Origin of the sequence: Streptomyces dengpaensis, from assembly GCF_002946835.1 — a bacterium.
In the GTDB taxonomy this organism is placed as follows: Bacteria; Actinomycetota; Actinomycetes; order Streptomycetales; family Streptomycetaceae; genus Streptomyces; species Streptomyces dengpaensis.
Genome location: NZ_CP026652.1, coordinates 7810130 through 8266337, shown reverse-complemented (window position 1 = coordinate 8266337; position 456208 = coordinate 7810130). Strand labels below are relative to the sequence as shown.

Below are 456208 nucleotides of genomic sequence, written 5' to 3'. Positions count from 1 at the left end.
GTCAGGGGCTCTTGAGGGCGGCGACGAAGACCTGCCACTGTTCCCGACCGGACCTGAGCTCCGGTCCGTCGGGATCCTTGCTGTCGCGCACATGGATGGTGTGCACGCCGTCCGCCACCTCGACACAATTGCCGCCGTTTCCCATGCTGTAGCTGCTCTTGCGCCAGGGCAGTTCAGTCGGATCCACGGTCCAATTCCTCTTTCAGGTCGCGTATGAAAACGCGCGAATCGTCTCGGGAGAGTGCTCTGGACTGGATCAGATTGAAGGCCAGCTTGTGCTGCTGGAGCTGTGCGGCGTCGACGCTCGTCTGCCCGCCTATGAACGTCTCCCCGTAGAGCACGTCCGGGCCCTCCCGGAATCCCATGAGGCGGAAGGGCGTCATGCCGCCGGGGTGTTCCCGGACGTTGAACGGGATCACCTGGAGGTGGACCTTGGGCAGGTCGGCGCGATCCAGCAGATGCCCGAGCTGCTCGCTCATGACGCGACTCCCGCCGATACTGCGGCGAAGGACGCCTTCGTCGAGCGTCACCATGACCTGGGGTGGCTCGCGCCTGGTGAGTATGCGTTGCCGGTCGATGCGGGCGGCCACGAACTGTTCGATCTGCAATTCCGGGGCGACCGGCTGGGCGGCGGTGAAGATGGCGCGCGCATACGCCTCCGTCTGCAAGAGGCCGGGGATGGCAACGGACTCGAATTCCTGAATGAAGCCGGCTCGCTGTTCCAGCTCGATGACATGCCAGAACCAGTCCGGATATGCCGACCGGATGAGCGACGGCCAGAGCTTCACCATCGCACCGTCGGTGCCGAGGACCCGGTCCACCCGTTGAGCAAAGTCGTACGAGGGCATCTCCTGAGCGTTCTCGATGCGCCCGACCATCGTCTCCGTGCAGTCCGCCCGCTCGGCGAATTCCGCCTGAGTGAGTCCCGCGGTGAGCCGATACCGGTGGACTTCACGGCCGAACCGGGACAGCAGTGATGAGACGCTCTCCGTGGACGTCGCCGGAATCTCGCTGCCCTCCTCCGAGATGAACGGCTGACCGCCATGAGGCAGCCAGGCGACGGTTCCGTCCGGCCCAGGTGCGGCCCACGCAATGGGCGTACGGCGCCACGGCGGCGACGTCTCCATCGTCCCCGCGGGCATGTGGCTGAGCAGACCCCAGGCGTACACATCCGGGCCGACGGCGGCGGACAGCGCCGCCTCGATGCAGGCGCGTGCGTTGTCCTCGCTCACGCACGTACCGCACGGTCCGTGCTGGTGCCGACTGTTGGAGACGTGGTGGATGTCCCACCGGTAGAGACTTCCGCGCCGCGAGTCGAACGCACCCTGGTCCTTGTCATTCGTCGCGCTGGTCACTGGCCCTCCCTCAAGATCGCCTGCTAAGGCGGTGATTACCCGTTCACCATGCCTGCGGGAGGGAGAGCAGCGGTATACCGGCGGTAAGACCTTGCTCCAGAGACAGCGCCCGACCGGGCTCAGGTCCCTGCCCCGCGCGACCGGTACGGGACTCGCCCGCCCGCCTGGGCTCATGCCTCTACCTTTGATCTTGCGCAGTGCTCAGTCCTTCAGGGCGGAATTGAAGTGCGTCTCAGGATTGCTCTGACCGGGGCGTGAGTACGGGTCCCCCGGGGTGATCGCCGACGTGCGCCTACTGAACCGGATGGAGTTCGTGGCCGAGACCCTGCGTGCCGCGCTGGAGGCTCTTCCCGCTGCCGCACCGGACTGGCTGGAGCAGACCATGGCGGAGCGGGAGACGGACTGGCACACGCACGCCGCAGCCGTTACCGCACCGCAGCCGCCACCCTCCCCGGACACTACCTCGCCGCCACCGCCGTCAACCTCATCCGCATCGACGCCTGGCGACAAGGCCACCGCCCCGAAGCCACGCGCACCACCCACCCGTGCCGACTCCTCATCCACCCCTCGAAAATGAGAGATCAGCAACGGGGTCCTTCAGCCACAACGGGGTCGTTCAGCCAAGAGAGCACTTCAACACCACTGTGCCGCGAAGATCATCGAGGCGGTCGTGGCGGATCCCCGCCACCGTCGAGAGCGACGGTGCACCACGTGGTCTTTCCGCCGTGTGACTCCCGTCGCGAACCCCAGGCCGATGCGATGGCCTGAACCAGGAACATCCCGCGCCCCTGCTCGTCCCCGGGCCCCGACTGCCGGACCGCCGGGCGTGCCGATGAGGCGTCAGTGACCTCCAGGAGCAGTCTGTCACCGACTTGCATGAGGTTCACCGTGATCGACGCGCTGGGCCCGTGCATGACGGCGTTGCCGACCAGTTCGCTGGTGAGCAGCACGCTGTCGTCGATGACCTGGGGCGGGCAGCCCCATGAGGAGAGGGCCGCACGCACGGCCCCGCGGACTCCGCCCACCTCTGCCGACACCGGATACACGTGGAGGTGCAGGTGCCGGCCGAAGGCGAGGTTGCAGTCCGAACAGGCGAAGCTCCGTCCGCTCGCCGTGCCGGCATCGGGGTCGGCGGTTCTCCGCGGCGGCGCATCGTCGCGGTCACCGTGGACGAGGGGCGCGGTCGGCCAGTGCTCAAGGGGCTCCCGGTCGAAGGGCGCGGAGCAGGGGCGGTGGGCTGCCCGGGGGCGCGGGTCAATATCTGTCATGTCGAGTCCAAGTGCCGGGGTGGATGAGGTGCGGTCGATGGAACGTCCACGTGGTCGGCCGTCTGCTCTCGGCGGGTCGGAGGCGGCGACGGAGCGACGGCCTCATGGGAGCGGGGCAGCCGTCGGCCGCCCACGCGCTCCACGCAGGTGCGCGACCGACGCATGAGAGCGTCGGCCCGGTGCGTGTGGTCCGGAGGGCACGAGGGAGACTGCCAGCGTCGTCGGGAAGGGCGGTGCGGGTCACTACGTGCGTTTCCAGGCATGGATGGCCCTCCCCATTGAGGTGGGTGCCGCTTACCGGCAGCTTGTATCCGGGCACCTTGCAGGACGCGAGGAGAGCGGTGGTATATCGGCAGTAAGCGACCAACGGCTCGATGCTGCTGTTACCGCAGCCTCCGCCACATCTCCGAGGCGACCACCCTGCATGAGGCCCACCGGTCGAGGGCGCGGTCGGCCCATGCCCCGCGTGTCACCTTCACGAACATTGGCTGCCCCGTCATGCCCAACGTGCTGATGGGCCGACGCACGCGGTGGTCGCGTCGTGACACCCATTCATGGCCGCGGGAGTTGTCGAGCATGACCTGGATACGCCAGGGCTCATCCGGTCCGGGCCGGCACCAGATGTCGTGAACACCAACGGGCAGGACCTCCCCCGGTGCCCACGGGCGCAAGCTGCCCGGCGGATCAACCGCCCAGCCGGCCAGGATCTGCTGGGCTACGAGCTGGTCACGGCGCAGCAGGACGTCGATGTCGCCGCGGCTCCTGATGCGGTGACCCACCGCAAGCTCGATCGCGATGCCTCCGGCCACCCACCAAGTGAAGCTGTCGTCGACGGGCCGCCCTTGTGGGGGCGACGAGTTGAGGTAGCCAGCGATTCTGTCGTGCACGGCATGGTCGGAACAATCGTCCTCGTACAAAGCTGTGCGGCCGGCATGGCTGAACCATGCGGCGGGACGCCACCGGCGGCCTTTCGCATGAGCCCATACGAATGATTCACCAGCCGCCACAGGGTGAACGGTGCAAGCCGTCTCCCGCGCCGACGACAGCTGCCGGCAAGCGGCTCCTAGCGTTGCTCTTGTGTCGATGAGCCATGCCTTTGTGAACCTGAAACCCGGAGTGGGAAAGACGACCAGCGCAGTCTGGCTGGCTCACGCGCTTCACGAGTCGGGCATCCAACCGCTGCTCGTGGACAGTGACCCCGCCTCCTCCGCGCTGCGCTGGAGCGAACTGGCAGGCGGCTTCCCGTTTCCTGTGATCGCCCTTCCGGTGGGCGACGTACACCGGCGGGTGAACGACTTCCTCGGCAACCGGCAGGCTGTGGTCTTCGACGCCCCGCAACTGGAGGACCACGCCCACATCGCCCGGAGCATCATGAGATACGCGAGCGAGTGGATCGTGCCGGTCACCCCAGCCCCCATTGAGCTGGACCGCATGGCCCCCATCAACAGCGAAATGGGCGACGTGCAGTCCCTGCGCGCCCGGCCTGCCCGTGCCGCCGTCCTGCTCAACCGCACCAACCGTCCCGACGCCACGCGCACCGGTCCCGACGCCGATGCACGCGAAGCTCTCACCGAACGGGGCTTCGACGTACTGTCCACCCACATCCCCCGGCTCGACCTGTACGCCCAGTCATTCGGCAGCCCCATCGACGTCAAAGGCTCCGCATACATGGACCTCGCGGACGAACTCATCAAGCGTCAGGACACAGTGTGAATCAGCGCAGGAACACCTACCGAGCCGCACTGCAACGCGAACCGGACGCCACCGCACCCCGTCATCACTCCAAGGTCACCCAGCTGCACACCCGATACGTCCGGGTGACCATCGAGCTCGACCCCGCCCTGTCACGCGATCTGACCCGCTGGGCGGGACCGCCGCTTGCCGCGCTCCTGCGCGCCGGCGCCGCTGTCCTGCGCCCCCTCAAAGGCACCCCGCAATAAGACTGTCCTCCGGACCGCCATGATTCCGCGCGTGGCCTCTTGGGCTGCGGCAACCCGGTCCGACGAGCGGGCCCACCGTCTTTCACCCCACCGTGGCCATCGCAGTACTACGTCTGTGACCTGACTCCTGACGCCCCGGGAGAGGGCGTGGTGCCCAGTCTCACCGGATGAGCCGATCGCCTCAATCTCGATCATCCACGCGGGGTCGGCGAGTGAGGACACCTCGACGAACGACTCCGCGAGGTGAGGCTTGTCCGGGAAGTGTTCCGCGCGCAGCCTGTCGAAGACGTCCAGTTGCGCGATGTCGGTGACGAACACGGTGGCCTTCACCACGTCAGCGAGACTGGAGCCCGCGTTCGTCAGCACCGTCGACAGATTCGCGAGCGCCAGACGGCCTTGAGTCTCGAAGTCCCCAGCTCCGACCGTGGCCCCTTCGCCGTCGATCGGGGCCTGTCCCGAGGTGAAGACCAAGTTCCCGACCCGGATGCCGAGCGAGATACCGGCCGACTCGTACCAGTCGGGTTCAGCGGAGACACGCACACGCTCGACGGCAAGCTGTGAAACGGACACGCTGCTGACACTCCCTCAAAGCGGCCCATACGAAGCCGAATGACCGCGATCGCCACCCGACATGATCCATACACGACAGCCACCGGATGCCCAGATCCATTCCCAACGGCCTTGAGTCCGCTATGGGCCCGTGACGTTCAGCAAGCCGGTCGCACCGTGGCAGACCGTCGACACGATGCGACCGGTCTCGTAGAACTGGGCCATCAGGCTTGCCAGTTCTGACTCTGCGGGAAGTCGACCATGACTCCGTGGCCACCGGTCAAGTAGCTGGTGGCTCCGGGCGGTGGGTGTGCGGCGGCCGGCGTGGAGTGGGTGTGCGGCGGCTGGCCACCGCTGTCGGCTTCAGGCGGTGTCGCCGGGGGTGAAGGTGACGGGCAGTTGTTCGGGGCCGCGCAGGCCGCCCGAGCGCCATCGCAGTGCGTCGGGCGGCACGGCCAGGCTGAGGTGGGGCAGGCGGCGCAGGGCGGTTCCGATGGCGATCTGGCCCTCGAGCCGGGCCAGCGGCGCTCCCAGGCAGTAGTGGATGCCGTGTCCGAAGGCGAGGTGTGCGTTGTCCTGCCGGGTGATGTCCAGGCGGTCGGGGTCCGGGAATTGCGCCGGGTCGCGGTCGGCGATGGCGGAGGCGACCAGCACGGTCGCTCCGCGGGGGATGCTCACTCCGGCGATGGTGACGTCCTCGCGCGCGAACCGGGCGATGCCGGGGTTGACCGGTCCGTCGTAGCGCAGGAACTCCTCGATCGCAGCGGGCAGCAGGCCGGGATCATCCCGCAGCTGGTGCAGCTGGTCGGGGTGGGCGAGCAGGTGGGCGATGCCGGTGCCGATCAGGTTGACCGTGGTGATGTATCCGGCCACCAGCAGCAGGAAAGCCATGGCGATCAGCTCGTCCTCGTCCAGCCGGTGTTCCTCGTCGCGGGTGGTGATCAGCGCGCTGAGCAGGTCGTTGCCGGGGTGGGCCCGCTTGTTTTCAAGGAGTCCGGTCAGGTAGGAGCGCATCTGCTGCCACGCCCGGTCGATCCGGGCCGGGTCCGGGGGCTCGGCTCCCTGGAGGATCATGTCGTCGGTCCACCGCTGGAAGTCGTGCCGGTCGGTGGCGGGTACTCCGAGCAGTTCGCCGATGACCGTGACGGGCAGCGGGAGCGCGAAGTCCTCGATGAGATCGGCCTTGCCGGCGGGCACGACCTCATCGAGCAGCTGGTCGGTGATCTCCTGGATACGGGGGCGCAGTTCGGCAACTCTGCGGGCGGTGAACGCCTTGGAGACCAGGCGGCGCAGGCGGGTGTGGTCGGGCGGGTCGCAGCGGAGCATGGTGCGCAGCATCGACTCGCGCTCCGTGGCGGGCAGCCGCTCCAGGAGCCGGGGGTCCGAGGCGTCGCGGACGTCGCTGCTCAGCCGTGGGTCGGACAGGGCGGCGAGGCCGTCTTCGTAGCGGGTGACCAGCCATGCCTCAAGACCGCCGGCGATGACGGCCCGCCGTACCGGGCCGTCATCGCGCAAGCGCCGGTAAAACGGGAAGGGATCCGCTGCGAAGGCCGGATCGGTGTAGGGCAGAAGGACCGGGTGCTCGTTCATCGGGCCTCCAAGGGGGCGTCTCGAACCCACACGGCGAAAATGTTCGCCTTTGAGGGTATACGCCCTATTGGTTCTGGTCGTGGATGTCACTGAGGGGAAGGACTGCGATGGAGCGGACAACGTGCTGCGTGGTGGGCGGCGGCCCGGCGGGCATGGTGTTCGGCCTGCTGCTGGCGCGGGCCGGCGTGGCCGTCACGGTCCTGGAAAAGCACGGCGACTTTCTGCGGGACTTCCGCGGCGACACGGTCCATCCCTCGACCCTGGCACTGCTGGACGACCTCGGCCTGGCCGAGCGTTTCGCCCGCCTCGAGCAGCGCCGGGTGACCCGGGTCCAGCTGCCGCTCGGCACGGACGGTGCGCTGATCACCGTCTCGGACATCAGCGCGCTGCCGGGCCCGTACAACTACGTGGCGATGGTGCCGCAGTGGGACCTGCTCGACCTGCTGGCCGACGAGGCCCGCAAGGAACCGTCCTTCTCGCTGCGGATGAACACCGAAGCGACGTCCCTGCTGGTGGAGCGCGGACGGGTCACCGGGGTGCGGTACCGCATGTCCGACGGTCGCAGCGGCGAACTGCGGGCCACCCTCACAGTGGCCTGCGACGGACGGACCTCTCTGGTCCGCTCGCGGCCCGAACTGGGGCTGCGGCAGTTCACGTGCCCTATGGACGCCTGGTGGTTCCGGCTGCCGCGCCACGACAGCGACCCGCACGGGCTGGTGGGAGGCGTCGGCAACCGCTTCCTCACCGCGATGATCGACCGTGGCGAGTACTGGCAGTGCGCCGCACTGATCGCCAAAGGCAGCAACGCCGAACGCCGCGCCGCCGGCCTCGAGCAGTTCATGGCCGACTTCTCCGCCGCCGTGCCCTGGCTCGGCAACCGGGCGCATGCCCTGCGGTCGTGGGACGAGGTGAAGATGCTCGACGTACGGCTCGACCGCCTTCGGCGCTGGCACCGTCCGGGACTGCTGTGCATCGGCGACGCGGCACACGCCATGTCACCGGTCTTCGGCATCGGCATCAACCTCGCCGTCGAAGACGCGGTCGCCGCAGCCCGCCATCTGGTCGAACCACTCCGCAAGGGGGTGGTCGGCCTGCGGGACGTCCGCGCCATCCAGCGGCGCCGGTGGCCCACCACGGCATTGACGCAGGCACTGCAGCGGTTCGCGCACGCCCGGGTCATCGCGCCGGTACTGGCCGGACGCCCGCCCTTCGGCAATACGAGGCGGGCACAGCGCATGAGCAACCTGCTTACCACCTCACCGTGGCTCAAACGCGTACCGGCGTACTTCATCGGCTATGGCGCCCTGCGCGAACGCCCACCCGCCGAATCAGTACGGTGAACCGCCCGCACGGCTTTGCGAGGCGGTCCCTGGGTGGGCGGTGTGAACCTTGCGCCGGACCGCGCAGGAAGGGGGCCGTCGATATCATCACGGCGATCGAGAAAGGTCAGTGAAGATTGCCGAAGGTGCACACTTGACTCCGATCCGCTTATCTTCGGATCACGGCGATTACAGTTCTGCGGAACAGTTCATCGACCACGCCCAGCAGGTGAACATCATTCAAGGTTTCGCAGCGCCTTGGCCATCGTTCGCGAACCGCCTGGATCCTCCGAATACCCAGTGGCGCGATGTAAGCAATGGCCACCGACGCGAAGGCGTACGTGCCATTGCAACGGTTGTCACAGCAAGCCCGGCATGCCGGCGTGTCTGCTCGTGGCTTCCGCCTGGCGGTGACGGGCGGCGGGACGGGCGGTCACCCCCCTGACCGCTCGCCCGGCGCCGCCACTCCTCACCACCAGGCGTCACACCGTCAGTTGGTCAACCATGCGGCCGTCCTTCACCTGGGAGCGGAGAAGGTCTTTACGGACCTTTCCGGTGGCGTTGCGCGGCAGTTCTGTCACCAGTTCGAGCCGACTGGGCTGGTACCACTCGGTCATGCCGCGGGCTGTCAGGAACTCCCGCAGACCGGCCAGAGTGGGTGTGGCCGCACCGGGAACGACGACCGCGCAGGCGAGTTCATTGCCCCGGTCATCCAGGTAGCCGACGAGGGCGACATCATGGACATCGGAGTGCGCGAGCAGCTCCGTCTCGACGTCATTGATCGGGATCATGAAGGAGCCGCCGATACGGTCCGCGGTCCGGCCGATGATGCGCAGGCCCCCTCGACCGTCCGGAATCGCCAGGTCACCGGTGTCATACCAGCCGTCGTCCACGTCGGCCGTCACCCGCAGTCGACCGCTGTCCCGGCCGAAAGTCGCCAGGCACACACCGCCACCACGGACGAAGAGCCGGGCCGGCTGCTCGGCGGTGAGCGGGGTGTCGGTGTCGGACCGGAAGTCGAGTTCCAGTCCGGCTCCTGGTTTGCCGTCGCTCTGCGAGCCCCACAGCGGCGGATCGTCACGGCGGGTCCAGGTGTGACCGGGTACCTCGGTCATTCCCCAAAGGGTTCGCAGCGGCACCCCCCAGGTCTGCGGAACAGAGGCAACCAACTGGCCGGGAACCGTGGTGGCGCCACTGAGCACCATGCGCGGCGAGAGCGCCGACCGGGGCTCCACCTGGGCAGCGGTGACAAGCGCGGTGACGAACGGCGGTGCTCCCGCCAGGACGGTGGTCTCGCTCTCGGCGACGATGTCCAGCGCACCCTTGGGGTCCCAGACGTCGGACAGCACGGAGGCGCCACCGACCAGCAGCGGGATCATGATGTTGTACATCAACCCGAAGATATGGGTCAGTGCCTGGGTGGTGAAGAACCGGTCTCGGGTGTCCAGCCCCTCCGCGTGGGCTATCGCCGAGGCTCCGGCGTAGAGCGTGTTGAAGGTGTGCAGCACGCCCTTGGGCTCGCCGGAGGTTCCTGAGGTGAACAGGACCACGGCCACCCGGTCCGGGTCTTCGGCGGGCACCCCCGGAAGCGTCCCGGGCTGTCGCTCCCGCGGTGTGTCCTCGAAGTGGCGGCCGAAGTTCACCACGTCCTCGGAGGTATTGCCCCCGCTGATGACCACTCGGTGCCGCAGCTTCGGCAGGCGGGGCGCCATCTCGGCCACCGCGTCCGCGTACCGCACGTCACCCCACTGGTCGACCGTGACGCACACGCCGGCGTCCAGTCGCGACAGGATGCGTTCCAGCTCGCGTGGGCCGATGGACATCATGACGGGTGCGACGACCGCCCCGACTCGTGCGCAGGCCAGCAGCAGCGCGCTTACCTCCCACCAGTTGGGCAACTGCATCGCGACGACCTGCCCTGGCCCGACGTTGAGCTCATGCAGCGCCGCGGCGAACCGCTCGACGTAGTCGCCGAATTCCCGGTACGTAAGTCGGCGCACGCCCGTTCCGGCACGGTAAGCGATCACCGCGATGGCTTCCGGTGTTTCGTCTCGCCACTTCTGCAAGTCCGCCAGCGGGCCTTCGTTCCGCCAGACCCCCGCGGCGCGATATTTCCGTACCGCGTCCTCACTGGGCCTCAGTTCGGACAAGATCATCTTTACACTCCCCATCTCGCAGCCCCGCCCGCCGACGATCTAATGTGATTCCTCGGCCAATCAATTCCGGGCCGGGCTTGATGAACCTTCTATTCCGCCCTGCGGAGCTTGCCGGCGCCCGCCGCCGCTACACCAAGCAGCGCCCGTCGTAAGGCCGGTTGGAGGGCCGCCTCAGACAGGTCGGCGACCGCCTCGTAGGCATCGTCTATGGATGCCTCAAACCCCGAAACCTCCACGCCGAAGCGACCGCCTTGGTCACATCACGCCCATCCCGCACCGCTTGACATCAAGCGTCATTGCGGTCAACTGGCCATGACCTCGCGGCGGAGGGAGCCGTCGATGAGCAGCTTGGCGATCTGCTGGAACTCTTCGTCCAAGGGGCGATCCTCTTGGACGAAGGGGACGGTGCTGCGCAGGTAGGTGTGGGCACGGGCGGTGAGGGGGCCGAGCCTGTCCGCGCCGATGATGTCCGCGGCCTGGCAGAGTGCCACCAGGTGGATCGCGGTGACCTCGCTGATCAGGTGGACGGCAGTCCTGGCGTGCCGGGCGGCGATGGTGCCCATGCTGACCTTGTCCTGGTTGTGCGCCTCGGTCGACCGGGAGAAGGAGCTGACCGGCATGGTCAGATGGAGTGCTTCAGCGGTCAGAGCGGAGGACGCGATCTGCGCGCCCTTGAAGCCGTGGTGCAGTCCGGCCGCCGGATCGGCGGCCTCGACCGGGGCGATGAGGTTCGCCGGAAGCCCCAGGTTGAACTTCGGGTCCACCAGCAGCTGGACCTGTCGGTCCAGGAGGTCACCCACACTGGCAACAGTGGCGGCCAGCGCACCGGCGGCCTGGGCCACATGGCCGCCGTAGAAGTTGCCGCTGTTGTGGACGCTGAACGACTCTGCGTCGAAGAGTGGGTTGTCGTTGGAGGAGTTGATCTCGTTGGTGATCCACTGCTCGGTCCACTGCAGGGTGTCGCGCAGCACGCCGATCACGTGGGGGGCGCAACGGATGGAGTAGGGGTCCTGGATACCGCGTTCGAGTTCCAGGTAGGTGGCGCCCTCACTTATGCCGTCTCCCCGGAGATCGGCGTCCGTGCCGATCAGGGCGGATCCTTCAAGGATCTGCCGGATGTTCTCGGCACTGGTCATCTGGCCCGGATGCGGCTTGTTGATGTGCGGGAACGCGGTGAACTGGTCCCTGCTGCTCCTGCGCACCTCGGCAGCCAGTGCCGTGCACAGTTCGGCACACCAGGCGAGTTCGCGTGCCTCGGTGAACGCCAGTGTCAGATAGGCGGACATGAAAGAAGTACCGTTGACCAGGGCGAGGCCTTCCTTGGCCTGCAGTTCCACCGGCTGCAGACCAGCCGCGCGCAGGGCCTCGGCGGCCGGCATCCGCTCACCCCGATAGGTGACGGCGCCTTCGCCGGTGAGCGACGCCGCCAAGTAGCTCAGCGGGGCCAGGTCGCCGCTGGCACCCACCGAGCCCCGCTCCGGGATCTGCGGCAGGATGCCGTGGCGCAGCATGTCCAGAATGAGGCGGATAGGCTCCTGCCGGATGGCGGAGTGACCTCGGGCGGCACTGTTGGCACGTATCACCATGGTCGCGCGAATGACTTCCTCAGGTGCCACCGGCCCGGTGCCCACACGCAGGAACCGCAGCAGATTCCGCTGCAGAGCCACCGTCTTCTCGGGGCTGATCTGCCGGCTGCTGCTGTCACCGAAGCCCGTGGTGACGCCATAGATGGGTATCCCCGATGCGATGAGGTCATCCTTGACCTGAAGGGACTTCTTCATACGCAGGACCGCGTCTTCCGCCAGGTCCAGCCTCGCCCCTTCCCTCATCGTGGAAAGCCTGTAGACCTCATCCATGCCCAGATTGTGACCGTCGAGGTGGAGTTCAGGCATCTCGACCGGAGAGGCGTTGTGCATCATGGTCCTCTTTCACTGTGCAAGAAATACGGATTCCGTGTAACAGCGGGCACGACGGGAGTTTGAGCACGGGACCCTCGCGAGGGCAGGAAAGGTCCCCACTGCGGAGACTCGTCCGTCGTCGTTGGCGGTCAGCGTGGCCCACCAAACGCACCGGTGGGCTGGAGGGCCACGTACCCCTGGGTGGCACCGTCAACGGGCCTTTACGTGAGCACGATTCCAGGGGCAGTCACTCGGAAACTCCTCTTCGGCCGGCATGAATGCCCTCGCGCCGTCCACCGGAATCGACGAGCATCCATGACACCCTCTCTGCGCCCCGAGCGGGCGCAGGTTGAAGGTGCGCCTACACCGCGGTGGGCGCGGGCCACCGCACCGTGCCGCAACATGACACCTCGCTGTGCCATACATGCAGGCTGGCGGATCCAGCTTCTCCTTGGCTCGATACGATGGCGACCTGATTCGGGCTGACCCGAAGAACGACATTCCGAAAGGATTCCGCCCAGACCGCCATGGCCTACCGCATACACTTCACGGTTCAGGATCTGGCCCGGACACGTGTAGCCGAGGCGCCGATGCCGCTGCATGAGCTGGAACTTGCGGCGCGAGCCCTGCAAAGCCGCAGTCAGCCGGCCCGGCTCGACGCCTGGCGACACCGTGCTCGCACACAGCTGTCTGCCCAAGCCCGCATGGCCCTGGCCCTGATGCCGACCGTGGGATCCTCACCCAACTTCCTCAGCCCCACGAAAGCGGGCACTATCGAGGAACTCCTGGAACAGGTACGCGCCACACCTCGCGAACGCGTCAGGTCGGATGTACTTGAAACAGCACTGCATCACCCTTCCTTGCCCGCGTGGGCACGCGACCTAGCAGACGATCCATCTCTGTTTGCCGAGCTCTGCACGGGGCTCGGCCATCTCCACACCTTCCTGCTGGCCCCACATTGGACCCAATTCACGGAACACCTGGCAGTCGACCAAGCCCTGCGCCTACAGCACATACTCACCGGCGGCGTCGATCAGCTGCTGACCCAGGCCAACCCCCGGTGGATGCGATGGAATCCGCCAGTTCTGGAAGTCCGAATGGCAAACGGAGCCGAGCGTGACCTCTACCTGGAGGGGCAAGGCATCCTCCTCATTCCGTCAATATTCGGCACACGCACCATAGTCACCGACAGCCAGCCCGTGTCCGTGAGCTATCCCGCCTCCCAGGACCAGCACCCCCATGAGCTCACCGCCCCTGCTTCCGCGCCTGGCCACAGGCGCTCCCCCGGTGTGTCGACGCTTCTAGGGCGGACGCGCACTGTGGTGCTGACCACCATCGCAGAGCACCAAGGCTGCTCCACCAAGGAATTGGCCGCTCGTGCAGGTATCGCAGCCGCAAGCGCCAGCGAACACGCAACCATTCTCCGCGAAGCCGGACTGATCCGCTCCCTCCGCCACCGAAACTCCGTGCGTCACAGCCTCACCCCCCTCGGCCAGGCACTCCTCGACACACCAGGGGCAGGCTGAGACCCCAGGGAGCTCTCGCCCATAACTCCCTGGTTTGCAGGGCTGTTGGTCCATCGCAGCAGGTGGAGTTGCTCCAGCCCAAAGGACACGGGCGAGCTTGCGTTCCATGCAGCAGCGTGCGCGCGGGCAGCTGATCAAAAGCTCCTGCTGTGCGTCACGACGTGTGCGGAAGACCGTGCGGACCGATGAGCTCCGTCTCCGGGAAGGCGAAGAAGCTCTCGATCACTGCGCCGTCGAAGCAGGTGCCGGTCCGGGCGGCGGACGGGCGGATGCCCGCCTGCCTGCAGCGTTGTCCGAACAACGCGGGCTACCGCACCATCACCGTGCGCCCTGACGCCCGTACAGGAGTGGACTGGGCACGTACGTCGATCCGGACAATGAGGGGCAGGGCTTCGGTCGACTGGGCCCGCTCCGGGGACCGTCTGCGTCTCACGGTCGAGGTGCCGGTGGGCGCGAAGGCCGAAGTCCATGTGCCAGCAGCCCAGCGGCACAACACGGCCGCGCCGCACGGGGCGGAGTTCGTGCGGTCAGAGCCCGGCCAAGTTGTCTACCGCGTGCCACATGGCACGTGGGAGTTCGCCGCGATGGCCGAGTCTGGCTGACCGTACGCGGGCAGAACGCAGCCGGGACACCAGACAGTTGCTCCGGGCCGTCCGGTGCCGGTCCGCGGCACCGGACGGCCAACCCATCACTGCCTCGAAGCCCAGCACGTCATGCCGGTGCCCGGACGCGATGTTCCCCCGGTGCTTGGACGGAGCAATGTGCAGCGTCAGTTGGGTCACCGCTGGTCTTTGGCTGCAGGATCCGCTGGCGATCGCGCATCCCCCAGGGGCAAGTTCACGTAATTCCCCAGGCCCTGGCCTCCGGCGGGGGCTAGGTTGGCCAGCGTGAGCTTGCTGGGGCGGAGGTATCGATATGTGGGGCCGCCTGATCTGCGGGCCCTTGTCCGGCCGGAGGCTGAGGGCCGAAGTATCCACTCGGCGGCGGACTTCGTCGACTGGGCTTCGGCTCTGGCAGCGGTGGAGCTGGCCGAGCCTTTCACGTTCGTTGTCGACTCGGCGGGTGTGCTGCGGCTCGCGCCGCGCCGGAGCGAGCACGTGGTGTGTGCTGGTGGTGGCCCCGTTCTGGGTGCTGGGGAGATGAGTTTCCGCAAGGAGTCCGGGCAGTGGGTGGTCGGTGAGGTGAGTAACCAGTCGACGGGATACTGCCCGGACATCAGCTCGTGGTCGGCCGTCGCGGGCGCTCTGGACGCAGCCGGGATCGAGCATCCTCCCGGCTTCACCTGCGAGGTGGTGTTCCGGCGCTGTCCCGCCTGCGGTCAGCTGAACATCGTTCGGGAGGAGGACTTCATCTGCGCCCTCTGCGATGAGGCACTGCCGCGGGAATGGAACGTGGACGGGGCCGGGGCCGGGCTTTAGCGCACCGGGGATTTGGGCGGGCCCTCCGGTGCGGCCCTTGGGGCGCTTGTTCGGGCGTTGACTTGCTCCTCGCCCTGATGGGCGAGGATTCTGGCCTTCTCGATCGTTGCTGTGCCGCTACGCGGCACGGGGTTCGGTCGGGAGTCCGTGGCTTCCTGTTTCTTCGCGCTGTGCCGGGATTGCTCCTGGTCTTACCGGCGCTCCGCAGGCTGATACCGCCAGTCCGGCGGCCGTTTTCACGTTGAGTGCGGCGTTGTGGTCGCGGTCGTGGACGGTGCCGCAGGCGGTACAGGTCCATTCCCGGACGTCGAGGGGTTTGGGTCCGTCCTTGACGCCGCAGGTGGAGCAGGTCTGGGAGGTCGGCTCGAACCGGCCGATCTTGACCAGGGTGCGGCCGTACCGTTCTGCTTTGTACTCCAGCATGCTGATGAACGATGCCCATCCGGCGTCGTGCACGGACTTGGCCAGCTTCGTGCGGGCCAGTCCCGCCACCGACAGGTCCTCCACGCCGATCCCTTGGTTCTCGCAGATCAGCTTCGTGGAGAGCTGGTGGTGGAACTCGCGGCGTGCGTCGGTGGCCCTGGCGTGGGCGCGGGCGACCTTGAGGCGGGCCTTGGCCCGGTTCTTGGATCCCTTCTGCTTGCGGGACAGCTCCCGCTGGGCCTTCTTCAGCTTCTTCTCCGTGCGGCGCAGAAACCGAGGGGAGTCGATCTTCGTGCCGTCGGACAGGACCGCGAAGTGGGTCAGGCCGAGATCGATGCCGATGGTGTGCTGGGTTTCGGGCATCCGTGTCGCGTCGGCGGCGGGGTCGGTGTCGATGACGAAGGAGGCGAAGTACCGTCCGGCCGCGTCCTTGATGACGGTGACGGAGGTGGGGGTGGCGGGCAGTGTGCGGGACCACTTCACCTTGACCGCGCCGATCTTCGGCAGGTTCAGACGGCCGTTGTCGGTGATGTTCCAGCGGGCGTTGGCGGTGAAGCGGATCGACTGCCGGGCGTCCTTGCGGGACTTGAAGCGGGGTGGGCCGGTCCTGGGGCCTTTGCGGGTGCCCTTGAGGGAGGCGAAGAAGTTGCGGTATGCGGTCTCGGCGTCCCGCAGGGACTGCTGGAGCACCACCGCGGAGACCTCGCCCAGCCAGGACCGCCCGGTGGTCCGCTTGGCCTCGGTGATCAGGCGCGTGGACAGCTCCCCGGCCTTCGGGAACGGCTGCCCGGCTTTACGGGCGTCTTCACGGGCACGCACCGCGTCGTTGAACACGACACGGGCGCACCCGAACGCCTTCGCCAACGCGGTGCGTTGGCCGGGATCCGGGTACAGGCGAAAGCTGTACCTGAGCTGCATGACCGTCACCCTACATACTTGGGTTATGGGTGAGATGCAGGAGATCAGAACTGGCCGGCACTGTGCTTTCGTGATGCATGTGCACTTGGTTTTCGTGACCAAGTTCCGGCACAAGGTGTTCACTGACGCTCATCTGACACGCATGGAGGAGATCATGCAGTCGGTCTGCGGCGACTTCGAGTGCGAGCTGGTGGAGTTCAACGGCGAGGACAACCACGTCCACCTGCTGGTGAACTTCCCGCCCAAGGTCGCCGTGACCAAGCTGGTCAACTCCCTCAAGGGTGTCTCCTCCCGCCGCCTGCGCCAGGAGTTCCCCGACCTGGTGCGCCACTACTGGCGGGCCAACAAGCTCTGGTCCGGGTCTTACTTCGCCGGAACCGTCGGCGGCGCCCCGCTCTCCGTGGTCCGGCAGTACATCGAACAGCAGAACCGGCCGGTGTGAGCACTGCCCGGCTCCGCCGGGAGAAGCACTCGCGAAGCTCCGCGCCGCAGGCGAAGCACTGCGGTGTCCGGCGCTGCCGGACCTGAGTCTGCGACGCTCCGCGTCGCCACTGTCAGATTCGCTTCACCACCGGCCTGAAGGCCGATGCACTGCGAATGAATTCCGGTAGCCGTCTACTACCGGCAGCTGTGACGCCTCCCGTCTGGGGCGTGGTTCACCCTCGCACCCGCCCCAGACGGGCATAACTGCCGACAAAGCCGACTTCCAACACGGCCTAGTAGGACTCCGTTAGGTCTTCCTCTTGGTCCTGTTTGGGGGCATGTTGGAGGTGTGGATGCACATGAAGTGAACCGTGCTCGGGCGAAGTTGGCGTTATTCGTGGCTGACGTGTTCGCGTCGGTGCCTCGCAAGGATCAGCGGGCGAAGAGTGACTGCTATCTGCGGGGGCTGATGCTGGACGGGCGGCGCAAGTCCGTCCAGGCCATGGCGGAGCGGCTGCCGGACGGCAACGAGCAGAACCTGCAGCAGTTCGTGAACCAGTCGACCTGGGATCCGCTGCCGGTGCGGCGGCGGATCGCGGAGCGGATGGTGCCGCAGATCGGTCCGGATGCCTGGGCGGTCGATGATGTGTCGTTTCCCAAGGACGGGAAGATGTCGGTGGCGGTCGCGCCTCAGTACTGCGGGGCGCTGGGCAAGCAGGCCAACTGCCAGGTCGCGGTGAGCGTGCACGCGGTCTCCGACACCGCGTCCTGTCCGCTGCAGTGGCGGTTGTTCGTGCCCCAGGAGTGGGCGCACGATGCCGGACGGCGGCAGAAGACCGGGATGCCGCTGGAGGTCGGGCACCGGGAGAAGTGGCGCCTGGCCCTGGACACCTTCGACGAGCTGGCCGGGTGGGGTCTGGTGCCGCCGGTGGTGGTGGCCGATGCCGGCTACGGTCAGAATGCCGACTTCCGCGACGGCCTGAGCGAGCGGGGCATCGGATATGTCGTGGCCATCCGTTCGGACGTGACCGTCCACCCGCACGACGCGCGGCCCACCGCCCCGGCGTGTTCCGGAAACGGCCGCAGGCCGCAGCCCCGCTACCGGCACAAGCCGTCCTCGGTGTCCGCGCTGGCGATGAGCCACGGACGGCAGTCGTTCACCAAGGTCACCTGGCGTGAAGGCTCCCGCGGGCCGATGCGCTCGCGCTTTCTGGCACTGCGGGCGCGGCCGGCCGGGGTCAGGGCCCGCCGTCTGGCCCAGGCCGCCGCCACCGCCGAACACGGCCACTGGGACGGTGTCCTGCCCGAAGTGACGCTGCTGGTCGAATGGCCAGACGGCGCCGAAGCACCCACCGACTACTGGCTCGCTGATCTGCCCGTCGGCACCCCGATCGCCGAGCTGGTCCGCCTGGCGAAGATCCGCTGGCGCATCGAGCACGACTACCGGGAACTCAAGTACGGCCTCGGCCTGGACCACTTCGAGGGCCGTTCCTGGGCGGGGTGGCATCACCACGTCACCCTGGTCACCGCCGCCCACGCATTCCTCACCGAACAGCGCCTGGCCCCAAAAGCCGTTACAGCGGACTCACCCTCTACCAGACCCTCGACGCCATCCAGGACCTGCTGAACTGCTGGACCGGCACCTGCACCACCTGCCACCGCCCCCTGCCTCGAACGTCTACCACCAGCCCAATCCCAAGAACCAGAGCAACCTAACGGAGTCCTACTAGTGCTGCGCGAGTTAAGTTGATTTGCAGTGCGCTCGCGCTTCAACTACTGAGACAGCCTGGCTGGATTGTGAGGGGCGTCCAAGCCGAATTGTCGTTCACCGCAATCCTGCTGCGCCCCCGGCGGCGGATGCAACCCGCCGGCCCTCGTCACTGGCCCACCCTTCCGTCGATGCACTCGCGCAACAGGTCGGCATGCCCGCAGTGACGGGCATACTCCTCGACTCTGTGCACCATCAGCTCCCGAACTGCGATCCCGTCCTTCCCCACACGCTCGCTCAGATCCGGGTGCTCGGCCAGCGCGGCGTCGGTCGCGGCCTGCTCGCGCGCCAGATCGGAGTACGCGGCGTCGACCTCGGCCTGCTCGGCGACGGCTCCGTCGAAGTCCCCGTCATCGCCGTACAGCTTCGGCAACGGATCACCGTCGCTGATCCAGTTGCGCCAGTCCCGTTCCACCTCGGCGAGGTGCCGAAGCAGGCCGAGCAGCGACATCGTCGACGGCGGAACCGACCGACGGGCCAGTTGCTCCGCATCCAGGCCTTCGCACTTCATCCGCAGCGTCATGCGGTAGCCCGTCAGAAAGTCCAGCAGCGTCGCAAGCTCGCCGTCGGGACTGGCTCCTTCGCTGTGGCGGGGGTCGTTGTCCGGGTCAACCCACATGTCGGGGTAGACGGTTGCCTGGCTCCAACGTGCGGGTTGGTCACTCATGCGTGCCATGCTCGTCCGTGAGGCCCCATGCTCGCCAGCGCTTTTCGTTTGAAGTGTTCATTACGGATGGCGTTCTTGAGGATCTGGCGTGCACGCGCCGGTGACCTGGCCGGTGGCGATATCCAGGGCGGCGAACAGCAGCTCTCTCTTCACGCGCCGGCATCGCGCCTCGGGACAGCGGTCCGGCCCGGGTCATCAGCAGAGGCCGCCATTCGGACCACCGGCCGGACCCTTCCAGTGATAGCCGGACGACTCGCGAGCGGAGCACACGTCGCAGGGGTAGGGCGTCTCCGCAGCAGATGCCCCGGACTTGTGAGGAGAACAGCCGTGTACGCAGCCGTCAGACGATACGAAGGGGTGACCGACCCGGCCGAGGCAGGGCGTCGGGTGAACGAGAAATTCGTGCCGCTCATCCGTCAGATCCCCGGTCTCCTGGCCTACTACTGGGTCGACGCCGGGAACGGAGTCATGATCTCGACCAGCGTCTTCGAAAGCGAGGCGGGGGCCGAGGAATCGATCAAGAAAGCAGCGGTCTTTGTGCGGGACAACCTCGCTTCGCTCCTCCCCAACCCTCCGCAGGTCATGTCCGGCCAGGTCGTGGCTTCCGCCTAGGAAAGACGCTCAGGCCACCGAGCCGATACTGCGCGCCGCCGGGCCCGCCAGGGGGCGCGCCCGGCGAGCGGCGGCGGATGCAGCGGCAGCGCATCGAGGAGACGTGAACCGCCGGTGCCCTGTGCCTCGCGGGAGGATATCGGCACCCGGTACATCTTTCGAAAAGGCAGACGGGCACCCTCATATGACGCAGCTCGGCAGCTGGCAGGCGAAGCTGGCCACCACCAGTGCGCCCGCCTCGACGATCCTGATCCGCTTCTACGTCGGCGCTGTCTTCCTCTTCGAAGGCATCCAGAAATTCCTCTACCCCGACGACCTGGGCACCGGCCGGTTCGACAAGGCGGGCATCCCCGCGCCCGGCTTCTTCGCGCCCCTGGACGGGGTGTTCGAGATCGCCTGCGGGGCGCTGATCCTGGCAGGGCTCGCCGTCCGGCTCGCTGCCGTGCCGATGATCGTGAACATGATCGGCGCGCTGCTGATCACCAAGCTGCCGATCCTATGGGGCGATGCACCGCTGTTCGACGGCGAGTCCGGCTGGTGGGACTTCGTCCACGAGTCCCGCACCGACCTGGCCCAGCTGTGCGGCAGCCTGTTCCTGCTTCTTGTCGGCGCGGGCGCCTGGTCACTGGATGCGCGGCTTGCCCAGCAGCGGCAGTTGGAGGCTGCGAGCCGGTGCTGACGGAGCGTTCGTAAGTCAAACGTTCGCATGTCAGGCGTCGTCGCCGAGGATCTCGCGGGCCACGTCCCACGCCGGGCGCGTACGGCACGCTGGAACTTGGTGGGGCGGTCTTCAGGCAGCCTCAATCGCGCGCTCTTAAGCCTCAATCCACCGGGCCACCGGGCGCGGATGGAGTGTGGTGGGGTCTGCTCGGGGCCGTGCGTGTCGGGGCTGTTCCTCAGGGACAGCCCGGGCCCGTGCCGAGGCGGGTGCACCTGTCAGCTCCCGGTCGGCCGTTGCTGGTGTTGCGTCCCGCTCCGCCGTCGAGGCTGTCGTTGCCGTCGCCGCCGCCGAGGGTGTCGTCGCCCCTGCCGCCGGTGAGCTGGTCGTTGCCGGGCCCGCCGGACAGGGTGTCGTTGCCCGCACCACCGGTGAGACGGTCGTTGCCGGGCCCGCCCTCGATACGGTCATTGCCCGTACCGACCCGTAGTGCTTCGTTGCCGGTGCCTGCGCACACCAGGTCGTTCCCGCCGCTGCCTGCCACGGCGGTGCACTCCACGATGGCGGCAACATGGCCGTGCTCCAGGCTCTGATCCACGTTCAATGCCTCTCCTCATCACTCGCCAGACATCCACCGCGACAGGACCAGCGGATACGCCCCTGCCTGCGGCGAGAGGCAGTCACCAGACCCCACCGCAGCTCCCATCCCGGTAACACCACCACGGCCACCCCCGCCCCCCACGCCGCCCCAAACCCCCGACATTCCCCGACCGCCCACCCAGCCGCACCGCCGAAGCCCCTGGGCCCCCTGCCGCGCCCGAACTGACTCCCCGCCATCCCGGGCGCGCAGCGGCCGGGGCTCGTACAGCCCCGCTGCTGCCAGTTCGTCCGCCCCGGCGGCATCGGTATCCCGGGCGGCTGCCGGCCGATGACCGTGCTGCTCTGCGGGGCATCGTTTACGTGCTGTGCAAGAGCGTGACCCGGCGGGACGTTCCCGCGGAGCGGGTCGGCTGCGGTGGGGTGGGGTGACGGCTTGGCGGCGTCTGCGGGACTGGACCGAGGCCGGGGTATGGCCCCGCCTGCAAACGACTCCGCATCCGCTACGAGATACGCGCCGACCTCCACCTCGCCTTGCTCCAACTCGCCTGCAGCGTCGTCTGCTTGAGACGCCTCAAAACCTCATTCTGAAACGATCAGTTATTCGCCGCGGTCAGCTGGTGCGGCGCGATTTGGTCAGAGCCAGCCCGCCGAGGGCCGTGCCGATCAGTCCCACCAGCATGGCCACGTAGGCCCCGCCCAGCCCATTGCCGGTGCCGATACCGCCGTCGGCGGTGGCCGCGACCAGCCCACCGAGGGCCATGCTGATCAACCCCGCCACCATGGCCGCCATGGCCCCGAATGACCCGTGGGCAGTGCCCAGACGGCCGGCGGGGCGGGCCAGCGCCAGCACGGCGATGACCACGCCGGCCAGCCCCACCAGCGCGCCCGTGCTGGCCCCGAGTCGCCCGAGACTGAAGTCGTGGAAACTGGCGGCGACCGGCTGGACCGAGGCGTGCGCGGCCACCGGTGCGGCAGGCTCGATACCACCCAACAGAGCGGCGGCGGCAAGTAGACGAACGGGCATTGAGGTGCTCCTTCTCTTCCTACGACTGGACGTCGCCTGAGCATGTCCGCCGGACCCACCGCCGGTCGTCCAGCGGACGCAGGCAATGGGCGCTACCGCCGATGCCGCACCCGGCTCCTGCAGACGCGGCAGGCGCCGCGGAGATACTGCGTGCGCGGTAGTCGTCCGCTCCTCCGAGAGCGGGACTCGCCCCAGGCAGCGTCCGGCTAGTGCTGTGACCGCATAGGTTCGCCGGGTTGGTGGTCGTGGCGGTTGGATGTGCGGTGACATCCGATCTGATCGCTGGAGGCGTGGTGGCTGAGCCTGTCCGTGTGCGCAGACTGACCGACCAGGAGGGGCGGCGTCTGCAGCAGATCGTGCGCCGTGGCAGTACGAGTTCGGTGCGCTATCGGCGGGCGATGATGCTGCTGGCCTCGGCCGGCGGGAACCGTGTGCCGGTGATCGCCCAGCTGGTGCAGGCCGACGACGACACCGTGCGCGATGTGATCCACCGGTTCAACGAGATCGGCCTGGCCTGCCTGGACCCTCAATGGGCGGGAGGCCGTCCCCGCCTGCTCAGCCCTGACGACGAGAACTTCGTCATCCAGACGGCCACCACCCGCCCCGCCAAGCTCGGCCAGCCCTTCACCCGCTGGTCGCTGCGCAAACTCGTCGCCTACCTGCGCAAAGTCCACGGCCGGGTGATCCGAATCGGCCGCGAGACCTTACGCGGCCTGCTCGCCCGCCGCGGCGTGACCTTCCAGCGGACCAAGACCTGGAAGGAGTCCACCGACCCTGAGCGCGACGCCAAGCTCGACCGGATCGAGTACGTCCTGGAGAACTTCCCCGACCGCGTATTCGCTTTTGACGAGTTCGGCCCGCTGGGCATCCGCCCCACCGGGGGAGCCTGCTGGGCCGGGCAGGGCCGCCCCGACCGAGTCCCGGCGACCTACCACCGCACCCACGGCGTCACCTACTTCCACGGCTGCTACTCGATCGGCGACGACACCTTGTGGGGCGTCAACCGCCGTCGCAAGGGAGCGGCCAACAGCCTGGCCGCACTCAAGTCCGTCCGGGCCGCCCGCCCGGACGGCGCCCCGATCTACGTGATCCTGGACAACCTCTCCGCGCACAAGGGCACGAAGATCCGCCGGTGGGCGCAGAAGAACAAGGTCGAGCTGTGCTTCACCCCGACCAACGCCTCCTGGGCCAACCCGATCGAGGCGCACTTCGGGCCACTGCGGCAGTTCACCCTCGCCAACTCCCACCATCCGAACCACACAGTCCAGACCCGTGAGCTGCACGCATACCTGCGCTGGCGCAACACCAACGCCCGCCACCCCGACGTCCTGGCCGCCCAACGCAAAGAACGCGCCCGCATCCGCAGCGAGAAAGGCATCCGCTGGGGCGGACGCGCCCTCGCCGACGCGGCCTGACCCAACCGGCGAACCTATGCGGTCACAGCACTAGGGTGCGCGCATGAGAACTGGACGGATGGGTGTCCGGGCAGGTGTCAGTGACTGGGCGATCGCCCTCGGCGTGGCGGCGGCACTGCTGGTCACCGGGCTGTCCGCGCAGCACTCCCCCACGAGTCTCGACCTGCTCGGCTACGCGCTTCTGACGGCCGGGGGCCTGGGCCTTGCCGCGCGCCGCCGGGCTCCGGTTCTCGTCCTGGCCGTCACCGGGCTGTGCGCGGTGGGCTACCAGGCAGCCGGTTTCGACGTGCCTGCCGTTGCGTACCTGTTCGCGGTGTACGCAGCTGTACGGGCGGGACACCGTGCCATCACGGTGGTGGCGAGCGTGACCATGCTGGCCGCTCTCCCCCTCGCGGCCCTTGCCTCGGGCCTGCACGACACGGGCGAGGCGTTCGCGCGGGCCCGAGGCGCCCTCGAGATCGCCTGGCTGGTCGCTGCCGGCGCCGCGGGTGAGGCACTGCGGCAGGCCGAGCGGCGGGCCGACGAAGCCGAGCGCACCCGGGAGGAGACCGCGCGGCACCGCGCCGACGAGGAGAGGCTGCACATCGCGCGGGAGCTGCACGATTCGCTCACCCACCAGATCTCCATCATCAAGGTGCAGTCCGAAGTCGCCGTCCATGTGGCCCGCAAGCGTGGCGAACCGGTGCCGGAGGCCCTGCTGGCAATCCAGGAGGCCGGACGTGAGGCAACCCGGGAGCTGCGCGCGACCCTTCAGGCGCTGCGCGACGACGACACGACCCCGCCGCACGGGCTGGACCACATCCCGGAACTGGTGAAACGGGCAAGTAGGACCGGCCTGGACGCGACGCTGACGATCGAAGGACAGCGGCACGATGTACCGGCCGCGGTGGGCCGTACCGCCTACCGGATCGTTCAGGAGTCGCTGACCAACATCGCCCGTCACGCCGCCGCCACGACGGCGTCGGTCCGCATCGACTACCGGCCGGACGCCCTCGCCATACAGGTCGATGACGACGGCAAGGCCACGCCGGACACCGCCCCGGCTCCGGGCATCGGGCTGCTCGGGATGCGCGAACGAGTCGCCGCTCTCGGCGGTCGCCTGCGCGCGGAACCGCGCGGCGAGCGTGGCTTCACCGTCCAGGCCGAACTTCCCGTGGACCATACGTCATGATCCGTGTCCTGCTGGTCGACGACCAGCCGCTCATTCGCAGCGGATTCCGCGCGCTCCTCGACCTCGAAGACGACATCGAGGTGGTGGCCGAGGCCGCGGACGGGAAGGAGGGCCTGGCTCTGGCCAAGGAGTACCTGCCCGACATCGCTCTCATCGACATCCAGATGCCGTTCATCGATGGCATCGAGGCGACCCGGCGCATCGCCGCGGACCCGGCCCTGGCTCGGGTGCACGTCGTCATCCTGACCAACTACGGCATGGACGAATACGTCTTCAACGCGCTGCGCGCCGGCGCCGCCGGATTCCTCGTCAAGGACATCGTGCCGGAAGACTTCCTGCACGCCGTACGAGTGGCCGCACGCGGCGACGCCCTGCTCGCACCCTCGATCACCCGCAAGCTCATCAACCGGTACGTCAACCAGCCGCTCCACACCGGCACCGACACGGGCCTGGAAGAGCTCACCAACCGCGAACGCGAGGCCGTCGCCCTGGTCGCGCAGGGCCTGTCCAACGACCAGATCGCCGCCCGCATGGTGATCAGCCCGATGACCGCGAAAACCCACATCAACCGGGCCATGGTCAAACTCCACGCCCGTGACCGCGCTCAACTCGTAGTCCTCGCCTACGAATCCGGCCTGGTAACCCCGCGCAACTCCTGAAAGCCACGGTCCGGGCGCAGGCCTGCCCGCCGATGATCCTCTTACTGAACGCCCCCTGAATGGGATGCGGTTGACGCTGCTTGTCCCGACCATCCGCTGAGGAGCGCGGCCGCAACTGCCCCTTCTGTCAGTGCCGCCGACAGCAGCCCGAGCGCCCCGAGTACGACTGCCGGCCGACTGCCGTCCTCTACAACTCGACAGGTAGGTATCCGACCAGGTCAGGCACCGTCAGCCAGGGCGCCTGGCCGGGCACCAGGAGCGTCGGCGCGTCGACCACCGTCAGTGCGTCGTCCGGCCAGGCGGGCAGCGCCAACGTTCGCGATCAGCCGAAAACCGATGGGCGAGCACGCAGCGGCATCGCTAGCGATACCTGTCGACGGCTGGCCGGTCAGGACCACGAGATGTTGAGCGGCAGAACTCGGTGGAAGACGGCCACGCGATTCCGGGATGGCTACGGCAAGCGTCTGATCCGATGGATGTCACTCAGCGCATGTGGTCCAGCCGTCAGACAGGCAGTACGTCCGAGATCAGCCCTCTGACGCGTTGCTCGATCGCGTCGCGGGTCGGTCGGACGGCCTCGACGCCCTGTCCGGCGGGGTCGTCGAGCTGCCAGTCGAGGTAGGTCTTGCCGGGGAAGGCGGGGCAGGTGTCACCGCACCCCGTGGTGATCACCACGTCGGATGCCTGTACAGCCTCGGCGGTGAGGATCTTCGGGGTCTCGGCGGCGATGTCGATGCCGGCCACGCGGACAGGCGGGTTCCCAGCTGGCGCTCGACGGCCGCCCAGTCGATCTGCTCATTGACGCCGGTGTCGGTCGGCATGATCTGCGCCAGCGCCACGATGTGGGGACCAGCCTCAAGTTCGGACAGATCTGGGCAGTCGGACCTCCGTGCTCTCTCAGTCGACGTGGAGAATCCGAAAGCGATCGGGTTCTGCCGGATCTCGATCAACGACTTGGACTGGCGTGCCAGCCCATTGCCAAACGCTGATGCCTGGCGTGCGGGAGAACTGGATCTGCCCGCGGGTGCCTTCGACTGCAACGCGCGGCCAGGATTCGGCCAAGCGTGCCCGGTCCGCGCCGTGAGAACGCAGCACATCGGCGAGGACGGCGACCGTGTCGTAGCCCTCGAAGGCGACGAAGGAGGGCGCTTCGGCCAGCCGCTCGCGGAGGGCCGTCTCGACTCGTGCACCGAGTGGGCCGAGGCGCTCGGGCAGGTAGCGCAGGAACGGAATCGCGGCGCTGTCGTCGCCCAGCAACGTCGCCCATTCGGCGAACTCGGGTTGCCCGGCCGGAGCACCGATCATGATCTCGGCGAGGCGCTGGTCGCGGCGGACAGACTTGACGATCGACACTGCCGGCTCCGGGTGGCCGACCAGGAGAAGGAGGGCTGTCGCGCGATGGTCGACGAGTGCGTCGCACACCGCCGTGGGGTCGAGCGCGCGCATGTCGAGTTCGATGACGGTGCCGCCGCGTGGAGCGAGGTAGTCCCGCAGAATGCGGGTCCCGGATGCCCAGTAGACACTCGGCTGGGCTGCTACGGCGATTCGGCTGTGCCCCGCGCCGAGGAGGAAGTCCGCGTAGACCTGCCAGCCGCGGGACTGCGGCGGGGAGAGGCGCGCGACCCATTCCGTCGGCTGTTCGGTGAGCGCGTCGAGAACCGCTGACGAACAGAGGAACGGCAGGCCGAGGGCGTCGGCCCTGGCGGCAGCGGCGCGAGCGACGACGCTGTGATACTCCCCCGCCAAGGCAGCCACGCCCAGGCGAGCCAATTCATCTACGGCCGCCGCGGCCCTCTGCGGATCAGCCGCGGTGTCTCGGACCACCAGCTCGAGTGGTCTTCCGACGATCCCGCCGGCGTCATTGACCTCGCGAACGGCCAGCTCCAGTCCAGCGAGCAGGTGTTGGCCTGCCTCGACCCAGCCAGGCCGAGCCAGCGGAACGAGAGCGCCGATCTGGACGGATGATCCGTCAGTCCGCTCCGCTGCAGATGGCGATGGTGGCGTATCCATGCGTTGGTGTCTCCCGTGTGACCATTCGGTTGCAGTTTGCCCGGATCGCCGAGTGAACGTCCCGGTCAGCCGCCAGAGCACGTTGATGTGGGGAACAAGGGCAATCACCTCGGCAAGTCAAGATCATCCGGACGTGCAGGTTACCCACGCACAAGCCCGCGATCTAGGGCCTCGGTCCCGAGCACGATGATTAAGCCTCGATCCACCGAGTGACTCGCGTCCTGTGGATGAGTAATCAAGAAGAGGTGCCTGCTGACCTGCGATGATGGGAGTTCTGACGCTTCCAGCACGCACAATCAGCAAGGCACCTCGTAGATGCAAGTTTCCCACACTCCAGCAGCGGTCTCCGCTGTGTTCGATGACCCGAATCTGATCGCACATGCCGGGCTGGTCCCGGTGATGCGGCTGGCCGAGCGGTGCGGCCTGCCGCGACTGGTGGCTGCGAAGGTGAAGCTGACCGGAGCCAGGAACGGTGCGGGGGCTGCGGCGGAAGCCAAGGTCACCAGCATCGTGGGCGGCATGGCTGCGGGCGCGGACAGCATCGACGACCTTCACATCCTGCGGCACGGTGCGATGCCGGCCGTGTTCGCGGGTATCCGCGCCCCGTCCACGCTGGGCACCTTCCTTCGCGCGTTCACCCACGGTCACGCCCTCCAACTCCACGCCGTCCACCGCAGATTCCTGGCCGCGCTGGCCGCGCACACTCCACTGCTGCCCGGCGCCGACGCGATGGCGTTCATCGATGTCGACTCCACCCACAAACGCGTCTACGGCCGGACCAAGCAGGGCGCCGAGTACGGCCGGTTCAAAGGCATCCGCACCCTGCACCCTCTCCTCGCCACGATCTGCACCCCGCACGCGCGGCCGGTGATCGCCGGGGTCCGGATGCGACGCGGCAAAGCAGCCGACTCCCGGGGCGCCCCGAAATTCGTGAGCGAGGCCCTGGCCACCGCCGTCGAGGCCGGCTGCACCGGCATGCGCATTCTGCGGGCCGACTCGCAGTTCTACAACGCCGGGGTGATCGCCGCCTGCCACCGGGCCGGAGCCCACTTCTCGATCACCACCGGCATGAACCCCTCCATCAAACGAGCCGTCCACAGCATTCCCGACGACGCCTGGCAACACATCAGTTACCCGACCGCGGTGCCCGACCCCGAGACCGGTGAACTCATCTCGGACGCCGAAGTCGCCGAGATACCCCAATACAGCGCCTTCGCGAGCCGCAAAAGGAGCGAGCGGGTCACCGCCCGGCTGATCGTGCGCCGCGTCCGTGACCTGGCCAAACCCGCCGTCATGGGTGAACAGGGCGAGCTGTTTCCCGTCTGGCGCTACCACCCCTTCTTCACCGACCAGCCCGCCGCAACCCTGCAAGCCGAGCGGGAACACCGGCACCACGCGGTGGTCGAGCAGGTCATCGCCGACACCAAAGCCGGCGCCCTGACCCACCTGCCCTCCGGGCACTTCCACGCCAACGCCGCCTGGCTGACCCTGTGGGCGATGACCTACAACCTGCTGCGGGCCACCGGTGCACTGACCTCGCCCTTCCATACCAAGGCCACCACCGCCACCCTCCGCAGCCACCTGGTTCAGGTCCCGGCCCGGATCGCCCGCTCCGCACGACGCATCACCCTGCACCTGCCACACAACTGGCCCTGGCAGCACGCCTGGACACACCTCTTCGACACTGTCCACGACCCACCCGCACCGGCCTGATCCCCCCTGACCACCCCGCCCGCCAGGGCCCGACCGGAACCGAACCCGTGGAAAAGCTGGGCAGACCAGCAGCTACAACCTGCCCATCCACGACCACCGACCGAAACCAGCCCACAAAACGACCAAGAGATCATCTTCAGAGCGCGTCGGTGGATCGAGGTTAAGTGGGACTTGCCGGTGCCGGTGTCGCCGATGAGGCAGCGCGGCAGTCCCTTCTTGATCCATTCGCACTTGGCGAGGGTGTGAATCACGGATGGGTCGATGTTGGGGTGGGCGTCGAAGTCGAACTTCCGCAGCGACTTGTCCCGGGGGAAGCCGGCGGCCTTGAGGCGGCGTTCGGAGCGTCGGCGGGCGCGGTCGTCGCACTCGGCCAGCAGCAGTTCGGCGAGGAAGCCGAGGTTGGACATCGGCTCTCGGCTCGCGGTGTCGGCGAGTTCGGGGAACTGGGCTCGCGTGGTGGGCAGGCGGAGCATGCGGCAGGCCTGGTCGACCGCGGTGGTGGCGGCCTGCTAGGTCGGTCCGCGCTGGCGGGGGATGGTCACGGCGGTCTCCTTCACGTGGTGGTGCCGGGGCGTCGGAGGCGGAGAAGCTCGTCGTAGGGGGCCACCGAGGGCAGCGGTCGCCGGTCGGGCGGGAGCTGGGTCAGGCGGCGCGCAGTCAACGAGGTGACGGCCGGGCGGCCGTCGTCAACGGGGCTCGGGCGCGGGCAGCGGGATTGGGTCGACTTCGGCACCACCCCGGCCCCCTCGTCGCGCGCAGCGCAACCAGAGCCCCGAAGCAAGCACCGACGCGGTGGCCTGGATCCGGAGCCGACGACGACAGCGACCAGCAGCGCGGTCCCGACCGCCCTGCGGCAGTGCGCCGGCCGGTGGAGGCGCTCACGCGGTCGCTCCGGCGGCCTGCGGGGTGGTCAGGAATCCGGCGAGGCGGTCCAGGACGCCGGGCAGCGCCCAGTTGTACACCCATGTTCCGCGGCGCTCGCAGTCGAGGCACCATCGAGGCCATCCCACTCCCGGCGAGCACCGTCGACGTCGTGATCTCCAACTGCGTGATCAACCCGTCCGTCGGCAAGCCCGCCGTCTTCGCCGAGACCTACCGCGTCCTCAAGCCCGGCGGCCGCATCGGCATCTCCGACGTCGTCGCCGACGACACCCTCACCTCTCAACAGCGGGCCGAACGCGGCGACTACGTCGGCTGCGTCGCGGCGCCCGCTCCTTCACCGAGTACCGGCGCGGCCTGCAAGCCGCGGGATTCACCGACGTCGAGATCACCCCGACCCACCCGGTCGCCGACGGCATGCACTCCGCCATCGTCCGCGCCCCCAAGCCCCTCACCAGCCCACGTGTCGCCGCGCCCCACGGCGGCGGATGACTCCCGCTGCGGCGTCACCGGCTGCTGGACGCCGGCCGAGCAGGTCACGCTGCCTGGCGGGCGCGCCGGGCATCCACCGGTTTGTGGGTGGAATCACGCAGAACTCGACCGCGCCGAGTCAGCCCCCAGGGCTTGAGGATCGAGATCACGGTCATGACGACGTAGGCGGACAGAGAGACGATCGGCCCGAACAAGACGTCGTCGGCGTCGGGCAAGGGTTCGCCCGCGGCGACGGCGGCGACCGCGGAGTTCACCCCAGGGCGCAGCGCGAACACCGTGGCGGTGGTCGTCGCCAGGGTCAGCCAGAACTTCGTGTACACCCATCGGTGCCTCGCCAAGCCCCACGGAGTACCCAGGGACAGCAGCAGGCCGCTGAGGAACGTGAGGAACGCGACGGGGAGCAGGAGCCAGTCGGCGAAGAGCTTCATGGCTCGGACAGAGGCCTCCACGGTCACCGCGGACCCGGTGGTGGTCGCGGCGATCCCGAGGGCGAGCAGCCCGAGCGTGAGCCCGAGCCAGCTTGCGGAGGCGGCTACATGGACAACAAGGGAGGCCCGGCGAGCGGGGCGGCTTAGTTTCACCTGAAACACCGTGCCGGGCGGGCGCGGCGAGGACGTCTGACAGCGGGAGTATCCCCACGTACTAGCTTCGGCGTACAGGTCGAGACGGCCGTGCGGCCGACTGTGATGCTTCGTGTGGCCAACTGGCGGATTGTGACCGCGCTTTCGTGATGGCTAGGGCCTGTCCGGCGGATCATGTGACTGTTTCGGGCCGGGGTCGTTGCGCCCGTCGTGGGACGGGGAGATCCGACGAACGACGAGTGGCCGGCCCCGGCTGAAGCCACATTTGCCCAAGACGGGCCAGCGGGGCGGGCGTTGGAAGAGCCGCCGCAGGGTGATCGACGGGATCCTCTTCCGGGAGCGGACCGGAGTGCCCTGGCGGGATCCGCCTGCACGTTTCGGCAAGTGGCAGACCGTCTACGAACGACACAGACGCTGTTCGGCGAACGGCACGTGGGACAAGATCCTGCGGGCCGTCCACGCCGACGCCGACGCGGCAGGCCGCATCGACTGGTCCAAGGCGAGCGTGGATTCCACCTCCTGTCGCGCCCACCAACACGCCGCCGGAGCGCGCAAGAAGCCGCCGTCTTCACGGCACCGTCACCGTCGCCGCGATCTGGCTCTGGCTTCGTCCATGATCCGCCGGATGGAACCTGGCGGTGAGGCGCTCAAAAACCAGTGGAGCAGCGCCGCTGTGCGCCATTAGTCGCCTCCCTACGCGATCACGGCCGACCTCCCGGGGGCGCCAGCGACCACCCCCAACTCGGCTGGAACTTGCGCCTCAGTGAATTCCAATCCGCCATCCTGCGTGTCCAGCTGGCACGTCTGAAGGATCAACTGGCAGCGAAGGCCAAAGGTGCGGCGTACCTCGCTTCGGAACTGTCCAGCGTGCCCGGCTTGAGACCCGTACCCATGCCCACTGATCTCGACCCACGGGTGACCGCGCACGACCGGTTCTCCCTCGCCTTCACCTTCGGCAGCGAGGCATTCGGCAGCGAGGGTACCGGCGGCGTCTCGGTCAGCGTCTTCCGCGCCGCGCCGCGCCGCGCCGCGCTGCGGGCAGAGGGCATACCTGTCTCACGCCGCGATCTCGTCGCCTGCCCTGATGAACCGATCTACGCCGACGCCACCAGCCGTGACTACTCCAGCTCACGAACAGCCTCCGCAGCGCAGGCTCGGGCGGCCTGCGCCAGGCTGGTACTGCTCGGGCAGACGGCCGGATCAGGGTTGCTGTTCGAGGAATCGGAGGAACTCGCCGATGTCGTACGCGCCGTGGAAAAGATCCACAAGAATCTTCGCCATCTGCGCCGCGAGCAGCGTCAGCTCGGCCAGATCCGTAACTGAACCCATCAAAGTCAAGGAGCCACGATGCCCCGAGCCCCTTTTCAAGTCCTTGTCGTTCCTTTCCGCCGAGTCGGCGACCAGGTCGAATTCGCTGTACTGCGACGCGAGGACATGAATGTCTGGCAGGCCGTGGCCGGTGGCGGCGAGGCCGGCGAGACGCCGCAGCAGGCCGCCGAACGCGAGGCCGGTGAAGAACTTGGGCTCGACCGGCCAGCCCCGCTGTACCCACTGCAGACCAGGGCCAGCATCCCGGCGGGGTACTTCGCTGATCGCGACAGCTGGCCTGCCGGGACCTACGTCGTACCGGAGCACTCGTTCGCCATCGACCTGACCGACGTGGAGATCAAGATCTCCCACGAGCACACCGATGCCCAGTGGCTGGACTACAAGGCCGCTTTCGAGGCACTGCGATTCGACAGCAATCGCACCGCTCTCGGCGAACTTCACGAGCGTCTGGTGGCCGACGACCTGCCTCTGCCGGTCGAGTGATCGCCGGTGGTTGACGCAAGCCCCCGAGGACGCCGCACGGTCATACTCGGCCAGGGCTACGTGGGCCTTCCCCTGGCCATCCGGGCAGCACAGGTCGGCCACCGTGTCATCGGGTTCGATACCGACGCCGGACGCGTGAAACGGCTGAAGGCAGCTGAGCCGTTGGGGCCTGATGTGACGGCGGACGAGATCGCGGCCGTCCTGACGAACGCTGGCTACACTCCGACCACGTGCTCAGGCGACCTGGCCGGGTTCGACGTCGCGGTCATCGCGGTGCCGACCCCGCTGCGCGATGGCGCACCGGATCTCTCCGCAGTCCTGAACGCCGGCCGGATGCTCGCCCCGCACATGCGCCCCGGCTGCGTCATCATCCTCGAATCCACTACCTATCCCGGGACCACCGAGGACATCCTGCAGCCCCTATTGGAATCCGCGTCTGGGCTGGCAGGGGGTGCGGACTTCCATCTGGGCTACAGCCCAGAGCGCATCGATCCCGGGAACCGGACGTGGACTCTCCAGAACACCCCCGAGATCGTCTCTGGGATCGACGCGTCCTCCCTGGCAGCGATCAGTGACTTCTACCGTGGTTTGGTCGACACCGTCGTCGAAGTCGCCGCCGTCCGCGACGCCGAACCGGCGAAGGTCCTGGAGAACACGTTCCGCCAGGTCAACATCGCCCTTGTCAACGAACTTGCCACCCACACCAGGCAGCTCGGCACAGCACACATGAAGATCCGCCCACGCCAGCGCAGCCTTACCCCACTCTGTAGCCCGCCTTGGCCGTCCGCCTGGGGTGTGGCTCCCTTGGAGGGACAGGCTGAGCTGGGTTCGGGTGGCCGCGGTAGATGGGCGTATAGGGACCGGGGCCTTGGGGGATTCGCAGGGCGATGGCGAGCCGGTCACGTCCCAGTTCTATCCGGGAACCGCGTGCCCTGGTAGGTTCCGCTCGGCCGCATTGGGCGGCCCGTATTCAAAGGGGGCACTGTGGGGAAGCGTGGAAGCTTTCTGGCACGGTTCGCGCTCGTGATGTCCGCTCTCGTAGCGGGCGCGATCATCGCGCCAAGCTCGGCCAGCGCCGGGCCTTCGTGCAGCTATCCGCTCTGCTCAACCACCTGGAACGCATCAAGCTATTCCGCTCTCGTCTCCCACGACTGGTGTGACGGTAACAACGGCCCATGCTCCGGTTCGCAGTCGAAATGGCTGTCGCCGAACGAGTCGACGGCTGGCACCGGGGATTGGGACACCTTCCGGGTCGACGCAGGATGGTGCTACAAAGTCACCTGGTACACCCTGAACCAGAACCTGCAGTACGTCCCTTACTGGTGGAGTACCTACGACCAGGTCGGCAAGGGCAACCTGTGGAAGAAGGTCAGCAACAACGAGCTGGCGAAGATCACTTCGCAGAGCACCAGCCACTGCTAGCCACGATCTTTCGTGACGGGTCACCAGCTCCTCGCTGGTGGCCCGTTTCGGTTTCGGATGGTGTGGGGCAGGCCGGTGGTCCGGCTGTCGCGTCGGGTCGGTGCCGGCTTCCACGGTCCGGGAAAGGCTCGTCGGGACAAAAGACAACAGCCTCTTTACTGTCCCAATAGCGTTACCGTGCTCCACCCGCCCGGCAGACCAGCGCGGAAGCCCTCCTGCGAGACCGTGGGCTTCCCCGTTACCTTCTAGACGGCCCCCATCTTGGGGCTCCCTCTCGGTGCCGTACTTCTCACCGGTGCAATCGTGGGAGGCAGGCGGGTCGTAGACAAGTGGCGTAATCGCTCGACAGGGGTCGAGCGACCGCGGGAGTCACCAGTCCCGCGGAGGATGAAGCGTCGGAAGCAAGCGACAACGATCACCAGGAAGGGAACAAATACCTGAGAGGAAACTCAGCCGCGCTGAACAAGACGGCATTGCCGTAGAGCTTTCGGTGGGTGTCGAATCACTGAGCGAAGAAGAGTTCGACAACCTTTATGATCAGCTCGACGTGGAGCACCAAATGCAGGTCGATCAGTCAGTGCGCGAGTTTGCCACAACGCGGTCGGTACCGAACATTGGGACTCCGACGATTAGAACGGTGATACCTCGCGGCTGATAAAGGCTCTACTGTCGCGCTCGAAAAAAGAAAGAGCCGCCGACACGGGCTGCGAGCTTGCTCGCTTCCTCCATTACAGACGGCGCGCGATGGGGTGTGGTCGGCCGACAGCGTGCTCGCTCAATGCCAGCGCCGACGATCGACCTGCCGAGGTGTTCCGTAAGGGGATACCTCAACGGAACACCGGCCGACGGGAACGGAACCCCAGGCCAGAGTCTTCCGAATAGGTGTTCCGCGAACCCTCCCGGTGAAGGGGGGCTATACGGACCAACCCCGGCCCGGGCGCTGGTCGTCGAGTCGGTCGCCTGCCCGGCGATCCGCAAGGTACGGGCCGAGTGCCTCACGGCGTGGGCCCAGCTGATGGGGACGGTGGTGGCCGAGCGCCGCCCCGACCGGCCGGTACCGCCGATGGCCGGTACCGCCGCGATCGGGGCGGTCGTGCATCTGCCGGGCGCCGTCATCGAGGAGGGCCGGGGCCTGTCCTCGATGGCGGCATCCTGGCCGACAGCGCCTACCGTCTGTTGCCAGCCTGACGGCCCGGCCTTACTTCAGGTGCCGGCCGAAGAACCGGTGCCCGTCCTCCAGCTCGAACCACGGGGTGCCGGTGTGCCCGCCCATATTGGCGTGCAGCGTCTTCTCCTTGGTGCCGAAGGCGTCGAACAGGTCCAGGGCCCGTTGCCGGGGGTTCCCTTCGTCGTCCCACTGCAGCAGGAACAGCAGCGGAATGGTGACCTGCCGGGCCTCCTCGCGTTGGGCGTGGGGCACGTAACCCCCGGCGAAGAAACCGGCAGCCGCGATGCGCGGTTCGGCCACCGCCAGCCGAATGCCGACGGCGGTCCACCCCGAGTACCCGACCGGGCCGCCGATTTCGGGCAGCGCAAGGAGGGCGTCCAGGGTGGTCTGCCAGTCCGGGACCGCCTTTTCGACCAGCGGGCCGATGAAGGACTCGAAGATCTCGTCGACCGGCTCGCCGGCCTGCATCGCCCGGCGGAGGTCGGCGCGGGCCTGCTCGTCGGCGGCGGAACGGGGCCGGTCACCGCACCCGGTGGCGTCGATGGAGGCCACCGCGTAGCCGTACGCCGCGGTTTGCCGGGCCCGGGCCACCAGCCGGGATTGTCCCTTGGGCAGGCCGTTGTTGTGGGCCATCAGGATCAGCGGGGCCGGTGCGGGGGATTCAGGCGTCCACAGGGTGCCGGGGGTCTCGCCGAGGGTGAATTCGCGTTCGAGGACGCCGTCGTCGAGGCGCTGCTCAGAAGTGAATTGCATGGTCGTGCCTTTCGGGAGTGCTCGCGAACGGCGCTCCCGGACGATCTATCGTCCGACCGTGACCCCGGAGGGGAGCACCCATGTCGATACTGCGCTCACGGGTACCACCTCCTCGTTCTCTCGCACGGCCTCCGGAAAAGTAGCAGTGGTCGCCGTGGTCCGCCAACGGGTTTTTGCGGAGGCTCCGTGGCCGGGTGCCACGGAGCCACTCGCCCAAAGGCCAAGGCCGTGACTCTGTTGGTGATGTTGGCGGGGTGCTGACACCTGGTCCGGTGGGTGCTTGTCTGGTGGGAGCGGGGCGGTCTCGGCGGTGGGGGTGGTCGCGATGTCGCTGCGGCCGGAGAATCATCAGTGCACTCGACCGTGCAGGACGTCGAGATGACCGCCATCATCCATGACGACCTCGCCAAGCGGGAGTTACTGCCCTGCGAGCACGTCGTGGACAGCGGTTACGTCACCCCGGCGCACATCGAGCGGGCCGCCCGGGTGCACGGCATCACCCTGCTCGGCCCGGTCGTCCCCGACAACAGCCGCCAGGCCAAGGCGGGTTCGGGCTTTGCCAAGTCGGCCTTCCCTGTCGACTGGGACCGCCAGCAGGCCACCTGCCCCCAGGGCGCGGTCAGCCGGGAGTGGAGACCGCTGCGGATCAGCGGACACGCCTACATCCAGGTCAAGTTCGCCAAGGCCGACTGCCTGGCCTGTCCGGTCCGCCCGCAGTGCACCACCTCCGCCACCCGGCCAAGAGCCCTCGCCCTGCTGCCCACCCGCGAACTCCATGACATCCAGATGCACAACCGGCTCGACCAGACCACCGAAGAGTGGCAGCGCCGCTACGCGATCCGGGCCGGGATCGAGGCCACCCTCTCGCAGAACGTCCGCGCCCACGGCCTGCGCCGCTCCCGCTACCGCGGCCTGGCGAAAACCCACGTGCAGCACGTGCTCACCGCGCTGGCCTGCAACGTCGCCCGCATCGCCGACTGGATCAACACCCCATCCACAGCCCGCCGCCGATCAAGCCACTTCCGTGCTCTGTGCACCGCCGCCGCATGACCCCGCCAACATCACCAACAGAGTCCTGGTATTGAGGCTAGAGCCCGCTCGTCAGCCCCGTGCAAGGGAGCGCACGATGCATCGCGACATGGCTGGTGACCCTCCGCCTGCTCGATGAGGCCGGCACCCGCCACAGCTACGTCATAAAGGACGCCACCGACGCGTCCAACGCCCGCACCGCTGTCCGTCAGATCGCCAACACCCCGGCCGAGCAGACCGCCCGAGGCGGAACAGCGATCGACCCCGAATACGCCGACGTCCTCGAACTCACCGAACACGTCCTGAGCAACGCCCTGCGCCTCGACGGCAGGGCTCACACCTGAATCACTTCGAGCTGTGCCATCTCATGAGGTTGGTGCCACTGCCGCGATCACTGGGCGGCCGGGCCCTCCTGCTGCCCGTCGTATGAACCTCTGCGGCCATCACCGCGCCGACCCTTTGCCTGCACGAAGGCCCGCCCCTTTTGGCCCGCCTGCACCAGTCCCTGGTCGTTTGATTCATACTGCACGTTCACTGCGGCGGCGCCTCACAGCCGTCCATTGATCAGCCTGGCGCGGAAGAGTCGGCCCCGCACATATGCAATAGGTCCTCCGGAGGTCGCATGTTTCCGTCCCTTCGACGCGCTGCAGTGGTCGCTGCCGCGCTCACCGCTGTCTGCGCATCCCTGTCGGCGGCCGTGCCGTCCGCCGGGGCGAGCGGGAGCCCGGTGAGGCTGAACGAGATCCAGGCCATCGCGACGCACAACAGCTACCACCGCGAGCTCACCTTCGCGGAGAAGGACGTGCAGCGGCGCACCGACAAGAACTTCTGGAACCTCGAGTACTCGCACCCCTCGCTGACCACCCAGTTCGAGAAGCAGAAGGTGCGGGGCATCGAACTCGATGTCTTCCCCGACCCCCAGGGCGGGCTCTACGACGAGCCGCTGGTACGCCGGGACGCGGGCCTCTCCCCGTTGACCGTTGCCGAGTACCAGCGCCCCGGCTTCAAGGTGCTGCACTGGGCGGACCACGACTACGGGACCAACTGTGTTTCCCTCCGCTCGTGTCTGGAGCAGGTCGACGCATGGTCCCGGCAGAACCCGGGCCACGTCACCGTGCCCGTCCTGCTCGAACTGAAGAGGACGGACCCGGCGATCGAGGTGCGCGGCGGCGTCAAGAGCCCGGCCTGGGACGCCGCGATGTTCGCGGCGCTGGACGCGGAGATCCGGGAGATCTTCAGCGAGGACCGGCTCATCACACCGGACGACATCCGCCGCCCGGGCCGCACCCTTGAGCAGTCGGTGCTGGAGAACGGCTGGCCCACCCTGAGCGAGTCCCGGGGCAAGGTGATGTTCATGCTGGACAACCAGCGGGACGGCTACCGCGCGGGCGCGCCCAGCCTCGAGGGCAAGGTGGCGTTCACCAACTCGCGTCCCGGTAACCAGGACGCGGCGTTCGTCGGCTGGAACGACCCCATGGGGGCGAACACCGCGACGATCCGCCGCATGGTCGAGCAGGGCTACTTTGTACGCACCCGCTCGGATGTGCCGTTCACCGAGGCGGCGTCCGGCGCCACGGCGCGGCTCGAGGCCGCCCTTGCCTCCGGCGCTCAAATGATCAGCACGGACTTCCCGTCCGCCGGGCCCTCCGGCCGCTACGGCAGCGACTACACCGCCGAACTCCCCGGCGGGCTGACCGTGCGCTGCAATCCGGTCAACGGGCCGCAGTACTGCCTCGATGCCCACCTGGAGGACTGATCTCTGGTCCGCCGAGGCCGGGCTCCGGAGGGCTCCACCCTCCGGAGTCCGGCCTTTTCGTCATGGGCAACGTCCCCGCGTCGAGGCCGTCGGCGCCGGTGACCGCACCCACGCCAACATCGCCGCCACCGCCGGCAGCCGCGACGGCGCTCTGCCTTCCGGTACCCTCTCCCGTCTGCTACGGCGGCTGGTGGAGGAAAAGCGCGTCCTGGCTGTGGACGAACCGCTCTCCACCTCGGCCGGCAAGCCTGCCCTCTACCGGATCGCCGACAGCAACCTGCGCCTGTACCTCGCGGCACTGCGCTCCGCACAGGAACTGGTGCGCCGTGGCCGTCCCGAGGCCGCCTTCCGGATCGTCGAGCGCCGTTGGTCCAGTTGGCGCGGCCGCGCCGTGGAGCCGCTCAAGAAGCGGCGGGTGCCGGTCGGACAGCGAACCGCCGGCCGGGAGGACACCACCGTCCCCGGGGTATAGGGGGCGCCCACCCCGGTCGTATCTCAACTGTGTGGAACGTGGAAACCCCGACGGGGTCCGCTCAGGCGACTGAGCGGTGAGCCGACTGCGAGGAAGGCCCAGCCCCCGGGCGGGAACATGATGACCCAAGAAGCGAACGCCGGCAGCTGAAAGGCAGCGGAAAGACGGGCAACACATTCGGCCCTCCGCCGATCGCCCTGCATAACCGGCCGGATACGGGCACGTGCCCGAACTCGAAAGGGTGCCGACGTGGGTCAGGTGAGTCTGTGGAGACCAGATGCTCGAACACCCCGAACCGAGGGACAAGTTGGACGCCCCAGCTGAGGCTGCGGTGAACGGACCTGAGGACGAGATCACCGACTGGCTGGCCGTCGACTGGCAGCAGGTCGAAGACGACGTACGGCGACTTCGGCAACGCATCTTCACGGCATCGCCGGCAGGGGACCTGAAAAGGGTCCGCAATCTGCAGAAGCTGATGCTCCGCTCCCGCGCTAACACGCTGCTCAGCGTGCGCCGGGTCACGGAGATCAACGCTGGCCGCACGACCGCCGGGATCGACGGGAAGGTGGTGCTGCTGCGCCAGGGCAGCACTGAGCCCTCCTCGGGACCAGGGGCCTGTCCGGCAGGATCCGCCGGACAGGCCCTGAAGCCGTCTGTCGAAGCGCTGCCGAGTCTGGAGCGTGGGGTCATCGTCGCCAAAGCCAGTTGAGATGCTGCCCTGCGTCGGGGAAGGTTCTGTGGTCATGGAGTTCTTCTGCTACCACCGCGATCGGCCTGGCTCCGTCCCGTTGCGCAACGAGCTGCTGGAAGAGCACTGGTCGTACATGGACCAGTACGCGAAGGGGATGATTGCCCGCGGCCCGACCCTTACCGGCGACGGTGAGACGCCCACCGGAAGCGTGCATATCGTCGATGTGCCGGATCCCGCCGCCGCCCGCGCGTTCGCTCTCGAGGAGCCCGGCTACCAAGCCGGCGTGTACCGGGACGTGCTGCTGCGCCGATGGCGCAACCTGCTGGGGCGCACCATGTGGGATTACCCCGGTGGCCGGACCGGTGGCAACCGGTACCTGGTGCTCGGCCTCGGCACGGGCCATGCCGCCGACCTGGCCGTGCCGCGCGACCGGGACGAGCTGATCGCCTACGGGCCGCTGCTGTCCGACAACGGCACCGCCTGGCTGGGGACGGCGGCGCTGGTCCGAGCGCCTGACCCGGACAGCGCACGAGCCGTCCTGGCCCCGGGCCGGTACGCGGACATCGAGGTCCACAGCTGGCAGTTCGGCGGCCGGCCGTCGTGAACCAAGGAGGCACCGAGCCGACGGCATCCGTCGGTTGGCCGTCCGCCCGCACGTGCGTCGGTTCTTCTGCCGGACGTTCGTCTCCTCTCGAAAGGAAGGGCGGGGCGCCTTCGCCCCAGGAGGCGATCGCCGCCGGGCACGTACTGGAGCTGCCGCCGGGCGCGGCATCGGAGCCAGCGTGAGCGACCGGATACGCCGAACGGGCGGACCGGGCGGGGGCGAGCGCACCGATGGCAGCGATGTGTTGTGCCTGTCCGGCGCTTCGCCCCTTGAGACTTCACACTGGGCAAAGTGCCGTATCCGGACGCGCAGGACGCACGTGAAGGGAACCCGTTCGCCCATGCACATCGATCTGACAGGCCGTACCGCCCTGGTCACCGGCTCGACGCAGGGCATCGGTGCGGCCATCGCCGCCGGCTTGGCCCGCGCGGGCGCCCGCGTGGCCGTCAACGGACGCGGCGAGCAACGGGTCGCCGAGAGCATCGGCCTGCTGGCCAAGCAGGTACCCGGAGCCGACCTGGTACCGGTTGCCGCGGACGTGTCGAGTGACGAGGGCGCCGACCAGGTGACGCAGGCCCTTCCTCAGGTGGACATCCTCGTCAACAACCTCGGCGTCTTCGGCACCGCCGACCCCCTGGAGATCACCGACGAGGAATGGCGGCGCTACTTCGACATCAACGTCCTGGCCGCCGTGCGCCTGACCCGGCTGTACCTGCCGGGCATGACCGAACGCGGCTGGGGACGCATCCTCTGCATCGCCAGTGACTCGGCGATCGCCATCCCCGCGGAGATGATCCACTACGGGATGTCGAAGACCGCGCTGCTCGCGGTGAGCCGCGGATTCGCCAAGAAGGCGGCAGGCACCGGCGTGACGGTGAACTCCGTCATCGCCGGCCCCACCCACACCGGCGGAGTCGAGGACTTCGTCTACGAACTCGTCGACCGGGACCTCCCCTGGGACGAGGCCCAGCGCGTCTTCATGCGCACCTACCGCCCCCAGTCCCTGCTGCAGCGGCTGATCGAACCGGACGAGATCGCCAACATGGTCGTCTACCTCAGCTCCGACCAGGCCTCGGCCACGACGGGCGGTGCCCTGCGCGTGGACGGCGGATACGTCGACGCGATCCTGCCCTGACCGCCCTGGGCCGTTGCCGTGCGCCCGGCGACCGGCACAGCCACGGCCCCAGGGGACCCTTCGCCTGCTCAACCTGAACGCCCCACCTTGGCACGCCCCCGGCTCCGGTCAGCGCCGAACACCACTGGCCACGCCGTCAGTTGGCCATGCCACCCGGACGAGTCGAGTCCGCCGTAGCCCGGCCGCGCTGTCGCGCGAGCCCCGGCCGGACGGGGAGGAACCGGCCGGGGTCGTTCACGCGCAGGGACACGTCCTCACTCATCACGACCTCGAGCCGCGAGGACATTTCGCCCCCCTTTGCCTGAGCGTCACCTGCTGGCTGGAGAACGACCAGCGGCCCTGACGTGCCGGGTCCGCTACCGCCCCGCAGGGGCCCCATCTTCTTGGTCGCGGCCCGACAGCGTGATGCTCCCCGGGCTACGACGGCGTGGTCGGCGCCGGCGACCCGGACCAGCTCGGCATCTGGGCACCTGAACTTCACCAGGTAGCAGATCACGTGCGGGGCGAGAATCAGGGAGTGACTGTGCCACCTGAGACCTCACCCGTGTCGGGGCAGACCCTGTGCAGCAAGGACACGCGCAGTCCGCTGCGCGTCTTCCTGCAGACCGAGACCGGCAGTGCCGCGGTACTGCTGGCCGCCACGCTCGCGGCACTCGTCTGGGCCAATGCCGGGCTGCACTCCTACGACGCCTTGTGGCACACCGAGCTGTCGATCCGCGTCGGCGCGGGCGAGGTGTCCCTGAACCTGCGGGAGTGGGTGAACAGCGGGCTGATGACGTTGTTCTTCTTCGTCGTCGGCCTGGAGGCGCGCCGCGAGTTCGACATGGGCGAGCTGCGCGAACGCCGCCGGCTGGCGCTGCCGCTGCTCGCCGGGCTCAGCGGCATGGCCGTCCCCGTCGCGATCTACCTGGCCTTCAACGCGGGCCACGACTCCCTCCACGGCTGGGGCGCCGCCATGTCGACGGACACGGCTTTCGCCCTGGGCATGCTCGCCCTCTTCGGAGCACGGCTGCCCGGCAGCCTGCGGGTCTTCATCCTCACCCTCTCCGTCGTGGACGATTTCGTGGCCCTCGCCGTGATCGCCCTCGCCTACAGCGGCGCCTTGGCCCTGCCCGCACTGCTGGCGGCGGTCGGCCTCTTCGCGGTCGTCCTGCTGGTGCGGCGCACCCTCGGTGTGTGGATTCCCTCCCTGTACGGGGTGCTGGGCGTGGCGCTCTGGGTGGCTCTCCTGAAGTCGGGTGTGGATCCGGTCGTGGCCGGTCTCGCGATGGGCCTGCTGACCTACGCCCGCCCGGCGGAGCGGAGCAACCTGGAGCGCGCCAGCCATCTGTTCCGGCGCTTTCGCGAGCAGCCGACCCCGGAACTGGAGCGCACTGTACGGCGCGGGCTCGCCTCGACACTCTCTCCCAACGAGCGGCTGCAGCGGATGTTCCATCCCTGGACGAGCTATGTGATCGTGCCGCTGTTCGCCCTCGCCAACGCCGGCATCACCATCAGCGGCAGCCAGCTGGCCCATGCCTTCACTTCGCCGGTCACCCTCGGCATTCTCCTCGGCTATGTGCTCGGCAAGCCGGTCGGCATCATCGGCGCCACCTGGCTCACGACGCGCGTCAGCCGAGGGCGCCTGCACCCGCCGGCCGGCTGGGGCGCCATCACCGCGGGCGGCACCCTGGCCGGGGTGGGGTTCACCGTGTCGCTGCTGATCGCCACGCTCGCCTTCGACGGTGCCCAGCTGGGAGAGGCGAAGATCGGGATCCTTGCCGCTGTGGTGTGCTCGTTCCTCCTCACGTGGCTGGTCGTCCGGGTGGTCAGCGCCCTTCCACCGCGTACCCGTGCCCGGGCCCTGCTCGGCATGGGCCACGCCATCGTCGACCTCGAAGACCCCGTCGACGTGGACCGCGACCACGTACGCGGCCCGCTGGACGCGCCCGTGACGCTCCTCGAGTACGGGGACTTCGAATGCCCCTACTGCGGGCTGGCCGAGCCCGTGGTGCGCGAGCTGCTCGCCCACTTCGGCGATGTGCGCTACGTATGGCGGCATCTGCCGCTGCCCGACGTACACCCCAATGCCCAGCTGGCCGCGGAGGCCGCCGAGGCCGCGGCCCTCCAGGACCGCTACTGGGAGATGCACGATCTGCTGCTGGAGCACCAGGGTGACCTCAGGCCCAAGGACCTGCTCCGCTACGCCGAGGAGATCGGTCTCGACACCGACCGCTTCCTCCATGACCTGCGGTCCGGTGCGGGGACCGCCCGGGTCGACGCGGATGTGGAGTCCGCCGACCTCAGCGGCGTCTCGGGCACACCGACGTTCTTCGTCAACGGCCTCCGCCACCACGGCGCCTACGACATCGCCTCGCTGTCCGCGGCGGTACGCGCCGCGCGGGAACGGGCAGCCCTCAAGGGGGAAGGACAAGAGATCTGACGTCCCGTTCAAGAATGCACGCCCACACGGCGGTTGGCATTCCGGCGGGAGGATGCGGCCTCGGCTACGACCTGCACGTCTGGCACAGCGATAGCTTGCGCGCGCCGATCGGCGGCTTCCAGCGGCCGGCCCGGACGCGTCCCTTGCCCGTCGGGGCCTCCGGGTGGGTCCCGGTGAGGGGTCGGAACGGCCACAGCTCCTGGTTGAGCTCCCGGACCGCCTCGATCTGCCAACCGCCGCTCGGCGTTCGGCCCTTGGGCCACAGTGAGCCGCGGCGAGTCGTCCGTCAGTACGGCCCACCGGTGGCCCACGTCGCGTACGGCCCGGGCCATGGCCTCGGAAGTGCTGCCGCCGTCCGGCCAGTTGGAGTGCACAGGGCAGTCCCCGAACTGCGCGTCAGCCGGCTGGTGCACGCCCTGGGCTGCGGGTTCCTCCCAGCTCTTCATGCCGAACGCCTGCCCGGCATCACGGAGATGAACAAGGATGAACATCAGGGGCTTGTTTTCAGCATCATGAAGGTCTTCAATATGGCGCAAGACACATCCCCCAGGGACAGGTGGAGATCGTGCACGACAACGACGCACCGATGCCGGCTGACCGGCCGGACCTCGATGTGCTGGTCGCCACGGTCGGCCTGCAGATCAAGGCCCTGCGCAAGCAGGCCGACCTGACCCTGGACGAGCTGAGCCGCCGTTCCGGCATCAGCACCGGACTGATCAGCCAGGTCGAGCGAGGGAAAGGTAATCCCTCCTTCACCAGTCTGGTGCAGATCGCCCACGGTCTGGATGTCCCGATCGGGCGGCTGTTCCATCTCGCCGACCAGGTCAGCCCGGTGGTCCGTGCCCACGAACGCCGCAGCCTGGACTTCCATGGCGCGGATCCGGCGGACGGCGACCGCTTCGAACTGCTCACCCCGACGCTCAACGGCGCTTTGGAGGTCCTGTGGGTGGTCACCCAGCCGGGCCACGACACCAGCGCCGCCCCCTTCCGTCACAACGGCGAGGAGTTCGGCATCGTGCTCTCTGGTGTGAAGGACGTCTATCTCGACGGCGTCCGTCACCGGCTCGAAGCGGGCGACTCCATCACCTACTCCTCCAGCATTCCCCACTGGTACGTCAATCCCGGTGACGAGCCCGCCACCTCGATCTGGGTGATCACTCCGCCCACCTGGTAGGCACCGGCCTCGCGCCGTCCCGCCCCCAACGCCCCGGCCTCAGGCCCGGGCGCCGGTACCGCACGGCCTCGTCCCGTGCGCCTTCCCCATGAGGTGCCCTGCCATGGCATCACTCATCGACAGATCCGCTGTCGACACCGGAAACTCCCTCTCCCACCGCCGCGCTCTGCTGGCACTCGGCGGCGGCAACGCCGTCGAGTGGTACGACTGGATGGTCTACGGGCTGCTGGCCTCCTACATAGGTCCGCTCTACTTCCCCTCCGGCAGCTCCGTCTCCGAGACCATGTCCGCGCTGGCCGTCTTCGCCGTCGGCTTCGCCGCCCGGCCGCTCGGCGCGATCGTCTTCGGCACCCTGGCCGACCGGATCGGCCGACGCTCCGTCATGCTGTTCTCCATCGGCTCCATGGTGCTGTCCAGCCTGGTCATCGCCCTGCTGCCCAGCCATGCGAGCATCGGCGTCTGGGCCGGCGTCATCCTGCTGGCCAGCCGCATCCTGCAGGGACTGTCCACCGGCATCGAGGCCCCGCTGAACTCCGCGTACATCGTGGAGCTGGCACCCGAGGGCAGGACCGCCCGGTTCGGCAGTGTCATCAGCATCTACGTCCAAGTCGGCATCGTCGGCGCCTCGCTGGTCTGCTTCCTGACCACCTCGGTGGTCGCCCCCGACGCCATGGCCTCCTGGGGCTGGCGTATCCCGTTCGCGGTCGGTGCCGTCGGTGGCCTGATCTTCCTCTGGCTGCGCCGCGCCCTGCCGGAAACCCTGCACGCACAGGGCGAGAAGCCGGCCGAGCCCGCCCGGGTGGGCCAGGTCTGGGCCGAGGTCTGGCGGCACCGGCTGGCGCTGCTGGCGATCATCTTCGTGGTGGCCGGCGCCCAGGCGCTCAACTACACCTGGGCCACCGGACTGCCCAACCTGGCCCGCTCCGCCCACCACGAGGACCCGGACACCGTCTTCCTGGTCTCCACCCTCGCGGGCATCGGCGTCGCCGCGCTCTACCCGCTGGTCGGCCGGCTCGCCGACCGCAACCGGATCTCCCGCACCTTCATCGTCTCCCGGCTCGCCGTGGTGCCGCTGATCTTCATCGTGCTTGCCTACCAGCGGCCCGGCATGGCGATGTTCACCGTGGTGATGCTGGTCGGCGCCCCGGTGCTGGCCTTCACCATGGGCCTCTACAACACCGTCGCCGCCACGTTGATGCCGACCAGCTGCCGGGTCACCGGCGTCGGCCTCGGCTACGCGATCGGCGTGGCCGGCTTCGGCGGCACCGCCCCCTATCTCCTGCTGTGGCTACAGGACATCGGCGCCGCCTGGGCGTTCCCCGTCTACGGCGCGGTCCTTTGCCTGCTCAGCGTCCTGCTCTACGTGCTCGTCCTCCGTCGCGGCGCCGTCCGCGTCGGGAACTGAAAGGGAGTCAGATGCCCCAGACCGTCTCTCTCGACGCCGTCGAGGCGCCCGTGGTCCAGCGGTCCGACGTGGTCGTGGTCGGCGGCGGACCGGCCGGGGTCAGCGCGGCCGTGGCCGCCGCCCGCACCGGGGCCGACGTGACCCTGCTGGAACGCTACTCGGCCCTCGGCGGTCTGGCCTCCGGCGGCATGGTCCTGGTCCTCGACGACATGATCAACGGGAGCGAGGTCACCGTCACCGGCATCGTCGACGAGTACGTCGAGCGGATGGCCAAGCTCGGTCTCGCCGTCTACCCGCCGGCCGAGGACCGCTACTCCTCGCCCGAGATGTGGGCCAAGTGGGGCCGTTGGGGAGCGTTCGACTTCCACTCCCACACCAGCCCCAAGCCGATCTGCTACGCCGTCGCCTTCGACCCCGACGGCTGGAAGCGGGTCTCCAACGACCTGGTCCGCGAGAGCGGGGTCAACCTGCGGCTGCACAGCTGGTTCTCGCGACCGGTGGTCCAGGACGGCGCGGTGAAGGGCGTGGTCTGCGAGACCAAGTCCGGCCCGCAGGCGGTGATGGGCGACGTGGTGATCGACACGACCGGCGACATCGACGTGGCGTCCCGGGCCGGCGCCTCGTACGCCCAGGACAACTACCTGGTCACCCTGGTCTTCCGGCTCGGCGGGGTGGACACCGCGGCCGCCGAGCGCTTCGAGCAGGAGAACCCGCGCGAGGCACGGGCCGTCAACCGCAAGATCAAGCGGATGCTGGGCGGCGCCTGGGAGTTGTGGTGGCTCAAGACGCCCGTCCCCGGCGTGGTCTGGTGCAACTGCCCGCACATGACCGGCTTCGACGGCACCGACCCGGCCTCGCTCACCGAGGCCGAGTTCGAGGCCCGGGCCCGGATCGGCGCCGTCCTCGACCACATCAAGTCCGACCTGCCCGGCTTCGACAACGCCTACCTGCTCGACGTCGCCGAGCAGATGGGCGTCCGTCAGACCCGGCTGCTGCAGGGCGAGTACGTGGTCACCAAGGACGACGTCACCTCCCGCCGCCACTTCGCCGACAGCGTCGCCCGCGGCCGCGACTACTACACCCCGTACCGCGCCCTGCTGCCGCGCGACGTCGACCAGCTGCTGGTCGCCGGCCGGCACTACTCGGCCACCCCCGAGGCGCAGCGGATCTCCCGGGAGATCCCGCCCTGCATGGCCATGGGCCAGGCCGCCGGCATCGCCGCCGCCACCGCGGTGGAGCAGGGCGTCCTCGTCCGGGACGTGGACCCGGCCGTCATCCAGCGCCGGATGCGCGAGCAGGGCGCCGACCCCGGTGACGTCCCCGCAGAGAACGCGACCGTCGACCAGATCGAGGAGTCCGTGGCATGACCGCCACCGCACAGCCGCTGAGCGGCATCACCGTCATCGACTTCACCCAGGTCTTCATGGGCCCGTCCTGCACCCAGATGCTGGGCGACTACGGCGCCGACGTGATCAAGGTGGAGCGCCCCGGCACCGGCGACATCTCCCGGACCTCGATCCCGGACCCGGCCGGCCTGGACAACCCCATCTTCCTGTCCATCAACCGCAACAAGCGCAGCATCGCCATCGACACCCGCACCGAGGAGGGCCGCCAGGCCGTGCGGGAGCTGGTGCGCTCCGCCGACGTCGTGGTGAGCAACTTCCGGGCCGGCGTGATGGAGCGGCTCGGCCTCGGCTACGAGGCACTGCTTGCCGTCAACCCCAGGATCATCTGGGCCTCCGGCACCGGCTTCGGCACGGAGGGCCCGTACGCCCACAAGGGCGGTCAGGACGCCATCGCCCAGGCGTACAGCGGAGTGATGTGGCGCCGGGTGTCCGAGGACGACCCGCTCACCCTCTACCCGACCACGCTCTGCGACTACACGACGGGCATGCACCTGCTCCAGGGCATCCTGCTGGCCCTGCTGCACCGCGACCGCACCGGCGAGGGGCAGAAGGTGGAGGTGTCGATGTACGACTCGATGCTCCACATGCAGATGCAGGAGGCCTGCCAGCAGCTCAACCGCGGCTCCGAGATCAACTGGGCCGCGATGCCGCTCACCGGGGTGTTCCGCAGCACCGACGGCGCGCTGATCATGGTCGGCGGTTTCAAGGCCAACCCGCTGCACCACATCAGCCGCGCCCTCGAGCTCGACGAGGACCTGGGAGAGCGCCCCGAGTTCGCCACCCTCGACCTGCAGTTCGCGCACCGGACCGAGCTGCAGCGCATCTTCTCCGAGGCGGTGGCCCGCAACACCACCGATTACTGGGTCAAGCGGCTCGAGGACGAGGACATCCTGTGCGCTCCGGTGCGCAGCCTGGAGCAGACACTCGACGACGAGCAGACCGCGGTCAACAAGATGATCGTCGAGATGGACCACCCGGTCGCCGGCCGGATCCGCGCCATCAACGCGCCGCTCCACCTCTCCGCCGCCCCCGCCGAGGTACGCCGGTTCCCGCCACGGCTCGGCGAGCACGGCGCCGAGGTGCTCGGCGAACTCGGCTACTCCGCCGAGCAGATCGAGCTGCTCCGCGAGAAAGGGGTACTGCGATGACCGACGAAGTCCGCTACGTACGCGAGGGACACATCGCCCAGGTCACCATCGACCGCCCCGCCGTACTGAACGCGGTGGACGTCAAGACCAACGCCCGGCTCAACGAGATCTGGGCCGAGATCGAGGCCGACCCCGAGGTCCGGGTGGTCGTCGTGACCGGCGCCGGAGAGCGGTCGTTCTGCGTGGGCGCCGACATGTCCGCCGACGCGGTGGACAAGACCGGCCTGGAGTACTGGGCCGGCCTCGACCCCAACGGCTTCGGCGGGCTGGGCCTGCGCACCACCCTGGACGTCCCGGTGATCGCCCGGGTCAACGGCTATGCGCTGGGCGGCGGCATGGAGATGGTCCTCGGCTGCGACATCGTCGTCGCCGCCGACCACGCACGGTTCGGCCTGACCGAGCCCCGGGTCGGCCGGATCCCGCTGGACGGCGGGGTGTTCCAGCTGGTGCGCCGGCTGCCGCACACCCAGGCCATGGGGCTGCTGCTCACCGGCCGCCGTGCCTCCGCCGCCGAGCTGCACCGGATGGGCCTCGTCAACGAGGTGGTCCCGGCGGGGCAGTTGGACGAGGCCGTCGACCGCTGGGTCGCCGACATCCTCGCCTGCGCCCCGACCTCGCTGCGCGCCATCAAGCAGATGGTCCAGCGCGGGAGCGGGCTGTCGCCGCAGGACGCCCACAAGCTCCGTACCCCGGCGCTGATTCAGGCGCTGGACAGCGAAGACGCCAAGGAGGGCGTGCTCGCCTTCCAGCAGAAGCGGCCGCCGGTCTGGCCGGGACGATGAGGGGAGCGGGGAGCCCACTGATGCCCGAGAAACTCGCACCCGGAGTGTGGGGCGTGGTCGCCACGCCCTTCCTCGGCTCCGCCCTGGAGGTGGACGAGCCCAGCCTGGCCCGGCTGGTGGAGCACTACGCGCGGATCGGCACCACCGGTCTGACCGTGCTCGGGGTCTTCGGCGAGGCCGCCCGGCTCTCCGCCGAGGAGCGCCGGGCGGTGCTGGAGACGGTGGTCGACACGGTCGGCCTGCCGCTGGTCGTCGGGGTCACCGGACTTGCCACCGCACCGGTGCTGGAGGAGGCCCGGCTCGTCCGCGAGATGGCCGGGGACCGCCTCGCCGGGCTGATGGTGCAGGTCAACTCGCCCGATCCGCAGGTGGTCGCGGCCCACCTCAACGCGGTCCACGACGCCACCGGCGCCGGGATCGTGGTCCAGGACTACCCGGAGACCAGCCAGGTCGCCATCCGCACCGCCGACCTGGTCCGCGCCGTCCGCGCGGTCCCCTCGGCGGTCGCGGTGAAGGCCGAGGCGCCGCCCACCCCGGCGGCCGTCGCCAGGCTCACCGCCGAACTCGACGTCCCGGTCTTCGGCGGCCTGGGCGGGCTGGGCCTGCTCGACGAACTGGCGGCCGGCGCCGCCGGGGCGATGACCGGCTTCTCCTGCCCCGAGGGCCTGATCGCCTGCGTCCAGGCCTGGCGCAGCGGGGGCTACGACGCGGCCCGGGAGGCCTATCTGCCGTACCTGCCGCTGGTCAACTTCGAGGCACAGGCCGGGATCGGGCTGGCGCTGCGCAAGGAGGCCATCCGGCGGCGCGGTCTGATCACGGAGTCGGGCGTCCGGCCGCCGGCCGCGCAGCTGCCCGAGGCCCTGGTCCCGCAGCTGGAGCGGCACCTCGCCGCACTGCCCAAGGAGGTGCGCTGATGGACCTCGGCATCCGCGGCCGGGTCGCCGTGGTCGCCGCCTCCACCGGCGGTCTGGGCCGGGCGGTCGCCGAGGCGCTGGCCGCCGAGGGCGCCTCGGTCGTGGTGGCCGGGCGGCGCGGCGGCCTCGCCAAGGAGATCGCCGCCGGGCTGCCGGACGCGGTCGGCGTCCAGGTCGACCTCACCGACCCGGACGGGCCGCAGGCACTGGTCGAGGCGGCGCGGGAGGCGTACGGCGATCCCGACATCCTGGTCCTCAACGGACCCGGCCCGCGGCCCGGCACCGCCGCCGACCTGGACAGCGGCGACCTCGCCGCCGCCGTGGACGCGTTGCTGCTGGCCCAGCAGCGGCTGGTGGCGCTGGCCTTGCCCGCGATGCGCCGGCGCGGGTGGGGCCGCATCCTGGCCATCGGCTCCAGCGGGATCGCCGAGCCGCTGCCCGGGCTGGTGCTCTCCAACGCCGGACGGGCCGCCCTGGCCGCCTATCTGAAGACCCTCGCGGCCGAGGTGGCGGCGGACGGAGTCACGGTCAACCTGCTGCTGCCCGGCCGGATCGCCACCGCTCGGGTGGCGGCGCTGGACGCCGCGCGGGCCGAACGCGAACAGCGCCCGGTCGCCGAGGTCGAGGCAGCCTCGCAGGCCGCGATCCCCGCCGGACGGTACGGCACCCCCGCCGAGTTCGGCGCGGCCGCCGCCTTCCTCTGCGGCGCCCCCGCGTCGTACGTCACCGGAACCGCGCTGCGCTGCGACGGCGGCCTGGTCCGCAGCCTGTGAACGCCACCGCACGCCGCGAAGATCTCGTCGAGGTCGGCGTCGACGGGCTGTTTCTGTCGCCCTTCCCCGAAACGGCCTCCAGCCATGATTCCTCGGGCCCCGGGCTGTCACCGTGTGTCGGGTCGGGACTCATAGTGCAGGCTGTGGAAACGACCGTTTTCCTCGCGCCCGGTAGGGTCGCCGCCCAACGCCCGTACCGCCACGATCGCATACTCCTGTTCCCGCTCGTCGGTGAAGAGGCGCTGGGGATACGTGCGGGCGACATCGACGGTGGTGCTCAGACCGTGTGCGGCCAATGCCTGGACGATCGGGTGGTACGAAACTGTCCGCAGCACGAAAGCACTGACCCATACCGGTCTCCGGGCGCCGTCCAGCAGTGCCGTCAGCGTGCGGGCGGTGATATAGCTGCCGCCGCCAGTCAGTGTGATGAGGCCGACCTCGGCGAGCGCGCGCCTCAGCCTGGGGCTGGGTGAGCCCTGTTCCAGGTCGTCGGTGAAGGCGGCGTCCAGGAGCCCCACCTCCAGTGCGTAGTGCACGGCGAGGCCCGCGACGTCGAGGCCGAACACCGGCAGGGCATCCGGTCGGCGCCGCTCGGCATAGAACTCCTTGTCCCGTGCCGCGAGTTCCGCCGTCGACATCTTCTGGCAATCCGGGGACGTGTACCGCTCGTACATCTCCGCCAGCGTCACGTCGTGGTTGAGCAGCGCGGCATTGATCCCGTACGAGCAGCACACGTCCAGCACCGCCGGCCTGCGGGAGTGGCCGTCGTCCAGCGCGGCCCGTTCCGCGGCGACCTGCCGGAAGACCGGCTGCGCTTGGTGCGGGATCTCGTACTCCAGCGGGGCCAGCCGCGTGAAGTATGCGCGAGGGTCCGGCCGGTCATAGATGTCGTCGAACCGCGACTTGCCGCCCGCCACACGCCCGGTACCGCCAGAGCCCGACCCCGCCATGCCGTACTCCTCCTCGCAGAAGACATCTGTACCTCCATCATGTATCGCCTGCTTCGCCCCGGAATGTTCGCCACACAGGGGCACACAGGTGTACATGGCCGCTGTGCAACCCCAGCTGCATGTGCCGACCGCAGAACGTCCCACTGCTGTAGCCGTCTGGCGGACTGCGGAGGATGCACACCGCCATGCCGCGGCCCTCTGTGCGAGCGAGGATCGAGGACAAGCGGCTGGTCAGCATGATCGGCAAGGGGGACATCGCCCAGCACCTCAGCGGGCAGCAGATCGCCCCATTCGCGGAGCGGGTGTTCGCCACGTCCTGAGAGCGGTCGGGCTGTTTCAGGCGGAGGAGCGGCGTCGGTTCGGCCCCCGGTTCCACGGCGACGGTGACGCCCAGCGGTGGCACGCTCGCAACACTTGGACTTAGGTTTTATTGAAGCTTTGTAGGCAACATGGTTCCAACCCAGCTCGTAGCGGTCGGTGGAGCATCCTCGACCACGGGCGATCATCCCGGCCTTCCGCCGCCGGAAGGAGGGAACTGTGGCCCGACACCCCGGGGAACGCCGTCACGGCGAAACGCTACGGGCGGGTGCGGTCGACGTACGAGACACAGCGCCCAGGCGCCCTCCGGCGCGGGCACATCCTCTGCCACCTCCTCGGACGAAGAAGTGGTGGACGCCGAGATCGTCGACGACGACAACCGGAGGCGGGCTGACGATGGACAAGGGCCGGCTGCAGAAGACGGACCTCACACAGCTGCAGCGTTTGCTGGAGGAGCGCACGGCCGACCTGCAGCGAGTGAAGGCCGAGTACGACAACTACCGCAAGCGGGTGCACCGGGATCGTATGGCCGTGCGCGAGATCGCGGTGGCCAACGTCCTGCAGGCCCTGCTGCCCGTGCTGGACGCCGTCGACCGCACGTGCGCGCACGAGCCGATGACCCCGGGTCTGGAGGACATCACCGACACCCTTCAGGCCCAGCTCGGCTCGCTGGGGCTCGTGGCGTTCGGCGAGGAGGGCGACCCGTTCGACCCAGCCCGTCACGAGGCCGTGACCCACCACGTCGCCCCGGACGCCGACCAGCTCATCTGCACGGAGATCCTGCGTGCCGGGTACCGGCTCGGCGACCTCCTCGTGCGTCCGGCCTACGTGGAGGTCACCGGGCCGCCTCCACCCGCGGGGAACCCACTCACGCACGGCCGAGAAGAACCCCGATACGACGCAGCAGGAGGCAGCGACTGCCCCAGCCTCACGCGCGCAGGGCACGAAGATCGGGGCAGCTGGCGGTCTTGACGTGACCACTGCAGTGCCACATGGTGCACTGCACCCTCCACTCGCCGAGAAGGCGGAAAGAGACGGACGGGCCACAGTTCGCCTCCTACCACGGCTCTGCCGGGCCGCACGTGCTTGCACGGATCGTGCATTGTTGTCAGGCTGCGTTGGCGGCGGCGCCTGCTTCGGCCTTCACGGCGACCAGGTACTCGTGGTTGCGCATGACGAAGGTGGCGATCCCGGCTTTGCCGGCACGAGACAGGGCCTGCTGGAGCACGGAGTAGACCTTCACGTACTCCTTGCCCTTGGGGCCCAGGTAGTACGTCCTGTCGAAGAAGATCGGATCAAACTTCGTCGAGCTCCACAAATCCGCTGATCTCCAGGGACTGGGAGCGGCCGGGGGCGATGTCCTCCAGTTCGCCGGGCTCGACGAGGACGTACTCCTCGCCGGTGTCGAAGCCTTTGACGATCTCGTCGAGCGGCACCTCCTCGCCCGTGCGCTCATTCACCCGCCTGTTGCGCACACGGTCCGACGTGCCGCGCTGAAGCTGGTGGAAGTGAATCGTGTGGCTTTCCGTCGTAGTGAAGAGCTGAACCGGTACGGAGACCAGCCCGAACGTCAGAGCACCACTCCACACCGGCGGCGCCATGACCCTCACCTCCTGTCTCCATCGCACGCTCGTTCCGCGCTGATCGCATTCCGACCGTGCCGTGACCGGCCGCGGCACTCACTGCCGTCGGTTCCTCACGGCCTGCAGTTCCGCCCTCCCGGAGCGACATGGGTACGACGTGGCCACGGCTGTTCCATCAAGACGGCCTGCGCCTGTTGCCTCGCGAACCCCCGGAAGCGGGGGCTGCGGGCGCCCGATCGGGGAAAGCGGCCAAAGACGCGGCACGGTGGTCAGTGCCGAAACTCGCAACGCAGGAGGCACCCCGGCCGAGCGCCTGTCAGCGGCGGGTCAGGTGCCGGAGTAGCGGAGAAGTACCGCGAGGCCGTCCTCCAGAGGCAGTTCGTCCCGGTGCACGGCGATCAGCTCTGCCCGTGTGCCGACTGCCGCGCGGATCAGCGCGGAACCGGGGGGCTCCTCCCAGTAGTAGTTCAGGCCGAAAGCATTCAGGTCCGCGCCCGAGAGCGCGATGTGGGTCGGCTCGCTGCCCACCCACAGAGGTCGGGCGATGGACACCGGTTGGTTGAGGATCAGAGCCTGGGCCTGGGCGCGCTGCAGGACGGCGACGGTGGCGGCGACGCCTTCGACGCCGTCCCGATGACGGGCGCGCTGGGCGCGGAAGGTGTCCAGCTGCTGCCGGTCGCGCTCGGGCAACCTGTCGGCGAACAAAGTGGCCAGCCCGGCCTCCAGAAGTGCCCGGCCGGGCTCCGGTCGCCAGTGGCCGCTGTCCTTGAGCCTGACGAAGTGGTCCTGCAGTTTCCTGGGGGCGAGCCGGGTGAGGGCGTTGGTGGCCCACGGGTCGCCGGACAGGACGATCGCCTCCCTACCGAAGCTGTCCACGCCGTCCGCCAGTTCACCGATGAGCTGCTCGGCTTCCTTGGGCCAGCCTTCCACCGGTATCCGGCGAGCGGGAGGGCTGTGGGACGCGACCCGGCTCATCGGCCAGCTGCCGGTCTCATAGCCGACCTCGAGCTCGTCCTCGCCGCCATCGGCGTCCGCGCTGTGCACGCGGTGGACAACGACGACCGCGTAGCCGAGCTCCGGAACGTGCTGGAGAGCGAGCGGCAGTGTATCGGGGAGCATGCCGTACCTGGCGGTGTCGTGAGCGGGCGGTTCGGGCAGGACCTCGGCCAGGAGCAGGCGCCCGTGCGCGGCGAAGATCGCCTGGCCGTGCGGCCCGGCCACGTCGCGGTCGGTTCCGATGACGTGGGCGATGGCGTCGACGGTGGTCTGGTCGGTGTCGTGGGCACGCAGGCTGTCCCGCAGGTTCCGCCAACGCAGCTGGATGGCCCGGTCGGGTTCCTCGATATCACGGGATGTGTCGAGGTACACGGAGGCGACGGGGCCGGGGCGTTCGTACAGCGGGTTGAGGAATCGCAGCTTCACGGCTTCCTCCCGGAGTGCGCTTCGGCGGCACCCTGCCGGGTGACGGGTTCCGGTGCCGGTACAGGCCCCGGCACCGGGCCGGGCTGAGGATGTGGATCGGGCCGCGGGGCGGGCGGCGGCTGGGGATCGGGTTCGGGCTGTGGCGGCGCAGGCGGCACGGGATCCGGTCCGCCGGGAGCAGGCACAGGGCCGGGCACAGGGCCTGGTTGCGGTCCGGGACCCGGTCCGGGTGCCGGTGTGGGGCTGGGTGGTACGGGATCGACGGGAGGGGTGCCCATGGTGACTCCCTGTCTCGGCGCGGTGGACGGCATCGGGCCCTCGCCAAGGCGGGGTACCCGGCTGGTGCCGGGTAACACGGCCGGGAGGGCGATGGACGCTGGGAATGCCGCTCGCTTTCGGGCGCCCCTCCGGGCCGCCGGGGACGTCGGGGCCGCAAACGGGCAGGCGTCTGGTACGGGTCCCGGCCGGGAGGTGAGCGCGGTGGCGTGGCACCTGCGAATGACGCTGCTGGGCGTGGGCGCGATGAACTCGCCGCGATGCGCACCCGCCGGCCTGCTGGTGCGCTACCGCGGCCGCCGGATCGCATTCGACGCGGGCCCTGGGGCCGATCCGCCTCCGCGCCTGGACGCGTGGCTGGTAACCGACGAGCAGGCCGAACTCCGCTCCGCCCTGCAAAGGATGGCGGCAGACCGTGGCCTCGAGGCCCGAAGAGCCGACTGTGAATGGGGCGAACTGGTGATCCGTGCGTGTTCGGTCGCGCACACCTCGCACCCGACCTGCGGCTACAGGATCGAGGCCGACGGTGTCGTGGCCGTTTGGGCGCCGGAGTTCTGGGAGTTCCCGTCCTGGGCGATGGGCGCGGACCTGATGTTCGCGGAGGCAGCCGGCTGGGATCGGCGGATCCGGTTCCGAGGCGGGGTCGGCGGCCACGCTCACGTCCGGGAGGTTGGCCGAGAGGCTGAGCGGCACCAGGTGCGGCGCCTGGTCTACGCCCACGTCCGGGAGGTTGGCCGAGAGGCTGAGCGGCACCAGGTGCGGCGCCTGGTCTACGCCCACATTGGGCGGCCGTGCTTGCGCGCGATGGACGCCGGACTGAAGCCGGAGTGGGGCGAGTGGGGGCGCGCGGGGCGCACGTACTCACTGCTGCCCGCACAGTGTGGTTGATGCGCACCATGCGGCGCTGACGCGTCGACGTGCCGCGGTTTCCGGTCTGGCGTGAGGAAGGCCGGGCAGTGGCTTCTGGGGTGGCCGGCGTCGGCGAAGTGCAGGTGCCAGGTGTGGTGCGGGCTGGGTTGGAGGCGCGCGTCGACGCAGGTCGCGAGGTGACCGCCGTGGGGGGGCACGCTCGACCATGATCCGAACCAGGTGCGGGCCAACACGCGGCACGCCTTCACCGCACGTACCGCGCGTGGCTGTTCGAGGGACGGGATCAGGGTCGCGCCGGGTCGTGCTGCGGCGAACGAGTGCCCCGTTCAGGCGGGGCTTCCAAGTGCAGAGACAGCCGTTCGGCACAGATGCTTGACCGCAGCCTCGTCTTCGGAATGGGCGGCGCCGCCGGAACGTCGCAGGAAGCCGGTGACCATCGCGGCGCCTCGGCACGCAGACCCAGAAGTTCATCCTCCGGGACCGGCTCGGCAAGGGCGAACTCCCCGCACTCCCCTGACGGGTCGCGGATATCCAGGACCGTGCACTGCCTGACCAGGCTACTCGCCTCCGGACGAGACACTCGCTCCGTCCTGGGCACAGGCCCGCGGTGTCAGCGCGGCGCGACGTACAGGCTTTGCGCACTCCGCCCGATGGGTCCCTTCTCGTCGTGCAGTTGCGTGTCGGCGAGTCCGACACCGCCCGAGTCCACACTCGTACGGGCGTCGAGGCACACCCACTCGCCGACCGGGTACCGGTGCAGATGGACCGTCAGGTCGGCGTTGACGAAGAGGTGCCGGGCTGGGTCGAGTACGTTACTGACGCCGTTTCCGGAGTCGGCGGCCACCAGGACCCGGTCCAGCGGCTGCGGTTCATCGCCCGCGATGAGCGGTATGCGCATGCGCATCCAGCACGTCGCGGGGCCGCGTTCGGTGAATGCGCCCGCGGTGAACCGCCAGTCCATCGAGGTGTGGTAGCCGATGTCCCACGGAACGGGGAAGAACCTCCCGCTGCCGCCATCGCCGGGCGGCGCCACGAGCGGCCCCTGGCTGACCACGGGGCCCGGCTCCGTGGCCGTTCTGATACGCAGCGCCCTGGCCAGCATCACCGGCTCGCCGCCGTCGGGTGTCAGCGTGGCCTCGACGAGTTCGACGTTCCGCCCGGCGCGCACTACCTGGGTCGACGTCTGCAGCGGGCGGATCGGGACCGGACGCAGGATCTCGTACGTGATCCTGGAGACACGCATGTCGGTGCGGCCCCCGGGGCGCTCGGTGACGGCACGGCCCAGGAGTGCGGCGGGCGGGCCCGCGTGCTGAGCGCCGGGATCCCAGGGACCCCGGGTGCCTTCGGTGGGTGCGAATCGGTTCTCGGAGAGCCGCTCGAAGAACGCCTCGGGCTCTGACATGACCAGCCGCCTTTTCTGTGTAGCCCCGCATAACCCGGGTACTGGAGCCGGACCTTCGGGTTCTGTCAGATGCTGTCCGCGGCGTGGCGTTCCACGATCGCGGCGGCGTCGGTGCCATGCGGCAGGATGCCGTAGTGATGTCCGCGGCCCTCGCCGAGTCGCGCAGCGATGAACGCCTCCGCCATGGGGGCGGGCGCGTGCCGGAGCATCAGCGAGGACTGGAGGGCCAGTGCCATGCCCTCGACCGTGGCGCGGGCGCGGGTCTGTGCGGCGACCGGGTCACGCAGATCCCGTGACAGCTCCTGCCGTACGCGGCGCAGGTGTGTGTCGAGCACGGCGTGGATTCCGGCCGTCTGTTCCAGTTCGGCCCAGAAGGCGTCCAGCGACTGCGGCGTCTTGGCGATGCCTCGCAGCACGTCGAGCGCGATGACGTTGCCGGACCCTTCCCACACGGCCAGCAGGGGCTGTTCGCGGTAGCGGCGGGCCAGCGGCCAGTCCTCCGTGTAGCCGTTGCCGCCCAGACACTCCAGCGCCTCGTAGGCGTGCTGAGGGCCGCGCTTGCAGATCCAGTACTTGGACACCGCGGTGGCCAGCCGCCGGAACATCGCCTCGGACTCGCCGCTGCCGGCCTCGTACGCGTGCGCAAGGCGCAGCGCGGTCCAGGTGGCGGCCTCGGTCTCCAATGCCAGGTCGGCCAGGACCGCCGTCATGGCCGGCTGTTCGGTCAGGCGGGCCCCGAAAGCGCGGCGGTGCCGGGCGTGCCAGACGGCCTCGGACAAGGACTGACGCATGCCCGCGGTGGTCCCGAGCACACAGTCGAGGCGCGTGTGGTTGACCATCTCGATGATGGTGGGCACGCCACGGCCCGGCTCACCGATCCGCTGCGCCCAGGTGCCGTCGAACTCCACCTCGGAGGAGGCGTTCGACTTGTTCCCCAGTTTGTTCTTCAGCCGCTGGATACCGATGGTGTTGCGGGTGCCGTCGGGCAGCACGCGGGGCACGAGGAAGCAGGTCAGCCCAGCATCGGCCTGGGCCAGGACGAGGAAGGCGTCGGACTGCGGGGCGGAGAAGAACCACTTGTGGCCGGTGAGCAGATGGACCCGGCCGTCCGGGTCGGAGAGCACGGGTGCCGCCACGGTGGTGTTGGCCCGTACGTCGGAGCCGCCCTGCTTCTCCGTCATCCCCATGCCGAACATGAGACCCGACTTCAGGCCCGGCGCGATCATGCGCGGGTCGTAGGAGCGGCTGAGCAGGCCCGGCAGCCAGTCCCGGCCCACCTCCGGGTCGCGCTGGAGGACCGGGACCACGGCGTGCGCCATCGATGTCGGGCAGGCGTGGCCCGGCTCGATCTGGGCGAACAGCATGAACGTCGCCGCCCGTGCCACGGCACCGCCGGGCTTGGGGTCGGCCCAGCCCGAGGTGTGCGCGCCATGGCGCACGGCCGCGCCGAGTACGTCGTGGTAGGCGGGGTGGAAGTCGACCTCGTCGACCCGGTTGCCGTACCGGTCGTGCGTGCGCAGCTCGGGCGGGGAGGTGTGGGCCGACTCCGCCCAGCTCTGGAACTTCTCCGAGCCGACCAGCGCGCCGATCTCGTGCAGCTCCCGATCGTGCCAGGCCGCCCCGTACTGCCGTACGCCCTCCATGAGGGGCTGATTCGTGCCGTACTCGTCGATGTCGACCCGGCGTGGTGCCTGGTTGACCACGTCATGCGTCCGGTGCTGTGCGGGCCGGATACCGGCCGGGAATTCGGTCACCGTCATGACGGGAGCCCTCTCTGATGGTCGGTGTGCTGCTGATCGGGTCTGTCGGCGGCGCCGACCGCCCGCAGGGACAGTGCGGCGATGGCCTCGACCACCGGCTCGGGTTCGGTCTGCTCGCTGACCGGTGAGAGCGGGCCGAGAAGCGCCTCGCTGATCGCCCCGGTCACGGCGGCCGCCGACAACCGGGCGTCCTGCGGGGGAAGTTCACCGGAGGCGATGCCGGCCGCGATGGTCTCCTCGGCCAGGGCGTGATAGCCACGCCGGTAGGTCAGACGCTCGGCCTCGACGAGCGGATCGACCGGTTCGGCGATCATCGCCCAGGCGGTCCGGCGTGCTCGCAGGGCCCGGTACGAGAAGGCCTCGACCAGGGCCCGCAGCTGCTCCGCCGCGCCGCTCTCGGCGTGTACCGCCTCTCGTACGGCGGCAAGCTCGTGCCCGGCGATGTGCCGGAAGACCGCTGCGAGCAGTTCCTGCTTGGACGCGAAGTGGTTGTAGACGCTGCCGGTGGCCACCCCCGCCCGCTCGGCAAGCGCGGAGACGCTGGCCGCGGCGTAGCCGCCCTCGGCCAGCAGACCGCGCGCGGCCTCCAGCAGCCGCTCGCGATGGGCAAGCCGTTTCGCCTCTGTACGGGCCGTGGATCGATAGGCCATGATGCTCTGAACCCCGATTCATATGTTGCGTCACCACTGATATCACCTCCAGAGGTGTCACACAACGATCAGGAGCGGCATCCATCTCAGTGCCATGCCGGACGGCACCGTCCGTAAACCGGCGACGAGGTAGCCCTCGTCTACGGCGTAGCCGCCGTCGACGACGTGCTCGAGGCGCTGATAGCCCTGGCCAGTTGTTTGTGAATGCCGTCGAGGTCATCGATGTCCTGCTGCGATGCCGGGCGGGTGACGACCTGAACGATGACGTTCGGGCTCGTCTCATCGCAGGTCTCCGTCTGGTGAGCGCGATCACCGATCCAGTCGCGCTGGCCGTCCGCGGTGACCTTCCCCCCGTAGTGGGCCTCGAGATCGCGCGGATCCGCCCCGTCGCTTGACCGGCCCAGCCTCTGCAAGCCAGCCCACGAACAGCACCAAAAGCCGGTCCGCGCAGTCGCCTTCGGCCACCCGGTCACGGAATTAGCTCAGGACCGTGAAGTCAGAGCCCGGATCATGCAGTTCGAGACTGAGACAGTACTTCCGGTCCAGACGGCAGCGGACGACGTCCGCCGCCTGCCGGTCGGTGAGACGCTCGGTGACGCGTTCGGTCAGCGTGCAGTCCTCGATGATCTGCGATCGGTTCTCGCGCGTCCGGGGCGCTCATGCGGAGGACGTGCCGGGGCGGCACGCGCCCTTTCATTCTTGTTGGTTGACGTGCATGTCGGATGCTCGCGATGGGGAGGCGTCTTCCAGTTGCTCCTCAAGTGCGGGCGGCGTGCCGAAGGCCCGTGCCTGTGAGGGTGCGGGGCCCAGGTCTTCTTCGGCCCAGACGACCTTGCCGTCCGATAGCGATCGGGAGCCCCATCTGCGGGACAGCTGGGCAACCAGGAACAGGCCGCGGCCGTTCTCGTCGATGGTGCGTGCGCGACGCAGATGCGGGGAGCCGACGCTGGTATCGAACACCTCGCAGGTCAGGACTTGGTGCTGGATCAGACGCAGACCGATCGGGCCGGTGCTGTGGCAGACGGCGTTGGTGACCAGTTCACTGACAATCAGATTGGTGGGGTCCTTGAGACCTTCCAGGCCCCATTCGGTCAGCTGGCGGGCTGCCATGTGCCGGGCGCTGCGGACAGCGGTCAGGTCACCCGGCAGCTTCCAGGAGGCGACCTGGGTCGGGCTGAGTGAGCGGGTCCGGACCAGGAGCAGGGTGACATCGTCGGACGGTGCCCGACCCGGGCAGGTCTCCGTCACGCGGGTGCAGAGGTCTTCCAGGGAGAGGCCTGGTTGTGCCAGGGCGGCGCCCAGGCGGTGCATTCCCACGTCGATGTCGCGGTCGCGGCTCTCGATCAGGCCGTCGGTGTACAGGGCGAGGAGACTTCCCTCGGGCAGTTCCAGCTCCACGGCCTCGAAAGGGACCCCCAGCCCGATGCCGAGTGGGGCTCCGGTGGGAAGGTCGGGGAAGGTGACCCGGCCCTGCGGGTCGATGATCGCGGGCGGGAGGTGCCCGGCCCGTGCCATGGTGCACCGGCGGGTGACCGGGTCGTAGACGGCATACAGGCAGGTGGCGCCCACAACCGCGGGGGTCTGGTCCGGGGCGTCGGCCTCTTCCTCGGCCAGTCGCTGGACCGTGTCATCGAGGTGGGTCAGCAGTTCGTCGGGGGGCAGCTCCATGTCGGCCAGCGTGTGGACGGCGGTGCGCAGCCTGCCCATGGTCGCGGCAGCGTTGATGCCGTGCCCGACCACATCGCCGACCACGAGGGCCACCCGGGCGCCGGACAGCGGGATCACATCGAACCAGTCTCCCCCGACGCCGTGATCCATGTCCGCGGGCAGGTAGCGCGAGGCCGCCTCGACTGCCATGCCGCCCCTCAAACGGTGAGGGAGCAGGTTGCGTTGCAGCGCGAGGGCCGCGGTCTGTTCGCGGGTGTACTGGCGAGCATTGTCCAAGGTCAGCGCTGCGCGACTGACGAGTTCTTCGGCCAGGATCAGATCGAACTCCTGGAACGGCACCGGGTTCTCGGTGCGAATGAAAAACGCCACGCCCAGCAGGGCGCGCCGCGCACGGATGGGTACGACCATCACGGAGTGCACGCCGTTTTCATGGATCATCTGCGCCCGTGCAGGGTCCTGGTCGATCCATGTGCCCGGTGCGGTGTCGAGGATCGGCTCCAGATGGGAAGACCCGGTGCGCAGGACCTCGGTGAAGGGTGAGGCGGACGGCACGGGGACCGACTCACCGCGCGCCCATGGGGATTCTGGGACACCTTGGCGGATCGAGGCCAGACCGGCACGTCGGAACATAGGCAGGCGCTCGCCCATGAGGCCGATGTGGACCGGGGGCCCTTCGCCGAACGGGACCGACTGCTCAAGGTCGACGGCGGCGTAGTCGGCGAGCAGGGGCACGGCAAGGTCGGCCAGTTCCTGGCTGATCCGCATCACGTCCAGGGTGCCGCCCAGGCGCGTACTGGCCTCGCTGAGGATGGCAAGGCACTCCTGCGCCCGCTGGCTCTCGGTGACATCAACGCTGATGACGGCTACCCCCAGCGCTTGACCGTCGGCGCCTTGGAGGCAGAAGCACGAACCCGCGAATGTGTGCTCCCGTCGCGGGCCCGTCGGCAGCCACCTCCGGAACTCGTGGACCTTGGTGGTGCCGCTCTTCAGCACCTGCCGCATCACCACGTCGAGCGCTTCGGCCTTGGGGCCGGGCCAAGCATCACTGATGTGACGCCCGAGCCGTCGCTCACGGCAAATGCCGTCGTGGCTCTCCATCGTGTCATTCACCCAGGTACAACGCAGCTGCGGGTCACGAACGACGATGCCGATCGGTGCCCGGGCAAGAAGTGACTCCCGCACCGATCCGTTCACCACTTTCCCGGGGAGCGTGTCCATGTGGGTCACCGACACGAGCCACCGCACCGTTCCGTGCTGCCCCCACAACATCGAGATCCGCAGGTTGACGTGGAGGATGCGGCCGTCTCGGTGGCGCACGGCCGTCGTGCCCGACGAGCCGTCTTGGGCACGGCACTGCTCGACGAACGCCGATATCGTCTGCGCTTCCTCGGTCGATGACAGTAGGAGTGCGGCAGACCTGCCCACAACGTCCCCGGCGGAATACCCGACAAGCTGCTCGGCGGCCTGCGTCCATGCGACCACCGTCCCAGGCTCGTCGAGCATCGCGACCACCAACTCTGATGGCTCACGCGCGTTGCGGTGCTTACCGAGCGTCACATTGGTAGTGCTCATCATCGAAAATGTTGTCCTTACATGGGTGACGGAGGGGCGGTATCGGGCACAGGAAGCCGATGCGTGGACGGCTGCGACAGCGGCAGCCAGGGCCACGGCAGGGTGGACACCTGGAGCAACCCGCGCCTCACCTCCGCTCTCGATTCCAGACGCCGATATGGTCACGAATCCGACCCAATTTGCATCTTTTGGGTGATTGACCGGATGGTGCTCTGATCTGTGACAGAGACGCAGCCGCGCCTGGTACCACCTCCGTCACCAAGGCCGTTATCAGGCACTGACGACTTGGTTGGCGGGCTGACTGCCTGGGACGATCCTCGGGCGTTGGCCGTCAGGAGGGGAATTCATGGCGTCGTCGTACAGGGGCGTGCCGGTTCCCGGTTCCCGGCGGAGGTCAGGTATGAGGTGTTCGTCAAGGTCACCGGCGAGCGGCAGTAACGTGGCGAGCGGTGGTCCAGGACGGCAACGTCCTGGACGTCCTCGTTCAGAGCCGCCCACATCCGGGCCGCCCGGCTCGTGCCGTACCAGGAGGTCATTGGCCCGAAGGAGGCCGCTGCCGGGCAGGTCGCGCTGCGGCTGTGGGCGCCCGAAGCCGTTGCCCACCGCCGAGGCGGTCGCCGCGTCGGCACGCTCGTTGACGCTCACAGCGGCGAACTGAGGGACGACGACCCCCGGCACTGACCAGCGGGGGGCGCGGGCCTGGGCTCAGGGTTCCGTGGTCCGTGTGCTCAGCAAGGCTTTCTGCTTGTGCTTGGCGGAGATGAACTTGTCCCGGTCCTTGGGTCCGGCGGCCTGCCGCCGGCCCCGTGTCCCGGTGCCGTCGACGATGCCGGTCTTCCCGGTCGCGCCGAGATGGTCGAGGACGTCGGCCAGGATCCGCAGCCGCACGTCCGGGCTGATGGTGCATCCCCACTCGGCGAGCAGCGCACGCACGCTACGAGATCAGCGATCACGCCGGCCCTCAGGTCCGTGATCCGCCGGTTGCTGCTGGTCACCCCGTGCGTCGCATCCCCCACCACGTAACCATGATCAACGATCACGGCTGCCGAGCGCCTCACCGCACACCATGCACGAGCTCGTCAGCCATACGACCAGGGAACCCGTGATGTTGTGACAGTGGCTCGTACCTGTACGCCGGGGTCCGCGGGCCCGAGCCGGCGTCTCCTATTGCCGCGAGCATCTCAATGGCTGAACGGCCAGTTGTCACAGGGCGCACCGTCACACGGTCTGATGGGTGACTTCACCACATGGCTCGCGGCATGCGACATCCGAGATGAGGAACATCATGTCCCCAGTAAAACCTTTCGTGATCGTCGGAGGCGGTCTGGCCGCGGGCAAGGCGGCGGAGGCACTGCGGGAGCACGGCCACAGCGGCCCGCTCCTCATCATCGGCGACGAGCCGGAGCGGCCCTACCTCCGGCCGCCGCTTTCCAAGGGCTACCTGCTGGGCAAGGAGGAGCGCGACTCGATCTTCGTGCACCCCGAGGACTGGTACACGGAGCACGGAGTCGACCTGTTCCTGGGCACGAGTGTGAGGGCTGTCGATGGGCGGGCCAGGGAGGTGGAACTGGACGACGGGCGTCGCGTGCCCTACGCCAAACTGCTCCTGGCGACCGGTTCGTCTCCGCGCCGCCTCTCGATTCCCGGAGCAGACCTCGACAACGTTCTGTATCTGCGGCGCGTGGGAGACAGCGAACGGCTTAAAACCGCCTTCACCGAGGGGGCGAAGATCGTCGTCATCGGCGGCGGCTGGATCGGCCTCGAGACCGCCGCGGCCGCCCGGATGGCCGGGGCGGAGGTGACGGTGCTCGAACACTCGGAGCTGCCGTTGCTGAAGGTGCTCGGGCGCGAGGCGGCAGAAGTGTTCGCCGGTCTGCACAAGGATCACGGGGTGGATCTGCGCCCCCGCGCGCAGGTCGAGAGCATCACCGGAACCCGCGGTCGCGTGGACGGGGTGACGCTCGCCGACGGCAGCCACCTGGCCGCGGACGCCGTGGTCGTGGGCATCGGCATCACACCCAACGTCCGACTTGCGGAGGAAGCGGGCCTGGACGTGCGGAATGGCATCGTCACCGACCAGCACCTGCGGACCTCGGTGCCCGACATCTACGCCGCGGGTGACGTCGCCAACGCCTACCACCCGCTGCTCGACCGTCACATCCGCGTCGAGCACTGGGCCAATGCCTTGAACCAGCCGGACACAGCCGCGCTGAGCATGCTCGGCGCGGACGCCGTCTACGACAGGCTTCCGTACTTCTACACCGATCAGTACGACCTCGGGATGGAGTACGTGGGGTACACGGAACCAGGCGGCTACGACCGCGTGGTCTTCCGCGGCAACGTCGCCGAACGGCAGTTCATCGCCTTCTGGATGTCGGGCAACCGTGTCCTTGCGGGGATGAGCGTCAATGTCTGGGACGTCATCGATCCGATCCGTTCCTTGATCCTGTCCGAGGCCGGCGTAGACGACGCCCGCCTCGCCGATCCCGGTGTCCCCCTGGAGAGCCTCCTCCCCTGACGCTCACCCACGAGGGTGAGGGGCGACGACATCGCAGGCCAGCGTCACCTTCTCACCCACGTACCAGCGCACACATACCGTGCCGGGCATGGCGCCTGGCAGCAGCGATGAAGCGAACCCGTGGCGCAGCCCGCCGCCGGACCGCGGGACGTTCTTCGGCACGGCCCTCCTGAGACGGAAAATCCGCGACCCCGGTGTCACAATTACCTCGATCGCCCGGTCGTACTCAATGACGCCCAAGGCAATCGGAGTAATCGTGGCTATCACCGAACAACGTCTGTCCACCATGGTGCTGGTGATCGGTACCGGCGGAGCCGGCCTGCGCGCGGCGATCGAGCTGGCCGAGGCCGGTATCGATGTCCTCGCCGTCGGCAAGCGCCCCAAGGACGACGCCCACACGGCCCTCGCCGCCGGGGGAATCAACGCGGCCCTGGCCACGATGGACCCCGGGGACAGCTGGCAACAGCACGCCGCGGACACCCTCAAGGAGAGCTACCTGCTCGCCGATCCGCGCACCGCCGAGATCGTCACCCAGGGCGCCGCCCTGGGCATCGACGATCTGGAGCGCTACGGCATGGCCTTCGCCAGGGAGGATGACGGCCGTATCTCCCAGCGATTCTTCGGCGCGCACAAGTTCCGGCGCACTGCCTTCGCCGGCGATTACACCGGCCTGGAGATCCAGCGCACCCTCATCAGACGCGCAGGCCAGCTCAACATTCCCATGCTCGACAGCGTCTACATCACCCGGCTCCTGGTTCATGACGGTGCCGTGTTCGGGGCCTACGGCTTCGACCTCACGAACGGAACGCGTTACCTCATCCACGCCGACGCCGTCATCCTCGCGGCCGGCGGCCACACCCGGATCTGGCGGCGCACCTCCTCGCGACGGGACGAGAACACCGGTGACTCGTTCCGGCTGGCCGTCGAGGCCGGGGCCCGCCTGCGCGACCCGGAGCTGGTCCAGTTCCACCCGTCCGGCATCATCGAGCCGGAGAATGCTGCGGGCACCCTGGTCAGCGAGGCCGCACGCGGCGAGGGCGGCATCCTGCGCAACGGGCTCGGGGAGCGGTTCATGGACCGCTACGATCCCGAGCGCATGGAACTCTCCACCCGTGACCGCGTGGCCCTCGCCTCGTACACGGAAATCAGGGAAGGACGCGGCACAGCCAAGGGCGGGGTATGGCTCGACGTCTCCCACCTCCCCCGGCAGACGATCATGACCCGGCTCCCCCGGGTCTATCAGACGCTTCTGGACCTGCAGATGCTGGACATCACCCGCGAGCCGATCGAGGTCGCGCCCACGGCGCACTACTCGATGGGCGGGGTCTGGGTCCGGCCCGAGGACCACAGCACCGACGTCCGCGGCCTCTACGCCATCGGTGAGGCGTCGAGCGGGCTGCACGGCGCCAACCGTCTCGGCGGCAACAGCCTCATCGAGCTGCTGGTCTACGGCCGCATCACCGGGCAGGCAGCCGCCGCCTACTCGGAGTCGCTGACTGCGCAACCGCGGTCGGCATCGGCGGTGTCCGAGGCCCGTGCGGAGGTCGACGACCTGCTCGCCGCGGACGGGCCGGAGAACGTCCGCGCACTGCAGCGCGCCATCCGTAACACCATGACCGAGCACGCAGGAGTCGTACGCGACGAGGAAGGGCTGCGTGCCGGGCTGACGGAACTCGCTGAGATCGAAAAGAGGATGGAGCACGTCGGCATCCATCCCGACATCGCCGGCTACCAGGATCTCGCGCACGCCTTCGACCTCAAGTCCGCAGCTCTGGCCGCCCGGGCCACACTCGAAGCGGCACTCGAGCGCCGTGAGACCCGCGGCTGCCACAACCGCAGCGACTACCCGGACATGGATCCCGCACTCCAGGTCAACCTCGTGTGGTCACCGAGCACGGGGATCACACGCGAGAGCATCACCGCCATCCCGGACGAGATTTCCTCTCTGATGGAAGAGGTCTCGACCGAAGGAAAGCTCGCCGAGTAACCTGCCGGGTTCGCCTTACAGCACAGGGCGCCTGCAGGCTTATCCCTTGCATACGCACATACTCGTAATGTCACGTGGACATGCACGGTGCAACTCGGTGGTGCTGTCCCGGGCTCGCCCGCCCGGTTGAGGAGAACGTCCGCATCCAGGCGGGGTGCTGTCACAAACACAGTGACCGTCCTGTCTTTCCTATTGCAGACAACATTGAGCGCTGCGGTCGAGCGGCTCATCCCAAGGCGCCCGTCGCGCATCAAGAACCTACGGAGGTGATTGCAATCATGAAGGTTGTAGTGATCGGTGGAACCGGCCTCATCGGCTCGAAGCTGGTCGGCAAGCTCAAGGAGCACGGCCACGAGGCGGTGCCTGCCGCGCCCAACACCGGCGTCAACACACTGACGGGTGAGGGCCTGGCGGCGGTACTGCAGGGTGCCGCGGTCGTGGTAGACGTGTCGAACTCCCCGTCGTTCGAGGACGACGCCGTCATGGAGTTCTTCCGCACCTCAACCACCAACCTCCTCAAGGCGGAGGCGGACGCCGGTGTGACCCACCATGTCGCGCTCTCCATCGTCGGCACCGACCGGCTCGAGGAGAGCGGCTACTTCCGCGCCAAGCTGGCGCAGGAGGAGCTCATCAAGGCATCAGGAATCCCGTACTCCATCGTCCACGCCACGCAGTTCTTCGAGTTCATGAAGGGCATCGCGGACGCGGCGACCGAGGGCGACACCGTGCGTGTCCCCGCCGCCAAGATCCAGCCCATGTACTCCGATGACGTGGCCGCCGCCGTGGGCCGAACGGCCGTCGGCACACCCGTCAACGGCGTGGTGGAGGTTGCCGGTCCCGAGGCGTTCCAGTTCGACGAATTCATCCGCCAGGGCCTCGCCGCCGAGAACGACCCTCGCACCGTCGTGGCGCAACCTCACGCCCGGTACTTCGGCTCCGAGCTCGAGGAGACCAGCCTCCTTCCCGGACCCGACGCGCACATCGCCGAGACTCGCTTCACCGACTGGCTCGCGCAGCAGCAGTAAGTCCTTGTGGGGGTGGCCCTGCGCCGTCAGGGCCACCCCCACGCTCCGGCCCGCGGGCTCACATCGCCGCATGCCGCATGCGCAGGTCAGTAGCTCCGAGCCATGCCGAGACCTCGCCCAACGCAATCCCGATGTCCCTTGCACGAAGGAAGCGGCTCACCATGCTCAAGAACCGCAAGCACAACAATGTTTCCGGTATCCGCCCGCACAGAGCACTGACGGGTGTCTACACCATCGACCCGGTCCACAGCCTGGTTGGCTTCTCTGTCCGGCACGCCATGGTCTCGAACGTGTGGGGGAGATTCGACGCCTTCGAAGGGCTTCTGAAACTCGACGGGACCCGGCCCACCCGGTCCAAGGCCTATGTGAGTGTCCAGACCGGCAGTCTGGCCACGGGCATTCAGGATCGGGACGCACACCTCACGGGACCCGACTTCTTCGACTCATTGACGTTTCCCCTGATGACCTTCCGCTCCACCTTGCTCGTCCCTGTCGGTGACGAGGATTTCCGCCTGTGGGGGCGCCTCAGGATCAAGGATGTCGAACTGCCCATCAGCATCGACCTCGCGATTGGCGGGACAGGCCGGGACTCCAACGGAAAGAGCCGGATCGGCTTCGAGGGCACAGCCACCCTGCAGCGTTCCGACTGGGGGCTCAACTGGAACACAATGCTGGAAGCAGGAGGCGTTCTCGTCAGCGACAAGGTGAAGCTGATCTTCGACATCTCGGCAGTGCAGCTGGCCCAGTCCGCCGCTGCCTGACGACGGTACGCCTGTCGGCACATCAGACCTCCGGTCATGGGCGTCTGGGGCGCCGGCCAGAATTCTTCCGGCCCTGCCGAAGTAGGACGCCTGATGACCGCAGCATCTGAGAACCGACTCGCCCTCACGGCCACCGTGGTGGCACTGGCCGCCGAAGCCGCCGAGCTCGAGACCCGTGTCATCGAGCTTCGCAAAGCGCTCGCAGAGCTCAACGAGCGGATGCGCGCCATGTCCAACGCGCTGCACCAGGCTGCCTGTTCAGCAGTCCCCTCCAGTGTCGCCGTCGACGAAGAACACTCAGGCGGAGACCGGACAGAGTGACTCGGTCCGCGTCCGGGGGCAACCGTGTGCGAGCCCTGAAGCAGCCAGTGATGGGGCTGCGTTCCGTTCGCTGTTCGGCGGCCGTACGAAGTGGTGGTCCTGCGGCCGGGCTTTGATCACCAGCCGCAGGACCCGTACATACCCCATGTATGCACGCTATGCATTGTCATGTCCGCGTCCATACCGGGGTCGGACCCGGCCCAGGATTGCCTCCGCACTCACCGCGATTTCGCTCGCCACCCTCGCCTTCACCGGCTGCTGGCCGACTCCGCCTCGCCCTCCGAGGCCCGCGCAGACGCCCTGAAGGACGCCGCAGCCTTCACTGGCGGAGAAGGGAAGCCCCGGCTCCGCCGGACGCAAGGCGGCCGGCACCGAGGTGCTCGACACGCTCGACACGCTCGACAAGGACGCGATCCGCGACGAACTGGCCCGCACTCAGGACGCCACAGCCGCCCTGATCGAGGAGCGCACCCTCGACCAGGCCGGCCGGGACGGAATCATCCTGCTGCACGACATCTACGACGGCACCGTGCCCGCCGTACCCGGCATCCGCGCTGCTCATGATGCCGGTGTGGCGTCAATGAGCCGGGGATACGGGGACACTTCATGCCCCCGTAAGATTCCCGAACACGCGAGTGCCGTGGCTGCAAACAAACAGGTGCTGTTTGTCGTGCGACGCCCCTCAGCTGAAGCTCAGTCGGTGCGAAGCGCAGTGCGCAGCGTGTGAATGGCCTGCTGGGTCGCGGCAGTGGCGGCACCCGTGGACCGGATGGGGTTGAGCATCAAAAAGTCGTGCAGAATGCCGTTGTAGCGGACGCTGACGGTGGGAACGCCGGCCTGCGTCAGCTTGCGGGCGTAAGCCTCACCCTCGTCCCGGAGCACGTCATTCTCGTCGACGATGACGAGCGCGGGCGGCAGCCCTTCCAGATCCTTCAGGTCGGCCCGCAGCGGCGACGCGGTGATCTCGGCCCTCTGGGCGGGGTCAGCGGTGTAGCAGTCCCAGAACCAGGCCATGCCCTTCGCGGTGAGGAAGGGACCGTCTGCGAACTCCCGATAGCTGTCGGTGTCCTGGGCAGCGTCCGTGACGGGGTAGTACAGCGACTGATGCACGAAGGACACATCGCCGCGCTGCTTGGCCATGATGGTCAGCGCCGCGGCCATGTTGCCGCCGACGGAATCCCCGGCAACAGCCATACGAGAGGCATCCAGGCCTTCCTGGGCACCCTTCTCCGTGATCCAACGAGCTGCTGCATACGCCTGCTCGATGGCAACCGGGTATTTGGCCTCCGGGGAACGGTCGTACTCGACGAACGCCACCGCGGCATTCGCGCCGACGGCCAGCTCGCGCACCAAGCGGTCGTGGGTACCCGCATTCCCGAGGACCCAGCCTCCGCCGTGCACGTAGAGGACGACCGGCAAAGCGTCCTCGACATCGACGGGTTTGACAATGCGTACCTGCACATCGCCAACCTCGGCGGGTACCGTGATCCACGTGTCCTGCACGTCGAGCTTCTCAACGGGCGCCGCCTGCAGGTTGTCGAGAACCTCCCGAGCGGCCTCCGGACCAAGCTCATACAGGAAAGGCGGGTTGGCCGTAGCCTCCGCAAGCTCCTGGGCTGCAGGCTCAAGAATTGGCTTGTTCATGTCTGTACTCCTGGGGTTGGCAGGCATGTGTGCTGCTTCCACCCTTATGACACGGCACCCATCGGAAGTGTGACGCCGCCGACGGACGAATTTTTCGTCACCGGCCTTTCAGGGGAGATCCAGATCATGTGGAGCACGGCAGTCGAGGTGGCCGATCCTCGTATCCCATGGGGCTGCAAGGCGAAATGTCACTAGGAGTTGTCGTCAAAGTCACGCCCACATCAGCAGGAATGCCAGGGTGACGGCTGCCTGGTAGGAGTCGGCGGTGAACGATGCCCCGCCGGCGCAGCCTGGTACGGATCGCCTTCGAGCTGTATCCCTTGTCTGCGATGCGGGTGCGGGGCACCCGTCGCTTCCATCACCGTGGTGAACTGGGTGCAGTCGTTGATGTTGCCAAGATTCAGGGACGCGCCGGCAACGTCTTTGGCAACGCTTCGTATCCGGCGAGGCAGAGCCTAAGGCGGCACTGGTCTTCGGCTTCGACGAACACCTGCTGCCCCCAGTAGGCGGTGAGGCGGTGCGCGACATCGACGAGCCGACGGCGCTCTTCCGGCGTGTACGCCGGGTAACGTACCCAGCCTTGGTCGGCGATCTTGTTTCCAAGTTCGCTGAACAACACAGCCCGGTAGCGCTGCTCTTCTTGTTCAGTCAGCGGTGTCGCAGTGCCCTCGGCAGGCCGCAAGCGGACGTTGTATAGGTCCCGGATCACTGGGCGACTCGCAATCTGCTCAAGATCCTTCGCGATAGCTCACCTGCCAACGTTTGACGACAGGGGCCCAGGCTGCAACGATCTCCGGGCCAGTTCCTCCGGCAGGACCATCCAGCCGAGCCGCACCCGGGCGCGAGTGACTCCCCCGTAGTAATCGTCTTCCAGTATCAGCCCGCCGGTGGCTGCGCATGGTCGGCCCATGTCACAAGGTCTACGTTTGTCCGGTCTAAATAGTCGAACGTGTGGAGAAAGAAAGGACGGCGTACACGAGGACTTCATCGCCGCCTGCTGCACCGCCTTCCCCAAGCACGGAGACGTGGAGAGAAGCATCCGGCCGACGAGGCCGGGTCTGCTTCAGCCCTCGTGACCTGCGACGAGGTCGATCGATGCGGCGGCCGCGTTGTGTGTGGTGTCGTGTGAGAGGGAGGATGCCGTATGGACCAGGCCGATGACGCGGTGTCGATCGTGGAGCTGCTTGATGAGCGGCGGCATCTGCTGGAGGTCGCCTACTGGATGCTGGGCAGCAGCAGTGAGGCCGAGAGTGTCCTTGATGAGACCTACCGGCGGTGGTACGAGCTGTCCGGTCCGGCGCGGGCGCGGATCACGGTGCCCCGTTCCCGGCTTGCGAGGGTGGCGGGCGCCATCTGTCTGGCCCGGCTGGCCCTGCCTGGCTGGAGGGAGGGGGCCGGCGACGCGGGGGCGGCGTATCACCAGAGGATAGAGGAGCAGATCAGTGGCGTTCTGCTGGGTGCGCTGGATTCTCAGTCCCCGGCCGAGCGGGCGGCGTTCGTGCTCAACGATGTCTTCGGGATGACGCCGGGTGCGGTCGCCGACATCGTGGGGCAGACGGAGGCGGAGCGCGCCGAGCCGGCCGACCGCGCGCGCCACAGTCTTCGAACCCGGCGCTCGGCGCCCACGACGCCGCACCAGCATGATGCGGTCGTCCGTGCCGTCCGGCAGGCCTGTGTGACGCAGGACGCGGTCCTCCTGGCGTCGTTGCTGGCGCGCGATGCCACGGCATTCTTCGACGGCGGCGGCAAGATCCGGGCCCTGGTCAAACCGATGCACGGCCATCAGCAGGTCGCCCACAGCCTGCTGACACTGCTCGCCGGGAGCCCGCGCACCACACTGCACACCCAGTCCGTCAACGGCCGGACCGGACTCGTGGTACGCCACGACCACCAAGTGGCCGCGGTCATCAGCTTCGACATCGCCGGCCACCACGTCGTGCAGGTATGGGCCACCCTCAACCCGGACAAACTCCGCTCCTGGAACCAACCCAGCGCTGCTCCCGGTCCACCAAAGACATAGCGACACCATAGACAGAGCACTCGGGCAATGAGAGCCTACGCTGCCGCCGGCGAACCTGGTGCACCCAGACCCAGTACGGGACCAGCACGGAACTCGTCATGTAACTGGCCAACCGCTTCGGTATTCCCATGGACTGGCAGCGCAACACGTCATAGGACACGGCAGCGTCCCCGGACTGGGAGTGGCAGCGCCATCAACCGGATCAACGACTGGGGCAGCACCGCGCAGGCACCGCACGAAGGTGTACACCTTCCAGTACACCGTTGAGGGCGACAGGTAGCTCCTGGTGCTGTGAACGTTGTTACCCCCCTGGAAGGGCGGTGAGCGTGGGATGACACCCTGCACACTGCGGTGTCTCCACTCCGAACGCTGGCAACAACTTGGCACGGCAAACCTGTCACAGAATGGATGTGGTCCCGGTCAATGAAGCGGACGCGAGCAGCCGTGATTTCCAGTGACCACAGCCCTTGCGGGAGCCGGGTAGCCAGCTTGGGAGCACTTGCCGGCCGGAACGCTGTGCCAGGAGCCGGTTGAAGGAACGGGCCATCAGCGGCCGCAGGATCGCGCCACACAGCACGAGGAACGGAGACATCAGGATCATGTGTCTTGAGACGCGCCCCACGCAAAGTACCCTGGACCAGGCCGTTTCTGGCTTCGTGGAGGTCCGTCCACGTCTTTTTGGCATCGCATACCGCGTGCTGGGAAGTGCAGTCGAGGCCGAAGATGTGGTTCAGGAAGTGTGGCTGCGTTGGCAGAAGACTGATCGTTCGGCAGTGGTCAGCCCCGTGGCGTATCTGTCGAGTACCACCACCCGGCTGGCCATCAATGTGGCTCAGTCTGCCCGTGTGCGCCGCGAAACCTACATCGGTCCGTGGCTGCCCGAGCCCATTGACACGAGCACCGACCCGGAGGTGGGCGCTCAGCGGGGCGAGGCTCTGGAGCTGGCTCTGCTCCTCGTGCTGGAGAAGCTGAATCCCAACGAGCGGGCCGCATACGTCCTGCGAGAGGCATTCGACTACGACTACGCCGAAATCGCTGAAATTCTTCACCTCAGTCCTGTCAACGTGCGGAAGATCGTGAGCCGGGCCCGCAAACATCTCTCGGCCGAGCAGCGGGAGACCGTGGACACGGCGGAGCACCGAAGGCTCCTCGAAGCCTTCGTCTTGGCGGCGCGAACGGGAAATGTTGCCTCGCTGGAGGCTCTCCTCACGCCAGATGCCGTCAGTCTCTCCGATGGCAACGGCATTCGAGGCACCGCTCGCATCCCGGTTCTGGGCCGCGCACGCGTGGCGAAACTGGCGACTTATGCGCGGCTCTGGAGCGAGGTAGACGTCCAGGGTATCCAGGCCAATGGACGTTCCGCCGTGATGATCCACCGGGACGGTCGGCCCACGACCTTCATGACGATAGCGGCCTCGCAAGAGGGCATTTACCAGCTGATGTGGGTGTTCAACCCGAGCAAGATCACCACGTACCTCGACTCGCGCTCTCGCTCCATGTCGGCACTCGGCGCGCCTGAGGCACAGTGCGGTACGCGTCTGCATGCTCACCAAGCGAGCGCCGCCGATACCCTGGGGTCGCACCTCAAAACGGGCATTCGTCGTTCCGCGGCCCAAGCTCGGCCAGGGCGTGGGTTGGTGAACGCCCCGGCAGGCCGCGGTAGTCAGGACCTCTGAGCGGATGCCCGCTGCGCCCGGCACCGCGATCTCACAGCCCGAGCCGGAGCGCCCGCGGCAGCGGGGCGCCGACTCTCCACCGGTTCGGCCCATCCATTTTTGTTGTGGGGATGGGTCAGGGGTGTGTGGTGGGGTTGGGTTGGTTCCAGGAGCGGAGTTTGTCCGGGTTGAGGGTGGCCCATACCTGCACGACGTGGTGGCCGGCGATGTCGAAGCTGATGACCGCGGCCACTTGGTGGTCGTGGCGTACCACGAGTCCGGTCCGGCCGTTGACGGACTGGGTGTGCAGTGTGGTGCGCGGGCTCCCGGCGAGCAGTGTCAGCAGGCTGTGGGCGACCTGCTGATGGCCGTGCATCGGTTTGACCAGGGCCCGGATCTTGCCGCCGCCGTCGAAGAATGCCGTGGCATCGCGCGCCAGCAACGACGCCAGGAGGACCGCGTCCTGCGTCACACAGGCCTGCCGGACGGCACGGACGACCGCATCATGCTGGTGCGGCGTCGTGGGCCGCGAGCGCCGGGTTCGAAGACTGTGGCGCGCGCGGTCGGCCGGCTCGGCGCGCTCCGCCTCCGTCTGCCCCACGATGTCGGCGACCGCACCCGGCGTCATCCCGAAGACATCGTTGAGCACGAACGCCGCCCGCTCGGCCGGGGACTGAGAATCCAGCGCACCCAGCAGAACGCCACTGATCTGCTCCTCTATCCTCTGGTGATACGCCGCCCCCGCGTCGCCGGCCCCCTCCCTCCAGCCAGGCAGGGCCAGCCGGGCCAGACAGATGGCGCCCGCCACCCTCGCAAGCCGGGAACGGGGCACCGTGATCCGCGCCCGCGCCGGACCGGACAGCTCGTACCACCGCCGGTAGGTCTCATCAAGGACACTCTCGGCCTCACTGCTGCTGCCCAGCATCCAGTAGGCGACCTCCAGCAGATGCCGCCGCTCATCAAGCAGCTCCACGATCGACACCGCGTCATCGGCCTGGTCCATACGGCATCCTCCCTCTCACACGACACCACACACAACGCGGCCGCCGTGGCAGTTATCCAGAAGACCGGTCCGTGCACGACGGTTGGCAGCGTTCCTCTTCGACTGTGCGGGGGGCATGTGTCGCCAAGCTCCGTCCGGCGCTCGAAGAATCCATAACCATTCCCCGCTTACAGGATCGGGATGCTGAAGCGGGTACGGCGCCAGTCCTCTCCGTGCGCTCTTGGCATCACTAAGTGCCCATGAACATGGCCGGGTTTCGGCCACGGCTTCAGCCATCAGGCCCGCTGACAACGCGGCCGGCCGCGGCAGCGGCCTTGCGGCAAACGTTGAACGATGTGACGCACCGGCAACGACCACCCCGGCGGCCAGGCCGCAGCACTGCGAAGAGCACGGACTCCTGGCAAGCCTGTAGTCATCAGCCGAGAGTGTGGAGAAGAGGGCAGCCATGTCGTCTACGTGGGCGCGGGACGGCGGCCGTGACGTGTATTCTCTAGGAGCGGTAGCCTCTTCTCGGACTCTTCTGCCTGGCCCAAGCATCCGACAACACAGGATCTCGCGCACGGTGTCCTCATTTTCTATCGGCTCGTCAGATAGACCGGACAGGCGCAGATGTTGTGACATCGCTTTCCGGGTATCGCCGGGCCGGCCACCGCGAGACCCGAGTCCGGACCGTCCCGCCCTAGAGGTCCCCGTCAGGCAGCGCTGACGAAGCCCCTCCCTACTCCTCGGCCCCGTCATACCCGCAGCTGCCGAGACGTCAGACAGCATTGTCTTCTCGACGGATGCTCGGGCGGTGACCAGGGGCGGAAGACGGCCGCACGAAAGCGCCGCGCGCTCCCCGGCGGCAAGGAACGGCCTGCAAGCCGCCGCGCCGCTGGATCCGTCCGCCGGCGGCTGCGATCGTGGCTGATGGACAGGGGAGCGCCTGACCGTCCTTGATGCCGCCTGAACAGGTGATGCCTACCTTGAGTTCTCCCCAGTGCTGCTCTTCGCCCTGGAACTGGGTCCAGCAGATCGGGCGTGCCCTGGGTTCAACCAGCACGACCGGCCACTCCCCTCCGCGGGACGTCGGTGGGCCGCGGTAGCAGTGTGCCGTCGACGTACAGGTCGACGTGCTCGTTGTAGAACGCGACCATGCCCGCGATGCGGTTGGCGTGGATCGTCGGGAAGTCGTATGCCCAGGCGATGTCCTCGTGGGTGGTGACGTCACTGTCGAAGGACCAGTAGCCGCTCGTCGTCCCTTTGTACGGGCAGCTGGTCACCGTGTCCGAATGGCGCAGCCGGGTCCAGTCGACGTGCATGCGGTCGAGGTAGTAGCGGGTCGGCAGGCCGGTCTCGAACAGCTTCACGCAATTCGGCGCGTCCGCCAGCACGACCCCGTCCAGCTCCACGCGGACGCTGCTGGAGGAGCGCAGCGCGTCCACCCGGGAGTAGGGGCTCCTCGGATGGACGAAGACCAGCTCGTCCTCCTCGAACCAGGAGTCCAGCGCCTCCCACTTGAAACGGACGGTGCCGCGCAGAGGCTCCGGGACGCCGTCGCCCCAGACCCACGCCGCACCCTCGCGGACCTCGGACCCGACCTGCAGGGAGTGGCGCCGCGCGGGCCGGCCGCCCAGCACTCCGGCGCGGTCGTCGTCGGTCAGCACACCCTCGACCATGTCCTGAACCGGGATGCTGAACTGGGGATAGGCCGGCCACTCCCACACGTACAGGGCACGCCGGGTGTCGAAGACGACGCGGCCGCCGACCACCCCGCGGATGCGGCGCGGCACGGGCTCGACGTGCCCGACCGGGACGATCAAGCTCGGGTGCAACACACTCTCGTCCGCCATCCGTGGTTACCTCGGTTCACTCGTTCCACGTGCGCCCCCTGCGCCCGGCATCCAGCGTCCGTGAGAACGGCCACCCCTGCCCGGGCCGGGGGCCCTAACCTTTTCGTCCTGAATAGTAACGAGGAGTTCGGCGAGCAGTTCGGTCTGGCCCGCGAGGACCTCGGTGAGGACGCGGCGGGCCACCCGCAGGCGCCGCTGGCGCTCTGCTTGCCGGTGGGTGGGGCCGGCTCCTCGCACGGAGCAGGCGCCGCGGAAGCTCTGTTGAAGAGGGCTTCCTTCGATCGCGCTCGGCGTACACGCGGGCGCAGCGCCCGATGCCCGGCTGTCACAGCGCCCTCAGCTGTTCGGTCAATTCGGGTGTGGCTTGGGCGGTGTCCCTACAAGCCCCGCAGCGAGGAACGGAGCGAGCATGCCAAGAGCCCGGGACCACCGATGCATCCGCGCGACAACTGCTCACGGGTTCCGCGGGCGGCCGCGCGGGCCTGGCCTTCGCATCTCTCGATCCCAGGCGTTACCCACAGCCGTCCGAAGAGTGCCGCCTTCTGTGCTGTCCGGTGCGGGTACCGGCATCCGCGGAGCGGCCCGTGCTGATGCGATGTCCCACAGCTCATTTACGGCACCGGCCGCGCGCCGTACGCAGTGGGGTACGAACAGGCCGCGCGGTTTCCCCTGCCGCCCGCACGCACCCGGTTCCGCACAACTCCCGGCTTGAGCCGAAGGAAGACGACGCATGATGCCCCGAGACCCTGACATGCACTCCGATCCTGCCGCCGCCAGTGTGTCCCTGGCAGCCGAGGCTGCCCTGCTCGAGGCTCGTCTGCGTATGCTTCACGAGGCACTCGAAACTGTCGACGCGCGCATTGAGGCGGTCTCCGACGCACTGCGCCAGCTACGCCGCTCAGCATCAGCCGCCAACGCCGCAGACCGTGAGGAGCACGGCGGATCGGCCGGAGGGGACGATGCCGTCCCCCACCCACACGACGCATCCCAGAGTGGTTGAAGCGCTCCCTGCCGTGCCGCCCTGACGGGACGGCGTCCCTGGCCACAGCGGGTGAAGGGGCCCGGTGCTGCACCACCGGTGGGGCGGTGCCAGCTCCCCCCATTCGCGTCTTATGGTCGCTCATACCCGTTGTGTTTTGGCCCGTACGGTGAGAACAGTCGACGAGATGCAGCTCCTTGTCACGAGCATCTCTTCGGAACATGTGTGGTCCGCCTGATTCATCTGTACTCCGCAGTGTGCGCTACTGCATATGATGTCCCGTGGGTACCCACCCCGGCGTCCGGGCCGAGCGGCACCGCAGGTGAGCCGGCAGGGACGGCACAAGAAGGGTTGAGGAGGAGAGGAACACATGGTCTCTGTAACCCGCGCGGTGCATAACATTGAGATCACCGCTGAAAGTCTCCAGGAAGACCTGGCCCGCCTGGAGGTCCAGAAGCAGGCGCTGGAGAGGGAACTGGCCGCAGTCGTAGCGCATCTCGGTTCCGTCCAGCGGGCCCTTAGTGCCCTCGAGGTCCTGATGCACGACGCAGCCGGCGCGGCCCCGGCGGGCGCTCCCCGCGCTGCGGCTACAGGGCCGGACCAGGCATCGGCGCCCGCGGAACCGCAGACGGACATGTCCTCCTCCACGTCCGCAGACGTCGCGCCGAAGACCGAACCACAGATTCAGCAGCCCGCGCGCCGGCAGGACGCCAAGGGGTTTGTTGACTCCGGAGCCTCCACGGAAGCTGACAGGCAGAGGCAGTACGGCAAGCTCACCGAGCAGATCCTGGGGTACTTCGCCACGGCCGGCAATGTGGATGTACGGGCCCGCGATGTAGCCGCGGCTCTCGGCCGCGACACCGACAGTGGGAGCATCAACGCCGTCCGGAGCACGCTCGATCGCCTGGTCGGCACTTCCCGAATCCGCCGTACCGGCCGGGGCCTCTACCGCGCCAAGCGCTCCTAGCTTTCCGCGGAGTTGGTAGGGCCCTACCAGCGGGAAAGCGCAAGCGGAGCTTCCCGCTGGCTGAATACACATGCGCTGCACAGTGATCTGGTGGGCACACCTTGCGTGCGAGCAATTTGGTGACACGCCTTGCACGTGCCGACGGGCCGAGCCGGCGGTGGGCCCATTGGGGCGGCCGGCGAACTGGCCGACCATACGCCCGGGTGGTCCGCGCAGCAGACCGCCACGGTTCGCTGCTCCTCGAGCCGGTCAAGCGCGGTTCCCCCGGCTCGTCCCGGGGAAAGTCGAAGCCGCGTGCGAAGATGGCTCCGGGCGCCACTGACGGGGGATGCCATGGCGCCCGGAACACTCCACCTGCTCGGCTCTAAGGAGCAGGCGTCAACGCGTTCCGGACACCTTTCACGGGAGATCGTGTCGCACGGCGTCTGAAACGCTGTGATCAGCCTATCAAAGCTTTCTCCGCCTCGCACATACCCACAGCGGTCGGTGAACATGGTGTTCAGCAACAGTGTTTCTTCCTTCCGCTGACCGCAGGCGCTGCCCACGGCCGTTGGCTCCCCGGTGGTGCCACTGGCAGAGAGCCCTGGCCGACGGCGCCGCGCTCTACACTGATCACAGCATGAATACAGAATTCGATCCTCATTCCGGCGGCGGCGACAGCGTGGCTGCCATGCTGGAGCAATGGGGGCATCAGTGGCCCAAGCTGGATGTCTCGTCGAGTGCCGTGATCGGGCGCCTGCTTCGTGCGGCACGGCTGATCGAGGAGCTGGTCGAGGACCAGCTGCGGCGCCGGGAGGGCAGGGCTATCGCCAACGTGGGGGACTTCGACCTGCTGCAGGCACTGCGCCGGACAGGGCCGCCCTATGTGCTGACGCCCGGACAGCTCAAGCAGGCCCTGATCGTCTCCTCGGCCGGACTCAGTGGGCGCCTCAACCGGCTGGAGCGTGAAGGCTGGATCAACCGCACAATGTCGCCCGACGATCGGCGCGTTTCACTGGTCAGCCTGACGGAGCAGGGGCGGGAAGACTTCGACCGTCGCATCGAGGGCCACCTCGCCTTGGAGCAGAAACTGCTGTCCGTGCTGGAGCCCGAAGAACGGGCCACCGTTGCCTGCGCTTTGCGTAAGTTGCTGTCCAGCCTGGAAACGGCGCCGTGAGCTGACCCAGGGCAGACGCGGCAGCCGACTCCGCTGTATACCTTCCTGCTGCGCCCATCTGCCTGCCGGCGTGAGGGTAGCCCGGCATGCCGCGCCGGTAGGGCGCTGCCGCGATTCTGTCTGCTTGGTCAGCGGACGGTACCGAGAATCACCCCACTGGACAGGCCGAGCACCACCATGTTGATGACAAGCGTCGCGAAGTACGCACCCCGACGCAGCTGTGCATAGCGCTTGGCATGGTGTTCCTCCACCGCTGTGAAGTGGTCGGTGATGTGCTCGGTCAACTTCCGGCAAACCTGGATCTGCTCTTCTACGTACCACCACTCGATTTCGGCTTTCTGCGCCTCGCTCAGCCCGGTCACTCGCGCGGCGAACTCGGTCGCACGGCGGTGAGCGGAACGGCGGTGGGCTTCCCAGTACAGGAATCCTTCAAGGTCGGTCAAGCCGCGCGCGGCCTCGTAACTGGCGTCCACAAGGTTCTCCAGGTAGGGAAATAATGGGCTGTGTCATCGTGCACGCCTGGTTGAACTGCTCGTTCGGCGTGATCTGCCGGGGCCGGCTCGGCGCGCATGAGCAGCGCCATCACGCCACCGATACCGAAAGAACGTGCTCGGCATCGCTCGACACGGCATCCCAATCGGCTTGTGTCCGTTGCCGTCTGGGGCGCCGTCAGCGGCCGACGCATGCGGCGTAAGGAGACCACACCGGCGGAGGAGATCGCTGACGCCGAATGAACAGGTGCGGTCACCAGAAACCTCCGCGGCATGAGAAAACAGGCCCCTCGGGCGCAGAAGCAACCCGACAGAACACACGTTGTGACTTTGCCAAGGACGCCCGCGCATGAACGATGCATGACGGTACCGCGCAGGCACTCCCCCCTCCGGAGTACCGGATCAACACCAAAACTCAGCATATCTCGCTCGCGAGAGAAGCAGAGAGTGGGGGTGGGACACCTTGCACATTTTCGAAACACACTGTTGCACTACTATGCCTGCGGTAACCGCCCAGACCGGGAACTAGGGCCCCTTCGACGCCCGCCCAGCCGCACGCGACACAACGTGCTTCAGCTCAACTTCCCGTGCGCGTACGGAAGTCGGACGGGCGCCCGGACTACGGGGCGCCTTCCAACTCTTCACACCAGAAAGATTCGGATGCGAATCAAAGACGTGAGCGTGATGCTCGCCGGCTCCACCCTGGTCGCGACCCTGGCGGCCTCCCCGGCCGTCGCGGACAGCACCTCCCTTCCCACCCCCGACACTGCTACGGTGCGCTCCGTTCAGAAGACGGCCGTAGCGCAGGGTGCGCCCGGAGCGCTCACCCGAATCGACGAGGGCACCACCAGCTACCGCATCGTCACCGGGGAGGCGGACACCGGCAACCACACCAAGATGGACTCCGGCCGCAGGTTCCGCGTGGGCAGCGTCAGCAAGACCTTCACTGCCGTGGTACTGATGCAACTCGCCGCCGAGGGTCGCGTGGACCTCGACGCCCCGGCCAACAACTACCTGTCCAAGTCGCTGCCCGACGACCGCATCACCGTGCGGCATCTGCTCAGCCACCGCAGCGGCCTGTACGACTACACCAACGACATGTTCTATTACACCGTTCCGGGCTTCGAGGCGGTCCGCAACAAGGTGTTCACCTACCAGGACCTGATCGACCTGTCGACCGCCCGTCCTCTGAACAACGCACCGGGCGCGGCGTACAGGTACTCCAACACCAACTTCGTCGTGCTGGGACAGCTCATCGAAAACATCACTGGCACCCCCATGGCCACCCACTACCAGCAGCGCATCTTCGGCCCCCTTCGGCTGAGGAGCACCGCCTACGTCCACCCGCAGACCACCATCTCCGGCTCCTTTGCCCGCGGTTACCTCCGCCAGGACGACACCACCCTGCCGCTGGTCGACTCCACCGAGCAGACCGTTTCGTGGGGGCAGTCCGCAGGTGCGGTCATCTCCAACGCGGTTGATCTGAACCGCTTCTTCTCTTCGCTCGTCTCCGGGAAGCTCCTTCCCGCCGAGCATCTGAAGCAGATGATGACCATGGTTCCGGTCACCGCGGACGGAAGCCAGTCCTACGGTCTGGGTCTGCGCGCCAGGAAGCTGTCCTGCGGCACCACGGTCTACGGCCACACCGGAACCGTGCAGGGTTACTACACCTACGCCTTCACCACCGCCGACGGCACCCGCAGTATGACGTCCCTGGCGAACACCTCCAACAACGGCACCGTCAACACCACGCTTGGTGCGACGCTGGAGGCCACATTCTGCGGAGACACCAGTACGAAGGATGCATCCCCACATGGATCCGACACGGTCGGATCCACTGAGGACATCGCCCCCCAGGTCGTCCGCCACTGAGTGAGCCCTCCCTCGTGACGGCCCTGCGTGATCAAAGCCTCGCCTTGCGCCGGCTTCCTCGCCGAGTCGTCCCGCGCCCCAACCGGAGTTGCGTTCTCTTCCGGTTGGGGCAGCAGATGACTGGCGACTCCGGCCGTCAACACACCGACGAGGCGGCCCGCAACACCCCACTCCTAGACGGGAGACACTCTGCTCACTGCCATCTGCAGCACGTTTTAGGACGGTCGTGGGGCGCGCTTGTCCTTGCGTTGTGCCAGTTCCTCCTCGTCGACGAGGACGAGCATGGGCTTGTCGGGCTCGCACATCATCGTGACGATGAACCGGCTCGGCATGTCTGTGCGGTTGTTGCCGTCCTGGTAGTGGATGACGTCGCCTCCCGGCTCCCAGACGCCTCCCCGGCCCGGATCACCCGCTCGGGCTCTCCCTCCAGCTCGAACAGCATCTCGCCCTCCAGCACATACCCGAAGGCCGGACCGAAGTGACGGTGCGGAGGTGTGCCAGGGTCTCCAGGGGGGAATTCGACGAGCAACGTCATGACGTGTGCTCCCTCCGGAACGGAGGGTGGTTTCGCCTCCTGGATCATGGTGACCGCGGTCTTCCAGGCCTCGGATCGCTGCCCGCGGTTCCCTGGGGGAGTTGCCACCGGTTCGTTGTTCGGCGTCACGCCACCTCCGGTCTCAGCGCCTCTACGGAGAGCCGGCTGCGTGACCCGGAGTCGCCTCGTGACGTAGATCGGGCATCGATGGTCACCGTCCGTGCCCGGGTGTCGACGGCGCGGGCAGGCTGTCCAAAACACTACTCCGTCTCCGTACAGACAACCCATCGCTGCGTCCCAGGACGCCTGACCCATGCGACGCTGCGGCGGCCCATGGCATCCACGCGATGGCCGCGCACCTGCTCCCGCCCGGTCGCCCCTGCCGGCTCGGCGAAAATGCCGTAATCTCTGTTAAGCAGGATGGATTCATGTTGCGGGCGTGCCGAAATGGTCATCGGGCACCGCTACTCCCGGAATTCATCATCGAGATCGGCTCCGCCCTCAACCCTCCTACGCGCAGAATGCCCGTGACGTCGGCGCGTTCCCGCCATAAGTGTGCTTAGGTTTCGGCGGATCAAGAAAACGACGGAGTGATGGCCACCGTCGCGTCTGGGACACCAGCGGGCTGCGAGTCTCGGGAACGCAACGAAGGGGAGACCATGAAGATCGTAGTCATCGGCGGGACGGGACGCACTGGCTCGAAGGTGATCAACCTGCTCACAGCGGACGGCCACGAAGCAGTTGCCGCATCTCCGAACACCGGCGTCAATACCATTACTGGCGAGGGCCTCGCCGAAGCGCTGTCCGGCGCGGACGTGGTGGTCGACGTGTCGAACGCGCCGTCGTTCGAGGACCGGGCGGTCATGGACTTCTTCACCACATCGACGGCGAATCTGATCGCCGCGGAGAAGGTAGCCGGCGTCAATCATCACGTCGCCCTCTCCATCGTCGGTGTCGAGCGCCCGTCGGACGGGGGCTACTTCAAGGCCAAAGCCGCGCAGGAACAGCTGATCCGGGACTCGGGACTGCCGTACTCCATTGTGCACGCGACGCAATTCTTCGAGTTCATCGGCGGCATCGCCGACAGCGCGACCGACGGCGACACTGTCACGCTTCCGCCCGTGTTGTTCCAGCCGGTCGCCGCCGATGACGTTGCGGCTGCCGTCGCGCGGGCGGCAGCCGGCGCACCGGTGAACGGCACCGTCGCCATCGCCGGCCCCGAAGTCGGCCGCTTCGACGAGATCGTCGGCCGGGTCCTTCAGAGCCGCAACGACCACCGCAGGGTCGTCGCAGACCCGGCCGCTCCGTACTTCGGCGCCCACGTGACCGAGCGATCCCTCGTCCCCGAGGAAGGCTCCCCCGTTGGCGAAATCACCCTCGACGCCTGGCTCGAAGCATCAGCCAAGTAACCCGTTGCGCACGCATTGGCCGACGCCGGCTTGTCCACGACGGGAATCGAACACCTCAAGAAGGCAGGGTGACGAAACAGCGAGTGCCTTCCTGACGGGTCTGCATGACGCCCGCCGCCCGCGGCACCGAACGACTGCCAGGGGCCGAACGAACCGTTCGAACAGCACCGCCATGACTTGCCTGGTGCAACAGCTGCGAGGGGCAGGGGTCTGCTCGAGAAAGGCCGGAGATCCGAGTCCACGGGCACCTCGTCGGCGGCCTGCTTCACTCAGCGAGAGGTCCGGGTTACGGACCGCGAGCAATCCCGGCACCGCACCCCGGACTTACTCAGCGTAACTTCAGGCTCCGCGGCCCCTGCCGAACGAGCGTCCGGTTCAGTCGATCCTGGCGGCACACCATGTCGCGTCGTCGGCGGCGAGCAATGCGGCGAGGACGTCGGGTGCCGGCAGGGGGCCGTGATCGGCAGTGACGCGCAGGGCAGAGGCCGCGGTCAGATGGCCCAGGCGCAGGGCGCGCTCCACGGGCAGTCGGCGGAGCAGGCCGCTGAGGAATCCGGCGGCGAAGGCATCGCCGGCGCCGACCGGTTCGGTCACGCGAACGGTGAGGGCCGGAACGCTTCGGACGTCCTGGCCGACGAAGGCCGTGGCCGTGCGGGCCCCGTCCTTGACGACGAGGTGGAGCGGGCCGGGGAGGAACTCGCGGACCGCGCGGGAGTCGGTGAGCCCGTCTCCCCATAGGGCCTGGGCTTCGTCGAGGCCGACGAGAACGATATCGGCCCGGTCGGCGAGTGGCCGCAGGACCTCGGCGGCGGATCGGCCGGTCCACAGGGCGGGACGGTAATTGACGTCGAAGCTGACGGGAAACGGGCGGTCGGGGCGGAGCGCCTGCTCGACGAGGGCGTGGCAGCTTGGCGACAGGGCCGGGGTGATGCCGCTGAGGTGGATGACCGCGGCGTCCGCCACGGCGGGGTCGTCGAGGAGTTCGGGGGTGAGGGCCGAGGCGGCGGATCCACGGCGGTGGTAGTGGACGCGGGTGCCGTTCGTGCCGGGGTCCTTCAGGAGCAGTCCGGTGGGTCGTTCCGGGTCGGTGCGGACGCCGCTGATGTCGACGCCGCCCGCTGAGACCTTCTCGCGGACGCGTCGGCCGAGGGGGTCGTCGCCGACCGCGGAGACCCATCGGGCGGGGATGCCGTGGTCGGCGAGGTAGAGGGCGACGTTCGACTCCGCGCCCGCGATGTCGACGCGCAGAAGGTCGGCGTCGTCCAGCGGCGTGAGGGGGTCGGGGGTGAGGGCGGCCATGGTCTCGCCGATACAGACCACGGGACCGGGGCGCGGTGGCCAGGGGATGCTCATGGTGGGTTCCTAGGGTCTGTCGGCAGAGTCCGCGGTCTCCGGGTGCGCTGTGTGCACCGGGCGGTACGGCGCGGCCGGGATGCCGGGTACGTCCACGCGGAACGCGAAGACGGCACCGTCGAGCGAGTGCGGATCGGGCAGGCCGATGCGGGCGCTGGTGACGAGGAGGGTGCGGCCATCGGGGCCGCCGAGGCAGAGCCCGGCAGGCTGGGCGGCCGGCAGGTCCACGATCCGGTCCAGGGAGCCGTCGGGGTGGTAGCGGCGGACCTGTCCGGTGCCCCAGACCGCGGTCCACAGGCCGCCCTCGATGTCGGTCGTCATGCCGTCGGGGCTGCCGGCGCCGAGGGTGATGTGAGGTTCCGGCTCGCCCAGTTCGCCGGTGGCCGGGTCGACGGGGTAGCGCCGGATGAGGCGCCGGGCGCTGTCGGCGAGGTACATGACGGTGCCATCGCTGGTGAAGGCCGGGCCGTTGGGCACCGTGATGCCCCTCAGTACGCGGGTGACACGGCCGTCTCGGTCCACGCGGTAGAGGGAGCCGGCATCCTCGGTCGCGTCGTAGGCCATGCTGCCCGCCCAGAAACGGCCGTGCGGGTCGGCGACGCCGTCGTTCATCCGCATCGGTGTCCGGGCACCGTCCTCGGGGCGGGCGATCCAGTCGACACCCCCTGCATCGTCGATGCGGCAGATGCCGGTGCCGGCCGCCGCGATCCAGTGGCCGGGCCGGCCCTCGACCGGGGCCACCGCGCCCAGCGGGCACGGCAGTTGGGTGATCAGGGCGTGCGGTGCGGCCGGGTCGCCGGGGGCGGACAGAAGGCGGCCGGTGAGGATGTCCGTCAGCACGGCCTGGCCATCCATCCATCGGATGCCCTCGCCGAGTTCGAGACGGTCGGTCCCGATGACCGTGGGCGCAGTCATGGCCGGGCCTCCGCGCGCACGACGTCCAGAAACGTGCGGGCACGCTCGCGCAGGGCGGTGAGACTGCCGCCCGAGGCCGCGTCGCCGACCAGTGGCGAGCCGACTCCGACGGCTGTGGCACCGCTTCGCAGATAGCCGGCGGCGGCCTGGGCGTCTACTCCACCGACGGGTACGAACGGCAGGTCGGGGAAGGGGCCGCGCAGGTCCCGCAGATAGCCCGGGCCTCCGGCGCTGCCGGCAGGGAAGAGTTTGAGGGCGGTGGCACCCAGGCGGTGCGCCTGGAGGACGTCAGTGGGGGTCATCACGCCCGCGAGCACCGGGAGTCCGAGCTCCCGGCCGGTGGCGATGCCGTCGCTGACCGCCGGGGTGACGAGGAAGGCGGCTCCGGCTTTCTGGGCGGCGCGGGCTTCGTCGGAGGTCAGGACGGTGCCGGCGCCGAGGGTTGCGTCAGGGCCGAGTGCGGCGCGGGCCTGGGCGATGACGTCGAGCGCGTCGCGTCCGGTGAGTGAGACCTCGACGAGGGGGACGCCTTCCGCCACGAGGGTGAGCACGGTGTTCAGCGCGGCGTCCGGGTCGCTGCCGCGGACGATGGCGAGCAGCCGGTGGGCGCGCAGCGCCGCGAGCAGGTCCATCGGGGATCCCTTCTGTGGTTGGGGGGTTCAGGCGCGACGGGTGGCGGTGATGGTGAGCCGCCAGGTGACCTGCCCGGCCGCGGGGACGACGGCGGTGTCGCCGTCGTCCGCCGTCGCGCGGTCGAAGACGCGGCCGAGCATCGGCTCGACGCCGACCGAACGGTACGGCGCGTCCTGGGGGAAGCCACGGAGGTTGCGCCACAGGGCGACGGAGAGTGGCTGTCCGTCGCCCTCGAGGGACAGGTGGAGGGTGTCCGCACCGTCGTGTACGGACACCCGCGGGGTGAGGACGACAGCGCCCACGGCGGTGCCGTCGTCCGGGCCGAGCCGGTCCAGCGGGATCCCGTCGACTCGGGGCCAGGTGCCGGTGACCCAGCCCGCATCCTCGTCCGAGGCGTAGAGCCGGGCTTCGGCGGGGCCGTCGATGCCGATCCGGGCGGAGGGCGACAGGTCCAGCAAGGCGTGGGCGGCCCACACGAAGCGGTGGCCCGGCTCGGCGGTGAGCGTGTAGTCGGCCACGACCGTCCCCGCGTCGTCGCGGATACGGCGGGCCAGGCGGAATCCGGGACACTCCACGACGTGCAGGTCTCCGTCCTGGTGCCACCGCCGCGCCCAGGCGTCCCCGTGGTCGGGGAGCCCGCGCACGGTGGGCACGCACTCCTCGAGTCCTCCGGCGTCGGCGAAGGGGTCGCCGGGCCGGACGCGGGCTCGCCGTGGCTCGTCGCGGTGCCAGAGCCATTCGCGGCCGCCGGCGGTCAGCGAGGTCCAGCGGCCGCCCAGTTGTGGGTCAGTGACGACCGACACGGGTAGCCGGGTCCCGGTCACCATTCGGCGAAGGAGCCGTCGGCGTGGCGCCACACGGGGTTGCGCCAGGCGTGGCCGGAGGAGTCGGCAGCGCGGACGGCGTTCTCGTCGACGGCGATGCCGAGTCCGGGCAGTTCGGTGCGGTGGGCCTGGCCATCGGGGAAGCGGAAGGGCTCGGTATCGACCAGGTAGGACAGCAGATCGGCGTCCTTGTTGTAGTGGATGCCGCGGCTCTGTTCCTGGATGAGGAAGTTGGGCGTGGCGAAGGCGACCTGGAGGCTGGCGGCCAGCGCGATGGGGCCGAGCGGGCAGTGCGGAGCGAGGTGGGCCCCGAAGGTCTCGGCGAGCGAGGCGATCCGGGTGACCTCCGATATTCCGCCGGCGTGCGACAGGTCCGGCTGGGCGACGGCGATGCCCGCGGTCAGTGCGGGGAGGAAGTCGGCGCGCCCGTAGAGCCGTTCGCCGGTGGCGAGCGGGACGGACGAGGCGGTGACCAGCCCCGGGAGCAGGTGTGCCTGGTCGGGCAGGACGGGTTCCTCGACGAACAGCGGGTGCAGTGGCTCGATCTCGTGGAGAACGCGGCGCGCGTTGGCGGCGCCGAACCGGCCGTGGAAGTCGACGGCGACGTCTCGGTGCGGGCCGAGGGCTTCGCGGGCCGCCGCGACCCGTTCGACGACCGCTGCCGTCTCGGCGGGGCTGGTGAGCGGCGGGGTGCGCCCGGCGGCGTTCATCTTGACGGCGGTGAAGCCCGCCTCGACCTGGGCCATGATCTCGTCCCTGAGCCGGGTGGGTTCGTCGCCGCCTACCCAGGCGTAGACCCGTACGGTGTCGCGGACGGGTCCGCCGAGCAGGGTGTGCACCGGCACGCCGAGGGTGCGGCCAGCGATGTCCCACAGGGCCTGGTCGATGCCGGCCACGGCGCTGGAGAGCACGGGCCCGCCCCGGTAGAAGCCACCCTTGCTCAGTACCTGCCAGTGGTCCTGGATGCGCAGTGGATCCTGGCCCACCAGGTATTCCGCCAGGACGTCGACGGCGGAGCGCACCACCTCGGCCCGGCCCTCGACCACCGGTTCGCCCCAGCCGACAACGCCGTCGTCGGTCTCGATGCGGCAGAACAGCCAGCGGGGTGGGACGAGGAAGGTCTCGACACGCGCGATTTTCACTTGGCCTGGCCGTCCTTCTGCTCGGTAGGATCGCCCGCATCCTCGGGCCGCTGCAGGCCGCCGACCTTGTCCAGGTCGCGCATCGCCTGGTCGAGCAGGGTGCGCATGGCGTGCTCGGCGGCGTCCGGATCCCGGTCCCGTACCGCGTCGAGGACGGCCTGGTGGCTGGGTACGGGGTCTTCACTGTGGGGGGCGCTGTGCACGATACGGTCGCGCTGGGCCAGGCCCGACTCGATGACCATCTCCATGCGTTCCAGGAGTTCGTTGTGGGTGGCCGCGAGCAGGGCCCGGTGGAAGGCGAGGTCGGACTCGACGGCGTGGTTCGCGCCGCCCTCCTGGCCCATGGCGGCGAGTGCGGCCTCCAGCGACTCGAGGTCGGCGTCGGTGCGGCGGGCTGCGGCCAGCCGCACGGCGGCGGGTTCGATGATGCCGCGGACCTCGCCGAGGTTGCGCAGCAGCGCGGGGTCGGCGCCGGTGCCGCTGCTCTCGGTGAACTGCCAGCGCAGGACGTCGGCGTCGAGGAGGTTCCAGTCGGAGCGGGGCCGCACGAAGGTGCCGCGCTTCTGTCGGGCGTCGACCATGCCCTTGGCCGCGAGCACCTTCAGCGATTCGCGCAGGGCGGTCAGGCTGACGTCCAGCTCGCTCTGCAGGGCCGCCATGTCGAGCGTCGCTCCCTCGGGGATTGCGCCGCTGAGCACCCGGCGGGCGAGGGTCTCCACGATCTGGCCGTGCACCCCGCGGCGCGCGTATGGCGTCATGTTCTTGCCCTTTCTTGCTGGTCGGTCGGTTGCTGGAGGGGTAGGTGCCGTCAGGCGGAGGCCTTGACGACGCTCCAGCCGCCGTCGACGAGCAGGCTCGATCCGGTGATGTACGAGGCCTCGTCGGCGGCGAGGAAGGCGACGGCGGCGGCGACCTCCTCGGGGGCGCCGAAGCGGCGGGCCGCGGTTTCGGCGACGCTCAGTTCGCGGTCGTGCTGCGGCACCCGGTCCCACGCGGCGGTGAGGATGGGTCCCGGCAGCACGGCGTTGACGCGTACGTCCGGTCCGTACTCGACGGCGAGCTGACCGCACAGCGACACCAGGGCGCCCTTGCTCGCCGCGTAGGCGGGATGGCCGGGAAGGCCCCGGTGGGCGTGGACGGAGGAGACGAGGACCGCGGCGCCCTGTGTGTCGCGCAGGTCGGGCAGCGCCGCTTTGAAGCCGAGGAAGGCGCCGGTGAGATTGACCGACAGCTGCCGTTCCCAGGAGGCGAGGCTCGTCTCGTGGGCGGGCGCGACCTCCACCATGTACGCGTTGCTGACCAGGACGCCCACGGGCCCGAAGGTGTGGGCGGCGGTCATCACCCGCTGCCAGTCGTCCTCGCCCGCGACGTCGGCCGGGACGAAGAGGGCGCGCGCCCCGTCCTTGCGCAGCCGCGCGGCAATCTCTTCGCCGCGGTCGGCGGCGATGTCGGCGAGGACGACGGCCGCGCCCTCGGCGGCGAGGCGTGCCGCGGTGGCCGCGCCGATGCCCGACGCGGCGCCGGTGACGACGGCGACGCAGTTGGTGAAGCGGGCCGCTGGGTTCATGGGATGGGTCTCTCCTGTCGGAGGTGGTGGGCGTTGAGATTCTTTCGCTGTCGTCACTGCCGGGCCAAGACGACCAACTCCGCGTCGTGTGCGGCGGTCCAGGCGAACGGCAGCCCCGAGTGGAGCAGATGGGCGCCGCTGTAACGGGTGCCGGAATCCTGGTCGGTGTAGACCGCGCTCGGTTCGAGGCCGCGCAGCCGCAGCCGGGCGGCGCGGCCGGGTACGAGGGGTGCGCCGTCGAGCGGGCCGGTGCTCCAGGCGGTCACCACGAGCCGGCCCCCGCCTCGCTCCTCGTACTGGATGCCGCAGGTCGGGTCGGCCGGGCTGCCCAGCAGGTGGACCTCGCCGTGGTGGACGACGTCGCGGACCTCCTTGTAGCGGGCGATCCACCCGGCGGCCTCGGCGCGCTGCTGCGGGGTCCAGTCGCGGATGTCGGCGCCGATGCCGAGGACGCCGGCGATGGAGCTGACGAACCGGAAGGCGAGCGAGCGGGGCCGCGGGTCGAAGACGCCGGGGGCGTCGGTGACCCAGGAGCTCATGGTGTGCGGGGCGTGGGCGTGGAGGTAGCCGTACTGGATGCGCAGCCGGTCCATCGGTGCGGTGTTGTCGCTGGGCCACACCACGTCGGTGCGGGCGAGGGTGGCGTGCTCGATGCGCGCGCCGCCGCCGGCGCAGCCCTCGACGGTGACGTGGGGGTGGGCGCTGCGCAGGTGGTCCAGGACGCGCAGGTAGCCGGCGACGTGGGCGGCGTCGAGGTCCTGCCGCTCCGGGTCGCCGCCCGCCGGATGCCCGGGGCGGCCGCGCTCGGTGGGCGGCCGGTTCATGTCCCACTTCAGATAGCTTATGGCGTGGGAGCCGAGCAGGCGGTCGAGAGTGCCGATGACGAAGTCCTGGACGTCCGCGCGGCCGAGGTCGAGCAGGAGCTGGTTGCGCACCAGCGTGGCGGGGCGGCCGTCGATCCGGTAGACCCACTCGGGGTGTTCGGCGTAGAGCCGCGAGCGGGGGCTGATGCCCTCGGGCTCGACCCACAGGCCGAAGTCCATGCCGAGCGCCCTGACCTGGTCGATGAAGCGGTCGAATCCGCCCGGGAATTCGGCCGGGTCCGGCTCCCAGTCGCCGAGGCCGCCGGTGTCGTCGTGACGCCCGGTGAACCAGCCGTCGTCGACGACGAACAGTTCGGCGCCCAGCTCCGCGGCCGTCTTGGCCAGCTCCAGCTGTCCGTCGGCGTCGACGTCGAAGCCGGTCGCCTCCCAGGAGTTGTAGAGCACCTTGCGGGTCCGGTCCATGCGCCCGCCGGTGAGCCGGCGTTCGTAGCGGTGCCACACGCGGGCCAGCCCGTCGAGGCCGTCCGGGCTGAAGGCGCAGGCCAGCCGGGGCGTGCTGAGGGTGGCGCCGGGGGCGAGCCGGACCGCGCCCTCGTGCGGCACACGGCCGGCGCGGACCCGTACGGAACCGCCGGGCTCGGCGTCGGCGGTGATCCGCCAGTTGCCGGACCACTCCAGGGCTACACCGTAAGTGGGGGTGGAGCCTTCGGCGGGGGCGGCGGCGTCCTGGATCGCGAGCCAGGGGTGGTAGGCGTGACCGGCGGAGCCCTGGTTGCTCTCCATCTCGAAGCGCCCGCGGGCCAGTTCCAGGTGCTGGAGCTGGAACTCCTGAGACCACTGACCGGCGAGATACGTCAGACGGGCGCCGCCCTGGACGGGCACGTTGACGGCGGCGGAGTCGAAGCGCTCCAGGCGCAGCTCGCTCTCCCCGATGCAGGTCAGCTCCGTCCAGCGCAGGACGACGTCGGTGCCGGGGACCGTCTCGTAGCACAGCGTCGTCCGCAGGCCGAGCACGTCGTCGGCGAAGTCCAGCCGCAGCCCACGGTCGCCGTCCGGTGTGGCGCCGGTGAACCGCCACCAGCTGCCCCGATCGCCGCCGGGGTGCGAGCCGATCAGGTCGGCGCCGGTGAACGGCCGCAGCCCGTACGGGATGTACTCGGCCGGAGCCGCGTCGGCGGGGGTGAGAAAGTGGGTGCGCCGCGACCAGTCCATCGGCGACGGACCCTCCTCGACGCCGTGCGGACCCCAGGCGACGAGCTCGGCCCAGCGGCCGTCCCCACCGAGGGTGACGGCGTAGGTGGTGGTGTCGGTGCGAAGCAGCCAACGGTGGTGCGGGGTCACTTGACGGCTCCGAGGTTCAGTCCGGCCACGAAGTGGCGCTGGAAGCTGAGAAAGACGGCCACGGTGGGCGCGGCGGCGATGACCGATCCGGCGGCGATGACGTTCCACATGGACACGTACTGGCCCTGCAGTCCGATGAGCGAGGCGGTGACGGGCATCCGGTCGTCCGTGCGCAGCACCGTGATGGCCCACAGCAGGTCGTTGAAGATCCAGGTGAACGACAGGGCGCTGAGAGCGGCCAGCGCCGGGCGGGCCAGCGGCAGGATGACCCGCCAGTAGATCTGCCACGGGTTCGCGCCGTCGATGACGGCGGCCTGCTGGATCTCGCCCGGGATCGCCCGCATGAAGCCGTGCAGGACGAAGACGTAGAAGCCGACGCCGAAGCCGACCTGCACCCCGATCAGCGCGTACAGCTGGTCGTAGATGCCGAGCACCTCGCTCAGCTTCGAGACCGGGACCAGCAGGATCTGCGGGGGCAGCAGGTTGCCGCCGAGCATGAGCAGCAGCAGGACGCGCCGGAACGGCAGGTCGTAGCGGCTGAGCGCGAAGGCCGCCATGGAGGCGAGGCCGAGCGAGAGCAGCACGGTGGGAACGGTGACGAGCATGCTGTTGATGAGGGCCTGCATCTGGCCGCCGTCCACCCAGGCCTGGCGGAAGCCGTCCAAGGTGAAGGAGTGCGGCCAACTGCCGACCCCATGGGCAGCGATGTCGTCGAACGTACGGGTGCTGGTGACCAGGACGAGGACGATCGGAAGCAGCCACAGCGCGGACAGCAGACCTGCCGTGAGGTGGAAGCCGGTGGTGCGCAGGGCGCGGCCGCGGACGACGGGCCGACGGGGTGCCGGCTGCGCGGCCGGGTGGTCCGTGCCGGAGTCCTTGCCGACAGGTGCGGAGGCGTGGGTGGCGGTCATCAGTCGGCCTCCCGGAAGGCGCGCACGAGGTAGCTCGCGATGACGCCGAAGGCGAGCACGAAGATGACGACGGCGAGCGCGGAGCCATATCCCAGGCGCAGGGACTGGAACGCGGTGGAGTACATATAGGTGCTCAGCAGTTCGGAGGAGTGGTAGGGGCCGCCGCGGGTGAGCGCCCAGACGACGTCGAACGAGCGGAGCGAGTCGATGACGATGACCGACAGGACGACCGCGTTGACGCTGCGCAGCTGCGGCAGGGTGATGTGCCGGAACTGCTGCAGGCGGCTCGCGCCGTCGACCTTGGCCGCCTCGTACAGCACGGGATCGATTCCCTTGAGGCCGGCGAGGTAGAGCACCATGACGTAGCCGACCTGGCGCCACAGGGCGGGCACGATCACCGCGTAGAAGGCGGTGTCCTGGTCGGCGAGCCAGGCGTGCCGCCAGCCGTCGAGGCCGACGGCTGACAGCACGTTGTTGATCAGGCCGTCCGGCTGGTACATGGCCTCCCACACCAGCGCGGTGGCGACGAGCGAGAAGACCACCGGCAGGAAGAGCGCCGCCCGGTAGAACCCGATGCCGCGCCGCTCCTGCTGGAGCAGCAGCGCGGCGCCGAGGCCGAGGGCGGCGGAGAGCCCGCCGAAGAGCAGCAGCCACAGCACCGTGTTGACCGCGGCCGTGTGGAAGACCGGGTCGTGCAGCATCTCGCTGAAGTTGCCGAGCCCGACGAAGGTCGGTGCCGCCAGGCCGTCCCAGGAGGTCAGCGACAGATAGAAGCCCTGGAGGGCCGGCCAGAAGACCCAGAAGGCCTCGGCGAGCAGCGGGAGGAGAACGAAGGCCAGGACCACCGGGGGCACTCGCGTGGCCCTGGACCGTCGTGTGGAGCCGAGCAGCGCCATGTTCACTGGCTCCAGATCTTCTGTGCGCTGCGCTGCCACGTGGTGAGGATGGAGCCGATCTCCTTGGGCTTGGCCAAGTAGTGCACGAGCCCGGTGTCGGCGGTCGGCTGGAGGGCGTCGCTGGAGTCGCGGTTGAAGAACTGGGTGAGGTCGGCGGCGCCCTCGATGAGCTTGCGGCCCTTGAGCACCAACGGGGTGCCGGAGTCCTTGGCGTCGGGGTGGGTCGGCAGCGTGGTGCCCGAGCCGCTCTTGAGGTAGAGCTCCTGCGACTCGGCGGTGGCCAGGTAGCGCAGCAGTTCCTTGACGCCGTCGGCGCGCTTGGTGCGGGCGCTGGCGAAGAAGCCGTCGGCGGGCGCCTCCTCGGCGACCGGGATCTTCGCGTCGATGACGGGGAACTGGAAGAAGTCCAGGTCACCCAGGGCGTCCTTGGGAGCCGCGTCGGCGAAGAAGGTGCCGATCAGCATCATGCCCGTACGGCCCTGGAGGAGGGCGGTGGTGGCGTCCTGGAAGGGGATCGCCGTGCCGTTCGGGTCGAAGAACGGGCGCGCCTCGTCCCAGCGGTCGAAGACCTTGCGGACCTCGGGGTCGTCGAAGCGGTGCTTGCCCGCGAGGAGTTCGCGGTGGTACGCGGCTCCGTTGACGCGGATGTTGAGGTAGTCGAACCAGGCGGAGGCGACCCACGGGGTGTCGCCGCCGGCGCCGAGGCCGATCGGGGCGACGCCCTTGCTCTTCAGCTTGTCGCACAGGTCGAGGAACTCGTCCCAGGTCTTGGGCTCCTGTACGCCCCACTTGGCGAAGTTGGACTTCCGGTAGAACATGCCCCACCAGTAGTAGCTGGTGGGTACGAAGACCTTCTTGCCGGTGGACGCGGAGGTGCACAGCTTCTTCATCGCGTCGGAGTAACCGGCGAGTTCGGGCTTGTCCCAGACGTCGTCGAGGTCGAGGAGCAGGTCCTTCTTCGCGTACGACTCGGCGACGGAGCCGGGGTACCAGGTGTAGGCGTCCGGCGGGTTGGCCGAGGTGAGGTAGGTCGGCAGCTGGGTGCGGAAGGTCTCCGACGCGACGGTGTTGAGCTGCGCCTGGGTGTCCCCGCGCTTGTCGAAGGCGGCGATCACTGCCTGCATCGCGGTCTTGGCCTGCGGGGAGGAGAGGTTGGACTGCAGGGTCACCGGTCCGCCGGACTTTCCTCCGGTGGTGGACGGGCTCTCGGTGACGCAGCTGCTGAGCAGCGCGCCGGCGCCGACTGCACCTGTTCCTATGAGGAATTTGCGGCGGGTGGCGTTGAAGGCGGTCATCTGTGCACTCCCTAGGTGCCCGTGAAACGAAGCAGAGGCCCCCTGACGGCCTGGCTCCGGGTGCGGCAGGCACAGCCTGGCGCAGAGGTCTCAGCACCGTCAAGATTAATTAGTAATTTATTTCTCGGAGGGTGTGCCTCCGGGCCGTATCAGGCCCGGAAGCACACCGTGTGGAGCGATTGAAGCTGGTGGAGCAGAACGGCTGAAGCCGGGTGAAGAGCGCGGCTCAAGCCAGGTGAGCAGCGCGGGTCAAGCCAGGTGAGCAGCGCGGCTCAAGCCAGGTGAGCAGCGCGGCTCAAGCCAGGTGAGAAGAGCTCAGAGCGTGCTCTGGTGGACGCGGCCGTCCACCCCGCGGAAGGCGGCCAGCACGCCGCCGTCCGGCCCGGCGACGGCGCCGAGCGCGCCGTCGAAGACCCCCCGCTGCGGACCAAGTGGTCGGCGACGCCTCTGACCTGATCCTCCGTCGGGGCACCGAGTCCGTAGTACGTGTTCCATCCCATGTACGGCGTGAGGGCGAGGCCGCTGTCGTAGTACTGCCGCGCGCCCTGGTCGTCTGCGGCGTGCGCGGCGGGAACTGCTGACCCGACCAACACCACGGCGCCGAGCCCGACCGCGGTACGCCGCACTCGCGCCATCTCTGCACGATGCGAAGCCACTCAAATCTCCTGAGAGTTGGGGTCCACGAGGCAACCCCGCCCGCGATCGAGCCGGGCGGCGGTGCCACGGCGGAAACTGTGTCCGCATCCCCCGAAGCCTGTCAATATTAATTGCTAATTAACTTAAAAACGGGCTCTCGAGGAGCGCCTCCCAACCGCCTCCACCAGCCGCCCGGCCCACGTCCTCCCCTCGGAACCTTGTCCACCTGCGAGACGAGCTCGCGCACCTGGGCGACGCGGCCCAGGACCGGAAACGCGCCCTGCAGGAGATCAGGCGGCTCGGTCGAACGCGTCGGGATGCCGCGCGCGTCGGGTGTGGCGTTCGAGGTAGCGGACGTGTTCGGCGTCGGCGTCGTAGATCCATGATCAGGTGGATGGACAGGGCGGAATCGGTGCAGCGGTCGATCAGACCCAGGAAGCAGATGAAGGTCGCCAAGTTGTTACTTCTACCCACGATCCCGTTCCCAATATTCCGATAGCATCGTTCGCCCCCCTTGTGGTTGTCAGTCTTCAGGTATCGTGGCTGCGATTGAGGAGCATCAAACTTTTCCTGCCAGGAGGGGAAGTGCTAAATCTTCCGAAAACGTTGGGCATTTCATCGAAAGGTGAATTGCGGGAGGAAATTGTGAGCGGAGGGCTTTCCGGAGCCCGCGTCATCAAGGTTCTCGATGCGCAAGACAGGGTGCTGGCCTTCGTTAAAGCGGCAAGTCCGACGACCCCACATCTGGAAGAGGAGTTGCGAGGAGAAGCCGAGCGCTTGATCTGGCTGACGGGCCAAGGTGTACGGGTTCCCGAAGTGCTGGGTTTGACCAGCGAGGACGGGACCTGGCTGGCCACTCGCCCCCTGAAGGGCGCGCCTGCTTCCGATCACTTCTCTTCGGATGAGCGATTCGCCGTGGTGACGGCTGTCGCAGAGGGGCTGCGCACGCTTCATTCCCTCGATCCCCTATCGTGCCCCTTCGACCGCTCGCTGCCTTCAGCACTCGCGGTCGCGGAGAAGCGCACGCATGAAGGGCTCGTGGATTTTTCCTGGAGACTCGCCGGCAAAAAAGACGTGACGACGGCTGACGCGCTGCGCGATCTCCGGCAGGCGATTTCTGCCACAGTGCTCGGGGAGCTCGTCGTGAGTCACGGCGACTTCTGCCTGCCCAACGTCATGATATTGCCGCACGGCGACGCCGGCTTCGTCGATGTCGGACGTTCAGGCGTGGCCGATCGCCATTCTGACGTCGCAGATATTTTGCGTAGCCTGCGAAGCCACATGAATCCTCAATATGCCGAGCCGCACGCACAGCACTTCCTGGATGTCTACGGACGTGCCGGAATCGAGAGCGAACGGCTGCGGCTTCATGACAAGTTGGAGGAGTTTTTCTGGCCTGCGCCTACCGCTGTCGACGCTCCGTAGGACTACGCCTGAACGGCTGGACCGACGACATCGACCCCGACAAGGTCCACGGCCGATGGTTCCTGGGCCCCTGTGCGGCCACGCCCCGCCAGCGGTACTTCGAGCGAGAGCGCGCCCACGAGCCGACGGTCAACGGCGTCCGCTCGACGGCGAGTGGGACCACGGCACCGCCGACGACCTGACCGAGGCGCACCCGTCTTACGTCACGCCCATGTGCGCCTGACGCGGACGACGGCCACGACGGCCACCGTACGGCCCCCGTGAGGGCTGCTTCCTGCGCTGCGGCGAAAACTGCGGCGGGACCGGGTTAATGAATGACGTCACTCGATGACGCGCCGGCCCGGCGGACCGCCAGGAGCGCCGCGCCGATGTTCGCCACTGCTCGCGGATCGGACAGGGAGCGGTCCGCCAGCTCCTCGACGCGGCGCAGCCGGTAGCGGACGGTGTTGGGGTGGACGAAGAGACTCCGCGCCGCGTCCGTGGCGGAGCCGGCGGCGGCGTACCAGTGTTCCAGGGTCTCCAGGAGACGGGCACGCTCCGCGGCCGGGAGATCGAGCAGGGGCTGGAGGACCACCTCCACCAGGTGCGCCGCCTCGGCCGGGGCCGCGGCAACGACCATCGCCAGCGGGTTGTCGTCGAACCGCGCGACGCCGGGGCCGGTGCCCTGGAGGCCGGCCAGAGCCAGACGGGCGAAGCGCAGAGCCTGGGGGGTGTCCCGCAGCGAGTGAAAGCACGGGCTGATGCCTACGCGGGCGCCCGCGCGGCGCAGGATGCGCAGGCAGGTGCTCTCCGCCGTCGCCGTGAGCAGGGCGGCCAGACCGATCTGCTGGTCGGGCAGCAGCCGCCAGGCGAAGTGGACCTGGGCCTGACGCAGCGCCGCTTCCGTCCCCGCCAGCGGCTCCTCGCCGGGAGCGTCGGCGCCCGCCGCGGCGACCACGTAGGGTCCGCGATCGGGCAGACCCAGCTCGCGGGCGGCCTCCCACAGCGTGCGGTCGGCGATGACGCCGGTGAACAGCGCCTCCACCAGTGCCGAGCGCCGCGCCTGACGCCGCGAGGTCAGCTCGGCGGTCGTCTCCCGGTAGGCCGCTGCCACCGCCTCCGCGTAGCGGCCGAACAGGGCCCAGTGCTCCGCCGACTGGGACACCAGCTGGGCATCGGAGACCTCGGGATGCGTGCGTGCCTCGGCGAGGAACTCCGTCCACAGGAGCTCGAAGGCGATCCGGTACGCGTGCAGGGTGTCCGCCAGCGGCACACCCTGCTCGGCGCGGAGACGGCCGGTCTCCCGGGCCGGGCTCGGGTCCTGCGCACCCGCACGGCCGAGCTGGTTCAGGAGCAGGTCCGCGTTGGCGGTGCACGACTGGCGCAGCGAGTCGAAGGGGATCAGCGACTCGTCCTTGTAAGCATCGACGTCCGAGCGGATGCGCTGCGCCATCCGCTCGCCCAGTTCCGGCAGCCTCACATAAAGCGCCGCGACCACCGCTGAGAGGCTCATTCCCGCAGCTTAGCGCCCCTGTTTTGTACTCGGGAACAATCCGGGAGGCCAGACGCTGTCAGACCGCATATAGGCCGTCGCCACGGACATCTGCACGATTGCGTCCACGTGAACAGCGGATTTCGACGGCGACGTTCGTGGAGGCGGTCATGGCCAATCTGGCGGAGTTCCTGGTGGAGACGGCACGGCGGCAGCCGGAACGCGCCGCGCTGCGACTGGGGGGCCAGGTCACCAGCTACGCGGAGCTCGACGAGCTCAGCGCCCGCGCCGCCGCGCTGCTTCGGGCCGAGGGTGTAGGGCCGGGAGACCGGGTCGCTCTGATGCTGCCCAACGTTCCCGAGTTCGTCGTCTTGTACTACGGCGTGTTGCGCGCCGGAGCGGTCGTCGTGCCGATGAACCCGCTGCTGAAGACCCGGGAGACCGAGTACCACCTGCGCGACTCCGGGGCGAGGCTGCTGTTCGAGTGGCATCAGGCGCCGGGCGAGGGCGGGCAGGGCGCGGCCGTCGCCGGGGTGCGGCACATGGCCGTCGAGCCCGCCGCCTTCGCGGGACTGCTGGCCGGTCACGAGCCGCTGCCGGAGGTGAGTGAGCCGGACGGCGAGGACGTGGCCGTGCTGCTGTACACCTCCAGCACCACCGGCCGCCCCAAGGGCGCCACACTCACCCACGCCGGGCTGCGGCACAACACCGAGGTCAACGCGGTCCATGTCCAGCGGATGACGGCGGAGGACGTGGTCGTGGGCTGTCTGCCGCTGTTCCACATCTTCGGCCAGATCTGCACGATGAGCGTGACCGTCCGTGCCGGTGCCTCGCTCACCCTGATCCCCCGCTTCGACCCGCAAACCGTGCTGGACGCCATCGCCCGTGACCGGGCGACGATCTTCGAGGGCGTGCCGACCATGTACGCGGCGCTGCTCCAGCACCCGTCGGAGGCGGACGTGTCCACACTGCGGATGTGCGTCTCCGGCGGAGCCTCGCTGCCGGTGGAGATCCTGCACGGCTTCGAGCGTCGCTTCGGCTGCGTGGTGCTGGAGGGCTTCGGGATGTCCGAGACCAGTCCGGTGGTCACCTTCAATCACCCCGACCGGCCGCGCAAGGCCGGGTCCATCGGCACCCCGATCAGGGACGTGGAAGTGCGGCTCATCGACGACAAGGGCCAGGACGTGGCTCCCGGCGAGATCGGCGAACTGGCCGTCCGCGGGCCGAACGTGATGAAGGGGTACTGGAACCGCCCGGAGGAGACGGCGGCCGCCATTCCGGACGGCTGGCTGCGCAGCGGCGACATCGCGCGCCAGGACGAGGACGGCTACCTGTACATCGTCGACCGCAAGAAGGACATGATCATCCGCGGCGGCTACAACGTCTACCCGCGCGAGATCGAGGAGGTGCTCCACGAGCATCCGGCCGTTGCGCTGGCCGCGGTGGTGGGCGTGGCCGACGCGCATCTGGGCGAGGAGATCGCGGCCGCGGTGGTGCTGCGCCCGGGCGCGCTGGCCACGCCCGACGAGCTCCAGCAGTTCGTCAAGGAGCGCGTGGCGGCGTACAAGTACCCGCGCGAGGTGTGGCTCATGGACACGCTGCCGACCGGCCCCAGCGGCAAGATTCTCAAAAGGGAGATCAGCGCGCCGGCGGGGTGAGGTCGATGTGGTTGAGTCCGCCGGGTGACGCGTAGCAACGCCGACGCGTCACCCGGGTTCTCGACGGCTCTTCGGCCGACGGCGGCACCGTGACGCGGTGATCACGACATCACACAGTCCCTGGCAGCACCCGCTCAACCAACGCCGGACGTCAGCGGCGTCCCCCGCCGTATCCCTCACCGCCGCATTCATGCATCGCCTCAACCAACTGGTCCGGGGCTACGTGGTCGCCATGCTCCCGGACCGGCACTGGTACGGGCGGAGTTGGAGCGTCGGCTCGAGTGGAATGCCTGCCACGGTGCGGCAGTCGAACGCCCAGACACTGTGCGAACCGAGTTCACCGGGGAAGATTGTCGATGACACGCCAAAAGAGACGCACGTCACACTTCCCTGCCTGTCACAGTTAGCCGGCTCAGCTGGTCAGTAGGGAGGTATCCGCAATACGGCGAGGAGATCACATCATGGATTCGCGTCTCAACTATTTCGGCAACTCTCTTGCGGCCAAGGTGCTGAAGCACGTCAACTCGGCCAACAAGGTGGTGTCGGATTCAACGCTGCCGGCCGCGACACAGGAACTGGTGAAGATCCGCGCCAGCCAGATCAACGGCTGCGGCTTCTGCACCGACATGCACACCAAGGACGCCACCCACGCGGGAGAAACCCAGCAGCGCCTCAACCTGGTCGCGGCATGGCGGGAGGCCACGGTCTTCACCGACGCCGAACGCGCCGCGCTGGAGGTGACAGAGCAGGGCACCCGCCTCGCCGACGCAGCCGGTGGCGTCACGGATGAGGCCTGGGCGAACGCCGCCAAGCACTTTGACGAGGACCAGCTCGTCGCGCTCATCTCGCTCATCGCCGTCATCAACACCTACAACCGCATCAACGTCATCAACCAGCAGCCCGCCGGGGACTACCAGCCCGGCCAGTTCGGCTGAGATACCCGGCACAACCGGACACCTTACGGTCCGTCTCCACGTCGCCCCGACCTACGGCGAGGAGACGGACTCCCGGCTGTAGGCCGGTTCCGCTGAAACGGACAGCTGCACTCCGTCAAGGCGCAGTCTCGGGCGACAGTTCTCACTGGGCATCCGGGTGCGGGAAGGTCCCGAGCGCGGGACGCTGGTCTGACGCCGGCCCAGTCGGATCGTCTCCCAGAACATGCTGCGTCACCCGGCCTATGCCGGGGTCCATGTCGGTGGCCGCAGCCGAACCGATCCCCGGCGGCGCCGGCCGGGACGCCCGTTCACCGGTCGGCGCCGCACCCCGCGCGAGGACTGGCTGGTCTACCTGCCCGGCGTCCTGCCCGCTTATATCAGCGGATCACAGGCAACAACCGCTCCTGTTGGGAGCAATGCGAGTGCGGCGAACCACACCCCCGCAGAGGGGCGCAGGAAGAGTCGACGCCGTCGTCGCAGCGCGCCCGGCACCCGGGATCCGGTCCAACGGGGGGATTTTCTGTCGTTCACACGACGAACCGGGTCTGCGCGTCCGTCCGCGCATTGCCGTCCTGGTAGTGGATCAGGTCACCACCTGGCTCCCAGAACGTCTCTCCAGCCTCGATCACACGTTCCGGCTCGCCCTCGAGCTCGAAACGAACCGCACCTTCGATGACATACCCGAACGCCGGCCCCGAGTGGCGGTGCGGAGGGGTCCCAGGGTCTCCAGGCGGCCACTCGACGACGATGGTCATCGCCGAGGCGCCCTCCGGGATGAAGGGCGGCTTGGCGTCCTGCAGCATCATTGCTGCTGTCTTCCACGCTTCGGACCGTGGCTGCTCGTTGGCCCCGCCCACTGAGTCCTTGTCCGACACTGTCCTGCACCTCCATAGGTCCACCGTGTCATGGGGTCGGCACACCGCCCGGCGGAAGCTGCGTTCGGGCATCCAGGGCCCACAACCGTTTCATGGTGATGACCGAGTGCGCTGTGGATCCGTGACAGGTGTGGCGGGCCGCCTCAGCCCCTCATGAAGACTCGCTCGGCGCGCAGGCTGGTTGGCGCAGCTCCGTGCGACAGCCAGCCTGCGCTCCCGACATGCGTCGAGGCACATCAGCTGCTTCGTCGAACAGTGTCACAACAATGGCTCGAATGCTGTCGTAGGTAGCGGGTGGCTGACTTCGCCGTCACGAACACACCAACGGGGTCGCTGACCCCCTGAAGGGAAGGGCCCCAGATGAGAGTCGTCGTCGTAGGTGCCACCGGGCTGATCGGCTCCAGGACGGTTGCCAGGCTCCGGGACCACGGTGTGGAGATTGCGCCTGTATCACGCGGTGAGGGCGTTGATGTCATCACCGGGGTTGGTCTCGCCGAGGCCCTGCGCGGCGCCGACGTGGTGGTGGACGTCACCGATGCGCCCTCACGTGCGGAAGAGACCAGTCTGCAGTTCTTCGACACCGCTACAACCAACCTCCTGGGGGCCGCGGTTTCAGCAGGTGCCGAGCATTACGTGATCCTCTCCGTCGTGGGGGCCGAGCGCCTTCAGTCGGGCTACTTCCGTGCGAAGCTGCTGCAGGAAGACCGCGTACGGCGCTCGCTGATTCCCCACTCGATCGTGCGTGCCACGCCGTTCTTCGAATCCGTCGAGTCCATGGCGCGCATGAGCACGTGTGGAGACGGCGTGCACGCTGCGCCCGTCCTGATGCGTCCTGTGTCGACGGACGATGTCGCCGCTGCGGTTGCTCATGTCGCCGTGGGAGTACCGCTGTTCGGTACTGTCGAGGTCGCCGGGCCAGAGGAGTATCGTCTCGACGATCTCACCGCAATGCTGCTGGCTGCCAAGGGCGGCGTACGAGACGTCGTCACCGATGCGCACGCCCAGTTCTTCGGCGCGGAGACACGGGAGCGAACGCTTCTCCCTGAGACTCCCGCCCACGTGGGTCACAGGACATTCGCCCAGTGGCTCGCCCGGCGGTGACACCACCGTGTGGTCCGCGGCATCGCCACGCGTACCTCGTGCCGACTGACACCGGAAGCACGTCCGTGTCTGCCCTCGTCGTTCTCCCCTCCCCCACACCTTGACAGGAAGGCTGCCATGAGTGATCCGGCCCGGCCCGCAGAGTCCCCTGCGACGAGCGAGCTCGACCAGCTGCCCGACCGTGACGCCGAAGAGACTGCGGAATGGCAGGCGTCACTCGACGCTGTCATGAAGAACGCCGGGCCCGATCGGGCGGTTTACCTGCTGCGTCGTGTGCACGAGTACGCGACCAGATCCGGAATAGCCCTGCCTCGACTTCTTTCCTCGGACTACATCAATACGATCCCGGCGTCATCCCAGCCGGTCTTTCCCGGCGACATCGCCATGGAGTCCCGAATCACCGCTCTGAACAGGTGGAATGCGGCAGCGATGGTGACCCGCGGCTCCCACCTGGGTCTCGGCGGGCATATCGCCACCTACGCTTCGGCGGCATGGCTCTATGAGATCGGGTTCAATCACTTCTTCAAAGGGAAGGACGTGGACGGTTCCGGTGATCAGTTGTACCTGCAGGGGCATGCATCGCCGGGCATCTACGCCCGCGTGTTCCTGGAAGGGCGCCTGCACGAGGACCAGTTGAACGGTTTCCGGCGTGAGGCCGACGGCCACGGACTGCCGTCCTACCCCCACCCGAGACGTCTGCCGTGGCTCTGGGAGTTCCCGACCGTTTCCATGGGACTTGGCCCTCTCGCCGCCGTCTACCAGGCCAGATTCAACCGCTATCTGCACGACCGGGGCATCAAGGACACCTCCAGGTCACGTGTATGGGCCTTCCTCGGGGACGGAGAAATGGACGAGCCCGAGTCGACGGCCGCGCTGGCGCTCGCCGCCCGTGAGGGTCTCGACAACCTCACCTTCGTCGTCAACTGCAACCTGCAGAGCCTGGACGGTCCAGTACGGTCGAATTCCAAGATTGTTCAGGAACTTGAGGCCCGGTTCCGCGGAGCGGGCTGGCACGTGGTGAAGTCTCTTTGGGGCGAGGCCTGGGACCCCGTGCTGCAGCAGGACACCAGCGGCGCCCTCGTCCGCCGCCTCGGTGAGGTGCCCGATGCCCAGTTGCAGACGTACGCCGCGCGGGACGCCGCCTACATACGCAAACACTTCTTCACCGGCGATGCGCTTTCCGGCATCGCCGCGGGGCTGGGCGACTCCCAGCTCACCGATCTGTTCGAAAACTCGCGCGGCGGGCACGAACCTCTCAAGGTCTACGCCGCCTACCGGGCTGCGGTCGAGCACCGGGGTGGGCCGACCGTCGTCCTCGCCCAGACAGTAAAGGGACACACGCTGGGGCCGGATTTCGAGTCGCGCAACGCCAACCATCAGATGAAGAAACTGACCATGGCGCAGTTCCGTCAGATGCGCGACGGGTTGGAGCTTCCCATCCCGGACAGCGCACTGAGCGGGGACCAGGTGCCGTTCTGGCACCCTGGTGAGGATTCGCCGGAGGTGCAGTACCTGCGGGACCGGCGCACCGCTCTGGGAGGCCCCGCCCCGGTACGCAAGGTTGCTGCCAAGCCGCTGGATCAGTCGCCGTCCCGCCCCTTCGAAACCCTGGAGAAGGGCTTCGGCAAACAAGAGGTGGCCACCACCACGGCGCTCGTCCGCCTGGTCAAGGACCTGATGCGCGACAAGGAGACAGGGCAACGCTGGGTGCCGATCATCCCCGACGAAGCCCGAACGTTCGGCATGGAGTCCCTCTTCCCGACGGCCGGAATCTACTCACCGAACGGCCAGGACTATGATCCGGTCGACGCGGATCAACTCCTCTACTACCGGGAAGCCAAGAACGGCCAGCTCATCGACGAAGGCATCACCGAGGCTGGTTCCATGGCCGAGTTCACCGCTGCGGCCACCTCGTACGCCACCCATGGCGAACCCATGATCCCCTTCTACATCTTCTACGCCATGTTCGGGTTCCAGCGAACCGGTGACCAGTTCTGGGCGCTCGCCGACCAGTTGGGGCGCGGGTTCGTCGTCGGGGCAACGGCCGGCCGTACGACGATGACCGGCGAAGGTCTGCAGCACGCCGACGGGCATTCTCACCTGCTGGCATCCACCAATCCGGCAGCGGTGAGCTACGACCCGGCCTTCGCGTACGTGATCGCGGTGATCGTCAGGGAAGGGCTGAGGCGGATGTACGGTGAGCAGCCCGAGGACGTCTTCTACTACCTGACGGTGTACAACGAGCCGAAGCAGCAGCCGCCCATGCCTCCCGGGCCATCGATAGAAGAGGGAATTCGTCGGGGTATATACCGGTTCAGGCAGGCTGAGTACAACGACGCCGGGCCGCGTATCCAGTTGCTGTCTTCAGGCACTGCGATCCACTGGGCGTTGGAGGCGCAAGATCTCCTCAAGTCCCAGTGGGGCGTTCACGCTGACGTCTGGTCAGTGACATCCTGGACGGAACTGCGCCGCGATGCATTGAGCGCCGACCGTGCGCGGCTACGCGGTGAGGAGCGCGTCCCGTACGTGACCCGCGCACTTTCGGGTGCACGAGGGCCGGTCCTGGCTGTGAGCGACTGGATGCGGCAGGTACCCGACCAGATCAGCCAATGGGTCGAGCAGGACTACTCGTCCCTGGGGACGGACGGCTTCGGTCTGTCGGACACCCGGGAAGCGGTGCGCCGCTTTTTCCGCGTGGACGCCGAATCGATCGTGGTGGCGGCCCTGGACCAACTGGCCCGGGCCGGAGAAGTCGCCCCGGAGGCGGTCCTGCAGGCCCGCGACCGCTACGGCTGGCAAGGGTGACCCGAACCTACAGCGTGCTGGAACTGAACCTGCGCACTGCAGGCCATGAGAAAGAAGAAGGGTGCCACGGCGCCCTGCAGATTCGTGAGGAGCAACCGAGATCATAGCGGTTTCCGTAACCCTGCCGGCCCTCGGCGAGAGTGTCACTGAGGGCACTGTCACGCATTGGCTGAAACAGGCCGGCGACACGGTCCAAGCCGACGAACCCCTGCTCGAAGTCTCCACCGACAAGGTCGACACCAAGATCCCCTCCCCCGCCACGGCGTACTGCTGGAGATCACCATCGCTGAGGATGAGACGACCGAGGTCGGCGCCAAGCTCGCCGCCATCGGCGCGCCGGCTGCTGCTCCGACGACACCTGGTCCTGTCGACCCAACCCCTGTGTACGAGGCTCCTGCACCCGCACCGCAGGCCCCGCCACTCCTGCTCCCGTGCCTGCGCGTCAGCCCGTTGAACCCCCGCCCGTGGCGGCACCCGCCGCTCTCGCCCCCGTGCCTGCGCCTCAGGCCGTAGCGGCCCCCCGCTGCCCCTGCCTCCAGCGGCGACAGGGCGGGAGACGTGTATGTGACCCCGCTGGTACGGAAACTTGCGGCAGGGAACGGCGTTGACCTTTCCTCACGGGTTCCCGCGGTGCCCTGTTCGACACGGTCATCGTGCCGCCACACCAGGTCGCCATCCTGGGCATCGGTGCCACGGTCAAGCGCCCCGCGGTCGCCGAAGCTGACGGAGACACGGTCATCGGCATTCACAACATGGTCTACCTGTCGCTGTCATACGATCACCGCCTGGTGGATGGAGCGGACGCCGCCCGTTACCTGACTGCGGTCAAGGCAATCCTGGAAACCGCCGCGTTCACCAACGACCTGTTCCCCGGCACAGGTTCATGAGGGTATTGGTGCGGTGAACCTGCGCCGCACCAGCCATCAGCCAGAGCGAAGGACCCTGTTTGCCGGCCTCGGTTCCGTTTTCGGCGCCGAGGCCGACGGCCTCGAGGTCACTTGTGTGACACAGGGCACCGTTCATGGAGCGCCGACGGTGCTCGTGTTCCCTCGGATTTCAGACACTTGTTCCTCAGACGGTGGTAGGAGCACCATTCATGCTTCGCGCCCCCGAGGGGATCTCAGCGGACTCCGACCCAGATGGAGGACGGTCACGTCATCTGCCAGCCCTCCGAAGGGAGCAGCCATGGACGCGGCGTCCGCAACCAAAGCGCCGAGAATCGATGAATTCCTGGGACGGCAAGTGCGAGTACTGCGTCGCCAGCCGGAGGAGGCCCTCCTCGCCGAGCCGTGTGGTGGAGTCAGTCCTTGCGCCAGTCGGCGATAGCACGTGCCGAACAGCGGCAGGCTCTCGCTCGTCTTCCGATATCAAGAGCAGGCTGAGGTCACGGCAAGGGAAGAATCCGTCCAAATCCACGACCCCCTCGAAACCAAATCCGTGCGGATTGCGGTCACGTACACCTGACGGTGAAAATACGCTGGCCATATCAAGGCTTTCGTGCAGCGAATAGGCACTGTCCGGCACATTTCAGCAAGGCCTCAAGCCAGCCCTTATAGGCACCCGAGAAAGAGTCTGAGTCACGGAAAACCGTTCCCGCCCATTAAGCACTCGGCCGCGGGAGGCGCATCCACACGCCGGCGGCCCCGAGCGCGCTTCACCGTTCGAGCTCGGTGCCATACCCCGCCCTCAATTCCTGTTCCGCCCGCCCTCCGTGGTTCGTACATCAGACAGGAGAGGCACCGGATGTGTGACACGAGGGAAGCATGGTATGCCTGGAGTGGCAGGATTTCTGCGGGTTCTGCGCGCCGCCTCAACCGGCCGCTCGCTTTCTTCCTCGGACTGGACCGGGCTCGGACCACCAGGTTGGGGTCGCTGTGTGAGCCACCCAGGGGCGCGGGCGCACGCTGCCGTAGCCGCTTGTAGCATGGTGACGTCGGGGGCCGGAAGGGATAACCATGCACGCTGGGGATGACGCCGACTCCCTTGACCAGGCGACGAGGGATTTCCTCGCAGCGCGCCCGCAGCTCTTCGGTATCGCGTACCGCATGCTGGGCAGCTCTGTGGAAGCCGAGGACATCCTTCAGGAAACGTGGCTGCGGTGGCAGAACGCCGACCGCACGAACATCGTTGAGCCGACAGCCTTCCTGACCACCGTCACCGCGCGTCTGGCAATTAACTTTGCCCAGTCCGCCAGGGTGCGGCGGGAGTCGTACACCGGCCCGTGGCTTCCCGAGCCGGTTGATACCAGTCTGGACCCGCACCTGGGGGCGGAACGGGCTGAGGCACTCGAACTGGCGGTTCTCGTCCTCCTCGAGAAGCTGAACCCGGTGGAACGGGCCGCCTATGTCCTGAGGGAAGCCTTTGACTACCCCTACAAGCAGGTCGCAGACATCCTGGATACGAGTGAGGCCAATACCCGCCAGCTGGTGAGCCGTGCGCGCAAGCACCTGGCCGCCGAGCGCAGGGAGCAGGTCAGCCCGGCTGATCACCGGCGCCTGCTGGAAGTGTTCCTCACCGCAGCACAGACGGGCAATCTCACGGTGCTCGAGGATGTTCTCGCTGCGGACGTCGTCAGCTACTCCGACGGCGGAGGGGCGGTGCGCGCAACGAAGATACCGGTCGTCGGACGCCCGCACGTCTCCAAGTATCTTGTTGCCTTCGCGCCGCGTTTCTGGACCGGCACGGACAGTCGGTGGGTCGAGGCCAATGGCCAGCCGGCCGTTCTTGTCTCGTACGGCGGGAACCCCCTGGCCTTGCTGTCCATCGATGTGTCGGCGGAAGGGATCGACCAGCTCATGTGGGTGATGAATCCGGCCAAGCTATCGCCATATGTGGCGTCACTGGGCGGCTGAACACCGCTCACGGTCAGCGGGGCCTGCGGCCCATGGGCAGAACAGCATGCTTGGCGGCAGGTCTCGCTGTTCTACGGCACAGCGCCCCGCTCCCTCAGGTGCGCCCGGGCTTGGCGTCCGACGCTCCGTTGTCGCCCGCAGCAAGAACGCTTCCCTTTCCCGCTTCGTCGATGAGCGCGTGACGGCACGCCATCTCCTGCTTGACCGAAGGCACAAGGCCCTGGCCCTGGCCCTGGCCCTGGCCCTGGCCCTGGCCCTGGATGAAGCCCCGTATGTGTCACAAGGGGCGTGACTTGTCGGTCACTTAGTCGTCCGTAACCCCAGGTTCTCCATGACTTGAAGGACAGATGACGTGACGATTGTCATGACCGGCACAGTGAGCCCTACCCGCGGATGGGTGTATCGCCCTGCCGGCCGACAGATGATTCCTGCAGGGGCAGGCCTCGCCCCTTCCACCGTCTTGCGCGCTCCCTGCGTGCTGTCGGGCCAGGTCGCGTACTGCAACAACGCCGGAGTCATGCTGTGACCGAGCCGAACCAGTTGCCCAATCTGTCCACTGACAAGGACTTCGATGGGGCGTCCTTCTCCGCCATCTACACGACGACTGTGACCGTCAGCGGCGGCATAGCCGGGCACGGGCGGGCCTCGGGGAGAGCTCGGTCAGCCGACGGGGTCCTGGACCTCAGCCTGCGCATGCCTGCCGAGCTCGGTGGGGACGGCCGGGGAACCAACCCCGAGCAGTTGTTCGGCGCCGCATTCGCAGCCTGCTTCCACGGGGCCCTGAGCCTGGCGGCACGACAAGCGGCCCTCGACCCTGCCGCGATCTCTGTGGAGGCGACCGTAGCACTCGGGCGGGACCCGGGAGACGGCGGCTACTTGCTGCACGTCGATCTGTCGGTCAAGTGGCCGGGCGTCGCTCCGGAGATCGCCGCTCCGCTTCTGGAGAAGGCCGACTCACTGTGCCCCTACACGAAGATGGCCCTGCAGGGAACGCCGACAACCATCACGTTGGCTCCCTGAAATCGAGGCGGCGGTGCCCCAGAGGCCAGGAGCAGGCCGAGGGTGTCGACGCGAGGTGGCTCTTGCGGCCTGCGATTTTCTTACCCGCGTCGACGCCCTGGTCCGCGGCGGGCACGTTCGCGTAGGTTTTGATGCTCTGGGCGTCCAGCACGCAGGCGCTCGGCTCGGTGTCCCGGCCTTCGGCCTCATGTACCAACTGGCGTAGGAGGTCGTTGAGTTGGTCGAAGATGTCGTCCTTCTGCCATGCGGCGAGTGAAGTAGGGCGCCGACGAGGTGCCCGTGGTTCGGGTCCTTTCTCTTGCGCACCCCTAGCAGGGTGTAACTCTTGTGGAACCGCCGCCCGATCACGGTCTTGATCCTCGTCAGCGTCCATCGCTGATCCGGCCAGCCGTGTGCGACCGACCCCTTGGCCGACTCGGCTTCCGTACCGAGAACACCGGCTCCACAGCGTGTGCACGGAGCACCTGCGATGCATGGCCACGGCGCGTTTCATGTCGTCCGTCCCGATGTGGATGCCTCGGGATTCCTCGCGCATGGCTCTCTGTTCCGCAGCCGTGGGCATGAGACGTCCTGCGCGTTCGGTCTGACTTGCTCAGCAGTGGTTTTCGGGCTCGGTCTGTCTATAGGAACAGGCAGCGCTGCACTGTGTGACGGCCTCTGTGTCACATCAGAGATATCCTTCCTGTCTCAACAGGAAAGGGAAGAGTCACAACATCCCGACAAAACCGCTTGGTGATCACAGGCCAGACAGCAGTGTGGCTTGCCTGAAAGGAAGATGATGATGGCACGCATCGTGTCAGTAGGCGAAGGCGAAGGCCAGCGTCTCGCCCGTTCCATTGCGGTCGGTCCTCATACATTGACTGCGGACCAACCCCAGCCCATCAGCACCGATACGGGTCCCACCCCCGGAGAACTGCTCCTGGCCGCGCTGGGGTCGTGTACCTCCATGGCCGTCCGGGCATATGCGGACCGGCACGCTTGGCCGCTCGACCAAGTCGATGTGGCTGTGCGGTTCGATCCGCAAGGACAGATCATCAAGAACATCCGGCTGACCGGCGATCTGGAGCCTGCCCGCATAAAGCAATTGCTGGCAGTTGCCGGACGCTGTCCTGTGCAACGTCTCCTGACCAAGGCGGCCTCGGTCATCACCGTGCCCACTGTTGTGGCGAGGCCCCATACGTCCCGCAGCCAGTCACTGCCGCAGTGACCCGGCCCTGCGCGGTTGCGGTCCCCCGTCACCCCCTGGGACGGGTGTCTTGGCAGACGGGCTCGCACGCACGGCAGTCCACGCACTCGCGGGTCAGTCTCGTGTGGTCTCCTTCGAGCACACACGGTAACCGCCTGCGGAGTCGTGACGCGGGCGAATGAACAGCCGCACTATCTCGTGCGACCAGGCCCCTGAGGGCCGCATCGGTGATTTTTCCCGTTTCTTGTGAACCCCTGTCACAAGCAGAGCCGCCATCCTGTCTCTTCTACTGCAGACCGAATTCGTTCGGTGCCGGTTGAGCAGCTCTTCGCAGGAGCGCGCCGCACCATGAAAACCTGCGAGAGGATTCAACTATGAGGGTCCTAGTGATCGGTGGAACCGGGCTGGCCGGCTCAAAGCCGGTCGGCAAGCTCAACGGGCACGAGGCAGTCGCGGCCGCGCCCAACACCGGCGTGATGCACCACGTGGCGGTGTCTGCGGTCGGCACCGAGCTCCTGCAGGAGAGCCGGCGCTCCTGCCGGGTCCTGACGCGCACATCGCCGTTACCGGGTTCGCAGACTGGCTCGCGCAGCAGTAGGTCCCGCAGGTGGCCCGTGTCGGCAGGCAGGTGCCATCCCGGCACTCCGGCCGCAGTTTCGCCCCACCGCTGAACGGACGCTGCGTTGGCCTTCCTCGCCGGGACGAGCCGTTTCATTTCATCTCTCACGGGTCCAGGCTTCGACGTATGGTGTCCAGGCCGGCAGTTTTGACACGGGCTCTCCGGAGGACGTGCATGTCACCGGCCCGGACTTCCTCGACTCAGCGACGTTCCCCCTCGGCCAGAACCGTGTCGGCTTCGAGGGCACGGCCACCCTGCAGCGCTCCGACTGGGGACTCGACTGGAACACGCCCCTGGCAACAGGCGGAGCTCTGATCAGCGGCAAGGGGAAGCTGATTCTCGACATCTCTGCTGTACAGCTGATCCAGGCAGAAACTGCCTGGACCGGGAGACGCCTGTAGGCGTCCCATCGCCGCGGTGCTTCTCACTGGGCCCGCCCCGGCCGGGCCGCCGCCCAGGCGCTGGTGGAGTTCATTGAGCGGGGCACCACCGCCGACGTGGAGCTGGAGCCGGCCACGCTGGTGATACGCGGTTCGACTGGCCCCGCCCGAGCGCGTGCGGCTCTAAGACCGCCGATGCCGGCGGTCCCCAGACTTTCTCTCCCCCCATGAAGGCGGCCGACGACAGCCCAGCGATGTCGTACCCGCCAACTGATGACGCCCAGTAAGAAACGGATCCTCCCATGAAGAAGGCCCTCCTCGCCATGCTGCCGGCAGCGGCTGTGGCATTGACCGCGTGCGGCAGTGGTACCGGATCGGACTCCGGTAGCGCCGCTGATGACGCCCGTGGCCCGATCACGATCTGGTACTCCAACAACGCGCAGGAAGTTGCGTGGGGCAAGGAGATGGTGGCGGACTGGAACGCCTCCCATCCCAAGGAGAAGGTGAGCGCGCAGGAGATCCCCGCGGGCAAGAGCTCCGAGGAGGTCATCGGTGCGGCGATCACTGCAGGTAACGCGCCGTGCCTGGTCCTGAACACCGCTCCGGCGGCCGTGCCCGGGTTCCAGAAGCAGGGCGGCCTGGTTGCGCTCGACGAGTTCCCCGACGGCAAGAAGTATCTGCAGGAGCGCGTCGGCGGCAGGCTCTCCCAGTACGCGTCGCCGGACGGCAAGTACTACCAGATGCCGTGGAAGAGCAACCCGGTGATGATCTTCTACAACAAGGAGCTGTTCAAGAAGGCCGGGCTGGACGCGGAGCACCCCAAGCTGTCCAGTTACCAGGACTTCCTGCAGACGTCGCGCAAGCTGGTCGGCAGCAAGGCCGCCAAGGCTGCGATCTGGCCGGCTCCGACGTCGGAGTTCTACCAGTCCTGGTTCGACTACTACCCGATGTTCACGGCGCAGACCGGCAGGCAGCTGGTCGAGGACGGCAAGGCCCAGTTCGCCTCGCCCGAGGGCATCAAGGCCGCCCAGTTGTGGAAGACCATGTATGCCGACGGCCTGGCGCCGAAGGAGAGTTTCAACGGCGACGCCTTCGGTGAGGGCAAGTCCGCGATGGCCACCGTGGGTCCGTGGGCGGTCTCTGTCTACGGCGACAAGGTCGAGTGGGGTGCCGTGCCGGTGCCGACTGCCGACGGTGCGGCCGGCAAGGGCACCTTCAGCGACGAGAAGTCCATCGGCATGTACGCCTCCTGCAAGAACCGCGGGACGGCCTGGGACGTCATGAAGTTCGCCACCGGCAAGGAGCAGGACGGCAAGCTGCTGGAGGCGACCGGGCAGATGCCGATGCGCACCGGCCTGACGTCCGCCTACCCGTCCTACTTCGCTTCGCACAAGGACTATGAGGTGTTCGCGCAGCAGGCCGAGCACACCATCGAGGCGCCGAACGTGCCGAACTCGGTCGAGGTATGGCAGACGTTCCGCGACGCCTACACCAAGGCCGTGATCTTCGGTAAGGGTGACCTTGCTGCCACCTTGAAGGACGCCGCCGGCAAGGTGGACAAGCTCGCGGAAGGCCAGTGAGCAGCCGCCATGTCCTCCACCACCTCTGGCACTCACCGGCTCCGGCGTGCCGCCGGGGCCGCGCGTAGGGCGCTGGGTCCCCGGCAGCCGTGGCGGTTGCGGCTCGGCGGGCACCAGCCGGTCGGGATGCTGTTCGTCTCGCCGTACCTGCTCTACCTGGCGGCGATCTTCGTGTATCCGCTCGGCTTCGCCGTGTGGATGTCCTTCCACGACTACTTTTTCGCCGCTCCCGGTGTACAGGTCGACCGGCCCTTCGTGGGGCTGGACAACTACACGACGGTGCTCACCGACCCGGACGTGTGGCGTTCCTTCGTCAACATCGCCGTCTTCCTGGTCATCAACGTGCCGCTGACGGTGGTGGCCTCACTGGTCCTGGCCAGTGCGCTGAACAAGAAGCTGCGGTTTCGGTCCTTCTTCCGGACGGCGTACTACATCCCCTACATCACGGCGAGTGTCGCGGTCGTGGGTGTGTGGCTGTTCCTGTTCAACACCAACGGTCTGGTGAACCAGGCTCTTGGGCCGCTGGCTCCGGACCCCTCGTGGCTGGTGAACTCCCATCTGGCGATGCCGGTCGTGGCGGTCTTCGTGGCCTGGAAGCAGCTGGGCTTCTTCGTGGTGCTGTATCTGACGGCGCTGCAGAACGTGCCCAACGAGCTGTATGAGTCGGCGGCCCTCGACGGTGCCGGCCGGTTCCGGACGTTCCGGTCGATCACCGTGCCCACGGTGCGCCCCGCGACGCTGCTGGTCCTGATCCTGGCCACGATCACCGGCGCCAACCTGTTCACCGAGCCCTATCTGCTCACCAGCGGCGGCGGGCCCGACGGGGCGACGACCTCGCCGGTCCTGCTGATGTACCAGCGGGGTCTCCAGCAGGGGCACCCGGATGAGGCGGCCGCCATCGGCGTGATCCTCGTGGTGCTGATCACCGCGCTCTCGCTCATCTACCGCCGCTTCTTGGAGAGGGACTGAGATGACCACCGACGTCACACCCTCATCCGCCAAAAAGCGCCGGCACGCGGCTCACGCCGCGCGATCCGCGTCCGGGCCACTCTGGTCGAAGATCGCGCTGCTCATCGGGGCGTTCGCCTTCCTCTTCCCCTTCTACTACATGATCATCGGCTCCTTGCAGAAGGAGCCCGACTCCAGCCCGGCCGGGGCGTTCCCGAACCCGGGGAATTTGAGCCTGGACAACTACGCGGCGATCAACTCGGCGATCTCGCTGGGGCGTTCGCTTATCAACTCCGGCATCTTCACCGGCGGCGTGATCGTCTGCACCACCGTGTTCGGACTCCTCGCGGGCTACGCGCTGGCGCGTCTGCAGTTCCGGGGCCGCGGCTCGACCTTCGCCCTGGTGCTCCTGGTCCAGACCGTGCCCTTCCAGCTGCTGATGATCCCGCTGTATGTGCTGATCGTCCGCGACTACGGTCTCGCCGACTCCTACCTCGGCATGATCCTGCCCTTCGCGATCAACACCACCGCCGTCTTCATCTTCCGCCAGTTCTTCCTGCAACTGCCGGCCGCGATGTTCGAGGCGGCCCGCATGGACGGCGCCGGCGAACTGCAGATCCTGTTCCGCATCGCGATACCGCTGTGCAAGCCGGCCCTGCTGTCGGTGGTGCTGCTCAGCTTCACCGGGCCGTGGAACGAGTTCCTCTGGCCGTTCCTTGTCACCAAGCAGCAGGACATGCAGCCGCTGGCCGTCTCTTTGGCCAACTACATCAGCACCGTCGCCTCCGCCGCCGCCAACCCGTTCGGCGCCATCCTCGCCGGGGCCTGCGTGCTCGCCGCACCCGCGGTCGCCCTCTACATCGTCTTCCAGAGCCGCTTCACCTCCTCCGACATCGACTCGGCAACGAAGGGCTGAACCCCTGTGTCCCACAGCACCACCACCCCCATCCCCTACCGCCTGACCCGGGTCGGCGTCGTGATGTCCCCGCTGCCCGGCCAGGCCCACGAGGTCGAGGGCGTACTCAACCCGGCCTCCGGCCGCACCCCCGACGGCAGGCTCCACCTGCTGCCGCGACTGGTCGCGCAGGGCAACGTCTCCCGCGTCGGGCTCGCCGAAGTCACCCTGGAGGACGGCGTGCCCACCGGCGTCGAGCGGCGCGGCGTGGTCCTCGCCCCGGACGCCGGCTGGGAACGCGGCAAGAACAACGCCGGCGTGGAGGACCCCCGCACCACCTGGATCGAGGACCTGGGCCGGTACGTCATGTCCTACGTGGCCTACGGGCCGCTCGGCCCCAAGCCCGCCCTCGCCGTCTCAAAGGACCTGGTCAACTGGGAGCGCCTCGGCCCGGTCCAGTTCGCCTACCAGCCCGACCTGGACACCGACCTCAACCTCTTCCCGAACAAGGACGTCGTGCACTTCCCCGAGCCCGTGCCGGGCCCGGACGGCGCGCTGTACTACGCCATGCTGCACCGCCCGATGTGGGACCTGGGCTGGTTCCGGCCCGGCGAGGGCGTGCACCTGCCCGCCAGCGTGAGCGACGAACGCCCCGGCATCTGGATCTCCTACGTGCCCGTCGACGAGGTCAAGCACGACATCCGCGCACTGACCCGGCCGCGCCACCACCGCCTGGTCGCACTCTCCGAGTACCCCTGGGAGGAGCTCAAGATCGGCGCCGGTCCGGCTCCCGTCCGGGTCGACGAGGGCTGGCTGCTCATCCACCACGGTGTCTCCGGCGCCATCGAGGACCCCTTCGCGCAGGTGCAGACCGTCAACTACGCGGCCGGCGCGATGATCCTCGACCCCGCCGACCCGGCCCGCGTCATCGCCCGCACCGCCGAACCGCTCATGGCCCCGGAAACCGCAGAAGAGCGCTCCGGCACCGTGCCCAACGTGGTCTTCCCGACCGCCATCGAGGAGATCGACGGCGTGCGCTACGTCTTCTACGGCATGGCCGACGCACACATCGGCGTGGCCCGCCTGGACCGGTCCGAGTGACTCCCGGCCCCACCGGGCACGCCGTCGCGCTGGTCGGCTGCGGTGCCTTCGGCACGTTCGTCCTGGACGCGATACGCGACATCCCCTCACTGCGGGTCGTCGCGTGCGCCGACGCCGACCGGCGACGGGCGGAGACGCTCGCCGGCCGGTACGGCGCGGCCGTCCACGCGAGCGTGGAGGACGTGGCCGCGCTCCCGGATGTCGACGTGGTCGTGCTGGCCACCCCGCCGGCCGCCCACGCGGACGCCGCGGTGGCCGCCCTGCGCGCCGGCAAGCACGTCTTCTGCGAGAAGCCCATGGCGCTCACCGTCGAGGACGCCGCGCGCGTCGCGGAGGAGGCCGACCGCGCGCCGGGCGTGTTCGTCGTCGACCACGTGCTGCGCTACAACCCGATCCTGCGGCTGCTCCAGCGGCTCGGGCAGGAGAACCTGCTGGACCCGCTGCGGCGGTTCGCCTTCGAGAACGACGCCTCGGACGAGGACCTGGGCCCAGACCACTGGTTCTGGGACCCGGCCCACAGCGGCGGCATCCACATCGAACACGGCGTGCACTTCTTCGACGCCGCCAACACCCTGACGGGCAGCAACCCCCTGCAGGTGCAGGGCACCGCGGTGCGGCGGGACGGCGGCCCGGTGGACATCGTGGTGGCCACCGCCACCCACCCCGGCGGCGCCGTGGCCACCCACACCCACTCCTTCACCCACGCCCACCGCGCCGAGCGCCAGATGATGCGGCTCGACTACGGCTTCGCCGAAGCCCGGGTCACCGGCTGGATCCCGACGCACGCGACGGTCACCGCGTGGACCGACGACGCGGGCGCGGCCGGCTGGGAGGCGCTGCCCGCACGGACCGCCGAACTGCTCGCGGTTCCCGGACTGCGCCCGCACGGCCAGGAGCACATCACAGTGTCCGTGGCACGCCACGCCGGCTCGGACCGTCCTGCCTCCGGCCGGGGGATCACGCGCAGCGTCCCGCACCGGGTCGACTGCGTCGTCGACCTGGGCGGCGAGAATTGCAAACCGCATGTGTACGCCGAGAGCGTGCGGGCGGCCATGACCGACCTCCTGCACTGCGCGGCACACGGCGGCACCCCGCAGGCCGACGCCCGCACCGGGCTGGCCGCCGTCGCGGTGGCGGAGGCGGCCACCCGGTCGGCGGAGACCGGTCGCACACTGCCCGTGACCATCCCGTCCACCTCGACCGTGGGAGAAGCCGGATGACCGCGCTCGCAACCCCGGGCCCCGGTCACCCCGTCCCGGACCCGGCAGTCACCCGGCCCGGGACGGGCAGTGCCGGCCGACCCGACAGCGCCATCCCATGGTGGCGGGACGCCGTCTCCTACGCGATCTACCCCCGCGCCTTCGCCGACAGCGACGGGGACGGCGTGGGGGACCTCCCCGGTGCCACGGCGCGGCTCGGGCATCTGCGGCATCTCGGCGTCGACGCGGTGTGGATCACTCCGTTCTCCCCCTCGCCGCTGGCGGACGGCGGCTACAACATCACCGGCCACACCGCAGTGGCGCGCGACCTCGGAAGACCGACCGACTTCAACTCTTTGGTGGAGCGGGCCCACGCCCTGGGCATCAAGGTCCTGGTGGACCTGGTCCCCAACCACACCTCCGATCAGCACCCCTGGTTTCGCGAGGCGGTCGCCGCCGAGCCGGGCTCGTCGGCCAGGGAGCGGTACGTCTTCCGGCCGGGGCGCGGCCAAGACGGCGAACTGCCAACCAGCGACTGGCAGTCCGCGTCCGGCGGCCCTGCCTGGACCAGGGTCCAGGAGCCGGACGGCTGTCCTGGTGAGTGGTACCTGCACCTGCACGCGCCGGAACAGTCGGATCTGAACTGGCGCGCCCCTGAGGTCGTCGCCGACTTCGAGCGGATCATGAATCACTGGCTGGACCGCCAACCCGCGCCCCCGGCGCGGTGCCCCCAGGCGAACGGGTCATGGTGGCCGAAGCCGGCGTCTTCGACCGCGAGCGGCTGGCACGCTGTGTCAGCCCCGGCGAGATGCAACAGCTTCGAACGTGGCGCACGCCTGCGGTGCGTGGTGCACTTCGGTGCGCAGCCGGTCCCACTGGACGACGACGCCGACGTGCTGCTGTCCAGCGCACCACTCGATGGCCACAGCATCCCGCAGGACACGGCCGTATGGATAACGCACAAGGAGTACGACAGTGAGTGAACGGCCCAGCGTTGACCTCTCCGGCCTGGTGAAGGCCTACGACATCCGCGGCATCGTTCCCGATCAGCTCGACGAGGGCCTCGCCCGGCTGTTCGGCGCCGCCTTCGTCGAGACGACCGGCGCGGACGCGATCGTGACCGGGCACGACATGCGCCCCAGTTCCCCGGGGCTGGCACGCGCCTTCGCGGAGGGCGCGGCCGGGCGCGGCGCCGACGTGACCGAGATCGGCCTGTGTTCCACCGACGGGCTGTATTTCGCCAGCGGCAAGCTGCGGCGTCCCGGCGCGATGTTCACCGCGAGCCACAACCCCGCCCGCTACAACGGCATCAAGATGTGCCGAGCGGGCGCGACACCGGTCGGCCAGGACACTGGTCTACGGGAGATCCGCGCACTCGCGGAGCGTTGGTCCGCCGGTCGGGGGCTGCCCGCCATCAAGCGCGCGCCGGGCTCCCTCACCCAACGGGACATGCTCGGGGACTACGCCGCCCATCTCCTGGGGCTGGTGGACATCTCCGTGATCCGCCCGCTGAAGATCGTGGTGGACGCGGGCAACGGCATGGGCGGTCTCACCACCCCCGCGGTGTTCCGTGACCTACCGGTGGAGGTCGTCCCGATGTACTTCGAGCTTGACGGCACCTTCCCCAACCACGAGGCCAACCCGCTGGACCCGAAGAACATCGTCGATCTGCAGCACAAGGTGCGGGAGACCGGGGCCGATCTGGGCCTGGCCTTCGACGGTGACGCGGACCGCTGTTTCGTCGTCGACGAGCGGGGCGAAGCCGTCTCGCCGTCCGCCGTCACCGCCCTGATCGCAGCCCGCCTGCTGACCGGCCATCCGGGAAGCACCATCATCCACAACCTGATCACCTCGCGGGCTGTGCCCGACGTGGTGCGCGAGCATGGGGGCACCCCGGTCCGCACCCGGGTGGGACACTCCTTCATCAAGGCCGAAATGGCGCGCACCGGCGCGTTGTTCGGCGGCGAGCACTCGGCGCACTACTACTTCCGCGACTTCTGGAACGCCGACACCGGCATGCTGGCGGCCCTGCATGTGATCGCCGCCCTCGGCGGCCAGCAGAGACCGCTGTCCTCGCTGGTCGGACCGTACAAGCGATACGCGGCGTCCGGCGAGATCAACAGCGTTGTCCACGATCAGCAGCGCACGCTTGCCGTGGTCCGCGAGGCCTTCGCCGGCCGGGACGAAGCGGTCGCCGACGAGCTCGACGGACTGACAATCAGCGCCGCCGACTGGTGGCTCAATCTGCGGCCCTCCAACACGGAGCCACTGCTGCGGCTCAACGTGGAGGCCCGGGACGCAGACACCGTGGCCCGGCTGCGCGACGAGGTGCTGGCGATCGTCCGCGCCTGAGGACACGCTCGCCTCCTCCAGGCCGGTGCGTAGACGGCTCCCACGCCGCGAACGCAGTTCGGCTGTCGGGGGATGCGGTCCACGCCGAAGTGGCGCAGGCTAACGGCCTGGTGAGCGATGACCAATGAAGTCGGCCAGTCAGGGACAGGAGAGGTCGAAGCGATCAGATGCACGTACCCGGTGCCGTTCGGGGTGACGAACCCGAAGATGTCCTCACGGATACCGTCCTCGGCTCGGGCAACCCGGCAGGTCGAGCCGAACTCCTGCACCCATGCCAGAAGGTGCAGCCACCGGAGCTGCCGGGAGCCCCGCCTGGCGGACAGTCGGCTGATCGACGGCGGCCGGCCCTACCCATGGGGCCAGGTTCGTGTGCCGCTGCGGTGCGCGCACGAGCGGCCCTGTATCCCTGCCGTACGTGAGCTGTGCGCGCCCCGCGTGCTCAGCAGCGAAGAACGGCCGCCCGCGCTGGACCGGGGCAGGCGCACCCTGGCTGGTCGGCGACCTGGTCATGGCGCTGGGACCGGCTCCTACCGCGCAAGTTGTGCCGCAGGCATCCATGCACGGACATCGTGAACGGCGGCCTCACACCTGACGCATCGTCAGCATGACCGGGCAGGAGCGCTCGGGGTGCGAAAGCCTGCTCGCCGAACTACGTCACTTGACGGAATCCATCCCGCTCGCCTCCGCCTAGCTTTCTGCGCGTGACCGCAACGGTCCAGCGCGCAGAAGGAGAAGTCATGAGCGTGAGTTCGGAACCGAGGAACGTCGTTCTCGTCCACGGAGGATTCGTGGACGGATCCGGCTGGCAGGGGGTCTACGACATCCTCAAGCGGGACGGGTACAACGTCAGCGTCGTCCAGAACCCGACCCTGTCCCTGGAAGGCGACGTCGCCGCGACGCGGCAGGTGATCGACGCCCAGGACGGGCCGGTCGTCCTGGTGGGACACTCCTACGGCGGCGTCGTGATCTCCGAGGCAGGCAATCACCCGAAGGTCTCGGCGCTGGTCTACATCGCCGCATTCGCGCCGGACAAGGGCGAATCGGTGAACTCGCTCATCGCCGACCCCCCGCCCGGCGCTCCGGTCCCGCCGATCCTGCCGCCCAGGGACGGCTTCCTGTTCCTGGACCGCGAGAAGTTCGCGGACTCCTTCGCCGGCGATGTGCCGGCCGAGCAGGCGGCGTTCAAGGCCGACTCCCAGATCCCGTGGGGCGTCGACGCCCTCACTGGTGCTGTGGTGGAGCCCGCCTGGCGGGTGAAGCCGAGCTGGTACCTCATCGCGACCGACGACCGCATGATCCCGCCGCCGGCGCAGCGCGCGATGTCGGAGAGGGCGGGCTCCCAAGTCGTCGAGGTCGCCGGCAGCCACGCCGTCTACGTGTCACAGCCGGCTGAGGTGGCTGCCTTGATCAGGCAGGCCGCCGAGCACTGACCGCGCACGGCCGAGCTTCGGCCCCCGGTCATCTGTCCAGCCGGGCCGACGGCGGGCGGGCAGGACCGCTGGTCGCCGCGGCGCACCATCTCCTCCTCGCGGTGACGGCGACCTCGACACCGCCCACCGCCTGCTCGTCGGCCGCGCGGGCGAGCTCGCCTCTCACGTCCCCACCGCCCTGTTTCTCTTCATGGATCTCGTCGAGTCCGCGGTCAGAACGGGCCGGCCCGCTGAGGCCGCAGCCCATGTCGCCGCAGTACGCGAGGCCGGCGTCGCCGCGATCTCGCCACGGCTCGCCATGATCGTGGAGGCATCGGCAGCGATCGCCGCGACCGATCGCCACGCGGTCAAGCTGTTCGACAAGGCTCTGGCCGTACCCGGCACCGACCGCTGGCCGTTCGAGTTGGCTCGGGTTCAACTCGCCCATGGCGAACGGCTCCGACGGGCGAAATCAACCACGGAAGCGCGCACACAGCTCGTCGCCGCACTCGACACCTTTGAGCGACTCGGCGCCACCCCCTGGGCGGCCCGGGCCGGCAACGAGCTGCGGGCAACCGGGCTGTCCACGGGGCACGTCGAGCGCGCCGGGCCGGCGTCCCTGACCCCACAGCAGCGGGAGATCGCCACGCTCGCAGCCGCCGGCCTCACCAACAAACAGATCGGCGAACGGCTCTTCCTCTCCCCGCGCACCGTCTCCACCCACCTGTACCAGCTCTTCCCCAAGCTGGGTGTGACCTCCCGCGCCGCACTGCGTGACGCCTTGGCAAAGATGCCTCCCGACTAGACGTGCTCGATGTGCACTTGAGCGCCGGTCCGGGCACCGGTCACGAGCAACCTCGTTGGCCGGGCGGGACGTTCCTGCATGGGCACCACAGCCGCGCGCTGCCCATCCCCCTCCGTGTTCGTGGTGCCCGTCCCGTCCGTCCAGCCTCGACAGCCCAGGTTTGAACGATAAAATCGATCCGTCCAGCATGCGCGGCGCCGATCTCCGTTCATGCGCATACGCAGGGGTCGACCAGCGGGGGGAAGCAGATGACAGCCGGTTCCCATGGCCCACGGCTGCCTCCGGGCCCGTCCGTGACCATCTCGGACGTCGCCGAGGCGGCCGGGGTGTCACGGCAGACGGTGTCCAACGTGCTCAACGCACCCGACCGGGTCCGCGCCGAGACGCGGGAGCGGGTCAACCGGGCGGTCGCCGACCTCGGTTACCACCCCAACCGGGCGGCACGCTCGCTCAGAGCCAGCTCTCCCCGCATGGTCGGGTGCAGGATCCTGCCGGTCCACGCGGAGACGGTGGCCTCCATCCAGGACCGCTTCCTGCACGCGCTCGCCGAGGCGGGCCAGGCATGCGACCACCATGTGCTGCTGTTCACGGCGACCGATGCCGGCGAGGAGACCGAACGGTGCACGGCGCTGTGGCGCGCCGGGGCCGTGAGCGCGGTGGTGCTCTACGACGTCACTCCGCACGATCCGCGTCCACGGCAACTGGTGGCGGCCGGCGTCCCGTTCGCGGCATTCGGGCGCACCGCGACCGGTGTCGACGGTTACAGCTGGGCCGACGTCGACAACACGGCCGGGACGGCCTCGGCCGTCGACCACCTCGTCGCCGCCGGCCACCGGCGCATCGGATTCCTGGGCTGGCCCGAGGGCTCCAGTGTCGGCGACGCGCGGGCGCACGGCTGGCTGACGGCCATGGACCGGCACGGCCTGCTCGCCCAAAGCCATCGGCTCGACGTACGGGGCGACGACACCATGTCGAGTGGTACGCGGCTGATGGCGGAGCTCTTGGACCGGCCGGATCCGCCGACCGCTGTGGTCGCGGCGACCGACACCCTTGGAGTCGGCGCGCTGCACGCCGTGCGCCACCACGGGCTGCGCCCCGGCGAGGACATCGCGGTGGTGGGCTTCGACGACACCCCTGCCGCGGCGGCGGTGGGTCTGTCGAGTATCCGTCAGCCGATAGAGGCGGTCGGCCGGTTGATCATGGCGGAGCTGCTGCGGCTCGCCGACCGGAACGCGGACAAGGGCTTCGACGAGGCTGCCGAGTCTCTGCACCGGTTGCTGGTTCCGGAGTTGGTCGTGCGCGCGAGTTCGGCGCCGCTGCGGGGCGCGCCCGGCGGCTGACCCTGCCGCGCGCCCCGCCACTGACCAACGGTTAACGGTCCGCCAATGGTGTGCGCGTAGCGAGCCTGACTTCTCCCCCGGCCGGGACGTGATGGAGCTGTCCCGCGGCCTCCACCGGGAGCTCTTCGCCCGCGTGCAGCCGTACCGTCGTACCGTCGTGCCGGATGTCGATGTCGAAGACACGGCCCCTCCAGCGCAGCCGCCGCAGCGCGATGCCGTCCAGCGGGTCGGGCAGGATCGGTGCGAGCACGACCCGGTCCGCGCGCCAGCGCAGCCCCGAGTAGCCGTGGAGGAACTCCTGCAGGAAGCCGCCGTGCCCGGTGAGGAAGGTGAAGGCTCCCCCGGTGCGGGCCTCGGCGAACTGCTCGAAGGGCGGTCGGAGGAACGGCTCGACGCTGCGCCGCGTGTGCTCGAACGCCGCCTTGGCGTCGCCGAGTTCGGCGTAGACGATGGAGTGCACCGAGTCGGTCATCGACGGGCCCTCCTCGTGCGTACGGGGCACGTAGTACTCGAGGTCGGCCCGGGTGACCTCCGCGGACTGCGGGTTCTCCCATGGGTAGGCGAGCATCACCACGTCCGCCTGCTTGATCCGTTGGCCCTCGTATCCGGTGAACTCCGGGTGGATGCCCTGGGCTTGATCGAAGGGGATGACCAGCCGGTCGGCGACGTCCGTCCAGCGCGGGTCGGCCGGCTGCCCCAGCCTCTCGGCGGCCCGGGCGGCGAAGCGGAGTACGGCCCGGGCGGCGACGTTGGTATAGACGGAGTCGTCGTGCGGTCCTTCCGCGTACTCGTCGGGCGGGATCACCCCGTTGATGTGACAGCGGCCCTCGGCGTCGGCGGTGACCCGGCTCGTCCAGAAGTCCGCGACCGCGCTCAGCACGGGCAGTCCCGACGTACGCAGCCACCGCTCGTCGCCGGTGGCCAGCCAGTACTGCCAGAAGGCCAGCGCGACATCCGAGCTGACGTGCTGTTCGAGACGGCCGAACGGGGCCCATGCCGGTGTGTCCTCGTCGCCGGTGAGGCTGCTCTCCCAGGGGAAGCGGGCGCCGCTGTGTCCGCCGTCGGCGGCGTAGGCGCGGGCCGCGTCGAGCCGCCGGACCCGGTAGTCGAGGACGCTCTCGGCGATCTGCGGGTGCTGGGCGAGGATGCTCGGGTAGATCCAGGTTTCGGTGTCCCAGAAGACATGGCCGTTGTAGCTGTCGCTGGAGAGCCCGGCGGGTGAGGGCGACCACGGCGAGTCCTCGCGCACGCTGGTCAGGAGGTAGAACTTCGAGGCCCGCACCTGGCGTTGCAGGCGGGCGTCGCCGCGGACGACGATGTCGCCCTCCCACTCCCGTGCCCAGGCCCGGCGGTTGTCGTCGGCGAGCCGGCCGTATCCCGCACGGGCCGCCGCGTCGGCGTGGGCTCGGGCGGCTGCGTGCGGGTCGTCGGCGTCGTGCGCGGTCACGACGGACACGTATTTGGTGAAGGTGTGGGCCTGGCCCGGCAGCGCGCGTACCGTGACCGTCTGCGCCGCCGTCCCCTCCCCCGCTGGAGAGCGCGGCGCGGCGACGGCGTCGAGCACGGAGACGACCGCGGCCACGATGCCACTGCCCTCGGCCTCCGTGACGGTCCAGATCCGTCCTGCGCCCGCTCCCTGCCGGGCGGGCGTTGTGCGGGCAGCCGCCCGGTCGTCGAGGGTGTCGTTGACGACGAGTGTCCCCTCCCAGTGCGGGATGACCGTCACGGTCACGGCGCCCACGTGAGGCCGGGACCGGTCGATGAGCACCTGGTAGCGCACGTCCGTGACCCGGCCCGCCGGCGAGGTCCAGCGGGCCTCCGTGGTGATCACTCCGGTGCGCAGGTCGAGGGACTGCCGGTACCGCTCGATGCCGCGAGCGGCTCCGGCCTCCGGCCGTGTCACCGCGGCCCAGTCACCGCCTACCAGCTGCTCCCCCGTTGCGCGTACGGAGCTGAACGCGTCGTTGAACGAGCCGCTGCCATCGCTCACGTCGAGCGTCGTCCAGGCGGGCAGGGACGCCTTGCGGGACCATTCGCCGCCGCGGCCGGTGTAGAGGCCTGCGACATGGAACTGGGTACGCACGGGGGCCTCGGCGAAGCCGTTGCCGGCCGCCGGCACGCGCGCGGCCAGCCGGCCGTTGCCGGTGAAGGCGGGGTGGTAGTCGGTCAGCGGGTCGTCGGTGACCAGCACCCACTCGTCGGGTGCGGCGGACGCCCCGCCGGCCGTGTCGCTCCCCTGTGTCGGTCCTCCCGTCGTGGGGGCGTCCACTATTTCAGTCCTCCTGCCGTGAGTCCGTCCACGATCCGCCGCTGGAAGAACAACACGGCGACGACGAGCGGCAGGGTCACCACGACCCCGGCCGCCATCTGCGTGCCGAACGGCTGGTCGTACTTGTACTGGCCGGTGAACAGCGACACGATCACGTTCGCGGTCATCATCTGACGGTCATTCACCACGCTGACCGCGATGAGGAATTCATTCCAGGCGCAGATGAAGACGAGGATCGCCGTGGTGAAGACGCCCGGTGCGGCGAGCGGGAGCACGACCTTGCGGAACGCCTGCGCGGGTGTGCACCCGTCGACCTGCGCGGCCTTCTCCAGCTCCGCGGGCATCTGACGGAAGAACGCGGTGAGGTTCCAGACGGCGAGCGGCAGGGCGAAGCTCATGCTCGGGACGATCATCGCCTGGTAGGTGTTGATCCAGCCCGCGTCCGTGAAGAGTTCGAGCAGCGGCACCACCAGGATGATCGGCGGGAACATCGAGGCCGCGATGATCAGCGTCAGGATCAGTGTCTTGCCGCGGAACTGCAGCCGCGCCAGCGCGTATCCGGCGAAGATGGCGACGACCAGCGTGACGGCGGTGGTGACACCGGCCACGACGAGGCTGTTGACGAGGGCCCGGCCGAATCCGTTGCGCGCGTCGAAGGCCGCGGAGTAGTTGTCGAAGGAGACCGGTGCGGGCAGCGGTGCGTTGGAGAACTGGTCGCCCGTTCTGCGCAGGCTGGAGACGACCATCCAGTAGAAGGGCGCGAGGCAGTACGCCACGATCGCCGCGATGCCCAGACGGCGGGCCCACGCCGTGCCGCGCCCGGCGCGCGTCGTGCCACGCCGTACGGTGGTGGACCGCCGAAGCCTGAAGGTCGTCGTGCTCATGTCTCGCTCCTGGTGCCCCGGCCGATCAGATCGGCCCCGAACAGCTTCACGAACGCGAGGGCGACCACGGCGACGTACAGGAACAGGACGGTCGCGTACGCGGCGGCGGTGCCGAAGCGCAGATTGGTCATCTCGTCGAAGGCGATCATCGAGAGTGTCTCGACCGAATGTTTTCGCGGCCCCACCAGGACGTACGGCAGGTCGAACATGCGCAGGACGTCCAGGAGACGGAAGAGCACGGCGACCACGAGGGCCGGGCGGACCAGGGGCAGGGTGATCCGCCAGAAGACGCGCCACGCGGAGGCGCCGTCGACGCGGGCTGCCTCGTACAGCTCACCGGGGATGATCTGCAGCCCGGCGAGGACGAGCAGCCCGATGAACGGCGCGGTCTTCCAGGTGTCGGCGATGACCACCGAGAGCCAGGCCTGGAACCCGTCGCTGCTCCACAGCACTTGGGCGCCGAGAATCTCGTTGGCGACCCCTTGGCTGTTGAAGATCCACTTCCAGAGCATGCCGGAGATCGCGGTGGGGATGGCCCAGGGCACGAGGACGGCGGCGCGGACGAGTGCCCGGCCCCGGAAGGCCCGGTGCATGACCAGGGCCATGGCGACACCGATCAGGACCTCGAGGGTGACCGAGGCCAGGGCGAACGACGTGGTGTTCCACCAGGGCCGCAGCAGCCGGTCGTCCGAGAAGACGGACGCGTAGTTGTCGGCGCCGTAGGAGGTGGCGGTCACCTTGAAACCGGTGTCCGGGTCGATGGACTCGCTGGACACCTGGAAGGACAGCCGCAGGGCCGCCACCACGGGGTATCCGATGACCAGGAGGAGGACGAGCAGCGTCGGTGAGAGCAGGGCCGCGGCCAGACCGGCCGTCCCGGCCCGGCGCGATGAGCGCGCGGGCCGGGACGACGTGGTCTTGCGCACCGGCGTCGGCGTTGTGACGGACACGTGGGCGGCCCGTCTACTTCGCGGCGACGGCGGCGGAGAGGTTCTTCTGCATATCGGCCAAGGCGTCGTCGACCGACTTGGAACCGCTCAGCGCGGCCGCGGCACTCTCCTGGATGGCGGCCGTGGCATCGCCGTAGTGCACGACCACAGGCCGTGGCGTCGCCGTGTCCAGGGACTCCTTGAGGGTGGCCAGGTACGGGAACTGCTTGCGCAGCGCCGGGTCGTCATAGAGGTCGGTGTACGGCGGAGCCGCTGAGGTGACCTTGAGATTGGTCCTGGCGTTGGCCTCGTTCGAGAAGAACTTGATGAAGTCGAGGGCGGTGGCCTTGTTCTTGGCGAACTTGCTGACGGCCAGGTCGAGTCCGCCGAGGCTGGACTTGCCGGGGCCGTCGAGGCCGGGCAGCGCGGCGACGCCGAACTTCCCCGCCACCTCGCTCGACCCGTCCTTGGCGTTGGCGAGGGTCCACTGGTAGGGCCACTGACGGTGGAAGAGGAGCTTGCCCGACTGGAAGTCGCGGCGGCCGTCCTCCTCCTTGTAGGTGGAGGCCTGTTGGGGAATGGTGCCGTCCTTGAACCCGTCGGCGAGGAACTGCAGGCCCTTCTTGGCGGCCTCGGTGTCGACGGTTGCCTTGCCCTTGTCGTCGACGACGCTGCCGCCGGCGGAGGCCACGGCCTCGGAGAAGTTGACGGTCAGTCCCTCGTACTTGTCGAACTGTCCGGCGTAGCAGCCGATGCCCTTGCCCTCGGGGAGCTTCCGCACCTTCTCGCAGGCCTGCTTCAACTCGTCCCAGGTGGTGGGGGGTTGGGCGCCGGCCTTGTCGAGGAGGTCCTTGCGGTAGAAGAGCAGTCCCGCATTGGTGTTGAACGGGACGGCGTACTGCTTGCCGAAGTACTCGCCGGTCTTCACGACGGCGGGGATCATCTTGTCGAGCGGGAACTCCTTGGCGGGAAGCTCGTCGATCCACTGGTTGGCCGCGAACTCGGCGACCCAGATCGGGTCGAGGTTGAGCACGCTGTAGGTGTCGGACTTGGTCTGGGCGTTCTGGATGAACTGCTGGCGCTGTTGATCGGCGCTCTCCGGGAGTTCGACCAGAGTGACCTTCTGGTCGGGGTGCTGCTTGTTCCAGCGGTCGAGCTGGCCCTGCAGGGTGCCCGTGGTGTCCTTGCCGCTGGCCAGGGTGATCGGGCCGCGGTCCTGGGACTTCTCCGGACCGCCCGCGTCGGTGTCGGACGAGTCCGAGCCACCGCATGCGCTGAGTACCGAGGCGCACATCACCGCCGCGACCACCGCAGCCGCCCGCACCGGCCTCGCGCCCGGGGGTTTCGGTCGGCCCTGTCCCGCACCGACGGCTATCCGCGAAGAACTCACGGTGTCCTCCTCGCTGTTCATCGGCAGATGCAGACCCTGCGTCGGCCGGCTCATGGCAGCGGCCCTGCCAACGGTTGATTTGATCGTTCAAGATGGCCTCGATACGTCCTCCCGTCAACCCCTCCGGCAGCGACTGCGCTCATTCTTTCCAAGCTTCTCTTCCAGCCGCTCTCACCGGGGAGTTGGTGTCGCACATGGCGCTCGGTGGCTGTCGGTGGGAGGAGAAATTTGATCGTTCATATCTGGGTGGAAGGCGACCGTGCGGTCTCGACCGGGAGGGGGCGACTCTCGACCGGGAGGGGGGCGGCCCACGACTGGGAGGGCCGGCCGGAATGTACTGCCCGTTTCTTCACACCTCGTCAGAGTTGACCTTGCCCCAGGGGCAGGCCTGACCATTCGTTTCGGTCGGGGAACCTCAACAGTGGAAGGGGATCGCAGTGCTGCCACCGGACAGCCACCTGCAGAGCCAGCAGTTCTGGGACGCGCCGGCAGGGGCGACAGAAGACACTTGTCGGCGTGCTCTCGAACCGGGTCGGGGTCATGAGCAGCGATGACGGCAACCTCCTGGCGGAGCAACTCGCCTACTACCGGGCAGGCGCGGCCGAGTACGACCGGCCCTATGCGGAGCGCGAGGACCTGCAGCGATTACTGACCGTAGTCGATGACCTTCCGGTTGTCGGGGATGTGCTGGAGTTGGCCTGCGGAACGGGCCAGTGGACCCCGCTGCTCGCCGCCCGCGCGCATTCGGTGACGGCTGTCGACGCGGCCGCCGAGGTGTTGGCCATCGCCCGTGCGCGTACTCCAGCCCCCAACGTCCAGTTCATTCAGGCCGATGTGTTCGACTGGCAGCCGCCGAGGCGCTACGACACGGTGTTCTTCGCCTTCTGGCTCTCCCATGTCCCGCCGTGGCGGTCGCCCGACTTCTGGAACACCGTCGCCGCCCTGCTTGCGCCGCGCGGCAAAGCGATCTTCATAGACGACGGCCCCGCCGCGGCCGCGAGCGAGGAAGTCATCACAGATGGGCCCGTCCCCGCGGTTTTGCGCCGACTCGAGGACGGCAGCCAGTACCGCGTCGTGAAGATCTTCCACGATGCCCGGAAACTCACGGGCGACCTCACAACACTGGGGTGGTCGGTCCGCGTCCGGCCCGTGGACGGAAGAATCGTCGGCATTGCAGAACCGCCGGCAGGCCGCGCCTGACTGCCCGTCGTGATGAACTGGATGACCGCTTCCCGTGGGCGATCAACGACGGCCGCGTGCACCAGACCATCGATCGGGTCGGCGTACCGTTGCACGCCTCGTCGCTTCCCGCCGCAAACGATGTCGCGGATGCGCCTCCACGGCCTCGCCGTTACCGGTCGAAACCGTCGCGGGTTCAGGCGGGGGGAAGTTTCGAGGCGCTGCGCACGGGATGCTTGCTCATGATGGACACCCGGTTGAAGGCGTTCATGGTGATCGCCACCCATGTGACCGCCGAGATCTCGTCGTCGGTGAGGATCAAGCCGGCTTCGGCGTATGCGGCTTCCTGTGCGGTGGCGTCAGTGAGGTACGTGGTGGCTTCGGCCAGGGCAAGGGCCGCGCGTTCCCGGGGGGTGAACAGTTCGGTGTCACGCCATGCCGGCAGTACACCGAGGCGCTGCGTCGTCTCGCCCGCGTGCAGTGCGGCCCTGGTGTGCAGGCTGAGGCAGTAGGCGCAGCCGTTGAGCTGCGAGACGCGCAGGTTGACCAGCTCGACGAGTATCCGGTCGAGACCCGCCTCGGCGGCGACCGCGCGGACTGTTTCAGCGGCCGAGGTCAACGCCTGGTAGGCCGCCGGGCTCTGCTTGTCGATAAAGATGCGCCCGGCCCGGGTCGCCGTTGCCGCTTCCGTCACGTGTCCTCCTTGACCCTGCGACCGTCGGCCGCTCGACCTACGATTATGCTATGAAGATTGAACATACAACTAACTCTTTGCGGGAGGCGTCGCGCAGTGAGCAACACAGAGGTCAAACCGGCTGAGGTGCGCTCCGGTGCCACGCCGGACGGTGATTCCACGACCCGAGTCCAGGTCCTTGCCGCGCGCGACGTGCCGCTGGGCGGCCCTCGGGCGATGACGGTGCGCCGCACGCTGCCCCAGCGGGCCCGGACGCTGATCGGCGCCTGGTGCTTCGCTGATCACTACGGCCCCGACGACGTCGCCGAGACGGGCGGCATGGACGTCGCTCCCCACCCGCACACCGGGCTGCAGACGGTGAGCTGGCTGTTCAGCGGGGAGATCGAGCACCGCGACAGCCTGGGCAGCCATGCGTTCGTCAGGCCAGGTGAGCTGAACCTCATGACCGGCGGCTTCGGGATCTGCCACTCGGAGGTCTCCACCCCCCAGACGACCGTGCTGCACGGCGTGCAGCTGTGGGTGGCGCTGCCCGACGCGCACCGGAACACCGGCCGGGACTTCCATCACTACGTGCCGAACGTGGTCAAAGTCGACGGGGGCGAGGCCAAGGTTTTCCTGGGCTCCCTCGCCGGCGACAGGTCCCCCGTCCGTACCTTCACCCCGCTGCTGGGCGCTGAACTGACTCTTGAGCCCGGCGCCACCACGACGCTCGCTGTCGACCCTGGGTTCGAGCACGGCGTTCTCGTCGACCGCGGCGAGGTCCACATGGCCGGAGCGCTCCTGCAACCGGCCGAACTCGGCTATGCGGCCCCGGGCGAGGCGACGCTGACGCTGACGAACGAGACGGATGCGGACGCCCGGATGCTGCTGCTCGGTGGGCCACCGTTCGAGGAAGAGATCGTGATGTGGTGGAACTTCATCGGCCGCAGCCACGAAGACATCGTTCAGGCCCGGGAAGCATGGCAGCAGGCGTCGGACCGCTTCGGCCGGGTCGAGGGATACGACGGGGACAGGCTTCCCGCGCCCGCCTTGCCCAACGCAACCATCACGCCCCGGAAGAACCCCGCACTGCCCTGGAAGGGAACACGATGACACAACAGGCCGCCGCCCCTGTCGTCGAGGACGCAGCCGACAGGCACCGCTACGAAATCCATGTCGACGGCGAGCTCGCCGGCTTCACCGCCTACCGCGACCACGGCGATCAGCGTGTCTTCTACCTCACCAAGATCGACGATTCGTTCGCCGGACAGGGACTGGCCTCCGTCCTCGTACGGGAGGCGCTGACCGACGTACGCGCAGCCGGCAAGCACATCGTGCCCGTCTGCCCCTACGTGGCGAAGTACCTGGGCAAGCATGAGGAGTTCACCGACATCACCGATCCTGTGACCCCGGAGATCCGGCAGTGGCTCGATGAAGCGCTGAAGTGACGTGCGCGGCGCTGCGGGGCGGCGCCGAATCCGCAGGCAGGCGCGCGTGGGTCACCGCGCGCCCCCACGCCCGTACACGCTCACGCCCTCGCTGATACCGGCCGTCGGAGCAGGTAGACGCCCGCGGTCGAGACCAGGACGGCCATGCACGCGATGAACACCAGCCCCGCGCCCTCCAGGCCGAGCGGACTCGCCAGTACACCCACGCCGATCACCGGCACCGAGATGCCCGCGTAAGCCACCACGAACAGCGTCGAGATCACCGCCGCGCGCCGGTTCGCGGGACACGCCTCGGCCACCGCGGACAGCGCCCCGCGGAACGCCAGCCCCTGCCCGGCCCCGCCGACGATCGCGCTCAGCACCACCAGCAACAGCAGGTCCCATCGCAGCGCGCCCGCGAGCAGCGCCAGCCCGGCGAGGAGTGCGGCGCAGCCCAGTGGCAGCGCTCGCCCCACCCCGACGCGGCCGACGGCCAGTTGACCGGCGGTCGAGGCGAAGAAGGCCAGCGCGACGACCAGCCCCTCGACGGCGCGGTTGCGCACGTTCAGGGACTGCGCGAGGAACGCCGGGCTGACCGACGTGAACACCCCGAACAAGGCGAACCCCACGAACGAGGCGATCCCCGCCGGCCCGAACACCGCCCGCACCTGCGGGGGCAGGCTGGGCCGTTGCGGCCGTACGGTGCTCAGCGACCGCCGCTCCCGTACGGTCTCCGGGAGCCACAGCAGGACGGCGGCCGAGCAGGCCACCAGGGCGAGGTGCACGACGAACGGCAGGTACAGCGGCCAGGCAGCGTACTGCGCGAGCACTCCGGCGAGCAGCGGGCCGCAGCCCAGCCCGCCCATATTGGCGGCCGTCGCCACGAACGTCGCCCGGAAGGCGCCACCGTACGGCGCCAACTCCATCACGTACGCCGTGGCAGCCCCGGTGAACAGACCGGCGGACAGTCCCGACAGCAGCCGCCCCCCGTACAGCCAGCCCAGCCCGGTGGCGCACAGGAAGCAGACGGCGCTCGCCGCCGCGAATACCAGGCCCCACAGCAGCAGCGGACGCCTGCCCACGGCGTCCGAGGCGTTGCCCGCCAGCAGCAGTACGCCGATGACCCCGAAGGCGTACACGGCGTACACGACGGTGACCGTCAGCTCGGAGAACCCGAACTTCTCCTGGTAGAGGCCGTAGAGGGGAGTCGGCAGCGTGGTGCCGGCCATACACACGGCGAACACCGCACCGCTGAGCAAACACTGGCGCCACCCTCGGCGATCACCGTCCATGCCGCCGACGCTAGCCCCGCACGCTGCCTCAGCCCGGACTGCCGTGCCCGGCGCGCCGCCGGTACGGGAGAGCCGAGGGAGCCCGGCCAATCAGCACAGTCATCCCCCGATCACGTGGGCGCGGGTGACGCCGAATTCGTCGGCTGGAGTGCGCCGACGGCCGGGAGACGCGGGTCACATTCGTCCATGTCACAGGGGGTCGGGCTACCCCGTCTCAGGGGGTGTAGCCACTGACGACCGCAGAGGAGCACACCATGGACGCGCGACTGAACTACTTCGCCGACCCGACCGCCGGCAAGGCCCTCAAGTACATGATGTCGGCGGGCAAAGCGCTCAAGGAATCGCCGCTGCCGACCGCCACGCAGGAGCTGGTGGCGCTTCGCGTAAGTCAGATCAACGGCTGCGCCGTCTGTATCGACATGCACACCAAGGAGGCCGCCGCTGCCGGCGAGACCTCGGTGCGGCTGAACCTGGTCGCGGCTTGGCGGGAGGCCACGGTCTTCACCGACGCCGAGCGTGCCGCGCTGGCGCTGGCCGAGGAGGGGACCCGGGTCGCGGACGCGGCCGCTGGGGTCAGCGACGGAGTGTGGGCCTACGCCGCCAAGCACTACGACGAGGAGCAGCTCACCGCCCTGGTGCTCCTGGTCTCCTTCATGAACATGGCGAACCGGCTGAACATCATCGCCCAGCAGCCGGCCGGCGACTACGAGCCCGGGCAGTTCCACTGAACCGCATCAGCAACTGGCTCGGAGTCCGGCTGCGGGCTCCGGGCCCCCGGCCTCGGGGGCGTTACTCTGGCCTGCCGACGGTCCGGATGATCACCAGAAGATGCCCGCGCCGGCGAGTGGGTCCGGGTGGGAGCGCTTCAAGGGGAGGGGCTTCGGCGTGAACAAGGCCGAGGAGTTCGAGGAGCTGCGGCCGCTGCTGTTTTCGATCGCCTATCGGATTCTGGGCAGTGTGGGTGAGGCCGAGGACGCGGTGCAGGAGACATGGCTGCGCTTTGACGGCTCGGCGACCCGGCCCAGGTCGATCAAGGCTTATCTCTCGGCCGTGGTGACGCGCATCTCGATCGATGTACTGCGCTCCGCGCGGGTGCGGCGGGAGGAGTACGTGGGCCCGTGGTTTCCCGAGCCGCTGCTGAGCGATCCGTATCAGGATCCGGCGCGGTCGGTGGAACTGGCCGACTCGGTGTCGATGGCGGCGCTGCTGCTGTTGGAGCGGCTCAGCCCGCTGGAGCGGGCGGTGTTTGTGCTGCGGGAGGTGTTCGCCTTCGGGTTCGACGAGGTCGGCGCGGCGGTGGGGCGTTCGGAGTCGGCGTGCCGGCAGCTGCTGGTGCGGGCGCGTCGCCATATGGAGGCCGGGCGCCCGCGTTTCGAAGCGGACCGGCAGGAGCGGCAGGAGCTGGCGACGCGGTTCTTCGACGCGCTGAAGGACGGCGATGTGGGCGGGCTGCGGGATCTGCTGGCCGCCGATGTGCAGCTGGTCTCGGACGGCGGCGGCAAGGCCCCACAGCTGGCCAAGGCCGTCATGGGCGCGGACAACGTGGCCCGGGTGCTGGGCACGGCCTTCCCTTGGCTGATCCGGATCGACGTGTCGTTCGAGCCGCACGAGGTCAACGGCCAGCCCGGCGCGATCTTCCGCGACCGGGACGGCAAGGTGCTCCACACCCTGGCCCTCGAAGTGCTCGACGGGCAGATTCAGACCATCCGCGCCGTGATCAACCCCGACAAGCTCGGCCACCTCGGGCCGGTCGCCGACGCCTGGGCCATCGACCGCGAGGTGAAGCGGGCGCGTCGGCAGCCGAACTGAACTCGGTGCGGACGCCCAGTTCTTTGACTCTTTCTCGGCTGCCTCCGCGGTCGACGTGGCGGCGCTGGTGCCTTGTGCGCCGGTGCCGCCCGTCGAGTAGCGGTGGAGGAAGTCGTACGGGGCCTTCGCCTGGCAATACCCGTGCCGTTACACGGCAGGGGACCGCAACACCCATTCCGGCCTGACGAAGTCCTCGGGGGCCAGAGACGGCCGCGTCCAGTCAACCGCATTCTCGGCGTGGTAGGCGCTTCGCGCGGCGGGCAAGCTGAATCCGCGACGCGAATTCAGACCTGGAATCAGTCAATCAAATGCACCCTCTGGCAGACGCGCATGGCATCGCGAAGAGGCCATCGTCGAGAACGACACCGAGTGACCCGGGCGGGGCGGGGCGCAAGGGCCGACAGCGCGACCACGGCACCACAGTTGCCGCGATCCACCGACACGGACGGCCGTCGAACCCCTCGCCCAACTCCGGGCGCACCATGGGGCGTTCTTCGTCACCGGCAAACACGAGTACCTCTCCGGCGCCGCCCGCTGGAGAACGCCCGCACGGAGCTGCCCAGCTGTACGTGAGCCGCGGCGCGGGTGCGTGGGGCCCGCCGGTACGCGTGGGCGCCCCGTCCGACGTCACGGTCGTCGAACTCGCCTCGACGCAGGCATAGCCGGGACGGCATGTCCCGCCCGAGTCGTCGCAGGCAGGTTCCAGACGCCCGACCAGGCCCCCTCCCTCGGAAGGATCCTGTTCCACCTGCTTCAGGAGTACGCACGCCACCTCGGCCACCTCGACATCGCCCGAGAGCTCATCGACGGGGAGACAGGCGAGTAAGCACGACAGGGCCCCGCGAACGCGCAGGGAGCCGTCTGGCCGCGAACGTCATAACGAGAGATCTGTGCGGTGGGGCTCCGGGGGTGGTGCCCCTGCGTACCGACAGGGTGATGATTACCCCCATGGCGTTGTCGACTGCGTTCACGAAGTTGTTCGGTGTCCAGCACCCGATCGCGTTGGCTCCGATGGGCGGGTCGGCCGGCGGTGCGCTGGCGGCGGCCGTCTCGCGCGGTGGCGGGCTCGGCCTGCTGGGCGCCGGAGGCGGGGAGGCGGATTGGCTGGCGCGCCAACTGCCGATCGTGGCGGGTGCCGGGAAGCCATGGGGTGTCGGGTTCCTGAGCTGGGCGACCAGCGTTGACGCGGTCGAGCAGGCGCTGGAGCACAACCCCAGAGCGGTGATGTTGTCCTTCGGCGATCCGAGCCCGTTCGTTGAACGTGTCCGTGAGGCTGGTGTGGCCGTGATCATTCAGGTCACCGATGTGGAAGAAGCCAGGCAGGCGGTGGACCTGGGTGCCGACGTCATCGTCGCGCAGGGTACTGAGAGCGGTGGGCATGGCGCCCGGCAGGGGCGGTCCACGCTGCCCTTCGTGCCGGTCGTGGTGGATCTGGCGGAACCGGTACCGGTACTGGCGGCCGGGGGGATCGCGGACGGCCGCGGCGTGGCCGCCGCCCTGGCTCTGGGCGCCGCCGGGGCGCTCATCGGAACCCGGTTCCAGGCCACGACGGAGGCCCTTGTCGATCCCTCGATCGCCAAGGCGCTCGTCCAGGGAAGCGGGGAGGACACGGAGCGCAGCAGCATCCTCGACATCGCCCGCAGCTCCCGTTGGCCGTCGAAGTACACGGCTCGCACCCTCGGCCACCCGTACCTCGACCAATGGCGAGGCCGGGAAGCGGAACTCGCGGAGAACCCCGCGGCCCGCCTGGCCTATCAGGCTGACGTGGCACGCGGCGATGTGCCCCCGTTGCCGGTCTGGGCGAGCGAGGCCATCGACCTCATCACCGACCTGCCACTCGCAGCCGACCTTGTCGCCACATTGGCCGCCGAGGCCGGCGATGCCCTGGCCCGGGCGAGAGGTCACTGACTGGAGCTGCCCGCCAGAAGCGACCACGGCCGAGCCCACACCGTTCGACGCGCCACCGACGCCCGGGATACTTGACGACTTGGGCTATCCCTCCTCGCCGTGGACCTCGCGCAGGAAATCCGCCAGGATCCGGGTGAATTCCTCCGGCTGCTCCATCGTCGTGTAGTGGCCGGCGCCGTCCAGCCGCGTGCTGCGGCCGTTGGGGACGGCGTCTATGAGGGCGGTGACAGTGTCGAGGCAACCGGGCATGTCGAGGGCGCCGTTGATGGCGAGGACGGGGACGGCGATTTCCTTGGCGCGGGAGGCTACGTCCTCCAGCGGAACGCAGTGGTTCGGCTCGTTTGGGATGTGCTTCGTCAGGGTGCGCATCGCCATTTCCTGGATGTGGCGCACGATTTCGGGGTGGAGGCCGTCGAGCGTGCGGGAAGGGCCCGTGGCCCACTGGGCGAAGGCGTCCAGCCAGCCGGGGATGTCGCCGACGGCAAGTGCCTTGGTCTGGGCCTCGTGACGCGCGGCGGACCATGGGTCGCTGAGGTCGGGCTCGCCGATGCCGCGACCGCTGACGACGAGAGCCCGTACGAGCTCCGGGTACTCGATCGCGGTGTCGATGGCGATGAGGGCGCCCATCGAGACGCCGACCAGGGCCGCCCGAGTACCGAGGTCGAGGTGGCGCAGCAGGTCGACGAGGTCGTCGGCCTGCCGGAAGGGCTTGCTCGCGTTGGCGGAGAAGCCGTGGCCACGGGCGTCCGGCGCGATGACCCGGTAGCCCTGGGCTGCCAGGCCGGGGATCAGGTTGTCGAACTGGGTGTGGTCCACGAAGCCGCCGTGCAGCAGCACCAGCGGGCGGCCGTCGCGGGGCCCGGCGTCGCGGTAGGCGAGTGGGCCGTCCTGGGAGGCGAAGGTGTCGAACACGGGCGTGCAGGCGACGGGCGCAAAGACCGAGTCCTCATTCATGACAACTAAGGTGTCATGTGCTGGGCATGTATGGCAACCAAGGTGTCATGATGGTCCGGTGACCGAGACCGACCGCCGCCTCTCCCCCGACGAACTCCCGCAACGGCTGATGGAGGTCTTCGCCCTCGTCGGACCGCTCTATCGCCGCGTCCAGCGCAAGATCGAGCAGGATGCCGCCCCGGGCCTCTCCGTCGGCATACGCGCCGTGCTGGACCTGCTGCGCGAGCACGGGCCCATGACCGTGCCGCAGATGGGCCGAGCCCAGTCCCTGAGCCGCCAGTTCGTGCAGCGGATGGTCAATGACGCCGCCGCGAGCAAGCTCGTCGAGAGCATCCCGAACCCGGCGCACCAGCGCTCCTCGCTGATCCGGCTGACCGACGACGGCCACGCGGCGATCACCGCCGTGACCGCCCGCGAGCACGCCCTGCTGCGCCATGTGGACGGCGACCTCACCGATGCGGACGTCGCCGCCTGCGTGCGAGTGCTCAGCCGGATGCTGGAGCTGTTCGACGATGTCGACATCTCCAAGGCCGAACCGCCCTGTTAGCCGGATGGGCATTCCGCCCGAATGGGTTCCAACCCGGGGAACGCGGAAAGACGTGTCCGCCAGCCGGAAGCGTGCGGTTCCCGGGCGCTTCCCGCCCGGGGTGTCACAGCCCCAGGGAAATGGCCAGCCGGGTGAGTTCGGCGGTGCTGTTGATGTTGAGCTTGGTCCGGATACGGCGGAGATAGGCGTCGACCGTGTGCCGGGACAGTCCCATGTGGCGGGCCGTCTGCAGGTAGGTGCATCCAGCGGCGATATGCCGCAGAGTCTCCCGCTCGCGCGGGGCCAGCGTAGGCACGGGGGCCTCGGCGTGCGGTGTGGCGTGGATGAGGCTCATGGGATTTCCTCCGACGGATCGGCTTCGGTCACCCCTGCTCACGCCCTTGAAAGCAGAAAACATATGACCGATTGAGTGCCATTTGTCCCTTTTCGATAAGCCTGGCCGGTCGACGTCATGACGGTGTCCGCCGACTGTCACAGACGTGTCACAGGCCACATCCACGGGCGTAGACAGCGGCGCGCCGGACGCATTCGCGGGCGCGCCACCGTGCGATCGCGGAGAAGCGCCACCGTGCGATCGCGGAGAGAGCCGTATCGCGGCGGAGACGGCTCTTTCGCCGTCTCCGCCGTCCGCAACGGCGTTAACTATTTTGGGGGTTGACGGAACCGCCACGCCGCGCCGCGTGCGCGGCCCCGGAACGGGTGTCCCCGGATCCGTGGGCACGGGTAAGGCGCTGACGGGCGCCGGATCCCCCCACTCCGTGACCGCCACCGAGGTCGCAGGCGCCGTGTGCCCCGGCCGGGCGGGGACCACGGCGGGCACGCCAGGCCGTGCCGGGGCGGTCACCCCAGGCCGTGCCGGGGCGGGCACGCCGGGCCGCGGTGAGGCGTCGGCCTCCCTTAACTGGGCACGGTCGGCGCCCGGAACGCGGGACGGCCCCTCGTGACCGCGCCGGGTTGGTGCTCGATGCCCCTCAGGATCATGCTTGACAGGAGGGGCGCTCTGCCCCAGGCCCGGCCGCGCAGGCTTCCCGAAGGGCGAGATGAACGGCGATGGAGCAACTCCCCACCCCTCCCCGCGAGCAGGCACAGGCAAGCGCCCTGCCCCAGCCGGCCTGCACCGATACGGCCACCGCCATAGTCAATGAGCAGGGCATCGTGACCGGGTGGAGCGAAGGCGCCCGCACGCTCCTCGGCTACGCGTCCTCACAGATCGTGGGCCACAGCGCCGCGCGGCTGCTCGCCGACGACACCGACAACACCGACGACATCAGCGGCATCAGCGGCATCAGCGGCATCAGCGAGCAGGCACGGCGGGAGGCGGCCGGACGCGAGAGGTGGAGCGGCACCCTGACACTGCGGCACCAGGACGGCCACCGGCTTCAGCAGAAACTTCTCGCACACCGCCTCACGCCCGAGGACCCGGCCGCCGAGTGGCTCGTGGTGGCCGCCGTGAGTGACACCCCGCGGCCGCCCGGCGGCGAGACGCCGCGCGAGAGCGACGTACTGAAGGAAGGCGGGGCGGTGGGCGAATGGGCGTTCCGCCAGTCCCCCTGCCTCGTGGCCGTCTTCGACACCAACCTGCGGCTGGTGCGGGCCAACACCGGCATGGAGCACGCGCTGGCCCTCACCGAGGACCAGATGCGCGGACTGCGCCTGCCCGACATCGCCCCGCACCGTGAAAGCGACGACACCGAAGCAAAGATGCGCCAGGTCCTCGAGAGCGGCCAGACGCAGCACGTGGATGCCGCCATCCGTCCCGCCGGTGCCGGCACCGAACACGGCTGGCCGGCCTCACTGGCCCCGTTGAAAGACCCCGCAGGCCGCGTCCGCGCCGTATGCCTGACCGCACACCGGACACACCCGGCACCTCCCGAGCACCTCGCCCGGCAGCGGATGCACCTGCTGCGCGACGCCCAAGCCCGCATCGGCGCCACGTCCGACCCGCAGCGCACCGCACAGGAACTCGCCGATGTCGCCGTCCCCCGGCTCGCCGACATCGCCGCCATCGACCTCCTCGGCCCCTCCGGACCCTCCGGACCCGGCGGACCCGGCGGACCCGGCGGACCCGGCGGACCCGGCGGACCCGGCGGACCCGGCGGCGAGATACCCCCCGCCCCGCCGGCGGGACCCCTCACCCTGCACCGTGCCGCCGTACGGTCGGTCCCCTGCGACAGCCCCGACTCCCCCCACACGGCAGCCCCCCTCCCCGCGGGAGAGGAGATCCGCTACCCGGGACTCTCACCGGTCGCCCAGTGCCTGGCCCAGGGCTGCGGCGCCCTGTACGAGGCGGGCGACCCGGCCCTCACCCAAGGGACGGACAAGGACCCCCACGCCGCCTGGATCCCCGGCACCGGCACCCACTCGCTCATGGTGGTCCCGATCCGGACCCAGGGCACCACCCTCGGCGTCGCCCTCTTCGCCCGTCACCAGCGCGCCGACCCCTTCGAACCCGACGACCTGTGGCTGGCGGAAGAACTCACCACCAAGGCGGCGACCGCGCTGCACCACGCCCCACCCAGCCGGGAGCACGAGCGCCCCCGCGCGCACACCACCACCATGGCCCTGCAGCGCAGCCTGCTCCCGCAGACCCTGCCCGACCAGGCGGCCGTCGACATCGCCACCCGCTACCTGCCCGCCGGTACCCAGGCCGGCGTCGGCGGCGACTGGTTCGACGTGATCCCGCTGTCGGGCGCACGGGTCGCCCTCGTGGTCGGCGACGTCGTCGGCCACGGTATCCGCGCCTCCGCCACCATGGGCCGCCTGCGCACCGCCGTGCGCACCCTCGCCGACGTCGACCTGCCCCCCGATGAACTCCTCACCCACCTCGACGACCTCGTCAACCACCTCTCCGCCGAGGAGAGCGGCGACGCCGACAACACCGACAGCGCCGGAGGCATCGGCACCACCTGCCTCTACGCCGTCTACGACCCCATCACCCGCCGCTGCACCCTCGCCCGCGCCGGCCACCCCCCGCCCGCCGTCGCCACCCCGGACGGCACCGTCCGCTTCCTCAACGTCCCTCCCGGCCCACCGCTGGGCCTCGGCGGCCTGCCCTTCGAAGCCCTGGAGACCGAACTGCCCGAAGGCAGCCTCCTCACCCTCTACACCGATGGCCTCCTCGAAACCCGGGATCACGACATCGACGACGCCCTCGACACCATGTTCGCCGTCCTCACCCGCCCCGCCCGCACCTTGGACACCGTCTGCGACCGCATCCTCACCACCATGCTCAGCCACCGCCCCGACGACGACATCGCTCTCCTCATCGCCCGCACCCGCGCCCTGCACACCGACCGAGTCGCCGCCTGGGACCTGCCTTTCGACCCCGCCACCGTCACCCTGGCCCGCCAGCACGCCACCCGCCAACTGGCAGTCTGGGGACTGGACGACTCCTCCTTCATCACCGAACTGGTCGTCAGCGAACTCGTCACCAACGCCATCCGCTACGGCAAACCCCCCATCCAACTCCGCCTCATCCACCAAATCACCACCCTCACCTGCGAAGTCTCCGACTCCAGCAGCACCACCCCGCACATGCGACGCGCCCGCATCTACGACGAAGGCGGCCGCGGCCTCCTCCTCGTCGGCCAGCTCACCCAACGCTGGGGCACCCGCCACACCCCCACCGGCAAAACCGTCTGGACCGAACAATTCCTCGCCAACGACAACTGACACGCGCCCCCACCCTGGGGCCAGCAGCAGTGAGCCGGACCTCTACCGCCCGGTCCGGCTCACCTGCGGTCATGCGGTCCTGATGTCATCCACCCGCTCGCCCTCCGCCTGGGACGGCTCGGTCCTGGGGACGTCCGGGTGCTGCTCCATGGCCGCACGCTCGGCCGGTTCGTCGCGCTCCCCCTCGGCCTGAGAGGGCGTGTGAGAGTACAGCCAGGTGTCGTAATCCGAAGCTTCGGATTTCATTGCGGGCCTCCCTCGGTCGCTCATCTCCCATGCTCCACCCCGGCCGCGGCGGAGGCGAGAGCAGCCGGCCCCGCTCCTCGCGTACCAGGAGAAAGCGACCTTGGCTTGGACATGCCAATGCGCTGGCGTTGGGCAAGGCAAGGGGCCAGAGGCAGCATGGAAGCACGGGTACACAGAACCCAAGCGTCGGCATTGCCGGCACACGTCGGCGTCTCCTGCCGGCTGGTGGAGGAGGATCTGGGATGACAGCCGAATCCGTCCAGCCCAGCAGTGACGACTCAGGCACCGAGCCACTCCCGCCGGTCGGCCTGCTGGATGTGCTGAGCGTGGCCGCGGTGGTCCTGGATGCCCGCGGCCGCATCGTGTTCTGGACCCCGCAGGCCGAGGAGCTCTTCGGGTACACCGCGGACGAGGCCCTGGGCACATACGCGGCGCGCCTGCTCGTACACCCCGAGCACCTGCAGGTCGTCCAGACCCTGTTCGCGGAGGTGATGGCGACCGGCCGGAGGTGGGCCGGCGCCTTCCCCATCCGGCACAAGGACGGCAGCACCCGCCTGATGGAATTCCGCAACATGCGGCTGCTGAACGATCACGGCGATGTGTACGCCCTCGGCATCGCGGCCGACCACACCCTGCTCCAGCGCGTCGAGACCGACCTGTCCCTGTGCGAGCGGATGATCAGCCAGTCCCCGATCGGCCTGGCCCTCATGGACCCCGACCTGCGCTTTCTCCTGGTCAACCCCGCACTGGAACGCATCGACGGCATGCCCGCCGAAGACCACATCGGCCGCCACCTGAGGGAGACCCTGCCCTTCTTCGACGTGGACATCGTCGAGACCGCCCTGCGCCAGGTGCTCGCCACCGGAACTCCCCTGCTCGACCAGTACCACGTGGGCCGCACCCCAGCCGACCCCGACCACGACCACGCCTGGTCCGTCTCCTTCTACCGTCTGGAGGACCCCGGAGGGCGGGTCCTGGGCGCGGCCACCTCGGTCGTCGACGTCACGGAACGGCACCGCGCGGCCACCGAGGCGGACCGGGCCCGGCGCCGCCTGGCTCTCATCGCCGACGCCTCCACCCGCGTCGGCACCACGTTGGAGGTCGAGCGGACCGCCCGCGAACTGGCCGAGATCGCCACCCCCGAGCTCGCCGACGTGGTCGCCGTGGACGTGCTCGACTCCGCCCTGGCCTGCCGCCGTTCACGCAGACCGGACAACGGGCCCGAGCTTTTCCGCGCGCTGGCACTCAAAGCCGCCCATCCCACCATGGCTCTGCGCGCCGCCGACGCTCCCGGTGACCTGGTCGCCTACGACGGCGACCGCCTCGTCACTTTGTGCGTCCACACCGGTCGGCCGGTCCTGGTACGCCACGTCGACGAGCACGATCTGCGACGCATCGCCCGTAACGCCGAGGCCACCACGCTCCTGGCCCGCGCGGGCGTCCACTCCTATCTCGCCGTGCCGCTCATCGCCCACGGCGAGGTGCTCGGCGCCCTCGACCTCAAACGCACCCGCAACCCGCTCCCGTTCGACGAGGACGACGTCGTCCTGGCCTCTGAGCTCGCCACCCGCGCCGCCGTGGCCATCGACAACGCCCGCTGGTTCCAGAGCGTGCGCAACACCGCCCTCACGCTCCAGCGGAGCCTGCTGCCCGCCCACCCGCCGCAGCACACCGGCCTGGAGCTCGCCTACCGCTACCAGCCCGCCCAGGCAACCAGCGAAGTCGGCGGCGACTGGTACGACGTCATCCCGCTGACCGACGACAGGACCGCGCTGGTCGTCGGCGACGTCATGGGAAACGGCATCGACGCCGCCGCGACCATGGGCAGGCTGCGGACCGCCACCTGCGCGTACGCGGACCTCGACCTCGCCCCCGCCGCGGTGCTCCAGCACCTGGACAAGATCACCTGCGATCTGGAGCACTACATCGTCACCTGCCTGTACGCCGTGTACGACCCCCACACAAGGCAGTGCCACATCGCCAACGCGGGACACATGCCGCCCGCGCTGGCCCGCCCCGGCCAGGCCCCCGCACTGCTCGACCTGCCCGCCGGAGCCCCGCTCGGCGTCGGCGGCATCACCTTCGAGACCACGACGGAGTACCTCGGCCCCGGCGACCTGCTGGTCCTTTACACCGACGGCCTCGTCGAGACCCGGCAACACCCCATCGACGACCGCCTGAACGTGCTTCTCAGCTTCCTCGACGAACCCCACCGGCCGCTCGAGGAGACCTGCGATCTCCTGCTGTACGGCCTGCGCCACCCCGACGACCACGACGACGTCGCCCTCCTCGCCGCCCGGGCCCTCTAGCTCTTTCCGCCCGCCGCACAACCACACGAGTCCTTCACGAGTCACACACGCGTACTTCACTCGCGCATTGCAAGGACATTCATGACGTGGTCCGACACGGCTCAACAGCCCTCCCGCTCCGCCTTCGGCCGGACCACGCGGCCCGTAGGCCTTGTGGGAGTCGCCGGCGGCGAACAGAGCAGGGCCTGCTGACGGTGCGTTGGCTGCGACGCAGCAACTCACTCCCATGACCCGCGCGGTTGGAGCGCGAGCACCTTCCCTGCCGAACCGCCCACGCCGGCACCGAGTCGCACGTCGTGGCGAACGCCGTGCAGGCACCCAGACACGCAGAACCACTACATCGCAGAGGCATCACCATGCATCAACTCATACGCCCCACCTGCCTGTTGGCCGCCACGGCCGGTCTCGCCGTCACGGCACTCACCGCGTGCACGGAGCAGCAGACCGCAGGCGGTACTCCGGCCGTCACCGCGGCGCCGCCCACCACCATGCCGGCCTCCGCCGAAGACGCAGGGAAGAACAACCAGGAGGACAACGCCCCAGCGCGTAAAGACGTCCAGGACAGCGCCGACGAGGCATACAATCCGCCGACGCCGCTGCCGAGACCGGCACGTCGAGTGAAGCCTCGCTGCCCGACCTCGTAGGCGAAGACCTGCAGTACGCGCAGGACACCGCGCAGGACACCGGGTTCTTCTTGCTCGACGACCAGGACGCCTCGGGCCAAAACCGCTTCCAGGTCTACGACCGGAACTGGATTGTGTGCCGGCAGGAGCCCGGCCCTGGCACCTACAGCACCGACACCAAAGTCGTCTTCTACGCCGTGAAGGACACGGAGTCCTGCTGACCTGCCCGGCCTCGGGCAGCACCTCGGCAGCCGATCTCCATCCCGCAACCCGCAGTCATTCCCAGGGGGACCATGAATTCGTACAACAGCCCAGCTCCGCAGCGCCCCGCCGACGCCCGGCCGCTGCACAGGCGCAAGCGCGTCTGGGCCGCCGGCCTCGCCCTCTTCGCCGCCGGAGCCATCGGCGGCACGCAGTCCGCCAACGACAACGCCACCGCGGCCCAGGCGTTGGCATCAAAGCCCACCCCCACCGTGACGGTCACGGCCAGCGCCGCACAGTCCGCCGCCTCCCCCTCCCCCGCACCGACGGTCACGAAAACCACGACCGTCAGAACGCCCGGTCCGACCGTCACCGTCACCGTCACCAAAGCCGCTCAGGCCGCCGGTTCGGGCACCAGCAGCGGCGACGACACGAGCACCGGCACGTGTTCCATCGTCTCCAACGCCGGCAACTGCTACCAGGCAGGCCAGTACTGCCGCAAAAGCGACCACGGAGCCCGGACCACCACCGCGAGCGGTGCGCGCATCAAGTGTTCTTACAGCTCCAACGCGTGGCGCTGGACCTATTCCTGACCGGACACGGCCGCAGCACCCCACTGCGGAGCGGCGGCCCAGGCGGCGTCAGCCTCCCAGTGCCGCCGAGACCACCGCCTTCGCCTCCTCCTGTACCTGGCGGAGATGATCGGTTCCCAGAAACGACTCGGCGTAGATCTTGTAGACGTCCTCGGTGCCCGAAGGGCGGGCCGCGAACCAGGCGTTGGCGGTGGTCACCTTGATGCCGCCGATGGGGGCGCCGTTGCCCGGAGCGTCGGTGAGCACCGCGGTGACCGGTTCTCCGGCCAGGGTGTTGGTGCTGACCTGTGCGGGCGAGAGCTTCGCGAGGAGGGCTTTCTCCTCGCGGGATGCCGGGGCGTCGATGCGCTCGTACGCCGGCTCACCGAAACGTGCGGTCAGCCCGGTGTAGTGCTCCGACGGCGTCTTCCCGGTCACCGCCGTGATCTCGGAGGCGAGCAGGGCCATGATGATGCCGTCCTTGTCGGTGGTCCACACTGAGCCGTCGCGGCGCAGGAAGGACGCGCCGGCCGACTCCTCGCCGCCGAAACCGAGGGATCCGCTGACCAGCCCGTCCACGAACCACTTGAATCCCACGGGCACTTCGACAAGTTGGCGGCCCAGGTCGGCGGCGACCCGGTCGATCATCCCGGATGACACGAGCGTCTTGCCGATCCCGGTGCCCGCGGGCCACTGCTCTCGGTGGGAGTACAGGTAGGAGATGGCGGCGGAGAGGTAGTGGTTGGGGTTCATCAGCCCGGAGTCGGGTGTGACGATCCCGTGGCGGTCGGCGTCGGCGTCGTTGCCGGTGGCGATCCGGAAACGGTCGCGTTGCTCGATGAGCGAGGCCATCGCGTAGGGCGAGGAGCAGTCCATGCGGATCTTGCCGTCCCAGTCCAGCGTCATGAATCGCCAGGTGGGGTCGGTCAGTGGGTTGACCACGGTGAGGTCGAGCGCGTGCTGTTCGGCGATGCGTCCCCAGTAGGCGACCGAGGCCCCGCCGAGGGGGTCCGCGCCGATGCGCACGCCGGATGCGCGGATCGCGTCGAGGTCCAGCACGTGCGGAAGGTCGGCCACGTAGGTGCCGAGGAAGTCGTAGCGGCCGGTGCTGGGTGCGGCCAGCGCCCGGGCGTACGGGGTGCGCCGTACGTCCTTGAGGCCGCCCGCGATGAGCTCGTTGGCCCGGTCCTGGATCCAGGAGGTCGCTTCGGAGCCTGCCGGTCCTCCGTTCGGCGGGTTGTACTTGAAGCCGCCGTCGGCAGGCGGGTTGTGGGACGGAGTCACCACGACCCCGTCCGCGAGGCCCGAGGACCGGCCGCGGTTGTGCGTGAGAATGGCGTGCGAGACCGCCGGAGTGGGCGTGTAGCCGTCCGCGCTGTCGATGAGCACCGGCACCTCGTTGGCCGCGAACACCTCCAGGGCCGTCACCTTCGCGGGCTCCGACAGGGCATGGGTGTCGGCGCCCAGGAAGAGGGGACCGTCGATGCCCTGGCTTTCGCGGTACTCGCAGATGGCCTGGCTGGTCGCGGCGATGTGGTCCTCGTTGAACGCGGTCGCCAGTGACGACCCGCGGTGGCCGGACGTGCCGAAGGCGACGCGCTGGCCGGGCGCTGCCGGGTCGGGGTGCAGCGCGTAGTACGCGGTGACCAACCGGGCGACGTCGACAAGATCCCCGGGACCGGCCGGACTGCCCGCTCGCTCGTGCTGCATGTGCCCGCACCTCCGCATCGTTCGTTCTCCGTTTGTGGTCTCATCTTTCCCCACCGGACGCCACGGCCGCTCAGTGCCACGACCATGACGCGAACGTTGACTGGAACACGCTGGCTGCTCCCTCGGCACAACCCAGCCCCACGGCGGAGGCACCTCCCGCTCCTCGCTCTGCCGGCAGGCTTCAGCAGCAGTCGGCCGCGGTGGTGCCGGCAAAGGCTTCGAGGCGGCAGAAGCAGGACGCCTCGACCGGTACGTCCGCCCGAGCGACCGCGATCTTCAGTTGCTGGGCGACGATCTGCGCCTCCCGCGGCTTGTTCAGACGGACAAGACACTCGTGGAACCCATGCAGAGCCCAGACGTTGCCGGGGTGTTGCACGGCGCGGGGCAGGGAGTCGTCGAGCCCCAGGTCGGCTCGGTAGACGGCTTCGGCCTCCGCGACGCGCCCCTGTTCGAGGAGCAGGGCCCCGTAGGCGTGTCGGGTGGGCTGCATCCATCCCCACGGCTCGTCGTAGGGGAGGTTGTCGTCCAGTGCGATCGACCTCTCCAGCGCGGCGAAGGCGGCGTCGACATGGCCCTTGCGGTATGCCAGTTCACCGTCGAGCATCGCCGAAGCGATCGCGAGGATGTCGGCACAGGTGTTGTTGAACAGCATCCGTGTCTCCGGGACCTGGGAGACCGCCTCGCGGAACCGGTCACGCTCGGCCTCCGCCTCCCTGCCGGTCGCCGAGAGGGCGACACCGCGGGCGTAGTGGAGCATCGCGGTCGTCACGCAGTACAGCTGCGGTTCGGCAGGCATCGGCAGCCGCAGGATGTCGGACCACAGGCCGAAACGGATCAACACGTGGACCCGCATGGCGAGGAAGCCCTCCAGCCAGTCCGCCATGGGCGGACTCTCCACCCGTAGCAGTTCTTCGGGGATGGAGGCTTCGAGTTGCGAGGCGGTCCGCAGGGCGGTCTTCGACTGGCCGAGGAACATCGCGCCGTAGATCTTGAAGTGGTAGTTGTGCGTCCGGTACAGGGTGTAGAAGTTCATCGCGCCGGCTCGCGCGTGGAACTTCTCATCGGCGACGATCGCCCTGCTGTTGTCCGACACGACGCGCTGGTAGTCGCCGCACAGCACGTCCAGGTGCGTGGGCATGTGCTGAAGATGGCCGGCGTCGGGCACCAGGTCGCGCAGCCGGTCCGCGACGGGCAGTGCGGTCTCGGGGGTGGACGACATCTCCATCAGGTGGATGTACATGTGCAGGAGTCCGGGGTGTTCCGTCCCGGCCTCGGCAGCGATCGCCCGCTCCAGTACAGCCTTGGCCTCCAGGGTGCGAGAGCCCTCGGACGGTTCGCCGGTCCGCAGATTCCACAGTTGCCAGGGCGTGAGGTTCATCAGCGCGTCGGCGTAGAGCGTGGCCACATCGGGATCGTCGGGGGCGAGATCGTACACAGCGCGCATGCTGTCGGCGTACGACTCGTTCCAGACCGAGCAGTCCTCAACGGGTTCCGCCTGCGGGTAGCGGGCTCGTAGCGCACGGATCAAAGCCTGTTCGACGAGGGTGGCTCCGGCCGCCTTTTCCTGCGCGCGTTCCACGGCCGCGTGGGCGCGGTCGACGGTCCGGGCCAGGTCCTCGTCATCGAAGAACTCCCAGGGCTTGTTGTAGTTCGGGCCGAGGGCGTAGGCGAAGCCCCAGTAGGCCATGGCGCAGTCGGCGTCCGCCGCGGCGGCGGCCTCGAAACAGGAGACGGCTTCCTCGTGGTGGAACGCGTAGGCCCAGATCAACCCGCGGTCGAACCACGTCTGGGCCGAGGGGGAGGACGTCGTCACGCGGCGGCTGTGGGTGCCGAGGTCGTAGTAGTCCATCCGTCTCTCCTGAAGGTACGGCCGGCCAGGTGGCGCGAACGAGCCCGGTCCGCCTGGCCGGACCAGTGCACGTGCCTCGCCCGGCGCATGCCGTCGTCCCTGTCGTCCCCTGTGGTCAAGGGCTCCGGGGGACATCCACCGTCGAGGCTAGGCCCAATCTCGGTCGTGCGGTAATAACGGCTTTCCGGTACCTGGGTGTTGCCCGACCTGACGCGAGCGCCGTCCCGGATGTGCAACACCGCCGACCGACAGGATCGGCAGACTACGGCGCTGCAGCATAGGCTGGCGGTCATGAGCGCACACTTTGACGTGGTGGTCCTGGGCGCCGGCCCGGGGGGATATGTCGCGGCGATCAGGGCGGCCCAGCTCGGCCTCGGCACGGCGATCGTCGAGGAGAAGTACTGGGGCGGAGTGTGCCTCAACGTGGGGTGCATCCCGTCGAAAGCGCTGCTGCGCAATGCGGAGCTGGCCCACATCTTCACCCAGGAGGCCAAGACCTTCGGCATCCGCGTGGACGGCGAGGTGAGCTTCGACTACGGCGAGGCCTTCAAGCGCAGCCGCAAGGTGGCGGACGGGCGCGTCAGGGGCGTCCACTACCTGATGAAGAAGAACAAGATCGCCCAGTACACCGGCCACGGCACCTTCAGCGACGACCACACCCTCCAGGTCACCCTCGCCGACGGCGGCACGGAGACCATCACCTTCGGCAACTGCATCATCGCCACCGGCTCCACCACGAAGCTTCTGCCCGGCACCTCGCTCAGTGAGCGCGTAGTGACGTACGAGGAGCAGATCCTGTCCGACACCCTGCCGGAGAGCATCATCATCGCGGGCGCGGGCGCCATCGGCGTCGAGTTCGCGTACGTCCTGCACAACTACGGCGTCGACGTCACCCTCGTCGAGTTCCTCGATCGCATCGTCCCCCTGGAGGACGAGGAGGTCTCTGCGGAGCTGACCCGCCGCTACAAGCGTCTCGGCATCAATGTGCTGACCTCCACGCGGGTCGAGGCGATCAACGACTCGGGCGATTCGGTCAAGGTCATGGTGACCACAGGCGGCCAGCGGCAGACGCTGCAGACCGGCAAGGTGCTGCAGGCGATCGGCTTCCTGCCGCGCGTGCAGGGCTACGGTCTGGAGAACACCGGTGTGAAGCTCACCGACCGCGGGGCGATCGACGTCGACGGGCGCTGCCGCACGAACGTCCCGCACATCTACGCCATCGGCGACGTGACGGCGAAGCTGATGCTCGCCCACGCGGCCGAGGCGATGGGCATCGTGGCGGCCGAGACGATCGCCGACACGGAGACCATGGAGCTCGACTACGTGATGATCCCGCGGGCGACCTACTGCCAGCCGCAGATCGCCAGCTTCGGCTGGACCGAGGAGCAGGCCCGCGAGAGGGGCTTCGACGTCAAGGTGGCGAAGTTCCCGTTCACCGCCAACGGCAAGTCGCACGGTCTGGGCGACACCGCGGGCTTCGTCAAGATCCTCAGCGACGCCCAGTACGGCGAGCTCCTCGGCGCCCACCTGATCGGCCCCGAGGTCACCGAGCTCCTGCCGGAACTGACGCTCGCTCAGCAGTGGGACCTGACGGTCCACGAGGTCGCGCGCAATGTGCACGGCCACCCGACGCTCGGCGAGGCGGTCAAGGAAGCCATCCACGGGCTGGCCGGGCACATGATCAACATGTGACCGGCGACGGGATGCGGCGGCACCACAGCCATCACGAAAGCGCGTTCACCGCCCCGCAGTTGGCCATGTTGACGCTCACTCGACGACAGGCACTCCGACGCGATTCCAGGCGTCGAGCACGGCGCGGTACTCGACGCTGTCCGTACCGTGGCGTGTGCGGGCCGCTGTAGCGGTCAGCCGTGCCCAGTCGGCGAAGAGCAGTCCCTCGCGGAGACCGTCCCCGGTAAGCGCCTCCCACCAGATGCGCCCGGCGCCCTCCCATGCCTTGCCGCCCAGCCTCTCAGCGACCAAGTAGAAGGCACGGTTGGGAATACCACTGTTGATGTGGATGCCGCCCTGATCCCGGTGGGTACGGACGTAGGCGTCCATGTGGGCGGGCTGCGGATCCCGGCCGAGGATGCGGTCGTCATACGCCGTGCCAGGAGCCTTGAGTGAGCGAAGGCCCACGCCGTTGATGCCGGGCGCGAGGAGTCCCGCACCACAGATCCAGTCGGCTTCCTCGACTGTCTGGTTCAAGGAGTACTGCTTGGCCAGTTGGCCGAAGACGTCAGCGAGCGAGGTGTGCAACGCGCCGTGTTCGCCCTCCCAGTCGAAGGTAGTGCAGCATCTCCTCGACTCCGTGCCAGACCTCGCCGGCTATCACGTCCAGGCACCGGCTGAACCGGCCGAAGATCTCCCCGTCCCCATCCCCGAGTATCAGTTCCTCGCCGTTCCAGAAGGCGTTATTGAAGTGGGTGCCGTAGTGAGCGAAGGCGACAAGCGGCCGATCGGCGAGCGGGTCGCGCCCCAGCACATCGCGGCCGAAGGCGGTAACGGCCACAAGTCCCTCATACGCCTCGTCGACAGCCGGGTCGCCCGTAGTCGGCTGACCGGTCCAACGGGCCAGAACCAGTCGGTCAAGACTCTCTTGGTGTCCGGCGTCGTAGACGATGTGCTCGGCATCCGGCGCCTCCGCGACGATGACCGGCTCGGTCCTGCCGGCCGGAGCGGCCGGCCCCGAAACCTGCCCTGCCTGCCACACCGCCGCGCCCACCACGGTCAGACGTTCGAGCAACGGAAGAGGGATAGCACCGGTGCTCCGAAACGGCGGTGCCGGAAGCTGTGCGGCGGTTGCCGCTGACGGCCCATCGAGTCGCTCCGTCGTCTCCCGGATCCGGGCCGGGGAGATCTGAGCGACCTTGCCAAGCTCTGTGATGGCCTGCACCAGCCACTTCACCGCGTCGCGCAGCAGGCGGTCGCGTACCTCCTCGTCGAGCGAGCCATCCGCCAGGACCGGGACGATTTCCAGCGCCTCATATCCCCGGTGCACCGCCTCGAACGACGCACTGCTGCGCCGACGCGCGATGACGGCGCCATGCTCGTCCCAGGCCGCACGCGAGAGCGTGGGGGCAACCCAGTGACTGGTCTGCCGGAAGTACATGACCGCCGCGCTGTTCCGGGTCAGTTCGGCGTAGATCAGCCTGGCCGCCGTACGAGTGCTGTTGCGGGCCCGCAGCACCGCACCCCCGGCGGTGGCCAGGGCTGCTCCCAAGGCGCTGATGATGGCGGCGACGAGCGTACTGTCCATGCTGCCTCCCCCGGCACAGCTCCCCGCGCGTGCGCTGTCCGCATGATGGGTGGCGGTGCACGTTCTGCCAAGCCCCCGCGCCCGGCAACGCTTCCGGGCAATCTCCGGACAGGCATTCCGCGCCGCGGCCTTCTAGAGCCTCGGCGAGCCGCTCGCACAGGCCGCCAAGGTCGCCACCCAGTTCCAGGGCCAGGCGCAGCAACACCTGCCCTGGTTCACCTGCGCGCGCCATCAGGCGCCGGCAGCCGGGCCCGTACCAGCTCCAGGCGGCGATCGTTGCCTGCCATGCGGAGGCCGCCCGCATGCGCCTGCCGAAGCCGGCCTCGGCTGCGGGCAGGTGATCACGGCTCAGTGCGCAGGCGACGCAGCTGAAACACGCCACCGGCTGCTGCTCAGGCACCACAACTCCCGCCTGGAACCTCAGAGTTAATCAACCGTTAGGACAGGTGCGGTGTGAGAGGCCGTTGCGGTGCCGATCATTTGTCATGAACCTGCGACCCGATGGGCGGGTCGCAGCCTCATGGAGGTGTGGGATGCACCGCAGACTCGCCACCGGCCTTGCCGCCTCGGCACTGGCCCTTGTCACTGTCACCGCCACCGCCACAGCCGCCACCGCCGCCCCTGCCGACAAGCCCCAGGTCCTGTCCAGCTGGACCCAGACCAGCGCGTCGAGTTACAACCTCTGGGCCGCCGCCCGTGCGAACCAGGCCGCCTGGTCCGCGTACGGGTTCGACTGGTCCACCGACTACTGCTCCTCGTCTCCGGACAATCCGTTCGGCTTCCCCTTCTCCATGTCCTGCGCCCGGCATGACTTCGGCTACCGCAACTACAAGGCCGCGGGCTCCTTCGACGCCAACAAGTCCCGCCTCGACAGCGCCTTCTACGAGGACCTCAAGCGCGTCTGCGCCGTCTACAGCGGCGGGACGAAGACCGCCTGCAACAGCACGGCGTGGACCTACTACCAGGCGGTCAGGGCCTTCGGCTGATAGTTCGCCCACTTAGGGGGTGCGCGGAGCGGCACGTCGGCACGGCTCGCGACTCGACCCGCCCTCGTACCCCCGCACCGCTCCCCGCGTGGCACGCCACACGGTCTCTTCGTGTCACGCCCGCCCGCACCCCCGGGCGTCCACCCGTCCATACGCCAGCTCGAGCACAGTGCCGCACCACCGCTGCCGCCCCCGTACGCATAGCCTGTCGGCCCCACCGGGCGAACTCCCGCCACCTGCCCGCACGTACCGTCCGCGCCCTGGGATACATTGTCCCGCCGGATCGAAGGGGGAGCACATCATCATGCACGTGGGGGCGGCGTCCGGGTGGCGCGGACTGGCCTGCTTGGGTTTGCTGACAGGGGCGGTGGCGGGCTGCTCGGAGGCGGGGACGCAGAGCCCGAAGCCGTCGGCGAGCACGAGGCCGACGACCGAGGCGTCCGGTGCCACCGAAACGGTCACCAAGAGCGGAGGCACCCTCGGTGCCGTCGGCTCGGCCTGCGAACTGCCCGTCACCTTCGACACGGCCGAGGACTGGAAGGCAGAGGCCGTCGACGGCGAGGTCGGCCAGGACACCGACACCACCGGCTCGGACAGCTCCGGCGACCCCGATGGCGGCCTGTCCGAGGAGGTCGCCGATGCGCTCCTCCGGCAGGGACCGGTCACCCTGGCGTGCGAGGTCGACGCCAAGCCTGCCGGGAACATCGGCTATATCCGGGTCTGGACCGGAGAGCCGGGCCAGGATGACGCGCGCACCGTGCTGGAGGCCTTCGTGGCGGCCGAGGACGGCGCGAGCAAGGCGACGTACCGCACGTTCGAAGCGGGCGGAGTCAGCGGCGTCGAGGTCGAGTACGTGTACACGAGCGAGTTCCTTGAGGAATCGAAGAAGGAGTGCGCGTTCGCCGTCACCACCGCAGACGGCCCGGTCGTGGTGCACCTCGGCGGGCTGGACACCGAGGAACACACGGCGATGCTCCCCGCGTACGAACTCGCCAAGCGGACCGTGCGCACCACCTGACCCCTGCGCGCGGCGATTCCGGCGACGAGTCAGGTCACTGCCCGGGGACGCGGTGGGTGGGCATGTCCTTCGATCGACCGCGCGTCGTCGCCGGTTCGCGGGCTCGCATGGCGATGGCGATGGCGAGCGGTTGCGGTGACGGCATCCCGTTCTGACGGAGTGTCGTGTGAGGTCCCAGGAAACAGTGACCCAGGCAGGGGCATTATTGCCATTGGCATGGACCTGACCATGGTCACCGGCTATTCTCGTTCGCGCACCTCTGAGAGCGCTCTCGCCTGCCCTTCGCCCCACTCGCCGAGAACCGGATCGACGAAAGGCAACTCCCTTGAGACGCACGACAGTTCTACGTACAGCCTTGTCCGCCGGCCTGCTCGTCAGTGCCACAGCCGTCGGACTCACCGAGGCGGCGGCCGAGGACGCGCCCCTCGCCTCCACCTCCGTGCCCCGGGCACCTGCATCCGAGGCGCTGATCGCGGCCATGCAGGACGACTTCGGACTCACCAGGAGCGAGGCGACCACCCGGCTCGCCGCGGAGTCGGCGGCACGCACCGTCGAGCGCAGCGCCCGGCGCGCCGCCGGGGCCTCGTACGGGGGCTCGTGGTTCGACGCGAAGAGCGGCCGGCTCACCGTGGCCCTCACCGAGACCGCCCGGCGCGACGCCGTCGAGGCGACCGGCGCCCGGGTCGCGCTCGTCGAGCACAGCCAGCGGCAGCTCGACGCCGCGATGGCGCGCATCGACGCGCTCGACGCCCCGGCCGGGGTGGGCAGTTGGCACGTCGACCCCAAGTCCAGCTCGGTCGTCATCAGTGTGGTCGCCGCACACAAGGATGACAACGATGTCCAGGACTTCGTCGCCCGCGCCCGCAAGGCCGGCCCCGTCACCGTGCAGGAGACGAACAAGGCTCCGCAGACGTTCGCGGCCGGCACCGTGGGCGGCGACCCCTATTACACGGGCAACGTCCGCTGCTCCATAGGCTTCTCCGTGCACGGCGGCTTCGTGACCGCAGGACACTGCGGCCAGCAGGGCGCCGGCGTCAGCGGCTGGGACCGCAGCTACATCGGCAACTTCCAGGGCTCCTCGTTCCCGGACAACGACTATGCCTGGGTCAACGTAGGCAGCGGCTGGTGGACCGTTCCCGTCGTACTCGGCTGGGGCACCGTCCCCGACCAGCTCGTCCGCGGCTCGGGCGAGGCACCCATCGGGGCATCGATCTGCCGCTCCGGCTCCACTACGCACTGGCACTGCGGCACCGTCCTCGCCAAGAACGAGACCGTCAACTACAGCCAGGGCGCCGTGCATCAGATGACCAAGACGAGCGTCTGCGCCGAACCCGGCGACTCGGGAGGCTCGTTCATCAGCGGCGACCAGGCGCAGGGCGTCACCTCCGGCGGCTGGGGCAACTGCAGCGGCGGCGGCGAGACCTGGTACCAGCCCGTGAACGAGATCCTGGGCCGCTACGGGCTCACGCTCCACACGGCCTGACCCGACCGCACCGGCCCGCCCCCCTCCAGGCGGGCCGGTGCATCACGCGAGTGGGACGCGCCCCTCCGCCGACCGCCGACACCACCGCAGGTCTCCCCCTTGGCACATCGGCCAACGCGCGGCGGCTCCGCCGTCGCCCACACAAGACGCCCTCCCCCCGCCCCAACTGCCCTGACGGGGCTGCGGGAGGGACAGTGGCCGCATGCCGCCCAAGGCGAGCCGTACCCACGGCCACCCGGCCGCCGCGCGCGACGCGGAACCACGGGTTCCTACCGATCTCGCATGACAACCGACCCAAAGCGACGAAGCAGGAACAACGTTGTCAAGGCCCCGGACGGGTCGGTACTGACGGGATCCAGGAAAAGGACGCGGCGGAACATGGGGTTCTGGGAGTGAGTGTGCGGATGCGAGGGAGGAGCCGCCAGGGTCGTGTGAGGCACCTACTCTCATTTGTCGCGGCCACATCAAGTGGCTCGGCCGGGGGATACGCCGCCCGGGGGACACGGCGTACGAGGAGGGCGTAGATGCGCCTGCTCAGACAGTTACCCACCCGTTCCAGACGCACGTTGGCCGGATTGGCCGGCCTCCTGCTCACCGCTGCCGCGGCCGTCCTGGCCGTACCCACCAACGCGGCCGCCGCGGCCCTGGACGTCACGTACACCGGACCGGACAGCGCCGCCTACCGGGCCCCGACGAGGCTGTCCGCCGACGTCACCCTGGGAGACGCCGGGCATGCGGGGGCCACCGTCACCTTCCGGGTCGGCTCCGCTTCCTGTACCACGACCAGCGGCGCGGACGGTTCCGCCTCCTGCACCCTGTCCCCGGCCGACAAACCGGGCTACTACGGCGTGAGCGTCCGCGCCGAGAGCGACGCCGGAAGGGTCGGCACCTTCAGCACCTTCCGGATCGAAAAGGCAGCCACCACGCTGGCCTACACCGGCACCAAGCACATCGCCAACGACGAGCCCGCGCGGCTGGCAGCCTCCCTCAAGGACGGCGCCGGGCAGGTGGTCGAGAACCGCACCGTGAACTTCACCCTGGGAGCCGGGACCGGCCAGCAGAACTGCGATGCCGCTACGAGCGACACCGGTACGGCGTCCTGCACCGTGCCGAAGGTCGACCAGCCGCTGAACCAGGACGGCACCGTACCGGTGTCGGCCGCGTTCGCCGGTGACGACTACTACCTCTCCTCCAGCGACTCGGCGACCGTACTGCTGCAGTACGCCACCGGCCGCTCCTACGGCGCCTTCGCCGACGTCGACCTGCTCCTGTTCCCCGTGACCCTCCCGCCGCAGCCCGACACCGGGGCGGTCCGCACGGCCCGGGCCACCGTCACCAGGCCGCCGTGCAGCGTCGAGATCGACACTCTGGGGCTGAACCTGGACGCGGTGTGCGCCGAGGTCACCACTGCCCTGGCTCCCGGCTCCTCGGTCGCGCGGACCACCGTGGAATCGGCGCGGATCGGGCTGCCCGGGCTGCCGGTCATCGAGCTCTCCGGGGTCGAGGCGGTCTCCACCAGTACGTGCCAGAAGGCCGAGGGCAAGACCGCGCTGACGCTGAAAGTCGCCGGCAGGCAGATCGACGTTCCCGACGTGCCGAACGCCGAGATCGATCTGGGTGTCGCCCGACTGGTCGTCAACGAGCAGATCCCGGTCGCCGACGCCGACCACGGGAGTCGCCGTCCTGCAGCACATTGCCGACCGCGTCCTTGACGACCGGCTCGCCGACGACATCCCCGCCCTCGCACGAGCACTTAGGACAGGGCGGAAGATTGTCGATCACCCCAGTATCCGGCCCGACCGCTTCGACCAGGACGGCGTGCCTAGGCCCGGCGAGCAGCTGTCCGTCGGCGGCGTCGGCTCCCTGGCCGACGAGGACGGCTCGGCACCGGCGGCGCCGTTGGCCGGTCGTGCGTGCACCGGTGGTGTCGCCCTGGTCGCGGGTGAACCAACACCGAGGACCCAATGCCGGTGTCCTGCCGCGGCTGGAGCACTAACCGGGCGGGCGGACGAACACCGGCCTGGCCCAAACAGGCGGATCGGGCGCCGGTCCGGAGTGCTGCGCGGCTCCGGCCACCGCGCCATCCGCCTGTGCCTGCGCATGCGCACCATGGCCGGCGCCGCTCGCCGCGGCACGCAGCGCCGCCACGAACTCCAGGCAGGAGTCGTAACGGTCCTCAGGAATCTTCGCCAGGGCCTGTGCCATGACGCCGTCCAGCTCCAACGGGATCCCCGCACGCTTCTCACTCAGGGCAGGCGGCTGATCGTACTGATGTGCCCACAGCAGCGCTATGTCCTCATCCCGCTGGAAGGGCGGCCCGCCCGCGAGGGTTTCGTAGACGACGCAGGCAAGGCTGTAGAGATCGCACCTGCCGTCCACCGGGCGGCCCGAAATCTGCTCCGGTGCCACATAGTCCAGCGTGCCGACGAACTCGCCCACCGTCGTGAACCCGGTCAGTGAGAGCGACTTCTTCGTCAGCCCGAAATCCGTGAGATAGACATGCTCGGGATGATCGCTGTCAGTGCCCCGGGCGACCAGAATGTTGCCGGGCTTGACGTCCCGGTGCACCAGGTCGTGTTCATGGGCCGCATCCAGTGCCGACGCCACCTGCGAGGCGATACGCAGCGCCGTCTCGACCGTCAGCGGGCCGTCCCGGTCGAGCAGAGCGCGCAGGTCCAGCCCCGAGACGTAACGCATGGCGATATACAGGACACCATCCGTTTCCCCGGCCTCGAAAATCGGCACGATGTGAGGGTGGTCGATCGCCGCAGCCACACGCGACTCGTGCGTGAAACGGCGCCGGAAGGTGTCGTTGCGGGCCATCTCCGGGGCGAGCAGCTTCAGCGCCACCGTGCGATCCAGACGCAGATCCCTCGCGCAGTAGACAACGGCCATACCTCCGCGGCCGATCTCACGCTCCACCCGGTAACCCGCGATCTGGGTCCCGATCAGCCCCGAGGCCCGCCCCGTGTACACACCTGTCCCCTCCGGCGCCGTACCCATCACGTACCCCCTGCGCCCCACCGCGCGTCCGCTACGCATCGGACACCGGCCACCGGCCGGCCCACACCGAGGGACACCTCCGCCGAGCCCGGCACCCCGGACCTCAGCCGCCAGCCCGCCCCGGCACACCCGCCCACGGCACCGGAACCGGCCTCGAAGACACGTCCCGGCCCAGCCGAACCCACCGGCCACCTGCCCATACCAGAATTCTATCCATCCACCCCTATAAATCGCCGACCGGCGGCCATAGGCGGACCTAACTCTCCGTAATCGCGACGTTACTCCGTTCGAGTGGTGGATCCCCTGACACGGTCGTAGCGTCGTGGAGAGACGGGGGCGCCGACGACGGAACGGCAGACCGCCCCACATCAGCCACGCAACCAGACGTCGGCAGGGGAGCACAGGCGCAGGCGTGGGGCCTTGGGTAGCGGAACAAGCGGGCCAGGAGCGGACATGCGGAGACACATAGCGAGGACGACGATGATGCTCTGCGGGGCCGTATCGCTCGCCGCGGTCGTGGGAACCGCCTCCGCCGCCCCTCCCGGTACGCAGCCTGTGAAACACCATGCCGAACCCGTGATCGTCGACTGCTTCTGGCAGCCAGAGGTACGCCCCGACGACTTCATCCTCGCCTGCGGTGATGGCAATAGCCGCCTGATCTCGCTCCAGTGGTCGCAATGGCTTCCGAACTCGGCGACGGCCGAAGGCATCAACGTGGTCAACGACTGCAAGCCCTACTGCGCGGCAGGCAAGTTCCACCCGTACCGGGTCACCGTGCGGCTCGACGACCCGGAGCCCTGGAAGAAGCGGCCGCAAGTACAGCACTACACCCAGATCACCCTGGTCTACACCGACGAACGGCCGGACGGATACGAGCGAACGGTCAGCTATCCCCTGTGGAATTGACCCCGCCGAGGGCTTCGATCAGGCGTCGGAGCCGACCAGCGCGGACACGTCCGCCTCGCGACCGTCGCCGCCGCGGCACTCCGGCAAGGCACAGGACGCGACGCCCCGGCCCCCGGCGTCAGTCGAACCGCTCTGCCGGTGTTGCCCCGAGGTGCTCAGTGTGACCTAATCGGAGGATCCGGAGGGCGATCTTGGCGGTGCCGGTGCCGCGCCAGAAGGAGCGGCTGGGATGGACGGATACAGGACCGGGGGCGGCCACGGGGTCGCCGCGGCGCCGGGGGGGTTGCTCGACCTGTTGCAGGTCGCGGCCGTGGTGCTCGACAGCGACGGACGCATCGTGTTGTGGAGTCCGGAGGCCGAACAGCTGCTGGGATATCAGGCGGAGGAGGCCTTGGACCAGAGGGCCGACCAACTGCTGGTGTCGCCCGACGACCGCGAGCAGGCGCGCGACCTGTTCGCACAGGTGGCGTCGGGAGCCCGATGGGCGGGAGTCTTTCCCCTACAGCACAAGGACGGCACGGAACGCCCCGTGGAGTTCCGCACCATGCGGCTGCGCGCCAGAAACGGGCAGCCGCATCTCCTGGGCCTGGCGGCGGACGCCAGGACCGTACGCCGTGTGGAGCGGGATCTGGCTCTGTCCCACAGCCTGGTCCATCAGACCCCGGTGGGCATCGCGGTGTTCGACACCGATCTGCGGTGGGTGAGCGTCAATCCGGCACTGGAGCGGATCAACGGTGTGCCTGAGGACGCGGTGGTGGGACGTCGCATCGGGGAGGTGCTGCCGAATCTGGATGTAGAGGCCATCGAGTCTCGTATGCGACTCGTCCTGGCCAGCGGTAAACCCCTGCTGGACCAGCAGACCGTCGGCCGGACCGCGGCGGATACCGAGGAACGGGTGTTCTCCGAGTCGTACCACCGCATCGAAGACGCCCAGGGCCGCGTGCTCGGGCTGGCGATGGCCATCATCGACGTCTCCGAGCGGCAGCAGGCCGCGGCCGACGTCTCCCAGGCGCGGGAGCGTCTGGCGGTGATCGCGGACGCCGGTGTCCGGATCGGCACCACCCTGGATCTTCAGCAGACCGCCCGGGAACTGGCCGATGTCGCGGTACCCCAACTGGCGGATCTGACGGCGGTCGACGTGCTGGAGTCGGTGGTCGGCCACGGCACCACCGACTCGATCACCGCAGAGGGGCAAGCCGAGTTCCGGGCCCTGGCCGTATCCGCCGGATACCTCACCAATGCCATTCACGCCGCGGACCCGGTCGGCGAACTGGCCACCTACGGCTCGACGCGCATCATCACCCAGTGTGTCCGGGAGTCCCGGCCGATCCTGGTGGAACGGGTGGACTCCGCCATGATGCGGCGCATCGCCCGGGACTCGCACGCCGCGCAGACCCTGCGCCTGGCAGGCGTCCACTCCTACCTGGCCGTCCCGTTGATCGCCCGGGGCGAAGTGCTGGGCACGCTGAGTCTGTACCGCACCATCAACTCCCGCTCGTTCGACGAACAGGACCGCATCCTCGCCTCGGAACTCGCCGCGCGCGCCGCGATCTGCATCGACAACGCCCGGCTCTACGGACGCGAACGCGGCGCGGCACTGACCCTCCAGCGCAGCCTGTTGCCCCCAACGCCCGCGGACCACGAAGGACTCGACATCGCCGCGCGATACCTTCCGGCCCTGAGCGAGGTCGGTGGCGACTGGTACGACGTGCTGCCCCTGGGCCGGGGACGCACCGGTCTGATCGTGGGCGATGTGATGGGCAAGGGCGTCCAAGCCGCCGCGATCATGGGGCAGTTGAGCACGGCGACCCGTGCTCTGGCGCGTCTCGATCCGGCTCCAGCAGAGCTGTTGGGCCATCTCGACGACATCGCGCGTTCCCTCGGTGACGCGATCGCCACATGCGTCTACGCCTGCTACGACCCTCAACGCGGCAGCTGCGAGCTGTCCAGTGCCGGTCACCTTCCGCCCGTCATGATCCGTCCCGACGGGAGTGCGGACCTCCTCGACATCCCCGGCGGTGTACCTCTCGGTGTCGGCGGTGTCGGCGGCGTGCCCTTCGGAACCATGGAGCAGGAACTTCCCGCGGGCTCCCTGCTGGCCCTGTACACCGACGGGCTGGTCGAGAGCCGCTGCCAGCCCATCGACACCGGGCTGGAGACCATGACACGGCTGCTGCAGAGCACGCATCGCTCCTTGGAGAGGACCTGCGACATGCTGCTCGGCGCGCTGCGCCCCGAGCCCGACGACGATGTCGCGCTCCTGCTGGTCCGCACACTGGGCTGAGACTATTCGACCTGGGCCCAGTCGAGCGTGCGCTCCACCGCCTTCTTCCAGCCCGCGTAGCCCTCCGCGCGCTGGGCGGCGGACCATTGAGGCTCCCAGCGCTTCGACTCCTGCCAGTGGGTGCGCAGTTCCTCGGTGTCCTGCCAGAAGCCGGTGGCCAGACCCGCCGCGTAGGCGGCGCCGAGCGCGGTGGTCTCGGCGACCACCGGGCGGCTCACCGGTACGCCGAGGACGTCCGCCTGGATCTGCATGCACAGGTCGTTGGCGGTCACGCCGCCGTCGACCTTGAGTACGTCGAGGTGGACTCCGGAGTCCTGTTCCATGGCCTCGACGACGTCCCGGCTCTGGTAGCAGATCGCTTCCAGAGTCGCCCGGGCCAGATGGCCGCTGTCGTTGTAACGGGCGAGGCCGACGATCGCGCCGCGGGCGTCGGAGCGCCAGTACGGGGCGAACAGGCCCGAGAACGCGGGGACGAAGTAGATTCCGCCGTTGTCCTCGACGGTGCGGGCCAGCGTCTCGCTCTCGGCCGCGTTGCTGATGATCTTCATCTGGTCGCGCAGCCATTGCACCGCGGACCCGGTGACCGCGATGGAGCCCTCCAGGGCGTAGATCGCCGGACTGTCGCCGAACTGGTACGCCACGGTGGTGAGGAGGCCGTTCTGCGAGCGGACCAGATCCCGGCCGGTGTTGAGCACCATGAAGTTGCCCGTGCCGTAGGTGTTCTTGGCCTCACCGGGCGCGAAACAGACCTGCCCGACGGTGGCCGCCTGTTGGTCGCCGAGCACCCCGGTGACGGGGATGGCGGCGCGCAGCGGCCGGGAGGTGCGCGTCACGCCGTACGCTTCCCGGTCGGACGAGGGGTTGATGGTGGGGAGCATCTTCCGGGGTATCCCGAAGAAGCCCAGCAACTCGTCGTCCCAGTCAAGGGTTTCCAGGTCCATGAGCATGGTGCGGCTGGCGTTGGTCACGTCGGTGGCGTGGACGCCACCGTCGGGACCGCCGGTCAGGTTCCACAGGACCCAGCAGTCCGTGTTGCCGAAGACGGCGTGTCCTTGCTCCGCTGCCTCGCGGACGCCGTCGACGTTCTCCAGGATCCACTGGATCTTGCCGCCGGAGAAGTAAGTCGCCGGGGGCAAGCCCGCCTTGCGGCGGATGACGTCGCCCTGGCCCGAGCGCTCCAGGGCCGCGGCGATGGAGTCGGTACGGGTGTCCTGCCAGACGATGGCGTTGTAGTACGGGCGACCCGTGCGCGGGTCCCAGACGACGGTGGTCTCCCGCTGGTTGGTGATGCCGATCGCCGCGAGGTCGGTCGGGGACAGGTTCCCGTACCGCAGGGCGTTCTGTATCACCGAGTTGGTGCGCTCCCAGATCTCCACCGGGTCGTGCTCGACCCACCCGGAGCGCGGCAGGATCTGGGCGTGTTCCAGCTGGTGCTTCGCCACCTCGTTGCCGTCGTGGTCGAAGATCATGAATCGGGAGCTGGTGGTCCCTTGATCCACCGCGCCGACGAAGTCAGCCATGGGGTGCCGCCTCGGTTGTGGGGATCAGCCCTCGCGGGGCGGGACGCGTCCGGGGGGCTCCGGCTCCGCCGTGGGCAGGAACTTGCTGATGAACGCCTTGTACACGCCGGCGCCCAGCAGACCGCCGATCAGCGGACCGAGGATCGGCACCCAGAAGTAGAGGTTCCCGTACTGATCTCGCCATGCTCCGCCGTACCCCGTGAGGAACTGGGCCAGCCGGGGGCCGAAGTCACGTGCCGGGTTGATCGCGTAGCCCGCGAGGGTACCCCAGGCCATGCCAATGCCCACGACGACCAGGCCGATGATGAACGGGGCCAGGTTGGCGCCGGGGGGCGTGTTGAGCAGGTCCGTGATGGCCAGGATCATCAGCAGCAGAATGGCGGTGCCGATGACCTGGTCGCGAAAGGCGGCCCACTCGTAGACCGGCAGGTTCGTGTTGCCGTTGGCGGGAAGCGTGGAGAACACGATCTGTGTCTTGACGGTGTGACCAGGGTCGGCCTTCGCCAGGGCTTCCGCGTAGTTCCAGCGCACCAAGAGGGCCGCCACGAAGGCGCCGGCCGTCTGGGCCACCACGTACGGCACCACCTTGCGCCAAGGGAACCCCTTGAACGTGGCCAGGGCGACGGTCACCGCGGGGTTGAGATGGGCTCCGCTCAGCCGGGCCGCGACGTAGATGCCCATGGTGACGCCGATGCCCCAGGCCCAGGAGATGCTGTCGTGGTCTCCGAGACCGCCCGGTGGCGCGGTGAGCGCTCCGCCGGCGACCACCTGGGCCACTACGGCGCACCCGAAGAGGATGAGAATCATGGTGCCGACGAACTCGGCCGACATCTCGCCGATGAGCCCAAGCCGCTTGAGTCGCTCAGCCATGGAAGCCCGCTTCCCGCCGGCGCAGGACCGGCTACCGAATGCCCGAGTCATCCAGATATGAGCATAAATCGGTCCGGGAGTAACCGCAGAGGAAGGGAAATGTCGTTGGTTGGGGGCTTTACGCCTATGAGGACGTGGGCCGGGGTGAACTCTGAGGACGCGGGCTGAGGCGAGTCGGCCCAGCTCGGCAGACCATTCCCCCCGGGGACCGTTGCTCGCCAAACAACTGAAGTCTTAGTCGGAATTGGAGCCAGGGTCTGTCAACAGGTTCTGCTTCAAGCGCTTTTGTCGAGGGCTCTTCTTCGGAGCCCCGATAGCCCCCGCCCCCGCCGCCCGCAGCAAGCGGCGGAAGGTGGGGCACTCCATGTGGCTGGGCGCGGGGCAGGACGCGGCATGCCGCAGGCCGTCGCGCATGACACTCAGTTCGCGGATCGTCCTGTCCAACTCGTCCGCCTTGGTCGCCAGCGTCTGCCGGTCGATACGCGGCCGTCCGTCCGGCGCGAACATGAGCGCGATTTCGTCGAGTGAGAAGCCGGCTGCGCGCCCCATCGCGATCAGCGCCAGCCGTTCCAGCACGTCGGGACCGAAGAGACGGCGCAGGCCCCGCCTGCCGGTCGAGGCGATCAGCCCCTTCTCCTCGTAGAAGCGCAGCGTCGAGGCAGGCACGCCGGAACGCCGGGCCACCTCCGCAATGTCCAGGTCTCCCACGTCGCCGCCCAGGGCTCCCACTCTTCTATCCAGGTCTTCCACGCTCTTGACCTCAAGTCGACTTGAATTGGCACAGTATGACTTCCGCTTCTCGACGGCAAGCGAAAGGAGACGGTCATGGGCGACGCGCGCGGGGCCGATGACGTACAGAAGGCGCTCTGGACCGGCGGCGCGGCACGCGGCTGGGTTGAGGCGCAGGACTTGGTCGAACAGCTGCTCAGGCCCTTCGAGGGCTTGCTCGCCGAAGCGGTCGCCCCCGGCTCGAGCGTGCTCGATGTCGGCTGCGGCACGGGCGCCACGACGCTGGCTGTCACGCGGCGAGCCGGCGCGGAGGGACGTTGCGTCGGCATCGACATCTCGGAGCCGATGATCGCGGCCGCCCGAGCGCGCGCCGAGCGGGATGGCGTGCCGACGCGCTTCATCCGTGCCGACGCCGCGACTTACGCTTTCGAGCCCGGCGGCTTCGACGTGATCATTTCGCGCTTCGGCGTCATGTTCTTCGACGATTTCGTCCGTGCGTTCGCGCATCTACGGCGCGCGGCGAGGGCTGACGCGGAACTCCGGTTCATCGCCTGGCGCAGCCCCGAAGAGAATCCGTTCATGACGACGGCCGAGCGCGCCGCGGCGCCGCTCCTGCCCAACCTGCCGCCGCGTGAGCCGAACGCGCCTGGCCAGTTCGCTTTCGCGCAAGCGGATCGGGTCCGCCGCATTCTCGAGGAAAGCGGCTGGACCAGGATCGGAATGGAGCCGATCGATGTCGCGTGCACCCTGCCTGAGACCGAACTGGTTCGTTACCTCACCCTGCTCGGTCCCGTCGGCCGAGCCCTGCACGAGGCGGATGAGCGGACTCGCGCGAAGGTCGTGGAAACGCTCCGGCCCGCTTTCGCTCCCTACGTGCGTGGCGCGGAGGTCCGGTTCACCGCCGCCTGCTGGATGGTCACCGCCAAGGCGCCCGGCGCGACGCCGCCACACATGTGAGCCGTAGCTTCAACGTGTGGCGCCGCCGCACCAACAGGCGACCGCCTGGGACCGCGGCCGTACGCATGCGTACGGCTTTCGCGGGCGCACGAGCGAGCGTGCCGGGATGCCTTTGCCGCTGTCCGTGAGCGATGCCCTTGCCGCTGTCCGTGAGCGGACCGGAGTGCGTGGCGGGGCCGAGGGGAGGAGCGTGGTGGTGTGAGGAGGAGTGTCATGGTCGACAGGACCGTGTCTGGGCGGCGTGACGGTGAGGAGCGGGGGTGGCTGCGTGGCTCGCCGCCTCCGCCCTGGGTGCGAGTGCTGCCGCCTGCGCTGCTGGTCGGGGTCTGCTCGGCCGAATTCGCGAGCCCGCGGCCGCTGGACATCGGCTTTCTGCTGGGCGCCATTCCGTCGCTCGCCGTGCTCTCCTACGGGCCGTTTGCGACAGGGGTGTTCGGCTTCATCGTCGTCCTCCTGTTGCACGTCCCCCCACTGGAGCTCAATCGTCCGGGCGATACCGACCTGCTGACCATCATCTTCGTCGCCGTTCTCAGCGTGTTCGTGTCGCTGGTGCGCAGCCGGCGGGACGCGCATCTCGTCACGGTGCGGACCGTCGCGGAGGCCGCCCAGCTCGCCGTCCTGCCACCGCTGCCCAAGCGCGTCGGACCCGTCCGCTGCGCCGGTCTGTACCGGGCGGCTGAGCGCGAGACGCTGGTCGGCGGTGACTTCTTCGATGTGCGCGACGGGCCCTACGGAGTCCGGGCCCTCATGGGCGATGTTCAGGGTCATGGGCTGTCGGCCGTCGGCACGGTCGTGTCGCTTCTCGGGGCGTTCCGGGAGGCTGTGCTCGACCAGCACGACCTGGAAGCGGTTGCGGGCCGCCTCGATCGCAGGCTGATCCTGGACTCCGAGGGAACCGAGCATGCCGAGCTCTTCGCGACGGCCCTCCTCCTCGAATTCTCCCGCGGCGCCGACGCGGTGCGGCTGGTGTCCTGCGGGCATCCGTACCCGCTGCTTCTGCGCGGCTCCGAAGTCGTCGAAATCGATCTCGAGCCGGGGGCTCCGCTGGGTCTGGGATTCTTCGACGCCTGCCCGCCAAAGGGGCGCACCGTCCGGCTGGACCTCGGCGATCGGCTGTTCCTCGCCTCGGATGGAGTGAGCGAGAGCCGGGACACGAGCGGCGCCTTCTATCCCTTGGCCGACCGTCTGTCCAAGTTCGCCGAGGAGTCGCCGACCGCGCTCATCGACGGTGTGTGGGACGACCTCGTCCGCTGCTGCACGATTCGCGATGACGTCACCATGCTGGTCCTCACACCGGTGCAGGACGGCGACCGGGGGTGAGCCTCCCTTCATCGACACGAGCCGGCTCGATTCGGCTCTCCCCAGGCCCCCCTTTGACCATGGAAGCGGACGTCCACAGCGCGCCTCCACGGCGCCTGTCGCAACCGGCCGCAACTGCGCGCGGCCATCCGCGCGCAGCCACAGGTGAAGATCTCAGGGGCTGAGCGCCGGTCGGCCGAACACCCTCGCAGCGGACCTAAGCTCGGCGCATGGCCAAGTACTTCGACGTGCACCCGGAGAACCCGCAGCGACGCACCATCGGCCAGGTGGCCGAGATCGTCCGCGCCGGAGGGCTCATCGTCTACCCGACGGACTCCTGCTTCGCGCTCGGGTGCGCGCTGGGCAACCGGGACGGACTCGATCGCATCCGCTCGATCCGCCAGCTCGACGAGCGGCACCACTTCACCTTGATGTGCGAGGACTTCGCGCAGCTGGGCCACTTCGTGCGCGTCGACAACGCGGTGTTCCGGGCGGTCAAGGCGGCGACTCCCGGCAGCTACACGTTCATCCTCCCGGCGACGAAGGAGGCGCCGCGCAGGCTGTTGCACCCGAAGAAGAAGACGGTCGGGGTCAGGATTCCCGACCATGTCGTGGCCCAGGCGCTCCTCGCCGAACTCGGTGAGCCGCTGCTGTCGAGCACCCTGCTCCTGCCCCATGAGGACAAACCCCTGACCCAGGGCTGGGAGATCAAGGAGCAGCTCGATCACGTGGTGGACGCGGTCATCGACTCCGGCGACTGCGGCACCGAGCCGACGACCGTCATCGACTTCTCCGGCCGGGAGCCCGAAATCGTACGGCTCGGAGCGGGGGATCCCTCCCGGTTCGAGTGAGCGTGTCACGGCCACCCGGCGGCCACGATGAACGGGGCCCCGTCGGGGCCGCCCCGTGCGCGCTCGTCGTCAGGAAATCGGTTCGGCGGAGGGGCTGAGCGGCGACTGGTAGGCACCGCTGGCGAGCATCCGTACCTCCCCCGCCGGGCTGATCTCGGCACGGAGGATTCCGGTGGGATCGCAGTACACGGGATTGCCGCCCGGCCCGAGGGCGTCGGTTCTCGCGACGACCACCTCGTCCGTCACAACGCTGGTACCCGATCCTTGATGGGTGAAGGTCAGCCGGTAGTACTCCGGGGTTGTCATGACGACCTCCCGCACCTGGGCCACAAATCCGGGCAAATGAATACCCCTCCATGATGCGGCCAGATCCCCAGGACGGCAGCACTCGACGTACGATTCCGGGCCGCACCACGGGGGCGAGGCCACCGTCGATCACATGGCGTGACGTCCCTCGCCTCCGGGCGCCGGGCAGTGTAGACATAGGCACATGGTCGGACTATTGGGTCGATCCCGGGCTCAGTCGACCCGTCGCCTCGACAAACCGCTCGCTCATCTGCGGGGGCAACGCGGAGGAGGCACGCACCGCCGGGGCCCGTCCGCCGGGCCCCGGTCGGCGCTGAGCGGGCACAGCGTCGCCGGACAGGTCTTCGTCCTGCAAGTGGTGATCGTGATCCTCCTGGTCCTGGCCGCGGTCGTGGCGCTGGTGCTGCAGGTACGACACGACAGCACGCAGGAGGCCCGCAACCGTTCACTCGCCGTAGCCGAGATGTTCGCCAACGCACCGGGCACCCGCGCGGCACTCAGCGCCCCCGACCCCACGGCCGTGCTCGAGCCCCGTGCCGAAGCCGCCCGCAAGGCGGCGCCGGTGGACTTCATCGTCGTGATGAACACCGACGCGATCCGCTACACCTCCCCCAACCCCGACCTGATCGGAAAGAAATTCGTCGGGACCACCGCACCCGTGCTGGCCGGGCAGCCGGTCGTCGAGAACATCACGGGCACGATCGGGCCGCTGGTGCAGGCCACGGTGCCCGTCAAGGATCCCGACGGCAAGGTCGTGGGCATGGTGTCGGCCGGAATCACCACCGCCCACGTGGGCGGCGTCGCGGAGCAGCAGCTGCCGCTCGTCCTGGCGGCCGCGGGCGTCGGGCTCGCCCTGGCCACGGCGGGGACTGCGCTCGTGAGCAGACGCCTGATGCGCCAGACCCGGGGCCTGGGCCCGTACGAGATGACCCGGATGTACGAGCACCATGACGCGGTGCTGCACGCCGTCCGGGAGGGCGTGATCATCGTCAGCGGCGAGGGTCGGCTGCTGCTCGCCAACGACGAGGCCAACCGCCTGCTCGACCTTCCCGACGACGCCGAGGGGCGGCACGTCCTCGACCTCGGCCTCGACGCGGCCACCGCCGGCCTGCTGTCCTCGGGGCGCATCGCCTCCGACGAGGTGCACCTGGTCGGAGACCGGCTGCTGGCCATCAACCAACGGCCCACCGACCTTGAGGGCGGCCCGTCCGGCAGCGTCGCGACACTCCGTGACTCCACCGAACTGCGCGCACTGTCCGGCCGGGCCGAGGTGGCACGGGAGCGACTCAAACTCCTGTACGACGCCGGGTTCGGCATCGGAACGAGCCTGGACGTGACCCGTACGGCCGAGGAACTCGCGGAAATGGCCGTCCCGCGGTTCGCGGACTTCCTCACTGTGGACCTGGCCGACGCCGTACTGAACGGGCAGGAGCCGGACGACGCGGGCACCGAGCTGCGCCGCACGGCGTACGGCGGGATCCGCGACGACGCTCCGCTCTATCCGAGGGGCGAGCACATCCGTTTCGTGCCCACGTCGCCGCAGGCGCACAGCCTCCGCACCGGCCAGGCCGTCCTCGAGCCCGCCCTCGGCGAGGCGCCGGGCTGGCTGGCACAGAATCCCCGGCGCACGGCACAGGTCGTGGACTACGGAATCCACTCACTGATCACCGTGCCCCTGCGGGTGGGCCCCCTGGTGATGGGTGTCGTCAACTTCTGGCGCTCCGAGAAGCCCGAGTCCTTCGACGTGGAGGATCTGGCCCTCGCCGAGGAGCTGGTGGCCCGCGCGGCGGTGTCCATCGACAACGCGCGCCGCTACACCCGCGAGCACACCATGGCCGTGACGCTGCAGCGCAGTCTGCTCCCCCGCAGCCTGCCCGAGCAGAGCGCCCTGGACATCGCCTACCGCTACCTTCCCGCGCAGGCGGGGGTGGGCGGGGACTGGTTCGACGTACTGCCGCTGCCCGGCGCCCGTGTCGCGGTCGTCGTGGGCGACGTCGTCGGCCACGGGCTGCACGCCGCGGCGACGATGGGGCGGCTGCGTACCGCGGTGCACAACTTCTCCGCCCTGGACCTACCGCCCGACGAGCTCCTCGGGCTCCTGGACGAGCTGGTCGGCCGCATCGACCAGGACGAGGTGGCGGAGGGCAGCGGAGCCACCATCACCGGCGCCACCTGCCTGTACGCCATCTACGACCCGACCTCCCGGCGCTGCGCGATCGCGCGGGCCGGCCACCCGCCGCCGGCGGTGGTGCGTCCCGACGGCAGCGTCGCGTTCCCCGAGGTGCCGGCCGGTCCGCCGCTCGGCCTGGGCGGCCTCCCGTTCGAGACGGCCGAACTGGAGCTGGAGGAAGGCAGCCGGCTCGTCCTGTACACGGACGGGCTCGTCGAGGACCGGGAGCGGGACATCGACACCGGTCTCGAGGTGTTGGGCACCGCCCTGGCCGGAGCCGACCGGTCACCGGAGGACACCTGCCGGGCCGTTCTCGACGCCCTCCTGCCGGCCCGGCCGAGCGACGACATCGCCCTCATCGTCGCCCGTACCCACGCGCTCGGTGCCGACCGGATCGCCGAGTGGCAGGTGCCGTCCGAACCGGCCGCCGTCGGCGTGGTGCGCGCCTCGGTCACCCGGCAGCTCACCGAGTGGGAACTGGACGAGATGGTGTTCACCACGGAGCTGATCCTCAGCGAGCTGGTCACCAACGCGATCCGCCACGGCAGCGGCCCCATCCGGGTCCGCATGGTCCGCGACCGCACCCTGATCTGCGAGGTCTTCGACGGCAGCAGCACCTCGCCTCACCTGCGGTATGCGGCCACCACGGACGAGGGCGGACGCGGACTGTTCCTGGTCGCCCAGCTCGCCGAACGCTGGGGCACCCGCTACACCCCCGCCGGCAAGGTGATCTGGGCGGAGCAGCCGCTGCCTTGAGCCCGGAGCTCAGCCGCCGGCGGGTGGCCGCTCCCGCCCACCCGGGGTCGTCCGCCGGCACGGCGTGTGCCCGCGCGAGGGGGGCGCCGTCATTCCGCCAACCTCAGTGGTCACTTGGGTATCGGCTGACGGCGTTTCGGCCACGACCGGCAGCGGGTGCGCCCCATGAATCCGGGGCCGGCGGCGTGCGGCCCGCGAGACTACGCGGGTGGGGATGCGACTCAAACACGTGTGTTCGAAGTCGGATCGCGTGTCGTTGTTCCGGTCATCATCAGGCCTTCCCCTCAACTCCTTGCTGGAGGTGCCCAGTTGCGTACCACCTCGTTCATCTGACCGACTCCAGACCACTGGGCTGGTCGGTCCGCGAGGTCTGGGAGCTGCCTGGTGCCTTCCGGAGGGACCTCGGGCGGGGCGGCCACCCCGCGAACAGGCAGCGGCCGGCTCACCACGGGTGACCGTGCCCGGCCCATGGCCCGTGAAGGTGTCCCCGGGCGAACCGGCATTGTCAGTGGCCTGCGGAACAATGCCAAGCAGCAACAACGTCACCGCTCCGGGCGGTACCGTGATCAAATCCGTCCGTCGAAAGGCCGCACGCACATGACGCCCACCCCCCACCACCGCGCCGCGAGCCGTGAGCGAAGGCCGGTGACGGTACTCCGCCCCCTCCCGCGCCCGCACACTCCGCTCAGCCCTGGCGGTGCCGAGGTTCTGCGTCTGATCACGGAGCAGCGTTTCCCCGTCTGCCTCACGGTGCATGCCAACGGGCGCCGCCGGTACGGCTATTGGCTCCCCCTGACTTCCCAGGCCGGGCGCGGCGCCTGTTACATGGCGCTGCCCACGGACGAGTGCGACACGCTGCACGCCGCGGGCCGGATCGTCCTGGGAGATCCGCTGGTGGACCCGGCGAAGACCACGTACCCGGTACGGGCCGCCGCGCGGGATGCGGCAGCCTCGGCCGGTGCACCCCTGCACGCCTTGACGGCGTGAGCGGCCCACGGGAGGCAGTCCATCGTCACAGCCGAACGACGTCGTGCGTCTTTTGCCTGGCCTGTCGGGCGTCCTCCTTGGAGTGCCCGGCAAGGGGCTCAGCCTCCAAGAGCGGTCATCGACGTGCGTACCCCGCCCCACCACCACTGACCGTCCAGTAATATCGCGCAACAGGCCCCCAGAGGAGGAACCGTGCCACGGCCGGACCGCTCGCCCTTGTTGCTCGCCGGCCTCTTGGCCGCCGCGGGCCTCACCCACTTCGTCGCGCCACGGCAGTTCGACGCGATGGTCCCGCGTGCTCTGCCGGGTGCGCCGCGCTCCTGGACCTATGCGAGCGGTGCCGCCGAACTGGCGCTGGCGGCCGGGGTGGCGCTGCCCCGTACCCGCCGTGTCGCCGCTCGGGCGGCCGCTGCCTTCTTCGTCGGCGTGTTCCCCGCCAACGTCCAGATGGCCGCGGACTGCCGCCGTCGCCCCGCACCGCTCAAGGCCGCGGCTCTCGCCCGGCTCCCGCTGCAGGTGCCGCTCGTGCTGTGGGCGCGCGGTGTCGCCCGGAGCGGGGAGGGCCGGTCATGACGTCTCGGGTCAACGTGGGCGACACGGTCGAGGACTTCACGCTGCCGGACGAGACCGGGACGAGCCGTCGGCTGTCCGAACTCCTCGGCGACGGGCCGGTGGTGCTGTTCTTCTATCCCGCCGCCCTTACCCCGGGCTGCACCGCCGAGGCCTGCCATTTCCGTGATCTGGCCGCCGAGTTCGCCGCCGCCGGTGCCCGGCCGGTCGGGATCAGCGGTGATCCGGTCGAGCGGCAGCAGGAGTTCGCCGGGCGCCACACGCTCGGATTCCCGCTGCTGTCCGACACCGACGGGAGCATCCGTGAGCGGTTCGGGGTGAAGCGCGGCTTCTCCCTCGCCCCCACGAAACGGGTCACCTTCGTCATCGCGCAGGACCGTACGGTCCTGGAGGTGGTCCGCAGCGAGCTGCGCATGAGCGCGCACGCCGACCGTGCCCTCACCGCCCTGCGCAACCAAAAGAGCTGATTCCCTGACGACACGGGGCGGCCCACGTAAACAGGCCCCGCCCTTTCGCAGACGCTGGGCGTGCCCGGTGCACCGCGCCTCACCCCACAGCCAACCGGAGGAGCCGCCGCACGGCCGACCCGAGATCCGCCGCGCCCGCCGCGATGCGCCCTGCCCTGAGCCGGGCCCAACGGTCATGCTGGACCCCGACGACCCGACAGCACGATCAACGGAGCGCACATGACGGACCAGGTCACACGTCTGGAAGTGAAGCCGGTCGCCGGCCACATCGGCGCGGAGATCACCGGAGTCGACCTGGCAGAGGAGTTGGCGGACGAGGTTGTTGCCCAGATCCGGGCAGCGGTCCTGCGTTGGAAGGTGGTGTTCTTCCGGGCACAGCGGCTGGATCACTCCTCGCATGTCGCGTTCGCGCGGCGCTTCGGCGAGCCGATCCGGCTGAGGTCACGCGGCAGCGCGTCGCCCCGGGACGTCCCCGAGATCGAGACCACGGCCGACCGGCTGGAACTCGGCGGCCGTTACGGCATGGACCACGAGGAGTGGCTGCGACGGCGCCGCCATTCGCTGCTGCGGGGGTGGCACTGCGACCACGGCGCCCGGGTCGATCCACCGGCGGCGACCATCCTGCGCGCCGAGACCGTGCCGCCGTACGGCGGTGACACGACGTGGTCCAACCTGGCCGTAGCCTACGCGGGCCTTTCGGAGCCCGTACGGCACTTCCTGGACGGCCTGCGTGCGGAGCACCGGCTGGGGGTCGGTTACCAGGCACGGCCCGGCGACGACGCGTATGTACGCCATCTGCTGGACCATCAGATCGCCTCCGACCACCCTCTGGTACGGGTGCACCCGGAGACGGGTGAGCGGGTGCTGTTCGTCAACGGCTACTACGTCGAGCAGATCCTCGGGGTGTCCCGCACGGAGAGCCAGGCCCTGCTGGAGATGCTCCTCCAGCAGGCGACCCGGCCCGAGTACACGGTCCGGTTCCGGTGGGAGCCGGGCAGCGTGGCCTTCTGGGACAACCGGGCCACGATCCATCTGGCGCCCAGTGACACGGCGCATGTCGACCACCCTCGGATCATGCACCGCGTGATGCTCGCCGGCGATGTCCCGGTGGGGGTGGACGGCAAGCCGTCAGCACCGATCGTGGGCAGTGAACCGCGGCTCTGGTGAGCCACGGCTCAGCGGGGAGAGACAGAAGGGCAGGCGCCGGGCCAGGAGTTGGGGCACGGGGTCGTCGGGGGAACGGGCACGCCCGCGTCGAGGGCTGGCTGGAACGCTCAACTCCTGGTGAACCGGTAGGTCTTGCTGTCGGTCAGCACGCAGAAGCCGGGTGACACGACGATCACACGCAGGGTCCCGGTGCGCCGGTCGTAGTCGATGCCCTCCGCCTCGAACGTGCCCGAGCAGCCACTGCGCAGCGGGAGTTGACGCAGAGCCGTGACGTGGCCGGACACGTCCGTCGTGCCGTTCGGTTCGCCGGACAGGTCGATCTGGAGCAGCGGCTTGGTGATGCCGAAGAGCGTGCCCGCCGGGTCGTCGGACGAGCACAGGAGCCTGGTCGCGGTGACGAAGTCGCAGCCCTGGACGTCGCGTACGGCGTGGTCCAGGTTGATGGTGGACGCCTGCGGGAGGTTCGCCGAGGGAGACGTGCTCGGATTCACTCCGGGCGTCGGGAACACGAGCAGCCGGGTCATCGTGCCCCACTCGCCGGACACCATCCACGTACCGCTCGGTGTGAAGGTGACGAAGGAGTTGTTGAGCGCTTCGCCGCTGCTCAGCGCGTGGACGTACTCCGACCAGCCGCCGCCGGGCGCCTGCACCCGGAACATCTTCGAGCTGCCCGAGTCCTGCTGGTAGGGCTCGATGTAGTAGCCGTCGTACGAGGCGTCGGGGTCGCCGACGTGGTTCCAGCCGCGGCTTCTCACGCCCACGGGGATGGTGCCGATTCCCGTATAGCGGTTGGCGCTTGCGGCCGGGACCTCGACCGAGGTCAGCCCCTGGCTTTCGGTGAGCGGGTCGGCGCGGTCCGAGCCCACCTCGTTCCAGGTGTCGGCGGCCGCGGCGGGCGTAGTGGTGGCGACGGACAGAACGGCGGCCGTGGCGAGCGTGACGAGACCGGCCAGGGTCGCGTGACAACGTTGCCGTGCGGGCGTGCGCATGAGGTCGACTCCTCGGCGGGGGGTGTGTTCGGCGCACAGTCTGGCCCGTCACAGAGGTCATGTACAGACCAATGACGAGAACGTCAGCCGTCAACTCTCCATCGAGAAAAGGATGTTGTCGACTCCCTGTCCGACAGGCGGCAAGTCATCACCATTGCCATTGCCATCGCCATCCGAGCGAGCCCCGCCCAAGGGGCATGGTTGCCTGGAGCCGGATCGTCCGACATGCCTGTCGGTGGAAGTTCGCGCTCAACCCGGGCGGCGTCGGCCAGGATCTCGTCCGGCTGGGCGACCGCCGCAGCCACCCCCGCTTCCCCCTCCCCCGCAGCCACCCCGCATCCCCCTCCCCCGCATCCCCCATGTTCCCGTTCGACCGGTAATGGCCGACAAGTGAGCCCCGGGTCCCAGAACCCGGAGCCCTGGGCCGTTCGCCGGGCAGGAAGCCCTGCCCGGCGCCACGGCGCTGTCAGTCGCTCTCGCAAGTGTTGCCGGCCGCCGGGTTCAGCAGACCGATCAGGTTGATCGAGTTGCCGCAGAGGTTGAGGCCGAGGTCGAGGGGGACCTGGATGACGTTGCCGGACACGAATCCGGGACTGTTCGCGGCGACACCGACCGGGTCGGGGTCGTCAGCGACAGCGGTCCCGGCAGTAGCCAGCAGGGCCACGCCGGCCAGCCCGGCGGCGGCCATCAGACGAATACGCATGAAAAGCTCCGATCAGTCGCAGGGGTGCGATTTCCTCCACCATCACCTCCACGGGCGGCGACCGACATCGTTGTACGCCCGAACGGGGCCCCGGCATCGAGTGCCATCCCTCTGACCTGCGGCTACGGCTGCGTCCTGGGTGCGTCGAGCGGGGCGTGCGGAATGCCCGTAGCGTGATAACAGGTCAGGTGGAACAGGGAGAGATCATGACAACCAGCCAGTCTGATTCGACCGTGCCGTCCGACGACAAGGCGACCCCCGACGCACTGCTGCACACGGGCTCCGGCGGCCCGGTGACCGCCGAGGACCTGGTGCTCGCCGCGGGTCGCGACATCACCCCGAAGAACATGGCCTGGGCCGAGCGCAAGCTGAGGGAGGAAGGGCCTGCGGCCATGGACAAGCTGCTTCCCTAGCGCGACCGACACGGTTTTCCGACTCGGCTTGACCGACTCGGTTTGAACCGGTTCGGTTTGACCGGTTCGGCTTGGCCGGCTCCGATGCGGCGGAGCCGGCCAAGGACGTGCGGTCGGGAACAGTCGCTCAGGTGCGACGGATCAGGAGCGGGTGCACTCCTTCCAGGCCAGGTGGTAGACGGTGCTGATGTCACCGTCCGTCGAGTCCATGGTCATGAAGCTGGTGCTGCCGGGAGCGGAGGTACCCGCGTTGACCCGGAGCTCCGTGTTGATGTTGAAGTTCCGCTGAACACCGCAGGGCGCCCACACCAGTTGGGCCCACTCGGTGGCGTCCGTGGCCTGCCAGTTGTCGTTGTACGGGCCGCTGAAGTTGTGGCTGATGGCGGCCGTGTTCGGAGAGCCCTGGAAGTAGTACGAGGCCTTCTCGGTGCTGCTCGCGCCCGGCTGGAGTGAGGCGAAACCGCGGTAGTCCGCGCTGGCGATGGCGTATGTGAAGCCCTGCGGGACGTGGACGATCAGGTTGAGCTGGCAGTTCTTGCGGAACGCGGTGGGGTCGGCGTTCGCTCCGACCTGGGCGAGGTAGTCGCTGTAGGTGACCGTGAAGGCCGTGTTGTCCGGGGAGACCGCGACGGCGGCGGTCCCTTGGCGACAGCCGGAGCCGTTCACCGTGGCCACCTTGATGACGATCTTGTCCGGGGGCGGGTCGACGAACCCGGAGGACGGGTTCTGTGTCGGGAGCGCTGAGGCGAACAGGGCGGCGATCGCGCCACCCAGAAGCAGCCCACCAGCCATGGTGCTCCAATCCGTTGCGTTGGTGTTCCGGCGGCGGCACACGTCGCGTGCGCCGCCGTGAAATGGGGGGTGCGGTTCCCCGCCCGTGCGGGGAACCGTCGCAGACCAGTGCGTGGATCAAGCGCGGCTCGATGGAACATGCGCATGACAAATGATCATGCGCAGCTCACCCCCGATTGTGAAGGAGCCGTGAAGACCGGGAGTGACGGCATCGTACGCAGCGGTGTCCGGGGCGGCCAGGGCGATCTCCGGCCATTCGGCACGGCATTCGCCGCAGGGGTACGCGCCCGTGGCCCCACGCAGGGTGAGCGCCACCACGGGCGCGAGTGTCGTGGTGGGGCGGCGCAGCGCGTCCGCCCGGCACGCGGCGCGTGGCGTGCGGACCATGGCGGGTGTCCCGTCGCGCGTGGCCAAAAGTCGTGCCTCGGCGAGGAGTTGAGATGCGGAGCCGGGCGGGGGCGCACCGGTTCGTCTAGGTTGATGTTCAGCCATCGAACATCGCTGCGCAGGAGGCGCTCTCGTGTCAGACCCTGACCCCCAGCTCGTTGCCGCCGCCGAGATACGCGCCCGGATCGATACGAGCAAGCCCCACTCCGCGCGCTTTTGGAACTACTTCGTCGGCGGCAAGGACAACTACGAGGTCGACCGCGAGCTCGGCGACCACATCAAGCAGATCTTCCCGGGCCTGGTCGATGTGGCGCGCACCAGCCGCCACTTCCTGGGCCGCGCGGTCCGCTACCTGGCGGTGGACCAGGGCGTCCGCCAGTTCCTGGACATCGGTACGGGCCTGCCGACCGCCGACAACACCCATGAGGTGGCCCAGCGGCTGGCACCGGACGCGCGGATCGTGTACGTCGACAACGACCCCCTGGTACTCGCACACGCCCGCGCTCTGCTGACCACGACGCCCGAGGGCGAGACCGCCTATCTCGACGCCGACCTGTACGACCCCGACGCCATCCTCAAGGCTGCCGCGGGCACGCTCGACTTCTCCCGGCCGATCGCGGTGATGATCCTCAACACGCTCGGCCACGTCGCCGAGTACGACCGGGCTCGGGCGCTGGTGTCCCGGCTCATGGAGGGTCTCCCGTCGGGCAGCTACCTCGTCATCAGTGACAGCACCTCCACCAGCGAGGGCATGATCGCGGCGTCGGACGCTTACAACTCCAGCGGGGCCGTGCCGTACTACGTCCGCAGCGTCGAGGAGATCGGCGGCTTCTTCGACGGGCTCGAGCTGGCGGAGCCGGGCATCGTCCAGGTCACGCGGTGGCGCCCGGAACCCGGTGACTCATCGGGCACCGATGCCGCCGTCGACGCCTACGGCGGAGTGGGCCGCAAGGCGTAGCGATCCGGTCATACGGAGGCGGCGCGAGCACGTGTGGTGACCGTGATGCCCGCGGTGGCTGCGGCGACCACGGTACCCATGGTGCCCGCGGTGACCATGATGCCCGTGGTGCCTGTGGTGCCCGCGCCACCGTGCGAATCGCCCGCCGCCTCATCCCGTCCCCTGTGCCCCTGCGAGACTGAGCCCCATGGATCCACGACACCTGAGACTCGGTCGCCGTCGCCTCTGGTTGAGCAGCGCCGGCTGCTTCCTGGTGCTCGCGCCGATCGGCTGGTTCCTGGGTGGCTGGATTCCCGTCGTGACGCTGGCCGTTGCCCTCGTCGCGGCCACGTCGGTCTCGCACTGGAAGGCGCCCTTGTGGCTCGCGCCCGCCATCGCGAGGGGGCAGCGGGAGGGCCGCCGGGACGTCGCCACCTTCTGCGTGGTCATAGCCGTCAGCGGCTACGCCCAGCCCCCGGCGCCGCCTTCCCCTTCTTCCAAGGAGATGGCGGCCGTGCGCCTCGAGGCGTACCGGGCCGCCGCGGACGACGAACTGTCGGAGGAGCTCCGCCATCTGGCGGCCGACGCGCTGGCCGCTGCCGACCAGGCGCACGCCGAGGACACCCCGGTCGGATGGCGAGCGGCCCGCGCGAGCGCGGAGCGCCTGGCACATGCCTCGCAGGACGGCAATCCGTACGTACGGCAGCTCCTCATCCAGTGGATCGAGGGCAATCCGGCCAGCGAACGCTAGGGCCTGTCCACCGCGTCAGGACTCCGCTTCCCGCCTCAGGAAGTTGCTCACCTGGTAGGCGAGGCTGTCCGTGGCCGTGCCGGGGTGTGTGCCCGGGTCGACGGGCGTCTCGTACGGGTCGATGCTGCCCGCCCAGAGATAGCGCTCGGTCCACTCGTCGTCGACCTTCAGCTGGATCTGAATGTCCGCGCGGTGCAGGAAGGCCTCGGGGCCCGCGGCATAGAGGACCGCGGTGGCCCGGCGCAGGGGGTAGACGTCGAAGCCCTCGATGAACTGTGAGTTCCGCCAGTCGAGGAACGCGCTCTCACCGTCGGCGCCGATGCGAATATCGATCTGACCGTCTTCGAGATGGATACCGAAATGCTCGGTCGCGCGGTTTTCGACGGTCACCCGAAATCTGAAGTAGATCAGTTCGTCGGCGGCGTCGTCGCGCCCTCGCGGCGGCTCCGCCTTTTCCACTCCGTGGACGCGGACACGCAGGCCGGCATGCTCGTCGTACTCCTGCCAGTCCCCGACCACATTCGGCTCGCGCACAGTCCACCTCTCCACCTCAGAGAGCTGTTTCCTATCTGTGCCCTCAATGAAGTGTCAAATGCGCGGAACATGCCGTGGCCAGGGATTTCCCTTTTCTTGATCGGCGATCAAGCGCTGCCCAGGCAGAATCTTTCCCCGGCGGCCGCGACGCCATTTCCGCGCGTGCCGCACATCACGTTCCGTGGCGTCTCATCCGCCGTCGCGCAGTGTCCGCATCTGCTCGTCGAGCGGGCCCAGGCCGACGTCGCGGCGGCGTTCGTCGAGGGTCTCGGGCCGGCGAATCGGATACGGGCGCAGGGTCAGGGGATTGACGCGGGTGCCGTAGAACTGCGGCCGGCCCTGTTCGACGGCGCAGTGGTCGGCGATATAGACGTGGTGCAGGGCGGGGCAGCGCCCGTCCGCCGCGGCCTGGGCAATCAGGTCGCGGCACGAGAGCTGGAAGTCGAGGTCGGGGGCGTGCAGCAGGATCATCAGGGCCGCCGTCGAGGCGGACGCGCCGACCAGGTCGGCGGTCGGCCAGCCGTGCCGGTGGACGATCACCGCGAGGGCTTCGGCGTTGGCTTCGCGGCAGTCGGCCAGGGCGCGTCGGCACCGCGGGGTGGCGTCCGCCCGCGCCTGCCGCATGAGGCGCTGTTCCTCGTCCGCCCGGCGCACGAGCTCCCTGGCGAGCGCCGCCGCCAGCTCCGGGACCATCCGACGCGCGGCCGCCTGCTCCGGCCGTACGTCGCCGTCGGCCGCGATGTGTCCCGGGTGCCCCTTCACGGCCTCCCCCGAAGCGTCAGCGTGAACCACACCTTCTTGCCCGAGCTGCCCGGGTCGGCCGGAGCGGTGCCCCAGTCGTCGGCCAGCGCGGCGACGATGGCCAGTCCCCGTCCCGATTCCTCGGCCCCGTCCGCCGTACACAGCCGCGGCAGGGCGGGCGAGCAGTCGGCGACCGTCACGCGCAGCTCGCTCTCGGCGTACTCGATGGTCACGGTGATCGTGCCGTCATCGTCGGGGCTTCCGTGCTGGACCGCGTTGGCGAACAGCTCGTCCGTGGCGAGGACGGCGCTGTCGCGGTGCTCGGGCGGCAGCCGCAGGTGAGTGAGGTGCTCGGCGAGCATGGCCCGTACGCCCGCCGCGCGCGAGGGGTGCGCGGGGAACGTGGACCGCAGGAGGTGGACTTTGCTCACGGGCATCACGGAAGTCGTGGGCGTCACGGAAGTCGTGGGCGTCACGGGGGCGGGAATCACGGAAGTCGCAGGCATCAAGGGCGTCGCAGGCATCAAGGGGGCCGACGGGGGCACCGGGATCGTGGCGGCCTCGGCGGGCCGGGTCCCACGGGCGGGCGCGTGGTCGTCCGGCGCGTGGACTTCGAGCGACGACGGCGCGCGGATGTCATGCGTGGGCGCGCGCACGTCGTGTGCCGGCGTGTGGACGTCGGGTGCCAGTGAGGGCGACGGCCCGTGGCGATGTGCCCTGGCTGCCGTCATCGATCCTCCTTCGGATGCAGCGCGGGTGGGGGAGGTCTCGGTGGCTGCCCGTGCAGCCAACACGCCGGACCAGTGCGGGGACCAGGGGGTATCGGGGTTGTCCGGTTGCAGGCGCGTAGTGGCATGGGATGTATGTTCGATCGCGTGAGCGACATGAACGGGGGCCGGGCCACGCCGCACCGCGGCGGTGACACCGGCTGGCCGGGGGTGCACGGCAAGCGCGTCCTGGTCACCGGTGGTACGCGGGGACTGGGCGAGCAGATCGTGCGCCTGCTGGCCGCCGAGGGCGCGCGGGTGGCGACCTGCGCGCGCACCGCGCGGGGTCTGGACGCACTGGCGGCATCGCTGGGCTCGTCCGTGTTCACCCGGCCGCTCGACGTCACCGCTCCCGAGGAGCTGGAAGAGTTTGTCGCCGCTACAGGGAAACGTTTCGGCGGACTCGATGGAGTGGTGGCCTGCGCGGGCGGTTCCCGCGGAGGCGGCTTTGAGCAGGCGGATGCCGAGGACTGGGCGGCGACCTGGGAAGTGAACGTCGGCCATGCGGCGCGGCTGGTGCGGGCCGCGGTCCCGTACCTGCGAAAGGCGGGCGGCGGCTCGGCCGTGGTGATCTCGTCGATCTCGGGATGGAAGCCCGGTCCGCACGCCCAGTACGGGGTCGCGAAGTCGGCGCAGATCCATCTGGCGGCGTCGCTCGCCCGCGAGCTCGGTCCCGACGGGATCCGGGTGAACGCCGTCTCCCCCGGGTCGATGCTCATCCCCGGCCGGCGCTGGGACCGGATGCGCAGGGAGGACCCGGACGCCTTCGCCCGGTTCGTGGCGGCGGAGTTTCCGGGCGGAGCGCCGGTCGCGCCGCAGGAGGTCGCCCGGGTGGTGGCGTTCCTGCTGTCGGACTGGTCGAGCGGGATCTCGGGCGCCCATCTGCCGGTCGACCGCGCGCAGAACGCGCCGTCCCCGGACGGCTACTGAGCGGCCTCGTCCGTTCGCCCCGGTCATGCGACCGCCCCCAGCACCGCACGGGACCTGTGCTCGAACTCCTGCACCACGGGCTCGTGCCGGCGGGGCTCAAGGCGCCTGCGGAAGTCGCGCAGGGCCTGGATCGACCGTTCGCTGTGCACGGTGCTGAGAGTGTCGAGCGCCTGGGTCGCGGTGCCGACGGCCTCGTCAAGGCGGTCCTGCTGGAGATGGGCGGTCGCCAGGACGGAGCGGCTGATGGCCTGGCGCCTGCGCCGGTCGGCGTTGGCGCCGACCGACTCGCTCGCCGTGCGCTCCGCCTGTGCGGCGAGCCCCAGGTCGCGGAAGCACAGGGCGGACTCCGCCTGGAGATAGTGGTGGTCGAGATAGCGCACCCAGACCGACTCCTGCGCGGCTCCCTTGCTCCTGTCCAGCTGCCGCTCGGCGAGCCGCAGGGCCTCGGAGGCCTCGTCCGAGCGGGCCTGCGCGGCATGTCCGCGCGCCGACATGGCGTACAGGCGCATCAGGCCGAGCGGGCTGCCCGCGTCCTTCGCGGTGACGATCCCGGCACGGGCCAGTGCCACCCCTTCGTCGGGGCGGCCGAGGCCGGTGGCGAGGTGGGAGAGTCCGGCCAGGATCTGGCCGCCGAGCACCCGGTCACGGCCCTCGGCGCACAGTCTCAGCCCCTGGGTCATATAGCGCTGGGCCAGTCCGTACTCCCCCGCGTCGTACGAGCTCCAGCCGGCCATCGCGGCGAGGCGTGCGGCGGCGGCGTACAGCTGGCGGCGCAGCCGAGGCGGTGTACCGCGCCGCTGCAGCAGGGGGACGACCTCGGTGGACAGGTAGTGCACGATGCTGGTGCGCACTCCGCCACCGCCGTAATGGTTGTCCATCTGGTCGAACATGGCGATCATCGCGTGCACCTGCTCGACCGGACCGCCGTTCGCCGCAAGGGCCGTGTCAACGGCGTCGTGGTGCTCCAACAGCCAGAGCAGCCACTCGCGTTGAGGGTTCGTCAGGGCAGCCGCGACGAAGGGGACCGAGCCGAGGAGGCTGCGCCGGGAGATGTCGGTGGACCCCAGCTCCGCCAGGGTGTGAAGGGTTTCTGCCACGTCTTCGCCATAGACGAGCGCCCTGCTCACGACCGGGCGCTGCTGTTCGGAGTGGAAGCCCAGGTCCGCGGGTGACACGGCGCGGCCGAGCCGCTCGGAGAGTACGGCGGCGATCAACTCCGGTGTGGTCCCCCGCGGTTGCTGACCCTGGAGCCAGCGGGTGACCGACGCCTTGTCGTAGTGGGAGTCCGTGCCCTGACGGCGTCCCAGCTCGTTGACCCGCAGGGCGAGTGAGGCGTAGGAGCAGCCGGCTTCCTTGACGGCGGCGGCCAGCACCTTGTTGGCCCCGGCGGGCGCCTTGCCGGCGTTCCTTGCTTGTCCGTCGGTCACGGTGGCCATCCCGGTCTCGCCTCACGGTCGCGTGCGGCTGCGCCCCGGCGTACCTGTCGCGACATCACATCTCGTAGGAGCGAGCGCAGTTGGTCGTGATCGCCACAGAGTGTGTGATACGTCACCCGATCACTATGGCGGCCGACACGCTCAGCGTGCAACCGGCGTTCTGATAATTTCAGAAAGATTGGCTTCGCCCTGTCTCTGTCAGCGAAGGCGTGGCACACTGCACGCTGTGACGGCCGTACCGGGAGGTAGGACGTGAGCGAGAACCGCTCTGGCGGCAGTGCGCCCACCGTCCTTCGGATGGTTCTCGGTAAGCGGCTGCGACAGCTGCGGGAACAGGCGGGCGTGTCGTTCGAGGACGCGGCGCGGGCCATCGAGGTCACTCCGCTGACGGTCCGCCGGATCGAGAAGGCCGAGGTCGGCCTCCGCATCCCGTACGTACGGGAGTTGCTGCGCACGTATGGGGTTCCGGCGGCGGAGATCGACGACTTCCTCACCATGGCACGGGAGGCCAACCAGCCCGGCTGGTGGTACAAGTACCGCGATGTACTGCCGGAGTGGTTCAGCGCCTACGTGAGCCTGGAGAGCGAAGCCAGCGTCATCCGCCTCTACGAACCCCACTACGTTCCGGGCCTGTTGCAGACGCACGACTACGCCACCGCGCTCATGCGCATCGGCTTCACCAACGAGTCGAAGGAGGACATCGCGCGCCGCGTCGCCCTGCGGCTCAAGCGCCAGGACCTGCTCGCCAAGCCGGACGCGCCCGCGATCTGGGCGGTTCTGGACGAGACGGTGCTGCGCCGGCCGGTGGGCGGGGCCGAGGTGATGCGGGCTCAGATCGACCGGCTGAACGAGGTCCTGGACATGCCGAAGGTCCGGATCCAGATCATGCGCTTCGATGCGGGCGCCCATCCGGGCGCCTTCGGCCCGTTCCACCACTTCCGCTTCGGCTTCTCCGAACTCCCTGACGTCGTCTACACGGAGAGCCTCGTGGGCGCGGTCTACGTCGACAGGCCCGACGACGTCGTCAGCTATCTCGAAGTACTGGACCGGATGTCCGTGCAGGCGGAGCCGGTCGCTCGAACCAGGGCCATCCTGGGTGAACTGCGTAAGGAGTTGTGATCCATGGGATCCGTCCACAGCGGCATGCCCGCCATCGATCTGGGAACCGAGGGCTGGGAGAAGCCCTGGAGCGGTACGAACGGCGGGAGTTGCGTCGAGGCCAAGCGGCTGCCCGACGGCAGCGTCGCCTTCCGTCAGTCCCGGGACCCCGAGGGGCCCGCACTGATCTACACGCGCGACGAGATGATCGCGTTCCTGCGGGGCGCGAAGTCCGGGCAGGCCGACTTCCTGGTCTCCTGAGCGGCCTCACCGCGTTGCCCGTGCCGCTCTGAGGCACTACCCCGTACTGCCCTGGTGGCCCCGCCACTACGCGCGCACAACCGGACAACCCGCACGCAGCCTCCCGCCGTGCGGGTTGTCCCCCTCACACTGACGGAGTCGGGACGTTCTGGAGGGAGTGGGTGCGGGGATGATCCTCCACCAGGCCCTCACCCAGTGCCGGACACTGGTCGTCGAGGGCCCCGACGGCATCGGCAGGAGCGGCCTGATCGCCGAACTGACCCGCCACGGATTCATGATCCGCCGCTCACGCGGGCATCTTCACCATGTGAACCCCACCCAGCCCTACCGCGAACTCCTCGCCACACCAGGGCGGTTGGCCATCGACGGCAGCCTCGTCCACGAACTGGTCTACGGGCCGCTGCGCCGCGGCCGCTCCCGGGTGACGTGGATCCAGGCACTCGACTTCGCGGAGGCGGTGGCCGAACGCGGCGGCGCCCTCATCCATGTGACAGGCGAGGCGGACGACACCGAGGCGGTCGACGCGTACGAGCGGGCGGTGCGCACCCTGGCCCAGCATGTCCCCGTGGTCACCTTCGACAGGGCGGAACCGGGCCGCCCCATCCGGGCTCCCACTCCTCATCAGCCCCAACATGGCGCTCTGACAAGGACATTGACGATAGGTTAGTGACCGACCGCGTGACGTATGGCAGGAGACATCCCATGGCAGACGGCCAGTCCACACCCGACCAAGAGGCGCTGTCCAAGATCGACACCACGGTGCCGCACTCGGCTCGCATCTGGAACTACTGGATGGGCGGGAAGGACAACTACGAGGTCGACCGGACAGCGGGCGACGCCTATCGCGCCATGGCCCCGAACATCGAGACGATGGCCCGCGCCTCCCGCGGTTATCTGATCCGCACCGTCACCTTCGTCGCCGGCGAACTCGGCATCCGCCAGTTCCTCGACATCGGCACCGGCCTGCCCACGTACGACAACACGCACCAGGTCGCCCAGCGTGTGGCGCCCGAGTCCCGCATCGTCTACGTCGACAACGACCCCCTGGTGCTGCGCCACGCGCAGGCACTGCTGACCAGCACCCCCGAGGGCGTCACCGACTACATCGACGCGGACCTGCACGAACCCGAGAAGATCATCGAAGCGGCGAGCCGGATCCTGGACTTCAACAAGCCGGTGGCGCTGATGCTCATGGGCATCCTCGGCCACATCCAGGACTACGAGGAGGCCAAGTCGATCGTCCGCCGCCTCCAGGCCGCCCTGCCCTCCGGCAGCTACTTCGTGCACTACGACAGCACCGACACGGACGCCGCGCTCAAGGAGGCCCAGCAGGGCTACGACGACACCGGTGCGATCCCGTACGTGCTGCGCAGTCCCGCCCAGATCAGCGCGTACTACGAGGGCCTGGAGCTCCTCGAACCCGGCATCGTGTCCTGCCCCCTGTGGCGTCCGGAGACCGGAACTTCCCCCGAACCCACGGATGTTCACGGGGGCGTGGCCCTCAAGCCGTGACAGCGAGGGGGGCTCGCTGCCTCGGGGCGCGTGAGGGTACGCGCCCCGGTGACCGCACGAAGTCGTACGAAGGCGCCGAGCGCGTCGATCGGTCCTGATCGACGCGCTCAGCGCCTGTTTCATGCGGCCGCCCGGCCGTGTTTCATCCGGCGGCCATGGTTTCCTCCGGCCATCCGGCCGGCGGCCGCCAAGGGCGGTCCCGGCATCACCGGACGGCGACGGCCTCCTCCGTGTCGTCACGGAAACCGGCGAGCGCCGGCTCCGGCAGCGGCATCTGGCGAGGCGCCTGACGCGCCTCCCGCAGACTGGGCGCGGGCGCGGCGGGGACCAGCGGGGCGCGTTCGGCGGCCCGGGCTCGCCACGAGAACCAGATGATCTTGCCACCCGCGTCGGTGGCGCAGCATCCCCAGCCGTCACTCAGCGCGGCGATCTGGGCCAGGCAGCCCTGCGGCGCCTTGTGCGGGCGGATGTCCTGGTTGTTGTCCGAGACGGCGGCGATGAGGTGCTGGCCGTTCCACCACATCTCGATGGTCGTGTTCTTGTCAGCCGCGTGCTCCTCGATCGTACGGAGCAGCGCTTCGGCACAGTGGCAGACGGACTCGACGAGAATCTCCAGGTTCCAGTACCGGAGGTGCGCGGCCAGAATGCGCCTGACCTGTCCGACCCGCTCCGGGCTGACCTCCACGTCGAGGTGGTAGTAGCAGGGCACTGCAGCTTTCATCGTCGTTGGCTCCTCACCGGCGAAGCTCCCGCCTCTCCTCGCCCCAGCGGGCCGAGCCCCGAACACGAAGCGTGAGCACTGATCGCTCCTGAGTCAGTCCCAGGGTGAGAGCGCTACTCCATTCGTGCAACCCGAGAGCGCCACCAGTGTTGTTGAAGACCCAACAAGACGCTTGGTGATGATACGGGCACCATGAGTGAAAGCTCTGATCTCCGTAACAGATCGGTGCCTCTGCGTACACGGCCTTTAGTCGCCATCCAGGCGAGCCGTGCGCGGTCGAGAGAGAAGGTGACCGGCGTGATGCTGCTGCCTGCCAAAGCCGAGGTCGCCAGGCATCTGGAGCGATACCGGGCCTGGGAACGCCTGCTGCTTGCGGCCCCGGCCGACCAGGTGGTGCGGGGCAATTTCGAGAACACCGGGTACACGCTGTGCGTCCTGATGGGCAAGCGCTGCGCGCGGGAGGCCGCGGACGCCGCCGAGCACTATCTGCGGGACGTTCGGACTCGGATCTGAACCGCAGGCGGGGCCAATGACGGCGGAGGCGAAACCCATGGACGTAAACCCTGACACAGACCGCATCCCGATCGTGGATGTCCGCCCGGTCGTCGAGTGCGGCAGACGCCCGGCGAAGGCGGTTTCCGGCGAGACCTTCCGGGTCACCGCGACTGTCTTCGGCGAGGGCCACGACACCGTCGCCGCCAATGTAGTGCTGCGCGACCCGAGCGGGCGTCTCGGCCCGTGGACCCCGATGCGCGAACTCGCCCCCGGTACCGACCGCTGGGGCGCCCTTGTCACTCCCGACGAAATGGGTCACTGGACCTACCTGGTGGAGGCGTGGAGCGACCCCGTTGCCGCCTGGCGCCGCTCCGCCGGGATCAAGGTCCCGGCCGGGATCGACGTGGAGCTGGTCCTGGAGGAGGGCGCCGCTCTGTACGAACGGGCCGCCGCCGGGGTGCCGGAAGCGGCGGGCCGGGACGCGGTGCTGGCGGCCGCGAAAGCCCTGAGCGACAAGTGCCGCCCGCCGGCCGCCCGCCTCGCGGCCGCCCTGACTCCGGACGTGGACGCCGCTCTCGCCGAGCACCCGCTGCGTGAACGGCTCACCCGTTCCCTGCCGTTGCCCCTGCTCGTGGAGCGGAAGCGAGCGCTGTACGGCGCGTGGTACGAGTTCTTCCCGCGCTCGGAGGGAACCGTGGAACGGCCTCATGGCACGTTCCGTACGGCCGCCGAACGCCTGCCCGCCATCGCGGAGATGGGCTTCGACGTCGTCTACCTCCCGCCGATCCACCCTATCGGCACCACCTTCCGCAAGGGCCCCAACAACAGCCTGTCGGCGAACGCCGGTGATGTCGGTGTGCCCTGGGCGATCGGCTCCTCACAGGGCGGGCACGACGCGGTCCACCCGGACCTCGGCACGATCGACGACTTCGACGCGTTCGTACGCCGAGCGGGGCGCGAAGGCCTGGAAGTGGCCCTCGACTTCGCCCTCCAGTGCTCCCCGGACCACCCGTGGGTGGACAAACACCCGGAGTGGTTCCATCACCGTCCCGACGGCACGATCGCGTACGCCGAGAACCCGCCGAAGAAGTACCAGGACATCTACCCGATCGCCTTCGACGAGGACATGCCGGGCCTGATCGGCGAGACGGTACGGCTGCTGCGTTTCTGGATGGATCATGGCGTACGGATCTTCCGCGTCGACAATCCGCACACCAAGCCGGTGGTGTTCTGGGAGCAGGTGATCGCCGAGGTCAACCGCACCGACCCGGATGTGATCTTCCTGGCGGAGGCCTTCACCCGGCCCGCGATCATGCAGCGGCTGGCGGCGGTCGGCTTCCAGCAGTCGTACACCTATTTCACCTGGCGCAACACCAAGGAGGAGCTGACCGACTACCTCACTGAACTCTCGGGCGAGACGACCGCGTTCATGCGCCCCAACTTCTTCGTCAACACCCCGGACATTCTGCACGGCTACCTCCAGCACGGTGGACGGCCCGCCTTCGAGGTACGGGCGGTGCTCGCGGCGACCCTCTCGCCGTCATGGGGCATGTACGCCGGATACGAGCTGTGTGAGAACACCCCCGTCCAGCAAGGGAGCGAGGAGTACCTCGACTCCGAGAAGTACCAACTCCGGCCGCGGGACTGGGAGTCGGCCGAGCGCGAGGGCAGGACGATCGCACCGCTGATCACCCGGCTGAACCGGATCAGGCGGCGCCACAAGTCCCTGCACGAGATCAGGAACCTCCGCTTCCACTCCGCGGACAACGACGCTCTCATCGCGTACAGCAAGCGCACGGGCGACGACACCGTCGTGGTGGTGGCGAACCTCGATCCTCACCACACCCAGGAGGCCACGGTCTCGTTGGACACGCCGCAACTCGGCCTGGACTGGCACGAGTCCGTATCGCTGCGCGACGAACTCACCGGCGAGACCTACAACTGGGGCAGGGCCAACTATGTGCGACTGGAGCCGGGCGGTGCGCATGTGCTCACCTTCGGTCCTTCACCGCGGATCGGAGGGTCACCCACATGATGGTCAACGAGCCCGTCCCGGATACGTTCGAGGACACCCCGGCCAAGGACCGCGATCCGGAATGGTTCAAACGCGCCGTCTTCTACGAGGTGCTGGTCCGCTCCTTCCAGGACAGCAACGGTGACGGAGTCGGCGACCTCAAGGGCCTGACCGCCAAGCTGGACTACCTCCAGTGGCTGGGCGTCGACTGCCTGTGGCTGCCCCCGTTCTTCAAGTCCCCGCTGCGTGACGGCGGTTACGACGTCTCCGACTACACCGCCGTGCTGCCCGAGTTCGGCGACCTCGCCGACTTCGTCGAGTTCGTCGACGCCGCCCACCAGCGCGGCATGCGCGTGATCATCGACTTCGTCATGAACCACACCAGCGACCAGCACCCGTGGTTCCAGGAGTCCCGCGCCCACCCCGACGGCCCCTACGGCGACTACTACGTCTGGGCCGACGACGACAAGCAGTACCAGGACGCCCGCATCATCTTCGTCGACACCGAAGCCTCCAACTGGACCTTCGACCCCGTCCGCAAGCAGTACTACTGGCACCGCTTCTTCTCCCACCAACCCGACCTCAACTACGAAAGCCCGCGGGTCCAGGAGGAAATGCTGGCGGCACTCCGCTTCTGGCTTGACCTGGGAATCGACGGCTTCCGGCTCGACGCGGTGCCGTACCTCTACCAGGTGGAAGGGACGAACTGCGAAAACCTCCCCGCCACCCATGAGTTCCTCAAGAGGGTGCGCAAAGAGATCGACGCCCTCTATCCGGACACGGTGCTGCTGGCGGAGGCCAACCAGTGGCCGGAAGACGTCGTCGACTACTTCGGCGACTTCCCCTCCGGCGGCGACGAGTGCCACATGGCATTCCACTTCCCCGTCATGCCGCGCATCTTCATGGCCGTACGCCGTGAATCGCGCTACCCAGTGTCGGAAATCCTCGCCAAGACCCCTGCCATCCCGTCCGGCTGCCAGTGGGGCATCTTCCTGCGCAACCACGACGAGCTGACCCTGGAAATGGTCACCGACGAGGAACGCGACTACATGTACGCGGAGTACGCCAAAGATCCGCGCATGCGCGCCAACATCGGTATCCGCCGGCGTCTCGCGCCCCTGCTGGACAACGACCGCAACCAGATCGAGCTGTTCACAGCCCTGCTGCTGTCACTGCCCGGCTCGCCGATCCTGTACTACGGCGACGAGATCGGCATGGGCGACAACATCTGGCTCGGCGACCGCGACGCGGTCCGCACCCCGATGCAGTGGACGCCGGACCGCAACGCGGGCTTCTCCTCCTGCGACCCGGGCCGCCTGTTCCTGCCCACGATCATGGACCCCGTCTACGGGTATCAAGTGGCGAACGTAGAGGCGTCGATGTCGTCCCCGTCGTCGCTGCTGCACTGGACCCGCCGCATGATCGAGATCCGCAAGCAGAACATGGCGTTCGGACTGGGCTCCTACACGGAACTCCAGTCCTCGAACCCCGCGGTGATCGCGTTCCTGCGCGAGTACAAGGACGACCTCGTCCTGTGCGTCCACAACTTCTCCCGCTTCGCCCAGCCCACCGAACTGGACCTACGAGCCTTCGACGGCCGCCACCCGGTCGAACTGATCGGCGGAGTCCGCTTCCCCGCCATCGGCGAACTCCCCTACCTGCTCACCCTCGCAGGCCACGGCTTCTACTGGTTCAGGCTCCGCCGCGCGGTCGCACCCATCGCCACCAGGCGCACCTGACCGTTTGTCGTGTGCTCCCCAGCCCGCCCGCCTCTGAAAGGACGTGTCGCCATGGCGAAGACCGCGCTGCACCGTCCGAACGGCCTCGGCTCCGCTCCGCTGCTGGCCTCGCTCGCCGAGCTGCTGCGCGCTTGGCTGCCGAGGCAGCGCTGGTTCGCGGGCAAGGGCAGGCCCGTCACGGATCTCAGCCTGGTGTCGACGACCGAGCTCTACCCGGGATGCCTGCATCTGCTGGTCCGCACCGAACACTCCGGCCCGCCGGCCCACAGCGGCCCCGGCGCTCCCCCGCCCGACGACTGCTACCAACTGCTCCTCGGTGTACGGGACGCCCTGCCGCCGCGTCTCACCCACGCCGCCATCGGCCGCGCGAGCAAGGGCCCGCTGACCAACCTGATCGTGTACGACGCCCTGCACGACCCCAGGGCGGCACGACTGCTCCTGGAGCGCCTGCGCCGACCGGGCACGACGGGCCCGCTGCGCTTCGAGCGGGACAAGCGCGTGGCAGTGCCCGCCGGTCTCGCGCCGCGCCTGCTCGACGCCGAGCAGTCCAACTCCTCGCTGGTGTACGGGGATTCGTTCATCCTGAAGATCTTCCGGCGCGTCCAGCCCGGCATCAACCCGGACCTGGAGGTGCCGTGGGCACTGGCCCGGCAGGGCTGCACCCGCGTACCCGCTCCCGCTGCGTGGTTCCGGACCTCGCGGCCACAGGAAGCGACACTCGGCGTTCTTCAGCCGTTCCTGCGCGAGGCGGCGGACGGCTGGACGCTGGCACTCGAATCCCTCTCCTCAGGGCGGGGGTTCACCGACGAGGCGTACGAGCTGGGCCGGGCCACCGCGGAGGTACATGTGGCGCTGGCCGCGGCGTTCCCCGTCGACGCACCAAGTCCGCCGCAGAACAGGCGGCTTGCGTCGGCGATGAGCGAGCGTCTCGACGCAGCAGCGCGTGCCGTTCCCGAACTCCGGCCGTACGCGTCAGGGCTGAGGACCGCCTTCGACGCGCTCGCGGCCCTCGACACAGCGGTACGGCCCGCACAGCGGATTCACGGCGATCTCCACCTCGGCCAGGTGCTGCGGGCCGGGCAGCAGTGGTCCGTCATCGACTTCGAGGGCGAACCGGCCCGCCCGCTCGCCGAACGCCGGCGCCTCCAGTCCCCCGTACGCGATGTCGCCGGCATGCTGCGCTCCTTCGACTATGCGGCCCGCTCCCGCCACCCCTGGCGCCCCGAGTGGGCGGAGCGCTGCCGCGAGGCCTACTGCGCGGGCTATGCCGCCGAGGCGCAGTGGGACCCGCGCGAGGAACCCGAGCTGCTGCGCGCGTACGAGACGGACAGGGCCGTGTACGAGGTGCTGTACGAGGCGCGACACCGCCCCGACTGGCTGCCCGTGCCCATGGCCGCGGTCGGACGTCTCGCCGAACGCTGCTCAAGGACCCTCACCCCACCCGCCCCCAACCCCTCTCGAGGAGGCTGAAGCCGTGACAGTCCGCACCGCATCGGTCAACACACGGCCGGTCGCTCCCGCTTCGCTGGACGCGACGGACCGGGGGCGTCTGCTGTCCGGGGCCCACCACGATCCGCACGCGCTGCTGGGCGCACACCCGGTGCCGGGCGGCATCGTGTTCCGCGCACTGCGTCCTTACGCCCAGGCAGTGGCCGTGGTGGTGAACGGGCGGCGCACGAAGCTGGACGACGTGGGCGACGGCGTCTTCTCCGGCGTACTGCCGCTCGATGCCATCCCCGAGTACACGCTGGTGGTGACCTATGACGGCACCGAGTTCGAGGTGCAGGACCCGTACCGCTTCCTGCCCGCGTTGGGCGAACTCGATCTGCACCTGATCAGCGAGGGGCGCCACGAGGAACTGTGGCGCGCGCTGGGCGCCCACCCGATGAGCCATCAGGGAGTCCCCGGCACCCGCTTCACGGTGTGGGCCCCGAACGCGCAGGGCGTCAGGGTCTGCGGGGACTTCTGCCACTGGGACGGCAACACGGGATTTCCGATGCGGTCGCTCGGATCCTCTGGAGTGTGGGAGCTGTTCCTTCCCGGTGTCGGTGAGGGAACGACCTATAAGTTCGACATCACCCGCCCCGACGGTACACGCACGCTGCGCGCCGACCCGATGGCCCGCCGCACCGAGGTGCCTCCGGCGACGGCCTCGATCGTGACGTCGTCGTCGTATGAGTGGAGCGACGCGGAGTGGATGGCGGATCGGGAGAAGCGGCGGGCGGTGCACGAAGCGCCGTTCTCGGTCTATGAGGTGCATCTGCCGTCCTGGCGAACCGGCCTGACGTACCGCCAGCTGGCGGAGCAACTTCCCACGTATGTGGCCGACTTGGGCTTCACCCACGTCCAGCTGATGCCGGTGGCCGAGCATCCCTTCGGCGGCTCGTGGGGCTACCAGGTGACGGGCTTCTACGCGCCGACGGCACGCCTCGGCAGCCCCGACGACTTCCGGCACCTGGTGGACGCGCTGCACCAGGCCGGGATCGGCGTCCTGATGGACTGGGTACCCGCGCACTTCCCGCGCGACGACTGGGCGCTGGCCGAGTTCGACGGCCGGCCCCTGTACGAACACGAGGACCCGCGGCGGGCCGCGCACCCCGACTGGGGCACCCTGGAGTTCGACTACGGGCGCCGCGAGGTGCGCAACTTCCTGGTCGCCAACGCCGTGTACTGGTGCGAGGAGTTCCACATCGACGGGCTGCGCGTCGACGCCGTCGCCTCGATGCTGTACCTCGACTACTCGCGCGAACCCGGCCAATGGGCCCCCAATGAGCACGGCGGCCGGGAGAACCTCGACGCGGTCGCCTTCCTCCAGGAGATGAACGCCACCGTCTACCGCCGCAACCCCGGTTTCGTGACGATCGCCGAGGAGTCCACGGCCTGGGACGGCGTCACCCGGGCCACCTCGGACGGTGGTCTCGGCTTCGGGTTGAAGTGGAACATGGGCTGGATGCACGACTCGCTCGAGTACGTGCAGCGCGACCCGATTCATCGCAAGTACCACCACAACGAGATGACGTTCTCGATGGTGTACGCCTACAGCGAGAACTACGTCCTGCCGATTTCCCACGACGAAGTCGTCCACGGCAAGCAGTCCCTCGTATCGAAGATGCCGGGCGACTGGTGGCAGCAACGCGCCAACGTACGGGCGTACTTGGGCTTCATGTGGGCCCACCCCGGCAAACAACTCCTCTTCATGGGCCAGGAGTTCGCCCAGGGGGCCGAGTGGTCCGAGGGGCACGGGCCCGACTGGTGGCTGCTCGACCCCGCCTACGGGGCCGAGGCCGACCACCGGGGTGTGCGCGACCTGGTCCACGACCTCAACGCCGTCTACCGACGCGAATCCGCCCTCTGGCAGCGCGACACCGACCCCTCCGGGTTCGCCTGGATCGTCAGCGACGCCGCCGACGACAACGTCTTCGCCTTCCTCCGCCACGCCGCCGACGGCACCCCGCTGCTCGCCATCACCCACTTCTCCCCCGCCGTACGCCACGGCTACCGCCTAGGCGTCCCCGACGACATCACCGCCTGGCACGAGATCCTCAACACCGACTCCCACCGCTACGGCGGCAGCGACGTCCTCAACCCCGACCCGGTCAAGCCGGAACCCATCGGCGCCCACGACCGCCCGGCCAGCATCCAGCTGACCCTGCCACCCCTCGCCACCGTGTGGCTGCGACCGGCGTAAGTAGGTGATTTTCTTCCTCATGCGTGGAAGCGCGGCGGCGCCCCGGAGGCGCTCGACAGGAAGAGTGGCCGCCTGACTACCGTTGCTCGGCATGACCCACACCGACATCGAGATCACCGCTGAATTGGTCCGGGATCTGCTGCGCGACCAGCACCCCGACCTGGCCGATCACCCTTTGAGGCTCGGCGCGCACGGCTGGGACAACCAGCTGTGGCGGCTCGGCGACGACCTCGCCGTCCGGTTGCCCTGGGCGACGCAGTCTGCGGACGCTCTGCTGCGCAAGGAGCACGCCTGGTTGCCCTCCCTCGCCCCGCACCTTCCTTTGCCGGTGCCCATCCCGCAGCGCCTCGGGGAGCCATCCGAGCGGTTTCCGCGGCCCTGGATCGTCACCACATGGGTGCCGGGCATGCCCGCCGACCGCGCCCCCGCCACACGCGCTGCAGATGCGGCCGACGGCTTGGCCGCCTTCCTGACGGCTCTTCACCGACCCGCTCCCGACCAAGCACCCGCCGGCCGTGGCCGCGGCGGCGCGCCGGCCGACCGCGCCGAGCAGTTCGCCGAGCAACTCGTCTCGGCCACCGAGCTGGGGCTGGTCCCCGAGCCGGAAGCCGTCCGCGCGGTGTGGGAAGACGCCGCCACCGCGCCCGGCTGGGCGGGCCCGGCAGTGTGGCTCCACGGCGACCTGCACCCGGCCAACATCCTCACCACGGACGGCACCTTCTGCGGCGTGATCGACTTCGGCGATCTCTGCGCGGGCGATCCGGCCTGCGACCTCGCCGCCGCGTGGGCGCTGCTGCCGGACGGCGCCGCCGACCGCTTCCATGACGCCTACCAACCGATCCCGGACGCCGCGACCCTGCGCCGCGCCCGCGGCTGGGCAGTGCTGCGCGCCCTCAGCGGCATCCTCATCGGAGAGGCCGGTGTCCGCGGCCGCCCTGGCGGCAAGCCCACCTGGGGCCCACCCGCCCACGCCGCACTGCGACGCCTCATCGCGGCGGCCCGTCGCTGAGGGACCTCTCACCGTCATAGGTTGACTCAGTGCATTTGAGGGCCCGGCAGTCGCGGCAACGCGCCACTGGCCGACCTCGCGGTAGTCCGAGTCGTTGATGACCGAACCGTCGCCGGGCGTCGTCGCGCTTCCACGTCGAGGCAACTACCCGCTCACGACCATTGAGTCGGTCCTGAATGAGCTGCGCACCGCCGCTAGTCCCGATCGCGTTCTCAGCGAGCTGACCAGCCGCGCGCGGGACCTCCACCAGCGGAGCCTGCACCGGCTCAGTGCGTCCGCGGCCCTGCACACGTACCTGCCTCGGAGTGTTTTCACCCGCTCCGCCCCTACCCGTCCGGTAATGGGGGCGGGCTGCCGCCCCCGGATCCCCGCTTGTCGCGCTGACGCGCTCGTCCTCAACCGCCGGACGGGCTAAGAATGAGCCCATCCGGAGAGGAGACTTCGCGTGACCGGAACCTCGCAGAACTGGCCCCACGCACCCGTCGAGGTCGGGCTCGTCGGTGCAGGGCCGTGGGCACGCGCCGTGCACGCGCGCGTGCTCGCCGCCGGGCCCGAGACGCGGCTGACGTCGGTGTGGGCACGCCGCCCCGAGGCGGCCCGTGCGACGGCGGCCCCCTACGGTGCGGGCGTCGCCGCGACCTTCGAGGAACTGCTCGACGGCTGCGAGGCGGTCGCCTTCGCGGTTCCGCCCGCCGTGCAGGCGCAGCTCGCGCCGCAGGCCGCGAAGGCGGGCAAGGCCCTGCTCCTGGAGAAGCCGATCGCGCTGGATCTGCCGTCGGCGCGGCGTCTCGTGGGCGCCATCGACACCGCCGGCGTCGTCTCCCAGCTCGTCCTGACGAACCGCTACCACCCGGTCACCCAGCAGTTCTTGAAGGCCGCCCAGGGTCTCGACACCGTAGGCGCACGGTCCTGCTGCCTGAGCGGCGCCTTCCTGGGCGGCGACTTCGCGACCCCGTGGCGCCTCGAACACGGTGCTCTGCTGGACCTCGGGCCGCACCTCCTCGACCTGCTGGACGCGGCTCTGGGGCCGATCGTCCGGGTGCGCGGTGCCGGGGACGTCCGCCGCTGGATCGAGCTCACCTGCGAGCACGAGAGCGGAGCCGTCAGCCAGGCGTCCCTGTCGGGGGCGGTCGAACTCGAGCGGGGCTTGATGCGGGTCGAGCTGTTCGGCCGGCACCCGGAGCACGTGTTCGACAGTTCGGCACTCGACCACGAGGAACTCTGGCCCGTGCTGCGCCGGGAGTTCGCCACCGCCGTACGGACGGGGCGGTCCGGCGCGATCGATGCCCATCGTGGGCTGTATCTGCAGACCCTCATGGCCCATGCGTTGGACAGCTAGAACCGGAAGGGACGCCGTTCAGGCGAAACGGCGGGCCGGGGTGCGTGGGCACCTGGGGGTGTGTCGACAACACAGCTGTGAGACTGCCGCTGATCGCTCCCATGCTCGCCACACCCGGCACCCTGCCGCCCGCCGGGCAGGACATGCGCTGGGCGTACGAGACGAAGCATGACGGGCAGCGCGCCGTGGTCTACCTCCCCGGAGACGGAAGCGTGCTGCTGCGCGCCCGCTCGGGGGAGGACATCACCGCCGCGTATCCCGAACTCCGTGCACTGGGCGGCACGCTCGGCGCGACCCCCGCGATCCTGGACGGCGAGGTCCTGGTCCTGGACGAACAGGGGCGGGGCGACTTCCAGCTCCTGCAGTCCCGCATGGGACTGGCCCAGTCGCCGGCCAGGGCGGCGCGTCGCGCGGCGGAGGCTCCCGCGCATCTCGTCCTGTTCGACGTCATGTACTTGCGGGGCGATCTGACGGGCCTGCGCTACGCGCGACGGCGGCGGGAGCTGGAAGGCCTCGCCCTCACCGGGCCCTTCTGGTCGACGCCCTCCGCGCTCGTCGGCCATGGTGAGCTGGCCCTGCGGGCGACGCGCGAAAGCGGTCTGGAGGGGCTGGTCTGCAAGCGGTTGGACTCCGTCTACGAGCCCGGGGTGCGCTCCCGCGCCTGGATCAAGATCCGCAACGTGCGCACCGCGGATGTCATCGTCGGCGGCTGGGTCCCCGGCAAGGGGCGCCTGTCAGGACTGCCCGGTGCGGTACTGGTGGGACAGCGCGACGCGGGGCGGCTGCGCTATGTCGGGAGCGTGGGGACGGGCTGGAGCGAGGCCGAGCGGTCGGAACTCGCCCGGCTGCTGGGAGCCGCGGCGACCGACCGCTGCCCGTTCGACAGCGTCCCACGGGTGTCAGGCGCGCGCTGGGTCGTTCCGCGGCTGGTCGGCGAGGTCCGGTACAGCACCCGTACCCGGGCCGGACTGCTGCGGCAGCCGTCGTGGCTGCGCCTGCGCCGGGACCTGGCCCCCGAGGACTCCGCGGCGGATCTCCCGTAGGACTCCGCGGCGAATCTTCCGTAGGAGTACGCGGCTGATCTCCCGTAGGAGTCCGCGGCTGATCTTCCTCAGAGCGTACGGACGTGACCGCCCGATCGGGCGGTCACGTCCTGCCCACCCCGCTAGGTCTTGCCGGGTCCACCGCCGCCGAAGGACCCGCTGGATCCCGGAACCCAGCGCTTCCGATGCTGGTCCGCAGCGTGCTTGGTCCCTGCCGCGTGCATGTTGTACGGCATCAGCCGCTCGCTCTCGTCCGCGGCGCGCGGAACCTCGTCGGGTTCCCGTATCTCCCTCTCTTCGTGCACCGCTCCACCGTCGGGCAGCCTGGGCTGCTCTTCGGGGCGGGGCGGGGGCAGTTCCTTGCTCCGCACGCTGATGCCCAGCCGGACGGCCCAGACCAGCGCGCCGGCGATGAAGAGACCACCGACGAAGGCACCGATGGCGTTCACGGTCTCGCTCGCCGCGATGAGTTCAAAGCTCGCCATGATCATTTGCTCGCGTACCCCCAATTCCAGGGGAAAACTGCGTGGAACTCCGTCAACGACGGCGACTCAATTGTATTCCGGATCATTCCGGGCGCGAGTTCGGTGCGTTCCGCCCGGAATCCAGGTCATTCCCGGCGGCACGCGCCCGTGCTCCGGAGGCGTCGAGGTGCGGTCAGGGGCCCGCGAGGCGCATTCTTGCTGTGATACCCCCCTGGCGGCGGGCGGACGGAAGCAAACCGATGACTGGGAGCGCCGGGCTTGAGGACCAGGCGACGGCAAGCCTGGCCACCCTGCTCAGCGGGGCCGTGACGGACGCGATCCGGGCGGCCCGCGGCTTCGCGGGGGGCGTCTATCTGCGCTCGAGCACCCCCGGGCTGCTGAGACTGGCCGTGCTCGCGGGGCTGCCCGGCCAGTTGTTCCGGCCTTGGTGGCACATGTACATGGACCGGCCGCTTCCCGTCGCCGATGTCCATCGCAGCGGCGTGGAGGTGCTGCTCGCCGACGCCACCGAGACGATGCGCCGCTATCCGCAACTGGCCGCGGGGCTGCCCTTCCCGTTCGGTTCGCTGTACGTCCCGGTCGTGGGCGCCTCGATCCCCTTCGGCGTCCTGACAGTCCTGCGGCCGTCGGCCTCGGACGCCACCGAGGTGCTGCCGGACCGTGACCGGATGACCACGGTGGCGGATGAACTGGGTGCCGCTCTGGCGGCGCTGGAGAAGGCCGGGACGGGCGTCTTCTGGGACGGGGAGCCGCTCTGCAGGCGGCCACCGGTCGCCTGTCCTTCGTCACGGGCTGTCGGGGGGTTCACCTGGGATCCTGCCGACGGCACGGTCACCGCGGACGACGCCTTGTGGACCCTGCTCGGCACCAGCGGCGAGGGCTTCGCCGGAACGCCGGAGGCACTCGCCTACGCGGTGAACCACGAGAATCCGCGCCTGCTGCTGGCCGCGCTGCGCGAGACGGCCGCCGGGCGTCCACCGCCCCACCCGCTGCCGGTGCGCACCGCGGACGGCGGACTGCGTCTGCTGGAGCTGTGGACTTCGGGTGCGGCGCCCGCCCCGCCCTACCGGGTCAGCGGCGTGGTCGTCGATCCAGGCCCGGGCACGGCCGCGGACGGAGCTGCCGATCTGCTGCCGGAGGGCGTCTTCGCGCTCGACCGGCTCGGACTGATCACCTACGCCAACCCGCGCGCCGCCGAACTGCTCGGCCTGGCCCGGACAGAGCTGCTGGGGCGGCCACTGTTGCAGGCGGTGCCCTGGCTGGACCGGCCGGCGTACGAGGATCATCTGCGCGGCGCGCTGCTGTCACCGGATCCGGTGCACTTCCAGGTCACACGCCCGCGCGGAGACGGCCGCGAGGCGACTTCCGGGAGCACCGAAGGCGCCAGTCTGACCTTGTCGGTCTACCCCGGCCCCGACAGCCTGACGTGCAAGATCGTGCCGGTGGGGCGGGTCGCGGACACCACGGTCGCCACTCCGTTCGACACGAGATCGGTGGCGGCCGAACAGCCCGATGCGGACGCACCCGGGACCGACGCCGTGACGACCGCGCCGCTGTACCGGCCCATCGCCCTCGCCATCGCGCTGACCGAGGCCGTGACGGCCCGCCAGGTGTCCGAGATGGTGATGCGGGAGCTGCTGCCCGCGTTCGGCGGACGCCGCCTGGCCATCTATCTGGTCCAGGACCGGCGCCTGTACCTCGCCTGGGAGACCGGCTTCCCGCAGGGATTCCTCGCCCAGTTCGACGGGGCGGGGCTGGATGCCAAGCTGCCCGGGGTCGAGGCACTCACCAGTGGGCGCCCGCTCTTCTTCGAGTCGATGGAGCGGCTGGAGGCCGCCTATCCGGGCATGGCGCTGGACGCCAGTCACGGGGCCCGGGCGTACCTGCCGCTGATCGCCTCGGGGCGGCCCGTCGGCTCCTGCACCCTCGGCTTCGACCGGCCCCGCGGCTTCAGCACCGAGGACCGTACGGTCCTGACGGCGCTCGCCGGACTGATCGCGCAGGCCCTGGAGCGGGCGCGGCGCTACGACAACGAGGCGGCCCTCGCCCGTGGGCTCCAGGAGGCCCTGCTGCCGCACCGCCTGTCGGCGCATCCCCTGGTGCGGACGACCGGCCGGTATCTGCCCGGCACGCTCGGTATGGACGTGGGCGGCGACTGGTACGACGTCGTCGAGGCCGGCGACGGGCTCGCGCTGGTCATCGGCGATGTGCAGGGGCACGGCGTGCAGGCGGCTGCCACCATGGGTCAACTGCGCAGCGCGGTACGGGCGTTCGCGCACGGCGACCATTCCCCGGACGAGGTGATGAACGGCACCAACCGGCTGCTCATCGACCTCGATCCGGGTCAGTTCGCCAGTTGCTGCTATGTCCGCCTGGACCCGGTCACCGGCGTCGTCCGCGCCGCGCGGGCCGGGCATCCGCAGCCACTGCTGCGCCATCCCGACGGCCGCACCGAGGTGCTGGACCTGCCCGGCGGGGTGGTGCTCGGCGTGGACCGGGACGCGCGGTACCCCGTGACGGACCTGCTCCTGGAACCCGACGCCGTCCTGGCCCTGTACACGGACGGCCTGGTCGAGCGCCCCGGCACCGACATCGACGAGGGCGTCGAAACCCTCCGGGCGACCCTGTCGCGCGCGAGCAGCCCGCCCGGCAGGCGGGGCGGCCCTTCCTTGTCCCGTGCGGCCGACCTGCTCACGGCGGAGGCCCGGAAGGCCACCGAGCGCCCGGACGACATCGCGCTCCTTCTGACGACGCGCAGGTCGCCGGGCGGCGGGGGCCAGTACAGGTCGCAGGGCGGCGTGGGTCATTAGACCAAGTCAAGCCGTCTTGAACGGCCCCTCCAGAGCCGCCCATTGCAACAGCATGATCGTCTTCGCGTCGGCGATCTCCCCGGTGCGGATCATGTCCAGGGCGCGGCGGAAGGGCAGTTCGACGATCTCGATGTCCTCGCCCTCCTCGTCCAGGCCTCCGCCCTCGTGCGTCCGAGTGGAGGGGCCGTACGAGGCGGCGTAGAAGCTCACGCGCTCGGTGACCGAGCCGGGGCTCATGTAGACGTCGAAGACGTGGTGGACCTCGCCGACGGTGTGCCCGGTCTCCTCGGTCACCTCGCGCCGCACGGCGACTTCGGGATGCTCGTCCTCCTCGTCGAGCAGCCCTCCCGGTGTCTCGACGAGCATGCCGTCGGGGTGCCCGTTGACGTACACCGGGTAGCGGAACTGCCTGGTCAGCAGCACGGTTTCGCGCTCGGCGTCATAGAGCAGGAGGGTGGCTCCGTTGCCGCGGTCGTGCGTCTCGCGCTCCTGGGTGGTCCAGGTGCCGTCGGCGTGCTGGAAGTCGAAGGTGGTGGTGCGTTCCACGTACCAGTGGCAGGACAGGAGTCGCACGTCCCGGACCTTGACGCGGGGGTTGCCGTGCAGGTCGCGGCCGACGCGGTCGAGTCCGGTGCGGCCCCGGCGGTCCGGGGTGTCGATGCCCGCGGTCATCGTGCGCGGGCCGGGCGGGAGCGGGACGAGTCCCTCATGTCGTTCATGGCCCCTGTCTACCACCCCGAAGCGAAGACCAAGGCCACGGCGGGGCTTCACCCGTCTAGGCTCACGGCATGGAACAGACGGAGATCATCCTGCGCGCCATCGGCGTGCTCACCGAGACCAACGCGATGGTGCGCAGGATCGCCCAGGACGAGAACGCCGAGGTCGCGTCGCCCGAGACCCAACTCGGCGCGCTCGTCACGGAGGTGTTCCCCCGCGTCGAGGTACCCGGCGACGCGGGCCCCGCCGAGGCCGGGCAAGCCGTCGCGGACGCCTATCTCCCCGCCACCATCTCCCTCGTGGGCGCCTTCGCGTTCCTCTTCTCCGAACTCGCCGACGTCCACGACTCGGGCCGTACCGACATCAAGACGGCTGACCTCCTCCAGGATCTCGCCCTGCGCATGTCGAGGGCGGGCAACTCCTAGGAATCACGAGGTCTTCGCCGCTTGTGAGGGGACTCCCGCCGCGTGCGACCTGCCCGCGGCGGGAGTCCCCTCTCGGTCAGACCACCGGAGCCGGGTACGTCGGGTACTCGACCCCGGAGACGTGCTGGACGACGCGGATGACCTGGCAGGAGTAGCCGAACTCGTTGTCGTACCAGAGGTAGAGGATCGCGTTGTCGCCGTCGACCTTGGTGGCGCCGGCGTCGACGATCGAGGCGTGACGCGAGCCGATGAAGTCGCTGGAGACCGCGTCGGGGGCGGTGGTGAAGTCGATCTGGCGCTTCAGCGGTGAGGTCAGCGACACCTCGCGGAGGTGGTCGAGGACCTCCTCACGGGTGGTCTCGCGGCCGAGCCGCAGGCTGAGGATCGCGATCGAGACGTCCGGCACCGGGACGCGGATCGAGCTGCCGGTGATCGGTGCCTTGAGGTCGGGCAGCGCCTTGGCGACCGCGGAGGCGGCACCGGTCTCGGTGATCACCATGTTGAGCGGCGCCGAGCGGCCGCGGCGGTCGGCCTTGTGGTAATTGTCCAGCAGGTTCTGGTCGTTGGTGAACGAGTGGACGGTCTCCACGTGGCCGCGCAGCACACCGTACTCGTCGTCCATCGCCTTCAGCGGCGGAACGATCGCGTTGGTCGTGCAGGACGCGCAGGACAGGATCTGCTCGTCCGGCTTGACCATGTCGTGGTTGACGCCGTGCACGATGTTGGGGACGTCGCCCTTGCCCGGCGCGGTCAGGACGACCTTGTCGATTCCGGGGCGCAGATGCTGCGACAGGCCCTCGCGGTCGCGCCACTTGCCGGTGTTGTCGATGAGGATGGCGTCCTTGATGCCGTACGCCGTGTAGTCGACCTCCGACGGGTCGCCCGCGTAGATCACCTTGATCTCGTTGCCGTTGGCGATGATCGTGCTGTTCGCCTCGTCGACGGTGATCGTGCCCTGGAACTGGCCGTGGATGGAGTCGCGGCGCAGCAGCGAGGCCCGCTTGACGAGATCCTCGACGGGCCGGCCGCCGCCCTGGCGGACGACGATGGCGCGCAGCCGCAGGCCGTTGCCGGAGCCGGACTTCTCGATGAGCAGGCGGGCGACGAGGCGGCCGATGCGGCCGAACCCGTAGAGGACGACGTCGCGGCCCTCGCCGCGCTCGATCTTGTTGGCACCCGCGGCGCCGGCGACGGCCTCGGCGGTGAACGCGTCCACCGTCAGACCCCGGTCGTCGGCCCTGTAGGTCGCGGCGAGCATGCCGATGTCGATCTGGGAAGGTCCGAGATCGAGCGCGGTCAGTGCCTGCAGGAACGGCAGCGTGTCGGTGACCGAGAGTTCCTCACCGGCGATCTGCCGGGCGAACCGGTGGGTCTTGAGGATGCTGACCACTGACTTGTTCACCAAGGAGCGGCTGTGCAGCAGGACGGTGACGTCCCGCTCCCTGTGCAGCTTCCCGATGATCGGGATCATCGACTCCGCGATCTCCTCGCGGTTCTTCCAGTTGGTGAACGAGTCGTCGTTGACAGTCACAGATTTATCTTTCGAGCTAGGCGGCGCTCATATGCTAAACCTGCGTCACTTTGATCATTCAACGGGGTCAGTGATCGTCCCAGTGCCCGTCATGACCGGCGTGCCGGTGGCCGTCGTGCACGTAGTCGACGTGATCCCCGTGCGGCACCGCGACATGGCCGCAGCCCTCACCGTGCTGATGCGCATGGTCGCCGTGGGCGGAGTGGGCGGTGGACTCGCACTCGTCAACGTGGTCGTTGTGCACACGGTGCAGATGGCCGTCGTGGGCGTAGTCCACGTGGTCCTCGTGCGGGACGGCGACATGGCCGCAGCCCTCGCCGTGCGTGTGCGTGTGATCGGGGTGAGGGGCATGTGCGGTGGTCATGAGTCTCTCCGGTCATCCTTCGAGGCGAGTCATGCTCGACGCATGTGCGCCACTGACTCAATGCTGCCCCTCGCCGAGCCATCTCGCATCCATGCCGGACACCCTCTGTCACACACCCTCAGCCGTAACGGGCCCTACAGCACCCGGCCCTCTCGCAGAAGCGTGTCGCCCTTAGTACGAACCCCGCCCGGGGATCAAGCAAATCCCTGAGAGTGCAAGGTCACAGCCGCGTCCTCTGCTGCTCCTTTGTCGTCCTGCCCTAGCATCCGAGCATGACGGTCCTGCCTGACGACGGGCTCTCGCTGGCCGCCGAGTTCCCTGACGCGACTCATGAGCAGTGGCAACGCCTGGTGGAGGGCGTCCTGCGCAAGTCGGGCCGGGAAGTCTCGGGCGCAGCGGCGGAGGATGCCCTGTCCACCGCGCTGGAGGACGGGTTGCGCACCCGGCCTCTGTACACGGCGCACGACACCGCGCTCGATCCCGGCTTCCCCGGATTCGCTCCGTTCGTACGGGGCGGCCGGGCAGCGGGCAACACCACCAGCGGCTGGGACGTACGGCAACGGCACTCGACGCTCGGCGACGGTGCGGTGCTGGCGGACCTGGAGAACGGCGTCACCTCGCTCTGGCTGGTCGTCGGTGCGGGCGGCATTCCGGCCGGGTCGCTCGACCGAGCCCTCGACGGTGTCTATCTCGACCTGGCCCCCGTCGTGCTCGACGCGGGACGCGAAGTCGAGGCTGCCGCACGGGAGTTGCTCCGCCTGTGCGAAGAGCGGGGCGTCGCCAAGGACGCGGTGCGCGGCAGTCTCGGCGCCGACCCGCTGGGCCACGAGGCCCGTACGGGCGAGGAGTTGGTCTTCGCGCCGGCCGCCGCTCTCGGGCGGCTGTGCGCCGAGGAGTACCCGGGGCTGCGGGCGCTGACCGTGGACGCGCTGCCGTACCACGAGGCCGGCGGCTCGGCCGCGCAGGAGCTGGGCGCCTCCCTGGCGACCGGCGTCGCCTATCTGCGGGACCTCACCGAGGCGGGCCTGTCCGTCGAACAGGCCTGTGCTCAGCTGGAGTTCCGGTACGCGGCCACCGCCGACCAGTTCCTGACCATCGCGAAGCTGCGCGCGGCCCGCAGGCTGTGGGCGCGGGTGGCCGAGGTGTGCGGGGCGCCGGGCGCGGGAGCGCAGGTCCAGCACGCCGTCACCTCGCCGGTGATGATGTCGCGCCGCGACCCCTGGGTGAACATGCTGCGCACGACGGTGGCCACGCTCGCGGCCGGAGTCGGCGGCGCGGACGCCGTGACCGTGCTCCCCTTCGACCACGCCCTGGGCCTGCCGGACGCCTTCGCGCGCCGTATCGCCCGCAACACCTCCACGATCCTGGTCGAGGAGTCCCATCTGTCGCGGGTGATCGATCCGGCGGGCGGCTCCTGGTACGTGGAGCGGCTCACGGACGAACTCGCGCAGGCGGGCTGGGAGTTCTTCCAGCGGATCGAGGGCATCGGCGGTCAGGCGGCCGCCCTGCGTTCGGGCCGTCTCGGTGAGGATCTGGCCAAGACGTGGGAGGCGCGCAGCGTGAAGCTCGCCAAGCGCCGCGAACCCATCACCGGCGTCAGCGAGTTCCCGCTGCTCACCGAGAAGCCGCTGGAGCGCGAGCCCGCTCCCGAGCCGCCGTCCGGCGGACTCCCGCGCGTGCGGCGCGACGAGGCGTACGAGGCTCTGCGCGCCCGCTCGGACGCCCACCTCGCCGCGACGGGGACCCGGCCGCGCGTCTTCCTGGCCTCCATCGGCCCCACCGCCGCCCACACCGCGCGGACGACGTTCGCCGCCAACCTCTTCCAGGCCGGCGGCATCGAGCCGGTCACGGACGGCACCTTCGAGGACAGCGGCGCCACCGAGGTCTGCCTGTGCTCCAGCGACGCGCTGTACGAGGAGCAGGCGGCCCGCACGGCCCAGACCCTCAAGGCCTCGGGTGCCCGGCACGTGTTCCTGGCGGGACGCCCCGGCGCGTACACCGACGTCGACGCGTACGTCTTCGCGGGCTGCGACGCCGTCGCCGTGCTCTCCGCCACCCTCGACCGTATGGGAGTGTCCTGATGGGAATCCCCGACTTTTCCGCGATCGAGCTGGGGGCGCCCACGGCCGACGGCAGCGCCGGAGAGTGGCGTAAGGCGGCCGGCGGCGACGATGTCTTCTGGGAGACCCCGGAGGGCATCGCGGTCAAGCCGCTGTACACCGGCCGTGACCTGGAGGGCCTGGACTTCCTGGGCACGTATCCGGGCATCGCCCCGTATCTGCGCGGCCCGTACCCGACGATGTACGTCAACCAGCCGTGGACGATCCGCCAGTACGCGGGCTTCTCCACGGCCGAGGAGTCCAACGCCTTCTACCGCCGCAACCTGGCGGCCGGCCAGAAGGGCCTGTCGGTCGCCTTCGACCTGCCCACCCACCGCGGTTACGACAGCGACCACCCGCGCGTGACCGGTGACGTCGGCATGGCGGGCGTGGCCATCGACTCGATCTACGACATGCGGCAGCTGTTCGACGGCATCCCGCTCGACGAGATGACCGTATCGATGACGATGAACGGCGCCGTGCTGCCCGTACTGGCGTTGTACATCGTGGCGGCGGAGGAGCAGGGCGTACCGCCGGAGAAGCTGGCCGGGACCATCCAGAACGACATCCTCAAGGAGTTCATGGTCCGCAACACCTACATCTATCCGCCGAAGCCGTCGATGCGGATCATCTCCGACATCTTCGCCTTCACCTCGCAGCGGATGCCGCGCTACAACTCCATCTCGATCTCCGGCTATCACATCCAGGAGGCGGGCGCGACGGCCGACTTGGAGCTGGCGTACACGCTCGCGGACGGTGTCGAGTACATCCGGGCCGGACGGGAGGCCGGCCTGGACGTGGACGCGTTCGCGCCGCGGCTCTCCTTCTTCTGGGCGATCGGCATGAACTTCTTCATGGAGATCGCCAAGATGCGGGCGGCGCGCCTGCTGTGGGCGAAGCTGGTCAAGCAGTTCGACCCGAAGAGCACCAAGTCCCTTTCGCTGCGCACCCATTCGCAGACCTCGGGCTGGTCGCTCACCGCGCAGGACGTGTTCAACAACGTCACGCGTACGTGCGTCGAGGCGATGGCGGCCACGCAGGGCCACACCCAGTCGCTGCACACCAACGCCCTCGACGAGGCGCTCGCCCTGCCCACCGACTTCTCCGCGCGCATCGCCCGCAACACGCAGCTGCTGATCCAGCAGGAGTCCGGCACCACCCGGGTGATCGACCCGTGGGGCGGCAGCGCGTACGTCGAGAAGCTGACGTACGACCTCGCCCGCCGGGCCTGGCAGCACATCGAGGAGGTCGAGGCGGCGGGCGGCATGGCGCAGGCCATCGACGCCGGCATCCCGAAGCTCCGGGTCGAGGAGGCCGCGGCCCGTACCCAGGCCCGGATCGACTCCGGCCGTCAGCCGGTGATCGGCGTGAACAAGTACCGCGTCGACAGCGACGAGCAGATCGAGGTCCTCAAGGTCGACAACTCCTCCGTACGCGCCCAGCAGATCGAGAAGCTGCGGCGGCTGCGGGCGGAGCGGGACGAGCGGGCGTGCCAGGACGCGCTTGACGCGCTGACGCGGGCCGCCGCCGGCGAGGGCAACCTGCTGGAGCTGGCCGTGAACGCCGCCCGCGCGAAGGCCACCGTCGGGGAGATCTCCGATGCCCTGGAGAAGGTGTACGGGCGGCACGCGAGCCAGATCCGTACGATCTCCGGCGTGTACCGCAACGAAGCAGGCCAGTCCGCGTCCGTGGACCGCACCCGCGCCCTGGTGGACTCCTTCGAGGAGGCCGAGGGACGCCGGCCGCGCATCCTGGTCGCCAAGATGGGCCAGGACGGGCACGACCGCGGCCAGAAGGTGATCGCCACCGCCTTCGCCGACCTCGGCTTCGACGTCGACGTCGGCCCGCTGTTCCAGACCCCGGCCGAGGTGGCCCGCCAGGCCGTCGAGGCGGACGTGCACGTGGTCGGGGTGTCCTCGCTGGCCGCCGGTCACCTCACCCTCGTACCGGCGCTGCGGGAGGAGTTGGCGGCGGAGGGACGCGAGGACATCATGATCGTCGTCGGCGGGGTGATCCCGCCGCAGGACGTGCCGACCCTGCTGGAGATGGGCGCCATGGCCGTGTTCCCGCCCGGGACGGTGATTCCGGACGCGGCGTACGACCTCGTTCAGCGGCTGTCGGCCGATCTCGGGCACGCCCTGTGATCGAGCTCGCCACGTATGTGAAGGGTGTGCTCGACGGGAAGCGCGCGCTCATCGCGCGCGCCATCACGCTCGTCGAGTCCACCCGTCCGCAGCACCGGGCGCTGGCGCAGGAGTTGCTCACCGAGCTGCTCCCGCACAGCGGCCGGGCGCGGCGGATCGGCATCAGCGGGGTGCCGGGCGTGGGCAAGTCGACGTTCATCGACGCGTTCGGCACGATGCTGACCTCGCTGGGGCACCGGGTCGCGGTGCTCGCCGTGGACCCGTCCTCGACCCGTACGGGCGGCTCGATCCTGGGCGACAAGACCCGGATGGAGCGGCTGGCCGTGGACCCGGCGGCCTTTGTGCGCCCCTCCCCCAGTGCGGGCACGCTGGGCGGGGTGGCCAAGGCGACCCGCGAGTCCATGGTGGTGATGGAGGCCGCGGGCTACGACACGATCCTGGTGGAGACCGTCGGCGTCGGCCAGTCCGAGACCGCGGTCGCGAACATGGTCGACTCGTTCCTGCTGCTGACGCTGGCGCGCACCGGGGACCAGCTCCAGGGCATCAAGAAGGGCGTTCTGGAGCTGGCCGACGTGATCGCCGTCAACAAGGCGGACGGGCCGCACGAGCGCGACGCCCGGACCGCCGCACGGGAGTTGGCGGGTGCCCTGCGTCTCATGCACAGCAAGGACGCCGCCTGGACACCGCCCGTGCTGAGCTGCAGCGCCCGCGAGTCGACCGGCCTGGAGACCGTCTGGGAACGTCTCGAACAGCACCGCACACTCCTCGACTCGACCGGCCGTCTCGCCGCCAAACGCCGTGACCAGCAGGTCGATTGGACGTGGTCGATGGTCCGCGACGAACTGCTGGGCCGTCTGCACGCGGCTCCCGCCGTACGCGCCGTCGCTCCCGCTCTCGAACAGCAGGTCAGAGAGGGCGAATTGACGGCCACGCTCGCCGCCGAAGGCATTCTGCGGGCGTTCGGCGGACCACAAGCGGGCTGACAGGCCTCCGGCACCTTCCTGCTGCGGCGCCGAGCCCCGGGGGCGACGCTCAAAGTGCCCACCAGCAGTACAAGCGCAGGCCCGCCGGTCGTGCGCGTCCGGCCAGCGCCGCGAGCAGGACGAGCACGTCGAGCCCGGTGCCGGAGGTGATTCCCCCCTGGCGCAGTTCGTCGGTCTCGGACCAGGGTCCGGCGGCTTCGGCCAAGGAGACGTGTGTCGCTGATGCGAGGGCCTCCTGCAGGGTGTCGGACACGCTGACGATGAAGGCGCTCGCGGCGTCCGGAGATGAGAACAACTGTCCCGCGCGTGGACGTTCTGATGCCTCGTCATAGGTGCAGCCGGTCAGGATCGCTTCGAGCTGAGCCATGGCGACGACGGGATCAATGCCCTTCAACGGCACCACATCGAACGTGGCGGGGTCGGGCCCGCCGGGCTGGTCAAGCACGCGGACGGCCACGGCGTCACCGGAGGCCGCGAAGTAGTCGCACATCACCATGCCGCGATCCTCGCATCCAGAGCTGACAAGCACGCATACACCCTTGACGCGCAGTTGGACCAGACCAACTGTGCGCGAGTCGTTGACATGTACGCCACCCGGCGCCATCGTGAGAGCGCTCTCACAGGGAAGCGGACGGATCCCGTCCGCAAAACTCCACCTCGCTGAACTCCCCCCACATCAAGGAGGACGAGAGTGCCCAGGAGACTCATATGGCGGGCGTTGGCGGTGGCCGCGCCCACCCTCACCGCGGCGGTGCTGATGTTCGGGGTCCCGTCCCCGTCCGAGGCCGCCGTCCCGGAGACCATCCCGCTGACGTTCACCAACAACTCCGGCCGCGGCGAACCGGTTTACATCTACGACCTCGGAACGCAGTTGTCGACGGGCCGGCAGGGCTGGGCCGACGCGAACGGCACGTTCCACGCCTGGCCCACGGGCGGCAATCCGCCGACGCCCGCACCCGACGCCTCGATCGCGGGACCCGCCAACGGGCAGTCGATGACGATCCACATCCCCAAGTTCTCCGGACGGATCTACTTCTCCTACGGGCAGAAGCTGGACTTCCGGCTGACGACCGGCGGACTGGTGCAGCCGGCCGTGCAGAATCCGAGCGACCCCAACCGCAACATCCTCTTCAACTGGTCCGAGTACACACTCAACGACTCCGGACTGTGGCTCAACAGCACACAGGTCGATATGTTCTCGGCTCCGTACGCCGTCGGTGTCCAGCTCTCCGACGGGACCACGAAGACCACCGGTCACCTCAAGCCGGGCGGATACACCGGCGTCCTCAACGCCCTGCGAGGTCAGCCGGGCGGCTGGGGCAATCTGATCCAGACCCGGTCCGACGGCACCGTCCTGCGGGCCCTCGCCCCCGGCCATGGCATCGGGGCGGGCACGCTGCCGAGCACCGTCATGGACGGCTACGTCAACCGGGTGTGGCAGAAGTACAGTTCGTCGACGCTGACCGTGACGCCGTTCGCCGGCCAGCCGAACACGAAGTACTTCGGCCGGGTCTCCGGTGACGTCATGAACTTCACCAACAGCGCCGGAGCCGTCGTCACCAGCTTCCAGAAGCCCGACTCCGACAGCATCTTCGGCTGCTACAAGCGGCTCGACGCGCCCAACGACCTGGTGCGCGGCCCCATTTCCCGCACCCTGTGCGCGGGCTTCAACCGCTCCACGCTCCTGGTCAATCCCAACCAGCCGGACACCGGCTCGGCGAACTTCTACCAGGACACGGTGACCAACCACTACGCCCGCGCGGTCCACACGCAGATGGCCGACGGCAAGGCCTACGCGTTCGCGTTCGACGACGTCGGGAACCACGAGTCGCTCGTCCACGACGGCAATCCGCAACGGGCCTACGTCACGCTGGATCCGTTCAGCTGAGAGAGCGGGGCCGGGCGGCCGGGGCCGGCAGGTACTCCGGCCGCCGCTCCTTCACGCCGTGTCGTCAGGATCCAGACAAAGGACGGGAACGCGCTGGACGAGGTTGTTCGCGAAGCCACCCCGGTTCCACCGCTGGTCCAGAGGCTGGGTGTGGCCCTCGGCGTCGGTGGCCCGCGCACTGAGCACATGGTGGCCGGGCGTGGCCGCCCAGGCGAAGCGCCACCGGCGCCAGGCCCAGCGGTGGCCGTCCTCCGGGTCGAGATCCGCCGCGTGCCAGGTGCCTCCCCCGTCACAGCTCACCTCGACCCCGGTCACCGGCGCACGCCCCGACCAGGCCCGCCCCTCGAGCGTGACGGCACCCGGCCGGACCACCCGCGTCCTGGACATGAAGTCCGGGAAGCCGGGCGGGATCAGCAGGGCGCGCGGGGCGATCCGGGTGACCGGCTCGCCCTCGTCGCCGGACTGCTGCCGGAGCCGGTAGGCCACGGCCTGCTGGAAGCCCGTGAACGGCGTGTCCGTCACCGTGATCTCGCGCAGCCACTTCACATGCGCCATGCCGTACCAGCCGGGCACCACGAGCCGCACCGGATGTCCGTGCTGCGGTGGCAGCGGGGCGCCGTTCATCTCGTACGCCACCAGGACCTCGGGCTTGGCGCCCAGGGCCACGTCCAGCGGAAGGGCACGCTGGTAGTCCTGCTCGACCCCTCGCTCGACCCCGTGATCGGCGCCGGTGAAGACCACCTCCACCGCGTCGGGGGCGACCCCGGCCTCGGCGAGCAGCACCCGCAACGGCACGCCGGTCCACTCCGCCGTCCCGACCGCCTCCACCAGCCATGGCTGGCTCACCGGCCGGGGCGTGAGCAGGGCCCGCCCATTGCCCGCGCACTCCAGGGTCACCCGCTCCGTGACCGCGGGATACGCCCGCAGCTCGTCCATCCCGAGCAGCAGCGGCTGCCGTACCCGGCCGCCGAGAGCGATCTGCCACGAGGAGCGCTCGGCGTACGGGATGTCGTAGTGGGTCAGCACATAGTGCAGCCCCGGCGGCGTGACGTCGTACCGGAGGGCCTCCAGCGGAATCCCGTGGTTCCGGGCCGCGAGGACCAGCTCCTCCGTGCTGATGGCCTCGTCCGGCCCGGCCAGCCGCGCGGGCGCGCTCACGTCGTCAAGTCGATGCCCCATGGCCGCATTGTCCGCCCTCCCCCGTGAGTGGAGCTACGCGGGGTGCGGGCGGGTGCTCCGGTCCACCAGGTAGTGCCAGCCGGCCTCCAGCCGCTCCAGGGGCATGTCGCGCTGTCGGGTCAGGTGGTGGATCAGTGCCGGGTCCAGGTAACCCATGAGGGTCTGGGCGACGAGTTCGATGTCCGCGGCCGGGTTTGCCTGGCGCAGCAGCATGCACACATGCATGAAGCGGACGCGGTACGGGGCGGAGCTGAAGCGGCGGGAGGCGTCGGGCTCGGCGGCGAGGAACAGGTCGAGCTGCTCGGAGGCCTGGCGCAGGGAGCGGCAGCCGAAGGCGTGCAGCCGCTCCACCGGTGGCGCGCCGGGACCCAGCGGGGGCGGACCGCTGATGAAATCGGTCTGGAACCGCTGCTCCGTGTGGTCGAGCAGCGCCATCAGCAGGCCCGTGCGGTCGCCGAACCGCCGGAAGACGGTCCCCTTGCCCACCGCTGCCGCGGCGGCGACGGCGTCCATCGTCACCTTGGCCACCCCGTGCTCCTCCACCAGACGGGCGGCGGCCTCCAACAGGCGCGCCCGGTTGCGCGCGGCGTCGGCGCGCAGCTGCGGGGCGCCGCTGGGGGCGGTGAGCTCCATCAGCACGGGCTCGTCGGACGGTTCCTGTGGCTGCGGGAAGGGCGGGAGCGGAGTGGACATGGCCCCAGCCTAGCCGCTGACAAGGACAACTGGACTGCGGTCCGGTTAAGTGGTACACATTTAAGCGGACCCCGGTCCGGTTTATTGCGGCAGTGTTTCAGCTTCGGAAAGCTTCGGGAGTTACCCATGTCCGTACGTATCCTCGCGCTCGTCGGCAGCCTGCGCGCCGGCTCGCACAACCGTCAGCTCGCCGAGGCGGCCGTCAAGCTCGCCCCCGAGGGCGCGGAGGTCGAGCTGTTCGAGGGCTTGGCCGAGATCCCCTTCTACAACGAGGACATCGACGTCGAGGGCGGCGTACCCGCCGCGGCCGCCCGCCTGCGGGAGGTGGCCGGTCACGCCGACGCCTTCCTGCTCTTCTCGCCGGAGTACAACGGCACCATCCCGGCCGTCCTGAAGAACGCCATCGACTGGCTGTCCCGCCCCTACGGCGCCGGCGCCTTCACCGGCAAGCCGGTCGCCGTGGTCGGCACCGCGTTCGGCCAGTACGGCGGCGTCTGGGCGCAGGACGAGGCCCGCAAGGCGGTGGGCATCGCCGGTGGCACCGTCCTGGAGGACGTCAAGCTCTCCATCCCCGGCTCCGTGACCCGCTTCGCCGAGACCCACCCCGTCGACGACACCGAGGTCGCCGAGCAGCTCACCGAGGTCGTCCACCGCCTGCACAGCAAGGCCGGCGCGGCCGACGCCGCCTGACGACTCCCGTGAGGGCCGGTCCGGTTCATCCGGGCCGGCCCTCACGCATGTCACAAGATCACTGCGGCATGTCTCAAGGTGTCCACGACCTTGGCGGAAGGAAACCCTCCGGGACAGGATGCCCGCATGAAGGGTGACCTCTTTTCCAGCGACCACATGGTGCAGCCCGCCGTAGCGCCGGGCATGACCATCCAGAACGCCAAGTCCATCAAGTACGCCGTCAACGGAGAGATGTTCGCGCGGCAGGGCGCGATGATCGCCTACCGTGGGAACCTGCAGTTCGAGCGCAAGAGCCAGGGCATGGGCGGCATGCTCAAGCGGGCGGTCACCGGTGAGGGACTGCCGCTGATGACCGTGCGCGGGCAGGGCGAGGCCTGGTTCGCGCACGAGGCACAGAACTGTTTCATCGTCGGCATCGAGCCGGGCGACGTGTTCACCGTCAACGGCCGCAACGTCCTGTGTTTCGACGCCTCGTTGTCGTACGAGATCAAAACCGTGAAGGGCGCGGGCATCACCGGCGGCGGCCTCTTCAACAGCGTCTTCACCGGCCACGGCGGTCTGGGGCTGATCTGCGACGGCAACCCGCTGGTCATCCCCGTCTCGCAGCAGCAGCCGGTGTACGTCGACACGGATGCCGTCGTCGGCTGGACCGCCCACCTGAACACCTCGCTGCACCGCTCGCAGTCGATCGGCTCGATGATCCGCGGCGGCTCCGGCGAGGCCGTGCAGCTGAAGCTGGAGGGCGAGGGCTTCGTCGTCGTACGCCCCAGCGAGGCGACGCCTCACAAGGCGCAGCAGCACTGACCCGGCAGCGAGGGTGCCCCACCGAGCCAGGGCGGGGCACCCTCGCGAAGTGCGTTGCGAAGGGGCCCGGACTGGCCGCAGGATGGCGCGAGTTGATCTCGTCCACCGAAGGCAGGGGGCCCGTGCACGCCAACGAGGTACCGATCGACGAGCCGCTCGTACGCCGGCTGCTGGCCGCGCAGTTCCCGGGCTGGGCCGGCCTTCCGCTCAAGCGCGTCGAGTCGTCCGGAACCGTCAACGCCGTCTACCGGCTCGGTGACGACCTGGCCGTACGCCTCCCTCGCATTCCGGAGGGCGCCGATGACGTGGTCAAGGAGCGGGCGTGGTTGCCGCGCCTCGCACCCCTGCTGCCGTTCGCCGTCCCCGAGGTCCTCGCGGTCGGTGTGCCCGGGGAGGGTTATCCATGGCACTGGGCCGTGCTCCGCTGGCTCGACGGTGAACTCCCCGTCGCCGGCCGCCTCACGGACGCGGGTGCGCTGGCCGCCGACCTCGCCGGCTTCGTCTCGGCGATGCGGCAGGTCGACCTGCCCGGTGGGCCGCCCGCCTACCGGGGCGGCCCACTGGCGACCGTGGACGACGAGACGCGCTCCGCGACCGCCGAACTCCACGGCATCATCGACACGTCGGCCGCCACGGCGGCCTGGGAGGCAGCCCTGGCGGCGCCGCCTTGGAGCGGCCCGCCCGTGTGGGTCCACTCCGACCTGATGCCGATGAATCTCCTCACCCGGCAGGGCCGCCTCAGCGCCGTCCTCGACTTCGCCACCCTCGGCACCGGCGACCCCGCCTGCGACCTCATCGCGGCCTGGAACCTCCTCCCCGCCGAGGCGAGGCCCGCCTTCCGGGACATACTGGGCGCCGATGACGCCATGTGGGCACGAGGACGCGGCTGGGCCCTGTCCATGGCCCTGATCCAACTCCCGTACTACCGCACGACGAATCCCGTGATCGCGGGCAACGCCGCGTACGTGATCGGGGAGGTCCTCGCCGCGCTTTAGGCCCTGTCGTCACTCCACGAGCGCCTGTGTAGGAGGGCGCCGAGATCATCGTCCGCATGGCGCAGGTCGGCCCGGACGGACCCACCGGGGGCTACTTCGACGCCGCCGGGACGGTCCCCTGGTAGGCACAGCGGGCCGAGCCACCCCGACATAGAACACATATTCGATTATGGGGCTACGCTGGTCGTATGGCCACGCACCTCCAGGGCTCGCTCTTCGACCAGACCGACGAGCTCCACCTCAGTCCGCTGAACGGGATGCGCCGCACCGTGCTGGGCCACGGGGCCTGGATCGACCTCCTGCCCGGGTGGCTCAGCGGGGCCGACACGCTCTTCGCCCTGCTCGCGGCCGACGTGCCGTGGCGGGCGGAACGGCGGCAGATGTACGAGCACATGGTGGACGTACCGCGGCTGCTCGCCTACTACCGTGCGGGCGACCCGCTGCCCCATCCGATCCTGGACGAGGCACGGGACGCGCTGTCCGCGCACTACGCCGCCGAGCTCGGCGAACCGTTCACGACGGCCGGGCTCTGTTACTACCGGGACGGCCGGGACAGCGTGGCCTGGCACGGGGACCGGATCGGGCGCGGGGCCCGCGAGGACACGATGGTCGCCATCCTGTCCGTGGGCACCCCGCGCGATCTGCTGTTGCGGCCGCGCCATGGCGGGGACACCGTGCGGCACCCCCTCGGACACGGGGACCTGATCGTGATGGGCGGCTCCTGCCAGCGCACCTGGGAGCACGCCATCCCCAAGACGGCACGGGCGGCGGGCCCGCGGATCAGCATCCAGTTCCGCCCGCAGGGAGTGAACTGAGCGCCGCCACCGATCACCGGTGGGAGCGGGCCTGCACCGTACGGGCCACCCGGGCCCCAGCCGGCGCTTGAACCGGCGCAGCGCCTCCAGCTGTCCTGCCGCGCGGTCGATGCGGTAGTACAGCTGCGGCGGGATGTACGGAAGCAGCGGTGAGTGACGCTTGCCGAGCAGGTCGAGCATCCGGCGTCGGCCGATGCCGAATCCCGTGTCGCCGTGGTGCACCGTCGTACGGTCGCCGACGTGGGCGACCCCGTCGCTCCAGCGCACCGAGTGCGCGCCGACGGCGGGCGCGGACTCGGGGTCGCCCTCACGCAGTTTGCCGAGCAGGCCCGCCCAGTAGGTCACGCCGCAGCCGTAGGTGGATCCGGCCGGGTTGCGCTCGTAGACGGCGATGTCATAGGACGGGTCCTGACGCCTCATCAGGATTGCGAAGCACAGACTTGCGGGTCCGCCGCCGACGCACGCGACCTTCACGCGCCATCCCCTTTGTTGCACAAAGCGGTCATTTGACCACGAAGGGTAGCGGCAGAGGCCGCAGCCGGACCCGGTCCCGGCGCACCGTCGCGCGAAGTCCCTTGATGGCGGGTGCTGTTACGCGTCGGCCGTCTCGGCCGTACGGCATTCGGGGTGTCCCCAGCCCTGGGCGTTCTTGGCGATGGGCTCGCCCGCCGCGTAGGAGCGGCCGCACAGACAGCGGCCGGGGAACTTCGCCTTGATCGTGCGGCTCGACGTGCCCTTCCGCGCGGTCTTCGTGGTCGTGCGGCGGCGCGCCTGGCCCGCGGGGACCACGTCGGGAGCGGCCGGCGGCTCCGGGGACCCGAGGTCGCTGCCCGCCGGCTGCTGCACGGTGGCCGCCTGGCTCGCGGCACGGTCGGCGAAGTCGTTGAGGCGGTCGCCGTCCACCTGGTGCGCGGGGACGTAGCGGAACTCCACGGTGCGGCCGTCGAGGAGTTCGTCGATGCGGGCGACCAGTTCCTGGTTGGCGACGGGCTTTCCCGCGGCCGTCTTCCAGCCCTTGCGCTTCCAGCCGGGCTGCCAGGTGGTGACGGCCTTCATCGCGTACTGGGAGTCCATCCGGATCTCCAGCGGCACCTCTGGCGCGATCGCCGTCAACAGGCGCTCCAGCGCGGTGAGTTCGGCGACGTTGTTGGTCGCCGTGCCCAGCGGGCCGGCCTCCCAGCGGGTGGGGGTCTCGTCCCCGTCGGCGACGACCCAGGCCCATCCGGCGGGTCCCGGGTTTCCCTTCGAGGCCCCGTCACAGGCGGCCACAACGCGTTCCAGCATGACTCCGATCATGCCACGCTTCCGGCCGGGCCCCCGCGCCTGTCTCGGGAAGGTGCCGCGGACACAAGGAGGGGCGAGCAACCGCGGCCACGCGGTTGCTCGCCCCTCAGGAGAAGGCCTCAGGAGACGTCGCTCAGCTTCGGCATGTCTCCCTCGGTCGTCTTGACGTCGATGACGGAGAACGGCGCACCCTGCGGATCACTCAGTGCCGCGAACCGTCCGAACGGGGTGCCCATGGGCCCGAAGTGCAGCGTGCCGCCGAGCTCGGTCGCCTTCGCCACCGCCGCATCGCAGTCCTCGACGGCGAAGTACACGTTGATGTACGGCGGCACCTCGGGCGGGAAGTCCTCCGTCATCTTCATCCGGCCAAGGACCGCGCTGTCGCCCAGGTTGAAGATCCTGAAGTCGATCGCATCGTCCTCCATCTGCTGGGCGCTGTACGGAAAGACGCCGGGGAAGAACACGTCGGACTTCTCGGGTTCGCGGGTGAAGATCTCGGCCCAGCAGTACGCACCGGGTACGCCCATCGCCTCGAAACCTTCGTGGGAGCCCGCCTGCCAGACGCCGAAGACGACGCCGCCGGGGTCGCGGGCCAGCGCCATGGTGCCGAAATCGCCGACCTGCAGCGGTTCCATCAGCACGTCGCCCCCGTTGTTCTTGATCTTCGTGACGGTCGCGGCGGCGTCGGGCGAGGCGAAGTACAGGCACCAGGCGGACTGGCCCTCCATCCCGGGCATCGGCGGGACGACGGCGGCCACCGCCTTGCCGTTCGCGTACGCCTGCGTGTAGTTGCCGTACTCGGACGACGCTTCGCCGAACGTCCAGCCGAGAACGTCGCCGTAGAACCTCTTGGCTCCCTCGACATCGCTGAACATCGCGTCCGCCCAGCAGGGCGTTCCTTCAGGCTGTACGGCCATGACGTCGACCTTCTCCGGATCGGTGAACGGTTCCGCTTCTCACGCTATCCAGCCTCACGCGGGGCCGCGCGCCGAAGGGGGCGGCCCTGCGGGACACTGGACTACGCGTGGTGGCTATCGTCAACGGGACGGAACCGTGGTGGTTGTCGTCGTTGGGACGGGACGCGGAATGATGCGCGCGTGGGAGGTGGCCCGGCCTGGGCCGATCGACCGGGAGCCGCTGCGCTGGGTCGAGAAACCGGTGCCGGCGCCGGGGCCCGACGAGCTCCTGGTGCACGTCCGGGCGTGCGGAGTGTGCCGCACCGATCTGCACGTCAGCGAGGGCGACCTGCCTGTGCACCGGCAGGGCGTGACGCCGGGGCACGAGGTCGTCGGGGTGGTCGCGGGGATGGGCGAGGACGTCAGCGGCTACGCCCTCGGCGACCGGGTGGGCGTCGCCTGGCTGCGCCGCACGGACGGCACCTGCCGGTATTGCGCGCGCGGGTCCGAGAACCTCTGCCCGGCGTCCGTGTACACCGGCTGGGACGCCGACGGCGGCTACGCGGAGTACACGACCGTTCCCGCCGCCTTCGCGTACCGGCTGCCCGCCGGCGTGGACGACGTCGCCCTGGCGCCGCTGCTGTGCGCGGGCATCATCGGCTACCGCGCGCTGCTGAGGGCCGCACTGCCGCCGGGCGGGCGGCTCGGGCTGTACGGCTTCGGGGGCAGCGCCCATCTGTGCGCGCAGCTCGCCGTCGCACAGGGCGCCGTCGTGCACGTCCTGACCCGCGACCCGGCGGCGCGGCGGCTGGCGCTCGACCTCGGCGCCGCTTCCGCCCGCGGAGCGTACGAACAGCCCCCCGAGCCGCTGGACAGCGCGATACTGTTCGCACCAGTCGGTGACCTGGTCCCGGTCGCCCTGCGGGCGCTCGACCGGGGCGGGGTCCTGTCGGTGGCGGGGATCCACCTGAGCGACACCCCGCCGCTGCGCTACGAAAGCGAGTTGTTCTACGAGAAGGAGCTGCGGAGCGTCACCTCCAACACGCGCCAGGACGGGCAGGACTTCCTGACGCTCGCGGCCCGGCACGGTGTACGCGCCACCACGCACGCGTACCCGCTGTCCGAGGCCCAGCAGGCCCTGAAGGATCTCAAGGCGGGCCGCTTCGACGGGGCGGCGGTGCTGGTCAACGACCGCCCGCCGGGGCATTGAGCATGCGCCCCCGCAGCCTACGTGCGTGGATGGAATCGTGCACGTGCGTGGATGGAACTGGCGTGCGTGGCGGCGGGAGGTGTCATGGACGGCCGAGGCGGTGAGGACCCCGCGGGTGCGCGGGCGCCGTTCGGCGGGATCGACGACGCCGTCGAGTCGATCGGCACCACCCTGGACGAGCGGATCACGTGTACCGAGCTCGCCTCGTACGTATGCCGCCACTTCTGTGACGCCGCGGCGGTGGATCTGTTGCCCGAGGACACCCCCGCCACGAGGCCCCCGAGTGAACCTGAGCTCTCCCGGGTCGCTATGGCGGGCCACTCCGGGCTGCTGAGCCCGTGGGCCCCGGAGGGCCCGCGGCCGGTGTCCTTCAAGGCGCTGGACTCGGGGCAGCCGGTCATCACCTCCCTCGACCTGTCCGGCCGGCTCCCGCGGCAGGTGATGACCGTGCCGCTCCTCGCGCGCGGCCGTCTGTACGGGGTTCTGCTGGCCGTCCGGCACGGGTCGGTGTTCAGCCACGTGGAGAGCAACGGCACGCACCACGCGGCCCACATCGCGGCCGTCCACCTCGGGCATGCGCGCGAGCACAACGCCGTCAGCAGTACGGTCCAGGACCTCCAGCGGGCGCTGCTGGCCGAGCCCGGACGCCCCCACCCCAACCTCGACCTGGCCACCCGCTATCTGCCGGCCGGGGGCAGCACCCTGGTGGGCGGGGACTGGTTCGAGACCGTACGGCTGCACTTCGGACGCACCCTGCTGGTCGTGGGCGACGTCATGGGACACGGTCTGGACGCGGCGGTGGACATGAACGCGTACCGCTCGATGCTGCGCTACACGGCCTCCACGGATCTGCCGCCGCACCGGGTGCTGCGCCGCCTCGACGCGGCGGTCACCGAGGAGGGCAACCGCCGTCCGGCCACCTGTCTGCTCGTCCAGGTCGACCCGGCTCGCGGTACGGCCGCGTTCGCGGGGGCCGGACATCTGCCTCCGGTGGTGTTCGGCGCGGACGGCACCGGCGAACTGGTGCATCTGCCGGTCGGTCCCCCGCTGGGCACCGGGGTCGGCGGCTACCAGCGGGTCACCCGCGCGCTCACGCCCGACGACACCCTGGTGATGTTCACCGACGGCCTGGTGGAGCACCGCGGGGAGGACATCGACGAGTCGCTCGACCGGCTGGCCGGGCTGCGGCTGCACCCGAAGGCGAGCGTGGACGAACTGCTCGAGGAGGTCCTCCTCAAGCTCGACGCCCGTCACGCGGAGGACGACGTCGCGGTGCTGGTGGCCCGCATCCGCCGTCGGCACACGACGTGACACCCGCGTCGGCTGAGCCCGAGGTGTCCGGACGTCAGCCGTCCGGGAGATCGCCCTCCGAAAGCTCCACCGACGACTCGTCTCCCGCCAGGCGGGAACCCGCCCTGCCGTCTCGGGCTTCGAGAGGAAGCCGGAGACCTGACGGACCGTCACGGTACTGGTGCGGGCGCCTCGTGGCCGACGTACGTCTTCCCCCTCGCGCCCCACTGTGCTTGCCTGGGGAACCATTTCGGCGGGCAGCGGGGCGGGAGTTGCGTCATGCGAAGGCCGTGGATCGTGGGGATGTCGCTGGCCGGGCTGCTGCTCGGCGCGTGCGGGGATCCGGCGTCGGGGCCGGAGGGGGCGCCGCCGACGACCGCTGCGTCCGGGGCCCCGGAGTCACCGACCTCGACCACGCGCCCGCGGCCGGCCGCCTCCCCCACGACGCCGCCCAAGGCTCCCACCGTGCTCTATCTCGGCGACTCGCTCGCCATGGAGAACCAGAAGGTGCTGGGGCAGTCGCTCCGGGACCGGCTGCACGCGCGGTACACGAGCGCCCCGTACGCGGGCACCACCCTGTGCGACTACCTGGAGGGCACCTCGGCGAAGTCGCTTGTCCCGGCCGCGGACAAGGCGGCCGCCCTGGTCCGCTCGCTGCGGCCCGACTTCGTGGTGCTGCAGTTCTGGGGCAACTCATGGGGCTACACGCCCTGCATGGACGGCATCACGTACGACGCGAACCGGGACACCTACTTCTCGCGCTACGCGGCGGACGCGGGCCAGCTGGCCGATCAGATCGAGGGGGCCGGAGGCGCCCGCGCGCCGAAGGTCGTGTGGGTGCTCCAGGGGCCTGACCCGATCACACCCGACCGGGTCCGGCGGGTGAACGCGCTCTACCAGAAGCGGGCCGACACCTCCGGCGACCTCGTCGCCGACGCCGGGGGAACCGTGAGCCCGGCGTCGGCCCGCTACACATGGACCCAGTACCTGCCGTGCACGCAGTACGAGCAGGAGCATTCCGCGTACTGCACCCAGCCGAACCGCGACCGCACCGCCCTGCACCGCGACGACGACTATCTGCACTTCTGCCTGGCACCCACCACGTCCACGCCGAAGCCGTGCCCGGTCCGCTCCCCGGGGATCGTGCGCATCACGCGCGAGATCACACGGGTGATAGCCGACCACGTCCGCTGACGGGGCCATCGGCTTCCGCGGCGCGGCGGGGGCTTCGGGTGCGGTCGCTCGCCGGGCGACCGCACTGGTCCGCTACTCGCCGGCGTACGCCTTCTCCAGGGCCGCGATGTCCAGCTTGGACATCTGGAGCATCGCCCGGGTCGCGCGGGCCGCCTTCTCCGGGTCCGGGTCACTGACCAGTTCGATGAGCCTGCGCGGGACGACCTGCCAGGACAGACCGTACTTGTCCTTGAGCCAGCCGCAGGGGCCTGCCTCGCCGCCGTCGTCGACGAACTTGTTCCAGTGGTAGTCCACCTCTTCCTGGTCGTCGCAGTGGATCTGGAACGAGATGGCCTCGTCGAACGTGAACTGCGGGCCTCCGTTCAGCGCGACGAACTTCTGTCCGTTGGCCACGAAGTCGACGGTCACTACGGAACCGGCGGGTCCGGGCCCGGCCTCCGTGTAGCGGCTGATGTTGCCGAGCCGGGAGTTCTTGAACGTCGAGACGTAGTAGTGAGCGGCCTCTTCGGCCTGGTTGTCGAACCACAGACACGTGGTGAATCCGTCGGCGGGCATGCCTACCTCCTCGGGCGGAAAACATCGTCACATCTGTCGACTGATCGCCGCCCGAAAACTCATCGGCGGCCTGACGACGCGCGCCGCCACGGTACCCGGCACGGCGAGGACACCCCCCTGAGCTGGGCAATATTCGAGCGCTCCCGGCCACGACGGGAGCTAGCATCCGCGGACATGACTTCTTCGGACGACCTTCGGCTGAGCCCCTTCCGCATCGGCTTCCCGCAGAGCGACCTCGACGACCTCCACCAGCGCCTCGACCGCACCCGCTGGCCCGACGCACTGCCGGGGGTGGGCTGGGCCTACGGGATCCCGCGCGACTACCTGGAAGAGCTCGTACGGTACTGGCGGCACGACTACGACTGGCGCGCCGCCGAAGCGCGGCTGAACGAATGGCCGCAGTTCACGACGGAGATCGACGGAGCGCGGATTCACTTCGCGCACATCCGCTCCCCCGAGCCGGATGCGACGCCCCTGATCATCACGCACGGCTGGCCCGGTTCGATCGTCGAATTCACCGACGTCGTCGGGCCGTTGACCGATCCGCGGGCGCACGGCGGCGATCCGGCCGACGCGTTTCATCTGGTCGTACCGAGCCTTCCCGGATTCGGGCTCTCCGGGCCGACGCGGGACACCGGCTGGGAGCACCACCGGGTGGCCGCCGCGTTCGCCGAACTGATGGAACGCCTGGGCTACCGGCAGTACGGGGCCCAGGGCGGCGACTGGGGCGCGGCCGTCTCCCGCGAACTGGGCCGGGCCCACCCCGAGCGCGTCATCGGCGTCCATCTCAATCTGCTGCCGGGGTCCTCGGCTGCGGCCGAACCGGAGCCCGAAGAACTGGCCGAGCTGAGCCCCGCCGAGCGTGAGCGCACACTCCTCTCCTGGCGGCGGGGCCAGGAATGGCGCCGCGACGAACAGGGGTACGCCGACCTCCAGTCGACCCGGCCGCAGACGCTCGCATACGCCCTCACGGACTCGCCGGTCGGCCAACTCGCCTGGATTGCCGAGAAGTTCAAGCAGTGGACGGATGCGCGGGACCGCCCCGAGGACGCCGTCGACCGGGATCTGCTGCTGACCAACGTGATGCTGTACTGGCTGACCGGCACGGCCGGTTCGTCCGCCCGTATCTACTACGAGCGGGCCCACGCGGACTATCGGGTGCTGTCGTCCGAGCCGTCGGCCACCCCGACCGCTCTCGCCGTCTTCCCCCGGGAGAACTTCGTGCCGCTGCGGCACCTGGCCGAGCGCACCGACAAGATCGTCCGGTGGACCGAATTCGACCGGGGCGGACATTTCGCCGCGATGGAGGAGCCGGATCTGCTGATCACGGATGTGCAGGCGTTCTTCCGGCAACTGCACGCGACCGCTCGAGAGGCCTAGATGGACGTGGATGTCATTACCTTTTACCGTTGCGGGTAACGGCTCGACGACGCCAGGGGGTGATCTGCCGTGGGCGTCTTCAGCCGGCTGCTGTCCGAGCGGATCATCTTTCTCGGCACGGAGATCGACGACGGGGTCGCGAACGTCGTCATCGCGCAACTCCTCCATCTGGAGTCGGCGAGCCCGGAGAGCGAGATCGCGATCTACATCAACTCGCCCGGTGGTTCCTTCACTTCACTCATGGCGATCTACGACACGATGACGTACGTGCAGGCGCCGATCTCGACGTTCTGTGTCGGGCAGGCGGCCTCGACGGCGGCGGTGCTGCTGGCCGGGGGCGATCCCGGGCGGCGGTTCGTGCTGGAGCACGCGCGCGTGCTGCTCGGCCAGCCCGCGAGCGGTGGGCGGCAGGGCACGGTCTCGGACCTCAGCCTGCAGGCCAAGGAAATGCTCCGCATCCGCTCGCAGGTCGAGGAGGTTCTCTCGCGGCACACGCACCACAGCAGGTGCATGACTTCGAGCATCGCGCCGACGTTGGACCGGCACAGGATCGCGTTCCGGTTCCTGGACGCGTTCGAGGCGGGTGCTGATCGCCGGGGTGCCGGTCAGCCGGATCCGGGAGTCGACGATATGCAGCCACCGGTTGGCTTCCTCGGCGAGCGCGGAGCCGAAGCGGAAGGACTGGGACAGGGCCAGCTGGGTGCCGCCGAAGGCGCTCATCACGTCCCGGGCTCCGCGCCAGCCGTAGATCGCCTGGGCCGAGTCGCCGACCATCACCCGCTGGCTGTGGTCGCGCTGGGAGTTGAAGATCTTCTCAACGACAGGGTTGGTGTCCTGGGCCTCGTCGAGTAGCAGGAAGTCCGCTTCGATCCTGGGCTCGGTCAGGGCCCAGATCTTCAGGTAGTGGTCGTGGTCGAAGCGGACGACGCCCTCCTGCGGGTTTTGGACGTCTTCCCACGCCCGATTGGCGTACGGCAGCACAACGTCGACGAGCTGGGCGTGCAGGTCTTCGGCTTCGATGCCGCGCAGGCGCGGGACGTGGTGGCGCTGGATGGTGCGGTCGGCGGACTGGCAGAAGCGGGTCACGGTCCGCAGCACCGTGTACGAGAGCGCCTTGTTGGTGACGTTCCGCTCGCCGATGCGGATGCGCATGTTGACGGCGATGCCCACGGAAGCACCGGTCTTCCAGCCCGGCACCCGGGGCGCGTTCATCCGGGACCCGTACGTGGGGGCGCCGGAGACCCAGGTGCCACCTGTGCGGTTCGCGTTCTCTACTGCGGCGTCAACATCTTCATCACCGGTCCGCACTCCTGCTGAGAGCTTCAGGACAAGTAGGAACGACATCGCCGCCGAGCCTCACGTACCCCTAGGGGGTATGATGTCGACTCCGGCGATCGATAGCTGCAGGTGGATTTCCATGACGATGCGGGCAGCTCGCGGCAACGGCACGGCCGTCCGCTGGGCGTACGGGGTGTTCCTCACCCTGTGCGTCGCACTGGCCGTGCTCGTCCACCACGAGACGCCCGCGGCCGATGCCTCATCTATGCGGGGCTCCCCGTATGCCACCCATGAGATGGCGGCCGAGGCCCCGCAGTCCGTCTCGCAGCCCTCCGCGTACAGCGCCGACTCCGGTGGCTGTGCCATGCCGGGAATGCAGCACTGCGCCACGGCGAGCGTCGGCACCGTACAGCTCGTCGTGCCCCACCGGAGCGAGTACGACCCGCTCGTGCACCTGCCGAAGGCCGTGGCGGCACGCGCACCCGCCGGTGTGACCGGTCGCGCCCCGCCCGACCTGTCCGTCCTCTCTCAACTGCGCAGATAGGCCGCGCCGGACGGCGCGCGATGTGCCGTCCCTCCGCGACCACATCGGCAGTTTTCCGCAGAGGACACAACACCATGAACAGCATGAACCGCCGCTCCCTCCTGTTCACCGGGCTGGGCGCCGCCGGGGCCGGCGCGCTCGCCGCGTGCAGCAGTGGCTCTGGCAGTAGCACCGCCCTCGTCAACCCCTCCGGCTCGGCGGTCGCCGCGTCAGAGAAGAAGCGCACAAGCACCGGACGGCAGCAGAAGCTCACCCTCACCGCGGCGCCCGCCGTCATCGACCTGGGTGGCGGCGTCATGCCCAAGACCTGGGCCTTCGACGGCCGCACCCCGGGCAAGGAGGTCCGGCTCTCCGTCGGCGACACCCTGGTCGCCGAGCTGTCCAACCAGCTCCCGGACAAGACCACCACGTCGATCCACTGGCACGGCCTCTCGCTGCGCAACGACATGGACGGCGTACCGCCCGCCACCCAGACCGCGGTCCGGGCCGGCTCCACCTTCAGCTACCGGTTCATCGCCGACGCCCCCGGCACGTACTTCTTCCACCCGCACGTCGGCGTCCAGCTCGACCGCGGCCTGTACGCCCCGCTGATCGTCGAGGACCCCAAGGAGCCCCTCACGTACGACGACGAGTGGGTCATCGTCCTCGACGACTGGGTCGACGGCGTCACCGGCACCCCCGACGAGGTCTTCGCCGAAGTCAGGCAGGGCATGGGCGGCATGGACATGGGCAGCAGCTCAGGTTCCGGCAGCTCGGACGGCCACGACATGGGGGACATGGACGGGATGGACATGGGCGATTCCGCGTCCCCCTCCGTTTCGGCCTCCGCCTCGTCCGACGGCATGTCGATGAAGTTCATGCTCATGGGAGCCGAGAGCGACCTCCTCGGCGGCGATGCCGGGGACGTGAAGTACCCGTACCACCTGATCAACGGCCGCGTGCCGGCCGACCCGGACGTCTACACCGGCAAGCCCCGCGAGAAGGTGCGGCTGCGGATCGTCAACGCGGGCTCGGACACCGCCTACCGGGTAGCCCTCGGCGATCACAAGCTGACCATCACCCACACCGACGGCTTCCCGGTCCGGCACCAGGAGGTGGACGCCCTGCTGGTCGGCATGGGTGAGCGGTACGACGTCCTCGTCACCCTCGGCGACGGAGTGTTCCCGCTCGTGGCCCTGGCCGAGGGCAAGGACACTAACGGCCTGGCCCTGGTGCGTACTGGCTCCGGGAGCACGCCGTCCGCGAGCGTCCGCCCGAAGGAACTCGACGGCATGATCATGACGGCGTCCCAGCTGCGCGCCGCCGACGACGTGCGGCTCAAGTCCGCCAGGACCGACGTCACGCACCAGATCAAGCTGACCGGCGGCATGCACGGGTACAACTGGGCCATCAACGGCAAGCCGTTCGACATGAGCGATCCCGAGGCAAACCCGATCCTCCTCGAGGAGGGGCAGCGGGCGAGGCTCGACTTCGTCAACGACACCGACATGTGGCACCCGATGCACCTGCACGGCCACACGTACCAACTCGGCGGCTCCGGCCCGCGCAAGGACACCGCGATCGTGCTGCCCAAGAAGAAGCTCTCCGTCTTCTTCGACGCCGACAACCCGGGCCAGTGGATGCTGCACTGCCACAACGCGTACCACGGCGAGGCCGGGATGATGGCGAACGTGGCCTACCAGGCCTGATCTCCCGCGCGCGTCGTTCGGAACGTCACGCTGCAGCTGACGGTCGAGATGGCCATCGAGGAGCGTGGAGGCGTGCATGTACGCACGCGAGGTGCACCGTTCCTCGTCACTGAGCCAGCGCGGCTCTTCAGGGGGTGACGTGTTCATACACCCCACTGCACGAGGCTTCTCCCGTCACCACGACGTCTACGTGCGGATCGCCACTGCCATGGTGCTGTCCGGCGCGATCGGCCTGTCGGCGGGTGATGTGCGTGGCCCTCTCAGGCCGCGCTCGCGCTCCTGAGCACGCGTGACAGTCCCAGTGCCGCCGTCCGTACGGCGGGGGCGAGCCGGGCAGGGTGGTAGCGGGCCACGGGAACGGCCACCGACAGAGCGGCCACCGCGGTGCCGCCGCCGGCGAAGACCGGGGCGGCGATGCAGCTGACGCCGAGCGCGGCCTCCTGGGTCTCGTACGCCAGGCCCGACACCTGGGCCTGCTCGATCTCGGTGCGCAACCGCGCGGGATCGGTCAGCGAGTGCGGGGTCAGGCGGGGGAGCAGTGTCTGGAGCGCCTCGTCGAGCAGCCCGGGCCCGGCGAAGGCCAGCAGCGCCTTGCCCACCCCTGTGCAGCTGAGCGGCAGACGGCCGCCGACGCGGGACGGCAGCGGCAGCACGTCGTGGCCGTGGATCCGCTCCAGGTACACGACCTCGTGGTTCTCCCGGATGCCGAAGTGGACGGTCTCCCGGGTGGCCTCGAACAGGTCCTGGAGGAACGGCAGTGCCGCCTCCCGCAGATCCAGGCGCCGCGGCACGAGCGTGCCCAGCTCGAAGAGTTTCCCGCCCAGGTGGTACACCTCGCCCGAGCGTTCCAGCAGCCCCAGGCGCACAAGATCGGCAGCGAGCCGGTGGACCGTGGTCTTCGTCAGCCCTGTCCGCCTCGCGAGTTCCGTCAGACGGTACGGCCCCCCGGTCTCGCGGAAACAGTCCAGGACAGAAACTGCCTTGTCCAGCATGTTGCCCGCCGAGTTGTTCCGTGTCACGGAACAGAGTTTGTCGCTTCCTCGGCGGCACGTCTATACCGAAGGGGTCGGCATCGCCGATGTCCGTGTCTCGTCCTCGTACCGGAGGTTCCGCATGCCCGCGCCCCGCGCTCGTTCGTTCCGAGTCCTGGGGCGGTGTTCATGAGCGCCGCCTCCGTTCCCGACTCGGTCCACAAGTTGGCCGACATCCTCGCGCAGGCCGAGCAGACCGGCATTCCCTGTGTCCCCATACGCGACCAGCTCGCCGAGGGCGGTATCGCGGACGCCTACGCCGTGCAGCGGGTCAACATCCAGCGTCGGATCGCTCAGGGCCGTCGTGTCGTCGGCCGTAAGATCGGTCTGACCTCACCGGCGGTGCAGCGACAACTCGGTGTGGACCAGCCGGACTTCGGCGCCCTGCTGTCCGACATGGCGGTGCCCGACGGCGGGGTGGTCCCGGCCGGGCGGCTGCTCCAGCCGAAGATCGAGGCCGAGGTCGCCCTTGTCCTGGGCGCGGACCTGCCGCACGCGGAGACCACCGTGGCGGACGTGCTGCGCGCCGTCGACTTCGCGCTGCCCGCCCTGGAGATCGTCGACAGCCGGATCGCCGACTGGGACATCACCATCGTCGACACGGTCGCCGACAACGCCTCGTCCGGCCTGTTCGTGCTCGGTGGCGCGCCCGTTCCGCTCACCTCGGTCGATCTGCGCTCGGTCCGTATGACCCTCACCCGCAACGGCGAGAAGGTCTCCGAGGGGTCCGGGAGCGCCTGCCTGGGCGGCCCGCTCAACGCCGCCGTCTGGCTCGCCTCGGCCCTTGCCGCGATGGGGGACCCGCTGCGCGCGGGCGACGTCGTACTGACCGGCGCGCTGGGCCCGATGGTCCCGGCCGCGCCCGACGACGCCTTCGAGGCCCGGATCTCCGGTCTCGGCTGTGTACGCGTCGGATTCGCCCCCGATGTTCCCGATTCCTCCGTAATCCCGGACCAGGGAGACACCCAGTGAGCAGTGCGCAGTCCGTCGGCCGTACGAAGGTCGCCGTCATCGGCTCGGGCAACATCGGCACCGACCTCATGATCAAGGTGCTGCGGCTCTCCGAGAGCCTGGAGATCGTGGCGATGGCCGGCATCGACCCCGCCTCGGACGGTCTGGCGCGGGCCCGCCGCCTCAAGGTCGCCACCACCCACGAGGGCGTTGAAGCCCTGGTGAAGATGGACGAGTTCGCCGACGTCGAGATCGTCTTCGACGCCACCTCGGCCGGCGCCCACCGGCACCACGACGAGGTGCTGGGCGCCCTGGGCCGGACCCTGATCGACCTCACCCCGGCGGCCATCGGCCCCTACGTGGTGCCGCCGGTCAACGGCGACGCGCACCTCGTCGCTCCGAACGTCAACATGGTCACCTGCGGCGGCCAGGCCACCATCCCGATGGTGGCCGCCGTCTCGGCCGTCACCCCGGTCCACTACGGCGAGATCGTCGCCTCCATCGCCTCCCGCTCCGCGGGCCCGGGCACCCGGGCCAACATCGACGAGTTCACCGAGACCACCGCCTCCGCCATCGAGGCGGTCGGCGGTGCGGCGCGTGGCAAGGCCGTCATCGTCCTCAACCCGGCGGAGCCGCCGCTGATCATGCGGGACACCGTGTACTGCCTGGTCGGCGACTGCGACCGGGACGCCGTACGGGCCTCCGTTGAGCAGATGGCCGACACGGTCCGGACGTACGTACCGGGCTACCGCCTCAAGCAGCGGGTGCAGTTCGACGACGTCGCCGCCGACGACCCGCTGCGCAGCCTGCTCCCCGCCGGGGCCGCGCACGGCCTGGCCACGAAGGTGTCCGTGTTCCTAGAGGTCGAGGGCGCCGCCCACTATCTGCCCGCGTACGCGGGGAACCTCGACATCATGACCTCCGCCGCACTGCGCACCGCGGAACGCATGGCCGCACACCGCCCGACCCGTGAGGTGGCCCGATGAACCCGATGAACCCGGTGACCACGCGGCCCGACACCACGCCCACGCTGTACGTCCAGGACGTCACCCTGCGGGACGGCATGCACGCCGTCCGCCACCGCTACACCGTCGAGCAGGCCCGCACCATCGCCGCCGCACTCGACGCGGCGGGAGTCGCCGCCATCGAGATCGCCCACGGCGACGGCCTGGCCGGCTCCAGCATCACCTACGGCATCGGCGCCCACACCGACTGGGAGTGGATCGAAGCCGTCACCGACGCCACCCACAACGCCGTGCCCACCACGCTGCTCCTGCCCGGCATCGGCACCCTGCACGACCTCAGGCAGGCCCACGCCCTCGGCATCGCCTCGGTCCGCATCGCCACCCACTGCACCGAGGCCGACATCTCCGCCCAGCACATCGCCGCCGCCCGCGAAATGGGCATGGACGTCGCCGGGTTCCTGATGATGTCCCACATGGCCGAACCCGCCGAACTCGCCCGCCAGGCCAAGCTGATGGAGTCCTACGGCGCCCACTGCGTGTACGTCACCGACTCCGGCGGACGGCTCACCATGGACGGCGTCCGCGACCGCTTCCGCGCCTACCGCGACGTCCTCGACCCGGCCACCGGGCTCGGTATCCACGCCCACCACAACCTCGCCCTGGGCGTGGCCAACACCGTCGTCGCCGTCGAGAGCGGCGCCGTACGCGTCGACGCCTCGCTCGCCGGGCAGGGCGCGGGAGCGGGCAACTGCCCGCTGGAAGCGTTCATCGCGGTCGCCGACCTGATGGGCTGGAAGCACGCCTGCGACCTGTTCCCGCTCATGGACGCCGCCGACGACCTCGTACGACCGCTGCAGGACCGTGAGGTCCGCGTCGACCGCGAGACCCTCAGCCTCGGCTACGCGGGCGTGTACTCCAGCTTCCTGCGCCACGCCAAGGCCGCCGCGAAGCGCCACGGGCTCGACACCCGCAGCATCCTGGTCGAGGTCGGCCGCCGGAAGATGGTCGGCGGCCAGGAGGACATGATCACGGACATCGCGCTGGATCTGGTGAGCCATGGCCCTGTGAGCCCGTGAGCCCGGGGCCTTGGGCTCGTCAATGGGCGTGCGCACCCACGAGGTGGACAGGACCGTGGGGATCCAGGCAGTGGGCCCGCTGGCCGGTTTCGGACTGCGCGACGGCGGGTGAGTGGTCGACCTGGAGCGTGACGTGGGTGACCTCGTACTCCGTGTGCAGGACCTTCTCCAGGTCCTGGCGCACGGCGTGGCAGTCGGCACCGGGTGCTGCGAGGACGTGCGCGGACAGGGCAGGCTGGCCGGAGGTGATGGCCCACACGTGCAGGTCGTGAACTTCGGTGACCGACGGACGGCCCACCAGGCGGTCACCGATGTCGTCGGGGTCCAGACCGGCGGGTGCCGCTAATGAGGATCACCCCGACCTCTCCGACGTGCTCCCGGCTCACGGACCCGGGTGGAGCGTGGTGAAGTGGTCGAACTGGTCGACAGCTGGCGCCCGGATCGGCGCGTTCGACGGCAGGGCGGTTGCGGTGCACCACGAGTGGCAATCCCGCCTGCAGGGGGCTACCGGATCGAGGGTTCTCCCGACCACGGCGTCCTGCGCATCGTGTCCGAGAACCCATGCCAGCCTTGCTCGAGGGGCCGAACAACCCGCAGCACACCGTGGTCGGCGTAGTGGTCCCCGCTTGCGGGGGGGGGCAGAGTCTGCTGTCGGCGGGGGAGTTGCGTTTTCAGCTGGAGGGGCTGGCGGGGCGGGTTCACCCCGCACCCTGCCGACCGGAACATCCCCGCACCCCCCAGCTCCGCCTCCGCCCGGCGGACATCACCCACCAGCCCCCTGCAGATCCGGCATGTGTTCCTGCATCGGCCTGGCGGGGTTTCCGCCCCACCGCGCATGCGGGGGGACCGTCTCGCCCTTCATAAGAAAGGAATCGGGGGCAAGTACCATGCCCTCGCCCAGCGTCACGCCGTAGTGGACGAAGGAGCCGACCCCGAGCGTGCAGCCGGCCCCGATGGTGCAGCCCTCCATCTTGAAGGCGCCGTCCTCCTGCGAATGGCACTGGATCCCGGACCCCGAATTGAGCGTGCAGTCGTCCCCGATGGTGACCAGCGACCGCTCCGAAATGTCGAATCCGTCGTCGAACACCCTGCTGCCGACTTGGGTGCCGAGCAGCCGCCAGATGACGTTCTTGAACGGGGTGCCATTGAAGAAGGTGATGCGCTCGGTCCCGGCAGCGACCTTCCAATAGCGCTCGTGCCTCCAGAAGCTGAGGTCGTAGATCGAGCAGTACAGCGGCTTCACCTTCTGAATTGCCGTGATGGTACGTTCGGCCAGTACAAAGTGGGCGACGCTGAAGGAGAGCCCAAGGAGACTGGCCAGCGCAGCTGCCGAGGAGCCGAGCGAGTCGTAGAGGTCCACGGCAAACGCAGTGATCACGGTCAGCCCGAACAAGTGGGACCACTGCAACAGCAGGTACAGCCCGGCGGTGACGGTATTGTGCTTGTTCTTGGCGGCGAGGCAGCGGCGCTGTTCCTCCCCGCTCTTCAGATGGTCGAACATGCTGTCACGTTCGACCGTGCGGGGTATCTCGAAGCTGGGTGAGCCCAGCAGGCCGACGCCTTCCCGGATTTCACCGTCGACGGGCACCATGACCTTCGTTGCGAGGAGGCAGTTGTCACCTGTTTTTCCCTGCGGGGGGTAGGCGATCTGGTTGCCGAGAAAGCTGTGGCTCCCGACGGAGACGGGGGACACGCGGAAGGCGGTGCTGGAGAACTCGGCATTGAGGACCGACAGTCCGTCGGCGACCATCGTTCCGGTGCCGACCGAGATCAGAAATGGGTTCTCGTGCTTTACTTCTGTGCCGAAGTTCGAGCCGGTCTGTTCGACCCGGGAAAGGTCGTACCCGATATAGCGCAGATAGTGGACAATGGCGGAGCTGTCGCCGAACAGGTGCCTGAAGAACTTTCGGTTGGTCATGACCGCGATCGTCCGGTGGACCCCGTAGTGGAAGCCGTACAGTGCATAGACCTTGCCCGGCTTGATGGCGAGGTTGAGGAGGCGAGGCACCGTGCCCACAACAAGCAAGGAGAGGAGCGCGGAGCCGAAGAGGAACACGGCGGAGACGACCAGTGCATTGCGGTAGAACGTCCAGCTCGTGAAGGCCAGCGGCCCTGGGTCGAGGAGCGCCGTGAACTGCGGGAGCGCGGTGAACACCACGATCGTGGTGCTGACCGCCAGCGGAACGTACAGCACCTGCATGGACAGCAGTTGCAGCACGCAGTAGGCCACTCTCCGCCAGATGCCGCAGTCGGCCGAGTCGGCCATCCGGTAGTCCGTTCCCGCCGCCCGCTGGGCCGGAGAGCCGTGCCAGCACTCGCCGGCCGGCACCGCCTGCCCGGCGTGCAGGCCGGAGGCATGGCCGAGTTGAGAGCCGTCGCCCATCGAGGTCTCGATGTCGATCACCGTGATCTCGCCGACGAAGACGTCCTTCCCGAAAGTGACGGCACCCGTCTGGATCAGACCGGAGTGGGCGCGATAGCAGGCGATGGACGAGTCCTTGCGGATGACCGTGTTGTCGCCGATCGTGAGCAGGTCGGTGCATACCGGAACGCTCCGCGAGAAGATCGCGACGCCCCGGCCGATCTTCGCGCCGAGCGCCCTCAGATAGAGCGCATAGAGCGGCGAACCGGCGAACAGGACCAGCGGGCTCGACCGGATCAGACTCTTGACGCACCAGAAGCGGAAGTACGCCAGGCTCCAGACCCGGAACTGCTGGGGCTTCCACCGCCCGATGAGTGCCCATTTCGCCAGGATCGGGACGACACACAGGCCCAGGAAGGTCGCGCTGCTGAAGACAACCGCCCTCAGATATATATCGATCAGGGCCGAGCCGGCGTAGATCCATACCAACCCCCGGACCGCCACCCACGCCGTGAGAAAGGAATAGCCGAGGAAGAACAGGAACTGCAGCGTCCCGCAGAGAAGGTACTCCGCCGTGCTGACCGGTGTTGTCGGCTCGATCACCGCCGGGACCGAAGGTTCTTCAGGATCGGGAGCGGAATCCCCGAGTGCCGTCACCAGACTTCTGATCGTCGGGTACCGGTAGATGTCCTTCATCGACACCGGCGGCAGATCAGCGCGCTTTCTGACCCGGGCGCAGAACTGGGCCATCACCAGGGAGTCGGCCCCGAGATCGTGGAAGAAATGGCTGTCGACGGGCACCTGATCGACGCGCACAATGCCAGCCAGAAGTTCGGCCATGAGGCTTTCGGTCCCGATTTCCGGGTCGGCGTTTCCGTGCCTGGCGATTGACGATTGATCCGGATCGGCTGTCGAAGCCTCGACGGATTCTTCCAGCATGCGAGCTCCTTGATGAGAAATCGACTACCATCGGCCAGTGCGGCTGGCGCCCGGCGTCGACGTGCTCCGGCAACAGCCGGAGCGAGCAATCCGGAAGCCACAGGTCGTGCGACGCTTCTCAGTCGCAAAACTGTCTTTACATCTTGTCTCCGTTTACCTTTGGGCCGTGTAGTCCGTGGTCGGGTCTTAGTTTCCGTCGTCCACAGTCGGGTCGCCACTCGAACTCGCCTGCGTGAGCACGGCAGTAGGAAGTTGCCATGGCTCCGGCTCGGCCGAATGCCTCAGAGGGAGAACGCCCCCCGAGTTTGCGGGAGAAGATCCGGATCCTCGAGCGCGGCAACGACATGGTGCTGGCCGCCCACGTCACGCCGTTTTCGGGCGGACGGTTCAAGGCCGTGACGGTGGAGTCGGTCCGCTTCGCCGACCCGAGCGTGTCGACTTCCGCTTGCTGCGCGGCCCGGTCCCGCACGTCGTCGAAGCGTTCCTCCTGACCGAGCAGCCGGCCGGCACCCGTCTGGTCTACGAGGGCACGCTGGGCACGGACCTGTGGCGGGCCGGAGCCTGGTGGGGTGCGAAGGTCGCCGGCCGCTGGGAGGCGACTGTCGCGGCCTCACTCGCCTCGGTCAAGGAGGAGGCGGAGCGCCGGGCCCAGAGCTGATCACGGACGCGTTCAGGTGGCCGCCTGGACGCCGATCGAGTCGAAGGCCGCCGTCACCGCCGTCCCGAGCTCCTGCGCATCGACCCCGGCGCGGGAGCGCAGATTCACTCCGTATGCCAGCAGGGCGAGCAGCTCGGCTGCGGCCCCGGGGTCGGTACCCAGGGCCAGCTGGCCCTGGGCCTGGGCCGTGAGCAGCGTCGCGTGCAGGGCGTTCCGCAGCTGCTGGTGGTGCTGGTCGAGGATGCATCGCACCTCTGGGTCACTGTTCTCGCCGACCGCTTGGGCGTTGGCGACCATGCAGCCCCATTGGGCGTACTCCCCCGAGCAACGCGTCTCGATCAGCTTGGTGAAGAACTCGGTGAGGGCGGGCAGGCCCCGCTCGTCCTCCGCGAGAGCGCGGAACGCCGGTTGCCAGCGGTTCTCGAGATAGCGGCGCAGAGCGGCGCGGTAGAGCTCCTGTTTGCCGCCGAAGGTGGCGTACAGGCTGGAGCGGTTGAGGCCGGTCGCGGTCACGACGTCCTGGATCCCGGTCGAGGCAGCGCCCTTCCGCCAGAACAGCCGCACCACCGTCTCCAGAGCCGCGTCCGGATCGAAGTGCTTGATGTCCGGCATTGTTCACCCCACGATCCTGAAATGGAAATTCCAAGATACCGCGGTTCCGCACTTGGTCGGAGGACACGTGGAGCACTATCTTGGAACGACTATTCCAAGATGGGATCCCGCTCAGGAGGAACACCCCGATGACCCTCAACGCCGAGCCGCGTGCCTTCTTCGACGCCCGGCAGCAGGAGATCCCGGCCGAAATCCGGGAGATCATGAACCGGGCCGGCCAGGAACTCGCCGAGTCCGGCCAGGCCGACCGCGCTCTGAACGTTGGTGCCCAGGCCCCCCGCTTCAGCCTGCCCTCGGCGGGTGGGCCGACCGTCACCCTGGACGGCCTGCTAGCCGAGGGGCCGGTGGTGCTGACGTTCTACCGCGGCGCCTGGTGCCCGTACTGCAACATCGCCCTGCGTGCTCTGCAGCAGCACCACCACGACATCACCGCACGCGGCGCCCGGCTGGTGGCCGTGTCGCCGCAGGTCCCCGACGGGTCCCTGTCGCTGAGCTATAAGCATGAGCTCGCCTTCGACGTCCTGAGCGACCTCGGCTCCGACACCGCCAGGCAGTACGGCCTAGCCTTCGACCTGCCGGACGATCTGGCGGCCGTCTACGACAAGCTCGGCTTCGACCTCCAGCACGTCAACGCAGGCCACCCCCGCACCCTGCCGCTGCCCGCCACATACGTCATCGACCGCGACGCCACCATCCGCTGGGCTTTCGTCAGCACCGACTACACCACCCGGGCCGAGCCGGCCGACATCCTGGCGGCCCTCGACTCCCTCGGCGGCGGGCGTCATGGCTATCTGCATGAACTGCGCGACCAGAAAGCGTCGTTCCGCGACATCGTCAAGTCCGTGCACACCGTGCGTACGGCCTCCCAGATCCCCTCCGCGATCGCCGCCGCCTGGGAGTCCGCGCTGACCGCCCCGCACGGGCCGGTCTGGGTGGAGATCCCGCAGGACGTACTGCTCGCCGAGACGACCCTGCCGCCCGTCACCGCCCTGGACGCCACACCGCGCGAGCTGCTCCCCCGCCCCGAGCTGACCGCCGTCGCCGCACAGCTGCTGCAGCACGCGGAGCGCCCGGCGATCATCGCGGGCGGTGGTGTCGTACGCTCCGACGCCTCCGGCAAGCTGCTGGCGCTCGCCGAGAAGCTGGACGCCCCGGTCGTCACCACCTTCGGCGGCAAGGGCGCCTTCCCCTGGGAGCACCCGCTCTCGCTGCAGTCCTGGCTGGAGGACCGGCACACCACCGACTTCCTCGAAGACGCCGATGTCCTCCTGGTCGTCGGCTCCGGCCTCGGTGAACTCTCCTCGAACTACCGCACCTTCGCGCCGCGCGGCCGGGTCATCCAGATCGAGGCGGACCTCGGCAAGCTGGAGTCCAACTACCCCGCGCTGGGCATCCACGCCGACGCCCGGATCGCGCTCACCGCGCTGCTGGAGACGGTGGAGATGGGGGTCCCACCCGTGCCCGGAGGGCTACGGGGGAGACGTGATCCATCGGCCGACGAGCGGGTCTGGGCGGCGTGGACCACGCTGTCGGCGTCGATGCCGTTGGTAGCGGTACACGTCGTCGAGGGCGCCGGACTGGCCGAAGCGGCTGACGCCGAGCGCGGTGACCGGCACGTTGTTGATCGCGGCGAGGAAGGCGGGCGTGTGCGGGTGGCCGTCGAGCAGGGTCACCAGAGGGGTGGCCCGGTTGGCGGGGAAGACCTGGTCCAGGAACCACCCCGGTTCGTCGTCCAGGCCGCGTCGGCCCCGCATGGCGCGGAACAGCAGGTCCGGGCTGGTCACGCAGACCACGTCGGCCGGGAACCCGAGCCCCGCCAGCCGGTCCGCCGAGGTCAGGGCCTCCGGCACCATGGCGCCCATCACGGCGATGGTCACCGCGGGTTTCTCCGTCCGCCGCAGCGCGTAGGCACCGGCCAGGACCTGGCGTCTCCGCCGTTCCCTGGCGGTCGGGTCGGCGGGCACGCCGGCAAGCGCCTGGTCCACCGGCCGGTGGTTAGCCGCAGGTGCGCCGAACTCCCTTCCGGTTTCCCCAGGTTGCCCAGCTCTGCCAGCAGGCACCGGCCCTGGCTCCCTGACGGCCTGTGGGAACTGATCGGTCTTCGAGCGAGCAGATGACACCGCCTTCCAGACCGCGCCGTTCGAGTTTCGCGACTGCTCGACCTGATTGATCCACGACGGTACGTCGGAGTGAAGTGCAGATGGAAGCATGGATGCTCCATCAGTCAGCGGTACACCGTCAGGCGTGTTCGGGTCGCCGGTGGCCTTGTTGGGGCCGGCTTCCGAACTGCGGTCGGCCGGTTCAGGAACGCACGAGGCGGGCGATGGCGTTGGACGCCTCCTTGAGCTTCAGCTCCTTCTCTTCGCCGCCCTGTTCCACGGCGTCGCTCACGCACGTGGCCATGTGCTCGTCGAGCATCTGGAGGGCGAAGGACTGGAGGGCCCGGGTGGTCGCCGACACCTGGGTGAGGATGTCGATGCAGTAGGTGTCCTCCTCGACAAGCCGTTGCAGACCGCGTACCTGGCCCTCGATGCGGCGCAGGCGCAGCAGTACGTCGTCTTTGTGCTTCTTCTGGCCGGCCATGGTTCTGTGTGTCCTCGCCTTTGGAATCGCCCTTGGAGGATGTTGCGGAGCCCTCACCCCTTCGCAAGGGTACCCGTCCCTGTACATACGGGGCCGGGGTATCCCGAGGCGGTTTCAGCGCGGCGCACAGCCCGGCGTCCTGCACCGGGCGGGGTTCGCCGCGGATGCGCTCGGTTGTTCGAGTCTGGTGGCGGCCGCCTGGAGCAGGCTCGCGGCCATGATGCGTACGACCGGGTGGGCCGCTGTGCGCCGGAGCAGGTTCAGTGTCTGGTGCATGGCGGGATCTCTTACCCTTTCACGCGATGGCCTCCGTATGGCCTGCCCCTCCCGAAGGGGGCGGGAGGGGCAGGTCGCACGGAGGTCGGAGGGACCGTCGTCGGGGTCAGGCCGCGGCGCCGGTGGTGGCGCGCCGTTCCCGGGCGGCCGAGGACGCCCCCGGGGTGTCGTCGCGGTTCTCGGCCAGCGCGCGGAAGCCGCGCAGCCGGAGGCTGTTGGCGACCACGAAGACCGAGGAGAAGGCCATCGCGGCACCCGCGAGCATGGGGTTGAGCATCCCGGCCGCGGCCAGTGGTATTGCGGCCACGTTGTAGGCGAAGGCCCAGAACAGGTTGCCCTTGATGGTGGACAGGGTGCGGCGGGCGAGGCGGATGGCGTCCGCCGCGACCCGCAGGTCTCCCCGTACCAGCGTGAGGTCGCTCGCTTCGATGGCCACGTCGGTGCCGGTGCCCATGGCCAGGCCCAGGTCGGCCTGGGCGAGGGCGGCGGCGTCGTTGACCCCGTCGCCGACCATGGCGACCTTCTGGCCCTCGCTCTGCAGTCGGCGTACCGTGTCCGCCTTGTCGGCGGGCATCACCTCGGCGATCACGTCGTCGGCGCTGATGCCGACCTGGGCGGCGACCGTAGCGGCTGCCGTGGCGTTGTCGCCGGTCAGCAGGATCGGGCGCAGCCCGAGGTCGCGGAACTGGCGGATCGCCGTGGCGCTGGTGGGCTTGGTGGTGTCGGAGACCACCAGGACGCCCCGGGCCTCGCCGTCCCAGGCTACCGCCACCGCGGTGCGGCTCTCCCGCTCCGCGTCGGTCATCGCCCGTTCCAGGTATTCGGGCAGGGTGATGGCCCACTCGCTCAGCAGCCGGGGCCGGCCCACGATGATCGCGTGGCCTTCCACGACGCCCTGGACGCCCAGGCCTTCGATGTTGGCGAAGTCGGCGACGTCGGGCAGGTCCTCGCCGGTCTCCTGTACCGCCCCGGTGGCGATGGCCTGTGCGATCGGGTGCTCGGAGGCGGCCTCTACCGCGCCGGCCAGCCGCAGCAGTTCGAGCCGGTCGCCTCCGGCGGCGGGGGCGGCCAGCGCCAGGCCCATCTTGCCGGTGGTCACCGTGCCGGTCTTGTCCAGCACGATGGTGTCGATCCGCCGGGTGGACTCCAGTACCTGGGGGCCCTTGATCAGGATGCCGAGCTGTGCTCCGCGTCCGGTGCCGACCATGAGCGCGGTCGGGGTGGCGAGGCCCAGGGCGCAGGGGCAGGCGACGATCAGCACGGCCACCGCGGCGGTGAACGCCTCGGCCCAGTTGCCGTTCGCGCCCAGCCAGAACCCGAGGGTGCCCAGGGCGAGAGCGATCACGATCGGTACGAAGAACCCGGAGATCTGGTCCGCGAGCCGCTGAACCTGGGCCTTGCCGTTCTGGGCGTCCTCGACCAGCCTGGCCATCTGGGCGAGCTGGGTGTCGGAGCCGACCCGGGTGGCACGCACCAGCAGGCGGCCGCCGGCGTTGACGGTCGCGCCGATCACCTCGTCACCGGGCGCGATCTCCACGGGCACCGACTCGCCGGTCAGCATGCTCGCGTCGATGGCCGAGGTGCCGTCGGTGATCACGCCGTCGGTGGCGATCTTCTCGCCGGGGCGCACCACGAAGACGTCGCCCACGGCGAGTTGGCTGATCGGGATGCGCTCCTCGCGGCCGCCGCGCAGCACGACGACGTCCTTGGCGCCCATTTCCAGCAGGGCCTTGAGCGCGGCGCCCGCCCGGCGCTTGGAGCGGGCCTCGAAGTAGCGCCCCGCCAGGATGAACGTGGTGACGCCGGCGGCGGCTTCCAGATAGATGTTCCCGGCCCCGTCCGAGCGGGAGATGGTCAGCTCGAACGGGTGGGTCATCCCCGGCGTGCCCGCGGTGCCGAAGAAGAGGGCGTACAGGGACCAGAAGAACGCCGCCAGCGTGCCCAGCGAGATCAGCGTGTCCATGGTGGCCGCGCCGTGCCGCAGGTTGGTCCAGGCGGCCTTGTGGAACGGCCAGGCTCCGTACACGACGACCGGGGCGGCCAGGGTCAGCGACGCCCACTGCCAGTAGTCGAACTGTGCGGCGGGCACCATCGCCATGATGATGACGGGGATGGACAGCGCCCCGGAGATCAGCAGCCGGTCCCGCAGCGAACGCGTATGGTCCACCTCGGCCGGAGCGGAGGCGTCGGCCCCGGCGCCGTCCTCACGCGGCGGCGCGGGCAGTTGCGCGGTGTACCCGACCTTCTCGACCTCCGCCACCAGGTCACCCGGCACGTAGGAGCCGGGGTAGTGGACCTTCGCCTTCTCCGTGGCGTAGTTGACGGTGGCGGTGACGCCCTCCAGCTTGTTCAGCCGCTTCTCGATGCGGGCCGCGCACGAGGCGCAGGTCATCCCGCCGATCGCGAGCTCGACGACGTCGAGCGCCCCGTCGCCGACGACCTTCAGATCCTGTCCGGTGCTGCTCACCGTGCCTCCCAGTCGGTGATGAACGCGGCAGGCGCCGCGATGCCCATGCTCATGCCCATGTCGTGGTCCATGGGCATCTCGTCGCCTCCCGAGCCGCCGTCCCCGATCGGCCCCGCGAGCCGGCCGATACCGAACGCTGCCAGGAACGCGACGGCGAGCGCCGCCGCGTAGAGCCCCAGCCTGGCGGCCGTACTCACTTCTCCTCCCGGGCCGTGAGCTCGTAACCGGCCTCGTCGACGGCCGCCGAGACCGCGGCGTAGTCCAGGCGCTGCTCGCTGGTCACGGTCACCCGGCCCGTGGCGAGATCCACCTCGACCTCCTTCACCCCGTCGATGCCGCCGATCTCGGAGCTGACCGAACCGACGCAGTGGCCGCAGGTCATGCCCGTCACGGTGTAGACGTCCTGAAGCATGCCGTTCTCCCTTGATCTCGTGATGCGTTGGTTGATGGATACGTGGCCGCGGCGAGCGGCTCACCCAGAGCAACATATACCCCTGGGGGGTATATGACAGGCACGGGTGTGCCGATGTGAGCCGTCTCTCAGTCGATCCCCCGTGCCGAAGGCCGCGGCTGTGCGGCGGTGAGGGACACCAGTACGGCGCCGTCGGCGACCGTGACCGGGTAGACGGGCACCGGGCCGCTGGCCGGCTTGGTGCCCTCGCCCGTGCGCAGGTCGAAGCGGGCGCCGCGCCAGGGGCACTCGATGAGGCAGTCCTCGACGTCACCCTCACTCAGTGACGCCTGGACGTGCGTGCAGGTGTCGCCTATCGCGAACACCTCTCCGCCCGTGTTCACCAGGCAGATCGCGACTCCCTCGATGTCGACGCGGACCGGGGTGCCCTCGGGGAGGGCGGCCAGCTCGCAGGCGGGGATGTAGCGGGAATCGGTCATGACGGGGCTCCTTCTTCTTGGACGGGTTTTTCGTTGAACCGGTGTGGTGCGGTGGGCGGTTCGGTCGGCCGTGTCAGAGGGTCGTGCTCTTCAGGGGGACCGCCGGGTCGCCGAGCCGATCGAGGTCCACCGGCGTGCCGGACTCGATCAGGCGGCGGACCTGGAGCATGTCCCGAGGGCGGTCGACGGTCACGAGCGCGGCGAGGGAGCCGTCGCGGAGCCAGCACGCCGCCCACTGGTCCGATGCCGGATCGCCCTGCCATATCAGCGAGTCGGCGCCCTCGTGCCGCCCGGCGTACTGCACCCGGCGGCCGAACTGGTCGGACCAGAAGTACGGCACCGGGTCGAACGCCCGGTCGCCGCCCAGGATGTTGGCGGCCAGCACTGCGGCACCCCGCATGGCGTGGTCCCAGTGGTGGACCAGCAGCCTGCGCGCGGAGGGGAAGGAGGCGCAGGCGCCGACCGCCCACACCCCGGGCCGGGACGCGGCCAGGTGGTCGTCCGTCTCCACCGACAGATCGGCCCCGAGCGCCAGGCCGGAGCCCCGAAGCCAGTCGGTGGCCGGCCGGGCCCCCACGCCCGCCACCACCACATCGGCCTTGAGGTGTTCACCGCTCGCCAGCCGCACGCCGTCGGCCTCGAAGCCGGTGACCGCCACGCCAGTACGCAGCTCCACGCCCGCTTCCCGGTACCAGGGGAGGGTATGCAGCGCCGCCTCGGACGGCAGGACTCCGGCCAGCGGCAGATCCGCCCTCTGAACGACTGTCACCTGACACCCCAGCAGCCGGGCCGAGGTCGCCGTCTCGGCTCCGATCCAGCCGGCTCCGACGACGACCACGTGTCCTCCACGGTGCGCAGCAGGTGGACGCCGGTCTCCTGCCAGACGCCCGGCGGCGTGAGGGGTACCGCGCCGGTGGCGAGCATGAGATGGTCCGCCTCGACCGAGCCGCCGTCATGGTGGGGCCGGACACCCGCAGCCGGACCCGACTCGAACCCGAGCGCCCTGCGGCCCAGCAGGAGCTGGATGTCAATCGCCCACCAGTCGACCTCGAACGTGGACGCCTCGACTGCTCCGGTGAGCAGTTCCTTGGACACCGGCGCCCGGTCGTACGGGAGATGAGCCTCCTCCCCGAGGAGAGTGATGCGGCCCTTCCATCCCTGCGCCCGCAGCTCCGAGGCCGTCTGCACGCCGGCGGTATACCTATGGGGGGTAGGGGTACACGCGTGGCCCCTCTGGCGCAACAGCAGCCCTTACCTATACCCCCTAACGGTATGTTACGTTGATCGGGATACCCATGGGGGGTGTCTGAAGCGAGGCGCTCGCCGCCGCTTCCGACACTCGGAACCGAAGGGAAACCGGAAACCCGTGACCAACCTGGCAACCATCTCCGACGCTCGCACCCGCTCCGACCAGCGCCATCTGGTCGACGACGAGCTGTGGGACCGTCTCGTGAACCGCATCGTCCAGGACGAGGCGATGGAACGCCCACTCGCCGAACGGAGTCGCCACCCTCCGCGCGGACATGGACCGCGACAAGGTCTTCACGGCACAAGAGGCCGTCGCGTACGGGCTGGCCGACGAGGTGGTGAGCCGACGGCTCACGGCGGCCTGACATCCCTGCGGCACCCCGGACACCGGGCTCAGACGCCGTGTGGTGCCCGGCCGCCGTCGGCCGGTCAGGCGGCGAGACACATGCCGTCGTACCGAGAGGCCGACGCGGAGCGGCTGTGGGCCGGTCCGGCCTGCGCGAGGCGCGTCAGCTCGTCCTGCGCCAGCGAGAGCAGGTCGGTGAGGCCGAGACCGAGGGCGCGAGCGGCGGCCGCGAGGACTTCCGAGGAGGCCTCCTTGCGGCCACGCTCCAGCTCGGAGAGGTACGGCATCGAGATCCGGGCCGCGTCGGCCACGTCCTTGAGCGTGCGCTCCTGGGCGAGACGTTCGCGCCGCAGGACGTCGCCGACGAGGTCACGCCAGAGCGGCTCCTTGACCCGGCGCAAGGGGGCCGGTGGCGTCGGCCGGGGCGCGAGGACCTGCCGGGGCCCTTGTGGCGCCGGTGCCGGAGCCGTGGCCGGTTCCGGCGTGGCCGCCGGGCGCAGAGGGATGACGCGGGCTGCGTCCGGGCCGGGGTTGTGCGGCGCTTGGTTGCTCACCCCTTCAGCCTAGAAGCGCCGAGCCGTACGGGAACGGATCGGCGTTCCGCCGTCGGTGGAATCCGGGGTGGTGGGCCTTGCTGCCTTACTGACCTACTCGGCCGTCGATCCGTTCGCGCAGGAAGTCCGCGTGGCCGTTGTGCCGGGCGTACTCCTCGATCATGTGGACCAGCACCTCGCGGAGTGCGATGGGCTCGTCGTGGTGCGTGCCGGTGATGTCCAGTCCAGGGGCCTCGGCCACGAAGTGTTCGGCGAAGGCCACTTCGGAGCGCCAGGTGGCCCAGGCCTCGGCGACGACCTCGGGGTCGGGCACCGCGCCGTTGAAGTCGCCGTTGCGATCGGCGTCGGAGCGGTAGTGGCGTGGCACGTCCTGTCCGGCCATCACCTGCCGGAACCAGGTCAGTTCAACGTCTGCCATATGCCGCAGGAGCCCGAGCAACGACAGGTTCGACGGCTCGACCGAGCGCCGGGCCATCGCCTCGGCGTCGAGCCCGGCGCACTTCATCTCCAACGTCAGCCGCTGGTCCCGCAGATATCCGACGAGCGTGTCCTGCTCCCCCACGTACCCCCCGTCGCTCCGCGGATCCTCCTCCGGCCGCACGAACATGTCCCACCATCCGAAGTTCCGCTCGATCCCGGGCTGTTCACCGGAGTTCGGTCGCACGCTGTTGGCCTCCATGCGCACGAGCATCCACCGCGGCCAGGGGTTCCGCCACCGGTTTTCGCTCGGCTCCTCAGCTCTCCTCCGGGGCGGGCTCGGCCGGCTCCTCCGGGGCTTCCTCCTCCGGGGCTTGCTCCTCAGGGGTCTGTTCCTGCGGAGCTTCCTGCGTGGCTTCCTCGGGGGTTTCCTCGGGGGCCTGCTCCGTGGCTTCCTCAGGGGTCTGCTGCGTGGCTTCGCCGGTCTCGGGGGCGGGGGTGGCGGGCGACTCCGGCGAGGGCTCCGTCGTCGTGGGCGGGGGCTCCGTTGTCTGTTCGGCGGTCGGGGACTCCGGCGTCGGGGTCGGCTCCGTTGTCTGTTCGGCGGTCGGGGACTCCGGCGTCGGGGTCGGCTCCGTTGTCTGTTCGGCGGTCGGAGACTCGGGCGTCGGGGTCGGCTCCGTTGGCGACTCCGGCTCCGACTCCGGTGTGGTCGTCGGAGGTTCGGTGGGCGGGGACTTGGTTTCCGACGGCGACGACGGCGTGGAGGGTGACGTAGGCGACGTGGTCTCGGGCGACGGAGACGTCGGTGACGGGGAAGTCGGCGACGGAGATGTCGGTGACGGCGACGTTGGCGACGGGGAAGTCGGCGACGGAGACGTTGGCGACGGCGAAGTCGGTGACGGCGACGTTGGCGACGGGGAAGTCGGCGACGGGGAAGTCGGCGACGGAGACTTCGGCGACGGGGAAGTCGGTGACGGGGACAGGGTGGTCACCGTCGGGAAGGGATACGGGTACTTGGGCGACTTCGTCTTCTGATCGTGGCGGACGTTGTAGCCCTTGTGCCGGGCGATCCATTCGTCCTTGCGGGGGTCGAAGATGACGAACACCTTGACGACCGTGACCGAGGGCGCGACGACCACGACGTTCTGTGGCCGGTACGACGACCACTGCTTGCCGACCGGCTTGGGGGTGGACTTCTGCTGGACGGGCGCCTGCACCGGGTTGCCGCACGCGCAGCGCACGCGGGGCGCCCCGTGGGAGTCGACGAGGACGGCGGTGCCCGCCTGGAAGACCGCCTGGTAGCTGGTGGCCGCGCCCTCGCGGTAGCCGTGGTTGGTGACGCGGGTGTCCATCCGCAGTTGCACCGGGGTGAGCGAGCGCAGATACTCCGGGACCCGGGAGGGCTCAATGCCCTGCAGCGAGGCGAACGCCTTGCTCTTCGCCGAGTCCGCCTGCAGTGCGCTGATCTGCTTCTCCACGTTGCAACTGGAGGTGTTGCGGGCGCCGCTGTAGACGCCCGGCGCGGAACCGGTCACGCTGCGCGTCACGTTGGCGGGTCCCGTCGTGGGCGGCGCCGTCGGGGTCTCCGGTGTGGGAGACGTCGTCCGGGTCTCCGGTGCGGGAGACCCCGTCGTTGTCTCCGTCGCGGGAGACCCCGTTGTTGTCTCCGGTGCCGGAGACCCCGTCGTTGTCTCCGGCGCGGGCGACGCCGTCAGGGTCTCCGGCGGGACGGCACTGTCGTTCGCCGTCGACTCGGTGAACGGGTCGGGACCGGCCTCCGCCGCGGGCTGGAGGAAGACCTCACTGCCGGTGCTCTGTCCGCCGGTGTTCGAGAAGACGAGACCCAGGACCACCGCGGCCGCCACACCACCGCTGATCAGCGCGACGCGGGGCGCCGACTTCCACCAGGGGTGCTCCGGCCCCTTGCCCGGCTCACCCGGGCCGCCGGGACCACCGGGCCCGGGAGGTCCACCGGGCCCGCCCGCGCCACCGCCCGCACCGCTCGGCGGTGTGGGACGGCTCGCGCTCGGCTGCGACGGACCCGACAGGGGGCCCGAAGGCGGTCCGGTAGGCCGGCCAGGGGGCGGCGGTTCGACGCTCACGAGCTCTTCTCCCCGCAGTAGGGATACTGCAGCGCTTTAACACATTTCAGAGCTTTAACGCACTTCATAACTCTTTTGGCGTATCGAACCCATTGTGTGCTCCGATCCCGTACTGCCCGCAAGCCGACGCGGTCGGCCCTCCCGAGGGGCGGACCGCGCCGACCCTGCTTAGCGTGGCGGCGTGAGCCCCCGAACACCGTCCGACCAGGCAGTTCCCCGCAATGGCGACCGGGTTGCCCGCACCGGTGGGCGGGCGGTCGTCCACCACGGCTGGGTCCAGGCCGTCGTGATCGTGCTGACCGGGATGATCGTCATGGGGGTGGTCGCCGCGCTCGGCTTGTGGGCGGCGGGTGCCGCGAATCTCCCCGGCAACGCGTTCCCGCGGGTCGTCGCGGCCACCGTCGTGACAGCGCTGGGCGGCCACGTCGAATTCGCCGGCGACGGGGGAGTCATCGCCGACACCCAGGCGGATCTGACAGTGACTCCGCTGTCGGTCACGCTGGCCGGGGCCCTGGTGATCTCGGCCGGTTTTCTGCGGCCGGTGCGCCAGCGGGCCGTCGCCGGCACCGCCGAACTGGCCGGGTGGGCCGCCCGGATCGCCGTCCTGTGGGTGCCGGCCCTGGTCGCACTCGCGCTCTTCGCCCACCAGAACTTCACGATGTCCCTCGGGAACGGCATCATCGACGACATCGGCGACTCGCTCGGTGCCACGCCCGAGGCGGGCTTCCAGACCGACATGGCGCCGGCGCTGGTCTTCGGAGCGCTGTGGCTGGCGGGCGTGTTCGTCCTCGCCCTGCTGGTCTCGCGCGCGGCGCCGCTCCCCGCACGGCTGTCGCGGTTCCGGGAGTCGGTGCGTCCGGCCGCGTTCGCCATGGTCGCGCTGCTGCTGGCGTACGTCGCCCTGGGCGTGGTCATCGGACTGCTGGTGGCGGCGACCCGTGGCCGTGCCCCCGAGACGTTCGCCGTGATCCTGCTCGGACTCCCGAACCTTGTCTGGCTCGGCTTCACGATCGGGCTGGGCGCCACCTGGAACGGGCGTGTGGACGAACCCTTCGGGCTGCCGATGCCGCATCCGCTCGACGCGGCGCTGCGCACCCCGGACGTCGCCACGCTCCATCTCAACTCCCTTGCCGACTACGACGGCAGGGTGTGGTGGCTCGTGGTCGTCGACGCGGTGCTGCTCGTGGCCGCCGCGTTCCTCATGGCGGTCCGCTCGCCGGCCCGGATGCGGGCCCGGCAGCACGCCGTGCACATGGCGGTCGCGCTCGCGCTCACAGTGCTCATGATCTGCCTGGTCGGCCGCGTCTCGGCGCACTACGACCTGTCGTTCCTCGGCATCGGCGACAGCGGCGGCGGCTTCAAGGGCGAACTCCTTCTGAAGCCCCAGGTGTGGACCGCGCTCGGGTCCGCCGTCCTGTGGGGGCTGGCCGCCGGGTTCCTCGGTGGCCGGCTGGCGAAGGGCGTCCACCGCAAGAGCTAGGTCAAGACGGCGGCTCCCGACCGGCGTTGACTATTCCTTCAGGGAGCCGTTCGTCAACGCTCGCCTTGGTCGTCTTCCTCGAACGTGACGACGCGGGTGGGTTCGCGGTCCTCCGGAGCCTGTTCCCGTACGGGCTTCGCAGCCTGGTCCTGTAGGGGCTCCGAAGCCGCGAACGTGCTCAGGCGCGTCCCGTCGCAGTACACCCACCGCTCGTGCTCGCCGTCGTACAGCCAGAGGGACTCGCCGTCGATGACCACCCCGATCCGCTGTCCTTGCGTACGGCCGCGGAAGGACTCCCCGTCGAGTTGCCCGTCCGCGAGCTCCTCGGCGGCGGCGCGGTAGCGGGTGAGCGCCTCCTCGACGCGGGCGAGCAGCGGACGGGGGTCCGCCGTGCGGGTGAGAGGGCAGCTCGCGGCGGGCGGTTCCTGCGGTACGGCGATCAGGAGGCGACCGTCGACCCAGGCCGACCAGCCGTTGGCGCAGAGGATCCGGCCCCAGTCCCCGAGCCGGTCGACCAGCTGGACGGGCAGCAGCCCGTCCAGGGGCACGCTGGGCCGGGACGGATCCGGGCTCTCCCAGGTGGGCAGGCCCTCCTGGGGGACGACGTGCGTGGGGCGGAAGTGTGGGGTCGTCATCGGCGCCTCCCCCCGCATGACCACGGGTCCGTGCCGCCGCAGCGGGTGGTCCGCCGCCTATGCGAAGACGTGCAGTTCTCGCCCTCCGGCGTCCAGCGGCCGGCCTCGGGGCGTGGCACGGCGTGGTGGGACGAGACGTCGGCACCGTCGATGACGACCTCGCTCAAGGGGGCGCGCCCTACGTGACCGTCGCGGCTCGGACGCATCACCGTGAAGCCCGTCTCGGTCTCGAGGACGAGTTCGGGCGCAGTCGGCGCGACCGGCCGCTCTCCCATGCCAGAATTCTAGCCATCTGTCCATATGTGCGCCTGACCATTACGCCGGGGGTGACGGAGCCGCCGAGTCGGTGCGCCAGGGGTGGAAGATCGGCCGGGACCGCCGTCGCGGTCAGGCGGCGGAAATGCCCAGCACCGCGGCGGTCCGCTGCATGCGCAGCGCGTCCACGGATTCCGCGAGCAGTTCGTATTCGGTGGTGTCGTCGCTGGTGGCGATGCGGACCAGCTTTCCCGCGGCCAATTCCTCGGCGACCAGCTCCTGTTGGACATCGTCCCCGGCCCAGGCGCGCAGCATGCTCGGCACGTCCGGGACGTTGTCCGCCACTGGTGCGATGGAATTCGGCGGGAAGGTGGGATCCTCGGGTTGTGGATCGAGCCGCTCGGCCATCCAGGCCGCGCGGTCCCGCATCCACCACAGGGCCAGCGCCAGGGTCGGCGCGCGATACGTTCCCAGGGGTACGCCGACGCGCTGACCACCGCACATTCCGTACGCGGTGACATGGCACAGGAATTCGTCGTGCACGATCGCTCCCCCGTAGGCGTCGCTCGTCGCCGGTCCGGCCTCGCTTTCCCTGCGGCTCGTTTCTGGCTGTGCGCGCTGGCGCTGTACGACTCAATCGCTGAGCACGGTGGTGCTGTCCGGGCGTGGGTCAATTGCCCTGAGATTGAGTATCGTCACTCCTGACCCTCTGTCACCATGCCATTCCAGCCAGTCTCTTGGCATATTCACAGCTTGGTTTGGCCGAAACGGCACCGACAGTGCCGCGGCCGGGCGCTCGCGGCATTACCCGTGAGGTAATCGACGCCGCGAGCGCCCCCGGGCAGGGTGGTCGTACCGGATCCCAACGGGGCACAGCGCGGAGGGATTTTGGCCCCTCACCAGCACGTACGACCTCGATGGAGGCTGATTCACCATGTCCGCGAGCAACCACCGTTACGAGACCGCTGTCGCCCGTTACTTCGAGGCCTGGAACGCGGCCGGGCCGGACGGTCCGGCGAAGGCGGTCGCCGCCGTTTGGGCCGCTGACGGCAGCTACACCGACCCGCTGGCCGATGTCCGCGGCCATGAGCAGATCACGGGGGCGCACGAGCAGTTCCCGGGATTCACCTTCCGGCTCCTCGGCGCGGTCGACGGGCACCACGACATCGCCCGCTTCGGATGGGAGCTGGCCAACGAGGCGGACGGATCGGCCCCCGTCGCCGGATTCGACGTGATCACCCTGGACGGCGAGGACCGCATCCGGAGCGTGTACGGATTCCTGGACCGCCTGCCGGTCTAGGTCGTGGTCCTGGTCCTGGTCCGGCATCATGCCGGGCCAGGACCAGGCCTGGAACCGCGTCACTGCTTGATGATCGCGTCGATCCGGGCCAGCTCCTCCGGATCGAACCCCAGGTTGCCGACGGCCGCGACGCTGTCCTCCAGCTGCCGCGGGCTGCTCGCGCCGATCAGCGCGGAGGTCACCCGGCCTCCGCGCAGCACCCAGGCGAGGGCCAGCTGCGCCAGGGACTGGCCCCGCGACTTGGCGATCTCGTCGAGGTCGCGCAGCTGTCGTACGAGGTCCTCGGTGACGGTGTCGGCACTCAGGAAGGGGCTGTCGCCCGCGGCGCGCGAACCCTCCGGGATGCCGTCGAGGTAGCGGCCGGTCAGCAGGCCCTGCTCCAGCGGCGAGTAGGCGATGGAGCCCACCTGAAGCTCGTCCAGGGTGTCCAGGAGCCCTTCCTCAGGCCGGCGGTGGAGCATCGAGTAGCGCGGCTGGTGGATCAGCAGCGGGGTGCCCAAGTCGCGCAGGATGCGGGCGGCCTCGCGGGTCTGTTCCGGCGAGTAGTTGGAGACGCCGGCGTACAGCGCCTTGCCCTGCTGGACCGCCGAGTGCAGGGCGCCCATCGTCTCCTCCAGGGGAGTCTCCGGGTCGGGGCGGTGCGAGTAGAAGATGTCCACGTAGTCCAGGCCCATCCGGCCCAGGCTCTGGTCGAGCGAGGACAGCAGGTATTTGCGCGAGCCCCATTCGCCGTACGGGCCCGGCCACATCAGGTGTCCGGCCTTGGTGGAGATGACCAGCTCGTCGCGGTAGGGCGCGAAGTCGGCCTTCAGGGCGTCGCCGAGTGCCGACTCGGCGGCGCCGGGCGGCGGACCGTAGTTGTTCGCCAGGTCGAAGTGGGTGACCCCGAGGTCGAAGGCGCGACGCAGGATGGCGCGCTGGGTCTCAACCGGCCGGTCGGGGCCGAAATTGTGCCACAGGCCGAGCGACAGCGCGGGGAGCTTCAGGCCGCTTCGTCCGGTGCGCCGGTAGGGCATGTCCGCGTAACGGTCGGGGTGTGCGGTATACAACGCGTACTCCTGGGAGGCCGGGAAAATAGGTCTCCCACTCTCGCGCGCGCCCGGGGCAGCGGTCCAACGGGAGAATCGGATGGGATTCAGCGATGGCGCTTCTCAATCGGGGCTTACCCTTGGCCCTCATGGAATTGCGCCACCTTCAGCACTTCGTCGCGGTCGCCGAGGAACAGCACTTCACCCGTGCCGCGGAGCGGTTGATGGTCTCGCAGTCGGGCCTGTCGTCCTCGATCCGCGCCCTGGAGCGGGAACTGCAGGCCCCGCTGTTCGTCCGCACCACCCGTCGGGTCACGCTCACCGAGGCAGGGCGTGCCCTGCTGGGCGAGGCGGAGCGGATCCTGGCCCAGGTCCGCTCGGCGCACGACGCGGTGGCCGCCGTGCGGGGCGTGCTGCGCGGCACGCTCTCCCTCGGCACCGAACAGTGCATCGCCGGTGTGCATGTGGCCAGGCTCCTCGCCCGGTTCCGGCGGCGGTACCCCGATGTCGAGATCAGGCTGCGGCAGGCGGGGTCCGCGGCGCTGGCCGAGGAGGTCGCCGCGGGGCGTCTCGACCTGGCCTTCGGGGTGCGGACCCAGGCGGACACCGACCAGCTGCGGAACGTCTCGCTGACCAGCGAGCCGATGACCGTGCTCTGCCATCCCGCGCACCACCTCGCGAGCGCTGCCGTGCTCACGCCCGAGGAGCTGGGCGGCGAGGACTTCGTCGACTTCCACCCCGACTGGGGGCCGCGCCGCACCACCGACGCGGCCTTCACGGCGGCGGGCGTGCACCGCACCGTGACGCTCGAGGTCAACGACGTGCACGGCCTCCTGGCACTGGTGCACGAAGGCCTCGGTATCGCCGTCGTACCTCGCCATTTCGGCCTCAAGCCCGAGGCGGGCGATCTCACCGCTCTCCCTCTCAAGGGCGCTGCCGAGACGTCGTACGAGACCGTCGCGATGCTGCCTCCGCCGGCCGCCACCAGTCCGGCGGCGCGGGCGCTGATGGTGCTGCTCGACAGCTGGATTCCGGACGCGTGAAAGGCGCGCGAAGGACGGGCATGCGCGAGGGTGGACGCATGCATGCGAAGGACATCCTCATCGACGCGTACAGCCGCATCCAGGAAGAAGTCCATGCCGCCGTCGACGGTCTGTCGCCGGAGGACCTCAATACCCGTCCCGCCCAGGGCGCCAATTCCCTCTCATGGCTGATCTGGCATCTCACCCGTGTCCAGGACGACCATGTCGCCGACGCCTCCGGGCTCGACCAGGTCTGGCCGGCCGAGGGCTGGGAGAAGCGTTTCGGGCTCGCTCTGCCCCGCCTGGACACGGGGTACGGTCACAGCCCGGCGAAGGTGGCCAAGGTCCAGGTCAAGTCGGGTGAGCTGCTGACCGGGTACTACGACGCGGTGCACGCACAGAGCCTGAAGTTTCTGCGCGGCCTGACCGCCAAGGACCTGGAGCGCGTCGTGGACGAGGGCTGGACCCCGCCGGTCACCCTCGGCGTACGGCTGGTGAGCGTCCTGGCCGACGATCTGCAGCATGTCGGCCAGGCCGCGTACGTACGCGGGCTGCTCTGAGCGCTGCCCTGTCCGTGGGACGTGCTGGTCCTGCGCGTACTAAAGCGCGGCCTCGTAGCCGGGCAGCACCACGTCGCGGATGAGGGCATTGCGCTCGTCGAACGGGATGAACGCGCTCTTGACCGCGTTCACCGTGACCGTGCGCAGGTCCTCGACGCTCCAGCCCGCCTCCTCGACCAGCAGCGACATCTCGCGGGTCATCGTCGTGCCCGACACCAGCCGGTTGTCGGTGTTGAGGGTGACGCGGAAGCCCAGGTCGCGCAGCGCGGTGATGGGGTGTTCGGCGATGGAGGTGGCCGCCCCCGTCTGGAGGTTGGACGTGGGGCACATCTCCAAGGCGATACGGCGGTCGCGCACCCAGCCCGCGAGACGGCCGAGCTTGCCGTCGACGATGTCCTCGGTGATGCGGACGCCGTGGCCGATGCGCTGGGCGCCGCAGACCTGAAGAGCCTGGTGGATGCTGGGCAGGCCGTGGGCCTCACCGGCGTGGATGGTGAACGGGACACTCTCGCCGCGCAGGTGCTCGAAGGCCGCGAGGTGGTCGGCGGGCGGGAAACCGTCCTCGGCCCCGGCGATGTCGAAGCCGACGACGCCGGCGTCCCGGAAGGCCACCGCGAGGTCGGCGATCTCGCGGGTGCGGTCGAACATGCGCATGCCGCAGAGCAGGGTGCCGACACGCACCGGGGTGCCCGCGGCGGCCGCCTTGGCCATGCCCGCCGCCAGGCCCTCCTGCACGGTCTCGACGACCTCGGGCAGGGTGAGCCCGCCGATCACCATCAGCTCGGGCGCGTACCGGACCTCGCCGTAGACGACGCCGTCCTCGGCCAGGTCGAGGACGTACTCCTCGGCGGTGCGCAGCAGGCCCTCGCGGGTCTGCATCACGGCGAGGGTGTGCTCGAAGGTGGCTATGTAGCGCACCAGGTCACCGGAGTTGGCGGCCTCGTAGTACCAGTCGGCCAGCGCCCGCGGGTCGGTGGTGGGAAGGGTGTGGCCGACCGTCTCCGCGAGCTCCACGAGGGTGGTGGGGCGCAGACCGCCGTCGAGGTGGTCGTGCAGCACGGCCTTGGGGAGGCGGCGGAGGGTGTCGATGTCGATGCGGGGCGCGGTCATGCGTGTCGTTCCTCGGCAGGTGGGTCGGGTCTCGGGGAGGTTGGGGAAGGTCGGGCTATGCGGTGGGCTGGAGCAGGTCCCAGCGGTTGCCGTACAGGTCCTGGAAGACGACGACCGAGCCGTACGGCTCGTGGCGCGGCTCCTCCAGGAAGGTCACGCCCGCCGCACGCATCCGCCCGTAGTCGCGGGCGAAGTCGTCGGTGTGCAGGAAGAAGCCCACGCGCCCGCCGGTCTGGTCACCGATCCGGCCGCGCTGCGCCTCGTCCTTGGCCCGGGCCAGCAGCAGTCCGCTGCCGCCGCCCTCGGTGCCCGGCTCGACCACGACCCAGCGGGAGCTGTCCGGGCGCGCCGTGTCCTCCACGAGCCGGAATCCGAGGGCTTCGGTGTAGTGGCGGATCGCCTCGTCGTAGTCGTCGACGACGAGGGTGACCAGGGCGATGCGTCTCATCGGGGCCCTTCCAGGGTTATACGTAACACGTCGGGTTGACACGTAGGGTACGGCATCCCGTCGGGTGGTCCGGGAACGGTCGCCCGCGGGCTGTCGTTCAGGCCGCCCCGGATCATGCCCGCGTGCTCCGCCCCGTGCCGTCCGGGCCGGGGCAGCACGCCCTGCGCATGCATGGCAGGGTGGAGATCGACTCGGGACCGGCCCGCCGCCCCCCTTTGACGCTTGCCCCCACAGGAGTTGAGTGACATGTCCGAGCTGCCGAAGCCGACCGGAGCCCCGGCTCATCAGAACGTGACCTTCCCCAGCGCCGAGGGCACCGCCCACGGCTATCTGGCGCTGCCGCCCTCCGGGCGGGGCCCCGGCGTGATCGTCATCCAGGAGTGGTGGGGCCTGACCGACCACATCGCGCAGGTCGCGGACCGGCTCGCCGCCGAGGGCTTCGTCGCCCTCGCTCCCGACTTGTACGGCGGCAATGTGGCGCACGACAGCGGCGAGGCCCTCCGGATGATGCGGGAACTGCCGGTGCCGCGCGGCGTCGAGCTGCTCTCCGGCGCGGTGCACTATCTGCTGGATCTGCCCGAGGTCACCTCGGACACGGTGGGTGCGATCGGCTTCTGCATGGGCGGCGGCTTCGTCATCTACCTGGCCGCGGCGGACCCGCGCGTCTCCGCGGCGGTGCCGTTCTACGGCGTGATCCGGGGCGAGCTGCCCGACTTCTCCGGCCTCAAGTCACAGATTCAGGGCCACTACGGCGAACTCGACACGAGCATCCCGACGGAGAGCCTGGACCAGCTGAGCAAGGCGATCCACGAGCAGTCCGGCATCACCCCGGACCTTCGCCTCTACCCCGCCCAGCACGCCTTCTTCAACGACGGCCGCCCCGAGACGTACGACGCCGGGTCGGCCGCCCAGGCCTGGGAGAGCACGGTGGCCTTCCTGCACGAGCAGCTGGGCTGAGCCCTCGGCAGCCGTCCGCCCCACAGCGGTTCCGCTCGGGCGGGCGGCTGCCGCGCCGGCGCATGGGGCCCCTGCCATGTACCGGGCAAGGGCCCTCGGCCTCACTGTCCCCGGGTGTGGAGCGCGTCGAGCCGGGCCATTTCTTCGTCCGTGAGCCGGAGCGCGCCCGCGGCCACGTTCTCGGTCAGGTGGTCCGGATTGCCGGTGCCGGGGATGGCGAGCACATGCGGGCCCTGCTGGAGGGTCCATGCCAGCCGGACCTGGGCGGGCGTCGCGCCGTGCGCCCGCGCGACGGCCAGCACCTCGTCGTCGGTGGCGCCGCTCGGGCCCAGCGCGCCGCCCTGGCCCGCGATCGCGAAGAACGGCACGAACGCGATGCCCTGTTCACCGCAGGCCCGCAGCACGGCGTCGGCCTCGGGGTCCGGGGAGTCGAGGCCGTACTGGTTCTGCACGGCTACCACCGGCGCGATGGCCTGCGCCTCGGCGAGGTGCCTGGTCTCGACACTCGAGATGCCGAGATGCCGGATCAGGCCGGCGTCGCGCAGTCCGGCCAGCGCGCCGAAGTGCTCGGCGATCGAGTCCTGTCGCATACGGCGCAGATACACCACGTCGAGGTGGTCGCGGCCGAGCTGGCGCAGGTTCTCCTCGACGTGGCCGCGCAGGTCCTCGGGTCTGGCCGAGGTGCCCCACTCCCCCGAGTAGTCGCGGAACGGGCCGACCTTGGTGGCGATGACCAGGTCGTCCGCGTACGGGGAGAGCGCTCTGTTGATCAGTTCGTTCGCGGAGCGCAGCGGGGAGAAGTAGAAGGCGGCGGTGTCGATGTGGTTGACGCCCAGCTCAATAGCGCGCCGCAGCACGGCGATCGAGCGGTCACGGTCGCTCGGCGTGCCGTGGTGGAAGGCCGCGCTGCCCGTCAACCGCATGGCGCCGAAGCCGACGCGGTTGACGGTGAGATCTCCTAGTTTCCAGGTGCCCGCGGCTGCCGCGGTGATCGGCTCTGAGGTCATCGCGGCAGTTTCGCACACGCTGCACTGGTCGCTTTGCTGTGCCGCTGCGCGGCACGGTCACTGGTGGGGAGGTGGCGCAGTAAGCCCGTCGGCTCACAGGGTGGATTCGGCGCTCGCCCCGTCGAGCGTGTCCACGAGGCGTCCCAGCAGGGCCCGCAGCAGCTCGTCGTCGCCGTCGCTGAGCACCGGCCACCGCGCGCGGACCTCGCGGTCGAGGCGCCGCCAGTACGTCTGGCCGCGTGGGGTGAGGTGGGCGAGGATGCGGCGCCGGTCGAGTGGGTCGACGCGACGGTGGACGAGGTTCTGGTCGACGAGGTGGTCGACGAGCTTGGTCAGGGTCGCGGGCGGCAGGAAGGCGGCTTCGGCTATCGCCGTCATGTGATGCCCCTGGCCGTCGGAGAGCAGGGCGAGCACCCGCCAGGCGTCGAGCGAGCACCCGTCCTCGTCGAGCACGGCCCGCAGCCGGCGCGCGGCCAGCCGCTCGGCCCGCGTCAGGAGGTGGATCAGATCCTGGGGCCGACGCGGAGATGGGGTGGGCATCCTGCTCCTCGCTCCCGGGGGCGTACATGATACGAGACACACTGGAGTTCACCAGGCGGACCCGAGATCATGACGCCATGTTCCGGCACGACGCACCCCCGCCCGACTGGTTCACGGCAGACGACTCCGTGCTCGGCGTGGCGCTCGTCTTCCCGATGCAGGGGTCGGCCGGGATCTTCGGACCCACGTGCGAGCTGTGCGCGCAGCTGGCGGCGGAGGAGATCAACCGCGCGGGCGGCGTCCTCGGCAAGGAGCTGCGGCTGCTGCCCGTCGACGGAGGCACCCGGCCGCGCGAAGTGGCCGACCATGTCGAGGCGTTGGTGGATCTGGGAGTCGTGCAGGGCGTCACGGGCTGGCACATCTCCTCCGTGCGGCAGGCACTGGCGCCGAGGATCGCGCACCGGGTGCCGTACGTCTACACCGCCCTGTACGAGGGCGGGGAGCACACCGCGGGCGTCTTCCTCACCAGCGAGACGCCGCGCGATCAACTGCGGCCCGCGATGGGCTTGCTGGCCCATGAGCGCGGGGTGCGCCGCTGGTTCGTCGTGGGCAACGACTATGTGTGGCCCCGCCGTACGGCCCGGGCCGCCCACGCCTACGCGCACGCCTCGGGCGGGAGTATCCAGGGAGAGGTCTATCTGCCCCTGGGCACGCACGACTTCGACGCGGTGCTGCGCCGGATCGAGCGGTCGGACGCGGACGCCGTGCTCCTGCTGCTCGTGGGCAGCGACGCGGTGCGGTTCAACCGGGCGTTCGCCGCGGCCGGGCTGGACGCGCGCTGTCTGCGGCTGAGCACGCTGATGGACGAGAACATGCTGATGGCCAGTGGACCGACGGCCACCGTGGACCTCTACAGCACCGCCGGGTTCTTCGCCTCGCTCGCGAACCAGGACGCCCTCGACTTCCACGGCCAGTACGCCGGGCGGTTCGGCATCGAGGCGCCGGCCCTGGGCAGTCTCGGCGAATCGTGTTACGAAGGCGTGCTGTTGCTGGCCGCGCTCATCGGCCGGGCCAGGACGCTCGACGTGTCGGCGATCGGGGCGGCGGCCGAGACGGTCTCGTACGAGGGCCCTCGCGGTCTGCTGCACCTGCGTGGCCGTCACGTACGCCAGCGCATCTATCTGGCACGGGCGGACGGTGTGGACTTCGACGTGGTCGCGGAGCTCGATCTCCACGCATCCCGCCCTTGACATGGACGCGTCCCCGCCAAGATACTTCCCACAGGAAGTAACCAGAATGCCTCGGGCGCACCATGAATTCACATGTGGAATTCCGCCCCGGGCATTTTTTGTTGCCCCGCTAAGCCCCGTGACGGGTTCATGAGAGCGGGAAGATACCGCCGGGAAAGTAACGCGAAACACCTTGGAAACAGGGTGACTTGAGGCTGTGGACCGCACTTCAGGAGGTCGTCTCCTCCACAGCCCGAGGGGGTTCTTTTGTCCAGCGGTTCCAGCGGTTCCCGTATTCTCCGACGCCGGATGGCGGCCGGTGCCGCCGCGCTCGCGGCGCTCGTCGCGCTGTCCGCGTGCGGTGCCAAGACCGACGCGGGCGGTACGTCCGACAAGGCCGTGCAGGCGGACACAAGCGGCGACACGGTCAAGGTCGGCCTGCTCAACTCCCTGTCCGGCACGATGGCGATCAGCGAGGTGACCGTACGCGACTCACTGAAGCTGGCGATCGACGAGATCAACGCCTCCGGCGGAGTGCTCGGCAAGAAGATCGAGCCGATCAGCGAGGACGGCGCCTCCGACTGGCCGACCTTCGCGGAGAAGGCGCAGAAGCTGATCAGGGAGGACCGCGTCGCGGCCACCTTCGGCTGCTGGACCTCCGCGAGCCGCAAGGCCGTCAAGCCGGTCTTCGAGAAGAACAAGTCGCTGCTCTTCTACCCCGTGCAGTACGAGGGCCTCGAAGAGTCCCCGTACATCTTCTACACGGGCGCGACCACCAACCAGCAGATCGTCCCCGCGCTCGACTACCTCAAGAGCGAGGGCAAGAAGAAGATCTATCTGGTCGGCAGCGACTACGTCTTCCCGCGCACCGCCAACAAGGAGATCAAGGCGTACGCGAAGGCCAACGGCATGACGGTCCTCGGCGAGGACTACGCACCGCTGGGCTCCACGGAGTTCAGCACGATCGCCAACAAGGTGAAGGCCTCCAAGGCGGACGCGGTCTTCAACACCCTCAACGGCGACTCGAACGTGGCCTTCTTCAAGGAGTACAAATCCGCGGGTCTGACCGCCACGAGCATGCCGGTGGTCTCGGTGTCGATCGCCGAGGAGGAGGTCAAGTCGATCGGATCGCAGTACCTGGCGGGCCAGTTGACGGCCTGGAACTACTACCAGACCACCGCGGGCGCGGCGAACACCAAGTTCGTGAAGGCGTACAAGGCCAAGTACGGCCAGGACAAGCCGACCAGTGACCCGATGGAGGCCGCGTACACCTCGGTCTACCTGTGGAAGGCGATGGTCGAGAAGGCGAAGTCGTTCGATCCGGAGAAGGTCAGGGCGGCCTCCGACGGCATCACGTTCGACGCGCCCGAGGGCAAGGTCACCGTGGACGGCGCCAGTCAGCACATCTACAAGACCGCCCGCATCGGCAGGATCGGCACCGACGGTCTGATCAAGCAGGTCTGGGACTCCGGCAAGCCGATCAAGCCGGACCCCTACCTGAAGGGTTACGACTGGGCCTCCGGCCTCTCCTGATCACCCGTCGCGCGGGGGCCCGAGGCAAGAGGCCCCCGCGTCCCGCCTCCCCGGAGCCGCCGCATGACCGTGATCCTCGGGCAGATGTTCACCGGCGTCAGTATCGGTGCCGTTCTGCTGCTCATCGCGCTCGGCCTCTCGCTCACCTTCGGCCAGATGAATGTCATCAACATGGCCCACGGCGAGTTCATCATGGCCGGCGCCTACACCACCTATGTACTCCAGAAGTCCCTTTCCGGCGCGGGAATTTCACTGATCGTCGCGCTGCCCGTCGCCTTTCTCGTCTCGGGCGCACTCGGCGCACTGCTGGAATGGCTGCTCATTCGCCGCCTTTACCTCCGGCCGCTCGACACACTTCTCGTGACATGGGGCGTCTCACTGATGCTCCAGCAGCTCGCGCGCGACATGTTCGGCGCGCCCAATGTGCAGACCCGCGCGCCGGATCTGCTCACCGGGAACATCACCGTCATCGGCGGCGACGACCCGCTCACCTTCGCCAACAGCCGGCTGTTCATTCTGGGGCTGGCGATCGCGGCGGTGGTCGCGCTGTCGCTCACGCTGCGGCTCACCCCGCTCGGGCGGCGTATCCGCGCCGTCGTGCAGAACCGCGACCTGGCCGAGGTGTCCGGCATCTCCACCAGCCGCGTCGACCGCACCGCGTTCTTCATCGGGTCCGGGCTCGCCGGAGTCGCCGGGGTCGCGCTGACGCTGGTCGGTCCGATCGGGCCCACGATGGGCACCAACGTCATCATCGACGCCTTCCTGGTGATCGTGGTCGGCGGCATCGGGCAGCTCAAGGGCAGCGTGATCGTCGCCTTCGTGCTGGGTGTGCTGCAGTCCGTCCTGGAGTACTCCACCACCGTCAGCGTCGCGAAGGTGCTGGTCCTCGTGGCCATCGTCGCGTTCCTCCAGTGGCGGCCCCAGGGGCTGTACACGCTGCGTACGAGGAGTCTCGTATGACCACCTCTCGTAGGACCACCACGCGTCGGTCCACCTCGCGCAGTACCACCACTCCCCTCGCTGCGAAGGCGAGGCAACTCACCGGCGTCAAGGGCCGGTTCGACGGAGCGCGCCCGGCGGCCGGCTTCGCCGCGGCCGCCCTGGTGCTCTTCGCCGTCGCCCCGCTCGTGCTCTCCGACTTCCGGCTCGGGCTGCTCGCCAAGTACCTGTGCACCGCCATGGTCGCGGTCGGCATCTGTCTGGCCTGGGGCCGCGGCGGGCTGCTGACGCTCGGGCAGGGCGTGTTCTTCGGGCTCGGCGGTTACGCCATGGCCATGCACCTGAAGATCGCGGACGCAGGACCCGGCAACCTCCCGGACTTCATGCAGCTGTACGGCACGGCGACCGAACTGCCTTGGTGGTGGCGGCCGTTCGCGAACCCGGTCTTCGCGCTCGCGGCGACCGTGCTGCTGCCGATGGCCGTCGCGGCGGTCCTCGGGGCGTTCGTCTTCCGGCGCCGGGTCAAGGGCGCCTACTTCGCGATCCTCAGCCAGGCGCTCGCCGCGGCCTTCGCGATCTGGCTGATCGGTCAGCAGGCCACGACCGGCGGCACCAACGGACTCACCGACATCCAGGGCTTCTTCGGCTACGACCTCAACGACCCGGTCAACCAGCGGATGGTGTACTTCATCATCGCCGCCGCCCTGCTCCTGCTGATCGCCCTGGCCCGCCAGCTCATCCACAGCCGGTACGGCGAACTCCTCGTCGCCGTGCGGGACTCGGAGGAGCGGGTGCGCTTCCTGGGGTACAACCCGGCGAACGTGAAGCTCGTCGCGTACGTCGTGGCGGCGGGCATGGCCGGGCTCGCGGGCGCGCTGTTCGTGCCCGCGGTCGGCATCATCTCCCCCGCGTTGATCGGCATCGTGCCGTCCATCGAACTCGTCATCGGCGCCGCGGTCGGCGGCCGGGCGAGCCTGGTGGGCGCGGTGCTCGGCGCGATCGGCGTCGCCTGGGCCAAGACGGCGCTTTCGGAGGAGTTCCCGGCAGCCTGGACGTACTTCCAGGGGCTCCTGTTCATCGTGGCCCTGGCGTTCCTGCCGGGCGGTCTCGCCTCGCTGGTGGGGATCGTACGGCGGCGCGCCACCCGGCGGACGGCCGGGGAACCGGCGCCCGCCCTTCCCGTGGGAGAAACGGCATGAGTGAGCTGTCCGGACTTCGGATACGGCAACTGCGCGTGGCCTTCGACGGGTTCACCGCCGTGGACGGGGTGGACCTCGACGTGCGGCCGGGTGATCTGCGGTTCCTCATCGGGCCGAACGGAGCCGGCAAGACGACCCTCGTCGACGCCGTCACCGGCCTGGTGAAGGCGGAGGGCTCGGTGCGCTTCGGGGGCGACGAGCTGCTCGGGCGGAGCGTGCACGGGATCGCCCGGTCGGGCATCGGCCGTACGTTCCAAACAGCCACCGTTTTTGAGGAGTTGACGGTACTTCAGAATCTGGACATCGCGGCCGGCGCGGGCCGAGGCGTGTGGACCATGCTGCGCCGGCGCAAGGACGTGCCGGAGTCCGTCGCGAAGGCGTTGGAGACGGTGGGACTCACGCACCTGGCCGACTCCCCTGCCGGGGCGCTCGCGCACGGTCAGAAGCAGTGGCTGGAGATCGGCATGCTGCTCGTGCAGGACGTACGGCTGCTGCTCCTCGACGAGCCGGTCGCGGGCATGAGCCATGACGAACGGCAGGCCACCGGCGAGCTGTTGGAGCTCATCAGCCAGGAGCGGACCGTGGTCGTCATCGAGCACGACATGGACTTCATGCGCTCCTTCGCGCGCAGCGTCAGCGTGCTGCACGCCGGCAAGGTGCTGAGCGAGGGGACGGTGGCCGAGGTGCAGGCGGATCCGAAGGTGCAGCAGGTGTACCTCGGACACGCGGACTCCGAGGACGTACGTGAGACCGCGGACTCCGATTGCGTACGCGAGACCGCGGCCCCTGCGGCCGTACAGGAGGCGTGATGCTGGAGATCGACGACGTCCACGTCGGCTACCACCGCAGCAGCGTCCTGCACGGGGTGAGCGTCGCAGTGCCGAAGGACGGCGTGGCCGCCGTACTGGGACACAACGGCGCCGGAAAGAGCACCCTGCTGCGGGCGGCGGTCGGTCTGCTCACCCCGCAGAGCGGCGCCGTGCGGCTCGACGGCGAGGACATCACGCGCCGCAAGCCCCACGAGCGGGTGGCGCGCGGCATGGCCTACGTCCCGCAGGGCCAGCAGGCGTTCCCGCACCTCACGACCGCCGAGAACCTCCAGCTGGTCGCGGACGGGCGGCGCCGCGGCAAGGAGGCGATCGCCGAGGCGCTCGACCTGTTCCCCGCGCTGCGCGCGCTGGCCGGCCGCCGCACGGGCCTGCTCTCCGGCGGCCAGCGGCAGCAACTGGCCATCGCCCGCGCCCTGGTGACGGAGCCCCGGATCCTCCTCCTCGACGAGCCGACCGAGGGCATCCAGCCCTCCGTCGTCGCCGAGATCGAGGAGACGATCCTCGCCCTGGCCGCCCGCGGTGGCCTCTCGGTCCTCCTGGTCGAGCAGCACATCGGCTTCGCGATGCGGGCGGCGCAGCGGTACTACGTCCTGGAGGCAGGCCGGGTCACCTCGTCCGGTGAGGGCGGGCAGGAGGCGGAGGGTTCGGTGCGGGAGGCGTTGAGCGTGTGAAAGGAACCTGTGCCGCGGGGGCGGGCGCCTGCGCGCGTGGGCAGGCTGCTCCCCTCCTCGGTCGAGGAGAACGAACGATCGTAAGCCCATGGCGAACGACCGTTCGATTAAAGTGGCTGTATGGGCCCGCGCAAGTCCGTCGCCGAAACCGCCGCCACCCGCGACCGGGTCATCGAGCGCGCCCTCGCGCTGGCCGCCGCCGAGGGCCTCGAAGGCCTCACCATCGGCCGGCTCGCGACCGACCTGGGGATGAGCAAGGCCGGGGTGATCGGCCGTTTCGGCAGCAAGGCGGCGCTGCAACTCGCCGTTCTGGACGCGGCGATCGAGCGGTTCCGGCTGCGGGTGCCGGCGCGGGCCGTGGGCGCAAGGCCCGGTGCCGAGCGGCTGGCGCGCGCCTTCGACGAGTGGATCGACTCCATGGCCGAGGCCGAAGGCTACGCGGGCTGCTTCCTCACCTCGGTGGCGAGCGAGTTCGACGGCCGCCCCGGCCCGGTCCGCGACGCGGTGCTCCAGGCACTGGCCGCCTGGTCCGCGTACGTGGCGTCGGAGCTGGACACGGCGGTCGCGAACCGCGAACTCCCGCAGCGCACCGACGTGGAACAGCTCGTCTTCGAGCTCAACGGCGTTGCCCTCGCGGCCAGTCAGTCCATCCAGCTGCACCGCGATCCACTGGCGCCCACGCGTGCACGCCGGGCCATCGCCCGCCTGCTCATCGCCCCCTGAGGCAGCCCGTTCGACCGCACGGAGCGGCGGCGCGCGTCACTCAGGCCCCTTCAGGCCCACCAGCTCTACACATAAAGAAGAAATAAGCGCAGAATGGACGTATGCGGCACTCACCGCATACCACCCCCAGACATGGTGGGGCCGCGGAGATCGAAGGAGACGAATCATGGCCGACGTCTCGCGCGCCAGGGACATCACCAGCCACCCCGATCTATCCGAAATGCGGGCACGGTATGACCGCGTGCTCGGTGGTCGTGATGTGGCCCTCGTGGATGGGCCGGTGTTCCTGCTCGGCCTGTACTGTGCCGTGTCCCCGTGGATACTTCACTACACGACAAGCCAGCCCGCCCTGGTGACCCACAACCTGGTCATCGGCATCGCGATCGCCCTGCTGGCCCTCGGCTTCACCGGTACTCCGGAGAGGATGTACGGCCTGAGCTGGGCCATCTGCGCGATCGGCGCCTGGCTGATCATCTCGCCGTGGATCGTCGGCACCAGCCCGGACGCCGGAGTCGTGGTGAACAACATCATCATGGGCGCCCTGGCCGTGGTGCTGGGGGCCGTGTGCGCTGCTACGGCGGCGAAGACCACTTCCCGGGCGTAACCAAGCGAGCACGGAAGGAAGTGAAGGAAAGCAGGGAAGGACCGAGGAAAACTGAGGGAATCGCGGGCCGGCCCGTCCAGCACGGGCCGGCCCCTTCGCGCCCGCCGATCGCCCGGATCCGCCAGTGGCCCCAGGGTCCGTCCGGCGGATCATGCCGGACAGGCCCTAGACCAGCCACGGCTCCTGCGGCAACGGGCTGCCGGTCTCGATGAGCGACTTGAGGTTCGACAGCACCGCCGGCCAGCCGGACGCCGCGTCGGCGCGCTCGCCCTCGTCCTTCAGATCCTCGTGGGTGACGGTGAGGCGGACGATGTCGGCGTGCGGCCGGATGTCGAAGGTGACCCGGGAGTACTTGTCCTCCTGCCCCTCATCCTCGGGGGCGGCCCAGGTGGTCACCAGCCGGTGCGGGCGCTCGCTCTCCACGACGGTGCCGACGACGTCGGCGATGCCGGAGTCATCCGTACGGACATGTTCCCAGCGCGATCCGGGCTTCCAGTCGGAGACGTTGCTGTGCCCCCAGTACGCGGCGCTCAGATCGGCATCGGTGAGCGCGTCCCAGACCTTCTCTGCGGTGCTCTGAATGTAGATGACGTATACGAAGCTCGGCTTGTCGGTCATGGATTTTCCTCGGCTCGTCGTTTGAGGTCACTGAGCGTACGCAGACGCGGGCGCTCGAATTTGTCGATCCACCGCTCCGAGATCTCATGGAGCGGCACAGGGTTGAGGTAGTGCAGCTTTTCCCGACCTCGCCGCACGACACTGACCAGATTGGCCGCTTCCAGGACGGTGAGGTGCTGCGTCACCGACTGACGGGTCATGTCGATGCGCCCGCACAGCTCGCTGAGCGTCTGGCCGTTGTGCTCGTGCAGCTCGTCGAGCAGCTGCCTTCGCGTGCCGTCGGCCAGCGCCTTGAAGACCTGGTCCATTCCGGAGTCGTTCTGTGATCGCACACTCAAAGTAATGCAGGCAATTACCTGCATGTCAAGCCGGACATCGTCCCGCGGGCGGCGTGACAGGCTGACGCGCAGGGCGCCGTACGCGTCACGGCGGCGCCCGGATATTCGCTCGCGGCGCCCGGATATTCGCTCGCCAGGAGCAACCGTCGCCTCTCACACTGGCGCCGTGAGCCGAACCGTGAGCGCATGGGTGACCTCGGGCGGGGAGTTCCTCGGTGTTGCCGGCCCCTTCCCCGTGGACAGCCCGTGGTGGTCCGAGGTGGAGCCGGTCATCGCCCGACTGAGTGAGCTGCTCGGCATTGCGACGCTGGTCCTGCGTCTCGTCGACGTCGACGGAGGTGGGGGCGGACGGGACGGTCATGTGACGTACCACGTCGAAGCGTTGGAGCGCCCGGTACCAGGCTTGCTGAAGCGACAGAGCGTCGATCAAGGTCTCTTGCACGACCATCAGGTGTTGCGGTCGCCGTGGGCGCGAGCCGACGGACTGCGCGAACTCCTCGACTGGGCAGCCGGCACGCTGGCCTCGGCGGGGCGGCCGGTGACCGGTCCGGTCGAGCAGCGCCGCACCTGGAACCTGGCCGGACTCTTCCGCCTGCCGACCGCGCGGGGCACGGTCTGGCTCAAGACGACACCGCACTTCGCGGCCGACGAGGCCACGGTCGCGGGTGCGTTCGCGGGGGTCGACCCCGACCTGGTGGCGGCCGTCCTCGGCTCCGGCGAGCACCGCATACTGATGGAGCACATCCCCGGCGAGGACTGCTGGCGGGCCTCGCCCGAGACGATCGCCTCCGTCATGGAGCGCTTCGTGGCCGCGCAGTCGGCGCTGGCGTCCAGCACTCCAGCCGCTGCCGACGAGAACCGCATCCGGGACTGGCGCGCACCGGTCCTCACCGCACGGATCCACGAGCTGCTCGCCGGACCGGTCGCCCTGGAGCTGAGCGCTCAAGAACTCGCAAATGCACGGGAGTTGACACGCCGGTGGAACCTCCTCGCCGAGTGCGGGCTGCCCGACACGCTCGTGCACGGAGACTTCCATCCCGGCAACTGGCGCGGCGACGGCGGCTCGCCCGTGGTGGTGGATTTCGCCGACGCCCACTGGGGCAACCCGGTCCTGGACGGACTGCGCGTCCAGGACTTCCTGCCCGAGTCGCACCGCGCCCGGGCCGCCCGCGCCTGGATCGACGCCTGGCAGGCGCGGCTCCCCGCCGCCGACCCGGCACGCGCCCTCGCCATCGCCGAGCCGCTCGCCCATCTCACGTACGCCGTCCGCTATCAGGAGTTCCTCGACGGCATCGAGCCCTCGGAGTGGCCCTACCACCGGGGAGATCCGGCGGACGAGATCCGCGCGGCGGTGCGGTGCGCGGAGAAACCGAGCCCGCATCTCGCGGGGAGGTCGTCCTGCGCACGTGGAGCCATCTCGAGGGCGGCGACGCGGTGAGTCAAGGGCGCCGGAGGTGACACAGCGACGTCCGGCCGGGCGCGCGGAGGTGCTGCTCATCGGCGGGCGCGCCGGTGTCGGCAAGTCGACGGTGGGCTGGGAGGTTTCGGCGCGGCTGCGGGCCGCGAGGTCGCGGCCGCCACCGGTTGGATACCCGCCGGGAGCGGACCGGACTGCCTCCGCTCCGAAGGGGAACATGAATAACTGCGGGGACCGACAAAGAGGGGCGGAGATGGAGATCTCAGGCATCATCAGTGCCATCCTCATCGGCATCATCATCGGCGTACTCGGCAGGCTCGCGGTTCCGGGGCGCCAGCGCATCGGCATCCTGTGGACGATCGCCGTCGGCATCGTGGCCGCGTTCATCGGCTCGGGAGTCGCCGCCGCGTTCGGTGTCGCCGACACCAAGGGCATCGACTGGATCGAGTGGCTCATCCAGATCGGCTTGGCGGCGCTCGGCGTCGCGGCGTTGGACCGCTCGAAGGTGCGCCGCTGACGGGTGGGGCGGGCACGTATCGCGGTCGAATCTCGCGGACGTAACCCGCAGACGTATCTCGCGGACGTGGTGCGCCAACGGGCACGGCTGCGGGCGCGGGTGCATGGCCGTGTGCCGCTGGGCGCTGTCAATTCCGTTGCGGTGGCGCGCCCGTACGGCTAGGTTCTGCGGGCTTCGCCGCCCCCGCACGCCCAACGCCACGGAGAGACCTTGCCGCCGCGCATCACGCCGCTGATCGATCCCGAGTCCACCTCGTCGAGCCGTCGCCTGGCGTGGCTGGCCTCCGGCACCGAGGGAGCTCCCGTGGGCTCCGCCTTTCTGCGGTTGTTCACCAGGGAGGGACAGGAGCATCTCGCCGAACTAGAGATCGCCGTCCACCCTGCCGAGCGTCGGCAGCGGGTCGGCAGCGGTCTCCTGGAGGCGGCCGTCGCCGCGGCGCGGGACGAGGGGCGGCGGTCGCTCGTCGCGCAGGCCAATACCGACTCCCCCGGTGACCTGTTCCTGGCGGCGCGCGGCTTCCGCCGTGTGCTGGCGCTGACGTACGCGCGGCTGACGCTGGCCGATGTCGCTCTCGCGCGCATCGCCGAGATCGTCGAACGGCCGCATCCGGGTTACGAGTTGACGGTGTGGGACAAAACCGTGCCGCCCGCGCTGGCACGGACGTTCGCCGACTCGCGGCGCGCCATGGACGACATGCCGATGGAGGGAACCGACTACGGGACCGTCGTGTGGGACGTGGAACGGGTCGTGTCGGCGGCCGAAACCATCGCGAAGCGCGGGGAGTTGCTCCACACGGTCGCGGCGGTGGACCTCTCGGACGGCTCGATCGCCGGCTTCTCCGAACTCGTCGTGCCGGGCGACGGCCTGGGCGATGCCCAGCACTACGGCACCGGGGTTCTGCCGGAGCACCGGGGCCACGGGCTGGGCCTCTGGATGAAGGCGGCGTCGATCCGTCTGGCCCGTGAGCGCTACCCGGAACTCGACGGCCTGCTGACGGACACCGCCGACAGCAACGCCCCCATGCTCGGCATCAACGACGCGCTCGGTTATCGGCCGACGCACCGGGCGGTGGAGTACCAGCTCGAACTCGGCTGAGCTTCAGCACGTGTGTACGTACGGCGTTGTCGTGGTCAGGGGCTGAAAGCCCAGGCGGGCGAGGATGGGGCGGCTCTGGCTGGAGGCGTCGACCTGGACGTAGCGGTAGCCGCGGTCGGCGGCGACGCGGGCGCGGTGGGCGACGAGGGCGCGGTAGATGCCGCGGCCGCGCCAGGCCTCGACGGTGCCGCCGCCCCAGAGTCCGGCGAACCGGGTGCCGGGCAGGAGCTCCATGCGCGCCGCGCTGACCGGAACGTCACCGGCGAGGGCCACGACGGCGACGACCGTGTCCGCGTCGCCGGCGAATTGGGCGAGCAGCTGGTGACGGAGCCGCGTGCTGTCCGTGCCGAAGGCCTGTTCGTGGACGTCCGCCACGAGGTCGACGCCCGCGCGGTCGGTGACGGGGAGCAGTCGTACGCCTTCGGGCGGCTCGGCGTCGAGTGCCAGATCGCCCAGCTCGGCGACCATCAGCGTCTCCTCGGGCTCGGCGGTGAATCCGGCCGCGCGCAGCCGGTGCCCGAGGTCCTCCGGCTTGTCGTGCCCGTACAGCTTCCACTCGAACTCCCGCCCGAGGTCGGCGAAGTACCGGAGCTGCTCGGCGATCGCCGCGTCGGCGCCGGTCTCGTCCAGGTCCGACCAGATCACCCCGTTCCAGCCCCGCTCGGCACCGATCTGGCGCACCACCTTGCCGACGCGCTCGACCCGGGCATCCGGGGCATCCGGCCGCGCTCCCTCCCGCATGTCCCGATCGAACAGGGCCAGTACCGCGACGTGATCCATGGCGTCACTCCAGCATCCTGGGACGCCTGGGGCAATGGGGTTTCCGTCGGCCTCCGGCGGCGGGGAGAGGAAGGTCCAGGGTGGAGGGCACACAGACGGGAGCCCTCCACTCCTGGTATGGCCGGTTTCAGTCGATCGGAGGCGTGTCGCAGACCGGTGCGGCCCATCGCCTCGCTCACAGTGGCCACGCCGTACCCGGCCAGCGCCTCGACGTCCTTGGCGTCCGCCTTCGGCGGGTTGGTGACGATCACGCCGCTCATGCCAGCTCCTTCGCGATCTGCGGATGGGGACGCATGTACGCCTCGGCCATGGTTTTGTGGGCCAGGCCCAGGTTGGGGCCGGCGTTGCGCTTGAGCTGGACGCCACGGCGTACGGCGAGGTCGGTGTAGTAGTCCCACAGGTGCCGCTGGGCGCCGAGGCACTCCATGGCCTTGCGCTTGGTCTCCCACACCTCGGTGATGTCAAGCAGGACCTCGGGCTTTAAGCCGCTCATCTCGGGCTGGTGCGGCTCGAAGGAGAAGACCGGCGGGGCGCCGATGATCTCGCCGGGGCCGGGGTAGCCGACGGCCTGGGCGAGGACGCGGGCCTCCAGCGCCATGCGGTTGGCGGCCGGGTGGTCGCCGTTGTACGGGTCCTCGGTCGGGTGGGTGAGGACGACCTCGGGCCGGGTCTCCCGGTAGACGGCCACCAGTTGGTCGGGCAGCTCGGCGGTGGCGACCAGCGGGTAGTCGCCGGCGGCGAGAAGATTGTCAACAATTTTGTTCGGCCTGTTGCAGACATGCTTCAGCGGCCCCGACGACGGTCGGGAGCAGCGCACACACGCACGGCCCCGCCCCGGTCGCACGGCTGCGCCCCGGTCGCACGGCCCCGCCCCGGTCGCAGGGGCGGGGCCGTCGTAGGGGCTACCGGCTCGGTGTCCCGTTGGACGCCAGGCTCGGTGCCGGGGCGTGGCCGGTCGGGCGGGTCGTGAAGACTCCCCGGCCCTGGGTGCGGCTGCGCAACCGCGTTGCGTAGCCGAAGAGTTCGGCCAGCGGCACGGTGGCCGTGATCACCGTCGCGCCCGCTCGCGTGAGCGAGCCGGAGACCCGGCCGCGGCGCGCCGCCAGGTCGCCGAGCACCCCGCCCACGGCGTCGTCGGGCACGGTGACGGTGACTTCGACCACCGGTTCCAGGAGAACCATCGCGGCGGCGCGCAGTGCCTCGCGGAGCGCGAATCGGCCGGCCGTGCGGAACGCCATCTCCGAGGAGTCCTTCGGGTGGGTCGCACCGTCGGTCAGGGTGACGCGCAGCCCGGTCACCGGGTGACCGCCGAGCGGCCCCTCGGCAAGGGCGTCCCGGCAGCCGGCCTCCACCGCGCGCACATACTCCTGCGGAACCCGGCCACCGACGACGGTCGAGCGGAACACGAAGCCCGCCGCGCTCCCGTCCACGCTGCCCGGATCGGCCTCCAGTGGTTCCACGTCGAGGACGACGTGGGCGAACTGACCGGCGCCTCCGTCCTGTTTGACGTGCCGGTACACCAGCCCGGACACCCCACGGACGACCGTCTCCCGGTAGGCCACCTTCGGCCGGCCGACACCCACCTCCAGCCCGTGGGCGCGCCGGATCTTCTCCACCGCCACCTCCAGATGCAGTTCGCCCATGCCCGACAGCACCGTCTGACCGGTCTCGGGGTCGGTGCGGACGACCAGCGAGGGATCCTCCTCGACCAGGCGCGTCAACGCCGACACCAAGCGGTCGGTGTCGGTGCTCCTGCGCGCCTCGACCGCCACGGAGACGACCGGATCGGCGACGGCCGGCGGTTCGAGGAGCAGCGGCGCCGTGGGGGCGCACAAGGTCGCCCCCGCGCGGGCCGACTTCGGCCCGACCACCGCGACGATGTCACCGGCCACCGCGCACTCCAACTCCGCGTGGCGGTCGGCCCGGACCCGCAGGATCCGGGCGATCCGCTCGGTACGCCCCGCACCCACGTCCAGCACCGTCTCTCCCTTCTCCAGCGTTCCGGAATACACGCGCAGATACGTCAGCCGCCCGGTCGCCGTCGCGTTCACCTTGAACACCAGTCCCGCGAACGGCGCCTCCGGATCGGCGACCCGCTCCTGTGCGGCGTCGCCGTGCGTGCCGCGTACCGCCGGCACGTCCAGTGGCGACGGCAGGTAGGCCACGGCGGCGTCCAGCAACGGCTCGATGCCGCGGTTGCGGTAGGCCGAACCGCACAGCACCACCACCCCCTCGCCGGTACGGGTCACATCGCGCAGCGCCGTGGCCAGCGTCCCCGCGGAGAGCGCGGACCGGGCGCAGAACTCCTCCAGCGCCACCGGGTGGAGTTCGGCCACCGCTTCCTCCAGCAGCATGCGCCGCCGCCGCGCTTCCTCCCGCAGGGATTCCGGCACCGGGCCCTCCTCGGCCGCGTCGCCGCCGTCGGCCCAGACCAGCGCTCGCATACGCAGCAGATCCACCACCCCGGTGAAGGCGTCCTCCGAGCCGATCGGCAACTGGACGACCAGCGGGGCCGGATGCAACCGCTGCCGAATCGACTCGACCGCCGTGTCGAGGTCGGCACCGGCACGGTCCAGTTTGTTGACGAAGGCGATCCGCGGTACGCCGTGCCGATCGGCCCGCCGCCACACCGACTCGCTCTGCGGCTCGACGCCCGCGACGGCGTCGAACACCGCGATCGCGCCGTCGAGGACGCGCAGCGAGCGCTCCACCTCGTCGGAGAAGTCGACATGGCCCGGTGTGTCGATCAGATTGATCCGGTGGCCGTCCCACGCGCAGCTCACGGCCGCGGCGAAGATGGTGATCCCACGGTCGCGCTCCTGGGAGTCGAAGTCGGTGACGGTCGTTCCGTCATGGACCTCGCCCCGTTTGTGGGTGGTCCCGGTGACGTACAGGATCCGCTCGGTGACAGTGGTCTTGCCGGCGTCGACGTGGGCGAGGATGCCCAGGTTGCGCACGGCGGTGAGCGGACTGGTCGGTTGACGGTTCAGGTTGGTACGCACGGCCCGTGGCCTTTCACGGTGATCTCGAAGGGGGCAGCGCGATTCCCGGACGAAACGGACCCGCCGAACCGCCAACAGGCATGCGTGAGCAGGCTGTTGGAGCGTGTCGGGGTCAGGCCTTCGTCACGTCGCGGGCATCCGGTTCCGGCCGCGCAGCCGGCACCGGGCGCCCGGAGACACCAGAATCACCTCGTACCGTGATCGGGGAACGACGACAGCGGTGCGCTCACGCACGGCCCGGCTCCCCTCACTCGTCACGCCGCGCACCGCCCGTACCGGCGGCGCGCGATCTCGTGGCGAGTGTAGGGAAGCCGGCGCGTGCGGCGCACCGGAATTCCTTGCGGCCGCCTCACCCGGTCAAGCTGAGGTGGCACCCGGGGCGCGCTCAGCCACGAGGGCGGACGTGCCGCCCGGAGCGCCGGCGATGGGGGCACGCACTGGCGAAGAGGGCGGCGGTGGTCCTCGGGCGCACTCGCGATACCTTCGCCCTGACGTGGTCGTGTCCGGCCGCGAACAGATCTCAAGCGTCGGGATGGTCATGCGTGAGGATGCGATCGTAGAGGCGGCCGCCGGAGTTCATCTGGTCCACGGCAGCAACACCAACTGGGTCGTCCTGTCCGAGGGCGACGCCGTCACCCTGATCGACACGGGGTATCCCGGCGACCGCCAAGACGTCCTCGCGTCACTCGACGCCCTGGGCCACGCGCCCGAGGCCGTCAGCGCCGTGCTCATCACGCACGCGCACAACGACCACCTCGGTTCCGCCGAGTACCTCAGCAGCACCTTCGGCATCCCGGTCCACCTGCACGAGGCCGAACTTCCGCACGCGCGCCGCGAGTTCCTTCACCAGGTGAGCGTGGGCCAGGTGATGCGCCAGGCGTGGCGTCCCGGCGTACTGCCGTGGGCGGTGCACGCCCTCAGGTCCGGCGGTAAGACTGATGTCCGTATGACCCGGCCCGAGGCGTTTCCCGCGGCCGGGCCGCTCGACCTGCCCGGCCGTCCGGTTCCGGTGCACACGCCCGGCCACACGGCCGGGCACTGCGTCTACCATCTGCCGGACGCCGGAATCCTGATCTCCGGCGACGCCCTGGTCAGCGGCCACCCCACCTCGAGGATTCGGGGCCCGCAGCTGTTGCCTGCGATGTTCGACACCGACCGCGCCGGTGCCCTCGCGTCCCTCCAGCACATCGAGGCACTCGCGGCGGACGTCCTGCTGCCGGGGCACGGTCCCCTGCACCGCGGTCCGCTGCTGGACGCGGTGCAACGCGCGCGGGAGCCGCTCGGCTGACGCCGTCCCGCCGCACCGCCGCCAGAGGGGCTCGCAGCGCGTCCCGGTCGCGGCGGCGCTGCGTGGCCTTCCGCGCCGCCAGGTGCTGATCGGCCGGACGGGCGCTAGCCGAGCTCCAGTGTCGTGACGCCGTAGACACGCTCCTGGGCGAACGGCCTGACCGGCCCGGTGTACATACGCGCCGTTTCGAAGGAGGGGACGAGGCCGAGTTCCTCGACGAGGGCGATGCCCGCCGCGTTCGGCTCGGGGACGTCGATGGCGACCTCGCTTCCGGCGGCGTCGGCGGCGATCGCGGCGAGGAGTGCCCGGGCGTCGTCGGCGGTGTCGGCGAACAGCGGGCCGACGCGCAGGACGCCGCGGGCCGGGCGGATCACGGCGTACCCGGTGACGTGCCCGTCGTCGGCGGGGCGGACGAAGGTGCGGTGCTCCGGGCCGGTCAGCCATGACTCCAGGAACGCCGGGCGGTCGGCGGGGTAGCAGGCGCTGTCGTACGCCGTGATGGCCGCACGGTCGGCCGGTGTGGCGGGCCAGACTCCCGAGGGTGTCTCCCCCACAGGGGCGGTTCCGCTGAAACGGTGGGTGCGGTGGGCGAGTTCGAAGCCGGACATGCGGTAGTTGTCCTGCTGTGCGACCACCCCGTCGAGGCCGACGGTACGGCTTCCGGCGTGAGCGAGGGCCGTCTTCCAGGTGGCCAGGCCGTAGCCGTGGCCGCGCAGGTCGGGGCGTACGAGGTAGAAGCCCAGGAAGGCGTAGTCGGCGCCGTAGGTGACCACCGAGGTGGCCGAGACGGGTTCTCCGCCGATCCGGCCGATGAAGAAGCCCCCGGGGTCCTGGGCGAAGAAGCTCGCGCTGTCGGAAAGGCCGGGACTCCATCCCTCGTCCGCCGCCCATTCGACGACCACCTTCCAGTCGTCGATCGAGGCCTGGGTGACGACGAGGTCTTCGCGTCCCGGAGAGGTCATGCGGGCGCTCCATTCCGTACGGGGGTCGCGTCGGCACCGGCCGCCGCCGCGGGGGTCACGTCGCCGCGGTGGCCGGTCGCACGCGCGGCATCCTTCCCGATCTCCGGGTCCGATCGTCGCGCCGGGGAAGTGATTCGGCCAGCTCACCCGCACAGCCGAGCCGTCGGCACGTAGGCGCGCGCAGGCGCGTACCGCGAACGCCCATCCCCGACGAGCCGAGGAGGCCCCACGGTCGCGGTCCCGGCGGGGCCTTCCGTCCTCGGTGGCCCGTGGGTCAGCGCACCGCGGCGGGCCGGAACCGGCGGTACAGGACGGCACCGCCCAGAACCAGGGCCGCGCCGGCGGCGATCCCGGGCACCGTCTGGTCCGTGCCGGTGTGGGCGAGGGAGGCCGCGGGCTGCTGCTGCGGGGTGTGCCGGGGCGCCGGGTGCGGGTGCGCCTTGGGCGGGGCGACCGGCTTCGGGGCAGGCCCGACGGGCTGCTGGGGGCGGGTGTTCGTGGACTTGTTGCCCACGACCGCGTTGCCGAGGCCGACCACCGTCACGGCATTGCCGCTGACGTTCACCGGAAGATCCACCGGGAGCTGTACGCCGTTGCCCGAGAGCACGCCCGGCGAATCCTTTCCGCTGCCGTGCGCGACGGCACCGCCCCGCGCCCCGCCCGGCTCCTCGGCCCCGCCGCCGTCGCTCTCGTTCGCGCAGCGGTTGCCCGCCGCCGGGTTGAGCAGTCCGGCCACGTTCACGGTGTTGCCGCACACGTTCACGGGAACGTGCACCGGGAGCTGGACGGTGTTCCCGGAGATCAGCCCGGGTGAGCCCGCCGCGGTGCCGTCCGCCGCGGAGTCGGCGTGCGCCGGCACGGTCGCGGCCAGCGCGCCCGAGGCGGCGGCCGCGACGATCAAACCATTTCGGGTAACCCGTTTCATAGGTTCCCTGCCTTCCAGACATGGTCGCGGGCACTCACCCGCATCGCGTAAAACGCGTGAGCACCATCAGACGTTCTGGCTTATCGGTCTTTCACCCCATCGAGCGTCACCGTTATCGAACGGGCGCAGCGGCTCGTACGGAGTCGGTGGCATCGTCCTGGCGACTTGGTTCGTGCTGAGGAGCGGCATGGTCATGGCGACTTCGTTCGCGCCGAAGAGCGGCATGGCCATGGCGATCCTCGTTCGCGCCGAAGAGCGGCATGGCCATGGCGACCTCGTTCGCCACGAAGAGCGACCGCCGGGGCGCGCGCAGGTCGCGGCACGCGGGCCCGGTCCGCTCACCCAGAGGCGGGGCTCCGGACCTGTGCTTATCGTGTTCGAGGGGGTATCGCCGGTCCACCGCCGGAGGTCCCGGGAGGCTTGCATGCTGTCCGTGCACCAACGCAACAGGTTCGCCGGAGCCGCGACCGCGGCGCTGGCCCTGCTGGCTGCCGGACTGCCCGCGGTGGCGACGGCCGCCGCCGAGCCGGACCTGACCCGCTTCTACCGTCAGAAGGTCACGTGGTCGGCCTGCAAGGGCGAGGGCATGTCCAAGGACATGCAGTGCGGGAAGGTGACCGTACCGCTGGACTACGCGCGCCCGGCCGACGGGACGCTCGACGTGGCGCTGGCCCGCTACCGGGCGACGGGCAAGCCGAAGGGTTCCGTGCTGCTGAACTTCGGCGGCCCCGGCGGCTCGGGCATCACCGAACTCGCCGGCAGGGACAAGGACTTCATGAGCCTGACGAACGGCTACGACGTGGTGACCTTCGACCCCAGAGGCGTCGGCAAGTCCTCGCCCGTCAGCTGTGGTGAGGGCATGTACGCGGCCGCGGAGTCGACGGACGCCGCCGTCGACAGCGCTGATCCGCAGGCCGCCCTCACGGCGGTGAGGGAGACCGCCGACGCATGTGCCAAGAACTCCGGTCCTGTGCTGCCGCACATCGGCACGGTCAACGTTTCCCGGGACATGGACGTGATGCGCGAGGCGCTCGGTGACGACAAGCTCAACTTCCTCGGCTTCTCGTACGGTTCGCGGCTGGGCGCGGTGTACGCGGCCCAATTCCCTACGAAGACAGGCCGGTTGGTGTTCGACGGTGTGGACACACTCACCGAACCGCTGTCCGAGCAAGGGCTGGCGTCCGCCGAAGGGCAGCAGGTCGCACTGGAGGACTTCCTCAACTGGTGCACGAAGGACATGGCCTGTCCGTTCGGGCAGGATCCGCGCAGAGCGCGGGAGAAGGTCGTGCAGCTCGTCGACTCGCTCGACGCGAACCCGGTCCCGGCCGACTTCGGTGAGGAGTTCTCCGGCCAGAGCCTCGTCGGCGCCATCACGCAGGCGCTCTACAGCAAGAAGTTCTGGCCCACCCTCGAACAGGCCCTCAATCACCTGATCGAGGACGGCGACCCCCGCCACCTCACGCAGTTGTCGGGCGGCGCCTCCTTCCCCGACGCCACCGCGGCCGCCCGGCAGGACGGCGGACTCGTCGACGATGAGTACATCCCCGTCGACAACCTCCCCGCCGCCCTGATGGCGATCAACTGCGCGGACGATCCCGACCGGCCCACCGCCGCCCAGATGGCCAAGGACATCGACAAGCTGCGCGCCTCGTACGAGGAGGCGTCCCCCGTCTTCGGCCGGTTCCGGCTCACCCAGGTCCTGATGTGCTACGGCCGCCCCAAAGGCACTGACTTCATCCGCGAGGAGGTGCGGGACGTCAAGACCCCGAAGATGCTGCTCGTCGGCACCCGTGGCGACCCCGCGACCCCGTACCGCTGGACCGTGGAGACCGCCGAGCGGCTCGGCTCGTCCGCCGTCGTACTCGACAACAAGGGCTCGGGGCACACCGGGTACGTGTCCTCCAAGTGCGTCCACAAGAAGATCGACGACTTCCTGCTGTACGGCTCCCTGCCGGACAACGGCAGCTCGTGCGGCCGGGAGTCCGACGGCTGAACCCGGGACCCGCCTGCTGGGCGGGATGTGCGACAACCACGGGACACGGACAAGCCGACTACAACCTCTCGTACCCCCCGGCCGTCACACTGGGCAGGCGTCGCCTCCACCGGGCACGCCGCACCCGTACATGACCACACCAGGGGGAACATCACCGATGCGCGTCCGAACCGTCCTCGCCCTGTCGACCGCCGCCACCGCGCTGCTCCTCGCTGTGCCGCAGAGCGGCTCGGCCGCCCCGCGGCCCGCGAAGGCCACCGGTCAGCCCGCGAAGTGCGCGGAGAAGGCCCTCGAACTGCGGGCCAAGCAGTCCGCGGACCCCACCGTCGTGCGCATCAGCGTCACCAACCGGGCCGGCCGCGCGTGCACCGTCGACCGGATCCCTACCGTCACCTTCGGCGACCTCGACGGCGCGGCCCTGCCGACGCCCGCCGGGGAGAGCGGGCCGTACCGGCTCGGCGCGGGCAGGACGGCGTACGCGGCGGTGCGGACCATCGCCGACCAGGCCGACCCGCAGGCCCGCCGGGTGGATTCGATCACCGTCTCCGCCGACCCGGCCCTCTACGGGCGTTCCTTCACCGCCCGCGAGGTGGGCGCCGGGGGCGCCGTCCTCGTGTGGGAGCCGGTGACGACGTGGTGGAAGCCGTCCGTGGCCGCCGCGGACAAGGCGCTCGGGCTCAGCTGAGCGTCAGCTCGGGGCGTAGAGGTCCATCCAGAGCGCCAGGCCGAGGGTCCGTTCGAGACCGCGCCGCGACGCCTGCGTGATCTGCGGGGTGTCGCGGTCAGCGGCGCGGCGGGCTGCTTCCCGGTCGACGAGATCGAAGACCGGGTGCGAGGGGCGTGCCAGCAGATCCTTGACGTGGCCCTGCAGGGCGGTCGCGTACTTGGGGTCCTGGGTGGACGGGTAGGGGCTCTTGACCCTGTCATAGACGGACGTCGGGATCAGGTCCGCCGTCGCCTCCCGCAACAGGCTCTTCTCCCGGCCGTCGAAGGACTTCAGGGACCAGGGCGTGTTGTAGACGTACTCGACGAGCCGGTGGTCGCAGAACGCTCCCCTGCCCAAAGGTCCGCCAAGGACTTGCTCAAGAGCCGGAGGCCGTCCGAGGCGATCCGAGGCCGTCCGAGGCAATCCGGGGGCTGACGGTCAGAAGTCCATGGGGTCCCGCACGATGGGGCAGGTCATGCAGTGGCCGCCGCCCCTGCCCCGTCCGAGTTCGGCGCCGACGATGGTGATGACCTCGATGCCGGCCTCCCGCAGCAGCGTGTTGGTCTGGGTGTTGCGGTCGTAGGTGATCACCACGCCGGGTTCCAGGGCGACGGCGTTGTTGCCGCTGTCCCACTGCTGCCGCTCGGAGGCGTACACATCGCCGCCCGTCTCGACGACCCGCAGCTCGGACAGCCCGAGCGCCTTCGCGACGACGTCGGTGAAGGGACGCGAGCCCTCGTCGGTGAGTTCGAACCCGGGGGCCTTGTCGCTCGGGCGGAGGGAGAAGGTGTGGACCGCGTCCATGATGGTCGGGTAGAGAGTGACCACGTCGCGGTCGGCGAAGGTGAAGACGGTGTCGAGGTGCATCGCGGAGCGCAGCTTCGGCATGCCCGCGACGATGACACGCTCGGCGGCCCCGTTCCGGAACAACGCGGCCGCGACCTGGGTGATGGCCTGCCGTGAGGTCCGCTCGCTCATACCCATGAGCACGATTCCGTTGCCGACCGGCATGATGTCGCCGCCCTCGAACGTGGCCTCGCCCCAGTCCCGTTCGGGGTCGCCCCACCACACGGTGGAGCCGGCGAAGTCCGGATGGAAGATGTAGACCGCCTTCATCAGGAGCGTCTCGTCGTGCCGGGCGGGCCAGTAGAGCGGGTTGAGCGTGAGGCCGTCGTACAGCCAGCATGTCGTGTCGCGGGTGTAGAGGGTGTTGGGCAGCGGAGGCATCAGGTAGGCGCGTCCGCCGGTCGACTCACGGGCCAGCGCGAGATAGCCGGAGCGGAACCCGTCCGGCAGATCGGCGGTGGCCAGACCGCCGATCAAGTACTGGGCGAGCCGGGCGGGTTCGAGGGTTTCCAGGAAGGCCCGGGTGTCGTCGATGAGTCCGAGTCCGACCTCGTTCGCGATGATCTTCCGGTCCAGGAGCCAGTCTTTGGCCACCGGGATCGCCATCGTCTGCGCGAGCAGGTCGTGCAGCTCCACGACGTCCACGCCGCGCTCGCGCAGCTTGTCGACGAAGTCGGCGTGGTCGCGCTGGGCGTTCTCCACCCACATCACATCGTCGAAGAGCAGGTCGTCGGAGTTGGTGGGGGTGAGCCGGCGGTGCGCGAGGCCGGGCGCGCAGACCAGCACCTTGCGCAGTCTGCCGACCTCGGAGTGGACGCCGTACGCCGGACGGCTCGCGGTGTCTTGGCTGCTCACGGTGTGCCTTTCTCCAGGTCGGACAGGTCGGACAGGCCGTACGGTCTGACTGGCCGGGACGGATCAGAGGCTGATCCAGCCCAGCGCCAGGGCGGTGATCCCCAGGGCCGCGCCCGCGACCGAGACGACGAGGATGACGAGTTCACGCGGCGAGAACAGCCGTCGGCCCTGCTCGCGCCGGGCCATCATGAACAGGACCGTGGCGGGCGCGTAGATGATGAAGGAGACGAGGAGGTATTTCAGCCCGGCCGCGTAAAGCAGGAACACGGTGGAAACCGTGGCGAGCAAGGCGATGACGAGGTCACCGCTGAGCCGCCCGCGCGCGATCTTCACGGCGAAGGCCGCCGCCAGCAGGAACGGAATCGGCGTCAGCGCGCTGGTCAGGTCCAGCGCGAAGTTGAACGCGTCCTGCGTGAACGGCGTGACGACCAGCACGGCTTGGGTGAGCAGTGTCGTCATCAGCAGCGCGGGCACCGGCACATCGGCCGCGGTGGAGCGGCCCAGGAAACGCGGCATGTCGTCGTCCTTGGCGGCGGCGAACAGCACCTCGGCCGACATCAGCGTCCAGGCGAGATAGGCACCGAGCACCGAGATGATCAGGCCGACACTGACGAAGACCTTCCCCCAGGTGCCGACGGCGTGCTCCAGGACTCCCGCCATGGAGGGCTGCCGCAGTTCGGCGATCTCACCCATGGGCATCAGCCCGTACGACACGATCGTGACCGAGGCGAAGACGGCGAAGACACTCAGGAAACCGAGGACGGTCGCCCGGCCGACATCCTCGCGGCGTCTGGCGTGCCGGGAGTAGACACTCCCGTCGAGGTCGGGGCGGCGGATGGCCAGCCGCTGGAAGACGAAGGCGAGCATCAGCATCCCGGCACCGGCGACCGTCCAGGCGATCAGGGCACCGGCCACGCCCGTCTCCTGGGCGAAGCGCCCCGGCAGCGAGAAGACCCCGGCACCGACCATCGAGCCGACGACCATGGTGATGAGGGTCAGCAGCGTCAGTTTGGCGGCCGGCGGCGCCTGGGTTTCCGTGTCGGCCTGCGTCATGGGCGTCCTGCGGAGACGGGCATCGTCGTACGGCGATCTCGATGCGGGGAACGTCATCTGGCGACCCGATCGACGTTAGCAATCAAATACACCAAATGCCCGATCTGTGCATCGAATGCCCGTTACGCGAATCGGTCCTATGGTGCTGGTATGGAGCACGCACTCAACCCCGCGACCCTCACCGAGCTACGCAGGCCGCGGCCCTATCCGGCGGTGTCGGTGCTGACGCCGACGCATCGCCGCGAGCCCGACAACGCTCAGGATCCGGTCCGGCTGCGCAATGTGGTGACCGAGGCCAAGAAGCAGCTGGAGGCCGATCCCTCAGTCACCCGCGAGCGGCGTACCGATGTCATCGACCAGCTCGAACAGGCGCTGGCCGAGGTCGATCTGGCGCACGCCGAGGACGGTCTGGCGATCTTCGCGGCGCCGGGCGAGCACCAGGTCTGGTCGCTGGCGCGCACCGTGCCCGAGCGCGTGGTGCTCTCGGACACCTTCCTGACCCGCAACCTGGTCGCCGCACAGGCCTCCGATCGGCCGTTCTGGGTGCTCGCGGTGTCGGCCGACCGGGTCACGCTGTGGAGCGGCGGCGCCGGTCATGTCGTCGAGGACCACTCGGGCGGTTTCCCGCTGACCAGGGACCTCGAAGATGTCGACGTGGAGCGCAAGGAGCGGATCGGCGACGTGCCGAGCACCTTCCGCGACGAGGACACCCGCCGCTTCCTGCGCGAGGCGGACGCGGCCGTGAGCGCCGTCCTGCGCCAGAATCCGCGACCGCTGTACATCACCGGAGAGACCGCGGCCCTCTCCTTCCTCGACGAGATCAGCACGGTCAGCAAGGACGCGGTCCACATCCCGCACGGCGGCCTCGCACACGGCACCCCCGACGCCGTGTGGCAGGCGGTACGTCCGCTGATCACCGCCGAGGAGAGGAAGCACACCGACGAGGTGACCCGGGAACTCGAAACGGCCCGCGGGCGCAAGGCGTTCGCCGCGGGGGTCGACGAAGTCTGGCAGAGCGCCTCCGACGGCCGGATCCAGCTGCTCGCCGTCGAGGAGAACTACCGCGTGACCGTGCGCGACGACGGCGACCATCTCGTCCCGGCCGAGAGCGGTGACCTGGACTCCCGCGACGACATCGTCGACGAGATCGTCGAACAGTGTCTGGAGACCGGCGCCGAGGTCCGCTTCGTGCCCGACGGCAGCCTCGCGGACGCGAAAGGCATTGCCGGGGTACTGCGTTACTGATCTCTCCGGCCGACAATGGCCCGCAAGGCTTGCGTTGAGCTGTTGATCGCAAGGGGTGCGTTGAGCTGTCGGCGGGAGCGTGCGGAGCGTGAGTGAACTGGTGGGTGTGGCGGTCCTGGGTGCCGGGCACATGGGGGCCGACCACATACGGCGGATCGACCGGGTCGTGAGTGGCGCGCGGGTCGCCGCGGTGGCGGACCCGGAGACCGACCGGGCCAAGAACGCCGTGGCCGGAATCGACGGCGTAGCGGTCCATGCCGAGGTGACGGCCGCGCTCGACGCGCCCGGCGTACAGGCGGTGTTGATCGCCTCCCCCGGACCCGCGCACGAGGAGGCGCTGCTCGCGGCCTTCGAGCGCGGTCTGCCGGTGCTGTGCGAGAAGCCGCTGGTGCCGGAGTCGGCCGGGGCGCTGCGCGTGGTGGAGTCCGAGGCGCGGCTCGGCCGGCGGCTGACGCAGGTCGGCTTCATGCGCCGGTACGACGCCGAGTACCAGCGGCTCAAGTCCCTGTTGGACAGCGGGCGGTTGGGCCGTCCGCTGATGCTGCACTGCACGCACCGCAATGTGTCGTCCCCTCCCGGCTTCACCTCGGAGATGCTGGTCAACAGCTCCGCGTCGCACGAGATCGACGCGGCCCGCTGGCTGCTCGGCCAGGAGCTGACGGCGGTCACCGTGCTGCGCCCGCGCCCGTCCTCACCTGCCCCCGAGGGCCTGCTCGACCCCCAGTTCGTGCTGTTCGAGACCGCGGACGGCGCCCTGGTCGACGTCGAGGTCTTCGTGAACTCCGGCTTCGGCTACCAGGTGCGGTGCGAGGCGGTCTGCGAGAGCGGGAGCGCGCGGATCGGGGACGAGCACGCGATGGTCGTGACGACGGCCAGTGGTGCCTACGAGGAGGTCGCGCAGGACTACCTCGTACGGTTCGCCGACGCGTACGACCGCGAGGTGCAGGCCTGGGTGGACGCCACCCGGGAGGGCCGCGTCACCGGGCCCAGCGCCTGGGACGGGTACGCGGCGTCCGCCGTCGCCGAGGCGGGGGTCCTGTCGCTCGAGCACGGAGGCCGGGTGACCGTCGAACTCGCCCCGCGCCCCGCCCTCTACGCGTGACGGACGTGGCTGACGGCCGGCGCCCCGGACGTGGGAGTACGAGCGCCAGGCGCGACAGCGGGGGGTTGTTCCGCGGGCGGCGCGGAATGTGCCGGGCGTGGTGGTGAGGCGGTCGCTGGGGCGGCGGTGAAGGCAGACCGCGGCTGGTCCGCCGACGCGCGGCCCGTCCGGTCCCGGTAGGGAGCTCGCTCACCCCGAGGGGCGATGTCACTCGGCTTCCGGCGCGTCGTCCGCCGGGTCCGGTACGAGGATCACCTTGCCGGTGACGGTGCCGGAACGGGCCCGCGCGACCGGTTCCGCGCGCAGGTACGACAGGAGGTAAAGGCGGCGGCGCTCGAGCAGCTGGCCACCGGCGGCCCGGAGGCCCTGTCCCTCAACGCCATCGCCAAGCAGCTGGGCATGACAGGACCCGCCCTCTGCCGCTATTTCGCCAACCGGGACAGCCTGCTCACCGAGCTGGTCATCGACGCCTACGGCGACCTGGCGTCCGCCCTCGCCCAGGCGGCCGAGGCCGACGCGCCGGACGCGGTCGCCCGTCTGACCTCGGTCACCCGGGCCTATCGCGCCTGGGCGCTGGCCGAGCCGCACCGCTACCGGCTCCTCTTCCGGGCGCCCCTTCAGGGTTACGACGCCCAGTCCACGAGCCTGGTCGAGGCCTCGCAGCCCGCCATAAGTGTCGTACTGGACGTCGTGAGCGCGCTCGCGAAGCCGGGGACGCCTGCCCCGGACGGCTCGGCAGCGCAGTTCCGGGAGTGGATGAAGCGCCACGCGATCGAGGACGTGACAGAGGCGGTCGCCGCGCGGACCACCCTGCTGTGGGCCCGTCTGCACGGCCTGGTCAGCCTGGAGATCGAGGGCAACTTCAGCTCGATGGGGATCAACCCGGCCACTCTCTACGACGCCGACGTGAAGGACTTCGTACGCTCACTGTGAACCGGGAGAGTGCACGCCAGTTCCACAGGAGATGCACGCCAGATCCCACAGGAGAGAAGGCCTCGCACAAACGCCCCTCGAACTGGAGGGCGAAGGGCAGGCGCGCCTAGCGCCCTGGCCTCGACAGACCATCAAGTCACGTACGCTGCCTACGACTTGACCACGCCGGACGCGTACCGAATCGGACCCACACACCTGGCCCGCGAGGACTACGGCATATGCCGGAAGCACCACCGGATCGTGTGTTGCCAAATCCCTTACAGCGCGTGGCAGGCTGTGCGACAGTCGTAACGGTTCTTCCGACAGCCTTGGTCGTACCGTCCCCCCTCGGAGTACGTCATGCCCTCCCATCTCTCTGCGGACCGCACAGCCGCACAGCCGCCCCGGCGCGGCACGGTCGACGCGCTCATCTCGCAGACGCGGCGGCTGCGCGGCGAGGTGGACGCCGTACGGCGTGAGGCTCCCGCCGACCACACGGACCCGCAGGGACGCTGGCAGCGCGCACTGTGCAACCTGGCGTTGCATCAACTCAGCGACCTCGACGAGCACTTGGCCCAGCTGCGGGACGGACCGCCGCCCGCGCCCGTCCAACCCGCAGCCGGATCCGCCGTGCCGCCCGCACCCCGGCGCGGCTCGCTGCTGAGCCGGGTCGGCAGCGCCGAGTGGAACCTGCTGACGGACGAGGCCAGTTGGTCCGGTGAGCTCTATCAGATCCTGGGCCGCGACCCCGCCGCTGCGCCGCTCACGCTCGACGAACTGCCCTCGGTGGTGCTCGACGAGGACCGGCCGATGCTGACGGCGATGGTCACGAACTGCCTGATCGACGCCAAGCCCATCGACGGAGAGTTCCGCATAGCGCGCCCCGACGGCGGGATGCGGACCGTGCACATGATGGGCGAGCCCGTGCTCGACGCCGAAGGCAGCACCGCCTCGATGTGGGCCGTGCTGCGCGACATCAGCGAACTGCGCCTCAGCCAGCGGACGGTGAGCGAGACCCGTGACTCGCTGCAGCGCGAGCGGCAGATCGAACTGGCCGAGCACCGGCTCACCGTCGAGCCGATGGAGGACGTGCTGCCGCCGTGGCGTGACTCCCTGCGGCTCCCGCGGCGAGGTCCCGGGACCCTCGACCTCGCCACCCACTATCTGCCGTCGACGACCGGCGCACTGACCGGCGGCGACTGGCACGACGCCCTCGAACTGCCCGACGGGGACACCCTGTTGAGCGTCGGCGACCTCACCGGCCACGGAGTCGCCGTGACCTCGGGCATGCCGCTGCTGCTCGGCACCCTGCGCGGCATGGCCGTGACAGGCACCCAGCCGGGCCGGCTCCTTTCCTTGCTCAACCAGCTCCTGGACGCCTCCGTCCAGCCGACCCTCGCCGGCGCCGTCTGCTGCCGCTACCGGCCCGAGACCCGCACCCTCAGCTGGGCACAAGCAGGACACCCCGCCCCGCTGCTGTTCCGCAACGGGACGGGGCGCGCGCTGGCCGCACCGGACGGCGTGCTGCTCGGAGCGACATCGGGTGCCGTCTACGGGCAGGCCGAGGAGCCCCTCGAAGAGGGCGACCTTCTGCTCCTGCGCACCGACGGACTGGTGCCGCGGCGCAGGGGAACAGCGGCCGCCCAGAGGCTGCTAGACCTGGCCCCGCGCTTCGACGGGGCCCCTACGGCCCGGGACTGTGTACGGATGGTTGTCGAGGAGTTCGGAGAGACCGAGCGCGAGGACGACGCCTGCGTGCTCATCGCCCGGGTCGGCTCCTGACGCCCTTGCCCGCCGGGATCACACCACGCCCCTGGAAGGCGAGTCGTCCTTGGCCAGTCGGGGTAACGCCCCGGAAGCCAACCCGCGGTGCGACACGGCCCCCCTTACGCCCGCGCGCTGTTGCCGCCCCTGGGCTTCAACGAGCCCTTGGGAAGAGCTAGTTTGATCTCCTCACGCAGGTCGTGGATCTTCGGATAGTTGGAGTACTGCCCGGTGAGCCGGTACATCTCGCGCAGCCGGTCCCAGGTGCGGTGGGAGGAGTTGGCCCCCATCGACGTCAGGGCCAGTCGCGCGTATCGGTCGGCCTGTTCGGGATCGTCGGCGATGAAGCAGGCGGAGGCGAGGGAGAGGTGGTCGAAGATCTGTGACCGGTCCCGGCCCGACTCGCGCAGCTTGAGCGCCTCCTTCGCATGGCGCTGCGCGGTGACGGCCGCGGTCGGCTCGTGTTCGGCGAGAGTGCGGTAGGCGAGGGCCTGCATGCCGTGCAGGTCGGCCTCGTCGAACAGCTGCATCCAGCTCGGCGGAGGCACGTCGCCCCGGTCGGAGACGAACAGGTCCTCCGCCTGCCCGAGGGTGCGCCGCATGGCCTGGCCCTTGCCCATGGACGCCTGTGCCCAGGCCTCGATGGTGTAGAGCATGGCCCGGGTGCGGGGCAGCGTCTCGTCGCCGGAACCGGACTTGGCGAGTTTCATGAGGTCGAGTGCGTCGTCGGGCCGGCCCAGGTGCACCATCTGGCGAGCCGCTCGTGAGAGCGCCTCCCCGGCGCGCGGCCGGTCACCGCCCTCACGGGCCGCGTGGGCGGCGATGACGAAGTACTTCTGAGCCGTGGGCTCCAGGCCGACGTCGTGCGACATCCAGCCCGCGAGGACGGCGAGGTTGGCGGCGACGCCCCACAGGCGCCGCTGCAGATGGTCGGGGTGTCGGTAGGAGAGCATGCCTCCCACTTCGTTGAGCTGGCCCACCACAGCCTTGCGCTGGAGCCCGCCGCCGCGGGCGGCGTCCCAGGCCCGGAACACCTCGACCGAGCGCTCCAGTTCCTCGATCTCCTGCGACCCGATGGGGGCGGCCTCGTAACGGTCGAACCCAGCGGGGTCGGCGTGCAGGGGGTCGTCGAATTGGGGAGAGTCGGCGGTGAGGGCCGGATCGGTGTGCAGCCAGTCGTGCATGGCCGTGCTGAGTGCGGATCCCGCGGCGAGCGCGGCACCCGCGCCCACCAAGCCGCGTCGGTTGAGCATGAGGTCCATTCCCGTGAATTCGGTGAGGACCGCGGCGGTCCGCTCGGGCGCCCACGGCACTCCGTCGGGATGTTGCGCACTCCCGCCGCCTTGCCGCTTCCCCACGCGCCCGTGCCGGACCAGACCGAGGTCCTCGATGGTCACGACACGGCCGAGACGCTCGGTGAAAAGAGCCGCCAGCACCCGCGGCACCGGATCGCGCGGGATCTCTCCCATGTCGATCCAACGCCGCACCCGCGAGGTGTCGGTTGCCAGTTGGGGGTGGCCCATGGCCGCCGCCTGCCGGTTGACCATCCTCGCGAGCTCGCCCTTGGACCAGCCGGCCAGGCCGAACAGGTCCGCCAGGCGGGTGTTGGGTTGTCCGTTCACGTCAAGCCCCCAGGTTCTCGGCTGAAATGACAGTAACCGTCTGTCAGTTGCAGAGCGACTATTCGCCAGGGTTCGCCAGGGTGCGCCAGATGGTGTGCCACTGGGCAACGGGTGTCAGGTAGGAACGCGCCACCCCGACCCGGTTGCCTCAAGGACATTCCCCAGGGTGCACCAGGGCGGCCGGGGCGGGTAGCGCCGTAACTCGCAGGCACACGAAGGGATCTGTATCGCCCATGTACGCAGCATCGTCCTCCGTGTCCGCTCCGCCCCGGTCGCTGCACCCCCGCCCTGCGGGCAGCGGCCCTTACCTCGACCCCGCGCGTCAGGCGACACCCGTGCTCGGGGCCGGCCGGACGCGGCGCGTTCCGGGGCTCGGCACCCAGCCGCTCAGCGGGAGACTCGACTTGTCCGGCCCTCAGGGCGCGCAGCTGCGCACGGCGATCGCGTCGGTGCACCGGATCTGCCCGGAGTTCGCTCCGGTCCAGGTGCTGCGCCGCAGCGGGCGCTCCGTGCTCCTCGTCGGCACGACAGGGCGCAGCACGGCCGTCGCCAAGTGTTTACTGGACCACTCCCCCATCTGGACGGACCGGATCCGGCATGAAATAGCGGCCTACCGCTCGTTCGTGCGGCACCGGCCGCCGGTCCGGGTACCGCGGCTGATCGCGGCGGATCCGGACAACTGCACCTTGGTGATCGAGCGGATGCCGGGCCGGGTGGCCGCGCTGCAGCGGCATCCGGCCGAGGCTCCGCCCCGCGCGGACATCCGGGCGGCGCTGGGCGCGATCTGCCGGCTGAACGCGTGGCGGCCACCGGCGGGCACGTTCGACGCCCCGCTGGACTACGCGGAGCGGATCTCCCGGTTCCATGAGCTGGGTCTGCTCACGGACCGGGACATGGGCGATCTGCAGAAGCTGGTGCACGGAATCGCCCACTCGGCAGGGCGACAAGGCATGGGCCAGTTCTGTCACGGCGACGCGCTCCTGTCGAACATCCTCCTCTCACCGGCAGGTCCAGTGCTGGTGGACTGGGAGCACGCGGGCTGGTATCTGCCGGGGTACGACCTGGCGACGCTGTGGGCGGTGCTCGGGGACGCCACCGCGGCCCGGCGGCAGATCAGCCAGCTCGCGCAGTCGGCGGGGCCCGCCGCGCGGGACGCGTTCCTGGTGAACCTGATGCTCGTCCTCACCAGGGAGATCCGTACGTACGAGACGGCCGTGCAGCGTTCGATGCACGACACGACCCCGGCGGCACCGGGACCGGCGGCCCACCCGGGTGCTGCGCCGTCCGGCGAGGAACAGCGGCTGCTGCTGAGGCGGCTGCACGACGACTGCCAGATGGCCCGTCGGGCCGTTCGAGCGGCGGTCGGCACTCGCTGACGGGGACTTGGGTCCGCGGTTGCGCCTGGACAGCGGCGCACCGCGGACCTTCGTCATGTCCGGGCGTCGCCCGTTCGGATTATTGGTCCACTCCACTGACGCCCCGCAGGCCGGGTGCCCGTCGCCACGAAAACGCTCGCAACCAGCGCTGACATGGGAAATCGCCTGGGCCTGCGCATGATTGACGGGCCATCGGATTACGGGTACCACTGACGCGTTCGGCCCCCGCACGCCCCACCGCGCCCAACCGTCCCAGGAGGCTGCATTGCGAGGATCCGCCACCATCCCCAAGGCCACCGCCGGGCGCCATCGCGCGCGCAGGACCGCGGGCGCCCTCGCCTCGGCTGCGCTGCTGCTGCCGCTGCTCGGCGCGACCCCGTCCCGTACCGCCGAACAGGCCTCCTCCGCCCAGTTGCAGAGGGCCTTCGCCACCGCGGCCGCCGAGTACCACGTACCGCGGAGCGTCCTTCTCGCCGTCTCCTATCTGCAGTCCCGCTGGGACACGCACGCCGGTGCCCCGAGCGTCAGCGGCGGCTACGGCCCGATGCACCTCACCGACGCCCGTACGGCGATCGCCGAGGCACCGCACCACAGCGACGGCGCGGAGGACGCCCGCGGCGACAGCTCGCGCGCCCCCCTCCTCCCCGAGACGCACGTGCCGGAGAACTCCGAACTCCCGCCCCGGCTCAAGACGTTGACGAAGGCCGCCGAGCTCACCGGCCTGCCCGCGGAGCGGCTGCGGACGGACGCGGCCGCGAACCTCGCGGGCGGTGCCGCGCTGCTCGCCGCCGCGCAGCGGGAGCTCGGCGAGCCGCTGAGCGACGACGCGTCCGACTGGTACGGGGCGGTGGCACGCTTCTCCGGCGCGGACGACACGGCGACGGCGGCGACGTACGCCGATGACGTGTACGACGTGATCCGCGGCGGCGAGGAACGCGTCACGGACGCCGGTCAGCGGGTGGCCCTCGCCGCCCAGCCCGAGCTGAGCCCCGACACCGCCCAACTGGGGCGCGCGGGACTGCGTACGGTCTCCGCCGAGGGCACGGAGTGCCCGAAGAACGTATCCTGCGAGTGGATTCCTGCTCCGTACGAGGAGTTCGGCGAGGGCGAGTACGGCAACCACGACCTCGGCAACCGGCCGGCGGCGCAGAGCATCAAGTACATCGTCATCCATGACACGGAGGGCACCTGGGACGGCGTACTGAAGCTGGTCCAGGACCCGACGTATGTGTCGTGGAACTACAGCCTGCGCTCCACCGACGGTCATATCGCCCAGCACGTGAAGGCGAAGGACGTGGCCTGGCACGCGGGCAACTGGTACGTCAACGCCAAGTCGATCGGCCTGGAGCACGAGGGCTTCCTGGCCTCGCCCGACGCCTGGTACACCGAGGCGATGTACCGGGCCTCGGCGCGGCTGGTGTCGTACCTCTCCGAGAAGTACGACATTCCGCTGGACCGTCAGCACATCCTCGGGCACGACAATGTGCCGGGCCCGACGACGCCGACCATTCCCGGCATGCACACGGACCCGGGCCCGTACTGGGACTGGCAGCACTACTTCACGCTGCTGGAGCACCCCTTCCACGGCGATGGGAAGGGCCCGGGCGGCCTGGTGACCGTACTGCCGGACTACGCCAAGAACCGTCCGGAGTACACGGGTTGCGTCACCGGCGGTGAGCCGTGCGCGGTGCACGGGTCGAGCGCGGTGCGGCTGTACTCCCGGTCGGACGAAAGCGCGCCCCTCATCAAGGACATCGGCCTGTATCCCCAGGGCGACGACTCGACGATCGGTGTGAACGACATCGGTTCACGCGTTTCCACGGGGCAGCGCTATGCCGTCGCCGGTCGTGACGGCGACTGGACGGCCATCTGGTATCTGGGCCAGAAGGCATGGTTCAAGAACCCGGGGAAGCAGCCGACGGTGGTGAACGCGTCCGGGCCGGTCATCACGCCCAAGGCCGGCCTGAAGGAGATCCCCGTCTACGGGCGCGCCTACCCGGAGAAGGAGGCGTACCCGGCAGGCGTACCCGTCCAGTCGGTCTCACCTCTGCCGTACAAGCTGCTCGAAGGCCAGCGGTACGCGGCGGGCGACAAGGTCCCGGGCGAGTACTACTACGCGCCGACCTTCGACACGGCTCCGCACAAGGTCGTGATCGGCAAGGACATGTACTACGAGATCCAGTTCGGTCATCGGGTGGCGTTCGTGCGGGCCGCGGACGTACGGGTGATGTCCTCGGCTTCGTAGCGTTCGGTGAAGGGTGGGGCCGGGTCGCGTGGGTGCGGCCCGGCCCTTCGCGTGTGCGTGCGCACCTCCTCCAGCTGTTGATTTCTTGCGTCTTTCTGATTTCCTGCTGGCCGCCCGCGCCCCGCGCCTGGACCGGGCCCTGAAGAAGATCGCACGGGAGGGTGGCGGGGTGGTGCTGCTGGACGGCACGCTGATCCGCACCCGGCGGCGCACCGGCCCGGACAACCGGAAGAACTATTCCGGCAAGCACAAATGCCATGGCCTGCTCGTGATCGCGCTCACCGACGACCGGGGCCGACTCGTCTGGGTCTCCGCGGTCAGACCCGGACGGACCTCGGAGATCACCGCCTGCCGTCACGACAAGCTCACGCAGAAGCTGCGGGCTGCCGGGCTCGGCGCGATCGCCGACCTGGCATTCGTCGGGCTCGAGGACAGTGATCCCGGCGCCGACCCGGCGATGATCACCGGCTACAAGCCCGCCCGGAACCGGCCTCTGACACGAGGGCAGAAGCTGTCCACCAAGGCACTGGCGGCCGTCAGGGCACCGGTCGAGCACGGATTCGCCCACCTGAAGAACTAATCCCTTTCCAAGGGCATCCCGAGGGAGTGACGCAGTTCTTCGGATGTTCGAGTCGGGTGCTGGATGTATGCCTGGCGCGTCCTGGGCAAGATCCGCACCGACCCGGCGTGGGCGACCGCGCTGGCGAGGGCTCTGCTTGTCCTGACGAACCGTGAAGTCGCCCGCTGACCGCCGATCTTGTCCGGAGTCATGCGCCCGCGACCAGCGTGAGCATCCCGAACCCCGCGCACACCAGCCCCGTGACCTGCAACTTTCACGATGCACACGGCTCACTGACCCGCCAACCGTCAGCACCGTTCCGGCTCGCTCATCCCACGCGGCGGCGAGCCAACCCAGGCCTGCCGGCGGGCCGTGAACAGTCCGCGCCGGCGCCCGCTTCGAACACCGGAGGGCCTGATCAGGGTTTCACCACTGGTCGCCCGCGTAGGGCTGCAGCCACAGTGCGGTCTGCAGCGTCACCGACTTGAACCACGCCTGGTGCATGCGTTCCACTGCCTCGTCGTCGTGCCCCTTGTTGGCCAGGAACTGGCGCATGGTGGCGGTGATCGGGTAAATGAACGCCACCATGTAGCGCAGCGGGACGTAAGGCGCTGAGTCCGCCCCGTCGGTCCGGTTCTTCTTGTCCTTCGTGTGGCGCAGGCCGATCTCGTGGGCGTAGGAGAGCCAGTCGTCGTCGTACGGGCGGCGGCAGGTGTCAAGGATCCACTGGCCGAAACGGCCGCGGACGCGCGTCAGGTAGTCCTGCAGTACGGTTCCGTCCGGGGTGGCGAAGTAGGCGACGAGGTGCGGATGCGAGGCGACGAATCCGTACCAGACGTCCAGGACGTCCTCGACCTGGTCCTCCAGCACGTCGCCGGCCATGCGCAGCGCCTGTTCATCCTCCTCGGTGAACAGGACACTCGCCTCCAGCTTGGCCAGGTCGTCCCTGGTGACCGGGCTGGGTGAGGTGGAGCCGTAGGTGTAGCCGGCCGGGGTCTGCGTGCTCATGGGCCCTCGCGTCCTCTCTTCGTCCGTTGCCACTGACATTGAAAGTGATGTAATGCATAAAAGTGGACATCACTTCCCCGTAGCGTGTCGGGCGGCCACCCGGCGGTCCACGTGCTCTACAGGTCCGGTCAGTCGGCGTTCATCGCCCCCAGCCGGGTTGCCGCGGTACTGGCTCTCCAGACCATCCCCGATCCCGAGCGCCGGGCTGAGGCCCATCCGTGATGTTGCCGAGGTCCATCGGCGCGAAGACGTGGTCCGGGCCGAGGCGGAACTGTCCGTCGTTGGACAGTCGCGAGCCCCCGCGGCGTCCGCGAGGTCGGCGTCATGGCCCACCACGACCGGGTTCTGGCAGCCGAGTTCAAGGGTGACCGGGGTGAGGTGTTCCGCTGCCGCCCTCCGGACCAACTCGCCCACGCCGGGAGAGCACGTGAGCATCGGGTGGTGGAACGGCAGGGCCGAGTATGCCGCGCTCAGCTCGACCCCGCCGACGACCACGGCCACTTCCGACGGGTCGAAGTACCGCGCGATCGCCTTGCCCAGGACCTCCCGGGAACGTCGCCGTCCGAGAGATCAGGTCGCAGAGAAGCAAGGGCACCTCATAGGCGCCGGTGAGCGGGGCTTGGTGCGTGCAGCTGCGACAAGGAAGCCAAGGAGGGAGCCAAAGAGCGCGGCGCCAGCCAGGCGGGCAGCGAGGGGGCGGAGGAGGCAGTCGACGCGATGGGGGTGCCCCCGCGCGAGCGCATTCGAGCGTGGGGGAGTCGGCGACTGACGACAACGCCGCAGATGGGCGTGCCAAGCCCCGCGTCTGCGGCATGATCCGCCGGACAGGCCCTAGCGCTGCTGGAACAGCTCCGCCGGGAGCGGCTTCAGGAGGGTGTACAGGTCGTCGGTGATGGGGCGGTCCCACGCGGCGATGGTCACCAGGACGTTGTCGCTGCGGTCGAACTGCACGCACGAGATACGGGTCTCGGAGAGCTTGAGGCGGCGCACGATCAGCAGGTTGTCGCCCTGCATCACCGGCATGTCCTCGGTCCCGGTGACGGTGACCTCTTCGTCGTTGTCCAGCGCGAGCAGCAGCTGGGCCACCTCGAAGGGAACCTCGCCCTCGGCGACGTCACGGGCCGGGGAGCCCTCCGGCAGATTGCCGATGATCATCGCGGGGCCGCGGCCGCCGAACAGGTCGTAGCGCAGGAAGACACCCTGGCAACTGCCGTCGGGCGCGGGCAGCAGGCCCGCGCCGAGATTGCCAGGCCAGTCGCCCGGGTCCATGGCCAGAACGTCGAAGTCGGGCCCGGCGGGAGTAGCGCTGCGGCGGCGGAGGAAGGACATGCCGCAATGGTACGTGCACGGGCGTGCCCCGGGCCGCGAGGGGCGCCCTCGTGAGCGGCTGTGGAGCGGCTCCTCACAGGTTCATGGAGATGGTCGCTCCCCCAGTGCGGCACCGAGTCCCGCACGGTCCGTGCCCAGCTTCCGGCAGACGGCCGACAGCAGGCGTACGACGGCCGGCTCGTCGGTCTGCAGCTCCTCGGCGATCTCGGCCGTGGCGCGGCCCCGTAGGGTGAGCGCGACGGCGGCGCGCTCGCGGGCCGTCAGCGTGTCCGTCTCGGTGCTGTGCAGGCGGCGCGGCCTGAGCCCGGCGGCGGCCAGTTCGTCGCGGGCCTCCCCGACCAGCCCGTCGGCGCCGCACTGCACGGCCGCGTCGAGCCCCCGGTACAGGTGTTCGGCGGCTTCCTTGGGGCGTCCGGCGCGGCGCAGTTCGGTGCCGAGCGCGACCAGGGCGCAGGCGAGCTCGTACGCGGCCGGGGAGCACTCCAGATGGCCCACGGACTCTTCGAGCAACTTGACGCGGGCCGAGCCGGAGGAGACCTCCGCGGCGGCGCGCAGGGCCTGGCCGATCGCGGAGGGGGCGCCGTACTGGCGGGCTCGGTTCACCGCTTCGAGGGCCGTGGTGACGGCGCGTTCCGGGGCGTCGTGGCTCTCGGCGCGGGCGAGGAGGACCTGCCAGGGGCACCAGGCGGGGTTGCGCATGCCGCGCGGGTCGAGCCGGCGCCCGGCCGCGGCCAGCTCGGCTGCGGCGTCCTTCGTGAGGCCGCGGGCGAGCAGCAGCTCGCCGTGCACGGTCTGTGCGTCGGGGAAGGTCACGGCGGCCGGGAAGGGCGCGCGGAACGCGTAGTCCTCCCCGGTCCGCGCGGCCTCGGCGATACGGCCGCGGGCGAGCAGGATCTGGATGAGGGTGGCGACGGCGTACCAGTGAACGGGGGTGCCGGGCCCGACGCGTTCGGCGAGCCGGAGGCCCGCTCGGACGAAGTCCTCGGCCTCGGCCAGCCGACCACGGCGGTAGCGGACGTACCCGAGGATGGTGTAGCCGAAGGAGAGGTGGGCCCCGTGCCAGCCCTGGGCCTCGAAGTCGGCGATGCCGGTGGCGAAGAGTTCCTCGGTGCGCCCCGGCCGGTCCGCGTACATGAAGGTGAGTGCGACCAGGACGGGCACCTCGAAGCCGCGGTCGGCCTCGGCCCAGCCGAGTCCGCCGGCGAGAGCGCGTTCGGCGTGGTGGAGGGCGATGTGGGCGGGTTCGCCGCGCAGGGTGGCGTCCCAGGCGCGCAGACCGATGACGTAGCGCTCGGTGAGTTCGCGGCCGGTGAGCCGGTCGGCGAGGCGGGCCAGGCGGCGGGAGCGGGCGGGCGAGTCGGGTTCGTCGGCGCGGAAGGCGTCCCACATGAACTGCTCGGACTGCATCCGCAGCCGTACCCGGGCGTCACCGGTCACGCGGATCTCGCGGGCGAGCGTCTCCGATGCCTCGGCGAGGCGGTCGCTGTGGGCGAGGACCTGGGAGAGGCGGTAGACGATGTTGTGGCGCAGCTCCGGGTCGGTGATGGGTTCCTCGAGGGCGGCGCGCAGATGGTTGACGGTGGTCGCCGGTTCGGTGAGCAGGGAGGCGCAGCCCAGTTCGTACAGGACGCCGGCCCGATCGTCCGGGGGCGGAGGTTCGCGCAGGGCGCGGGCGAGGTAGCGGCGGGCGGCGTCGGGGGCTCCGGCGCGCTGGGTCTCGCGGGCGGCGGCGCGCAGTTGCTGGACGATCCAGGCGTCGCCGTCGGGGTGGGTTTCCAGGAGGTGGCGGGCGGCGGCGGACGCGCCGAGGCCTTCGTTGATGATGCACCAGGCGGCCTGGCCGTGCAGGGCGACGCGGACGCCGCCGGGGATGGCGCGGTAGACGGCTGTGGCGATGAGCGGGTGGACGAATTCGAGGGTGCCCGCGTCCGTTACGGTGCCGGTGAGGATGCGGGCGCTGCGCAGGGTGTCCGCCGCGTCGGCGGCCTCCCCGGGGCCGAGGCCGGCGACCGCTGCGGCGAGCGTCGGAGGGATCTCGGTGCCGAGCACCGCGCAGGCCCAGGCGAAGCGGACGGTCGAGGTGCCGAGGCGTTCGAGGCGGGCGATCAGACCGCTTCCCTTGACGGCGGCGGCGAGGTCTCGCAGCAGATGCGCGCCGGCCTCCGTCGGGGTCAGCCCGCGGTCGCGCACCTTCGCGGTCAGCTCGACTGCCTCGAACGGGTTGCCCGCGGTGACCGCCCAGCACTCGCGGCAGAACGCGTCGTCGGCCTGGGTGCCCAGGTCCTCCCGTACCAGCCGGGCGACGGCCGCGGCGCTGAGCGGTTCGAGGCCGATGGGGCGCTGGCCCGCGCGCCCGGGCAGTCCCCTGAACGCCTCGGCGTGGTCGGGGAGTTCGTCGGGCCGGTAGGCGACCACGAGCAGCAGCGGGAGTTCCTCGGCACGTGGCGCGAACGCGGCGAGCCAGCTCAATGATTCCGGGTCGGCCCAGTGCGCGTCGTCGAGGACGAGCACCATCGGGGCGCGCTGCACCGCGAGATGTGTGAGCACCCAGTCGAGGCCGTCGCGCAGGCCCTGCTGGTCGGGCGGGGCGCCCTCGGCAGGCGCGCACAGGCCGAGCGCGGGGCCGACGATCGCGTACCAACTCCCCAGCGAGGCACGGAGTTCGACTTCGGAGAACCCGGCGAGCTGTGGCTGCAGGAGCTGGCGGGCGACGTGGAAGGCGACGCGCTGCTCCTGGTCGCCGCCGCGCGCGGACAGCACGGTGCAGCCCTTGGCGGCGGCGCGGCGACGTACTTCAGCGAGGAGGGTGGTCTTGCCGATTCCGGCACGTCCGGCGAACGCGAGGAGCGCGCCGCGTGGGCGCTCCGGTGGTTCGACACCGTCCTTGCGCAGTCCGGTGAGCTCGCCCAACGCCTCGTCGGCAGCGGCGAGTTCACCCTCACGCTCGAAGAGCGTCCGTCGACTCCGTACGCTGTGCTGCTCCATGGTGTACCCCCTGCCACGGTGGTGCATCCAGCGCGGGGAGCGAGTGCGCACCGTGACCCTCAAGCACCTCAGCGTACGCCCGCGGCTGCTCCGAGGGAGCCCTTTGTGCCGTGACCGACCGGGGCGATCGGCGGGCGTCAGGGAGCCCGGTCCGGTTCGAGGCTCTCGAGCCAGACGTGGTGGATGGGCAGCCACTCGGCGAGTATCTGGTCCTCCGGGAGGACGAAGGCGATCTCGATGGGAAATTCGCCGATGTCAGCGGGGTTGAGCGCGAGTTCGACGATGGTCGTCTCCTGGGCGGGCAGTGTCGCCGAGATCATCGCGGGCAGTACCTGGACCGGACCCGACACTGTGACGGTCACGTCCGGGAAGTCGAGGTCGGAATCGTTGCGGACCTGGAGACGGATCTTCGTCCAGCGGCCGTGCCTGATCCTTTCCTGATCGATGTCGCAGCGCAGCAGCCGGTAGGCCTTCTCGGTCGCCTCGCCCTCCTCCTGGAGGGCCCTCTTGACGAAGCCCACCGGCACTTCCAGGTGGGCGGCGGCGTCGAGGTAGGTCCAGCTGCCCGGTTGCTGGAAGCTCGCGTAGGCGGCCACCTCCCGGCGCAGTTCGCGGCGCAGCATCCGGCCCGTTTCGATCACGGCGGCCTCCAGCGCCGCGTCGTCGCTGAAGTCGACCTCGATGACGTCCCGTTGGAGCGGGCCGACCTCGTCCTCCTCGTCGGTGGCCTCGAACACCGAGTTCTGTCCGGCCGGGACGAGAACCATGCGGTTCCGGATGGCGAGGGCCGGCAGGAAGTATTGGAGTCCCTTGCCGTCGGCGAAGAAGTTCACTTCCTGATAGCCGTAGATCTGGGAGCCGTACCCCTGGCCCCCACCGAACGGCTGCCAGTTCCGCCACTGAATCATTGGCCAGTAAATCCGCACGTAGACACGTGAGTTCATGATGTCCAGGTCCGTGTGCACCTCGATGGAGACCCCGAGGTCCGGTGGGATGGAGGCGTAGAGGAGCTTCGCGTAGCGGTTGCCGATCTCCGTCCTGCGGCGATGGTTCACGGTGTTGGCGTCGTTGATCTGCAGCGCGATGGTGGGGTCTATGTGCCGGGCGACGAGTTCGAGGAGTCGGGCCGAGACCCATTCCTCGGGGTTGTAGCCGAAGAATTCAGCTTCCATCGCTCCGCCTTCCGTCGATGACGTCCGCGTAGAGCCGTTGGGTGCGGGCGGTGACCGCTTCCCAGGCGAATTGTGCGGCCCGGGCGACCGCCGCGCTGCCGAATCCCTCGGCCAGGCGTCGGTCCAGCAGGAGCCAGGCGAGCCGTTGGGCCAGTTGCAGATGGTCGGCCGGGTCGACGAGCCAGCCGTCCGTGCCGTCGGTCACGATGTCGGCCAGCCCGCCGGTGCGCGAGGCCACCACCGGTCGGCCACAGGCCAGCCCCTCCAACGCGACCAGCCCGAAGGGTTCGTAGACACTGGGAACCGCGAGTACTTCGGCCTGCTGGTAGAGGTGGACCAGCTCCGGGCCGGTCTGCCAGCCCAGGAAGACCACCTGCGGCATCAGCCCCAGAGCGCGGGCCATCCGCTCCAGGTAGAGCCGCTGCTCGCCGTCCCCGACGACCAGGAGGCGTGCGCGAGGAATCCTGCGCAGTACGGCACCGAAGGCCCGGAGCAGGACGTCAACCCCCTTCTGGGGCACCAGGCGACCCACGAAGAGTACGTAGGGCTCCCGGGAGGGAGGCCGCACGGCCGGGTGGTAGGCCGTCGTGTCCACGCCGTTGGGGAGGATCGCCAAAGGGGCGATGCCGACGGGCCGTTCGCCGACCTCGTCGGCCACCGCCTGGCTGTTGACGATGACCGCGTCCGCCTGGACCAGGCCGAGGTCCTCCATCCGCCGGTAGGGTCCCGGTGCCTGGGGGAGGTGCACGCTGAACACGAGCGGCACACCCAGCACATCGCGGAAGCCGATGCCCGCGGGGGCCGTCATCCAGTCGTGGCAGTGGACGAGGTCGATGTCCTCGGCCAGGCCCTCTTTGGCGCGCACCACGGCCTGTCGGCAGAAGTTCTGCCAGTACTCCTCGTTGCTGGTGGCCTCCTCTACGGCGATCTCGTGCAGCCGAACGCCCGGCGGGGCGGCCGCGTAGCCGGGCTGCTGCGGCACGAACAGTTCGACAGCGACCGACCGCTGGGCCAGCGTCCGGCTCAGGGCGGCGATGACGGTGCCCAGACCGCCGTAGACATGAGGGGGGTATTCCGAGGCGAGGAACACCACTCGGCGCGGCAGCACCCGTCACCATCCCGGCAGCCGGGACAGGACGACCCGGAATCCGATGGTGAATCCGAAGTTGTCCTGGCCGACGCCGTGGCGTGTGGCGCAGCGGGCGATGTGCCGGTCCTGCGGCCAGGCGCCTCCTCTGACCACCCGGCGGCCGACGCCGGCGGGGTCCTCCCTGCCGTCGAGGGCGTCGTAGGGGTAGGGGTCGTAGCTGCTGCTGCACCATTCCCATACGTTGCCTGCCATGCCGGAGACGCCGTAGGGGCTGTCGCCGGACGGGGAGAACAGTTCGACGGCGGTCGACGAACCCCGTGCGCTCTCACTGGTGTTGCAGCGGGCCGGGTCCCAGTCCTGCCCCCACGGCCAGGTGAGGCCGTGGGGGCCGCGTGCGGCCTTCTCCCATTCGGCCTCGGTCGGCAGCCGCGCCCCGAGCCACTGGCAGTAGCGGAGGGCGTCGCGCCACGAGACGAGAACGACGGGGTGCGTCCGCAGTCCGTCCGGAGGGCGTCGGTCGGCGCGGTCCCACGAGTACGGCAGGGACAGGGAGTCGCCGCGGTAGGGTACGTCGGCTCCGGTGTCGTCGAGATAGCGGGCGTACTGCTCGTATGTGACGGGGAACCTGGCGACGTAGCACCCGTTGACGTGCACGACGCTGCGCGGTGTCTCGTCCATGAACTCGGTCCGGTACCGCCCTTCCGCGAGGTCACGGGCCCGCCGATCCGTGGTGCCCATGGGGAACTCACCGCCCGGCACGTGGATGAACTCCATCCCCCGATGCCAGTACGGGGCCGCCGTGATGGTCTTCACGTCCGGCCAGAGCCGTGCGAGTTCCTGGACCGTGACGGCGAGCCCGCTCGTCCTGCCGGGCAGCGCGATGGCGGCCGTCCCGATGACCTCGTCCGTGAGCGCGTCGAGTACGGGGGATCCGCTGAAGCCGTCCGGCAGTTCCTCGTCGAGCTCCAGTTCCCAGGATCCCGCCCGGCGGCCCATCAGCTCCATCGATGTGATGGCCCCGAGTTTTCCGCGAAACTCCTGGATGCGGTACGCACCTGCCAGCCCGTACAGCTCGGAGTAGCCCACGATTCTGCACGCGCGCCCCGACTTGGCTCCGGACCCGACCCGCAGCACTCGGGTGCCCGGCGCGACCACGGCCTGGAGCACCGCCAGGTCGTCGGGACCGTCCGGGGAACCGCACTTGACCACATCGGCGGGCTGGTCACCCACCAGCAGCTGGTGCTCCCCTCCCACATCCCTCACGACGTGCGCGCAGGTCACCAGCCGTGCGATACCGGTGGACTCCTCAAGGTCCACGACATACGCCGTGCCGAAACTCGTGTTGCTCGGCAGGGCGCTGGAGACTCTCAGAACGGCGTCATCGATGTCCGGCGACCGCTGCGGCATCATCACCGGCCCTCCCGCCTGGTGATGGTCAGCGTCACGGTCAGATTCGCGCCCGCCTTCGCCTTGGTGATGAAGATGTTCCCCTCGCCCTCGAAACTGAGCCCGACCTCCACCTGGGCCTGCTCGATGGAGACCTCTTCGCCCAGGGCCCGCCAAGCGCTGAGCAGCGGCTTGCACACGCTGACCAGCAGGGAATCGATCTGATCGAGACGGGAGTTGACGTTGTCCGTCACTCCCCCCGAGATCCGGCGGGCCTGCGCGGTGGGCACCTCGACCTCCACAAGGGTGCCGTCGGCCAGCCGGATGAGCTTGGTCGCCATGGTTCTCCCCCGTCTGCCGCACGCGCCCTGTGGCGGCGGCACCGATACCAGGGAACCATCGCGGTGGCCGCTTGACGAGGCCGTCAATGTGTCCGGTTCGCCGCGACTCCGCCGACGGCACGCCTCGACGGTCAGGCGTGCAACGACGGTGCGGCGGCACGGTGTCGTTCGTGATCCCGCGCGACGCGCGCGCGGTTGACGGCCCCGACCGCTGACGGCTCAGGTCAGGTCGAACTCGCCCTCCCGCGCCCCCGACACGAACGCACCCCACTCCGCGGGTGTGAAGATCAGGGAAGGGCTCTCGGGCCGGCCACTGTTGCGCATCGCGATAAAGCCCTCGACAAAGGCGATCTGGACGTCTCCCCGCCCTCGGCTGCTGGACTGCCACTCGGCGTTGCTGAGGTCCAGCTCCGGCTTGTCCCAGCCCGCGAGCGGGTGCTGCTCGATGGTGCTTTCGGCCACGTCCGTGCTCCTCCCGGTTCGTCGTCCGCCGCCAGCCTAGCGATCGGTCCGGGCGGCGCACAGGCCACGTGAGGAGGACGGTTTCAGGAGGCCGGCGGCGCCGACCCGACGAGCCACATCGAGAAGAACTGGGATCCGCCGCCATAGGCGTGCCCCAGCACCCTGCGAGCCCCGTCGACCTGGTGCTCTCCGGCCTGCCCGCGCACCTGAAGTGCCGCTTCGGCGAAGCGGATCATGCCGGAGGCACCGATCGGATTGGTGGAGAGGACCCCGCCCGACATGCTGACGGGCAGGTCCCCGTCCAGCTCCGTCACCCCGGACTCGGTGAGCTTCCAGCCCTCACCCTCCTCGGCGAATCCGAGGTTCTCCAGCCACATCGGCTCGTACCAGGAGAACGGCACGTACATCTCGACGGCGTCGATGTCACGGCGTGGGTCCGCGATGCCCGCCTGCCGGTACACGTCGGCCGCGCAGTCCTTGCCCGCCTGCGGCGACACGAAGTCCTTGCCCGCGAAGAGAGTCGGCTCACTGCGCATCGCGCCGCCGTGCATCCAGGCCGGCGGCCGCGGTGAACGGGCCGCCCCCGCACGGTCGGTGAGGATCATCGCGCACGCCCCGTCGGAGGACGGGCAGGTCTCCGAGTAGCGGATCGGGTCCCACAGCATGGGCGAGGCCTGGACCTTCTCCAGGGTGATGTCGTGCTCGTGGAGATGCGCGTACGGGTTCTTCAGCGCGTTGCGGCGGTCCTTGTACGCGACGAGCGAGCCGACGGTGTCCGGCGCGCCGGTGCGCCGCATGTACGCGCGCACGTGCGGCGCGAAGAAGCCGCCGGCTCCGGCCACCAGCGGCTGCTGGAAGGGGATGGGCAGCGACAGGCCCCACATGGCGTTCGACTCGGACTGCTTCTCGTAGGCCAGGGTCAGGACCGTGCCGTGGACGCGTCCCGCGATGAGGTTCGTGGCGACGAGCGCCGTCGATCCGCCGACGGAGCCCGCCGTGTGCACCCGCAGCATCGGCTTGCCGACCGCGCCCAGCGCGTCGGCGAGGTACAGCTCCGGCATCATGACGCCCTCGAAGAAGTCGGGCGCCTTGCCGATGACGACGGCGTCGATGTCGGCCCACGTCAACTCGGCGTCGTCCAGGGCCCGCCGTGCCGCCTCGCGGACCATTCCCGCGATGGACACGTCCCGTCGGGCCGACACGTGCTTGGTCTGGCCGATGCCTACGACGGCCACGGGCTCCTTGCTCATCGGGCGTCCCCTTCGAGTACGGCGACCAGGTTCTGCTGGAGGCAGGGGCCTGACGTGGCGTGGGCGAGCGCCCGGTCGGATGCGCCACGATGGATGCGCGCGGCGGCCTCACCGATGCGGATCAGCCCGGCCGCCATCAACGGATGCGCGGCGAGCGCGCCCCCGGAGGGGTTGACGTTCACACTGCCGTCGAGCCGCAGCGCCTTGCGCAGGACCACCTCCTGGGAGGTGAAGGGGGCGTGCAACTCGGCGGTGTCGACGGGCCGTTCGAAGGCACCCGCCCGCTCCGCGGCCAGCCGGGTGGACGGCGAGTCGGTCAGGTCGCGGACGCCGAGGCCGTGCGCCTCGATGCGGTGGTCGATGCCCCGGATCCACGCGGGCCGTTCGCACAGCTCACGGGCCCGCTCCCCGGCCGCGAGGATCACGGCGGCGGCACCGTCGCCGACGGGCGGGCAGTCGCCGGTGCGCAGGGGACGTACGACGTAGTCGCCCTGCGGCACCGAACCCCTCAGCTGGGCGCGGGAGTTGGCGGCCGCGGAGGCGCGACTGCGGGCGGCTACCGCGGCGAGCGCGGGTTCGTCGGTCTCGCCGGCGTCGATGAGCGCCTGTGCCTGGAGCGCGGCGAGCGCGACGGAGTCCGGCCACAGGGGCGCCACGTAGTAGGGGTCGAGCTGCCGGGTCAGGACGTCCCGTACGGAACCGGGCGACGACTTGCCGTACCCGTACACGAGCGCGGTGTCGGCGTCCCCGGTCAGCAGCTTCGTCCACGCCTCGTACAGCGCCCACGCGCCGTCCATCTCGACATGCGACTCGGAGATCGGCGGCCAGGCGCCCACCCCGTCGAGCGCCATCGTGAAGGAGAAGGCACGGCCCGCGAGGTAGTCGCTGGAGCCGGAGCAGGTGAAGTCGATGTCCGCGGTCTTCAGGCCGGTCTGTTCGAGGACGTCGTGCAGGACCGGCATGAGCATCTCCACCTCGGAGACGTCCTCCGTGGTGCGCCGGTGGTCGGTCTGGGCGAAGGCGATTACAGCGATCTCACGCGTCACCGAGTCTCCAGGCGGTAGAGCCGTTGAGTGCCGAGCGAGAACCAAGCCCGCATGGCAGTTCCTTCCAAAACTTCATACATCCGGGCTGGTTTCAACCCGGCTGGCGCTGATCGCGTGAGACTCCGTCGTTCGCTGAGCGATCGAGCAGCGTGAGCCAGGAATCCCCGTCGCTCGCGAGGGGGAGGATTCAAAGCAGCTCCTTGTACGTCTCGTATGGAGCGTCGGGTTCACCGGTGGGGCGGTAGTGGTCGGGATACCGGGCCCCTGCCGTCCACACCGGCTCCACGCGCAGGCCCATCCGAACCTGGTCGTAGGGGATGCCGCCGATCCGGCCGTGCAGCGCGAGGTCGGCGCCGTCGAGGGCGATGTGCGCGTAGACGTACGGCACTTCGATGTCGCTCGCCGTATGAGCGGCCTTGATGTTGACGATGCAGTACGTGGTGACGGTGCCGCGCGGGCCCACCTCGGCCTGCTCCGCCGTGGCCACCCCGCAGGTGGGGCAGGCACCTCTCGGCGGCACGTACACCTTGCGGCAGGACGGGCAGCGTTCGCCGACGGTGCGCCGGTCGGAGAGGGCGTTGATGTAGCCGGACTGGGCGCGCCCGGGTGAGTAGACGTAGTCGAGGCGGGCGGGGGCGACGATTCCGGTGACCATGTTCTCGAACCGGCCGCTGTGACCGGCGAGTTCAGGCGGGTCGCCCTCGTACGGTTCGAAGCAGGCAATGTCCGTGATCGCGCCGGAGCGCTCCTGTGCCCAGCGGACGCGGACGCGCATGCCGGTGTGTACGGCGTCGGGGCCCGGGGCGTCGAGGGCGTGCAGGAGGGCGGTGTCGGCGCCGTCGAGCCGCACCAGGACCCAGGCGAATGGGGTGCCGAGGGGCTGGCCCCGGCGGGGTGCGGGGTTCCAGGCCCAGGTGGTGACGGTGCCGATGGGGGCCACCTCGATGAGGTCGCGTATCTCCTCGGCGGTGACGGGGTCGTACTCGACGGGCGGCACGAGGGTGCGGCCGTCGGCGGTCTTCACGCCGAGGACGACGCGCTCGCGCAGGCCGGTGAGGAAGGCGCTCTGGACGGGTCCGAGCGAGCGGGTGAAGGGGAATTCGACGACGAGGGGGGCTGTGAGGACTTCGGGCATCCCGGATGTCTCCTTCGGAGGGTCGGACGCGCCACGGGAAGCTGGGCCGCTGGGCGGTCAGGCGCGCCGGTAGACGGGCGGGCGCTTCTCGGCGAAGGCCCGGGAGCCCTCCTTGGCGTCGGCGGTGTCGAAGATCGGCCAGCCGCGTTCGAGTTCGGCGGCGAGGCCGTCGGTCTCGGTCATCTCGGCGGTCTCGTACACGGATGCCTTGACGGCCTCGACGGCGAGCGGGCCGCAGGCGTTGATGCGCTCGGCGACGGTGAGGGCCGTGTCGAGGGCGGTTCCGTCGGGGACGACATGGCCGATCAGGCCGATGTCAGCGGCCTCCTGGGCCGTGTACGGGCGTCCCGTGAGCAGCATTTCGAGGGCGTGCGTCCGCGGGATCTGGCGTTGCAGCCGGACCGTGGAGCCGCCGATGGGAAACAGGCCGCGTCTGACTTCGAAGAGCCCGAAGGTCGCGGACGAGCCGGCGACCCGGATGTCGGTGCCCTGGAGGATTTCCGTTCCGCCCGCGACGCAGTGCCCCTCGACGGCCGCGATCACCGGTTTGCGGGGGCGGTGGTGGCGCAGCATCGCCTTCCAGTGCAGATCGGGGTCCGCCTTCAGCCGGTCACGGTACTGCCGGCCCTCCATGCCCTTTCCCGCCAGCGCCTTGAGGTCCATGCCGGCGCAGAAGGCACCCCCGGCGCCGGTGAGCACGATCGAGCGGATCGCGTCGTCCTCGTCGGCCTCGGTCCAGCCGTCGTACAGGCCGACCAGCATGGGCAGCGAGAGCGCGTTCCTGGCCTCGGGCCTGTTGAGCGTGAGCACCAGTGTGGCGCCTTCGCGCTGCACGGTGAGGTGTTCCGTTCCACCCATGGGCGTCCTCCCGTCTCGGATGCGAGAACAGGTTGCAGGAGGCGGGGAGCCAGTACAAGGGTTTTCTGACAGGCAGTCAGATTTCTTCCGCCGGGACCCTTCACAGTCGGGTCGGGCTTTGCTCTGATGACCGTCGAGCCGAGAGCCGCCACGGACGTTCGGGGTCAGGAGGAGCGGTGGAGTACAACCTTGCCGACCTGTTCGAGTCGGTCGTCGACGTGGTCGCGGACCGCGAGGCGCTCGTGTACATCGACCACCCCGGCACGGGCGCGGAGCGCCGCCTCACGTACGCGCGGCTGGACGCGGCCGCGAACCGCGTCGCGCACCACCTGATCGACAGCGGCATCCGGCCGGGCGAACACCTCGGCCTCCATCTCTACAACGGCGTCGAGTATCTGCAGACCGTCCTTGGCTGCCTGAAAGCGCGGATCGTGCCGGTCAACGTCAACTACCGGTATGTGGAAGAGGAGTTGGTTTACCTCTACCGGGACGCGGATCTGGTGGGGCTGGTCTTCGACGCGGAGTTCACGGACCGGGTGGCGGCGGCGCTGCCGCACGCCCCGGCGCTGCGGCATCTCGTACGGGTGGGAAGCCCCGCACCCGGCGTGGCCCCGTTGGAGGCGGTGGACTTCGCGGAAGCGGAGGCCGCCGGGTCCCCGGAGCGCGGTTTCCCTGTGCGTTCGGCGGGCGATCAGTTCATCATCTACACCGGTGGCACGACAGGGATGCCCAAGGGCGTGATGTGGCGGCAGGAGGACCTGTTCTTCGCCGGCCTCGGCGGTGGCGCCCCGACGGGCGAGCCGGTCAAGACGCCGGAGGAACTCGCCGAGCGCGTCGCGGCCGGCGGGGAGGGGATCACCTTCTTCCCTACTCCCCCGCTGATGCACGGCACCTCGACGCTCACCGCGTTCATCGGCTTCAACTTCGGCCAACGCGTCGTCATCCACCGCAGGTTCGTGCCCGAGGAAGTCCTGCGGACGATCGAGAAGGAGAAGGTCACCAGCATGTCGCTGGTTGGCGACGCAATGCTGCGGCCGCTGATCGACGCGCTGAACGGGCCCATGAAGGGCACGGACTGCTCCTCCATGTTCAGCGTGTCCTCCTCCGGCGCGATCATGTCGGACACGGTGCGCGAGCAGTTCCAGGCGCTCGTGCCGAACGTGATGCTGCTCAACAACTTCGGCTCGTCGGAGTCGGGCTTCAACGGCACGGCGACGCCCGACGCGGGTCTGCAGCGCGGCTTCCGTATCCGGGTCAACTCCCGTACCCAGGTGGTGGATCCGGTCACGCACGAGCCGGTCGCGGTCGGTGAGCCGGGGCGGGTGGCACAGCGGGGCCACGTGCCCCTCGGCTACTACAACGACCCGGAGAAAACCGCCGAGACGTTCTTCCGGAAGGACGGCGAGCGGTGGGTGCTCCTCGGCGACATGGCCACGGTCGACGAGGAGGGCATCGTCACGGTTCTCGGCCGCGGCTCCCAGTGCATCAACACCGGCGGCGAGAAGGTCTACCCCGAGGAGGTCGAGCAGGCCCTCAAGTCGCATCCGGACGTGTACGACGCCCTGGTCGCCGGGGTCCCCGACGAGAAGTGGGGCAATCACGTGGCGGCGGTCGTCCAGCTCCGCGAGGGCGCGGGCCGCCCGTCCCTGGAAGACATCCAGACCCACTGCCGTTCCCACCTCGCGGGCTACAAGATCCCGCGCCAGCTCGTGATCACGGAGGCCATCCAGCGGTCGCCCAGCGGAAAGGCGGACTATCGGTGGGCCCGGGCGGTGGCCGTGGAGGCGGCGCGCTGAGCCCATGGCCGACGGTCACTCTTCTGCTCCGCGGTCGGTTTCGCCTGCGGGGTACGACGTGGGATCCGGGCCCCTCAGGCGGGGCGGCCTGCTGACCGACGGGCCCGCGGGCGGATGCGTGCTGTGGTACTTCATGTACTGCTGCGTCGCGTACGCGACGATGGTCGGCAGGACGTCGGTGAACGCCTTGAGCGTGGATACGCCGTTCATGGCCGTCCGGTGCTCGGTCCGCCGGTCCCGGTCGACGATCTGGGGCAGCGTCTGCTCCAGCTCCGTCGCCAGGTCACGGGCCTCCTCGCCATAGCGCTGAACGTCGGCCCGGTTCCAGGGAACGATCACGCTGACCCAGGGGCGGGCGTCATGGTCGAACTCCCGGAGTCTGCGCCGCCGTTCCTCATCGCTGAGCGCCCACCGGTCGAGGAGGAGGATCTCGGGCGCCGACCCCGCCTCGGGGTGGTCGAAGTCCTTGCCTCTGACCTCGTCGTCATCGAACGAGGAGACGGTGACCCGGTAGTCGAGCGAGCGGATCAGCTCCTCGGCCAGCGCGGGCAGGGGCCGGGTGGATTCCGGGTGGTAGGGATTCCAGTCCTGCGGGTCATCACCGTACGCGCGCACGTCCCGGGTCTCGGGAACGCTCCCGCGCGTGGGCGCCACCACGGTGAGATGAATGCGCCGGGGGCCTTCGCCGCGCGGCTTGAAGGCGCTCGGGGTGCTCTCGTAGGGGCGGGGCGGGCTCGGCGGCAGCGGTGCCTCCTGGGCGACCCGTACGATCCGCTGGGCGAGCCCGAGGACAGTCTCCTCGTACTCGTCGCGCAGTCGGTTGATCTTGATCAGACCGTAGATCCCGTTGGCCGCGTACCGGTCGCCGAACGTCGCGTGGTCCACCTGGATATGCCGTACGGAGTCCGGCAGTTGAGCGTATTCGACAGGGGTCCACAGCGCGGGGACGATCGCGGGCAGGGAACCGGAACCCATGGCCCGCGCCCGCAGAACGCGTTCGTTGAACGCGAACCATTCCCGGCCGCAACTCTCGCTCATGAAGTACCGCGGTGAGAACAGCGGCACGAACACCCGGCATGTCGCGAGGTTCTCGCTGAGCTTTTGCGGCCACTGGTCCCCCGAGCGCATCTCCCGGTCCATGAAACCCGCGGGCAACCCCGCCGGAAGATCCGTGAGCGCCATGATGTGGTCGCACAGATCCTTGTAGAGGACGTACACCCAGTGATCCGGATCGCCCCCGCCGGGCACCACGGGCGTATGAGCGTAACTCAGGAAGAAATACGGCCGGTTGTCCGGCTGCGGCTCCTGCTGATCGGATCCGGCGCCCGGCGGCATCGTCACTCGCCGCAGTCGCCCTTCACCGGCACCCGCGACGTCCTCCGCATCCGACAGGCCGAGCAGCTCCAGCGTCCGCCGGGACGCCTGCCCGAACGCCTGGAGTTCGGCGGCGAGGTCGACCCGGCCGTCCGGGTCGTGTGCCACGGCGAGCAGCTGATCGTCCCGGCTCTCCCGGCCCGGCACATGACGGCTCAGGGCCCTGTTGATCCGCCAGACCTCGTACTGCGCGAGATCCTGTCTCAGCCGGCGCTGCACGCCTTCCGGCACGCTCAGTTCGACGTTTCCCCGCTCATCGACGTCGAGCGAGAAGAGTCCGCTGGTGAGCAGTTCGGCGACATCGGCCACCTCCGACTCGGGCACCAGCTCCTGGCGGATGAGATGCAACAGGCGCATGCTCAGCCGGTCGAAGGTGGAGCACAGGACCGCCAGCCGCGCCGCCGAGGGCGAGGCGGTGCGCAGGAAGCCCTCCGCCGTGACGCTCCCCGAGCGCCGTCGCGCCTGCCCCTCGGGCCGTCCGCCGTGCGGGACCAGCACCGCGCCGCAGCCCTCGGGATCCGCCCGCATCAACGTGCGTGACCAGCGGTCCAGAGAATGCGGAGACATCGACAGCACGGGGACGGGCAGCCAGTCCCCCTCCTTCGCCTCGGCGTCCTCCCGCAGCGGCAACGGCGGCGGATCGAACTCCAGCCGGGAATTGACCGAGCCCGGCGCGCCGTTCGCGACCCGGGCGGACGGCAGATCGAGCCCCGTGCGGCGCCAGAGCTTCGTCGGCAGAGGGTTGAGCAGCGCTAGCGGCGTCGTCGACGCCCACGTACGCAGCTGCCGCCACACCGCCGCTTCTCGCCAGCCCGCGGCCGCGCAGTCGGACACGACCACCAGCAGCCGACGCCCGTCGGGTGATCTGAGCTGACCGGGACTCATCAACCGACCCTGCCCGTCCCGGAGTTCAGGGCCGCGCTCCCCGAAGCCGAGATCACGCACCTGCAGCGTGCGGAACGCACCGAGCCGGGCCAGTACGGCCGTGAAATCGGCTACGGTCTCCCGCCACACCCGCATCGCGGGAGAGCGGTCCACCACCAGGATGAGGTCGAACCACCGCTCGGGCGCGGGCGTGAACACCGGGAGCAGTTCGCCGCTGCGGGCGTAGTCGTCCACCGTCGCGTCGACGTCCAGGGCCGATCTGCGGCCCTGACGCCACGGCCGCTTCCAGGGCCGCAGCGCTCGCGTCACCTCCAGGGTCAGCGGCAGGCCGGAAGCCCGCGGCACCGCCACGGGGTCGCCCCGGACGCGCGAGCCCGCCCCGCCGAGGCGTTCGTGCAGCGCCCGCCCCATGTCGGCGGGAAGCGAGGCCATGTCCTCGGCATCGGCTTCGGGCGCTGGTGCCGTGTGCATGTGCTCCTGCTCCGGTGCCGGGCTGGACGCGCCGTCCGTGTCTCCGTCCATGCGCGAGGCGAGCCAGAGAAGCTCGGCCAGCGCCGTGCCGTCCAGATCCGGCGCCGCGACGCTCAGTGCCGTCATCACCTCCGCGAACCGGTCCGGGCCAGCGAACCCGTCCGGCACCGCCGAGCCCTGTTCACGCACGGGTCAGCTCGCGGAGGACCAGGGCCATGACTTCCTGCCGCTCCGTCGCGGCGAGCGAGCCACCCGTCAACAGGTGGGCCGCGTTCAGCAGTTGGTCGATGGCCAGGCTCTCGCCCGCCGTGAGGCGCTGGTGGAAATCCTGGATCAGCAGGTCGACCGCCTTGCCACGCCTGCCGATCCGCAGATGCGCCTCCACCACCCTGCGCAACTCGTCGACCGAAGGCTTCGGCATGGTGAACCGGATGCAGCGCCGCAAGAAGGCCGCCGGGAAGTCACGCTCGCCATTGCTCGTCATCACGATGAACGGGAAGCTGTCGCACTGCACGAATCCCCCCTTGATGGGGCTCCGGGCAGGATGGCGCGGGTCGCCGCCCCACTCGCGGACCTCGACGACGGCCTGGATGTCGCTGTACCGGGCGAGTTCGGGGATCTCGTACTCACCGCGCTCGAGGACATCGAGGAGGTCGCTCGGCAGGTCCAGGTCGCTCTTGTCGATCTCGTCGATCAGCAGGGCGCGCGGATGCCTGACGGGGAGCAGCGCCGTGCCCAGCGGGCCGAGTTGCAGGAACGGGGCGATGTCGTCGCTGTCATCGGGGCCGGCGAGGCGTTGCGCGTGGATGCGGCCCAGGGCGTCGTACCGGTACAGCGCCTCCTTGAGCGTGCTGCGCGAGGTGATGTGCCAGCGCAGTACGTCGCCGAGTTTGAGCTCGGCCGCGACCTGCTCGACCACCGTGGACTTGCCGGAGCCCGCCGCGCCGGTCACCAGGAGCGGCCGACGCAGGACGAGCGCCGCGTTCACAGCTTTGACCAGGCCCGGCGGCGGTTGGAACTGCTGGTGCAGGGCCTGCCGGGGGAAGCTCCGCCACGGGGGCGGTTCGCCGAGGTCGACGTCCCGCGGGGTGCCGTCGCCGACATAGAAGGGCTGCCAGGTCATGCGGAGTTCTCCCCCTCGATGGTGAACTGCTCGAACCAGTCGCAGAAGTCGAGCCATTCGGCGTCGTGCCAGACCGTTCGCCATTGGGCCAGATGCTCATGGCCGTCGAGCTCGGCCTGTACGTGCCGCTCTCGCTGCTCCCAGCTGCGACGATAGGCCTCGCTGAATTCCGCGGGCAGGAGATGCCAGAACCGGTCGAGGCTGTCCCGGAATTTGTCGGGCACACACCCCTCAACGCCCGGCCAGAGGACGATCGGGGCGTGGGCGAGGAGCAACTCCATGACCTGCTCGAACCGCTGCGGCCGGTGCTCCAGGGCGACCGCTCGTGCGTAGGTGCCGCGTCCCAGTCTCTTCTTGAGCTCCTGGGTCTGTTCGGTCTCCCGAAGGCTGAGCCAGTCGACGGGTGCGCGTCCCGCTCCGTACGCGCTCATCGCCGCCAGCCCCTGCCGGGCACGGTCGTTGATCCACCACAGGTGGCTGGGCGGACCCAGTCGCTCGCTCCAGCGCAGCACGACATCGTGGCGCTCCCCCAGCCTCTCGCCGAAATGGGTCTCCTCGGGCCGCCAGCGCAGCAGCAGGGCGGCGGAGGCGGCGATCTCGACCCTGCGGAGCTGCACACCGAGTTTCCTCGCCCGCACGGACGCCCAGTGCAGTACGCCGGCCAGCCGCTCCTCGACCCCGGGCTGGTCGGGCGTGCAACGGAACACCTTGTGCCGGTACATCTCTCCGCGGTCAAGCAGCCACGCGTCGAGGGTCTCCGGCCAGTCGTCGGCGACGGCCGCGTGCAGACTGACGACCAGTCTCAGCCGCATCCTGGCGCTCCCGCGCCGTACCCGCTCGAAGGCATCGCCCAGCTCCACGACGCCCACCGCGTCCGCCCATGCGGTCAGCTCGGCGCCGTCCTCCGCCAGTTGGTCCTCGACGGCGAGCGCGGCGACGAAATCGGCCAGCGGAGCGACGCGCGTCCGTCCGGCGTCCGGATCGACGGCCGCAGCGCGCAGGCGCAGGTACTCCACCGCGTCCCGGAGCAGTTCACTTCCGGACGTGTCCGGCAGCCGGTCCGCGGAGCGGCCGGCGGCCAGCCACAGGGCGCGCCGCAGCCGTTCGGACGTCAGCCGTCGCCCCGGCCACGAGGTGAGCAGGTCGATGGTGCGCAGGCAGTCCAGCAGCCCGTCGACGACGACCAAGCACCAGCTCAGCTCGATGCCGCTGCCCGGCGAACGCTCCGGCAGAACACCGCGGAGATGTTCCAGGACATCGGCCCCGGTGACCGGTGTCGCCAGCAGTTCCGGGCAGCCCAACGGGGCCAGCGCCTGTTCCAGTTCCTCCGTCGCCACGGGCCCCAGTACGGATCCGGACCGCACGCGACGGCTCGCGTTGCGCGCGAGCCACGGCTGCTCGCCCACCATGGCGCCGTCGTACTCCACCCGGCGTGCGTCCTGGCCCGGCGCCGCGTCTCGTACGGCGTCGAGCACCGCGTCGGCCCGCAGGAACTCGCCCGCTCCGCGGATGCCCTTGGTGAGGACCTGGACGACGCCGTGGGAGAAGGCGAGCCGGTATGCCTTCTGTGCGGCACCGACCGACATGATCATGGAGAGCCGGGCCGCGCCCTGGCGCACCCCGCCGTCCGTCCCTGCGAGGTCGGGGATCGCGCCGCCGGCGTGGCAGGTGTCGACGAGGGCGAACACGCCGGGGAGTCCCGGTGTTTCCAGCACCTGTGTCAGCAGTGCCCCGACGTTCACCGCGGAAGCGATCTCGTCGGCCCGGGAGTTGCCCGCCATCAAGTAGAGGGTGGGGTTGCGGCCAGGGGTGATGCCGTGCCCGATGAGGACGAGGACGAGCACGGCCCCCGCCCGCCCCGCCCGTTCGGCCGCGCCCCGGATCGCCGCCTCGATCTGGGTCTGTGTGACGGACGTACCGCACAAGAGGGAGGGCTCGGGACTTCCTGTGCACGCTCCCCGCCACTGGTCCCGGAGCACCCCGTGCAGGGCCCCCGCCACCTCCTCCAGCCCGTCGAGCAGTCCTACGTCCGGACACTGCGGTGCGACAACGAGGACGTGGCGGCGGGGAGTTGGCGCTCTCATCGTCCCGTGGCCGTCTCGATCGCCTCGACGACGGGACCCGCGACGGCGGACTGCGCCAGGTACTTGGCGGCGGGGTGCACCCAGACACCGTCCGAGTCGACGCGTCCGGTGACCGGCACTACGGAGAGTTCGCTGGGCCGCACGATCTTCTCCAGAAGCGGCCGTACGGCGATGAAGTCGTCCCGGTCCCAGAAGTTGAGCCACCTCTCGACAGAGTGCGGCACTTGTAGCGGCTGGGGTCGTATCCGGGGACGGACGGCCGTGCTCATTCCGATGGGCGAGCCGACCGTGACCAGGAGCGCAACGCGGCCCTGGTGCGCGTGCAGCGCCTCCAGCGAGACGACCGTGCCGAGGGAGTGCGCGACGACGATGGTGGGGCCGGACGGGTCGAGGGCCTCTGCCACGCGGCGGCGGATCCGGGCGTCGAGCGTCACACCCGTGTCGTCCGGTTCGCCACGGTGCAGGTAGCGCTCCACCTGGCGCAGATGGCCGACCATCAGCCCCGCGCTCGCCCAGCCGCCGAAGGTGCGCAGGCCGGGCAGCGACAGGAGGGTGTTGGCGGCGGTGAGTACCTGGCGCCCGACCGCGCCCGCACCCTGCGGGTCGCCCTCGGGCGTGAGCTGGGCGTGTGCGCGGCGCAGCAGGCGGGCCTCGTCGCCTGTGGCGGGCTCGGCCAGCCGCTCTTCGACGGCTTCCAGAAGCAACGCGCCGACGAGGTCGTCGTCGTCCTCCTCGTCGGCCCCGCCTCCTTGCCCTTGCGCCAGGCCGAACAGGTCTCCGTAGTAGGCGAATCGCGCATCGGCCGCCCATCCCTGGATCAGATCCAGGACCCGGCGTGAATGACCCGCGGCACGGGTGCCCGCAGCCAACGCGCGCAGCCACGCGTCGAGTTCGGTCGCAGGGTCGCGCGGTCCACCGATGCCGTGCACGAACACCAGACGAGGCTTCATCCATCCCCCCGAAAGCCTCGGCCCGGTCCTCCGGGCGGGTGCCCAGATTAGCAACCGCCGCGCAGGCGGGACCCCTTGTCGGCACAAAGAGCGCCGGCCCGGACCAATGGGGTGCGCGGGCCGGCGGGAATCGCACGGGGTGCGGCCCGGGTCACGGGTGTGGACGACGCCCTGGACACGCACTGGATCTGGCAGGAGTGCCTGGAGCGGCTCACCACCGCCCCGCCGCGCATCGTCGACGGCGAGATCGCCGTCCCCGACGCCCCCGGCCTGGGCATCCAGCTCGACATGGACCGCCTCCTCGCGGCCCACGAGCTCTACCAGGAGAAGGCCCTCGGGACACGGGACGACGCGATCCGCATGCGCTACCTCGTGCCCGACTGGGAGTTCGACGCCAAGCGCCCCTGCCTGGTGCGCTAGCGGACGTGCGGGCGGTCGCCGCGTCGAACGCGGCGACCGCCCTGGTAGATCTACGGGCTTCGTGATCGCGGCCGACTCCGCGAAGAAAAGGCGAGTCGACCTCTTGCCTGAGACGGGGTGGCCTGAATTACTGATCTCGAACACCTCGACCGAATGATCGGTCGTCCGAAATGATGCTGTTGGCGAGGAAGCGACCCCGATGGCGGATTCCACGGACTCGAAGGGCCTGCTGGACGCGGGCGAGCGGCTCGACGTACCGACGCTTCGGGCGCTCCAGCTGGAGCGGCTGCGGACGTCGCTGCGCCACGCGTACGAGAACGTGCCCTTCTATCGCGAGTCCCTCGACAAGGCGGGTGTCGACCCGGACGACTGCCATACGCTCGCCGACCTGGCGCGGTTCCCGTTCACGACGAAGGCGGATCTGCGCGAGCACTACCCGTACGGCATGTTCGCCGTACCCCAGGACCAGATCCGGCGCATCCACGCGTCGAGCGGCACGACCGGGCGCCCCACGATCGTCGGCTACACGGAGAACGACCTCTCCATGTGGGCCGACATGGTGGCCCGCTCGATCCGCGCGGCGGGCGGCCGCCCCGGCGACAAGGTGCATGTGGCGTACGGCTATGGGCTGTTCACGGGCGGGCTCGGCGCGCACTACGGGGCCGAACGGCTCGGCTGTACGGTGATCCCCGCCTCCGGGGGTATGACGGCCCGTCAGGTCCAGCTGATCCAGGACCTGAAGCCCCAGATCATCATGGTGACCCCCTCGTACATGCTGACGCTCCTCGACGAGTTCGAGCGGCAGGGCGTCGATCCGCGCGGCACCTCGCTGCGCGTGGGGATCTTCGGGGCCGAACCGTGGACCGAGGAGATGCGGCGGGAGATCGAGGAGCGGTTCGCGATCGACGCGGTGGACATATACGGCCTGTCGGAGGTGATCGGCCCGGGTGTCGCCCAGGAGTGCGTGGAGACGAAGGACGGGCTGCACATCTGGGAGGACCACTTCTATCCCGAGATCGTCGACCCGATCACCGGAGAGGTGCTGCCGGACGGCGCGGAGGGCGAGCTGGTGTTCACCTCGCTCACCAAGGAGGCCATGCCGGTCATCCGTTACCGGACCCGGGACCTGACGCGGCTGCTGCCCGGCACGGCGCGGGTCTTCCGCCGGATGGAGAAGATCACCGGCCGCAGTGACGACATGGTGATCCTGCGCGGCGTCAATCTCTTCCCCACCCAGATCGAGGAGATCGTGCTGCGCACCCCGGGAGTCGCTCCGCACTTCCAGCTGCGGCTGACCCGCGAGGGACGCCTCGACGCGCTCATCGTGCGGGCCGAAGCGAGGTCCGGTGCCACGCCCGAGACGCGCGAGGTGGCGGCGCGGGCGATCGCGGCGGCGGTGAAGGACGGCATCGGCGTATCGGTCACGGTCGAGATCGTCGAACCCGAGTCGCTGGAGCGGTCGGTGGGGAAGATCAAGCGGATCGTGGACCTGCGTCCGCGTTAGTCACTGCTGAACCGGTCCCGGAGCTCCCGCTTCAGGATCTTCCCGCTGGCGTTGCGCGGGAGCTCGTCCACGAACAGGACCCGTTTGGGCGCCTTGAAGTGGGCGAGCTTCTCGCGCGCGTGGGCGAGGAGTTCGGCCTCGGTGACCTCACCCCGTGCGACGACGACCGCGGTGACGGCTTCGATCCAGCGCACGTCCGGAAGGCCGATCACGGCCACTTCGGCGACCTGCTCGTGCGTGTAGAGCGCGTCCTCGACCTGGCGGGAAGCGACCAGTACACCACCGGAGTTGATGACGTCCTTCACCCTGTCGACGACGGTGAAGTACCCGTCGGTGTCCCGCACGGCGAGGTCTCCGGAGTGGAACCAGCCGTCGCGGAAGGCCTCGGCCGTCTCCTCCGGCTTGTCCCAGTAGCCCTCGCACAACTGCGGTGAACGGTAGACGACTTCGCCCGGTGTCCCATCGGGCACATCCTTGCCGTGCTCGTCGACCACCCGCGCGTCCACGAACAGGACCGGACGCCCGCAGGAGTCCATCCGCCCCTTGTGCTCGTCGGGGGCGAGGACCGTGGCCAGGGGGCCGATCTCGCTCTGGCCGAAGCAGTTGTAGAACGCCAGCTTCGGCAGCTTCTCGCGCAGCCGCTCCAGGACGGGCACCGGCATGATCGACGCCCCGTAGTACGCCTTGCGCAGCCCGCTCAGGTCGCGGGTCGCGAAGTCGGGACGGTTCGACAGGCCGATCCACACGGTGGGCGGAGCGAACAGGCTGTCCGCGCGCCCGGCCTCGATGAGGTCGAAGAGCCGCTCGGCGTCGGGTGAGTCGAGGATGATGTTCGACGCGCCGACCGCGAGATACGGCAGCAGGAACACATGCATCTGCGCCGAGTGGTAGAGCGGCAGCGAGTGCACCGGCCGGTCGCCCGCGCTCAGGTCGAGGGCGGTGATCGCGCTCAGGTACTCGTGCACCAGGGCGCGGTGCGTCATCATCGCGCCCTTGGGCAGGGCGGTGGTGCCCGACGTGTAGAGCAACTGAACGAGGTCGCCGGTGTCCGGTTCGGCTCCGTCGTACGGGGGCGCGGCGTCCAGTCGCGCGAGCAGCGAGTCGTCGGCGTCGCGCAGCGGCAACGTACGTACGCCGTCGGGCAGTTGACCAAAGAGATCGGGGTCGGTCAGGACCAGCGTGCTCCCGGACTGGCCGACGATGTACGCGAGGTCGTCGCCGGTCAGGTTCTGGTTGACCGGCACGTGCACGAGTCCCGCGCGGGAGCAGGCCAGGAAGCCGATCAGATACGCGTCCGAGTTGTGGCCGTAGGCGCCGACCCGGTCGCCGGGGGCGAGCCCCTGGTCGAGGAGCACGCTCGCGGCTCGTGACACGGCCTCGTCGAGTTCCGCGTAGGTCCAGGAGCGCTCGCGGTACTCGACCGCGACGCGCGCCGGGGTGCGCCGGGCGCTGCGTCGCAGCACCCCGTCAACCGTGCTGCCGTGTCCTGGCGTCATGACACATGATCCTCGGCCCGCGGCACGGGGAGGTCAAGCCGCACGCAAGGAGGTCGTCGAGCCGGACACGCGGCCACCGTCCAGCCGGACGCGAGGCAGCCGCTCAGCCGCACGCGGGGTGACCGTCCAGCCGAACGCGAGGCGGCCGTCCAGCCGAACGCGAGGCGGCCGTCCAGCCGGACACGAGGAGGCCGGCACCGAAGCACGGAGATCGCCGCAGACACCCCGCCGCCGCACATACCCGTTGGTACGCTCAACCACCCCTTCCCCCAATGACGTTGGGAGGCACGATGCGCACCCGCCTGAGACGCTTCGTCGTCACGGCCGTCGCCCTGCTCACCGCCGCGACCGCACTGCCCGCGGCCGCGGCCCAGCAACAAGGCCGTCAGGAACATCCCTCGCACGGCGGCCTGTCGGCCGTGATCCGCTACACCGAGTACGGCATTCCGCACATCGTCGCGAAGGACTACGCGAACCTCGGCTTCGGCACCGGCTGGGCGCAGGCCGCCGACCAGGTGTGCACCCTCGCCGACGGCTTCGTGACCGTACGGGGCGAGCGGTCCCGCTTCTTCGGGCCCGACGCGGCGCCCGACGGATCGCTGTCCTCCGCGGCCAAGAACCTCTCCAGCGATCTGTACTTCCACGGCGTGCGGGAGGCGCGCACGGTGGAGAAGCTGGTGGCCGAGCCCGCGCCCGTGGGGCCGAGCCGTGCGGTCAAGGACCTGATGCGCGGCTGGGCGGCCGGCTACAACGCCTGGCTCGACCGGAACCGCATCACCGATCCGGCCTGCCGGGGGGCCGCCTGGCTCCGCCCGGTGACCTCGGTGGACGTGGCCGCACGCAACTTCGCGCTGTCCGTGCTCGGCGGCCAGGGCCGTGGTGTCGACGGCATCACCACCGCGCAGCCGCCGTCCACAACATCCGCCACGAAGTCCACCGTCACGCCTTCGCCCGACACGACGAGCACCGCCACCCCTGACGCGCGAAGCACCGCCGAAGCCGCGCGGGAACTCTTCGACACCGCCGACATGGGATCCAACGCGGTCGCCTTCAGCGGCGACACGACGGCGAACGGCCGCGGTCTGCTGCTGGGCAATCCGCACTACCCCTGGCAGGGCGGCCGCCGCTTCTGGCAGATGCAGCAGACGATCCCCGGCGAACTGAACGTCGCGGGCGGTGCGCTGCTCGGTTCCGCGACGATAGCCATCGGGCACACCGCGCGCGTGGCCTGGAGTCATACCGTGGCGACGGGCGTCACCCTCAACCTCCATCAGCTGACGCTGGATCCGGCCGATCCGACGACGTATCTGGTGGACGGCAAGCCGGAGCACATGACGAAGCGCACCGTCACCGTCGACGTGCTGGACGGCACACCCGTCACCCGCACCCAGTGGTGGACGCGCTACGGCCCGGTCGTCACCACGCTCGGCGCGCAACTGCCGCTTCCCTGGACATCCACGACGGCCTACGCGCTGAACGACCCGAACGCGGCCAACCTCCGCGCCGCCGACACCGCGCTCGGCTTCAGCAAAGCCCGCGGCACGGCCGACGTCCTCACGGCCCTGCGGCGCACCCAGGGGCTGCCCTGGGTGAACACGATCGCCGCCGACTCGGGCGGGCACTCGCTGTTCACGCAGTCGCAGGTACTGCCGCGCATCACCGACGAGTTGGTCCAGCGCTGCTCGACGCCGCTGGGCAAGGTCACGTATCCGGCCTCCGGTGTCGCGGTCCTCGACGGCTCGCGCGGCGACTGCGCGCTGGGCAGCGACCCCGACGCCGTGCAGCCGGGGATCTTCGGGCCGGCGAGGATGCCGGTGCTCAAGGACGCGCCGTACGCGGAGAATTCCAACGACAGTGCCTGGCTGACCAATGCCGACCGGCCGCTGACCGGGTACGAGCGGGTCTTCGGCACGATCGGCACGCAGCGCTCGATGCGCACGCGCGGCGCGGTCGAGGACGTGTCGGCGATGGCCCAGCGGGGCCGGCTGACCGTGCGGGATCTTCAGGCGCAGCAGTTCGTGAACCGGGTGCCCGCCGGTGATCTCGTCGCGGACGACGTGGTGCGTGTCTGTACCGCACTGCCGGGTGGCAGCGCAACGGGCAGTGACGGCAAGGCCGTTGACGTGAGCGAGGCGTGCGGTTCGCTCAAGGCGTGGGACCACTCCATGAACACCGGCAGCCGGGGCGCGCTGCTCTTCGACCGGTTCTGGCGGAAGCTGACGGCCAGCGTGCCGGCCGCGCAGCTCTGGAAGGTCCCGTTCTCGGCGGCGGACCCGGTCCGCACCCCGAACACGCTCAACACCGACGCGCCGGGCTTCACCACGGCCCTCGCGGACGCGGTGACCGAGTTGCGCACGGCGGGCATCGCGCTGAACGCGCGGCTCGGCGAGAACCAGTTCGTCGTACGTGGCGGGCAGCGCATCCCCGTCCCGGGCGGCACCGAGTCGCTCGGGGTGTGGAACAAGATCGAGCCGGTGTGGAACCCCACGGCCGGCGGATACACCGAGGTCACCACCGGTTCCTCGTACATCCAGGCAGTCGGCTGGGACGGCGGCCGCTGCCCGGTCGCGCGCACCCTCCTGACGTACGCGCAGTCGTCGAACCCGAACTCGCCGCACTACAGCGATCAGACGCGGCGGTTCTCGGACGAGAAGTGGATCACCTCCCGCTTCTGCGAGAAGGACATCCTCTCCTCGCCGGGGCTGCGGGTGATCCGGGTGAGCGACCACCGCTGACTGACCGCCGTCTGTGGTCCCGCACCGCCTGGGTGCGGGACCACCTCGGAGCGGGGCCCACGTCACACGGACCGTGTGCGGCCTTCCCAGTAGGGATCGCGCAGCCGCCGCTTGTACAGCTTTCCGTTGGGGTCGCGCGGCATGACCGCGACGAAGTCGACGCTCTTGGGGCGCTTGTACCCGGCGAGCTGCCGCTCGCAGTGGTCGAGGATGTCGGCGGCGAGCGCGGGGCCCGGCTCCTGGCCGGGGGCGGGCTCGACGACGGCCTTGACCTCCTCGCCCCAGTCGTCGTGCGGGATGCCGAAGGCGGCCGCGTCGGCGACAGCGGGGTGACTGAGCAGCGCGGCCTCGATCTCGGCCGGGTAGATGTTGACCCCGCCCGAGATGATCATGTCGATTTTGCGGTCGCGGAGGAAGAGATAGCCGTCCTCGTCGAGACAGCCCAGGTCGCCGACGGTGAAGAAGTCGCCGATGCGGTTCTTCTTCGTCTTGTTCTCGTCCTTGTGGTACGAGAATCCGCCGGTGCTCATCTTCATGTAGACGGTGCCGAGTTGGCCGGGCGGCAGCCTTGTGCCGTCGTCGTCGAAGACGGCGAGTTCGCTGATGGGCCACGCCTTGCCGACCGTGCCGGGCTTCTTCAGCCAGTCCTCGGCGGTCGCGAAGGCTCCGCCGCCCTCGCTGGCCGCGTAGTACTCCTCGACGCTGTGGCCCCACCACTCGATCATGGCCCGTTTCACATGGTCCGGGCAGGGGGCGGCGCCGTGGATGGCGTGCCGCATCGACGACACGTCATAGCGGGCCTTCACCTCGTCGGGGAGCGCCAGCAGCCGGTGGAACTGGGTGGGGACCATATGAGTGTGGGTGCACTTGTGTGCGTCGATGACACGGAGCATCTCCTCGGGTGTCCACTTGTCCATCACCACCAGGCGGTGGCCGATGTGCAGCGACGCGCCCGCGAACTGGAGCACGGCGGTGTGGTAGAGCGGCGAGCAGACCAAGTGGACGTTGTCGTCGTAGGGCTTGATGCCGAAGATGCCGAGGAAGCCGCCGAGGTAGGACTCCTCGGGGAGCTTGCCCGGCAGCGGGCGCCGGATGCCGCGCGGGCGTCCCGTGGTGCCCGAGGTGTAGTTCATGACCCAGCCGAGGGTGCGCGCGGCGGGCGCCGACTCGGGCTGTCCGTCGAGGAGTTCGGCGTACGGACGGAAACCGGCCGCCTCTCCGACCGCGTACCTGAGCGTCCCGGCGAGCTTCGCCTCGTCGGCGGCGTGCCGGGCCGCGTCCGCGAACCGTTCGTGGGCGATGAGGACTTTGGCGCCCGAGTCGGCGACGATCCAGGCGATCTCGGGGCCGACGAGGTGGTGGTTGACGGGGACGAGGTAGAGGCCCGCCTGCGCGGCGGCGAGGTAGGCGACCATGAACTCGACGCCGTTGGGGAGGACGACCGCGAAGGCGTCGCCGCGTTCGAGGCCGGCGGCGCGCAGTCCGTGGACCAGCTGGTTGGCCGAGGCGTGCAGCCGTCCCGCGGTCCACTCCTCGCCGGCCGGGGTGATGAGGACGATCCGCTCGGGGTCGGCGGCCGCCTGGGCCCAGAAGCCGTTCGGCTCCGTACTCACGACTGGTGGCTCCTTCCGGCGATGCGGTTGATCGCGCTCACGACTGGGGGACCCTTCCCGCGATGCGGTTGACGCGGTCGACGGCCTGCTCGAAGCCCTGGGTCAGGTCGTCGAATACGGCCTGGACGCTGCGTTCGCTGTTCATCCGGCCGACGATCTGTCCGACGGGTGTGCCGAGCAGCGGCTCCACCTCGTACTTCTGGATGCGCGTGAGCGCCTCGGCGACGAGCAGCCCTTGCAGTGGCATGGGGAGCGTGCCGGGCCCGTTCGGGTCGTCCCAGGCGTCGGTCCACTCGGTGCGCAGCTGGCGCGCGGGTTTGCCGGTCAGGGCACGTGAGCGGACCGTGTCGCCGGACCCGGCGGCGAGCAGCTTCCGGGTCACGGCGCGCGAGTGTGTCTCGGCCTCGGTGACGGTCAGCCACAGGGAGCCGAGCCATACGCCCTGCGCGCCGAGGCTGAGCGCGGCGGCCACCTGCCGGCCGCTGCCGATGCCGCCGGCCGCCAGGACGGGCAGCGGGTCGACGGCGTCCACGACCTCGGGCGTGAGCACCATCGAGGCGATCTCCCCGGTGTGCCCGCCCGCCTCGTAGCCCTGCGCGACGACGATGTCGATGCCCGCCTCGGCGTGCTTGCGCGCGTGCCGGGCGCTGCCCGCGAGCGCGGCGACCAGGACGCCCTTCTCGTGGGCGCGCTTCACCACGTCGACCGGCGGTGAGCCCAGCGCGTTGGCGAGCAGCCTGATCGGATAGTCGAAGGCGACGTCGAGCTGGTTGCGGGCGACCTGCTCCATCCACCCGGTGATGCGCCACCCGGACGCCTCGCCCTCGGCGAGTTCGGGCACGCCGTACCTTGCGAGGGTGTCCTTGACGTACTGCCGGTGTCCCTCGGGGATCATCGCCTCGACGTCGGCCTCCGTCACGCCCTCGACCTTCTTGGCGGGCATCACGACGTCCAGGCCGTAGGGCTTGCCGTCGACGTTCGCCTCGATCCAGTCCAGGTCGCGCTTGAGGTCGTCGGGCGCGGTGTAGCGGACCGCGCCGAGCACACCGAATCCGCCCGCACGGCTGATGGCCGCGGCGACGGCGGGAAACGGCGTAAAGCCGAAGATGGCGTGCTCGACTCCCAGTTGCTCGCTCAGCTCCGTCTGCATGGCCGCAGGATGCCGCAGACCTCCGGACGAGGGAAGAGTTTTTCTGATGCATCGTCAGATCCATTCAAGGTGCCCGGGGAGGGTTGACATGCCCGCGCCTGACAGGAAAGTTTCACCCCGCAAGGCGGACCCGGAAAGATACTTTCAGGCGGCGCGGCAGGAGGCTCTTGGATGATCGACGACGCGGCGGACAGAGAGACCGGCAGGCCGGCTGACCCGGCGGGCAGAGAGTCGGGTGGGCTGACTCGGCGTCAACTAGGGCGGCGGGCACTGGCCCTGGGCGGCGCTCTGGTCATCGCGCCCTTCCCCGCCGGCCCCGCGGCGGCCTCGGAGGACAGCGGCGGACACCCGACCCTGCGGCATGGATCCGCCGAGCGCGCGGGCCTGCTGCCGGAGCATCTGCGCCAACTCGTCGCCGACGCCGAGACGTTCCTCGGCCCCTCCCCCAAACACCCCTGGTACGCCGGCGCCGTACTCCTCGCCGGACGCGGCGGCACCGTGGCCCTGCACCAGCCGATCGGCATGGCAGTGCGCTACGCGGCGTACGACGAGAAGACGGACACCGGCGTCGAGTTCCCGGCCGACCAGCAGATCCCGGCCGCCGAGGACACCGTCTACGACCTCGCCTCCGTCTCCAAGCTGTTCACGTCGATCCTCGCCGTGCAGCAGATGGAGCGCGGCGCCCTGGGGCTGGAGGCGACGGTCGCCTCGTACCTCCCTCCGTTCGCGGGCGGCGGCAAGCAGGACATCACGATCCGTCAACTCCTCACCCACACCTCGGGTTTCCGCGCCTGGATCCCCCTCTACAAAGCGCCGACCCGCGAGGAGAAACTCCAACTCATCTGGGACGAGGCACCGCTCAACCCGCCGGGTACCACGTACCTCTACTCGGACCTGAACCTGATCTCGCTCCAACTGGTCCTGGAGAAGGTCACCGGCCGTACCCTCGACACGCTCCTGCACGACGAGATCACCGCCCCGCTCGGCATGCGCCGCACCCGCTACAACCCGCCCGCCTCCTGGAAGCCGCGGATCGCCGCCACCGAGGACGCGCGGCTGCCCTGGTCGGGCCTCGACCGCGGCCTGGTGTGGGGCGAGGTGCACGACGAGAACGCCTACTCCCTCGGCGGAGTGGCGGGCCACGCGGGCGTCTTCTCGTGCGCGTGGGACCTCGCGATCCTCGGCCGTACGCTGCTGAACGGTGGCGCGTACGGCAGGGCGCGCATCCTGAAGCCGGCGACGGTCGACCTGATGTTCACCGACTTCAACACCGCCTTCCCCGGCGACGAGCACGGCCTCGGCTTCGAGCTCTACCAGCACTGGTACATGGGGGCGATGGCCACGCCACGCAGCGCGGGCCACACCGGCTTCACCGGCACCTCGCTCGTCCTCGACCCAACGACCGACTCCTTCCTCGTCATCCTCGGCAACTCTGTGCATCCCGTGCGCAGTTGGCGATCCGGTTCCGCTCCCCGGGTCGCCGCCACGAACCAGCTGGCGCGCGCCGTACCGGTGCGCCCCGCACGCGGCCGTACGTCCTGGTTCTCCGGGATGTCGAGCGCGACGACGGCGACGCTGACCCTGCCGGCACTCGACACCACCGCGGGCTCCGCGCGCCTGTCCTGCGCCCTGTGGTGGGACACCGAACCCCGGTCGGACCTCCTCTTCCTGGAGTCCTCGACCGACGACGGCACGACCTGGCAGCCGGTCCCCTTCACGACGGCGCCGCGGGACGGGGAACCGCTGGAGCATCCGGCCGGTACGGCCACCGGCTGGTCGGGGCGGGTGTGGCACCGGCTCACCGCTGATCTCCCCGAGGCACCCCGGCTCGCCCTGCGCTGGCGGTACACGACCGACCGGCTCTACGTGGGCCGTGGCGCGTACGTCGACGGTCTGCGGGTCGAGGCCGCCGGCCGGACCGCCTTCGACGAGAAACGGGAGGCGGACGCCGCGCGCATCGAGGCGGCGGGCTGGGTGGCGTCCCGCGACTGACGGCTCGAGCGGTTCTCGGGCACGGCGTCGCCCGCCCTCAGCGCTCCCCTGTCCCTTCCTCCAGCACGGCCATGGCCGCGTTGTGCCCGGGCACCCCGCTCACCCCGCCGCCGCGCACCGCGCCCGCCCCGCACAGCAGGACGTTCGCGTGCCGCGTCTCGACGCCCCAACGGCCCGTGTCCTCCTGCGCGTACGGGAAGGCGAGGTCGCGGTGGAAGATGTTGCCGCCGGGCAGCCGCAGGTCGCGCTCCAGGTCGAGCGGGGTCTTCGCCTCGATGCACGGGCGGCCCACCGCGTCGGTGGCCAGGCAGTCGGCGAGCGGCTCGGCGAGGTGGGCGTCGAGCTGCGCCAGGGTCGACTTGAGCAGCTCTTCGCGTACGGCGTCGTTGTCGCGCTCGAACAGCCGGGCGGGCGTGTGGAGGCCGAAGAGGGTGAGGGTCTGATAGCCCTGCTCCACCAGGTCCTGGCCGAGGATGCTCGGGTCGGTGAGCGAGTGGCAGTAGATCTCGGCGGGCGGGGCCGTGGGCAGCTCGCCGGACGCGGCCTGCGCGTGGGCGGTGGCCAACTGCTCGTACCCCTCGGCGATGTGGAAGGTCCCGGAGAACGCCTCGCGCGGATCGACGGAGGTGTCGCGCAGCCTCGGCAGCCGCTTGAGCAGCATGTTCACCTTGAGCTGGGCGCCTTCGGCCGGCGTGGGCGGCTCGTCGCCGGTGAGGTGGGCGAGTTCCTGCGGCGAGGCGTTCACCAGGACGTGCCGGGCCGCGACGGTGCCCTCCCCGTCCACGTTCCGATAGGTGACCTCGGCGGCCCCTCCGTCCGTCTCGATCCGCAGCACCTCGTGGCCGGTGGCGATCACGGCACCGGCGTTGCGCGCCGCCGCCGCGATCGCGTCCGTGAGGGCTCCCATGCCGCCGACCGGCACGTCCCAGGCGCCGGTGCCACCGCCGATCACGTGGTAGAGGAAGCAGCGGTTCTGCCGCAGCGAGGCGTCGTGGGCATCGGCGAAGGTCCCGATGAGCGCGTCGGTGAGGACGACGCCGCGGACGAGATCGTCGGCGAAGTACTCCTCCACGGCCGTGCCGACCGGCTCCTCGAAGAGCATCCGCCAGGCGTCCTCGTCGTCGACGCGCCGGCGCAGCTCCTCCCGGGTGGGCAGCGGCTCGGTGAGCGTCGGGAACACCCGCTGGGCGACTCGGCCCGTCATCCCGTAGAAGCGCTGCCACGCCTCGTACTCGCGCTCCGAGCCGGTCAGCCGCGCGAACGCCTCGCGGGTGCGGCGCTCGCCGCCGCCGACGAGCAGCCCGGTGGGCCGTCCGTCGCGTTCGACGGGCGTGTACGAGGAGATGGTGCGCCCGCGGACACGGAAGTCGAGGCCGAGATCCCGCACGATCTTGCGGGGCAGCAGACTCACCAGGTACGAGTAGCGCGACAGGCGCGCGTCGACCCCCGCGAACGGCCGGGTGGACACGGCGGCGCCCCCGGTGTTCCCCAGTCGCTCCAACACCAGAACGGACCGCCCGGCCCGGGCCAGGTAGGCGGCGGCGACCAGTCCGTTGTGGCCGCCGCCGACGATAACGGCGTCATATCCCTCGTGTGCAGGCATGCTTCTTCGTAGCACGAAATGATCTACGTCGGCCAGGGGTGCGCGGCAGGCGGCGGGCGGCCGTACGAGGATCTGGCGACAGGCACCGGGCGGGGTACCGGAACCGCGTTCGCCGCCTGTCGGGGTGGCGGGTCACGCGGGAATCCCGGCCAGAGCCGCTCAGTCCAAGGGCCCGTCGCCGGGCGGACCGCTTGACATTTTCAAGACGATCGGTCATATTGGCGCGAGAGTGTGAGTAGAGGAGTGCACAGATACCGCGGCCGGAGCCGGGAGCCGCTGGACCACTTCTTCATCCTGTTCGATTCGTTCATGGCCTGAGTTTTCACGCCTTGGCCCACGCGGCACATGGACACGACGGACGTGCGGCGGACGGAACCGTGTACCCGGCGGCGAACGACGACGAGATGCGTGCCCTGTCAGGCATCAGCGCCATGGACATCGGGCATCGGCAGCTCGAACCACACCGTCTTCCCGCGCCCGCTGGGGGAATTGCCCCATGCCGAGGCCAGCGCGGAGACGATGACCAGTCCCCGTCCTCCCTCGGCCTGGTCCTCCTCGCGGGGAACCGTCACGGCTTGCGCGAGATGCGGATCGCTGTCACGGACCTCCACGCGAATGTGCTCGGGATACTTTCGGACGTAGACGTACACGTCGCTGTCACCGTGCACCAGGCCATTGGTGACGACCTCCGACACCAGCAGTTCCTCGTCGTCGGCCATGGAGGACAGCTCCCACCCCGCCAGCCACTCGCGCAGAAGTCTGCGCGTCCGCTGCGCTCCTTGCAGATCGCGCCGGTGGATTCTCAGCTGATGCACATTGCGCTGGGCTTCGGCCGAGGGACCTTCGTAGACGACCAGGAGCAGCGCGGCGTCATCGGCGTACGGCGGGGGCGACTTGCTGAAGCCGCGGATGAGCTGGTCGCCGACGGACTCGAGGTTTCCCGGGACGTCGAATGCCGCGCTCACTACTTCGGGGTCCACGTCGCATCCGACACCGGCCAGGCCGTCCGTGTAGAAGGCGAGCAGCGTTCCTGGATCGAGTTGCAGATCCGTCACCTCGTACACCGTCGCCAGGTCGATGCCCAAAGGCATGCCTGCTTCGAGGGAGAGGGACTCTATGCGGCCGTCGGCCGTGCGCATCAGCGGCGGCGGGTGCCCCGCGGTGGCCATCTGGGCCCTGCCGGTGGCCGGATCGAGCCAGGCGCAGCAGCAGGTGGCGAACAGGTCGGTCTCCAGGCCGATCAAGAGCTGGTTCGCCCGGGTGAGCACGACTCCGGGGTCGTGTCCTTCGGTCGCGTAGGCGCGCACCCCGCTGCGCAGCTCGCCCATCACCACGGCGGCCGCCGTATTGTGCCCCTGGACGTCTCCGACCACCATCACGACCTGGCCGTCGGGCAGCGTGATGAGGTCGTACCAGTCTCCTCCGAGTTCGATCCCGCTCGTCGCCGACGCATACCTGCTGGTGCACACCACCCCGGCCGGCTGGGGCAGCACGGGTGGCAGCAGCGCGCGCTGCAGGTCATCGGCCAGCGCATGTTGAGCGGCGTCCGTCTGGGTGCGTTCCAATGCCTGGCCAACCGCCGTGGCCAGCGCCGTCAGCGTTCCCTGACCGGCCACGATGTCGCCGCGTCCGACACCGAACGCCATCGACAGTGTGCCCACCGCCCGCTGCCCGGCGAGCAGCGGCAGGATCACCCAGAAGCAATCCTGGTCGGAGAGCGGCTCGGGCAGCCGGCCCGCTGTCCGCGTATCCCCGGCGGCGTATCCCCTCTGCTGCTGCCGGTCGACCGCCTCCGTCTCGGGCATGCGCCGCGCGAGCGGTGAACCGTTCAAGGTGCGTACGAATTCCTTGGCGCATCCCGCCGCACCCGCCAGGCGAAGCCGGTCTCCGTCGACCAGGCTGAGGACGGCGGCCTTGGCCTGGAATCCGTCCATGACGCGCTCCATCGCGAGGTCCGCAACGTCTCGTGTGTGAACCGCCGTAGCCAGGAGCATGGCAAGTTTGTGCAGGTGGTAGATCAGCGGAGCCGTTGATGAGGCCAGCCGTTCGTCTCGCGCTCCCCCACCTTGCACGGCTACCACGTGCGGAACCCGGGGCGGAGCCATCGACATCCCAGCATCGGCCAGCCGGTCGAGGTCGCGGGCCAGTGACGCGGCTGCAGTGGCCAGTCGCCCGCGTTCCAGCTCGGTGGGCTGGACGCCGACGCGCACCCAGAAGGCCGTGAGCGTCCCGAAGCGACGGGTCTGCGAGAAGATCGGAGCGGTTGCGGCCTCCAGTGGGAAAGGAGCGCAGACCGTCAGGTTCGGGTGGCCCGCCGTTATTTCCACGTGGTCTCCGATCTCCACCCGGCCCGTCTGCCATGCCCGCGACGACGGGAAGGTGGTGTCATCCAGGGATACGCGTTCGACTGCTCCCGCCCCCAGGGCGGTCAACGCCACTGCGGCAGCATGCAGTTCGGGCGTGCCTGGCACCTTCAGGAAGACTGTCGCCGCCGACGCGCCCGCGTCGCGAACCACGTTCTCGGCAGCCGAGGCCATCAGTCGCTCTCTGTCGCGCGTCGTGACGGGAGGACGTTGGGAACCCGACGGGGTGGATCCAGACCGTTGCATCTGTTTCGCCGCCCAACTTTCGTTGGTCCCAATGCTGGCCACCATTTTACTTCCGCCTTCCTGACCTGCTCTCATCGGCGTCTTCGACGGCACCCGTCGGGCCCGGTGACGCCACCCCCAGGTCGTCCGAGAACGACCGGAGGCAACCGTCATGCCGGGCCCGGAGGCCGACGGCCCGCTTGCAGGACCGCGAAGAGGACAACGGAGCGGAGGAGGCTACTTCCCCGGGCCGTCCAGGTCGGCGGGGACCATACCGGGCGGGCCGAGAACGACGTCACCGAGCTCCTCGGTGACGGCCATGAACAGCTCGGCGTCCAGCTCGGTCTCGGGCGTGGCCAGAGCCAGCGGAGTGCCCGCCCGGGCGATGAGTTCGGCGAATCCGGCCGGCGAGCTGATGTTGAGCGCCCGCGCGCCGTCGGGGCCGGACTTGATCGCGTGGGGCACGTGCCGCGGAATGGTGAAGAAGTCGCCGGACCGCAGGGTCACTGTGTCCGGTCCGGCCCAGACGGTCAGCGAGCCGGACACCACCCACAGCCGCTCCTCGTACCGCGTGTGCAGGTGGAGCGGAGTCGCCTGGCCCGTCGTCATGACGGAGTCGGTGACGTCGTGGCGTCCTTCGGTCTCCTCCGCGGAGGTGAGGATGGTGAGCTGCAGTTCCTTTCCCAGGACGTACTGGCGGGCCGAAGCACCGCCGGTGGTGGGCGTGAAGAGACTCATGGTGAATGACTCCTGACAGGGAGAGATGTGTGGCACCAGGCGTCGTGCCGGTGCGCCGAGTGCAAGCGTGCCAGCGACAGCGAGCGGTGGCCCGTCGACGTCCGTGCGGGCGTCTGCGGGCGGTGGCTGCCGACGCCCCTGCGAGTGTCAGCGGGCGGTGGCCTGGACGGCCTGCTCGATCAGGCGGGTCACCGCACCCGGGTGGGAGGCCGTGACGGCGTGGGAGGACTTGATCTCGACGGTGTGCGCGCGGGCACGCTCGGCCATGAAGCGCTGTGCGTCCGGCGCGATGGCCTTGTCCTCGGTGGTGATCAGGTCCCAAGACGGGATGGTCTTCCAGGCGGCCTGGGTCGCCTTCTCGTCGAAGACCGACGCGGCCACCGGGCGCTGCGTGACGGCCGCCAGGTCGGTGACCGACTCGGGTACGTCGGCGGCGAACACATCGTGGAACTTGTCGGCCTTGACGTACAGGTCGGTGCCGGTTCCGCCGCCGGGGAGCGGGAAGGGCACGGGATTGAGGGCCGAAGGGAGCTCGGCTCCGGGGAACTTGTCGCCCAGTTCGGCCGGGGTCTCGCCCTTCTCGGGGACGAAGGCGGCGATGTAGACGAGGGCCTTGACATTCGGGTTGCCCGCGGCGGCCTAGCTGATCACGGAGCCGCCGTAGGAGTGGCCGGCGAGCACAATCGGTCCCTTCACGCTCTTGAGGAAGCCGCGGATGTAGTCCGAGTCGCTCGCCAGCCCGCGCAGCGGGTTGGCCGGGGCCACGACCGGATAGCCGTCGTGCTGCAGACGCTTGATCACGCCGTTCCAGCTGGAGGCGTCCACGAAGGCGCCGTGTACCAGCACGACCGTGGGCTTCTTCTCCGACGGGCGGTGCTCGGCCCTGGCGGCGTTGGCCGGAGCGGTGACGGTCAGCGTGAGTGCCCCCACACAGGCGACGGCGCCCAGCGCGGCGACGCTCTTGCGCGTAGGACGGAAAACGGTCTTGACGTTCACGGTGGCTCTCCTTGGAAAGGGGCCGCCGGTCTGTTGACGGCCCGGGTTTGCTGGTCGGTCAGGCCGCGTCGAGGACCGCGCGGAAGCGGGCACGGCCGGAGAGCATGTGCTCGTACGCCTTGGGCGCCTCGGACAGCGGGAAGGCCTCGATGCGCGGCTGGATGCCGTTGGCCGCGCTGAAAGCGAGGTTGTCCTCGTTGTCGACCGGGGTCCCGGTGAGGTGGCCCTGGATGGTGCGGTTGCCGAAGATCAGCTCACCGGTCTGCGCCTCGATGGGGTCGGGGGCGGCACCGAGGACCATGAGCCTGCCGCGCGGAGCGAGTCCCGCCACCAACGGACTCATGGAGGAGCCGCTGGCCGCCGTGGCGAGGATGGCAGAGGCGCCGCCCAGGTCCTGCAGCGCCTCGGCGACGTCCTGCCCGTTGCTGTTGATGTAGTGATGGGCACCCAACTGCTGTGCGAGGGCCTGCTTCTCGTCCCCTCGGGCGATGGCGGCCACGCGGTAGCCGAGGCTGCGCGCGTACTGCACGGCGAGGTGACCGAGCCCGCCGATGCCCTGCACCGCGACGAGTGCGCCCGCGCGGGCACCGACCCGCTGCAGAGCGGTGAAGGTGGTCAGGCCGGCGCACAACAGCGGGGCGGCGTCGACTGGTGAGAGGTCCGCGGGGACACGGACCAGACCGCTGGTGCGGGCGTAGGCGACCTCGGCGTAACCGCCGTCCGTGCTGGTGCCCGTCTGCTGCTGGTTGCGGCAGCTGACGAAATCGCCACGGCGGCAGGGGTCGCATTCACCGCAGTGCCCGGCAAGGAATCCCACGCCGACGCGCTCGCCGACGCGCCAGGCGGCGACGCCCGGGCCCACGGCGTCGATGACGCCGATGATCTCGTGTCCGGGCACGACCGGCTGCCCGGAGTCGGCGCGCAGGCCCTCGACGGCGAGCACGTCACTGTGGCAGACACCGCAGTACTCAACATTCAGCCGAACCTGATGCGGCTCGGGGTCGACCAACTCGCGGTCGACAGGACGGAATTCACGGATGCCGGTGACTTCCCAGGCCTTGTACGTGGTCACAGCTCCTGCTCCTAAGGTGCCTCGTGGCCGGTCCAAGTGACCGACCGCCTCATTCAATATGACCGACCATCTTGACATGGCGCAACTCCTCACCGCGGCGCAGTCCGGTCCGATCACGGACCTGACACGGGGAGGAGGGGTGAGCACGGAGGAGGTCCGTAGCGCGCGACCGAGGTCCGGCGAGCATGGCGGTACCCGGTGATCTCACCGGCGCCCTCGTGGGCACGATGCCGACCGACCCAACGGCGTCGCACCGGCACGCGTGTAAGCTACTTTCCCCAATAGACCATGTGCTACGGTGCCTCCGTGGCCAGAGTTGAAGGATCGACCCCCGCGCGGCGGGTGCCCGCGACTGCCGCGGCGATCGTGAACCTGCTCAACTCCCGTCCGCACAGCCCCGCTCGAGCCCTTCCGGACACGCTCCAAACCCCTGAGGGGGCGAGCGCCGTCCTGCGCCCGTTCGGCCAGCCGGACGGAGTGGCGCCGTCAACGGGGCGCATCGCCAAGATCCGCGACCTGCGCGGAATCCTCATGGACATCGTCTCCGCGCCGGACACCACCCAGGCAGCGCTCGGCTGGGAGGCACTCACCGAGCGCACATCCTCTGTCACACTGCGGCAGGTCTTCTCGGCGCCGGGGAAGGCGGAGCTCGAGCAAGTGGACGGCGACCCGGTCGTAGGCCGCGTCATCCTCGCGGTGGCGGAACTCGTCACCGACGGCACATGGCGTCGTATCCGCACCTGCGCCAACGAGATGTGCGCCGGCGTGTTCTACGACACGACGCGCAGCCGCACTCAGCGCTGGCACTCGTACGAAGTGTGCGGCAACAAGACGAATGTGGCCGCGTACCGAGCCCGGAAGAAGGCCGCGACCGAAAGAAAGTGACGCCATAGAGGCGCAGTCGCATGTCAGCGCTGTAGAGGGCTGTCACACGTCAGCGCCGTGCAGGGCAGTCACACGTCAGCACCGTGAGCCGCGGATCGATCCACGAACGGGTATCGGCGTTGTCGGCGCGACGGCCCTCTCCAGGTCAGCGGCCGGGAAGGCGTTCGGTGACCTCCTGCAGAGTCCAGCCGTTACCGTCGGGGTCGCTGAAGGAGACGAACGAGCTGTAGCTGCGGCGTTCGGGGTCGGGCCCGGGGACCTGGTTGGCGCCACCGGCGCGGTGGAACACCCCACCGGCGTCATGGAAAACCTCGCTGACCGCCGCTCCCCGTTCGACGAGCTCCGCGCGGGCCGCCTCGATGTCCGACACGACCAGGTGCAGTCCCTTCGCCGACCCGGGCGGCGCGTCGCTGACTCCCGTACCGAAGATCACCGAGCAGTGGGAACCGGGCGGGGTCACTTGCACCACGCGGAAGTCGTCTCCGGAGGGGAAGTCGGCGTCCTCCCGCCACCCCAGCGCCTTGCAGAAGGCCTTGGCCCGGTCCACGTCGGCGACCGGCATCACCACGACCTCAAGCTTCATCTCCATGACACGGCACGCCTTCTTCTCGCCGGGAGCGGGGAACCGGCACCGCAGCAGCGACTGCCGCGGCGGTGCGGTCCGTCCGCCCGTCCGCCCGCCCGTCCGTCCGTCCGTCACAGGGAACGCGCACGCTCGTCACGCACCACGAGGACCGAAGGGCGAGCAGCCGGCGATCAGCGCCGTCTGACGGCCGTACAAGCCATGATGAACCCGTTTCCCGGATGCCGCAGATACACCGGACGGCGCCCCTCACTCCTCTCACCGTTCGCCCTTCACCGCTCTCATCGTTGCCGTACCGGACACCTGCACGGACAGCCGGAATGTGCCGGGGAGCGCGTTGTCGCAGACGCGGAGGCAGCAGAGAGGGAGGCAAAGGGGGCTACATGCCGGCGACCATGCGTGCTATAACGTAATTGTCTAGAAATTTACGCCAATTACGGACACTGCGATCCTCATGGGGAGCAACGCCGCCAGGCACTGGCCCCGGACCCGGTCTCGGCCCTGGAGGTGTACGACATGCAACCGATTCGGTTGAACAGAAGCTTCGCCTTTCTGCTCCTCGGCATTGCGCTTTTCTCGGGCGTACAAGTGGCTCTGACGGCTGGTCACCTGCACGTCATGGGACTAACGGAGTATTCCGTGCTGATCCCCGTCGTGGCCGGCGCTCTCTTGTCGCCGCGGCAGACCTTGATCGTGGGCCTTGTCAATCTCGCCGCTGCCATCGCGATCTACGCGACCCTTCTCCAGGGCATCGGGCGTGCCAGTCAAATCATGGTTCTCACTGCGCTGGCTGTAGCGCTGGGCATCAGCCTGGCCGTCTGCCGTATCCGTATCGCAGGGGTGAGGCGCCTCCAGCGCCTGATGATCGCCCGCGAGCGGCTCGACCTGCTCAGTGAGGCCAGCAGTCGTGTCGGCAGCACCCTGGATGTGGCTCGAACCGCCGAGGAACTGGCCGAAGTGGCAGTCCACCGCTTCGCGGACCACGCCACCGTGGACATCTTGGAGTGCGTTCTCCAGGGCGAGGAACCCACTCTGGAGCCTCTGATGGGCGATATCACCCTGCACCGCACCGCTCAGCGGTCGGGCCCGGCCGCTCCCGCGGGGACGGTGGGGCCGGGCGAGGCTGTCATCTACCGCGAGGGGTCAATACCAGCCCTCTCACTGATGAAGGGGGAGCCCCTGGCGGCGGAGACCACCGATGTCGCCGATGCAGCCCGCTGGTCCGCCGAAGCCGTCTGCGCGGATGCGGCACACTCCGTTCTCGTCGTCCCCCTCTGTGCCCGGGGTGTCACCCTCGGCGCGGCGCTCTTCACACGCTCCCCGCGCCGGGACCCCTTCGATGCCGATGACGTACTGCTGGCACAGGAGATCGGGGCAAGAGCCGCGGTGTGCGTGGACAACGCCCGCCGCTACACGCGCGAGCGCAACACTTCCCTGGCGCTTCAGCGAAGCCTCCTGCCCAAGGCGGCCCCGAAGCTGCCGGCCGTGGAAACGGCCACGCGTTACATACCCGCGGACTCACAGGCTGGAGTGGGCGGCGACTGGTACGACGTGATCCCGCTCTCGGGGGCTCGAGTCGCCCTGGTGGTGGGCGATGTGATCGGGCACGGAGTACATGCCTCGGCCATGATGGGGCGTCTGCGTGCTGCCGTACACACTCTCGCCGACATCGACCTGCCGCCCGACGAACTGCTCACCCACCTCGACGACCTCGTCATCCGGCTCGGAACGGACACGGACCACGCGCAGGGGGGCCACGGCGCGGGAGGAGAGGTCGTCGAGTTCGGTGCGACCTGCCAGTACATGATCTATGACCCGGTCTCCCGCCGCTTGACGGCCGCAAGCGCCGGTCATCCTCCCCCCACTCTGGTGCGCCCGGGCTCGCAGGCCGAATACTTCGACATCCCTGCCGGTCCCCCGCTCGGCGTGGGCGGATTTCCCTTCGAGACAGCGGAGGTGCACCTGCCCCAGGGCAGCCTCATCGCCCTGTACACCGACGGCCTCATCGAATCCCCCGGACAAGGCCTGGACGAAGGGCTCGACCATCTGCGAAAGGCCCTCTCCGAGCCGCAGCCCTCTCTTCAGGACATGTGCGACCACGTCCTGAACACACTCGTCGATGATCGCTCCCATGACGATGTCGCCCTCGTCATCGCCCGTACCCAAGAGCTCGACAGCGCACATATCGCCACATGGGACTTGTCGGACGATCTCACCGAGGTCGCTCGCGCCCGCGACCTCACCTCGCTCCAGCTGACAGGCTGGGACCTGGAGGAGTTGGCGTTCACCACGGAACTCGTGGTCAGCGAGCTGGTCACCAACGCCATCCGCTACGGCGGGGGCCCGGTGCAGTTGCGCCTGATCCGGCAGGACACTTTGATCTGCGAGGTGTCCGACGGGAGCAACACCGCTCCGCATCTGCGCCGGGCCCGGGTGTTCGACGAGGGAGGACGCGGGCTGCTCATCGTGGCGCAGCTCGCCGCACGCTGGGGAACACGGAAACGGCCCGACGGAAAGACCATCTGGGCCGAACTCGCCCTGTAGGACCACGGCTCGACACCGCTCAGTGTTCAAGCCGATGACAGCGAGCGCACCGGGTTCACCCATGGCGGCCTCGACCGGGTTCTCGTCAGTGGCCCCCCGCGGCCCGCTGCTGCCGTAACGCCGCCACCCTGCGGTACAGCTCGACGGCCTCCTGGCCGCGCCCCAACTGCTCCAGGCAGTGCGCCTCGTCGTTCCGGCTGGCCAGCGCGTCGGGATGGTCGACGCCAAGGACCTGCTCGCGGGCGGTGGCGACGCGGCGGTACTCGGTGAGTGCGTCGGCCCAGCGGCCGAGCCAGCCGAGGCCGACGGCGACCTCGCGGCGGCTGACAAGGGTGTCCGGGTGGTCGGGACCCAGCACGCGCTCGCGGATCGCGCACACGTCGCGGGACTCGGCGAGCGCCTCCTCCCAGCGCCCCATGCGGCCGAGGTTCACACCGAGGCCGTGCCGGGCGCGCAGGGTTTCGGGGTGCGCCGGCCCGTGCACCCGGGTGCGGTCGTCGATCAGGCCGCGGTAGAGCTCCAGGGCCTGCGCGCTGCGCCCGAGCCGGCCGAGGCTGATGCCGACCTCGTAGCGGGCGGCGAGTGTGTCCGGGTGGTCGGGCCCCAGCGCCTGCGCGCGGGCCTCGGCCACCTCCTGATAGGTGCGCAGCGCCTCCGGCCAGCGCCCCAACTGACCGAGCGCGTACGCGACTTCGTACCGGGTGACGAGGGTGTCGGGGTGGGCCGGGCCGAGCACCCGAGCGCGCGCGACGGCGACTTCGCTCGCCATCCGGTACGAGTCCTCCAGGCGCCCGAGCCTGCTCAGGTTGAAGGCGAGGTTGTGACGGCAGCGCAGGGTGTCGGGATGGTCGGGGCCCATGGCGCGCTCCCGGGCGCCGAGCACGGACGTGTAGGCCTGGTGCGCCTCGAAGTGACGGCCCAACTGGCCCAGTACGTACGCCATTTCCTGGCGGGCGGCCAGGGTGTCGGGGTGGTCGGTGCCCAGCACCCGCTCCCTGACCTGGGCGACATGCGTGTACTCGCGCAGCGCCTCGGCGGGGCGTCCGGTGCGGCTGAGCGTGAATCCGACCTCGTAGCGGCTGGCGAGCGTGTCGGGGTGGTCGGGCCCGAGGGCGTGTTCGCGCTCGGCGGCGACCGCGCGGTGCACCTCGCCGGCCTCGGTCCACCGGCCGAGCCGCCCCAGGCTCAGGCCGGCGTTGTGCCGCCCCGCCAAGGTGGTGATCAACTCCGGTGAGGGTGTGGGCCGTTCGGTGCGCTCGGGCTGGCGTGCGAGGGCCGTGGAGGAGCGGGCGATCCACTCGCCGGTGAGACCCGCCGCCGCGTCCGGCGGGGTGCTGCGCAGCCCGGCGCCGGTCGCCTTGTGGCCGGTGGTCATGCCCCGGGTCCAGGACGGCAGCCGGGGTTCGCGCGACGGCGGCACCTGCGCCGAGGGCGCCAACGAGCGCTGCCCATGGGCCGGTTGACCCACGGCCGGGGACACGACGGTCGGTACATAGGCCGGAGCCGTCCGGCCCGCGCTGATGCGGCGGCCGAGTTCCCGCGCGTCCCGCGGGCGCCGCTCCGGCTCCTTGGCCAGCAGATCCAGGATGATCCGCTCCAGGTACTCGGGGATTTCGCCCCGGTGGCTGCGCGGCGGTTCGGGTGGTGTGTCACGGTGGCCGACAAGGATGGCCCAGGCGTCGTCGAGGTCGAACGGCGGTGCCCCGGTGGCGATTTCGTAGAGCACGCACCCGAAGGAGTACAGGTCGCTGCGCTGGTCCACCTGGGCGCCGCTGATCTGCTCCGGCGACATGTAGTGCGGGGTGCCCATGGCGATGCCGGTTCCGGTCAGCCGCGCGGTGAAGCCGATGTCGTGGCCGAGGCGGGCGATCCCGAAGTCGCAGATCTTCACCGTGCCGTCGGCGAGCCGCATGATGTTCGCGGGCTTCAAGTCACGGTGCACGATGCCCTGTTGATGGGTGTAGGCCAGGGCGGCGGCCACCTGGTCGGCGATGTCCACGACCTCGGCGACCGCCAACGGGTGCTGTCTGTTGTCCTCCAGGAGCTGGCTGAGGTTGCGCCCCTCCAGCAGCTCCATCACCAGATACAGCACACCGTCGGACTCGCCGAAGTCATGGACGACGGTCACCCCGCGATGCTGCAGCGCGGCGGCCACCCGGGCCTCGCGCCGAAACCTCTCCCGCAGGACACGCGTGAAGGACTGATCGTGGTGCGGGCCATGGGGCTTGAGGCACTTGACGGCGACCTGCCGGCCCAGCGACTCGTCCCGCGCCCGCCACACCTCACCCATGCCGCCGCGCCCGATCAGATCGAGCAGCCGGTACCGGCTCTGGATCAGCCTGGTCTCCGCCATCTCGTGCGATCGCCCCCGTCGCTCATCGCCGCGCCCTCCCCTGGCCCGTCCAGTATGGCGAGTTATCTGCCGACTTTGTACGGCGCCGGGCGCGAGCCGGGGCCGAGCCGTGACATGGCGCGCAGAATGTGTTTGGGCGGGAGCTGCCAGCGCAGACGTGCGGGAATACAGCGCAGCAAGGTGCCCGTGACACGCAGACGCCGGGTCACGGCGGCGGGCGACGGGGCCGCCCTGCCGTACAACTCGTGGGCGTACGGCGGCAAAGAGGCGTACGCCAGACGCGCCACGCGCCGCCACAGCAGGGCGCGCGCCGGGAGGAGCAACGGGTGGACCGGCGGTCGTACCAGGAACACGTCCACGTCACGCGCCTCGGGCCCCGCCGCCAGCTCCGGCAGCGTCTTCTCGAAATACTCGGCGAGTTGGTCCTGGTCAGCGGGGACGGCCTCGGGATCGAGCCCCACCAGCCGTGCGCTGATCCGGTGTTCGGCGATGTAGCGATCGGCCTGCGCGTCCGAGAGCGGGAGCCCCGACCGCCGGAGCACATACAGGTAGGAGTCGATCTCCGCGCAGTGCACCCACAGCAGCAGCCCGGGCTCGTCGACGCGGTAGCGCTGCCCCGTGTCCGGGTCCGTCGCCGTGAGCATGCTGTGAATCTTTCGTACCCGCGCCCCAGCCTTCTCGGCAGCCTCACTGGTGCCGTACGTGGTCGTCCCCACGAAGTTCGCGGTCCGCATCAGCCGGCCCCAGGCGTCGCGCCGGAAGTCCGAGTTCTGCATGACACCGCGTACGGCGCGCGGGTGCAGGGCCTGGAGGTAGAGCGCACGGATTCCGGCGACCCACATCATGGGGTCGCTGTGCAGCTGCCAGGTCACCGAATCCGGAGTGAAGAGCCCCGGGTCACCTGCGGGGAAGGCGTCCACACGGTCAGTCTGACCAGGATTGCCCGTTGGCACCAGCAGCAGTTCGTGACCTGTGGTGATGCCGACAAGATGCCGGACTGACCGCTGAACCGGCAGGACACCTGAGCGGTGGTGCGGGACGGACCCCGCGCGCCGCGATGCGCTCGGCACAGCCGGATCCGGAGCCCGGGGGCGAGCCGGGAGCGCAGACGGTCGAACTCGGCGTTGCCGCACGTGGGCACGAGCACGTCGGTGCCCGCGCGCAGCTCATCACGGCGCCGTCAGCAGTCCGTGCATCGCGCCCGACCGGTAGCGCTCGACGGCTTCAGCGACGCGCGTACGGCTGGAGAGGCAGAACCCGCCGCACATGTACGCGGGGGTGCGCAGCGGCTTGCCCGCCCCGAACAGGAACTGCCCGCCCTGCTCGCCGGGTTCTAACTCCACGGCGCCCGTGCCGGGGTCGAAGTCGGCCAGTCCGGCGGGGCCGAGCGCGCCGCGGCTCGCCAGTCTGGCGATACGGCCGTCTCCTTCAGCTCGACTGCCTCCTGCACACCGGCCGGATCCGCGCGCCGGAACACGTCCTTCAGGTAGAGCACGGCGGCGGCGCCGAGGACCCACAGCGGGAGGATCACCAGGGCGCGGGCCAATCCGTCGTTCTCGAAGCGAGACAGCCCTTGCATCGCGCGGACGCCGACCCCGACGGGCAGGATCTCGGACAGCGGGCGCAGCCAGGCGGGAAGGTAGGCCGCCGGCATGACCCCACCGCTGCTGCTGTTGCCGAGGATCAGCAGGAGGATCGAGGCGAGACTGACGCCCGCGGAGCCGAACAGTCGCAGCAGCACCATGGTCGTGCCACCGACTGCGGCGCCCATCAGCGCGATGATGAGGGCGAGGGGCAGGAAGGCGCCGGGCAGCGCATCGAAGCCCGTGCTCCCGCCGATGGCGGCGACCAGGACGCCGCCGACCGCTCCGAACAGGGCCAGGCTGGCCATACGCCAGCGGTACTGGAGCCTGGGTGCGAGCTGGTACGTCGTCAAACCGAAGAGGTATCCGGCCAGCACGAGGCCGAAGGCCGCGTAGAAGACGGAGAGCCCCCGGGTGTCCCCCGCTGCCGCCGGGGCAACGTCCTCGACGGAGAGGTCATGGTTGTCCGCGTGGGCCACGGAAGCGAATGCGGTGGTCAGGGTCGCGGTGACGGCCGCTCCGTTGGCGCTGCCGTAGAGCAGGTTCCCCTTGCCGAGGTAGGCCCCGTACACGGACCTGTCCTCGACGGCCTGCCGGGCGGAGGATTTGTCGGGGTAGGTCTCGAGCGTGAAGCCGCCCGGGGCGACCCGCTCGAGGTCCTCGCGCAGGTGCGCCTGCCGCGTGCCGACCTCCGTGGTGCCCACGCGGAGCTCATGAGGGCGCGGCGCGTGGAAGGCGGCGAGATAGACGCTGACGAAAAGGGTGCCGATCAGCAGGACGACCGCGACGGGGAGCAGGACGGCACGCGCGGTCCCAGGGCGCAGAGGCGGATGGGCCACGTCCAGGGCGTGCTTGTGAGCTGGTCGGTTGGAGACTCGCTGGGACATCGAAAACAGATTCCTAGAATAGAAGCCAACTGATAATCTTTGTACACATAATCAGTTGACTTACAAAGGAGGTCCGCCGCGTGAACGCTTCCGAGCGGCGCACGGGCTATGTGGCCTGGCAGATCGGCCAGATCATCGCGACTCGGGCCGAGCGCACACTGCGCTCGTTCCACTTGACCCTTGCCCAGCACAGCGCCCTGGCGCAGGCCGTCCTCGATCCGGGCGTCACCAGTGCGACCGCGGCGCGCAGAGCGGCGATCACCCCTCAGTCCATGGGAACCGCGGTCAACGGGCTGGTCGAGCGGGGGCTTCTGGAGCGCCGGACCGCCCCCGGCGACAGGCGCACGCATCGACTGTACGCCACCGAGGCCGGACTGCGGCTCGCGGCGGAGGCCAGAAGCGCGGTGGAAGCCACCCACGACGAAGCTCTGCAGGTGCTGACGCCGATGGAGCAGGAGCAGGTGCACTCACTACTGCTGAAACTGTTGGCGTCACTGAATCCGGCATCCTTGGACGTCGACAGCGCGCATCGTGAGGTTCCTACGGTGTGATCTCGTCGAGGCGGCCGAAGTGTTCGATACCAGCGTTGCTCACCAGGATGTCGAGCTTGCCGCAGCGCTCGACGACCTGGTCGACGAGGCGTCCCGTCTGCTCCGGGTCGGAGACGTCCGCCTGGATCGCGATCGCGTCGGTGCCGTCCTCTTGAGCTCTGCGACCAGCTGTTCGGCGTCTGCCGCGCTGCTGCGGTAGTTGATCGCGACCCTCGCGCCGCCCTGCGCGAGGCGTTCGGCGACGGCTTGCCGATGCCGCGACCGGCTCCGGTGCTTGTATTGGTCGGCCAATCACGGTTTGGGGGCCAAATACCCGCCGTGGCGCATCGACACATGCCCGAACACCGTGACCGGCCGCGGCCGGGGCATACGTGTCCCTTCGGCCGGCCTCTCGGCTGCTGGCGGACGTGGGGCACGCTGTCGAGATTCAGGTCGTCGAACTGCGCGACCTGACCGCCGGCATCGCCAGCAGATTCGCGTCAGGCTAACGTCGCACCCGCGGCATCCCCAGGCCGATCCACGCGATGATCTCGCGCTGGATCTCGTTGTTGCCGCCGCCGAAGGTGAAGATCACCGCCGATCGGTAGCCGCGTTCGAGTTCGCCGTGCAGGACCGTGCCCGCGGAGCCCTCCTTGAGAGCGCCGGGGGCGGCGACGATCTCCATCAGCCAGGCGTAGGCGTCGCGGCGGGCCTCGGAGCCGTAGACCTTGACGGCGGAGGCGTCCTGGGGGGTGAGGGTGCCGTCCTGGACGGCGTTCACCATCTGCCAGTTGAGGAGTTTCATGGCATCGAGCTGGGTGTGGGTCCGGGCGAGGCGGCGGCGGACCCAGGGCAGGTCGATGACGCGGCGGCCGTCGGCGAGCTTGGTCTCCATCGCCCAGCGCTGGACGTCGTGCAGGGCGCGGATCGCCATGGTGCCGTGGGCGGCGAGCGTGACGCGTTCGTGGTTGAGCTGGTTGGTGATCAGCCGCCAGCCCTTGTTCTCCTCGCCGACCCGGCGGGAGACGGGGACGCGGATGTTCTCGTAGTAGCTCGCGGTGGTGTCGTGCGAGGCGAGGGTGTTGATGAGGGTGCACGAGTAGCCGGGGTCGGAGGTCGGCACCAGGAGCATGGTGATGCCCTTGTGCGGCGGGGCGTCCGGGTCGGTGCGGACGGCGAGCCACACCCAGTCCGCCGTGTCGCCGTTCGTCGTCCAGATCTTCTGCCCGTTCACGACATAGTCGTCGCCGTCCCGTACGGCCTTGGTCTTGAGCGCGGCCAGATCGGTGCCCGCGTCGGGCTCGCTGTAGCCGATCGCGAAGTCGATCTCGCCGGAGAGGATCTTCGGCAGGAAGTACTCCTTCTGCTCCTCCGTGCCGAACTGCATGATCGTCGGGCCGACCGTGTTCAGCGCCATCAGCGGCAGCGGGACCCCCGCCTGGGCCGCCTCGTCGAAGAAGATGAACTGCTCCATGGGGCTCAGCCCGCGCCCGCCGTACTCCTTGGGCCAGCCCACGCCGAGCCATCCGTCCCTGCCGAGGCGGCGGATGGTCTCGCGGTAGAAACGCTTCCGCGCGGTCGGCTCGGCGTACCGGGCGTAGGCGTTGTCCGGCACCAACTGGGCGAAGTAGCCGCGCAGTTCGGTGCGCAACCGCTGCTGCTCTGGCGTGTATTCGAGATGCACGGCGCCTCCTGGCTCCCCAAGGCCGGACCTGACGGCGCACACCGTAGAACGTGTTTCAGAAATTGGGAATGCCGACGACAGGCGGGAGCGGCGGACAGGTCACCCGGTTACCCGGTGGGCCCATCACAGGGCCCGGAACATCGCCTGCTCGCCCGACGCCTCCGCTACGCCCCCGACGCCTCCGCGGCCTCCCGCGAGATCCGCTCGAACTGCGCCCCCATCGCCTCGGAGAGCGCCTGGGCCGCCGACAACGGGCGGACCATCACCATCAGTTCGTCGATCCTGCCGTCCTCGTCGATGTGCAGGAAGTCGCAGCCGCTGATCTCCTTGTCGCCCACCTTCGCCTCGAAGACCAGCGCGTGGTTCCGGCCGTCGGCGTCGGCGATTTCGCGCACGTACCGGAAGTCGGTGAAGACCCGGGAGACACCGCGCAGGATGGCCGCGGTGATCGCCTTGCCCGGGTAGGGCTTGAAGGCGACGGGGCTGGTGAACACGACATCGTCGGCCAGCATCTCCTCGATCGCGGCGAGGTCCCCGGCCTCCACGGCCTTACGGAAGGAATGCATCACGCCCACCCTTCATCCCATACTCAATTAATTGACTAGACGCGGATCAGATTAGTCGCGGGCATGTCCGACGTCTAGCCTTGGGGCATGGCATTGCGCAACGCGGTCCTGGCCGCGCTTCTGGAGGGCGAGGCATCGGGGTACGACCTGGCCAAGGGTTTCGACGCGTCGGTGGCCAACTTCTGGATGGCGACGCCTCAGCAGCTGTACCGGGAGCTCGACCGGATGGCCTCCGAGGGGCTCATCGAGGCCCGGCTCGTCCAGCAGGAACGCCGGCCGAACAAGCGGATGTTCTCGCTGACCGAGGCGGGCCGCGCTGCGCTGCGCGACTTCACGGCCGAGCCGTCGAAGCCCACGGCCATCCGCGACGAGCTGATGGTCAAGGTCTACGCCGTCGACGACGGGGACGAGCCGGCCGTACGGGCGGCGATCGCCGAGCGTCTGGAGTGGGCGCGCGGCAAACTGGCCCACTACGACCGCATCCGTGCCCGGCTCCTGGACGGGCGTACGGAGGACGAATACCTGGCCGCCACCGAGCGCGTCGGACCGTATCTCACGCTGATGGCGGGACGCGCCTTCGAGCAGGACAACATCCGTTGGGCCGGGCAAGCCCTGCGCATCCTGGAGCAACGCGCTTCCGTGGCACGGTAGTTCCGCGCGCACCCGAGGCGGCCGTCGCTCCGTACGAGTCCTTCACCAGGATCCGTACGAGACCTCACCAGGAGGAGATCAGCTCCGCGGTCGGCCCGTGGCCGGCCAGCCGACCCTCCTCCAGCACGTGCACGGTGTCGGTGTACGCGGCCACGAGATGGAGTTCGTGGCTGACCAGCGCGACGGCCATGTCACGTTCGGCGCGCAGGCGTTGGAGGAGCTCCATCACGGCGGTGGCCGTGTCCTGGTCGAGGGCGGAGGTGATCTCGTCGCAGAGCAGGAAGTCGGGGTCGGCGGCCAGGGCGCGGGCGATGGCGACGCGCTGGCGCTGGCCGCCGGAGAGTTCCGCCGGATGACGACAGGTGAAGTCGGCGGGCAGCTCGACCTGTTCGAGGAGTTCCACGACCCGGTCGGGTACCTGGCGCTTGGCGACCGTGCGGAACAGCCGCAGCGGGCGGGCGAGCGCGGCCCCGACCGTCTGGGAGGGGTTGAGCGTACCCAGCGGGTTCTGCGGGACGAGCTGGATGCGCCGATGGTGCTGTCGGCTGCGACCGCGCACCGCAGACCCGATGGATTCACCGTCGAGGGCGAGGCTGCCGGAGTCGGGTCGGTGCAGGCCGGCCAGGACGCGCAGCAGCGTCGTCTTGCCGGAGCCGGACGGGCCGACGATTCCCGTCGCGGAACCCGGCCGGGCGGTGAAGTCCACGGTTTCGAGGGCGTGTTGGACCCGTCCCCGATGGCGGAACCCCACGCTGATTCCGCGTGCCGTGATGCCTTCCGCGGTAACGGGCGCGGACGGTTCCGACGGTGGCGTGCGCGGCTGGGTCCGGGGCCTCGGCCCGCGCGGCTCTCTCCCCGGCACCGGGAGGCGTACCTCCCGGTCGGCGCACGCCGCCACGAGTTCGGGGTCGTGGCACGCCATGACGACGGCGAGCCCGCGTGCCGCGGCGAGGTCGCGCAGCAGCTCGGCGATGCCGTCGCGCAGGGCCCGGTCGAGTCCGGCGGTGGGCTCGTCGAGGAGCAGGATGTCCGGGGTACGGGCCAGTGCGCGGGCGAGGGCGACGCGGCGCTGCTGGCCGCCCGAGAGCGCGGTGGGGCGCCGGTCCACAAGACCGGCGTTCGTGGGCAGTCGGCATTCGCGCAGCAGGGCGAGGATCGCCTCGTCGCCGGCGTCCGTGGCGGTCTCGGCGACCAGACGGCGTACCTTCATGCGCGGGTTGAGGGCGGAGCCGGGGTCCTGTCCGACGTACGCGACCCGGGTACGGCGCAGTTCCCGCAGGGCCGGCGCGGGCAGCGTCGACGGGTCGTGGCCGAGGACGTCCAGGGTTCCCGCGGACACGGTCGCGCCCGGCGGGAGGTGGCCGATGAGGGCGCGCAGCAGGGTGGTCTTGCCGGAGCCCGACGCACCGGTGAGGGCGGTGATCTCCCGTGGGCGTACGGCGAGACTGACCGGCGGGAGGAGCACCGGGCCGCCGGGGAAGCGGATTTCGAGGTCGGTGACCGTGACGAGCGGAGCCTCGGCCGCCGGGCCGGGCCCTTCGGCCGGGCCGGGCCCTTCGGCCGGGGCAGGTCCTTCGGCCGGGGCGGGGCTTTCGTCGGGGACGTCACGCGTGGTGGCCGGCTGGCTCACGAGGCGGTCACCGCCTTCCGTGCGGAGCGGGGTGCGAGAGAGGAGGAGGCCAGGTTGACGCTGATCGCGAGCAGGGCGATGGCCAGGCCGGGGGCCACGACCGCCCAGGGGTTGAGGAGAATGCCTGGGGCGTTCTCGCGGATCATCAAGGCCCAGTCGGCGGCCGGTGGTTGGGAACCGATCTGCAGGAATCCGGCCACGGAGATGACATAGACGGCTTCCACGAAGCGCAGGCCGAACAGGGCGAGCACCGTGGCGCGCAGATTGGGGAGCAGCTCGCGCAGGGCGACGTACCAGAGCCGCTCGCCGCGGGCGGTGGCGGCCTCGACGTATCCGGATTGGGCGAGCGGGGCCGCCGCGCCGGCGACGAGACGTACGGCGTAGGGCACGCCCAGGACTATGGCGGCGGCGTTGACCGCCAGGCGTCCGCCGTCCGGCCAGGCCAACGCGATGAGCATGATGCCGAGGACGGGCGGCAGCAGGATGGCCACGTCGGCGGTGCGTTCCACGGCGCGGCCGAGGGCGGGGCGCAGCGCGGCGAAGCAGCCGAGCAGGGCGGCCAGCGCGGTGACGGCGAGGGCGACGAGGAGGGCACTGCCGATCAGCGCGGTGCCGCCGTGCAGGAGCCTGCTCACCACGTCGCGGCCCAGTTGGTCTCCGCCCAGCGGCGCGCCGTCTCCGGCCGGGGCGTACGGGGCGGTGACGGGCGTGTCGATGGGGTGCGGGGCGAGCCACGGGCCGGTCAGGGCGAGCAGGACGAGGAGCAGACCTGGAGCGATGCGTTTCAGGACGCGCCTGGGGACCACGGTGACGGTCACGTGCGTGCTCCCAGCATCCGGGCGCGGACGAGGTCGGCGGCGAGCAGGACGAGGCTGATGGCGGCACCCGCGCACATCACGACCCCGGCGATGAGCGGGGCGTCGCGGCCGGCGACGGCGGCGGCCAGGACGGAGCCGATGCCCGGGTAGTTGAACAGCGTCTCCACGGCCACGGCGCCCCCGAGGAGCATGCCGGTGGAGGTGGCGATGCCGGTCGCGATCGCGGGGAGCGCGCCGGGCAGCGCGTGACGCAGGACGACGCGGTGCGGGGGCAGCCCGTCCAGATGGGCGGCTTCGACATGGGGCGCGGACGCCTGGTCGGCGAGCGCGCCGCGCACGATGCGGGTGTTCCATCCGGTCTGCGGGATGACGAGGGCCAGCACCGGCATGATCAGCATGGTCCAGGTGGTGGGGTTGCCGTCGGCTCCGGTGAGCGTGACGGCGGGCAGCCAGCCCGTCCACAGCGACAGGACGAGCAACAGGCCGACGGAGACGACGAATTCGGGCACGGCGAACGCCGAGGTGGCCGCGTGCCCGATGATCCGGTCGATCGGCCGGCCCGGACGGGAGGCCGCCCAGCAGCCCAGGGCGAGCGAGGCGACGACGGTGAGGACGAAGGCGGCCGACCCGAGCAGCAGCGTGTTGGGGAAGGGGTCGGCGAGCAGGTCGGTGACCTTCTGCCCGCGCGCGGAGGTCCCCAGGTCGCCGGTGGGCAGGGCGGTCATCCAGTCCCAGAAGCGTTCCCACAACGGCCGGTCGAGGCCCAGGAGATGCCTCCGGGCCGCCACGTCCGCGGCGCTGTCCCCGCGCTCCGAGGTCGCGGTGGCGGCGTCGCCGGGCAGCACCTCCACAGCGGCGAAGACCACGGCGAGGAGTACGGCGAGCATCAGGGCCCGCCGGGCCACGGCCGCGGCGACGCGCAGGACGAGCGTGCCCGTACGACGCGGCACGGTGGCCGCCCCCGAGCGTGCGGGGACGGCCACCACGTCGTCCTTGACGGTGCGGCTCAACTCAGCCACACGTTCTCGAGCTGGACCCGGCCGTAGCCCGGGAGCTTGGGCAGGTTCTGGACCTTGGCCACGGCGAGGTCGATGCCGTCGGCCATGCCCCACAGCAGATAGCCGGACTTGTCGTACTCGATCTGCTGCAGCTCGCGCAGCGCGGTGCCGCGCGCGGTTTCGTCGGCGGTGCCGATGACCTTGCGGTACGAGGCGTCGAACTCCTTGTCGGCGAAGCCGGCTTCGTTCTGCCCGGCCTCGCTGACCAGCGTCTTGGAGGCGAAGAAGACCACGGAGTCGTTGGTGCCCCAGTACGTGGTGTACAGATCGCCCTTGAGCCAGGTCTTCTCGTAGAAGGCGCCGGACTCCTGCTTGACGACCTGGATCTTGATGCCGGCCTCGCGCGCCTGGGAGGCGAACAGCGTCGCGGACTCGGCGAGCCCTGGGATGTCTTCGGTGGTGACCAGGTCGTAGGTCTTGGACAGGTCGAACTTGGCCTCGGTGAGCAGCTTCTTGGCCTTCGCCAAATCACGCGTGCGCTGCGGGATGCCCTTGGCGTAGTTCGGGTCGCCGGTGCCCATGATGTCGTTGGCGACGGTGCCGTAGCCGGACAGCACCTGCTTGACCATCGCGTCGCGGTCGACGACCAGGCGCAGCGCCTCGCGCACCCGCTCGTCGGCGAACGGGCCGCTCTTGGTGCGCATCACGATGGGCATCGACATGTCGTTGGGGCGGCGCACGACCTGGATGTCCTTGCGGGACTCGGCGGTTCGCGCGGCGACGGCGCCGACGTTCGAGGCTACGTCGATCTGCCCGGCGAGCAGCGCGCTGGACATCGCCTGCGGCGTCTCGAACATCTTCACCTCGATGGCGTCGAGGTGGACGGTGCCGCCGTACCACGCGTCGTTGCGGACCAGTCGCGCGTTGCCGCCGCGGTACCAGTCGAGCTTGAACGGGCCGGTGCCCGGCGCCTTCTCCAGTTCCTTGTCGGAGGTGTCCTTCTTCAGGACGAACGTCGTCAGACGCGTCAGCAGCGGCAGTTCGGCATTGGCGTAGTCGGAGACGAGTACGACGGTGTCGTCGCCCTCGGACTTGATGTTCTCCGCCTTGATGCCGGGCAGCCGGGCGGCGCCGGACGGGGTGTTGCGCAGGCGCTTGAGCGACCAGACCACGTCCGCCGCGGTGACCGGGGTGCCGTCGTGGAAGGTGGCGCCCTTGGCCAGCTTGAAGCGCCAGGTCTTCAGGTCCGTCGACGCCTCCCACGAAGCGGCGAGCCGGGGCTCGGTGTTGGGCTCGGTACCCGGCACGGTGAGCGTGTCGTAGATCAGGGCCAGGATCAGGTAGTCGCTCTCGTTGCCCTGTGTCCCGTGCGGGTCCCGGGTGATGGCGCCGGCGCGCCCCAGGGCTCCGATGCGGAGAGTGCCGCCCTTCTTGGGCTTGCCGCCCGCGGCCGCCGGCTTCCCCGAGGTGTCGTCGCCCCCCGAACAAGCGGCCAGCAGTGCTGTCGTACCTATCGCCCCGCCGGCCCACAGCACTTGGCGCCTGGTGATGTTCACGTACGTCCTCGATCCCGTCGCACAGGAATGTGGCAGTTCTTAGGGTTGCCTACCCTAATGACAATCGTTCCGCAAGATGGCGGGAGTTTGATCCACCTGCCAAGCTGCACGTCAGTTCGACATCAACTCACCCCAAACGAAGGGATGTTGGCTAGTTCACCCTCCCGAAAGACAGCTAAGGTTTGCCTTACCTAAGTCAACTGCTAGCGTTTGGCCCGTTCACAGCTAGCGCACAGCAAACCCCCACACCCTTCGAAGAACGGGACCTTTCGCCATGCGCACGGCAGCCGCACCTGTCCGCACGCTCGATGCCCACTCTGTGGCCGAACTCCGCCAGGCAGCACAGGAATTGCTCGCCGAATTCGGCACATCCGCCGCCTCCGCGACCCTGTTGGAGCGGGTCGCCCAGACCGCCGACGCCTTCAGCGACACCCTGCGCCACCACTGCCGCCCCGTGGACACGGCCGACGGGCTGTACGTCCTCGCCGGACTCGACGTCGACGGCCACAACCTCGGTCCGACGCCCACCAGTTGGGCCGACGCGGGCGACCGCGGCGCGCTCCACGACATCACCCTGCTCCTGCTGGCGACCGTGATGGGCAACCCCATCGCCTGGGAAGGACAGCAGGACGGCCGTTACGTCCACAACATCGTCCCCTCCCCCGGGCACGAGGACGAGCAGACCGGCGCCAGCAGCACGGTGCTGCTCAGCCCGCACACCGAGGACGCCTTCCACCCGGGCCGCGCCCATCTGTTGATGCTGAGCTGCATGCGCAATCGGGACAACATCGCGACCACCGCCGCCAGCATCCGCCAGGTCCGGCTCGACGAGGCCGATATCGCCCTGCTGACCCGGCCGTTGCTGCCGATCCTGCCGGACGACGCGTACACCGAGGCCCAGGGGTTCGACGGCGGAAGCCCGCCCTTGGTGCCCACCCTCTTCCACGCCCAGGACGGCCTGACGCTCCGCTTCGATCCGGCCTACACGCCGCTCGCCGACGCCTCCCCCGCGCACCGGGCCGCCTACCGGCGTCTGGAGGACGAACTCGCCCGCGTCTCCCGCGCGGTGAGCCTGAACCCCGGCGAAGTCCTCGTCGTCGACAACGACATGGTGGTGCACGGCCGGGTGCCCTTCCGGGCCCGCTACGACGGCACCGACCGCTGGCTCAAGCGCGCCTCCGTCGGGGTTCCCGGGCGCCGCTCCCGCCCGCTCGCCGAGGCCGACGAGCACGGCTACGGCCAGGCGGCCGTCGAGGCGTACGACAGGAGTCGAGCCGGCTCTGGAGCCTACGGCCAGAGTCGAGCCGCCACTGAAGCGTCTGGCGCGCCTGACGCGCCTGACGCGCACGCGAGCTGAACGCCCTCTCCCGCTCCTCACCCTGGAGGAACACCACCGTGACCGACCTCACCGGCGCCCCCGGCGACGACCAGCACCTGCGGATCCTCTCCACCAGCGACCTCGCCGGCATCGACATATCCCTGGCCGACGTGGTCGACACCGTCGAGGGCGCCTACCGCACCCTGCACGCCGGGCAGTCCGACAACCCCCGCAAGCTGACGGTCAAGCCCGCGGACGGGCACTCGGTCGCGTACGCCATGCTCGGCCGGGACGGCTCCCGCGACGTGGTCGCGATCAAGACCTCGTACAAGCACGGTCTCGACAAGGGCCGCGAGGAGCAGCACTACTACACCTCGCTGACGGTCTACGACGACGTCACCGGGCTGCCCGTGGCGATGATGGACTGCTCGCGCATCGGATCGCTGCGCACCCCGGCGGTCTCCGCGCTGCTCGCCCGAGCCTGCGCGGCGCCGGGCGCGCGCAGCGCCCTGGTCATCGGCACCGGAACGCAGGGGCGCCTCGCGCTGCCGTTCCTGCTCACCACCCTGCCGGACCTGGACCGGCTGATGCTGTTCGGCACCCACCCCGAGGGCATCGAAGCGGTGCGCGAGCAGTTGCGCGCGTACTATCCGGACCGCGAGGTGGAGGTCGTCACCGATCTGCGGGCCGCCGCCGGGAACGCGGACGTCATCGTGGCGACGGCGGGCGGACACACTCCGGCCGCCGTCGAGGCGGACTGGCTCAGGCCCGGCGCCCTGTCGATCCTCGTCGGCCACGGCCTCGCGCCGTCCACGCTGCACCGGGCCGACCGTGTCATCGCCACCAGCGAGGCGCAGATGAACGTCACCGGCACCGACATGGCGGACGCCGACGGCAAACTCCCCGCCGTGGACGCCGAGTTCCCGCCCGTGCTCGCCGGGGTGACCGCCGGCCGTCACTCGGCGACGGAGCGGATCTTCGCGTACAACAGCGGTCTCGTCGTCACCGACATCGCACTCGGCCACCGCTTCGCACAGCTGGCGCTGGCTCAGGGACTGGGCACGGAGGTGGCGTTGTGGCGGTGAGCGGCGCGCCCTCCGGGACCGACGGGGGACCTTCGCTCCCGGCGCTGCCCGATCCCGCCACCGAGGCGGTCATCGCCAGCGGGCTGCTCGAAGAGCTCTCGTACGCGTTCGGCGGGCCGTTCCACTTGCTGCTGCCCGACGCCTTCGACGCGAACCTCCGGGCCCTGCACGACGCGCTCGCGGACGCGGGGGTGGACGGCTTCGTGTACTTCGCCAAGAAGGCCAACAAGGCCGCGGTGTGGGTGGAGCGCGCCGTGGCCGGTGGGGCGGGCGTCGATGTCGCCTCCGTCGGTGAGCTGCGGGAGGCCCTTGGGCACGGGATGCGCGGGGAGAACCTGGTCGTCACCGGGCCCGCCAAGGACGCTCTGCTGCTGCGACTGGCGGTCCAGCAGGGCGCGTTGATCGCCCTGGACACCCTGGACGAACTCGACGCGCTCGTCACGACCGTGCTGAGCGGACACGTTCGACCGGGCCGGATCCTCCTGCGCTGCCTGCCAGCGAGCCAGCCGCACAGCCGCTTCGGCATGACCGAGGCCGAACTGGCCACCGCCGTGAACCGCTGCGTCCAGGCGGGCGAGGCGATCCGGATGGAGGGCTTCAGCTTCCATCTGTCCGGTTACGCCATCCAGCCGCGGGCCGATCTCGCGGGGCGCCTGGTGGAGGCGTGCCTCAAGGCCCGCGTGCTGGGACTCGAGGCGAACCGGATCAGCATCGGCGGTGGCCTGGCCGTCCGTTACACCGACGCCGACAGCTGGCGGGACTTCCTCGGCGCGCAGAACAGCGGTCACTATCACGCGGGCAAGGCGTACAACTCCGGGGACTTCTACCCGTATTACTCCCGCGTGGCAGACGCCGACGCGCTGCGGGCCCTGCTCGCGACGCGTCCCGAGGGATACGACCGGACGGTGGCCCAGCTCTTTGACGACTCCGGGATCGTCCTGCTGCTGGAGCCGGGGCGCGCGCTGTTGGACAAGGCGGGTGCCAGCGTGTTCCGGATCCAGGGGGCCAAGAACCGTGACGGGTATCAGCTGCTGACCGTGGACGGGACCAGCCTGAGCCTGTCGGAGCAGTGGTTCAACAGCGAGTACCTGCCCGAGCCCCGTTTGCTCTCGACGGGTGCGGTGGCGCCGGTGGGCATCTACCCCGCGGCCGTCGGCGCGGCCACCTGTCTGGAGTCGGACATGCTCACCTGGCGGAAGATCCCCTTCCCCCGGCGGCCTCGGGTCGGCGACCTCCTCGTCTACCCCAACACGGCCGGATACCAGATGGATTCGAACGAGTCGTCCTTCCACGACCTGCCCCTGCCGCCCAAGGTCGTCGTCGACCACACCGACCGCCGCCGTCCGCGCTGGAGACTCGACCGGCACTTTGTCTGACAGCTCGTCAGAGCTGTACCCCAACCGCCACTTCGCCTGACGCCCCCGCGCCGCCCGGCCCACGTCGCCCGACCCCGTGTCGCCCGACCCCCACAGGAGCATTCGATGCCCGGAGCACTTCAGCGGCCCGCCGTGGTCTCCCGTGTGTCCGACCTGATCGGCTGCACGCCCCTTCTCGAACTCGCCGTCACCGAGACCGGCAGCCGCCTGCTGCTGAAGCTGGAGATGTTCAACCCGACCGGCACCGCGAAGATCCGTATGGCCCGCCAGATGATCACCGACGCCGAGGAGCGCGGTGAACTGCGGCCCGGTGGACGGATCATCGAGTCCACGTCCGGCAACACCGGCCTGGGACTCGCCGTCGTCGCCGCCGAGCGCGGCTACACCTTCACCGCCGTCGTCGACCATCACGCCAGTGCCGACAAACTGCGCGCCATGAAGGCCCTGGGCACCGAGCTCGTGTACGTCGACGACGACGGCACCGAGGAACTCGCCACCGCCGCGCGCGAGGAACTCGCCGAGGAGATGGCCCGCGGCCAGGACAACACCATCTTCACCGAGCAGCACAACAACCACAGTAACGGTGTCGGTTACTTCCCGGTGGCCCACGAGCTGCACGAGGCGCTCGACGGCAGGATCGACGTCCTCGTCGGCGCCGTCGGCACCGGCGGCGGACTCTGCGGGACGGCCCGTGAACTCCGGACGCTCATACCCGGCTTCACGACCATCGGCGTCGAGCCCAAGGGATCCATCGCGTTCGGCGGCCCCGCCCACGACTACTACCAGTCCGGCACGGGCACCCCCGAGGGCGCCGAGATCGGTGCCCTGGTCGACTTCGACCTCATCGACGAGGGCGTCAAGGTCGGCGACGTCGAGGCGTTCGCGGCCTGTCGCGCGGTGGCCCGTACCGGGCTGCTCATCGGCGGCTCCGCGGGCGGTGTCGTATACGAGGCGCTGACCCGGCTTTCCGCACTGCCGCCGGGCACCACTATGGTCGCGCTCATCAACGACGGCGGGGAGAAGTACCTGGACACGGTGTTCAACGACGACTGGATGCAAGCCCGTGACCTGCTCGCGCCCGCCGCGGAACGGGACATCGACGAGCTCCTCACCAAACTCCGCAGGAACCGATGACCCCCATGCTGACCACTCTCCTCCGCGACAGCCGCGCGCTGGCCACCCTCGCCGTCCCGCTCGTCCTCACCCAGCTCGCCCAGGTCGCCCTGACCACCACCGACACCGTGATGATGGGGCTGCTCGGCACCCAGGAACTGGCCGCGGGCGGTCTGGCCATCGTCATCTTCAATCAGCTGCGCACCATGGGCGTCGGGCTCGTCACCTCCGTCGGCAACCAGATCGCCGCCGCGGCGGCCCGCGCAGAACAGGCCGAGAAGGCCGAACAGGCGGGAGAGGCCGAACGGGGCGGTGAGGACGCCGAGGTCGCCCGCGAGGAAGTCCGCGGCATTCTCCGCGCGAGCCTGGCCCTGGCCACGCTCGCGGGTCTCGCGGGGGCCGTCCTCATGATCCTCATCGGCCAGTCGCTGACCTGGCTCGGGCAGGACGCCGCGGTCGTCGACCGCGTCGAGACGATGCTGCTGGCGCTCGCGCCCGGCCTGCTGCCCTGTCTGTGGTTCCAGGTGATCCGCCAGTTCACCGTCGGCTTGCGGCGCCCCCAGGCGCTGCTGCGCATCACCGTCGTGTCCATCGGGGTCAACGCGGGCCTCAACTGGGTCCTGATCCACGGTACTTGGGGGCTCCCCCGGCTCGGTCTGACCGGCATCGGCGTCGCCACCTCCACCGTCTATCTGCTGTCCTTCCTCGCCCTGTACGTCTCGGCGCGTCGGGACGCCGAACTGGCGCCGCTGCTCACGCTGAACGCCGCCAAGGCCGCACCGGCCACGGTCAAACGGCTCGTCGGCCTCGGCGTGCCGATCGCGGCGACCTACGGTTCGGAAGCCGGGTTCTTCTCCCTCACCGCGCTGATGGCCGGCTCCTTCGGCCCGGCCGCGCTCGCCGCGCACACGGCCGTCAACCAACTCGTCTATATCGTCTTCCAGGTGGCCGTCGGCCTCTCGCACGCCGCGTCCATCAACGTCAGCCGCGAACTCGCCCTCGGCAGCATCGGCGACGCCCGCCGCATCAGGAACACCGCGCTCGCCTGCGCCGCTGCCGTGATGACCGTCGTCGGCACCCTCTACGTCACCGTGCCGAAGCTCGTCCTCGCCCCGTTCCTCGACTCGGGCTCCGACCGCGCGCTCGACATCGCCACGCATCTGCTCGTCGTCACCGCGTTCCTGCAGTTCTTCGACTGCTCGCAGAACATCGGCATCGGACTGCTGCGCGGCCTCGACGACACGAAGAGCGGATTCCGGATCACCCTCGTCGGCTACTGGGCCGTCGGCCTCCCCGCCTCCTGGCTGCTGGCCTACCCGCTCGGCCTGGACACCGTCGGCATCTGGCTCGGCCTGCTCACCGGACTGGCCACCACCGCCGTCCTCCTGCTGCGCCGCTATTCGGCGTCGCTCACCGACCGGGCCGCCGCGGTTCCGGCACCGGCACCGGCCTGATCGCGCGGCGGGGGTGGGCCAGCAGCCGAGTTCCTCGACGGCGGCCGGCACGGCCCGCCGCTTCCGCTCACGGACCTGGCCGGAGCCGCGTTGACATGTCCAGGGACGGCGTTCAGTGTGATCCGCAAGGCTGTGGGACCGGTCCGAAGAGGAGCAGTCATGGTGCGTGCGCTGGGCGTTGCCGTCGTGGGGTTCGGCTGGATGGGACGGGTGCACACGCAGGCGTACGCCCGCGTCCGGCACCACTTCCCCCAGCTGTCCGTACGACCCGAACTCATCGCCGTCGCCGACGAGGTGCCCGGCCGCGCCGAGGAGGCAGCGGCGCGGTACGGCTTCGCCACCGCGGCCCGGGACTGGCGTGAGGTGGCCGCCGACCCCCGGGTCCAGGCGGTGAGCATCACCGCGCCGAACTTCCTGCACCGCGAGATCGGCGTCGCCATGGCCGAGGCGGGCAAGCACCTCTGGATCGAGAAGCCGGTGGGCCTGACCGCCGATGACGCCCGAGCCGTGTCGGACGCGGTGGCCAAGTCCGGCGTCCAGGGCACCGTCGGCTTCAACTACCGAGGCACGCCGGCCGTGGCGGCCGCCCGGGAACTGATCGCTTCCGGCGAGATCGGCACCGTCACCCACGTCCGCATCCGGCTGTTCAGCGACTACGCGGCCCATCCGGAGTCCGCGCTGACCTGGCGCTACGAGCGGGAACGGGGTGGCAGCGGGGTCCTCGGCGACCTGGCCTCGCACGGAGTCGACCTGGCGCGCTTCCTGCTCGGCGAGATCGCGGCACTGACCGCGGACACCGCGATCTTCCTGCCGCAGCGGGCCCGCCCGACCAGTGCGACGGCCGGTCACGCGCGTGCGGCGGGCGGCGAGTTGGGCCCGGTGGAGAACGAGGACTACGTCAACTGCCTGCTGCGCTTCGCCTCCGGCGCGCGCGGCGTCCTGGAGGCGTGCCGGGTCTCGGTGGGCGAACAGAACAACTACGGCTTCGAGGTGCACGGCACCCAGGGCGCGGTCTTCTGGGACTTCCGCCGCATGGGCGAGCTGGCGGTCAGCCGGGGCACGGCGTACCAGGACCAGCCGGTCAGCACCGTGTACGTCGGCCCGGGGCACGGGGAGTACGCCGCCTTCCAGCCGGGCTCGGCCAACGCCATGAGCTACGACGACCTCAAGGTCATCGAGGCGCACCATTTCCTGCGCGCCATCGCCGACAACACCCCGTACGGCGCGACGCTGGTTGACGCCGTTCACAGCGCGATCGCGCTGGATGCCATGTCACGCTCCGCCGAGCAGGGAGTGTGGGTGACCCTGTGAGCCTGGCTTGGGCGCGGGGGTGAGGCGCGCATGGTCGACGCCGTTGGGTGCGGTCGGCGACCCCTCTCGCCATTTTGTCCTGACATTCGGACCTATTCCTGAAACGATGTCTTAACAAAGCATTGACAGGCGGGTACAACAGGGGCTTGTATCCCGTCCCAGCGAAAGAGCCGCGCCACCGCCACAGGGCCCGGACGTGCCGGTCCGTGCCCCCAAACGGGCCTCGCGCCCCGCGCCGTCCCGTTCCCTTTCCCCGGCCGCACAGTGAGGTGCTGGAAAGATGGACCGCACGTTTCACCCCCGCTCCCGTAAGGTCGCCCCACTCGTCGCGATGGCGGCGGCGTCCGCGCTGCTCATCGCCGGCTGCTCCAGCAACTCCGGCGGCAAGAAGTCAGAAGAGGGAGAGGCGGGCGCGTCCGCCGGCAAGGCCAACACTCCCCGGATGACGATCGCGCTGGTGACCCACCAGTCGCCGGGCGACACCTTCTGGGACATCGTCCGCAAGGGCGCCCAGGCCGCCGCGGCCAAGGACAACATCAAGCTGATCTACTCCGCCGACCCGAACGCGGGCAGCCAGGCCAACCTGGTCCAGAACGCGATCGACCAGAAGGTCGACGGCATCGCGATCACCCTGGCCAAGCCGGACGCGCTGAAGGACGTCGTGAACAAGGCGAAGGCGGCGAACATACCCGTCGTCGGCCTCAACTCCGGTGTGAGTGAATGGCAGAAGCTCGGTCTGATGGAGTTCTTCGGCCAGGACGAGACGGTGGCGGGCGAGGCGCTCGGCAAGCGGCTGAACGAGGCCGGCGCCAAGAAGGCCGTCTGTGTCATCCAGGAGCAGGGCAACATCGGCCTCACCCAGCGCTGCGACGGCGTCGCGAAGACGTTCTCGGGCTCGGTCGAGACCCTGAACGTCAACGGCACCGACATGCCGTCGGTGAAGTCGACGATCACCGCCAAGCTCAAGCAGGACAGCGCCATCGACTACGTCGTCACCCTCGGCGCCCCGTTCGCGCTGACCGCCACGCAGTCCGTGTCCGACGCGGGAAGCAAGGCCAAGGTCGCCACCTTCGACCTCAACAAGGACCTGACCGGCGCCATCAGCAAGGGCACCATCGAGTTCGCCGTGGACCAACAGCCTTACCTCCAGGGCTACTTGGCCATCGACTCCCTGTGGCTCTACAAGAGCAACGGCAACTACAGCGGCGGCGGTGAGCAGCCGGTGCTGACCGGCCCGGCCTTCGTCGACAAGAGCAACGTCGACGCCGTGGCCCGGTTCGCCGCGAAGGGCACTCGGTGATGAGCATGGCCCAGCCGGCCGGTCCGGCGGTGACCACACCGCCGGACCCCGGCCGCAAGGAGACCGACGGGCGGACGGCACGGCGCCCCCTGGCGCTGCGGGTGCTCGCCCGGCCCGAGGTGGGTGTTTTCCTGGGCGCCGTCGCGGTGTTCGTCTTCTTCCTCGCCGTGGCGCCGTCGGTCCGCTCCGGCAGCTCCATGGCCACGGTCCTCTACCAGTCGTCGACGATCGGCATCATGGCCCTGCCCGTGGCGCTGCTGATGATCGGCGGCGAGTTCGACCTGTCGTCCGGCGTCGCGGTGATCACCTCGGCGCTCACCGCGAGCATGCTCAGCTACCAGCTGACCATGAACGTCTGGACGGGCGTGATCGTCGCACTGGCGCTGTCGCTCGGGATCGGCGCGTTCAACGGCTGGATGATGGTCAAGACCGGCTTGCCGAGCTTCCTCGTCACCCTCGGCACCTTCCTGATCCTGCAGGGTGTGAACCTCGCGGTCACCAAACTGATCACCGGCAACGTAGCGACCGACGACATCAGCACCATGGACGGCTTCGACCAGGCGAAGGCGATCTTCGCCTCGTCCTTCGACGTCGGCGGCGTCCAGGTGAAGATCACCGTCGTGTGGTGGCTCGTCTTCGCGGCGATCGCCACCTGGGTCCTGCTGCGCACCAAGTACGGCAACTGGATTTTCGCCGTCGGCGGCAACCAGGACAGCGCCCGCGCGGTCGGTGTGCCGGTGACCTTCACCAAGATCACGCTGTTCATGACCGTCGGCTTCGGCGCCTGGTTCGTCGGCATGCACCAGCTGTTCTCCTTCAACACCGTGCAGTCCGGCGAGGGCGTCGGCCAGGAGCTGATCTACATCGCCGCCGCGGTGATCGGCGGCTGCCTCCTGACCGGCGGTTACGGCTCCGCGATCGGCCCGGTCTTCGGCGCCTTCATGTTCGGCATGGTGAACCAGGGCATCGTCTACGCGGGCTGGAACCCCGACTGGTTCAAGGCCTTCCTCGGCGTGATGCTGCTCGGCGCCACCCTCATCAATCTGTGGGTCCGCCGCACGGCGACCCGGAGGTGACCCCATGACAAGCAACGGAACCGGTACGCACGGCGCCACCCTCAAGGACACCGCACCCCAGGAAGATGCCCCCGTCGTCGAACTGCGGGGCGCCGGCAAGTCGTACGGCAACATCCGGGCCCTGCACGGCGTCGACCTCGCCGTCCGCCCCCGTCAGGTCACCTGCGTCCTCGGCGACAACGGCGCCGGCAAGTCCACCCTGATCAAGATCATCTCGGGCCTGCACCAGCACACCGAGGGCGAGTTCCTCGTCGACGGCGAGGCGGTGCGCTTCACCACCCCGCGCGAAGCCCTCGACAAGGGCATCGCCACCGTCTACCAGGACCTCGCCACCGTCCCCCTCATGCCGGTCTGGCGGAACTTCTTCCTCGGCTCCGAGATGACCCTGGGGCCCTGGCCCGTCCGGCGTCTCGACATCGCCCGCATGAAGAAGACCGCGGACGACGAACTGCGCAACATGGGCATCGTCCTCGACGACCTGGACCAGCCCATCGGCACGCTCTCCGGCGGCCAGCGCCAGTCCGTGGCCATCGCCCGCGCGGTCTACTTCGGCGCCCGCGTGCTCATCCTCGACGAGCCGACGGCGGCGCTCGGCGTCAAGCAGTCCGGTGTCGTCCTGAAATACATCGCCGCCGCCCGCGACCGCGGCCTCGGCGTCATCTTCATCACCCACAACCCGCATCACGCCTATATGGTCGGCGACCACTTCAGCGTGCTCCGGCTCGGCACCATGGAACTGAGCGCCGACCGCGGCGAGGTCAGCCTGGAAGAGCTCACCAACCACATGGCGGGCGGTGCCGAGCTCGCCGCGCTCAAGCACGAGTTGGCACAGGTGCGCGGCGTGGACGTCGAGGAGCTCCCCGAGGCGGAGGACCTCCAGGCACCCGTGGCGGCTTCCGAAGAAACCCCCTGACATGTCCACTCCCCGGGGCCCGCGAACGCATCGGCTCCCGGCGCGGCCGCCCGGCGCTGGACCGGGCACCGGGACAGGCGCAGGCTGAGAAGAGTGAGGAACCCGCGCACGGAAGTGATCACGATGGAAACCAAGCAGTGGACCGTGCAGATCTACATCTCGGAGGAGGGCGACGACACGCACGCGCGTGCCGTGCTGACCACCCGCGACACGTCGACCGTCACTGGCAGGGGCGTGGCCCGGCGCAATCCGATCGACCGGCCCATCCCCGAGATCGGCGACGAACTCGCCGCCAGCCGTGCCCTGGAGGACCTCGCCATCCGGCTGCATGATGTCGCGGCCGACGACATCGTGGAGCTGGCGGGCCCTGTCGCCACGTGACAACGCCTCTCCACGCGGTTCGGGGCACCGGGGCGATCTCCTCTGCCGAGCTGGGCGGAACGCGTTCCAATAGAGGTAAGGGCGGCTTGCCGCGCTGACGCAAGCGCGCGCTCGAGGAGGTGGCGCATGCGCTACGACGACCGCACGGACGCCGGGCGTCGCCTGGCCCGGCGCCTGGAGTACCTGCGGGGCGAGGACGTGGTGGTACTCGGGCTGCCGCGGGGCGGGGTTCCCGTGGCGTACGAGGTGGCCCGGGGCCTCGACGCGCCGCTGGACGTGCTCGTGGTGCGCAAACTCGGGGTGCCGTGGCAGCCGGAGCTGGGGTTCGGAGCCATCGGCGAGCAGGGCGTACGCGTCCTCAACCAGGACATCCTGGACGAGACCGGGCTGAGCACCGACCGGCAGGAGGCGGTCGAGCAGACGGAGCGAGCCGAATTGGAGCGGCGCGTGAGCCGCTACCGCGCCGAGCGCGTCCCCGTGCCCGTGGCCGGGCGCACCGTGGTGATCGTGGACGACGGTCTCGCCACCGGCGCCACCGCCGAGGCCGCCTGCAGGGTCGTACGGAACCAGGGGGCGGCGCGGATCATCCTCGCCATCCCGGTCGGGCCGGAACGAACCCTGCCGCACCTGGACGCGGTGGCCGACCAGGTCGTCTGTCTGCAGGCGATTCGCTACTTCGGCTCCGTCGGCGCCTGGTACCACGACTTCGCCCAGACCAGCGACACGGAGGTCGCCGCGCTGCTGGCCCGAGCCGACCGCCCCACCACGACGGCTCCGCTCCCGGACACTCCGGGTGATCCCCCGCCGGACCGCGACGTCGAGGTGCCCGCCGAGCACGTACGGCTGGCCGCGCTGCTGGCGCTCCCCGATGCCGCCCGAGCTGTGGTCGCGTTCGCGCACGGCAGCGGCAGCAGTCGGCACAGCCCCCGCAACCAGTACGTCGCCACCGCACTCAACCGCGCCCGCCTGGGCACCCTGCTGCTCGACCTGCTCACCGAAGACGAGGAAGGCGACCGGGGCAACGTCTTCGACGTCCTCCTGCTGGCTCGGCGCCTGGAGGCCGCGGCGGACTGGCTGCGCCGGGAAACCGACCTGCCCGTGTGTTACTTCGGGGCGAGCACGGGCGCGGGCGCCGCCCTGGAGGCCGCCGCCGACGACAACATCCAGGCGATCGTCTCCCGCGGCGGGCGCCCCGACCTGGCCACCCCGGCCGCACTGGCACGGGTGCGGGCCCCGACCCTGCTCATCGTCGGCAGCCGCGACACCCAAGTACTCAGCCTCAACCGGCTCGCCGCGGACCGGATGCACTGCGAACACCAGCTCGCCGTCGTCCCCGGCGCCACCCACCTCTTCACCGAGCCGGGCGCCCTGGACACCGTCGCCGAACTGGCCCGGGACTGGTTCACCACCCACGCCGCACGGCCGGACGCGGACGTGCCGCCGCGCAGATCGGCGTGACCGCCGCCGGTCCACGCGCGCCCGCGCCCCGGGTGCCGCTGCCTCATGTCACGCACAACCGGCTCACCCATGCCCGGATACCAGCACGGAGGCCGTGCCGGATCGACACGTGGCGAGCGTTTCCAGCCCGTGGACTCACTTGACCTGGTCGTAGCGTCCCAGGAAGCGGAAGGTGTTCCCTTTCGCCTGGAACAGGAAGTACAACGCGCCGGACTTCAGGGGGTCGACGCCGTTGGTGCTGACGTGGAAGGTCTTGGCGAGTCCCTTGTAGGTGACGTCGAAGAGTCGCGGCGATACGGATCGTGGCTGGACGTCGGCCGAGCCGCCCAGCGACTTGAGGGCGCGGGCGACCAGTCCTACCGCGTCGTACGCCTCCGGGGACCAGCGGCCCGGTGTGGTGCCGTACTTCGCGCGGTGGGCGGCCTGGAAGTCGCGGGACACGCTGCCGGGGTCGGTGAAGGGGGTGCCGAACAGCCAGTCCTGGCCCGCGGGTCCGGCCTGCTGGAGAAAGGCCGGCTGCATGATGTGCCAGGTGCCCTGGCGCGGTCCGGAGAAGCCCGCCTCGGTGAGTGCGCGCGCGCAGCGGGCGGCGCGTTCGGGGGATGTGCCGCTGAAGACGACGGCCTGTGCCTTGGCGGCGAGGGCGGCGCGGACGGCGGGGCCGAAGTCGTCGCTCTCGGCGGCCACGGAGTGGACGCTGGTCGTGCCCTCCTGGGGCGGGTTCTGCTCGACTTGGTTGGTGACGTCCGAGCCCGTCGGGCCCGCTGCCCGGTCATCGATGACGGCCGTGCGGTCGACCGGTTGTACCTCGGTCAGGTACGAGAGCAGCGGGAGCGCCACGTAGCGCTCCGGGGCGCGGGTGACGCACAGGGTGCGCAGCCTGGCATCGTCGAGTCTCGCGTCGTCCACGGAGATGAGCACCATGCCTGTGTCGGCGGCCAGGTAGAGCGGGCCGGCGGCGAGCGCCGCGGAGGCGGTGTTGGGCCCGAGGACCGCGCTCACCCCGGCCCCGGTGAGGCGCTGGGCCGCCTGTTTGGCCCACGTCGCGTCGCCCCGGTCGTCGACGGTCTCGAGGGCGAGGCGGAACGTGATGCCGGCGCGCGCGTTGTGCTGCTCCACGGCGAGCCGCGCCCCGCGCTCCTGCGCCACGCCGTTCGCCTTGTTCGCGCCGCTGAGGTCGGCCTGGAAGCCGAGGGTGTGTACGGGAAGCGCGCCGCCCTGGCCGCCTCGCCCGGCCGTCAGGTAGGCGGTGGCCCCGCCGCCGACGGCGAGCACGGAGGCCGCGGCGCTTCCCATCAGCAGCACACGCCGTCGGCTCGGGGGGCGAGCGTCCTGTGGGTGCGTGAATCCCGGATCGGCGGCCGGATCGGCGGCCGGGTCGTCGTCCGCGGGTTGGCGTGTGGGGCGTCGGGGGGTGGGCACGTCCAGCGCCCGTGCGGAGCGTTCGGCGACCACGCGGAGGATCGCGGGCGGCAGCCAGTGCTCCCGTTGGGCCTCGGCGATCTCCCGCGCGAGGGAGATGCGCGGGTCCCGGAGCGCGGCGGCGACCTCCTGGGCCGTGGGCCGCTCGGTCGGGTCCTTGGCCAGGCAGGCCCCGATCAAGTCCCTCAGCTCGTCGGGGACGTCCGCCAGGTCCGGCTCCTCGTGCACCGTGCGGAAGAGGACGCCCGCCGCGTACCCGGTGCCGAACGGGCGCCGGCCCGAGGCCGCGTACGCCATGACACAGCCCAGCGAGAAGACGTCGCTCGCCGGACCGACCTCCCCGGCGGCCTGCGCCTGCTCCGGCGCGAGGAAGCCGGGCGTGCCGACAACGGCGTCCGGTGCGGTGAGCGCGGTGGCACCCGCGGCATACGCGATGCCGAAGTCGATGAGGCGGGGGCCGTCCAGGGCGAGGAGCACGTTGCCCGGTTTCACATCGCGGTGCACAAGTCCGGCGTCGTGTACGGCACTCAGCGCGTCGGCCAGCCGGGATCCCAGGGTGCGTACGGCGGTGACAGGCAGTGCGCCGAAGCCGTCGACCGCCTCGACCAGGGACGGTCCGGGAACGAACTCCGTGGCCAGCCACGGCTCCCGGGCCTCCGTGTCGGCGGCCACGACCGGCACCAGCCAGCGCCCGGTCAGACCACGGACCGCCGTCACCTCGCGGCGGAACCGAGTGCGGAAGGCCGGGTCCACCGCGTGCTCGGCTCGGATCGTCTTGAGCGCGACGAGCGCCCCGCCGGGCATACGCGCGAGGTGGACGACGCCCATGCCGCCCGCGCCGAGCCGGGCCAGCAGCCGGTGTCCGCCGATGTCCTCGGGGTCGTCGGCAGTCAGAGGCTCCATCAGAGGTCCACCCTGCCCGCGTAGGTGTACCGGCTGCCCGTCACCTCGTAGCGGAAGGTCTCGTAACCTTCGAGCAAGTGGTACTTCTGGTCGAACGCATAGGTGCGGACGAGTCCCTTGTACGTGCCCTTCGCCAGCAGGTTGTACAGCTTGGTCCGGGAGGGCCGGCCGCCGGCCTCGGTGATGCGGGCGATGACCATGCGGGCCACGTCGTAGCCCTCCGCCGCCCAGTACGGCGGTGCGGCGCCGTAGCGTTCGCGGTAGGCGGTGGCGAAGGCGCGGACGGGGGAGGCCGACGGATCGATGTACGGGGCGAAGACCTGCCAGCCATCGGCGGCGGCGCCCGCGGCGGTCAGGAACTCCGGTTCGGCGGCGGTGTAACCGAGGACGCGCAGTCCGGTGAAGTCCGTCCGCGCGAGGGCGCGCGCGACGGCCGCGGCGCGGGCCGGGGTGCCTGTGTAGACGAAGCCGTCCGGCTTCCGCGCGACCATCTCGGCGACCACCGGTGCGAGGTCCTCGGCCAGCCGCGGTGCGACGCGCGGCTCACCGACGATCTTCAGGAAGTCGAGGCCCCCGAACATCGCGCGGCCGAACTGCCAGGCCGGGATGCCGCCGTCGCGGTCGATCAGCACGCCCACGCGCTGGGCGCCCTGGGTCTGGAGGGAGAAGGCGGCCGTGCCGGGCAGGCTCGTGTAGCCGGGGACGGCCTGGAGGAAGTGGCGGGGCTCCGAGACACCGTAGGGGTACTGCGCGGAGGAGGCAGTGAGCTGGGGGACAAGCTCTGCGTCGTAGCTGTCGAGACTCGCACCGGTGGTCTCGTCGCCCGTCGAGCCGATGACGGCGAGCAGGTCACGGTCGGCGGCGAGGGCGCGGGCCACCTTGACGGCGCGGGTCGCGTCGCCCTGGTCGTCGACTGTCTTGAGGGTGAGCGTGAAGGGCTTGTCCTTGCGGGAGTTGAACTGCTCGACGGCCAGCCGTATCCCGCGTTCCTGAGCCTGTCCGACGGTTTTCTGCGGGCCCGTCAGGTCGGCCTGGACGCCGAGAATCCAGCGGCGGGCACGGGGCGAGGCGGCCGACGCGGTGCCGTCTTCGCGCAGGGCGGCCCAGGCGGCTGCACCGCCACCGGCCGTGAGCAGGGCCGCGCCGCCGAGCAGCAGGAAGCGGCGGCGGCTGGAGGGGCGCGGCGATGTGTCGGCAGGCGTCGGCTGCCCGTCCGCCCTCGCGTCGAGGGCCGTCGCCTCGATGTCCGGGAGGGCGAGCATCGCGGCGGAGCGGTCCGCGATGAGTCGTACGACGGTGTCGGGCAGCCAGTCGACGGTGTCGTGGGGCGTGTCCTCGACCAGCGTCTCGTCCACCTCGCGGGCGGTGGGCCGGGCGCCCGGGTCCTTCGCGAGGCAGCGCTCCAGGAATGCGCGCGTGTCGTCGGGGACACCGTCGAGGTCGGGCTCGTCATGCACGGTGCGGTAGAGGAGGGCGTCCACGGCTCCGGTGCCGAAGGGCGGGCGGCCGGTGGCGGCGTAGGAGAGGAGACTGCCGAGGGCGAAGACATCACTGGCGGGCGATGCGGGCTGCGCCTGGGCCTGCTCCGGGGCGAGGAAGCCGGGTGTGCCGACGACCATGTCGGCCGAGGTGAGCGCGGTCTCCTCGGTCGCCCGGGCGATGCCGAAGTCGATGAGGCGGGGGCCGTCGACGGCGAGCAGCACATTGCCGGGCTTGACGTCGCGGTGGACGAGTCCCGCGTCGTGTACGGCGGTCAGGGCGCGGGCCAGCATCCGGCCGAGGATGCGCACACCGCGCGGAGGCAGCGGACCGCAGGTGGCGACGGCCTCGGCGAGCGAGGGGCCGGGGACGAAGGCGGTGGCCAGCCAGGGCGCGGGGGCGTCCGGGTCGGCGCCGGTGACCGGCACGGCCCAGGGGCTGTCCACGCGCCGGGCGGCGGCGACCTCGCGGCGGAAGCGTGCGCGGAACTCGGGCTGGTCGGCGTACTCGGGCAGGATCACCTTGACGGCGGCCAGTTCCCCCGACTCGGCACGGCCGAGATAGACGGCGCCCATGCCGCCGGCGCCGAGCCGGGCGAGCAGACGGTGGCCGCCGATGCGGGCCGGGTCGGAGGGGGTGAGTTTCCCGGTCATCAGCGGTCGCCCTTCGTGCCGGCGGACTGTGACGCGGAGGCCGAGACGGCCGCGGTGGGCGTATCCCGCTCGATCGCGAGTCTGAGCCTGGACCCCATGCTGACGTGCGGATCCCGCAGCCGGTCGAACAGGTCTGCCTGGGACCAGCCCTTGGAGCCCTCGGCGGAGACGGCGAGGGTGAACTGGCCGATGCGGGTCTGCCGCCAGACGTACTCGTGGGGGCCGCCGACTTCGGCGCTCGTGTACTTGCCGGTCTCCGTGAGGGAGTCGTCGGCGGACTCGTTCCCGGCCTCACCGAGGGAGAACGGGATGTCGTTCAGTTTCGTGACCCTCTCGTCGGAGCGCAGTTGCTGCGCGGGGCAGCGCATCATCTCCTCCAGGACCTCGGCGTTCTCCCAGTCGGCCTGCTCGGGGGTGCGGTGCACCGTGACGACGGCGCTCAGCCGCAGCGGGCCCTTTTTGCCGTACGTCGGTATCTCGTAGGAGCGGGTCAGGGTGGCGAGGACGTCCTTCGGGAGTGCCTGCTGATGCCAGACACAGTCGTCCCCGAGAACCGCCCACAGCTGGGGGTCGCTTTCGTACGGATCCCGGCGGACAGTGTCCGGGCCGAACTCGGAAGGTTTCGCAAGGACCTCCCGGACCAGGGCAGCGGCCTGGGCCGCGGACGTCGGGAGTTTGGCCGGGTCGGTGTCGACGACGGCGGTCGGCGACGGGGAGGCGGTTCCCGTGACACCGGCCTTCTGCGGAGCAGTCGATCCGGACGATTCGGCTCCACCTGAGGTGCAGCCCGCCAGCAGTAACCCGCACACCGCGACCGCACAGCCAAGGCGCACCGGTCCCCCGTTCCCCATCACAAGCCTCCTGAGATCACCTGTTCACCATGCGTCGGCCAGGATGCTACGCAGCAACTTCCATACAGTGACCAGCGGTTGACGATCACGTGGCTGAGCTGTGCCACACCTGTCACACGACCCCGGCACGGCAGGAGGCCGCACGCGCGGGTCCAACTGGTCGGCGCTGTCCTGGCCGTGCAGAACGACGAATGGGCCAAGGCCCGCCGCAACATGGACCGCGAAACGTTCATCGATTGCGAGCTCGGCCCTCCGCCTGTGCCCGGCTCCAGTGCGGCCGGGAGCCGGGGGAAGCACCGCAGTGCGCGTGCGCGCAAGCTGCGATGTTCTTGGTCGGCTGGGCCTACTACAGTGCAGCAATGCACACCAGACCCCTGGACAACCGGCAAGCACTGCGGATCGTCAACGGCTACTTCGGCGAATTCCTCAGCCGGATACCGGACGAGGGCTGGGAGCTTCCCACTCCCTGCACCGAATGGAACATCCGCGATCTGGTCCAACACGTGACCAGAGGCCACATCGCCTTGGTCCGTGCGCTCCACCCCGACATGTCCGCGTCCGAGCCCGCGGCCGCGGGCTCGGACGACGAGGTGGCAGACACATGCCGTCTGTGGGCATCGAAAGCGCAGGCCGCAGTCGAGGCACCAGGAGTGCTGGAACGCACGGCACACCACTCGTCGCTCGGCGAGATGACCGGCGACTCCCTCACCCTCATCCGGTGGGGCGATGTGTGCGTCCATGCCTGGGATCTGGCCCAGGCCATCGGCGCGGACTTCACACCCGACCCGGAACTGGCCCTCGCGGCGCTGGAGTGGCTGGTCCCTTTCTCTCCAGGCCTCAGTTCCACCGGGCACTTCGCCGAAGTCTCCGACCCTGGCCCCAACACCGCACCCTTCACAAGGGTTCTCACCATCACAGGACGCATGACAAACGCACACCGCGCACTCGGTTGATGTGCGTGCCGGCTATGCCGTGAATAGTCCGAAGACCACCTCAGGCCCGCCACCGCGCCCAGCAACTCACGGCCGAACAGAGGCGTACTGCCACCACCCGGTCGATGTTGGCGCTTCTCAAAGATGGTTCTGGCAGCGATCTCGTGAAGTCCGAGGTCAGGGTCGCCACCGCCCTGCGAGAGATGTCCTTCCGTCCCTTCGAACGGCCACTGGACCTCCTCGGGCTCAACTGACCAGCGGCAACCCAAGATCACGAGACTTTGCAATCGCCCTGGCCGCCCTCCACCGCCCTCCGCCGCCCTCCGCCGCCCTCCGCCGCCCTCCGCCGTCACGTCCGTACGACGCTTGCCGCGCCTGGGTCGATGCTCCTGAGTCGCCCGGAGTCCTTCCCTCACGGCCACCTTGGCGGTGTACCCCCTGAGTGCCTGTGGAGATCGCTTTCGGCCTCGGTCTCGTTGCGCTCCCCCTTCGACATGTGCAAGGCGTGGGGACGGCCGTTGGCCTTCCGGATCGTCATGAACCCCGGGCAGAGGTCGTCCTCGTGGGCTTCCAGGCAGTACTTCGGACTGATAGTTCCGGTAGATCTGCTCAAGCAGACCGGGATACTCCGGGTGCCTGGTCCTCCTCAGGAGCAATGCTCGAGACCGGATGTCTGTGGATCGGCCTCGGGTTGAACCTGAACTCGTCGTATGCCAGGCGGCAGTGGCCGAAGCCTCGGTGATGCCGCTCACCGAAAACGGCTCTGGCCGCAGTTCCGTAAAAGCGCAGGTCAGCGACGGGAATGTAACATCCTTTGCCTGGGTGTCCGCTCCGTGACGAGGGCGTATGGACAGCGGTCGGCTGTCTTGTGGTCATCGATGGTGCAGCCGGTTCATGCCTGGAACTCGGTGAGATCGATGGTGTGAACGCGCAGCGGATAGCCGTACACCGGGTGCGTCGCCTCTCGCTCAGGCACCATGCCGAGCTTGCGGATGACGTTCTCGGAGGCGTCGTCACCCACCCGGTGGATGCTGATGACGCGGTCGAGACCGCGGTCCTGGAGTGCGAACTCCAGTGTGGCGTGGGCGGCTTCGGACGCATATCCCTGGCCCCAGAACTGTGAGCCGAGCCGCCAGCTGATGGCCACGGCGGGCAGTACCTCCGGCAGGAACTCGGGCACGGACAGACCCGTGAAGCCGGCCAGTTCACCCGAGGCCAGCAGCTCGACGGCGAAGAGTCCGAAGCCTTCCTCGTCCCACTCCTCCTCCCACCGCTCGATGGCCTCTGCCGTGTGGTCCAGGTCGCGTACCGAGCCGTCGTCGATCCAGCGCATGACCCGCGGGTCGGCGTTGATGTCCGCCATCGGCGCGAGGTCGTCGTCATGCCAGCGACGGAGAAGAAGGCGGGGAGTGTGGATTTCGGTCATGGCGCCCATCCTGCCGAAGGCAAGGGCCTCATCGGTAATCCGGCGCTCGCCCGTGCTGCCGCTCCGGGACCGCAAGGCATCAAGCCGCCTGCACCGCACACCGTGACGGGTGAAACATCGGGCCGACGGCCGGGCAGATGACGTGCCGCCCCCTCGTCCAGGGCGACTTGTAACGCACGCCGGACGGTTGCCCACCGTCACAGGTCGTTGCCCGCGTAGGACAGGTTGAAGCTCTTGTTGGTCAGCGGGAAGTCCGGGACGATCGTGTCCGCCAACGCCACAGGCAGGAACCCGCTGCCGGGCGGCAGTGCCACGGCCCCGAGTGCGGCGACCGCGAACAGCCCGGCGGTGGCCGGCATACGCGCCCGCAGCCCGCCCAGCCGGTCGAGGTCCCGCAGGCCGGTCGCCCTCAGCACCGACCCAGCGGCGCAGAACAGCAGGGCCTTGAACGCCGCGTACATCGGCAACGGCGCCCTCGACGCCGTACCCACCCGCGAACTCACCGCAGTTGATCGCGCAGTCCCCCACCGCGACCACCAGACGGGGCTCGCTCATCGCGGCCACCGTGCGCCGCAGCGGCTCCGCCATGTTTGCCCTTATGGAGAATTCTGGTGAAGGCGGCCGCCTCCCGCTCCCGCAGAGCGCTGTCCATCTCTCGGGAGGCGGCCGCCGGTCGACGGAAGTCACTACGACGGCGGCTTTGCCTCCCCCTGCGCGGCCTGCAGGTCGGCGAGCAGCTCGGCCTGGCCGGCCAGCACGCCGGAGAGGATGGTGCGGGCGACCCGGAGGAGTTCCGCGACGTGCGGGCTGGTCAGCGAGTAATACACGGTCGAGCCCTCTTTGCGGGTCACCACCAGGTTCGCCCGGCGCAGCACCGCGAGCTGCTGCGACAGATGCGCGGGCTCGATGCCCACCTCGGGCAGCATCTCCGCGACCGCGTGCTCACGCTCACTCAGCAGCTCCAAGACCCGGATGCGCGCCGGGTGGCCGAGCGTCTTGAAGAACTCGGCCTTCAGTTGGTACAGCGGCGTACTCACCGCGTCACCCCCTTCCCGGTACAGCAGCATGGCCCCGCCGGCCGGGCCTCGGCGCATCGCATCCACCCATTCGTCAAGCACATGCGGCCCATCCTCGCCTGCGGCTCCGGCAGCACCGAACCCGCGCCAAGGAACCGGGCCGCCGAATCCAGCGATGAGGACCTCAGGAATTGCTAATGTTAGCAATTCCTGAGGTCCTGTGAGGAGGATTGCGTGAGGATCACCCCGCTCGCCGATCGGGACGAGGGAGCCGTCGGCGGGGATGGCGGCCAGCTCCAGGCTGCGCCCCGCCTCCGTCAGACGGCGCGCGGCTTCAGCGATCGCCACCTGTCCCTCGGCCGATCAGCTGCGCAGGTCGGCCAGATCGACGACAACCGGTCCGGTGCCGCGGGCCAGGGCCCAGCCGACCGCGCCCGTGAAACGGCGAACCGCGTCCGGGCCGAGGAATCCGGAGACGGAGAGAATGCCGAGGTTCTCCTCGACGGTGTAGCGCCCGTCGATGGTCATGATGGTGTACTTCCTTGTGCGGGCGTCGGCAGGAGACGTGGCGACCGGTCAGAGGGGGAGGGTGATCCAGATGCTCTTGCCCCGGCCGTCGGCATCCGCGCGAACCACCGCCGTGCCTCCCAGGGCGAGGACGACCTCCATGACGGTGGCGATGCCGCCGGTGCCGGTCACCGCCCCGGATAGCAGAGGCTGGTAGGGGTGGCGGTCATGGACGGCGAAGGCCAGGCAGTCCGAGCCCGCCGCGTAGATCACGGTCACCTGCGGGGAGAGGACGGCGGCGTGCCGGACGCTGTTGGTGACCAGCTCGGCAAGGATGAGCAGGGCCGGGTCCACCGTGGGGTGACGCAACCCGATCCCCCACTCGACCAGGGCCAGCTCTGCCGCCTCGCGGGCCATCCGTACGGCGGACGGTTCGGTGGGCAGCGTGAGCACGTGCCGGTGGGGCAGAGCTTCGAGCTGTGTGGACATCACTCACGCCTCCGCGCGGGCGAGGCGGAAACCGGCGACGGTCTTGGGGTGCAGGCGCAGCAGGGTGTCGTGCGGGCCGTGGGTCCAGCCGGTCAGGGTGCGCCGGTAGTGGGCGGCCTCGTCGGGGTCCGTGATCACCTCGGCCGGTCCGGAGACGGTGACCGTCCAGCCGGTGCCGGGCACGGCGCGGATCTCGTCCACGTGGTACGTCGCCGTCGCGGGCACCGCCGCGGCCGGGGCCGGAGTACGGACGACCAGGCGGCCGTACTCCCACACGTGCCGGGCCGGCCGCACCACGGTCAGATCCCGCTGCACGTACACCAGCCGGCCCAAACTGCTGCCTTCCAACAGCCACAGGGCCTCCGCGCCGGAGACTTCGACCATACGGAGGGGAGCGGGGGGAGTGCTCATCGGAGGGCTTCCTCGCTGGAGGTTCGGGGCTTCTGTGCGGGAAGAGTGGGTAGGACTCCGGCTGTCTCCAGGTGGTCGCGGGCGGCCCGGATCGCCTCGGGGGTGGTGGCGTACTCCCGGCCCTGGTGACGCAGCAGGTCCAGCGCGCCGACCGAGTCCAGGACCTGGCGCTGGCCGGGGCGTATCCCGGAGGAGAGGACGACGATGCCACGGCGTCGCAGCTTTTCCACCGCGTCCTTCAGGACGAGAGCGCCGGTGGCGTCCATCGTCGACACTCGTGACATGCGCAGGATCACGACGCGGACGTCGGTGACCTCGGTCAGTTCCAGCAGGAAGCGGTGGGCGGCGGCGAAGAACAGCGGCCCGTCGATGCGGTACGCGACGATGTGCTCGGCCAGCAGGGCGTGTTCCTCAGCGCTGTGGTCACCTCGGTCGAGCGGCACCTGGTCGAAGCGGGCCTCTTTGGCGACGGCGCGCAGCGCGAGGGCACCCGCGACGGCCAGGCCGATGATGACGGCGTACACGAGGTCCAGGGCCAGGGTCGCGACGGCGGTGAGGACGAGGATCAGCGCGTCGGAGCGGGTCGCCCTCGCCATCGCCCGCAGCGAGCCGACCTCGACCATGCGGACCGCGGTGGCCAGCAGCACGCCCGCCAGCGCGGCGAGCGGGATCTTCGACACCAGGGGTGCCGTCGCGAAGACGATCACGGCGAGGATCGCGGCGTGGGTGAGGGCGGCGAGCCGGGAGCTCGCGCCCGTCCGGACGTTGACCGCGGTGCGGGCGATCGCGCCGGTCGCCGGTACCCCGCCGAACAGCGGGGCAGCGATGTTGGCGATGCCCTGGCCGAACAACTCGCGGTTGGGGTCGTGCTGCTGGCCGACCGTCATGCCATCGGCAACCGAGGCGGACAGCAGGGACTCCAAGGCGGCCAGGGCGGCGACCGCCACCGCCGGGGCGAGCAGGCTGCCCAACGAGCCGAGGTCGAGGAAGGAGAGGGAGGGTGCAGGGAGACCGGAAGGCAGGGCTCCGATCGGCTTGGCGGCGTCCAGACCGGCGGCCTGCGCGACCACCGTCGCGGCGATCACGGCCAGGATGGAGAACGGAACGGTCGGCCGCCACCGTGCCCCGACCAGCATGACGGCGGCCACCGCGACCGCGAAGCCGACGGCGGTCCAGTTCGGGGACTTGGCGAACTCTTCGATCGCCCGCCAGGTCACCACCAGCACCCGGTCGCCCTCGGGCTTGGGCAGGCCGAGCGCATTCGGGACCTGCTGCAGGCCGATCACGCAGGCGATGCCCAGTGTGAAGCCCTCAACTACGGGCGCGGGGACGTACTGCATGTAGCGCCCGGCCTTGAGCGCGGCGAGGGCGATGAGTATGACGCCGGCCATCAAACCGACCGTGAGGACGCCGGTCGTCCCGTACTCGCCCACGATCGGGACAAGGACCACTGTCATCGCGCCGGTCGGCCCCGACACCTGCAGGTTCGATCCCCCGAAGAGCGCGGCGAGCACACCCGCGACCACCGCGGTCGCCAGGCCCGCCTCCGCGCCCAGTCCGGAGGAGACGCCGAAGCCGAGGGCGAGCGGCAACGCCACGACGGCCACGGTCAGCCCGGCCAGCACGTTCCGACGTGGGTCGCGGCGCATCTCCGTCAGGTCGGCGCGGGCAGGCAGCAGCTCCGCGATCCGGGCCCAGACCCGGCTGATCTGCGAGGTCATCGGGCGGCGACCTCCGCTTCCCGCAGCTCGGCGAGCAGTTTGCCCTGCCCGGCCAGCATCTCGGTCAGGATCCGCCGTGCGGCCTTCATCAGGTCGGCCACGTCCCCGTCGGCAAGCTCGTAGACGACGGTCGAGCCCTCGCGAGCGGAGGTGACGATCCCCGAGCGGCGCAGCACCGCCAGCTGCTGCGACAGGCTGGAGGGCTCCACCTCGATGGCGGCGAGCAGGTCCCGCACCGGCATCGGTCCGTCCTGCAGCAGCTCCAGCACCCGTATCCGTACGGGATGCCCCAGCATTCGGAAGAACTCGGCCTGGGCCTGGTACAGCGGAACGGACACGACCCCTCGGCTTCCCTTACGAGCCCCGCCCCGGGGGCGGACGCGAAAGGCTGTGCCCGCGGCTACCTGCGAACACAGCCAACATAGCATCTAACCAATTGCGAAATTTTGCAATTCAGCATCAGGCTGCCGCACCAGTGCTCCCGCCATGGACGGGGCGACGGAATCAGGCTTTCTTGACCACGCTCGACTTGAGCTGCATCGCCCCGAAACCGTCGACCTTGCAGTCGATGTCGTGCCCGTCGACCCCGTCGACCAGCCGGATGTTGCGCACCTTGGTGCCCGCCTTGATCCCCGAGGGGCTTCCCTTGACCTTGAGCGCCTTGACCACGACCACGGTGTCGCCGTCCAGCAGCACATTGCCGACGGCGTCCTTCACGACACGCTCCCCGGCGGTGTCCCCACCCTCGGTGACACTCTCGGCCGGAACCCATTCGTGGCCACACTCAGGGCACACCACAAGGGCGTTCATCTCGTAGGTGTACTCACAGGAGCACTTCGGGCAGGGCGGAGGATTCTCGATCATCCCGTCAGGGTATCCGGCGCCGCTTCCCGGACCGCCCCTCGGCCGACGTGCCGGGTCGTAGCACCGCGGGGGGAGAAGGAGAGAGCGGCAGGAGCACCCCTGCCGCAGACGTCCCCAACGGGACACCAGGGTGGCCGCTTGCTCGCGGTGCAGGAACGGGACGAGGTGCTCACCGAGGCGGGCGACCTACACCGTCGCCCCCGCAGGGACGGAGTTCCGGGTCCGGCCGGGCGCGGAGCCTCCGGATGTGGGTTGGAGCACATTCGGTCGATGCTGAGCCTCGGTGTCCCCACGCCCGACTGGTGGGTGAGGTCCGGCGGCCCGGCGACCTGGAACGGACGGGACGTGATGGTCAAGCCACCCTTCGGCAGCTCCAGCGTCGGCATGAGCCTGGTCCGCGATCAGGCGGACCTTCCCAGGGCTCTGGCTACCGGCGGACAGGGCGACGCCGTACTGGTCGAGGACTACCTCGCTGGGGCGCCGTGGGCGCCGAGATGGTCGGACTCACGCACACGGGTGTCCTAGCAGGAATGCTGCGCTAGGCGCTTGCCCGTCCGCCATACGACGGTTGTGCGCGGCCCACGACGTCCCGGCGGGCCTTCACCACTGGACGCCGGGGAGTCCCGATCGTCTGTTTCGTTCAAGGGATGCCGTGCAGGGCGAGGGCGGTGTCGGGACGGGTGTGGGCGCGTCGGCCGCTGGCGATGTTGGCCCAGCCGGCCCGGTGGAGGGTGGCGCGTACGAGATCTCGCAGGGCGCTCATGACGGTGGGGGTGCGGTGGCGGCGAATGCGGCTGGCGTCCTCGGCGAAGGACGTCTTTGGTCCAGTGGACGGTGTCCCCGATGATCCAGTGGCCGCTTGCCCAGGCCGCGATCTCTGCTGGGGTGGCTTGTCCGGCGGTCAGGTCGGTGACGGCGTAGACGGTCTCGGTCTGCACTTCCTGGTGCCGATGCGGCGGCGTTTGCGGTGGATGCGCACTACTTGGCGGGCGCGCGGGAACAGGAGTCCGTTCACGGTGACGACCTTGACTTCGCGGACCCCCTCACGGCCGTGGCCGCGATCTCGGGACTTGCCCAGGACGGGGACCTGGTTCCAGGGCAGCTTTTTCAACTGCCGTGCCAGGTTGGGCTGGTTGTTCTTCACGGAGAGCAGGTAGTGGGCGCCGCGGTCTTCGACGAGGTAGCGGGCGTGGTCCTTCTGGGCGTGCAGGGCGTCCACAGCGACGACGGCGTCGGCCAGATCGGTGTCGTCGATGGTGTCCAGCAGCGGGGCGAAATCGGGGATTTCGTTGGTCTTCGCGCCGATCTGGCCCAAGGCTGCGGTCAGGGTGTCGTCGTGGCGCACGGCGGTCATCACGAAGACGCGGCTGCCGTCATCCCGGACCGCTCCGCGTAGGCATGTGCCGTCCACGGCGAAGGCGCGGCGCCTCGGTTCGTCCGTGTCCTGGCGGCGGGCGGCCGCGCGGTGGGCGCGACGTTGCTCGCGTTCGTGACACCGTCGGGGCCGCAGGCGCCTGCGTTCGCAGGTGTCAGTGCCGCGAGCCGGCCGAAGCCGGCCGCGGTCAGCGCGGCGGCATCCACCCGCGCGAACACATCGCGCAGGGTCCGCTCACCCGGGGCCCGCAAGCGTCCGGCGAACGGATCGAACGGGCAGCCCAGGCGGGTCAGCACCGCCTGGTGGCAGCGGCGTGCCCATTCGGCAATCGCGGTAAGGGAGTTGTGGCCCGCGCACGTCATGGCGCACACCCCTACTGCGAGCAGCGTCGCCAGCGGAAAGCGCACCCCGCGGCGGTCGCGCGGGTCGGAGGCGACTTCACCATGCGAACGATGGCGCGGCACGTCCAGCGTGCACCGTCGCGGGTCCGGATTCCCTCGCGTTCAAGGTCGTGCGCGACACTCATCGCCGAGCGGCCTTTGAGGAGTTCGCCTGCTCATCGGCGGAGAGGTCTTTGAAATGGCAGGTGATGGTGAACGACTCCGCTCGACCGTCCGACCCCACGTGGTGGTCATCCCTGGTAATACGATTTATGTCGGCAGCCGTGCAGACATAGCGTGATCGCATCAACGACGACGGTTCTTACTGCTGTCGTTGTCGGAGCGCTGGTTTCATCCACCAAAGGCGATACGAAGTAAACCGTCCGGACCCCCTGTTTCCGACGCGAGGAGCCGAAGATCCGCAATTTCTCGTCCCGCAATTGAGCATGGTGCATCGGCGCCCCCACGTGATGGGCCTGAGCCATACTCAGCGCAGATGTTTACAACCGCCTCACTGCCCTAGCCGTACGCGGTTTTCACTCCGCACATAGGAGAACGTCCGTTTCCGAGTACTGATATGCAGCAACTCGGCACGTCTTGCCGATCACCCGTCGTCCCGGGCAGGTACCAACCAAGCAGACGACTCACGCAGCCCAAACACGTCGTCACACGTGACCATTGCTCCCGCAGAGCCGATACTGCCGAGAGCGGCCCCGCAGACCGCCGATCTGCACGCCAGCCAGACGTGACGACCAGTCAGCCAAGTCAGCAAGGGGTCAGCATCAACCCCGCCAGACTCCGCCTGCGCGCGCCACGCACTGCCAAGATCGACAACAAGGCGAACCCGCTCTGACCAGTAATAACACCGGTCAAGCACCAAGCTGCTAATCCCACCAGGAGGTATCCATGAAGATGCTCATCAACGTGGCGGAGACGGTGGTCGCGGACGCGCTGCGGGGCATGGCGGCCGCGCATCCGGAGCTGACGGTGGACGTCGAGAACCGGGTCATCGTACGGCGGGACGCTCCGGTGCCCGGAAAGGTGGGCCTCGTCTCCGGCGGGGGGTCGGGGCACGAGCCGCTGCACGGCGGTTTCGTGGGTCCCGGGATGCTGTCGGCGGCCTGTCCCGGCGAGGTGTTCACGTCCCCGGTGCCGGACCAGATGGTACGGGCCGCGGCCGCCGTGGACAGCGGTGCGGGCGTGCTGTTCATCGTGAAGAACTACACGGGTGACGTGCTCAACTTCGACATGGCGGCCGAGCTCGCCGAGGACGAGGGCATCCAGGTCGCGAAGGTCCTCGTCAACGACGATGTGGCCGTGACCGACAGCCTCTACACGGCCGGGCGGCGCGGCACCGGCGCGACGCTGTTCGTGGAGAAGATCGCGGGTGCCGCCGCCGAGGAGGGAGCACCGCTGGAGCGGGTCGAGGCGCTGGCCCGGCAGGTCAACGAGAGCTCCCGCAGTTTCGGCGTCGCACTGAGCGCCTGTACGACCCCGGCCAAGGGCAGCCCGACCTTCGACCTGCCGCCCGGGGAGCTGGAGCTCGGCGTGGGCATCCACGGCGAGCCGGGACGGGAGCGGCGCGCGATGATGACCTCGCGGGAGATCGCCGACTTCTCGGTGAACGCGGTCCTGGAGGACCTCGATCCGCGTAATCCGGTACTGGTCCTGGTCAACGGCATGGGCGCCACCCCGCTGCTCGAGCTGTACGGCTTCAACGCGGAGGTCCAGCGGGTGCTGGTCGAGCGCGGAATCCCCGTGGCCCGCACGCTGGTCGGCAACTATGTCACCTCGCTGGACATGGCGGGCGCCTCGGTGACGCTGTGCCAGGTGGACGAGGAGCTGCTCCGCCTGTGGGACGCGCCGGTGAAAACACCGGGGCTGCGCTGGGGCATGTGAACGCGGTCAACAAGCAGTCGCTCGTGTTGGAGGCAGATGAGCCCCAGGCAACAAGGCGCCGCTCGCCGAGGATTGCCTGTGAACCCGGTTAACAGGCAATCGCCCGCCGACGGCCGACAACCAGCCACCGCCCGCACCACTCCGTCAATGCCCGGTCACCACTGGTCCGCGCAGTCAACGTTCGCACCACGCAAGGAGATTCCGTGCTCGACGCCGATTACTTCCGCCGTTGGATGACCGCGACCGCCGCATCCGTGGACCGCGAGGCGCAGCGGCTCACAGAGCTGGACTCGCCGATCGGCGACGCCGACCACGGCAAGAACATGCAGCGCGGATTCACCGCCGTAGTGGCCGCTCTGGAGAAGGAGGCGCCGGACACGCCCGGCGCCATCCTCATGCTCGCCGGGCGGCAGCTGATCTCGACGGTCGGCGGCGCGTCGGGGCCGCTGTACGGCACTCTGCTGCGCCGGACCGGCAAGGCGCTCGGGGACGCCGCCGAGGTCAGCGAGGAGCAGTTCGCGGACGCGCTGCGCACGGGCGTCGACGCCGTGATGACGCTGGGCGGAGCCGCGCCCGGCGACAAGACCATGATCGACGCGTTGGTACCCGCGGTGGACGCCCTGCCCGACTCCTTCACGGCGGCGCGGGCCGCCGCCGAGGAGGGCGCCGTCGCGACGACACCGTTGCTGGCCCGCAAGGGCCGGGCGAGCTATCTGGGCGAGCGCAGCATCGGGCACCAGGACCCCGGCGCCACGTCCTCGGCGCTCATGGTCGCGGCACTCGTGGAGGCAGCCGATGAGTGACCCTACGGACAAGCTCGTGGGGATCGTGCTGGTCTCCCACAGCGCCGCCGTCTCCGCTTCCGTGGCCGAGCTGGCGATCGGCCTCGCGGGCGGCGGCACGACCGCTCCCGTCGCCCCGGCGGGCGGCACCGTGGACGGCGGCCTCGGCACCAGCGCCGAGCTGATCGCCGCCGCGGCCGCCTCCGTGGACCGCGGCGCCGGGATCGCCGTCCTCACCGACCTCGGCAGCGCGGTCCTCACCGTGAAGGCGTTGCTCGCCGAGGGAGACGAACTCCCGGACCAGACCCGTCTCGTAGACGCACCCTTCGTCGAGGGCGCGGTGGCCGCCGTCGTCACGGCCTCGACGGGCGCGGACCTCGCCGCGGTGGAGGCTGCGGCCACGGAGGCGTACACGTACCGGAAGGTATAAGAGAATGCTCAATCTCACCCTTCCGTGGGAGTGCATTCGCCGCGACGCCGAGCAGCGAGGCGATACCGAGCTGGGACTACAGGTTGAGGTCGGATCCGACGCTGAACGCCTGTACCGGAAAGCCGGTTTCACTCGAGATTCGTCTTGACGTCGTATCTGCGGCAGCCCGCATAAGGGTTTTCCCCGGCGTCGGCGAAGCCACGGTGCACGGCGTCCTGGCGGGCGCCATGCGGCCGAGGGCCCGAGCCGTAGTCGGCCCCGGCCACTCGACCGCCCTCGCCGGCGCGGGATCAGCGACGACAGCGGGTCCGCGCCATGGACGTGAACTCTCCTGATTCAAGGGCGAGTTCACGCCGCGTCAAGGATCAGCATACGTACCCGCACGGCGGCCCGGCGAACGGCCACCCAGCCTCTTGATGTGATCGCGCCAGCCGTGTCTTATAGGTACAGACCAATCACGTCGAGGGAAGGCAGGACCGTGCGACCCGTTCCCCTTGCCGTGATGTGCGCGATGATCTGCGGCTCGCTCCTCGTGCTGGCGTCCTGCGGGTGGGGCGCACGGAACGACGATCAGGGCGAACGACTACCCTCGGCGCCGATGGGCGTGACCGCGGCTGCGGGCAGCGCGACCAGCGTGCACGTCATGTGGAACCGGGCGTCCGGGGATCCGGAGGTCAGCCGCTACGAGGTATATCGCGGCACCACGAAGGTCGAGGAAGTGCCCGGTGCGGAGCACATGGTGGACATCACCAGGCTCCAGCCGTCCACGACGTACGTCTTCACGGTCCGGGCCCGGAACGCCGCCGGGGACTCCGGACCGCCCAGCAAGCGGGTGCGCGCCACCACTCCGGCAGCGGTCGCGGCCGATCACACGGCCCCCACCCGTCCCGGCCGGCCGAACGGCAAGGCAGTCGGGAGCCGGGCGGTCCAGTTGGCCTGGGAGAAGTCGACGGACGACCGCGGCGTGGCCTCGTACGACATCTATCAGGGCACCTCGAAGATCCACAGCGTCGGCGGGGCGCAGACGGCGACCGTGGTCACCGGGCTGCGGCCGGGCACCCGCTACGCGTTCACCGTGCGGGCGCGCGACGCGGCGGACAACGTCTCGCCGGGCAGCGACACCGTGCGGCTCACCACCGCGCCCGGCTCGGACGACGGCCGGGGCACGGCGCCGACCGGCTTCCGTGCGACGACGCACCGCGCCGACGGGGCGTACTACATCGATCTGTCATGGGTCGCGCCCGCGGTGGACGGGGTGATCACGGAGTATCAGATCCATCTCGACGGACTTCCGGCCACCTCGCTGGTGTGGGGCGGCACTCCGCCGCGCGGCACGTCCACGTACAGCTTCTACGTGGGCCGGGACGCCGGGGTCGCGCACCGGGTACGGATCAGGGCGAAACTGCCGGACGGGACGTGGGGCGGGTTCTCGGCAGAGCGCACGGTCATGACGGGGAACCAGCGATAACGGACGCATGAGCCCCGGCGGCCGGCCGGACGAACGAGCACGCGACAGTCGGCCGGACGAAGGAATTCGTCACCTGCCCGGTCTCCGTCCGCATGCGGGCCGGGCCGGGGGCACGTTGGCTCTCCCTGAGGCAGCACGGGCCTTCCCCATCCTCGGCGGCGCGACGGGATGTACCGCCAACCGTGCCGCTGGAGGGCAGTCCTATGCGTACTACTCAGACACTTCTCCGTTCCGGCCTGACCGTGGCAGCCGCCGCTGCGCTTCCGCTCACCCTGGCCGCTCCGTCGGCCGTCGCGGTCGGGGGAATCTCCGTGAGCACCACCGGTTCCAATGTCTCGGTCACCACAAGCGCGTGTCCGAGCAACGGCGGCAGCTACGGCAGCGCCTCCTTGCTCTCCAGTGGACAGGCGAACTTCTCCCAAGGGCGCCAAGCGACGTTGACGGGGACGAGCACTGGCCAGTCCGCGTCCTGGTCGGGCGTGAGTCCGGGCACCTATACCGTCATCGTGGTCTGCGCGGACGGAACGACGGCGGGCACCCAGTCCGTGATCGTCTCCGCCGCCGCGAACCTCACCCCGAATGCGGCCACGAAGCCCACGATCTCCACGACGACCGCGCCCTCGCGCGGGGTCGCGGGCGGTTTCGGCGGAACGGTCAAGGATTACGGCACGGTCACCCTCGTGGGCGGCGCGGTGCTGGTCGCCACGGGCACCGTGGCCGCTGCCTGGTTCCTGCGGCGCCGGGCCAAGCCCCACCGGCTCTGATGCGAGGGTCCGTCATATCGGCGGCCGTCCACCCGACTCCGGTCGGAGGGGCGGCCGCCTCTTTGCACGCGGCCTCTTCCACGCCGTCCCCTCGAAAGCCGTCTCCTCGCGAGCCGTCCCCTCGCGAGCCGTCCCCTCGCGAGCCGTCCCCTCGCGAGCCGCCTCCTCGCACGCCGCCTACTCCGGCGCGGGCAGCTGCTCGAGCTCCTCCAGCGCATGCGTCAGCCACTGGGTCCAGAAGGTCTCCAGATCGATGCCCGCGCGCAGGATCAGATGATGGATACGGTCCTGCGCGGAGTCCTTGCCCGGCGGGAAGTCCTGCTTCTCGATCTCCTCATACTCGGCCAACTGCCGCTGATGCAGGGCGAGATGGCGGCGCAGGTCGGCGTCGATGCCCTCGGTGCCGACGACGGCCGAGGCACGCAGACGCAGCAGCAGCGCGTCGCGCAGGGGTTTCGGGTCCTGGGAGGCGGCGGTCCAGCGGGCGAGTTCGGCGCGGCCCGCGGGCAGGACTTCGTACCTCTTCTTCTGTCCCCGGGTCGGCTGCTCGGTCGGGAGGGCGCGGATGTGACCCTCGGCCTCCAGTTTTCCCAGCTCGCGATAGATCTGCTGATGCGTCGCCGACCAGAAGTACCCGATCGACTTGTCGAACCGCCGGGTCAGTTCGAGGCCGGAGGACGGCTTTTCGAGCAGGGCGGTGAGGATCGCGTGCGGGAGTGACATGGGAGCCATCCTAGGGAGGGCCGCCCCAGGGGACGGCCCTCGTGCCTTCGGCTCCTACAGCGCCGCGGCCAGCTCGGTGCCCTGCTTGATGGCGCGCTTGGCGTCGAGTTCGGCGGCCACGTCGGCGCCGCCGATGAGGTGCGCGCTGCGCCCGGCGGCGAGCAGCTCCTCGTACAGGTCGCGGCGCGGCTCCTGCCCGGTGCACAGCACGATCGTGTCGACGTCCAGAAGGCGGCTCTCTCCGTCGACGGTGAGGTGCAGTCCTGCGTCGTCGATCCGGTCGTACTGGACGCCCGGAACCATGGTGACGCCGCGGTGCTTGAGCTCGGTGCGGTGGATCCAGCCGGTGGTCTTGCCGAGTCCGGCGCCGACCTTGGAGGTCTTGCGCTGCAGGAGGTGGACGGTGCGGGGCGGGGCGGGCCGCTCGGGCGCGGCGAGGCCGCCGGGGGCGCGGTAGTCCATGTCGACGCCCCAGTTCCGGAAGTACGTCGCCGGGTCCTCGCTCGCCTTGTCGCCGCTGTCGGTGAGGTACTCGGCGACGTCGAATCCGATGCCGCCGGCGCCGAGGATCGCGACGCGGTCGCCGACGTGGGCGCCGTCGCGCAGCACGTCGAGGTAGCCGAGGACGCTGGGGTGGTCGACGCCGGGGATCTCGGGGGTGCGGGGGCTGACGCCGGTGGCGACGACGACCTCGTCGTACTCGGCGAGGGCGTCCGCGTCGGCGTAGGTGCCGAGCCGCACGTCCACGCCGTGCTCTTCCAGCCGGGTGCGGAAGTAGCGGATGGTTTCGTCGAACTCCTGCTTGCCGGGGACCTTGCGGGCCACGTTCAGCTGGCCGCCGATCTCGCTCGCGGCGTCGTACAGGGTGACGTCGTGGCCGCGCTCGGCGGCGGAGACGGCACAGGCGAGCCCGGCGGGACCGGCGCCGACGACGGCGACGCGCTTGCGCAGCCGGGTCGGGGACAGGACGAGCTCGGTCTCGTGGCAGGCGCGGGGGTTGACCAGGCAGGAGGTGATCTTGCCGCTGAAGGTGTGGTCGAGGCAGGCCTGGTTGCAGCCGATGCAGGTGTTGATGGCCTCGGGGCGCCCGGCTTCCGCCTTGGCGACGAAGTCGGGGTCGGCGAGCATCGGGCGGGCCAGCGACACCATGTCCGCATGGCCCTCGGCGATCAACTGCTCAGCCAGCTCGGGGGTGTTGATGCGATTGGTCGTCACCAGCGGGATGGCGACGGCGCCCATGACCTTCTTCGTGACCCAGGCGTACGCGCCGCGCGGCACCGAGGTCGCGATGGTGGGGATACGGGCCTCGTGCCAGCCGATGCCGGTGTTGATGATCGTCGCCCCGGCCGCTTCGACGGCCTTGGCCAGCGTGATCACCTCGTCCAGCGAGGAGCCGCCCGGCACGAGGTCGAGCATCGACAGCCGGTAGATGATGATGAAGTCCTCACCCACCGCCTCACGCACACGCCGGACGATCTCGACGGGGAAGCGCATCCGGTTCTCGTACGAGCCGCCCCAGCGGTCCTCGCGCTGGTTGGTCTGGGCGGCGATGAACTCGTTGATGAGGTAGCCCTCGGAGCCCATGATCTCGACGCCGTCGTACCCGGCCTGCCGCGCCAGGCGGGCGGTGCGGGCGTAGTCGTCGATGGTCTGCTCGACCTCGGCGTCGGTGAGCGCGTGCGGCGGGAAGGGGCTGATCGGCGCCTGCAGGGCGCTCGGGGCGACCAGGTCCCGGTGGTAGGCGTACCGCCCGAAGTGCAGGATCTGCAGGGCGATCTTGCCGCCCTCACGGTGCACCGCGGCGGTGATCTCCGTGTGCTGCCCGGCCTCCGCCTCGGTGGTCAGCTTGGCGCCCCCCTCGTACGGCCTGCCTGACTCGTTCGGGGCGATGCCACCGGTGACGATGAGCCCGACACCGCCGCGCGCCCGGGCGGCGTAGAAGGCGGCCATCCGCTCGAAGCCGCGCTCGGCCTCCTCCAGGCCCACGTGCATCGAGCCCATGAGGACCCGGTTGGGAAGCGTCGTGAAACCCAGGTCGAGCGGGGTCAGCAGGTGCGGGTAACGGCTCATCGGGCCCTCCGTAGGGGTGTCGTACGTCTGTTGTAGACGACGGCCCCACCCTTGTGCAACTAGTTGCATAACGATCGCCGTCGACGCCTGGGCCCGGGCGGCGAAGATCGACGTACCCGTGCTGGCCGTCAACGGCGGGATCGATTCGGTCGACCACCTCGGCATGGCGGAACGCCTCGTGCGCACCGTCGCCACGGCCGGTCGACGACCGTTGACGACACCGCGCACTACCCGAACATGGAACGACCGGGCGCCTACAACGCGATCCTCTGGGACTTCCTCCGCTCGCTGGAACTCTGACGCCGCGTGCCGATCACGACGTTGGCGTGGAGCTCCTCCGATACGGCGAGCCTCGTGTGGAGACCGCCACGGGTGAACGCCTCCACGGCGAGCGCGGCCTGGCGTTCGCTCGTCTCGACGAGGAGGGAGCCGCCGGGGGCCAGCCACCGGGACGCCTCGGTGGTGACGCGGCGCAGGACCTCCAGGCCGTCCGAGCCGCCGTCGAGGGCGACCAGGGGCTCGTGGTCGCGGGCCTCGGCCGGCAGCAGCGCGACCTCGTCCGTGGGAACGTACGGCACGTTGGCGGCCAGGATGCCGACGCGGCCGCGCAGTTCGTCCGGGAGGGCGGCGAACAGGTCGCCCTGGTGGACATGTCCGGCGAACGGCGCGACATTGCCGCGCGCGCAGCGCACCGCGGCCGGGTCGATGTCGGCCGCGTGCAGCTCGGGCCCGCCGAGCCCGGCCGCCAGGGCGGCACCGACCGCGCCCGAGCCGCAGCACAGGTCCACGACGACGGAGGCGTCCCGCCCGAGGGCGAGGGCCTGTTCGACGAGGAACTCGGTGCGGCGCCGGGGCACGAAGACGCCCGGTTCCACGGCGACCCGCAGGCCGTGGAACTCGGCCCAGCCCAGGACGTGTTCAAGGGGAAGCCCACGGACGCGCCGGTCGACCATGGCGGCGACGTCCTCGGGCGTGCGGGCAGTGGAGAGGATCAACTCCGCCTCGTCCTCGGCGAAGACGCAGCCGGCGGTACGGAGCGCGCCGACGACAGTGGAGCGGGAAAGTGGTGGCATGGAGCCGAGAAGCCTTTCGGAGACCGAAGGGCGCTCTCGCGGTCGCCTAAGGGCGGTGATCCGCGCTGCTTCGAGATGAGAGCACCCGAGCCGACACAGCAGAAATGGGTCTCACCTCCTCGGTCACGACCCGGCCGGGACGATCCGCGGTCGGGACGGTCACCCTAGCAGGAGCGGTCGGACGCCGAGGGTCCCGGGATCGGCGTTGTGCTGCGCCGACGGTGATCCGTGGGTCCAGGCCCCGTTCAGGGGCGGAGCTCTGGTGCTTCCAAGACGAAGTCGGTCAACTGCGCCCTGTCCTCCGGCAGTTCCCCGAGGGTGTCGTCGAAATCCCCGAGGGTGCCGTCGAAGAGGAGCGACCGGTCAGCGGACCCCTACGACGCGCACGTCCTCCAGGTGCTCGGGCACCCGCGCCGCCATGAAGCGCGTGGTGCGGCGCAGCCGGAAGCCGAGGGACTCGTAGAGCCGGATGGCGTTGGTGTTGTCGGCCGCGGTGTGCAGGAACGGGGTCTCGCCGCGCTCGCGGATGCCGTGGGCGACGGCAAGGATCAGCCGGGTGGCCAGGCCCTCGCCGCGGAAGCCGGGGTCGGTGCAGACCGCGCTGATCTCGGTCCAGCCCGGCGGGTGCAGCCGCTCCCCCGCCATGGCGATGAGGGCGCCGTTCCGGCGTATCCCCAGGTAGGTGCCCAGATCGACGGTGCGCGGCAGGAACGGGCCGGGTCTGGTCCGTTCGACCAGGTCGAGCATCTCGGGCACATCGGCCGGGCCGAGCCGTACGGCCTCGGCGTCCGGTGCCGCGGCGATCCCGTCGTCGACGAGCTGGACGCCCTCCAAGCTGAAGGTCACCTCCCAGCCGTCCGGGACCGGTCCGGTGAAGCCGGCCAGCGGCGCCTCGGCGCCGGGGCCGGCCAGGGCCGCAAGGTCCGCCCAGTCGGCGGCGTCCGGCTCGTCCGGCAGCGCCAGCCACGGCGACACGTCCACGGGGTAGCGCAGGACGCGGCCGCGGCGTTCGGCGAAGTGGGCGTGCGGGCCGCTCAGCGAACCGAGGGCGGGGTTGTCCAGCGGGTGCGCGCGCGGCCGAAGCGGCGGTGGTGTGCGCGGCGACGTCGGGCTCATGCGGACACCTCGATCACGGTCTTGCCGCGCGCGTGACCGTCCTCGACGGTGCGCAGTGCCTCGCCGGCCCGGTCGAGCGGGAAGGTCCGCGTCACGAACGGCCGCAGCTCTCCCCCGACCGCGAGCTTCGCCACCTCGTCGAGTACGGCGGCGGTGTGGGCCCGCGCGACAGGAACGCCCCCGAGCCGTGCGGCCGTCTCCCGGTCGGCGCCGGTGATCAGCTTCGTACGGTCGGTCAGCAGCGTCGCCGCCGCTTCAAGAACCTCACCGCCGACGAGGTCGAACACGGCGTCCACACCGTCCGGCGCCACCGTACGCACCCGCTCCGCGAGGTCGGGCCCCGACGGGACGTGCACGGCCCCGAGCGACTCGACGAAGTCCTTCTTGCCGTCGCTCGCGACGGCGACGACGCGCAGCCCGAAGGCACGCGCGATCTGCGTGGCGGCGACGCCGACCCCACCGCCCGCGCCGGTGATCAGCACGGTCGCGCCGGCGGACAGGCCGAGCTGGCGGATTCCGTCGTACGCGGTCGCCGCCGCGACGGGCAGGGTCGCGGCGTCCGCGAAGGACAGGTCGGCGGGCTTGTGCGCGGTAACGGCGACGGGCAGCAGCGCGTACTCGGCGTATCCGCCGGCCACCGGGTTGCCGAAGACCTCGTCCCCCGCGGTGAAGCCGGTCACGCCGGCACCAACCTCCTCGACGACCCCGGCGACCTCGTTGCCGAACACGGCGGGCAGCTCGCGCGCGGGGCCGCCCGGGCGGCGGTAGCCCGTCCGCTGCTTCCAGTCGACGGGGTTCACGCCCGCCGCGCGCACCGCGACGAGGAGCTGTCCGGGACCCGGGCTCGGCCGGTCGCGCTCCACCAGGGCCTCGGTCTCCGGGCCGCCGTACCGCGTGAAGACGTACGCCTTGGGCATCTGCTGCCTCACTCTCCTTCGCTGTCACCGGTCGCCGGCCCACGTCACCGGTTGCGGAGGCCACCGGCCGTCGGCACTAGCGGCAAGGAAGATCAGGGCGCGGCTATTCCCGGCCCTCGGGAGAGGGCATCTGCCCGGGCAGCATCTGATGGTGCGGCTCACCGCCGACGACGGGTATGTGGCGCAGCGCCACTACTCCATGACGGCCGCACATGTGGCGCCGCTCCTGGCCGAGCAGCCTCCCGGTGGGTGGGAGGCCTATGTGTGCGGCTCCAACGGATTCGCGGAGCACGCCTCGCGGTTGCTGGTGGAGGCCGGTCAGCCCGTGGACCGGATTCGCATCGAGCGCTTCGGCTGAGGCGGCGAACGGCTGAAAAGCATGGCCTGGCGGCCTTTTCACCGTGCACATACGGTGTGATCACCCGCACCCTTGATGTCAAAGGTGGTCCTTCATGGCCGTGTTCGACCTGCCCCTCGACGAGCTCCGCGAGTACCGCAGCGCGTCCGCCGAGCCCGAGGACTTCGACGCCTTCTGGGCCAAGACGCTCCAGGAGGCCCGTGAGTACGACCTCGAGGCCCGCTTCGAGCCGGTCGAGACGCCCCTCAAGACCGTCAAGGTCTACGACGTCACGTTCGCCGGATTCGGCGGGCACCCGATCAAGGGATGGCTGACCGTGCCGGCGTGGGCCAACTCGCCGCTGCCCGCGGTCGTCGAGTTCGTCGGATACGGCGGCGGACGCGGCCTCGCGCACACGCATCTGCTGTGGGCCTCGGCGGGCTTCGCGCACTTCGTGATGGACACGCGTGGCCAGGCCAGTGCCTGGGGCGGCGGCGACACCCCGGACCCGGTGGGCAGCGCACCCGCGTTCCCCGGCTTCATGACGCGCGGGGTCGAGAACCCCGAGGACTACTACTACCGGCGGCTGTTCACGGACGCGGTACGCGCCGTGGAGGCGGCCCGCGCGCATCCGCTGGTCGACCCGGCGCGCACGGCGGCCCTCGGCGGGAGCCAGGGCGGCGCCATGACCATCGCGGTGGGCGGTCTGGTCCCCGACCTGGCCGCGGTCGCCCCCGATGTGCCCTTCATGTGCGACTTCCCGCGCGCCACGGCGATCACGGACCGCACCCCCTACCGAGAGGTCGGCAACTACCTCAAGACCCACCGCGGCCGCACCGGCCAAGTCATGCGGACGCTCTCCTACTTCGACGGAGTGCACTTCGCCGCGCGCGGCCGGGCCCCCGCCCTGTTCTCGGTCGCCCTGGAGGACCTGACCTGCCCGCCGTCGACGGTCTTCGCGGCGTACAACGCGTGGGCGCACGACGACAAGAAGATCGAGGTGTACGACTTCAACGACCACGAGGGCGGCGGCCCCTACCAGGAGGCGGCCCAGTTGCGCTGGCTGCCCTCGTACCTCTGAGGCACCCGCGATCATCGACTCGCCGCACACTCAAGGCGGCCACGCGCATGGGTAAGCCCGTCAGGAAGTGAGGATGGAGATGCCGTCTCCGAGCAGTTTCAGCCCGAGAACGAAGAACAGGACGGCCATCACGGCGACATTGTGCTGAGCTGCCCAGTCTTTCCAGGTGCCGAGCGTGGTTCTGGCTCGCTCTCCGCCTAGTAGGAAGACTCCCAGTGGGGCCAGAAGGCCGAGGGTGGCGATCACGACGAAGATCGCCAGCGATGCGATCTGCTGCCCGACCGGCAGTCCGGCTGAGCCGATCGCAGCGCCAGCGGCGATGGTCAGCGGGGCGTTCTTGGCGTTGAGCGCGGCCAGGCCCGTTCCGAGTCCGAAGACCTTGACCGGCGTGAGGCGGTCGATCGCGCCCATCCACTTCGGCAGTTGGGCTTGCGAGGGATCCTTCGGGCGCCGGTGCCACTGCCGGGCGCCGAAGAGAACGAGGAACACACCCAGAGCGAGCTTGAGAGCTCCCACCCAGGTGGCCGGTTGATTGTGGGCCGAGGCACCTGCGGGGGAAGCGATCGCCAGCATCACGGCACCCAGTGCCGAGAGCCCCAGGATCCAGCCGCCGGCGAACAGCAGTCCGTTGAGACGTCCCCGAGGTGTGGCGAGTATGAGGATGATGGCGATGATCGGGAGCGGGCTGATCGCGACGCCGGCCGCAAAGCCCAGCACGTCACCGAGAACTTTGCCCATGGTTGCCTCCGGGTGGCGATCCAGTGGAGCAGGGGGCTCGGCGGAAGCGGGTGACCCAACCGCCTGGGCGGCGCAACGGGTTGCTGTGCGGTCGGCTGCGACACCGTCTTCACGGCCGCGCGGAAGTGGCTGCCCGAGAATGGTGATGCCGACGTACTCGGCACGTCCCACCCAGATCCATCTTCCTGCGCCTGGCCGGATCTGTCCTCAGGAGCTTCTCGGGACCCGAGGACCCCGGCATTGGCCTGCCGCACCGGGCATGCCGGACCCCGCAGTTGCCGGAGCTTCTCAAAAATCCGCCCCAGGAGACCACAACGCCCAGGGGCCGAGATGCGAGGCAGCGCATCGGCGGTGAGGATTGAAATTGTGAGGGCGATGGCGCCTCATGTCGGGGCGCTGGGCGACCCTCGCACCGATCTGTGGCAGGAGAACCTCGCGATGACTGCGACGCCAGGCGCAACCCAGCCGGCTTACCCCGAGCACCCGGGCAGGACGGATGGGGTGTGTAACGAGTTCACGGTTTTCACCAAGATCAAGCCGGGCGAGGCCGATGCGTTGCGTGAGGATCTCGCCGCGCTCGCCGACGCGGCGGATGACGAGAGGGTCCATGCGGCGGTGCGCCAGATCGGCACGCTGCATGACGCACGGCATGTGATTTTCGACAACGACACCCGGTTCATGTTCGCCAGCGTCTTCGACGGCTCCTGGGACACCTACATCGACGACTTCGCCAAGACGGTGGTCGGGGCGCGCTTCGACCAGGTCTTCTCGCACAGCGAAGGGTTCCCCGGCGTCAGCGATCCAGGGGTGAAGGACTGGTTCCTCGCCCACCAGGAGCCCGCGGGGGTCTTCGTCAGCGCCTATCCCGACCTGACCGTTCAGCAGATCTTCAAGGACCAGCGCGTGGACAAAGCGTTCCAGGAGGTGCTGGACACGGCCGAGTTCCGGGCGGCGCTGGACAACCCGGCCAACGCGGAGTTGGTGGCCACGCCCGCCTTCCAGAAGCTGCTGGGGGAAGCCGCGGCCTAGAACCCGGGCACAGCAACCCTCGGATCCGACCCGACGTCGGACCGCGTCGGCGGGCGCGGGCCTGCCGTTGCGGGGCTGTCCAGGCAGAGACCGATATGGAGGCACAAACGATCATGAGCACCGCGGACAGCTGCAGCGCGGCCGGCGTGAGCGTCGAGATCGACGACGTCCAGAGCGGGGCACTGCGTCCACGGCCGGTGCCGTACGAAGGGAAATTCGTCTTCCTGCGCGTCGATGACCGCCACGCCGGGCGCGCCCTGCTGCGGCGGCTGCTCCCGGTGACCTCAGGTGGTCTGCCCAGCGTGGACCGGAGCCAGGATGCCTGGGTGGCTGTGGCGTTCACCTATGAGGGGCTGAGGGCCCTGGGGGTGCCCCAGGAGTCACTGGACAGTTTTCCGCGGGCGTTTCGTGAGGGCATGGCCGCTCGGGCGGAGCTGATCGGAGACGTGGGCGAGAACGCCCCGGCCCACTGGGAGGCACCGTTCGGAACGGGCGAGGTCCATATCGCGTTGAGCGCCCTGTCTTCCGATGCGGCGCAGTTGGACAAGGAGCTGGAGCGGGCCCGCGTCGCCCTCGAGGACACGCCCGGTGTCCAGGTGATCTGGCAGCAGGATGTCCGCCAGCTCCCGACCGGGCGCACCACCTTCGGCTTCCGCGACGGCATCAGCCATCCGAACATCGAGGGCGTCGGACTGCCCGGCTCCAACCCGCAGGAAGTCCCCATCAAGACCGGCGAGTTCATCCTCGGCTACCCCGACGAAACCGGCAATCTGCCGCCCATGCCCAGCCCCGAGGTGCTGGGGCGCAACGGGACCTATGTCGCCGTACGCAAAATCCACACCAACGTGGCGGCCTGGCGACGGTACCTGCGCGCGAACAGCTCCAGCGCCGAGGAGGAGGCACTCCTGGCGGCGAAGATGGTCGGGCGCTGGCCCAGCGGGGCGCCGCTGGAGCTGTCGCCGGAGCACGATGATCCCGAGCTGGCGGCCGACCCGCACCGGATCAACAGCTTCCTGTACCGGGAGAACGACGATCGCGGCTTCCGGTGCCCCGCCGGTTCTCACATCCGGCGCACCAACCCCCGCGATGCCACCATCATCGGCGACGCACGGATGCACCGCCTCATCCGCCGCGGCACCACCTACGGCCCGCCGCTGCCCGAGGGCGTGCTGGAGGACGACGGCGCCGACCGGGGTCTCGTCGGTGTCTTCATCGGAGCCCACCTGGAACGACAGTTCGAATTCATCAAGGCCGAGTGGGTCAACGACGGCAACTTCATCGGCTACCCCGGCGAGAAGGACCCGGTGGCCGGGCATCACGACGGAACCGGCAGCGTCACCATCCCGGAGAAGCCGGTCCGGCGCCGCCTGCGGAATCTGCCCAGCTTCGTGGTGACCCGCGGTGGCGAGTACTGCTTCCTGCCGGGTCTGCGCGCCCTGCGTTGGCTCGCCGAACTGGAGGACTGAGGGGAGTTGTTACCCCCTCGGGTCGCACCCCGCTCTGCGAGGAGAGGTCGAAGTCATGGCAGCGCAGTTCGTCCCCTACACACCGGACGTCGAAGTCGATGACCCGCACTTCGAGCAGAACTTGCAGACGGTGATCGAAAAGACCGAGCGCTACATCGCCGAGTCGGTCAAGGCCGGCGGCACCGGACGGGCCCTCCGCGACGCCCACGCCAAGGGCTACGGGCTGGTCCGGGGGGAAGTGGAGATCCTGGACGGGCTGCCCCCTGAGTACGCCCAGGGCATCTACGCCACTCCGGGAACCCACGATGCGCTCATCCGCTTTTCGAACGGCTCGCCTCGCGCCGGAGCCGACGCGCAACTGGGCAGCGCCACCGGATTGGCGCTGAAGATCTTCGGCATCGACGGCCCGACCCTGCTGGAAGACGAACCGGACACAGGCACATTCGACTACGCCAACATCAACGCGCCGATCTTCTTCTGCAATACGGTCGAGCACTACCTGTTCATCCAGGAATTGTTCTTGAACGCGCCAGCCTATTTCTCCCAGGGCCGACCCGGCGCGCATCGTTTCTTCGCCGACTTCGTCACGGGAAAGGGAACGCTGGACCAGGACGACTGGGCGTGGGACGAGTTCCTGGCCTTCCTTCGCCTGTCAAAAATCCCCCCGGTCAACCTATTGCTTTCGAGCTATTGGACGATGGGCGCGGTCAGGCACGGGGACTACATCGCCAAGGTGCGCATCACCCCCGACCCGGACTTCGCCGCCGCGGTGGTCCGGCGTAACCTCAGCCCCGCCTCGGCGCCGGAGGTCTTCCGGCCGGCCCTGCAAGCCGAGTTGCAGGCGCGGCCCTACGCTTTCGACATCCAGGTCCAGCTCTGCACCGACCTGGAGCGCATGCCGGTGGAGGACACCACCGTGGAGTGGCCCGAGCAGCTCTCGCCGTCCGTCACCGTAGCCAGGCTGCAGTTGCCGCAGCAGGACATCTCCGGCCCGGAAAACCTGGAGAAGATGGACGCGCTGTCCTTCACGCCCTGGCGGGTCACCGCCGAGCACGCGCCCCTGGGCAACATCATGCGGACCCGCAAAGAGGTCTACCGGCACGCCTCCATCGAGCGCCACAAGCTCAACCAGCAGCCGCGCACAGAGCCCCGCAGCGCCGACGAGGTGCTGTGATCCCAGAGGGCGACAAGGTCTCCCTTCGGAAGCGGTGGCACGAGCCAGCCCATCGGTTCACTGTTCCTCACCCAGCAGATGGCGTCCCGTGGCTTCCCTCCTGTCCGACCAGTCGGTACGTTCAACGGGCCCGGCCCCTTCCAGGTCACCCGTGAACGCATGACGGAGGTCCCATGTCCCCGCACGCGCCTGATGTTCAAGGCCACTGTGACGCGCGTTTCTCGGCGGTGCGCGCCGCTTTCGAGGACAACTTCCGCGACCGCGGCGAACTGGGCGCGGCCGTGACGGTCATGCTCGACGGCGAGACCGTGGTGGACCTGTGGGGCGGCTGGGCCGACGCGGCACGCACCCGCCCCTGGGAGCGGGAGACGCTGGTCAACGTGTGGTCGACGTCGAAGGGGCCGGCCTCGCTGTGCGCGCACATCCTGGCGGACCGAGGGCTGCTCGACTTCGACGCCCCGGTGGCCACGTACTGGCCGGAGTTCGCGGCGGCGGGCAAGGAGTCCGTCCTCGTACGGCATCTGCTGTCGCACCGCGCGGGGCTGGCCGGTCTGCGCGAGCCGCACACGCTGGCGCAGCTCTGCGACTGGGACCTGACCGTCGAGCGACTCGCGGCGCAGGAGCCTTGGTGGGAGCCGGGGACACGGTCCGGCTATCACGCGCTGACGTTCGGCCACCTGGTCGGCGAGGTGGTGCGGCGGGTTTCGGGGCTGCTGCCGGGCGCGTTCCTGGAGCGGGAGGTGACCGGGCCGCTCGGGATCGACTTCACCATCGGACTGCCCGGCAAGGAGGCCGACCGGGCGGCCGAACTGGTGCATCCTCCGGCCGCATCGAACAGTGAACAGGCCGCGGTCTTCGCCCAGTTGACACCCGCGGCGCTGGCCGCCCTCACCAACCCGATCGTCGGCGCCGCCGAGGCCAACACGCCTCAGTGGCGGGCCGCCGAGATCCCGGCCGCCAACGGCCACGGCACGGCCCGAGCGGTCGCCGCGCTGTACGGAATCTACGCCGGGCGGGGCGCGTACGGCTCCCGGCAGGTGCTCTCGCCGGAGGCCGCGGAGCGGGTGCGCGAGGGGCAGGGCAGCTGTCGTGACCTGGTGCTGGGCGCCGGGTTCCAGAGCGAGACGGAGATCGGGCTCGGACTGTGGCTGAGTGGGCCCAACGGGTCGTACGGGCCCAACGCGAGGGCTTTCGGGCACGACGGCTTCGGTGGATCCTGCGGTCTCGCCGACCCGGAGGCGGGCGTCTCCCTGGGGTACGTCATGAACCGCATGGGCCCGCACATCGCCGACGACCCGAGGAAGATGGCCCTCGTCGACGCCCTGTACAGCGCACTCTGAGCCGTTCGGCGGTACCGTGCGGGGTCTGCCCGCCGAAGAGTGTGCCCCCGCCTGGGGCGGGGGCACACCCGACTCAGCTCTCCTCGGCCCGTCCGGGGGCGACGGGAGCGGCGCGTCGGGACCACGCCGTGGACGCCAGCGAGAGCGCCCCGCCGAGCAACAGCACGGCCACCACGACCCAGGTCGCGTAGCCGACCGCGTCGGTGAAGGCCACCCGTGGGTCGCGGACTTGGCCGACGCGGTCGTCGAAACGCGAGGTCATCAGCGTGCCGAGGACGCTGGTGCCGAGGACGGCGCCGATCTGGCGGGCCGCGTTGACCGTGCCACCCGCCTCGCCCTCGCGGCCGTGCGGCACATGGCCGACGGCCAGCGCGGTGGACGGCGCGTTGGCGAGACCGCAGCCGAGTCCGAAGACGGCGAAGGCGACGGCGTATCCGCCGAACGTCGTGCCGGGATCGACGCGCGCGAAAAGCGCAGCTCCGACGCCCGCGAGCAGCAGACCCACGGTGATCAGGAAACGCGGCCCCAGACGCCGTACGAGCACGCCCGCGAGCACCGAGGCGGCGATGAACGTACCGAATTCCGCGAGGAGTTGAGCGCCCACCTCCAACGCGCTCAGCCCTCGCACCCGCTGCAGCCACAGCACCTCAAGGAGAGCCAGGCCGACAAAGCCGAACAGAACGATCGCGGCGAGCACCAGTGAGGCGCCGTAGGACGGGTCGCGCATCAGGCGCAGGTCGACCATGGGGGCCGCACGGCGCAGTTCGATCACGACGAAGGCGGCGAGGAGCGCGACCGCCGCGGCGACGGCCGCGAGGGCGCGTCCGGAGCCGTAGCCGTGGTGGCCGCCGTCGATCAGCCAGAAGACCATCAGGGCGAGGCCGCCGATGGCCGTCAACTGGCCTGCCCAGTCGAGGCGTTGGGCAGGATTCCGCGACTCCTCCACATACCGGAGGGCGACGGCCGCGGCGAGCGCGGCGACGACGAGGTTGAGCCAGAACGCGGTGTGCCAGGTCCACCAGCGCAGGGCGAGGCCCGCAGTGAGGGGACCGATGGCGAGGCCCAGTCCCGAGGTGGCCGCCCAGGCGGCGATCGCGCCCGCCCGGCGGCGGGGGTCGGGGACGGCATGGGTGACGAGCGCGAGCGAGCTGGGCGTGATGAGCGCGCCGCCGAGGCCCGCGAGCGCCTGTCCGGCGAGGACGGCTGCCAGGTTCCCGGCGAGGACCAGCACCACGCCGCCCGCGGCCATCGCGGCGGCGCCGAGGAGGAAGACGCGCCGTCGTCCCCACCGGTCGGCGAGCGCGCCCGCACCGAGTACGCAGGACGCGACCACCAACGTGTACATGCTGGGCACCCACACCAGGTCGGCCGAAGCGACGCGCAGGTCGTCCTGCACCGCGCCGAGGGTGCCGATCGTCTGGGTGGTCTGCAGGAAGACGGTGAACAGGCCCAGGCAGGCGGCGATCAGGACCGGCAACGGGCGTTCCCGCCGGGCGAGTTGGGGCCCGGTCGCCGTGGCACGCAGGTCAGACGCCATCGGGCACCCCGCCGGACAGCACGGCCTTGACCTGGCGGGTGATGTCGTCGGCGAGCACTTCCTCCCGGCCTGCCTCGACCGCGTCGAGAACCTGCTGTACGACGTCGGCGGGGCTGGTCTTCGGTCCGTCGACCGTGGCCGCCATGTCGGTGTCGATGAACGCGGCGTGCACGCCGACCGTCAACGTGCCCTGCTCACGCAGCTCTTCACGGATCGCGTTCGTCATCGACCACGCGGCCGCCTTGGACACGCCGTACGAGCCGATGCTCGGGAGCGTGTGCCAGGACAGTACCGAGAGCATGTTGACCAGGGCCCCTCCGCCGTTCTTGGCGAGCACCGGCGCGAAGGCACGGCTCATGGCGAGCGTGCCGAAGAGGTTCGTCTCCAGCTCGGCCCGCGCTGCGTCGAGGGACTCGGCGGTGAGGAGCGAACTGCCATGCAGGATACCGGCGTTGTTGATGAGGAGATCGGTGTCCGCGCACCGCTCCGCGACCGCGGCCACGGCGTCCGGGTCGGTGATGTCGAGTGCGACGGGCGTGAGTCCGGGATCGGTCACGGCCCGCGGATCGCGGGCTGCCGCGTACACAGTACGCGCGCCCCGCTCCAGCAGCGAGAGCGCGAAGGCCCGGCCCAGCCCACGGTTGGCGCCGGTGACGAGCGCGGTGGCTCCGGTGATGCTCATACGGTCTCCTCCAGGAGGGAAGGGGCGTCCTGGGCGTTCCGGGCCATGGGAGCTGGGGTGTGGTTGGCGGTGTCGCGGGCGGCAGTCCCGTCGCCGGACCTGATCGCGACGACGCCGGCCTCGCTCACCGCGGCGCCGGTTTCGTGGGCACGCCCGTCGACGTCGCCCTCCCCGGCCCGCGCCTCCTGGACGACCCGGGCCTGTCGCGCGACGGCCAGGAGTCGCCCGTCCGCTGCCCATACCGTGCTGTCGTCGACGGCCCAGCCGCTGCCGGCCTGCTCGGTGCGGATACGGACCAGGGCCCAGCCGTGGGCGGCGCCGTCGTCCAGCGCGTTGGAGAAGTGAACGGTCAGCTCGGCGGTCGGTACGGGGCGCGGGGTGCGCCAGCTCGCGTAGAGGCCGGGCGGCAGGACGTCGGCGAGGGTGACGACCGCACCCGCGTCCAGGGGCCGGTCGTCGGCGAACCGCACCCAAGCGACGAGTTCCGCCCTGTCCCCCCCGGCCAGCGGCAGGGACTCGGTGGCGGGGCGTATCTCCAGCTGCCGGGCGAAGGGCGACAGCGCGACGGGCAGGTCGAGGAGGGGGCAGTCCAGCGGACCCGGGACGTCGGGGGCGCCCTTCCCGTCGTACGAGGGTCCTGGGCGGGGCGGGCCGAACACCGCCGAGCCGACGAGTACGGGCCTCCCGTCCTGGTGGCCGGTGAACGTGCGGGTCGAGGCGCGGCGCCCGGCCGACGGCACGGTCACGGAGAGGGCGAGGGGGGTCGCGTCGGCCGGGGCCAGGAAGTGGGTGGTCAGCGCGCGTACGGGCCCCGGCTCCTGTGCACCGCCCCAGTCCCGTACGGCGCCGAGTGTCGCTGCCGCGACGTGTCCACCGTGGGCGCCCGCCCATGACCTCCACCGGGGGTCGATCCGGGCCACGGCGTCGCTGTCGTTATGGCTGCTGTCAGGGGGTGAGGCCCTCATCGCGTTTTCCTCACACGATCGGTTCTGAAGGGGGCACGAGCCCATTAGTTTGAAAAGCAGACTCACCATATCGGAGCGAGTTTGAAAAACAAATGCTATCCCGGGCGTGCATATGCCCGACAGGTGGACCTGGGGGTCTACCCGACAAGCGGGACCTGGGCGTCTACAAGGGCGCCGGGGCGGTGCCCCGCCTGGCCACGACCATCCGGCATCGCGGGCTGCCGTCCCGCCGGTACCCGAAGTCGGGCAGCGCGTGCAGCTCCACCTCGAACCCGGCCGACGCCAGCTCCCGCTGAACGTCACCGAGCCGGAACGCCCGGTAGTACATGACGAACGCAGGACGCCAGACGGCGTTGCGTACCCGCATCACCGCGTCGAAGCCCAGCAGGGCCCAGTACCAGGGCGAGCTCGGCCGGGGCGGAGCCACGATCGGGAACGCGAAGCGCCCGCCGGGGCGAAGCACGGAGTGGACCTGGGAGAACAGGCCCGGCCGCTCACGCGGAAGAAAGTGCCCGAAGGCTCCGAAGCTCACGACCAGGTCGAAAACCGGACCGAAGGGGAGGGCACGGGCGTCCCCACGCACCCACGCGACGGCCGGCGGCCCGTCGTCACGCGTCCTCGCGCGCACGCTCGCCGGGTCGTGAGTCAACGGCTCGCGCCCGACCCCCAGATCGTCACGCACCTGCTCGCGCCCGACCCCCAGGTCATCGCCCAGCCGCTCACGCCCGACCCCCAGGTCATCACCCCACCGCTCGCGCCCGACCGCCAGACCGTCGCGCAACCGCTCCCGCCCAACGGCCAGCATCCCCGCACTGATGTCGACCCCGGTGACACTCTCCGCGCACAGCCCCGCCAGGACACCCATGCCCGCCCCGGTGCCGCAGCACAGATCGAGCCCGGTCCCGAACGGCCCCATGGGGCGCAGCGCCCGGCCCACCGCGTCGAGGATCGAGTCCGGTGTCCGGAACGGCGTGTGGTCGAACTTCGGCGCGAGCAGGTCGTAGCCGTGTTCGACGGACGAGAGGGCCTGGACGGCCAGTTCGCGGAGGGTCGGACCTTGCGGGGTGAACATCGCTTTTAGCTTAGGGGCAGCGGCCGACGTGTGGGCTGATCTATGGTCGCCGGCATGACTTCGTTCCGCCCCGCCCCCGCCTGGCTGGCCGACGCCGTCTTCTACCAGATCTACCCGCAGTCGTTCGCCGACTCCGACGGCGACGGCATCGGCGACTTCAACGGGATCACCGAACGCCTCGACCACCTCGCGTGGCTGGGCATCAACACCGTGTGGCTCAACCCGTGCTTCGTCTCACCGTTCCGCGACGCCGGATACGACGTCTCCGACTACCTCAACGTGGCGCCCCGCTACGGCTCGAACGATGACCTCGCCAAGCTCGTCGACGAAGCGGGCCGCCGGGGCATCCGCGTACTGCTGGACCTCGTGGCGGGTCACACCTCGGACGAGCATCCGTGGTTCAAGGCCGCAGCGAACGACCCGGCCGACGACCGGTACGTCTGGGCGCCCGAGGGCCATCCCGACGGCTTCGTCCCGTCCCCCGGGACCCGTCCGGGCGCGTACCTCCCGAACTTCTTCGCCTTCCAGCCCGCCCTCAACTTCGGTTATGCGCGCGAGAATCCGGCCGAGCCCTGGCGTCGGCCGGTCGACGCCGAGGGTCCCCGCGCCAACCGGGCCGCCCTGCGCGAGATCATGGACCACTGGCTGGGCCTCGGCCTTTCCGGCTTCCGCGTCGACATGGCCGCGTCGCTCGTCAAGGACGACGCCGGCACGACGGAGACCGCCAAGATCTGGACAGAGCTGCGCCATTGGATGGACGGCGCGCATCCGGACGCGGTGCTGCTCTCGGAGTGGGGCGAACCCGAGGTGTCCGTCCCCGCGGGCTTCCACGCCGACTTCTTCCTCCAGTTCGGCGGCCCCACCGACGGCCTCGCCCTGCGCTCGCTGTGGAGCAACGGCGAGGGCACGGTCGACGAGAACTGGGACCAGCTCGACTGCTTCTTCGACCCCAGCGGAAAGGGCTCGCCCCGCCCCTTCGTCGAGGCATGGCACCGGGCGTCCACCGCCCTCGGCCACAGCGGCTTCATCTCCTTGCCCAGCGCCAACCACGACTTCTCCCGCCTCAACTGCGGCCCACGCACGGCCGATCAGCTCCCCGCCGCCTTCGCCTTCCAGCTCACCTGGCCGACCCTTCCGGCGATCTACTACGGCGACGAGATCGGTATGCGCTACGTCCCGGACCTGCCCGAGAAGGAGGGCAGCGTCCTCGGCCCCCGCTACAACCGCGCGGGCTCCCGCACTCCCATGCAGTGGGACGACAGCGCGAACGCCGGTTTCTCCACCGCCCCGCCCGACCGCCTCTACCTCCCCCTCGCCCCGTCCCCGAACCGCCCGACGGTCGCCGCCCAACTCGCCGACGACACCTCCCTCCTCCACCTCGTACGCCGCCTCCTCGCGCTCCGCACTAGCTCGCCGGAGCTGGGGCCTGGCGGCTCGGTGGAAGTGCTGCACGCCGGGTATCCATTCGTGTACGTGCGGGGCGGGCGGTATCTCGTGGTCGTCAATCCGCGGCGCGATGCGGTGAGTTACGGCTACGACGGCGCCCGGGACGCCCGGGTGCTGGCGGCTTCGGGCATCCGTGTCGACGGCGACGGCACGATCACCGCGCACGGTTTCGCGTACGGCATCTTCGACCTCCGCCGAGGGGGCGGGCAGTGAGCCAACTGTCGTTCTCGACATACGCTCGGGCGTGTGCTTCACTCGTGGTATGGCATCAATTCGCCTGACTCGCCCGACACTTGAGGTCCTCAAGGTGCTGCTGGCCGCCACGCCGGACCATCCGGCGTGGGGGCTGCGGATCTGCGAGGAGGCCGATCTCGGCTCCGGCACGGTCTATCCCATTCTCGAGCGGCTCGTCGACGCGGGATGGGCGGTCCGCAGAGCCGAGACGGAAGAGCATCCGGGGCGGCCGAAGCGGTACTACTACGAGCTCACCGCCGCGGGTCGGCTGGCCACCCACCGGGCGAGCGAGCAAAAGCCCAGGCTGTTCGGGCTGCGCCCTGCCGGTGACGGGGGTGCGGCATGAGTGTGGACGAGCGGCACGAGGAGCCCGGCGCTGACGGCGTCAGCATCACAGCAGTTGTCGGGGTGTTGGCACCGGTACTGGCCGGATCAGCGGCGGCGCTCTTCCTTGTCAGCGGTTACGTGCTGAAGTTGCTGAGCCCCACGCTCGCCGAGCCCCTCCTCACGGGGGCCTGGGTCTTCGGGGCCCTCACGGCGGTCGCCCTCCTGCTCGCCGTGGCCGGCCTGCTGATCACGGCTTTCCGCAACGGCGGCTCCGCGGTGGAGGAGACGGACGCCGCGCCCCCGTCCGCCCCCCGGCACCGCCCGAGCAGCACGGGCAACGGCACCCTGGGCTTCGCCTCGTTCATCGCCGGACGACGCCGCACCCACCTCCGTGAGGAGTGGGCAGCCATCCTCGCCGGTGATCCCGAGCAGGGCATCGTGCTGTCCTCTCGCGCACGGATGCGGTACGCGCTCGGCTTCCTGTGGGCGGCGATCCGGCTGCGCATCCATGACCTCGTCGGCCCCCTGTGGGTCCCCGTGGACTGGCTGCTGTCCGTGGAGTCCCGCACGAACGGCTTCATCGCGGCCGTCGTAGGAACCCAGGCGATCTACATCGTCGGCCACGGCGGCCTCCCCGCCCTCGTCACGGAGGTCTGGGAGCCCTGCGGAATCGTGGGCGGCGCCCTCTGCATCCTCGCCCGCTGGCTCCGCCGTATCCGCGGCATCGAACTCGCCACGGCGGGACAGGACGACGCGGAGTAGCCCGCCCTGCAATCCGCTGGACTGGCACAGCCGTCCAGCCGGTACTCCTCGACGCCCGGCCCGGGTGGCAGGTCAGCCGAACAGGCTCGGACCCCGGTTCAGGCCCGCTCAGCGCACCACGCCCAGGGGTCGGGCCTGGACGAGGACCGCGCCGCCACCGTCGGCGACACGCCCCTGAGAGCCACATCACAGCCGAACCGGCCAACAGGTGGTAGTCTCCAGTCAGCACTTGTGTACGCCAACTCAATGGCGCCGGTGCCAGTTCTTCTTCCTCTCGCTGTCACGCCCGTCGACTCCCGACCGGCGGTCCAGCTTCTCGGCACCACCTCCGCAGCGGCCACGGGCTGTTCCCGTCCGGCGTATCCGAGGTGATGTTCCCGCCGCGTCGAGGTGCGCCCGTCGCCCTCCCATCGCGGCTTCTCTCCCCCTTCCTTCCGCATGTCCCGTGCACGTCCGTCCGTGAAAGGACCTCCCATGACCACCACACTCGAACGCCCTCCCGTACAGCCGCACCCCCAGGCCCAGGTCGCCACCGGTGTCCTAGACATCGACGGCAACGGGAAGGGGCACCTGCGCTCCGCGAGCTGCCTGCCCACGCCGAACGACGTCCAGGTCTCCCCCACGCTGATCCGCCGTCACGGCCTGCGCAAGGGCGACACCGTCGAAGGCGTACGCGGCGGACCCCGCGCGCTCGCCGAGGTCGAGCGCATCAACGGCCGTACGCCCCAAGAGCTGCGCCACCGCCCGCACTTTAGTGACCTCACCCCCCTGCACCCCCGCGAGCGGATCCGCCTGGAACACCCGGCGAGCGGTCTGGCCGGACGCGTCGTCGATCTGGTCGCGCCGGTCGGCAAGGGCCAGCGCGGTCTGATCGTCGCCCCGCCCAAGACCGGCAAGACCGTGCTGCTCCAGCAGATCGCCGCCGCCGTCGCGGGCAACCATCCCGCATGCCATCTGATGGTGGTGCTGCTCGACGAGCGGCCCGAAGAAGTCACCGATATGCGCCGCTCCGTCCGGGGCGAGGTCTTCGCCTCGACCTTCGACAAGACGCCGAAGCAGCACATCGCGCTCGCCGAACTCGTCATCGAGCGCGCCAAGCGGCTCGTGGAGCAGGGCGAGGACGTCGTCATCCTGATGGACTCGCTGACCCGGCTGTGCCGGGCGCACAACAACGCGGCCGCTTCCGGTGGCCGTACCCTCAGCGGCGGCGTCGACGCGGCCGCTCTGCACGGCCCCAAGCGGTTCTTCGGCGCCGCGCGCCTCGCCGAGGAGGGCGGCTCGCTCACCATCCTGGCCACCGCCCTGGTGGAGACCGGCTCCCGAGCCGACGACTACTACTTCGAGGAACTCAAGAGCACCGGCAACATGGAGCTCCGCCTCGACCGGGCCCTGGCCGCCCGGCGCGTCTTCCCCGCCGTCGACATCACGCCGTCCGGCACTCGCCGTGAGGAACTCCTGCTGCCCGCACCCGAGTTGACGGCCGTACGTGGGCTGGGGCGCGCCCTGAGGACGCGGGACGGCCAGGCCACCCTCGAAACCCTCCTGGAGCGGCTGCGCGCCACGCCTGACAACGCGGCCTTCCTCCGCCAGGTCCAGCCAACCTTGCCCACCGCGTAACGCGTGCACCAGAGTGCGGCATCCGGGTGCACGACCCCTCTCGCTCGGGCCTGGCGCCCCGGCGTACGGCGTACCCGTTTCTACGTTGTCCATATGACTATCGGATTCTCATTCCGCGCCCGCACCGGCGCCCGCACGCGTGTCTGCCGCGCCGCCCTCTGCTGTTCCGCCCTGTGTGTGGTCGGCGCACTGGCCCTCGCGCCCAGTCCCGCCACCGCCCGGGTCGGCACGGACGACCCGGGCGGTCGGAGACCCACGGCGTCACAGCCGCCGTTGCTGTACCGGTCCGGGACACAGGTCCGGCCGAGGGCCGGGGCGCCCGAGATCCCCGAGGAGGACATCTCCGCGCTGTCGTGGCTGGTGGCCGACGCCCGCACCGGTGACGTACTCGCCGCCCACAACGCCCACCTCAAGCTGCCGCCCGCCAGCACCCTGAAGACCCTGTTCGCCCTCACCGTGCTCCCGTCGCTGCCCGGCGGCATCCGGCACACCGTCCGGGAGGAGGAGCTGGAGGGCATCGGTGACGGCAGCAGCCTGGTGGGGGTCGCCCAGGGGCGTACCTACCGTGTGGCCGACCTGTGGCGCGGTGTGTTCCTCAGCTCCGGCAACGACGCGGTGCACGTGCTGGCCGCGATGAACGGCGGCTGGAAAACCACGGCCGCCCGCATGCAGGCCAAGGCCCGTTCGCTGGGCGCCCTCGACACGCACGTCCTGTCGCCCGACGGGTACGACACACCCGGTCAGGTCTCGTCCGCGTACGACCTGGCGGTCTTCGGCCGGGCCGGGCTGCGCAACCCGGAGTTCGCGCGCTACTGCTCCACCGCCCAGGCCAAGTTCCCCGCCGGCGGCTGGTCGTACGAGATCGCCAACACCAACCGGCTGCTGACCGGTGCCGACGGGGTGGAGCCGTACCCGGGCCTGATCGGCGTCAAGAACGGCTACACGAGCGAAGCGGGCAACACGCTCGTCGCCGCCGCCCGGCGGGGCGGGCGCACCCTCGTCGTCACCGTGATGAATCCTCAGGAGGGCGGCGGGTACGCCGTCTACGAGGAGGCGCGCTCGCTGCTCGACTGGGGCTTCAGGGCAGCCGGACGCGTCGACCCCGTCGGAACGCTCGTCGACACGCGGGGCGTCCCGGCCGCGGGACCCGGCGCGACGACCGGAGCCCCGGCGCACCCGGCGGGCGACGGGCCCGGCTGGCCGGAGGTCGCCGGGATCGCGGGCGCGGCAGGGCTGGGCGCCGGAGGCGTGTTCCTGGCCCTGCGGCTCAGGAACGGGCGGCTCACGCGCGGCTGACCGACGGGCAGCCACAACAGCAGCCCGAGGGTGATCCAGGTGTACGTGTTGCTGCCGAGGAATCCGTCGAGGCCGGACGCGTCGTGGAACCAGAGCCACACCACGCTGCTGCACAGCACCGCGTACAGGGCCGCCGCGACCCGCAGCCGGCGCCGGTGCAGCAGGACGGCGAAGGCCGGCAGCAGCCAGACGAGATGGTGCACCCAGGTGATCGGGCTGACGAGGCAGGCGGCGAGCCCGGTGAGGGCGAACGCGGCCGTCCAGTCCTCGTCGGCCAGCGCGCGGGTGGTCCGCCACGCCCACAGGCACAGGACCAGCAGGGCGACCGTCGCCCAGGCGGCCTTGCTCGGTTCGTCCGGTGCCGCGAGCCGGGCCAGCACGCCCTGCAAGGACTGGTTGGAGACATAGGCGAGACGTCCGATGCGGCCCGTGTCCCACAGCGCCTCGGTCCAGTAGAAGCGCGAGGCGTCCGGCACCGCCCACGCGGCAAGCCCGGTGGCCGCTGCGGCGACGGCCGTCGCGACCCCGGCGGCGCGCCAGCGGCGGGCGAGCAGCAGCAGGCCGATGAAGAGCGCGGGGGTGAGCTTGATCGCCGCGGCCAGGCCGATGCCGACGCCCGCCCGGCGCCCCCGGCCGGTCGACAGCAGCCACGCGTCGCTCAGCACGAGAGCGAGGAGCAGGAGGTTCACCTGGCCGAAGCTGAAGGTGTCGCGGACCGGTTCGAACAGGGCCAGCAGACAGGCCGCCATGGCGAAGCCGAACCAGCCGTACCGGCGCAGCGCGGGCCCCACCAGGAACCACACCACCGCGGCGAGCGCGGCGATGTTGAGCAGCAGCCCGACGGCGATCGCCGTGTCCAGCGCGACCAGCGCCATCGGCAGCATGCCGAGGGCCGCGAACGGCGGATACGTGAATCCGTACGTCGTCCCCGGCACCCGGTAGTCGTAGATCCGGCCGCCGTGGTGGACCCAGGTGTCGACCGTCCCGTAGTAGACGCGCAGGTCGAACCAGTCGCGCAGCAGCGGCACGGTGGCGGTGAACACGCCGACGACGACGGCGAGTCCGAGCACGCAGAGCAACCGCCGACGATCGGTACGCAGCAGCTCTCGCAAGCCGCTCGTTCCGTTCGAACCGCTCGTTCCGCTCGAAACGTTGGTTCCGCTCGAAACGTTGGTTCCGCTCGAAACGTTGGTTCCGCTCGAACCGCTCATCCTGCTCGAACCGTTCGTCCCCTTCGGACCGTTCGTGCCGCCCGGCTCGCCCATGCCGCCCAGCTCTCCCCCGCGACTCGGCTCGCTCGCGCCGCTCGGTGGTCTCCCGCCGCCCGCCCCTCGCAAGCCGCTCAGTCCTCTCAGTCCGCTGGGAACCCTCAGACCGCTGGGCTCTTTCGAGCCGTTCGGTCCTCTCATTGCGCTCAGCCCTCTCATGCCGTCCGTTCCAGCGTCGGTGCCTGTGCCGCTTGATGGGCCTGCCAGAGCACGACGAGGGCGAGTACCCCGCCGGAGACGGCCAGGACCACCTGCGCGGCGTCGGGCGGTCCCCCGCTCGGCAGCAAGGTGAGCGCGAGTACCGCGCTGACGGCCGCGACCCGGTGCCGCACCGAACCGCTGGGCGCCGCCGCGGCGATGAGGAACAGGCCCCACAGCGCGTACCAGGGCCGGATCGCCGGGCCGAACGCGGCGACCGCGGCCAGACTCAGGCCCAGGGCGTAGATCGGGCCGGGCCGCAGGCGCAGCCATATGAACAGCACCACGATCACGGTCACCGCGAGCCCGGTCGCGTGCCAGAGGGGCAGGGCCAGGGGCGCGAGACCGCTGCCGAGTTTCTCGAGCAGGGATCCGGTGGCGCGGCCGAGGACGCTGGTGGGCGACCAGTTGTGCGGAGAGACAGGGGTCTTCAGGGCCGCGATCCAGCCGTATCCCGTGCCGGCCGCGGCGGTTGCCGCGGCCGTCGTGGCGAGGGCGACCCCGGCGGTGACCAGCGTGGACCGCACCATCCCGCGGCGCCCGCGCAGCGCGATCACCGCAAGGAGGCCGAGCGCAGCAGGCGCCTTCACCAGCGCGGCGAGGGTGACGAGGACGACGCCCAGCACGTGCCACCGGCCGCACGCGGCCACCAGACCGAGGCCGAGCAGGCCGAGCATGATGGCGTCGTTGTGCGCACCGGCCACCAGGTGGAGCAGGACGAGGGGGTTGAGCGCCCCGAGCCACAGCGCGGCGGCCGGATCGGCGCCGCTGTGCCGGGCCAGCCGGGGCAGTGCCGCCGCCATGAGGGCGACGCCGAGCAGCGCGACCAGGCGCATACCGAGCAGACCGGCCGGAATCTCCCCCTGCGTGAGTCCGGACAGCGCGGAGGCGACGACGAGGAAGACCGGGCCGTACGGCGTCGTGGTGTGCTGCCACACCGGCGCGACCTCGTCGGCGAGCGGGCCGCCGAGCTGCGCGGGGCCGTGCGCGTACACGTCCATGCGCGCGTCGACCATGGCTCCCTGTGCGAGATAGCTGTATACGTCGCGGCTGAACAGCGGAGGCGCCAGCAGCAGCGGCGCCGCCCAGACGGCGAGAACGAGCAGCAGGGAACGCGGAGTCGGCGCTTCGGGGCCCCGTACGACGGTGCCCAGCAGCGCCCAGGCGGCTATCAGCAGCACGACCCCGAAGAACACGCCGACCAGGCCGAGTACGCCACGACCGGACTCGGGGGCGACCAGCTCCCGCACCGGCAGCGCGCCGGCCGTCTCACCGCCCAGCGCGAGGAAGGCGGTACCGGCCAGGCCCAGAGCCTGACAGCGGCGGAGATCGACGGGAAAAGCCATGGCCAACACTCGGGAAGCGTGTCAACGCGGGGTGGCCGGAAGGCGACGCGGGGCCCACCGGGCGGGGGCCGACATGTTACCGGTGTGTGATCGGTGCGGGTCTTTCGTGGGGGGCGGGCCCATGAGGGCCGGTCACTGCCACGCGACGGAGGCGTGAAGTGACGCCTCCAAACGTGGCCGTTAGCTCGATCGTGTGATCGTCCGCTCGCGGGCTTGCGGCGCCTTGGGCCCACCGGGTTAACGTGATCGCGCGATCCGGGACGCCGGGTACGGCGCCAGCGTGCGGGCCCCTGCTCCACCGGAGTGATGGTTCAGGGCCTCCCCGTCGCCTCTGGCCGTGTCCATATGGCCAGGTCGTGAGGGACTCCGCCCTTCCGGCGCCGGACCACGGACAGGATCCGTGTAGCCACCCGGTGGTGAAAGCGGACGACCAGTGCGCTCAAGACCGTTCGGGGCGTGCCGGTGCTCGGGCTCGCTCCCGCTCACCGCCAAGGAACGGTTGCCGGAGGGCTCGCGATCGGGGCTCTGATGCGGTCGAGGGTCGGCTGGAGGGACAGGAACGGCAGCACCATCACCGTTCGCCGCCCATTCGGCCCTCGTGCTCGTCCACCCGTCAGCCCCGCGCGGGGCCGCCGCCCGCGAGCACCTCGGGCCGCAGCAGTTCGCCGAGTCGTTCGGCCGGCAACAGACCCTTCTCCAGGACGAGTTCGGCGACGCCACGGCCGGTGGCGAGCGCCTCCTTCGCGATGTCGGTGGCCGCCGTGTACCCGATGTGCGGGTTGAGCGCGGTCACCAGCCCGATGGAGTTCTCCACGGCGGCACGCAGCTCCTCGGTGTTCGCCGTGATCCCGGCGACGCACCGCTCGGCGAGGGTCAGGCAGGCGGTCCGCAGGTGGGTGATGCTCTCGGACAGGGAGTGCAGGATGATCGGCTCGAAGGCGTTGAGCTGGAGCTGACCGGCTTCCGCGGCCATGGTGATGGTGACGTCGTTGCCGATCACCTCGAAGGCGACCTGGTTGACGACCTCGGGGATCACCGGGTTGACCTTGCCGGGCATGATGCTCGAACCCGCCTGCACCGGCGGCAGGTTGATCTCGTTGAGGCCCGCGCGCGGCCCGGAGGACAGCAGCCGCAGGTCGTTGCAGCTCTTGGAGAGCTTGACGGCGATCCGCTTGAGTACGCCCGACATCTGGACGAAGGCGCCGCAGTCCTGGGTCGCCTCGACCAGGTTGGCGGCGGTGACCAGCGGCAGCCCGGTGATGCCGGCGAGATGGCGGCGCACCGACTCGGCGTATCCGGCGGGGGCGTTGAGCCCGGTGCCGATGGCGGTGGCGCCGAGGTTGATCTCGTGGATCAGCTCGGCGGCCTCGGCGAGCCGGCTGCGGTCCTCGTCCAGCATCACCGCGTACGCCGAGAACTCCTGCCCCAGCGTCATCGGCACCGCGTCCTGGAGCTGGGTACGTCCCATCTTCAGTACGTCGCGGAACTCGACGGCCTTGCGCGCGAAGGCGTCCTGGAGCACGGCCATGGCCTTGAGCAGCCCGCGCACGGCGAAGACCGTGGCGACCTTGACGGCGGTCGGATAGACGTCGTTGGTCGACTGGCCGAGGTTGACGTCCTCGTTGGGGTGCAGGTGCTGGTAGTCGCCCTTGGCGTGGCCCAGGAGCTCCAACGCCCGGTTGGCGACGACCTCGTTGGCGTTCATGTTCGTCGAGGTTCCGGCGCCGCCCTGGATGACGTCGACGACGAACTGGTCGTGCAGCTTGCCGTCGCGGATCTCCCGGCAGGCCTCGACGATGGCGGCCGCCTTGCGGGATTCGAGCAGGCCGAGTTCCTCGTTGGCGAGGGCGGCGGCCTCCTTGACCGCGGCGAGGGCGTCGATCAGGTGCGGGTAGGCGGAGATCGGGGTGCCCGTGATGGGGAAGTTCTCCGTGGCGCGCAGGGTGTGGACGCCCCAGTACGCGTCGGCGGGGACGTGACGGTCTCCGAGCAGGTCGTGTTCGCTGCGGTGCGCTGCGGCGGTCATGGCGTGCGGGCCAACTTTCAGCAGGACATGGGTGATTCAGGCGTACGGTGCCGGACGGGGCGCCATGGTTCGGGCGTACGGCGCCATGGTTCGGGCGTCGGCGCCATAGTTCGGGCCTCGGCGCCATAGTTCGGGCGTACGGCGCCGGACCGGGCGCCGTGGTTCAGGCGTACGGCGCCGTGGTTCAGGCGTACGGCGCCGTGGTTCAGGCGTACGTGGACGGCGTGAGCGGGTCGAGCGCGCGGGCGGGCCGGATGTTCCCGACCACCGCACCGCCTCCGAGGAGCGGCGCGCCCGCGAACGCGGCGAGCGCCGCCGGGTCGATCCCGCAGCGTGCGAGGGCGGCCGCGGCCACCGGGACGCGCGCCCGGTCGGCGCCGTCGGAGATCTTCACGGCGACGGCCCGGCCGTCCGGCAGCGCCGCGACCTGCACGCCTTCGAAGCCGTCCTTGGCGAGCAGCCCCGGCACGGCCCGCATCAGCGCGGCGACGTCGCGCCCGGACCCGGAGGCCATCTCAGCGTGCTGGCGCATGGCGTCGGCCACGCGCGCCTCGGGTGTGCCCGGCGCGGCGGTGGTGATCCGCGCGGCGGCGCGGGCGAGTCCGTGCAGTGAGACGGAGAACAGGGGTGCTCCGCAGCCGTCGACGGTCACCTGGGCGATGGCTTGTCCGGTGAGGTCTTCGACGATCTCCGCGATGGCCTGCTGGAGCGGATGGGCCGGGTCGAGGTAGTCGTCGAGCGACCAGCCGTTGAGGCGGGCCGTGTAGAGCATGGCCGCGTGCTTGCCCGAGCAGTTCTGGGCGAGCTGGGAGGGCTGCCGGCCCTCGCGCACCCAGGCCTCGCGTACGACCGGGTCGAACGGCAGGTCCGGGACATTGCGCAGCCGGCCCTCGGGGAGTCCGGCCAGCTCCAGGATCCGCCGGGTCCCGGCGAGGTGCCGTTCCTCGCCGGAGTGGCTGGCCGCGGCGAGGGAGAGCAGTTCGCCGTCCAGCGGCAGCCCGGCCCGCAGCATGGCCACGGCCTGGACGGGCTTGAGCGCGGAGCGCGGGTAGAAGGCGGCCTCGATGTCGCCGATCTGCAGCTCCACACCGCCGTCGGCGGCCAGCACGACGACCGACCCGTAGTGGATGCCTTCGACGACTCCGCCGCGTACGAGATGGGCGACGGGGGCGTGCAGGGGTTCGCGGATCACCGGGGCCGCAGCGAGCGAACTGCCGTATGCCAGAGCCTGGTTCATGCGTCAGCCCCGTCGCGTGTCTCTGCGACGCGGCGGCATACGCCGTACCGGCCCGCGACACGCGGGGTCGGGACCGCAGATTCCTGAAGGGATGGCTCGCTCACGCCTGGGGTCCGCCTTCCGCGGGTGAGACCGTGCGCTCGGGGCGCACGATGGAGGTGAGGGTGGTTTCGACGCGGTCGAGGTGGTGGGACATGGCCTCCACCGCGTCGTGCTCGGAACCGTCGATCAGCGCCTCGACGATCGCGCGGTGCTCGCGGTTGGACTGCTCGCGACGGCCGCCGAGTTCGTTCAGGAAGGCCGACTGGCGGGCCAGGGCATCCCGGATCTCCTCGATGACCCGGCGGAAGACGGGGTTCTGGGAGGCCTCGGCGACGGCGATGTGGAAGATCGTGTCCATCGCGACCCAGGCCGTGGTGTCCGTCTCCCGCTCCATACGGTCGAGCAGATGGGCGAGGCGGTCGAGGTTCTCGGGGGTGCGGCGCAGGGCCGCGTACCCGGCGACGGGGATCTCGACATGGCGGCGCACTTCGAGCAGGTCGCTCGCCGCGTAGTCACCGAAAGTGGGGTCCTCGACCGTGTTGGCGACCACGAAGGTGCCCTTGCCGGTACGGGACACGGTCAGGCCCATCACCTGCAGGGCCCGCAGGGCCTCGCGGAGCACGGGGCGGCTGACTTCGAGGCGACGGCAGAGCTCCGCCTCGGAGGGGAGTTTGTCGCCGATGGCGTACTCGCCGCGCTCTATGGCGCCGCGGAGGTGGGTGAGCACCGCTTCCATGGCGCTTACACGCCGCGGCACCGAGCCACCTGTCTGGCTGTCTGACAGGTTCACGGAGGTGATGGTGCGGGTGACGGGCGGGCAGTGTCAAGTGGGCGAGAAGAGTTCACAGGGCGTGGAGCCTGAAAACCGAATTCACATCCGAGCTGCCCGTGAGTTGCCGCGATCAGCTGTTCAGTACGCCCGTGGACAGCAGTCCGAACAGCGCCACTCCGATGACGATCCGGTAGATCACGAAGGCGTTGAAGGAGTGCTTGGCGACGAACTTCAGCAGCCAGGCGATGGAGCCGTACGCGACCACGAACGAGGCGATCGTGCCGACCGCCAGCGGGGCGGCGCCCACTCCCGTGCCCAGGGCGTCCTTCAGCTCGTACAGACCGGCACCGGTCAGGGCGGGGATGCCGAGGAAGAACGAGAGCCGGGTGGCGGCGACGCGGTCCAGGTCGAGCATGAGCGCCGTGGACATGGTGGCGCCGGAGCGCGAAAAGCCCGGGAAGAGCAGGGCGAGAATCTGGGAGCTGCCGACCAGCATCGCGTCCTTGAACGAGGTGTCGTCCTCACCGCGCTTGTGCCGGCCCATCCGGTCCGCCGCCCACATCACCCCGCTGCCGACGATGAGCGAGCCGGCGACCACCCACAGCGAGGCGAGCGGGCCCTCGATGAGCGGCTTCGCCGCCAGGCCCACGAGCACGATCGGAATGGTCGCGTAGATGACCCACCAGGCGAACTTGTAGTCGTGGTGGTAGCGCTCCTCCTTGTCGCGCAGCCCGCGCCCCCAGGCGGAGACGATCCGCACGATGTCCTTGAAGAAGTACACGAGCACGGCGGCGATCGCGCCGACCTGGATGACCGCGGAGAAGCCGACGACGGCGTCGTCGTCGACGGGGATGCCCATCAGCCCTTCGGTGATCTTGAGATGGCCGGTGGAGGAGACGGGGAGGAATTCGGTCACCCCCTCGACGGCTCCGAGGACGACGGCCTGTCCGACGCTGATGACGCTCATGTGATCCAGTTCCGGGGAGTGGGCCGACAACGTTGGCGGCAGCGTAGAACCTCGCGCCGGTCGCGGTCGGCCGCAGCGTCGCGTACGAGAACGTCGCGTACGTCGTCAACGCGTCGCGGAGGCCGGTGCCGAGCAGGAGGTGCAGGTGGGAGGAGGTGCCGCCCACCGAGGAGGCGCGGCCCGCCGAAGCCGCGCCGGTCAGCCGATCCAGGACGAGTCAGCCCGTCATGTTGACGACGAGGTTGGTCGGGCCCCGCTCCCACAGGCTCCCCAGGCTCAGCCGGCCGCCGGCCGCGCAGGAGCGCGGCAGGTGCCGCAGGCCAACAAGCCGTCGCCCGCCAGGAGTTCGAGCCGTACGAGCGCAGCGGTGTTCCGCAAGGCAGCCACGTACCCCTACCAGCCCTTCTCGAAGTAGCGGCTCACCTCGGCGATGCGGTACTCGTCGCGACGGTAGAAGGTCCGGTATCTGATCTTCTTGGCCCGCAGCAGCCCGACCCTGGTGAGGATGTCGAGGTGTGTGCGCGCCACGGCGCGGCTCACGCCGAGCTTGGCGGCGAGGGTCGCCGAGCTGACGCCGTCCTTGACGAGATCGCCGTGGCGCTGTGACGGAAAGTGCGCGGCGGGGTCTCGCAACCACTCCAGTATGTCCAGGCGTTCCCCACTGACGGGAACCTTCAGCATCTCGTCCCCCTCCGTCCTGGCGGTCTCCGCTACTGTCCCGCAGCCAGGGGCGGCACGCACGGGCTTCCGCGCCCCTGGCCGAGGTCGACCGCCCCGGACTCGGGGGCCGAACGGCTCCGCGCGCCGACATGCCCCGGCCGTCTCGGCAAGCCGCGCCCCCTCGAGCGTGATCGGGCGACTGAATGCGTCTGCACTAGTTGCACACTCAACGACTGGCCAGATTTCTGTTACCTTTCATTTATGGCAGCGAAGACGCCCGGATCCCCCCTCGAAGACCGGTGGCGGGAGATCCTCACGGTGCACGCGCGCACCATGTGCGAGATCGACCGCGCGCTGCATCCGCATGGCCTGGGAGCGAGTGACTTCGAGGTCCTGGACGTCCTCGCCTCGGTCACGGGAACGGGCACAGCCCCCGGCGAGCAGTGCCGGGTGCAGAACATCGCGAGCCAGGTCCATCTCAGCCAGAGCGCCCTGTCCCGTCTCATCGCCCGGCTGGAGAAGGACGGCCTGGTTGAGCGCACCGTCTGCCAGGAGGACCGACGCGGAGTATGGGTCGCGCTCACCAAGAAGGGCCGCGACCTGCACTCCGAGGTGCTTCCCCTGCAGCGCGCCGTCCTGGCGCGCATGCTGAGCCGCTAGTCCGACGCGCTAGACCACGAACTGGGAGCCGTCCGGCAGGACTTCGACCCCCGTCGCGGTCACCCGCGCGCGGGCGTCCGAGGCCGGGTCGAGGAGCGGGTTCGTGTTGTTGAGGTGGGTGTAGATCCGGCGCGGTCCGAGATGGCGGGCCAGGGCGGTCAGGCTGCCGCGCGCGCCTGAGACGGGGAGGTGCCCCATGGCGGCCTGGCCGTTGGGCGACCGTACCGCCGTACCCATCTCGTCGGCCGCGTAGAACGTGCCGTCGAGCAGCGCGCAGGTCGCCGTGGCGAGCAGGGCGTCCAGCTCGGGTGTCCAACGGCCCAGACAGGGCGCGTAGACGAGCACTCCCCCGGTGGCCAGGTCCTCGATCCGGTACGCCGTCACCCAGGGGGCGTCCGCGGCGGCTCCGTCGGCGTACTTCGGGGCCTTGGAGCCGACGGGGTGCGCGCTGACGACCAGCCCGCCGGCCAGGACGAAGCCGCCCTCGGTCAGGCTGTCCGCCCACTCCCACGGGGCGTAGCGGTCGAGCATCGCGCGCAGCGGGGCCAGCGTGGCGAGGACGGGAGGCGCGGCGTAGACCTTGAGTGCGGCGCCGCCGCGCAGGATGGTCAGCCCCATGACGTGGTCGGCCTCGGCGTCGGTCAGGAGCACACCGCGTACCGGGGTGTCCCTGGGCCCCGGCCCTGGTGCGAGCTCGGGCGTGGCGGTCAGCTGCGTACGGATGTCGGGTGAGGCGTTGAGCAGCCACCAGTCGCGGGAGTTGCCGCTGACGGCGACGCATTCCTGCGTCCGCGCCGGCAGTTTGCCGTCACGGGCGGCCGCGCACAGCGCGCAGGCGCAGTTCCACTGAGGGAAGCCGCCACCGGCGGCCGTGCCCAGCAGGACGACTTTCAAGGGAACCCCACCCCTCCGTATCGGACCCTCCCGGGGATCTTCCCGCCAGGACGCGCCGAACTGCCCGGTGGCAGGGGACAGTTCCGGACGACCTTCGCCGGGTTCCGGACGACCTTCGCCCGGGCGCCGGGCACCGGCCGCCGGGGCGGCTGCCCGGAGCGGGCGCGACACGGAGCGCAGCGACGTGCGCCCCGCGTCACACCCGGAGGTTTCCGATCCAGACGGCCATGCTCACGCAGGGCGGGTACGTCACCCCGTGCCGAGCGGGGCCATCAGCCCCGCGGCCGGGCGAGCAGCGTCCGTACGCCCTCGGAGCTGAGGGTCAGGCCGTGCGGTGAGGCGGCGTCGATCGTGAGGGAAAGATCGCCGGTCGGCCACTGCGTGGCGAGATCGCCGAGAGGCACCAGGCGGTAGCGGGAGACGGAGGGGAGCAGATCGGCCAGCTCTCGTTCCGAGGTGAACACCGGCACCACCTGTTCGCCGCCCGGCTGCTCCAGGACGGGCAGCGCGACGGCCGTGGGGTCGGTGGCTTCCGCCTCGTCGGCGTCGTTCGGCACAGGGACCAGCACATCGCTGCCGGCCAGCGTGGCCAGCGCCGCCCCGTCCTCGGCCTGCTTGATGTGGCCGGGGTGCGCGGCGAGGGTGTTCAGGGCCTCCTGGGCCGGTGTCGTGGGCGCGTCGCGGTCGTTCGAGGGTGTGTCCATGGCGAATTTCCTGGGTAGTGGCGGACGGGCCACCCGGGCCGCAGTCGGTCCCGGGCGCAACCCCCGTCGCGTACCCACCACGCGCCGCGGCATTCATGGTGTCTCGCCAGGAAGAGCGTTTCCCGCTCGGGAGAACGATTCAGGGCAGCGTTTCCCGCTCCGGCAGCGCGTCCCGCGCAGGAGAACGTCCTGCTCAGGGCAGCAGCGGGATGTCGTCACGACGGCAGGCCGAGCCGGTCGCGGCCGACGCGCCGGTACAGCGGTTCGGCCATGGTCGGGCCGACATGGGTCCAGTTCGTGGCCGCGTCCCGGAAATAGCGCTGCTCCCCGTGGAAGAAGCTGGGGGCGCGCCCCGCGTACAGGGCGTTGCCGTGCAGCTTCGAGTCCGGTGTGCCGCCTTCGACGGGCAGGTCGAGCAGGCTCACCTCCTGGGTGAAGTGCGCCGGGATGCGCCCCTGGTCGATACGGATGCTGTTGGATCCGCTGCCGCGCAGGCCCAGGACACCGTGCCAGTCGTCGACCACCGTCCAGATCGCGCGCGGCGCGACGAACAGCACGAAGGGTCCGGGCGGGTCGCCTGGCTTCTCGGGGGCGCGCAGTGTCTGGCCGAGGTAGTGCGTGGAGAAGGGGGCGCCCGACGAGTACGGCCAGGTCCCGTCGAGGACGACATGGCCGTCGCCGTCGGGCCGGGCGACACCGATCGGTACGACGGTGGAGGCTGCCCGGAAGTCGCCGTCGTCTCCGAAGATCTCGTCCTGCGCCCGCTCGCCGAAGAGGGTCGCGACCTGCAGGACGTGGGCGGCGGTGGGGACAGGGCCCAGCCGGTGGAGGGGCAGCCGCGGGCGATCTCGGTGACGACGCGGTAGAAGGTCGGCAGGCCGAACTCGTATCCGCCGTACCGTCGCGGTTGCAGCGTCCGGTAGAACCCGGCGCGCACGAAGTCGTCGTGGGTGTCCTTCGGATAGTGCGTCAACCGCCCGGTCTCCGGCTGCCGTTCGAGGAGCGCGGGTCGCAACGCGACGGCCCGCTCGATCAGTTCGCGTGGAGTGAGTCCGGGTTCGGGAACGGCGATCACGGTGCCTCCTGACGGGTGGGGCCGTCCGTACACGTGGCCATGCAAGTGGGGCCGTGGATCCGCTGTCCACGGAATCCCGAGCATCCGCCGTCGTCGGCCTGCCTGTCGAGACGTGTTCAGGCGAGGCAGGCGGGACGTCCCGGCACGGGACGCGGACGAAGTGGCCACCGGCCCGCAGAGGTTGGGGCGCGCGGTGAGAAGCTGTGCCTCAAGCGGCGTACTCATGGCAGAGGGCCGCACGTCGCCGAGCCCTTCCCGACCGGAGGAACCTCACCCGTGACCATCACCAAGGCAGCCCCGCCCCCGGTGGACCACCGCGACGCGGACGACCGGCGGGGATGGCGGGGCTGGCAGTTCAACTCCCCTCTCGTCCTGACCATGCTGCTGCTCCTGGTGATCGCGGCGCAGGGGCCGGCCCGCCGGGCGCTGTCCGCGCCGGTGATGCAGAGCTGGATGACCGTGTTCGTGGCGGTGGTGATCCAGGCGTTGCCCTTCCTGGTCCTCGGCGTGCTGCTGTCGGCGGTCATCGCGGTGTTCGTGCCGCCGTCGCTCTTCGCCCGGGCGCTGCCGGACCGGCCCGCGCTGGCGGTGCCGGTCGCCGGGATGGCCGGGGCGGTCCTGCCCGGCTGCGAGTGCGCCTCCGTGCCGGTGGCCGGGGCGCTGGTGCGCCGGGGTGTCACCCCCGCGGCGGCGCTGGCGTTCCTGCTGTCGGCCCCCGCGATCAACCCGATCGTGCTGACCGCCACGGCCGTGGCGTTCCCGGGCGATCCGGAGATGGTCCTCGCCCGGTTCGTGGCGAGTCTGCTCGTGGCCTGTGCGATGGGGTGGCTGTGGCAACGCCTAGGCCGCACCGACTGGCTGCGCCCGCCGGCCCGCCCGGGGCACCAAGGCCTCGGCAAGGGGGCGGCGTTCTGGGGTTCCGTACGCCACGACGTGATGCACGCCGGGGGCTTCCTCGTGGTCGGCGCGATGGCCGCGGCCACGCTCAAGGCCGTCGTACCGGCGAGCTGGCTGCAGGCCGCAGCCGGCCATCCCGTGGTGTCGGTCCTCGCCCTGGCGATCCTCGCCGTGGTGCTGTCGATCTGCTCCGAGGCCGACGGGTTCGTGGCCGCGTCGCTGTCCCAGTTCTCGCTGACGGCACGGCTGACATTCCTCGTCGTGGGACCGGTGATCGACCTGAAGCTGTTCGCCATGCAGGTCGGCACGTTCGGCCGCGGGTTCGCGCTGCGCTTCGCCCCCGCCACCTTCGCCCTGGCGGTCCTCATGTCGGTCCTGGTCGGGGCGGTGCTGCTGTGAACCGGCAGGCGCAAGCGGCCGTACTGTTCCTGGTCGGTGCGTCGGTGCTGCACGCGGGCGCCACCGACGTCTACCTCCGGTACGTCAAGGCCGGGTTGCGGCCTTTGCTGCTCGGGGCGGGTGTTGTGCTGATCGTGACTGCCGTCGCCACGGTGTGGTACGAGGTGCGGGGGCGACGGGTGACGCCGGGGAGCGGGCCGGAGGACGACCACAGCGATACGCGGGAGCACGGGACCGGGCACGAGCACGGAAGCGGGGGCGGGCACGAGCACGGCCACGGCCACGGCCACGCTCACCGTGAACCGCGTGTCTCCTGGCTCCTCGTCCTCCCCCTCCTCGCCCTGATCCTGGTCGCCCCGCCCGCCCTGGGTTCGTACAGCGCCATGCGCACGGGTACCGCTCTGCAGGCGCCCTTCGGCTACCCCGCCCTCCCGGCCGGTGACCCGCTCCCGCTCAGCCTGGTCGACTACGCGGGCCGTGCGGCCTACGACCAGGGCCGCTCCCTCGGCGACCGGCGGATCAGGATCACCGGTTTCGTCGCCCTCGACCGCAGCGGCACGCCGTACCTCGTGCGCATGGCCCTCAACTGCTGCGCCGCCGACGCCCAACCCGTCAAGGTCGGCCTGACCGGGCGGATCCCGCCCGTCCTCCAGCCCGACACCTGGCTCGAAGTCACCGGTACCTACACCAGCGAACGGACCAAGGACCCCGTCAACGGCGGCATCATCCCGTTCCTTGACGTCAGCCTGGCCAGGCCGGTCCCCGCGCCGCACGACCCGTACGACGAGAGCTGGAACAACTGAGGGCACAGCCCGAGCCGGCGTTCTGCTGAACCGGGGCGACGTGTCGTGCTCGGAACCGAGTCGACGCCCCCTGCACGGAACCGACTCGACGCCTGGTGTACGGGAGCCGACAGCCATTCGAGTGACCTGCCCGCTCCCCCCAGTGGTGCGGAGAATCCAGAGGTGGCGGCCTGTTCGGCACTCCTGGCGTGTCGTCGCGATCGTCTTCGAGTGGCAACCCGCCGATGGCGGACACAGACTGAGGCTCACGGCTTCGTGATCAGGCAGAAGCGCAAGGTCACGCGGCCTCCGGATGGGGCGGTTCGGCCATTGCCCAGAACCCCGGACCGGTCACCGCCGGCCGATGGTTTCGACCTTTGCTCGAGGAGCTCGCATGGAAGAGGTGTCGGCCGACATCTTGATACCCGGGCCGGACGAACCCTGGGTGGCCGGGCGTGACAGCGCCGGCCCGGCAACGACGGACACCGAGCGGAGACTTGCCGACATACTCGCCGGCGTTGTCTCCGTCGAACACATCGCAGCCGAAAGCAACTTCTTCGAAGACCTCGGCGCCAACTCCCTGGTCATGGCTCAATTCTGTGCACGAATACGGAAGCAGCCGGATCTGCCGTCCGTGTCCATGAAGGACATCTACCGGAACCCCACGATCCGAAGCCTGGCCGCGGCTCTCGCCGACGCCTCTCCGGCCCCCGCCGATTCATCGCTTCCCGGCTCGGCACCCGCGCCCAAGACGGCGCCGGCACCGGTCACCACGGCGAGCACCCTGACGTATGTCCTGTGCGGAACAGCCCAATTGCTGATCTTCCTGGGATATTCCCTCGTCAACGGACTTGTCGCCGCTCAGGGTTATGAGTGGGTCGCCGCGGGCTCAGGTCTCGCCGGCATCTATCTGCGATCGGTCCTGTTCGCCGCCACCGGCTTCGTCGCCCTCTGCGTTTTCCCGATCGCGGCCAAGTGGATCCTCGTCGGACGCTGGAAACCCAGTGAGTTCCCGATCTGGGGTCCGGCCTATCTGCGCTTCTGGCTCGTCAAGGTGCTGATCCACGCCAACCCCATGATCTTCTTCGTCGGCAATCCGCTGTATGTGCTGTACCTCAGGGCGCTCGGCGCGCACATCGGCAAGGGAGTCACGATCCTCTCCCCGTCCGTCCCCGTCTGCACCGACCTGCTCACGATCGGCGCCGGTACGGTGATCCGCAAGGACTCGCTCTTCCTCTGCTACCGAGCGCAAGCCGGGCGCATCCAGACCGGACGGGTCACGCTCGGCCGTGACGTGTACGTGGGCGAGAAGACCGTCCTCGACATCGACACGTCGATGGGCGACGGAGCTCAGCTGGGCCACGCGTCCGCCTTGTACCGAGGCCAGTCGGTCCCGGACGGCGAGCGCCGGCACGGATCCCCGGCACAAGCCACGGAGACCGACTACGTGCGGGTCGCACCGGCTCCGTGCGGCACGCCGCGCCGGTTCGGGTTCGGCCTGGTCACCCTGCTTCAACTGTTCTTCCTGTACATGCCGTTGGCGGTCGGCGGTGTGTACATGGTCGTCACCGAGGTTCCGGCGTTCGACAGGTGGTTCGGCGGCGAGACGGCCGGCCTCATGTCGTGGGCGTTCCTCCTCGACGCGATGGCCCTGTCCGCCCTGCTGTTCTTCGGCTCCATCGTCGTGGGCATCGTCGTCGTGTTCGCCGTTCCACGCCTGCTGAATCTGGTCATCGAACCCGACAAGGTCTATCCGCTCTACGGCTTCCACTACTCGGTGCACCGGGCGATATCCAGGATGACGAACCCGAAGTTCTTCGCCTGGCTCCTCGGCGACAGCTCCTACATCGTCCATTACCTTCGCCGCCTCGGATACGACCTGTCCCGGGTCGAGCAGACCGGGTCCAACTTCGGCACGGAAATGCAGCACGAGACTCCGTATCTGGCCTCGGTCGGCACGGGAACGATGGTGGCCGACGGGCTCTCCATCATCAACGCGGACTACTCGAGCACATCCTTCCTGGTGACCCGGGCATCCATCGGTCCGCACAACTTCCTGGGCAACAACATCGCCTATCCCGCGGGAGCCAGGACAGGTGACAACTGCCTGCTCGCGACGAAGGTACTGGTTCCCCTCGACGGTGAGATGCGCGAAGGGATCGGACTGCTCGGCTCACCGCCCTTCGAGATTCCCCGGTCGGTGGAGCGCGACTCCCGGTTCGACCATCTCAGGACCGGCGACGAACTGCACCGCCATCTCTCCGCGAAAAACCGCTACAACCTCCGCTCGATGACCATGTTCCTGTTCCTGCGGTGGCTGCTCAGCTTCGCTCTCACGGCGTTCGGCCTCGCGACCCTCACCCTGTACGGTGCGCTCGAGCATGTGGCGATCGCCGCGTTCCTGGCACTCACCCTCGGATTCAGCGCCGTCTACTACCTCCTGGTGGAGCGCTGCATCGCTTCCTTCCGGGCATTGCGCCCCCAGTTGTGCTCCATCTACGACCCGTATTTCTGGTGGCACGAGCGCCTCTGGAAGGTGCCGGACGAATACCTCAACCTGTTCAACGGAACCCCCTTCAAGAGCTTGATCTGGCGAATGCTGGGCGTGCGCATCGGCAGCCGGGTATTCGACGACGGCTGCTATGTGACCGAGCGGACGCTCACCACCATCGGTGATGACTGCACGCTCAATTCCGGGACCAAAATCCAGTGCCATTCGCAGGAGGACGGCACCTTCAAGTCGGATTACACCGTTCTCGGCGCCGGCTGCACCCTCGGGGTGGACGCACACGTGCATTACGGCGTGACGATGGGTGACAGAGCCGAGTTGGCACCCGATTCCTTCCTCATGAAAGGCGAGGAAGTCCCCCCTGACGCACGGTGGGGCGGGAACCCCGCCGCGGAGATTCCGGATGCCCGGGCTCAGCCTCTCGGTATGGGCTCGGCAGCGGCAGTGGGCACGTCCGCGACGAACGACGCCTCGGCGTCGGCGGATTGAGAGAGGCCATTCGATGGGAGCGCACGTGCAGGCGGACCGAGATTTCTGGAGCGGTGTGCTGGCCGCCGGTGGTTCCACCCCCGTTCCACAGTGGGTTAGGGAGCCGGTGGCGGGGGTGGCCGCACACGAGACGGCAGTGCCGGGCGATGTGCTCGTGGCGGTGCGCGGGCTGGCCGTGGAGTTGGGTGTGCCGGTGAGTGCGGTGCTGCTCGCCGCGCATGCCAAGGTGCTGGCCGCGCTGTCGGGTGAGCAGGAGGTGGTGACGGGCTACGTCGCCGCGCCGGGAGACGTTCCTCTGCCGTGCCGGCTGACCGTCGCACCCACATCGTGGCGCCAGTTGGTGCTGAGCGCTGGTCGCGTCGAGGCGGAACTGCTGGCCCATCGGGACTTCCCGGTGGAGGAACTGCGCCGGGAGCTGGGGGCGACGGAGTCGTCGTACGAGTTCGTGTTCGATCCTGAGGGAACCCAGGGTGAGCCGGCCGGAGGCACGGCGTTGCGGGTGGGCTGGTGTGATCGGGACGGGCGACCGGTGGTGCTGTCGCGGTATCGCACGGACGTGCTCGATGCCGAGGGCGCAGCTCGGATCGGCGGCTACCACCTGGCCGCGCTGGGTGCGATGGCGGCGGACGTGGACGCCGGGCATGCGGGGCAGAGTCTGCTGTCGCCCGATGAAGTGCGCCATCAGCTCGAAGGGCTCGCCGGGCCGCACCGGAAGCTGCCGGAGGGGCGGGCGCACGAACTGTTCGAGCAGCGCGTGCGGGCGCATCCGGAGACGGTGGCCGCTGTGCACGGCGATCACTCATGGACGTACGGCGAACTCAACGCACGCGCGAACCGGCTGGCGAGGGCGCTGCTGGCGCGCGGACTGGGCCGCGAACAAGTGGTCGGCGTGGTCACCGAGCGCAATCTCGACTGGCTGGCCGCGGTGTTGGCGGTGTTCAAGGCCGGAGGCGTGTACCTGCCGATCGAGCCGCATTTTCCGGCGGGACGTATCGCCGCGACGCTGTCGCGAGCCGGCTGCCGGATGGTGCTGACCGAGTCCGGCAGCACTGAGGCCCTCGACCGGGCCCTGGACACGCTGCCGGAGGTCGAGAGGCTGCTGGTCGAGACGGCGTATGCGGAACGGCACGCCGACGGCGATGTCGGAGTGAAGGTCACGCCCGATCAGCTGGCGTACATGTACTTCACCTCCGGCTCCACCGGGGAGCCGAAGGGCGCGATGTGCGAGCACGCGGGCATGCTCAATCATCTGTACGCCAAGATCGACGACTTGGAGATCGGCCCGGGGCAGGTGGTGGCGCAGACGGCCCCGCAGTGCTTCGACATCTCCCTGTGGCAGCTGCTGGCCGCGTTGCTCGTGGACGGCCGGACCCTGCTGGTCGAGCAGGACGTGATCGTGGACGTGGAGCGGTTCGTCGACACGCTGGTCCGCGGCCGGGTCGCGGTGGTACAGGTCGTGCCCTCCTATCTGGAGGTGGTGGTTTCCTATCTGGAGCAGCATCCCCGCGAACTGCCGGACCTGGCCTGTGTGTCGGTGACCGGCGAGGCGCTGAAGCGGGAGCTGGTCCAGCGCTGGTTCACCCTTCAGCCGGGGATCAAGCTGGTCAACGCCTATGGGCTGACCGAGACTTCGGACGACACCAACCACGAGGTCATGGACGCGGTGCCGGAACGCGTGCTGCTGGGGCGTCCGGTCAACAACGTGCGGGTGTACGTCGTCGATGAGCATCTGTCGCTGGTGCCGCTGGGCGCCCCCGGGCTGATCGCCTTCTCCGGGGTCTGCGTGGGCCGGGGATACGTGAACGATCCCGAACGAACCCGTGCCGCGTACCTGGACGATCCGTACCGGCCGGGCGAGCGGCTCTACCTGGGAGGCGACTGGGGGCGCTGGCATCCCGACGGCAAGCTGGAGTTCCTCGGCCGCCGGGACAACCAGGTCAAGATCCGCGGATTCCGTATCGAGATCGGCGAGATCGAGAACACCCTGCTGCGGGTTCCCGGAGTACGGGACGCCGCGGTGGTCGTCGCCGAGCTGGCCGGCCGGAGCACGCACCTGATCGCCTTCTACACCGGCCGGTCCCAGGAGCCGGCGGCGCTGCGTGATGCACTGGGCGCCACCCTCCCCGCCTACATGGTCCCGTCCGGCCTGCACTGGCAGCAGAGCCTGCCGCTGACCGCCAACGGCAAGATCGACAGAAAGGCCCTGACCGCGCTGGCCGAACAGACCGCGCCCAGCACGGAAGTCGATGTCACTGGCGATGACCAGCACGCCCCGCGCACCCCGACCGAGCGCAAACTGGTCGCCGCCTGGGCCGAGCTGCTGGGCATGTCCGAGCACCAGATCGGCCGGCAGGACCACTTCTTCGACCGCGGCGGCACCTCCCTGTCGGCGGTGAAGCTCACCATCGCCCTGGACCGTGCGGTGTCCCTCAAGGACATCACCCGCCACCCGAAACTCGCCGACCTCGCCGCGCTCCTCGACGGGACAACCCCGCAGCGCCCGGAGCTGCTTCAGCCGCTGTCGGAATCGGCGGGTGCGCCGGATTGCGCCCTGGTGTGCTTCCCTTACGCAGGCGGCAACGCGGTCAACTTCCAGCCGATGGCGAGCGCCCTGGCGGGCAGCGGGCCGGCGGTCTACGCCGTCGACCTGCCCGGTCACGATCTCGCCGCCCACAGCGAGCCGTTCGCGCCGATGACGCAGGTGGTGGAGCAGACCGTCGCCGAGATCACCGGGCGTGGCCTGACCAGGGTCATGCTATGGGGCCACTCCTCGGGAGCCGGGTTCGCCGTGGAGACGGCGAGGAGGCTGCTGGAGCACGGGGTGGATGTGCCGCGGGTGTTCCTCGCCGCGCAGCTGCTCGGCACCGCTGCCGACCGGCGCGCCGCCATCACCGAACTGACCAGGCGGAGCAGCGCCGAGATCGCCGCGAGGCTGCGCGCCGACAGCGGCCACACGGAGCTCGGCGAGCTCAACGCACAGCACGCCGAGCATGTCGGGGCCGCCTACCGACACGACTGCGTGTCCGCGCACCACTACTTCGCCGATGCGCTGGAATCCCCGCCGGCGGTCAAGCTCTCCGCGCCGGTCACCGTGGTCGTCGCCGCCGACGACCCGAGCACGCGGGATTTCCCCGAACGCCATCGGGACTGGCAGCTCCTGGCCGAGCAGGTGAACCTGCGCGAACTCGCCGACGGTGGCCACTACTTCCTGCGCACCCGTCCGGCCGAGGCCGCGCAGGCCGTACTGGAAGCCGCGCAGGCCGTACTGAGCGCCGTCGAATCGCCGGCCCCCTCCTGAACACCCTTGAGTCTCCTTGGGTGATCAACGAAAGGAAAACGAGATGTCGTTCTCATCCCCGGCATCACTGCTCGAGGTGGAACTGTCCGCCGGAAAGCCACCGATCCTGCATGTCGAGGCCCCTGTTGAGGCGTCCGGCTGGGCGACGGAGCACCGCCGTGCGCTGCGGGCGCAGGTCACCGAGCACGGAGCGATTCTCGTCCGTGGTCTGGGGCTGCGGGAGCCGGACGAGGCCGGTGCGGTCTTCGCGAAGCTGGCCGGAACGTTGATGACGGAGAGGGAGGCTTTCGCCCCCCGGCAGAGCCACGGCTCCGGTCTGTACTCCTCCACCACCTGGCCGGCCAACCAGCCGATGTGCATGCACCATGAACTGAGCTACACGCTGGACGTTCCCGGCCTGATGCTCTTCGCGTGTCTCACCGCACCCGGCCAAGGCGGGGCGACCGCGGTGGCCGACGCGGAAGCCGTGCTTCAGGCGCTGCCCACCGCACTGAGTGAGCGGTTCGAGCGTGAGGGCTGGCTGCTCACCCGCTCCTACAACGACGAGATCGGGGCGTCCCTGGAGGAGTCGTTCGGCACCGACGACCCCGCGGCCATCGAGAGCTACTGCCGCGCCCACGCCATCGACTTCGACTGGCAGCCCGACGGATCCCTGCGCACGCGGCAGCGCCGCAGCGCGGTGGTACGGCACCCGGTCACCGGCCGGCGCTGCTGGTTCAACCAGATCGCCTTCCTCAACGAGTGGACGCTCGCCCCGGAGGTGCGCGAGTACCTGGTGGACGTCTACGGCGAGGACGGGCTGCCGTTCAACACCCGCTTCGGAGACGGCACTCCGATCGACGAGGACGTCGTCGAGACGCTCAACACCACCTACGAGGAACACACCCGACGCGAGCCCTGGCAGGCCGGTGACGTGATGCTGGTCGACAACATTCGCACCGCACACAGCAGAGAGGCCTTCACGGGGGACCGTCAGGTACTGGTCGCCATGGCAGAGCCTCAGCGCCTGCCCGACGGCCGCCCGACCCCGGAGGCAAGTCAGCGATGACCTCTGTGACATCCACCGCCACCCAGAGCACCGCCTCGCAGCCGGCCCCGGCGCCGACCTTCGCGGTGATCCCAGGTGCCCAGGTACAGCAGGCACTCGACGGGCGTGAGAAACAGATCGTGGACCTGGTCGAGGCCACCTACCGGCTGCACGGCGCCGGGGACTCGGTCAATCCCCCGTCGTACTTCCTGCGCTTCGCCGACCGTCCCAAGGACCGGATCATCGCGCTGCCGTCCTCCCTCGGCGGGCCGGTACGCGTGGACGGCCTGAAGTGGATTTCCAGCTTTCCCGCGAACGTCACAGCGGGCCTGCCCCGAGCCTCCGCGGTCCTCATCCTCAACGACCACGACACCGGCTATCCGTTCGCCTGTCTGGAAAGCTCCATCATCAGCGCCACCAGAACGGCCGCGTCCGCGGCGCTGGCAGCGGACTGGCTCACCCGCACCGGGCGCCGCCCCACCCGTATCGGATTCTTCGGCACGGGTCTGATCGCCCGCTACATCCACACCTTCCTGGCCGGCACCGGCTGGACGTTCGACACCATCGGTGCGCACGATGTGTCCACCGACAGCGCCGCCGGATTCTGCGGTTACCTGCGGGAGGCCGGCGGCGCCGGCCAGGTCGTCGTCCACGACAGCGCCGAAGAGCTGATCCGCTCCAGCGACCTGGTGGTCTTCGCCACCATCGCGGGCAAACCCCACGTCACCGACCCGGCCTGGTTCACCCACAACCCCGTGGTCCTGCACGTGTCCCTGCGCGATCTCGCCCCCGAGATCCTGCTCGGCTCGGCCAACATCGTCGACGACGTCGAGCACTGTCTGAAAGCCGACACCTCTCCCCACCTGGCCGAGCAGCTCACCGGCAGCCGCGGCTTCCTGGACGGCACCCTCAACGATGTCATGACAGGAAGGATCACCCTTCCGACCGACCGACCGGTGATCTTCTCGCCGTTCGGACTCGGCGTCCTCGACCTCGCCGTCGGCAAGTACGTCTACGACGAAGTGGCCCGGGCCGGGCACCTCCGCCTCATCGACGACTTCTTCCACGAACTGCGCCGACACGGCTGATCACCCTGTCCGTCAGCCCTGGCATCAGGAGGCCAGCGTGCCCATCATCTCCGCTCCACATGCCTTTAACGAACGTCAGCTCTACGTCGACCTCGAGCCGATTTTCGGGCACTCCCTCTACCTGAAGTGCGAGGGCTTCAACTTCGCCGGCTCGATCAAACTGAAGGCCGCGGTAGAGATGGTGGAGGCCGCCGAGAAGGACGGACTCCTGACGCCGGATTCGGTACTGGTCGAGTCCTCGTCCGGAAACCTGGGCGTAGCGCTCAGCATGATCGCCGCGAGCAAGGGATACCGGTTCCTGTGTGTGACCGACTCCCGCTGCAATCTGTCGACCAGATTGCTGATGGAGGCGTTGGGCGGCGAGGTGCACGTGATCGCCGACCTGGACGCCAACGGCGGTTTCCTCGGCGCCCGGATCAACTACGTACGCGCGCTGTGTTCCTCCGACGACCGGTACGTGTGGCTGAGCCAGTACACCAATCCGGGCAACTGGCGGGCGCACTACCGCACGACGGCGCAGGAGATCGCCCGCCAGTTCCCGCAGCTGGACGTGCTGTTCGTCGGAGCGGGGACCACCGGGACCCTGATGGGCTGCGCGCGCTACTTCCGAAAGTGGCACCGGCCCGTGCGGATCGTCGCGGTGGACACCGTCGGCTCGGTGGCCTTCGGCGGTGAGCCGGGCCGCCGGCTGATTCCCGGCCTGGGCATGAGCATGCGCCCGCCGCTGCTGGACGAGTCCTATGTGGATGAGGTGATACAGGTCGAGGAGGCCGACACCATCCGCGCCTGCCACCGTCTGGCCGGACACGGGTTCCTGTTCGGCGGCTCCACCGGCACGGTGGTCAGCGGCGCGATGGAGTGGCTGGCCCAGCATGAGACGCCTGGCCTCACCGCTGTGGCCATCGCCCCGGACCTGGGAGAGCGCTACCTCGACACCGTCTACCAGACCACCTGGATAAAGGATGTGTACGGGGATCAGATCCTCGACTCCGAAGCGGTGGCCGCCGGTCCCCGGGAAGCCGAGCCCATGCCGCGGAGACCGGCCCGACGCCGGAATCCGTAGAAAGAGTTGGGCCCCGCCCGCCACCGACCGAGTACCCGTCACCGGCGCCACCGGCCGCACCGGCCGGCACGTCGTCGCGGCGGCGACCGCCCGCGGCCACGGCGTCAACCGCACGGCCGCCAAGCACGGAGTCATCGGCCTCGTCCGGTGGCTCGCCCGGGATGTCGGCCCGCGCGGTGTCCGCGTCAACGCCGTCTGCCCGGGCTGGGTGCGCCCCCCTCGGCGACGCCGCGATGGCCTGCCTGGCGGAGCGCCAGGGCGTCTCCGCGGAGGAGGCCTATCGCCTGACGACTCGTCATGTGCCGTTGCGGCGCGTCGCGGAGCCGGAGGAGATCGCCTCGGTGTGCGCGTTCCTCGCCTCGGGTGACGCCTCGACGGTGACGGGTCACGCCCTGGTCGTCGACGGCGGCGGCGCCGCGGTGGACCCGGCCACCATCGCTTTCGACCCTCCCGGGCTGTGAGCGGCGGACGCGACCGGACTGCCCCGGTTGGGGGGCTCAGTGCGCCGGGCCGTCCTCGACGAGACGTCTGAGCGAGGGGAGCAGTGCGTCGAGGTCCTGCCCGGTGCGGAAGGCGACGACGGTGGTGCCTTCGTTGCCGGTGCCCGCGTGGCCGGAGGGCGCCGGGAAGAGCGCGAGCACCTCGCGCATCGCCTCGTCCACTTCGGCGACCGGGTCGGACGACTCGCCCCGGAGCCACCGTCGCAGAACATGGTTGTGGGCCGCGACGACGGACGCCGCCATGAGCTCGGCCCGCAGCGACGCCGACTCCGTGGGGTCCCCCATCCAGTCCGCGATGAACTCACGGAACAGCCGCTGATACCGGGCGACGCTGGCGATCTCCCGGTCGCGCAGGGCGGTCACTTTGCTGGTGAGCGCGTACCGTCGCCGCGCGAGGTCGCCTTCGTCGATGTAGTGCAGCAGCACCAGGCGGACCGCGTCGGACACGGCGACCAGGGCGGTGCTGTGGCTGGAGGTGGCCAGCCGGTCCTTGATCAGCGCGAGCAGCCGGTCGTGGTCGGGGAAGATCACCGCTTCCTTGGACCGGTAATGCCGGAAGAACGTCGTACGCCCCACTCCGGCCCGTTCGGCGATGTCGTCGACGGTGGTCTGCTCGTATCCGCACTCGTCGAAGAGGGCGAAGGCGGCGTCCGCGAGTCGGATCCGCGCGGGTGGCTTGCTCATGACCACTCATCCTTCCGTGTCTCAGTCCCCGAAGGCCACTTGCCCGAAGCTACGGTACTGAGTACCGTCAAGGAGAGATTGAGTACCAAGAGGAGGTCCGTGTGGATTCCGTCGCACACAGCGAGTCCGGCCTGCCGATCCATCCGCTCTACGACGGCTGGGCGCTGACGGGCTTCGACGCGGACGCCAAGCTGGGCGCCCCGGGGAAGTTCCCGTTCACGCGGGGCGTGTATCCGTCGATGTACACAGGCCGGCCATGGACGATGCGGCAGTACGCCGGGTTCGGCACGGCGAAGGAGTCGAACGAGCGCTACCACGAGCTCGTCGGCGCGGGCACGGGCGGCCTCAGTGTGGCCTTCGACCTGCCGACACAGATGGGCTACGACTCCGACGAGGCCATCGCCCGCGGCGAGGTGGGCAAGGTCGGCGTGGCGATCGACTCGATCGAGGACATGCGCACGCTGTTCCAGGGGCTGCCGCTGGACAAGGTGTCCACATCGATGACGATCAACGCCCCCGCGTCGACGCTGCTCCTGCTGTACCAGCTGGTCGCGGCCGAGCAGGGCGTCGCCGGTGACCAGCTGACCGGCACGATCCAGAACGACGTACTCAAGGAGTACATCGCCCGCGGGACCTACATCTTCCCGCCGAAGCAGTCCCTGCGGCTGATCAGCGACATCTTCGCCTACTGCCACAAGGAACTGCCCCGCTGGAACACGATCTCCATCTCCGGCTACCACATGGCCGAGGCGGGAGCCACGCCCGCGCAGGAGATCGCGTTCACCCTCGCCAACGCGAAGGAGTACGTGCGCGCGGCGATCGCCGCCGGCCTGGACGTCGACGACTTCGCACCGCGCCTGTCGTTCTTCTTCGTCGCCCGGACCACGCTGCTGGAGGAGATCGCGAAGTTCCGTGCCGCGCGCCGCATTTGGGCCCGCATCATGCGCGACGAGTTCAAGGCCAGAAACCCCAAGTCGCAGATGCTGCGCTTCCACACGCAGACCGCAGGGGTTCAACTGACCGCGCAGCAGCCCGAGGTCAACCTCGTCCGGGTCGCCCTGCAGGGCCTGGGCGCGGTCCTCGGCGGTACGCAGTCCCTGCACACCAACTCCTACGACGAGGCCATCGCCCTGCCCACCCAGAAGGCGGCACGGCTCGCCCTGCGCACCCAGCAGGTCATCGCCTACGAGACCGACGTGGCCAAGACCGTGGACCCCTTCGCCGGGTCCTACGTCATGGAGTCGCTGACCGACGACCTCGAGGCGGCGGCCCTGGAGCTGATCCAGGCCGTCGAGGACCGCGGCGGTGCGGTGGCGGCGATCGAACAGGGTTTCCAGAAGTCGGAGATCGAGAGGTCCGCATACCGGATCGCCCTGGAGATCGACAACCAGGAACGGACCGTGGTCGGGGTCAACAAATACGCCCTCGACGAGGAAGAGCCCTACGAGCCCCTGCGCGTCGACCCTCAGATCGAGCTCGACCAGTGCGAACGCCTCGCCGCCCTGCGCAGCGAGCGCGACAACGACGCCGTAGAGCGTGCCCTCGACACCCTGCGCACCGCGGCGCGGGGCTCCGACAACGTGCTGCCCCCGATGCGCGAGGCCCTGCGGCAGCGCGCCACGGTCGGCGAGGTCTCACACGCACTACGCGACGTCTGGGGCGTGCACGTCCCCCACGACACCTTCTGATCAGTGAGCACTCGGGTGGAGCAATCAGTGAACGACATCGACATCCGCACCACCGCGGGCAAGCTCGCTGACTTGCGGCGCCGTATCCAGGAGGCGACGCACGCGGCTCGGAGCGCGCGGTCGAAAAGCAGTACGCCAAGGGCAAGTTGACGGCCCGTGAGCGGATCGAGCTGCTGATGGACGACGGGTCCTTCGTCGAGTTCGACGAGTTCGCGCGGCACCGGTCGACCGACTTCGGTCTGGAGAAACCCTACCCAGCGCGCCGGCGCCCCCCTGGTCGCCGGCACCCCCGACCCGGTCTCCGGCGCCGAGGAGGTCGTCGCGTTCGCCAAGGAGCACGGCCTGCCCATCGCCATCAAGGCCGCCTTCGGCGGCGACGGACGCGGCCTGAAGGTGGCCCGCACCCTGGACGAGGTCCCCGAACTGTACGAGTCCGCCGTGCGCGAGGCCGTCGCCGCCTTCGGCCGCGGCGAGTGCTTCGTCGAGCGCTACCTCGACAAACCCCGCCACGTCGAGACCCAGTGCCTGGCCGACACCCACGGCAACGTGGTCGTCGTCTCCACCCGCGACTGCTCCCTGCAGCGCCGCCACCAAAAACTCGTCGAGGAAGCCCCCGCCCCCTTCCTGTCCGACGCCCAGGTCGCCGAGCTGTACTCCTCCTCCAAGGCGATCCTCAAGGAAGCCGGCTACGTCGGCGCCGGCACCGTGGAATTCCTCGTCGACGCCGACGGCACCATCTCCTTCCTGGAAGTCAACACTCGCCTGCAGGTCGAACACCCCGTCACCGAGGAAGTCGCCGGCATCGACCTGGTCCGCGAGATGTTCCGCATCGCCGACGGCGAGCCCCTCGGCTACACCGACCCCGAACTGCGCGGCCACTCCCTCGAGTTCCGCATCAACGGCGAAGACCCCGGCCGAGGCTTCCTGCCCGCCCCCGGCACCGTCACCACCTTCACCCCGCCCTCGGGCCCCGGCGTCCGCCTGGACGCCGGCGTCGAGTCCGGCGCCGTCATCGGCCCCGCCTGGGACTCCCTGCTCGCCAAACTCATCGTCACCGGCGCCACCCGCGAACAGGCCCTGCAGCGCGCCGCCCGCGCCCTCGCCGAATTCCACATCGACGGCATGGCCACCGCCATCCCCTTCCACCGCGCAGTCGTCACCGACCCGGACACCCGACACCTGTGCCGAAGCGCCCGGCGGACCGCAACCGGCAGACCGCCGGGCGCGGTTCACATGAGCGCCGCGAAGTCGATGGCGTCCGGTACGAGGGACTGCTCGGCCCAGATGGTCTTTCCGTGCGGGCCGTAGCGGCTCCCCCAGCGGTTCGTGAGCTGGGCGACGAGGAACAGGCCGCGTCCTCCCTCGTCCGTCCAGCGGGCCCGGCGCAGGCGGGGCTGGGTGTTGCTGGGATCGGTGACCTCGCAGACGAGCACGTTCTCGCGGATCAGCCGCAGCCCGATCGGGCCCCCGGCGTAACGGACCGCGTTGGTGACCAGCTCGCTGACGACCAGCTCGGTGGTGAAGGCCACCTCCTCCAGCCCCCAGGCGGCCAGCTGCTCGGCGGCGGCCTGGCGGGCGGTGGCCACGACCTCAGGCTCAGCGGCGAACTCCCAGCTCGCGACGTTGTCCGCCGGTACGGCCCGGGTGCGGGCCAGGAGCAGGGCGATGTCGTCGCGAGGCGGGGGGTCCCCGAGGCCGGGGAGCAGTGCGCGGCCGGTGTCGGACAGCGCGCGGTCAGGACGGCACAGGACCGCGAGGCTTTCTTTCAGCCACATCAGGCCGCCGTCGACATCATCTCGTTCGATCAGGCCGTCGGTGTACAGAGCGAGAACGCTGCCGGGTTCCAGGTCGATGACGGTGGTCTCGAACGGCATGCCGCCCACTCCCAGTGGCGGACCCGGGGAAACGTCGATCACTTCCACGGTTCCGTCGGGCCGGACCACGACGGGCGGCGGGTGACCGGCGCTGGCCACTCCGCATCTGCGAGAGACCGGGTTGTAGAGGACGTATAGACAGGTGGCACCGACAGTGCTTCCTGTCTCCGCCTCTCCAACGAGTTGCTGCACGAGGTCGTCGAGGTGAGTGAGCAGTTCGGTGGGGTCGAGTTCGAGGTCGGTAAGGGTACGGACGGCGGTGCGGAGGCGGCCCATGGTGGCGGTGGCGTACAGGCCGTGGCCGAACACGTCTCCGACGACCATGGCGACCCGGAAGGACGGCAGGGGAATGACGTCGTACCAGTCGCCGCTGATGTCGGCCCCGCCGCCGGCGGGCAGGTAGTAGCCGGCGGTCTCCGCCGCCAGGCTGTCGGTCGTGGGCGGGGGAAGCAGGCTCTGCTGCAGCGCGAGAACCGAGCGGTGCTCGCGGGTATAGCGCCGCGCGTTGTCCACGCTCAGCGCGGCTCGTGAGGCGATCTCCGCGACCAGTTCCGCGTCCTCCTCGTCGAACGGATCCGGTTGCTCGGTACGCCAGACGGTAACGCTGCCCAGCACCAGACCGCGGGCGAACAGCGGTGCCCAGAGACCCGAGTGCCCGCGTTCGGGGATGAACTGCCGCGACTGTCCAGGGTGGCTGAGCGCAGCGGCCGCCTTCGCCCGGTCGAGGATGACGGTCCGGCCGTGTTGGACGTCCCGCAGTGCGGCCGAGTACGGCAGCGGAGGGGCCGACTCGCCGACCTGGAGAAGGGCGGCGGGCCAGGGGCCGGTGCGCGAGGCCACGGCCGCCCGGCGCAGATACGGCTTTCGCCCACCGATGAACCTGGGGGGTTCGTCACCTTCGAACACGGCATTGGCCAGATTGACCCAGGCGAGGTCGCCGAGAGCGGACACGACGACGTCCGCCAGGTCTTGCGCGGCACCGACGACGTCCAGGGAGCCTCCGATGCGGGTGGCGGCCTCGTGCAGCAGGTCCAGCTCCCGCAGGGCCCGCTGCTGCGCCGGGGTGTCCGTGAACATCGCGACGACGCCCGTCGGAGCCCCTTCGGCGTCGTCCAGCCGGAAAGCGGACAACGACGTCCAGTGCCCCGGTGGGGTATGGGGTGCCGGCATGCACACGCCCCGCCCCGTCAGTGGCACACCCGTCTCGAGCACCCGGCGCAGCGTGGTCTCGGCGGTCTCGGCGTCCTGTGGGGACATCACGTCCGCCAGACGGCTGCCTGGGGGCAGAGCGGAGCCGCCGAACTTCTCGGACGCGATGTTGGTCCGCACGACGGTCAGGTCCACGTCGTGGACGGAGATTCCGATACGGTCCTGGGCAAGCAGCGTGCACAGGAGATTCGCGCCCTGCTCGCGGTCGGTCACTTGCGCGGTGGGCGCGATCAGCACGAGGCATTCAGCGGAGTGTTCCGACCGCAGCACCTCGAAGGTGACTTCGACCGAACCGCCTGAACGGTGCCGGAGCAGTACGCGACCACCGGCGGGAACGCCGGCCTCCCGTGCGGCAGGCCACTCGGAGGGCGAGGCGTCGGCAAGCAGGACCCTCACCGGGCGGCCACAGACCTCCTCGGCCGTCCAGCCCACCAGCTCGGTGGCCGCCTGAGACCAGAACAGCACGGTGCCCTCGTCGTCGAGCACGGCCGTCGCGAAACCGGCGAAGGAGAGCACCCGCTCTCCGGCGCCAGGGGTGGACCCGCGCATCTCGCTCCTCCGGCTGTGTGGCCCCACCTCCCCATACAGTACGTCCATTGGCGATCTATGCGCTCCTTTGCGCCTTTACCTCTTTTATGAAGAGGAGAACCGAATTCCCGGATTCTGCGCGATTGCCCCTGAATGCCTGCTTCGAACCCCGGAAGGCGTCGTACGTACGGTCCGCGAGCGCGGCGAGGGTCTTGCACAGCCGGTCGTCGTGGTGGGCGAGCAGTTCGGCGACGCGGGTGTGGGTGCTGTCGGCGAGGGGTCCGTGCGACCGGACAGGTCCTCTACGTCGCGGGCAGCCCCCAGGGCTGAGCGGCACCGACCGAGCGGCGAGGACAACGCACCAGCAGCAAGGGAGCGGGCAGCAGGCGGGGGTCGGCGAATCGGGTCATGAGGTCGCTTCGAAGCCGATGGACGGCGTGATGCGCGGCAGGACGTGGTCAGCGAGTCGAGTCCAGGCAGGCGGCCAGCGGCCGGCCGCCGAGCCCGGCAATTCGCCTTCGCCAGCACCAGCGACGTACCGATGACGTCCGTGCCGTGCAGGTCGTCGTCCTCGACGTGGATCGCCTTGTCCGCACCCATGGACAGCGCCTTGCGCAGCGCGTCCTTCGCGTCCTCCGGGCCCACCGTCAGCACAGTGACCTCGGCGTCGTCCGCGTTCTCGGCGATCTGCAGCGCCTGCTCGACGGGTACTCGTCGAGCTCCGAGAGCAGACCGTCCACGTCGTCACGGTCGACGGTCAGGTCATCGGCGAAGTGCCGGTCGCCAGTGGCGTCGGGCACGTACTTCACACACACAATGATGTTCATCTTGAGGGCGTCTCGTGGTTCCCCATGACAGCCCTCGTCCGGGCCGCTTTCTGTTCTTCAGCGCTCCACCACGGACGTTGTAGAGCGCTGCTCCCCGCGTGCCGTGCCGTTACGCGTCGAGTCCGCCGCGCTTGATGAGCTGGCTCGCGATCACGTTCTTCTGGATTTCGTTGGTGCCCTCTCCGACGATCATCAGCGGGGCGTCACGGAAGTACCGCTCGGCGTCGAACTCGGTCGAGTAGCCGTAACCGCCGTGAATGCGGACGGCGTTGAGGGCGATGTGCATGCCGGTCTCGGAGGCGAACAGCTTGGCCATGCCGGCCTCCATGTCGACCCGTCGCCCCGCCTCGGCCTCGCGGGCGGCGTACAGGGTGAGCTGGCGGGCCGCGGTCAGGGACGTGGCCATGTCGGCGAGGTAGTGGCCGATCGACTGGTGCTGCCAGATGGGCTTGCCGAAGGACTCACGTTCCTGGGCGTAGTCGAGAGAGGCCTCGAGCGCCGCCCGGCCGACGCCGAGTGCGCGGGCGGCGACCTGCAGGCGGCCGGTCTCCAGGCCCTTCATCATCTGGGCGAAGCCCTTGCCCTCGACGCCGCCGAGCACCGCGTCGGCCGGCGCGTGGTAGTCGTCGAAGGCCAACTCGCAGCTCTCCACGCCCTTGTAGCCCAGCTTGGGCAGGTCGCGGGAGACCGTGAGACCCGGGCCGTGCTCGACGAGGAGGATCGAAATGCCCCTGTGCGCGGGGCTCGCCTCGGGATCGGTCTTGCACAGCAGCGCGATCAGCTTGGAGCGCCGGGCGTTGCTGATCCAGGTCTTCGAGCCGTTGAGCACATAACCGTCGGTGTCCTTGCGGGCGATGGTGCGCATGGCTTGCAGGTCGGAGCCGCCGCCGGGTTCGGTCAGGGCCATGGTGGCCCGGATCTCGCCGGTGGCCATCTTCGGCAGATAGCGGCGCTTCTGCTCCTCGGTGCCGAAGTGCCGCAGCAGCTTGGCGACCACGGTGTGGCCGCCCATGGCGCCCGCCAGGCTCATCCAGCCGCGGGCGAGTTCCTCGGTGACCAGCACGTAGCAGGGCATGGAGACCGCGTTGCCGCCGTACTCCCCGGGGATGGCGAGCCCGTAGATCCCGAGCTGCTTCATCTGCTCGATCAAGGCCTCGGGGTAGGTGTTGGAGTGCTCGAGTTCCTGGACGACGGGCTTGACCTCCTTGTTGACGAACTCGTGCACGGTCTTCACGACGAACTGCTCGTCCTCGGAGAGGGCGTCCAGGGTGCTCACGGTGTACTCCTCCTCTTTTCAGCACTTTCAGTGCCGAGGTTTCGCGTCTTTCGGTGCAGAGGCGTTCGCTTCTTCAGTGCCGAAGCGTGCTGTCAGATGACGCCGTCGGCCCGCAGTCCCTCGATCCGGGCTGCGGTGACCCCAAGTTCGGCCAGGACCCGCTCGGTGTGTTCGCCCACGGCGGGTACGGGGTCCATGCGCGGCTCGATTCCCGCCAGGTCCGCCGGCGGCCGGAGAGCCGGCACCACCGCGCCCGGGATGGCCACTTCGTGCCAGCGGTTCCGCTCGGCGAGCACCGGATGTTCGATGAACTCGCGCACGTCGTTGACTCCGGCGTTCGCGATCCCCGCCGCGTCCAGCAGCTTCATCACCTCAGCGCTGCCAGATCGTTGGAACCGCTCGGTGATGACCGCGTCGAGCTGGTCCCGGTGGGCGACCCGGTCCGATCCGGTGGCGAACCGCGGATCGTCCGCCAACTCGGGGCGGGCGAGGACGCGTTCGCACAGCGCCGCCCATTCCCGCTCGTTCTGGATGGAGAACAGCACCTGCTTGCCGTCGGCCGCCGTGTAGGCGCCGTAGGGCGCGATGGTGGCGTGTTGCGTGCCGATCCGCGGGGGCTGTGTGCCGCCGTGCCGCGTGTAGTACGCGGGCTGGCTCATCCACTCCGCCAGTGCCTCGAAGAGCGAGACCTCCACCGCCCGCGCCTCGCCCGAGGTCGCCCGCGTGTACAACGCGGTCAGGATGCCGGAGTAGGCGTACATGCCGGCGGCGATGTCGGCGATCGACACCCCGACCCGAGCGGTCTCCTCCGGTGTTCCGGTCAGCGAAACCAGGCCGGTCTGGCACTGCACGAGCAGGTCGTAGGCCTTGCGGTCCGCCCACGGGCCGAAGGTGCCGTATCCGGAGATGGTGCACGGGATCAGCGATGCGTGCCGTTGGGTAAGTGATGCGGCGTCCAGGCCCAGGCGGGCCGCAGCGCCCGGAGCCAGGTTCTGTACGAACACGTCGGCCCGGGCCAGCAGTTCCTCCAGTACGTCCCGGCCGGCCGGGGACTTCAGGTCGAGGGTCACGGACTCCTTGGACCGGTTGAGCCAGACGAAATAGCTGGACTGACCGTGCACGGTGGTGTCGTACCGGCGGGCGAAGTCGCCGCCCCCGGGCCGCTCCACCTTGATGACACGGGCACCGAGATCCGCGAGCTGGCGGGTGGCATATGGTGCCGCCACCGCCTGCTCGACACTCACGACGGTGACGCCGGTGAGCGGGAGTCCGGTCATGGTCTGACCTCCAGGGGTTGTCCGAGGAACGTGCTGACCAGGGGGGCCGCGCCGACGGATCTCCCGCAGGGGTCACACAGAGATCCGCCGGCGCCGAGGACGAGTGCGGTCGCCCTCGAGCCGCCCGATGCACCGCAGGGTGACGCGGTGTATTCCGGGAACCTCCCTCGTTCCGGCAGCAGTGCCATCATGGATGCTCATGGCGCGGTAGGTGAAATACCATTTTTTGATGGGCCCATGCCCAGCGCAGATGGAAGATGGTGTCGAGGAGCGATGGACGTCAAGCAGCTCAGAGCGCTCATCACGGTGGCCGAGGCGGGCAGCGTCACGCGCGCGGCGGAACTCCTGCATCTGGTCCAGCCGGCCGTCACCCGGCAGATCCGCACCCTGGAGCAGGAGCTGGGCGTCGCGCTGTTCGAGCGGACCCGGCAGGGGATGCAGCCCACGGCCGCCGGGATGACGATGGTCGAGCGCGCCCGGCGCGCCCTGAACGAACTGGAACGGGCCCGCGCGGAGATCCGGCCGACGCCGGGCGTTGTCACCGGCATCGTGACCGTCGGCCTGCTCGACAGCGCGAGCAACCTGCTGGCCGAACCCCTCGCGTCCGCCATCATCCGCGACCACCCCGGCATCGAGCTGCGCCTGCTCACCGCGTACTCCGGCCACTTGCAGCAGTGGCTCGACGACGGAGACCTGGACCTGACCCTGTTGTACAACCTCGCCAGTACACCGTCGCTCAACGCGGAACCGCTGGTACGGGAGAAACTGTGGGCGGTCGCGCCGCCGTCCGCCGGGCTCCGGGCCGAGCACCCCGTCCCGTTCGAGGAGGCCGTGTCGCATCCGCTGGTGGTGCCCGCGGCCGGCCACGGACTGCGTACGGTGATCGACGCGGCGGCCGCGCAGGCCAGAGTGGAGATGAACCTGATCGTCCAGACGAACTCCATGCACGTGCAGAAGCAGCTCGTGCTGGCCGGCCACGGCTGGACCATTCTGCCGGGCGTCGGGATCGCCGAGGACGTCGCGAACGGCTCGCTGAGCGCCGCGCCGCTGTGCGAACCCGAGGTGTGGCGCTCGATCGTGCTCGGCACCTCCAGGGCAGGGCGGGTCACGCCCGCCGCCGAGGTCGTGGCCAAGGAACTGTCCCGCCAGATCCACTCGGCCGTACGTCAAGGGCAGTGGCCCTCGGCGCAGTTGTACGACGAGGGGCCCGCGAAGGACGTATGACGACTCCCGGCGCCGTCCGGTACCGGTTGCCGTGCGCGGCACGGCGCCTGGTGCGGTGCGCGGGCCTGCGGCCCCGCCATACCGCCGGGGCATGCCGGCATCACGCATTTCTATTATTCAAGGCCACCCATCAGCCCGCATGATGATGAGCCCTCGCCATGACTCCCATGGCCGACCGCCCCACCCTCGCCCGGTGGCACAGGCCCGGTGAAGGGGTCAGCCGGTGGTAGCTCCCGGCCCGCGTCCAGGGCCCGTTGTTTCGGCCCACGTCCAGAGCCCGTTGTTTCGGCCCGCGCCCCGAGCCAGATGTTGAGGAGAAGCCATGCACATCGCCCAGAGCGGGCTCGCCCAGTACGTGGAATCGTGGAGTCCCGGAGCAGTCACTGAAGACGATGTCCTGTCCCCCGCCCCGCTCGCCGCCCTGTCCGCAGTGCTCGACCAGCCGGAACCGGTCGCGGCGGCCGGCGATCCCCTGCCACCGCTGTGGCCCTGGCTGTACTTCCTGCGGTGGCCCGCGCAGCAGGACCTGGGAGACGACGGGCACCCTCGGCACGGCCACTTCCTGCCGCCCATCCCCCAGCGGCAGCGGATGTTCGCTGCTGATTCCGCTCGTCGAGACGGCCGCGGGCGTGGAGAAGGCCATGGAGGTGTGCGCCACGGCCGGCACGGTCCGCGTGGCCTTCGGCAACGCCGACTTCTTACCTTGCGTCGGTCAGAGAGTTGATCTCTGTTTGGCGACGGTGCGGATGTCGTTGCAGAGCGGGCGCATAGGATCGCCGGCATGGCACTGCGACCTGTTCAGGTGAACATAAAGGCTCTTGATGCCTCGGCGGTCGGCCGGTTCTGGGCGGAGGCGCTCGGCTGGAGTGCTTACAGCCCCGGCGTGACCACCTACGTCGGACCCGTCGGCGGCCTCGTCTGGCCGGACCCGGTCGCCGTCGGTGTCGACGTCGTTCCCGTCCCGGAACCCAAGACAACAACAAAGAACCGTGTGCACCTCGATCTCGCCACCACCTCTGCGGCCCATCAGGCGGAGTTGGTCGCGCGCCTTAAGGCTTTCGGTGCCAGGCCCGCCCACGTGGGGCAGGGCAAAGTGCCGTGGACGGTCCTCGCCGACCCGGAGGGCAACGAGTTCTGCGTGCTGGAGCCTCGGGAGATCTACCGGGACACCGGGCCGATCGCCGCGGTGGTGGTCGACTGTGTGGGTCCGCGGGCCATGGCCCGGTTCTGGGGTGAGGCGATGGACTGGACTCTGCATGAGGTGACTGACGATCATGCGGTGTTGCGCTCCGCCAAGGGTGTCGGCCCGTATCTCGAGTTCCTCCGCACGCCGGGCGTGAAGATCGTGCCAGACCGCGTCCATCTCGACCTGCTGCCGTACCCCGGTGACGACAAAGCAGCGGAGGTGGCCCGGCTGCGGGCCCTTGGCGCCACCGACCTCGACCTCGGCCAGGGCGACGTCCCGTGGACGTGCCTGGCCGACCCGGAGGGCCACGAGTTCTGCGTCCTCGCCCCGTCCTGACGCGGAGCCTCAACGACACCCCGACACGGGAGCCTTGTGTGCTCATTAGAGGACCATCCCTTCTGCAGCCCTCACGAGTAGGGTTGTGACCTCTCGGTCCCGGTGGGTGCATGGCCAAGTGTGCGAGCCGTTCGACGGCCAGCATGAGTTCCGCCAGCCCTGCCGGGCCGAGGCCGTCTGATCGGCTTCAGGGACACGCCCCGCTGAGGGCCGATTAATGAGCTCCCGGCAGACGACCTCACCACCGGGCAGGTGCTCCTCGAACCGCCTTGGAGTGCGACGCACGTGTTCATCGGATGGGACTGGGCGACTGAGACCCATGACGTGACGGTCATGGACGCCACCGGCAAGCGCATCGATCGGTGGGAACTCGCCCATACCGAAGAAGGGTTCACCAAGACCCTGGCCCGGCTGCGCAAGCACGGAGCCCCGGCGGATCTGCCCGTGGCCATCGAGACCAGCCGCGGCCTGGCCGTCGACAGACTGCTCGCCGCCGGCCACCCCGTCGTGCCGGTCCACCCCAACGCCTTCAACGCGATGCGGGCACGCTGGGGTGCCTCCAAGGCCAAGACGGACGCCGGCGACAGCATGAAACTCGCCGACTACCTGCGCACCGACGGGCATCTCCTGCCCCGGCTGGAGCCCACTGAGCAGGCTACCTTGGACCTGCAGGCACTCACCCGGCAGCGGGCCGACCACATCGAAGCCAAGGTCGCCGCTGTCAACCAGCTCGCCTCGCTGCTGGACGAGCACTGGCCCGGCGGCAAGGCCGTCTTCGCCGACCTCGACAGCGACATCGCCATGGCTTTCCTGGAGCGTTACCCCACCCCCACCAAAGCGGCCAAGCTCACCGCTGGACGCCTCGAAGCGTGGTGCAAACGCCGCGGCTACTCCGGCAAGAAGCCCGGCAGTGTCCTCATCGAACGCCTGCGCTCGGCCCCGAAGGCCGCGTCCCGCCTGAGCGATGCCGTCGCCGAACAACTCGTCCGCGTCCAAATCCAGCTCGTGCAGGGCATACGCGCAACCATCCGCACGCTGGACAAGGCCATCACCGAGGCCACCGGGACGCATCCCTACGCGCCATTGTTCGCCACCATGCCGCGCATCGGCAAGGTCAGCCTCGGCCAGGTCATCGGGGAGATCGGCCCGATCCTGGAACGCGCCCAGAGCTGCGAACAGCTCATCGCCGAGGCCGGCGTCGTCCCCGTCACCCGCGCCTCGGGCAAGTCCCGCACGGTCGCCTTCCGCTTCGCGACCAACCGCAGGGCCCGCGTCGCGCTGACCACCTTCGTCGACAACAGCCGCCACGGCAGCGCTTGGGCCGCCAAGATCTACAACGACGCCAGAGCCCGCAAGAAGCGACACCCCCACGCCATCCGCATCCTGGCCCGTGCCTGGCTGCGCGTGATGTGGGCCTGCTGGCGCGACGGAACCTGCTACGACCCCGCCATCCACCAAGCCAACGACAAGATCAACGCACCCGCCGACGAACATCTGGCGGCATAGAGGTTGACTCAGGAAACTCATGCGCCATGACCCCGGGTGGGTTGGGCTGTGGCGTCTCGGTCGATTCGGGCGGCGAGAGCCCCCGTGTCGGGGGCGAGATCAGCTCGCTCGCCAACCACAACACTCAACTCGCCAACTGATTGACGACAGGGCCTATGGCTTCCGGGCCACACCGCCGAAGTCGTCGACCTCGGCGGGTGCTTCCGCGCCGGACCCCTCGGGGAACCACCGGGAGACCGAGACCAGGCCGGGCTCCAGCAGCTCCAAGCCCATGAAGAACCGGGCGAGTTCTTCCGGGCTGCGGTTGATGCGGGGGTTGTCGCTCGACTCGTTCCATTGCTCGATCATCGTGCGCATCTGCTCGGGGTTGATCACCTCGGTGTCGTCGCAGAGCACGAGATAGCTGCCAGAGGGCAGGGCGTCCACCAGGCGGCCGACCATCTCGTAGGCGGAGCCGTCGGTGACATGGGCGGTGATCCCCAACAGGATCAGCGCGACCGGCTGGGTGAAGTCCAGTGTCTTCGCGGCCTGTTCCAGGATGGCCTCGGGATGACGCAGGTCGGCGTCGATGTAGTCCGTCGCGCCCTCGGGCGTGCTGGTGAGCAGCGCCTCGGCGTGGGCCAGGACGATCGGGTCGTGGTCGACGTAGACGATCCGCGTCTCGGGGGCGAGCCGCTGGGCGACCTCGTGGGTGTTGTCCGCGGTGGGCAGGCCGGTGCCCACGTCCAGGAACTGGCGGATGCCGGCCGTGCCGACGAGGTACTCCACGGCACGGACAAGGAACGCCCGCTGCGCCAGGGCGATGTCGAGGATCGCCGGGTTCGCCGCCACGATCTGGTCGCCGACCTGCCGGTCGATCTCGTAGCAGTCCTTCCCGCCCAGCCAGTAGTTCCATATGCGGGCGGAGTGCGGCACGTTGCTGTTGATGATCGGACGATCAACGGGCATGGAAGCTCCCAGAGTTGGCGTGATGTCACCCCACAACCTGGACGGGTGAATCCTCAACCGCCCAGGAAAGACTGGATCTTGGGCCGTACTCCCGCCCATGTTGCCTGACGATGAAGCGGCGCACCAGCGACGACGCGGCGTTGATGAGATTCGCGACGTAGCCGCCGCAGTCGATCGCGCCGTACACACCTTGGTCGCGGTCGGTGGTGATGACGGCGACGTGCGGGGCGCCGAAGAACTCGAAGTTCCTCAGCCGCTGCGCCTCGCGGGAGTCCCAGTCCTCCCTCGTGATCCCCAGCCTGGCCTAGAGCGCGTACCCGGCCCCGCGCCGGCGCTCCTTGTAAACACGCTGGTACCCCGCGGGCATCCCGAGGTCCGACACCTGCTCATGGGTCCTCGCGTGCTCGGTCAGGCTCTCGGCGAACCGCCGGGTCGCCTCGCCCTTCGTCAGATACGCCTGCCACGGCTGGGTGTTGCACCAGGACGCGGTGCGCTGCGTGATCGCGAACATCTCCGCGATCACGTCATCGGGAACCTGGTCCGGCAGATAGGCACGGCAACTCCACCGTTCGCTGAGCAGCGTCTTGAACCCGATGGGCACAGCTGCCTCCGGAGGCCGGGCTGCCGGGCGGTCGGCGAATGGGCCGACCCGGGGTGAGACCACGTGCGGCGGCGGCCGCGACGACATGGCGGCCGGTGCGGCCAGCCCGCGCCGGTGTAATAGGCGGACATCGACATGGCGCCCAGGCCGATGCGGGAGACATCGAGTCCGCCGAGAGAAACGTGCTTCATAAAGGTGTGTTTCCGTTCTCCGGATGAATTTGGGGGCCTCGACATACACGAACCCCAAATCGGCTACGGGATTCGTCAGGCCACGCTTTCGAGCGTCACACCGTGATACGTCTCTCGGGCCGGAGGAATTCCCCGTCGGCAGGGTACGTTCCGGGTAGAAATCTTTACCCCCCAGCCGAGCTGTTACTGAGCGGTGGCGGCAGTAGGCTGATGCGCATGATCAGGGACGTCCACCGGAACGAGCTGGGGCAGTTCCTCAGGGCTCGCCGAGCCGAGCTGACCCCCGGGGCCATGGGACTGCCCGAGAGTGGGACACTGCGGCGCGTTCCTGGCCTGCGCCGCGAGGAAGTCGCTCAGCTGGCCTCGATCAGTACTCAGTACTAACCGAACAAGGCCGTCTGCATGCCTCCGCACCGGTTCTGAACATCCTGGCGCGGGTGCTGCGGCTGGACGACGACCAGCGGGACTACCTGCTCGAACTGGCCGGCAAGGAGAGCGCGCGGCCCCGCCGGCAGAAGGCGCAGAAGGTCCGCCCGCAGATACGGCGCCTCCTCGACACCCTCACCGACGTCCCCGCTTTTGTTCTGGGCCGCCGCATGGATATTCTGGCCTGGAATCCCCTTGCCGCTGCCCTGATCACGGATTTCTCCCAGATTCCGCAACACCAGCGGAATTACGTACGGCTGCTTTCACCGATTCCCCGATGAGGGACCGGTATGTGAACTGGGACGCACTCGCCCACGATTGCGTTTCTTTTCTGCGCATGGACGCCGCGCGGAACCCGGACGACCCACGCCTCACGGCACTCGTGGGGAACTGTCCGTGCAGGACCAGCAATTCCGTCAGTGGTGGGCCGGTAAGAGATCCGTCACCCCGTGGCCGGCCACCTCACTCTCGACTGGGAGAACCTCACCTCCTCCTCCGATCCCGACAAGCAGCTCGTCGTCTGGACCGCCGAACCCGGCACCCCCTCCCACGACGGTCTGCTCCTCCTCGCCTCCTGGGTCGCCACGAACGAATCCGCGGGCCCCGGGACACACCCGGCGAGCCCCGACACACCCGGCCGACCAAGCCTGACCGGTCGGCCCCTGCCGCCCGCAGGCTGACGTGCGGGGCGCGCGGCGCATGGCTAGCGTCGTGGTATGAGGACAGTTCCGCGCCGCTTCGTGATCCTGCTGGTGCCCCAGCACGTCGTGGACCGCTTCGGCGCGGCGGTCGAGGACAGCGCCGTCCGCTCGGCCGTCGTGGAGTACACGGGCGAGCAGGGCGCATCCGGCTATCCGCGCTACCTGGGCCACGGAATCGTCGCGGACGTCGACCCCGTGACCCGCACCGTGGAGGCGCTCCTCGTCGACGGCTCGGAACTGGACTACGGCCTGACGGCGCTGGTCTCGGACTACGTCCCGAGCTGACGGTCCCTCAACCGCCCGTGCACAGCGTGGCTGAGGACATCGGGAGCCCGCCGTACGTGAGGGTCGCGTTCGGCGCCGAGTGCCGACCCCCGGGGTTGCCGAGTGACGACCGCCGGGGGCAGGGAGTCATCCCTGCCGCGATGACAGCAGCATCTCGGGAGTGACGGGAAGGGTGCGCACCCGCACACCGGTGGCGTGATAGACGGCGTTCGTGATCGCTGGGGCCACGCCGATCGCCGCGATCTCGGCGATTCCCTTCACCCCCAGGGGGTTCACATGCGGATCGTCGTCCTGGACGAAGAACGGGTCCAGCTCACCGATGTCCGCGTTCACGGGCACGAGGTAGTCCGCCAGGCTGCCGTTGACCACGTGGCCGTCCCGGGGATCGACAGCCGTGTGCTCCAACAGGGCCATCCCGATTCCCATCACGATGCCTCCGATGGCCTGGCTGTGGGCCAGCTTCGGATTGACGATCCGGCCTCCCCCGAACGCGCTGACCACCCGGGGCACGCGAACGAGGCCAAGGTCCGGATCGACCCTGACTTCGGCGAAAACGGCACCGTACGAGTGCATCGAGTACTGGTTGGATTCGTCACTGGGCCGGTAGTCCGCGGTTGCCTCGACCGACTGCCCCAACCGCCTCATGACCTGGGCGAGATTGACGTCACCGTTGGTCTCCCCTGCCCGCTCGAGGGCTTGACGCCTAGCCTTGGTACACGCTTCGTACACCGCTGACCCGACCCCGCCCATGGTCGCCGATCCGCCGTGCGGGGGCGCTTGCGGCAGGCTGGCGTCTCCCAGCTCGAAGCGCACCTGCTCGATGGGCAGTCCCAGTGTCTCGGCCGCGACCTGCGTCATCGACGTATAGGTTCCGGGGCCCATGTCGCTCGTCGCGGAGGACACGTCGGCCGAACCGTCGGGGTGGAGAACCGCGCGCGCACTGGCCGGGAAGTTGTAGACGGGGTAGGTCGCGGAGGAGCATCCGTAGCCGATCAGCCGTCCTTGCTCGTCACGCATCGATCCGACGCGCGGATCGCGCCCCTGCCAGCCGAAGCGCTCCGCCGCGGCGATGAGGCATTCGCGCAGGTTTCGGCTGGAGAAGGGAAGATCCCGGTGCAGATCTCGATCGGCGTCATTGCGCAGCCGCAGCTCCACCGGATCGATGTCCAGGGCTTCCGCGAGTTCGTCGAGCGCCGACTCCAGGGCGAAGAGGCCGCTGATCTCGCCGGGCGCCCGCATGGAAGTCGGCGTGCCGACGTTCATCTCGGCCAGGCGATAGCGCGTGGCGACATTCGGACACCGGTAGAGGAATCGGGTCGCACCGAGGAGGTTCTCCGCGAACCGCTCGTACGCCGAGGTCACCGCCGTACCCTCGTGGTGGATGGAGACCAGGTTGCCGCTGCGATCGGCGCCCAGTGCAACGCGCTGTGCGGTGTAGGGCCGGTAGCCCGTGAGCGGGAATCCCTGTCGCCGCGTGAGCACCACCTTCACCGGTCGGTCGACGTGGCGTGCCCCCATTGCCGCGATCACGGTGTGCGGCCAGACGCTCAGCGCCGAACCGAAGGCGCCACCCACGAAGGGCGAGATGACTTCGACGTCCTCGGGGCGGATCCCGAAGGTCGCGGCGATGTAGGCGCGCGTGTGGCTGACCCACTGGGTCTTGATCCACAAGGTGAGCGTTCCCGCGTCCCACGCCGCCGTGGTGGCGAACAGCTCAATGGGGTTGTGGTCCTCGCGTGCGATCTCGTAGGTGGCGTCGACCTTCACCTCGGCCGTGCGCAATGCGATGTCGGGGTCGCCGCGCTGTGTGTCGCCAGGCATGCCCGCCTGCTGGTTGCCCGGCCCTGGCGGGACGGCCCGCAGGGCAGCGACTTCGAAGGACGTCGCGGCCGGCTCCTCGGCGTAAGAAGCGTGTACGAGCGTCGCGGCATACGTCGCCTCCTCGAAGGTCTCCGCCACGACGAGTGCGATGGCCTGGCCATGGTGCAGAACGCGGTCGTCCTGCAGCACGTGGATCGGCTCACCGTCCTGGGCATCAATGAAGGATCGGCACGGGTGATACGGGAGTCTCGGCGCGTTGGCGTGGGTCATCACCGCGACGACACCGGGCGCGGACTCGGCCGCTGCCGTGTCGATCGAGGTGATACGGCCGTTCGCGATGGTGGAACCGACGACAACGCCGTACGTCATTCTCGGGCCGGGATCGAACTCGGCGGCGTAGGTGGCCTGCCCGGTGACCTTCGCCTGCCCATCCACTCGGCTGACCGCCTGCCCGATGTAGGTCGTGGTGGGCGTCACTGTCGTCGTCATGCGCGCCCTCCGGCGGCGCTCAGGGCACGGACTACCGTGCGCTTCATCAGTTCGGGCTTGAACTGGTTGCCCGCACGAGTGACGGCGCCTTCGGTCGCGTACTCCGCCGCATTCAGGTACGTGTCGATGCCGTTCGCGCGGCCGTTGAGCGCGTTTTCGACACTGCGCAGGCGCCATGGCTTGGTGCCGACGCCGCCCATGGCCACCCGTGCTTCGCGGATCGAGCCGTCTTGGATCTCCAGGGCCACGGCCGCGGAGGTCAGCGCGAACTCGAAGGACACGCGGTCGCGCACCTTGAGGTAGTACGAGCGTCGGGCAGTCGGTGTCGGCGGAACGACCACTGCGGTGATCAGCTCCCCCGAGTCGAGGACTGTTTCGATGTGCGGGGTGTCGCCCGGTGCCCGATACAGATCATCGAGGCGAATGATCCGTTCGCCGCCCGGACCGACCAGGTGAACTTCCGCGCCCAACGCCACCAGCGCTACCGCCACGTCGGAAGCGTTCGTCGCGATGCAGTGCTTGGATACGCCCAGCACCGCACTGGTTCGGTTGACGCCGTTCATGGCCGCACAACCAGACCCAGGACTGCGCTTGTTGCAGGCCTGAACGCCCGGATCCCGGAAGTAGGGGCACCGCGTGCGCTGGAGGAGGTTCCCACCGATCGTGGCCATGTTCCGCACCTGCCCCGAGGCCGACAGCAGCAGCGCTTCGGCGATCACGGGGAAAGCGGCGGAAACGTCCGGGTCGGCCGCGATGTCACTCATCTTGGCCGCCGCGCCAAGGCGCAGCGACCCGTCACTGAGAACCTCGATGCGGTCGTCCAGCACGCCGTCGAGAGACACCAGATATTCCGGACACCGGATCTCGTCGGTCAGCAGCTGCATCATGTCCGTGCCGCCGGCGATGTACTCGGCAGCCGGAGCGGACCCGATACGCGTGGCCGAGACCGCGTCGTCCGGGCGTTCAAGGGTGAAGGGATGCATGGCTCACGCCCCCGCCCGCTGCTCGTCCAGCAGGGCTTCCAACGGGGTCTGGGCCACCTGGGAGATGGCGGCCACGATGTTCGAGTACGCGCCGCAGCGGCACAGGTTGCCGCTCATGAACTCCCGGATCTCATCGGCCGAGCCCGTGTGGCCCTCCTGGAGCACGCCGAGGGCCGACATGATCTGCCCGGGGGTGCAATAGCCGCATTGGAAACCGTCGTGGTCGACGAACGCTTGCTGCAACGGGTGCAGGCCCGTCTCGCTGTCTTGCGAGAGGCCCTCGATGGTCGTGATCTCCTTTTGGTCGTACAACGCCGCCAGAGCCAGACACGAGTTGATTCTCCGGCCGTCGGCGAGCACGGTGCACGCCCCGCACATGCCCAGGCCGCAGCCCTTCTTCGAACCGGTCTGCTTGAGGTGCTCACGAAGGGCGTCCAACAAGGTCGTTCGATTGTCCAGCCCCGCCAGCGTGTATTCCTCGCCGTTCACGTGCAAGGTCACGGATACCGTGGGTGTCGCCGTCATCGAGAACTCCTCATCAGCCACCGATCTCCCAGTATTGGCGGGACATGACGGCGGCGCCATTTGGAGTGTGATGTCCGGCTCGCCCCAAAGTCCCTATGGCCTGTGCCGCTCAAAGCGGAGAGTCACGTACGCCTCGCCCGGGCCCGGAGGCCGGCTCCAGGACCGGGTGCGGAAGGTGTGCAGACGTCCGTGCTGGAGGGCGAACCGCGGCAGCCGGATGCCGAACTCGGCCGCGAGGGCATCCAGGGCGCGGCGCTCGCCCAGCCGCTCCCCTTGCGGTTCGTCCTGAGGGAAGAGGCGGTCCGGGTCCAGCGCGGCCGGCACGGGCCCCCGTCTGCTGACCTCGGTCCCCCGGACGGTGAACGCGTACCGCTCCTCGCCGTTCTCCGTGACGGACAGATGGAAGACACCGAAGCGGTGCCCC

General features: G+C 69.7%; 393 protein-coding genes and 43 pseudogenes (1 of these 436 only partly in view). 225 read left to right on the top strand and 211 right to left on the bottom strand.

All coding sequences use genetic code 11. The features are described from left to right. Window position 1: 1 nt before the first annotated feature. The 4 genes from C4B68_RS38615 to C4B68_RS43865 all read right to left on the bottom strand — a co-directional run bounded on the left by C4B68_RS38615 (window position 2) and on the right by C4B68_RS43865 (window position 3498). Window positions 2-187, bottom strand: a complete 186-nt coding sequence (locus C4B68_RS38615; RefSeq protein WP_257217526.1) for a DUF397 domain-containing protein — start codon at window positions 185-187, stop codon at window positions 2-4. Then, complete coding sequence (locus C4B68_RS38610; RefSeq protein WP_167459246.1) at window positions 174-1355, bottom strand: helix-turn-helix domain-containing protein; 1182 nt, start codon at window positions 1353-1355, stop codon at window positions 174-176. Before C4B68_RS38610 ends, C4B68_RS38615 begins: the two co-directional genes overlap by 14 nt. 656 nt (window positions 1356-2011) lie before the next feature. Further along, complete coding sequence (locus tag C4B68_RS38600) at window positions 2012-2623, bottom strand: ATP-binding protein (protein WP_099506255.1); 612 nt, start codon at window positions 2621-2623, stop codon at window positions 2012-2014. Window positions 2624-3006: 383 nt separating this feature from the next. After that, window positions 3007-3498 carry a hypothetical protein gene (locus C4B68_RS43865; protein ID WP_240634772.1) on the bottom strand — a complete coding sequence of 164 codons (492 nt, stop codon included), beginning with the start codon at window positions 3496-3498 and terminating at the stop codon, window positions 3007-3009. A gap of 208 nt (window positions 3499-3706) precedes the next feature. Between C4B68_RS43865 and C4B68_RS38590 the strand changes: the two genes are divergently transcribed. After that, entirely contained in the window at window positions 3707-4336 is a 630-nt protein-coding gene (locus tag C4B68_RS38590) for a ParA family protein (RefSeq protein WP_099506254.1), read from the top strand. 131 nt (window positions 4337-4467) lie between these two features. Here C4B68_RS38590 and C4B68_RS43860 read toward each other — a convergent pair whose 3' ends face one another. Both C4B68_RS43860 and C4B68_RS38575 read right to left on the bottom strand, forming a co-directional pair. Continuing rightward, a complete protein-coding gene (locus C4B68_RS43860) occupies window positions 4468-5133 on the bottom strand; it encodes a RidA family protein (protein ID WP_240634617.1) in 666 nt (221 codons plus the stop codon). 342 nt (window positions 5134-5475) lie between these two features. Beyond that, entirely contained in the window at window positions 5476-6702 is a 1227-nt protein-coding gene (locus tag C4B68_RS38575) for a cytochrome P450 family protein (RefSeq protein WP_099506253.1), read from the bottom strand. A 107-nt stretch (window positions 6703-6809) separates the two neighbouring features. Between C4B68_RS38575 and C4B68_RS38570 the strand changes: the two genes are divergently transcribed. Then, complete coding sequence (locus C4B68_RS38570; protein ID WP_099506252.1) at window positions 6810-8042, top strand: FAD-dependent oxidoreductase; 1233 nt, start codon at window positions 6810-6812, stop codon at window positions 8040-8042. 461 nt (window positions 8043-8503) lie between these two features. Here the strand turns inward: C4B68_RS38570 and C4B68_RS38565 are convergent, their stop codons facing one another. Together C4B68_RS38565 and C4B68_RS38560 are read right to left on the bottom strand one after the other, a co-directional pair. After that, window positions 8504-10177: an AMP-binding protein gene (locus C4B68_RS38565; protein WP_167459245.1), complete on the bottom strand. Its 1674-nt coding sequence runs from the start codon at window positions 10175-10177 to the stop codon at window positions 8504-8506. A gap of 302 nt (window positions 10178-10479) precedes the next feature. Continuing rightward, window positions 10480-12096 (bottom strand): HAL/PAL/TAL family ammonia-lyase, encoded by a 1617-nt coding sequence (locus C4B68_RS38560; protein WP_099506250.1) that lies wholly within the window; start codon window positions 12094-12096, stop codon window positions 10480-10482. 506 nt (window positions 12097-12602) lie between these two features. Between C4B68_RS38560 and C4B68_RS38555 the strand changes: the two genes are divergently transcribed. The 3 genes from C4B68_RS38555 to C4B68_RS38545 all read left to right on the top strand — a co-directional run bounded on the left by C4B68_RS38555 (window position 12603) and on the right by C4B68_RS38545 (window position 15019). Next, window positions 12603-13601 carry a MarR family transcriptional regulator gene (locus C4B68_RS38555; RefSeq protein WP_099506249.1) on the top strand — a complete coding sequence of 333 codons (999 nt, stop codon included), beginning with the start codon at window positions 12603-12605 and terminating at the stop codon, window positions 13599-13601. A 185-nt stretch (window positions 13602-13786) separates the two neighbouring features. Then, window positions 13787-14203, top strand: coding sequence for an alpha-L-rhamnosidase C-terminal domain-containing protein (locus C4B68_RS38550; RefSeq protein WP_099506248.1), 417 nt, complete (start codon window positions 13787-13789; stop codon window positions 14201-14203). Window positions 14204-14479: 276 nt separating this feature from the next. Further along, complete coding sequence (locus C4B68_RS38545; RefSeq protein ID WP_099506247.1) at window positions 14480-15019, top strand: hypothetical protein; 540 nt, start codon at window positions 14480-14482, stop codon at window positions 15017-15019. A 117-nt stretch (window positions 15020-15136) separates the two neighbouring features. Here C4B68_RS38545 and C4B68_RS38540 read toward each other — a convergent pair whose 3' ends face one another. Continuing rightward, window positions 15137-16360: an RNA-guided endonuclease InsQ/TnpB family protein gene (locus C4B68_RS38540; RefSeq protein ID WP_104880049.1), complete on the bottom strand. Its 1224-nt coding sequence runs from the start codon at window positions 16358-16360 to the stop codon at window positions 15137-15139. 25 nt (window positions 16361-16385) lie between these two features. Between C4B68_RS38540 and tnpA the strand changes: the two genes are divergently transcribed. Next, the gene (gene tnpA, locus C4B68_RS38535) at window positions 16386-16802 is read left to right on the top strand and encodes an IS200/IS605 family transposase (protein ID WP_099506246.1); all 417 of its coding nucleotides are present in this window, start codon (window positions 16386-16388) and stop codon (window positions 16800-16802) included. Window positions 16803-17132: 330 nt separating this feature from the next. Then, window positions 17133-18410 (top strand): IS701 family transposase, encoded by a 1278-nt coding sequence (locus C4B68_RS38530; RefSeq protein WP_099506808.1) that lies wholly within the window; start codon window positions 17133-17135, stop codon window positions 18408-18410. 250 nt (window positions 18411-18660) lie between these two features. Here C4B68_RS38530 and C4B68_RS38525 read toward each other — a convergent pair whose 3' ends face one another. Next, a complete protein-coding gene (locus C4B68_RS38525) occupies window positions 18661-19227 on the bottom strand; it encodes a DinB family protein (protein WP_099506809.1) in 567 nt (188 codons plus the stop codon). Window positions 19228-19545: 318 nt separating this feature from the next. Between C4B68_RS38525 and C4B68_RS38520 the strand changes: the two genes are divergently transcribed. Both C4B68_RS38520 and C4B68_RS38515 read left to right on the top strand, forming a co-directional pair. Beyond that, the gene (locus C4B68_RS38520; protein WP_099506810.1) at window positions 19546-19830 is read left to right on the top strand and encodes an EthD domain-containing protein; all 285 of its coding nucleotides are present in this window, start codon (window positions 19546-19548) and stop codon (window positions 19828-19830) included. 184 nt (window positions 19831-20014) lie between these two features. Beyond that, on the top strand, window positions 20015-20509 hold the full coding sequence (locus C4B68_RS38515; RefSeq protein WP_099506811.1) for a DoxX family protein: 495 nt from the start codon (window positions 20015-20017) through the stop codon (window positions 20507-20509). Between the two features lie 217 nt (window positions 20510-20726). Here the strand turns inward: C4B68_RS38515 and C4B68_RS44245 are convergent, their stop codons facing one another. Further along, a complete protein-coding gene (locus tag C4B68_RS44245; protein WP_276311618.1) occupies window positions 20727-21086 on the bottom strand; it encodes a calcium-binding protein in 360 nt (119 codons plus the stop codon). Window positions 21087-21310: 224 nt separating this feature from the next. Between C4B68_RS44245 and C4B68_RS42580 the strand changes: the two are divergent. Both C4B68_RS42580 and C4B68_RS44925 read left to right on the top strand, forming a co-directional pair. Beyond that, window positions 21311-21570: pseudogene (locus tag C4B68_RS42580) on the top strand (transposase); the annotation flags it as partial. A 1-nt stretch (window position 21571) separates the two neighbouring features. Beyond that, a pseudogene (locus C4B68_RS44925) lies at window positions 21572-21676 on the top strand (IS5/IS1182 family transposase); the annotation flags it as partial. A gap of 22 nt (window positions 21677-21698) precedes the next feature. Here C4B68_RS44925 and C4B68_RS38495 read toward each other — a convergent pair. Then, entirely contained in the window at window positions 21699-22112 is a 414-nt protein-coding gene (locus C4B68_RS38495) for a DUF6223 family protein (protein WP_099506813.1), read from the bottom strand. 293 nt (window positions 22113-22405) lie between these two features. Between C4B68_RS38495 and C4B68_RS38490 the strand changes: the two genes are divergently transcribed. From C4B68_RS38490 to C4B68_RS38480, 3 genes are read left to right on the top strand one after another with little or no spacing between them, the layout of a single operon-like run. Then, window positions 22406-23527, top strand: coding sequence for an IS630 family transposase (locus C4B68_RS38490; protein ID WP_338059730.1), 1122 nt, complete (start codon window positions 22406-22408; stop codon window positions 23525-23527). Window positions 23528-23570: 43 nt separating this feature from the next. Next, window positions 23571-24698 (top strand): sensor histidine kinase, encoded by a 1128-nt coding sequence (locus C4B68_RS38485; RefSeq protein WP_099506826.1) that lies wholly within the window; start codon window positions 23571-23573, stop codon window positions 24696-24698. Next, window positions 24695-25357, top strand: a complete 663-nt coding sequence (locus C4B68_RS38480) for a response regulator (RefSeq protein ID WP_099506827.1) — start codon at window positions 24695-24697, stop codon at window positions 25355-25357. The genes C4B68_RS38485 and C4B68_RS38480 overlap by 4 nt, the downstream gene beginning before the upstream one ends. Before the next feature lie 187 nt (window positions 25358-25544). Here C4B68_RS38480 and C4B68_RS44240 read toward each other — a convergent pair whose 3' ends face one another. The 3 genes from C4B68_RS44240 to C4B68_RS38465 form a co-directional block, all read right to left on the bottom strand. Further along, on the bottom strand, window positions 25545-25670 hold the full coding sequence (locus C4B68_RS44240) for a hypothetical protein (RefSeq protein WP_276311616.1): 126 nt from the start codon (window positions 25668-25670) through the stop codon (window positions 25545-25547). Between the two features lie 191 nt (window positions 25671-25861). After that, complete coding sequence (locus C4B68_RS38470) at window positions 25862-26143, bottom strand: low molecular weight phosphatase family protein (RefSeq protein WP_107475426.1); 282 nt, start codon at window positions 26141-26143, stop codon at window positions 25862-25864. A gap of 111 nt (window positions 26144-26254) precedes the next feature. Beyond that, window positions 26255-27367 carry an ABC transporter substrate-binding protein gene (locus tag C4B68_RS38465; protein ID WP_099506828.1) on the bottom strand — a complete coding sequence of 371 codons (1113 nt, stop codon included), beginning with the start codon at window positions 27365-27367 and terminating at the stop codon, window positions 26255-26257. A gap of 315 nt (window positions 27368-27682) precedes the next feature. On the opposite strand from C4B68_RS38465, the gene C4B68_RS38460 reads away from it, so the two are divergent. Continuing rightward, the gene (locus C4B68_RS38460) at window positions 27683-29080 is read left to right on the top strand and encodes an IS1380 family transposase (protein ID WP_099506841.1); all 1398 of its coding nucleotides are present in this window, start codon (window positions 27683-27685) and stop codon (window positions 29078-29080) included. Window positions 29081-29241: 161 nt separating this feature from the next. On the opposite strand, the pseudogene C4B68_RS38455 reads toward C4B68_RS38460, so the two are convergent. Both C4B68_RS38455 and C4B68_RS38445 read right to left on the bottom strand, forming a co-directional pair. After that, window positions 29242-29622: pseudogene (locus tag C4B68_RS38455) on the bottom strand (ATP-binding protein); the annotation flags it as partial. Between the two features lie 336 nt (window positions 29623-29958). Beyond that, window positions 29959-30069, bottom strand: a pseudogene (locus C4B68_RS38445) (transcriptional regulator); the annotation flags it as partial. Here C4B68_RS38445 and C4B68_RS38440 point away from each other — a divergent pair. Beyond that, a pseudogene (locus C4B68_RS38440) lies at window positions 30066-30451 on the top strand (methyltransferase domain-containing protein); the annotation flags it as partial. The pseudogenes C4B68_RS38445 and C4B68_RS38440 sit on opposite strands and share 4 nt — an antisense overlap. A 44-nt stretch (window positions 30452-30495) precedes the next feature. On the opposite strand, the gene C4B68_RS38435 reads toward C4B68_RS38440, so the two are convergent. Continuing rightward, a complete protein-coding gene (locus tag C4B68_RS38435; protein ID WP_099506280.1) occupies window positions 30496-31032 on the bottom strand; it encodes a DUF2269 family protein in 537 nt (178 codons plus the stop codon). Window positions 31033-31242: 210 nt separating this feature from the next. On the opposite strand from C4B68_RS38435, the pseudogene C4B68_RS38430 reads away from it, so the two are divergent. The 5 genes and pseudogenes from C4B68_RS38430 to C4B68_RS38410 form a co-directional block, all read left to right on the top strand. Next, window positions 31243-31645, top strand: a pseudogene (locus tag C4B68_RS38430) (IS5 family transposase); the annotation flags it as partial. Between the two features lie 44 nt (window positions 31646-31689). Further along, the gene (locus C4B68_RS38425) at window positions 31690-32355 is read left to right on the top strand and encodes a DegT/DnrJ/EryC1/StrS family aminotransferase (protein WP_099506281.1); all 666 of its coding nucleotides are present in this window, start codon (window positions 31690-31692) and stop codon (window positions 32353-32355) included. Between the two features lie 24 nt (window positions 32356-32379). After that, window positions 32380-32844: an NUDIX hydrolase gene (locus C4B68_RS38420; protein WP_099506282.1), complete on the top strand. Its 465-nt coding sequence runs from the start codon at window positions 32380-32382 to the stop codon at window positions 32842-32844. 6 nt (window positions 32845-32850) lie between these two features. Then, a complete protein-coding gene (locus C4B68_RS38415) occupies window positions 32851-33783 on the top strand; it encodes a nucleotide sugar dehydrogenase (RefSeq protein WP_257217530.1) in 933 nt (310 codons plus the stop codon). 45 nt (window positions 33784-33828) lie between these two features. Further along, on the top strand, window positions 33829-34266 hold the full coding sequence (locus tag C4B68_RS38410; protein WP_143674522.1) for a hypothetical protein: 438 nt from the start codon (window positions 33829-33831) through the stop codon (window positions 34264-34266). Window positions 34267-35464: 1198 nt separating this feature from the next. On the opposite strand, the gene C4B68_RS38405 is transcribed toward C4B68_RS38410, so the two are convergent. After that, window positions 35465-36187: a dienelactone hydrolase family protein gene (locus tag C4B68_RS38405; protein WP_099506284.1), complete on the bottom strand. Its 723-nt coding sequence runs from the start codon at window positions 36185-36187 to the stop codon at window positions 35465-35467. A gap of 378 nt (window positions 36188-36565) precedes the next feature. Here C4B68_RS38405 and C4B68_RS38400 point away from each other — a divergent pair, with 378 nt between their 5' ends. The 7 genes from C4B68_RS38400 (at window position 36566) to C4B68_RS38370 (ending at window position 41874) form a co-directional block, all read left to right on the top strand. Then, a complete protein-coding gene (locus C4B68_RS38400; protein WP_143674524.1) occupies window positions 36566-37237 on the top strand; it encodes a transposase in 672 nt (223 codons plus the stop codon). A 95-nt stretch (window positions 37238-37332) separates the two neighbouring features. After that, window positions 37333-37560 (top strand): hypothetical protein, encoded by a 228-nt coding sequence (locus C4B68_RS38395; RefSeq protein ID WP_099506285.1) that lies wholly within the window; start codon window positions 37333-37335, stop codon window positions 37558-37560. 383 nt (window positions 37561-37943) lie between these two features. Continuing rightward, the gene (locus tag C4B68_RS38390; protein ID WP_240634614.1) at window positions 37944-38972 is read left to right on the top strand and encodes a phosphatidylinositol-specific phospholipase C1-like protein; all 1029 of its coding nucleotides are present in this window, start codon (window positions 37944-37946) and stop codon (window positions 38970-38972) included. Continuing rightward, window positions 38953-39444 carry an ATP-binding protein gene (locus C4B68_RS38385; protein ID WP_240634613.1) on the top strand — a complete coding sequence of 164 codons (492 nt, stop codon included), beginning with the start codon at window positions 38953-38955 and terminating at the stop codon, window positions 39442-39444. Before C4B68_RS38390 ends, C4B68_RS38385 begins: the two co-directional genes overlap by 20 nt. Before the next feature lie 331 nt (window positions 39445-39775). Continuing rightward, entirely contained in the window at window positions 39776-40153 is a 378-nt protein-coding gene (locus tag C4B68_RS44920; RefSeq protein WP_373682279.1) for a reverse transcriptase N-terminal domain-containing protein, read from the top strand. 34 nt (window positions 40154-40187) lie between these two features. Next, window positions 40188-40739 carry a YciI family protein gene (locus tag C4B68_RS38375; RefSeq protein WP_099506308.1) on the top strand — a complete coding sequence of 184 codons (552 nt, stop codon included), beginning with the start codon at window positions 40188-40190 and terminating at the stop codon, window positions 40737-40739. A gap of 340 nt (window positions 40740-41079) precedes the next feature. Continuing rightward, window positions 41080-41874 (top strand): SDR family NAD(P)-dependent oxidoreductase, encoded by a 795-nt coding sequence (locus C4B68_RS38370; RefSeq protein WP_099506287.1) that lies wholly within the window; start codon window positions 41080-41082, stop codon window positions 41872-41874. 136 nt (window positions 41875-42010) lie between these two features. Here the strand turns inward: C4B68_RS38370 and C4B68_RS42265 are convergent, their stop codons facing one another. After that, window positions 42011-42160: a hypothetical protein gene (locus C4B68_RS42265; protein WP_167459243.1), complete on the bottom strand. Its 150-nt coding sequence runs from the start codon at window positions 42158-42160 to the stop codon at window positions 42011-42013. Window positions 42161-42397: 237 nt separating this feature from the next. On the opposite strand from C4B68_RS42265, the gene nhaA reads away from it, so the two are divergent. The 8 genes from nhaA (at window position 42398) to C4B68_RS38330 (ending at window position 51898) form a co-directional block, all read left to right on the top strand. Further along, window positions 42398-44296: a Na+/H+ antiporter NhaA gene (nhaA, locus tag C4B68_RS38365; protein WP_099506309.1), complete on the top strand. Its 1899-nt coding sequence runs from the start codon at window positions 42398-42400 to the stop codon at window positions 44294-44296. A gap of 565 nt (window positions 44297-44861) precedes the next feature. Continuing rightward, window positions 44862-45470: a helix-turn-helix domain-containing protein gene (locus tag C4B68_RS38360; RefSeq protein WP_099506310.1), complete on the top strand. Its 609-nt coding sequence runs from the start codon at window positions 44862-44864 to the stop codon at window positions 45468-45470. A 103-nt stretch (window positions 45471-45573) separates the two neighbouring features. Continuing rightward, a complete protein-coding gene (locus tag C4B68_RS38355) occupies window positions 45574-46875 on the top strand; it encodes an MFS transporter (protein ID WP_099506288.1) in 1302 nt (433 codons plus the stop codon). An 11-nt stretch (window positions 46876-46886) separates the two neighbouring features. Further along, the gene (locus C4B68_RS38350) at window positions 46887-48242 is read left to right on the top strand and encodes an FAD-dependent oxidoreductase (protein WP_167459242.1); all 1356 of its coding nucleotides are present in this window, start codon (window positions 46887-46889) and stop codon (window positions 48240-48242) included. Continuing rightward, window positions 48239-49429, top strand: coding sequence for a CaiB/BaiF CoA transferase family protein (locus C4B68_RS38345; protein ID WP_099506289.1), 1191 nt, complete (start codon window positions 48239-48241; stop codon window positions 49427-49429). The genes C4B68_RS38350 and C4B68_RS38345 overlap by 4 nt, the downstream gene beginning before the upstream one ends. Continuing rightward, on the top strand, window positions 49426-50211 hold the full coding sequence (locus C4B68_RS38340) for an enoyl-CoA hydratase-related protein (protein WP_099506290.1): 786 nt from the start codon (window positions 49426-49428) through the stop codon (window positions 50209-50211). Before C4B68_RS38345 ends, C4B68_RS38340 begins: the two co-directional genes overlap by 4 nt. Window positions 50212-50231: 20 nt before the next feature. Continuing rightward, window positions 50232-51125 (top strand): dihydrodipicolinate synthase family protein, encoded by an 894-nt coding sequence (locus C4B68_RS38335; RefSeq protein WP_099506291.1) that lies wholly within the window; start codon window positions 50232-50234, stop codon window positions 51123-51125. After that, on the top strand, window positions 51125-51898 hold the full coding sequence (locus C4B68_RS38330; protein WP_099506292.1) for an SDR family oxidoreductase: 774 nt from the start codon (window positions 51125-51127) through the stop codon (window positions 51896-51898). The genes C4B68_RS38335 and C4B68_RS38330 overlap by 1 nt, the downstream gene beginning before the upstream one ends. Before the next feature lie 107 nt (window positions 51899-52005). Here the strand turns inward: C4B68_RS38330 and C4B68_RS38325 are convergent, their stop codons facing one another. Next, on the bottom strand, window positions 52006-52848 hold the full coding sequence (locus C4B68_RS38325) for a hypothetical protein (RefSeq protein WP_099506293.1): 843 nt from the start codon (window positions 52846-52848) through the stop codon (window positions 52006-52008). Between the two features lie 185 nt (window positions 52849-53033). Here C4B68_RS38325 and C4B68_RS44235 point away from each other — a divergent pair, with 185 nt between their 5' ends. Together C4B68_RS44235 and grpE are read left to right on the top strand one after the other, a co-directional pair. Then, window positions 53034-53168: a hypothetical protein gene (locus C4B68_RS44235; protein ID WP_257217532.1), complete on the top strand. Its 135-nt coding sequence runs from the start codon at window positions 53034-53036 to the stop codon at window positions 53166-53168. Between the two features lie 394 nt (window positions 53169-53562). Continuing rightward, complete coding sequence (grpE, locus tag C4B68_RS38320; RefSeq protein ID WP_099506294.1) at window positions 53563-54138, top strand: nucleotide exchange factor GrpE; 576 nt, start codon at window positions 53563-53565, stop codon at window positions 54136-54138. Window positions 54139-54274: 136 nt separating this feature from the next. Here grpE and C4B68_RS45020 read toward each other — a convergent pair whose 3' ends face one another. The 3 genes from C4B68_RS45020 to C4B68_RS38310 form a co-directional block, all read right to left on the bottom strand. Further along, complete coding sequence (locus C4B68_RS45020) at window positions 54275-54484, bottom strand: Ku protein (RefSeq protein ID WP_441349333.1); 210 nt, start codon at window positions 54482-54484, stop codon at window positions 54275-54277. After that, window positions 54462-54767, bottom strand: a complete 306-nt coding sequence (locus tag C4B68_RS38315; RefSeq protein ID WP_441349334.1) for a Ku protein — start codon at window positions 54765-54767, stop codon at window positions 54462-54464. The genes C4B68_RS45020 and C4B68_RS38315 overlap by 23 nt, the downstream gene beginning before the upstream one ends. Before the next feature lie 309 nt (window positions 54768-55076). Next, on the bottom strand, window positions 55077-56171 hold the full coding sequence (locus C4B68_RS38310) for a baeRF2 domain-containing protein (RefSeq protein ID WP_099506295.1): 1095 nt from the start codon (window positions 56169-56171) through the stop codon (window positions 55077-55079). Between the two features lie 480 nt (window positions 56172-56651). Between C4B68_RS38310 and C4B68_RS38300 the strand changes: the two genes are divergently transcribed. Continuing rightward, window positions 56652-57335 carry an MBL fold metallo-hydrolase gene (locus tag C4B68_RS38300; protein WP_099506312.1) on the top strand — a complete coding sequence of 228 codons (684 nt, stop codon included), beginning with the start codon at window positions 56652-56654 and terminating at the stop codon, window positions 57333-57335. A gap of 592 nt (window positions 57336-57927) precedes the next feature. Here C4B68_RS38300 and C4B68_RS38295 read toward each other — a convergent pair. The 6 genes from C4B68_RS38295 to C4B68_RS38270 form a co-directional block, all read right to left on the bottom strand. Then, window positions 57928-58719: a thioesterase family protein gene (locus C4B68_RS38295; protein WP_099506296.1), complete on the bottom strand. Its 792-nt coding sequence runs from the start codon at window positions 58717-58719 to the stop codon at window positions 57928-57930. Window positions 58720-58784: 65 nt separating this feature from the next. Then, window positions 58785-60479 (bottom strand): acyl-CoA dehydrogenase family protein, encoded by a 1695-nt coding sequence (locus C4B68_RS38290; RefSeq protein WP_099506297.1) that lies wholly within the window; start codon window positions 60477-60479, stop codon window positions 58785-58787. Next, on the bottom strand, window positions 60476-61129 hold the full coding sequence (locus C4B68_RS38285) for a TetR/AcrR family transcriptional regulator (RefSeq protein WP_099506298.1): 654 nt from the start codon (window positions 61127-61129) through the stop codon (window positions 60476-60478). The genes C4B68_RS38290 and C4B68_RS38285 overlap by 4 nt, the downstream gene beginning before the upstream one ends. A 140-nt stretch (window positions 61130-61269) precedes the next feature. Then, on the bottom strand, window positions 61270-61602 hold the full coding sequence (locus C4B68_RS38280; protein ID WP_099506299.1) for a hypothetical protein: 333 nt from the start codon (window positions 61600-61602) through the stop codon (window positions 61270-61272). 220 nt (window positions 61603-61822) lie between these two features. Then, on the bottom strand, window positions 61823-64372 hold the full coding sequence (locus C4B68_RS38275) for a SpoIIE family protein phosphatase (RefSeq protein WP_099506300.1): 2550 nt from the start codon (window positions 64370-64372) through the stop codon (window positions 61823-61825). A 702-nt stretch (window positions 64373-65074) separates the two neighbouring features. Then, window positions 65075-65302 carry a hypothetical protein gene (locus C4B68_RS38270; protein WP_240634612.1) on the bottom strand — a complete coding sequence of 76 codons (228 nt, stop codon included), beginning with the start codon at window positions 65300-65302 and terminating at the stop codon, window positions 65075-65077. A gap of 352 nt (window positions 65303-65654) precedes the next feature. Between C4B68_RS38270 and C4B68_RS38265 the strand changes: the two genes are divergently transcribed. From C4B68_RS38265 to C4B68_RS38240, 6 genes and pseudogenes are all read left to right on the top strand, one after another. Beyond that, on the top strand, window positions 65655-66887 hold the full coding sequence (locus C4B68_RS38265; RefSeq protein WP_099506301.1) for an NAD(P)/FAD-dependent oxidoreductase: 1233 nt from the start codon (window positions 65655-65657) through the stop codon (window positions 66885-66887). Between the two features lie 286 nt (window positions 66888-67173). Further along, on the top strand, window positions 67174-68874 hold the full coding sequence (locus C4B68_RS38260) for an L-aspartate oxidase (RefSeq protein WP_167459347.1): 1701 nt from the start codon (window positions 67174-67176) through the stop codon (window positions 68872-68874). A gap of 278 nt (window positions 68875-69152) precedes the next feature. Then, window positions 69153-69899, top strand: a complete 747-nt coding sequence (locus C4B68_RS38255; RefSeq protein WP_099506303.1) for an SDR family oxidoreductase — start codon at window positions 69153-69155, stop codon at window positions 69897-69899. Window positions 69900-70060: 161 nt separating this feature from the next. Continuing rightward, window positions 70061-70660 (top strand): YceI family protein, encoded by a 600-nt coding sequence (locus C4B68_RS38250; protein ID WP_099506304.1) that lies wholly within the window; start codon window positions 70061-70063, stop codon window positions 70658-70660. A gap of 93 nt (window positions 70661-70753) precedes the next feature. Next, window positions 70754-70981, top strand: a complete 228-nt coding sequence (locus tag C4B68_RS38245; RefSeq protein WP_099506305.1) for a hypothetical protein — start codon at window positions 70754-70756, stop codon at window positions 70979-70981. Window positions 70982-71429: 448 nt separating this feature from the next. Then, window positions 71430-71531, top strand: a pseudogene (locus tag C4B68_RS38240) (polysaccharide deacetylase family protein); the annotation flags it as partial. 143 nt (window positions 71532-71674) lie between these two features. Here C4B68_RS38240 and C4B68_RS38235 read toward each other — a convergent pair. Together C4B68_RS38235 and C4B68_RS38230 are read right to left on the bottom strand one after the other, a co-directional pair. Continuing rightward, window positions 71675-72625: an alpha/beta hydrolase gene (locus tag C4B68_RS38235; RefSeq protein WP_099506306.1), complete on the bottom strand. Its 951-nt coding sequence runs from the start codon at window positions 72623-72625 to the stop codon at window positions 71675-71677. Window positions 72626-73025: 400 nt separating this feature from the next. Further along, on the bottom strand, window positions 73026-73307 hold the full coding sequence (locus tag C4B68_RS38230; RefSeq protein WP_240634611.1) for a hypothetical protein: 282 nt from the start codon (window positions 73305-73307) through the stop codon (window positions 73026-73028). Between the two features lie 462 nt (window positions 73308-73769). On the opposite strand from C4B68_RS38230, the gene C4B68_RS38225 reads away from it, so the two are divergent. Together C4B68_RS38225 and C4B68_RS38220 are read left to right on the top strand one after the other, a co-directional pair. Continuing rightward, window positions 73770-74645, top strand: a complete 876-nt coding sequence (locus tag C4B68_RS38225; RefSeq protein ID WP_104880045.1) for a sigma-70 family RNA polymerase sigma factor family protein — start codon at window positions 73770-73772, stop codon at window positions 74643-74645. Between the two features lie 599 nt (window positions 74646-75244). Then, a pseudogene (locus C4B68_RS38220) lies at window positions 75245-76147 on the top strand (RNA polymerase sigma-70 factor); the annotation flags it as partial. Window positions 76148-76436: 289 nt separating this feature from the next. Here the strand turns inward: C4B68_RS38220 and C4B68_RS38215 are convergent. Both C4B68_RS38215 and C4B68_RS38210 read right to left on the bottom strand, forming a co-directional pair. Further along, entirely contained in the window at window positions 76437-77303 is an 867-nt protein-coding gene (locus tag C4B68_RS38215) for a sigma-70 family RNA polymerase sigma factor family protein (protein ID WP_104880044.1), read from the bottom strand. 1031 nt (window positions 77304-78334) lie between these two features. After that, window positions 78335-79135, bottom strand: coding sequence for a DUF427 domain-containing protein (locus tag C4B68_RS38210; RefSeq protein ID WP_099506470.1), 801 nt, complete (start codon window positions 79133-79135; stop codon window positions 78335-78337). A 1349-nt stretch (window positions 79136-80484) separates the two neighbouring features. Between C4B68_RS38210 and C4B68_RS38205 the strand changes: the two genes are divergently transcribed. Next, window positions 80485-81081 carry a hypothetical protein gene (locus tag C4B68_RS38205; protein ID WP_099506469.1) on the top strand — a complete coding sequence of 199 codons (597 nt, stop codon included), beginning with the start codon at window positions 80485-80487 and terminating at the stop codon, window positions 81079-81081. A 619-nt stretch (window positions 81082-81700) separates the two neighbouring features. Then, a complete protein-coding gene (locus C4B68_RS38200; RefSeq protein WP_099506468.1) occupies window positions 81701-82237 on the top strand; it encodes a MarR family winged helix-turn-helix transcriptional regulator in 537 nt (178 codons plus the stop codon). Window positions 82238-82365: 128 nt separating this feature from the next. Here C4B68_RS38200 and C4B68_RS38195 read toward each other — a convergent pair whose 3' ends face one another. Then, window positions 82366-82710: a hypothetical protein gene (locus C4B68_RS38195; protein WP_099506467.1), complete on the bottom strand. Its 345-nt coding sequence runs from the start codon at window positions 82708-82710 to the stop codon at window positions 82366-82368. A 678-nt stretch (window positions 82711-83388) separates the two neighbouring features. Between C4B68_RS38195 and C4B68_RS38190 the strand changes: the two genes are divergently transcribed. Next, window positions 83389-84600 carry a serine hydrolase domain-containing protein gene (locus C4B68_RS38190; protein WP_099506466.1) on the top strand — a complete coding sequence of 404 codons (1212 nt, stop codon included), beginning with the start codon at window positions 83389-83391 and terminating at the stop codon, window positions 84598-84600. A 215-nt stretch (window positions 84601-84815) separates the two neighbouring features. Here the strand turns inward: C4B68_RS38190 and C4B68_RS38185 are convergent. Next, window positions 84816-85183: pseudogene (locus tag C4B68_RS38185) on the bottom strand (cupin domain-containing protein). 611 nt (window positions 85184-85794) lie between these two features. Here C4B68_RS38185 and C4B68_RS38180 point away from each other — a divergent pair. Further along, window positions 85795-86544 (top strand): SDR family oxidoreductase, encoded by a 750-nt coding sequence (locus C4B68_RS38180; protein WP_099506465.1) that lies wholly within the window; start codon window positions 85795-85797, stop codon window positions 86542-86544. A gap of 375 nt (window positions 86545-86919) precedes the next feature. Here the strand turns inward: C4B68_RS38180 and C4B68_RS38175 are convergent, their stop codons facing one another. The 11 genes from C4B68_RS38175 to C4B68_RS38125 are packed head-to-tail and all read right to left on the bottom strand — an operon-like array spanning window position 86920 to window position 98245. Further along, window positions 86920-87897, bottom strand: coding sequence for a sugar kinase (locus tag C4B68_RS38175; protein WP_099506464.1), 978 nt, complete (start codon window positions 87895-87897; stop codon window positions 86920-86922). Window positions 87898-87906: 9 nt separating this feature from the next. Beyond that, entirely contained in the window at window positions 87907-88812 is a 906-nt protein-coding gene (locus C4B68_RS38170; protein ID WP_099506463.1) for an SMP-30/gluconolactonase/LRE family protein, read from the bottom strand. Next, entirely contained in the window at window positions 88809-89444 is a 636-nt protein-coding gene (locus C4B68_RS38165; protein ID WP_099506462.1) for a bifunctional 4-hydroxy-2-oxoglutarate aldolase/2-dehydro-3-deoxy-phosphogluconate aldolase, read from the bottom strand. Before C4B68_RS38165 ends, C4B68_RS38170 begins: the two co-directional genes overlap by 4 nt. Window positions 89445-89471: 27 nt before the next feature. Beyond that, on the bottom strand, window positions 89472-90248 hold the full coding sequence (locus tag C4B68_RS38160) for a hypothetical protein (protein ID WP_373682283.1): 777 nt from the start codon (window positions 90246-90248) through the stop codon (window positions 89472-89474). A 17-nt stretch (window positions 90249-90265) separates the two neighbouring features. Further along, a complete protein-coding gene (gene dgoD, locus C4B68_RS38155; RefSeq protein WP_099506460.1) occupies window positions 90266-91411 on the bottom strand; it encodes a galactonate dehydratase in 1146 nt (381 codons plus the stop codon). Beyond that, window positions 91408-92169 (bottom strand): FadR/GntR family transcriptional regulator, encoded by a 762-nt coding sequence (locus C4B68_RS38150; RefSeq protein WP_099506459.1) that lies wholly within the window; start codon window positions 92167-92169, stop codon window positions 91408-91410. The genes dgoD and C4B68_RS38150 overlap by 4 nt, the downstream gene beginning before the upstream one ends. 50 nt (window positions 92170-92219) lie before the next feature. Next, window positions 92220-92978: an SDR family NAD(P)-dependent oxidoreductase gene (locus tag C4B68_RS38145; protein ID WP_099506458.1), complete on the bottom strand. Its 759-nt coding sequence runs from the start codon at window positions 92976-92978 to the stop codon at window positions 92220-92222. Between the two features lie 53 nt (window positions 92979-93031). Further along, window positions 93032-95143 (bottom strand): alpha-galactosidase, encoded by a 2112-nt coding sequence (locus C4B68_RS38140; protein WP_099506457.1) that lies wholly within the window; start codon window positions 95141-95143, stop codon window positions 93032-93034. Next, the gene (locus C4B68_RS38135; protein WP_240634610.1) at window positions 95140-96054 is read right to left on the bottom strand and encodes a carbohydrate ABC transporter permease; all 915 of its coding nucleotides are present in this window, start codon (window positions 96052-96054) and stop codon (window positions 95140-95142) included. Before C4B68_RS38135 ends, C4B68_RS38140 begins: the two co-directional genes overlap by 4 nt. Further along, window positions 96054-96950, bottom strand: a complete 897-nt coding sequence (locus C4B68_RS38130; protein WP_099506456.1) for a carbohydrate ABC transporter permease — start codon at window positions 96948-96950, stop codon at window positions 96054-96056. The genes C4B68_RS38135 and C4B68_RS38130 overlap by 1 nt, the downstream gene beginning before the upstream one ends. A 2-nt stretch (window positions 96951-96952) precedes the next feature. Continuing rightward, window positions 96953-98245, bottom strand: a complete 1293-nt coding sequence (locus C4B68_RS38125; RefSeq protein ID WP_099506455.1) for an ABC transporter substrate-binding protein — start codon at window positions 98243-98245, stop codon at window positions 96953-96955. Between the two features lie 330 nt (window positions 98246-98575). Between C4B68_RS38125 and C4B68_RS44230 the strand changes: the two genes are divergently transcribed. Both C4B68_RS44230 and C4B68_RS38115 read left to right on the top strand, forming a co-directional pair. Then, window positions 98576-98701 carry a hypothetical protein gene (locus C4B68_RS44230; RefSeq protein WP_257217546.1) on the top strand — a complete coding sequence of 42 codons (126 nt, stop codon included), beginning with the start codon at window positions 98576-98578 and terminating at the stop codon, window positions 98699-98701. A gap of 570 nt (window positions 98702-99271) precedes the next feature. Next, window positions 99272-100306, top strand: coding sequence for an aminoglycoside 3'-phosphotransferase (locus C4B68_RS38115; protein ID WP_206337104.1), 1035 nt, complete (start codon window positions 99272-99274; stop codon window positions 100304-100306). 307 nt (window positions 100307-100613) lie between these two features. Here C4B68_RS38115 and C4B68_RS38110 read toward each other — a convergent pair whose 3' ends face one another. Beyond that, window positions 100614-101783 carry a PucR family transcriptional regulator gene (locus C4B68_RS38110; protein WP_099506453.1) on the bottom strand — a complete coding sequence of 390 codons (1170 nt, stop codon included), beginning with the start codon at window positions 101781-101783 and terminating at the stop codon, window positions 100614-100616. A gap of 164 nt (window positions 101784-101947) precedes the next feature. Here C4B68_RS38110 and C4B68_RS38105 point away from each other — a divergent pair, with 164 nt between their 5' ends. Beyond that, on the top strand, window positions 101948-103435 hold the full coding sequence (locus tag C4B68_RS38105; RefSeq protein ID WP_099506452.1) for a long-chain-fatty-acid--CoA ligase: 1488 nt from the start codon (window positions 101948-101950) through the stop codon (window positions 103433-103435). Between the two features lie 461 nt (window positions 103436-103896). Further along, on the top strand, window positions 103897-104370 hold the full coding sequence (locus C4B68_RS38100; RefSeq protein WP_099506451.1) for a carboxymuconolactone decarboxylase family protein: 474 nt from the start codon (window positions 103897-103899) through the stop codon (window positions 104368-104370). Window positions 104371-104900: 530 nt separating this feature from the next. On the opposite strand, the pseudogene C4B68_RS38090 reads toward C4B68_RS38100, so the two are convergent. Beyond that, window positions 104901-105176: pseudogene (locus C4B68_RS38090) on the bottom strand (cupin domain-containing protein); the annotation flags it as partial. Between the two features lie 429 nt (window positions 105177-105605). Here C4B68_RS38090 and C4B68_RS38085 point away from each other — a divergent pair. The 3 genes and pseudogenes from C4B68_RS38085 to C4B68_RS38075 all read left to right on the top strand — a co-directional run. Beyond that, window positions 105606-106346 carry an SDR family oxidoreductase gene (locus C4B68_RS38085; RefSeq protein ID WP_099506449.1) on the top strand — a complete coding sequence of 247 codons (741 nt, stop codon included), beginning with the start codon at window positions 105606-105608 and terminating at the stop codon, window positions 106344-106346. A 117-nt stretch (window positions 106347-106463) separates the two neighbouring features. Next, entirely contained in the window at window positions 106464-109151 is a 2688-nt protein-coding gene (gene aceE, locus C4B68_RS38080) for a pyruvate dehydrogenase (acetyl-transferring), homodimeric type (protein ID WP_099506448.1), read from the top strand. Between the two features lie 115 nt (window positions 109152-109266). After that, window positions 109267-110038: pseudogene (locus tag C4B68_RS38075) on the top strand (2-oxo acid dehydrogenase subunit E2); the annotation flags it as partial. A gap of 207 nt (window positions 110039-110245) precedes the next feature. Here the strand turns inward: C4B68_RS38075 and C4B68_RS43845 are convergent. Beyond that, a pseudogene (locus C4B68_RS43845) lies at window positions 110246-110459 on the bottom strand (hypothetical protein); the annotation flags it as partial. A 647-nt stretch (window positions 110460-111106) separates the two neighbouring features. Here C4B68_RS43845 and C4B68_RS38070 point away from each other — a divergent pair. Together C4B68_RS38070 and C4B68_RS38065 are read left to right on the top strand one after the other, a co-directional pair. Next, entirely contained in the window at window positions 111107-112003 is an 897-nt protein-coding gene (locus C4B68_RS38070; protein ID WP_099506447.1) for an RNA polymerase sigma-70 factor, read from the top strand. Window positions 112004-112525: 522 nt separating this feature from the next. After that, the gene (locus C4B68_RS38065) at window positions 112526-113023 is read left to right on the top strand and encodes an Ohr family peroxiredoxin (protein WP_099506446.1); all 498 of its coding nucleotides are present in this window, start codon (window positions 112526-112528) and stop codon (window positions 113021-113023) included. A gap of 23 nt (window positions 113024-113046) precedes the next feature. On the opposite strand, the pseudogene C4B68_RS43840 reads toward C4B68_RS38065, so the two are convergent. Both C4B68_RS43840 and C4B68_RS43835 read right to left on the bottom strand, forming a co-directional pair. Next, window positions 113047-113273, bottom strand: a pseudogene (locus C4B68_RS43840) (IS5 family transposase); the annotation flags it as partial. A gap of 47 nt (window positions 113274-113320) precedes the next feature. Further along, window positions 113321-113446, bottom strand: a pseudogene (locus C4B68_RS43835) (helix-turn-helix domain-containing protein); the annotation flags it as partial. 358 nt (window positions 113447-113804) lie between these two features. Here C4B68_RS43835 and C4B68_RS38050 point away from each other — a divergent pair. The 9 genes and pseudogenes from C4B68_RS38050 to C4B68_RS38005 all read left to right on the top strand — a co-directional run bounded on the left by C4B68_RS38050 (window position 113805) and on the right by C4B68_RS38005 (window position 123283). Continuing rightward, window positions 113805-114230 (top strand): OsmC family protein, encoded by a 426-nt coding sequence (locus tag C4B68_RS38050; RefSeq protein ID WP_240634608.1) that lies wholly within the window; start codon window positions 113805-113807, stop codon window positions 114228-114230. A 768-nt stretch (window positions 114231-114998) separates the two neighbouring features. Continuing rightward, window positions 114999-115229 (top strand): YceI family protein, encoded by a 231-nt coding sequence (locus C4B68_RS38040; RefSeq protein WP_180289397.1) that lies wholly within the window; start codon window positions 114999-115001, stop codon window positions 115227-115229. 281 nt (window positions 115230-115510) lie between these two features. Beyond that, window positions 115511-116788, top strand: a complete 1278-nt coding sequence (locus tag C4B68_RS38035; RefSeq protein WP_104880030.1) for an extracellular solute-binding protein — start codon at window positions 115511-115513, stop codon at window positions 116786-116788. 9 nt (window positions 116789-116797) lie between these two features. Next, window positions 116798-117757 carry a carbohydrate ABC transporter permease gene (locus tag C4B68_RS38030; protein ID WP_099506805.1) on the top strand — a complete coding sequence of 320 codons (960 nt, stop codon included), beginning with the start codon at window positions 116798-116800 and terminating at the stop codon, window positions 117755-117757. Between the two features lies 1 nt (window position 117758). Next, window positions 117759-118652: a carbohydrate ABC transporter permease gene (locus C4B68_RS38025; RefSeq protein WP_240634572.1), complete on the top strand. Its 894-nt coding sequence runs from the start codon at window positions 117759-117761 to the stop codon at window positions 118650-118652. A 6-nt stretch (window positions 118653-118658) separates the two neighbouring features. After that, the gene (locus C4B68_RS38020) at window positions 118659-119732 is read left to right on the top strand and encodes a glycoside hydrolase family 130 protein (protein WP_104880043.1); all 1074 of its coding nucleotides are present in this window, start codon (window positions 118659-118661) and stop codon (window positions 119730-119732) included. After that, window positions 119729-120952 (top strand): Gfo/Idh/MocA family protein, encoded by a 1224-nt coding sequence (locus C4B68_RS38015; protein ID WP_104880042.1) that lies wholly within the window; start codon window positions 119729-119731, stop codon window positions 120950-120952. The genes C4B68_RS38020 and C4B68_RS38015 overlap by 4 nt, the downstream gene beginning before the upstream one ends. A 92-nt stretch (window positions 120953-121044) precedes the next feature. Beyond that, a pseudogene (locus C4B68_RS43825) lies at window positions 121045-121748 on the top strand (alpha-amylase family glycosyl hydrolase); the annotation flags it as partial. Between the two features lie 158 nt (window positions 121749-121906). Next, the gene (locus C4B68_RS38005; RefSeq protein WP_099505658.1) at window positions 121907-123283 is read left to right on the top strand and encodes a phosphomannomutase/phosphoglucomutase; all 1377 of its coding nucleotides are present in this window, start codon (window positions 121907-121909) and stop codon (window positions 123281-123283) included. A gap of 155 nt (window positions 123284-123438) precedes the next feature. Here C4B68_RS38005 and C4B68_RS43820 read toward each other — a convergent pair. Then, window positions 123439-123591, bottom strand: a pseudogene (locus C4B68_RS43820) (GNAT family N-acetyltransferase); the annotation flags it as partial. 429 nt (window positions 123592-124020) lie between these two features. On the opposite strand from C4B68_RS43820, the gene C4B68_RS38000 reads away from it, so the two are divergent. After that, window positions 124021-124713 (top strand): alpha/beta hydrolase, encoded by a 693-nt coding sequence (locus C4B68_RS38000; RefSeq protein WP_180289371.1) that lies wholly within the window; start codon window positions 124021-124023, stop codon window positions 124711-124713. Window positions 124714-124741: 28 nt separating this feature from the next. Here the strand turns inward: C4B68_RS38000 and C4B68_RS42260 are convergent, their stop codons facing one another. Beyond that, the gene (locus tag C4B68_RS42260; protein ID WP_167459241.1) at window positions 124742-124879 is read right to left on the bottom strand and encodes a hypothetical protein; all 138 of its coding nucleotides are present in this window, start codon (window positions 124877-124879) and stop codon (window positions 124742-124744) included. Between the two features lie 24 nt (window positions 124880-124903). Here C4B68_RS42260 and C4B68_RS37995 point away from each other — a divergent pair, with 24 nt between their 5' ends. Further along, a complete protein-coding gene (locus C4B68_RS37995) occupies window positions 124904-125497 on the top strand; it encodes a helix-turn-helix transcriptional regulator (protein WP_099505659.1) in 594 nt (197 codons plus the stop codon). A 293-nt stretch (window positions 125498-125790) separates the two neighbouring features. Further along, window positions 125791-126837 carry a LacI family DNA-binding transcriptional regulator gene (locus C4B68_RS37990; protein ID WP_167459240.1) on the top strand — a complete coding sequence of 349 codons (1047 nt, stop codon included), beginning with the start codon at window positions 125791-125793 and terminating at the stop codon, window positions 126835-126837. A 31-nt stretch (window positions 126838-126868) separates the two neighbouring features. On the opposite strand, the gene C4B68_RS37985 is transcribed toward C4B68_RS37990, so the two are convergent. From C4B68_RS37985 to C4B68_RS37970, 4 genes are read right to left on the bottom strand one after another with little or no spacing between them, the layout of a single operon-like run. Beyond that, window positions 126869-129106 (bottom strand): glycosyl hydrolase family 65 domain-containing protein, encoded by a 2238-nt coding sequence (locus tag C4B68_RS37985; RefSeq protein WP_099505661.1) that lies wholly within the window; start codon window positions 129104-129106, stop codon window positions 126869-126871. Then, window positions 129106-129990 carry a carbohydrate ABC transporter permease gene (locus C4B68_RS37980; RefSeq protein ID WP_099505662.1) on the bottom strand — a complete coding sequence of 295 codons (885 nt, stop codon included), beginning with the start codon at window positions 129988-129990 and terminating at the stop codon, window positions 129106-129108. The genes C4B68_RS37985 and C4B68_RS37980 overlap by 1 nt, the downstream gene beginning before the upstream one ends. Then, window positions 129987-130940: a carbohydrate ABC transporter permease gene (locus C4B68_RS37975; RefSeq protein WP_099505663.1), complete on the bottom strand. Its 954-nt coding sequence runs from the start codon at window positions 130938-130940 to the stop codon at window positions 129987-129989. The genes C4B68_RS37980 and C4B68_RS37975 overlap by 4 nt, the downstream gene beginning before the upstream one ends. A gap of 13 nt (window positions 130941-130953) precedes the next feature. Continuing rightward, entirely contained in the window at window positions 130954-132363 is a 1410-nt protein-coding gene (locus tag C4B68_RS37970; protein ID WP_240634607.1) for an ABC transporter substrate-binding protein, read from the bottom strand. A gap of 486 nt (window positions 132364-132849) precedes the next feature. On the opposite strand from C4B68_RS37970, the gene C4B68_RS37965 reads away from it, so the two are divergent. After that, on the top strand, window positions 132850-133509 hold the full coding sequence (locus C4B68_RS37965; protein WP_099505717.1) for a class I SAM-dependent methyltransferase: 660 nt from the start codon (window positions 132850-132852) through the stop codon (window positions 133507-133509). A 175-nt stretch (window positions 133510-133684) separates the two neighbouring features. Here C4B68_RS37965 and C4B68_RS37960 read toward each other — a convergent pair whose 3' ends face one another. Continuing rightward, window positions 133685-134182: a carboxymuconolactone decarboxylase family protein gene (locus tag C4B68_RS37960; RefSeq protein ID WP_099505664.1), complete on the bottom strand. Its 498-nt coding sequence runs from the start codon at window positions 134180-134182 to the stop codon at window positions 133685-133687. A gap of 96 nt (window positions 134183-134278) precedes the next feature. Here C4B68_RS37960 and C4B68_RS37955 point away from each other — a divergent pair, with 96 nt between their 5' ends. Next, entirely contained in the window at window positions 134279-135274 is a 996-nt protein-coding gene (locus C4B68_RS37955) for a pirin family protein (RefSeq protein ID WP_099505665.1), read from the top strand. Then, window positions 135271-135609, top strand: a complete 339-nt coding sequence (locus tag C4B68_RS37950; protein ID WP_099505666.1) for a GNAT family N-acetyltransferase — start codon at window positions 135271-135273, stop codon at window positions 135607-135609. Before C4B68_RS37955 ends, C4B68_RS37950 begins: the two co-directional genes overlap by 4 nt. 80 nt (window positions 135610-135689) lie before the next feature. Here the strand turns inward: C4B68_RS37950 and C4B68_RS37945 are convergent, their stop codons facing one another. Continuing rightward, window positions 135690-136880, bottom strand: a complete 1191-nt coding sequence (locus tag C4B68_RS37945; RefSeq protein ID WP_099505667.1) for an MFS transporter — start codon at window positions 136878-136880, stop codon at window positions 135690-135692. A 254-nt stretch (window positions 136881-137134) separates the two neighbouring features. Between C4B68_RS37945 and C4B68_RS37940 the strand changes: the two genes are divergently transcribed. From C4B68_RS37940 to C4B68_RS37920, 5 genes and pseudogenes are all read left to right on the top strand, one after another. Beyond that, window positions 137135-137608, top strand: coding sequence for a carboxymuconolactone decarboxylase family protein (locus C4B68_RS37940; RefSeq protein WP_099505668.1), 474 nt, complete (start codon window positions 137135-137137; stop codon window positions 137606-137608). A gap of 157 nt (window positions 137609-137765) precedes the next feature. Continuing rightward, on the top strand, window positions 137766-138689 hold the full coding sequence (locus tag C4B68_RS37935) for an RNA polymerase sigma-70 factor (RefSeq protein ID WP_099505669.1): 924 nt from the start codon (window positions 137766-137768) through the stop codon (window positions 138687-138689). 470 nt (window positions 138690-139159) lie between these two features. After that, window positions 139160-139351, top strand: a pseudogene (locus C4B68_RS44915) (metallophosphoesterase); the annotation flags it as partial. Then, window positions 139279-139515, top strand: a complete 237-nt coding sequence (locus tag C4B68_RS44910) for a mycothiol transferase (protein WP_373682266.1) — start codon at window positions 139279-139281, stop codon at window positions 139513-139515. The pseudogene C4B68_RS44915 and the gene C4B68_RS44910, both read left to right, overlap by 73 nt. A gap of 122 nt (window positions 139516-139637) precedes the next feature. Then, window positions 139638-140597 (top strand): NAD(P)H-dependent flavin oxidoreductase, encoded by a 960-nt coding sequence (locus C4B68_RS37920; RefSeq protein ID WP_099505670.1) that lies wholly within the window; start codon window positions 139638-139640, stop codon window positions 140595-140597. Between the two features lie 84 nt (window positions 140598-140681). Here C4B68_RS37920 and C4B68_RS37915 read toward each other — a convergent pair whose 3' ends face one another. After that, window positions 140682-141551, bottom strand: coding sequence for an alpha/beta fold hydrolase (locus C4B68_RS37915; RefSeq protein ID WP_099505671.1), 870 nt, complete (start codon window positions 141549-141551; stop codon window positions 140682-140684). 109 nt (window positions 141552-141660) lie between these two features. On the opposite strand from C4B68_RS37915, the gene C4B68_RS37910 reads away from it, so the two are divergent. Next, complete coding sequence (locus tag C4B68_RS37910; protein WP_206337138.1) at window positions 141661-142098, top strand: MarR family winged helix-turn-helix transcriptional regulator; 438 nt, start codon at window positions 141661-141663, stop codon at window positions 142096-142098. Between the two features lie 103 nt (window positions 142099-142201). On the opposite strand, the gene C4B68_RS37905 is transcribed toward C4B68_RS37910, so the two are convergent. After that, the gene (locus C4B68_RS37905; protein WP_099505673.1) at window positions 142202-142432 is read right to left on the bottom strand and encodes a response regulator transcription factor; all 231 of its coding nucleotides are present in this window, start codon (window positions 142430-142432) and stop codon (window positions 142202-142204) included. A gap of 716 nt (window positions 142433-143148) precedes the next feature. On the opposite strand from C4B68_RS37905, the gene C4B68_RS37895 reads away from it, so the two are divergent. Then, window positions 143149-145770: a SpoIIE family protein phosphatase gene (locus tag C4B68_RS37895; protein WP_099505675.1), complete on the top strand. Its 2622-nt coding sequence runs from the start codon at window positions 143149-143151 to the stop codon at window positions 145768-145770. A gap of 69 nt (window positions 145771-145839) precedes the next feature. Here C4B68_RS37895 and C4B68_RS42255 read toward each other — a convergent pair whose 3' ends face one another. Beyond that, complete coding sequence (locus C4B68_RS42255) at window positions 145840-146016, bottom strand: hypothetical protein (protein ID WP_167459239.1); 177 nt, start codon at window positions 146014-146016, stop codon at window positions 145840-145842. 242 nt (window positions 146017-146258) lie between these two features. On the opposite strand from C4B68_RS42255, the gene C4B68_RS37890 reads away from it, so the two are divergent. The 4 genes from C4B68_RS37890 (at window position 146259) to C4B68_RS37875 (ending at window position 149742) form a co-directional block, all read left to right on the top strand. Beyond that, window positions 146259-148325 carry a SpoIIE family protein phosphatase gene (locus tag C4B68_RS37890; protein ID WP_099505676.1) on the top strand — a complete coding sequence of 689 codons (2067 nt, stop codon included), beginning with the start codon at window positions 146259-146261 and terminating at the stop codon, window positions 148323-148325. A gap of 356 nt (window positions 148326-148681) precedes the next feature. After that, window positions 148682-148969 carry a hypothetical protein gene (locus C4B68_RS37885; protein WP_104880040.1) on the top strand — a complete coding sequence of 96 codons (288 nt, stop codon included), beginning with the start codon at window positions 148682-148684 and terminating at the stop codon, window positions 148967-148969. A 50-nt stretch (window positions 148970-149019) separates the two neighbouring features. Next, window positions 149020-149169, top strand: a complete 150-nt coding sequence (locus C4B68_RS37880) for a hypothetical protein (RefSeq protein ID WP_240634606.1) — start codon at window positions 149020-149022, stop codon at window positions 149167-149169. A 72-nt stretch (window positions 149170-149241) separates the two neighbouring features. After that, a complete protein-coding gene (locus C4B68_RS37875) occupies window positions 149242-149742 on the top strand; it encodes a hypothetical protein (RefSeq protein ID WP_099505678.1) in 501 nt (166 codons plus the stop codon). Window positions 149743-149790: 48 nt separating this feature from the next. On the opposite strand, the gene pgm is transcribed toward C4B68_RS37875, so the two are convergent. Then, window positions 149791-151431: a phosphoglucomutase (alpha-D-glucose-1,6-bisphosphate-dependent) gene (gene pgm, locus C4B68_RS37870; protein ID WP_099505679.1), complete on the bottom strand. Its 1641-nt coding sequence runs from the start codon at window positions 151429-151431 to the stop codon at window positions 149791-149793. A gap of 181 nt (window positions 151432-151612) precedes the next feature. After that, window positions 151613-153280 (bottom strand): hypothetical protein, encoded by a 1668-nt coding sequence (locus C4B68_RS37865; protein ID WP_099505680.1) that lies wholly within the window; start codon window positions 153278-153280, stop codon window positions 151613-151615. Window positions 153281-153571: 291 nt separating this feature from the next. On the opposite strand from C4B68_RS37865, the gene lpdA reads away from it, so the two are divergent. Continuing rightward, on the top strand, window positions 153572-154972 hold the full coding sequence (gene lpdA / locus C4B68_RS37860; protein ID WP_099505718.1) for a dihydrolipoyl dehydrogenase: 1401 nt from the start codon (window positions 153572-153574) through the stop codon (window positions 154970-154972). 75 nt (window positions 154973-155047) lie between these two features. Here the strand turns inward: lpdA and C4B68_RS37855 are convergent, their stop codons facing one another. Both C4B68_RS37855 and C4B68_RS37850 read right to left on the bottom strand, forming a co-directional pair. After that, on the bottom strand, window positions 155048-155539 hold the full coding sequence (locus C4B68_RS37855; RefSeq protein ID WP_099505681.1) for a M4 family metallopeptidase: 492 nt from the start codon (window positions 155537-155539) through the stop codon (window positions 155048-155050). Then, window positions 155520-156539: a gluzincin family metallopeptidase gene (locus C4B68_RS37850; protein WP_099505682.1), complete on the bottom strand. Its 1020-nt coding sequence runs from the start codon at window positions 156537-156539 to the stop codon at window positions 155520-155522. The genes C4B68_RS37855 and C4B68_RS37850 overlap by 20 nt, the downstream gene beginning before the upstream one ends. Window positions 156540-157072: 533 nt before the next feature. Here C4B68_RS37850 and C4B68_RS37840 point away from each other — a divergent pair. From C4B68_RS37840 to C4B68_RS37825, 4 genes are all read left to right on the top strand, one after another. After that, window positions 157073-157525 carry a phospholipase gene (locus C4B68_RS37840; protein ID WP_099505684.1) on the top strand — a complete coding sequence of 151 codons (453 nt, stop codon included), beginning with the start codon at window positions 157073-157075 and terminating at the stop codon, window positions 157523-157525. Between the two features lie 304 nt (window positions 157526-157829). Then, the gene (locus tag C4B68_RS37835; protein ID WP_099505685.1) at window positions 157830-158543 is read left to right on the top strand and encodes a lipoprotein; all 714 of its coding nucleotides are present in this window, start codon (window positions 157830-157832) and stop codon (window positions 158541-158543) included. Window positions 158544-158868: 325 nt separating this feature from the next. Beyond that, on the top strand, window positions 158869-160026 hold the full coding sequence (locus C4B68_RS37830; protein WP_099505686.1) for a S1 family peptidase: 1158 nt from the start codon (window positions 158869-158871) through the stop codon (window positions 160024-160026). Between the two features lie 575 nt (window positions 160027-160601). Then, complete coding sequence (locus C4B68_RS37825) at window positions 160602-161738, top strand: choice-of-anchor P family protein (RefSeq protein WP_099505687.1); 1137 nt, start codon at window positions 160602-160604, stop codon at window positions 161736-161738. Between the two features lie 280 nt (window positions 161739-162018). On the opposite strand, the gene C4B68_RS37815 is transcribed toward C4B68_RS37825, so the two are convergent. After that, a complete protein-coding gene (locus tag C4B68_RS37815; protein ID WP_099505688.1) occupies window positions 162019-163029 on the bottom strand; it encodes a serine/threonine-protein kinase in 1011 nt (336 codons plus the stop codon). A gap of 453 nt (window positions 163030-163482) precedes the next feature. Here C4B68_RS37815 and C4B68_RS37810 point away from each other — a divergent pair, with 453 nt between their 5' ends. Both C4B68_RS37810 and C4B68_RS37805 read left to right on the top strand, forming a co-directional pair. Then, a complete protein-coding gene (locus C4B68_RS37810; RefSeq protein WP_099505689.1) occupies window positions 163483-163935 on the top strand; it encodes a hypothetical protein in 453 nt (150 codons plus the stop codon). A gap of 229 nt (window positions 163936-164164) precedes the next feature. Beyond that, the gene (locus C4B68_RS37805; protein ID WP_099505690.1) at window positions 164165-166219 is read left to right on the top strand and encodes a SpoIIE family protein phosphatase; all 2055 of its coding nucleotides are present in this window, start codon (window positions 164165-164167) and stop codon (window positions 166217-166219) included. A 2-nt stretch (window positions 166220-166221) separates the two neighbouring features. On the opposite strand, the gene glpK is transcribed toward C4B68_RS37805, so the two are convergent. The 3 genes from glpK to C4B68_RS37790 all read right to left on the bottom strand — a co-directional run bounded on the left by glpK (window position 166222) and on the right by C4B68_RS37790 (window position 169359). Next, complete coding sequence (gene glpK / locus C4B68_RS37800; protein WP_099505691.1) at window positions 166222-167739, bottom strand: glycerol kinase GlpK; 1518 nt, start codon at window positions 167737-167739, stop codon at window positions 166222-166224. A gap of 24 nt (window positions 167740-167763) precedes the next feature. Beyond that, a complete protein-coding gene (locus C4B68_RS37795) occupies window positions 167764-168609 on the bottom strand; it encodes an MIP/aquaporin family protein (RefSeq protein ID WP_099505692.1) in 846 nt (281 codons plus the stop codon). A 234-nt stretch (window positions 168610-168843) separates the two neighbouring features. Beyond that, entirely contained in the window at window positions 168844-169359 is a 516-nt protein-coding gene (locus tag C4B68_RS37790; protein WP_240634605.1) for a helix-turn-helix domain-containing protein, read from the bottom strand. Between the two features lie 75 nt (window positions 169360-169434). Here C4B68_RS37790 and C4B68_RS37785 point away from each other — a divergent pair, with 75 nt between their 5' ends. From C4B68_RS37785 to C4B68_RS37775, 3 genes are all read left to right on the top strand, one after another. Beyond that, window positions 169435-170295 (top strand): class I SAM-dependent methyltransferase, encoded by an 861-nt coding sequence (locus tag C4B68_RS37785; protein WP_099505693.1) that lies wholly within the window; start codon window positions 169435-169437, stop codon window positions 170293-170295. 213 nt (window positions 170296-170508) lie between these two features. Further along, window positions 170509-171615: a PP2C family protein-serine/threonine phosphatase gene (locus C4B68_RS37780; RefSeq protein ID WP_099505694.1), complete on the top strand. Its 1107-nt coding sequence runs from the start codon at window positions 170509-170511 to the stop codon at window positions 171613-171615. A 209-nt stretch (window positions 171616-171824) separates the two neighbouring features. Then, complete coding sequence (locus C4B68_RS37775) at window positions 171825-172445, top strand: L-threonylcarbamoyladenylate synthase (protein ID WP_099505695.1); 621 nt, start codon at window positions 171825-171827, stop codon at window positions 172443-172445. 69 nt (window positions 172446-172514) lie between these two features. Here the strand turns inward: C4B68_RS37775 and C4B68_RS37770 are convergent, their stop codons facing one another. Further along, window positions 172515-172751, bottom strand: a complete 237-nt coding sequence (locus C4B68_RS37770) for a DUF6296 family protein (protein ID WP_099505720.1) — start codon at window positions 172749-172751, stop codon at window positions 172515-172517. Window positions 172752-172935: 184 nt separating this feature from the next. Here C4B68_RS37770 and C4B68_RS37765 point away from each other — a divergent pair, with 184 nt between their 5' ends. The 5 genes from C4B68_RS37765 to C4B68_RS37745 all read left to right on the top strand — a co-directional run bounded on the left by C4B68_RS37765 (window position 172936) and on the right by C4B68_RS37745 (window position 178868). Further along, window positions 172936-175677 carry a SpoIIE family protein phosphatase gene (locus C4B68_RS37765; RefSeq protein WP_099505696.1) on the top strand — a complete coding sequence of 914 codons (2742 nt, stop codon included), beginning with the start codon at window positions 172936-172938 and terminating at the stop codon, window positions 175675-175677. Between the two features lie 597 nt (window positions 175678-176274). Further along, window positions 176275-176664, top strand: a complete 390-nt coding sequence (locus C4B68_RS37760; protein WP_143674471.1) for a hypothetical protein — start codon at window positions 176275-176277, stop codon at window positions 176662-176664. A gap of 192 nt (window positions 176665-176856) precedes the next feature. Continuing rightward, complete coding sequence (locus C4B68_RS37755; protein WP_099505698.1) at window positions 176857-177237, top strand: DoxX family protein; 381 nt, start codon at window positions 176857-176859, stop codon at window positions 177235-177237. Continuing rightward, window positions 177234-177701 (top strand): peroxiredoxin, encoded by a 468-nt coding sequence (locus tag C4B68_RS37750; protein WP_099505699.1) that lies wholly within the window; start codon window positions 177234-177236, stop codon window positions 177699-177701. The genes C4B68_RS37755 and C4B68_RS37750 overlap by 4 nt, the downstream gene beginning before the upstream one ends. 219 nt (window positions 177702-177920) lie before the next feature. Continuing rightward, a complete protein-coding gene (locus C4B68_RS37745; RefSeq protein WP_099505700.1) occupies window positions 177921-178868 on the top strand; it encodes a TauD/TfdA dioxygenase family protein in 948 nt (315 codons plus the stop codon). Between the two features lie 107 nt (window positions 178869-178975). Here the strand turns inward: C4B68_RS37745 and C4B68_RS37740 are convergent, their stop codons facing one another. Then, entirely contained in the window at window positions 178976-179857 is an 882-nt protein-coding gene (locus C4B68_RS37740) for a hypothetical protein (RefSeq protein ID WP_099505701.1), read from the bottom strand. Window positions 179858-180323: 466 nt separating this feature from the next. Next, window positions 180324-180560 carry a chaplin gene (locus tag C4B68_RS37730; protein ID WP_099505703.1) on the bottom strand — a complete coding sequence of 79 codons (237 nt, stop codon included), beginning with the start codon at window positions 180558-180560 and terminating at the stop codon, window positions 180324-180326. Window positions 180561-180766: 206 nt separating this feature from the next. On the opposite strand from C4B68_RS37730, the gene C4B68_RS37725 reads away from it, so the two are divergent. Further along, window positions 180767-180973, top strand: coding sequence for a hypothetical protein (locus tag C4B68_RS37725; RefSeq protein WP_099505721.1), 207 nt, complete (start codon window positions 180767-180769; stop codon window positions 180971-180973). Window positions 180974-181114: 141 nt separating this feature from the next. Here C4B68_RS37725 and C4B68_RS37720 read toward each other — a convergent pair whose 3' ends face one another. Continuing rightward, window positions 181115-181765: a DUF4360 domain-containing protein gene (locus C4B68_RS37720; RefSeq protein ID WP_099505704.1), complete on the bottom strand. Its 651-nt coding sequence runs from the start codon at window positions 181763-181765 to the stop codon at window positions 181115-181117. A 520-nt stretch (window positions 181766-182285) separates the two neighbouring features. Between C4B68_RS37720 and C4B68_RS37715 the strand changes: the two genes are divergently transcribed. Then, entirely contained in the window at window positions 182286-183110 is an 825-nt protein-coding gene (locus C4B68_RS37715; protein WP_099505705.1) for an SAM-dependent methyltransferase, read from the top strand. A 187-nt stretch (window positions 183111-183297) separates the two neighbouring features. After that, window positions 183298-183840 (top strand): hypothetical protein, encoded by a 543-nt coding sequence (locus C4B68_RS37710; RefSeq protein WP_143674473.1) that lies wholly within the window; start codon window positions 183298-183300, stop codon window positions 183838-183840. Window positions 183841-183855: 15 nt separating this feature from the next. On the opposite strand, the gene C4B68_RS37705 is transcribed toward C4B68_RS37710, so the two are convergent. From C4B68_RS37705 to C4B68_RS37695, 3 genes are all read right to left on the bottom strand, one after another. Further along, a complete protein-coding gene (locus tag C4B68_RS37705; RefSeq protein ID WP_099505707.1) occupies window positions 183856-184374 on the bottom strand; it encodes a hypothetical protein in 519 nt (172 codons plus the stop codon). A 189-nt stretch (window positions 184375-184563) separates the two neighbouring features. Next, window positions 184564-185067, bottom strand: a complete 504-nt coding sequence (locus C4B68_RS37700; RefSeq protein ID WP_099505722.1) for a DUF6624 domain-containing protein — start codon at window positions 185065-185067, stop codon at window positions 184564-184566. 65 nt (window positions 185068-185132) lie between these two features. Then, on the bottom strand, window positions 185133-185552 hold the full coding sequence (locus C4B68_RS37695) for an ATP-binding protein (protein WP_240634604.1): 420 nt from the start codon (window positions 185550-185552) through the stop codon (window positions 185133-185135). A gap of 447 nt (window positions 185553-185999) precedes the next feature. Here C4B68_RS37695 and C4B68_RS37690 point away from each other — a divergent pair, with 447 nt between their 5' ends. Continuing rightward, window positions 186000-186812, top strand: a complete 813-nt coding sequence (locus tag C4B68_RS37690; protein ID WP_099505724.1) for an SDR family NAD(P)-dependent oxidoreductase — start codon at window positions 186000-186002, stop codon at window positions 186810-186812. Between the two features lie 23 nt (window positions 186813-186835). Here the strand turns inward: C4B68_RS37690 and C4B68_RS37685 are convergent, their stop codons facing one another. Then, complete coding sequence (locus C4B68_RS37685) at window positions 186836-188248, bottom strand: NsdA family TPR-like regulatory protein (protein WP_099505708.1); 1413 nt, start codon at window positions 188246-188248, stop codon at window positions 186836-186838. 252 nt (window positions 188249-188500) lie between these two features. On the opposite strand from C4B68_RS37685, the gene C4B68_RS37680 reads away from it, so the two are divergent. The 4 genes from C4B68_RS37680 (at window position 188501) to C4B68_RS37665 (ending at window position 191119) form a co-directional block, all read left to right on the top strand. After that, complete coding sequence (locus C4B68_RS37680; RefSeq protein ID WP_240634603.1) at window positions 188501-189367, top strand: helix-turn-helix domain-containing protein; 867 nt, start codon at window positions 188501-188503, stop codon at window positions 189365-189367. Between the two features lie 3 nt (window positions 189368-189370). Further along, window positions 189371-189607, top strand: a complete 237-nt coding sequence (locus C4B68_RS37675) for a DUF397 domain-containing protein (RefSeq protein ID WP_099505709.1) — start codon at window positions 189371-189373, stop codon at window positions 189605-189607. Window positions 189608-189776: 169 nt separating this feature from the next. Further along, window positions 189777-190274 carry a hypothetical protein gene (locus C4B68_RS37670; protein WP_099505710.1) on the top strand — a complete coding sequence of 166 codons (498 nt, stop codon included), beginning with the start codon at window positions 189777-189779 and terminating at the stop codon, window positions 190272-190274. A 35-nt stretch (window positions 190275-190309) separates the two neighbouring features. Beyond that, the gene (locus C4B68_RS37665) at window positions 190310-191119 is read left to right on the top strand and encodes an SAM-dependent methyltransferase (RefSeq protein WP_099505711.1); all 810 of its coding nucleotides are present in this window, start codon (window positions 190310-190312) and stop codon (window positions 191117-191119) included. A 205-nt stretch (window positions 191120-191324) separates the two neighbouring features. On the opposite strand, the gene C4B68_RS37660 is transcribed toward C4B68_RS37665, so the two are convergent. Continuing rightward, entirely contained in the window at window positions 191325-191840 is a 516-nt protein-coding gene (locus C4B68_RS37660; RefSeq protein WP_099505712.1) for a pep a2, read from the bottom strand. A 300-nt stretch (window positions 191841-192140) separates the two neighbouring features. Here C4B68_RS37660 and C4B68_RS37655 point away from each other — a divergent pair. From C4B68_RS37655 to C4B68_RS37615, 8 genes and pseudogenes are all read left to right on the top strand, one after another. Next, window positions 192141-192332 (top strand): annotated as a pseudogene (locus tag C4B68_RS37655) (DUF5133 domain-containing protein); the annotation flags it as partial. A 37-nt stretch (window positions 192333-192369) separates the two neighbouring features. Beyond that, window positions 192370-194370: an alpha-1,4-glucan--maltose-1-phosphate maltosyltransferase gene (locus tag C4B68_RS37650; protein ID WP_167459238.1), complete on the top strand. Its 2001-nt coding sequence runs from the start codon at window positions 192370-192372 to the stop codon at window positions 194368-194370. Next, complete coding sequence (gene treS, locus C4B68_RS37645) at window positions 194367-196088, top strand: maltose alpha-D-glucosyltransferase (RefSeq protein WP_104880038.1); 1722 nt, start codon at window positions 194367-194369, stop codon at window positions 196086-196088. Before C4B68_RS37650 ends, treS begins: the two co-directional genes overlap by 4 nt. Before the next feature lie 51 nt (window positions 196089-196139). Next, entirely contained in the window at window positions 196140-197558 is a 1419-nt protein-coding gene (locus C4B68_RS37640; protein ID WP_099502164.1) for a maltokinase N-terminal cap-like domain-containing protein, read from the top strand. Window positions 197559-197562: 4 nt separating this feature from the next. Then, on the top strand, window positions 197563-199776 hold the full coding sequence (glgB, locus tag C4B68_RS37635) for a 1,4-alpha-glucan branching enzyme (protein WP_240634602.1): 2214 nt from the start codon (window positions 197563-197565) through the stop codon (window positions 199774-199776). Window positions 199777-199867: 91 nt separating this feature from the next. After that, window positions 199868-200785, top strand: a complete 918-nt coding sequence (locus C4B68_RS37630; protein ID WP_099502165.1) for an aminoglycoside phosphotransferase family protein — start codon at window positions 199868-199870, stop codon at window positions 200783-200785. Between the two features lie 445 nt (window positions 200786-201230). Further along, window positions 201231-202124, top strand: coding sequence for a Gfo/Idh/MocA family protein (locus C4B68_RS37620; RefSeq protein WP_099502166.1), 894 nt, complete (start codon window positions 201231-201233; stop codon window positions 202122-202124). 77 nt (window positions 202125-202201) lie between these two features. After that, window positions 202202-203167: an ATP-dependent DNA ligase gene (locus C4B68_RS37615; protein WP_099502167.1), complete on the top strand. Its 966-nt coding sequence runs from the start codon at window positions 202202-202204 to the stop codon at window positions 203165-203167. A gap of 122 nt (window positions 203168-203289) precedes the next feature. On the opposite strand, the gene C4B68_RS37610 is transcribed toward C4B68_RS37615, so the two are convergent. After that, window positions 203290-203652 carry a DUF6479 family protein gene (locus C4B68_RS37610; RefSeq protein WP_373682227.1) on the bottom strand — a complete coding sequence of 121 codons (363 nt, stop codon included), beginning with the start codon at window positions 203650-203652 and terminating at the stop codon, window positions 203290-203292. Window positions 203653-203891: 239 nt separating this feature from the next. Here C4B68_RS37610 and C4B68_RS37605 point away from each other — a divergent pair, with 239 nt between their 5' ends. After that, on the top strand, window positions 203892-206462 hold the full coding sequence (locus C4B68_RS37605; protein WP_099502169.1) for a SpoIIE family protein phosphatase: 2571 nt from the start codon (window positions 203892-203894) through the stop codon (window positions 206460-206462). Window positions 206463-206468: 6 nt separating this feature from the next. On the opposite strand, the gene C4B68_RS37600 is transcribed toward C4B68_RS37605, so the two are convergent. Then, window positions 206469-207134, bottom strand: coding sequence for an NUDIX domain-containing protein (locus C4B68_RS37600; RefSeq protein ID WP_099502170.1), 666 nt, complete (start codon window positions 207132-207134; stop codon window positions 206469-206471). 116 nt (window positions 207135-207250) lie between these two features. Between C4B68_RS37600 and C4B68_RS37595 the strand changes: the two genes are divergently transcribed. Continuing rightward, the gene (locus C4B68_RS37595) at window positions 207251-207604 is read left to right on the top strand and encodes a hypothetical protein (RefSeq protein ID WP_099502171.1); all 354 of its coding nucleotides are present in this window, start codon (window positions 207251-207253) and stop codon (window positions 207602-207604) included. A gap of 76 nt (window positions 207605-207680) precedes the next feature. Here C4B68_RS37595 and C4B68_RS37590 read toward each other — a convergent pair whose 3' ends face one another. Together C4B68_RS37590 and C4B68_RS37585 are read right to left on the bottom strand one after the other, a co-directional pair. Further along, entirely contained in the window at window positions 207681-209135 is a 1455-nt protein-coding gene (locus C4B68_RS37590) for a glyceraldehyde-3-phosphate dehydrogenase (protein WP_099502172.1), read from the bottom strand. Between the two features lie 67 nt (window positions 209136-209202). Beyond that, on the bottom strand, window positions 209203-209499 hold the full coding sequence (locus C4B68_RS37585; RefSeq protein ID WP_099502173.1) for a hypothetical protein: 297 nt from the start codon (window positions 209497-209499) through the stop codon (window positions 209203-209205). A 272-nt stretch (window positions 209500-209771) separates the two neighbouring features. Here C4B68_RS37585 and C4B68_RS37580 point away from each other — a divergent pair, with 272 nt between their 5' ends. Genes C4B68_RS37580 through meaB form a run of 3 tightly spaced genes read left to right on the top strand, consistent with a single transcriptional unit; the run spans window position 209772 to window position 214725 of the window. Further along, window positions 209772-211580 (top strand): methylmalonyl-CoA mutase subunit beta, encoded by a 1809-nt coding sequence (locus tag C4B68_RS37580; RefSeq protein ID WP_099502174.1) that lies wholly within the window; start codon window positions 209772-209774, stop codon window positions 211578-211580. Continuing rightward, window positions 211580-213742 (top strand): methylmalonyl-CoA mutase, encoded by a 2163-nt coding sequence (scpA, locus tag C4B68_RS37575; RefSeq protein ID WP_099502175.1) that lies wholly within the window; start codon window positions 211580-211582, stop codon window positions 213740-213742. The genes C4B68_RS37580 and scpA overlap by 1 nt, the downstream gene beginning before the upstream one ends. Continuing rightward, window positions 213739-214725, top strand: coding sequence for a methylmalonyl Co-A mutase-associated GTPase MeaB (gene meaB, locus C4B68_RS37570; protein ID WP_099502176.1), 987 nt, complete (start codon window positions 213739-213741; stop codon window positions 214723-214725). The genes scpA and meaB overlap by 4 nt, the downstream gene beginning before the upstream one ends. A gap of 49 nt (window positions 214726-214774) precedes the next feature. Here meaB and C4B68_RS37565 read toward each other — a convergent pair whose 3' ends face one another. Then, window positions 214775-215221 (bottom strand): hypothetical protein, encoded by a 447-nt coding sequence (locus C4B68_RS37565; protein ID WP_099502177.1) that lies wholly within the window; start codon window positions 215219-215221, stop codon window positions 214775-214777. A 261-nt stretch (window positions 215222-215482) separates the two neighbouring features. Between C4B68_RS37565 and C4B68_RS37560 the strand changes: the two genes are divergently transcribed. Beyond that, window positions 215483-216613, top strand: coding sequence for a glycoside hydrolase family 64 protein (locus C4B68_RS37560; RefSeq protein WP_180289270.1), 1131 nt, complete (start codon window positions 215483-215485; stop codon window positions 216611-216613). Between the two features lie 51 nt (window positions 216614-216664). Here C4B68_RS37560 and C4B68_RS37555 read toward each other — a convergent pair whose 3' ends face one another. Next, window positions 216665-217792, bottom strand: coding sequence for a sulfite oxidase (locus C4B68_RS37555; protein ID WP_099502179.1), 1128 nt, complete (start codon window positions 217790-217792; stop codon window positions 216665-216667). Between the two features lie 33 nt (window positions 217793-217825). Then, window positions 217826-218485 (bottom strand): TetR family transcriptional regulator, encoded by a 660-nt coding sequence (locus C4B68_RS37550; RefSeq protein WP_099502180.1) that lies wholly within the window; start codon window positions 218483-218485, stop codon window positions 217826-217828. A 126-nt stretch (window positions 218486-218611) separates the two neighbouring features. Here C4B68_RS37550 and C4B68_RS37545 point away from each other — a divergent pair, with 126 nt between their 5' ends. From C4B68_RS37545 to C4B68_RS37525, 5 genes and pseudogenes are all read left to right on the top strand, one after another. Further along, complete coding sequence (locus C4B68_RS37545) at window positions 218612-219175, top strand: NADPH-dependent FMN reductase (protein WP_099502181.1); 564 nt, start codon at window positions 218612-218614, stop codon at window positions 219173-219175. A gap of 126 nt (window positions 219176-219301) precedes the next feature. Continuing rightward, window positions 219302-219979 (top strand): AIM24 family protein, encoded by a 678-nt coding sequence (locus tag C4B68_RS37540; RefSeq protein ID WP_099502182.1) that lies wholly within the window; start codon window positions 219302-219304, stop codon window positions 219977-219979. A gap of 122 nt (window positions 219980-220101) precedes the next feature. Beyond that, window positions 220102-220974: an aminoglycoside phosphotransferase family protein gene (locus tag C4B68_RS37535; protein ID WP_099502332.1), complete on the top strand. Its 873-nt coding sequence runs from the start codon at window positions 220102-220104 to the stop codon at window positions 220972-220974. Between the two features lie 32 nt (window positions 220975-221006). After that, a pseudogene (locus C4B68_RS43810) lies at window positions 221007-221099 on the top strand (short-chain dehydrogenase); the annotation flags it as partial. Between the two features lie 63 nt (window positions 221100-221162). After that, a complete protein-coding gene (locus C4B68_RS37525; protein WP_099502183.1) occupies window positions 221163-221789 on the top strand; it encodes an alpha-ketoglutarate-dependent dioxygenase AlkB in 627 nt (208 codons plus the stop codon). Window positions 221790-221945: 156 nt separating this feature from the next. On the opposite strand, the pseudogene C4B68_RS43805 reads toward C4B68_RS37525, so the two are convergent. The 3 genes and pseudogenes from C4B68_RS43805 to C4B68_RS37510 all read right to left on the bottom strand — a co-directional run. Beyond that, a pseudogene (locus tag C4B68_RS43805) lies at window positions 221946-222263 on the bottom strand (FAD-dependent monooxygenase); the annotation flags it as partial. A 117-nt stretch (window positions 222264-222380) separates the two neighbouring features. Continuing rightward, window positions 222381-223085: a ribonuclease H family protein gene (locus C4B68_RS37515; protein WP_099502184.1), complete on the bottom strand. Its 705-nt coding sequence runs from the start codon at window positions 223083-223085 to the stop codon at window positions 222381-222383. A 107-nt stretch (window positions 223086-223192) separates the two neighbouring features. Continuing rightward, window positions 223193-223990, bottom strand: a complete 798-nt coding sequence (locus tag C4B68_RS37510) for a VOC family protein (RefSeq protein WP_099502185.1) — start codon at window positions 223988-223990, stop codon at window positions 223193-223195. 172 nt (window positions 223991-224162) lie between these two features. Between C4B68_RS37510 and C4B68_RS37505 the strand changes: the two genes are divergently transcribed. The 3 genes from C4B68_RS37505 (at window position 224163) to C4B68_RS37495 (ending at window position 227663) form a co-directional block, all read left to right on the top strand. Beyond that, a complete protein-coding gene (locus C4B68_RS37505) occupies window positions 224163-225179 on the top strand; it encodes a zinc-binding alcohol dehydrogenase family protein (protein WP_099502333.1) in 1017 nt (338 codons plus the stop codon). 84 nt (window positions 225180-225263) lie between these two features. Beyond that, window positions 225264-226490, top strand: a complete 1227-nt coding sequence (locus C4B68_RS37500) for a PP2C family protein-serine/threonine phosphatase (RefSeq protein ID WP_099502334.1) — start codon at window positions 225264-225266, stop codon at window positions 226488-226490. Between the two features lie 258 nt (window positions 226491-226748). Then, window positions 226749-227663, top strand: coding sequence for a hypothetical protein (locus tag C4B68_RS37495; RefSeq protein WP_099502186.1), 915 nt, complete (start codon window positions 226749-226751; stop codon window positions 227661-227663). A gap of 72 nt (window positions 227664-227735) precedes the next feature. On the opposite strand, the gene C4B68_RS37490 is transcribed toward C4B68_RS37495, so the two are convergent. Beyond that, window positions 227736-228218 (bottom strand): VOC family protein, encoded by a 483-nt coding sequence (locus tag C4B68_RS37490; protein WP_099502187.1) that lies wholly within the window; start codon window positions 228216-228218, stop codon window positions 227736-227738. 174 nt (window positions 228219-228392) lie between these two features. Here C4B68_RS37490 and C4B68_RS37485 point away from each other — a divergent pair, with 174 nt between their 5' ends. Beyond that, window positions 228393-229598 carry an epoxide hydrolase family protein gene (locus tag C4B68_RS37485; protein ID WP_099502188.1) on the top strand — a complete coding sequence of 402 codons (1206 nt, stop codon included), beginning with the start codon at window positions 228393-228395 and terminating at the stop codon, window positions 229596-229598. 75 nt (window positions 229599-229673) lie between these two features. After that, window positions 229674-230150: pseudogene (locus tag C4B68_RS37480) on the top strand (ClpP family protease); the annotation flags it as partial. A gap of 234 nt (window positions 230151-230384) precedes the next feature. Here the strand turns inward: C4B68_RS37480 and C4B68_RS44905 are convergent. Continuing rightward, window positions 230385-230750: pseudogene (locus tag C4B68_RS44905) on the bottom strand (DNA helicase); the annotation flags it as partial. Window positions 230751-231015: 265 nt separating this feature from the next. Here C4B68_RS44905 and C4B68_RS37470 point away from each other — a divergent pair. Together C4B68_RS37470 and C4B68_RS37465 are read left to right on the top strand one after the other, a co-directional pair. Continuing rightward, complete coding sequence (locus C4B68_RS37470; protein WP_099502189.1) at window positions 231016-231420, top strand: DUF6153 family protein; 405 nt, start codon at window positions 231016-231018, stop codon at window positions 231418-231420. 74 nt (window positions 231421-231494) lie between these two features. Beyond that, window positions 231495-233108 carry a multicopper oxidase family protein gene (locus C4B68_RS37465; RefSeq protein WP_099502190.1) on the top strand — a complete coding sequence of 538 codons (1614 nt, stop codon included), beginning with the start codon at window positions 231495-231497 and terminating at the stop codon, window positions 233106-233108. A gap of 24 nt (window positions 233109-233132) precedes the next feature. Here C4B68_RS37465 and C4B68_RS43800 read toward each other — a convergent pair. Together C4B68_RS43800 and C4B68_RS37455 are read right to left on the bottom strand one after the other, a co-directional pair. After that, a pseudogene (locus C4B68_RS43800) lies at window positions 233133-233255 on the bottom strand (MarR family transcriptional regulator); the annotation flags it as partial. A 113-nt stretch (window positions 233256-233368) separates the two neighbouring features. Then, a complete protein-coding gene (locus tag C4B68_RS37455) occupies window positions 233369-234100 on the bottom strand; it encodes an IclR family transcriptional regulator (protein ID WP_099502335.1) in 732 nt (243 codons plus the stop codon). A gap of 168 nt (window positions 234101-234268) precedes the next feature. On the opposite strand from C4B68_RS37455, the gene mhpD reads away from it, so the two are divergent. The 3 genes from mhpD to dmpG are packed head-to-tail and all read left to right on the top strand — an operon-like array spanning window position 234269 to window position 237131. Continuing rightward, complete coding sequence (gene mhpD, locus C4B68_RS37450) at window positions 234269-235111, top strand: 2-keto-4-pentenoate hydratase (protein WP_099502336.1); 843 nt, start codon at window positions 234269-234271, stop codon at window positions 235109-235111. Beyond that, entirely contained in the window at window positions 235108-236076 is a 969-nt protein-coding gene (locus C4B68_RS37445) for an acetaldehyde dehydrogenase (acetylating) (RefSeq protein ID WP_099502191.1), read from the top strand. Before mhpD ends, C4B68_RS37445 begins: the two co-directional genes overlap by 4 nt. Further along, window positions 236073-237131: a 4-hydroxy-2-oxovalerate aldolase gene (dmpG, locus tag C4B68_RS37440; protein ID WP_240634601.1), complete on the top strand. Its 1059-nt coding sequence runs from the start codon at window positions 236073-236075 to the stop codon at window positions 237129-237131. The genes C4B68_RS37445 and dmpG overlap by 4 nt, the downstream gene beginning before the upstream one ends. Window positions 237132-237150: 19 nt before the next feature. Here dmpG and C4B68_RS37435 read toward each other — a convergent pair. Together C4B68_RS37435 and C4B68_RS37425 are read right to left on the bottom strand one after the other, a co-directional pair. Beyond that, window positions 237151-237474, bottom strand: a pseudogene (locus C4B68_RS37435) (cation transporter dimerization domain-containing protein); the annotation flags it as partial. Window positions 237475-237894: 420 nt separating this feature from the next. Further along, window positions 237895-240432 carry a Pls/PosA family non-ribosomal peptide synthetase gene (locus C4B68_RS37425; RefSeq protein WP_099502193.1) on the bottom strand — a complete coding sequence of 846 codons (2538 nt, stop codon included), beginning with the start codon at window positions 240430-240432 and terminating at the stop codon, window positions 237895-237897. Between the two features lie 305 nt (window positions 240433-240737). On the opposite strand from C4B68_RS37425, the gene C4B68_RS42250 reads away from it, so the two are divergent. Both C4B68_RS42250 and C4B68_RS37415 read left to right on the top strand, forming a co-directional pair. Beyond that, a complete protein-coding gene (locus tag C4B68_RS42250; protein ID WP_104880037.1) occupies window positions 240738-240923 on the top strand; it encodes a hypothetical protein in 186 nt (61 codons plus the stop codon). Next, window positions 240878-241090 (top strand): hypothetical protein, encoded by a 213-nt coding sequence (locus tag C4B68_RS37415; RefSeq protein WP_099502194.1) that lies wholly within the window; start codon window positions 240878-240880, stop codon window positions 241088-241090. Before C4B68_RS42250 ends, C4B68_RS37415 begins: the two co-directional genes overlap by 46 nt. Before the next feature lie 12 nt (window positions 241091-241102). Here C4B68_RS37415 and C4B68_RS37410 read toward each other — a convergent pair whose 3' ends face one another. Continuing rightward, window positions 241103-241702: a TetR/AcrR family transcriptional regulator gene (locus C4B68_RS37410; RefSeq protein WP_099502195.1), complete on the bottom strand. Its 600-nt coding sequence runs from the start codon at window positions 241700-241702 to the stop codon at window positions 241103-241105. A 128-nt stretch (window positions 241703-241830) separates the two neighbouring features. Between C4B68_RS37410 and C4B68_RS44485 the strand changes: the two are divergent. After that, a pseudogene (locus C4B68_RS44485) lies at window positions 241831-243210 on the top strand (redoxin domain-containing protein); the annotation flags it as partial. Here the strand turns inward: C4B68_RS44485 and C4B68_RS44900 are convergent. The 9 genes from C4B68_RS44900 to C4B68_RS44480 all read right to left on the bottom strand — a co-directional run bounded on the left by C4B68_RS44900 (window position 243172) and on the right by C4B68_RS44480 (window position 249107). Further along, window positions 243172-243555, bottom strand: a complete 384-nt coding sequence (locus C4B68_RS44900; protein WP_420824038.1) for a hypothetical protein — start codon at window positions 243553-243555, stop codon at window positions 243172-243174. The pseudogene C4B68_RS44485 and the gene C4B68_RS44900 overlap by 39 nt on opposite strands. Before the next feature lie 448 nt (window positions 243556-244003). Continuing rightward, window positions 244004-244285, bottom strand: a complete 282-nt coding sequence (locus C4B68_RS37390; RefSeq protein WP_099502196.1) for a metal-sensitive transcriptional regulator — start codon at window positions 244283-244285, stop codon at window positions 244004-244006. 114 nt (window positions 244286-244399) lie between these two features. After that, window positions 244400-244561 (bottom strand): hypothetical protein, encoded by a 162-nt coding sequence (locus C4B68_RS42245; protein ID WP_167459236.1) that lies wholly within the window; start codon window positions 244559-244561, stop codon window positions 244400-244402. A 106-nt stretch (window positions 244562-244667) separates the two neighbouring features. Then, window positions 244668-246953, bottom strand: coding sequence for a heavy metal translocating P-type ATPase (locus tag C4B68_RS37385; RefSeq protein WP_099502338.1), 2286 nt, complete (start codon window positions 246951-246953; stop codon window positions 244668-244670). Between the two features lie 71 nt (window positions 246954-247024). Next, entirely contained in the window at window positions 247025-247225 is a 201-nt protein-coding gene (locus C4B68_RS37380) for a hypothetical protein (protein WP_099502197.1), read from the bottom strand. Continuing rightward, window positions 247222-247440: a heavy-metal-associated domain-containing protein gene (locus C4B68_RS37375; protein ID WP_099502198.1), complete on the bottom strand. Its 219-nt coding sequence runs from the start codon at window positions 247438-247440 to the stop codon at window positions 247222-247224. The genes C4B68_RS37380 and C4B68_RS37375 overlap by 4 nt, the downstream gene beginning before the upstream one ends. 128 nt (window positions 247441-247568) lie before the next feature. Beyond that, window positions 247569-247919 carry a non-heme iron oxygenase ferredoxin subunit gene (locus tag C4B68_RS37370; protein WP_099502199.1) on the bottom strand — a complete coding sequence of 117 codons (351 nt, stop codon included), beginning with the start codon at window positions 247917-247919 and terminating at the stop codon, window positions 247569-247571. 73 nt (window positions 247920-247992) lie between these two features. Further along, complete coding sequence (locus C4B68_RS37365; protein ID WP_338059741.1) at window positions 247993-248757, bottom strand: NAD(P)/FAD-dependent oxidoreductase; 765 nt, start codon at window positions 248755-248757, stop codon at window positions 247993-247995. Then, window positions 248685-249107: an FAD-dependent oxidoreductase gene (locus tag C4B68_RS44480; protein WP_338059740.1), complete on the bottom strand. Its 423-nt coding sequence runs from the start codon at window positions 249105-249107 to the stop codon at window positions 248685-248687. The genes C4B68_RS37365 and C4B68_RS44480 overlap by 73 nt, the downstream gene beginning before the upstream one ends. A gap of 299 nt (window positions 249108-249406) precedes the next feature. On the opposite strand from C4B68_RS44480, the pseudogene C4B68_RS37355 reads away from it, so the two are divergent. Further along, a pseudogene (locus C4B68_RS37355) lies at window positions 249407-249532 on the top strand (ATP-dependent Clp protease proteolytic subunit); the annotation flags it as partial. Between the two features lie 64 nt (window positions 249533-249596). Here the strand turns inward: C4B68_RS37355 and C4B68_RS44225 are convergent. The 3 genes from C4B68_RS44225 to C4B68_RS43795 all read right to left on the bottom strand — a co-directional run bounded on the left by C4B68_RS44225 (window position 249597) and on the right by C4B68_RS43795 (window position 252589). Then, window positions 249597-250067, bottom strand: a complete 471-nt coding sequence (locus C4B68_RS44225; protein ID WP_099502201.1) for a helix-turn-helix domain-containing protein — start codon at window positions 250065-250067, stop codon at window positions 249597-249599. Between the two features lie 85 nt (window positions 250068-250152). After that, window positions 250153-250674, bottom strand: a complete 522-nt coding sequence (locus tag C4B68_RS37345; RefSeq protein ID WP_099502339.1) for a DinB family protein — start codon at window positions 250672-250674, stop codon at window positions 250153-250155. Window positions 250675-250801: 127 nt separating this feature from the next. Further along, window positions 250802-252589, bottom strand: coding sequence for a DUF6777 domain-containing protein (locus C4B68_RS43795; RefSeq protein ID WP_180289264.1), 1788 nt, complete (start codon window positions 252587-252589; stop codon window positions 250802-250804). Between the two features lie 181 nt (window positions 252590-252770). On the opposite strand from C4B68_RS43795, the gene C4B68_RS37335 reads away from it, so the two are divergent. Beyond that, window positions 252771-254069, top strand: coding sequence for a streptophobe family protein (locus C4B68_RS37335; RefSeq protein WP_373682228.1), 1299 nt, complete (start codon window positions 252771-252773; stop codon window positions 254067-254069). 53 nt (window positions 254070-254122) lie between these two features. Here the strand turns inward: C4B68_RS37335 and C4B68_RS37330 are convergent, their stop codons facing one another. The 3 genes from C4B68_RS37330 to C4B68_RS37320 all read right to left on the bottom strand — a co-directional run bounded on the left by C4B68_RS37330 (window position 254123) and on the right by C4B68_RS37320 (window position 255502). Beyond that, window positions 254123-254704 (bottom strand): hypothetical protein, encoded by a 582-nt coding sequence (locus C4B68_RS37330; RefSeq protein ID WP_099502341.1) that lies wholly within the window; start codon window positions 254702-254704, stop codon window positions 254123-254125. Beyond that, complete coding sequence (locus C4B68_RS37325; protein ID WP_180289265.1) at window positions 254701-254979, bottom strand: FHA domain-containing protein; 279 nt, start codon at window positions 254977-254979, stop codon at window positions 254701-254703. Before C4B68_RS37325 ends, C4B68_RS37330 begins: the two co-directional genes overlap by 4 nt. Window positions 254980-255091: 112 nt before the next feature. Next, window positions 255092-255502, bottom strand: a complete 411-nt coding sequence (locus C4B68_RS37320) for a hypothetical protein (protein WP_099502202.1) — start codon at window positions 255500-255502, stop codon at window positions 255092-255094. Window positions 255503-255893: 391 nt separating this feature from the next. Here C4B68_RS37320 and C4B68_RS37315 point away from each other — a divergent pair, with 391 nt between their 5' ends. After that, window positions 255894-256259: a nuclear transport factor 2 family protein gene (locus C4B68_RS37315; RefSeq protein WP_099502203.1), complete on the top strand. Its 366-nt coding sequence runs from the start codon at window positions 255894-255896 to the stop codon at window positions 256257-256259. 59 nt (window positions 256260-256318) lie between these two features. Here the strand turns inward: C4B68_RS37315 and mgrA are convergent, their stop codons facing one another. Further along, the gene (gene mgrA, locus C4B68_RS37310; RefSeq protein ID WP_099502204.1) at window positions 256319-257308 is read right to left on the bottom strand and encodes an L-glyceraldehyde 3-phosphate reductase; all 990 of its coding nucleotides are present in this window, start codon (window positions 257306-257308) and stop codon (window positions 256319-256321) included. Between the two features lie 128 nt (window positions 257309-257436). Between mgrA and C4B68_RS37305 the strand changes: the two genes are divergently transcribed. Both C4B68_RS37305 and C4B68_RS37300 read left to right on the top strand, forming a co-directional pair. Further along, window positions 257437-258330, top strand: coding sequence for a LysR family transcriptional regulator (locus C4B68_RS37305; protein WP_099502205.1), 894 nt, complete (start codon window positions 257437-257439; stop codon window positions 258328-258330). Between the two features lie 38 nt (window positions 258331-258368). Continuing rightward, window positions 258369-258869, top strand: a complete 501-nt coding sequence (locus C4B68_RS37300) for a mycothiol transferase (protein ID WP_099502342.1) — start codon at window positions 258369-258371, stop codon at window positions 258867-258869. Between the two features lie 39 nt (window positions 258870-258908). Here C4B68_RS37300 and C4B68_RS37295 read toward each other — a convergent pair whose 3' ends face one another. Then, complete coding sequence (locus tag C4B68_RS37295) at window positions 258909-259979, bottom strand: adenosine deaminase (protein ID WP_099502206.1); 1071 nt, start codon at window positions 259977-259979, stop codon at window positions 258909-258911. Between the two features lie 55 nt (window positions 259980-260034). After that, window positions 260035-260427, bottom strand: a complete 393-nt coding sequence (locus C4B68_RS37290) for a VOC family protein (RefSeq protein ID WP_099502207.1) — start codon at window positions 260425-260427, stop codon at window positions 260035-260037. 246 nt (window positions 260428-260673) lie between these two features. Between C4B68_RS37290 and C4B68_RS37285 the strand changes: the two genes are divergently transcribed. Continuing rightward, the gene (locus C4B68_RS37285; protein ID WP_099502208.1) at window positions 260674-261384 is read left to right on the top strand and encodes a dienelactone hydrolase family protein; all 711 of its coding nucleotides are present in this window, start codon (window positions 260674-260676) and stop codon (window positions 261382-261384) included. Window positions 261385-261485: 101 nt separating this feature from the next. Here the strand turns inward: C4B68_RS37285 and C4B68_RS37280 are convergent, their stop codons facing one another. Continuing rightward, window positions 261486-262391, bottom strand: a complete 906-nt coding sequence (locus C4B68_RS37280; RefSeq protein WP_180289266.1) for an aldo/keto reductase — start codon at window positions 262389-262391, stop codon at window positions 261486-261488. Between the two features lie 93 nt (window positions 262392-262484). Continuing rightward, window positions 262485-262931 (bottom strand): MarR family winged helix-turn-helix transcriptional regulator, encoded by a 447-nt coding sequence (locus tag C4B68_RS37275; RefSeq protein WP_099502210.1) that lies wholly within the window; start codon window positions 262929-262931, stop codon window positions 262485-262487. A 77-nt stretch (window positions 262932-263008) separates the two neighbouring features. On the opposite strand from C4B68_RS37275, the gene C4B68_RS37270 reads away from it, so the two are divergent. The 8 genes from C4B68_RS37270 to C4B68_RS37235 all read left to right on the top strand — a co-directional run bounded on the left by C4B68_RS37270 (window position 263009) and on the right by C4B68_RS37235 (window position 270599). Beyond that, window positions 263009-264121: a substrate-binding domain-containing protein gene (locus tag C4B68_RS37270; RefSeq protein ID WP_099502211.1), complete on the top strand. Its 1113-nt coding sequence runs from the start codon at window positions 263009-263011 to the stop codon at window positions 264119-264121. A 288-nt stretch (window positions 264122-264409) separates the two neighbouring features. Continuing rightward, complete coding sequence (gene urtA / locus C4B68_RS37265) at window positions 264410-265633, top strand: urea ABC transporter substrate-binding protein (RefSeq protein WP_099502212.1); 1224 nt, start codon at window positions 264410-264412, stop codon at window positions 265631-265633. Window positions 265634-265696: 63 nt separating this feature from the next. Further along, a complete protein-coding gene (gene urtB, locus C4B68_RS37260; protein WP_099502213.1) occupies window positions 265697-266593 on the top strand; it encodes an urea ABC transporter permease subunit UrtB in 897 nt (298 codons plus the stop codon). Continuing rightward, complete coding sequence (gene urtC, locus C4B68_RS37255; RefSeq protein WP_240634600.1) at window positions 266590-267771, top strand: urea ABC transporter permease subunit UrtC; 1182 nt, start codon at window positions 266590-266592, stop codon at window positions 267769-267771. The genes urtB and urtC overlap by 4 nt, the downstream gene beginning before the upstream one ends. Then, the gene (gene urtD, locus C4B68_RS37250; protein WP_240634599.1) at window positions 267768-268580 is read left to right on the top strand and encodes an urea ABC transporter ATP-binding protein UrtD; all 813 of its coding nucleotides are present in this window, start codon (window positions 267768-267770) and stop codon (window positions 268578-268580) included. Before urtC ends, urtD begins: the two co-directional genes overlap by 4 nt. Next, complete coding sequence (gene urtE / locus C4B68_RS37245) at window positions 268580-269272, top strand: urea ABC transporter ATP-binding subunit UrtE (protein WP_099502214.1); 693 nt, start codon at window positions 268580-268582, stop codon at window positions 269270-269272. Before urtD ends, urtE begins: the two co-directional genes overlap by 1 nt. 120 nt (window positions 269273-269392) lie before the next feature. Beyond that, window positions 269393-269995, top strand: a complete 603-nt coding sequence (locus C4B68_RS37240) for a TetR/AcrR family transcriptional regulator (protein WP_099502215.1) — start codon at window positions 269393-269395, stop codon at window positions 269993-269995. A gap of 166 nt (window positions 269996-270161) precedes the next feature. Next, a complete protein-coding gene (locus C4B68_RS37235; protein ID WP_099502216.1) occupies window positions 270162-270599 on the top strand; it encodes an SPW repeat protein in 438 nt (145 codons plus the stop codon). Window positions 270600-270764: 165 nt separating this feature from the next. On the opposite strand, the pseudogene C4B68_RS37230 reads toward C4B68_RS37235, so the two are convergent. Then, a pseudogene (locus C4B68_RS37230) lies at window positions 270765-271525 on the bottom strand (ArsR/SmtB family transcription factor). 196 nt (window positions 271526-271721) lie between these two features. Between C4B68_RS37230 and C4B68_RS37225 the strand changes: the two are divergent. From C4B68_RS37225 to C4B68_RS37215, 3 genes are all read left to right on the top strand, one after another. Beyond that, complete coding sequence (locus tag C4B68_RS37225; RefSeq protein ID WP_240634598.1) at window positions 271722-272993, top strand: aminoglycoside phosphotransferase family protein; 1272 nt, start codon at window positions 271722-271724, stop codon at window positions 272991-272993. Window positions 272994-273225: 232 nt separating this feature from the next. Continuing rightward, complete coding sequence (locus tag C4B68_RS37220) at window positions 273226-273489, top strand: GlsB/YeaQ/YmgE family stress response membrane protein (protein WP_099502218.1); 264 nt, start codon at window positions 273226-273228, stop codon at window positions 273487-273489. A 210-nt stretch (window positions 273490-273699) separates the two neighbouring features. Further along, window positions 273700-274584, top strand: a complete 885-nt coding sequence (locus C4B68_RS37215; protein ID WP_099502219.1) for a GNAT family N-acetyltransferase — start codon at window positions 273700-273702, stop codon at window positions 274582-274584. Between the two features lie 3 nt (window positions 274585-274587). Here C4B68_RS37215 and C4B68_RS37210 read toward each other — a convergent pair whose 3' ends face one another. The 4 genes and pseudogenes from C4B68_RS37210 to fusA form a co-directional block, all read right to left on the bottom strand. Next, a complete protein-coding gene (locus C4B68_RS37210) occupies window positions 274588-275364 on the bottom strand; it encodes a GNAT family N-acetyltransferase (RefSeq protein WP_099502220.1) in 777 nt (258 codons plus the stop codon). Between the two features lie 107 nt (window positions 275365-275471). Then, window positions 275472-275624 (bottom strand): annotated as a pseudogene (locus tag C4B68_RS43790) (4-carboxy-4-hydroxy-2-oxoadipate aldolase/oxaloacetate decarboxylase); the annotation flags it as partial. Continuing rightward, window positions 275621-276100: pseudogene (locus C4B68_RS37200) on the bottom strand (PIG-L deacetylase family protein); the annotation flags it as partial. The pseudogenes C4B68_RS43790 and C4B68_RS37200, both read right to left, overlap by 4 nt. 166 nt (window positions 276101-276266) lie before the next feature. Then, on the bottom strand, window positions 276267-278366 hold the full coding sequence (gene fusA, locus C4B68_RS37195) for an elongation factor G (RefSeq protein ID WP_099502221.1): 2100 nt from the start codon (window positions 278364-278366) through the stop codon (window positions 276267-276269). Between the two features lie 538 nt (window positions 278367-278904). Here fusA and C4B68_RS37190 point away from each other — a divergent pair. Beyond that, window positions 278905-279654 carry an MBL fold metallo-hydrolase gene (locus C4B68_RS37190; RefSeq protein ID WP_099502343.1) on the top strand — a complete coding sequence of 250 codons (750 nt, stop codon included), beginning with the start codon at window positions 278905-278907 and terminating at the stop codon, window positions 279652-279654. 104 nt (window positions 279655-279758) lie between these two features. Here C4B68_RS37190 and C4B68_RS37185 read toward each other — a convergent pair whose 3' ends face one another. Together C4B68_RS37185 and C4B68_RS37180 are read right to left on the bottom strand one after the other, a co-directional pair. Continuing rightward, the gene (locus C4B68_RS37185) at window positions 279759-280616 is read right to left on the bottom strand and encodes a GNAT family N-acetyltransferase (protein ID WP_099502222.1); all 858 of its coding nucleotides are present in this window, start codon (window positions 280614-280616) and stop codon (window positions 279759-279761) included. 274 nt (window positions 280617-280890) lie between these two features. Next, window positions 280891-281541 carry a chaplin gene (locus C4B68_RS37180; RefSeq protein ID WP_099502223.1) on the bottom strand — a complete coding sequence of 217 codons (651 nt, stop codon included), beginning with the start codon at window positions 281539-281541 and terminating at the stop codon, window positions 280891-280893. Window positions 281542-281965: 424 nt separating this feature from the next. Here C4B68_RS37180 and C4B68_RS37175 point away from each other — a divergent pair, with 424 nt between their 5' ends. Further along, window positions 281966-283534, top strand: coding sequence for an alpha/beta hydrolase (locus C4B68_RS37175; RefSeq protein WP_099502224.1), 1569 nt, complete (start codon window positions 281966-281968; stop codon window positions 283532-283534). A 157-nt stretch (window positions 283535-283691) separates the two neighbouring features. After that, window positions 283692-284219: a DUF4232 domain-containing protein gene (locus C4B68_RS37170; protein WP_099502225.1), complete on the top strand. Its 528-nt coding sequence runs from the start codon at window positions 283692-283694 to the stop codon at window positions 284217-284219. 3 nt (window positions 284220-284222) lie between these two features. Here the strand turns inward: C4B68_RS37170 and C4B68_RS37165 are convergent. The 3 genes and pseudogenes from C4B68_RS37165 to C4B68_RS37155 all read right to left on the bottom strand — a co-directional run. Next, a pseudogene (locus C4B68_RS37165) lies at window positions 284223-284591 on the bottom strand (asparagine synthase-related protein); the annotation flags it as partial. An 87-nt stretch (window positions 284592-284678) separates the two neighbouring features. Further along, window positions 284679-285941 (bottom strand): arginine deiminase, encoded by a 1263-nt coding sequence (locus C4B68_RS37160; RefSeq protein ID WP_099502226.1) that lies wholly within the window; start codon window positions 285939-285941, stop codon window positions 284679-284681. Window positions 285942-286004: 63 nt separating this feature from the next. Then, window positions 286005-286994, bottom strand: a complete 990-nt coding sequence (locus C4B68_RS37155; protein ID WP_180289268.1) for an amino acid permease — start codon at window positions 286992-286994, stop codon at window positions 286005-286007. Window positions 286995-287144: 150 nt separating this feature from the next. On the opposite strand from C4B68_RS37155, the gene C4B68_RS37150 reads away from it, so the two are divergent. The 4 genes from C4B68_RS37150 (at window position 287145) to C4B68_RS37135 (ending at window position 292035) form a co-directional block, all read left to right on the top strand. Next, window positions 287145-288239: a baeRF3 domain-containing protein gene (locus C4B68_RS37150; protein WP_099502227.1), complete on the top strand. Its 1095-nt coding sequence runs from the start codon at window positions 287145-287147 to the stop codon at window positions 288237-288239. An 88-nt stretch (window positions 288240-288327) separates the two neighbouring features. After that, window positions 288328-289341 (top strand): Gfo/Idh/MocA family protein, encoded by a 1014-nt coding sequence (locus C4B68_RS37145; RefSeq protein WP_099502228.1) that lies wholly within the window; start codon window positions 288328-288330, stop codon window positions 289339-289341. Window positions 289342-289545: 204 nt separating this feature from the next. Beyond that, window positions 289546-290274 (top strand): TetR/AcrR family transcriptional regulator, encoded by a 729-nt coding sequence (locus C4B68_RS37140; protein ID WP_099502229.1) that lies wholly within the window; start codon window positions 289546-289548, stop codon window positions 290272-290274. A 339-nt stretch (window positions 290275-290613) separates the two neighbouring features. Further along, entirely contained in the window at window positions 290614-292035 is a 1422-nt protein-coding gene (locus C4B68_RS37135; RefSeq protein WP_099502230.1) for a PP2C family protein-serine/threonine phosphatase, read from the top strand. Window positions 292036-292139: 104 nt separating this feature from the next. Here the strand turns inward: C4B68_RS37135 and C4B68_RS37130 are convergent, their stop codons facing one another. Beyond that, a complete protein-coding gene (locus C4B68_RS37130) occupies window positions 292140-293639 on the bottom strand; it encodes a DNA-binding protein NsdB (protein ID WP_099502231.1) in 1500 nt (499 codons plus the stop codon). Window positions 293640-293872: 233 nt separating this feature from the next. Between C4B68_RS37130 and C4B68_RS37125 the strand changes: the two genes are divergently transcribed. From C4B68_RS37125 to C4B68_RS37115, 3 genes are all read left to right on the top strand, one after another. Next, on the top strand, window positions 293873-295015 hold the full coding sequence (locus C4B68_RS37125) for an aminoglycoside phosphotransferase family protein (RefSeq protein WP_099502232.1): 1143 nt from the start codon (window positions 293873-293875) through the stop codon (window positions 295013-295015). 265 nt (window positions 295016-295280) lie between these two features. Continuing rightward, window positions 295281-297260 carry an N-acetylmuramoyl-L-alanine amidase gene (locus C4B68_RS37120; protein WP_099502233.1) on the top strand — a complete coding sequence of 660 codons (1980 nt, stop codon included), beginning with the start codon at window positions 295281-295283 and terminating at the stop codon, window positions 297258-297260. An 85-nt stretch (window positions 297261-297345) separates the two neighbouring features. Then, window positions 297346-297840, top strand: a complete 495-nt coding sequence (locus C4B68_RS37115) for a transposase family protein (RefSeq protein WP_240634597.1) — start codon at window positions 297346-297348, stop codon at window positions 297838-297840. Window positions 297841-298245: 405 nt separating this feature from the next. Here the strand turns inward: C4B68_RS37115 and C4B68_RS37110 are convergent, their stop codons facing one another. The 13 genes from C4B68_RS37110 to C4B68_RS37050 all read right to left on the bottom strand — a co-directional run bounded on the left by C4B68_RS37110 (window position 298246) and on the right by C4B68_RS37050 (window position 311881). Continuing rightward, window positions 298246-298827, bottom strand: coding sequence for a protoglobin domain-containing protein (locus tag C4B68_RS37110; protein WP_099502234.1), 582 nt, complete (start codon window positions 298825-298827; stop codon window positions 298246-298248). A 69-nt stretch (window positions 298828-298896) separates the two neighbouring features. Beyond that, the gene (locus C4B68_RS37105; protein WP_167459343.1) at window positions 298897-299262 is read right to left on the bottom strand and encodes an aldehyde dehydrogenase family protein; all 366 of its coding nucleotides are present in this window, start codon (window positions 299260-299262) and stop codon (window positions 298897-298899) included. 396 nt (window positions 299263-299658) lie between these two features. Further along, a complete protein-coding gene (locus C4B68_RS37100) occupies window positions 299659-300156 on the bottom strand; it encodes a hypothetical protein (protein ID WP_099502236.1) in 498 nt (165 codons plus the stop codon). Window positions 300157-300237: 81 nt separating this feature from the next. Then, window positions 300238-303141, bottom strand: coding sequence for an ATP-binding protein (locus C4B68_RS37095; protein ID WP_099502237.1), 2904 nt, complete (start codon window positions 303139-303141; stop codon window positions 300238-300240). A 137-nt stretch (window positions 303142-303278) separates the two neighbouring features. Beyond that, complete coding sequence (locus C4B68_RS37090) at window positions 303279-304313, bottom strand: hypothetical protein (protein ID WP_099502238.1); 1035 nt, start codon at window positions 304311-304313, stop codon at window positions 303279-303281. After that, window positions 304303-305421, bottom strand: a complete 1119-nt coding sequence (locus C4B68_RS37085) for a glycosyltransferase family 4 protein (protein WP_099502239.1) — start codon at window positions 305419-305421, stop codon at window positions 304303-304305. Before C4B68_RS37085 ends, C4B68_RS37090 begins: the two co-directional genes overlap by 11 nt. A gap of 3 nt (window positions 305422-305424) precedes the next feature. Then, a complete protein-coding gene (locus C4B68_RS37080; RefSeq protein ID WP_099502240.1) occupies window positions 305425-306813 on the bottom strand; it encodes an SUMF1/EgtB/PvdO family nonheme iron enzyme in 1389 nt (462 codons plus the stop codon). After that, the gene (locus C4B68_RS37075; RefSeq protein WP_099502241.1) at window positions 306813-307130 is read right to left on the bottom strand and encodes a CU044_2847 family protein; all 318 of its coding nucleotides are present in this window, start codon (window positions 307128-307130) and stop codon (window positions 306813-306815) included. The genes C4B68_RS37080 and C4B68_RS37075 overlap by 1 nt, the downstream gene beginning before the upstream one ends. A 219-nt stretch (window positions 307131-307349) precedes the next feature. Beyond that, window positions 307350-307592 carry a DUF397 domain-containing protein gene (locus C4B68_RS37070; protein WP_099502242.1) on the bottom strand — a complete coding sequence of 81 codons (243 nt, stop codon included), beginning with the start codon at window positions 307590-307592 and terminating at the stop codon, window positions 307350-307352. Window positions 307593-307675: 83 nt separating this feature from the next. Next, on the bottom strand, window positions 307676-308842 hold the full coding sequence (locus tag C4B68_RS37065; protein WP_099502243.1) for a thiolase domain-containing protein: 1167 nt from the start codon (window positions 308840-308842) through the stop codon (window positions 307676-307678). Beyond that, the gene (locus C4B68_RS37060) at window positions 308839-309888 is read right to left on the bottom strand and encodes a thiolase domain-containing protein (protein WP_099502244.1); all 1050 of its coding nucleotides are present in this window, start codon (window positions 309886-309888) and stop codon (window positions 308839-308841) included. The genes C4B68_RS37065 and C4B68_RS37060 overlap by 4 nt, the downstream gene beginning before the upstream one ends. 187 nt (window positions 309889-310075) lie before the next feature. Next, a complete protein-coding gene (locus C4B68_RS37055) occupies window positions 310076-311023 on the bottom strand; it encodes a Zn-ribbon domain-containing OB-fold protein (RefSeq protein ID WP_099502245.1) in 948 nt (315 codons plus the stop codon). A gap of 57 nt (window positions 311024-311080) precedes the next feature. Then, entirely contained in the window at window positions 311081-311881 is an 801-nt protein-coding gene (locus tag C4B68_RS37050; RefSeq protein WP_099502246.1) for a crotonase/enoyl-CoA hydratase family protein, read from the bottom strand. 176 nt (window positions 311882-312057) lie between these two features. On the opposite strand from C4B68_RS37050, the gene C4B68_RS37045 reads away from it, so the two are divergent. After that, on the top strand, window positions 312058-313677 hold the full coding sequence (locus C4B68_RS37045) for an acyl-CoA synthetase (protein WP_099502247.1): 1620 nt from the start codon (window positions 312058-312060) through the stop codon (window positions 313675-313677). A 15-nt stretch (window positions 313678-313692) separates the two neighbouring features. Here C4B68_RS37045 and C4B68_RS43785 read toward each other — a convergent pair whose 3' ends face one another. Genes C4B68_RS43785 through C4B68_RS37025 form a run of 4 tightly spaced genes read right to left on the bottom strand, consistent with a single transcriptional unit; the run spans window position 313693 to window position 320564 of the window. After that, complete coding sequence (locus C4B68_RS43785) at window positions 313693-316596, bottom strand: TIR-like protein FxsC (RefSeq protein ID WP_240634596.1); 2904 nt, start codon at window positions 316594-316596, stop codon at window positions 313693-313695. After that, window positions 316589-317530: an AAA family ATPase gene (locus C4B68_RS37035; protein WP_099502248.1), complete on the bottom strand. Its 942-nt coding sequence runs from the start codon at window positions 317528-317530 to the stop codon at window positions 316589-316591. Before C4B68_RS37035 ends, C4B68_RS43785 begins: the two co-directional genes overlap by 8 nt. Further along, window positions 317527-319614 (bottom strand): vWA-MoxR associated conflict system protein, encoded by a 2088-nt coding sequence (locus C4B68_RS37030; RefSeq protein WP_099502249.1) that lies wholly within the window; start codon window positions 319612-319614, stop codon window positions 317527-317529. The genes C4B68_RS37035 and C4B68_RS37030 overlap by 4 nt, the downstream gene beginning before the upstream one ends. Next, the gene (locus C4B68_RS37025) at window positions 319611-320564 is read right to left on the bottom strand and encodes an alpha/beta fold hydrolase (protein WP_099502250.1); all 954 of its coding nucleotides are present in this window, start codon (window positions 320562-320564) and stop codon (window positions 319611-319613) included. Before C4B68_RS37025 ends, C4B68_RS37030 begins: the two co-directional genes overlap by 4 nt. 162 nt (window positions 320565-320726) lie before the next feature. Here C4B68_RS37025 and C4B68_RS37020 point away from each other — a divergent pair. After that, a pseudogene (locus tag C4B68_RS37020) lies at window positions 320727-320984 on the top strand (enolase C-terminal domain-like protein); the annotation flags it as partial. Window positions 320985-321183: 199 nt separating this feature from the next. Next, window positions 321184-322488, top strand: coding sequence for a phenylacetate--CoA ligase PaaK (paaK, locus tag C4B68_RS37015; RefSeq protein WP_099502251.1), 1305 nt, complete (start codon window positions 321184-321186; stop codon window positions 322486-322488). On the opposite strand, the gene C4B68_RS37010 is transcribed toward paaK, so the two are convergent. Continuing rightward, window positions 322485-323984, bottom strand: coding sequence for an acyl-CoA synthetase (locus C4B68_RS37010; protein ID WP_099502252.1), 1500 nt, complete (start codon window positions 323982-323984; stop codon window positions 322485-322487). The genes paaK and C4B68_RS37010 overlap by 4 nt on opposite strands. Before the next feature lie 290 nt (window positions 323985-324274). On the opposite strand from C4B68_RS37010, the gene C4B68_RS37005 reads away from it, so the two are divergent. Beyond that, a complete protein-coding gene (locus C4B68_RS37005) occupies window positions 324275-326719 on the top strand; it encodes a penicillin acylase family protein (RefSeq protein ID WP_099502253.1) in 2445 nt (814 codons plus the stop codon). Between the two features lie 62 nt (window positions 326720-326781). Here the strand turns inward: C4B68_RS37005 and C4B68_RS37000 are convergent, their stop codons facing one another. Together C4B68_RS37000 and C4B68_RS36995 are read right to left on the bottom strand one after the other, a co-directional pair. Continuing rightward, window positions 326782-328332: an acyl-CoA synthetase gene (locus C4B68_RS37000; protein ID WP_099502254.1), complete on the bottom strand. Its 1551-nt coding sequence runs from the start codon at window positions 328330-328332 to the stop codon at window positions 326782-326784. Between the two features lie 37 nt (window positions 328333-328369). Then, entirely contained in the window at window positions 328370-329482 is a 1113-nt protein-coding gene (locus tag C4B68_RS36995) for an NAD(P)H-dependent flavin oxidoreductase (RefSeq protein ID WP_099502255.1), read from the bottom strand. A 171-nt stretch (window positions 329483-329653) separates the two neighbouring features. On the opposite strand from C4B68_RS36995, the gene C4B68_RS36990 reads away from it, so the two are divergent. Further along, the gene (locus tag C4B68_RS36990) at window positions 329654-331474 is read left to right on the top strand and encodes a serine hydrolase domain-containing protein (RefSeq protein ID WP_099502256.1); all 1821 of its coding nucleotides are present in this window, start codon (window positions 329654-329656) and stop codon (window positions 331472-331474) included. A gap of 37 nt (window positions 331475-331511) precedes the next feature. Here C4B68_RS36990 and C4B68_RS36985 read toward each other — a convergent pair whose 3' ends face one another. The 5 genes and pseudogenes from C4B68_RS36985 to C4B68_RS36965 form a co-directional block, all read right to left on the bottom strand. Continuing rightward, complete coding sequence (locus C4B68_RS36985; RefSeq protein WP_099502257.1) at window positions 331512-333077, bottom strand: phytoene desaturase family protein; 1566 nt, start codon at window positions 333075-333077, stop codon at window positions 331512-331514. Window positions 333078-333493: 416 nt separating this feature from the next. Beyond that, window positions 333494-335614 carry an ATP-binding SpoIIE family protein phosphatase gene (locus C4B68_RS36980; protein WP_167459234.1) on the bottom strand — a complete coding sequence of 707 codons (2121 nt, stop codon included), beginning with the start codon at window positions 335612-335614 and terminating at the stop codon, window positions 333494-333496. Between the two features lie 288 nt (window positions 335615-335902). Then, window positions 335903-336403, bottom strand: a complete 501-nt coding sequence (locus tag C4B68_RS36975; protein WP_099502259.1) for a cupin domain-containing protein — start codon at window positions 336401-336403, stop codon at window positions 335903-335905. Between the two features lie 147 nt (window positions 336404-336550). Beyond that, window positions 336551-337249, bottom strand: a pseudogene (locus C4B68_RS36970) (alpha/beta fold hydrolase). Between the two features lie 208 nt (window positions 337250-337457). Next, the gene (locus tag C4B68_RS36965) at window positions 337458-338471 is read right to left on the bottom strand and encodes an alcohol dehydrogenase (protein WP_206337103.1); all 1014 of its coding nucleotides are present in this window, start codon (window positions 338469-338471) and stop codon (window positions 337458-337460) included. Between the two features lie 306 nt (window positions 338472-338777). Between C4B68_RS36965 and C4B68_RS36960 the strand changes: the two genes are divergently transcribed. Continuing rightward, window positions 338778-339356 carry a CGNR zinc finger domain-containing protein gene (locus C4B68_RS36960; RefSeq protein WP_167459233.1) on the top strand — a complete coding sequence of 193 codons (579 nt, stop codon included), beginning with the start codon at window positions 338778-338780 and terminating at the stop codon, window positions 339354-339356. A gap of 145 nt (window positions 339357-339501) precedes the next feature. On the opposite strand, the gene C4B68_RS36955 is transcribed toward C4B68_RS36960, so the two are convergent. Continuing rightward, window positions 339502-339945 carry a VOC family protein gene (locus tag C4B68_RS36955; protein WP_099502346.1) on the bottom strand — a complete coding sequence of 148 codons (444 nt, stop codon included), beginning with the start codon at window positions 339943-339945 and terminating at the stop codon, window positions 339502-339504. A gap of 633 nt (window positions 339946-340578) precedes the next feature. Between C4B68_RS36955 and C4B68_RS36950 the strand changes: the two genes are divergently transcribed. Beyond that, window positions 340579-342483, top strand: coding sequence for an ATP-binding SpoIIE family protein phosphatase (locus tag C4B68_RS36950; protein ID WP_240634595.1), 1905 nt, complete (start codon window positions 340579-340581; stop codon window positions 342481-342483). An 85-nt stretch (window positions 342484-342568) separates the two neighbouring features. Here C4B68_RS36950 and C4B68_RS36945 read toward each other — a convergent pair whose 3' ends face one another. From C4B68_RS36945 to C4B68_RS36930, 4 genes are all read right to left on the bottom strand, one after another. Then, window positions 342569-344836: a serine/threonine-protein kinase gene (locus C4B68_RS36945; protein ID WP_099502262.1), complete on the bottom strand. Its 2268-nt coding sequence runs from the start codon at window positions 344834-344836 to the stop codon at window positions 342569-342571. Between the two features lie 62 nt (window positions 344837-344898). Continuing rightward, window positions 344899-345756: an oxygenase MpaB family protein gene (locus C4B68_RS36940; protein ID WP_099502263.1), complete on the bottom strand. Its 858-nt coding sequence runs from the start codon at window positions 345754-345756 to the stop codon at window positions 344899-344901. A 249-nt stretch (window positions 345757-346005) separates the two neighbouring features. Further along, window positions 346006-346179, bottom strand: a complete 174-nt coding sequence (locus C4B68_RS43780; protein ID WP_240634594.1) for a pirin-like C-terminal cupin domain-containing protein — start codon at window positions 346177-346179, stop codon at window positions 346006-346008. Then, window positions 346170-347306 carry an ABC transporter permease gene (locus C4B68_RS36930; protein ID WP_240634593.1) on the bottom strand — a complete coding sequence of 379 codons (1137 nt, stop codon included), beginning with the start codon at window positions 347304-347306 and terminating at the stop codon, window positions 346170-346172. Before C4B68_RS36930 ends, C4B68_RS43780 begins: the two co-directional genes overlap by 10 nt. A gap of 80 nt (window positions 347307-347386) precedes the next feature. On the opposite strand from C4B68_RS36930, the gene C4B68_RS36925 reads away from it, so the two are divergent. Further along, window positions 347387-347857: a MarR family winged helix-turn-helix transcriptional regulator gene (locus tag C4B68_RS36925; RefSeq protein ID WP_099502265.1), complete on the top strand. Its 471-nt coding sequence runs from the start codon at window positions 347387-347389 to the stop codon at window positions 347855-347857. Here the strand turns inward: C4B68_RS36925 and C4B68_RS36920 are convergent. The 3 genes from C4B68_RS36920 to C4B68_RS36910 form a co-directional block, all read right to left on the bottom strand. After that, window positions 347847-348152: an SDR family NAD(P)-dependent oxidoreductase gene (locus tag C4B68_RS36920; RefSeq protein WP_206337102.1), complete on the bottom strand. Its 306-nt coding sequence runs from the start codon at window positions 348150-348152 to the stop codon at window positions 347847-347849. The genes C4B68_RS36925 and C4B68_RS36920 overlap by 11 nt on opposite strands. A gap of 189 nt (window positions 348153-348341) precedes the next feature. Continuing rightward, window positions 348342-349520 (bottom strand): acyl-CoA dehydrogenase family protein, encoded by a 1179-nt coding sequence (locus tag C4B68_RS36915; protein ID WP_099502266.1) that lies wholly within the window; start codon window positions 349518-349520, stop codon window positions 348342-348344. A gap of 164 nt (window positions 349521-349684) precedes the next feature. After that, a complete protein-coding gene (locus tag C4B68_RS36910) occupies window positions 349685-350086 on the bottom strand; it encodes a nuclear transport factor 2 family protein (protein WP_099502348.1) in 402 nt (133 codons plus the stop codon). Between the two features lie 87 nt (window positions 350087-350173). Here C4B68_RS36910 and C4B68_RS36905 point away from each other — a divergent pair, with 87 nt between their 5' ends. Continuing rightward, window positions 350174-350737, top strand: a complete 564-nt coding sequence (locus C4B68_RS36905) for a PadR family transcriptional regulator (protein ID WP_099502267.1) — start codon at window positions 350174-350176, stop codon at window positions 350735-350737. Window positions 350738-350801: 64 nt separating this feature from the next. Here the strand turns inward: C4B68_RS36905 and C4B68_RS36900 are convergent, their stop codons facing one another. From C4B68_RS36900 to C4B68_RS36885, 4 genes are read right to left on the bottom strand one after another with little or no spacing between them, the layout of a single operon-like run. After that, a complete protein-coding gene (locus C4B68_RS36900) occupies window positions 350802-352367 on the bottom strand; it encodes an ABC transporter ATP-binding protein (RefSeq protein ID WP_240634592.1) in 1566 nt (521 codons plus the stop codon). After that, the gene (locus C4B68_RS36895; protein WP_099502268.1) at window positions 352364-353185 is read right to left on the bottom strand and encodes an ABC transporter permease; all 822 of its coding nucleotides are present in this window, start codon (window positions 353183-353185) and stop codon (window positions 352364-352366) included. The genes C4B68_RS36900 and C4B68_RS36895 overlap by 4 nt, the downstream gene beginning before the upstream one ends. Beyond that, window positions 353182-354195, bottom strand: a complete 1014-nt coding sequence (locus tag C4B68_RS36890) for an ABC transporter permease (RefSeq protein ID WP_240634591.1) — start codon at window positions 354193-354195, stop codon at window positions 353182-353184. Before C4B68_RS36890 ends, C4B68_RS36895 begins: the two co-directional genes overlap by 4 nt. Continuing rightward, a complete protein-coding gene (locus C4B68_RS36885; RefSeq protein WP_099502269.1) occupies window positions 354192-355739 on the bottom strand; it encodes an ABC transporter substrate-binding protein in 1548 nt (515 codons plus the stop codon). Before C4B68_RS36885 ends, C4B68_RS36890 begins: the two co-directional genes overlap by 4 nt. A gap of 274 nt (window positions 355740-356013) precedes the next feature. Here C4B68_RS36885 and C4B68_RS36880 point away from each other — a divergent pair, with 274 nt between their 5' ends. The 11 genes from C4B68_RS36880 (at window position 356014) to C4B68_RS36830 (ending at window position 368524) form a co-directional block, all read left to right on the top strand. Then, window positions 356014-357096, top strand: coding sequence for a TauD/TfdA family dioxygenase (locus C4B68_RS36880; RefSeq protein WP_099502270.1), 1083 nt, complete (start codon window positions 356014-356016; stop codon window positions 357094-357096). Between the two features lie 38 nt (window positions 357097-357134). Next, complete coding sequence (locus C4B68_RS36875; RefSeq protein ID WP_180289269.1) at window positions 357135-358142, top strand: ornithine cyclodeaminase family protein; 1008 nt, start codon at window positions 357135-357137, stop codon at window positions 358140-358142. After that, window positions 358133-359518, top strand: a complete 1386-nt coding sequence (locus tag C4B68_RS36870) for a type III PLP-dependent enzyme domain-containing protein (protein ID WP_099502271.1) — start codon at window positions 358133-358135, stop codon at window positions 359516-359518. The genes C4B68_RS36875 and C4B68_RS36870 overlap by 10 nt, the downstream gene beginning before the upstream one ends. A gap of 105 nt (window positions 359519-359623) precedes the next feature. Beyond that, entirely contained in the window at window positions 359624-360652 is a 1029-nt protein-coding gene (locus tag C4B68_RS36865) for a cysteine synthase family protein (RefSeq protein WP_099502272.1), read from the top strand. 5 nt (window positions 360653-360657) lie between these two features. Continuing rightward, window positions 360658-362085, top strand: a complete 1428-nt coding sequence (locus C4B68_RS36860) for an MATE family efflux transporter (RefSeq protein WP_099502352.1) — start codon at window positions 360658-360660, stop codon at window positions 362083-362085. Between the two features lie 159 nt (window positions 362086-362244). Next, complete coding sequence (locus tag C4B68_RS36855; protein WP_099502273.1) at window positions 362245-363396, top strand: Gfo/Idh/MocA family protein; 1152 nt, start codon at window positions 362245-362247, stop codon at window positions 363394-363396. A 280-nt stretch (window positions 363397-363676) separates the two neighbouring features. Beyond that, window positions 363677-364696: a sugar ABC transporter substrate-binding protein gene (locus C4B68_RS36850; protein WP_099502274.1), complete on the top strand. Its 1020-nt coding sequence runs from the start codon at window positions 363677-363679 to the stop codon at window positions 364694-364696. Continuing rightward, a complete protein-coding gene (locus C4B68_RS36845; RefSeq protein WP_167459231.1) occupies window positions 364696-365772 on the top strand; it encodes an ABC transporter permease in 1077 nt (358 codons plus the stop codon). Before C4B68_RS36850 ends, C4B68_RS36845 begins: the two co-directional genes overlap by 1 nt. Window positions 365773-365776: 4 nt before the next feature. After that, window positions 365777-366685 (top strand): ATP-binding cassette domain-containing protein, encoded by a 909-nt coding sequence (locus tag C4B68_RS36840; protein ID WP_099502276.1) that lies wholly within the window; start codon window positions 365777-365779, stop codon window positions 366683-366685. A 123-nt stretch (window positions 366686-366808) separates the two neighbouring features. Next, a complete protein-coding gene (locus C4B68_RS36835) occupies window positions 366809-367066 on the top strand; it encodes a DUF1876 domain-containing protein (protein ID WP_167459230.1) in 258 nt (85 codons plus the stop codon). Window positions 367067-367192: 126 nt separating this feature from the next. After that, window positions 367193-368524: a phosphoribosyltransferase gene (locus tag C4B68_RS36830; RefSeq protein WP_099502278.1), complete on the top strand. Its 1332-nt coding sequence runs from the start codon at window positions 367193-367195 to the stop codon at window positions 368522-368524. Between the two features lie 135 nt (window positions 368525-368659). On the opposite strand, the gene C4B68_RS36825 is transcribed toward C4B68_RS36830, so the two are convergent. Genes C4B68_RS36825 through C4B68_RS36815 form a run of 3 tightly spaced genes read right to left on the bottom strand, consistent with a single transcriptional unit; the run spans window position 368660 to window position 373832 of the window. Then, window positions 368660-370849, bottom strand: a complete 2190-nt coding sequence (locus C4B68_RS36825) for a bifunctional serine/threonine-protein kinase/ABC transporter substrate-binding protein (RefSeq protein ID WP_099502279.1) — start codon at window positions 370847-370849, stop codon at window positions 368660-368662. Beyond that, window positions 370849-372981, bottom strand: a complete 2133-nt coding sequence (locus C4B68_RS36820) for a bifunctional serine/threonine-protein kinase/ABC transporter substrate-binding protein (RefSeq protein WP_099502280.1) — start codon at window positions 372979-372981, stop codon at window positions 370849-370851. The genes C4B68_RS36825 and C4B68_RS36820 overlap by 1 nt, the downstream gene beginning before the upstream one ends. After that, complete coding sequence (locus C4B68_RS36815; RefSeq protein WP_240634590.1) at window positions 372981-373832, bottom strand: hypothetical protein; 852 nt, start codon at window positions 373830-373832, stop codon at window positions 372981-372983. Before C4B68_RS36815 ends, C4B68_RS36820 begins: the two co-directional genes overlap by 1 nt. 359 nt (window positions 373833-374191) lie before the next feature. On the opposite strand from C4B68_RS36815, the gene C4B68_RS36810 reads away from it, so the two are divergent. Then, entirely contained in the window at window positions 374192-374785 is a 594-nt protein-coding gene (locus C4B68_RS36810; protein ID WP_167459229.1) for a TIGR03086 family metal-binding protein, read from the top strand. An 871-nt stretch (window positions 374786-375656) separates the two neighbouring features. Here C4B68_RS36810 and C4B68_RS36805 read toward each other — a convergent pair. From C4B68_RS36805 to C4B68_RS36765, 9 genes and pseudogenes are all read right to left on the bottom strand, one after another. Next, window positions 375657-376190, bottom strand: coding sequence for a GNAT family N-acetyltransferase (locus C4B68_RS36805; RefSeq protein ID WP_099502282.1), 534 nt, complete (start codon window positions 376188-376190; stop codon window positions 375657-375659). A 197-nt stretch (window positions 376191-376387) separates the two neighbouring features. Further along, window positions 376388-376648: pseudogene (locus C4B68_RS36800) on the bottom strand (proton-conducting transporter transmembrane domain-containing protein); the annotation flags it as partial. A gap of 228 nt (window positions 376649-376876) precedes the next feature. Beyond that, window positions 376877-377227, bottom strand: a complete 351-nt coding sequence (locus tag C4B68_RS36795) for an ArsR/SmtB family transcription factor (protein ID WP_048820334.1) — start codon at window positions 377225-377227, stop codon at window positions 376877-376879. A 228-nt stretch (window positions 377228-377455) separates the two neighbouring features. Further along, a pseudogene (locus C4B68_RS36790) lies at window positions 377456-377734 on the bottom strand (STAS domain-containing protein); the annotation flags it as partial. Between the two features lie 48 nt (window positions 377735-377782). Next, window positions 377783-378202: an ATP-binding protein gene (locus C4B68_RS36785; RefSeq protein WP_099502354.1), complete on the bottom strand. Its 420-nt coding sequence runs from the start codon at window positions 378200-378202 to the stop codon at window positions 377783-377785. A 3-nt stretch (window positions 378203-378205) separates the two neighbouring features. Then, complete coding sequence (locus C4B68_RS36780) at window positions 378206-378613, bottom strand: pyridoxamine 5'-phosphate oxidase family protein (protein ID WP_099502283.1); 408 nt, start codon at window positions 378611-378613, stop codon at window positions 378206-378208. Continuing rightward, a complete protein-coding gene (locus tag C4B68_RS36775) occupies window positions 378610-380334 on the bottom strand; it encodes a SulP family inorganic anion transporter (protein ID WP_099502284.1) in 1725 nt (574 codons plus the stop codon). The genes C4B68_RS36780 and C4B68_RS36775 overlap by 4 nt, the downstream gene beginning before the upstream one ends. Beyond that, window positions 380331-380672 carry an ArsR/SmtB family transcription factor gene (locus tag C4B68_RS36770; protein WP_099502285.1) on the bottom strand — a complete coding sequence of 114 codons (342 nt, stop codon included), beginning with the start codon at window positions 380670-380672 and terminating at the stop codon, window positions 380331-380333. Before C4B68_RS36770 ends, C4B68_RS36775 begins: the two co-directional genes overlap by 4 nt. 166 nt (window positions 380673-380838) lie before the next feature. After that, window positions 380839-381198 (bottom strand): zinc ribbon domain-containing protein YjdM, encoded by a 360-nt coding sequence (locus C4B68_RS36765; protein ID WP_099502286.1) that lies wholly within the window; start codon window positions 381196-381198, stop codon window positions 380839-380841. Between the two features lie 270 nt (window positions 381199-381468). Between C4B68_RS36765 and C4B68_RS36760 the strand changes: the two genes are divergently transcribed. Continuing rightward, the gene (locus C4B68_RS36760) at window positions 381469-381723 is read left to right on the top strand and encodes a D-alanine--D-alanine ligase family protein (RefSeq protein ID WP_240634589.1); all 255 of its coding nucleotides are present in this window, start codon (window positions 381469-381471) and stop codon (window positions 381721-381723) included. Window positions 381724-381838: 115 nt separating this feature from the next. On the opposite strand, the pseudogene C4B68_RS44895 reads toward C4B68_RS36760, so the two are convergent. Then, window positions 381839-383043: pseudogene (locus C4B68_RS44895) on the bottom strand (ISAs1 family transposase). Window positions 383044-383859: 816 nt separating this feature from the next. Here C4B68_RS44895 and dhaK point away from each other — a divergent pair. The 5 genes from dhaK (at window position 383860) to C4B68_RS36720 (ending at window position 388296) form a co-directional block, all read left to right on the top strand. Next, window positions 383860-384852 (top strand): dihydroxyacetone kinase subunit DhaK, encoded by a 993-nt coding sequence (gene dhaK / locus C4B68_RS36740; RefSeq protein ID WP_099502290.1) that lies wholly within the window; start codon window positions 383860-383862, stop codon window positions 384850-384852. A 203-nt stretch (window positions 384853-385055) separates the two neighbouring features. Then, window positions 385056-385655: a dihydroxyacetone kinase subunit DhaL gene (dhaL, locus tag C4B68_RS36735; protein ID WP_099502291.1), complete on the top strand. Its 600-nt coding sequence runs from the start codon at window positions 385056-385058 to the stop codon at window positions 385653-385655. Further along, entirely contained in the window at window positions 385648-386064 is a 417-nt protein-coding gene (locus C4B68_RS36730; RefSeq protein WP_099502292.1) for a PTS-dependent dihydroxyacetone kinase phosphotransferase subunit DhaM, read from the top strand. Before dhaL ends, C4B68_RS36730 begins: the two co-directional genes overlap by 8 nt. Before the next feature lie 502 nt (window positions 386065-386566). Continuing rightward, entirely contained in the window at window positions 386567-387532 is a 966-nt protein-coding gene (locus C4B68_RS36725) for a fibronectin type III domain-containing protein (protein ID WP_180289272.1), read from the top strand. A gap of 203 nt (window positions 387533-387735) precedes the next feature. After that, on the top strand, window positions 387736-388296 hold the full coding sequence (locus C4B68_RS36720) for a hypothetical protein (RefSeq protein WP_099502294.1): 561 nt from the start codon (window positions 387736-387738) through the stop codon (window positions 388294-388296). A gap of 177 nt (window positions 388297-388473) precedes the next feature. Here C4B68_RS36720 and C4B68_RS36715 read toward each other — a convergent pair whose 3' ends face one another. The 5 genes from C4B68_RS36715 to C4B68_RS36695 form a co-directional block, all read right to left on the bottom strand. After that, window positions 388474-389019 (bottom strand): PadR family transcriptional regulator, encoded by a 546-nt coding sequence (locus C4B68_RS36715; RefSeq protein WP_099502295.1) that lies wholly within the window; start codon window positions 389017-389019, stop codon window positions 388474-388476. A 54-nt stretch (window positions 389020-389073) separates the two neighbouring features. Then, window positions 389074-391089, bottom strand: coding sequence for an NADPH-dependent 2,4-dienoyl-CoA reductase (locus C4B68_RS36710; RefSeq protein WP_099502296.1), 2016 nt, complete (start codon window positions 391087-391089; stop codon window positions 389074-389076). A 254-nt stretch (window positions 391090-391343) separates the two neighbouring features. Then, entirely contained in the window at window positions 391344-392162 is an 819-nt protein-coding gene (locus C4B68_RS36705) for a putative protein N(5)-glutamine methyltransferase (protein WP_099502297.1), read from the bottom strand. Between the two features lie 363 nt (window positions 392163-392525). Further along, window positions 392526-393278, bottom strand: coding sequence for a GNAT family N-acetyltransferase (locus tag C4B68_RS36700; protein ID WP_099502298.1), 753 nt, complete (start codon window positions 393276-393278; stop codon window positions 392526-392528). Then, a complete protein-coding gene (locus C4B68_RS36695) occupies window positions 393275-394195 on the bottom strand; it encodes an NADP-dependent oxidoreductase (RefSeq protein ID WP_099502299.1) in 921 nt (306 codons plus the stop codon). The genes C4B68_RS36700 and C4B68_RS36695 overlap by 4 nt, the downstream gene beginning before the upstream one ends. 199 nt (window positions 394196-394394) lie before the next feature. Between C4B68_RS36695 and C4B68_RS43770 the strand changes: the two are divergent. Both C4B68_RS43770 and C4B68_RS36685 read left to right on the top strand, forming a co-directional pair. Further along, window positions 394395-394553: pseudogene (locus tag C4B68_RS43770) on the top strand (oxidoreductase); the annotation flags it as partial. 94 nt (window positions 394554-394647) lie between these two features. Next, window positions 394648-395613, top strand: coding sequence for an acetylxylan esterase (locus C4B68_RS36685; protein ID WP_099502300.1), 966 nt, complete (start codon window positions 394648-394650; stop codon window positions 395611-395613). Window positions 395614-395673: 60 nt separating this feature from the next. On the opposite strand, the gene C4B68_RS36680 is transcribed toward C4B68_RS36685, so the two are convergent. Then, window positions 395674-396522, bottom strand: coding sequence for a GAP family protein (locus C4B68_RS36680; protein ID WP_240634588.1), 849 nt, complete (start codon window positions 396520-396522; stop codon window positions 395674-395676). Window positions 396523-396681: 159 nt separating this feature from the next. Between C4B68_RS36680 and C4B68_RS36675 the strand changes: the two genes are divergently transcribed. The 4 genes from C4B68_RS36675 to C4B68_RS36660 all read left to right on the top strand — a co-directional run bounded on the left by C4B68_RS36675 (window position 396682) and on the right by C4B68_RS36660 (window position 401360). Next, window positions 396682-397380, top strand: coding sequence for a hypothetical protein (locus C4B68_RS36675; protein ID WP_240634587.1), 699 nt, complete (start codon window positions 396682-396684; stop codon window positions 397378-397380). A 113-nt stretch (window positions 397381-397493) separates the two neighbouring features. Next, complete coding sequence (locus C4B68_RS36670; RefSeq protein WP_240634586.1) at window positions 397494-398846, top strand: Dyp-type peroxidase; 1353 nt, start codon at window positions 397494-397496, stop codon at window positions 398844-398846. Between the two features lie 55 nt (window positions 398847-398901). After that, on the top strand, window positions 398902-400020 hold the full coding sequence (locus C4B68_RS36665; RefSeq protein WP_099502304.1) for a catalase family protein: 1119 nt from the start codon (window positions 398902-398904) through the stop codon (window positions 400018-400020). A 173-nt stretch (window positions 400021-400193) separates the two neighbouring features. Then, the gene (locus C4B68_RS36660) at window positions 400194-401360 is read left to right on the top strand and encodes a serine hydrolase domain-containing protein (protein WP_099502305.1); all 1167 of its coding nucleotides are present in this window, start codon (window positions 400194-400196) and stop codon (window positions 401358-401360) included. Between the two features lie 73 nt (window positions 401361-401433). Here C4B68_RS36660 and C4B68_RS36655 read toward each other — a convergent pair whose 3' ends face one another. From C4B68_RS36655 to C4B68_RS36640, 4 genes are all read right to left on the bottom strand, one after another. Continuing rightward, a complete protein-coding gene (locus C4B68_RS36655; RefSeq protein WP_099502306.1) occupies window positions 401434-402897 on the bottom strand; it encodes an MFS transporter in 1464 nt (487 codons plus the stop codon). Beyond that, the gene (locus C4B68_RS36650) at window positions 402887-403579 is read right to left on the bottom strand and encodes an SDR family oxidoreductase (RefSeq protein WP_099502307.1); all 693 of its coding nucleotides are present in this window, start codon (window positions 403577-403579) and stop codon (window positions 402887-402889) included. The genes C4B68_RS36655 and C4B68_RS36650 overlap by 11 nt, the downstream gene beginning before the upstream one ends. Beyond that, window positions 403576-404544 (bottom strand): acyl-CoA thioesterase, encoded by a 969-nt coding sequence (locus tag C4B68_RS36645; RefSeq protein ID WP_099502308.1) that lies wholly within the window; start codon window positions 404542-404544, stop codon window positions 403576-403578. The genes C4B68_RS36650 and C4B68_RS36645 overlap by 4 nt, the downstream gene beginning before the upstream one ends. Window positions 404545-404707: 163 nt before the next feature. Continuing rightward, on the bottom strand, window positions 404708-405616 hold the full coding sequence (locus C4B68_RS36640; RefSeq protein WP_099502309.1) for a class I SAM-dependent methyltransferase: 909 nt from the start codon (window positions 405614-405616) through the stop codon (window positions 404708-404710). 54 nt (window positions 405617-405670) lie between these two features. Here C4B68_RS36640 and C4B68_RS36635 point away from each other — a divergent pair, with 54 nt between their 5' ends. From C4B68_RS36635 to C4B68_RS36615, 5 genes and pseudogenes are all read left to right on the top strand, one after another. After that, window positions 405671-407275 carry an alpha-amylase family glycosyl hydrolase gene (locus tag C4B68_RS36635; protein ID WP_099502356.1) on the top strand — a complete coding sequence of 535 codons (1605 nt, stop codon included), beginning with the start codon at window positions 405671-405673 and terminating at the stop codon, window positions 407273-407275. A 49-nt stretch (window positions 407276-407324) separates the two neighbouring features. Beyond that, window positions 407325-407642, top strand: a complete 318-nt coding sequence (locus C4B68_RS36630; RefSeq protein WP_099502310.1) for a PadR family transcriptional regulator — start codon at window positions 407325-407327, stop codon at window positions 407640-407642. Next, window positions 407639-408385: a hypothetical protein gene (locus tag C4B68_RS36625; protein WP_143674347.1), complete on the top strand. Its 747-nt coding sequence runs from the start codon at window positions 407639-407641 to the stop codon at window positions 408383-408385. The genes C4B68_RS36630 and C4B68_RS36625 overlap by 4 nt, the downstream gene beginning before the upstream one ends. A 474-nt stretch (window positions 408386-408859) precedes the next feature. Next, on the top strand, window positions 408860-410002 hold the full coding sequence (gene rho / locus C4B68_RS36620) for a transcription termination factor Rho (protein WP_218963935.1): 1143 nt from the start codon (window positions 408860-408862) through the stop codon (window positions 410000-410002). A 93-nt stretch (window positions 410003-410095) separates the two neighbouring features. Continuing rightward, window positions 410096-410962, top strand: a pseudogene (locus tag C4B68_RS36615) (D-alanyl-D-alanine carboxypeptidase family protein); the annotation flags it as partial. Window positions 410963-411045: 83 nt separating this feature from the next. Here the strand turns inward: C4B68_RS36615 and C4B68_RS44215 are convergent. The 8 genes and pseudogenes from C4B68_RS44215 to C4B68_RS36575 form a co-directional block, all read right to left on the bottom strand. Continuing rightward, window positions 411046-412410, bottom strand: coding sequence for a glycosyltransferase 87 family protein (locus C4B68_RS44215; protein ID WP_306511332.1), 1365 nt, complete (start codon window positions 412408-412410; stop codon window positions 411046-411048). Window positions 412411-412721: 311 nt separating this feature from the next. Further along, window positions 412722-414110, bottom strand: coding sequence for a polyprenol phosphomannose-dependent alpha 1,6 mannosyltransferase MptB (mptB, locus tag C4B68_RS36605; protein WP_099502313.1), 1389 nt, complete (start codon window positions 414108-414110; stop codon window positions 412722-412724). Between the two features lie 613 nt (window positions 414111-414723). Then, the gene (gene aspA / locus C4B68_RS36600) at window positions 414724-416136 is read right to left on the bottom strand and encodes an aspartate ammonia-lyase (protein ID WP_099502314.1); all 1413 of its coding nucleotides are present in this window, start codon (window positions 416134-416136) and stop codon (window positions 414724-414726) included. 205 nt (window positions 416137-416341) lie between these two features. Next, entirely contained in the window at window positions 416342-417373 is a 1032-nt protein-coding gene (locus C4B68_RS36595; RefSeq protein ID WP_099502315.1) for an asparaginase, read from the bottom strand. 100 nt (window positions 417374-417473) lie between these two features. After that, on the bottom strand, window positions 417474-418151 hold the full coding sequence (locus C4B68_RS36590; RefSeq protein WP_099502316.1) for a FadR/GntR family transcriptional regulator: 678 nt from the start codon (window positions 418149-418151) through the stop codon (window positions 417474-417476). Between the two features lie 166 nt (window positions 418152-418317). Continuing rightward, window positions 418318-419154 (bottom strand): undecaprenyl-diphosphate phosphatase, encoded by an 837-nt coding sequence (locus C4B68_RS36585; RefSeq protein ID WP_099502317.1) that lies wholly within the window; start codon window positions 419152-419154, stop codon window positions 418318-418320. 25 nt (window positions 419155-419179) lie between these two features. Then, a pseudogene (locus C4B68_RS43760) lies at window positions 419180-419371 on the bottom strand (fluoride efflux transporter CrcB); the annotation flags it as partial. Between the two features lie 176 nt (window positions 419372-419547). After that, on the bottom strand, window positions 419548-419835 hold the full coding sequence (locus C4B68_RS36575) for a helix-turn-helix domain-containing protein (protein WP_099502318.1): 288 nt from the start codon (window positions 419833-419835) through the stop codon (window positions 419548-419550). A 240-nt stretch (window positions 419836-420075) separates the two neighbouring features. Between C4B68_RS36575 and C4B68_RS36570 the strand changes: the two genes are divergently transcribed. Continuing rightward, on the top strand, window positions 420076-420474 hold the full coding sequence (locus C4B68_RS36570) for a MarR family winged helix-turn-helix transcriptional regulator (RefSeq protein ID WP_099502319.1): 399 nt from the start codon (window positions 420076-420078) through the stop codon (window positions 420472-420474). A 9-nt stretch (window positions 420475-420483) separates the two neighbouring features. On the opposite strand, the gene pqqB is transcribed toward C4B68_RS36570, so the two are convergent. The 3 genes from pqqB to C4B68_RS43755 all read right to left on the bottom strand — a co-directional run bounded on the left by pqqB (window position 420484) and on the right by C4B68_RS43755 (window position 422629). Next, a complete protein-coding gene (pqqB, locus tag C4B68_RS36565) occupies window positions 420484-421368 on the bottom strand; it encodes a pyrroloquinoline quinone biosynthesis protein PqqB (RefSeq protein WP_099502320.1) in 885 nt (294 codons plus the stop codon). A gap of 272 nt (window positions 421369-421640) precedes the next feature. Then, complete coding sequence (locus tag C4B68_RS36560) at window positions 421641-422072, bottom strand: SseB family protein (RefSeq protein ID WP_099502321.1); 432 nt, start codon at window positions 422070-422072, stop codon at window positions 421641-421643. Window positions 422073-422287: 215 nt separating this feature from the next. Beyond that, window positions 422288-422629, bottom strand: a complete 342-nt coding sequence (locus C4B68_RS43755) for a hypothetical protein (protein ID WP_240634584.1) — start codon at window positions 422627-422629, stop codon at window positions 422288-422290. Between the two features lie 111 nt (window positions 422630-422740). Between C4B68_RS43755 and C4B68_RS43750 the strand changes: the two genes are divergently transcribed. From C4B68_RS43750 to C4B68_RS42570, 10 genes and pseudogenes are all read left to right on the top strand, one after another. After that, the gene (locus C4B68_RS43750) at window positions 422741-422938 is read left to right on the top strand and encodes a hypothetical protein (protein ID WP_240634583.1); all 198 of its coding nucleotides are present in this window, start codon (window positions 422741-422743) and stop codon (window positions 422936-422938) included. A 485-nt stretch (window positions 422939-423423) separates the two neighbouring features. Continuing rightward, on the top strand, window positions 423424-424443 hold the full coding sequence (locus tag C4B68_RS36550) for a permease (protein ID WP_099502322.1): 1020 nt from the start codon (window positions 423424-423426) through the stop codon (window positions 424441-424443). Continuing rightward, window positions 424440-425246, top strand: a complete 807-nt coding sequence (locus C4B68_RS36545) for a TIGR03943 family putative permease subunit (protein WP_099502323.1) — start codon at window positions 424440-424442, stop codon at window positions 425244-425246. Before C4B68_RS36550 ends, C4B68_RS36545 begins: the two co-directional genes overlap by 4 nt. Before the next feature lie 373 nt (window positions 425247-425619). Beyond that, window positions 425620-428223 carry a Pls/PosA family non-ribosomal peptide synthetase gene (locus C4B68_RS36540; protein WP_099502324.1) on the top strand — a complete coding sequence of 868 codons (2604 nt, stop codon included), beginning with the start codon at window positions 425620-425622 and terminating at the stop codon, window positions 428221-428223. A 13-nt stretch (window positions 428224-428236) separates the two neighbouring features. After that, window positions 428237-431521: a non-ribosomal peptide synthetase gene (locus C4B68_RS36535; protein WP_099502325.1), complete on the top strand. Its 3285-nt coding sequence runs from the start codon at window positions 428237-428239 to the stop codon at window positions 431519-431521. Between the two features lie 43 nt (window positions 431522-431564). Continuing rightward, on the top strand, window positions 431565-432569 hold the full coding sequence (locus tag C4B68_RS36530; protein ID WP_099502326.1) for a TauD/TfdA family dioxygenase: 1005 nt from the start codon (window positions 431565-431567) through the stop codon (window positions 432567-432569). Beyond that, the gene (sbnB, locus tag C4B68_RS36525) at window positions 432566-433636 is read left to right on the top strand and encodes a 2,3-diaminopropionate biosynthesis protein SbnB (protein ID WP_099502327.1); all 1071 of its coding nucleotides are present in this window, start codon (window positions 432566-432568) and stop codon (window positions 433634-433636) included. Before C4B68_RS36530 ends, sbnB begins: the two co-directional genes overlap by 4 nt. Before the next feature lie 37 nt (window positions 433637-433673). Continuing rightward, complete coding sequence (gene sbnA, locus C4B68_RS36520) at window positions 433674-434699, top strand: 2,3-diaminopropionate biosynthesis protein SbnA (RefSeq protein WP_099502328.1); 1026 nt, start codon at window positions 433674-433676, stop codon at window positions 434697-434699. After that, a pseudogene (locus C4B68_RS44890) lies at window positions 434599-434907 on the top strand (SDR family oxidoreductase); the annotation flags it as partial. The gene sbnA and the pseudogene C4B68_RS44890, both read left to right, overlap by 101 nt. Window positions 434908-434932: 25 nt before the next feature. Next, window positions 434933-435160 (top strand): SDR family oxidoreductase, encoded by a 228-nt coding sequence (locus tag C4B68_RS42570; RefSeq protein WP_257217350.1) that lies wholly within the window; start codon window positions 434933-434935, stop codon window positions 435158-435160. 36 nt (window positions 435161-435196) lie between these two features. On the opposite strand, the gene C4B68_RS36510 is transcribed toward C4B68_RS42570, so the two are convergent. After that, window positions 435197-435883, bottom strand: coding sequence for a TetR/AcrR family transcriptional regulator (locus C4B68_RS36510; protein WP_099502329.1), 687 nt, complete (start codon window positions 435881-435883; stop codon window positions 435197-435199). A gap of 101 nt (window positions 435884-435984) precedes the next feature. Here C4B68_RS36510 and C4B68_RS36505 point away from each other — a divergent pair, with 101 nt between their 5' ends. The 3 genes and pseudogenes from C4B68_RS36505 to C4B68_RS36495 form a co-directional block, all read left to right on the top strand. After that, window positions 435985-437571: an acyl-CoA mutase large subunit family protein gene (locus C4B68_RS36505; RefSeq protein ID WP_099502330.1), complete on the top strand. Its 1587-nt coding sequence runs from the start codon at window positions 435985-435987 to the stop codon at window positions 437569-437571. Window positions 437572-437598: 27 nt separating this feature from the next. Further along, window positions 437599-437828 (top strand): annotated as a pseudogene (locus C4B68_RS36500) (carboxyl transferase domain-containing protein); the annotation flags it as partial. Next, window positions 437815-438738 (top strand): annotated as a pseudogene (locus tag C4B68_RS36495) (ATP-binding protein); the annotation flags it as partial. The pseudogenes C4B68_RS36500 and C4B68_RS36495, both read left to right, overlap by 14 nt. 62 nt (window positions 438739-438800) lie before the next feature. Here C4B68_RS36495 and C4B68_RS36490 read toward each other — a convergent pair. The 4 genes and pseudogenes from C4B68_RS36490 to C4B68_RS36475 all read right to left on the bottom strand — a co-directional run bounded on the left by C4B68_RS36490 (window position 438801) and on the right by C4B68_RS36475 (window position 444562). Continuing rightward, window positions 438801-441203, bottom strand: a complete 2403-nt coding sequence (locus C4B68_RS36490; RefSeq protein ID WP_099506739.1) for a SpoIIE family protein phosphatase — start codon at window positions 441201-441203, stop codon at window positions 438801-438803. A gap of 492 nt (window positions 441204-441695) precedes the next feature. Further along, window positions 441696-442009: pseudogene (locus C4B68_RS36485) on the bottom strand (electron transfer flavoprotein subunit beta/FixA family protein); the annotation flags it as partial. 109 nt (window positions 442010-442118) lie between these two features. After that, the gene (locus tag C4B68_RS36480; protein WP_099506740.1) at window positions 442119-443285 is read right to left on the bottom strand and encodes an acyl-CoA dehydrogenase family protein; all 1167 of its coding nucleotides are present in this window, start codon (window positions 443283-443285) and stop codon (window positions 442119-442121) included. 92 nt (window positions 443286-443377) lie between these two features. After that, window positions 443378-444562, bottom strand: coding sequence for a CaiB/BaiF CoA transferase family protein (locus C4B68_RS36475; RefSeq protein ID WP_099506741.1), 1185 nt, complete (start codon window positions 444560-444562; stop codon window positions 443378-443380). Window positions 444563-444835: 273 nt separating this feature from the next. Here C4B68_RS36475 and C4B68_RS36470 point away from each other — a divergent pair, with 273 nt between their 5' ends. Further along, complete coding sequence (locus tag C4B68_RS36470; protein ID WP_099506742.1) at window positions 444836-445786, top strand: LysR family transcriptional regulator; 951 nt, start codon at window positions 444836-444838, stop codon at window positions 445784-445786. A 130-nt stretch (window positions 445787-445916) separates the two neighbouring features. Here the strand turns inward: C4B68_RS36470 and C4B68_RS42565 are convergent, their stop codons facing one another. Further along, on the bottom strand, window positions 445917-446474 hold the full coding sequence (locus C4B68_RS42565; protein ID WP_180289411.1) for a hypothetical protein: 558 nt from the start codon (window positions 446472-446474) through the stop codon (window positions 445917-445919). Between the two features lie 93 nt (window positions 446475-446567). On the opposite strand from C4B68_RS42565, the gene C4B68_RS36455 reads away from it, so the two are divergent. Further along, the gene (locus tag C4B68_RS36455) at window positions 446568-447308 is read left to right on the top strand and encodes a VOC family protein (protein WP_099506743.1); all 741 of its coding nucleotides are present in this window, start codon (window positions 446568-446570) and stop codon (window positions 447306-447308) included. Between the two features lie 285 nt (window positions 447309-447593). After that, the gene (locus tag C4B68_RS36450) at window positions 447594-448814 is read left to right on the top strand and encodes an IS110 family RNA-guided transposase (protein WP_104880074.1); all 1221 of its coding nucleotides are present in this window, start codon (window positions 447594-447596) and stop codon (window positions 448812-448814) included. A gap of 153 nt (window positions 448815-448967) precedes the next feature. Here the strand turns inward: C4B68_RS36450 and C4B68_RS36445 are convergent, their stop codons facing one another. Continuing rightward, entirely contained in the window at window positions 448968-449762 is a 795-nt protein-coding gene (locus C4B68_RS36445) for an SAM-dependent methyltransferase (RefSeq protein WP_099503192.1), read from the bottom strand. A 304-nt stretch (window positions 449763-450066) separates the two neighbouring features. Then, complete coding sequence (locus C4B68_RS36440) at window positions 450067-450363, bottom strand: nitroreductase family protein (RefSeq protein ID WP_167459227.1); 297 nt, start codon at window positions 450361-450363, stop codon at window positions 450067-450069. 407 nt (window positions 450364-450770) lie between these two features. Between C4B68_RS36440 and C4B68_RS36435 the strand changes: the two are divergent. Together C4B68_RS36435 and C4B68_RS36430 are read left to right on the top strand one after the other, a co-directional pair. Next, window positions 450771-451660 (top strand): annotated as a pseudogene (locus C4B68_RS36435) (helix-turn-helix domain-containing protein). 36 nt (window positions 451661-451696) lie between these two features. Then, window positions 451697-451966, top strand: coding sequence for a hypothetical protein (locus C4B68_RS36430; protein WP_099503196.1), 270 nt, complete (start codon window positions 451697-451699; stop codon window positions 451964-451966). Window positions 451967-452092: 126 nt separating this feature from the next. On the opposite strand, the gene C4B68_RS36425 is transcribed toward C4B68_RS36430, so the two are convergent. The 4 genes from C4B68_RS36425 to C4B68_RS36410 all read right to left on the bottom strand — a co-directional run. Next, window positions 452093-454276 (bottom strand): xanthine dehydrogenase family protein molybdopterin-binding subunit, encoded by a 2184-nt coding sequence (locus C4B68_RS36425; protein ID WP_099503198.1) that lies wholly within the window; start codon window positions 454274-454276, stop codon window positions 452093-452095. Further along, window positions 454273-455259: an FAD binding domain-containing protein gene (locus C4B68_RS36420; protein WP_099503200.1), complete on the bottom strand. Its 987-nt coding sequence runs from the start codon at window positions 455257-455259 to the stop codon at window positions 454273-454275. The genes C4B68_RS36425 and C4B68_RS36420 overlap by 4 nt, the downstream gene beginning before the upstream one ends. A gap of 3 nt (window positions 455260-455262) precedes the next feature. Further along, the gene (locus tag C4B68_RS36415) at window positions 455263-455784 is read right to left on the bottom strand and encodes a (2Fe-2S)-binding protein (RefSeq protein WP_240634582.1); all 522 of its coding nucleotides are present in this window, start codon (window positions 455782-455784) and stop codon (window positions 455263-455265) included. Between the two features lie 93 nt (window positions 455785-455877). After that, window positions 455878-456208 carry the end of an SMI1/KNR4 family protein gene (locus tag C4B68_RS36410; RefSeq protein ID WP_099503204.1) on the bottom strand. 1586 nt of this gene lie beyond the right edge of the window, so only the last 331 of its 1917 coding nucleotides appear in the window; the start codon falls outside the window, past its right edge; its stop codon occupies window positions 455878-455880.

Bases quoted from the DNA above. Each gene is read 5' to 3' on its own strand.
- C4B68_RS37740 (WP_099505701.1), bottom strand. From the start codon at position 179,857: ATGCGCACGCCCGCACGGCAACGTTGTCACGCGACCCTGGCCGGTCTC.
- C4B68_RS37745 (WP_099505700.1), top strand. From the start codon at position 177,921: ATGACGGACCAGGTCACACGTCTGGAAGTGAAGCCGGTCGCCGGCCAC.
- C4B68_RS37290 (WP_099502207.1), bottom strand. From the start codon at position 260,427: ATGAGACGCATCGCCCTGGTCACCCTCGTCGTCGACGACTACGACGAG.
- C4B68_RS36840 (WP_099502276.1), top strand. From the start codon at position 365,777: ATGACAAGCAACGGAACCGGTACGCACGGCGCCACCCTCAAGGACACC.
- C4B68_RS38035 (WP_104880030.1), top strand. From the start codon at position 115,511: ATGAAGAAGGCCCTCCTCGCCATGCTGCCGGCAGCGGCTGTGGCATTG.
- C4B68_RS37965 (WP_099505717.1), top strand. From the start codon at position 132,850: ATGAGCAGCGATGACGGCAACCTCCTGGCGGAGCAACTCGCCTACTAC.
- C4B68_RS38285 (WP_099506298.1), bottom strand. From the start codon at position 61,129: ATGGCCTATCGATCCACGGCCCGTACAGAGGCGAAACGGCTTGCCCAT.
- grpE (WP_099506294.1), top strand. From the start codon at position 53,563: ATGGACAAGGGCCGGCTGCAGAAGACGGACCTCACACAGCTGCAGCGT.
- C4B68_RS36490 (WP_099506739.1), bottom strand. From the start codon at position 441,203: ATGCGCGGGTCCACCCCTGGCGCCGGAGAGCGGGTGCTCTCCTTCGCC.
- C4B68_RS37065 (WP_099502243.1), bottom strand. From the start codon at position 308,842: ATGAGCAAGGAGCCCGTGGCCGTCGTAGGCATCGGCCAGACCAAGCAC.
- C4B68_RS36585 (WP_099502317.1), bottom strand. From the start codon at position 419,154: ATGAGCGTCATCAGCGTCGGACAGGCCGTCGTCCTCGGAGCCGTCGAG.
- C4B68_RS38525 (WP_099506809.1), bottom strand. From the start codon at position 19,227: ATGGCACGCATGAGTGACCAACCCGCACGTTGGAGCCAGGCAACCGTC.
- C4B68_RS38105 (WP_099506452.1), top strand. From the start codon at position 101,948: ATGGCCAATCTGGCGGAGTTCCTGGTGGAGACGGCACGGCGGCAGCCG.
- C4B68_RS37025 (WP_099502250.1), bottom strand. From the start codon at position 320,564: ATGAAGCCTCGTCTGGTGTTCGTGCACGGCATCGGTGGACCGCGCGAC.
- C4B68_RS37685 (WP_099505708.1), bottom strand. From the start codon at position 188,248: ATGGCCACCGTGACCGACGGACAAGCAAGGAACGCCGGCAAGGCGCCC.
- aceE (WP_099506448.1), top strand. From the start codon at position 106,464: ATGAGTGATCCGGCCCGGCCCGCAGAGTCCCCTGCGACGAGCGAGCTC.
- C4B68_RS37610 (WP_373682227.1), bottom strand. From the start codon at position 203,652: ATGGCGAGCTTTGAACTCATCGCGGCGAGCGAGACCGTGAACGCCATC.
- treS (WP_104880038.1), top strand. From the start codon at position 194,367: ATGATGGTCAACGAGCCCGTCCCGGATACGTTCGAGGACACCCCGGCC.
- C4B68_RS36685 (WP_099502300.1), top strand. From the start codon at position 394,648: ATGGCCGTGTTCGACCTGCCCCTCGACGAGCTCCGCGAGTACCGCAGC.
- C4B68_RS37840 (WP_099505684.1), top strand. From the start codon at position 157,073: ATGCACCGCAGACTCGCCACCGGCCTTGCCGCCTCGGCACTGGCCCTT.
- C4B68_RS38250 (WP_099506304.1), top strand. From the start codon at position 70,061: ATGCTCAAGAACCGCAAGCACAACAATGTTTCCGGTATCCGCCCGCAC.
- C4B68_RS37300 (WP_099502342.1), top strand. From the start codon at position 258,369: ATGCATGCGAAGGACATCCTCATCGACGCGTACAGCCGCATCCAGGAA.
- C4B68_RS38555 (WP_099506249.1), top strand. From the start codon at position 12,603: ATGGCCTACCGCATACACTTCACGGTTCAGGATCTGGCCCGGACACGT.
- C4B68_RS36540 (WP_099502324.1), top strand. From the start codon at position 425,620: ATGGAAGAGGTGTCGGCCGACATCTTGATACCCGGGCCGGACGAACCC.
- pgm (WP_099505679.1), bottom strand. From the start codon at position 151,431: ATGCAGCACGAGCGAGCGGGCAGTCCGGCCGGTCCCGGGGATCTTGTC.
- C4B68_RS37125 (WP_099502232.1), top strand. From the start codon at position 293,873: ATGTACGCAGCATCGTCCTCCGTGTCCGCTCCGCCCCGGTCGCTGCAC.
- C4B68_RS36695 (WP_099502299.1), bottom strand. From the start codon at position 394,195: ATGCCCAAGGCGTACGTCTTCACGCGGTACGGCGGCCCGGAGACCGAG.
- C4B68_RS36595 (WP_099502315.1), bottom strand. From the start codon at position 417,373: ATGAACCAGGCTCTGGCATACGGCAGTTCGCTCGCTGCGGCCCCGGTG.
- C4B68_RS37325 (WP_180289265.1), bottom strand. From the start codon at position 254,979: ATGGGAGAGCGGCCGGTCGCGCCGACTGCGCCCGAACTCGTCCTCGAG.
- C4B68_RS38170 (WP_099506463.1), bottom strand. From the start codon at position 88,812: ATGACTGCGCCCACGGTCATCGGGACCGACCGTCTCGAACTCGGCGAG.
- C4B68_RS38260 (WP_167459347.1), top strand. From the start codon at position 67,174: ATGGTGCTGGTGATCGGTACCGGCGGAGCCGGCCTGCGCGCGGCGATC.
- C4B68_RS37465 (WP_099502190.1), top strand. From the start codon at position 231,495: ATGAACAGCATGAACCGCCGCTCCCTCCTGTTCACCGGGCTGGGCGCC.
- C4B68_RS36975 (WP_099502259.1), bottom strand. From the start codon at position 336,403: ATGAGTCTCTTCACGCCCACCACCGGCGGTGCTTCGGCCCGCCAGTAC.
- C4B68_RS37665 (WP_099505711.1), top strand. From the start codon at position 190,310: ATGGCAGACGGCCAGTCCACACCCGACCAAGAGGCGCTGTCCAAGATC.
- C4B68_RS37285 (WP_099502208.1), top strand. From the start codon at position 260,674: ATGTCCGAGCTGCCGAAGCCGACCGGAGCCCCGGCTCATCAGAACGTG.
- C4B68_RS37190 (WP_099502343.1), top strand. From the start codon at position 278,905: ATGCGTGAGGATGCGATCGTAGAGGCGGCCGCCGGAGTTCATCTGGTC.
- C4B68_RS42245 (WP_167459236.1), bottom strand. From the start codon at position 244,561: ATGCACCAGACACTGAACCTGCTCCGGCGCACAGCGGCCCACCCGGTC.
- C4B68_RS38135 (WP_240634610.1), bottom strand. From the start codon at position 96,054: ATGACCGCCACCCACGCCTCCGCACCTGTCGGCAAGGACTCCGGCACG.
- C4B68_RS36645 (WP_099502308.1), bottom strand. From the start codon at position 404,544: ATGAGGGCCTCACCCCCTGACAGCAGCCATAACGACAGCGACGCCGTG.
- C4B68_RS37375 (WP_099502198.1), bottom strand. From the start codon at position 247,440: ATGCTTCAGGACGTCTACACCGTGACGGGCATGACCTGCGGCCACTGC.
- C4B68_RS36705 (WP_099502297.1), bottom strand. From the start codon at position 392,162: ATGCCACCACTTTCCCGCTCCACTGTCGTCGGCGCGCTCCGTACCGCC.
- C4B68_RS36825 (WP_099502279.1), bottom strand. From the start codon at position 370,849: ATGGAGCCTCTGACTGCCGACGACCCCGAGGACATCGGCGGACACCGG.
- C4B68_RS38130 (WP_099506456.1), bottom strand. From the start codon at position 96,950: ATGGCGCTGCTCGGCTCCACACGACGGTCCAGGGCCACGCGAGTGCCC.
- C4B68_RS36670 (WP_240634586.1), top strand. From the start codon at position 397,494: ATGAGCACCGCGGACAGCTGCAGCGCGGCCGGCGTGAGCGTCGAGATC.
- C4B68_RS37150 (WP_099502227.1), top strand. From the start codon at position 287,145: ATGGAGCACGCACTCAACCCCGCGACCCTCACCGAGCTACGCAGGCCG.
- C4B68_RS38375 (WP_099506308.1), top strand. From the start codon at position 40,188: ATGGAGTTCTTCTGCTACCACCGCGATCGGCCTGGCTCCGTCCCGTTG.
- C4B68_RS37970 (WP_240634607.1), bottom strand. From the start codon at position 132,363: ATGAGCCGGCCGACGCAGGGTCTGCATCTGCCGATGAACAGCGAGGAG.
- C4B68_RS38330 (WP_099506292.1), top strand. From the start codon at position 51,125: ATGGACCTCGGCATCCGCGGCCGGGTCGCCGTGGTCGCCGCCTCCACC.
- C4B68_RS43750 (WP_240634583.1), top strand. From the start codon at position 422,741: ATGGCCGTCGCCGTCGGGCCGGGCGACACCGATCGGTACGACGGTGGA.
- C4B68_RS37710 (WP_143674473.1), top strand. From the start codon at position 183,298: ATGGATCCACGACACCTGAGACTCGGTCGCCGTCGCCTCTGGTTGAGC.
- C4B68_RS36660 (WP_099502305.1), top strand. From the start codon at position 400,194: ATGTCCCCGCACGCGCCTGATGTTCAAGGCCACTGTGACGCGCGTTTC.
- C4B68_RS38275 (WP_099506300.1), bottom strand. From the start codon at position 64,372: ATGATGAGCACTACCAATGTGACGCTCGGTAAGCACCGCAACGCGCGT.
- C4B68_RS36420 (WP_099503200.1), bottom strand. From the start codon at position 455,259: ATGCATCCCTTCACCCTTGAACGCCCGGACGACGCGGTCTCGGCCACG.
- C4B68_RS37730 (WP_099505703.1), bottom strand. From the start codon at position 180,560: ATGCGTATTCGTCTGATGGCCGCCGCCGGGCTGGCCGGCGTGGCCCTG.
- C4B68_RS36945 (WP_099502262.1), bottom strand. From the start codon at position 344,836: ATGGCGGAGACCAGGCTGATCCAGAGCCGGTACCGGCTGCTCGATCTG.
- C4B68_RS42255 (WP_167459239.1), bottom strand. From the start codon at position 146,016: ATGAAATCCGAAGCTTCGGATTACGACACCTGGCTGTACTCTCACACG.
- C4B68_RS37305 (WP_099502205.1), top strand. From the start codon at position 257,437: ATGGAATTGCGCCACCTTCAGCACTTCGTCGCGGTCGCCGAGGAACAG.
- C4B68_RS36530 (WP_099502326.1), top strand. From the start codon at position 431,565: ATGTCGTTCTCATCCCCGGCATCACTGCTCGAGGTGGAACTGTCCGCC.
- C4B68_RS37315 (WP_099502203.1), top strand. From the start codon at position 255,894: ATGTCCGCGAGCAACCACCGTTACGAGACCGCTGTCGCCCGTTACTTC.
- C4B68_RS37095 (WP_099502237.1), bottom strand. From the start codon at position 303,141: ATGGAGCAGCACAGCGTACGGAGTCGACGGACGCTCTTCGAGCGTGAG.
- C4B68_RS38180 (WP_099506465.1), top strand. From the start codon at position 85,795: ATGAAGATCGTAGTCATCGGCGGGACGGGACGCACTGGCTCGAAGGTG.
- C4B68_RS37235 (WP_099502216.1), top strand. From the start codon at position 270,162: ATGGCCGACGTCTCGCGCGCCAGGGACATCACCAGCCACCCCGATCTA.
- C4B68_RS36855 (WP_099502273.1), top strand. From the start codon at position 362,245: ATGGTGCGTGCGCTGGGCGTTGCCGTCGTGGGGTTCGGCTGGATGGGA.
- C4B68_RS38570 (WP_099506252.1), top strand. From the start codon at position 6,810: ATGGAGCGGACAACGTGCTGCGTGGTGGGCGGCGGCCCGGCGGGCATG.
- C4B68_RS37770 (WP_099505720.1), bottom strand. From the start codon at position 172,751: ATGACAACCCCGGAGTACTACCGGCTGACCTTCACCCATCAAGGATCG.
- C4B68_RS37555 (WP_099502179.1), bottom strand. From the start codon at position 217,792: ATGGGGCATCGACTTGACGACGTGAGCGCGCCCGCGCGGCTGGCCGGG.
- dhaK (WP_099502290.1), top strand. From the start codon at position 383,860: ATGAAGATGCTCATCAACGTGGCGGAGACGGTGGTCGCGGACGCGCTG.
- C4B68_RS38030 (WP_099506805.1), top strand. From the start codon at position 116,798: ATGTCCTCCACCACCTCTGGCACTCACCGGCTCCGGCGTGCCGCCGGG.
- C4B68_RS37385 (WP_099502338.1), bottom strand. From the start codon at position 246,953: ATGACCTGCGCCTCGTGCGCGGCCCGCATCGAGAAGCGGCTGAACAAG.
- C4B68_RS37700 (WP_099505722.1), bottom strand. From the start codon at position 185,067: ATGGTCCCGGAGCTGGCGGCGGCGCTCGCCAGGGAGCTCGTGCGCCGG.
- C4B68_RS38150 (WP_099506459.1), bottom strand. From the start codon at position 92,169: ATGACGCCATACGCGCGCCGCGGGGTGCACGGCCAGATCGTGGAGACC.
- C4B68_RS38540 (WP_104880049.1), bottom strand. From the start codon at position 16,360: ATGCAGCTCAGGTACAGCTTTCGCCTGTACCCGGATCCCGGCCAACGC.
- C4B68_RS37585 (WP_099502173.1), bottom strand. From the start codon at position 209,499: ATGACCACCGCACATGCCCCTCACCCCGATCACACGCACACGCACGGC.
- C4B68_RS38000 (WP_180289371.1), top strand. From the start codon at position 124,021: ATGAGCGTGAGTTCGGAACCGAGGAACGTCGTTCTCGTCCACGGAGGA.
- C4B68_RS36810 (WP_167459229.1), top strand. From the start codon at position 374,192: ATGCACACCAGACCCCTGGACAACCGGCAAGCACTGCGGATCGTCAAC.
- C4B68_RS36430 (WP_099503196.1), top strand. From the start codon at position 451,697: ATGAGGACAGTTCCGCGCCGCTTCGTGATCCTGCTGGTGCCCCAGCAC.
- C4B68_RS36955 (WP_099502346.1), bottom strand. From the start codon at position 339,945: ATGGAGATGAAGCTTGAGGTCGTGGTGATGCCGGTCGCCGACGTGGAC.
- C4B68_RS37505 (WP_099502333.1), top strand. From the start codon at position 224,163: ATGCGCGCGTGGGAGGTGGCCCGGCCTGGGCCGATCGACCGGGAGCCG.
- C4B68_RS37135 (WP_099502230.1), top strand. From the start codon at position 290,614: ATGCCCTCCCATCTCTCTGCGGACCGCACAGCCGCACAGCCGCCCCGG.
- C4B68_RS37545 (WP_099502181.1), top strand. From the start codon at position 218,612: ATGTCCGTACGTATCCTCGCGCTCGTCGGCAGCCTGCGCGCCGGCTCG.
- C4B68_RS36700 (WP_099502298.1), bottom strand. From the start codon at position 393,278: ATGAGCCCGACGTCGCCGCGCACACCACCGCCGCTTCGGCCGCGCGCG.
- C4B68_RS44900 (WP_420824038.1), bottom strand. From the start codon at position 243,555: ATGGTGCCGGAGGCCCTGACCTCGGCGGACCGGCTGGCGGGGCTCGGG.
- C4B68_RS37155 (WP_180289268.1), bottom strand. From the start codon at position 286,994: ATGACGCAGGCCGACACGGAAACCCAGGCGCCGCCGGCCGCCAAACTG.
- C4B68_RS37240 (WP_099502215.1), top strand. From the start codon at position 269,393: ATGGGCCCGCGCAAGTCCGTCGCCGAAACCGCCGCCACCCGCGACCGG.
- C4B68_RS37910 (WP_206337138.1), top strand. From the start codon at position 141,661: ATGGAGGTCTTCGCCCTCGTCGGACCGCTCTATCGCCGCGTCCAGCGC.
- C4B68_RS37805 (WP_099505690.1), top strand. From the start codon at position 164,165: ATGGACGGATACAGGACCGGGGGCGGCCACGGGGTCGCCGCGGCGCCG.
- C4B68_RS37660 (WP_099505712.1), bottom strand. From the start codon at position 191,840: ATGAAAGCTGCAGTGCCCTGCTACTACCACCTCGACGTGGAGGTCAGC.
- C4B68_RS38420 (WP_099506282.1), top strand. From the start codon at position 32,380: ATGCCCCGAGCCCCTTTTCAAGTCCTTGTCGTTCCTTTCCGCCGAGTC.
- C4B68_RS36425 (WP_099503198.1), bottom strand. From the start codon at position 454,276: ATGACGACGACAGTGACGCCCACCACGACCTACATCGGGCAGGCGGTC.
- C4B68_RS37410 (WP_099502195.1), bottom strand. From the start codon at position 241,702: ATGCCGGACATCAAGCACTTCGATCCGGACGCGGCTCTGGAGACGGTG.
- C4B68_RS36470 (WP_099506742.1), top strand. From the start codon at position 444,836: ATGGACGTCAAGCAGCTCAGAGCGCTCATCACGGTGGCCGAGGCGGGC.
- C4B68_RS38515 (WP_099506811.1), top strand. From the start codon at position 20,015: ATGACGCAGCTCGGCAGCTGGCAGGCGAAGCTGGCCACCACCAGTGCG.
- C4B68_RS36675 (WP_240634587.1), top strand. From the start codon at position 396,682: ATGCGAGGCAGCGCATCGGCGGTGAGGATTGAAATTGTGAGGGCGATG.
- C4B68_RS37455 (WP_099502335.1), bottom strand. From the start codon at position 234,100: ATGCTGGACAAGGCAGTTTCTGTCCTGGACTGTTTCCGCGAGACCGGG.
- C4B68_RS37510 (WP_099502185.1), bottom strand. From the start codon at position 223,990: ATGGCCGTACAGCCTGAAGGAACGCCCTGCTGGGCGGACGCGATGTTC.
- C4B68_RS38315 (WP_441349334.1), bottom strand. From the start codon at position 54,767: ATGGCGCCGCCGGTGTGGAGTGGTGCTCTGACGTTCGGGCTGGTCTCC.
- C4B68_RS36635 (WP_099502356.1), top strand. From the start codon at position 405,671: ATGACTTCGTTCCGCCCCGCCCCCGCCTGGCTGGCCGACGCCGTCTTC.
- C4B68_RS37650 (WP_167459238.1), top strand. From the start codon at position 192,370: ATGACGGCGGAGGCGAAACCCATGGACGTAAACCCTGACACAGACCGC.
- C4B68_RS37515 (WP_099502184.1), bottom strand. From the start codon at position 223,085: ATGATCGGAGTCATGCTGGAACGCGTTGTGGCCGCCTGTGACGGGGCC.
- C4B68_RS36990 (WP_099502256.1), top strand. From the start codon at position 329,654: ATGATCGACGACGCGGCGGACAGAGAGACCGGCAGGCCGGCTGACCCG.
- C4B68_RS38350 (WP_167459242.1), top strand. From the start codon at position 46,887: ATGCCCCAGACCGTCTCTCTCGACGCCGTCGAGGCGCCCGTGGTCCAG.
- C4B68_RS38385 (WP_240634613.1), top strand. From the start codon at position 38,953: ATGCCCACCTGGAGGACTGATCTCTGGTCCGCCGAGGCCGGGCTCCGG.
- C4B68_RS37525 (WP_099502183.1), top strand. From the start codon at position 221,163: ATGGCCACGCACCTCCAGGGCTCGCTCTTCGACCAGACCGACGAGCTC.
- C4B68_RS36995 (WP_099502255.1), bottom strand. From the start codon at position 329,482: ATGCAGACGGAGCTGAGCGAGCAACTGGGAGTCGAGCACGCCATCTTC.
- C4B68_RS37810 (WP_099505689.1), top strand. From the start codon at position 163,483: ATGCGGAGACACATAGCGAGGACGACGATGATGCTCTGCGGGGCCGTA.
- C4B68_RS37090 (WP_099502238.1), bottom strand. From the start codon at position 304,313: ATGGAAGCTGAATTCTTCGGCTACAACCCCGAGGAATGGGTCTCGGCC.
- aspA (WP_099502314.1), bottom strand. From the start codon at position 416,136: ATGACCGCCGCAGCGCACCGCAGCGAACACGACCTGCTCGGAGACCGT.
- C4B68_RS37905 (WP_099505673.1), bottom strand. From the start codon at position 142,432: ATGAGCCTCATCCACGCCACACCGCACGCCGAGGCCCCCGTGCCTACG.
- C4B68_RS42265 (WP_167459243.1), bottom strand. From the start codon at position 42,160: ATGTCCTCGCGGCTCGAGGTCGTGATGAGTGAGGACGTGTCCCTGCGC.
- C4B68_RS37005 (WP_099502253.1), top strand. From the start codon at position 324,275: ATGCGCACCCGCCTGAGACGCTTCGTCGTCACGGCCGTCGCCCTGCTC.
- C4B68_RS44235 (WP_257217532.1), top strand. From the start codon at position 53,034: ATGCCGCGGCCCTCTGTGCGAGCGAGGATCGAGGACAAGCGGCTGGTC.
- urtA (WP_099502212.1), top strand. From the start codon at position 264,410: ATGGCGGCCGGTGCCGCCGCGCTCGCGGCGCTCGTCGCGCTGTCCGCG.
- mhpD (WP_099502336.1), top strand. From the start codon at position 234,269: ATGAGCGCCGCCTCCGTTCCCGACTCGGTCCACAAGTTGGCCGACATC.
- C4B68_RS37940 (WP_099505668.1), top strand. From the start codon at position 137,135: ATGGACGCGCGACTGAACTACTTCGCCGACCCGACCGCCGGCAAGGCC.
- C4B68_RS36715 (WP_099502295.1), bottom strand. From the start codon at position 389,019: ATGTCACTCCCGCACGCGATCCTCACCGCCCTGCTCGAAAAGCCGTCC.
- C4B68_RS38165 (WP_099506462.1), bottom strand. From the start codon at position 89,444: ATGGACCTGCTCGCGGCGCTGCGCGCCCACCGGCTGCTCGCCATCGTC.
- C4B68_RS38480 (WP_099506827.1), top strand. From the start codon at position 24,695: ATGATCCGTGTCCTGCTGGTCGACGACCAGCCGCTCATTCGCAGCGGA.
- C4B68_RS36765 (WP_099502286.1), bottom strand. From the start codon at position 381,198: ATGATCGAGAATCCTCCGCCCTGCCCGAAGTGCTCCTGTGAGTACACC.
- C4B68_RS38070 (WP_099506447.1), top strand. From the start codon at position 111,107: ATGCACGCTGGGGATGACGCCGACTCCCTTGACCAGGCGACGAGGGAT.
- C4B68_RS38190 (WP_099506466.1), top strand. From the start codon at position 83,389: ATGCGAATCAAAGACGTGAGCGTGATGCTCGCCGGCTCCACCCTGGTC.
- C4B68_RS36805 (WP_099502282.1), bottom strand. From the start codon at position 376,190: ATGACCGAAATCCACACTCCCCGCCTTCTTCTCCGTCGCTGGCATGAC.
- C4B68_RS38235 (WP_099506306.1), bottom strand. From the start codon at position 72,625: ATGAACAAGCCAATTCTTGAGCCTGCAGCCCAGGAGCTTGCGGAGGCT.
- C4B68_RS36980 (WP_167459234.1), bottom strand. From the start codon at position 335,614: ATGGCCTCGGCTGCCGAGAACGTGGTTCGCGACGCGGGCGCGTCGGCG.
- C4B68_RS37295 (WP_099502206.1), bottom strand. From the start codon at position 259,979: ATGACCGCGCCCCGCATCGACATCGACACCCTCCGCCGCCTCCCCAAG.
- C4B68_RS38215 (WP_104880044.1), bottom strand. From the start codon at position 77,303: ATGGACCAGGCCGATGACGCGGTGTCGATCGTGGAGCTGCTTGATGAG.
- C4B68_RS36850 (WP_099502274.1), top strand. From the start codon at position 363,677: ATGGACCGCACGTTTCACCCCCGCTCCCGTAAGGTCGCCCCACTCGTC.
- C4B68_RS37050 (WP_099502246.1), bottom strand. From the start codon at position 311,881: ATGGGTGGAACGGAACACCTCACCGTGCAGCGCGAAGGCGCCACACTG.
- C4B68_RS37175 (WP_099502224.1), top strand. From the start codon at position 281,966: ATGCTGTCCGTGCACCAACGCAACAGGTTCGCCGGAGCCGCGACCGCG.
- C4B68_RS36780 (WP_099502283.1), bottom strand. From the start codon at position 378,613: ATGAGCACTCCCCCCGCTCCCCTCCGTATGGTCGAAGTCTCCGGCGCG.
- C4B68_RS37185 (WP_099502222.1), bottom strand. From the start codon at position 280,616: ATGACCTCTCCGGGACGCGAAGACCTCGTCGTCACCCAGGCCTCGATC.
- C4B68_RS37850 (WP_099505682.1), bottom strand. From the start codon at position 156,539: ATGGACAGTACGCTCGTCGCCGCCATCATCAGCGCCTTGGGAGCAGCC.
- urtB (WP_099502213.1), top strand. From the start codon at position 265,697: ATGACCGTGATCCTCGGGCAGATGTTCACCGGCGTCAGTATCGGTGCC.
- C4B68_RS36510 (WP_099502329.1), bottom strand. From the start codon at position 435,883: ATGAGCAAGCCACCCGCGCGGATCCGACTCGCGGACGCCGCCTTCGCC.
- C4B68_RS38335 (WP_099506291.1), top strand. From the start codon at position 50,232: ATGCCCGAGAAACTCGCACCCGGAGTGTGGGGCGTGGTCGCCACGCCC.
- C4B68_RS37640 (WP_099502164.1), top strand. From the start codon at position 196,140: ATGGCGAAGACCGCGCTGCACCGTCCGAACGGCCTCGGCTCCGCTCCG.
- C4B68_RS38025 (WP_240634572.1), top strand. From the start codon at position 117,759: ATGACCACCGACGTCACACCCTCATCCGCCAAAAAGCGCCGGCACGCG.
- C4B68_RS36845 (WP_167459231.1), top strand. From the start codon at position 364,696: ATGAGCATGGCCCAGCCGGCCGGTCCGGCGGTGACCACACCGCCGGAC.
- C4B68_RS36830 (WP_099502278.1), top strand. From the start codon at position 367,193: ATGCGCTACGACGACCGCACGGACGCCGGGCGTCGCCTGGCCCGGCGC.
- C4B68_RS37580 (WP_099502174.1), top strand. From the start codon at position 209,772: ATGACGGTCCTGCCTGACGACGGGCTCTCGCTGGCCGCCGAGTTCCCT.
- C4B68_RS36650 (WP_099502307.1), bottom strand. From the start codon at position 403,579: ATGAGCATCACCGGAGCCACCGCGCTCGTCACCGGCGCCAACCGTGGG.
- glpK (WP_099505691.1), bottom strand. From the start codon at position 167,739: ATGGCTGACTTCGTCGGCGCGGTGGATCAAGGGACCACCAGCTCCCGA.
- C4B68_RS36835 (WP_167459230.1), top strand. From the start codon at position 366,809: ATGGAAACCAAGCAGTGGACCGTGCAGATCTACATCTCGGAGGAGGGC.
- C4B68_RS36720 (WP_099502294.1), top strand. From the start codon at position 387,736: ATGCGTACTACTCAGACACTTCTCCGTTCCGGCCTGACCGTGGCAGCC.
- C4B68_RS37885 (WP_104880040.1), top strand. From the start codon at position 148,682: ATGCATCAACTCATACGCCCCACCTGCCTGTTGGCCGCCACGGCCGGT.
- C4B68_RS38125 (WP_099506455.1), bottom strand. From the start codon at position 98,245: ATGACCGCCTTCAACGCCACCCGCCGCAAATTCCTCATAGGAACAGGT.
- C4B68_RS38145 (WP_099506458.1), bottom strand. From the start codon at position 92,978: ATGAACCCAGCGGCCCGCTTCACCAACTGCGTCGCCGTCGTCACCGGC.
- C4B68_RS38245 (WP_099506305.1), top strand. From the start codon at position 70,754: ATGACCGCAGCATCTGAGAACCGACTCGCCCTCACGGCCACCGTGGTG.
- C4B68_RS37470 (WP_099502189.1), top strand. From the start codon at position 231,016: ATGACGATGCGGGCAGCTCGCGGCAACGGCACGGCCGTCCGCTGGGCG.
- C4B68_RS37080 (WP_099502240.1), bottom strand. From the start codon at position 306,813: ATGATGCCGCAGCGGTCGCCGGACATCGATGACGCCGTTCTGAGAGTC.
- C4B68_RS37270 (WP_099502211.1), top strand. From the start codon at position 263,009: ATGTTCCGGCACGACGCACCCCCGCCCGACTGGTTCACGGCAGACGAC.
- C4B68_RS37220 (WP_099502218.1), top strand. From the start codon at position 273,226: ATGGAGATCTCAGGCATCATCAGTGCCATCCTCATCGGCATCATCATC.
- C4B68_RS37425 (WP_099502193.1), bottom strand. From the start codon at position 240,432: ATGCTGGAAGAATCCGTCGAGGCTTCGACAGCCGATCCGGATCAATCG.
- C4B68_RS37485 (WP_099502188.1), top strand. From the start codon at position 228,393: ATGACTTCTTCGGACGACCTTCGGCTGAGCCCCTTCCGCATCGGCTTC.
- C4B68_RS36630 (WP_099502310.1), top strand. From the start codon at position 407,325: ATGGCATCAATTCGCCTGACTCGCCCGACACTTGAGGTCCTCAAGGTG.
- C4B68_RS37055 (WP_099502245.1), bottom strand. From the start codon at position 311,023: ATGCCCGAAGTCCTCACAGCCCCCCTCGTCGTCGAATTCCCCTTCACC.
- C4B68_RS38485 (WP_099506826.1), top strand. From the start codon at position 23,571: ATGAGAACTGGACGGATGGGTGTCCGGGCAGGTGTCAGTGACTGGGCG.
- C4B68_RS38575 (WP_099506253.1), bottom strand. From the start codon at position 6,702: ATGAACGAGCACCCGGTCCTTCTGCCCTACACCGATCCGGCCTTCGCA.
- C4B68_RS38085 (WP_099506449.1), top strand. From the start codon at position 105,606: ATGAGAGTCGTCGTCGTAGGTGCCACCGGGCTGATCGGCTCCAGGACG.
- C4B68_RS36910 (WP_099502348.1), bottom strand. From the start codon at position 350,086: ATGCATTCCTTCCGTAAGGCCGTGGAGGCCGGGGACCTCGCCGCGATC.
- C4B68_RS36880 (WP_099502270.1), top strand. From the start codon at position 356,014: ATGCGCACGGCAGCCGCACCTGTCCGCACGCTCGATGCCCACTCTGTG.
- C4B68_RS38560 (WP_099506250.1), bottom strand. From the start codon at position 12,096: ATGATGCACAACGCCTCTCCGGTCGAGATGCCTGAACTCCACCTCGAC.
- C4B68_RS36535 (WP_099502325.1), top strand. From the start codon at position 428,237: ATGGGAGCGCACGTGCAGGCGGACCGAGATTTCTGGAGCGGTGTGCTG.
- C4B68_RS36730 (WP_099502292.1), top strand. From the start codon at position 385,648: ATGAGTGACCCTACGGACAAGCTCGTGGGGATCGTGCTGGTCTCCCAC.
- C4B68_RS37725 (WP_099505721.1), top strand. From the start codon at position 180,767: ATGACAACCAGCCAGTCTGATTCGACCGTGCCGTCCGACGACAAGGCG.
- C4B68_RS37675 (WP_099505709.1), top strand. From the start codon at position 189,371: ATGGGATCCGTCCACAGCGGCATGCCCGCCATCGATCTGGGAACCGAG.
- C4B68_RS38100 (WP_099506451.1), top strand. From the start codon at position 103,897: ATGGATTCGCGTCTCAACTATTTCGGCAACTCTCTTGCGGCCAAGGTG.
- C4B68_RS37345 (WP_099502339.1), bottom strand. From the start codon at position 250,674: ATGTTCGTGCGGCCGGAGGAGGATCCGCGGAGCGACGGGGGGTACGTG.
- C4B68_RS36985 (WP_099502257.1), bottom strand. From the start codon at position 333,077: ATGCCTGCACACGAGGGATATGACGCCGTTATCGTCGGCGGCGGCCAC.
- C4B68_RS37075 (WP_099502241.1), bottom strand. From the start codon at position 307,130: ATGGCGACCAAGCTCATCCGGCTGGCCGACGGCACCCTTGTGGAGGTC.
- C4B68_RS38340 (WP_099506290.1), top strand. From the start codon at position 49,426: ATGACCGACGAAGTCCGCTACGTACGCGAGGGACACATCGCCCAGGTC.
- C4B68_RS37600 (WP_099502170.1), bottom strand. From the start codon at position 207,134: ATGACCGCGGGCATCGACACCCCGGACCGCCGGGGCCGCACCGGACTC.
- C4B68_RS36570 (WP_099502319.1), top strand. From the start codon at position 420,076: ATGGCAGCGAAGACGCCCGGATCCCCCCTCGAAGACCGGTGGCGGGAG.
- C4B68_RS37390 (WP_099502196.1), bottom strand. From the start codon at position 244,285: ATGGCCGGCCAGAAGAAGCACAAAGACGACGTACTGCTGCGCCTGCGC.
- C4B68_RS37920 (WP_099505670.1), top strand. From the start codon at position 139,638: ATGGCGTTGTCGACTGCGTTCACGAAGTTGTTCGGTGTCCAGCACCCG.
- C4B68_RS37330 (WP_099502341.1), bottom strand. From the start codon at position 254,704: ATGACGACCCCACACTTCCGCCCCACGCACGTCGTCCCCCAGGAGGGC.
- C4B68_RS38225 (WP_104880045.1), top strand. From the start codon at position 73,770: ATGGACCAGGCCGATGACGCGGTGTCGATCGTGGAGCTGCTTGATGAG.
- C4B68_RS38210 (WP_099506470.1), bottom strand. From the start codon at position 79,135: ATGGCGGACGAGAGTGTGTTGCACCCGAGCTTGATCGTCCCGGTCGGG.
- C4B68_RS38550 (WP_099506248.1), top strand. From the start codon at position 13,787: ATGAGCTCCGTCTCCGGGAAGGCGAAGAAGCTCTCGATCACTGCGCCG.
- C4B68_RS38400 (WP_143674524.1), top strand. From the start codon at position 36,566: ATGACCGCCATCATCCATGACGACCTCGCCAAGCGGGAGTTACTGCCC.
- C4B68_RS37280 (WP_180289266.1), bottom strand. From the start codon at position 262,391: ATGACCTCAGAGCCGATCACCGCGGCAGCCGCGGGCACCTGGAAACTA.
- C4B68_RS38565 (WP_167459245.1), bottom strand. From the start codon at position 10,177: ATGATCTTGTCCGAACTGAGGCCCAGTGAGGACGCGGTACGGAAATAT.
- C4B68_RS37035 (WP_099502248.1), bottom strand. From the start codon at position 317,530: ATGACCTGGCAGCCCTTCTATGTCGGCGACGGCACCCCGCGGGACGTC.
- C4B68_RS38265 (WP_099506301.1), top strand. From the start codon at position 65,655: ATGTCCCCAGTAAAACCTTTCGTGATCGTCGGAGGCGGTCTGGCCGCG.
- C4B68_RS38405 (WP_099506284.1), bottom strand. From the start codon at position 36,187: ATGCAATTCACTTCTGAGCAGCGCCTCGACGACGGCGTCCTCGAACGC.
- C4B68_RS37275 (WP_099502210.1), bottom strand. From the start codon at position 262,931: ATGCCCACCCCATCTCCGCGTCGGCCCCAGGATCTGATCCACCTCCTG.
- lpdA (WP_099505718.1), top strand. From the start codon at position 153,572: ATGAGCGCACACTTTGACGTGGTGGTCCTGGGCGCCGGCCCGGGGGGA.
- paaK (WP_099502251.1), top strand. From the start codon at position 321,184: ATGGCGGATTCCACGGACTCGAAGGGCCTGCTGGACGCGGGCGAGCGG.
- C4B68_RS38600 (WP_099506255.1), bottom strand. From the start codon at position 2,623: ATGACAGATATTGACCCGCGCCCCCGGGCAGCCCACCGCCCCTGCTCC.
- C4B68_RS36455 (WP_099506743.1), top strand. From the start codon at position 446,568: ATGGCACTGCGACCTGTTCAGGTGAACATAAAGGCTCTTGATGCCTCG.
- C4B68_RS37370 (WP_099502199.1), bottom strand. From the start codon at position 247,919: ATGACCGATTCCCGCTACATCCCCGCCTGCGAGCTGGCCGCCCTCCCC.
- urtC (WP_240634600.1), top strand. From the start codon at position 266,590: ATGACCACCTCTCGTAGGACCACCACGCGTCGGTCCACCTCGCGCAGT.
- C4B68_RS36785 (WP_099502354.1), bottom strand. From the start codon at position 378,202: ATGTCCACACAGCTCGAAGCTCTGCCCCACCGGCACGTGCTCACGCTG.
- C4B68_RS37780 (WP_099505694.1), top strand. From the start codon at position 170,509: ATGGTCGACAGGACCGTGTCTGGGCGGCGTGACGGTGAGGAGCGGGGG.
- C4B68_RS37550 (WP_099502180.1), bottom strand. From the start codon at position 218,485: ATGTCCACTCCGCTCCCGCCCTTCCCGCAGCCACAGGAACCGTCCGAC.
- C4B68_RS36760 (WP_240634589.1), top strand. From the start codon at position 381,469: ATGCTGAGCCTCGGTGTCCCCACGCCCGACTGGTGGGTGAGGTCCGGC.
- C4B68_RS36815 (WP_240634590.1), bottom strand. From the start codon at position 373,832: ATGGGGAACGGGGGACCGGTGCGCCTTGGCTGTGCGGTCGCGGTGTGC.
- C4B68_RS37210 (WP_099502220.1), bottom strand. From the start codon at position 275,364: ATGGATCACGTCGCGGTACTGGCCCTGTTCGATCGGGACATGCGGGAG.
- C4B68_RS37895 (WP_099505675.1), top strand. From the start codon at position 143,149: ATGGAGCAACTCCCCACCCCTCCCCGCGAGCAGGCACAGGCAAGCGCC.
- C4B68_RS38345 (WP_099506289.1), top strand. From the start codon at position 48,239: ATGACCGCCACCGCACAGCCGCTGAGCGGCATCACCGTCATCGACTTC.
- C4B68_RS36640 (WP_099502309.1), bottom strand. From the start codon at position 405,616: ATGTTCACCCCGCAAGGTCCGACCCTCCGCGAACTGGCCGTCCAGGCC.
- C4B68_RS37630 (WP_099502165.1), top strand. From the start codon at position 199,868: ATGACCCACACCGACATCGAGATCACCGCTGAATTGGTCCGGGATCTG.
- C4B68_RS36655 (WP_099502306.1), bottom strand. From the start codon at position 402,897: ATGGCGTCTGACCTGCGTGCCACGGCGACCGGGCCCCAACTCGCCCGG.
- scpA (WP_099502175.1), top strand. From the start codon at position 211,580: ATGGGAATCCCCGACTTTTCCGCGATCGAGCTGGGGGCGCCCACGGCC.
- C4B68_RS37995 (WP_099505659.1), top strand. From the start codon at position 124,904: ATGGATCTCGTCGAGTCCGCGGTCAGAACGGGCCGGCCCGCTGAGGCC.
- mptB (WP_099502313.1), bottom strand. From the start codon at position 414,110: ATGGCTTTTCCCGTCGATCTCCGCCGCTGTCAGGCTCTGGGCCTGGCC.
- C4B68_RS37720 (WP_099505704.1), bottom strand. From the start codon at position 181,765: ATGGCTGGTGGGCTGCTTCTGGGTGGCGCGATCGCCGCCCTGTTCGCC.
- C4B68_RS38325 (WP_099506293.1), bottom strand. From the start codon at position 52,848: ATGGCGGGGTCGGGCTCTGGCGGTACCGGGCGTGTGGCGGGCGGCAAG.
- C4B68_RS37500 (WP_099502334.1), top strand. From the start codon at position 225,264: ATGGACGGCCGAGGCGGTGAGGACCCCGCGGGTGCGCGGGCGCCGTTC.
- C4B68_RS37765 (WP_099505696.1), top strand. From the start codon at position 172,936: ATGGTCGGACTATTGGGTCGATCCCGGGCTCAGTCGACCCGTCGCCTC.
- C4B68_RS37495 (WP_099502186.1), top strand. From the start codon at position 226,749: ATGCGAAGGCCGTGGATCGTGGGGATGTCGCTGGCCGGGCTGCTGCTC.
- C4B68_RS42570 (WP_257217350.1), top strand. From the start codon at position 434,933: ATGGCCTGCCTGGCGGAGCGCCAGGGCGTCTCCGCGGAGGAGGCCTAT.
- C4B68_RS37105 (WP_167459343.1), bottom strand. From the start codon at position 299,262: ATGCTCACGTGCTCTCCCGGCGTGGGCGAGTTGGTCCGGAGGGCGGCA.
- C4B68_RS38205 (WP_099506469.1), top strand. From the start codon at position 80,485: ATGGTCTCTGTAACCCGCGCGGTGCATAACATTGAGATCACCGCTGAA.
- C4B68_RS38460 (WP_099506841.1), top strand. From the start codon at position 27,683: ATGCAAGTTTCCCACACTCCAGCAGCGGTCTCCGCTGTGTTCGATGAC.
- C4B68_RS37170 (WP_099502225.1), top strand. From the start codon at position 283,692: ATGCGCGTCCGAACCGTCCTCGCCCTGTCGACCGCCGCCACCGCGCTG.
- C4B68_RS36775 (WP_099502284.1), bottom strand. From the start codon at position 380,334: ATGACCTCGCAGATCAGCCGGGTCTGGGCCCGGATCGCGGAGCTGCTG.
- C4B68_RS37180 (WP_099502223.1), bottom strand. From the start codon at position 281,541: ATGAAACGGGTTACCCGAAATGGTTTGATCGTCGCGGCCGCCGCCTCG.
- C4B68_RS37670 (WP_099505710.1), top strand. From the start codon at position 189,777: ATGATCCTCCACCAGGCCCTCACCCAGTGCCGGACACTGGTCGTCGAG.
- C4B68_RS37980 (WP_099505662.1), bottom strand. From the start codon at position 129,990: ATGAGCACGACGACCTTCAGGCTTCGGCGGTCCACCACCGTACGGCGT.
- C4B68_RS37560 (WP_180289270.1), top strand. From the start codon at position 215,483: ATGTTCGGGGTCCCGTCCCCGTCCGAGGCCGCCGTCCCGGAGACCATC.
- C4B68_RS37030 (WP_099502249.1), bottom strand. From the start codon at position 319,614: ATGAGAGCGCCAACTCCCCGCCGCCACGTCCTCGTTGTCGCACCGCAG.
- tnpA (WP_099506246.1), top strand. From the start codon at position 16,386: ATGGGTGAGATGCAGGAGATCAGAACTGGCCGGCACTGTGCTTTCGTG.
- C4B68_RS36415 (WP_240634582.1), bottom strand. From the start codon at position 455,784: ATGACGGCGACACCCACGGTATCCGTGACCTTGCACGTGAACGGCGAG.
- C4B68_RS37915 (WP_099505671.1), bottom strand. From the start codon at position 141,551: ATGAATGAGGACTCGGTCTTTGCGCCCGTCGCCTGCACGCCCGTGTTC.
- C4B68_RS37695 (WP_240634604.1), bottom strand. From the start codon at position 185,552: ATGCCCGTGAGCAAAGTCCACCTCCTGCGGTCCACGTTCCCCGCGCAC.
- C4B68_RS37100 (WP_099502236.1), bottom strand. From the start codon at position 300,156: ATGTCCTTCCTCCGCCGCCGCAGCGCTACTCCCGCCGGGCCCGACTTC.
- C4B68_RS36475 (WP_099506741.1), bottom strand. From the start codon at position 444,562: ATGACCGGACTCCCGCTCACCGGCGTCACCGTCGTGAGTGTCGAGCAG.
- C4B68_RS38255 (WP_099506303.1), top strand. From the start codon at position 69,153: ATGAAGGTTGTAGTGATCGGTGGAACCGGCCTCATCGGCTCGAAGCTG.
- C4B68_RS37110 (WP_099502234.1), bottom strand. From the start codon at position 298,827: ATGAGCACGCAGACCCCGGCCGGCTACACCTACGGCTCCACCTCACCC.
- C4B68_RS36860 (WP_099502352.1), top strand. From the start codon at position 360,658: ATGCTGACCACTCTCCTCCGCGACAGCCGCGCGCTGGCCACCCTCGCC.
- C4B68_RS38495 (WP_099506813.1), bottom strand. From the start codon at position 22,112: ATGCCCGTTCGTCTACTTGCCGCCGCCGCTCTGTTGGGTGGTATCGAG.
- C4B68_RS36820 (WP_099502280.1), bottom strand. From the start codon at position 372,981: ATGACCGGGAAACTCACCCCCTCCGACCCGGCCCGCATCGGCGGCCAC.
- C4B68_RS36590 (WP_099502316.1), bottom strand. From the start codon at position 418,151: ATGGAAGCGGTGCTCACCCACCTCCGCGGCGCCATAGAGCGCGGCGAG.
- C4B68_RS37565 (WP_099502177.1), bottom strand. From the start codon at position 215,221: ATGGTGATGTGCGACTACTTCGCGGCCTCCGGTGACGCCGTGGCCGTC.
- C4B68_RS37835 (WP_099505685.1), top strand. From the start codon at position 157,830: ATGCACGTGGGGGCGGCGTCCGGGTGGCGCGGACTGGCCTGCTTGGGT.
- C4B68_RS37140 (WP_099502229.1), top strand. From the start codon at position 289,546: ATGTCACTCGGCTTCCGGCGCGTCGTCCGCCGGGTCCGGTACGAGGAT.
- C4B68_RS37945 (WP_099505667.1), bottom strand. From the start codon at position 136,880: ATGGACGGTGATCGCCGAGGGTGGCGCCAGTGTTTGCTCAGCGGTGCG.
- C4B68_RS37540 (WP_099502182.1), top strand. From the start codon at position 219,302: ATGAAGGGTGACCTCTTTTCCAGCGACCACATGGTGCAGCCCGCCGTA.
- C4B68_RS37795 (WP_099505692.1), bottom strand. From the start codon at position 168,609: ATGGCTGAGCGACTCAAGCGGCTTGGGCTCATCGGCGAGATGTCGGCC.
- C4B68_RS38200 (WP_099506468.1), top strand. From the start codon at position 81,701: ATGAATACAGAATTCGATCCTCATTCCGGCGGCGGCGACAGCGTGGCT.
- C4B68_RS38590 (WP_099506254.1), top strand. From the start codon at position 3,707: ATGAGCCATGCCTTTGTGAACCTGAAACCCGGAGTGGGAAAGACGACC.
- C4B68_RS37815 (WP_099505688.1), bottom strand. From the start codon at position 163,029: ATGGGTACGGCGCCGGAGGGGACAGGTGTGTACACGGGGCGGGCCTCG.
- C4B68_RS36930 (WP_240634593.1), bottom strand. From the start codon at position 347,306: ATGTCCCAGCGAGTCTCCAACCGACCAGCTCACAAGCACGCCCTGGAC.
- rho (WP_218963935.1), top strand. From the start codon at position 408,860: ATGACCACCACACTCGAACGCCCTCCCGTACAGCCGCACCCCCAGGCC.
- C4B68_RS38465 (WP_099506828.1), bottom strand. From the start codon at position 27,367: ATGGATACGCCACCATCGCCATCTGCAGCGGAGCGGACTGACGGATCA.
- sbnB (WP_099502327.1), top strand. From the start codon at position 432,566: ATGACCTCTGTGACATCCACCGCCACCCAGAGCACCGCCTCGCAGCCG.
- C4B68_RS37890 (WP_099505676.1), top strand. From the start codon at position 146,259: ATGACAGCCGAATCCGTCCAGCCCAGCAGTGACGACTCAGGCACCGAG.
- C4B68_RS38290 (WP_099506297.1), bottom strand. From the start codon at position 60,479: ATGACGGTGACCGAATTCCCGGCCGGTATCCGGCCCGCACAGCACCGG.
- C4B68_RS37775 (WP_099505695.1), top strand. From the start codon at position 171,825: ATGGCCAAGTACTTCGACGTGCACCCGGAGAACCCGCAGCGACGCACC.
- C4B68_RS38355 (WP_099506288.1), top strand. From the start codon at position 45,574: ATGGCATCACTCATCGACAGATCCGCTGTCGACACCGGAAACTCCCTC.
- C4B68_RS36560 (WP_099502321.1), bottom strand. From the start codon at position 422,072: ATGGACACACCCTCGAACGACCGCGACGCGCCCACGACACCGGCCCAG.
- C4B68_RS37490 (WP_099502187.1), bottom strand. From the start codon at position 228,218: ATGCCCGCCGACGGATTCACCACGTGTCTGTGGTTCGACAACCAGGCC.
- C4B68_RS36710 (WP_099502296.1), bottom strand. From the start codon at position 391,089: ATGAGCCGTTACCCGCACCTGCTGACCCCGCTCGACCTGGGTTTCACG.
- C4B68_RS36665 (WP_099502304.1), top strand. From the start codon at position 398,902: ATGGCAGCGCAGTTCGTCCCCTACACACCGGACGTCGAAGTCGATGAC.
- dmpG (WP_240634601.1), top strand. From the start codon at position 236,073: ATGAACCCGATGAACCCGGTGACCACGCGGCCCGACACCACGCCCACG.
- C4B68_RS36575 (WP_099502318.1), bottom strand. From the start codon at position 419,835: ATGCTGAAGGTTCCCGTCAGTGGGGAACGCCTGGACATACTGGAGTGG.
- urtD (WP_240634599.1), top strand. From the start codon at position 267,768: ATGAGTGAGCTGTCCGGACTTCGGATACGGCAACTGCGCGTGGCCTTC.
- C4B68_RS37875 (WP_099505678.1), top strand. From the start codon at position 149,242: ATGAATTCGTACAACAGCCCAGCTCCGCAGCGCCCCGCCGACGCCCGG.
- C4B68_RS38050 (WP_240634608.1), top strand. From the start codon at position 113,805: ATGGCACGCATCGTGTCAGTAGGCGAAGGCGAAGGCCAGCGTCTCGCC.
- C4B68_RS37595 (WP_099502171.1), top strand. From the start codon at position 207,251: ATGGAACAGACGGAGATCATCCTGCGCGCCATCGGCGTGCTCACCGAG.
- urtE (WP_099502214.1), top strand. From the start codon at position 268,580: ATGCTGGAGATCGACGACGTCCACGTCGGCTACCACCGCAGCAGCGTC.
- C4B68_RS36725 (WP_180289272.1), top strand. From the start codon at position 386,567: ATGTGCGCGATGATCTGCGGCTCGCTCCTCGTGCTGGCGTCCTGCGGG.
- C4B68_RS38370 (WP_099506287.1), top strand. From the start codon at position 41,080: ATGCACATCGATCTGACAGGCCGTACCGCCCTGGTCACCGGCTCGACG.
- C4B68_RS36905 (WP_099502267.1), top strand. From the start codon at position 350,174: ATGGCATTGCGCAACGCGGTCCTGGCCGCGCTTCTGGAGGGCGAGGCA.
- C4B68_RS37760 (WP_143674471.1), top strand. From the start codon at position 176,275: ATGACGCCCACCCCCCACCACCGCGCCGCGAGCCGTGAGCGAAGGCCG.
- C4B68_RS36625 (WP_143674347.1), top strand. From the start codon at position 407,639: ATGAGTGTGGACGAGCGGCACGAGGAGCCCGGCGCTGACGGCGTCAGC.
- C4B68_RS37690 (WP_099505724.1), top strand. From the start codon at position 186,000: ATGAACGGGGGCCGGGCCACGCCGCACCGCGGCGGTGACACCGGCTGG.
- C4B68_RS38295 (WP_099506296.1), bottom strand. From the start codon at position 58,719: ATGTCAGAGCCCGAGGCGTTCTTCGAGCGGCTCTCCGAGAACCGATTC.
- C4B68_RS37865 (WP_099505680.1), bottom strand. From the start codon at position 153,280: ATGGACTACTACGACCTCGGCACCCACAGCCGCCGCGTGACGACGTCC.
- C4B68_RS36865 (WP_099502272.1), top strand. From the start codon at position 359,624: ATGCCCGGAGCACTTCAGCGGCCCGCCGTGGTCTCCCGTGTGTCCGAC.
- C4B68_RS37950 (WP_099505666.1), top strand. From the start codon at position 135,271: ATGACACAACAGGCCGCCGCCCCTGTCGTCGAGGACGCAGCCGACAGG.
- C4B68_RS37750 (WP_099505699.1), top strand. From the start codon at position 177,234: ATGACGTCTCGGGTCAACGTGGGCGACACGGTCGAGGACTTCACGCTG.
- C4B68_RS37605 (WP_099502169.1), top strand. From the start codon at position 203,892: ATGACTGGGAGCGCCGGGCTTGAGGACCAGGCGACGGCAAGCCTGGCC.
- C4B68_RS37785 (WP_099505693.1), top strand. From the start codon at position 169,435: ATGGGCGACGCGCGCGGGGCCGATGACGTACAGAAGGCGCTCTGGACC.
- C4B68_RS37010 (WP_099502252.1), bottom strand. From the start codon at position 323,984: ATGACGCCAGGACACGGCAGCACGGTTGACGGGGTGCTGCGACGCAGC.
- C4B68_RS36445 (WP_099503192.1), bottom strand. From the start codon at position 449,762: ATGCCCGTTGATCGTCCGATCATCAACAGCAACGTGCCGCACTCCGCC.
- C4B68_RS38175 (WP_099506464.1), bottom strand. From the start codon at position 87,897: ATGAGCATCCCCTGGCCACCGCGCCCCGGTCCCGTGGTCTGTATCGGC.